Annotated in this window: 318 protein-coding genes and 4 riboswitches (2 of these 322 running past the window's edge); of the genes, 277 read left to right on the forward strand and 41 right to left on the reverse strand. The window is 51.8% G+C overall.

Going from position 1 to position 361,644, the window contains the following annotated elements; genetic code table 11:
• The 12 genes from eutM to mdh all read left to right on the forward strand — a co-directional run.
• Positions 1-86: the final stretch of an ethanolamine utilization microcompartment protein EutM gene (gene eutM / locus V5G20_RS02530; RefSeq protein WP_003388597.1), read on the forward strand. 202 nt of this gene lie to the left of the window's left edge; 86 of the gene's 288 nt are visible here — the last part of the coding sequence; the start codon falls outside the window, past its left edge; it ends in the stop codon at positions 84-86.
• Between the two features lie 6 nt (positions 87-92).
• Positions 93-872 (forward strand): phosphate propanoyltransferase, encoded by a 780-nt coding sequence (pduL, locus tag V5G20_RS02535; protein WP_003388596.1) that lies wholly within the window; start codon positions 93-95, stop codon positions 870-872.
• Positions 873-878: 6 nt separating this feature from the next.
• Positions 879-1,697 carry a hypothetical protein gene (locus V5G20_RS02540; protein WP_031932529.1) on the forward strand — a complete coding sequence of 273 codons (819 nt, stop codon included), beginning with the start codon at positions 879-881 and terminating at the stop codon, positions 1,695-1,697.
• Positions 1,698-1,701: 4 nt separating this feature from the next.
• Positions 1,702-1,989 (forward strand): EutN/CcmL family microcompartment protein, encoded by a 288-nt coding sequence (locus V5G20_RS02545; protein WP_003388594.1) that lies wholly within the window; start codon positions 1,702-1,704, stop codon positions 1,987-1,989.
• Between the two features lie 3 nt (positions 1,990-1,992).
• Positions 1,993-2,334, forward strand: coding sequence for an ethanolamine utilization microcompartment protein EutS (eutS, locus tag V5G20_RS02550; protein ID WP_003388593.1), 342 nt, complete (start codon positions 1,993-1,995; stop codon positions 2,332-2,334).
• Entirely contained in the window at positions 2,331-2,774 is a 444-nt protein-coding gene (locus tag V5G20_RS02555) for a EutP/PduV family microcompartment system protein (RefSeq protein ID WP_003388592.1), read from the forward strand. The genes eutS and V5G20_RS02555 overlap by 4 nt, the downstream gene beginning before the upstream one ends.
• Positions 2,775-2,861: 87 nt before the next feature.
• Positions 2,862-4,325 carry a sensor histidine kinase gene (locus V5G20_RS02560; RefSeq protein WP_003388590.1) on the forward strand — a complete coding sequence of 488 codons (1,464 nt, stop codon included), beginning with the start codon at positions 2,862-2,864 and terminating at the stop codon, positions 4,323-4,325.
• Entirely contained in the window at positions 4,297-4,887 is a 591-nt protein-coding gene (locus V5G20_RS02565; RefSeq protein WP_024984491.1) for an ANTAR domain-containing response regulator, read from the forward strand. Before V5G20_RS02560 ends, V5G20_RS02565 begins: the two co-directional genes overlap by 29 nt.
• 176 nt (positions 4,888-5,063) lie before the next feature.
• Positions 5,064-6,536, forward strand: a complete 1,473-nt coding sequence (locus V5G20_RS02570) for an ethanolamine ammonia-lyase reactivating factor EutA (RefSeq protein ID WP_003388587.1) — start codon at positions 5,064-5,066, stop codon at positions 6,534-6,536.
• Between the two features lie 2 nt (positions 6,537-6,538).
• Positions 6,539-7,900 (forward strand): ethanolamine ammonia-lyase subunit EutB, encoded by a 1,362-nt coding sequence (locus tag V5G20_RS02575; protein ID WP_122957986.1) that lies wholly within the window; start codon positions 6,539-6,541, stop codon positions 7,898-7,900.
• A 19-nt stretch (positions 7,901-7,919) separates the two neighbouring features.
• Entirely contained in the window at positions 7,920-8,936 is a 1,017-nt protein-coding gene (gene eutC / locus V5G20_RS02580; RefSeq protein WP_024984490.1) for an ethanolamine ammonia-lyase subunit EutC, read from the forward strand.
• A 129-nt stretch (positions 8,937-9,065) separates the two neighbouring features.
• Positions 9,066-10,004, forward strand: coding sequence for a malate dehydrogenase (gene mdh, locus V5G20_RS02585; protein ID WP_003388584.1), 939 nt, complete (start codon positions 9,066-9,068; stop codon positions 10,002-10,004).
• Positions 10,005-10,483: 479 nt separating this feature from the next.
• Here the strand turns inward: mdh and V5G20_RS02590 are convergent, their stop codons facing one another.
• Complete coding sequence (locus V5G20_RS02590) at positions 10,484-11,779, reverse strand: haloacid dehalogenase-like hydrolase (RefSeq protein WP_003388582.1); 1,296 nt, start codon at positions 11,777-11,779, stop codon at positions 10,484-10,486.
• 279 nt (positions 11,780-12,058) lie between these two features.
• On the opposite strand from V5G20_RS02590, the gene V5G20_RS02595 reads away from it, so the two are divergent.
• The 9 genes from V5G20_RS02595 (at position 12,059) to V5G20_RS02635 (ending at position 22,406) form a co-directional block, all read left to right on the forward strand.
• Complete coding sequence (locus tag V5G20_RS02595) at positions 12,059-13,612, forward strand: PucR family transcriptional regulator (protein WP_338463140.1); 1,554 nt, start codon at positions 12,059-12,061, stop codon at positions 13,610-13,612.
• A gap of 305 nt (positions 13,613-13,917) precedes the next feature.
• Positions 13,918-14,667, forward strand: coding sequence for an IclR family transcriptional regulator (locus tag V5G20_RS02600; RefSeq protein ID WP_327969824.1), 750 nt, complete (start codon positions 13,918-13,920; stop codon positions 14,665-14,667).
• 19 nt (positions 14,668-14,686) lie between these two features.
• Complete coding sequence (locus V5G20_RS02605) at positions 14,687-16,300, forward strand: OPT/YSL family transporter (RefSeq protein ID WP_031932534.1); 1,614 nt, start codon at positions 14,687-14,689, stop codon at positions 16,298-16,300.
• 11 nt (positions 16,301-16,311) lie between these two features.
• Entirely contained in the window at positions 16,312-17,367 is a 1,056-nt protein-coding gene (locus V5G20_RS02610; protein WP_024984486.1) for a DUF917 domain-containing protein, read from the forward strand.
• Between the two features lie 39 nt (positions 17,368-17,406).
• On the forward strand, positions 17,407-18,339 hold the full coding sequence (locus V5G20_RS02615; RefSeq protein ID WP_031932535.1) for a DUF1177 domain-containing protein: 933 nt from the start codon (positions 17,407-17,409) through the stop codon (positions 18,337-18,339).
• A gap of 56 nt (positions 18,340-18,395) precedes the next feature.
• Entirely contained in the window at positions 18,396-19,073 is a 678-nt protein-coding gene (locus V5G20_RS02620; protein WP_031932536.1) for an AroM family protein, read from the forward strand.
• 16 nt (positions 19,074-19,089) lie between these two features.
• Positions 19,090-20,031, forward strand: coding sequence for an aminopeptidase (locus tag V5G20_RS02625; RefSeq protein WP_024984484.1), 942 nt, complete (start codon positions 19,090-19,092; stop codon positions 20,029-20,031).
• 643 nt (positions 20,032-20,674) lie between these two features.
• The gene (locus V5G20_RS02630; RefSeq protein WP_003388573.1) at positions 20,675-21,103 is read left to right on the forward strand and encodes a hypothetical protein; all 429 of its coding nucleotides are present in this window, start codon (positions 20,675-20,677) and stop codon (positions 21,101-21,103) included.
• Between the two features lie 88 nt (positions 21,104-21,191).
• Positions 21,192-22,406, forward strand: a complete 1,215-nt coding sequence (locus tag V5G20_RS02635) for an IS256 family transposase (RefSeq protein ID WP_338463141.1) — start codon at positions 21,192-21,194, stop codon at positions 22,404-22,406.
• 342 nt (positions 22,407-22,748) lie between these two features.
• Here the strand turns inward: V5G20_RS02635 and V5G20_RS02640 are convergent, their stop codons facing one another.
• Complete coding sequence (locus tag V5G20_RS02640) at positions 22,749-23,723, reverse strand: aromatic ring-hydroxylating oxygenase subunit alpha (RefSeq protein WP_003388572.1); 975 nt, start codon at positions 23,721-23,723, stop codon at positions 22,749-22,751.
• Between the two features lie 220 nt (positions 23,724-23,943).
• On the opposite strand from V5G20_RS02640, the gene V5G20_RS02645 reads away from it, so the two are divergent.
• Entirely contained in the window at positions 23,944-25,290 is a 1,347-nt protein-coding gene (locus tag V5G20_RS02645) for a uracil-xanthine permease family protein (protein ID WP_003388571.1), read from the forward strand.
• 527 nt (positions 25,291-25,817) lie between these two features.
• Here the strand turns inward: V5G20_RS02645 and V5G20_RS02650 are convergent.
• The 3 genes from V5G20_RS02650 to V5G20_RS02660 form a co-directional block, all read right to left on the reverse strand.
• Positions 25,818-26,201, reverse strand: coding sequence for an OsmC family protein (locus V5G20_RS02650; protein WP_243014104.1), 384 nt, complete (start codon positions 26,199-26,201; stop codon positions 25,818-25,820).
• A 174-nt stretch (positions 26,202-26,375) separates the two neighbouring features.
• Positions 26,376-27,704 (reverse strand): D-arabinono-1,4-lactone oxidase, encoded by a 1,329-nt coding sequence (locus tag V5G20_RS02655; RefSeq protein ID WP_031932538.1) that lies wholly within the window; start codon positions 27,702-27,704, stop codon positions 26,376-26,378.
• Positions 27,692-28,879, reverse strand: coding sequence for an amino acid deaminase/aldolase (locus V5G20_RS02660; protein ID WP_003388567.1), 1,188 nt, complete (start codon positions 28,877-28,879; stop codon positions 27,692-27,694). Before V5G20_RS02660 ends, V5G20_RS02655 begins: the two co-directional genes overlap by 13 nt.
• Positions 28,880-29,074: 195 nt before the next feature.
• Between V5G20_RS02660 and V5G20_RS02665 the strand changes: the two genes are divergently transcribed.
• Positions 29,075-30,502: an alanine/glycine:cation symporter family protein gene (locus V5G20_RS02665; protein WP_003388566.1), complete on the forward strand. Its 1,428-nt coding sequence runs from the start codon at positions 29,075-29,077 to the stop codon at positions 30,500-30,502.
• A 75-nt stretch (positions 30,503-30,577) separates the two neighbouring features.
• Here V5G20_RS02665 and V5G20_RS02670 read toward each other — a convergent pair whose 3' ends face one another.
• Complete coding sequence (locus V5G20_RS02670; protein WP_003388565.1) at positions 30,578-31,399, reverse strand: DUF6492 family protein; 822 nt, start codon at positions 31,397-31,399, stop codon at positions 30,578-30,580.
• Positions 31,400-32,138: 739 nt separating this feature from the next.
• A riboswitch (purine riboswitch) is annotated at positions 32,139-32,238 on the forward strand.
• A gap of 53 nt (positions 32,239-32,291) precedes the next feature.
• Between V5G20_RS02670 and V5G20_RS02675 the strand changes: the two genes are divergently transcribed.
• From V5G20_RS02675 to V5G20_RS02775, 21 genes are all read left to right on the forward strand, one after another.
• A complete protein-coding gene (locus V5G20_RS02675) occupies positions 32,292-33,731 on the forward strand; it encodes an NAD(P)/FAD-dependent oxidoreductase (RefSeq protein WP_024983705.1) in 1,440 nt (479 codons plus the stop codon).
• 289 nt (positions 33,732-34,020) lie between these two features.
• Positions 34,021-35,493 carry a methyl-accepting chemotaxis protein gene (locus V5G20_RS02680; protein WP_122957979.1) on the forward strand — a complete coding sequence of 491 codons (1,473 nt, stop codon included), beginning with the start codon at positions 34,021-34,023 and terminating at the stop codon, positions 35,491-35,493.
• Between the two features lie 89 nt (positions 35,494-35,582).
• A riboswitch (SAM riboswitch) is annotated at positions 35,583-35,697 on the forward strand.
• A 203-nt stretch (positions 35,698-35,900) separates the two neighbouring features.
• Positions 35,901-36,932: a BMP family lipoprotein gene (locus tag V5G20_RS02685; RefSeq protein WP_003388561.1), complete on the forward strand. Its 1,032-nt coding sequence runs from the start codon at positions 35,901-35,903 to the stop codon at positions 36,930-36,932.
• Positions 36,933-37,016: 84 nt separating this feature from the next.
• On the forward strand, positions 37,017-38,546 hold the full coding sequence (locus V5G20_RS02690; protein WP_338463142.1) for an ABC transporter ATP-binding protein: 1,530 nt from the start codon (positions 37,017-37,019) through the stop codon (positions 38,544-38,546).
• Entirely contained in the window at positions 38,521-39,591 is a 1,071-nt protein-coding gene (locus tag V5G20_RS02695; protein WP_003388559.1) for an ABC transporter permease, read from the forward strand. Before V5G20_RS02690 ends, V5G20_RS02695 begins: the two co-directional genes overlap by 26 nt.
• Positions 39,578-40,495, forward strand: a complete 918-nt coding sequence (locus V5G20_RS02700) for an ABC transporter permease (protein WP_039071052.1) — start codon at positions 39,578-39,580, stop codon at positions 40,493-40,495. Before V5G20_RS02695 ends, V5G20_RS02700 begins: the two co-directional genes overlap by 14 nt.
• A 58-nt stretch (positions 40,496-40,553) precedes the next feature.
• Positions 40,554-41,216, forward strand: coding sequence for a sulfite oxidase-like oxidoreductase (locus V5G20_RS02705; protein ID WP_003388557.1), 663 nt, complete (start codon positions 40,554-40,556; stop codon positions 41,214-41,216).
• A 1-nt stretch (position 41,217) separates the two neighbouring features.
• Positions 41,218-41,940 (forward strand): nucleoside phosphorylase, encoded by a 723-nt coding sequence (locus V5G20_RS02710; protein ID WP_327927135.1) that lies wholly within the window; start codon positions 41,218-41,220, stop codon positions 41,938-41,940.
• Positions 41,941-42,889: 949 nt separating this feature from the next.
• Positions 42,890-43,492 (forward strand): glycerol-3-phosphate responsive antiterminator, encoded by a 603-nt coding sequence (locus tag V5G20_RS02715; protein WP_003388555.1) that lies wholly within the window; start codon positions 42,890-42,892, stop codon positions 43,490-43,492.
• Complete coding sequence (locus V5G20_RS02720; protein ID WP_035979427.1) at positions 43,470-44,126, forward strand: HAD-IA family hydrolase; 657 nt, start codon at positions 43,470-43,472, stop codon at positions 44,124-44,126. Before V5G20_RS02715 ends, V5G20_RS02720 begins: the two co-directional genes overlap by 23 nt.
• Positions 44,127-44,129: 3 nt before the next feature.
• Positions 44,130-45,197 carry an ABC transporter ATP-binding protein gene (locus V5G20_RS02725; RefSeq protein ID WP_003388553.1) on the forward strand — a complete coding sequence of 356 codons (1,068 nt, stop codon included), beginning with the start codon at positions 44,130-44,132 and terminating at the stop codon, positions 45,195-45,197.
• Entirely contained in the window at positions 45,197-46,150 is a 954-nt protein-coding gene (locus tag V5G20_RS02730; RefSeq protein WP_003388551.1) for a carbohydrate ABC transporter permease, read from the forward strand. Before V5G20_RS02725 ends, V5G20_RS02730 begins: the two co-directional genes overlap by 1 nt.
• A gap of 60 nt (positions 46,151-46,210) precedes the next feature.
• Positions 46,211-47,038, forward strand: coding sequence for a carbohydrate ABC transporter permease (locus V5G20_RS02735; protein ID WP_338463143.1), 828 nt, complete (start codon positions 46,211-46,213; stop codon positions 47,036-47,038).
• Between the two features lie 159 nt (positions 47,039-47,197).
• On the forward strand, positions 47,198-48,535 hold the full coding sequence (locus tag V5G20_RS02740) for an ABC transporter substrate-binding protein (RefSeq protein WP_003388549.1): 1,338 nt from the start codon (positions 47,198-47,200) through the stop codon (positions 48,533-48,535).
• A 76-nt stretch (positions 48,536-48,611) separates the two neighbouring features.
• The gene (locus tag V5G20_RS02745; RefSeq protein ID WP_003388548.1) at positions 48,612-49,331 is read left to right on the forward strand and encodes a glycerophosphodiester phosphodiesterase; all 720 of its coding nucleotides are present in this window, start codon (positions 48,612-48,614) and stop codon (positions 49,329-49,331) included.
• A gap of 310 nt (positions 49,332-49,641) precedes the next feature.
• The gene (locus V5G20_RS02750; protein WP_122957998.1) at positions 49,642-50,637 is read left to right on the forward strand and encodes a beta-ketoacyl-ACP synthase III; all 996 of its coding nucleotides are present in this window, start codon (positions 49,642-49,644) and stop codon (positions 50,635-50,637) included.
• Positions 50,627-51,904, forward strand: a complete 1,278-nt coding sequence (locus V5G20_RS02755; protein ID WP_003388545.1) for a hypothetical protein — start codon at positions 50,627-50,629, stop codon at positions 51,902-51,904. Before V5G20_RS02750 ends, V5G20_RS02755 begins: the two co-directional genes overlap by 11 nt.
• The gene (locus V5G20_RS02760) at positions 51,901-52,920 is read left to right on the forward strand and encodes an NAD-dependent epimerase/dehydratase family protein (protein WP_003388544.1); all 1,020 of its coding nucleotides are present in this window, start codon (positions 51,901-51,903) and stop codon (positions 52,918-52,920) included. Before V5G20_RS02755 ends, V5G20_RS02760 begins: the two co-directional genes overlap by 4 nt.
• Positions 52,895-53,743, forward strand: a complete 849-nt coding sequence (locus V5G20_RS02765; RefSeq protein ID WP_122957974.1) for an MBL fold metallo-hydrolase — start codon at positions 52,895-52,897, stop codon at positions 53,741-53,743. The genes V5G20_RS02760 and V5G20_RS02765 overlap by 26 nt, the downstream gene beginning before the upstream one ends.
• Positions 53,734-55,086: a F390 synthetase-related protein gene (locus V5G20_RS02770; RefSeq protein WP_172920745.1), complete on the forward strand. Its 1,353-nt coding sequence runs from the start codon at positions 53,734-53,736 to the stop codon at positions 55,084-55,086. Before V5G20_RS02765 ends, V5G20_RS02770 begins: the two co-directional genes overlap by 10 nt.
• Positions 55,076-56,233, forward strand: coding sequence for a GNAT family N-acetyltransferase (locus V5G20_RS02775; RefSeq protein WP_172920744.1), 1,158 nt, complete (start codon positions 55,076-55,078; stop codon positions 56,231-56,233). Before V5G20_RS02770 ends, V5G20_RS02775 begins: the two co-directional genes overlap by 11 nt.
• Positions 56,234-56,375: 142 nt before the next feature.
• Here the strand turns inward: V5G20_RS02775 and V5G20_RS02780 are convergent, their stop codons facing one another.
• The 3 genes from V5G20_RS02780 to V5G20_RS02790 form a co-directional block, all read right to left on the reverse strand.
• Entirely contained in the window at positions 56,376-58,370 is a 1,995-nt protein-coding gene (locus tag V5G20_RS02780; protein WP_338463144.1) for a methyl-accepting chemotaxis protein, read from the reverse strand.
• A gap of 108 nt (positions 58,371-58,478) precedes the next feature.
• Positions 58,479-60,212: a gamma-glutamyltransferase gene (gene ggt, locus V5G20_RS02785; RefSeq protein ID WP_003388537.1), complete on the reverse strand. Its 1,734-nt coding sequence runs from the start codon at positions 60,210-60,212 to the stop codon at positions 58,479-58,481.
• A 142-nt stretch (positions 60,213-60,354) separates the two neighbouring features.
• Positions 60,355-60,442: riboswitch (cyclic di-GMP riboswitch) on the reverse strand.
• 214 nt (positions 60,443-60,656) lie between these two features.
• A complete protein-coding gene (locus V5G20_RS02790; protein WP_311067958.1) occupies positions 60,657-61,616 on the reverse strand; it encodes an MBL fold metallo-hydrolase in 960 nt (319 codons plus the stop codon).
• A gap of 317 nt (positions 61,617-61,933) precedes the next feature.
• On the opposite strand from V5G20_RS02790, the gene V5G20_RS02795 reads away from it, so the two are divergent.
• From V5G20_RS02795 to V5G20_RS02820, 6 genes are all read left to right on the forward strand, one after another.
• The gene (locus V5G20_RS02795) at positions 61,934-63,601 is read left to right on the forward strand and encodes a glutamine--tRNA ligase/YqeY domain fusion protein (protein ID WP_003388535.1); all 1,668 of its coding nucleotides are present in this window, start codon (positions 61,934-61,936) and stop codon (positions 63,599-63,601) included.
• Positions 63,602-64,377: 776 nt separating this feature from the next.
• Positions 64,378-64,983, forward strand: a complete 606-nt coding sequence (locus V5G20_RS02800) for a QueT transporter family protein (RefSeq protein WP_003388534.1) — start codon at positions 64,378-64,380, stop codon at positions 64,981-64,983.
• Positions 64,980-65,825: an energy-coupling factor ABC transporter ATP-binding protein gene (locus V5G20_RS02805; RefSeq protein ID WP_338463145.1), complete on the forward strand. Its 846-nt coding sequence runs from the start codon at positions 64,980-64,982 to the stop codon at positions 65,823-65,825. Before V5G20_RS02800 ends, V5G20_RS02805 begins: the two co-directional genes overlap by 4 nt.
• Positions 65,822-66,658: an energy-coupling factor ABC transporter ATP-binding protein gene (locus tag V5G20_RS02810; protein WP_251247059.1), complete on the forward strand. Its 837-nt coding sequence runs from the start codon at positions 65,822-65,824 to the stop codon at positions 66,656-66,658. Before V5G20_RS02805 ends, V5G20_RS02810 begins: the two co-directional genes overlap by 4 nt.
• On the forward strand, positions 66,639-67,427 hold the full coding sequence (locus V5G20_RS02815) for an energy-coupling factor transporter transmembrane component T family protein (protein ID WP_003388530.1): 789 nt from the start codon (positions 66,639-66,641) through the stop codon (positions 67,425-67,427). The genes V5G20_RS02810 and V5G20_RS02815 overlap by 20 nt, the downstream gene beginning before the upstream one ends.
• A 56-nt stretch (positions 67,428-67,483) precedes the next feature.
• Positions 67,484-68,323, forward strand: a complete 840-nt coding sequence (locus V5G20_RS02820; RefSeq protein WP_003388529.1) for an alpha/beta fold hydrolase — start codon at positions 67,484-67,486, stop codon at positions 68,321-68,323.
• Positions 68,324-68,498: 175 nt separating this feature from the next.
• Here V5G20_RS02820 and V5G20_RS02825 read toward each other — a convergent pair whose 3' ends face one another.
• Positions 68,499-69,206, reverse strand: coding sequence for a hypothetical protein (locus V5G20_RS02825; protein WP_003388528.1), 708 nt, complete (start codon positions 69,204-69,206; stop codon positions 68,499-68,501).
• A gap of 158 nt (positions 69,207-69,364) precedes the next feature.
• Here V5G20_RS02825 and V5G20_RS02830 point away from each other — a divergent pair, with 158 nt between their 5' ends.
• The 4 genes from V5G20_RS02830 (at position 69,365) to V5G20_RS02845 (ending at position 75,234) form a co-directional block, all read left to right on the forward strand.
• Entirely contained in the window at positions 69,365-70,105 is a 741-nt protein-coding gene (locus V5G20_RS02830; protein ID WP_003388527.1) for a gluconate 2-dehydrogenase subunit 3 family protein, read from the forward strand.
• 14 nt (positions 70,106-70,119) lie between these two features.
• Positions 70,120-71,838, forward strand: a complete 1,719-nt coding sequence (locus tag V5G20_RS02835; protein ID WP_031932551.1) for a GMC family oxidoreductase — start codon at positions 70,120-70,122, stop codon at positions 71,836-71,838.
• A 687-nt stretch (positions 71,839-72,525) separates the two neighbouring features.
• A complete protein-coding gene (locus tag V5G20_RS02840) occupies positions 72,526-73,734 on the forward strand; it encodes a trans-sulfuration enzyme family protein (RefSeq protein WP_031932553.1) in 1,209 nt (402 codons plus the stop codon).
• Between the two features lie 33 nt (positions 73,735-73,767).
• The gene (locus V5G20_RS02845) at positions 73,768-75,234 is read left to right on the forward strand and encodes a sigma-54 interaction domain-containing protein (RefSeq protein WP_003388523.1); all 1,467 of its coding nucleotides are present in this window, start codon (positions 73,768-73,770) and stop codon (positions 75,232-75,234) included.
• Positions 75,235-75,489: 255 nt separating this feature from the next.
• Here V5G20_RS02845 and V5G20_RS02850 read toward each other — a convergent pair whose 3' ends face one another.
• The gene (locus tag V5G20_RS02850; RefSeq protein WP_003388522.1) at positions 75,490-76,008 is read right to left on the reverse strand and encodes a stalk domain-containing protein; all 519 of its coding nucleotides are present in this window, start codon (positions 76,006-76,008) and stop codon (positions 75,490-75,492) included.
• Between the two features lie 289 nt (positions 76,009-76,297).
• Between V5G20_RS02850 and V5G20_RS02855 the strand changes: the two genes are divergently transcribed.
• Together V5G20_RS02855 and V5G20_RS02860 are read left to right on the forward strand one after the other, a co-directional pair.
• Positions 76,298-77,005, forward strand: a complete 708-nt coding sequence (locus V5G20_RS02855; RefSeq protein ID WP_122957970.1) for a uracil-DNA glycosylase — start codon at positions 76,298-76,300, stop codon at positions 77,003-77,005.
• A 756-nt stretch (positions 77,006-77,761) separates the two neighbouring features.
• The gene (locus tag V5G20_RS02860; RefSeq protein ID WP_039071046.1) at positions 77,762-77,947 is read left to right on the forward strand and encodes a hypothetical protein; all 186 of its coding nucleotides are present in this window, start codon (positions 77,762-77,764) and stop codon (positions 77,945-77,947) included.
• On the opposite strand, the gene V5G20_RS02865 is transcribed toward V5G20_RS02860, so the two are convergent.
• Positions 77,944-78,588, reverse strand: a complete 645-nt coding sequence (locus tag V5G20_RS02865; RefSeq protein WP_003388519.1) for a thiamine diphosphokinase — start codon at positions 78,586-78,588, stop codon at positions 77,944-77,946. The two genes, V5G20_RS02860 and V5G20_RS02865, sit on opposite strands and share 4 nt — an antisense overlap.
• Before the next feature lie 344 nt (positions 78,589-78,932).
• Between V5G20_RS02865 and V5G20_RS02870 the strand changes: the two genes are divergently transcribed.
• The gene (locus V5G20_RS02870) at positions 78,933-79,328 is read left to right on the forward strand and encodes a YkvA family protein (protein ID WP_003388518.1); all 396 of its coding nucleotides are present in this window, start codon (positions 78,933-78,935) and stop codon (positions 79,326-79,328) included.
• Between the two features lie 238 nt (positions 79,329-79,566).
• Positions 79,567-80,472: a GNAT family N-acetyltransferase gene (locus tag V5G20_RS02875; protein WP_338463146.1), complete on the forward strand. Its 906-nt coding sequence runs from the start codon at positions 79,567-79,569 to the stop codon at positions 80,470-80,472.
• A gap of 9 nt (positions 80,473-80,481) precedes the next feature.
• Here the strand turns inward: V5G20_RS02875 and mutM are convergent, their stop codons facing one another.
• Complete coding sequence (gene mutM, locus V5G20_RS02880) at positions 80,482-81,291, reverse strand: bifunctional DNA-formamidopyrimidine glycosylase/DNA-(apurinic or apyrimidinic site) lyase (RefSeq protein ID WP_031932557.1); 810 nt, start codon at positions 81,289-81,291, stop codon at positions 80,482-80,484.
• Between the two features lie 80 nt (positions 81,292-81,371).
• A complete protein-coding gene (locus V5G20_RS02885) occupies positions 81,372-82,094 on the reverse strand; it encodes a FadR/GntR family transcriptional regulator (RefSeq protein ID WP_338463147.1) in 723 nt (240 codons plus the stop codon).
• 463 nt (positions 82,095-82,557) lie between these two features.
• Between V5G20_RS02885 and V5G20_RS02890 the strand changes: the two genes are divergently transcribed.
• The 4 genes from V5G20_RS02890 (at position 82,558) to V5G20_RS02905 (ending at position 89,733) form a co-directional block, all read left to right on the forward strand.
• The gene (locus V5G20_RS02890; protein ID WP_327927115.1) at positions 82,558-83,970 is read left to right on the forward strand and encodes an FAD-binding oxidoreductase; all 1,413 of its coding nucleotides are present in this window, start codon (positions 82,558-82,560) and stop codon (positions 83,968-83,970) included.
• Positions 83,967-85,262, forward strand: coding sequence for a (Fe-S)-binding protein (locus V5G20_RS02895; RefSeq protein ID WP_031932560.1), 1,296 nt, complete (start codon positions 83,967-83,969; stop codon positions 85,260-85,262). Before V5G20_RS02890 ends, V5G20_RS02895 begins: the two co-directional genes overlap by 4 nt.
• A gap of 210 nt (positions 85,263-85,472) precedes the next feature.
• The gene (locus V5G20_RS02900) at positions 85,473-86,633 is read left to right on the forward strand and encodes a class I SAM-dependent RNA methyltransferase (protein WP_338463148.1); all 1,161 of its coding nucleotides are present in this window, start codon (positions 85,473-85,475) and stop codon (positions 86,631-86,633) included.
• A gap of 91 nt (positions 86,634-86,724) precedes the next feature.
• Positions 86,725-89,733, forward strand: coding sequence for a DUF4855 domain-containing protein (locus V5G20_RS02905; RefSeq protein WP_024983727.1), 3,009 nt, complete (start codon positions 86,725-86,727; stop codon positions 89,731-89,733).
• A 57-nt stretch (positions 89,734-89,790) separates the two neighbouring features.
• Here the strand turns inward: V5G20_RS02905 and V5G20_RS02910 are convergent, their stop codons facing one another.
• The 4 genes from V5G20_RS02910 to selD form a co-directional block, all read right to left on the reverse strand.
• Complete coding sequence (locus V5G20_RS02910; protein ID WP_024983728.1) at positions 89,791-90,360, reverse strand: hypothetical protein; 570 nt, start codon at positions 90,358-90,360, stop codon at positions 89,791-89,793.
• Positions 90,361-90,404: 44 nt separating this feature from the next.
• Positions 90,405-91,025, reverse strand: a complete 621-nt coding sequence (locus V5G20_RS02915; RefSeq protein ID WP_003388507.1) for a hypothetical protein — start codon at positions 91,023-91,025, stop codon at positions 90,405-90,407.
• A 486-nt stretch (positions 91,026-91,511) separates the two neighbouring features.
• Positions 91,512-92,780, reverse strand: a complete 1,269-nt coding sequence (locus tag V5G20_RS02920; protein WP_243014089.1) for an MDR family MFS transporter — start codon at positions 92,778-92,780, stop codon at positions 91,512-91,514.
• Positions 92,781-93,266: 486 nt separating this feature from the next.
• Positions 93,267-94,319, reverse strand: coding sequence for a selenide, water dikinase SelD (gene selD, locus V5G20_RS02925; RefSeq protein WP_003388503.1), 1,053 nt, complete (start codon positions 94,317-94,319; stop codon positions 93,267-93,269).
• Between the two features lie 88 nt (positions 94,320-94,407).
• On the opposite strand from selD, the gene mnmH reads away from it, so the two are divergent.
• From mnmH to V5G20_RS02995, 14 genes are all read left to right on the forward strand, one after another.
• Positions 94,408-95,475 (forward strand): tRNA 2-selenouridine(34) synthase MnmH, encoded by a 1,068-nt coding sequence (gene mnmH, locus V5G20_RS02930; RefSeq protein WP_338463149.1) that lies wholly within the window; start codon positions 94,408-94,410, stop codon positions 95,473-95,475.
• Between the two features lie 38 nt (positions 95,476-95,513).
• On the forward strand, positions 95,514-96,626 hold the full coding sequence (locus V5G20_RS02935; protein ID WP_003388501.1) for an aminopeptidase: 1,113 nt from the start codon (positions 95,514-95,516) through the stop codon (positions 96,624-96,626).
• Between the two features lie 305 nt (positions 96,627-96,931).
• Positions 96,932-97,102 (forward strand): hypothetical protein, encoded by a 171-nt coding sequence (locus V5G20_RS02940; RefSeq protein WP_155807961.1) that lies wholly within the window; start codon positions 96,932-96,934, stop codon positions 97,100-97,102.
• Between the two features lie 71 nt (positions 97,103-97,173).
• Positions 97,174-98,130 carry an RluA family pseudouridine synthase gene (locus tag V5G20_RS02945; RefSeq protein WP_171506881.1) on the forward strand — a complete coding sequence of 319 codons (957 nt, stop codon included), beginning with the start codon at positions 97,174-97,176 and terminating at the stop codon, positions 98,128-98,130.
• A gap of 239 nt (positions 98,131-98,369) precedes the next feature.
• A complete protein-coding gene (locus V5G20_RS02950; RefSeq protein ID WP_031932697.1) occupies positions 98,370-98,996 on the forward strand; it encodes a TetR/AcrR family transcriptional regulator in 627 nt (208 codons plus the stop codon).
• A 79-nt stretch (positions 98,997-99,075) separates the two neighbouring features.
• The gene (locus V5G20_RS02955; protein WP_003388498.1) at positions 99,076-100,308 is read left to right on the forward strand and encodes an efflux RND transporter periplasmic adaptor subunit; all 1,233 of its coding nucleotides are present in this window, start codon (positions 99,076-99,078) and stop codon (positions 100,306-100,308) included.
• Entirely contained in the window at positions 100,305-103,418 is a 3,114-nt protein-coding gene (locus tag V5G20_RS02960; RefSeq protein ID WP_024983733.1) for an efflux RND transporter permease subunit, read from the forward strand. The genes V5G20_RS02955 and V5G20_RS02960 overlap by 4 nt, the downstream gene beginning before the upstream one ends.
• A gap of 584 nt (positions 103,419-104,002) precedes the next feature.
• The gene (locus tag V5G20_RS02965) at positions 104,003-105,298 is read left to right on the forward strand and encodes an HD domain-containing protein (RefSeq protein ID WP_338463150.1); all 1,296 of its coding nucleotides are present in this window, start codon (positions 104,003-104,005) and stop codon (positions 105,296-105,298) included.
• A complete protein-coding gene (locus V5G20_RS02970) occupies positions 105,291-105,815 on the forward strand; it encodes a YwgA family protein (protein WP_003388495.1) in 525 nt (174 codons plus the stop codon). The genes V5G20_RS02965 and V5G20_RS02970 overlap by 8 nt, the downstream gene beginning before the upstream one ends.
• 237 nt (positions 105,816-106,052) lie before the next feature.
• The gene (locus V5G20_RS02975) at positions 106,053-106,451 is read left to right on the forward strand and encodes a thioredoxin family protein (protein WP_003388494.1); all 399 of its coding nucleotides are present in this window, start codon (positions 106,053-106,055) and stop codon (positions 106,449-106,451) included.
• Between the two features lie 76 nt (positions 106,452-106,527).
• Positions 106,528-107,421, forward strand: a complete 894-nt coding sequence (locus V5G20_RS02980; protein ID WP_171506879.1) for an S-layer homology domain-containing protein — start codon at positions 106,528-106,530, stop codon at positions 107,419-107,421.
• Positions 107,422-107,425: 4 nt separating this feature from the next.
• The gene (locus V5G20_RS02985; protein WP_338463151.1) at positions 107,426-111,442 is read left to right on the forward strand and encodes an ABC transporter permease; all 4,017 of its coding nucleotides are present in this window, start codon (positions 107,426-107,428) and stop codon (positions 111,440-111,442) included.
• A 69-nt stretch (positions 111,443-111,511) separates the two neighbouring features.
• The gene (locus V5G20_RS02990) at positions 111,512-114,172 is read left to right on the forward strand and encodes a lipase/acyltransferase domain-containing protein (protein ID WP_227277527.1); all 2,661 of its coding nucleotides are present in this window, start codon (positions 111,512-111,514) and stop codon (positions 114,170-114,172) included.
• Between the two features lie 33 nt (positions 114,173-114,205).
• Positions 114,206-114,520: a hypothetical protein gene (locus V5G20_RS02995; RefSeq protein ID WP_031932691.1), complete on the forward strand. Its 315-nt coding sequence runs from the start codon at positions 114,206-114,208 to the stop codon at positions 114,518-114,520.
• Positions 114,521-114,753: 233 nt separating this feature from the next.
• On the opposite strand, the gene V5G20_RS03000 is transcribed toward V5G20_RS02995, so the two are convergent.
• On the reverse strand, positions 114,754-115,053 hold the full coding sequence (locus tag V5G20_RS03000) for a hypothetical protein (protein WP_003388486.1): 300 nt from the start codon (positions 115,051-115,053) through the stop codon (positions 114,754-114,756).
• A gap of 182 nt (positions 115,054-115,235) precedes the next feature.
• Between V5G20_RS03000 and V5G20_RS03005 the strand changes: the two genes are divergently transcribed.
• Complete coding sequence (locus tag V5G20_RS03005) at positions 115,236-115,733, forward strand: YwhD family protein (RefSeq protein ID WP_003388484.1); 498 nt, start codon at positions 115,236-115,238, stop codon at positions 115,731-115,733.
• Between the two features lie 248 nt (positions 115,734-115,981).
• On the forward strand, positions 115,982-116,260 hold the full coding sequence (locus tag V5G20_RS03010) for a hypothetical protein (RefSeq protein ID WP_003388483.1): 279 nt from the start codon (positions 115,982-115,984) through the stop codon (positions 116,258-116,260).
• Positions 116,261-116,336: 76 nt separating this feature from the next.
• Here the strand turns inward: V5G20_RS03010 and V5G20_RS03015 are convergent, their stop codons facing one another.
• On the reverse strand, positions 116,337-118,388 hold the full coding sequence (locus tag V5G20_RS03015) for a transglycosylase domain-containing protein (protein WP_024983737.1): 2,052 nt from the start codon (positions 118,386-118,388) through the stop codon (positions 116,337-116,339).
• 303 nt (positions 118,389-118,691) lie between these two features.
• Between V5G20_RS03015 and speE the strand changes: the two genes are divergently transcribed.
• The 19 genes from speE (at position 118,692) to V5G20_RS03110 (ending at position 143,244) form a co-directional block, all read left to right on the forward strand.
• Positions 118,692-119,525 carry a polyamine aminopropyltransferase gene (gene speE / locus V5G20_RS03020; protein ID WP_031932689.1) on the forward strand — a complete coding sequence of 278 codons (834 nt, stop codon included), beginning with the start codon at positions 118,692-118,694 and terminating at the stop codon, positions 119,523-119,525.
• Between the two features lie 18 nt (positions 119,526-119,543).
• Positions 119,544-120,416, forward strand: coding sequence for an agmatinase (gene speB, locus V5G20_RS03025; protein ID WP_031932688.1), 873 nt, complete (start codon positions 119,544-119,546; stop codon positions 120,414-120,416).
• A gap of 530 nt (positions 120,417-120,946) precedes the next feature.
• Positions 120,947-122,197, forward strand: a complete 1,251-nt coding sequence (locus V5G20_RS03030) for an MFS transporter (protein ID WP_031932687.1) — start codon at positions 120,947-120,949, stop codon at positions 122,195-122,197.
• 45 nt (positions 122,198-122,242) lie between these two features.
• On the forward strand, positions 122,243-122,659 hold the full coding sequence (locus V5G20_RS03035) for a DUF1934 domain-containing protein (RefSeq protein ID WP_024983738.1): 417 nt from the start codon (positions 122,243-122,245) through the stop codon (positions 122,657-122,659).
• A gap of 105 nt (positions 122,660-122,764) precedes the next feature.
• On the forward strand, positions 122,765-123,157 hold the full coding sequence (locus V5G20_RS03040) for a hypothetical protein (RefSeq protein ID WP_003388477.1): 393 nt from the start codon (positions 122,765-122,767) through the stop codon (positions 123,155-123,157).
• A 65-nt stretch (positions 123,158-123,222) separates the two neighbouring features.
• On the forward strand, positions 123,223-124,668 hold the full coding sequence (locus tag V5G20_RS03045) for a sigma-54 interaction domain-containing protein (protein ID WP_003388476.1): 1,446 nt from the start codon (positions 123,223-123,225) through the stop codon (positions 124,666-124,668).
• Positions 124,669-124,938: 270 nt separating this feature from the next.
• Positions 124,939-126,291, forward strand: a complete 1,353-nt coding sequence (gene ablA, locus V5G20_RS03050; RefSeq protein ID WP_003388475.1) for a lysine 2,3-aminomutase — start codon at positions 124,939-124,941, stop codon at positions 126,289-126,291.
• Positions 126,292-126,786: 495 nt separating this feature from the next.
• Positions 126,787-128,859 (forward strand): heterodisulfide reductase-related iron-sulfur binding cluster, encoded by a 2,073-nt coding sequence (locus V5G20_RS03055; protein WP_003388474.1) that lies wholly within the window; start codon positions 126,787-126,789, stop codon positions 128,857-128,859.
• Positions 128,860-128,981: 122 nt separating this feature from the next.
• Entirely contained in the window at positions 128,982-129,527 is a 546-nt protein-coding gene (locus tag V5G20_RS03060) for a sigma-70 family RNA polymerase sigma factor (RefSeq protein WP_003388473.1), read from the forward strand.
• Positions 129,518-130,747 carry a hypothetical protein gene (locus V5G20_RS03065; RefSeq protein WP_024983743.1) on the forward strand — a complete coding sequence of 410 codons (1,230 nt, stop codon included), beginning with the start codon at positions 129,518-129,520 and terminating at the stop codon, positions 130,745-130,747. Before V5G20_RS03060 ends, V5G20_RS03065 begins: the two co-directional genes overlap by 10 nt.
• A gap of 325 nt (positions 130,748-131,072) precedes the next feature.
• On the forward strand, positions 131,073-132,251 hold the full coding sequence (locus tag V5G20_RS03070) for an acetyl-CoA C-acetyltransferase (protein ID WP_338463152.1): 1,179 nt from the start codon (positions 131,073-131,075) through the stop codon (positions 132,249-132,251).
• Positions 132,252-132,270: 19 nt separating this feature from the next.
• The gene (locus tag V5G20_RS03075) at positions 132,271-133,122 is read left to right on the forward strand and encodes a 3-hydroxybutyryl-CoA dehydrogenase (protein ID WP_003388468.1); all 852 of its coding nucleotides are present in this window, start codon (positions 132,271-132,273) and stop codon (positions 133,120-133,122) included.
• A gap of 31 nt (positions 133,123-133,153) precedes the next feature.
• The gene (locus V5G20_RS03080; RefSeq protein WP_327955679.1) at positions 133,154-134,296 is read left to right on the forward strand and encodes an acyl-CoA dehydrogenase; all 1,143 of its coding nucleotides are present in this window, start codon (positions 133,154-133,156) and stop codon (positions 134,294-134,296) included.
• A gap of 27 nt (positions 134,297-134,323) precedes the next feature.
• Positions 134,324-135,466 (forward strand): acyl-CoA dehydrogenase, encoded by a 1,143-nt coding sequence (locus V5G20_RS03085; RefSeq protein ID WP_003388464.1) that lies wholly within the window; start codon positions 134,324-134,326, stop codon positions 135,464-135,466.
• A 33-nt stretch (positions 135,467-135,499) separates the two neighbouring features.
• The gene (gene meaB, locus V5G20_RS03090) at positions 135,500-136,447 is read left to right on the forward strand and encodes a methylmalonyl Co-A mutase-associated GTPase MeaB (protein WP_024983746.1); all 948 of its coding nucleotides are present in this window, start codon (positions 135,500-135,502) and stop codon (positions 136,445-136,447) included.
• 158 nt (positions 136,448-136,605) lie between these two features.
• Positions 136,606-137,235 carry a TetR/AcrR family transcriptional regulator gene (locus tag V5G20_RS03095; protein WP_003388459.1) on the forward strand — a complete coding sequence of 210 codons (630 nt, stop codon included), beginning with the start codon at positions 136,606-136,608 and terminating at the stop codon, positions 137,233-137,235.
• Between the two features lie 56 nt (positions 137,236-137,291).
• Positions 137,292-140,543 carry a fused isobutyryl-CoA mutase/GTPase IcmF gene (gene icmF / locus V5G20_RS03100; protein ID WP_338463153.1) on the forward strand — a complete coding sequence of 1,084 codons (3,252 nt, stop codon included), beginning with the start codon at positions 137,292-137,294 and terminating at the stop codon, positions 140,541-140,543.
• 330 nt (positions 140,544-140,873) lie between these two features.
• Positions 140,874-141,428, forward strand: a complete 555-nt coding sequence (gene rpoE / locus V5G20_RS03105; protein WP_003388457.1) for a DNA-directed RNA polymerase subunit delta — start codon at positions 140,874-140,876, stop codon at positions 141,426-141,428.
• A gap of 214 nt (positions 141,429-141,642) precedes the next feature.
• Positions 141,643-143,244, forward strand: coding sequence for a CTP synthase (locus V5G20_RS03110; RefSeq protein WP_003388456.1), 1,602 nt, complete (start codon positions 141,643-141,645; stop codon positions 143,242-143,244).
• A gap of 140 nt (positions 143,245-143,384) precedes the next feature.
• On the opposite strand, the gene V5G20_RS03115 is transcribed toward V5G20_RS03110, so the two are convergent.
• Positions 143,385-144,182: a lipid II flippase Amj family protein gene (locus V5G20_RS03115; RefSeq protein WP_031932681.1), complete on the reverse strand. Its 798-nt coding sequence runs from the start codon at positions 144,180-144,182 to the stop codon at positions 143,385-143,387.
• 158 nt (positions 144,183-144,340) lie between these two features.
• Here V5G20_RS03115 and V5G20_RS03120 point away from each other — a divergent pair, with 158 nt between their 5' ends.
• The 14 genes from V5G20_RS03120 (at position 144,341) to spoIIR (ending at position 157,347) form a co-directional block, all read left to right on the forward strand.
• Complete coding sequence (locus tag V5G20_RS03120) at positions 144,341-144,715, forward strand: response regulator (protein ID WP_003388454.1); 375 nt, start codon at positions 144,341-144,343, stop codon at positions 144,713-144,715.
• Positions 144,716-144,816: 101 nt separating this feature from the next.
• Positions 144,817-145,671, forward strand: coding sequence for a class II fructose-1,6-bisphosphate aldolase (gene fba / locus V5G20_RS03125; protein ID WP_003388453.1), 855 nt, complete (start codon positions 144,817-144,819; stop codon positions 145,669-145,671).
• A gap of 15 nt (positions 145,672-145,686) precedes the next feature.
• A complete protein-coding gene (fsa, locus tag V5G20_RS03130) occupies positions 145,687-146,331 on the forward strand; it encodes a fructose-6-phosphate aldolase (protein WP_003388452.1) in 645 nt (214 codons plus the stop codon).
• Positions 146,332-146,428: 97 nt separating this feature from the next.
• Positions 146,429-147,712 (forward strand): UDP-N-acetylglucosamine 1-carboxyvinyltransferase, encoded by a 1,284-nt coding sequence (locus tag V5G20_RS03135; protein WP_003388450.1) that lies wholly within the window; start codon positions 146,429-146,431, stop codon positions 147,710-147,712.
• A 28-nt stretch (positions 147,713-147,740) separates the two neighbouring features.
• The gene (gene glpX / locus V5G20_RS03140; RefSeq protein WP_003388449.1) at positions 147,741-148,703 is read left to right on the forward strand and encodes a class II fructose-bisphosphatase; all 963 of its coding nucleotides are present in this window, start codon (positions 147,741-147,743) and stop codon (positions 148,701-148,703) included.
• 51 nt (positions 148,704-148,754) lie between these two features.
• Positions 148,755-150,032 carry a transcription termination factor Rho gene (gene rho / locus V5G20_RS03145; RefSeq protein ID WP_024983748.1) on the forward strand — a complete coding sequence of 426 codons (1,278 nt, stop codon included), beginning with the start codon at positions 148,755-148,757 and terminating at the stop codon, positions 150,030-150,032.
• Between the two features lie 106 nt (positions 150,033-150,138).
• Positions 150,139-151,035, forward strand: a complete 897-nt coding sequence (locus tag V5G20_RS03150) for a M23 family metallopeptidase (RefSeq protein WP_003388447.1) — start codon at positions 150,139-150,141, stop codon at positions 151,033-151,035.
• A 70-nt stretch (positions 151,036-151,105) separates the two neighbouring features.
• On the forward strand, positions 151,106-152,377 hold the full coding sequence (locus V5G20_RS03155; protein WP_003388446.1) for a radical SAM protein: 1,272 nt from the start codon (positions 151,106-151,108) through the stop codon (positions 152,375-152,377).
• A 105-nt stretch (positions 152,378-152,482) separates the two neighbouring features.
• Positions 152,483-152,683: a 50S ribosomal protein L31 gene (gene rpmE / locus V5G20_RS03160; protein WP_003388445.1), complete on the forward strand. Its 201-nt coding sequence runs from the start codon at positions 152,483-152,485 to the stop codon at positions 152,681-152,683.
• Positions 152,684-152,861: 178 nt separating this feature from the next.
• Entirely contained in the window at positions 152,862-153,434 is a 573-nt protein-coding gene (locus tag V5G20_RS03165; RefSeq protein ID WP_024983749.1) for a thymidine kinase, read from the forward strand.
• Positions 153,435-153,519: 85 nt separating this feature from the next.
• Complete coding sequence (locus tag V5G20_RS03170) at positions 153,520-154,017, forward strand: YhcN/YlaJ family sporulation lipoprotein (protein ID WP_003388443.1); 498 nt, start codon at positions 153,520-153,522, stop codon at positions 154,015-154,017.
• Between the two features lie 238 nt (positions 154,018-154,255).
• Positions 154,256-155,332, forward strand: coding sequence for a peptide chain release factor 1 (gene prfA / locus V5G20_RS03175; RefSeq protein ID WP_003388441.1), 1,077 nt, complete (start codon positions 154,256-154,258; stop codon positions 155,330-155,332).
• Positions 155,316-156,218: a peptide chain release factor N(5)-glutamine methyltransferase gene (gene prmC / locus V5G20_RS03180; protein ID WP_031932680.1), complete on the forward strand. Its 903-nt coding sequence runs from the start codon at positions 155,316-155,318 to the stop codon at positions 156,216-156,218. The genes prfA and prmC overlap by 17 nt, the downstream gene beginning before the upstream one ends.
• Positions 156,219-156,477: 259 nt before the next feature.
• Positions 156,478-157,347 carry a stage II sporulation protein R gene (gene spoIIR / locus V5G20_RS03185; RefSeq protein ID WP_311067970.1) on the forward strand — a complete coding sequence of 290 codons (870 nt, stop codon included), beginning with the start codon at positions 156,478-156,480 and terminating at the stop codon, positions 157,345-157,347.
• Positions 157,348-157,448: 101 nt separating this feature from the next.
• Here the strand turns inward: spoIIR and V5G20_RS03190 are convergent, their stop codons facing one another.
• Positions 157,449-158,246, reverse strand: a complete 798-nt coding sequence (locus V5G20_RS03190) for a DUF3298 and DUF4163 domain-containing protein (RefSeq protein WP_031932678.1) — start codon at positions 158,244-158,246, stop codon at positions 157,449-157,451.
• 224 nt (positions 158,247-158,470) lie between these two features.
• Between V5G20_RS03190 and V5G20_RS03195 the strand changes: the two genes are divergently transcribed.
• From V5G20_RS03195 to bioC, 15 genes are all read left to right on the forward strand, one after another.
• A complete protein-coding gene (locus V5G20_RS03195; RefSeq protein WP_171506715.1) occupies positions 158,471-159,550 on the forward strand; it encodes an L-threonylcarbamoyladenylate synthase in 1,080 nt (359 codons plus the stop codon).
• A 75-nt stretch (positions 159,551-159,625) separates the two neighbouring features.
• Complete coding sequence (locus V5G20_RS03200) at positions 159,626-160,186, forward strand: manganese efflux pump MntP family protein (RefSeq protein ID WP_003388436.1); 561 nt, start codon at positions 159,626-159,628, stop codon at positions 160,184-160,186.
• Between the two features lie 108 nt (positions 160,187-160,294).
• Positions 160,295-160,744: a low molecular weight protein arginine phosphatase gene (locus V5G20_RS03205; RefSeq protein ID WP_003388435.1), complete on the forward strand. Its 450-nt coding sequence runs from the start codon at positions 160,295-160,297 to the stop codon at positions 160,742-160,744.
• Positions 160,745-160,931: 187 nt separating this feature from the next.
• The gene (rpiB, locus tag V5G20_RS03210; protein ID WP_003388434.1) at positions 160,932-161,387 is read left to right on the forward strand and encodes a ribose 5-phosphate isomerase B; all 456 of its coding nucleotides are present in this window, start codon (positions 160,932-160,934) and stop codon (positions 161,385-161,387) included.
• A 1-nt stretch (position 161,388) separates the two neighbouring features.
• The gene (locus V5G20_RS03215) at positions 161,389-161,958 is read left to right on the forward strand and encodes a TIGR01440 family protein (RefSeq protein ID WP_003388433.1); all 570 of its coding nucleotides are present in this window, start codon (positions 161,389-161,391) and stop codon (positions 161,956-161,958) included.
• Positions 161,959-162,045: 87 nt separating this feature from the next.
• The gene (gene glyA / locus V5G20_RS03220) at positions 162,046-163,296 is read left to right on the forward strand and encodes a serine hydroxymethyltransferase (RefSeq protein ID WP_003388432.1); all 1,251 of its coding nucleotides are present in this window, start codon (positions 162,046-162,048) and stop codon (positions 163,294-163,296) included.
• A gap of 632 nt (positions 163,297-163,928) precedes the next feature.
• Positions 163,929-164,558 (forward strand): uracil phosphoribosyltransferase, encoded by a 630-nt coding sequence (gene upp, locus V5G20_RS03225; RefSeq protein WP_003388430.1) that lies wholly within the window; start codon positions 163,929-163,931, stop codon positions 164,556-164,558.
• 13 nt (positions 164,559-164,571) lie between these two features.
• Positions 164,572-165,720, forward strand: coding sequence for a non-hydrolyzing UDP-N-acetylglucosamine 2-epimerase (wecB, locus tag V5G20_RS03230; protein ID WP_003388429.1), 1,149 nt, complete (start codon positions 164,572-164,574; stop codon positions 165,718-165,720).
• Positions 165,721-165,938: 218 nt separating this feature from the next.
• Positions 165,939-169,100 (forward strand): phosphodiester glycosidase family protein, encoded by a 3,162-nt coding sequence (locus tag V5G20_RS03235; RefSeq protein ID WP_338463154.1) that lies wholly within the window; start codon positions 165,939-165,941, stop codon positions 169,098-169,100.
• Positions 169,101-169,257: 157 nt separating this feature from the next.
• A complete protein-coding gene (gene bioA, locus V5G20_RS03240; RefSeq protein WP_338463155.1) occupies positions 169,258-170,613 on the forward strand; it encodes an adenosylmethionine--8-amino-7-oxononanoate transaminase in 1,356 nt (451 codons plus the stop codon).
• The gene (gene bioD / locus V5G20_RS03245) at positions 170,610-171,350 is read left to right on the forward strand and encodes a dethiobiotin synthase (protein ID WP_052259650.1); all 741 of its coding nucleotides are present in this window, start codon (positions 170,610-170,612) and stop codon (positions 171,348-171,350) included. Before bioA ends, bioD begins: the two co-directional genes overlap by 4 nt.
• An 18-nt stretch (positions 171,351-171,368) precedes the next feature.
• Positions 171,369-172,367, forward strand: a complete 999-nt coding sequence (gene bioB, locus V5G20_RS03250; protein ID WP_327926452.1) for a biotin synthase BioB — start codon at positions 171,369-171,371, stop codon at positions 172,365-172,367.
• 13 nt (positions 172,368-172,380) lie between these two features.
• Positions 172,381-173,667, forward strand: coding sequence for an 8-amino-7-oxononanoate synthase (bioF, locus tag V5G20_RS03255; RefSeq protein WP_338463156.1), 1,287 nt, complete (start codon positions 172,381-172,383; stop codon positions 173,665-173,667).
• Positions 173,664-174,410: an alpha/beta fold hydrolase gene (locus tag V5G20_RS03260; protein WP_031932675.1), complete on the forward strand. Its 747-nt coding sequence runs from the start codon at positions 173,664-173,666 to the stop codon at positions 174,408-174,410. The genes bioF and V5G20_RS03260 overlap by 4 nt, the downstream gene beginning before the upstream one ends.
• Positions 174,400-175,209 (forward strand): malonyl-ACP O-methyltransferase BioC, encoded by an 810-nt coding sequence (gene bioC, locus V5G20_RS03265; protein WP_327926454.1) that lies wholly within the window; start codon positions 174,400-174,402, stop codon positions 175,207-175,209. The genes V5G20_RS03260 and bioC overlap by 11 nt, the downstream gene beginning before the upstream one ends.
• A 253-nt stretch (positions 175,210-175,462) precedes the next feature.
• Here bioC and V5G20_RS03270 read toward each other — a convergent pair whose 3' ends face one another.
• Positions 175,463-175,948 carry a PPC domain-containing protein gene (locus V5G20_RS03270; protein ID WP_003388420.1) on the reverse strand — a complete coding sequence of 162 codons (486 nt, stop codon included), beginning with the start codon at positions 175,946-175,948 and terminating at the stop codon, positions 175,463-175,465.
• Positions 175,949-176,218: 270 nt separating this feature from the next.
• Between V5G20_RS03270 and V5G20_RS03275 the strand changes: the two genes are divergently transcribed.
• From V5G20_RS03275 to V5G20_RS03465, 39 genes are all read left to right on the forward strand, one after another.
• Complete coding sequence (locus V5G20_RS03275; protein ID WP_003388419.1) at positions 176,219-177,415, forward strand: acetyl-CoA C-acetyltransferase; 1,197 nt, start codon at positions 176,219-176,221, stop codon at positions 177,413-177,415.
• Between the two features lie 200 nt (positions 177,416-177,615).
• On the forward strand, positions 177,616-177,825 hold the full coding sequence (locus V5G20_RS03280; protein ID WP_003388417.1) for an AtpZ/AtpI family protein: 210 nt from the start codon (positions 177,616-177,618) through the stop codon (positions 177,823-177,825).
• 11 nt (positions 177,826-177,836) lie between these two features.
• Positions 177,837-178,205, forward strand: coding sequence for an ATP synthase subunit I (locus V5G20_RS03285; protein ID WP_003388416.1), 369 nt, complete (start codon positions 177,837-177,839; stop codon positions 178,203-178,205).
• 70 nt (positions 178,206-178,275) lie between these two features.
• Positions 178,276-179,097: a F0F1 ATP synthase subunit A gene (gene atpB, locus V5G20_RS03290; RefSeq protein WP_251255761.1), complete on the forward strand. Its 822-nt coding sequence runs from the start codon at positions 178,276-178,278 to the stop codon at positions 179,095-179,097.
• Positions 179,098-179,146: 49 nt separating this feature from the next.
• The gene (gene atpE / locus V5G20_RS03295) at positions 179,147-179,368 is read left to right on the forward strand and encodes a F0F1 ATP synthase subunit C (protein ID WP_003388414.1); all 222 of its coding nucleotides are present in this window, start codon (positions 179,147-179,149) and stop codon (positions 179,366-179,368) included.
• A 185-nt stretch (positions 179,369-179,553) separates the two neighbouring features.
• A complete protein-coding gene (gene atpF, locus V5G20_RS03300; RefSeq protein ID WP_003388413.1) occupies positions 179,554-180,057 on the forward strand; it encodes a F0F1 ATP synthase subunit B in 504 nt (167 codons plus the stop codon).
• Positions 180,054-180,581, forward strand: coding sequence for a F0F1 ATP synthase subunit delta (locus V5G20_RS03305; protein ID WP_003388412.1), 528 nt, complete (start codon positions 180,054-180,056; stop codon positions 180,579-180,581). Before atpF ends, V5G20_RS03305 begins: the two co-directional genes overlap by 4 nt.
• Positions 180,582-180,686: 105 nt before the next feature.
• Entirely contained in the window at positions 180,687-182,198 is a 1,512-nt protein-coding gene (gene atpA / locus V5G20_RS03310; RefSeq protein WP_003388411.1) for a F0F1 ATP synthase subunit alpha, read from the forward strand.
• 74 nt (positions 182,199-182,272) lie between these two features.
• Positions 182,273-183,133, forward strand: coding sequence for an ATP synthase F1 subunit gamma (gene atpG / locus V5G20_RS03315; protein WP_003388410.1), 861 nt, complete (start codon positions 182,273-182,275; stop codon positions 183,131-183,133).
• A 48-nt stretch (positions 183,134-183,181) separates the two neighbouring features.
• Positions 183,182-184,591, forward strand: a complete 1,410-nt coding sequence (gene atpD / locus V5G20_RS03320) for a F0F1 ATP synthase subunit beta (protein WP_003388408.1) — start codon at positions 183,182-183,184, stop codon at positions 184,589-184,591.
• A gap of 25 nt (positions 184,592-184,616) precedes the next feature.
• Positions 184,617-185,018 (forward strand): F0F1 ATP synthase subunit epsilon, encoded by a 402-nt coding sequence (locus tag V5G20_RS03325; protein ID WP_024983766.1) that lies wholly within the window; start codon positions 184,617-184,619, stop codon positions 185,016-185,018.
• 238 nt (positions 185,019-185,256) lie between these two features.
• Positions 185,257-186,000 carry a DUF6042 family protein gene (locus V5G20_RS03330; RefSeq protein ID WP_003388406.1) on the forward strand — a complete coding sequence of 248 codons (744 nt, stop codon included), beginning with the start codon at positions 185,257-185,259 and terminating at the stop codon, positions 185,998-186,000.
• Positions 186,001-186,157: 157 nt separating this feature from the next.
• Positions 186,158-186,529 (forward strand): NADH-quinone oxidoreductase subunit A, encoded by a 372-nt coding sequence (locus V5G20_RS03335; RefSeq protein WP_003388405.1) that lies wholly within the window; start codon positions 186,158-186,160, stop codon positions 186,527-186,529.
• Complete coding sequence (locus V5G20_RS03340; RefSeq protein WP_003388404.1) at positions 186,520-187,038, forward strand: NuoB/complex I 20 kDa subunit family protein; 519 nt, start codon at positions 186,520-186,522, stop codon at positions 187,036-187,038. The genes V5G20_RS03335 and V5G20_RS03340 overlap by 10 nt, the downstream gene beginning before the upstream one ends.
• Positions 187,035-188,141: an NADH-quinone oxidoreductase subunit C gene (locus V5G20_RS03345; protein WP_024983768.1), complete on the forward strand. Its 1,107-nt coding sequence runs from the start codon at positions 187,035-187,037 to the stop codon at positions 188,139-188,141. The genes V5G20_RS03340 and V5G20_RS03345 overlap by 4 nt, the downstream gene beginning before the upstream one ends.
• 3 nt (positions 188,142-188,144) lie before the next feature.
• Positions 188,145-189,293 (forward strand): NADH-quinone oxidoreductase subunit D, encoded by a 1,149-nt coding sequence (locus V5G20_RS03350; protein ID WP_003388402.1) that lies wholly within the window; start codon positions 188,145-188,147, stop codon positions 189,291-189,293.
• Positions 189,290-190,300 carry an NADH-quinone oxidoreductase subunit NuoH gene (gene nuoH, locus V5G20_RS03355; protein ID WP_171506720.1) on the forward strand — a complete coding sequence of 337 codons (1,011 nt, stop codon included), beginning with the start codon at positions 189,290-189,292 and terminating at the stop codon, positions 190,298-190,300. The genes V5G20_RS03350 and nuoH overlap by 4 nt, the downstream gene beginning before the upstream one ends.
• Positions 190,301-190,345: 45 nt before the next feature.
• Positions 190,346-190,759 (forward strand): NADH-quinone oxidoreductase subunit NuoI, encoded by a 414-nt coding sequence (gene nuoI / locus V5G20_RS03360; RefSeq protein ID WP_003388400.1) that lies wholly within the window; start codon positions 190,346-190,348, stop codon positions 190,757-190,759.
• A 2-nt stretch (positions 190,760-190,761) separates the two neighbouring features.
• On the forward strand, positions 190,762-191,271 hold the full coding sequence (locus V5G20_RS03365) for an NADH-quinone oxidoreductase subunit J (RefSeq protein WP_003388399.1): 510 nt from the start codon (positions 190,762-190,764) through the stop codon (positions 191,269-191,271).
• On the forward strand, positions 191,268-191,579 hold the full coding sequence (nuoK, locus tag V5G20_RS03370; RefSeq protein ID WP_003388398.1) for an NADH-quinone oxidoreductase subunit NuoK: 312 nt from the start codon (positions 191,268-191,270) through the stop codon (positions 191,577-191,579). Before V5G20_RS03365 ends, nuoK begins: the two co-directional genes overlap by 4 nt.
• 27 nt (positions 191,580-191,606) lie before the next feature.
• Positions 191,607-193,529 (forward strand): NADH-quinone oxidoreductase subunit L, encoded by a 1,923-nt coding sequence (gene nuoL / locus V5G20_RS03375; protein WP_338463157.1) that lies wholly within the window; start codon positions 191,607-191,609, stop codon positions 193,527-193,529.
• A complete protein-coding gene (locus tag V5G20_RS03380) occupies positions 193,519-195,054 on the forward strand; it encodes a complex I subunit 4 family protein (protein ID WP_024983770.1) in 1,536 nt (511 codons plus the stop codon). Before nuoL ends, V5G20_RS03380 begins: the two co-directional genes overlap by 11 nt.
• 3 nt (positions 195,055-195,057) lie before the next feature.
• Positions 195,058-196,581 carry an NADH-quinone oxidoreductase subunit NuoN gene (gene nuoN, locus V5G20_RS03385; protein ID WP_024983771.1) on the forward strand — a complete coding sequence of 508 codons (1,524 nt, stop codon included), beginning with the start codon at positions 195,058-195,060 and terminating at the stop codon, positions 196,579-196,581.
• Between the two features lie 323 nt (positions 196,582-196,904).
• Entirely contained in the window at positions 196,905-197,135 is a 231-nt protein-coding gene (locus V5G20_RS03390) for a DUF1146 family protein (RefSeq protein ID WP_003388393.1), read from the forward strand.
• Between the two features lie 98 nt (positions 197,136-197,233).
• Complete coding sequence (locus tag V5G20_RS03395) at positions 197,234-198,007, forward strand: YwmB family TATA-box binding protein (protein WP_338463158.1); 774 nt, start codon at positions 197,234-197,236, stop codon at positions 198,005-198,007.
• 18 nt (positions 198,008-198,025) lie between these two features.
• A complete protein-coding gene (gene murA, locus V5G20_RS03400) occupies positions 198,026-199,363 on the forward strand; it encodes a UDP-N-acetylglucosamine 1-carboxyvinyltransferase (RefSeq protein ID WP_003388389.1) in 1,338 nt (445 codons plus the stop codon).
• Between the two features lie 141 nt (positions 199,364-199,504).
• Positions 199,505-200,509 (forward strand): stage II sporulation protein D, encoded by a 1,005-nt coding sequence (spoIID, locus tag V5G20_RS03405; RefSeq protein ID WP_024983773.1) that lies wholly within the window; start codon positions 199,505-199,507, stop codon positions 200,507-200,509.
• Between the two features lie 108 nt (positions 200,510-200,617).
• Positions 200,618-201,349, forward strand: a complete 732-nt coding sequence (locus tag V5G20_RS03410) for a M23 family metallopeptidase (RefSeq protein ID WP_003388386.1) — start codon at positions 200,618-200,620, stop codon at positions 201,347-201,349.
• Positions 201,350-201,935: 586 nt separating this feature from the next.
• A complete protein-coding gene (gene ltrA, locus V5G20_RS03415; protein WP_024985477.1) occupies positions 201,936-203,234 on the forward strand; it encodes a group II intron reverse transcriptase/maturase in 1,299 nt (432 codons plus the stop codon).
• A gap of 270 nt (positions 203,235-203,504) precedes the next feature.
• Positions 203,505-203,789 carry a sporulation transcriptional regulator SpoIIID gene (spoIIID, locus tag V5G20_RS03420; protein WP_003388385.1) on the forward strand — a complete coding sequence of 95 codons (285 nt, stop codon included), beginning with the start codon at positions 203,505-203,507 and terminating at the stop codon, positions 203,787-203,789.
• Positions 203,790-203,905: 116 nt separating this feature from the next.
• Positions 203,906-204,922 carry a rod shape-determining protein gene (locus V5G20_RS03425; RefSeq protein ID WP_003388382.1) on the forward strand — a complete coding sequence of 339 codons (1,017 nt, stop codon included), beginning with the start codon at positions 203,906-203,908 and terminating at the stop codon, positions 204,920-204,922.
• Positions 204,923-204,928: 6 nt separating this feature from the next.
• The gene (locus tag V5G20_RS03430; RefSeq protein WP_338463159.1) at positions 204,929-205,852 is read left to right on the forward strand and encodes a flagellar hook-basal body protein; all 924 of its coding nucleotides are present in this window, start codon (positions 204,929-204,931) and stop codon (positions 205,850-205,852) included.
• A gap of 17 nt (positions 205,853-205,869) precedes the next feature.
• A complete protein-coding gene (locus V5G20_RS03435; protein ID WP_003388380.1) occupies positions 205,870-206,685 on the forward strand; it encodes a flagellar hook-basal body protein in 816 nt (271 codons plus the stop codon).
• A gap of 29 nt (positions 206,686-206,714) precedes the next feature.
• Positions 206,715-206,963, forward strand: a complete 249-nt coding sequence (locus tag V5G20_RS03440) for a DNA-directed RNA polymerase subunit beta (RefSeq protein ID WP_003388379.1) — start codon at positions 206,715-206,717, stop codon at positions 206,961-206,963.
• A gap of 156 nt (positions 206,964-207,119) precedes the next feature.
• Positions 207,120-207,638, forward strand: a complete 519-nt coding sequence (locus V5G20_RS03445; RefSeq protein ID WP_003388378.1) for a CDP-alcohol phosphatidyltransferase family protein — start codon at positions 207,120-207,122, stop codon at positions 207,636-207,638.
• Between the two features lie 170 nt (positions 207,639-207,808).
• Positions 207,809-208,261 (forward strand): 3-hydroxyacyl-ACP dehydratase FabZ, encoded by a 453-nt coding sequence (fabZ, locus tag V5G20_RS03450; RefSeq protein WP_003388377.1) that lies wholly within the window; start codon positions 207,809-207,811, stop codon positions 208,259-208,261.
• Positions 208,262-208,366: 105 nt separating this feature from the next.
• Entirely contained in the window at positions 208,367-209,104 is a 738-nt protein-coding gene (locus tag V5G20_RS03455; RefSeq protein ID WP_171506164.1) for a WecB/TagA/CpsF family glycosyltransferase, read from the forward strand.
• 27 nt (positions 209,105-209,131) lie between these two features.
• Complete coding sequence (locus tag V5G20_RS03460) at positions 209,132-210,250, forward strand: glycosyltransferase family 4 protein (RefSeq protein ID WP_003388375.1); 1,119 nt, start codon at positions 209,132-209,134, stop codon at positions 210,248-210,250.
• A 189-nt stretch (positions 210,251-210,439) separates the two neighbouring features.
• Positions 210,440-214,384 carry an S-layer homology domain-containing protein gene (locus tag V5G20_RS03465; RefSeq protein ID WP_338463453.1) on the forward strand — a complete coding sequence of 1,315 codons (3,945 nt, stop codon included), beginning with the start codon at positions 210,440-210,442 and terminating at the stop codon, positions 214,382-214,384.
• Positions 214,385-214,433: 49 nt separating this feature from the next.
• On the opposite strand, the gene V5G20_RS03470 is transcribed toward V5G20_RS03465, so the two are convergent.
• Both V5G20_RS03470 and V5G20_RS03475 read right to left on the reverse strand, forming a co-directional pair.
• The gene (locus tag V5G20_RS03470; protein WP_338463160.1) at positions 214,434-215,024 is read right to left on the reverse strand and encodes a hypothetical protein; all 591 of its coding nucleotides are present in this window, start codon (positions 215,022-215,024) and stop codon (positions 214,434-214,436) included.
• Positions 215,025-215,261: 237 nt separating this feature from the next.
• Positions 215,262-215,918 carry a YigZ family protein gene (locus V5G20_RS03475; RefSeq protein ID WP_024983776.1) on the reverse strand — a complete coding sequence of 219 codons (657 nt, stop codon included), beginning with the start codon at positions 215,916-215,918 and terminating at the stop codon, positions 215,262-215,264.
• A 304-nt stretch (positions 215,919-216,222) separates the two neighbouring features.
• Between V5G20_RS03475 and V5G20_RS03480 the strand changes: the two genes are divergently transcribed.
• The 5 genes from V5G20_RS03480 (at position 216,223) to V5G20_RS03495 (ending at position 227,762) form a co-directional block, all read left to right on the forward strand.
• Complete coding sequence (locus V5G20_RS03480; protein WP_172920500.1) at positions 216,223-217,587, forward strand: TolC family protein; 1,365 nt, start codon at positions 216,223-216,225, stop codon at positions 217,585-217,587.
• Between the two features lie 344 nt (positions 217,588-217,931).
• Positions 217,932-221,249 (forward strand): S-layer homology domain-containing protein, encoded by a 3,318-nt coding sequence (locus tag V5G20_RS03485; RefSeq protein ID WP_228006739.1) that lies wholly within the window; start codon positions 217,932-217,934, stop codon positions 221,247-221,249.
• A gap of 214 nt (positions 221,250-221,463) precedes the next feature.
• A complete protein-coding gene (locus V5G20_RS03490; protein WP_338463161.1) occupies positions 221,464-225,273 on the forward strand; it encodes an immunoglobulin-like domain-containing protein in 3,810 nt (1,269 codons plus the stop codon).
• A 468-nt stretch (positions 225,274-225,741) separates the two neighbouring features.
• On the forward strand, positions 225,742-225,879 hold the full coding sequence (locus V5G20_RS27080; protein ID WP_422387998.1) for a four helix bundle protein: 138 nt from the start codon (positions 225,742-225,744) through the stop codon (positions 225,877-225,879).
• Positions 225,880-226,646: 767 nt separating this feature from the next.
• Positions 226,647-227,762: a GLUG motif-containing protein gene (locus V5G20_RS03495; protein ID WP_311067978.1), complete on the forward strand. Its 1,116-nt coding sequence runs from the start codon at positions 226,647-226,649 to the stop codon at positions 227,760-227,762.
• Between the two features lie 103 nt (positions 227,763-227,865).
• Here the strand turns inward: V5G20_RS03495 and V5G20_RS03500 are convergent, their stop codons facing one another.
• From V5G20_RS03500 to V5G20_RS03510, 3 genes are all read right to left on the reverse strand, one after another.
• Positions 227,866-228,678 (reverse strand): hypothetical protein, encoded by an 813-nt coding sequence (locus tag V5G20_RS03500; protein WP_338463162.1) that lies wholly within the window; start codon positions 228,676-228,678, stop codon positions 227,866-227,868.
• 71 nt (positions 228,679-228,749) lie between these two features.
• Positions 228,750-229,613 carry a tyrosine-type recombinase/integrase gene (locus V5G20_RS03505; protein ID WP_251246992.1) on the reverse strand — a complete coding sequence of 288 codons (864 nt, stop codon included), beginning with the start codon at positions 229,611-229,613 and terminating at the stop codon, positions 228,750-228,752.
• Between the two features lie 345 nt (positions 229,614-229,958).
• Positions 229,959-231,593 carry an Ig-like domain-containing protein gene (locus tag V5G20_RS03510; protein WP_251246993.1) on the reverse strand — a complete coding sequence of 545 codons (1,635 nt, stop codon included), beginning with the start codon at positions 231,591-231,593 and terminating at the stop codon, positions 229,959-229,961.
• Between the two features lie 577 nt (positions 231,594-232,170).
• Here V5G20_RS03510 and V5G20_RS03515 point away from each other — a divergent pair.
• Both V5G20_RS03515 and V5G20_RS03520 read left to right on the forward strand, forming a co-directional pair.
• A complete protein-coding gene (locus V5G20_RS03515) occupies positions 232,171-232,734 on the forward strand; it encodes an AbrB/MazE/SpoVT family DNA-binding domain-containing protein (RefSeq protein WP_003388361.1) in 564 nt (187 codons plus the stop codon).
• Positions 232,735-233,115: 381 nt separating this feature from the next.
• Positions 233,116-233,556, forward strand: a complete 441-nt coding sequence (locus V5G20_RS03520; protein WP_003388360.1) for a hypothetical protein — start codon at positions 233,116-233,118, stop codon at positions 233,554-233,556.
• Positions 233,557-233,655: 99 nt separating this feature from the next.
• Here V5G20_RS03520 and V5G20_RS03525 read toward each other — a convergent pair whose 3' ends face one another.
• Together V5G20_RS03525 and V5G20_RS03530 are read right to left on the reverse strand one after the other, a co-directional pair.
• Complete coding sequence (locus tag V5G20_RS03525) at positions 233,656-234,645, reverse strand: ornithine cyclodeaminase family protein (protein ID WP_024984143.1); 990 nt, start codon at positions 234,643-234,645, stop codon at positions 233,656-233,658.
• 112 nt (positions 234,646-234,757) lie between these two features.
• Entirely contained in the window at positions 234,758-236,059 is a 1,302-nt protein-coding gene (locus V5G20_RS03530; RefSeq protein ID WP_243014851.1) for an MFS transporter, read from the reverse strand.
• A gap of 298 nt (positions 236,060-236,357) precedes the next feature.
• Between V5G20_RS03530 and V5G20_RS03535 the strand changes: the two genes are divergently transcribed.
• The 44 genes from V5G20_RS03535 (at position 236,358) to V5G20_RS03750 (ending at position 279,975) form a co-directional block, all read left to right on the forward strand.
• Positions 236,358-236,924: a helix-turn-helix domain-containing protein gene (locus V5G20_RS03535; protein WP_003388354.1), complete on the forward strand. Its 567-nt coding sequence runs from the start codon at positions 236,358-236,360 to the stop codon at positions 236,922-236,924.
• Between the two features lie 124 nt (positions 236,925-237,048).
• Complete coding sequence (locus V5G20_RS03540; RefSeq protein ID WP_338463163.1) at positions 237,049-238,362, forward strand: copper amine oxidase N-terminal domain-containing protein; 1,314 nt, start codon at positions 237,049-237,051, stop codon at positions 238,360-238,362.
• A gap of 310 nt (positions 238,363-238,672) precedes the next feature.
• Positions 238,673-239,635, forward strand: a complete 963-nt coding sequence (locus tag V5G20_RS03545) for an accessory Sec system S-layer assembly protein (RefSeq protein ID WP_003388350.1) — start codon at positions 238,673-238,675, stop codon at positions 239,633-239,635.
• 85 nt (positions 239,636-239,720) lie between these two features.
• On the forward strand, positions 239,721-240,689 hold the full coding sequence (locus V5G20_RS03550; protein ID WP_003388348.1) for an SLAP domain-containing protein: 969 nt from the start codon (positions 239,721-239,723) through the stop codon (positions 240,687-240,689).
• 49 nt (positions 240,690-240,738) lie between these two features.
• Positions 240,739-241,728, forward strand: a complete 990-nt coding sequence (locus tag V5G20_RS03555) for an SLAP domain-containing protein (protein WP_003388346.1) — start codon at positions 240,739-240,741, stop codon at positions 241,726-241,728.
• A gap of 209 nt (positions 241,729-241,937) precedes the next feature.
• The gene (locus V5G20_RS03560; RefSeq protein WP_003388345.1) at positions 241,938-244,484 is read left to right on the forward strand and encodes a S8 family peptidase; all 2,547 of its coding nucleotides are present in this window, start codon (positions 241,938-241,940) and stop codon (positions 244,482-244,484) included.
• A gap of 25 nt (positions 244,485-244,509) precedes the next feature.
• Entirely contained in the window at positions 244,510-244,983 is a 474-nt protein-coding gene (locus V5G20_RS03565) for a hypothetical protein (RefSeq protein ID WP_003388342.1), read from the forward strand.
• 53 nt (positions 244,984-245,036) lie between these two features.
• Positions 245,037-245,137, forward strand: a riboswitch (SAM riboswitch).
• Between the two features lie 138 nt (positions 245,138-245,275).
• Complete coding sequence (gene metK / locus V5G20_RS03570) at positions 245,276-246,481, forward strand: methionine adenosyltransferase (protein WP_003388340.1); 1,206 nt, start codon at positions 245,276-245,278, stop codon at positions 246,479-246,481.
• Positions 246,482-246,666: 185 nt separating this feature from the next.
• Entirely contained in the window at positions 246,667-247,680 is a 1,014-nt protein-coding gene (locus V5G20_RS03575) for a polysaccharide deacetylase family protein (protein WP_122958759.1), read from the forward strand.
• Entirely contained in the window at positions 247,680-248,822 is a 1,143-nt protein-coding gene (locus V5G20_RS03580) for a sensor histidine kinase (protein WP_003388338.1), read from the forward strand. The genes V5G20_RS03575 and V5G20_RS03580 overlap by 1 nt, the downstream gene beginning before the upstream one ends.
• 27 nt (positions 248,823-248,849) lie before the next feature.
• Entirely contained in the window at positions 248,850-249,557 is a 708-nt protein-coding gene (locus V5G20_RS03585) for a response regulator (RefSeq protein ID WP_003388337.1), read from the forward strand.
• Positions 249,558-249,649: 92 nt separating this feature from the next.
• Positions 249,650-250,021 carry a hypothetical protein gene (locus V5G20_RS03590; RefSeq protein ID WP_003388336.1) on the forward strand — a complete coding sequence of 124 codons (372 nt, stop codon included), beginning with the start codon at positions 249,650-249,652 and terminating at the stop codon, positions 250,019-250,021.
• A gap of 134 nt (positions 250,022-250,155) precedes the next feature.
• The gene (locus tag V5G20_RS03595) at positions 250,156-252,129 is read left to right on the forward strand and encodes a DEAD/DEAH box helicase (protein WP_251255284.1); all 1,974 of its coding nucleotides are present in this window, start codon (positions 250,156-250,158) and stop codon (positions 252,127-252,129) included.
• On the forward strand, positions 252,126-252,974 hold the full coding sequence (locus V5G20_RS03600) for a ComF family protein (protein ID WP_172921182.1): 849 nt from the start codon (positions 252,126-252,128) through the stop codon (positions 252,972-252,974). Before V5G20_RS03595 ends, V5G20_RS03600 begins: the two co-directional genes overlap by 4 nt.
• Positions 252,975-253,105: 131 nt before the next feature.
• The gene (locus V5G20_RS03605) at positions 253,106-253,534 is read left to right on the forward strand and encodes a TIGR03826 family flagellar region protein (protein ID WP_003388331.1); all 429 of its coding nucleotides are present in this window, start codon (positions 253,106-253,108) and stop codon (positions 253,532-253,534) included.
• Positions 253,535-253,697: 163 nt separating this feature from the next.
• Positions 253,698-253,973: a flagellar biosynthesis anti-sigma factor FlgM gene (flgM, locus tag V5G20_RS03610; RefSeq protein WP_003388330.1), complete on the forward strand. Its 276-nt coding sequence runs from the start codon at positions 253,698-253,700 to the stop codon at positions 253,971-253,973.
• Positions 253,974-254,006: 33 nt separating this feature from the next.
• Complete coding sequence (locus V5G20_RS03615; protein WP_338463164.1) at positions 254,007-254,510, forward strand: flagellar protein FlgN; 504 nt, start codon at positions 254,007-254,009, stop codon at positions 254,508-254,510.
• Positions 254,511-254,536: 26 nt separating this feature from the next.
• A complete protein-coding gene (flgK, locus tag V5G20_RS03620) occupies positions 254,537-256,012 on the forward strand; it encodes a flagellar hook-associated protein FlgK (RefSeq protein ID WP_327970423.1) in 1,476 nt (491 codons plus the stop codon).
• A 33-nt stretch (positions 256,013-256,045) separates the two neighbouring features.
• Positions 256,046-256,948 carry a flagellar hook-associated protein FlgL gene (flgL, locus tag V5G20_RS03625; protein ID WP_327970424.1) on the forward strand — a complete coding sequence of 301 codons (903 nt, stop codon included), beginning with the start codon at positions 256,046-256,048 and terminating at the stop codon, positions 256,946-256,948.
• 24 nt (positions 256,949-256,972) lie between these two features.
• The gene (locus V5G20_RS03630) at positions 256,973-257,548 is read left to right on the forward strand and encodes a DUF6470 family protein (RefSeq protein WP_327970425.1); all 576 of its coding nucleotides are present in this window, start codon (positions 256,973-256,975) and stop codon (positions 257,546-257,548) included.
• A 13-nt stretch (positions 257,549-257,561) separates the two neighbouring features.
• Positions 257,562-257,975, forward strand: a complete 414-nt coding sequence (fliW, locus tag V5G20_RS03635) for a flagellar assembly protein FliW (protein ID WP_338463165.1) — start codon at positions 257,562-257,564, stop codon at positions 257,973-257,975.
• 11 nt (positions 257,976-257,986) lie between these two features.
• Positions 257,987-258,232, forward strand: a complete 246-nt coding sequence (gene csrA, locus V5G20_RS03640) for a carbon storage regulator CsrA (protein WP_003388324.1) — start codon at positions 257,987-257,989, stop codon at positions 258,230-258,232.
• Between the two features lie 180 nt (positions 258,233-258,412).
• Entirely contained in the window at positions 258,413-259,246 is an 834-nt protein-coding gene (locus tag V5G20_RS03645) for a flagellin (RefSeq protein WP_327970426.1), read from the forward strand.
• A 157-nt stretch (positions 259,247-259,403) separates the two neighbouring features.
• Positions 259,404-260,000, forward strand: coding sequence for a hypothetical protein (locus V5G20_RS03650; protein ID WP_327955763.1), 597 nt, complete (start codon positions 259,404-259,406; stop codon positions 259,998-260,000).
• A complete protein-coding gene (locus V5G20_RS03655; protein ID WP_327955765.1) occupies positions 259,987-261,888 on the forward strand; it encodes a motility associated factor glycosyltransferase family protein in 1,902 nt (633 codons plus the stop codon). The genes V5G20_RS03650 and V5G20_RS03655 overlap by 14 nt, the downstream gene beginning before the upstream one ends.
• The gene (locus V5G20_RS03660) at positions 261,885-262,919 is read left to right on the forward strand and encodes an N-acetylneuraminate synthase family protein (RefSeq protein ID WP_327970429.1); all 1,035 of its coding nucleotides are present in this window, start codon (positions 261,885-261,887) and stop codon (positions 262,917-262,919) included. Before V5G20_RS03655 ends, V5G20_RS03660 begins: the two co-directional genes overlap by 4 nt.
• Complete coding sequence (gene neuC, locus V5G20_RS03665) at positions 262,912-264,045, forward strand: UDP-N-acetylglucosamine 2-epimerase (protein WP_327955767.1); 1,134 nt, start codon at positions 262,912-262,914, stop codon at positions 264,043-264,045. The genes V5G20_RS03660 and neuC overlap by 8 nt, the downstream gene beginning before the upstream one ends.
• Positions 263,997-264,737, forward strand: coding sequence for an acylneuraminate cytidylyltransferase family protein (locus V5G20_RS03670; RefSeq protein ID WP_327955769.1), 741 nt, complete (start codon positions 263,997-263,999; stop codon positions 264,735-264,737). Before neuC ends, V5G20_RS03670 begins: the two co-directional genes overlap by 49 nt.
• 23 nt (positions 264,738-264,760) lie before the next feature.
• A complete protein-coding gene (locus V5G20_RS03675; protein WP_327955771.1) occupies positions 264,761-265,690 on the forward strand; it encodes an SGNH/GDSL hydrolase family protein in 930 nt (309 codons plus the stop codon).
• The gene (locus V5G20_RS03680; RefSeq protein WP_327955773.1) at positions 265,687-266,709 is read left to right on the forward strand and encodes a Gfo/Idh/MocA family oxidoreductase; all 1,023 of its coding nucleotides are present in this window, start codon (positions 265,687-265,689) and stop codon (positions 266,707-266,709) included. The genes V5G20_RS03675 and V5G20_RS03680 overlap by 4 nt, the downstream gene beginning before the upstream one ends.
• A gap of 14 nt (positions 266,710-266,723) precedes the next feature.
• A complete protein-coding gene (locus tag V5G20_RS03685; protein WP_327955774.1) occupies positions 266,724-267,698 on the forward strand; it encodes a Gfo/Idh/MocA family oxidoreductase in 975 nt (324 codons plus the stop codon).
• Between the two features lie 76 nt (positions 267,699-267,774).
• Positions 267,775-268,116, forward strand: a complete 342-nt coding sequence (flaG, locus tag V5G20_RS03690) for a flagellar protein FlaG (protein WP_327955775.1) — start codon at positions 267,775-267,777, stop codon at positions 268,114-268,116.
• A 12-nt stretch (positions 268,117-268,128) separates the two neighbouring features.
• Positions 268,129-269,661 (forward strand): flagellar filament capping protein FliD, encoded by a 1,533-nt coding sequence (gene fliD, locus V5G20_RS03695; RefSeq protein ID WP_327955776.1) that lies wholly within the window; start codon positions 268,129-268,131, stop codon positions 269,659-269,661.
• Between the two features lie 15 nt (positions 269,662-269,676).
• Entirely contained in the window at positions 269,677-270,054 is a 378-nt protein-coding gene (fliS, locus tag V5G20_RS03700) for a flagellar export chaperone FliS (RefSeq protein WP_327955777.1), read from the forward strand.
• An 11-nt stretch (positions 270,055-270,065) separates the two neighbouring features.
• Positions 270,066-270,425, forward strand: a complete 360-nt coding sequence (locus V5G20_RS03705; protein ID WP_327955778.1) for a flagellar protein FliT — start codon at positions 270,066-270,068, stop codon at positions 270,423-270,425.
• A gap of 232 nt (positions 270,426-270,657) precedes the next feature.
• On the forward strand, positions 270,658-272,163 hold the full coding sequence (gene istA, locus V5G20_RS03710) for an IS21 family transposase (protein WP_023555239.1): 1,506 nt from the start codon (positions 270,658-270,660) through the stop codon (positions 272,161-272,163).
• Positions 272,160-272,888, forward strand: a complete 729-nt coding sequence (gene istB / locus V5G20_RS03715) for an IS21-like element helper ATPase IstB (RefSeq protein ID WP_023555238.1) — start codon at positions 272,160-272,162, stop codon at positions 272,886-272,888. The genes istA (V5G20_RS03710) and istB (V5G20_RS03715) overlap by 4 nt, the downstream gene beginning before the upstream one ends.
• A 414-nt stretch (positions 272,889-273,302) precedes the next feature.
• Positions 273,303-274,202 (forward strand): polysaccharide deacetylase family protein, encoded by a 900-nt coding sequence (locus V5G20_RS03720; RefSeq protein ID WP_327955779.1) that lies wholly within the window; start codon positions 273,303-273,305, stop codon positions 274,200-274,202.
• A complete protein-coding gene (locus V5G20_RS03725; protein WP_327955780.1) occupies positions 274,193-275,305 on the forward strand; it encodes a hypothetical protein in 1,113 nt (370 codons plus the stop codon). The genes V5G20_RS03720 and V5G20_RS03725 overlap by 10 nt, the downstream gene beginning before the upstream one ends.
• A 17-nt stretch (positions 275,306-275,322) precedes the next feature.
• Positions 275,323-275,562, forward strand: a complete 240-nt coding sequence (locus V5G20_RS03730; protein WP_327955782.1) for an acyl carrier protein — start codon at positions 275,323-275,325, stop codon at positions 275,560-275,562.
• A complete protein-coding gene (locus V5G20_RS03735; RefSeq protein ID WP_327955783.1) occupies positions 275,562-276,311 on the forward strand; it encodes an SDR family NAD(P)-dependent oxidoreductase in 750 nt (249 codons plus the stop codon). Before V5G20_RS03730 ends, V5G20_RS03735 begins: the two co-directional genes overlap by 1 nt.
• Entirely contained in the window at positions 276,311-277,663 is a 1,353-nt protein-coding gene (locus tag V5G20_RS03740; protein ID WP_327955784.1) for an AMP-binding protein, read from the forward strand. Before V5G20_RS03735 ends, V5G20_RS03740 begins: the two co-directional genes overlap by 1 nt.
• Complete coding sequence (locus tag V5G20_RS03745; protein WP_327955785.1) at positions 277,660-278,730, forward strand: acyl-protein synthetase; 1,071 nt, start codon at positions 277,660-277,662, stop codon at positions 278,728-278,730. Before V5G20_RS03740 ends, V5G20_RS03745 begins: the two co-directional genes overlap by 4 nt.
• 12 nt (positions 278,731-278,742) lie before the next feature.
• The gene (locus tag V5G20_RS03750; protein ID WP_327955787.1) at positions 278,743-279,975 is read left to right on the forward strand and encodes an acyl-CoA reductase; all 1,233 of its coding nucleotides are present in this window, start codon (positions 278,743-278,745) and stop codon (positions 279,973-279,975) included.
• Positions 279,976-280,127: 152 nt separating this feature from the next.
• On the opposite strand, the gene istB (V5G20_RS03755) is transcribed toward V5G20_RS03750, so the two are convergent.
• A complete protein-coding gene (istB, locus tag V5G20_RS03755) occupies positions 280,128-280,931 on the reverse strand; it encodes an IS21-like element helper ATPase IstB (protein ID WP_024982952.1) in 804 nt (267 codons plus the stop codon).
• Positions 280,928-282,151: an IS21 family transposase gene (istA, locus tag V5G20_RS03760; protein ID WP_024982953.1), complete on the reverse strand. Its 1,224-nt coding sequence runs from the start codon at positions 282,149-282,151 to the stop codon at positions 280,928-280,930. Before istA (V5G20_RS03760) ends, istB (V5G20_RS03755) begins: the two co-directional genes overlap by 4 nt.
• A gap of 342 nt (positions 282,152-282,493) precedes the next feature.
• On the opposite strand from istA (V5G20_RS03760), the gene V5G20_RS03765 reads away from it, so the two are divergent.
• The 5 genes from V5G20_RS03765 (at position 282,494) to V5G20_RS03785 (ending at position 289,118) form a co-directional block, all read left to right on the forward strand.
• A complete protein-coding gene (locus V5G20_RS03765) occupies positions 282,494-284,644 on the forward strand; it encodes a hypothetical protein (protein ID WP_338463166.1) in 2,151 nt (716 codons plus the stop codon).
• Positions 284,641-284,943, forward strand: a complete 303-nt coding sequence (locus tag V5G20_RS03770; protein WP_003388308.1) for an EscU/YscU/HrcU family type III secretion system export apparatus switch protein — start codon at positions 284,641-284,643, stop codon at positions 284,941-284,943. Before V5G20_RS03765 ends, V5G20_RS03770 begins: the two co-directional genes overlap by 4 nt.
• A gap of 43 nt (positions 284,944-284,986) precedes the next feature.
• Entirely contained in the window at positions 284,987-285,424 is a 438-nt protein-coding gene (locus V5G20_RS03775; RefSeq protein ID WP_003388307.1) for a YaaR family protein, read from the forward strand.
• Between the two features lie 564 nt (positions 285,425-285,988).
• Positions 285,989-287,620 (forward strand): peptide ABC transporter substrate-binding protein, encoded by a 1,632-nt coding sequence (locus tag V5G20_RS03780; RefSeq protein WP_327970530.1) that lies wholly within the window; start codon positions 285,989-285,991, stop codon positions 287,618-287,620.
• Between the two features lie 79 nt (positions 287,621-287,699).
• On the forward strand, positions 287,700-289,118 hold the full coding sequence (locus V5G20_RS03785; protein WP_338463167.1) for a serine hydrolase domain-containing protein: 1,419 nt from the start codon (positions 287,700-287,702) through the stop codon (positions 289,116-289,118).
• Between the two features lie 75 nt (positions 289,119-289,193).
• Here V5G20_RS03785 and V5G20_RS03790 read toward each other — a convergent pair whose 3' ends face one another.
• Positions 289,194-289,400: a hypothetical protein gene (locus V5G20_RS03790; RefSeq protein ID WP_003388303.1), complete on the reverse strand. Its 207-nt coding sequence runs from the start codon at positions 289,398-289,400 to the stop codon at positions 289,194-289,196.
• Positions 289,401-289,528: 128 nt separating this feature from the next.
• Here V5G20_RS03790 and V5G20_RS03795 point away from each other — a divergent pair, with 128 nt between their 5' ends.
• The 5 genes from V5G20_RS03795 to V5G20_RS03815 all read left to right on the forward strand — a co-directional run bounded on the left by V5G20_RS03795 (position 289,529) and on the right by V5G20_RS03815 (position 293,287).
• Complete coding sequence (locus V5G20_RS03795) at positions 289,529-290,338, forward strand: motility protein A (protein WP_243014484.1); 810 nt, start codon at positions 289,529-289,531, stop codon at positions 290,336-290,338.
• Positions 290,331-291,128 (forward strand): OmpA/MotB family protein, encoded by a 798-nt coding sequence (locus tag V5G20_RS03800; RefSeq protein ID WP_024984023.1) that lies wholly within the window; start codon positions 290,331-290,333, stop codon positions 291,126-291,128. Before V5G20_RS03795 ends, V5G20_RS03800 begins: the two co-directional genes overlap by 8 nt.
• A gap of 296 nt (positions 291,129-291,424) precedes the next feature.
• Complete coding sequence (locus V5G20_RS03805) at positions 291,425-292,234, forward strand: basic amino acid ABC transporter substrate-binding protein (protein ID WP_003388300.1); 810 nt, start codon at positions 291,425-291,427, stop codon at positions 292,232-292,234.
• Between the two features lie 86 nt (positions 292,235-292,320).
• Entirely contained in the window at positions 292,321-292,995 is a 675-nt protein-coding gene (locus V5G20_RS03810) for an amino acid ABC transporter permease (RefSeq protein WP_024984022.1), read from the forward strand.
• Between the two features lie 94 nt (positions 292,996-293,089).
• Entirely contained in the window at positions 293,090-293,287 is a 198-nt protein-coding gene (locus V5G20_RS03815) for a cold shock domain-containing protein (protein WP_003388298.1), read from the forward strand.
• An 86-nt stretch (positions 293,288-293,373) separates the two neighbouring features.
• Here V5G20_RS03815 and V5G20_RS03820 read toward each other — a convergent pair whose 3' ends face one another.
• Complete coding sequence (locus V5G20_RS03820) at positions 293,374-294,426, reverse strand: HD-GYP domain-containing protein (protein ID WP_003388297.1); 1,053 nt, start codon at positions 294,424-294,426, stop codon at positions 293,374-293,376.
• A gap of 205 nt (positions 294,427-294,631) precedes the next feature.
• Here V5G20_RS03820 and hpf point away from each other — a divergent pair, with 205 nt between their 5' ends.
• The 16 genes from hpf to V5G20_RS03900 all read left to right on the forward strand — a co-directional run bounded on the left by hpf (position 294,632) and on the right by V5G20_RS03900 (position 314,062).
• On the forward strand, positions 294,632-295,192 hold the full coding sequence (gene hpf / locus V5G20_RS03825; RefSeq protein ID WP_003388296.1) for a ribosome hibernation-promoting factor, HPF/YfiA family: 561 nt from the start codon (positions 294,632-294,634) through the stop codon (positions 295,190-295,192).
• A 284-nt stretch (positions 295,193-295,476) separates the two neighbouring features.
• The gene (gene secA2, locus V5G20_RS03830; protein WP_003388295.1) at positions 295,477-297,999 is read left to right on the forward strand and encodes an accessory Sec system translocase SecA2; all 2,523 of its coding nucleotides are present in this window, start codon (positions 295,477-295,479) and stop codon (positions 297,997-297,999) included.
• Between the two features lie 253 nt (positions 298,000-298,252).
• The gene (locus V5G20_RS03835; RefSeq protein ID WP_251247028.1) at positions 298,253-299,686 is read left to right on the forward strand and encodes a S8 family serine peptidase; all 1,434 of its coding nucleotides are present in this window, start codon (positions 298,253-298,255) and stop codon (positions 299,684-299,686) included.
• 52 nt (positions 299,687-299,738) lie between these two features.
• Positions 299,739-300,281, forward strand: coding sequence for a hypothetical protein (locus V5G20_RS03840; RefSeq protein ID WP_003388292.1), 543 nt, complete (start codon positions 299,739-299,741; stop codon positions 300,279-300,281).
• A gap of 75 nt (positions 300,282-300,356) precedes the next feature.
• A protein-coding gene (gene prfB / locus V5G20_RS03845) for a peptide chain release factor 2 (RefSeq protein WP_122958876.1) occupies positions 300,357-301,482 on the forward strand; the annotation gives its coding sequence in 2 pieces (ribosomal slippage) (positions 300,357-300,437 and positions 300,439-301,482; 1,125 coding nt in all).
• A gap of 35 nt (positions 301,483-301,517) precedes the next feature.
• Positions 301,518-302,270, forward strand: a complete 753-nt coding sequence (locus tag V5G20_RS03850; RefSeq protein ID WP_003388290.1) for a glycerophosphodiester phosphodiesterase — start codon at positions 301,518-301,520, stop codon at positions 302,268-302,270.
• A gap of 50 nt (positions 302,271-302,320) precedes the next feature.
• Positions 302,321-302,590, forward strand: coding sequence for a YciI family protein (locus V5G20_RS03855; protein WP_024984017.1), 270 nt, complete (start codon positions 302,321-302,323; stop codon positions 302,588-302,590).
• An 80-nt stretch (positions 302,591-302,670) separates the two neighbouring features.
• On the forward strand, positions 302,671-303,033 hold the full coding sequence (gene cccB, locus V5G20_RS03860) for a cytochrome c551 (RefSeq protein ID WP_003388288.1): 363 nt from the start codon (positions 302,671-302,673) through the stop codon (positions 303,031-303,033).
• 212 nt (positions 303,034-303,245) lie between these two features.
• Positions 303,246-304,286, forward strand: a complete 1,041-nt coding sequence (gene argC / locus V5G20_RS03865; RefSeq protein WP_039070250.1) for an N-acetyl-gamma-glutamyl-phosphate reductase — start codon at positions 303,246-303,248, stop codon at positions 304,284-304,286.
• 12 nt (positions 304,287-304,298) lie between these two features.
• Entirely contained in the window at positions 304,299-305,111 is an 813-nt protein-coding gene (gene argB / locus V5G20_RS03870; RefSeq protein WP_003388286.1) for an acetylglutamate kinase, read from the forward strand.
• A gap of 12 nt (positions 305,112-305,123) precedes the next feature.
• A complete protein-coding gene (locus V5G20_RS03875) occupies positions 305,124-306,305 on the forward strand; it encodes an aspartate aminotransferase family protein (protein WP_003388285.1) in 1,182 nt (393 codons plus the stop codon).
• Between the two features lie 212 nt (positions 306,306-306,517).
• Positions 306,518-307,624, forward strand: coding sequence for a carbamoyl phosphate synthase small subunit (locus V5G20_RS03880; RefSeq protein ID WP_031932640.1), 1,107 nt, complete (start codon positions 306,518-306,520; stop codon positions 307,622-307,624).
• Positions 307,617-310,853 carry a carbamoyl-phosphate synthase (glutamine-hydrolyzing) large subunit gene (gene carB, locus V5G20_RS03885; RefSeq protein ID WP_338463168.1) on the forward strand — a complete coding sequence of 1,079 codons (3,237 nt, stop codon included), beginning with the start codon at positions 307,617-307,619 and terminating at the stop codon, positions 310,851-310,853. Before V5G20_RS03880 ends, carB begins: the two co-directional genes overlap by 8 nt.
• On the forward strand, positions 310,798-311,769 hold the full coding sequence (gene argF, locus V5G20_RS03890; RefSeq protein ID WP_338463169.1) for an ornithine carbamoyltransferase: 972 nt from the start codon (positions 310,798-310,800) through the stop codon (positions 311,767-311,769). Before carB ends, argF begins: the two co-directional genes overlap by 56 nt.
• 429 nt (positions 311,770-312,198) lie before the next feature.
• Positions 312,199-312,750 carry a DUF5317 domain-containing protein gene (locus V5G20_RS03895; protein ID WP_003388280.1) on the forward strand — a complete coding sequence of 184 codons (552 nt, stop codon included), beginning with the start codon at positions 312,199-312,201 and terminating at the stop codon, positions 312,748-312,750.
• Positions 312,734-314,062 carry an HD-GYP domain-containing protein gene (locus tag V5G20_RS03900; protein ID WP_003388278.1) on the forward strand — a complete coding sequence of 443 codons (1,329 nt, stop codon included), beginning with the start codon at positions 312,734-312,736 and terminating at the stop codon, positions 314,060-314,062. Before V5G20_RS03895 ends, V5G20_RS03900 begins: the two co-directional genes overlap by 17 nt.
• Before the next feature lie 52 nt (positions 314,063-314,114).
• Here the strand turns inward: V5G20_RS03900 and V5G20_RS03905 are convergent, their stop codons facing one another.
• Positions 314,115-314,666, reverse strand: coding sequence for a histidine phosphatase family protein (locus V5G20_RS03905; protein WP_172920877.1), 552 nt, complete (start codon positions 314,664-314,666; stop codon positions 314,115-314,117).
• Between the two features lie 126 nt (positions 314,667-314,792).
• Between V5G20_RS03905 and V5G20_RS03910 the strand changes: the two genes are divergently transcribed.
• Positions 314,793-315,224: a DUF4760 domain-containing protein gene (locus V5G20_RS03910; protein WP_003388275.1), complete on the forward strand. Its 432-nt coding sequence runs from the start codon at positions 314,793-314,795 to the stop codon at positions 315,222-315,224.
• Between the two features lie 14 nt (positions 315,225-315,238).
• On the opposite strand, the gene V5G20_RS03915 is transcribed toward V5G20_RS03910, so the two are convergent.
• Complete coding sequence (locus tag V5G20_RS03915; protein ID WP_338463170.1) at positions 315,239-315,994, reverse strand: VanW family protein; 756 nt, start codon at positions 315,992-315,994, stop codon at positions 315,239-315,241.
• Between the two features lie 414 nt (positions 315,995-316,408).
• Positions 316,409-317,173 (reverse strand): MerR family transcriptional regulator, encoded by a 765-nt coding sequence (locus V5G20_RS03920; protein ID WP_003388273.1) that lies wholly within the window; start codon positions 317,171-317,173, stop codon positions 316,409-316,411.
• A 650-nt stretch (positions 317,174-317,823) separates the two neighbouring features.
• On the opposite strand from V5G20_RS03920, the gene V5G20_RS03925 reads away from it, so the two are divergent.
• The 4 genes from V5G20_RS03925 to V5G20_RS03940 all read left to right on the forward strand — a co-directional run bounded on the left by V5G20_RS03925 (position 317,824) and on the right by V5G20_RS03940 (position 322,911).
• Positions 317,824-319,083: an argininosuccinate synthase gene (locus tag V5G20_RS03925; protein WP_003388272.1), complete on the forward strand. Its 1,260-nt coding sequence runs from the start codon at positions 317,824-317,826 to the stop codon at positions 319,081-319,083.
• Positions 319,080-320,525, forward strand: coding sequence for an argininosuccinate lyase (argH, locus tag V5G20_RS03930; protein WP_172920878.1), 1,446 nt, complete (start codon positions 319,080-319,082; stop codon positions 320,523-320,525). The genes V5G20_RS03925 and argH overlap by 4 nt, the downstream gene beginning before the upstream one ends.
• A 243-nt stretch (positions 320,526-320,768) precedes the next feature.
• A complete protein-coding gene (locus V5G20_RS03935) occupies positions 320,769-321,338 on the forward strand; it encodes an RNA polymerase sigma factor (RefSeq protein WP_327985892.1) in 570 nt (189 codons plus the stop codon).
• Complete coding sequence (locus tag V5G20_RS03940) at positions 321,331-322,911, forward strand: DUF4179 domain-containing protein (protein ID WP_243014472.1); 1,581 nt, start codon at positions 321,331-321,333, stop codon at positions 322,909-322,911. Before V5G20_RS03935 ends, V5G20_RS03940 begins: the two co-directional genes overlap by 8 nt.
• A 105-nt stretch (positions 322,912-323,016) precedes the next feature.
• Here the strand turns inward: V5G20_RS03940 and V5G20_RS03945 are convergent, their stop codons facing one another.
• Entirely contained in the window at positions 323,017-324,174 is a 1,158-nt protein-coding gene (locus V5G20_RS03945; protein WP_251247562.1) for an iron-containing alcohol dehydrogenase, read from the reverse strand.
• Between the two features lie 372 nt (positions 324,175-324,546).
• On the opposite strand from V5G20_RS03945, the gene ftsE reads away from it, so the two are divergent.
• The 7 genes from ftsE to V5G20_RS03980 all read left to right on the forward strand — a co-directional run bounded on the left by ftsE (position 324,547) and on the right by V5G20_RS03980 (position 334,215).
• A complete protein-coding gene (gene ftsE, locus V5G20_RS03950; protein WP_003388266.1) occupies positions 324,547-325,233 on the forward strand; it encodes a cell division ATP-binding protein FtsE in 687 nt (228 codons plus the stop codon).
• Positions 325,223-326,119 (forward strand): permease-like cell division protein FtsX, encoded by an 897-nt coding sequence (gene ftsX, locus V5G20_RS03955; RefSeq protein WP_003388264.1) that lies wholly within the window; start codon positions 325,223-325,225, stop codon positions 326,117-326,119. The genes ftsE and ftsX overlap by 11 nt, the downstream gene beginning before the upstream one ends.
• Before the next feature lie 22 nt (positions 326,120-326,141).
• Entirely contained in the window at positions 326,142-327,341 is a 1,200-nt protein-coding gene (locus V5G20_RS03960) for a murein hydrolase activator EnvC family protein (protein WP_003388263.1), read from the forward strand.
• A gap of 99 nt (positions 327,342-327,440) precedes the next feature.
• Positions 327,441-328,916: a S41 family peptidase gene (locus V5G20_RS03965; protein WP_003388262.1), complete on the forward strand. Its 1,476-nt coding sequence runs from the start codon at positions 327,441-327,443 to the stop codon at positions 328,914-328,916.
• A 171-nt stretch (positions 328,917-329,087) separates the two neighbouring features.
• Positions 329,088-330,356, forward strand: coding sequence for a PDZ domain-containing protein (locus V5G20_RS03970; protein WP_003388261.1), 1,269 nt, complete (start codon positions 329,088-329,090; stop codon positions 330,354-330,356).
• Positions 330,357-330,946: 590 nt separating this feature from the next.
• Positions 330,947-332,245 carry a group II intron reverse transcriptase/maturase gene (gene ltrA, locus V5G20_RS03975; protein WP_024985477.1) on the forward strand — a complete coding sequence of 433 codons (1,299 nt, stop codon included), beginning with the start codon at positions 330,947-330,949 and terminating at the stop codon, positions 332,243-332,245.
• Between the two features lie 245 nt (positions 332,246-332,490).
• Positions 332,491-334,215 (forward strand): hypothetical protein, encoded by a 1,725-nt coding sequence (locus V5G20_RS03980; RefSeq protein ID WP_338463171.1) that lies wholly within the window; start codon positions 332,491-332,493, stop codon positions 334,213-334,215.
• A gap of 112 nt (positions 334,216-334,327) precedes the next feature.
• On the opposite strand, the gene V5G20_RS03985 is transcribed toward V5G20_RS03980, so the two are convergent.
• Positions 334,328-335,263 (reverse strand): flagellar hook assembly protein FlgD, encoded by a 936-nt coding sequence (locus V5G20_RS03985; protein ID WP_003388259.1) that lies wholly within the window; start codon positions 335,261-335,263, stop codon positions 334,328-334,330.
• A 172-nt stretch (positions 335,264-335,435) separates the two neighbouring features.
• Here V5G20_RS03985 and uvrB point away from each other — a divergent pair, with 172 nt between their 5' ends.
• The 4 genes from uvrB to V5G20_RS04005 all read left to right on the forward strand — a co-directional run bounded on the left by uvrB (position 335,436) and on the right by V5G20_RS04005 (position 341,616).
• Entirely contained in the window at positions 335,436-337,412 is a 1,977-nt protein-coding gene (uvrB, locus tag V5G20_RS03990; RefSeq protein WP_338463172.1) for an excinuclease ABC subunit UvrB, read from the forward strand.
• Between the two features lie 14 nt (positions 337,413-337,426).
• The gene (uvrA, locus tag V5G20_RS03995) at positions 337,427-340,294 is read left to right on the forward strand and encodes an excinuclease ABC subunit UvrA (protein WP_003388257.1); all 2,868 of its coding nucleotides are present in this window, start codon (positions 337,427-337,429) and stop codon (positions 340,292-340,294) included.
• Between the two features lie 285 nt (positions 340,295-340,579).
• Complete coding sequence (locus V5G20_RS04000; RefSeq protein WP_031932632.1) at positions 340,580-341,209, forward strand: HD domain-containing protein; 630 nt, start codon at positions 340,580-340,582, stop codon at positions 341,207-341,209.
• A 47-nt stretch (positions 341,210-341,256) separates the two neighbouring features.
• Positions 341,257-341,616 carry a phage holin family protein gene (locus V5G20_RS04005; protein ID WP_003388254.1) on the forward strand — a complete coding sequence of 120 codons (360 nt, stop codon included), beginning with the start codon at positions 341,257-341,259 and terminating at the stop codon, positions 341,614-341,616.
• Between the two features lie 334 nt (positions 341,617-341,950).
• Here V5G20_RS04005 and V5G20_RS04010 read toward each other — a convergent pair whose 3' ends face one another.
• Together V5G20_RS04010 and V5G20_RS04015 are read right to left on the reverse strand one after the other, a co-directional pair.
• Entirely contained in the window at positions 341,951-342,568 is a 618-nt protein-coding gene (locus V5G20_RS04010) for an accessory gene regulator ArgB-like protein (RefSeq protein WP_122958887.1), read from the reverse strand.
• 14 nt (positions 342,569-342,582) lie between these two features.
• On the reverse strand, positions 342,583-343,923 hold the full coding sequence (locus V5G20_RS04015) for a sensor histidine kinase (protein ID WP_031932631.1): 1,341 nt from the start codon (positions 343,921-343,923) through the stop codon (positions 342,583-342,585).
• A 240-nt stretch (positions 343,924-344,163) separates the two neighbouring features.
• Between V5G20_RS04015 and hprK the strand changes: the two genes are divergently transcribed.
• From hprK to V5G20_RS04110, 19 genes are all read left to right on the forward strand, one after another.
• The gene (gene hprK / locus V5G20_RS04020; protein ID WP_024985330.1) at positions 344,164-345,099 is read left to right on the forward strand and encodes an HPr(Ser) kinase/phosphatase; all 936 of its coding nucleotides are present in this window, start codon (positions 344,164-344,166) and stop codon (positions 345,097-345,099) included.
• A 65-nt stretch (positions 345,100-345,164) separates the two neighbouring features.
• Positions 345,165-345,683, forward strand: a complete 519-nt coding sequence (locus V5G20_RS04025; protein ID WP_024985331.1) for an acyltransferase — start codon at positions 345,165-345,167, stop codon at positions 345,681-345,683.
• 261 nt (positions 345,684-345,944) lie between these two features.
• A complete protein-coding gene (locus V5G20_RS04030) occupies positions 345,945-346,271 on the forward strand; it encodes a hypothetical protein (RefSeq protein WP_141334207.1) in 327 nt (108 codons plus the stop codon).
• Positions 346,272-346,736: 465 nt separating this feature from the next.
• Positions 346,737-347,912, forward strand: coding sequence for an ATP phosphoribosyltransferase regulatory subunit (locus V5G20_RS04035; protein ID WP_039070237.1), 1,176 nt, complete (start codon positions 346,737-346,739; stop codon positions 347,910-347,912).
• A gap of 3 nt (positions 347,913-347,915) precedes the next feature.
• Positions 347,916-348,557, forward strand: a complete 642-nt coding sequence (gene hisG, locus V5G20_RS04040; protein WP_122958888.1) for an ATP phosphoribosyltransferase — start codon at positions 347,916-347,918, stop codon at positions 348,555-348,557.
• A 28-nt stretch (positions 348,558-348,585) separates the two neighbouring features.
• Complete coding sequence (gene hisD, locus V5G20_RS04045) at positions 348,586-349,887, forward strand: histidinol dehydrogenase (RefSeq protein WP_171506916.1); 1,302 nt, start codon at positions 348,586-348,588, stop codon at positions 349,885-349,887.
• Positions 349,884-350,483 carry an imidazoleglycerol-phosphate dehydratase HisB gene (gene hisB / locus V5G20_RS04050; RefSeq protein ID WP_003388245.1) on the forward strand — a complete coding sequence of 200 codons (600 nt, stop codon included), beginning with the start codon at positions 349,884-349,886 and terminating at the stop codon, positions 350,481-350,483. The genes hisD and hisB overlap by 4 nt, the downstream gene beginning before the upstream one ends.
• A gap of 1 nt (position 350,484) precedes the next feature.
• On the forward strand, positions 350,485-351,102 hold the full coding sequence (gene hisH, locus V5G20_RS04055; protein ID WP_122958889.1) for an imidazole glycerol phosphate synthase subunit HisH: 618 nt from the start codon (positions 350,485-350,487) through the stop codon (positions 351,100-351,102).
• Entirely contained in the window at positions 351,099-351,842 is a 744-nt protein-coding gene (gene hisA / locus V5G20_RS04060) for a 1-(5-phosphoribosyl)-5-[(5-phosphoribosylamino)methylideneamino]imidazole-4-carboxamide isomerase (protein WP_172920883.1), read from the forward strand. The genes hisH and hisA overlap by 4 nt, the downstream gene beginning before the upstream one ends.
• Before the next feature lies 1 nt (position 351,843).
• A complete protein-coding gene (hisF, locus tag V5G20_RS04065; RefSeq protein ID WP_003388240.1) occupies positions 351,844-352,602 on the forward strand; it encodes an imidazole glycerol phosphate synthase subunit HisF in 759 nt (252 codons plus the stop codon).
• Positions 352,599-353,369, forward strand: a complete 771-nt coding sequence (hisIE, locus tag V5G20_RS04070; RefSeq protein WP_039070233.1) for a bifunctional phosphoribosyl-AMP cyclohydrolase/phosphoribosyl-ATP diphosphatase HisIE — start codon at positions 352,599-352,601, stop codon at positions 353,367-353,369. The genes hisF and hisIE overlap by 4 nt, the downstream gene beginning before the upstream one ends.
• A gap of 141 nt (positions 353,370-353,510) precedes the next feature.
• Complete coding sequence (locus tag V5G20_RS04075) at positions 353,511-353,900, forward strand: RidA family protein (protein ID WP_003388238.1); 390 nt, start codon at positions 353,511-353,513, stop codon at positions 353,898-353,900.
• Positions 353,901-353,975: 75 nt separating this feature from the next.
• Positions 353,976-354,206 (forward strand): hypothetical protein, encoded by a 231-nt coding sequence (locus V5G20_RS04080; RefSeq protein WP_039070232.1) that lies wholly within the window; start codon positions 353,976-353,978, stop codon positions 354,204-354,206.
• Between the two features lie 272 nt (positions 354,207-354,478).
• Complete coding sequence (locus V5G20_RS04085) at positions 354,479-356,434, forward strand: transporter substrate-binding domain-containing protein (RefSeq protein WP_003388236.1); 1,956 nt, start codon at positions 354,479-354,481, stop codon at positions 356,432-356,434.
• A 20-nt stretch (positions 356,435-356,454) separates the two neighbouring features.
• Positions 356,455-357,819, forward strand: a complete 1,365-nt coding sequence (locus tag V5G20_RS04090) for a sigma-54-dependent transcriptional regulator (RefSeq protein WP_122958892.1) — start codon at positions 356,455-356,457, stop codon at positions 357,817-357,819.
• Between the two features lie 434 nt (positions 357,820-358,253).
• Entirely contained in the window at positions 358,254-359,738 is a 1,485-nt protein-coding gene (locus V5G20_RS04095; protein WP_422387982.1) for an IS1182 family transposase, read from the forward strand.
• 250 nt (positions 359,739-359,988) lie between these two features.
• Complete coding sequence (locus V5G20_RS04100) at positions 359,989-360,996, forward strand: TAXI family TRAP transporter solute-binding subunit (protein WP_024985338.1); 1,008 nt, start codon at positions 359,989-359,991, stop codon at positions 360,994-360,996.
• 41 nt (positions 360,997-361,037) lie between these two features.
• Entirely contained in the window at positions 361,038-361,541 is a 504-nt protein-coding gene (locus tag V5G20_RS04105; protein ID WP_003388233.1) for a DUF1850 domain-containing protein, read from the forward strand.
• On the forward strand, positions 361,542-361,644 hold the 5' end (the start) of the coding sequence (locus tag V5G20_RS04110) for a TRAP transporter permease (protein WP_031932621.1). 1,868 nt of this gene lie beyond the right edge of the window; the window shows 103 of its 1,971 coding nt (coding positions 1-103); its start codon is at positions 361,542-361,544; its stop codon lies beyond the right edge, outside the window.

A 361,644-nucleotide genomic window follows, 5' to 3' on the forward strand; every position in this document is an offset into this window, starting at 1 on the left:
AAAAAGTAGGCGAACTCGTATCCGTTCACGTCATCCCGCGTCCGCACGGCGACATTGAACTGATTCTGCCGAAGCTCGAAGGGTAATGCCGTATGGCGGTCATTACAGAAACATCCTTGCGAGCTATGCATAAAAGCGGTATTCCCAACCCCTTTCTCCTGGAGAAAGGGGACAAATTAACCCCGGCAGCGGCCGATTTTTTAAAGGGAAGAGGGATTGAAGTGAAATCGTCTGAAGAACATCTGCAGCCTGCCGTCCAAAGTCAGCCGGAACGATATATCCCGGTCGGTGTATCCAACCGGCACGTGCATTTGTCGCCGGAAGATGTGGAGGCACTCTTTGGTCCCGGTTATCAGCTGACCCCTCTTCGCGAGCTGTCGCAGCCCGGCCAGTTTGCCTGCCAGGAAACGGTCACGATCGTCGGCCCCAAAGGCTCCATTCACGGCGTCCGCATCCTGGGACCGGCCCGTGGCGCGACCCAGGTGGAAATCTCCCGCACGGATGGTTTTCAATTGGGCGTTCACGCACCTGTAAGGATGTCAGGCGACATCGAAGGGACACCCGGCCTGGTGCTGGTGACGGCCAAGGGCTCGCGGATTCTGGAAAAAGGCGTGATCGTAGCCAAGCGGCATGTGCACATGTCCGAAGCCGAGGCGCAGGAGTATCAGGTACAGGATGGCGACACGCTGATTCTGGAGACGACCGGCGAGCGTCCCATCATCTATCCGGATGTGGTGGTTCGCGTGAATCCGCGCTTTGCGCTTGATTTTCACGTCGATCTGGACGAAGGCAACGCAGCCAACCTGAAAACGGGCGACCGGGTCAAGGTCATCGGCAAGAACGGCCAGCTCTACACCCGTCAAGGGAGGTAATACACCATGGATATCAGGGAAATGGTGGCATCCATCACCAAGGAAATCCTGCAATCGATGAACCAAGAGAAGAAGCCGCCAGCTCCGCGCGTCCTGTACGTCTTTTGCGACAGCCAGGCGCACGAAGCGTTTGCGGATCATTTTATTCAGTTGAAAAATCACGGCATTTGCCACGATATTCTCTTCCTGGACGGCGAGACGTCAAGCTGGCTGGGCATGCACAAGATCGAGTGCGGCGGAGCCGGAAAGATTTTGACGGCGGATGAATACGCGCCGATCCCGCTTGAAGTCCCCAAGGAATACGCGGGGATTGTCATTCCGGAAATTGATTTGGACAACGCCGCCCGCGTGGCGAACGGTCTGAAGGGAACGATCAAGGCCGAGCTGGTTTTCTCGGCGCTGGTGACGGGCAAGTTCGTGCTGGTCGGCTCCGATGTTCCCGGTATCAAGCGGGCGGACCGCCGTACGCTGGCTACGCTCACATTGCCGCCTGCGTACGAAAAGCTGTTTCACCGCCACGTGCAGGAGATGAAGGAGCTCGGTGTGGAGTTTGCCGAACAAAAGCGGCTGGCCGACAGAGTCATCGCCAAGCTGAACGCAGGAAAGAAAAAAGAGGAAGCGGCCCCGGGGCAGCCAGTACTGACAGCGTTGGACGAGACCGAAGCGGTATTTTCGGGACGCTTGCTGACGGCTGACTGGATTCGCTCGCAGCCGCAGCTCCGCAATACCACGCTGTACGTCAAGCAGGGATCGATTGTTTCTCCCCTGGCTTACGACAGTCTGAGAGAACGCGGGGTAACAGTCTCCTATCTGGGAAAAGGGTGATCGCATGTTTTTGGGAAAAGTGATCGGCAGCGTATGGGCCACCCAAAAAGAAAGCGGGATGGAAAATCTGAAGCTGATGGTCGTTCAGCCTGTTGATTGGAACGGGCGGGAAAACGGCCAAACCGTGATTGCCGCAGACCGGATCGGAGCAGGAATCGGCGAGCAGGTGATTGTCTCCAGAGGCACGCCTGCCCGCATCCTGTTTGGCTCCAACAGCGTACCGATCGATGCCGCTATCGTGGGCATCGTCGATTCGTTTGAGGTGCCGGGAGCGACCGAAGGGGAGGGATAGGGTATGGAACAGGAACGTTCGCGCGTCATACAGGAATTTGTGCCGGGGAAACAGGTAACGCTGGCCCACGTGATCGCCAATCCAGACAAAATGCTGTACACCAAGCTCGGTATCAACGAAGCGGGTGCCATCGGCATTTTGACCCTCACTCCGACGGAGACCGCGATCATCGCGGCCGACATCGCCACCAAGGCAGCCAATGTGGAGCTCGGCTTTCTCGACCGCTTTACCGGCTCGCTGATCGTCGTCGGCGACGTCTCTGCGGTGGAAATGGCGGTAGACGCCGTCAATCGCGTACTGAGCGAAAAACTGCGCTTTACCCCTGCGCTGGTGACGAAGTCATGAAAAAGCGGGTCATGATCATCGGTGCGATCGAGGCGGGCAAGTCTTCTCTGGTCAAAGCGCTGTTCAACGACGAGCAGCCTGCCAGGAAAACGCAAGCATTGGAGTTTCGCGACTGGCTGATCGACACGCCTGGTGAGTACAGCGAAAATCCGATGTACTACCGGACGCTGATGGCGACGTCTCTGGAAGCGGGAGCAATCCTGATGGTACAGGACGCGACGCGTGAGCGAAACTACTTTCCGCCGGGTTTTTCATCCGGTTTTCCTCAGCCGTGCATCGGTGTCATCACGAAAATCGACCATCCCGCTGCCAACGTGGCCCGGGCGGAAGCGTTTCTCCGTCAATCCATCGGAAATGCCGTCATTTTTCCCACTTCCGCCTATACGAAGGAAGGCATTCCCGAGCTGATGGAGCATTTGAAAAGCTTGGAAACTCGCTAGTTTTCCTTTTCGTCCGAGTTGTTATGTGAGAAAATTTAATTGATTTCATCGAATTATGGGTATTATCGGACGGTAAAGAGGGATCAGATGCAAACCTTACGAGAGCTTTGCCAATCACAAACAACGCTGCGCGAAGAGGATATTCGGGTTTTGGAGGATTTGGCTGACAAGCTGCAAATTTTCTCGGACTTGTACCAAGCGGACATGTTTATCGACTGTTTGACGGCAGATCGAAGTTCCGCGCTGGTAGTGGCCGAAGCATCTCCCCGTACGGCCAAATCGCTGTACAAAGGATCGGTCGTCGGACAATTGGCCACCGCAATCAATGAGCCGGCTGTGATGTACTGCCTGACTACTGGCAAACCGGTCATCGGCTCGCGAGGAGTTTCCCAGGAGCAGGTCGTGATGAGACAGAGCGTCACCCCGATCTGCAATGCCCAGGGAGAGACGATCGGGACGCTCATTACCGAACAGGATATCTCTGAGCAAGTGGAGCAGGAGCGGAGCGTCGAGCTTTTGAGAGAGACTACGGAGCATCTCAGCGAAACGCTGATGCAGTTTGCTGAACCGGAGATGCCGATCTCCTCGCTTTTGCACGAGGGGATGATCCTGTTTGATTACCAGGGAAATATTTCCTACGCCAACCGGCGGGCGCATGAGCTGCTGGCTTCCATCGGGTATCCCCAGCCGGAAAAAGGGGAGAGCGTCGAGCGCATCTTTTCCTGGCTGCTTTCTCCGGAAAGCTTCGTCAGGAGCGGCGGCTTTATCCAGAAAGAGCTGTCGCGAGGAAAAACCTTTCTGTTGCTGAAAGCGGTTTCGGTTGCCCGCAAGCCAGACGACAGGGGAGGGATTGTACTCCTGCGAGACATATCCGACATCCGCGAAAAAGAAAAGCAGTTGATGATCAAATCGGCTGTGATCAAAGAAATTCACCATCGGGTGAAAAACAACCTGCAGACGATATCCAGTCTGCTGCGGCTGCAAATGCGCCGCTCGCAATCGCAAGAAATTGAAAAAGTATACCGGGAGAGCATCAACCGGATCAACAGCATTGCCATCATTCATGAATATCTGGCCCAGGATGGGCTGGAGCAAATCGATTTCAAAGACATTTTGACCAAAATATCGAAAATAATCGTCTCTTCCATGAGGCGTTCAGAGCAGAGCATACAAGTAACGATTACGGGTGAATCCGTATGTTTGCCGTCCAGCAAGGCGACCTCCTTCGCCCTGATCGTGACGGAGCTGATACAGAACTGCATGATCCACGGCTTTCGGGATCGGCAGGAAGGAACCATCACTGTCTCGCTTGTTCCCAAGGACGATTTTGTCAGCCTGTCCGTAACCGATGACGGTGTCGGCATGGGCGATACAGAACAACTGTTGAAAAAAGGGCATCTGGGGTTGAAGATCGTGGACACTCTGGTCAAGGAAGACCTGGAGGGAACGATTCATTTCAGGAACACGGGCAATGGAACAGAGGTAACGATCCTCTATCCGCTGCATAAGGGAGATGAACAGGATGACACAGCCGAAAATTATGGTGGTTGATGACGAACCGATTATCCGCATGGACTTGCGCGAGATGCTGGAGGCGGAAGGGTACCTCGTGGTGGCCGAAGCGAAAAACGGCGAAGAGGCCGTAGCCCAGGCTCACCGCCACAAGCCGGATTTGATCATTATGGACGTGAAAATGCCGGTCATGAACGGCATCAAGGCTAGCAACATCATTCGTTCCTTTTCTGATTGTTCCATTCTTCTTCTTACTGCGTACAGCCAGAGGGAGCTGGTGCAGGATGCCCGCAAGGCTGGCGTAACCGCCTATTTGGTAAAGCCGGTGTCAGAGGATGACCTGATCCCTGCCGTCGAGATCGCTTTGAGCCAGAAAGAAAAGGTAGTCTCTCTGAAAAAGGACATCAAGGATATTCAGCAAAAGATGGAGGACCGCAAGAAGATCGAGAAGGCAAAAGGGTTGATCATGACCCAACACGCCTTGGAAGAGGATGTCGCCTACAAATGGATGCAGAAAGTCAGCATGCAACGGCGCATGCCCCTGGTGAAGCTGGCGGAAGAAATTCTCGCAGGAGAACAGGTGTATTCTGCTTCCGTGTAGAAGAAACAGGGATGGATGGAGACGGTACGATCTCCGAACTTCTGCACCAGAAATATCCGCAAATGAATAGAAAAGCAATGGCGCTTTGACAATCGGCCGGTTCCATATTCGATCCGGCGGTTTTCAGGCGCCTTTTTGTTTTTGTTTGGAATGCCACTGCTTCAAGGAGGTTCATGATGGATGAACAATGGATCCAAAGCGTGGGTATAGATGTGGGGACGAGCACGACGAAGATGATCGTCAGCCGGCTGCGGCTCGGGAGGATGTCGAGTACATTCTCCCTTCCGCGTTATCAAATCGTGGAACGCCAGTTGCTGTATGCGAGCAAGGTTCACACGACTCCCCTGCACGGCTTTGACGAGATCGACGCGGACGCGATTGGAGCGATTTTGCAAAAGGAATACGAGCAGGCACAAATCAGCCTCGGCGACATCAAGTCGGGTGCCGTCATCATCACCGGAGAAACGGCCAGCAAGAAAAACGCGCAGCATATCTTGCACTTGCTCGCGGAAAGATCGGGTGATTTCGTGGTGGCGACGGCAGGGGCCGATCTGGAAGGCGTGCTCGCGGGGAAAGGCTCGGGCGCGGAAAGGCGTTCGGTCGCCATCCAGGGAACGATTGTCAACGTCGACATCGGGGGAGGCACGGCGAATGCCGCTTGCTTTCACCGGGGGAAGGCGATCGCGACGGTGACGTTTCACGTAGGCGGACGCTTGCTGCGTCTCGGCCCGCAAGGAGAGGTGCAATACGTCTCTCCAAACATCCAGGCGTGGCTGAATGCCAAGGGCCTGTCAATTACCGTCGGAGAAGTGCTGACGTACGAGCGGATCAAGGACTTTTCCATACAGATGGCCAGAGGCATGCTCGACTATTTGAGCGGGCGGGAACGACAAGTTTCCGGTCTGCTTGTGCTGGGCCAGCCTTTGAAGGAAAACGTGTCAGTCGACGAGCTCTCGATCTCTGGCGGAGTCGGACAGCTGATGTCGGCCCCCACACCGGAGACGATTTCCGATGTCAGCCGATACGGCGATTTCGGCCCGATGCTTGCCTGGGCCTTGCGGCAGGAGAGGGAAGCGGGGACGTATCCGATGCAGTGGATCGACCCGGAACAAACAGTTCGGGCTACGGTCATCGGGGCAGGCATGCAAAGCACGGAGATCAGCGGTTCGACGGTGCATATCAAGGCGGAGCTGCTGCCGATCCGGAATGTGCCGATCGTCAAGCTGGAATTGACCGAGGGGCATCTGGGCGACCCGCAGCAGCTTCGCCGGGAAGTTTCGGATGTGTACGACCTGGCTCTGCGCCTGTTTGAAAAGACGACGGGAAGCCCGTTTGCTCTTGCCATTTCCGGCATCACGTATTGCTCGTACTCCCTGCTGCAGACGATCGCAGAAGAGCTTTCGCAGCAATACAGGCAGAAATTCGCGGAGAGCCGGACCATGATCGTGGTGTGCGAGACGGATATGGCCAAGGCCTTGGGCCAGGCGCTGGCGCTCAGGTGCAAGGGCCAGCCGGAAATCATCTGCATCGATCAGGTGCGGGTCGAGTACGGGGATTACATCGACTTGGGAGAGCCGATCTCGGGAAGCATCATCCCGGTCATCGTCAAAACGCTGGCATTTGATGAAGCGCCGCAAAAAGGGGTGTAACAATGAATACGAAGACGACTGTTCTGGGGCAAACCTACCAGTTTCGCAATTTAAAAGAGATTTTCGCAAAAGCAAACGAGGAAAAATCGGGCGACCAGCTGGCGGGAATCGCCGCCCAGGACTCCCGGGAGCGGGTGGCGGCCAAGCAGGTGCTGGCTGATCTCACGTTGGCCGATATACGCAACAATCCGATGCTGCCACCCGAGGAAGACGAAGTATCCCGGGTGATTGAGGAAGGCATCAATGAAAAAATTTATAGTGAAATTAAAAACTGGAGCGTTGCCGAACTGCGCGAATATATCCTGAGCCATCAGACGGGGGACAGCGAAATCAAGCGGATCAGCCGCGGACTGACGAGCGAAATGATCGCCGCGACCGCCAAGCTGATGTCCAATCTGGACCTGATCACGGCTGCGGCCAAGATCAAAAATATCACGCACTGCAATATCTCCATTGGTCAACCAGGCGTACTTGCTGCCCGGGTCCAGCCGAACCATCCCTCCGACAACGTGCAGGGAATCAAGGCCGCTTTGTATGAGGGTCTCAGCTACGGGATCGGCGATGCAGTGATCGGCATCAATCCGGTTATCGATACGTCCGACAGCGTGAAGGACATCCTGGAGATGACCAAGGATGTCATGACCAAATGGAGCATCCCGACACAAAACTGCGTATTGGCTCACGTCACGACGCAAATGCGGGCGATCCGCCAGGGGGCTCCGGCCGACCTGATGTTCCAGAGCCTGGCCGGATCGGAAAAGGGCAACCGGGCTTTCGGGATCGACGTCGCTTTGCTCGATGAAGCAGATGATCTGATGCGAAAAGAAGGCACGTCTACAGGTCCAAACTTCTGGTATTTCGAGACCGGGCAGGGCTCGGAGCTCTCCTCGGAGGCGCATTTTGACATCGACCAGGTGACGATGGAGGCCCGCTGCTACGGTTTGGCCCGGAAGTACAATCCGTTTATCGTAAATACGGTCGTTGGCTTCATCGGACCGGAATACCTCTACGACAGCAAGCAGGTGATCCGCGCCGGTCTGGAAGACCACTACATGGGCAAACTGCACGGCTTGCCGATGGGCTGCGACGTCTGCTATACGAACCATATGAAGGTAGACCAGAACGACATGGACAATCTCGGCATTCTGCTCGCGGCAGCCGGCGTCAACTTCGTGATCGGCGTGGCCATGGCCGACGACGTCATGCTCAACTACCAGTCGACCAGCTTTCACGATATCGCGGCTTTCCGCGAGGTGCTCGGTCTGCGGCCAGCCCCGGAATTTGAAAAGTGGCTGGAAAAAATGGGCATCATGGAAAATGGCAAGCTGACCCCGATTGCGGGCGATCCGACGATTTTTATGTAAGGAATGGAGGTGAGGACGGATGGAACGACAGCTAGACTTTTTAGTCGACAAGGTTCTTGAGCAATTGGAAAAGAAGCTGGGCGAGATGGGATCGGGCAGCGCGAAGTCGCAAGCTTCGGGGGCAAGTCATGCAGGGATTGCGGCGGCAGGAGAGCAAACGGCGGCTCAGGAAGCCAGCAACCGGCAAACGGCAAACCAGCCGACAGGAACAGAGGCGCTTGCGTCCGCTTCGGCAGCAGCAGCTTCCACAGCCTTTTCCCAAGCACATTCCGGTGAAGGTGCTGGACTCAATGCGTCAACAGAGCCTGAACGAATTTCTCAGGTGCCCAATCCGAAATACAGGGAAGGCATGCAGGAGCTTCTGGCCAGCACACCGGCCCGGATCGGGGTATGGAGAGCAGGCGTCAGGCCGTTGACCAAGACGATGCTCCAGCTGCGCCGCGACCATGCCGCTGCGGTGGATGCCGTATACGGAGAGGTAAGCGAGGAGACACTCAAGGAGTTTTCCTTGTTTACGGTGGAGACGAAATACGACAATACGGAAAACTACTTGAAGCGTCCCGACATGGGGCGGATCATCAATGACGAAGGCGTACGGCTGCTGGAGGAGCGCTGCCAGAAGAAGCCGCAGGTGCAAATCGTCGTCTCTGACGGCCTGAGCGCCAGCGCTGTCGACGCCAACCTGCGAGATGTGCTGCCGTCCCTCTACGATTCCCTGCAAAGCTACGGCCTTAGCTGGGGAACCCCTTTCTTTGTAAAGGGGGGACGTGTGGCCAGCATGGACCACATCGGGGAGATTTTGCAGCCAGAGGTATTGGTGATGCTGATCGGGGAACGTCCCGGACTGGTCACGGCCAACTCCATGAGCGCCTACATGTGCTATCGCCCGCGCAAAGGGATGGTCGAGTCCGAGCGCACCGTGATCTCCAACATTCATCGTCAGGGTACGTCTCCTGTAGAGGCGGGGGCTCATATCGGAACGATTTTGAGCAAGATGCTGGAGCAGAAGGCGAGCGGCGTGAAGCTGGTCTTGTAGTCGAAGGACGATGAACAGCGAGCAAAGAACAAAGAACAAAGAACAGTGAACTATAAACGAACAAACTACAAACTATAAGGCGTTAACGATCAACTCTAAACTATGAACAGGATTGGAGGAGGATTCAACATGACATTCAAAAGGAAAAAAATCGCTGTGATCGGCAGCGGTTTTACCGGGGCCACGACCGCGTTTATTTTGGCGCAAAAGGAACTCGGTGATATCGTATTGGTCGACATCCCTCAGTTGGAAAACCCGACAAAGGGAAAAGCGCTGGATATGATGGAATCTTCCCCTGTGCTAGGCTTTGATGCCGCGATTACCGGAACCTCCGACTACAAGGATATCGCCGGAGCGGATCTGGTCATCGTCACAGCGGGTATCGCCCGCAAACCGGGCATGTCCCGTGACGATCTGGTCAACACCAATGCGGCCATCATGCGCTCTGTAGCGGAACAAGTAAAGCAGCACGCGCCGCATTCGACCGTGATCATTTTGTCCAACCCGGTAGATGCGATGACCTATACCTTCTACAAAACATCCGGTTTCCCGAAAAACCGCGTTATCGGCCAGTCTGGCGTCCTTGATACCGCCCGCTTCCGCACCTTCGTGGCGATGGAGCTGAACGTGTCCGTAGAAGACGTCAGCGGATTCGTGCTTGGCGGACACGGAGACGATATGGTTCCGCTGCTCCGTTATTCCTACGCTGGCGGCATTCCACTCGACAAGCTGATCCCGGCCGACCGTCTGGAAGCTATCGTGGAAAGAACCCGCAAAGGCGGCGGCGAGATCGTCGCTCTGCTCGGCAACGGTTCGGCCTACTACGCTCCGGCTGCATCTATCGTCCAAATGGCGGAGGCGATTTTGAAAGACAAGAAGCGCATTCTCCCGTCGATTGCATATCTAGAGGGCGAATACGGCTACCATGACCTGTATCTCGGCGTGCCTACCCTGCTCGGCGGCAACGGCATTGAAAAAGTCATCGAGCTGGACCTGACAGCCGATGAAAAAGCGGCACTGGACAAGTCGGTTGCTTCCGTCCGCAATGTGATGGCTGCGCTGAATTAAAGCGAAAGGCTTGGACTTGGAGATTCTAAAGCGACTGCATGGTTAGTCGGTCTGCCCGTAAAGCGGCTGCAGTGGAGAGAAGCCTGTTTCCATTCTGCGCTCCGGTCTGCGTCCTGCAAGGGAGAGTGGACTGTCCGCTCCGCAATGATCCCGAGGGAATCGCAAAACGGCGCGCAGCTCCGAAGCGTAATCATAGGTTGCGATTCTGTTTCCTCGGGATCATCGCTCCGCTGGGCCGGACTCCGCTAGTCGCTCCGAATGGAAACAGGCTTCTCTGGCGAGCAGAACGGCTTCGACGGGCTTTGAAAAGCAGTGTCCCACCGAACCTGCAGCCGTTTTCTCCTTTTTCATCTCCTCCACCAAAGCCCGTCCAACCGAAACAAACAAAATAACGTTCTTCCGAACGAGACAAACAAAAAAGCGGGAACCATGCATGCAGCCAATAGCATGCATGCATAGCCCCGCATTCCAGAAATGCCTTAATCCGCCAGCAGTTGCGCTTCCTTTTTCCCCAGCTTGACCGTAGACTCCGAAGGAATCCACATGCCTGTATTTTCATCCCGCCCCTGCAGAACAAATGCCGGATTGTTCTTGCCCATTTGCGACGCAGCCTTGGCGGCAGCTTGTCCGATCGTTCCCCCCTTGACCCGGTTCACGACCAGCACCAGCTTCACGCTGTCAAGCTCCGTCATCATTTCATAGTCCCCGATGCTGTCACCCGCGATAAAGATCGGACCATGACCGTATTTTTTGACCAGCACCGATTCGATCACTTCTGTTTTCCCATGATGAACGGTGAAAGGATAGTTTTTCTCGTACACGGGCTTGATCTTCCCGTTCTCTACCTGCAGACGCATGCCAATGACGTTTTCGGCAGGCAGGTTGTATCCGTATTTGGGCAGGGTGGCAAATACCCGCACGACCTCTTCCAGAGAAGCGGAGACGACGTACACATCGATTCCGTTGGAGCGGAAGGTGTTCATCAAATTGGCGACCTCAGAAGTCAAACGCAGTCCGGTCGTATGCGACACCGTGATCACTCCCGCTTTTCCTGAAAGCGCTTTCGGACTTGTCCACGAAACTTTCTCGATCGCCATCCCAAGGCTGGCATCGTTCGACGCTTCGGCCAATGCATGCACTTCGTCGATTGTCATGTTGGCAAACAGGTAGAGGACCCACGGATAGCCGATACTGCTGCCGTGCGTGCCATTGATCGCTTCATAGAGGAAATAGAGCTTGGCGCGAAAATCGGCAAACTGCTCGGTCGCTTTGACCTCATCGAGGGATTTGGTTCCCTTCATGCCTTTATACTGATTGTAGAGGAAGGTATAGTCCGCTGCCAGATCGGCGGCGATGTCATCGAGTGTAACCGGCTGGCCGTCGTCGTTTTTGTAATCGTCGGAGAAAGGACCTGCGGGTACACCGGTACGGATGACGCCGGCAAACTCCTCCGGGGTCATTTTAAATGCGAGATGATTGATTTGATAGACAAACAAAGCCTCTTCGGTATCGTGCATGATGCTGGTGTTGTCCCAGTCAAACACGGCGTAAGGCTTTTTTGCCGGATTATAGGAAGGGCTTTTCACCCCGTGCTTATCAATTAAATCTTGTACAGCCTGATACGTTCCCGGCGCCCATTTCCCCTTGTCGAGCACCTGCAGCTGTTGGAGCGGTTCCTTTGCGGCCCACGCCGGGGCTTGTACGCTCACCAGGGCCAAACAGAGAAACAGTGCAAAGAAGCCCCATTTCATGCTTTTTGTGTGTTTGATCGACATTCGTCCTCATCCTCTCTCTGCTCACGTTCTCAAATGTCACGAAATGCAATACGGCAGTTTCCCTTGTCTCTCCACCTCCTCAAAAAAATAAGCCGCCTACCCGTGGACGGATTCTTCCACAGGTAAACGACTATCATCGTCTGAAAATATTGACTTTTATAAAGAATACATAATTATTCGTTTGATTTCAATGGCATTCTTTATTCTCATTTGACTTTTTTCATCGTGCTCCAAAAAGGGTATCATGATAGCAAGAGCGTAAAAAGGGAGCAAAAGCGTGTGGCAAAAGATCCGTTTACCGTAGAACAGTTGATGCAGCTGCCTGCTTTTCAAGGGGCAAAAATCATGGCGGGCATAGAAGGCCTGAAAAATGAAATCTATTATGTGGACAGCATGGAAATTCCCGATCTGACCGGCTGGCTGCGGCCAAACGAGCTGATTATTTCAACCGGTTATGCCCTGCGGAACGAACCGTACCGGCTGAGCCGTCTGCTGGAAGAGATGCACCGGGTGGGAGGCGCGGCTGTCGCGATCAAGACCAAACGGTTTTTGCAGGAAATTCCGGAAGAAGCATTGCGAAAAAGTGATTTGTATCGCATCCCTTTGATTGATGTCCCGGCGGAAACTCCTTATATAGACCTGACGCACTCGGTCATGGAGAATATTTTAAACCGCCAAGTCGTCGTCATGAGAGGAATGCAGGAGGTCAATCAGCAGTTCACGCAGTTGGTGCTGAACAGGCGGACGCCCGAGCTGGTGGTGATGGTCGGGCAATTGCTTCATTGCGACGTAGCTGTGCTGAACCAGCAGGGAGAGGTTGAAAGCAGCACCGTCCATTTTACGAAAGAGCTTATCGCGGAAAAGCGGAGCATCCTGGTCAGCAACAGAGTCGTCGGCTACCTGGCGATTACAAAAAAAATCGAGGAAGACGATCGCTTTGGGCAGCAGTGTCTGGATCAGGCCGTTACCGTTCTGGCGATCGAATTTACGATCCGGCAGTCTCTGCAGATTCAGCGGGAGCGGGAACAGGAGTCGTTTCTGATAGAGCTGTTGTCAGGTACAGCCGGTGAGGAAGAATTGCTGCGCCACCGGGCCAAGCAGGTAGGAATATCGCATAGCGGTCATCTGTACGTGATGGTTCTCAAGCCGAGTGAAACAGGGAAAGCGAACCCCAGGAAGGAAGAAGCTTTGCTCCGGCTTTTGCAGGAAATGAATCAAGGCGACCCACATGCCAGAAAAGGCGTCCTGATCAATGATCAAATCGCAGTGATTTGTTATACCGACAAGCAGGAGATTTCCAAACAGCGAGAGGAAGCGGTACACTATCTCCAGGAATTGGCCGGCTGGGGAGCCGGGAAGGAGGAGCGAGGCGGCTGGATTTGCGGCATCGGCTGTATCCGCGAGCACATGAAGGATCTTCGCTACAGCTACCGCGAAGCAAAACGAGCCATGCGAATCGGCCATCTTGTCCGTCCGGGACAGTCGGTGATCCACTTCGAGGACATTTTGGTAGAGGACCTGCTCAAAGATGCAGCCGGCCATCCGTCGCTGACTGCTCTGTCGGACATGTTCATCGAGCCGCTTGCCAAATACGACGCCGAATACGGGACCGAGCTGCTGTCTACGCTCGATTCCTTTTTGCGGACAGGCGGACAAACGAAAAAGGTAGGAGAAGAGCTGTTTATCCACCGGAATTCTGTCTTGTATCGATTGGAGAGAATACAGGAAATCTTGGGGGTGGATTTGCACGATGCGGAAACCCGGTTCCGTCTCGATCTGGTGATGAGGGTTTGGAAAATGAGAGATTTGCCAGCGAATCCTGAGGATTTGTGAGGCTGCCAAAAAATAAACGCATTCTTTTGGGTCGTTTCCCATAGGGGGAAAAGACCCATTTTTGTTATAGTTGCAATTAACGCAATAATAAAAAATTGTTTGACAACGGGGGTGGAAAATCTTCAGTGATCGGAACGTCAGCAATCTTGCTCCCTGCGTTTTTTTTTCGGACTATGAGAGAACCAGTGGTTCGCTATTAGAAACAAAAAGGTCGTCACCGTTTTCTCCTCTTGGGAAAACAAAGTGCTGACCGCAAACGGTTGCATTCCATTTTATGAAAACCTTGAGACGATAGGTGGCCAAGCATGCTAAAAACACTGGATAACGCTCTGGATTTACTCAAACACTTTACCGGGGAAAAACCGCAATGGGGAGTTCGTGAACTGGCCAAGGAAATGAATATTAGCCACACTGTTGTGTATCGGATGCTGGCTACGTTTGAACGATACGGATTTGTCAAACAGGAACCTAAAACAAAGAAGTACGAACTGGGGTTTAGCTTTTTGGAGTACGCATCCACTGTCAAGGACAATCTGGACATAACCGAGCTGATTTACCCGGTCATGAAACGGGTTGCCGAAGCAACAAATGAATCCGTTTTCTTGACTTGGCTGGATGGCTTGGAGGGCATTTGTCTGGAGATCGCCGAAAGCAGGCAGCAAGTGAAGTACGCGATGTCTATCGGCAGCAGGACGCTTTTGTACGCTGGGGCCTCCAACAAAGTGATTATGGCTTACTTGCCGGCCAGCACCCAATCAGCCATCATCGAAAAGGGGCTGCGGCCAAGAACAGAACATACGATTCATGACAAGGAGAAGCTGTTGCAGGACCTGGCACGGATCAGAGAAGACGGATGGGCTTACTCCGTAGGTGAATACACCGATACGGTGTTTGGCATCGCGGTGCCGCTGTTTTCCGGGGACAGGCAGGTCGTGGCATCGCTGACCATTGCCGGGCCGGACTATCGCATGCCGGAGCAAAAAGTACCGGAAGCCTTGAGGGAGCTGCGGACTGCACAGCAAGAAGTACAGGCCATACTGCAACGCATTTTCTAGCACAAAGGAGGGGACTTGCATGAACAACATAAACAACGGAAAGAGTGAAAAGGAAAAACACCCTTCCATTTTTGAACCTTTTGCGTTGATTCTGAATATTGTTACCGCTGTTATCGGGGCGGTCATCGGGATGCAGCTGGTGGCCTCGCTCGGAATTACTCCAAATACGGCCATTATCGGTGCGCTTATCGCCATGCTGATCGCGCGTCTGCCGATCACCATCTTTTCCAAGTACAAGTCGGTCCATCGCCAAAATCTGGTGCAAACCTCGATTTCTTCCGCGACATTCGGGGCGGCCAACAGCTTGCTGATTCCGATCGGCATTCCGTTTGTGATGGGAAAACCAGAATTGATCATGCCGATGCTGATCGGTGCGGCTCTGGCGATGTTTGTCGATGCTGCTCTTCTTTATAAATTGTTTGACTCTCGCGTCTTCCCTGCGTCCGGTACATGGCCGGCAGGTGTAGCTACTGCGGAAGCCATTATCGCCGGGGACAAAGGGGGCAAACGTGCCGCTCTGCTCGGTGTCGGTGCGGCGGGCGGTTTGCTCGGCTCCTGGCTCGGCATTTCGATGTCGGCGTTTGGTGTTGCTTTCATCGGAAACATTTGGGCGCTGTCCATGTTCGGGATCGGGCTCTTGCTTCGCCAGTATTCGATACCAATGTTTGGAATGGATGTAAACCAGATGTTCATCCCGCACGGCTTCATGATCGGTGCCGGTGTTGTGGCGCTGATCCAGGTCACGATGATTATTTTGAAGCGCAAGAAGACAGATAGTGGAAATGGCAGTGAAGTAGCTGCGGAAACGTACACGCGCAGCGACAAGCAGACGACACGTGTACTCGGAATCGGATTTGTGGCCTATTTGATCATTTCTCTGGTCCTCGCGATTTTGGGTGGACTGATGACAGAAATGTCGACAGGCATGTTTATCGGCTTTCTGATCTTCGCCGCTTTTGCCGCTTATTTGCACGAGCTGATTGTAGGGATTGCCGCGATGCACTCCGGTTGGTTCCCGGCGTTTGCGGTGGCGTTGATCACCTTGATCATCGGGCTGCTGGCAGGGTTTCCGCCGGTAGCGCTTGCCCTGCTGGTCGGCTTTAGTGCAGCGACCGGTCCTGCCTTTGCCGATATGGGGTACGACCTCAAGACAGGCTATATTCTTCGCGGCAACGGACAGGACAAGGAATTTGAACTTCACGGCCGCAAGCAGCAGTACATCACGGGCATGATTGCATTCGGCGTTGCTTTGATCACGGTCATGTTCACCTATAAAGGCTTCTTTGCCAGTGGGCTTGTCCCGCCAGTGGACGCCGTCTATGTGAAGACGATCGAAGCGGGAGCGTCCGCTGAAGTCGCGAAACAACTGCTTCTCTGGGCTATTCCGGGCGCCATCCTGCAGTTTATAGGCGGTCCGAGCCGTCAGCTTGGCGTCTTGTTTGCAACAGGTTTGCTTATCCTGAATCCGGGTGCCGGTTGGGCGGTTCTGGTCGGGATTCTGATCCGTGTCATCGTGCTCAAGCTGAAAGGCAAAGAGGCAGAAAGCTCGATGAGCATTCTTGCAGCCGGCTTTATCGCCGGTGACGCGATCTACAGCTTCTTTAGCTCCATTTTCAAATTCAGTCAAAAATAGGAGGGTGTACAATGACGAAGATCCTGCTCAACGAACGCATGATGGAAGCAGCCGTGTACGGTGGAGCCGTACTCGGCGGAGGTGGTGGAGGCTGGATCGAGGAGGGGCTGCAAATCGGGCGGCTTGCTCTGGAGGTAGGCCAACCGGTGCTGGTTTCCGACGACGAAATGGCGGACGACGATTTGCTCGTCACCGTTTCGCTGGTCGGAGCTCCGGCAGCAAAGGATAAATTCCTCAAGCCGATCCACTATGTTCGGGCACTGGAGCTTTTGTCGGAGAAGGTAAAAACACCGCTCAGAGGGATTCATACGAACGAAAACGGAGCAGGGACAAGCGTGAACGGCTGGTTCCAGGCTGCAGTCACCGGTCTTCCGATCGTCGATTTGCCTTGCAACGGCCGGGCGCATCCGACAGGAACGATGGGGTCGCTGAATCTGCATGAGCTGCCGGATTACGTTTCCCATCAGGCTGCTGCTGGCGGAAAGGGAGACCGTTATGTGGAAATGAGCATTTCCTCTTCCATTGAAAAAGCGGCGTCCATGATCAGAAAGGTGTCCGTGGAAGCAGGCGGCCTGGTGGCTGTTGCCCGGAATCCGGTAACCGTTGCGTATGCCAGAGCAAACGGCGCGCCCGGCGGCATCTCCCAGGCGATCAAGGTAGGCGAGGCGCTTCTCGGGAGCAAAGGAGAAGCGGCGATTGAAGCGGTATGCGCCGCACTTGGCGGCCGTGTCGTCATCGAGGGGGAAGTGAGCGAGTTCTCGCTGGAGACAACAGGCGGCTTTGACGTTGGCCGGGTCACCGTTGGCAGTACGGAGATGACGTTCTGGAATGAGTACATGACGCTGGAGCAAGACGGCAAGCGCCTGGCGACGTTCCCCGACCTGATCATGACCTTGGATGCCCGGACTGCACGCCCGATTGTCACGGCGGCGATGGAAAAAGGGCAGCATGTAGCGGTGATTCACGTGCCTGCCGAAAAGCTGATCCTGAGCACTACAATGCGCAATGAGGGGCTGCTCAAGCCGATTGAAGGCGTGATCGGCAAAGAAATCGTGTCCTACCTGTAAACAAAACGCTCACCAACAACCAAGACGGAGGGATCTTTCATGTCGTTGAAACAAACCATTACTGTATTTGAAGCTATGGACAGTGCCTATGTAAGTGGAGAAACGATCAAAAACCTGTTTGCCAATTATTCCGATGTGCAAGTAACCGTTGAGACCGTTACCGGGCAAAAGGGCAGCACGGACTTCGTGAAGATCGTCATTCCCGGCAAGGAAGGGAAATCCAAGGGCGGGATGGCGCCAACCTTTGGAATCATCGGACGACTTGGCGGTATCGGCGCGCGCCCGAGCCGTATCGGTCTCGTATCCGATGCCGATGGTGCCATTGCAGCCGTAGCGAGTGCGCTAAAGCTGGCGGAAATGCAAAAACAAGGGGATGTGCTGAAAGGCGACGTGGTGATCACCACTCATATTTGCCCAAATGCACCTACCCGTCCGCATGAGCCGGTCGATTTCATGGATTCGCCAGTCGACATTTTGACCATGAACAAGTATGAGGTTACACCTGAGATGGAAGCGATCCTGTCCATTGACACGACCAAAGGAAACAAAGTGATCAATCACAGAGGGATTGCGATCTCGGCAACCGTAAAAGAAGGCTACATCCTGCGCATCAGCGACGACCTGCTGCGGATTATGGAAATGACGACTGGTCAGCTTCCGGTTACCTTCCCGATCACGATGCAAGACATTACTCCATACGGAAACGATCTCTACCATATCAACAGCATCCTGCAGCCATGCGTAGCGACCGATGCCCCTGTAGTCGGGGTGGCGGTGACGGCTCAGTCCGCTGTCCCAGGCTGCGGAACCGGCGCCAGCCACGAGGTGGACATCGCACTCGCAGTGAAATACGCTGTCGAGGTGGCAAAAGAATACACCAATGGTACTTGCCGTTTTTACGACACCGATGAATTTGCCCGAATCACATCGCTGTACGGCTCCATGAAAGTGCTGCAAACATTGGGCAAATAAGCAAGGCGAGGGGAGCTTTCCCCTTGCTTTTTTTCACACGCGAAAAGAAGGAGAGGATGACCGTGAAACGCATTGGGATGATTACGATCGGGCAAGCGCCACGGCCGGATGTCGCGCCAATCGTAGAGAAGTATCTCGCAGGAAGAGCCGAGCTCGTCCAGGCAGGAGTATTGGACGGAATGACGAAGCAAGAAGTGGAAGAACGCCTGTCTCCCGGACCGGGCGAATACGTGCTGACGTCCCGGATGGTTAACGGAGATGCGGCGGTCATGTCGCGTGAGAAAATCCAGCCGATCCTGCAGCGGAAGATCGAGGATATGGAGAATAGCGGCATCCAGACGATCCTACTCCTGTGTACAGGTGTTTTCCCGGGGTTGTCCGCCAAAAAAGCGTTCCTGATCGAACCGGATCACGTCATTCCTCCGACGGTGGCCGCGATGGTCAAGGGAAGCCGTCTCGGGGTGCTCGTACCGCTCGTGGAGCAAAAGGAAGCACTGAAGGACAAATATCATCCGCACGGATTGTTCCCCGTCTTTGCCGCGGCATCGCCGTATAAAAATGATGTGGAAAGCTTCCGGGAGGCTTGCGCGGAATTAAAGGAAAAAGCGGACATCGTACTGCTGGACTGTATGGGATACACAGAGGAAGCCCGCGAGCTGGTCTCCGACTTGACTGGATTGCCGGTCATCCTGTCCAATGCGATGATGGCGAAACTGGTGTCTGAAATGATTTAGGAAGGGTTGAACAAAGATGAAGCTGATCGAAATCAGTAAAGGAATTTTGACCAATTGCATGGCACTGAAAGCCGGGGAGTCCTTTTTGGTGGTAGCCGACGACGCCAAGCGGGAGCTGGGCGAAGCGCTGTGGGAAGCAGGCCGTCAGCTCGGCGCCGAAGCGATGTTCGTCGTCATGAATCAACGCGAAAAATCCGGACAGGAGCCGCCGGCAGCCATCAGCGAAGCGATGAAACGCTCCGATGTGGTCGTCTGCGTGACCCAGCATTCGCTGACCCATACCAAAGCCCGCAAGGAAGCAGCCGCAAACGGCACACGGCTTGCCACCATGCCTGCCATCACCGAGGACATGTTCCTGGAGGGAGCGATCACTGCCGACTACTCCCAGGTAAAAGCATTGACTGAAAAGGTGACCGAGCTGTTGACCAGGGCAAACACGATCCGCATCGAAAAGGAAGGAAAAGCGTTGACCTTCTCGATCAACGGACGCAACGGCGTACCGAGCACAGGCGTTTACGTCAATCCGGGTGAATCGGGCAACCTGCCATCCGGCGAAGCATATATCGCCCCAGTGGAAGGAACAGCCGAGGGCCAGATCGTCGTAGACGGCTCGATCGCCGGAATCGGCAAGATCGACAGTCCGCTGCTCCTGACTGTAAAAGACGGGCGCATTGTCGAGGCAGAGGGGGCCGAGGCTGACCGGTTGTTGAAAACGCTTGGCGACGGAGACGGTCGCTTGCTGGGCGAATTCGGGATCGGCACGAATGACAAAGCGCGGATCACTGGCGTGGTGCTGGAGGACGAAAAAGTGTACGGCACGATCCACGTCGCCTTTGGCAGCAACAACACCTTCGGCGGAACCATTGCAGCGGGGGTTCATATCGATTTGGTCGTCAAAGCGCCGGATGTGTACGCTGACGATGAGTTGATCATGAAGGACGGCAAGCTTTTGGTATAAGCGGCTATCGAAGCGATTTTCAGTATGTCAAATTACGATAACAGTAGTGGAGAGGAAAAAGGATCGAACAGCGTTGCAATGCTGCTCGATCCTTTTTTGCGAATGAGGGTTAGCGCTTCTGTACGGAAGATTTTCGGCAGCAACAACCTTTCTTCTTTAAAAAACCTTAAGAAAGTTCGACAAACACAAAAGCTGTAGAGATGAAACAGAAGTAAAATGCGAAGGCCTTTTGGACACCTCCCAGGCGGAATGGTAAAAGCGGGACACGCTTTTAGCGTCCAACCTCTGAGATGCTTTCCACGAGTCATCGATTTTTAGACGGGGTCCCGCTTTTGGAATGGCAGCTGGACAGTAAAGCCCCCAAGCAGTGTCCCACCGAGCCTGGAGGACTAAATAGTAAATATTTACCAAATGCGGTGTGGGTGATATCATAAAATCACCCGCATTCTACTTTTTTACAGGTAAGTGGTACCGCCAACATTTTGACAAAAACGTACGCTTAGCATTAGAGGAGATGATTTTCAGCCCATCTCAGCTACATTAGCGGTCATCAAACGTGTATGTGGTCATGTCTTAGCGATCGCCGAACCTATGATTTTCAATGGTTTGAGTCATTTAGCGTACGAAGTAAGGAGGGCTCAGAATGAGAAGAATTCTGCTCACAGTCAAGTTGATCCTTTCCGTTTTACTGCTTTCATCATGTGCTAACAACTCCCTATCCACAGATACACAAAAAACAACAAATGAAATCGCAAGCTGGCCGTACCCTTATGTGAAAGTTGAAAACCGTGTTTATGTAATTGAGAGCGATGAAAACAAAGTCGAACTTGTAGAGAAAGAAAATATCGGAGAACAAATTGGAACAGTAGAAGAGAAATACGATTTTGAAGGGGACGAACAAACATCGCAAGCAACTATTGCCTCTAATTATCTGGAGAAAGGGACTAAGCTTTTCACGATCAAGAACGTTGATCCGAGTGATCATATTGCATTTGAAAAAAGCGAGGGTGTATTCGTCAAGGTTACAGAGGAAAGTGCAGTTGCAAAAAAGCCAACTGATAAAACGAACTAAAGGCCATGGGGATAGAGTCTGTAAAATATTTTGTGTAAACTCTCAACCTCTAAACTACAATTAGGAGTAGAAAGGTTGGGAGATTTTTATGATGTCAAAAGAGCAGATCAAGCAGTGGATCAAAGAGAAAAACATAAAGTCAGTGGACGACGTACAGTCAGCGTTAAAGGATCTATTCGCAGACACAATCCAAGAAATGCTGGAAGCTGAAATCGAGTCTTCTCTTGGATACGCCAAGCATGACATGAAAAACAAGCGGACAACCAACAGCCGCAATGGGTATAGCAAGAAAACCGTCCGTTCTGAGTACGGGGATGTTGACATCCAAGTCCCTCGAGATCGAGAGGGTGATTTTGAGCCAAACATTGTAAAGAAACATCAGTCCAACGTGACAGGGATCGAAGATCAAATTCTTGCCCTCTATGCCAAAGGCGTATCCACACGCGATATCCAAGACCATCTGCAGCAGCTCTATGGCATCGAAGTCTCACCAACGCTCATATCGAATGTAACCAATAAGATTGTACCGATGATCAAAGAGTGGCAAAATCGCCCCTTGCAAGCGGTTTATGCTGTTGTTTTCCTTGACGCCATCCACTTTAAGGTAAAACAGGACGGAGCTATCGTCAATAAAGCAGCCTATATGGTAATTGGTATTGACCTTGACGGTCATAAAGATGTGCTTGGGATCTGGATTGGGGAGAATGAAACGGCAAAATTCTGGCTGCATGTACTCAATGAACTGAAAAATCGTGGGGTCCAGGATATTCTCATTACAAGCGTCGATAACCTTCGTGGCTTTACAGAAGCCATCTCTGCATGTTATCCGAAGACGGAGATTCAGAAGTGTGTCATCCATCAAATCCGAAATTCCATCAAATATGTTTCCTATAAGGATCTCAAAAAGATCACGTCCGAGCTAAAACCCATCTATAAAGCTCCAACGGAGCAAGCCGCGTTGGAAGAGCTTGAGCAGTTTGAACAAACCTGGGGCAGTAAATATCCCTTGATGGTTCGTTCCTGGCGGAATAACTGGGACGAGATCGCCACTTTCTTTAAATATCCTCCCGAGATTCGAAAGCTGATCTATACAACTAACGTCATCGAGAGTTATCATCGACAGCTTCGAAAGGTGACAAAGGGAAAAGCCATGTTTCCCACAGACGATGCCCTTTTGAAGATGTTATATCTCGTAACCATGGATGTTCTGCGAAAATGGACGGGACGAGTCCAGAACTGGGGCCAGATTCTCTTACAGCTATCCGTTTTCTTTGAAGATCGGGTACAGCCGTACATCCGTTAGCAAATGAAAGGCTTCATCCCCGAAGGGATTATCTTTCTCTCCACCAACGCGTCAAGGGTTCGCTTCGCCTTACGCCCTTGACTCTATTGGCTCCGAAAAAGATGTCCCAATTAGGGGGATGAAACCTGTTCATATATCGGTTGATTGAGTTTACACAAAAATCTTGACAGACCCTGGGGATACGCTTTTATTATGACTTTTTGCAAAATAAAATGGGACTTCGTGAAGAGTCCCCTTTTTTCATCTCCGCCATTAAAGCCCGAACTTCAGCAAACAAAAGATCGGCCAGATCCCCATCTAGCCGACCTCACAAACCTCTATAGCTATCTCGAGCGTATGCTTCTACGCAGTCCCCAATGTCACGCCCAACTCCTGCAAATACTGCCGATACGCGATACTGACCCGGTCGCATTTCAGGGACAGCTCCATCTGCAAATCGAGCGGCAAATCCTCCGGCTTTTGATTTTCCACAATCGGCTTGTCCTGGGCAAAAATCATGTTTTGGAATTCGACGATTTCCTCGTCGGTGGTACCAGTCTCGTAGTTAAAAGAAAGGACACCGTAGGCGACTGTTTTCCCTTCCTCCGTCGGTGCGACTGTCAGGAGAATGGACATTAGATGACCCGTTTCCCGGTCGCGTTTCGTAAACTTTACAGACAGCGGACGCAGAATTTCATATGTGTAGTAGACGTGCTTGGCTTGTCCGCTCCCGTCCGGGTCAGGCTGAAAGACAGCGATCTCGTCCGAGTAGATGGATGTTTCCGTCCGGTGAACGCGGTAATCGCCGATCTCCCTGTGCTCGGCCACGCCCAGGTAGCCTTCATGAACGACAGCCAAATGCCCGACATCGAGGAAATTCTCTACGACGCGCGGCGGTTTTGCATGGACGCTCTGGGGGCCCCAGATGACGTTGCGAAAACCGGGCTCGCCAAACTCCGGGAGAGGGAACATCTCGGGCTGATTGTTCCCCAGGTTGACCCAAATAAAGCCGTAGCGCTCCGTACAGCCGTAGGACAGGGCACGCGCTTTTCCGGGGATGGCTTGATCCTCGGGAAGCTGAGGAATCTTGACGCAGGCCCCTGTGGACTCGTACTCCCAGCCGTGATAAGGACAGACGAGCTTGCCGTCCCGGACACAGCCGAGGGAAAGGGCCGCACCGCGGTGGATGCACAAATCCTTGAAGGCATGAACACCTTCATCGTTTCGAAATAGGACGATTCGCTCGCCCATGATCACGATCTGCTTCGGCTGATCCTGCAAATCGGTGGAGCGGCAAGCGACGATCCAGTCATTTTTCAGTACAGTATCTTGAACCATTGTCAGGGACACCCTTCCTTCTCAACTTCCGTGCAACGTTTATTTGCGGACATTTTCTTCATATTTTAGCCCCTGTAGATAAAGAGAGTCAACAAAAACACGAACAATATTTTTAGTTAGGAGAAAGTCATTCGATTTTTGTGTACAAAACAATTCGATTATCCTATAATCTGGCGTATAACATTCGTTAATAGCTGAGAAAACATAGGGAGGCATAAGGGTGGAACAACAGCGGGATGACGTTCGCCTTGTCGTGGGCGTCGATGACAAGATTAGTGTGGGAAAGGCTTTTTTGCTCGGTTTGCAGCATGTATTGGCCATGGACTTGTACATTGCCCCGATTATCATTGCAGGACTTTTGACATTGGATACTTCCAGTACGTCCTTCTTTATTCAAATGTGCTTTTTGGCTACCGGTATCGGCACATTGATCCAGACTGGCTTCGGAATTCGACTGCCGGTTGTGCAGGGCCCCTCTTACGTTCCGATTGGCGCTTTGGCAGCGATCGGCAGCAAACTGGGTATGGCAGCGATGATCGGAAGCATCATCCCCGGCGCATTGCTGATGGCTTTTGTCGGCTATCCGCTGAAGTGGTTTGCGAAAGCCGTACGCAGGTTCATTCCCCCGTTGGTAGGCGGGACGGTCATTGTCATCGTCGGGATTGCACTGATGCCTACGGCGATGGCCAATATTTACAATTCGCCGGGAAGCATCGGGACAAACAGCCTGATTGCAGCCGTTTCGGCGGCAGTATTGGTCGCTTGTATGCTGCTGGGACAAAAGGCAGGGAAAGCAGGAACGTTTTTCCGCCTCGTATCCGTGTTGATCGCGATCTTCGTCGGAACGGTGACGGCAGCGTTCTTTGGAGGAGTTGACTTCAGCTCGGTCAAAAGCGCCGCCTGGCTTTCTTTGCCCAAGTTTTTCCCGTACGGTGCCCCCGTGTTCGACATCAGCGCGATTCTCACCATGGTGTTCGTTTATTTGATCATCATGATCGAAACGACGGGTACATGGTTTGTCGTTTCCTCTGTCACGGGCAAGGAGCTGACGGAAGAGAGGCTGAACCGCGCTTCTTTGGGCGAAGGTCTCGGCTGCTTTGTAGGCGCGTTGTTTGGCGGAACGCCGATGACCGGGTATTCCTCCAATGCCGGGCTGCTCGCGGTAACCGGAGTAGCCAGCCGAATGGCAATCATGGCCGGAGGCATCATCCTCATCGCGCTGGGCCTGGTGCCAAAGCTGTCCGCAGCGATTACCTGCATCCCCGAGCCCGTAATCAACGGCATTTTCGGCATCGTCTGCGTAGCGATTGTGACCAACGGATTAAAAGTCATTCAGCATATCACCATCGACGAGCGCAACATGATGGTCATCGGCCTGCCCATTTTGCTGACCATCGCTGTCACAGTGCTGCCAAAGGACGCACTCCAGGGCGCCCCTGACTTCGTCAATTACATCCTGTCCTCCAACATTACCGTAGGCGCATTGGCAACCTTGATCCTAAACCAAGTCATCCCGGACAAAAAAAGCTGGGCCAAGCAAGGTGTCACAGCTGAGAGCAGATCATAAAAAAACGCTTTGCCTTTAAAGAAAGGCAAATATGTGAAAGGGTGCCCCCAAAAACGCGGGCACCCTAATTTTGTAGCCGAGGAAAATTTGATTAGCAGAAATTCAATTTGATACAAGTTTTGAAAAACGAGGGGTGAAGATAGGAGTACAGAGAACAACGAACAAAGAACAACAAAGAAACTAAGAAAGGGGACGAAACAAAGAAGGAACTCTTTTAAGCCTTCTTCTCTGATTGACCTGCCAAAAGACAGTAAAGGACAAAGCTGTAGAGATGAAACAGAAGAAAAATGCGAAGGCCTTTGGGACACCTCCCAGGCTTCATTTCAAAAGCGGGACACGCTTTCAGCGTCCAACCTCTGAAAACGCACCCTCGAACCATCTGCTTTTGGACGCGGTCCCGCTTTTGAAATGAAGCCGGCCAGTCAATCCCCCAAGCAGTGTCCCACCGAGCCTTGAGCCTTTTTCTTCTGTTTCATCTCCTCCCCCAAAGCCCGTCCTACCCCTTATAGAGCTTTTAATCTTTTATTTCAGGAAACCAGTTCAAACGTCTCCGTAATCAAAATGCTTCCTTCGACCGATTGCGCCATCGGGCAGTTTTTCCTAGCCAGATCAATCGCTTTCTTCACCTTGTCCGCCTGAAGCTGCTCCCCCGTGATGACATAATGAAGATGGATTTTTTCCACCCGGTTTGCCTTGTCCTCGTTGCGCTCCACGTCCGCAGTCACTTTCATGTCGCTGCAGGGCATCCTCATCTTTTCCAGCACCTTCCGCAATACGCCCGCGCCGCAGACCGCAATGGAGGAAACGAGCAATTGAAACGGGCGAAACCCGTACTGTTCGTCACCGGAAACGTGAAGATCTCCATAAGACAGATGTGCTACAAAACCGTGTTCCTTGGCCGTGAATTCCATGAAAGGGAAGCCTCCTCGCTTTGATTTGTCTGCTCCCATTATAAAGAAAGAGCTGTCCGGGATGAACAGAAGAAGTACAGATGGAGTAAAGGTCACTGATGGAACCGGGGGCCTTGCCCCAATGGCGGACAAAGAAGCAATAAAGCAATAGGCCGAAACATGCGTAATAGACGGTCACGGATAGCCGGATGCTATGCCCAGGAGATGCGACAGATAGTCATTGGCAAATCGGGCCTGCGGATCCCACTCTTCTCTGACAGCCAGAAAGTCCTTCAAGCGAGGGAAAGCCTTGTGCAATCCTGCGGTGTCCATCCTGTGCATTTTTCCCCAGTGAGGACGGCCTCCGTATTTCCAAAAAATTTCTTCGACGCAAGAAAAGTAGGCTTGGTAAGGCATGCCTTTGTACATGTGGACGGCAATGTAGGCTGAATCTCGTTCGTAGGCGGGACTGAGCCAGATGTCGTCCTTTTTTACATAACGACACTCGATGGGAAAATGGACGGCGAAACGGTGCCGCTCGATCGCTGTCTGGATCTCCTCAATTACTTCCTTCATCCGGTCGGCGGGTACACTGTACTCCATCTCGTGGAAGCGCACCAGACGAGGGGTGGCAAAGAGACGGTGGCTCAAACCCGTTCCCGAGACGGAAGGCACAGCTTTGGCGGATAGCTGACTTGCGGACGGGCACAGGGGCGGGAATAGGCGGCAGCTCTCGGAGAGGAGCCAGAAAAAGCCGTTTTCCAAAATGAGTTGTTTGAAATGATTCCAGCGCAGATATGGACTAGGGGGGTCAGCCGTTTCATTCATGCGTTTGGCCTGGACGAGCTGTGAGTAGGGGAACAGGAAAAATTCAAAATGACGGTTTTCTGCGGTCCATTTGTCCAGTTGGTCCAGACATGTTTCCACGGGAAGCCGCATGCTCTCGTATCGGAGCTGCAGCTTCGGGATGACGCGAAGGCGTACCTTGACGATCACTCCGAGCAGACCGAGCGATACCTGCAGGGCGGGAAACAAGGAAGGATGGCTCTCAGCCGAGCAATCCACCACCTCACCTGCTGCAGTTACGATGGTCAGGCCGACAACCTGCGTGGACAGGCTGCCAAACCGGATGCCCGTGCCGTGTGTTCCTGTACTGACTGCTCCAGCGATGGATTGGGCATTGATATCCCCCAGATTTTCTTGAGAGAGGCCGTGGGAGTGAAGCAGTTCGCCGAGCGCTTTCAGCTTGGTCCCTGCCCATACCTCGGCGACTCCTTTTTCGGCATCTACGCTTGCCAGACCTTGCAGACGGTCAAGAGACAACAGGCATTCATCGGTCTGGACCAGACCTGTAAACGAGTGGCCGGAACCGACTACACGGATGCGCAGCCCCTGCCCGGCACATTGCTTCACGATGGCGACGACATCGGCAATGCTTCCCGGAAAAACGATCTGGTCAGGCCGGCTCTGCACATTGCCGGCCCAGTTTCTCCACAGCTTTCCGGACTTGCTCACGATTGGCATAAGCCATCCCCCCTGTAAGTCGTCACTTCTTTGACGATACGTCCATCTGACACACAGTAGAGCCGGGTGAAGTGTTCGCACAGCTCGCCCGCTTTGGCGTGGCGGAAAAAGATCGGATCGCCGAGCTGCAAAGTCTCCCCTCCGCGGTAGCGAACCGGTGTCTGTACCTCGCCAGCCCCTTCGTTTGGAAGCAGAGAAGCACCTTTCGGCAGGTAAGGCTTGGGGAGTTTGTCTCTCCCGGCTGAGCCCGAAGCGATGAAGCCACCTCCAGCGCAGGTAAAAATACCAGCAGCAGGCTTGCGAACGATCTCGACTGCATAACCGGCCGCCGGCTGGCAGCGAAAATCGATATAGTGGTCAAAAAGGCCGGGAGCAAAGAATCCGGAACCGGCTGTCACTTCAGTAATTGCGTCTTCTTTTCCCGTCCAATGAAGGCTTCCGGTGCCGCCGCCGTTAAAAAAGCGGAGGGAAATTCCCATCTGTCGGACGGTTTCCAGGAGCAAGGCGCGGCGGTCGCGAATTTCACGTCGAGACACATGCTTGAGCATACGGACGGCGATATTTTTGAAAATGCTTCCTGGCGCGCGGTCGCCTACCCCGGCTATCTGCGCTTCGTACCCCATCAAGCCTGCTGCCTCCAGGTGATCGGACGCGACAATGCGGCGCAGGACATAGAGGGCTTGTTCGATGGACCGCACAGAAGAACGCCAGACACCGAAGTGGAGTCCGAAAAAGTCGGTGGACATGTCGGCATCCAGACATACAGGCAGTCTTACCTTGAACTGACGAGCGAACTTTTCCAGGTGTTCTGCATGCTCGACCGAGTCGACCATGAATGTGATGGCGTGTCCGTCCCTGACGGCTATAGCCAGCTTCTCCAGCCAAACCGGCTCCCATATCGGGTATCCCAGCAACAGGTCATCCAGACCGTGGTTAGCCAGATGAAGAGCTTCCGGGGCCGAATAACACATGATTCCCCGAAAGCAGTCATCCATCTCCAGCAAATGCTTCAAAAGCTCGACGCTGCGAATCGATTTACTGGCAATGCGAATCATTTTTCCCTGGCTGCGGAGGCGGATCTGCTGGGCATTGATCCCGAGTAGATCCAGATCGACAAAGGCAAAAGGCTTGGGGATTCCAGCAAATATCGTTTGATAGTAGCGGTAATCGCGCACGGAACAGCCACCTTCCCGCAATGCACTGCTAACACTCATCATAGTACAAATATTCCGTTTATTCATGAAATATTTGTGTTTTGCCAGGGAAGCACAAAATAGAAAATTTGGCACACTTCTTTTTGAACGTTTTGTGATAAACTAACTGACGTATAATTTGTTGATATATAGACAACTGGGGGTGCTCGTGCATTGATGGCGTTTTTAGAGAATCTTGTTGGGATTTTCAATGATTTCTTGTGGTCGAAAATTCTCATTGCAGTGCTCATTATTTTAGGTATTTATTTTACTTTTCAAACAAAATTCGTGCAATTTCGAATGGCAGGAGAAATGTTCCGCCTCCTGGGCGAAGGAGCAAAAGGGGCAGGAAAGAAGAAAGAGAGCATTTCCTCCTTCCAGGCTTTTTGCATCAGTACCGCGTCACGGGTCGGAACAGGGAATTTGGCCGGTGTAGCCATGGCGATCTCTGTGGGAGGACCCGGGGCTGTCTTCTGGATGTGGCTGATCGCCCTGATCGGTTCCGCTTCTGCGTTCGTGGAAAGCACACTGGCGCAGATCTATAAGGTGAAGGATGCGAGCGGCTTTCGCGGCGGCCCTGCCTACTACATGGAGCAAGGGCTGAAAAAGCGTTGGATGGGTGTGCTGTTCGCCATCCTGATTACGCTCTGTTTCGGGTTTGTGTTCAACGCCGTACAGGCGAATACGATCACCCAGGCGTTTCAGACTGCCTATGGCGTCAACCGCACTCTGATGGGAGTAATTCTTTCGGTTGTAACTGGTATTATCATTTTTGGTGGTGTCAAACGGGTTGCGAAGGTAGCTGAATTCCTCGTGCCGTTCATGGCTGGGGCCTACGTACTCGTTGCGCTCTTCGTCGTCGTGACCAACATCGGACAGCTTCCGGGCGTGCTGGCCCTGATCGTCAAGTCGGCGTTCGGCATGGAGCAGGTGGTCGGCGGCGGTCTTGGCGCTGCGATCATGCAGGGCATCAAGCGGGGACTGTTTTCCAACGAAGCGGGTATGGGGAGCGCAGCCAACGCTGCAGCTACAGCTGATGTGACGCACCCTGTGAAGCAAGGGCTCATTCAGGCGCTTGGTGTCTTCGTCGATACCCTGCTTGTCTGCAGTGCTACTGCATTTATCGTGCTGCTTTCCGGCATGTATACGACAGAAGGACTGGACGGAATCGCCCTCACCCAGGCCGCACTCAGCTCGCATGTAGGCGGCTGGGCAAGCTCGTTTGTCGCTTTGATCGTCCTCTTGTTTGCCTTCAGCTCGGTGGTAGGCAACTACTACTACGGGGAAACCAACATCGAGTTTATCAAGTCGGACAAGAAGTGGCTGACGATTTACCGCCTGCTGGTAGTGGGCATGGTCATGTTCGGATCGGTAGCCAAAATCAGCATTGTCTGGGATCTCGCCGATCTCTTCATGGCTTTGATGGCGCTCCTCAACCTGTTTGCAATCGCCGTGCTGGGGAAAGTCGCATTTGCCGCTCTGAAGGATTATACAAAGCAAAAGAAAGCCGGCAAGAATCCGGTATTTCACGCAAGCTCCATCCCAGGCCTCCCGAAGGTCGAGTGCTGGTCAGAGGAAGCGAGCGAGAAAAAAGCAGTATCATAACGTTGGCAACGGATATGGAAGAGTGGTCCTTAAACAGGGGACCGCTCTTTTTTTGTTGATAAAAAACCGGGCTCTTCATTTTCTCAAGCCGGTCTTCCGGATATACCAGCGGCGTTTATGAAAGGAGATAGACCTGTATTTCTGGGCCATTCTGAAGAGTTGCTCACGAGTAAGTGATGCTGGTGTTGAGGAGCAGCTTTTGTTAAGGGCACTTCTTGCAACCAGATGACCGGGGTAGTGAGCTTTCACGAAGTTACCGTAGGTTTCGAACTCGGAGAAGCCGGCATAACTCTGTTTGTTGGTCTTCTTGATAATCGCCCAGTACCACCTAGTCTTATGCCTGGCTTCAATTTTCCACTTCAGTCGGGAGAGCTTCGATTTGTCGAACAGCATATAGTGGGCAACGAAAGAGCGCGAGGCGGTTGGCTTGGTCCCCAGCAATTTCTTATAGGTGCGAAAATACTCGGGACGACTCCAGTTACGGCAGTAAAAAACGGTTTTCCCGTTGACGAGAAAGACATGAGGGCGGATGAGAATGGTGTCGGCGTCGATCACAAGATAATACCTTCGCTTGGTCAGGTTTCCTCCCGCCAGCTTCAACAATTGTTGAAGCAGCCAGCCTGAGCGATTGGTGCGTTTGGTTTGGTAGCGAATGTCTTTTTTTGTAATCGGAAGGACGCGTTTTTCATTGATGAAGGTGCAGTTTTTACGCCGGCAAAGGGCTTGGATTCGCTTGCTTGGTGGCGATACAACCATGATCTTGCCGATCGGATGCTTTACTTGTGTACGGATACTGTCAATGACATAGGGAAGAGTGCCAAGGTCTTTCTCGATAGCCGGGATCAGGACATCAATTTTGATAGAGCTGTTGAAGGTCCTGTTTGCTGAATGTGTCAACTTCTCAACTCCTTTTCGCTTAGCACTTTCAAGCATATGTGTCTGAACAGGTCGGCTAGTGTGTCCGAACGTTCCAGATAGGATATGATTTTTTTCCTTAGGGTGAATACGACAGATATGGAAAACCTGCAAAATGGGGGTCTGTCTGCCTTCTTGAGTCAATGAGTTAAGTATGTATTGTTCAAATTATGTAAAACCCTGAAACCCTCCTCACTTTGTCTCGTCGAAATCAGAGAAATTGTAATGAATGATGCGTGGTCTTGTATAATTGTGGGAAAAAAGGGAAGGTGATCATGTGATTTTAGGTATATTTATCCTCAGTATGCTGAGTTTTGCTTGTTTACTCTCTATCGCAATGAACTCAAAAGAACTCGTAAAACAAAACAAACAGATTATTGAATTGCTTCAGGCAAATCAAAAGGACAAAAAAGATATTTAACATACCAGAACATGCAGGGCTTTCACGAGGACTGTTGATCGTGTACGAGGCGTCCGGAGCAGCCGGTCCTATTTGGGAGAATTCTTGGCACGCTGTCCGGTGAAGGAAATAAGCTGCTGATGTACGAAAATCCCACAGTTAAATCACGAATGTTCGGTTTTAATGTTCGTATTTAGGTTGTCAGACGACTGATCTTTCGATGGTTTTATGCCAAAACCAATAAAAAGACGAATAAAAATTATCCAATTGATTGACATAATTCATTATCTGCGTTATCATGCAAATTGTTGCGAGTTTCAAAAACGAAAAATCCGACAGATTCGTATATCCTCAGAAATAAGGTTTGAGGGTCTCTACAAGGAACCGTAAATTCCTAACTACGAATGGGTGTATCGCTATACCCGTTCGCTTGTTGGGTTTTTTTATTGCGAGGAGGATATGAACATGAGTAATATGAACAACAAATATGACGTGATTGTGGTAGGTGCCGGACCGGCAGGAATCTTCGCTGCCTATGAATTGACACTGAAAGCGCCGAAGGCAAAAGTCCTGTTGATTGATAAAGGCCATGACATTTACTCGCGCCGCTGCCCGATTTTGGAGGAGAAAATCAAGCTTTGCCCGCCCCCGGCAGGAAAGAAGGATTTCGCAGGCTGTCTGCCGGCCTGTTCGATCACAGCCGGATTTGGCGGAGCCGGCGCGTACAGCGACGGGAAATTCAACATTACCACCGAATTCGGCGGCTGGATGACCGATTATTTGGCTCCATCCCAGGTGCTGGATCTGATTAAATACGTCGACTCCATCAACCTGGAGCACGGTGCGACGACAGCAATTACCGATCCGACGACCGAAACGATCAAAAGCATCGAGCAGCGCGGATATGCAGCAGGGCTGAAGCTCCTGAGAGCTGAGGTGCGCCACCTGGGCACGGAGCAAAACCTGGAGATTCTCAAGTCGATTTATGAATACTTGAAAACGCGCATCGACATGATGTTCAAGACCGAGGTCGAAGATATCCTGACGGTCAAGGAAGCGGACGGTCACCGCGTTCGAGGCGTGGTGCTGAAAAACGGCGAGGAATATTTGAGCGACAACGTGATGATCGGGCCCGGCCGTGACGGTTCCGCCTGGCTGACGGGGATTTTGAAAAAGCGCCGTCTGAAAATGTACAACAACCAGGTAGACGTAGGCGTGCGGGTCGAGACGTCCGACGTGGTGATGCGCGAGATCAATGAGCATCTGTACGAAGGAAAATTCATCTTCAACACATCGGTCGGGACGAGGGTGCGCACCTTCTGCAGCAACCCGTCCGGTCACGTCGTCGTGGAAAACCACAGCGGCGTCATGGCGGCAAACGGCCACTCTTACAAGGACCCTGCGCTGGGCTCCCAGAATACAAACTTTGCTCTGCTCGTTTCGCACAAATTTACCGAGCCGTTTGACAAGCCGAACGAATACGCTCGCGAAATTTGCAAACGCGCCAACGATCTTTCCAATGGCGGCGTCATCGTCCAGAAATACGGAGACATTTTGCGCGGACGCCGCTCTACCGAGTCCCGCATCCGCGAAGGGTTTTTGGAGCCGACGCTCAAGGAAGCCGTTCCCGGCGATTTGGGCCTGGTTCTGCCGTACAATACGATGAAAAGCTTGATCGAAATGGTCGAGGCGCTGGACAAGGTGACACCGGGAATCGCTTCCGAGCACACACTGTTCTATGGCGTAGAGGCCAAATTTTACTCTGCCCGTCCAAAGCTGACCGAGGAGTTCGAGACGGAAATCAAAGGGCTGTACTGCGGCGGCGACGGTGCGGGCATTACGCGCGGACTGGCACAGGCCGGGGCTGCAGGCGTATGGATCGCCCGTAATATCATCAAAAAATCGTTGCAGTAGCATAGTCTATAAATCGGAAAAAGCAGGTGCTCCAAAGTCTCAAGCAGACAGCGGGGCACCTGCTTTTGCATTGCATATAGGGGAGTGGCGGGCATGGGTACGAAATTCGACAGCAGATTGTTTGGCCAGCATGCGAGGCCGAAAACGACCAGTTGTGCATCTTCAGAACCAGTCGAATGATGGAACTTTTTTCACACATTCTTACATTATTCGTAGTCGCTGGGACTTTTCTCAGTCTATAATGGCATCAAGAGCATTTCGCAAGTACGACAGGCAAGAGGGGGTACATATGTTTCAGTTGGTCCGCAACACCTTGACGAACAAAGAAGGCTTTATGATCTTTATTTTATGGAATCATCTCTGGGTTGCAGGCTGGATCGCGTATCAGATGGATGTGAACTTCTGGAAGGTCACCTCCGCAGGCTTGCTGGCAACACTGATCGTTTCTCCGTTGTACTTCATTCGCAAGGACAGCTACTTGATCCGGTATCTGGTCGGAATTGGTCTTCTCTATTACTCGATTGCATTTGACCACTATACACCGTTTCAGGAAATCTCGTTTCTCGCGTTCATCGTCCTGGGCTTTTTGGCAGCCTATCTGGACTGGAAGCTGATTGTATCGGCGGGGGCGATGCAGGTTGCGGCGACATTAATCGGATTTTACACCGGTTCTTACCAGTTGTTTGACGGCCATTTTTCGGAAGTCAATTTGCTGCTTCGCATTGTCGCTTTCGTGCTGATGATCGCGGGGCTCACCTATCTCTGTCTGGCTGGACAAGCGTCGCTTGCAAAAGCGGACAGCGCGAGACGGGAAGCCGAAAACAAAGAGCAGCGCCTGGAAGAGTTGCTGCGGAATATCAAGATGGTAACAGAGCAGGTGGAGCGCACATCCGTGCATGTCCATGAGCATGCCGAGACGACAAGGCGCAACACGGACGAGATGATGGTCGCCTTCAAGGAAGTGGCGACCGGAATGGAATCCCAAGCCAATTCCACTGTCAAAATCGAGGAAGAAGTGCAGTCGATCGACCAGGAAATTGTGACTGTCAACGAGCAAGCGGCCGTCATGAAGGCGGAAGCGGATCAGAACAGCCGCCGCTTGGCAGGAAGCATCAGCATGATGAGCGAGCTTTCCGAGCAAATGGAGCAAATCGTTCAGGCGGTCAATGTGGCGTCTTCGACGATCCGCGAGCTGAACAAGCAAGCCAACAAGGTCGAGGAAATCGTCCAGACGATCAACCAGATCGCGACACAGACGAACCTGCTCGCGCTCAATGCCGCGATCGAATCGGCTCGTGCGGGTGAGCACGGCCGGGGCTTCGCCGTCGTGGCGGACGAGGTGCGCAAGCTGGCTGAGCAAAGCGCGACGGCTACGCAGGAGATCGCCGGAATTTTGCAGTCGCTGCATCAAGAAAGTGAAAATGCGGTGAAGCATATGAGCACGGGCGAAGTGTCGGTAGCAAAGGGGCAGGAGCTGGCGGTAGAGACAGTGGCGTCTATCGAGACGGTTCGTGCAGGCATGGAAGCGTTCCTCGAGGCCGTAGAGCATGTGCGGACGAGCATGGATCGCGTGAAAATGCGCTCCGGGGAAGTGGCGGCCGAGATGTCTACGATTACAGCGGTCACCGAGGAGTCTGTTGCCAACCTGGAGGAATTGTTTGCGACGGCGGAGAACCAGCATCAAAAGGTGCGGGAGATTACCGAGGAGCTCGGCGAGCTGAACGCCTTGTCGACAAAGCTGCAGCAATCATTTCAGCGATAATCGTAATGTTTGAAATTGCAGAAAAAAGAATTGCATTTTTCAATTGATCTGCTAGAATGAATTCAATATCAATTAAATAGTTTCACCTTACCTTATCAAGAGCGGCGGAGGGACTGGCCCGATGAAGCCCGGCAACCACTGTGCACACGTGCACAGAAAGGTGCCAATTCCTACAAAATCCATTTGGATTTTGAGAGATGAGGAAGAGGTTGGCGATATACCGCAAACTCTTCCTCCGGGAAGAGTTTTTTCTTTGTACAAAGGAGGTTATTGGCGAATATTAATTTTAAATAATATAATATTATTCGTGTTTTAATTATTTTATGCTCATAAAAAAACGCACTTCTTTCGTGTGTATATAATAAAAACGAATATTGTTGTGCGGACTAGTGATAGGAGAGGACACCATGAAAAAATTGCTTTTGGCATTAACAACGTTTGCTGTGCTGGCTGCCGGGTGCTCGACAAACAGCAGCGCCCCCGAAGACAAGGGACAAGCCCAGACAGGCGGACAAGAAACAGCGAAAAAGCGGATCGCGCTGGTGCTGCCCGAGAAAATCGGGGTTAACCCGTTCTTCCAGCAGATGGACGATGGAGCGAAGAAAGCCGCCCAGGAATTCGGGGTGGATGTCAAGACGATTGAATCCACAGACCATGGGGCTATCGAGGAAAATATCCGCGTGGCAGTGGCCGAGCAATACGATTTGATCATCACGTCTTCCTTTGAAGCCGAGGATGCGCTGAAAAAGGTAGCGACAGAAAATCCTGACCGCACCTTCGCCATCATCGATACGCAAGTTGATTTGCCCAACGTCCGCAGTGTCATGTTCCGCGAGCAAGAGGCTGCATACCTGGTCGGAGCGGCTGCCGGTTTGGCAACCAAAAGCAACAAGGTAGGGATCGTCGCAGCAATGGACATTCCGATCCTGAAAAAATGGACAGTCGGTTTTCAGGAAGGGCTCAAGGCGACCAACCCGAACGCAGAAGTGCAGATCAACTACGTCGGCAGCTTCAGCGACCCGGCAAAAGCGAAGGAGCTGGCGCTGCTGCAGGCTTCCAAAGGAGCGGACTTTATTTACGGCGCAGCGGCTGTAGGAGATCTTGGCGTGTTTGAAGCAGCCAAGGAAAAAGGCTTCTACACCTCCGGACAAGACGTTGACCGGACCAGCATCGACCCTGAGCATATCGTCCTGTCCCAGTTGAAAGGAACGGACTCCGCTGTGTATGAAACGGTGAAGGCATTTGTGGACGGCAGCTTGAAGCCGGGTGTCGTCGCCTACGGACTGAAGGAGAACGGCGTCGGCGTGACCTACGTTACGCATGACAGCCCGACTCCGTTGAACCCGTTCATTGGAGAAGAAGTCGTCAGCAAGGTAAAGGCGATCAAGGATGAGATCGTCGCGGGGACGAGAACCGTGACAGACCCGCTGAAACAATAGCGAGAGCGCTGATTCGGAAACCGGCTACATGAGCGTAGTCGGTTTCCTGCTCTACCGGGAAGACAAAAGAGGGAGGGGGAAAAGGTGGAGAACCGACTGGAAATGCGGGGCATGACCAAGCGCTACGGCGATTTTACCGCCAATGACAACGTTTCGTTTACGTTGAAAGAGGGGGAGGTCCATGCGATCGTCGGCGAGAACGGAGCGGGCAAAACCACGCTGATGCGCATGCTGTACGGTATGGAGCAGCCCACTGCCGGAGAGATCGCAGTAAATGGCAAGCCCGTCGTCTTTCGCGGCCCGGAGGATGCGATCCGCCACGGGATTGGCATGGTTCACCAGCACTTCATGCTGTTTCCCGACTTTACCGTTGCGGAAAATATCGTGATCGGCTACGAACCGCAGAGCAAAGGGCTGTTTCAGCGAAAAGAAGCGGCGAGTGCAGTCCGCTCGCTCAGTGAGCGATACCGGATACCGATCAACGAGAACGCCAAGGTATCCAGCTGCTCCGTAGGGGAGCAGCAGCGGGTAGAAATCCTGAAGGTGCTCTACCAGGGTGCAGATATTATCGTGCTGGACGAGCCGACTGCGGTGCTCACGCCGCTGGAGGTAAAGGAGCTGCTGCAGACGATCCGCCATTTGGCCGAAAGCGGCAAAAGCGTCATTTTGATTACCCACAAGCTCCAGGAGGTCATGGAGGTGGCAGACCGGGTCACTGTCCTGCGCGGGGGGCGCGTGACCGGAACCGTTTCCCGAAGCGAAACCAATGCGGACGACCTCGCCCGTATGATGGTAGGCCGCGAGCTTCAGCAGCTCAGTGACCGGGTCCGCCTGGAAGGAAAGCCGCTTTTGCGGGTGCAGGGCCTGAGCGTCCGGGAAAAACAAACGCTCGTAGACGACGTGACGTTTTCCGTTCACCACGGGGAGATCGTCGGGATCGCCGGGGTTTCCGGCAACGGGCAATCCGAGCTTTTGGAGGCATTGACCGGCCTGCGGGCTGTTTCGGAAGGGAAAGTCTATCTCGGAGAAAAGGATGTGACTGGCCAGTCGGTGGCAGCGATTCGCGAGGCAGGATTGGCCCACATTCCCGAAGACCGCTACCTGTGGGGGACAGCAAAGCGGGAAAGCGTCGAGGAAAACGCGCTGATGGGCTATCAGCGCAAGCCGGAGTACATGCGCCGCGGTGTCGTTTTGCGCAGCAAATTCCGCCGTGTCGTGGAAGAGTGGGTCGAGCGGTTTGCGATCAAGACAGGCTCTCTTCATTTGAAAGAGCAGGCAGGCAACCTCTCCGGGGGCAATCTGCAAAAGCTGATTGTCGCCCGCGAGCTGGGACAGAATACACCACTGTTGATCGCGGCCGAGCCTACTCGCGGCGTTGACATCGGCGCGATGGAATACATCCATCAGGCTCTGCTGGAAAAGCGGAACAATGGAGACGGCATTTTGCTCGTCTCGTCTGAATTGACAGAAATACTGGCGCTGTCCGACCGGATTTTGGTGATGTACAAAGGGAGGATCGCCGGGGAGCTGACACGCTCGGAAGCGACAGAGGAGAAAATCAGCGTATTGATGGCGGGAGGAAGCGTGTATGGCAGCAGTCAAGCAGCTATGTAAGTCATTGGTTCAGCCGCTGCTGGCAGTGATCATCGGCCTGTTGACAGGTGCGCTGGTCATTGCCGCCGTGGGCGAATCGATTATCGGTACGTATCAAGAGATGTGGAAGGGAGCCTTTGGCAGCTTCTACTTCCTGACCTCCACGCTGGCCCGGGCCACGCCGATCATGCTGATCGGACTGGGACTGTCGCTCGCTTTTCGCGCCGGGGTATTCAATCTGGGGGCCGAGGGACAGATGGTAACGGGAGCGATCAGTGCGACGTTGGTGGCCCTTTATCTGCCCGCGCCCGGCTTCGTCAAAATGGTGGCCGCTCTGGTAACGGGCGTGCTTGCCGGAGGGTTGTGGTCGCTTTTTGCCGGGTATTTGGAGGCGCGCTTTCGGATTCAATTGCTGATTTCCTCGCTGCTGCTCAATTATGTCGCCGTTTTGTTCGCAGGGTATCTCGTCAGCGAGCCGTTCCAGGACAAAACCGGGTCCGCTGCCATGGCCCAGACCCCGATGCTGGAAAAAAGCGTCTGGCTGCCAAAGCTGTTCGCCGGGATGAGCGTCCATGCAGGCTTTTTGTTTGCCTTGGCTGCTGCTCTTCTGATCTTTTTCGTCATTCGCTATACTCCGTTCGGGTACGAAGTGAAAATGCTCGGGCAAAACCCGTTCTTTTCCCGCTATGGCGGAGTGAACAGAGTTCGGGTGATGCTGACCGGCATGTTTTTCAGCGGCGGACTGGCCGGATTGGCCGGGACTGTCGAGGTATTGGGCTCGCATTATCGGTATGTGGAAGGCGCCCTGACGCTTCCGAACTTCGCCTGGACCGGGCTGATGGCGACCCTGCTGGCCAACTCTCACCCGATTGGCGTTGTGTTTACTTCCTTGCTGCTCGCGGCTCTGCAGACAGGTGCCATGGGAGTGGAGCGGAATACGGATGTGCCGCTTGAACTGGCCAGTGTGATTCAAGCTGTTTTAATTTTGTTTATATCAGCTAAATTCAGTTACGACTGGTGGAAAAATCGCAACAACAAGAGGAGGGAATCTCATGGAGCTGTTTGATTGGTCCCTCGTCAGTTCCACCATCCGCATGGTGACGCCTATTTTGCTCGCAGCCCTGGGCGGTGCGCTCTGTTCGCGCGTCGGCATTTTCAACGTCGGTCTGGAGGGGTTGATCCTGGTTGGCGCCTTTTCCGCCATCGTCGGCAATCACTTTACCGGGAGCCTGCTGCTGGCGCTGCTGTTTGCAGCTCTCGTAACCGTTCTGTTCTCGCTGCTGTTTGCCTACATGACGATCGGTCTACGGGCCAATGAGATCGTCGTCGGCGTCGCGATCAACTTTCTCGGGCTGGGGCTGACCACGTTTGCCCTGCGTGCCGTTTTTGACGTAAAGGGCGCGTTTTACGACAAGGACATGGCCGGACTGCCGCAGTGGCAAATCCCGCTAATCAAAGACATTCCAGTGCTGGGAGACATCGTTTCCGGGCATTCGCCGCTCGTGTACTTCGCCTTTTTGGCCGCAGTTCTGCTGCATTTTTTCTTTACCAGGACCGTTACCGGCTTTCGCGTGCTGGCTGTCGGCATGAACGCGACTGCGGCCCGCAGCCTTGGGTTGAAAGCGACTCGCCTGCAGGTGCTGGCGATCGTCATGTGCGGCGTGCTGTGCGGGATGGCCGGAGCCCAGCTATCGCTCGGCCAGGTGACGATGTTTACGGAAGGCATGACAGCCGGACGCGGCTTTATCGCACTGGTGGCGATGATGCTGGGGCAAGCCCATCCGCTCGGCATCCTCGCGTCCAGCTTCCTGTTTGGCTTGATGGACGCGCTGAGCATTCGTCTGCAAGGCTTTTCGCTGCCGACGCAGTTTACCGCCATGCTGCCGTATGTGCTGACGATCGCGGCGATGTTCTTTTTAAAGGACAAGGGCGCTTCGTCAGCCGGCTCCAGCCAGCAAAGCACGCGATAGCTGATAATAAAGCGGAGTATGAACATTTTCATTTACGACATAAAGGGGAGAGGCTCGGATGAACAAGGCTGATCGTATCAAACGGATGAAGGTGCCGGCTGTAGACCCTGCTCTGGCAAAAAGGCTGCCGCCGGGCCAGGTGCTGACGGAGAGATTTCCGATCCTGCACGAGGGAGAGGTCCCGGTCTACGATTTGCAAACATGGACGCTTCGGGTGTTTGGAGAAGTGGAGCGGGAAGTGACGCTTGGCTACGAGGAAATCCGGGCCATGCCGCAGAGTGTACTGACGTGCGACATTCATTGCGTGACCCGGTGGTCCCGGTTTGACAACCGCTTTGAAGGAGTCCGGTTCCGCGACTTTCTAAAAGCAGCGGGCATCGTGCCGAAGAGCGATTACGTCATGCTGCACGGCGACCACGGGTATACGGCCAATTTGGCTCTGTCCGATCTGGACCGGGATGACGTTCTGCTGGCCCATTCCTTCGACGGGGAGCCGCTGACGGACAAGCACGGATGGCCGCTGCGCATGATCGTGCCTCACCTCTATTTTTGGAAAAGCGTGAAATGGCTGCGGGGAATCGAATTTACCAACGAAAACAAGCCCGGCTTTTGGGAGCAGAACGGCTTTCATCTGAACGGAGACCCGTTCCGCGAAGAGCGGTTCTCCGGCGAAGCGCTGCCGATCCCGGAAGACGAGTGGGAGAAAAAGGAGTTTGATTGAGATGCTGCCCAATCTGAAAATTGATCCGGAGCAACTGCCAAAGCGAGCGATTGTGTGCGGAGACCCGAAGCGGGCTGCCCGCATCGCCGAGCTGCTGGAAGAGAGCACTCTGATCGCGGAAAACCGCGAGTACCACAGCTACAAAGGGAAGTGGAACGGAACAGAAGTAGCGGTCGTCAGCCACGGCGTAGGCTCGCCGGGAGCGGCGGTCTGCTTTGAGGAGCTGGCCAAGGGCGGGGTGAAAACGATCATCCGCGTCGGCACCGCCGGCTCTTATCAAAAGGAGGTCGAGCCGGGCAGTCTGGTGATCAGCTCGGCAGCCGTACGCCAGGACGGACTGACCAGTCAGCTCGTTCCTCCCGGCTTTCCTGCGGTAGCCAATCGTCGTGTGGTAGACGCCCTGGTCACAGCCGCAGAAAAGCAAAATACCGGTCTTCATGTCGCCGAAGGCATCACGCTGACGCTTGATGTGTTTTACAGCGGCGTGGTGGATTTCCCGCACAAGCTCTATCAAAAGGCGGGCGTGCTAGCCGTCGAAATGGAGAACACCGCTCTGTTTGTCATCTCTTCGCTGCGCGGCATGAAGGCCGGCTCGATCCTGGCGATCGACGGGTACGCTGACGCCGACCTGCTGGAGACGTACGACCCGCACACAGACTTTACCCGGAAAGCCATCGAAGCCGAGGCGCAGATCGCGCTGGATGCGATTGTGGCGGTCGAGTAGGTAGTATGCATAAGGAATGGATCATTCAAGTTCAAACACTGTTTCCGTATGTAATGGGTTTTGTGGTAATATTGAATGTAAAGAGAAGCTGACGTAATCCTCTAGCACCGAATGAGTATACTAAATAAAAGACCGTCGGTGCTGCAATACCGACGGCAGTACATTAGTCGTCCTCTTTTCAGGAGCGGCTCAAACCTGCGGGAAGTAGATCACCAGGTTGCCAAACTCAGGGGTGATCTACTTCTTTTTGTGGAAGGACAGTACGGCTACGATTAATAAGCCGACCACCCTTAACACCCGTGCATCCGATGTGGATGCACTTTTTTATTGACAGCTTGAAGGATCAACGGCCGTTGTTGGAAGTCACCTGGAGTGTAAATAGCGTAGTACCATCGTTTGTTCTAGCAGGAGGGCTTCATTTATATGTTTTTTATTGGTCTTAGGGGAAAATCTGAGAATCTATTCTCAGATTCACTCCAAAAAGAACGTAAAAAACAAAAGCTTGAGAGATGAAACAGAAGAAAAAAGCGAAGGCCTTTGGGACACATCCCAGGCTCCATTTCAAAAGCGGGACACGCATTTAGCGTCCAACCTCTGAGATCCCCCCTTGTATAGTCTGCTTTTGGACGCGGTCCCGCTTTTGAAATGGAGCCGGACAGTGAATCCCCCACGCAGTGTCCCACCGAGCCTGGAGCTTTTTTCTTCTGTTTCATCTCCTCCCCCAAAGCCAGACCTACCACTTTTCTTAACAGACTCCTTTCACAACATTAACCCTGCATTCACGTTCTCTTAACGAAACCCCGGTATCATTCTAACTAACAAGTGAATAGATCGTTCGGTTGGAGCCCTGGAGAAACCCCCGACATTCATTACCAAGCACTTTCACATAAAGTCTTTGGCAATTGTCTTGTCGCGGGGTTTTTTGTTTTGCAAAAGGAGGAGAACCGAGATGAACCAGGCGGAATTTTTCGAGCGGCTGACCCGGCAGAAAATGATCGCGTCAGTCAAAGAACCCAAATATCTGGAAAAAGCGGCTGAAGCCAAGGTAGGCGCGGTGGTCCTGTCTACGGGAAACATCGGTGTCATCAAGCGCTATGTCGACTTTTTCAAAAGTCACGATGTTCCGGTCTTTCTCCATCTGGAGCGGATCGGGGGAATCAGCTACGACCGGGAAGGAGTCGCGTTTGTCGCTCATTACGTCAAGCCGGACGGGATCGTGACCACGCGCAATACGCTGATCAAGCTGGCGAAAAAAGAGAAGCTTTTGACCATCCAGCGGCTTTTTCTGGTAGACAGCGACGCGCTCAAGTCCGGCCTTTTATCGGTCAAGGAAACACAGCCTGATGCCGTAGAGCTCATGCCGGCGCTGCTCCCGGAATTCATCGCGGAGTACGCGCAGGAGCTGAAGGGCACGCCGATTATAGCGGGTGGGCTGATCCGTAAACGTGAACAAATGGAGACCGCCTTGCAATACGGGGCCGCAGCCGTTTCTGTGGGCAGCTATTCACTATGGAAGGAGTGTCTTGCCGATGTATCCATGCCTGTTGTTTGATCTGGACGGTACCTTGCTGGACAGCAGAGAAGCGGTCATTGACGCGGTAGCTCACACGGCGGAACGCTTCGCCCCGGGCGTTTTTACGAGGAAAGATCTGGTGGGGCGGTTCGGAGAGTCCTTTGATGATTTTCTGGCCGCCGCAGTTGGGGAGGAGTACGACCGCAAAGCAGTGATGGACAGCTACTTCTCGTATGTCCGCGCTCACCATGCAGAGCATGTCCGGCTGTTTCCCCATGTTCGCGAAGATTTGGAACGGTTGAAACAAGCGGGCTTCCGTCTCGCTGTCGTGACGAATAAACAGCGCGAGTTTGCGGTTGCCGGGCTGGAGCTGGCGGGCTTATCCGAGCTGTTCGAGGCTGTTGTCAGCGTGGACGATGTTTCGCGTGGCAAGCCGTCCGCCGAGCCGATTGAAAAAGCGCTGTCCTTGCTGGGAATGGAGCCGGAGCAGGCGCTGATGATTGGCGACAGCCGGTATGATGTCCTGGCTGCTGTAGGGGCGGGCGTCAAATCAGTGGTGCTGGAATGGTACGGTGCGGAGGAATGGAACTACGTTTCTCCGGACTTTCGATATGCGGATTTTCGCAGCTTTGCCGAGGAAATGCTGGCTGTGAAGGCACAGGGAGGGGAATGACAGGTGGCAAAAGTGGTGTTGAAACAGGTGACGAAGGAGTTCAACGGCCAGCAAGTGGTCAAGGGCCTTGATCTGGTGATCCCGGATGGCTCCTTTACCGTACTGGTCGGGCCGTCAGGATGCGGAAAGTCGACGACGCTGCGGATGATCGCCGGCTTGGAGCAGGCGACGGGCGGAGAGATTTTGATCGGGGAACAGCCGGTCAACGATCTGCCGCCGGGAAAACGGGACGTCGCCATGGTGTTCCAAAACTACGCACTCTATCCGACGATGAGCGTCTATGACAACATCTCGTATGGTCTGCGAAACCGCGGCTATTCCAAGAAGGAATGCCAGGTGCTGGTAGAGGAAATCGCCGAGGTCGTGGGACTGGCTCCTTATTTGAAGCGGAAGCCTTCGCAGCTCTCCGGCGGCCAGCGTCAGCGGGTCGCACTGGCCAGGGCCATGGTCAAAAAACCGCAGGTCTTCCTGATGGACGAACCGCTATCCAATCTCGACGCCAAGCTGCGCAACCAGATGCGGGTAGAGCTGACAAGCCTTCACAAGCAGCTTGGCAGCACCTTCATTTACGTAACGCACGATCAGGTGGAAGCGATGACGATGGGCGACCAGATCGTCGTGATGAACGAAGGGCAGATCATGCAGGTGGCGGCGCCGATGGATCTGTATCAGGAGCCGGACAATCTGTTCGTTGCCCAGTTTATCGGCTCTCCTGCTATGAACATCGTCCCGGCGGCAGAGCGCGAGGATCAGGTCTGGGGGTTTCGCCCGGAAAAAGCGCTGCTCCGCCACGCAGGAGTCTCCTCTGTCGGTCACGCTGACGCAATGGATATGCACGGACATATCGTCTCCAGGGAGATTCTCGGATCGGACACGCTGTATCACGTCGAGACGGACAAAGGACGGGTCGTGGTCAAGACGGACACCGAATCTCTTCTGGATGCAGGATCGGCCGTACACGTAACGGTGCCGCTTTCGAGCATCTACGTGTTTGACCGCGCGACCGGGAAGCGGATAGCACGGGCAGAAAACGGTGTCAGGCAGCAAATCCTGGCAGGTGGGGTGGTCTGATGCGAAAGGCAGCGGCCGCACACGAAATGACGGCTTCCGGTCATGCTCTTGGGAGAACGGAGGCGACAAAAGTCAGGCTGAATCTGTTTGAGACGATCCGTCCTTATTTGTATGTCACACCGGCATTGGCCTTCTTCGGCGTCTTTTTCTTCTTTCCGATCGCCTATGTGATCTACCTCTCGTTTCACGACTGGTCTCTGCTGAATTTGGACGAGATCGAGTGGGTGGGACTGGCCAACTTTACGGCGCTTTTCGAGGACGCGGATTTTCGCCAGGTGCTGGGGACAACTCTCATCTATACACTTAGTACCGTTGCACTGGGAATCGGGATCGCCTTTTTCCTGGCGCTTTGGCTAAACCGCAAAGCCAAGATTTTTGGGCTCGTGCAAGCGGCGGTCTTCAGCCCGCATATCATCTCGCTGGTGTCGGTGGCGATGCTCTGGATGTGGCTGATGGACCCGCAATACGGCCTGCTCAATGCGCTGCTGGAATTTATCGGCTTGCCCGGCTACACCTGGCTGTCTGATACAAAAAGCGCCTTGCTTTCACTGATCATCGTCAGCGTCTGGAAAGGAGTCGGCTACAATACGCTCGTCTTTATCGCCGGGCTGCAAAGCATTCCCCGGGACATATACGAGGCGGCTTCCCTGGATCGTTCGCCGTGGTGGCGGACACTGACCCGCATCACGATCCCGATGCTTTCGCCCACGCTGTTCTTTTTGCTGGTGATCAATACGATCTCCTCGTTCCAGGTGTTTGATACGATCTACATCATGACGCAGGGCGGACCGGTCAACAGCACCAATATGCTCGTCTTCTACATCTACGAGCAAGGCATGGACTTTTACAACGGCGGCATCGCCTCGGCAGCCTCTGTCATCCTGCTTGGTATCGTTGGACTGCTGACGCTGCTGCACTTCCGGGTGATGGAAAAGCGTGTTCACTACCGCTAAAAAATGCAAGTGATGAACGAAGAAAAGCAGAGAAGATAGTGGAAGAGAGGAGGAGACAACATGCGACAAGCCGGTTTGACGGCGTGGAAAACGGTGGAGTGGCTGCTGCTTGCGGCTGTGGGCCTGATCTTCGTGTTTCCGTTTCTCTGGATGTTCTTGACGGCTTTCAAGACGATGCCGGAGGTATACCAATTTCCGCCGACCTGGTGGCCGGAATCGTGGCAGTTTCAAAACTTTGAAATTGCCTGGAGCTCCGGGCCATTCCTGACCTACGTCTGGAACAGCTTTCTCATGGCAGCCGGGATTCTGGTGCTGCAGCTTTTGACAGGGGTACCGGCCGCATACGCGTTTGCCCGTTATCGCTTTCGCGGGAGAGAAGCCTTGTTCGGGCTGACGCTGATCGCGCTGATGATTCCGGCGCAGGTCATTTTCCTGCCGGTCTATGTGGAGATGAGCCACTGGGGATTGGTGAACACTTTGTGGGCGTTGATCCTTCCCTACGGGGCGAGCGCTTTCGGCATCTTCCTGCTGCGCCAGTCCTTCATGCAGGTGCCGGATGAAGTGATCGAAGCGGCGCGGCTCGACAACGCATCCGAGTGGAAAATCATGTGGACGATCATGGTGCCGATGGCAAAGCCGGTACTCGTTACCTTTGGCCTGTTCAGCTTCATTTACCACTGGAACGACTATTTCTGGCCGCTGATCATGACCAACAGCAATGAAGTCCGGACGCTTCCCATCGGGATCTCCATGCTGAAGGCGGCGGAGGGCGGCAAGCTGTGGAATGTGATTATGGCCGGAAATATGATTCTCGTCCTCCCGATTCTGGCGATCTTCTTCTTCGCCCAGCGGCACATCATCAGCGCGTTTGTCTATCAGTCCAAGTAACAAGGGACAATGAAAAGGGAACAAGGAACCTTGACCAGAAAAAACCTGCTTTGACAGAAGCTTTGCCCATTTCGGCAAAAGGGCAGGACAGCATTTCATGGAACCCTACCTATCCGGGAAACAGGGGGAAAACCCCTTACTTTAAAGGAGGCAATTGTGATGAAAAAAGTTCGTGTATCTTTACTGGCATGCGCAATGAGCATAACGGCTATCCTGGCAGGCTGTGGCGGCGGCAATCAGCAGGCGGCCACAGAGCAGACAAGCGGGACGAGCGGTGCGGCATCCGGAGCGCAGCAGCAGACGGCAGATGCAGGCAAGCCAATCGAGATCGACTTCTGGTACGCGCTCGGCGGCCGCAACGGGGAAATGATCGAAAGCATGGTAAAACAATTCAACGAATCCCACAAGCACATTGTGGTGAAGCCGTCCTACCAGGGCAGCTACTATGAGAACCACGCCAAGGTGCTGGCCTCTGTGTCTGCCGGAAACCAGCCTGACGTGACGATGGTCGAGGTAGGCTCCATCGGGGCGTTTGCGGACGCGAAAGTGCTGCAGGAATTGACGCCTTACACGAACGGAGCCGAAGAGAAGTACATTCCCGGACTGATGGGCAACTCGTACTGGAAAGACAAGCTGTACGCGATCCCATTCAACCGCTCCACTCCGCTGTTGTACCTCAACCGCGACATGCTGAAGGCGGCCGGACTCGATCCGAACGGTCCGAAAAGCTGGGAGGAGCTGCGTGAATTCTCCAAGGCTCTGACCAAAAAAGAGGGTGACAAGACCAAAACATACGGCTTCTCCACCCCGATCGACATCTGGTTCTACGAAGCGCTGGTGTTCCAGAGCGGAGGCAACATCTTGAGTGAAGACGGCAAAAGCCTGCTGATCAATGAAGAAGCCGGAGTGGCACCACTCGAATTCTGGACGAGCATGTTGAAAGAAGGCGTGATGAAGGCGCCTCCGGGTGAAAAATACAATGCATGGGATGTAGCCAAGCAAGACTTCCTCAACCAGCAGGTGGGCATGATCTTTACCTCTACCGGGGATTTGCGCGGACTGAAGGAAGCAGCCAAATTCGACCTGGGCGCCGCGTTCCTGCCGGCCAACAAGAGCTACGGCGCTCCTACGGGCGGAGCCAATCTGGTGATGCTGGCGAAGTCCTCCGAAGAGGAGAAAAAGGCCGCTTGGGAGTTCATCGAGTGGATGACCGATACGAAGCAAACGATTCCGTGGTCGCTGGAAACCGGGTACATGCCAGTGACAAAAGAAGCAGTCGAGTCGGAAGAAATGAAAAAAGCGTACGAGAAGGAGCCGAACTTCCAGGTGGCAGTGAAGCAGTTGGAGTACGCAAAGCCGCGCCCGATGGTGCCAGGCTACAAGGAGCTGCAGGAAGTGATCATGACCGAAATCCAGCGTGCGGTATTGGGGCAGGCGTCCGTGGACGAGGCGATCGGCAAAGCGATGGAAAAAGGGCAGAAGCTGTTGAAAAAGTAACCGCAGCATTTTCGTGAAAAAGGAATTTGGCCTGGGCTGAGAGCAAGCAGCGACCGGGAAAAACGGAGGGAACATGATGAACGTCTGTATGGCACACCGCGGCTGGTCCGGAAAAGCGCCGGAAAACACGATGACAGCGATCCGCCTGGCGCTGGCAGAACCGGCAATCAAGGCGATGGAGATTGACGTGCAACTGTCCAAGGATGGCGTACCTGTACTTTGCCACGACTTTACGCTGGAGCGCACGACGAACGGAAGCGGACTCGTTCGGGACCACACCTTTGAGGAGTTGCGGACACTCGATGCGGGCAGATGGTTTGACGCGCGGTTCGCGGGTGAGAGAATCCCGTCGCTGGATGAGGTTTTGCAAGCAGTAAAGGGGCGATGCACGCTGAATATTGAATTGAAGACAGCGCCCGGCATGTACCCCGGTTTGGCGGAAAGTGTACTGGCTTTGCTGGAGAAGCATGACATGAAGCGGGACGTGTACGTGACGTCGTTTGACCATGAAGAGATCCGCCATGTCCGCCAGCTCGATGCCGAAGTGAAGACCGGCCTGATCGTCCTCGGAAATCCCGTACTGATGCTGGAGCAGCTTCGCGAAGCAGGAGTCCATATTTTGTCGATGGCCTATCCGTACCTGACGCCAGAGCTCGCTGCGGCTGCGATTGAGCAGGGCTATGAGGTAATCGCCTGGACAGTCGATGATCCCCAAACAATTCGCCATATTGTAAAGAACTATCCACGTGTGCAGATTTGTACCAACCACCCGGATCGAATGTTGGCTGTTTGCTAAGGACAGGCAAAAAGTTCAGAAGAACCTTATAAAAGGCTGCGGCTATATGGATGGACCGGAAGGGAGAGCCCCTTCCGGTTTTCATGTTTGGGGCAATCGTCTGTATGTCTGGGGGGAATGAAACAAAAGCTGCCCGGAAACGTAAATACATAGAAGGATACATCTGGAAGCTCCAAGAGGCAAAGCGAGGCCGCATCATCCCTTTCTTTGCCGTTTGGCGGTGTAATTTTGTTCGGAGGGTTTGCAATCATCTGGTAAAATGATGATGCGAATGAAAAAAGAGGCAGCATCAAGGGGAGACAAACGAATGATGGAGAGACCGGTTAGAATACTGGGGACAGGCAAATATTTGCCCAAGCGGCAAGTGACGGCAGAGCAGTTGGACCAAAAGCTGGGATTGCCGGCTGGATGGGTGGAAAAGAAATCGGGAGTGCGGGTTCGGCATTTTGTGACAGATGAAACTGCTACGCAAATGGGGGCCGCGGCAGCTACACAAGCGCTTCAGAATGCAGGCCTTACGTTTGCTGACATCGACTGTCTGGTTTGCGCCAGCGGGACGGCTCAGCAGGAAATTCCTTGTACGGCAGCGCTGCTTCAGGAGGAACTGGGGGAGTCGGACTCCGGCGTCCCGTGCTTTGATATCAATTCCACATGCCTCAGTTTTGTCACAGCGCTGGATGTGATGTCGGCTGCGATGGCTGCTGGCGTGTATAAGCGGGTTTTGATAGTCTCTACTGAAATTTCTTCAGTAGGGTTGAACTGGGAGCAAAAGGAGAGCAGTATCCTGTTTGGAGACGGGGCAGCGGCGGCTGTCATCGGACTTGCGCAGGACGGTTCTTCTTCCCGGATTCTCTGCTCCCGGATGGAGACGTACAGCAAAGGAGCGCATTACTCCGAGATTCGCGGCGGCGGGACCTTGATCCATCCAAGCGAGTACGGGAAGGGAAATGAGAGCGACTTTATGTTTGACATGGATGGACGCAAGCTGTTTCGGATGACCTCCCAGCTTCTTGAGGGCTTTATCGAGAGGTTGTTGTCCAACACGACTATTTCCCTTTCCGAAATCAAGGCGGTCGTCCCTCATCAGGCCAGCGGTATGGCGATGCGCATCATGGCACAAAAGCTGGGGCTTGCGCCGGGCCAGATGATCAATATTATTGAAAATCACGGAAATGTGATCGCTGCCTCTATTCCTATGGCATTGCACGAAGCGATCCAGGAGAAAAAAGTGGCCCGCGGGGACTTGCTGCTTCTGCTAGGAACATCAGCAGGGCTGTCCCTGGGAGGAATTTTGCTTGAATACTGAGAGGAAGACGATCCTGCTGACAGGGGGAAGAGCACCGGCTACCTTGGAGCTGGCTCGGCTGTTTGACGAGGCGGGACACTGCGTTGTGGTGGCGGAGAGCTTGCCCGCTCACCTGTGCCGGGTATCCCGAGCGGTTGCCCGTTCTTACCTCGTGCCCCCTCCCCGACAGCAGGAAAAAGAATATATCGAAGAGCTTTGCCGCATTGCAGAAAGGGAAAAAGCAGACCTGCTCGTCCCGACATGCGAGGAAGTTTTTTTCGTCGCAAAGGGCAGAGAGCGTCTCCGTCATTATGTGGAACCGTTTGTGGAAAGCCTTGAAGAACTGCGCATCTGGCATGATAAAGCAGCGTTTGTCAGGCTGGCGGAGCAAGCCGGTTTTTCCGTCCCGCAGACGAGATCGGTTATATCGGCTGCCGGGCTGCTGGAAGCTCTCCAAGATGTCGAACCGGGAAAAAGCGTCGTGTTGAAGCCTGCTTTTTCCCGGTTTTCTTCCCGTGTCCATATCTTGCGCCGCTCTTCGCCAAGAAAGGATTGGTATACAGCGAGCGAACTCCCTGCTATAAGAGAGGGAGAAACATGGCTCGTGCAGGAGTTCATCGCGGGCAGGCAGCTGTGCAGCTATGCGGTAGCCAGGGAAGGCCGCCTTGCCTTGTACGCCGATTATGCCACGACGTTCACGGCCGGGCAGGGGGCGTCTATTTCTTTCAGCTTTGCGGACCATCCCGGAGTGCGAACGTTTGTCGAAAAGATGGTCGGGCTCCGCCGTTTTACCGGGCAGATCGCCTTTGATTTTATCGAGACACGCACAGGGGAGCTGTACCCAATCGAATGCAACCCGCGCCTGACCAGCGGTATCCACCTCTTCAGGGGAAAAAGGGAGGCGGCAGAGGCGTTTTTTGGTGGTCGCGGAGCTGGCGGGGAACATGACGGAAACGACAATAACGAGGCTTTGGAAAAGCCGGAACGAGCGACTCTCCCGGTGCACGCGGAGAAACAGCCTGTAGTTGTGCCTTCCGCGAATGCATCGGCAGCGTTGTCGATGGCTATGCTCTTCTACGGACTGCCTTCCCTTCGCAGTTGGAGAGAAGGAAGGCGCTGGCTGGGGGAGTTCCTGAAGTCGCGGGATGTTGTGTTTCGCTGGAGCGACCCCCTCCCCGCCTTTGAGCAGCTGCGTTTGCTGTGGATATTGGCAGATATGAAAAGAAAGACCGGGATGAGCATGATCGAGTGCTCCACAAGCGATATTGAATGGAATGGTGACGAATGAAAAACAGACGTGTACTGGTGACGGGCGGCACCGGTTTTTTGGGACAGAAGCTGGCGCGAAGGCTTCATGAGCAGGGCGCAGAGGTAACGGTGCTGGGCCGGAACAAACGGGTGGGCGAGGCATTGCAAAAGGAAGGAATCCGCTTTGTCTGCACCGACATCACGGATCAAAAGGCCGTTCGGGACGTCTGCTACGGGAAGCAGATTGTGATCCATGCGGCGGCGTTTTCTTCACCGTGGGGAAGGTACCGCGATATGTACGCCGCCAATGTGGAAGGCACACGCCATGTGATCGAAGGCTGCCGGCAGCACAATGTAGAGCGATTGATACACGTTTCGACTCCGAGCTTGTATTTCGCTTTTGAAGACAGGCTGGGCATTAAGGAATCGGATCCGCTGCCGCAGCGCTTTGCCAATGAGTATGCCGAGACGAAGTTCCTCGCCGAGCGGGAAGTCGACAACGCCTTTGAAAATGGCCTGGCGACGATTACGATCCGCCCGAGGGCATTGTTTGGACCCGGGGACAATGCAATCCTGCCCAGACTGATCCGGGCCAACAAAAATCGGTTTGTGCCCATTATTGAGGGAGGCCGGGCCGTCATCGACCTGACGTATGTGGACAACGTGGTGGATGCGCTTCTTTTGTGCATGGATTCTTCCGAAAAAACGCTGGGAAAGGTGTACAACATCACGAATGGAGAGCCGGTCATGCTCATCGATGTCCTGAAGTCGGTCTTTGCCAAGCTGGACATGCCGCTTAATAGCAAGGAGGTCTCCTATAGGCAAGCGTACGGCATTGCGTCCGTACTGGAGCTGCTGTCCCGCACGCTGCTCGCCTACAGAGAGCCGATGCTGACTCGTTACACGGTGGGTGTCTTGGCGAAAAGTCAGACGCTGGATATTACCCGAGCCCGGGAAGAGCTGGGGTACGAGCCGCGGGTCGGCTTGCAAGAAGGAATCGAAATCTTTGCGAATTGGTGGCGACAAGAGCATGAACGTAACACTGACCCTGCTTGATACGGGCTTTTGCCGGCAGTTGGAGGCCATCTCGCTTGGCGGAGGGCGATTCCAATCGATCCGGTTTCACGCTGTGGCAGGGTGCATGCATCATCCGGACCACGGCTTGCTGTTGTTTGACACCGGGTACGCCCCTCATTTTTTTACAGCAGCCGCACGTTTTCCCTATTCTCTTTACGCCAAAGCGACTCCGGTCTTTACTGAGCGGAGCCAGTGTGTGAAGGAACAGCTGGCAAGCAAAGGGATTGGACCGGAACAGGTCACTGGCATCTTCATTTCGCATTTCCATGCGGATCATATTGCCGGCTTGCACGATTTTCCGGGGGCCCGGCTGTACTGTTTCCGTTCGGCTTATGAGGAGGTCAAGGGACTTAAAGGAATCGCCGCCGTCAGAAGGGGATTTTTGCCGGAGTTGATGCCGGAAGACTTTGAGGAGCGTGCCATTTTCATTGACGATGGTCCAAAGATACGCTTGTCCGGGGAGTACCATCCGTTTGAGGAAGCGTACGATCCGTTTGCAGACAAAAGCCTGCTGGCAATCGATTTGAGCGGACACGCCAAAGGACAGTTCGGCCTTTTCCTGCGCGACACGCAGGACCGCGACATCTTTCTTTGCGCGGATGCGGCCTGGTCCAGCGAGGCGTACCGGAAGCATCGGCCACCACATCCTGTTGCACACCTGATCAAGGCGGACGCTGCTTCCTATTTGCGGAATCTGAGGCGCCTCCATGAGCTTCACCGGAGCTGGCCGGAGCTGTACATCCTGCCTACGCATTGTCCAGAAGTACATGAGCTGAGCAAGGGGGAATTTGCATGGAGCTGATCGGTACCCTCTGGCAGTACATCAAGACCAGGCGGCTGGCCAAGCGGTTTCACACCCGCCAGGAGCTTGCCTGCTGGCAGGAGAAGCAGGTCCAGAAGCTGCTCCGCTACGTTTTGCCCCGTTCGCCTTTTTACCGCGAGCGAATCGGGAGCGATCCTTTGCACGGTTGGAAAACGATCTCTCCGATTGAAAAGCGGGAGATGATGGAGCATTTTGATCTTCTGAACACGGCTGGAATCAAGCGTGACGAAGCGCTTCGGATTGCGGAGGAGGCCGAGGAGACACGGGATTTTACCCCGAAAATCGGAGAGGTTACGGTTGGGCTATCGTCAGGAACCAGCGGCAGCCGCGGTATTTTCCTGGTCGGGCCGGATGAGCGGGTCAGATGGGCCGGTGCCATACTGGCGAAGGCATTGCCGGGGCCGCTCTGGGAGAAGCAGCGGGTCGCCTTTTTTCTGCGGGCCAACAGCAATTTGTATACATCGGTAAAACGGAAACGGCTGCAATTCGCCTTTTTCGACCTGCTTCTTTCGCTGGAAGCGCATATTGCCCATCTGCAGCAATACCAGCCGACGATACTGGTAGCGCCTCCCTCCATGCTTCGGTTGCTGGCCGTCGCCAAGCAGGAAGGCTCCCTTGATATCCGGCCAGGCAAGGTTATCTCCGTAGCGGAGGTGCTGGACCCGATCGATGAAGAGGTGATCCGCGAGGCATTCGGCGGGCCCGTCCACCAGATCTACCAATGTACGGAAGGCTTCCTGGCGGCGACCTGCTCGCATGGCACTCTGCATGTAAACGAGGACATCCTGGTAATGGAAAAGGAGTATCTGGACGAGGAAAAAACCCGGTTCCATCCGATTATTACCGACTTTTCCCGGTACACGCAGCCGATGATCCGATACCGTTTGAACGACATCTTGACGGAACGGAAGGACCCTTGTCCCTGCGGCTCCGTGTTTTTGGCTCTCGAACAGATCGAGGGACGGGCAGATGACATTTTCTATTTTCCATCTGCCAAAGGCGCTGATGGTTCTGCTGAAAGAGGCGAGGGGCTCCGCCCCTTTTTCCCTGATTTTGTCCGCCGGGCAGTGATGACTGCGTCACAGGGAATTGAGGAGTACATCGTCCGTCAAAAAAGTCCCGAGCACGTAGAAGTCTCGCTTGTCATTTCGCCGGGATATCGGCGGGAGGATGTGGAAGAGGACGTCCGTCGGAAGCTGCAGCGGGAAATAGAGAGGCAGGGGTACGCAGGGCCCGAAATCGTTTTTTCTCCTTATCAACCACCGGAGCGGGGAAGGAAGCTCCGGCGCGTGGAAAGGATGTTCCAACCTGATGAACGCTGAACGCGTCCGCCTGTATGAGAAAACGGATTTGGCAGAGCTTGCCTGGGAGAGGATGAAGGACGGAGAGTATGCCCGCGCCTATCTGGAGCCGCTGATTCTCGATTCTGTCCCGGCGTACATGTCTAATGTCCGCACGCGGATGGGGGCGCTTGTCATCGATGATCTCGTACTGCCTGTAACTGTCAATGACGAGGAGTACGACAACTCATACGTATGCTCGCCCTATACACACTACATCAGCTATGCCCGCGAGGAAATGAAGCTGGTCACGTCTTCCATGATAGCTTCTCTCGGCGGGCCGTTGTTGTCCGGGGCAGGTGCCCTGATGAAGCTTAGCCGTGTGAATCGGATTGTGTTCGTGAACAATTGGCTTCTGTCCACCAATCTGTATCACCCGTTGACGGCTGAACAGGTCCGGGAAATCACCAGCTTCCTGACCAGGAGGTTTCCGGACCACGCCGTGGCTTTTCGATCCGTAAGTCCAATCGTCTGTCCGGAGGCATGGACCGGCCTGGAGCGGAGCGGATATGTGATGGTGCCGAGTCGGTATGTGTACCTGTTTGACCCCAAACAGGCTAATGAAAAGGGCTGGCGCGTTCGCAATACGTTAAAGCGGGACCGGGATATGCTGAAGAAAAGCGGTTATCGCATCCTTCGGCACGAGGAGCTTGGGGAGGAGCATGCAGAGAGGATCGCCGCACTTTACCAAGCGCTTTACCTGGACAAATACTCCCAACTGAATCCGCAATTGACGCCGGCCTTTGTCCGACTGGCGCTGCACAGGCAGATACTGACCTTGATTGGTCTGGAAAAGGAAGGCAGATTGGACGGGATTCTCGGTTATTTTCAGCGAAACGGCATGATGACCACTCCCCTGTTCGGGTACGATACCGCTCTTCCCAAAAAACTGGGGCTGTACCGGATGCTCTCCAGCCTTTTGGTGTCGGAGGCGGAACAAAAGGGCCTCTTGCTTCATCAAAGCGCCGGAGTCGGGGCGTTCAAAGCGGATCGCGGGACAGAGGGTACTGCGGAGTATACGGCAGTGTATATAAAGCATCTTCCTTACCGGCGACAGATGATCTGGAGAGCCTTGGATGCGATCCTCGATCGCGCTGTCATCGGCATGGCGAAAAAGTACAAGTGGTAACGGACAAAAAGACAGCTTGGAAACCATTCAAGTCAGCACGGTATCGGTTTATGTCTATCGATACCGTGCTCTTTTTTTGCGGGCAAGGGATTTGCCAAAGACAAACGAACAGCGTGCATGCCGGACAATCGGATGTTCCGCGTTACCGATACAGGGTAAACTTCCGGACTTGGTCCTGCAGCTTCTCGGCAACCCTCGCGAGTGATTCGGCAGAAGAAGAGACCTGCTCGACAGCAGCCAGTTGTTCTTCGGTTGCGGCGGAAACGTTTTGTGTACCGTCTGCCGAGTTTTCTGCCACCTTGGATATTTGCTCGATCAAATAGACGGCTTGTTCCGTGCTTGCCGTCATTTGCTGGGAATAGGCCTGCACTTCCTGAATCTTGCTGGCGACCTGAGCGACGGATTCGCTGATCTGAACGAATGAGCTGCCAGCCTCGTTAACCACTTCAATACCGAGTGCCACTTCCTTCGTTCCTTTTTCCATGGAAAGCACGGCGGTATGGGATTCGGTCTGAATCGTTGTGATCATTTGTTCAATCTGCTGGGCTGATTTCGCCGATTCCTCGGCCAGCTTCCGTACCTCGTCAGCGACCACGGCAAAGCCTCTTCCCTGCTCTCCTGCTCTTGCTGCCTCGATTGCAGCATTGAGCGACAACAGGTTTGTCTGTTGGGCGATGTCGGTAATCACCTGGACGATCTGTCCGATTTCCTGTGAGCTGTCTCCGAGGCGTTTGACGATGCCGGCGATCTCGTTTACTGTGCTGTGAATCAACTGCATCTGGCTCATGACCGTGTCGATCGCCTTGTTGCCGCCGACAGCAATTTCCGAAGCAGTCACGGCAGAGTCAGCTGCATTTTGTGCGTTAACGGCTATATGCTGAATGCCCGTTGAGACTTCATTGATGGCTCCTACACTTTCCGCCACGCTTTGTACCTGCTGTTCCGCTCCGTATGCCACCTCCTGAATCGAAGAGGCGATCTGTTCCGTTGCCTTGCTGGTCTCCTCGGCATTGGCCGACAGCTCCTCTGCAGAGGAAGCGAGCTCTTCGGCTGCTGTGTTTACCTGTTCGATGATTGACCTCAGATTGCCTACCATATGGTTGACTGACTCGGAGAGCTGCCCTACTTCATCCCGGCTTCTGATGGCCAGCGGATCTACCGCCAGATCGCCATCGGAAATTCGGCTGGCCACGGCGGCAACCTCAACGATGGGACGGCTGATTTGACGAGACACAAAGTAGGCGGCTGCAATGACGATGGCTGCTACGATACCTACAATCAACATCACATTCAGTGTCAGCGCTGTTACCTCAGAGGTGATGGACTCGATCGGGATGTGGAAAAACAGGCTGTAATGAGTCTTGGGGATAGAAGCGTACGTAACGACGTATTCGGTACCGCCGTCCAGATACGTAAAGGAGCCCGATTCGGGTGCGTTATTTTTGAGAATGCTGCTCAAGCCTTCAGGGAGAGCTGCTTCCTCAATGGTTTTGCCGATCAGGTCGGGGTTGGGGTGTACCTGGATCAGTCCTTGGTTATCGACCAAAATCGGGTAACCGCCTTCACCCAGTTGTACATTGTCCAAAAAGGTCGAGGTGAACGAATCCACGTTTACAAGCCCGGTCAGTACGCCGAGTTTTTCTCCGGCATTGCTCACAACGGGAGAAGCGACTACAATCGACCGATTTCCGGTCGTTTTTGCGATCAGCATGTCAGAGTAGCTGGTTTTTCCCTCCATGCCGAGTTTGAAGAACGGACGCTCCGCCAGGTTGATCCCTACGCTGCCTTCAAACGTGTCCGCTGTTACCTTCCCGTCCGGGGAAATAAATGTATTTCCGTCAAAGATTTTGATTTCGTTCGTAAATTTGCGAATGAACTTGTTCTTTGCTTCATTGTCAAAGGATTGGATGTCCGAGGATCGTGCCAGAATCATTACTTCCGACAGTCTCCTGTCCAGCCATTGGTCCATGGCGTTTGCAGTCGACTCCGTCAAATGAACAAAGGAATCCTTTTGCTTGTCGATCAAAATTCTGGTGCTTTCGGTCAGTACCAGATAAGAGCAGGCGATCAAGGGGAGTACGGCCACAAGCAAAAACCAGATAATGATTTTATTCCGAAGCTTGCTGAACAGACGCATCGTTGCAGCATCCTTTCATAATTCATGCTGGGAATCCGGAAGGGACAGAGTATAAAGCTGGAAATGCAGACTGCTGAGATAATCCCAGCAGTCTGCACGTATTATAAATCAATAGCCCATGGCAGCCCCTTCGCCGCGCGGGTCTGCACCGCCAAACTTGATGTTGCTTTTCGGATCGATCAGAATGGCACCGGATTGACCCATCGCATCGGTATAAGCGGCTTCCAGCTTCTCAACCGGATGACCGCGTTTTACCAGCTCGTCGAGGACTTCCTGCGGAATGCGGCTCTCTACCTTCAGATTGTTGGAGGAGGAGCCCCAGTTGCGGCCATGCAGCCATCTCGGTGCTTCAATCGCGTCTTGAACCGTGAATCCGAAGTCGATAATGCGCGTGACGAGAGCGGCTTGTGTCTGCGGCTGCCCCTCACCGCCCTGTGTACCGTACAGCAGGTAGGGCTTGTTGTCTTTCAAGAGCATAGCCGGGTTGATCGTGTGGAAGGTGCGCTTGCCTGGCTCCAGGTGGTTGATATGATTCGGGTCCAGAGAGAAGTAGCTTCCACGGTTTTGCAAGAGAACACCAGTGTCCTTCGCGACGACGCCCGAGCCCCAATCGAAGTAGTGGCTCTGGATCATGGAAACGGCATTGCCGTACTTGTCGACTACACCGAGCCAGGTAGTGTCGCCCTTGGGATCGAGCGGTTCTACGGTTTTGGCAGCCTGCTTCATGTCAATCCGGGCAGCAAGGTCTTTGCCGTGCTGCTTGGACAGCAGCTCGTCTACCGGAATGTCAACAAACTCAGGGTCTGTCAGCCATTTGTCGCGGTCGGCAAACGCTTGCTTCGTCGCTTCCACGATAGCGTGGTAGTAATCCGGCGTGCCTTCGCCCATGCTCTTCAGGTCAATGTTGTTCAATATGTTCAGAATCGACAATGAGGCCATGCCTTGAGAGTTGGGCGGTACGTTGTAGGCTTGGTATCCGCGATAGTCGACGGTGATCGGATCAGCCCAGGTGGACGTGTGCTTTTCAAAGTCTTTCAGAGTCAGCAAACCGCCGTTTGCCTGCATGTCTTTTACGATTTTTTCGGCGATCTCGCCTTTGTAAAAACCGTCTGCGCCTTTTTTGGCGATCACTTTCAACGTTTTCGCCAGATCCTCCTGCTTGAGGATTTCGCCGGCCTGGTACGGCTCGCCGTTCGCTTTCAGGTAGGTCTTGCGGAACCCTTCAAAGCGCTGCAGATTTTTCAGATCGTTGTCTGTCGGATCGATCGCGTATTTGGTCCAGTACACTTGGTTGGGAGAGACCGGATAGCCTTTTTCCGCATATCCAATCGCCGGCTCCAACAGTCTGTCCCATTTCAGCTTGCTATCTCCAGCCAATTCCTTGTGTGCGTAGTTGTACGCTTCCCACCAACCGGAAACGACACCAGGGACCGTGTTGGCGGACTCGTACCCGCGGGAAGGAATTTTTTCGTAGCCTTTCTTTTTGTAATATTCGATCGTTGCCTTTTCACCAGCTCGACCGCTTCCGTTCAGCGCTCTTACTTCTTTCGTCTTTGCATTGTAGATCAGCCAGAAGTTGTCGCCGCCAATCGACGTGTAGTGCGGGTAAACAACGGCGAGCGTAGACGCGGCGGCAATCGCGGCATCGACTGCGTTTCCGCCCTCCTCGAGTGTTTTGAGAGCTGCGGCTGTAGCCAGGTAGTGAGGAGCCGTAACCATGCCGTTTGGCGACATTGTTGTGGGGCGATTTGCCGCCTCCACTGCGGCAGTTGTGAAGCTGGACAGACCGATCGTCGCGGTCAGCGCTAAAACAGAGAGTTTCTTCCAGATTGACTTTTTCACTTTCCATCCTCCTTGTTGTGTACGGTCGAAGCATGAAAGGTTGAACGGTTCGGGTCAAAATCGATTGGCATCACCTCCTTTGCATAACAACACAAAAAGACCAATGACATAGGATCATTGGTCTTTGGTCCTACATCAATACTTCGGCAGCTGGCTGGCTTGTCCATTTGCTGGAGGTAGCCCCTGTAGCTTTGCGTCGCCGGATTTCCCCGGGTTTGCCATTATCGATATCAATGTGAAATAAGATAGTGAACGCAATTTGTGAAACTTAGTACATATGAAAAAATGTACATATGGGAAAAGATTCGTAAGATTGAATCTGATTCCATAGATGCAAAAAATATCTATCCATTACCTATATTCGGTAATATTGGACTAGTACTTTAGTGAAAAATTTATTTATTTTTTTCAAACAGATGCATATCCGTCTTCCGTTTCTCTTTCTTACTCCGAAACGGCTAAGATCTGCTGGCTAAGCTGTTGAAGGTTGCGAGCAAAGAGGCTGGGATAGCTCCAGGAGGCATATGGTTCGGGTATGGGGATTGCTTCGATGGCTTCGGGTGTGGAGCCGTTCTCGGCCAGATGCTTGGCTTGGTCCCACAAAGCTTCCAAATAGTGAAGACAGCTATCCACAGTTTGATGGTCTCCGACCGGGCCGTGGCCGCCGACTGCTGCCGAAATGGGCAGGTCTTTCCAAGCCTTCAAAACGGAGACCCAGTGGGAAAGATTTCCTGTCTGCATACTGGGATGATTTTGCACAAAAAGCAGGTCGCCGGCCAGAAGAACGGGGTCTTCGGGCAGGTACAGGACAGAGTCGCATGTGCTGTGTCCGTTTCCTTTGGCGGTCAGTACGGCAGTTCGCTTCGAGCCGTGGAGCGTGACAGAATCAGAAAATGTCAGGGAGGCAGGGGTCGCGGAGAACGTAGGCAGTGCAGCGTCAAGGGCGAGAATGTCTCCGAGGTCGGTGCGAAGCTCCTTTTGCTTTTCCGGATCTGATTCGGCTTCCAAAGATTGGCGAACCTTGTCAGGGTATTCGGGGTGCTGCTTTGCGAATTGGACGAGGCTTGTACAACGCTCGAGCATGAGATTTTTGGTGGTTTCTGTGGAGAGGATAATGGCATCGGAAAAGACTTGGTTGCCGCCCACATGGTCAAAGTGGAAATGGGAATTGATAACCAACGATACAGGGCGTCCAAGCAATTGCTCGGCTGCTTCTCGCAGTGCAAGCCCTGCCTTGGGCGTGTACATGGTGTCAAAAACGACCGTCCGATCGCCCAGATCGACGATGGCGGCATTGCCCATGGCTCCTGTGCCTGCTTTGATAACGGCGGCAAAAACACCTTCCGCAATTTCTGCCAATGTAAAAAAGGAGGATTGTGTATTGATTTTTTCAAGCACACTCACAACAGATCACCCCAATCATAAAATATGTTTCTGCCTGTAGGATAAAATGGGAATCTTTTGGAAACAACTTCAATTTATATACATCGTGTGAACACCCACGGGGGCTCTCCTGCTTATGATAGTAAAAACCCTCTGAAGGGCGGTTTGTAAAAGCGCCTGGTCCAGAGAAGGTGATTCTTGCTACAAGCCGGTTGGCCAAGGGGTGACTGATAACGATGATGCATCGGCCCAACATCAGAAGCCGGGCGAATTTGTTGAACTATCGCCGGGGAATCAGTATTATGGAATGTAAAGGTGAAGGGAAAGGTTGAATTTCTGTGGAAAATAAATCGGCATCATCATCCAACTTTATCCGCAACATTGTCCTGGAAGACCTGCGAGAGGGCCGAGTCGGGGAAATCGTTACCCGCTTTCCTCCGGAGCCAAACGGGTATTTGCACATCGGACATGCCAAAGCGATTTGCCTTAATTTTGAACTGGCAAAGGAATTCAATGGCAGAGCCAATCTTCGTTTTGACGACACCAACCCGGTGAAAGAAGACACGGAGTACGTAGAAGCGATCAAGGAAGACGTACAATGGCTTGGCTTTGAGTGGGACGGACTGTTCTTTGCATCGGATTATTTTGAGGAAATGTACAATCGCGCCGTTCTGTTGATCAAAAAAGGACTGGCTTACGTATGTGATCTGTCCCCGGAAGAAATCCGCCAAACCAGAGGGACCTTGACGGAGCCGGGTACAAACAGCCCTTACCGCGACCGGTCGGTGGAAGAAAACCTGGATTTGTTCCAGCGGATGCGCAACGGCGAGTTTAAGGACGGCGAAAAGGTGTTGCGCGCCAAAATCGACATGAGCTCCCCCAATATCAACCTGCGTGACCCGATTTTGTACCGGATTTCGCATGCTACCCACCACAACACGGGAGACAAATGGTGCATCTACCCGATGTATGATTATGCACACCCGCTGGAGGACGCTATCGAGGGCGTAACCCACTCTCTCTGTTCGCTTGAGTTCGAGGATCATCGCCCGCTGTACGACTGGGTTGTCCGCGAATGTGAAATGGAAAACGTGCCGAGACAATACGAATTTGCCCGGTTGAACCTGACCAATACGGTAATGAGCAAACGGAAGCTGAAACAGTTGGTCGACGAACAGGTAGTAGACGGATGGGATGATCCGCGCATGCCTACCATTTCGGGACTTCGCCGCCGCGGCTTTACTCCTGAGTCCATCCGTACATTTGCCCGGGAAATCGGTGTGGCCAGAAGCAACAGCACCGTGGATGAAAAAATGCTGGAGCACTTCATCCGCGAGGACCTGAAGCTGAAAGCGCCGCGGACGATGGCTGTACTGCGCCCGCTGAAAGTGGTCATCACCAATTATCCGGAAGACCAGGTCGAGCTGCTGGATGCGGAGATCAACCCGGAAAATCCGGAAATGGGAACCAGACAAATTCCATTCTCCCGCGAAATCTACATTGAGCAGGACGACTTCATGGAGAACCCGCCGAGCAAGTATTTCCGCCTGTTCCCGGGAAATGAAGTACGGCTCAAGCACGCGTACTTCATCAAGTGCACGGACGTGATCAAGGATGAGCAAGGCAATGTCGTCGAAATCCACTGTACGTATGACCCTGAAACGAAGAGCGGCAGCGGCTTTACCGGTCGCAAAGTAAAAGGAACGATCCACTGGGTAGACGCCAAGCATGCGCTCCCTGCGGAGTTCCGCCTGTATGAACCGCTGATTTTGGATGATCAGGAGGAAGGAACCACGTTCCTTGACAATATCAATCCAAACTCTTTGGAGATCGTGAACGGATACGTGGAGCCTAACATGAAAGAGACCAAGCCCCACGACAAATACCAATTCTTCCGTCACGGATACTTTAATGTCGACCCGAAATATACGACAGAAGACAAGCTGGTGTTCAACCGGATTGTTTCCTTGAAGAGCTCGTTTGAACTGCCGAAGCAGCAGGGATAACAGAGAATGCAAAGCAGAAAGCTGTTGAAGTCTCATTGAGGCGTTCAACAGCTTTTTTTATTGGCTACATAGGATTAGGAACGTGGCTGCAGTGAGAGAAGCATATTTCCAGGCTGCGCTCCGGTCTGCGTCCGCAAGGGAGCCGAGACTGTCCGCTCTACAACGATTCGCGGGGGAGCGTAAAAGCAGCAGCCGTTCCGAAGCCCAATCAGAGTTACGCTCCTGATTCCCGCGAATTCGTTGTTTCGCTGGGCTGGACTCCGCTAGTCGCTCCGCCTGGAAATATGCTTCTCTGTCGTCGCGGGTTCTTTCGGGTATCTCGGGGAGAAAACAAAAGCTGTAGAGATGAAACAGGAGAAAAACGCGAAGGTCTTTGGGACACATACCCAGGCTTCGTTCCAAAAGTGGAACACGCTTTTAGCGTCCAACCTCTGAGAGGCTTCTGCGAACGGGCTGCTTTTGGACGCGGTTCCACTTTTGGAACGAAGCCGGCCAGGATTACCCACGGCAAGTGTCCCACCGAACCTGGAGCGTTTTTCTCCTGTTTCATCTCCTCCCCCCAAAGCCCGAACAACGCTCATTCTAAAAAACTACTATCGCTACCCCTGGTATCCATCTGACGTTCTTATCAAAATGGCCCTAGCAGATTAAAGAAGATTTGCTGTACCCAAGTCCATCTATAAACCTGTTCAAGCCATTGCGAGAGTCAGCGCGGAGGGGTAAACTAGCATCATGATCATGTAAACCGTTTTCATAGATAAAGGAGGTTACTAGAGATGGGAACGTCTCTCTTTCGGCGAAAGTGGACGACTGTCGACTTTGTCCTGATCGTCGTCACGGCGGCCTTGTACGCGGTCGCCTTGATTATGCTCGCTAACATCAAATTAGCTCCATCCGTACCGCTTCGACCGGCGAATGCGCTGCAGCCTGTTTTCGGCATTTTGTTTGGCATTCCCGGCTGCCTGGGTCTAGCATTTGGAAACGTGGCCAGCGATCTGCTGACGGGAGGCACACCGCCGCATGCAGTCATCGTCGGCTTCATCGGCAACTTTTTAGGAGGATTGATCGGATATTTGGCTGTCAGTCATCCGGCCTTGAAAACAGGGCGCAGCATCTTGCAATATTACATATTTGTTGTATTGATTGCCTCTACAGTGGTGGCCTGCTCGATTTTGATCAATGTGGCGCTTGGCTTTACGCCGATGGCCATCGCAACCTTGTTTATTCCGACCGTCTTTTTGAATCAGGCAGTATCGACGGCAATACTGGGGCCAGTTCTGCTAAAGCTGCTGTATCCGTTTGTGAAGCGGGCAGGCTTGTACCGGGGACGAGCACACGGCAATGGACTGCTTTCCATTGAAGAAGGCGGGCTTCGTCCGTGACCGGTCAGCCGCTGCTCCGTTTGGAAAACGTTCGTTGGCAGTACGAGGATAGCGCCAAGCATGCGCTATCCGACATCAATCTTTCCCTCTATCCGGGCGAAGTGGTGGGAATCGTCGGCCCCTCTGCCGCGGGCAAAACAACGCTTCTTTTGGCTTTGGCCGGGCTGGTACCGCGCAATTATTCCGGGCAGTTTTCCGGCGAACGCCGGGTCACCGGGGAGTTGGGGATCGTCTTTCAAGACCCGGAGACACAGTTTATCGGCCTTACGGTAGAGGAAGAGATCGCCTTTAGTTTGGAAAACAGCGGGCAAGCGGATGAGGAAATCGAGCAGCGGATTGGTGAAGTCCTCAAGCTGGTCGGTCTGGAAGGCTTTGCTCTCCGCTCTCCCTTTGAATTATCCGGAGGAGAGAAGCAACGGGTGGCCATCGCTTCGGCATTGGCCCATCAACCCCGAATCTTGCTTTTGGATGAGCCTACCTCCGAGCTGGACCCAAAAGGAGCTAGGGAAGTGTTTCAACTGCTTTCACAGCTAAAGCGGGAGCAGGAAATCACGATAGTCGTCTCTTCCCACGCGACAGAGGAATTGGCTCAATTTTGCGATCGCATTTTGCTCTTGGCGGACGGGCGGATTGAACTCGATTTGCCCGTACGTCCGTTTTTTGGCAAGGTGGAGGAGCTTGAGAAGCACGGAATTCTCGTCCCCGATGTCATACAGTTGTATTTGCAGATGTGCCGGACAGGCGTCATCACCGCGAACAAAGACGGGGTGCCGCTCCATGTGGATGAGTTGGCCGAGTGGTACCGCGAAGCTCGCATAAGCGGCAGGAGGGATGAGACATGAGCAGCTTGATCCGTTTTGAGAACGTCTCATTTGGCTATGAAGCTGACAAGCAGGTGCTCAAGGATGTTTCCCTGAACGTGGATCGAGGCGAACTCATCGCCATTATCGGCGGAAATGGCTCCGGGAAAACGACGCTGGCCAAGCATTGCAACGGTCTGTACAAACCGACGAGCGGGACAGTCACAGTAAAAGGAAGAGATACGCGTGAACAATCGGTTGCTGAGCTGTCTCGCACCGTGACGTACTGCTACCAAAATCCTGATCATCAGATTTTTCAATCAACCATTTTCGAAGAAGTCGCTTTCGGGCCGAAAAACCTGGGGCTGCCGCAGACTGAGATAGAACAGCGCGTCACAGAAGCTCTGGCTGCTGTGGGACTTGAGCAGATGCGCTCAGTCGAGCCGTATTTTTCGAGCAAAGGGACCCGGCAAAAGATTGCGGTGGCCTCTATTTTGGCGATGAAGCCGGAGGCGATCGTGCTGGATGAGCCGACGACAGGGCTGGACTACCGCGGCGTGCGGGATATCATGGCGCTGTTGCGAAAGCTGCACCAGGCCGGCCATACGATCATCGTCGTGACCCATGACATGAAGCTGGTGGCAGAATACGCCTTGCGCGTGCTGGTCATGCATCAGGGGAGGCTGCTGTGCGACGGGACGCCACAAGAGGTTTTTGCCCGACAGGAAGTGCTGATGAAAGCCCAGGTGGAGGCCCCTGCAGTTTATCGTTTCGGCGTTGCCGCAGGCTGGAGCGAGCCTGTACCGCTCACACTGGAGCAGGCTAAGGTGCGGGTGACAGAGGAGAGAATGCTGCATGAAACACGCTCATCCTAGTTTTGTACTGCTGTCGTTTATCTTGCTGGGGACGTTGCCGTTTCTGTTTCAAGACCCGCGATTTCTCGCAGTCGTTTTGTTGATCAATGCCTTGTTGATCGCCAAGCTGGGGTGGAGCCGATCGATGTTGAAGGGCTACCTGTTGATCGGGGGAATCGGGGCCGTGTTTGCGGCGATCACGTGGCTGCCGTTTACCAGCATCGGCCATCCGTATTGGAGCAGCAGGATCCCTTTGGTCAATTATCCGATCCAAGTGACGGACGTAGGTGTCCTGTGGGCATTAGGCATGGGACTAAGGCTGGCAAACGTGGCTCTGCTGTCGATGTATTACCTGTTTTCAACCAGTCCCCGGGAAATGGCGATGGGACTGAAGGGGATCGGTGTTCCATTTTCCGTCAGTTATTTGCTCTCGCTGATTTTTCGTTTTATCCCTCTCGTCAAGCATGACCTTGTCACGATCCGGGAAGCCCAGATGGTGCGGGGCCTGCAGCTCAGTGAAGGAAGCATTCCGGAGAGGATGCGAAAGTATGGCTTCGTTCTGGTTCCGCTCATTTTCAGCTCGCTCAAGCGCGTGCAGTTGATCGCCAATGCGCTGGACGCGAAAGGGTTCCGGATGAGAAACCGCCAGCATCGCTTTTACCGAATGCCCAAATGGAAATCCAAAGAGCTCGTCGTACTGGCTTGCGGTTTTGTTGTCGTTGCCGTATTGCTTTACTTCGCCCGCATTCATCCTGAACATATGGGCGTGTTGATACCCGGGAGGATTTGATTTGCACAAAATGCGGAAGTGCCGGGTTTGAATCATTGCGGAAGGTAGGGGGAATCATGGCCGGACAACAAAGAAAGCAGCTGGTGAAAAACGGACTTGTTCTGGCGTATACGGTCGCAGGGAGACCAGAGGCTCCTGCTCTTCTGCTGCTTCATGCGATTCGCAACACCAGTCGATTATTTGACCACATCCTTCCGGAGCTGGCGAAGCGTTGCCGGGTGATTGCGGTTGATCTGCGCGGACACGGAGAGTCGGTCAAAGAGGGGCCCTATACATTTGAACAGCTGGCTGAGGATATCCGTACCCTGCTGGATACGGAGGAAGTGGAACAAGCGGCCATCGTTGCCGCCTCTTTCTCGGCGGTCCCGGCACAAATGTTTGCGGCAGCCTTCCCGGAACGAGTCACACACTTGATTTTGCTGGACGGCGGCTTCTATAGCCTGCGAGAGATGCCCGGCTTTGACAGAGCGTCCACAGTAGACAGACTGGCAGAAACCCGCTTTCCTTCGATAGCTGCAGCGAGGGAGTCCTATATCGCCCGTTATGGAAAGGGCGGCATTCCGTCGTCCTTGCCGGAGAGCGAGCTGGAGCAAAAGGAAGACGGCGCTTATGGCTACAGGCTGCCGCGGGAAGCGTTTGACGGCTACTTTCGGGCATATGCCGCATTTGACAAGGAAGCCTTGTTTGCCTCGCTGAAATGCCCGGTATTGCTGCTGCTCGCAGACGAGATGACGCTGTCCGACGGGGAGCAGCAGCGTTTTTTTCAGAGGGCAGCAGCCGAATACAGACAAAAGGTTCCGCGTGCTGTATGCGAAAAAATTCCCCATGCACAGCATTTGCTCATGCTTACCCACCCGCGAGAGACGGTGGAGAGAATCATATCGTTTGTCCACTAGAAAAGGGACAGGCTGACTGGGTTGCCAGATCAGCCTGTCCCTTTTGCATGTGTACGACCGGAACGCATAGCAATAAAGGCTGATCGCGCCGGAGCACATAGCGAAGCTGGAGTTCTTGGGGCGCGATGCCGTCCCCGATAGCTTGACGAAGCCGAGCTTCTTTCACAAGCCGCCCTTACGGCTGTTTGGAACCGGAGCGGAACAGGAGAGCCAGGTCATCCCCGATATTGGCGCTTTCTTTTCCCGGCCTTGTCGCTTGCTTGATCCGATCCATGGCGGCTATCGCTTGCGGGGTGGTGACAGTCCGGATCTCTACGCCCCCGCCGTAAATGCGTTCGATTTGATCCTTGGCTTTGGACAGCGTTTGTGCTTGAGCGCTTGCGCCCATCGTGCCGATTTTGTCCGTCGGCCGCGAAGGTCCGCGGTAGGAGCTTCCTTCATAGGGGCTTAGCAGGTGGTTTTGTGTCTCGTCCATAGAGTTGGTGGAAAGGGTTTTTCCGTCTGCCGGAGCGAGGAAGACGCAGTCATGAACGACCAGAACATTGACTCCGTTGACTCCCGCAGCGGCCAGACGAGCCTCCAGATTCGACGAAGGTCCGCCGTCGTTTAAGCCGGAGCTGCCCATCATGCTGTAGGTGGCTGTCCCCATGCCGCTGTTTGTTGCTCCGTACTGATTGGTGGTCAGCTTCTTGTCGCGGTCAACACTGGGAATGACAGTCGTGTGGTCGTGTCCGGGAGCAGCCTGCTGATGCATGGACTGGGTTTGCGCTCCCTGGTTCGCTGCTCCTTGGTTTTGCCCTCCTTGATTCGGTGTCGCCTGGTTTGTACACGCAGTCAAAAGGCAAATGACACCGATCCCGCTGATCATTTTTCGTATCCGCATCCAAAATCCCTCCAGATTAGTGTTTGCCAGCTACCCGATATGATTTGCCGATTATTGCCTATTTATTGATGTCCGCAGTTGGAAATTTTTTTGGAGAAAATGGTTATTTTGCCGAAGAATTGCACACATAAAAGATATACATTCAGGAGGTGGTAGCTTTGGCACAGACAAACGAAGGACAAGAGCAAGCCGTTTCAAGAAGGAAATTCTTGAAAAACTCCGGTTTGGTTCTGGGCGGTCTGGTAGTAGGCGGCGTTGCGGGCAGCTTGCTCAGGACACAGGCCCCGCCCCCACCTGCGGCAGCTCCTGCACCGGCCGACTTCAATCAGGCTCTGATGTATTTTTCACCGGAGCAATTCCGGGTGGTTGATGCGGCGACAGAGAGGATTTTCCCTGAGGATGAGAACGGCCCCGGAGCCAGAACCCTTGGTGCAGCTTATTTTATCGACCACCAACTGGCAGGGGATTGGGGATTCAATGCCCGCGATTATATGCAAGGCCCTTTTTATCCCGGTGAAGCTACCCAAGGATATCAAGGCCGGCTCAGAAGGCGGGAAATTTTTGATATCGGGATTCAGGAAATGAACAACTACAGTACAACGAAATACGGGAAGCGTTTCTACGAATTGGAGGCAGATCAGCAAGATGCTGTATTAAAAGCCTTTGAAGCGGACGAAGTGAAGTTGACCACCATCTCTGCCAGCGGCTTCTTCAAGATGCTGCGTGCCAGCACGATGGAGGGCGTCTACGCTGATCCGCTTTACGGCGGCAACAAAAACATGGACGGCTGGAGGCTGAAAAATTACCCGGGGAACCAGATGGCTTATACCCAGGTAATCGAGCAAGACCAATTTGTCAAAATGGAACCAAAAAGCTTGCGTGACCATCAGCACGGATAAGAGGGGGATCGGACATGCCCAGAAGACTGCCCAAGGTAGATGTCGTGATTGTCGGAGTTGGTTGGGGCGGAGGAATCATCGCCTCGGAATTGACGAAGCAAGGCATGACTGTAGTAGGTTTGGAGCGAGGGAAAGAGCGAAAAACGGAGGACTATTTCATGGTCCACGACGAGCTGCGCTACGCTCTCCGCTACGAGCTGATGCAGGATTTATCCAAAGAAACGATTACTTTCCGAAGCAATACGAGGATCAGAGCGCTGCCGATGCGGAGCTACGGTTCCTTCTTGCTGGGGACGGGATTGGGCGGTGCCGGTGTCCACTGGAATGGACAGACCTTCCGCTTTTTGCCGTATGATTTCGAGATTCGCAGCAAGACGATTGAGCGGTACGGCGAGAAGAAAATTCCCGAAGGCATGACCATCCAGGATTGGGGCATCACCTATGATCAGTTGGAGCCGTACTACGACCGTTTTGAAAAACTCTGCGGGATCTCCGGTGAGGAAAATCCGCTGGCCGGAAAACGATCAAGTCCATACCCCACACCGCCGATGAAGCAGACACCGGCCATGAAAATGTTTGCCGAAGCGGCTAAAAAGCTGAAGCTTCACCCCTACATGATGCCTTCGGCCAACTTGTCGCAGCAGTATACGAACCCGGATGGAGTATCGCGGGCCGCCTGCCAATATTGCGGATATTGCGAGCGGTTTGGCTGTGAGTACGGAGCCAAAGCCGACCCGGTCGTAACCGTGATTCCTGTGGCGAAAAAGACGGGCAAGTTTGAGATCCGGACGCATTCCCATGTACGGAGAATTTTACATACCGGCAACAAGGCGACAGGTGTTCTCTACACAGACGTGACGACCGGAGAGGAATTCGAACAGCCGGCGGACATTGTCGTGTTGACCAGCTACGTGTTCAACAACGCCCGTCTTTTGCTCTTGTCCAAGCTGGGCCGTCCGTACGATCCGGCTACCGGAAGAGGAGTAATCGGGAAGAACTATGCGTATCAGGTAATCCGCGGGGGAGCGACAGGCTTCTTTGAAGAGAAGGAGTTTAACCTGTACGCAGGAGCAGGCTCTCTCGGCATGACGCTGGACGATTACAACGGGGACAACTTTGATCACTCCGATCTGAAGTTCCTGCACGGAGCGAGCATCAGCCTTTCGCAGACCGGACAGCGTCCGATCGCCAACAACCCGGTTCCTTCAGGTACGCCGAACTGGGGCAAGGAATATAAGGCAGCTTCGCTCAAGTATTTCAACAGGGCCCTCGGAGTCGGAGCCCAGGGGGCGTCCATGCCCTTCAGGCACCACTTCCTCGATCTTGACCCGACATATCGGGACGTCTTCGGCGATCCGTTGATGCGCATTACCTTTGACTTTGAAGAGCAGGACCGTCAATTGGCTGCCTTCACGGCGGACAAGTGTGGACAAATTTTAAAGGAAATGGGAGCGACCCATATCGATGTGAGGCGCGAGCTTGGCCCATACGACATTACCCCGTATCAGTCCACTCACAATACGGGTGGAGTTATCATGGGTGCCTCGCCTGACACTTCTGCCGTGAATAACTACTTGCAGATGTGGGATGTGGAGAATTTGTTTGTAGTCGGTGCGTCGGCTTTCCCCCACAACAGTGGTTACAACCCGACAGATACTGTGGGGGCGCTTGCTTACCGGGCGGCAGAGGGGATTGCGAAGTACGCGAAAGGCAACGGAGGGCTGCTTGTGTAGGTGGTTTGGTCTTTCGATGGAGGGACCTGGCTGTTTGAAGAAGGGGGCGTCTTGGGCGCTTCCTTCTTTTTTCTTGATGATACGCATCTGGGGCGGACTCTAGCGTACCTGGGCCTGACTTTCGTGAAGGAGATGAAAACGGAGAAAAACGCTACAGGTTCGGTGGGACACTTGCTCGGGATTGACTGTCCGGCTCCATTCCAAAAGCGAAACCGCGTCCAAAAGCAGCGGTTTCAGGGGGTATCTCAGAGGTTGGACGCTGAAAGCGTGTTTCGCTTTTGGAATGGAGCCTGGGTTGGTGTCCCAAAGACCTTCGCGTTTTTCTCCGTTTTCATCTCTACAGCTTTTAGGTTTTATCGGTTGGTCGCAGCGCCCACTCAAACGCTCGAGTACGCAGTAGTCAGTCAGACACCCGAGCCTTCATTCTTCACTTTCAAAGTCCATTCTCCACACTAATTGTCAGTTTTGCTAAAACGTTTAGCGAAAATGCGAAAAAACGGGTGTAGATTTGTTGGGGAAATTTGCGGGTCGGTTTCCGGCCTTTTTCTCCAATAGGGAAAAACACCGTGTTGGTAAGGAAAATAAGGCGGTTTTGGAACGCTTAGTTTCGGTATTTAAGTTAATTGCAGAATTGGCACAATCCTTGCAAAAGTAAAAGGCAAACGAACAGTGAGAGGAAGAAGCATCATGGACGCAAAAAAATGGAAGATGGATACAGCGTTGATTCATGCCGGGCATCAGCCTTGCGATAAGACGGGGGCGGTAGCTCCGGCAGTTGTACCGGCGGTGGCTTATGCGTTTTCCGATGCGGATGCCGCGGCTGCGGTGGTATCCGGGGAGAGGGAGGGAACGTACTATGGACGCTACGGCAACCCTACGATTGCTTCTTTGGAGATGAAGATCGCCGCGTTGGAGAATGGCGAGGCGGCTTTGGGCGTCAGCAGCGGCATGGCGGCGATCTCCGGGGCTTTGCTCGCTTTTTTGAAGCAGGGTGACCACGTCGTATGTACCAAGGATGTGTACGGCGGCAGCCATAAATTTTTGACTTCGCTTGCTCCACGCTACGGGATTGAGGTCGATTTTGTCGATTGTACCAAGCTCGCTGCTGTGAAACAGGCGATCAAGCCGAACACGCGGGTGCTTTATCTGGAGACGCCTTCCAATCCATGTCTGACAGTCCTGGATCTCCGGGAGCTTTCCCGACTGGCCCACGAGCACGGACTTACGGTCATTGTCGACAATACGTTCATGACGCCGTACCTGCAAAAGCCTCTGGAACTGGGGGCCGATGTGGTCGTACACAGCGCGACCAAGTATCTAAACGGCCATGGCGATGTGATCGCTGGCTTCATCGTTGGCAAACAGGATGTGATCCGGTTTATTCGGAAAAATATCATGGGTGATCTGGGCCAAAATTTGAACGCCTGGGATGCCTTTTTGATTTTGCGCGGGCTCAAGACGCTGGGCTTGCGGATTCGCCAACACTGCCAGAGCGCGGAGGCGATTGCCCGGTATCTGGAGGCGCATCCGGCGATCGAACGGGTGTATTATCCGGGTCTTGCCTCGCATCCGCAGCACGAGCTGGCGAAAAGGCAGATGAGCGGGATGGGCGGAATTGTTTCGTTTGAAGTAAGGGGCGGATACGAAGCAGCAAAATCTTTCATTAACGGACTGCGCCTGGCTATGATATCGTTTAGCTTGGGAGATCCGGAAACACTGGTTCAGCATCCAGCGTCCATGACGCATTTTTCCATACCGCCAGAGGAGAGGGAAGCCTTTCATATTACGGAAGGGTTGATCCGGCTGTCTACGGGCCTGGAGGATGTGTCGGACATTATCGAAGATCTGGAGCAGGCGCTTCGGCCGCTTGCGAATCACGTGTCTGCCGGCGTGTAACGTTTGACCGGGAAATGGCAGGGAGGTCGGGGCATGACGGAATTTTCTCGCATCCGCACATTTATTCAGGGGTACGCGGATAATATTGCGGAGGTGCTGGGGCTTGATGTCACTATTCTGGATGAACAGGGCATCCGGGTCAGCGGAACCGGAGATTACCGGGACCTGATCGGTTTGCCAGCCCCGGAAGGTTCGTTTTTTCGGATGATTTTGCAGACCGGGCAGCCGGGTATCATTTACGACATGAAGAAGAACGAATCCCAGTGCATGAACTGCAAGTTTCTGCTGCAGTGCAGGGAGCTCGCGACGATCGGGTTTCCGGTTCACAAACGGGAAAAGACCGTCGGTGTGATCGGCCTCATCGGTTTTTTGCCCGAGCAAAAAGAGAAGATGCTGCAGCATTCGGAAAAGCTGATGACGTTTTTGCACCATACCAGTGCTCTGATCGTGCACAAGCTGCTGGAGCTGGAGGAAGAGCGCAGACAAGGCTGCAATATCCAGGAGGAATTGCCCTATGACCCTGCCCAGGCCGTCTATTTCGCCCAGCTGATCGGAGCGGAAACCGGCTTGCAGGAGGTCATCCGCAAAGCGAAAAAGGTGAAAGACAGCCTCTCTACAGTGCTGATTCGCGGTGAAAGCGGGACGGGCAAGGAGCTGTTGGCGCGTGCGATTCACAGCGAAGGCAACCGCGCTGCGCATCCATTTATAGCTGTAAACTGCGCGGCGATTCCGGAAACCCTCCTGGAGAGCGAGCTGTTTGGCTACGAGGGAGGAGCTTTTACCGGTTCGAGACGAGAGGGAAAGCCGGGGAAATTCGAGCTGGCGCACAAGGGCACGATTTTTCTTGACGAGGTCGGAGATATTCCGCTTTCGCTCCAGCCCAAGCTGCTTCGCGTGCTGCAAGAGCGGACGGTGGACCGCGTAGGCAGCGTCAAGCCTGTCGCTGTGGACGTGCGGGTCATCGCGGCGACACATCGGGATTTGGAAAGCATGGTGAGGGAAGGTGCGTTTCGGGAGGATTTGTACTACCGGCTAAACGTCATTCCGCTTCGGCTGCAGCCTCTTCGGGAGCGGCGGGCGGACATTCCGCTCTACATTCACCATTTTTTGAACAAGTATGGAGCCCTCCTGCAAAAAGGTCGAATAGAGGTCGATCTGGACGTGATGGAACGGTTGAAAGGCTATGATTGGCCGGGAAACATCAGACAACTGGAGAACGCGATCGAATACATGGTCAATATGGCCGAGGATACGGTGATCGGAGCTGGCGACTTGCCGGAATACCTGGCGCAGCTTGAGCTGCCGGCAGTATCTGAACAGACGGGAGGCGAGGCGGCCAGCGGAAGCCTGGAGGATATGGTAGCCATGTATGAGCGAGATATTTTGCAGCAGTATTTTCGCTCGCCCAAATGGGGGGGCGACAAGACGAGGATTGCGGAGGAGCTGCAAATCAGCCTGTCCACGCTTTACCGAAAGCTGGAGAAGCACAGGCTGATTTGACTGTGGTTCGGCGGAGTGTATGCTTGTCAGTCACCTCAGTCTTGGCCTATTCTACGAGCGCCAGCCCCGGGAAAAGCAGCCTTGGGGTCGCAAAAAAGCAGCGTCCCTTTTGGGGCCGCTGCTTTCTGCATGAATGGTGGATTATGTCAATAAAAGACCGGTACAAACTCCTGCGACATTGCATGGTTTGCCTGCCAAGCGCCAAATAAACGGACAGAAGGCGACTTTGGCCAAACGTGAAAATGAATGCTGTCGCTATTGAAGCAATGAACGAATTTCACCCGTATTCGGATTGACGACAAACCATCCATACGTGCTCGTGTAGCTGTCGCCGGACTGGAAGTTGTTCACTACGGTCTGGTATATCTGGATGACGTAGTGCCCTTTTTCGTCGTCATGATCGTATTCGACGATATGCTGCGGTGTCAGGCTGCCCGCGAATTTCTTTTTGACCAGCTCGACAGCTTCCATTTTGGAATACATTTTCCCGGCAGGAAGCTTGCCGAGATAGATCGATTTGGTTTTTCCGTCGTAAATGACTGACTTGCCGAGATTTTCCGCGACAAAACGGATGGGTACATAGACTGAATTTTTGTACAATATTCCTTGTACGTCCATCGCTGGTGATTTTGGCACTCCGTCAAAATAATAGGTGAACGGCGTCTTGTTGATCTCGCTTGAATCCGGGTACGCTGGTGCAGCCAAGGCCAGTCCGGAGAACAGTGCTGATCCCACGACAATTCCCCCAACAAATGACTTCACATCCCACTTCATGAAAAACCCTCTTTCCCATCTCTATTTCTATGAATGAATTCCAAGGGATATTATGACAAAAAACATAGGACCAAGCTATCAAGCAAGGGTCATAGGAGCGAACGCCCAGAAACCGGGAAAAAGGCATTCTGTTCCCTCTGCGTTGGTCCTAGCAGGGGGATGGTTTTCCCGGGCAGGCAAGGAAAGAAGGCCCGTCTGATGGCGGGATGATTTCCCGGTCTCTTTTCTAGCAAATGAGAAGAAGGTATGATAGAGGGAAAGCTTTACTGAGAAAAGGCAGGTGTCTAGCATGTCTATTTTGCGGAACGATTGGGCTGAGATATTGGCGGACGAGTTTGAAAAGCCATACTACATCCAGCTTCGTGAATTTCTGAAAACAGAATACCAGAGTCAGGCAATCTATCCTGACATGTACGATATATTCAATGCGCTTCACCTCACACCATATCGGGAAGCCAAGGTCGTCATCCTCGGCCAGGACCCGTATCACGGTCCTGGTCAGGCACATGGACTCAGTTTTTCTGTCAAGCCGGGGGTAGCGACGCCGCCGTCCTTGCAAAATATTTACAAGGAGCTTCAAAGCGACTTGGGCTGTACGATCCCGCAGCACGGGTATTTGGTCAATTGGGCCAAGCAAGGCGTGCTGCTGCTCAACACGGTGTTGACGGTGCGAGGGGGAAATCCCAACTCTCATAAAGGCAAAGGCTGGGAAATTTTTACGGACCGGGTGATCGCCGCTTTGAACGACCGGGAAACGCCGCTGGTGTTTATTCTGTGGGGACGGCATGCGCAGGAAAAGGCGTCATTTATTGATACGAACAAGCATTTCATCATTGCGTCTCCGCATCCAAGCCCGTTTTCGGCCAATCGCGGCTTCTTTGGCAGCCGCCCCTTTTCGCGGACCAACCAGTTTTTGCGTTCGCAGGGAATGCAGGAGATCGATTGGCAGCTTCCGTTGCAGGCGGAGCTGGAAGAGGCGACTGCGGCTCGGTCGTAAGCTTTAGAAAATGAGCGAGCCATGAATGATGTGAGTATGCAGGTAGGCACCGTTCCTCTGGAGGACGTAGGCCGGAGCGGGGAGCGGTAACAGGCTTCTCTTCAAACGCAGTCGCTTTTCTTTTTTTGTGGTTGGACCGGCTCTAGTGGAGGAGATGAAAAAGGAGAAAACAGCTCAAGGTTCGGTGGGCCACTGCGAGGGGGCTGGACTGGCCGGCTCCATTCCAAAAGCAAAACCGCGTCCAAAAGCAGACTGCTCGAAGGAGCGTTTCAGAGTTGGACGCTAAAAGCGTGTTTTGCTTTTTCCATTCCGCCTGGGAGGTGTCCCAAAGACCTTCGCGGTTTTCTCCTTTTTCATCTCTACATCTGTTGGTTTTCTCGTAAAAAACCGTTCGGACATACGCCCGAACTGTTTTTAGAGAGGCTGGTTTGCAAGGAAGCTCGTATAAATGAACATCCGTCAGATTGCTGAGATCAGGCTTGTCGTGGGCCTTAAACAACATGAAGTCAGTTGCTGATAAATGCTTGCGGAGGTTTTTAGCCAGAGTTGTGGTCATGACTTTTTGCTCGAAATCCGTAGTCAATTAGAAGCCAACCTACTGACAGGTGAACCTTAGACACCTTTGAACGATCCCACATGCTCTTTAAAGCTGGGAGAAGCAAATCCCGCTCGCCAGAGAAGCCTGTTTCCAGTCGGAGCGACTAGCGAAGTCCGGCCCAGCTCCGCAATGATCCCGAGGAAGCAGAATCGCAACCTATGAATACACTTCGCAGCTGCGCGTCGTTTTGCGATTCCCTCGGGAGCATTGCGGAGCGGACAGTCCCAGCTTCTTTGCGGGACGAAGACCGGAGCGGAGAGTGGAAACAGGCTTCTCTCCACCGCAGCCGCTTTTTGAAAGTAGAAAAAAGCTTCTCCCCGCAGCCAGAGAGATTCACTGTCTAATCCATGCTCTGAATCACAATCAGGCAACCGGCCTCGATCGAAACCGTTCCGGTTTCCGAAACCAGTACGTTGCTTATGCCCAGCGTGTCGCCCATCCGCAGAGTCGCCTTGTCCAGCGGGTACTGAAAGCCGGATAGGGTGATTCCGCTGACCGTCTCTGTGAGCGGCAGCAGGGAGACGTGGGAATACCGGCTTTTCCGCAGGGTGATTCGGTCGGTGACGAGCATGATCTCGTTTTTTTCGTCCACGATCCGGCAGGGCACGCCAGCCTTCAGCCCTTTTGACAGCAAGTGAACATTGGCAAGCGTATGGTCGAACCGGGAGCCCAACGCTCCGACGAGAACGATCTCAGCCGGCTGCTGCTCCAGCGCCCAGAGAAGGCCCATCTCCGTATCAGTCAAGTCCTTCATGACCGGGTCGCAGGAACGCATTTCCTCGCTGTTTTGGCAGATGATCTCCCGCTCATCGGGTGTGACCGAGTCGAAGTCCCCGATGGACAGATGGGGACGTCTCTCGTTTTGTATCAAAAATAACGCTCCTCGGTCGACTCCGACCAAAAAGGCATCCTCGTCTATTTCTTCCAAAGCCCAACTGCCCAGATTTCCTCCTGCAAACAGTATGATTTTGGACGATTTCTCCATGATGTTCCCTCATTTACGTGGATTCGCGGCTGTCAAAGGAAAAGGCTGATTTGTTGAGCGGCCAAGCCTGACAGCATCTTTCTTTATCTTACCATGCAGGTGCGGTTAAGAGACAGGAGGGGCAGACATTGCAGTTACTGTAAGCAATACAGGCAATACAGGCAATGCAGGCAATGCAGGCAATGCAAACACTGCAAACACTGCAAACACTGCAAACACTGCAAACACTGCAAACACTGCAAGCACTCAAGCAATACAGGTACTACCTCCCGCTTGCTTTCTATGCCGGAAACGTACTACGATACTTTTACTATCCAAGATAGATGACTATTGGAGGCGAGAGCATGTCCGATAATTATACGAAGGTGTACACGGAAGAATCCTTTTGGGACAAAGTGAAGAAGTTCGCCAAAAAAGCGGGAGGAAAAGTAGTTTACGTAGCGCTGCTGCTCTATTACGCCCTGCAAAATCCCAAAACGCCTGCGTGGGCGAAAACGGTCATATTAGGGGCGTTGGGCTACTTCATCACTCCGTTGGATGTGGTGCCGGATATTACGCCGGTCGTGGGATATGGAGATGACCTGACAACGCTGATCGGAGCCTTGCTCATGGTCGCTGTCTATATTGACGACGATGTCAAAGGAAAGGCCCGCGGCAAGCTGACGGATTGGTTCGGGACGGAAGTGCTGGACGAACTTTCCGAGATCGATGAGAAGCTGAACAGCAAGAAGGAAGAGTAGGCTGACACAGCTTTCTTCCTTCTTCAGCCACGTAAACAAGAGGTTTTCTTTTCGAGTGAAGCGATATGGCCAGGATGATCGAAACCAAAACAAAACGATTGAATCTTGCGAATTTATTGATTAAAAATTTTTTATCGAACCAAGACCATTCCACTCCTTGCTTCCTGCATCCATGCAAATCTCGCCGAAGGATGGGTGAAGTCGAGCTTTTTATAAAAAAGACGGAGAGTGATTACCCGTGTCCACGATTTCCATCAAGCGTTTTCCGGAGTGTACGTTGTCTGAAATTACCGAGGCCTGGAACAGAGGATTTGAGGGGTACTTTTTCCCTGTCAATATGACGGTGGAAAACATGATTCAAAGGCTGGGAACCGAAGGGTATGCTGCTTCCCTTTCCGTCGTTGCCTTTGCAGACGGAGCGCCGGTGGGGGTTGTGGCGAGCGGTGTGAGAACGATTGGCGGAAAAAAGGTGGCCTGGAACGGCGGCACCGGAGTAGCGACAGAGTACCGGCGTCAGGGCTTGGGCAAAAGCTTGATGGAAGCCACACTTGCCCTGTACCGGGAAGCGGAGGTGGAGCTGGCCACTTTGGAGGCAGTCAGTCAAAACGACAAGGCGATCTCGCTGTACCGGCAGCTAGGCTATGAAGTGGTTGACAAGCTCTTGTTCTGGCAGCATAATGAAGCGTTTGCCAGCGCGCATCCGTTCGGCGATCCGGCCTCGCTTCCGTACCAGATTCGCAGGGGAATTCCGCAGGAGTCCGCTTCGCTTTCCTTTTACCCGGCGAGCATTCCCTGGCAGAATCAGTGGCAAAGCCTCCGCGACGGTGAGGCTGTATTTGTGGAGGATGCCCTGGGCGAGACGCTTGGCTACGCCTTGTACAAACGGACCTTCGACGAGGAAGGAAAGCTGGCTGCGATCACCTTGCGTCAGTGTGCATATCACCCTGACCGAGCGGATGCGGAGGACATCGTTCGTTTTGCGCTCGCCCATGCCTACGGGCCGCTTGACTATACGTGCCGTAGGGGAACCTTTAATTTCCCGGCCTCACAGGAAACGGTTCTTCGGGTACTGGAGGAAGCGGGATTTGCCCCATCAGGCAATGAGCAGGTATTCATGACCCGTCAGATGGAGAGAAAAGGCTGACTGGCTTTTTCATTGCTGACAGCCTGTGCAGTAGAACACTTTGCGGGATGACCATACGTCCTGTGTAATCGGATGAGCGCAACGGGGGCACGGCTCGCCTCCGCGATCATAGACGCGGCAGTGTTCATTGTAGCCGCCCGTCAGACCGTCTCCGCGGAAAAACGGCGTTTCCATGTAGCCGCCGTGCTCCAAGGCATCGTGGAGGACAGCCTGCAGCGAGTGAAACAGCCGTTTTTCCTCTTCCGGCTGGAGGGAAGGGATGCGGCGGAGCGGCAAGATCCCTGCGTGATGACAAAGCTCGTCGGCATAACAGTTGCCAATGCCGGCAAGCACATGCTGATCGACCAGCGCGGCTTTCAGAACGCCGCGCTTTTTCTGTATCAAGCGGGTAAACTGCTCTGCGGTAAACAGGGGGTCGAGCGGCTCGGGACCGAGCTTCGCCAACCGGTTTTCCGCTTCTTCCTGCGTCAGCAGATGCAAGTACCCGAGGCGCAGCCCGTGAAAGTAGAGAACGTGCCGTCCCACTGAGATCGTCACCTGGGCAGTCCGGTCGAGCTTGTCCTCCGCGGTCCCCCAGTACAGAAAACCGCCGAGCATGAGATGCAGCAACAAAACACGGCCCGATTGCAGCCGGAACAAGATGTGCTTTCCTCTGCGTTCGACCGTGGAAAAAGCAGTGCCTTTCACATGCTCTTCAAAGGCCGCTGCGGGTATATTGATCGTTTTCTCCCGCTGCACGCTGACATCTGTAATCGCCTGTCCGGTTAAACGCTCCTGCAGCAGTCTGCGATAGGTCTCCATTTCCGGCAGCTCCGGCATTTTCGTATATCCCTCCAGTCTGTTTTCCCCGTTCTGTTTCAAAGCGTCTGTCTTCTGCGTCCTGCCTCAGAGCGTGCGTGCTACTCGTCGTTGCCAAGCTCCAGGCGGTTAAGCAGCACATCCTCGACTTTCAGCAAATGGTGGAGCATTCTCTGCTGCGCCATCAAGGCGTCGCGTTCGCGGATTGCCATGTAGATCAAGACGTGTTCCTCGTACAGTCTTTCCGTGCTCGCCCTCTCGCCAAACAGCCACATTTTGCGGGTGTTCCGCATGCTCTTCGTCATGGCTCCGGAGATCGTCTTCATCATGTCGATCAACAGCCGGTTGTGACTGGCCCGCGCGATCGCCTGGTGAAAGTCGATGTCGGCCTGTTCGCTCGCCTCTTCCGAATCGGTGCCTGCCCTCATGTCATCCAATGCCTGTTTGAGCGCAGCCAGGTCGTCTTCTTCCCATTTTCGCGCAGCCAGACCGGCACTCCCGACCTCCAGGATTTTGCGGACTTCCAATAGCTCCAGAATGTCTTCGGAACCCATCAGGATGGTAGAGAGGGGAGCGGTCAGGCTGGACGTTTCAAACTTGCGGATAAAGGTGCCCTCGCCTTGCTTTATATCCACCAGGCCCATCGCCTGCAGGGCGCTCAATGCTTCTCTGACCGCAGATCGTCCGACCTGGAATTTTTCCGCCAAAGCCTGCACGGAATCCAGTTTATCCCCGGGCTTTACCTGCCCCTCCATTATCATTTGCTTTAGCTCGTCGGTGACGGCTTCATATATCTTTTTGTTGGATATTTGCTGAATTGGCAATGTGCTTCCACCCTTTACCTTGTGCTGAAATCATTTTACTATACGGGAACCCCCGAAGCATCTGCCTCAGGTTTGTCTAGTAAAACAGTGTCGATGCGGAAAAAGATCACAGCCGCGTATAGTTGGTTTGCTTCCGTCACATCTTTTTTCGAGGAGAGCATGGCTGGATGCTGGAAGCTGTCTCGAAACTATATTTTGGGAATATTCAGTCGTATAGTCATCAGATGAGTGAAGACGAGAGCAAAGTATCAAAAATTGACTTTGTGATTCTTTAAAATAGATTCAATATTTAGGTATATATGATAAACTGGTATGTAGCAAGGGTTTTTCAGAAGCAAGCCAGGCAGTATCGGCGTTCGCTGCCTGATGGACAACGGCTGGAGACTTGGTGTTTCTACTTGCCAAGCGTTACTATTTGACAAAAGTCATCAGATGACCTGATCACTAAAACGGGGGATTAGACATGCTGGATACAGAAATTCGCAAAAAGCTGTCAGCGATTGTAGGAGAAAAATATTTGCTCGACACGCCGAATGAACTGTACGCGTATTCCTATGACGCGACGCCCATCCACCAAGCCATGCCGGATGCGGTGGTGATGCCGGGCAGCGTAGAAGAGGTGTCGGCTGTGCTTAGGCTGGCAAACGTTCACGGCATACCGATCATACCACGCGGCTCGGGGACGAACCTTGCAGGGGGGACAATCCCTGTCGAGGGCGGCATCGTCATGAATATGAACCGGTTCAACCGCATTTACGAAATCGACAAGCAAAACCTGACGGCAACGCTGGGACCCGGTGTCGTGACTGCCGACCTGCATCAGGCAGTCGAAGCGGAGGGCCTGTTTTATCCGCCCGATCCGGGGAGTATGCGGATATCCACTGTCGGCGGAAACATGGCCCAGTGCGCAGGCGGGATGAGAGGACTGAAATACGGGGTCACCAAGGACTACATACTGGGGTTGGAATACGTCCTGCCGTCCGGAGAAGTGCTTCGCTGCGGCGGAAAAAACATGAAGGACGTGGCCGGCTATGATATGACGAGACTGATGGTCGGCTCCGAAGGTACACTCGGCGTCATTACCGAGATTACGGTAAAGCTGCTTCCCCTGCCGGAGACGAAGCGGACGCTGGTCGCCTACTATACCAACCTCGTCGACGCAGCCAAGACAGTGGAAACAGTGATTGCCTCCAAGATTATTCCGGCGACGATCGAGTTTTTGGATCAGTCCACGATGAAGGTCGTCGATGACTTTGCCAAGCTGGGCCTGCCTTTGGAGATGAAGTCGATGCTCTTGATCGAGCAGGACGGGCCGGAGGAGCTGGTCGTCCGGGATATGGAACAGATCGCGGAGATCGCCAGGCAGCAGGGGGCGGCCGAAGTCAAATTGGCGCAAACAGCCGAGGAGGGAGCCAAGCTTCTGGCGGCCCGACGTTCAGCTTTGGCGGCGCTTTCCCGGCTGCGTCCTACCACGATTCTCGAAGACGCGACAGTGCCCCGCTCCCGTTTGGCCGAGATGGTCGAAGAAGTGGAGCGAATCGCTGAAAAGTACCAGGTGCAGATTTGTACGTTCGGTCACGCAGGGGACGGGAATTTGCACCCCACCTGCATGACCGATGAGCGGGACAAGGAAGAGATCCACCGGGTAGAGCAGGCGTTTGAAGAAATTTTTCACGCCGCGATTCGCCTGGGCGGAACAATAACCGGGGAGCACGGCGTAGGGATGGCCAAGAGGAACTACCTCGACCTGAAAGTAGGTGCGGGCGGCATCGAGCTGATGAAGCGGATCAAAGCCGCTTTTGACCCGAACAACATCATGAATCCCGGCAAAATGTTCGCAAGCAGCGGCCGGCGCAGAGTGGTGGTGAAACGATGAGCAAGACGACCAGTCAGGAGCTGCTGTCGAAATTCAACATGGACGAGATCATGAACTGCATGCACTGCGGTTTTTGCTTGCCGGCCTGTCCGACCTACCGGGAAACGGGCCTTGAATCGCACAGCCCCCGCGGGCGCATCGCTCTCATGAAAGGCGTTGCCACCAGCCAGCTTTCCGTAGACCCGGAATTCGAGAAAAACATGTACGCCTGTCTTGGCTGCCGTGCGTGCGAGACGGCTTGTCCGGCGGGGGTCCCTTACGGCAGTCTCGTGGAAACGGCGCGGGAAGTAGTCGAGGACAACAAAAAAAGCGAAGCCACACCGCCTTTTCTTCGCCAGCTCGTGTTCGACAAGGTATTTCCTTATCCGGAGCGGATGCAAGCCTTGGGTACGGCTCTATGGGCAGCTCAAAGCGCAGGACTCCAAACAATGGCCAACAAGACCGGGCTGATCAACATTCTGCCGCGGGAGCTTGCAGAGATGCAGCAAGCGGTCGACAAAATCGCTTCCCCGAGGGAGCGCAAGCAGCGGGAAAAAGTAATGAAAGCGGAAGGAAAGGCCGCCCTGAAGATCGGGATGTTTACGGGCTGCATCATGGACGTGATGTTTTTCGAGACGAATCAGGCGACGGCAAGGCTTTTGACAAAAGCGGGCTGTGAGGTCGTTTTCGTGGAAAACCAGGTATGCTGCGGGGCGCTGCACGCTCATGCGGGAGAAAAGGAAGGGGCAGTCGAGCTTGCCAAGCGCAACATGGAAGCGTTCGAGCGGGCCGGAGTGGACTTCGTCGTCAACAACGCAGGCGGCTGCGGCGCGGCGTTGAAGGAGTACCACCACTGGTTCCACGACGATCCCGAGTGGAAGGAGCGGGCCATGGCGTTTGTCTCCAAGGTGAGAGACGCAAACGAGCTTTTGGCCGAGCTGCCGCCGCTGACCTTTTCCAAGCCGCTCAACGTCCGTGTCACCTATCAGGATTCCTGTCACCTGGCTCACGGACAGGGCGTTCGCAACCAGCCGCGCCAGCTACTGAGGAGCATCCCCGGCGTCGAGCTGATTGAAATGACCGGTGCGGACAGCTGCTGCGGCTCCGCGGGAATTTACAACATCACCAACTTCGACATGTCGATGCAAATTCTCGACGGCAAGATGGAGCATGTAAAGGAAACAAAGGCCCGCGTAATCGTCACATCCAATCCCGGCTGTCTCCTGCAAATGAAAAAAGGCATCATGCGCGCAGGGCTGGAGGGGCAGATGGAAGCGGTCCACATCATGGATTTGCTGGCCCGGGCATTGTAAGGCTGATCAATTGGTTCCTCCGCAGGCCGCCAATTGCCAAGAAACAGACAAATGCGAGCCGTTTCATACCGTACGATCATAGTCCCGTTTCCGTTTGGACGGGACTTTTTGGTTTGCCCCTGTAGAAGATTACCAATACACCAGCAGAATCGGGTAATATAGTATAGGGGGAAAGACCCTCCCATTTACGCACGGACAGGAGATTATGGAATGCAAAAAGTGGAATTGATCGCAACGGCGACATTTGGCCTGGAGTCAGTGGTAGCCGATGAAGTTAGGGCACTGGGCTATCAGGATGTCAGAGTAGAAAATGGAAAAGTTGAGTTTACGGCAGATATTTCCGCGATTCCCCGGACAAATTTATGGTTACGAACGGCGGATCGCGTGCGTCTAAAGATAGGGGAGTTTCGGGCGACGACGTTTGACGAGCTGTTTGAGCAGACAAAAGCGCTTCCGTGGTCGGATTGGATACCGGCAGATGCGACATTCCCCGTCGAAGGAAAATCGGTAAAATCAACGCTGTTCAGCGTACCGGACTGCCAGGCGATCGTCAAAAAGGCAGTCGTGGAAAGTCTGAAAAAGACGTACAAGCAGGATTGGTTTGAAGAAAAGGGGCCGTTGTACAAAATCGAGGTAGCACTTTTGAAGGACATCGCGACCTTGACGATTGACACGACGGGGCCGGGGCTCCACAAGCGCGGCTACCGGAGCCTGATCGGCGCAGCTCCCTTGAAGGAGACGATGGCGGCGGCGATGATTCTGCTGTCACGCTGGAAGCCGGACCGGACGTTGATGGACCCGATGTGCGGCTCGGGGACAATTCCGATCGAAGCGGCTTTGATCGGGCAAAACATCGCGCCGGGTATGAACCGGGAATTCGTTTCGGAAAGCTGGCCGACGATACCGAAGACGGCATGGCGGGAAGCGCGGGCCGAGACGCATGATCTGGCCAGATACGACCAGCCGCTGGAGATTATCGGAACCGATATTGACGAGGATATTTTGCGGGTCGCGAGACGGAATGCAGCCGAAGCAGCCGTAGATGAGCACATCCATTTTCAACAGATGGACGTCCGCAATGTCCGCACCAAGCGAAAGTACGGCTACCTGATCTGCAACCCGCCGTACGGCGAACGGCTCGGAGACTGGAAGCAAGCCGCCCGCCTGTATCGGGAGGTGGCGGAGGCTCTGCGGACCTTGGATACATGGTCCATCTACATGCTGACCTCGGACGAGCAGTTTGAGGAGCATTTTGGACGCAAGGCGAGCAAGAAGCGGAAGCTGTACAACGGAAATATCAAGGTCGACTACTACCAGTTCTTTGGACCGCGGCCGCCCCGTCCGAACAAATCAGAAACCCCGGCGGATTGATTCGTTTGTTCAAAGGAACCGGGACGTCTCTTGTGGGGTAACGTAAGCAAATCAAACACAAAGCAGAAAGAAGCGCAATGGAGGAGAAAACATGGGTGTAAGACGATCTGCAGGGAGGGTAATGGCTGCTTTCCTGGCATTTTCATTGATGGCCACCTCGGCAGCCGCCGCCACGGGACCGACTGTTCCGACCGGCACCGCCCCTGAGCCGGACAAAAAGACAGAGGCGGAGCGCTTGCCTGATGAACAGGCGATTGTCTTTAGCGATCTGACGAACAGCTATGCCCGCGAGTCGGTCAATCATTTGGCGTCGCTTCAACTGATCAGCGGGAAAAAGGACAATCTGTTCCTGCCGCAGGAGGCTATTTCCAGACAAGACGTGTTCGTTTTGCTGGCAAAGGTGATGGGGGTACAGCCCAAGCTGCCGAGAGAAGAGAAATACGAGGATGTGTCGATGAACAGTCCTTATGCGCCGTACATTTACGGCCTGACGGAACTTGGCGTGCTGAACGGACGCAGCGATGGCACGCTGGGGGCTGCAGATCCCCTGACCCGGCAGGAGATGGCCGTCATTTTAGACAGGCTTTGGAAGGCGGGCAGCGGTCCGAAGCAAATACTGGGGAAGGAAGCGTACGACGACGAGGATGAAATCGCCGACTATGCCAGGGAAGCGGTAGCATCCGTCACCGCCCAAGGCTGGATGAAGGGAGCCAATGGCGCATTCCGTCCACAGGGACAGGTGACGAGAGGAGACGCTGCTGTCATCGCGGAGCGCGTCTGGAATGCCCGTTATCAGCTGGCGGAGAAAGTCGATTTTGCCGTCAGCAAGACAAAGCTGACGGTGATGGCTGGCACCAGCGAGCGCGTAGAGGTCACACGCCCGAGCGGAGGAGCCCTGCCGTTTACCCCGGTCTTCGCGTTTGACCACCCGGAGCTCGGTACGATCTTGCCGGACGGCACCTTCGTCGCCGGTCCCTCTGCCGGGAAAGGCACACTGACGGTAAACGTCGGTTTCAAACAAGTGACGATTCCCGTGGAAATAACGAATGCGCCTGTCGAGCCGAAGAAAGACGAGGCAAAAGGACAGGATGCAAAGGGAACGGCGGAAGGAAAGCAAGCCGCTGACGCCAAGGAATCTGGCAACGCCGCGAATAAAGCGGATGCGGATGAAAAGCAGGCGGAATCCAAAAATGGACAGGCATCCGAGAAAACGGGAACGCCTGATTCGGAAAAGAAAGAACAAGCTAGTACAACCGACACGGCAGCATCCGAGCTTGCGGGAGACAGCCAGTCCCAAAAGGCGGAGAACGGCAAAAAAAATGAAGCGGTTGGTTCGCAGCCGGGCAGCGGCCAGGAAGCCAGCAGCAAGGGTAGCGACAGCAAAGCTGCCGGAAGCGAGGATACTGGAAGCAAAGAAACAGGCAGCAAAGAAACCGACAGCATGGATACTGGAAATAAAGATACCGAAAGCAAAAATGCCGAAAACAACGATAATGATAGCGAAAACACCGACAGCGATGTCGATCAGCCTTCCGAGGAGGACGAGCTGGTCAATCTCGCCCCGGGGAGCTTCACATCCGTAAAAACGTTTGGAATGGCAGATGCATTCTTCCAGGAAGTCGAAAAACAATACCCCGGCCCAGTCGGCGGCTTGGTCACGCCTTCCGAGACATGGACGGGCTACAATCGCCAATTTGGCCGAAAAGTGACGGTCGTACTGCCGGAAGCCAAACAGCTGGAGAGAGTAACACTCACGCTCAAGCATCAGAGAACCTCAGGGATTACCATTCCGGAGTGGATGGACGTGGAAGTGTCGCCAGACGGGAAAGCATGGTATTTTGCCGGAAAAGCAAAGCATGATGTATCTCAGGCGGAGGACGCTGTAGTTGAGCGGACGCTGGCCGTTACGCTGCCGCAGGTGGAGACCCGCTATGTACGGGTATCCTTCCCGGTAAAGGTGTTTGCCTTCGCCAGACAGCTCGAAGTATGGGGCAGGGATGGCAAGGGAAGCGCAGCGCCGCCGGTGCTGCTGCCATTTGCCAACCAGACCGATCCCCAAGCGGTAAAACCGTTGCCTCGCCGAGTAGAGAACATGCTTCTCGCCTATACCGGTGAACACGGCGAACGGGGAACCTGGACAAAGGAAGAATTCCTCCCGATGGTCGGCTACCGAACCACAGACGGGTACATGCGGGATCAGATGTTTGATACGATCCTCTTCCTGCCGTACCAGACCATGCCGGCCACCAAGGACAGGTGGAAGCAGTATTTGGATGATTTGTACCGCTCCAACCAACAGCTCGACGCGCTGAACAGTGCGATGCGAGAGTTCAACCGCTTGCGGGGAACGCTGTATGCATCGCCGACGATAGAAAATGTCGTATTGGCGCTGCCGTACCCCAATTCGGCGCAAACGGACTTCGGCGTGATCGATCCGAAAAAAGGGTCGCTTTCCTTCAACGCCAAGCAGGTGGGCGAAGAGCAAGCGTACCAAAACCGCAAGCAAGCATTGGAATGGTACTATGGAGAACTGAAGAAGCGCTGGGATCAGGCTGGCTTCCAGTACCTGCGACTCGACGGCATCTACTGGTTCCATGAGCTGGTAGAAGACGGAGCTCCAAAGGAACGAGACCTGATCCGCCACATGGGCAGCATGGTCCACAACGATTCGCTGCGATATTACTGGATTCCTTATTTCGGGGCGCCAGGGCTCAGCGAGTGGAAGTCCCTGTATTTTGACAATGCGTTCCTGCAGCCGACCTACTACACCGACAAGCCGGTTCCACTGGAGCGCATCCAGGGAACGGTGGAAGTGATGCAAAAGTACAGCATGGACGTTGAGATTGAAGGAGACGACCGGATGTACCGCGATCCGAAGTTCTACCAGCTGTACTACAACCAGTTGATCGCGGCGCGCAAAGCCGGAATGGACAAAAATAATATTCACGCCTATTACTTTGGATCGAAAACGCTGCTGATCGCCGCGAACAGCGATGATCCTGTGATCCGCGCTATCTATGATGACACGTATAAGTGGATGCGAGGAAAGTTTGAGCAGGATGAGTATTATCTGCCGGAAGAAATTCCGGTGAACAAGTAGATTTGTGAACGCTGAAAAAGGTCTGCCTCCGAAGGGAAGCAGACCTTTTAGCAAGTTTTAATAAGAGCTGATTTCATTGTAGTTTTCGTCGTACGCTACGATTGTGGAAAACGTTTTAACACCGAGTCTAACATCAAAGTAGTATTTATAATTATCGATCATTATTATGGAAGATTCATTATTTGGGTATGTAATTTGAACCGATTTGATCCTGCTGTCATTAATTACTCCGCAAATGATTTGGAAATTAGTGTCTTTATTTCGCAAGCCTCCTACTACTTGCAGTTTTGTAAACGGCGAGTTAACATCCATCTTTGCTATTTCCAGATGAACAATCTCCCAGTTGTTTTTGTTATGTTCAGCATAGAATGAACCTTCAAATCGTTCCTCATTCTTATTAAAAATAAATTGTCCAAATCCAGATTGTTCGATATATGAAACCTTCACAACTTTGAAATCTTCAACTTTCGAACCTATTTTTTCGTCTGTCTTTTGATGAACAAATGAAATTAGCGCTTGGTCTTCATCTGTAAAACTAATCGTTTCTGGACTGGTGTTTATTTCTTTAGGTTGACATCCTAATAAAAGCAGAAATAACAGTACAGTATAAAATAATTTAGTTTTCATTAAATTGGTTTCCTCCTTAAATAAAAGTGGGGTTTCCCCCACTTTTATTTATACATAGCGGCAAACATGTAAATAATACCGGGTCCTTCAACCTCACTAATTGCGTATTGCTTCCAGCTTGCCGAGGCTCCAGCGTTAATGGATAATCCCAGAAAACTAGCAGAAAATGCCTTAGATACTCTTGCTGTCGCTGGTTGGTAGGATTGAATGTAACTTGAGATCCCTTTGGCATAAGTAAAAGGGTTTTTTACAGACTCTTCTGTAATTTCTACAACTCCGTAACCTGCTGCGGCACCACTAGTTGCTGATGTATTCGTGCTTACAGCATCATCTAATATATTTCCGGGGGTATTGTTATTGTTTAAATAAAAGTGATGGACTATCGCTACTCTAGAGTAACTAATACCTTGTTGAAACTCCCACGATGGACCTGTGACATAGTTTCCCGACTTATCAGGAGTTGTATGTGTGTCAATATATGTCGAATAATTCCACGGACCAGCAATGTGAGGTAGTAATTGAGCTGCTGCTAGATCTTTTGTTAGTTCTTTATATCTTTGAGGGTCTGTTTCAGATGTGTTAAAACTAGCTCTAAAAATGGTACCATCAGCAAATTTTATTTCATATTGATCTTTAAGTTTTCCTTTTTTTTCTATCCCTATCAATTATTTTCTGGGCCTCTTCCATTCTATCTGCTTGTTTTGCTAAAGCAACTAATTCCTTTTTCCATACTGCTTTGTCTAGATTGCGAATTCTTTCTTTGTACTCACGGGGATGAGAATTAACATATTCTTCAGTAACATCACTTAAATTATATTTATTTTCAGATTCACTATATTCATCAAGAGAGAACTAAACACCCTTTCCAAAAAATATTTTATAATTGTATAATATTAGTAATAAACAACAATATCAACCATTTATTGTATAATTTTCAATTAGCATTTTGTTACTTGATTGGTTTATTACAAGTCGTTAACTTTGTCTCGGACAAGTAGAAAGGACACCATTTACAAGGTAAGATAGTTAAGTAGAAACAAGAGGGACTAACTCCCTCGGAAGACAAACCCTCTTGTTTTAATCTAGTAGCCTCATCTTACAGGACACGCCTGGCATCTCTTATTATATTCCTACTTTGCTTTGCTCGTCTTTTACCCTCTATACCCCGATGTTCTTTCAATACCACCACCCTCCGGTATCAACCGGAACATATACACATACAGCAAAGCACTCAACAGCGAAATACCCAAGATAATCGAGAAGACGCCGAGCGGCGACAGCCACTCGGACAGACCGATGGCGAGCGGCGCGATAAACCGGCCGATGGAAAATTGCAGCGATGATGCTCCCATGTACTGACCCCGGGCGTCCTCAGGCGCATATTTGCTGATAAAGCTCTGCACGACCGGCGTGCGGATCAATTCGCCCAGAGTCAGTACGAACATACAGCCGAACAACAGCCAAATGTTGTTCGTAAAAGCCATCAGGAACAGGCCAAAGCCGTACAGGACGGAGGAGAGGATCAGGCTGTTCCGGTCGCTCCAGTGCTGAAACCAGCGGGTGACAGGCAGGGTAAACAGCACGACCAAAAGACCGTTCAATCCCATCAGCCAGCCAAATGCGGATGTCCCCCCGATAGAAAAGGACCAATCTCCCCACCAGACCAGCGGCTGACTGGGCACGTGCTCTTTTACGTACAGCGCCATGTACAGGTCCAGCTGCATGAAGGCGATGGCTACCAGAATGCCGGCCAGAATGTAGATGGCAAACGGTTTGTCTGTAAAAATGACCGCATAGCTCCGGAACTGTTCTTTCAGCGAAAAACGCTTGGGCGGCGAGGCCTCTGCCTTGCCGATGAGAGAAGGAAGCGTCTCCCGGATCAAAAAGAAGAGCAAGACCCCGTAGACAAATTCCACGATGGTACAGGCGAGCAGCAGTTCAAAGCGGTAGTGGACAAAGAAGATGGAACCGAGCACGGGACCGGCGACAACCCCGATGTTCATCGCTGTGTAAAAGGTGGCGAAGACTACGCGGCGCTCGTCTTCCGTTGTCAGATCGGCCACCATGGCAGAGCTGGCGGGCCAATACATCGATCCGGCCATCCCAATACCGATAAAAGCCACGTAAGTCATCCACGGCGAAGACGAAAAGGCAAACAGTGCAAACATGACGGATGATGAAAAAATGGCGATCAGCATGGTCTTTCTACGGCCGATCCGGTCTGCCAGATACCCGCCGGCCAGATTGGCGACGATGCCGAGCAGCGGAGGAACCATCAGCAGCAGTCCGGCTACATCCTTGCCGAAAACATCGCTGAAATATAGGGCCATGAAGGGAAAGTACATCCAGAAAAACGTATGCGTAATCAACTCGCCGAACAGGCGGACCTTCAGGTTGAGGTCCCAAGAACGCCAATACATGAAAATTTCCTCCAATCTCTCAAAGAAGCTCGTTTCGCATCTGCAGGTGCCCCGCCTTTGTGAGGGGCTGATTCTCTCCTGGTTCGGCTTGGATTATGAAAAAAAGCGCAAACGGAGGAGTGTGAAAACCTCTTCCGCTTGCGCTTTTTGCGTCTGGGTCGGGATACTGGGACGGGGTCTTGGGGTACGCGAAAACAAGGTACGTATCCCGTACGCAGAATCGACAAAAGAACGGTCTCGATTCTACACCGAATGTCCCAGATCAGAAAAGACGGAAGCGGGTTCAGGCATCCTGCAGCTTCTTGCATTCAGATAGGGTTTTGTCAGGGGTGAGGACCCCTGGACAAGGTCCCCAATCTAAATCGTAGAAACTACAGAAAGCAACATGAACCAACACTCCCGTCTTTCAAGAATTTTTTGCCAGATTGACTCTTGTTGACTAGAATACTCCACTGTCGGGAAAAAATGCAAGAAAATTTTTTTGTTCTACGGGTGAACCTCGATCATACCTGGATGGTCCTCTACGACGTCCGCGATGATCCGGGCCCACTCTACTCCATTTGCATGCAGGGTTTGCAGCAGCCGCTCGCCGTCAGCAGCAGGCAGGCTGATCAGCAATCCCCCGGAGGTGACGGCGTCGCAGAGGATCAGCCGGTCTGTTTCGTCCAATGCTTCCGGGAAACGGACGCGGTCCGATACCCAGCGGAAATTGGATTTGCTGCCGCCCGGGACGATGCCCTGTTCAGCCAGCTCGCGGGTACCAGGCAAGACGGGCACTTGTGACTGGCGGATGCGGATGCCGACCTTGCTGCCTTCCGCCATTTCCAGCGCATGCCCCATGAGGCCAAAGCCGGTCACATCCGTGCAGGCGTGCACGGGAAAATCGTGCATGCATTCAGCGGCCCGCTTGTTCAGCCTAGCCATGATTTCCATGACCAGCTCTGTCTTCTCCGGAGAAAGAGCTTCGCGCTTGATCGCGGTCGTTTGGATACCCACACCGATCGGCTTGGTCAGGATCAGCACGTCACCCGGCTTGGCCCCGGCGTTGGTCAGCACGCGGGAAGGGTGGATGGTACCGGTAACCGCAAGACCGAATTTTGGCTCCTGATCGTCGATGGAGTGGCCGCCGACGAGCACGGCACCCGCCTCTGCGACCTTTTCAGCGGCGCCGCGCAGGATGTCCGTCAGAATCGAAGGGTCCAGCTTGTGAATGGGAAAGCCGACGATGTTCATGACCGTCAACGGTTTTCCGCCCATGGCAAAAACATCGCTGATCGCATTGGCAGCAGCGATCTGGCCGAACCAGTACGGATCATCCACGATCGGGGTGAAAAAATCGAGCGTCTGTACGATAGCCAAATCGTCAGTCAGTTGGTAGACGCCGGCATCGTCCGAAGTCTCCACGCCGACCAAGAGACGCGGATCGCGCTCTGCAGGCTTGGGCAGATTTTTGAGTACAGACGAAAGGGCGTCAGGGCTGATCTTGCAGCCGCAGCCTCCCTTTTGGGTAAGAGCAGTAAGCTTGATGGTTCCAGACATGTTATGACCTCCTGACCAGCGAGGAATAATGATAAGATAGAAAAAACAAACAAGCTGATACATTCAGGATACCAGAAGCAAGGGTGACATGACATTGCAAGATATAACCGTAGAAGAGATGCTGCATCGGGGATACGCCAATCTGATCGATGTCCGTTCCCCCGGGGAATTTGCCCGCGACACGATCCCGGGAGCGGTCAATATTCCATTGTTTAGTGATAGTGAACGCGCACAGGTCGGAACTGCCTATAAGCGTGAGGGACAAGCAGCGGCTCAGTGGCTCGGCATGCAAATTGTCTCTCCCAAAATGGAGACGCTGATGGAAGCCATCCGGCAAAGGGGAGAGGAGGCGGGGGAACCGCCGGTGATTTTTTGCTGGCGGGGCGGGATGCGCAGCAGGGCGATGGCGACCTTCTCCACGTTTGCCGGTGTCCCGGTCCGCCGACTGATCGGAGGCTATCGTGCGTACCGCAAGCATGTGGTTGGCACCATAGAGCCGTATGAGCTGAATCGGCCGGTCTTCCTTTTGCACGGCATGACAGGAGTCGGGAAAACAGAGCTGCTGCGCCATTTGGAGGCATCCGGCTTGCCTGTCCTCGACCTGGAGCGAATGGCAGGCCATCGCGGATCGGTATTTGGGCACATCGGCAAAGGAAAGCCGGCGAATCAGAAGATGTTTGACGCGCGTTTGTTTGAAACGCTGCGAAGGCTGAAGGATGCGCCGTACTTTGTCATGGAAGCGGAAAGCCGGCGGATCGGCAATGCGCTGCTCCCGCCGTTTTTGCTCCAAGCCAAGGAGCAAGCTGTCCACATTTTGTTGACGGCTCCTCTGGAGGTGCGGGTTCAGCGTCTTTATGATGAATACGTGACTCCCTTTTCCTGGAGACCGGATTTTGCGGAAAAAATAAAAGACGCCTATCTAAAAATCGCCCGCCGCATTCCTACCGCGCAGGCAAAGCTGTTGACGGAGGCTCTGCAAGCTGGTGATTATCGCCAGGCGATCGCGTCGCTGCTGGTCCATTACTACGATCCTAGGTACCAAAACAAGCAAAGGGATTACGTAACAGAAATACACGAATGCGTAGATGCCGCCGATCTGGAAGCAGCAGGAAAAAGCATCCAGGCACTAATTGAAAAATATCTGCCAGTTCGGTAAAGTTATTTTTATCAAACTATGGTGCAGGAGGAGATGGGATGCTGGACCCACGCATAGTCAAGCTGGCGGAAAACCTGCTGAATCACTCTGTTCGTTTGCAGGAGAAGGAATGCTTGTTGATAGAAATTCGAGGAGAAGGGCACCCGCTGGCAAAGGAATTGGTTAAACAGGCGTATGCCAAGGGAGCGTATCCGTTTGTCCAGATCATCGATCCGTCTATCGAGCGGGAGCTGATGATGGGGACGGATGAGGAACGAGCGTCGTACATGCTCAAATGGAATGAGCCCAAATTCAAAGACATCCAGGCCTACATTGTGATCAACGGTCCGACGAATGACAGCGAGTCCGCTGATGTTCCCGTAGATCGCCGCCGCGCCCATCATAAAGTGGTGCAGCCGCTCAATGATTACATCGTTTCCAACGTGCGCTGGACACTGCTCAACTACCCGACCCCGTCCATGGCCCAAAGCGCCAATATGTCGACGGAAGCATTTGAGGACTTTTACTTTGACGTCTGTTCGGTGAATTATCAAAAGATGCACGAAGCTTTCCTGCCGCTCAAAGAGCGGATGGAGAGAACAGACAAGGTGAGATTGACCGGACCGGGGACAGATTTGACGTTTTCCATCAAGGGAATTCCAAGCATCATCTGTGCAGGGGAGTTCAATATCCCGGACGGGGAGATATATACGGCGCCTGTGCGTGATTCGGTCAATGGAACGATTTCCTTTAACGCAGCGACATCGTATATGGGCACCCGCTTTGAAAACGTCAAGCTGACCTTTGAAAACGGGAAAATCATAGAGGCAACCGCCAATAACACCAAGCGGCTGGGTGAAATCCTGGACAGTGACGAGGGAGCGCGTTATATCGGCGAGTTTGCCATCGGGGTAAATCCGTATATCCTCCACCCGATGAACGATATTTTGTTTGACGAAAAGATCGCTGGCAGCTTTCACTTTACTCCCGGCCGCGCCTATGAAAACGCGGACAACGGCAACCGCAGCCAGGTGCATTGGGATATGGTCAACATTCAGCGCCCTGAGTACGGCGGCGGTGAAATCTGGTTTGATGACGTGCTGATTCGCAAAGACGGATTGTTTGTACTTCCTGAACTGCAAGGGTTGAACCCGGAGAATTTGAAAGGGTAAGCGGGCATTCGTGGAAATGAGCTTATGGCCATTTCCCAGATGAATTTCAAAGCCAAATACGGAACCTCCCGGATGCTGCCATCCAAGTGGCTGTTCGGCGAGAAGCTTGGTTAAAACCTCTTGTGAAAGCAAGGGGTTTTCTGTTTTTTGCATATGGGGCATCGATTCTACAGGTTCAAGCAGTGGCCAATGGCTGTCACGACCCGGCAAAGTCTTTTTGTAACTTTACAAACAAAAATGTTTACAAAATAACACCTCTAAAATATACTTAATATACAAATAAGTTTAAAAAAGAGGTGTTTACCATGACCCGCTTGCTTTGGAAACATCGTTTGCATATGTTTTTTGACGGAAACCTCATTGGTCGGGAGTACCACGCAGAAGAAGGATATGTCACGCAATGCCTGGAAATGGGGCAGGCAAAAGCGGCCATCGACTTTGACCGGTGCATAAGCGATGTTGTACTCCGCTTTTGAACAAAGCGGTCAACTGGCGCTTGCTCATCATCTTCCGATACAATAGGAGGAAATGAGAACGAAAGCAGGAGATGGGCTTGAGCAAAAAAGGCTGGCTGGAATACGAGGTGGCAGAAGCGGACGCGGGGCTTACTGTCGAGAGCATCGTTCGGGAAAAACTCCATGTCTCGGGGAGAATGCTGCAACGGCTTACGAGGAGCAAGGGAGTGCTTCTGAACCGGAAGTCCCCTTTTCTAAAAAGGGTGGTAAAAGCAGGGGACAAGGTAGCGGTCAGGGTTCAAGATCAGCCCGGGCAGGATGCTTCACCGCAGCAAGCAGCCCAGCGAAAGCAGGGGAAGAGCGTTGAAGCGGCTTTACCTGTAGAGATTTTGTACGAGGATGAGCATCTGCTGGTCGCAAACAAGCCGGCAGGCATGATGGTCCATCCCGTCAAGCAAGATCAACAAGGCACACTGGTTCATGCCCTTGCCGAGTATTTGCGGGAAAAGGGCGAGCCGGACCGCGTCCATCCGGTACATAGGCTTGACAAGGAGACCTCGGGAGCCATTTTGGTGGGAAAGACCAGCTACGGGCATCAGCTCGCTGATCGATTGCTGCGCGACGGGAGCTTGCATCGGGAATACCTCGCTGTCGTCTGCGGGCGTCTGGAGGAGGCGAACGGTACAATTAGCGCTCCTATCGGGCGAGACCCCCGCCATCCTACCCGCCGCAAGGTAACGGAACGGGGGGAGGAGGCTGTCACCCATTACGAGCTGGAGGCCTCTTCTGCGGATACCAGTCTTGTCCGGGTATGGCTGGAGACCGGGCGAACGCATCAAATCCGCGTTCATTTTCGCCACATCGGGCATCCGCTTGCAGGAGACGGCATGTATGGCGGCAGAAGGGACTTGCTCAGGCGTCAGGCCCTCCATGCCAGCAAGCTTTCCTTTCCGCATCCGATTACCGGGCAGGAGATCGTTTGCGAGGCGCCGCTACCAGATGACATGAACGAATTGATAAAAAGGGAGTACAATCTGGCAAATCGCTAGTTTTTGGAGCTGTTGACCCATACGGTCAGCAGCTTTTTTCATTGATGTTGACAGGAAATGAAAGAGACCCTGCATTTATACGTTTCACGTATGGCTTACAGCTCCGCTAAAAAAGCCCGGGTCCAAAAACCCATTTGGAACGCATGCAAGTATTTACATGCATGCAAAGCTCCGTTATAATGGGTTTGCTAATTATTACCATGTGAAAGCAAGTGCTTGCATGATACGGAGGTAACAAAATGGATAAGCCGGATCACGAAAAAATCCAGAGCGGGAAAGGAGATGAACAGGAAACGAGGGAACGGATTTTGGCTGCTGCCCGCCAGCTCATGTCCCAGAAAGGCTACAAGGGCGCAACCACTCGCAAAATCTCCGAGCTGGCCGGCGTGAATGAAGTGACGATTTTCCGCCATTTCAAAAACAAGGAGCGGATTCTCATCGAGCTTTTGGAGGAGATGACCGAGATTCGCCCTGCGCTGGAAAAAGCGATTCACGCCTGCGGCCACGACGTCAAAGCGATGCTCATTCACTACGGCGAAGCCTATTACAACGCGCTTGTGGAGCGAAAGGAAGTTCTGATCATCTGTCTGATCGAATCGCAGAATCACCCAGAGGTTTTCAACCTGCTCAGCCGCATGCCGCAGATCGCCGATGAGATGCTGAGCGAAAAGCTGCAGGAGATGCATGAGGCCGGACTTCTTCCCAAAGGAGACTTTGCGACCGCAGCCCACATGTTTGTCTCGGCATTCTTCCACTCTTTTTTGGCAAGGCATTGGGTGAAGGTAGACTGCGACAGCTTGATCGATATACCGACAATGACGGAAAGCAGTGCAGACATTCTGCTGCGCGGCATCGGCAGCCGATGAAATGATGCCAGTTTTCAGTTGTATATTGATGAAAGCACGTAGATGAGCGGACATATAGGGGAATGGAGTGGAGGGTCACATGAGAAAACAATGGCTGTCTTTTCTCGCAATCGCCGGGCTATTGGCGACGACGGCTTGCAGCAGTCAGGAGCCTGCTGCGGAAGCTGTGTCCGAAGTAAAGCAAGTAGAGCTTGCCGTGGTGAAACAGGAGCAGGCGGTGAAGGTAACCGAGCTTTCCGGCACATTGCAGCCGCTGGAGGAAGCGCTCGTCTCGTTCGAGGTAGCTGGACGGATCACCGAGCTTGCCAAAAACGAAGGTGACACTGTCAAAAGGGGTGACATCCTGGCTCGTCTGGACGGCAGCGATTATTCGCTTCAGGTCGCTTCCGCCAGTGCCACCGTTCAGCAAACAGGAGCCACGCTGGAAAAGGTAACAAAGGGAGCACGCGAGCAGGAGATCGAGCAGGCGCGCCTGGTTGTGGAAAAGGCGACGATCGCCCATCAACAGGCGGAGGACGACTTCAAACGGATTGAGGCGCTGTACCGGGAAAAGGCCATCTCCCAGAGCGAGTACGAGACTGCGCAAAATCGCGTAAATGTTGCCCTGACGGATTTGCAAAACGCCCAGCAAGCCTTGTCGCTGGTTACGCAGGGCGCTCGCGCCGAGGACAAGACACTGAGCCAGGCGAGCTACCATCAGGCCGTGATCGGCAAAGAGCTGGCTGCCAGTACGCTGGCCAAAACCCAGCTGCGCGCTCCGATCGATGGCACGATTATCGCCAAGCTCGGATCGGCGGGCTCCCTGGTCGGTGTGGGAAGCCCCGTTTACCGGATCGGACAGATCGATACATTGAAGGTCGTGCTGCCGGTTCCAGACCGGGAGATTTTTGCCTGGACGGAAGGTGAGGCCATTACGCTTGAGCTTTACGGGCAAAAGCGGGAGGGCAAGGTGGTGAAAATTCACCCGGCCGCCAACCAAAGCACGGGGACCATCGGTGTCGAGGTACAAGTGAAAAACGAGAAGCACGACTGGTTCGCCGGTCAGGTCGTGAAGGCGACCAAAACGGTGCAAGGAAAAGCAGGGCTGTACGTGCCGGTCGAAGCGGTGATCAGCCGAGGGCAGGGCGAGGCCCACGTCTTTGTCGAAAGCGCCGGAAAAGCGGTGAAAACCCCGGTGACGATCGGCGAGATCAACAGCAACAGACTGGAGATCACCAGCGGGTTGAAGGAAGGGGACCGACTTGTCGTCAAAGGAGTAGACCAGTTGTTTGACGGCGATCCGATCGAGGCGGCAGGAGGACAACCACAGTGATTGAATACATCGTCCGCAAACGAAAAATCACGCTCTTGTTCTTTACAATGGTCGTCCTGATCGGTTCTCTCAGCTTTTTCCAGCTCCCCAAGCAGGAGCAGCCCGACATCATTGTCAATCTTGCCACTGTCACCACGATTTATCCGGGTGCTTCGCCAGAGAAAGTAGAGCAGACGGTCACCAAGAAGCTGGAGGAAAAAATCAACGAGCTTCAAGGCCTGAAATACGTCTCGTCTGTCTCCGGTCTGGGCGTGTCGAGCATTATCGTGGAGACAGACGGAGATGTCGATCCCAAACAAAAGTGGGATGAACTGCGCAAAAAGGTAAAGGATGCCGAGGCTGATTTGCCGGAGGATGCCAAGCAGCCGATCATCAATGACGACTTGAACCGCACCTTCGTCCAGACGCTCGCGATCACGGCTGACACCCGCGAAGAGCTGTACAGCCTCAGGTCCACCCTGAAGTCGTGGAAAGAACAGCTCCGCACGATTCCCAATGTGGCAGACGTGACCATCAAAGGCTTGCCGGACGAGGAGATCCAGATTCAGGTGGATACGCAAAGGCTGAGCCAGTACGGGCTGACCTGGGGCCAGGTGCTGATGGCGGTCAAAAAGGAAAACGAACGGATTCCGCTTGGAGACTTGACGGCCGATAGCCGCACATACCAGCTCAAGCTGGCGGAAAGCCAGGATGTGGAGGCTTTAAACGACGTCATCGTCTCCCGGACACAGCAGGGCTTCCCGATCTATCTGAAGGATGTCGGTAGCGCCATGCTCACCACAGAGCAGATCGAGTCGTATTCCTACTTCAATGGCAAGCCGTCTGTATCGATCAGCATCAACGCCGAGACAGGCAGCGACGTACCGTCCCTGCAAAAGCGCGTCGACGAGATGGTGAAAACGCTGGAGAAGTCGCTTCCCGCATGGGCGCAGAAGCATTCCATTTACTCGCAAAAGGAACGCGTCGATGAGCTGTTCGGGGATCTTTCACGCGAGATGCTGATCGCCGTTTTGGCTGTACTGTTGGTATGTACACTGGGATTGAACCTGATCACTTCTTTTGTGGTAGCGCTGGCGATCCCGATCTCGCTTGCATCGGGGTTGTTGTTCCTGCCTTCCATGGGCATCACGCTGAATATGATTTCGATTGTCTCGCTGATCATCGTGCTGGGGATTCTCGTGGATGATGCCGTGGTCGTCAATGACAACATCGAGCGGAGGCTGTCCACGCTGGGCGAAAAACCGCTCCCGGCAGCAGTCAAAGGCGCAAAAGAGGTGTCCATCTCCATCGTCACGGCAACGCTTGCGACAATCGCTTCCTTCGGTCCGCTGTTGTTCATGAGCGGAAACGTCGGACAGTTTATCCGGCCCGTGCCTGTGATTATTTCCTTGACGATGCTCGCTTCGATGCTCATGTCGCTGACGATTATCCCGATATTCCGGCAGTGGTACGAACATCGCCGCAGAGGCGGAGTCGAAGGGTACCGGAAGCCGCCGGGGCTGCTCGGCAAGCAAATTTTCCAATTGACGAACTGGTACGCGGGCAAGCTGATGCCGCGGATTTTAAAACGGCCCGTGCTCGCGGGCATGGTCGGCGTTTTGATCGGCACCAGCGCCTACGGATTGATCCCGCTGACACCGATCCAGCTTTTCCCCAACGACGAGCGGCCGCAATTTCTCGTCAACGTCCGTCTGCCGGTCGGGACCAGTGTGGAGGAGACGGACCGGGTCGTACGGGGAGTGTCGGACTGGATCCAAAAGCAGCCGGGGATCGAGTCGGTCGCCGCTTACGCGGGCGGCAGCGCCCCCAAAATGTTCAGCGGCGATACCGAAATCGGCGAGGGCATCACGCTTGGGCAACTGGTCGTCCGCTTTGACAAGTCAAAGGTAAAGATTGAGGATATGCTGGAGCCTTGGCGCGAGGAGTTTAAAAAGCTCTATCCGGAAGCGAGCATTTTGCCGAAGCAGCTGGAAGCAGGTCCCCCGGTCGGCAAGCCTGTTGTGATCCGGGTATATGGGGAAGACATTCCTACGCTACGTTCGTTAGCAGGGGATATCAAGGACCGGATCGCCAAGCTGGAAGGCACGTACGACATTCAGGACGATTTCGGAATCGAGCGGTACACCCTGGAGTTTGTGGTGAACCAGGAGCTGATGAAGGAAAAGCTGGTCAATTACAACGATCTGTCGCAGACGCTCCGCCTCGCCAGCGAAGGCATCACCGTCAGCCAGTTCGATACGGGGACGGATTTGCTTGACATCAAGCTGTTTATGCAAAAGGGAGCGGCCGATCCGACCGTCCTATTCCAGCGACTGACCGTAACCAATGCGGCAGGCGAGCAAATTCCGCTGTCCCAGCTAGCAGAGGTCAAGCCCACTTTCAGCACGCAAAAAATCCCGCACCGGAATCTCTCGCGTGCCGTGACGATTACGAGCGACCTGCGAGGCCGTACGGCGACAGAGGTCATGGCTGAAATCAAGCCGCTGCTCGAATCCATTTCATTCCCTGAGGGGTATCGCTGGGAAATCGGCGGCGAGACTTCGGAGCAGACGGATATCTTTATCGACATGGGGAAACTGTCGGTCATCGTCCTTTTCCTCATCCTGATTTTGATTGCAATGCAGTTTTATTCGCTCAGCATTCCCGTGCTGGTTCTCAGTACGGTGTACCTGGCCTTTGCCGGAAGCTTGATCGGGCTGTTCGTCACGCAGACGCCGCTCGGCTTCATGACGATGATGGGGGCGATCTCGCTATCGGGGATCGTGGTGCGAAACGGCATTGTGCTGATCGAGTTTATCGAAGAAGCGCGGCATGCAGGCGCGGAGCTGAAGCAGGCCGTGATCCAGGCCGGAGAGGCGCGTCTGCGTCCGATTTTGCTGACCTCGCTTACGGCTGTGGCGGGCCTGACGCCGCTCGCGCTGTTTGGGGACGTACTGTTCCGTCCGCTGGCGGTCACCATCATCTTCGGATTGATCTTTTCCACGCTGCTGACGCTGATCGTCGTTCCGTCTTTCTACACAGTGCTCGCGGAACGGAAGGCCAGGCGGAAAGCCAGACTGGCAGCCAAGCGGCCTGATCTGTACGGGCCGGAGGCGGAGCTGGAAGGGTAACGAAGTTTCGATACGTAAAAGCATCGAATACAAACAGGCACCGAATACACTAGTACCGAAAACAAACAAGTACCGAATACAGCAAAGATGCTTTTATCACTTTGCGGCGGGCTTCTGCTCCTAAGGGACAGAAGTCCGTTTCTCTTTCAAACGCGAGCCTCCCCGAATGAAGGCACACAAGTACATAGCTCGCTGGATGTCGAAGGGAAAATAGCAATGGCAAAGCCTGTTATTTTCATCCCAAGGCATATGATATAATCCCGATAGAGGATGTTCAAAAAGTCCGGGAAAAGCAAGCTGCGAAGTTATGATGTGGTCCGACTACTGTCATGTAATGCCGCGACGTATGTGGGAGAGGCGCACGTCCGAAAAAGCTGTTGTCCACCCATCCGCGTATACATAGCATCTGCATATACAGCTTCACCTGCGCTCCGCACATACAGGCTCAGCATACACAGCCGCACCTGTGCTCCGCTGCTGGGGTCTGCCGTGCCTTGAACTGAAACGGCCTGGTTTTCCCGGACTTTTTGAACGCGGCCCACTTAACTAGGAATTTTTTCGAGCCGGAAGGGAGAGTGACCAGATTGAAACAGCCCCAGCTTTTAGACGAAGAAAAAGTGTTTAAAGACCCGGTGCACAGCTATGTACATGTACGGGACAAGCTGATCTGGGATTTGATCAATTCGGCGGAATTCCAGCGTCTGCGTCGCATCCGGCAGCTTGGTACGAGCTTTTTTACCTTTCATGGCGGTGAGCACAGCCGCTTCAATCATTCGCTTGGCGTCTATGAGATCATGCGCCGCATCCTGGAGACGTTCGAGGGGAGAATTCATCTTTCCTATGAAGAAAAGCTGCTTTGTCTCTGTGCTGCTCTGCTTCACGACGTGGGGCACGGGCCGTTTTCCCATTCGTTTGAAAAAGTATTCCGCTATCATCATGAGGATTGGACAAGGGCGATCCTGCAGGGTGATACCCAGATCAACCGGATACTGAAGCGCATGGGTGAAGATTTTCCGAAACGGGTGGCTGAGGTTATCGCCAAGACTTACGACAACAAGCTGATCGTCAGTCTGATTTCCAGCCAGATCGACGCTGACCGGATGGATTATTTGCTGCGCGACGCGTATTACACGGGCGTGAATTACGGCAATTTCGAGATCGAGCGGATTCTTCGCGTCATGCGTCCGGGCGAAGACGGAATTGTCTTTAAGTACAGCGGCATGCACGCCGTCGAAGACTACATCATGTCCCGCTATCAGATGTACTGGCAGGTTTATTTTCATCCGGTGACGCGCAGTGCGGAAGTGGTTCTGCGCAAAATTTTTCAGCGTGCGAAAGAGCTGTTTCTGCAAGGCTTTCCCTTCCGTCAGGAGCCGACTCTCCTGCTGAAGTTTCTAAATGAACAAGTAGAGCTTGCCGATTATTTGTCCCTCGATGAGTCGGTCATTCTCTTTTACATGCAGCTCTGGCGCAATGAAAATGATGCCGTTCTGAAAGATTTATGCGCCCGTTTTCTCGACAGGAATCTCTTTAAATACGTCGAATATAACCCAAGAGATTTCCGCTTGCTGGCAGACTTGAAAGAGCTGTTCCAGTCTGCGGATATTGATCCGGCCTATTATTTGGAAGTGGACACGACCTCCGATCTTCCGTATGATTTTTACCGTGCTGGCGAAGATGAAGAGCGGATTCCGATCATGCTGGTAATGCCTTCAGGCGAGCTGACCGAGCTGTCGGAGAAGTCGGAGATCGTGCAGGCGATCAGCGGCAAACGCCGGTTTGACTACAAGCTGTATTTTCCTATGGACAAGGTTATGGCATTGCCGGAGGAGCTCTCCGGAAAGATACGAGATCGTCTGGGAGTGATGGAGGATGCTTAGGCGTCACGCCAAAATCATACGTTTAATCGAGACCGTGGGCGAAGTGAGCGGTCGCAAAAAGCTGCAAAAGATGGTGTACATAGCGAAACATCTGGATATGGACTTCGATGAGCGGTTCGAGTTTCATATGTACGGTCCTTACTCGGAGGAGCTGACCTTGCGCGTGGACGAGCTGTGCAACATGGGACTTCTGGACGAGCAGGTGGAGACCAAAGGGGCCATTCACATGTACCGGTATACGCTGAATGACACCGGGCGTGATTTTTTGCGTTTTCACGAAGTCGATTTCGGACTGGGCGAGCAAGCAATCCGGCGGATGAACGAGGAGAACTCCCGTTTTCTTGAGCTGGTCTCGACCATCCTTTACTTCAATCATCTTCCCTATGAAGAAATGAAAGCGAAGATTTTTACCTTTAAGAGCAAACAGCGCTATACCGAAGAGGAGATTCAAAAGGGGTTGGCTTTTATCGAAGAGCTCCGCGAGCTGACGAAAGCTGGTCATACCCCGTTGATATAGTTTTTTTGTGTTGGAAAAAATGCAATCATCTTTCTTGTTTCCATGATGAATACGTTTTGCGCAGCGGGGTTTTTAGCGCCTGCTGCGGTACCTTTCGCCAACCAGCCGGTCAGATGACCGGCTTTTTTTTGTCCCAGGAGAAAACGGCATAATGGACTCACCGTTCTTTGACAAACGCATATCGCCATTACAGTGTTAGCAACACACACTATAAAGCTTGTTCGGGAGGGAACCCTCATGAAGACAGGATACAAGCAGCGAGGAAAGAACTGGCGCTGGATTTGGGGGATAACCTTTGTGCTCGGGTGCATGTTCGCCGCAGCTCTCATGTCTGTCACGATGGGAGCGGAGCAAGGGAGGGTCGTGTACGTGTACAGCGACAGTTGCGGATATTGCACCACATTCGCCCCTAAATTCGATGAAGCTGTGCAGGATATTTCTTCTGGCTGGCGGGTAGAAAGGCTCGACATCCATAATCCAAAAGAGCTGGATGAGGCGGAAAAGCTGGGTGCGGAGGTTACGCCTACGGTGTTTATTGTGAAGGATGGGAAGGTAGTGGATAAGCTGGAGGGGGATGTTTCCGGGGAAGTGCTTGACCGGTTTATTCAGAAGCAGATGGACGCATATTCTTCTTGATTGCTTATACAGGTAACTTATACCATAATTGGAAGGTAGAAAGGTGTGGGAAGATGGCGAAAAAGGAGGATGTGTCTTGAAGCGATTCTATAAACTTTTTTCAAGCGTAATTGTTTTGGTCCTGACAATTGGTGCAGGATTATCCGCTCTTGTGCCGGTAACCAATGCAGCCCAAGTACCGGCCAAGCTAAGTGATTATCAGAATCATCCACATCGCGATGCGATTGATTATGTTGTGAAAAATAAATTGATGTGGCTTTTTCCGGATGGGAGTTTTCAGCCTGACAAACCAATTACTCAGGCGGATTTGGTTGCAGGTCTGGTAAATGTTAAAGGGTTGACTTCGGGTGAGCCTGTACAAGAATTACCTGAAAATCATTGGGCGAAAGTTTACTATGAACGTGCAAAGCGTGATGGAATTCTTGATGGTGTTGAGATCAATCCAAATAAAGTTATGAATCGAGAGGAAGCTAGCAGATTGATGGTTAATGCCTGGAAGAGTTTGTTTCGATTACATAGGCATGATTATCAATACTACATAATACCTGCTGTAGATTCTGGTTGGGTTCAAGCGAAGAATGGAGCATTTCTGAATGGTGTTTCCACATCTCGTTATGACTCACTTGAGACTCTAACTCGTGGGGAGCAGGCATTGACACTTCGCTTTTTACACAAGGAATTTCTAGGTATTCAGGAAGCGGAATTAATTGCTACACAATTCCATAAATCATTGAGAAGTTCAGATGGAACCTTTAGGGGAACTTTACCATCTTTTAAGGGCTTTGATACCCGTCTTGCAGTGCAATTTAAGAACAGAGATGTGAAGACAATAGATTCTGGAAATTTCTCACTCAATGCAAGTCAAATAGACTTTGCAGAATTTACGGTCAAGTTTAAAGGAGAGTCTAAATCATTAGTTCGATACAGGTATCAAAATCTCCCTACACTTAATCGTGTAAGTACAAGGTGAAGAGATGAACAGAAAGTTCTTTAATAGGGTAGTAATAGCGCTTACTGTTTTTGTATATACACTAGTTACTTTTATTGTTATTCCTTCAATTGAGGCTACCACGTCTACGCCAAATACTTACGGTAGAACTGCCGGATGGATCGACGAGCATTATAGCATCAAAGATAGTATTGAAAGCGAGATTAATGGTTTTGGACTTAGCGACATGATGTCCCTCACTATAGCCGACGTACGATATTCTGGAGCTACAAATGGAACGGGTAAGGTAGCCAACTATTCAAAAGCATCGACGAAAGTAGATAACGGATATCCAATTGTCGATTTAGACGAAGCGCGAGACTGGGCGAGACTCTTTAACGGCAATCCCTCCTTCATGACTAGCAACAATGGACTTTATGGTGGAAGTATTACTGAAGGGGGAGGACGAGAGTATACTGGATACCTCCTTTCTAAAGTAGCAGAAATGTCCGGTGGAAGGGGAAATCCTTATAGTTACCGTGCAGCCCAGAGCCATGAGAAAGGAGTCTACGTCGGGGTAACCAGCTTCACCACAACCCAGCGCCCCGATGGAAGTATCAAAACCGACAAGACAAAATATGAAGTCGGACAAACTGTTACGATAACTGCCCAAGGAAAAGACTACAGTATCTACAATCGCGGATTAAAAGTCTTAAACTATTACATCTACAATCTGGATACAGGGCAGACCGAAAAGGCATTCTCTGAGGCGATTACAGAGTATCCGATTAGTGGGGAAGGAAACGGCAGCGGCCAATCTGTAAACTTTCCACAGAAAACATGGGTACCCACTAAAGCTGGAAACTATGAAGCACGAATTCTATTCACAGATACCCATGCAAGAAATACAAAAAATGCTCCCGCGGTAGACGGACAAGGTGTTGCTTATGCAGCACCTTTTGTTGTTGGCGAGGTACCACCGCCTCCCGGTGAGGACAATGGCGGGGGCAAAGACCCAGATCCACCACCAACCGGTTGCAAAAAAACGACCATGGAAATACGAATCGAAGGAGAGAAAAACGATACGGAACGGCAGGGTGTACCGAGCGGAGGAGATACGGAACGCATTGAAAGAGATGCAAGGGTCGTCTTCACCGCATCAAAGCCCGGCACCTTTTCCTACAACGGCACCCCGATGCAAATAGGCTCCGGGAACAACAGGAAGGTGGGGATCATGTACGTTCCCTCATCAGGCTCCTTTACAGTGAAATACGTAAGCGACGACGGTACGCTATGCTGGGACAAGCAGTTTTATGCTGTTTCTCCAAACGACAAGTACGACAGCTGTCCCATCGTCAAAGTGAATGGAGACGCCATTCCAAGGGGTGGAGTCATTGAAGTTATGCCCGGAGAAAGTCTGAAATTTGTAGCTTCATACAAAGATAGCGGCGGTGAAACGCAACCGTTTCATACTACGTGGAATGTTACGATGCCTGATGGCCGAGAAAGGGTAATCCCGTTGGATGAGGGAGACAATGGCCGCGTGCGTCCGTATGTCTCCGATCATGTTTCCTTGCCTTACCGAGGTCCGGATAGAAGCTATGACATTCCCCTGGAACGCGGGAAAACGTACAAGCTGTCCTTGGAACTAAAGCGAACAGACTTTGAAAAGCGCCCAGAATGTGAGTGGACGATTACAATCAAAGTAAAGGATACAAGTTGTACGATCGACGAACAAAAACGCATAGGATTTAAAGCTTATGGTGAGCCTCCGAGCTATTATCCACCGGCAGGAGAGAATCTCTACAATGGTTTGAAGTATCTCTATTTCTCCAATCTGACCGCTACAGGGGACGGGTACGATACCCATACGGATATTTCTGCCGATGTCGCTGGTTCTTGGTTTATAAAAGAGGGGGACAGGAACAAACCGCTGTCTGGCAAGCTTGCAGCAAATGAAAGGTTCCGGTTGATCTTACCGAAAACGATTGACGCCGGGGATGATGTAACACTAGTCTTCATAAGTGACAGAGATTGTGTCGTAGAAATGACCTTCCCGATTCTGTCTGATAGAAGATGCTACATTCTTACAGCAAAGATAGCGGGCGGCAAATACGGCGATGATGACGTTGTTTGGAGCAAGCCGGTTAAACGCGGCGAGACGCTGGAAATGAGTCCGGAGCAATGGACCGATCCCTGGCATTCCTTTACACTCTTTGCTGATGAAAAGATAGACTTTGTTACCTATTATTTCGATCCAGACAAACGTTCCTGGGAGCGAAAACGCGATGGGAAATGGCTTTCCGATTCAACGAATGCAAGATACCAGCAAAAAATCATCTTTCCGATGGACCCGGCCACAGATGGTTATTTTCCTCTTTCCGGATTGTACAAGGTTGAATTTTATGCAGAGGATCGCACAGCAGCGGATTGTGATGGCTTTTTCTTTGTACAGATCGGGGAAGGGCCGCCAAAACCCGAGGGAGAAAACCTGCTCATCGTAAAAAGCAGCTTCAAGATAACCCCTGCTGATCCGCAAGCAGCCGGATCAGATGCGACGATAACCTTTGATGTGAAGAATGACGGCAAGCAGGAACACGATACCAAGCTGGCCGTCCGCTGGGAAAGCTCAGACAAAGCAACAATGCTGGACGTGGCCAAGTTTAAACCCGGAGAGGTGCGGAAGATTACCGTTCCAACCAAATATCCGCAAAAATCGGAGGATTTTATCGCCCATATCAACCCGGATAAAGACAAACCTGATAACGAGACCATTTGGCCGGATAACCGCGCAGTTTGGCCCGTAAAGGTAACAGGTGATGAAGGCGGGGGCAACGGGCCGAAAGAACCGGAGATACCGAATCCGCCGGTTGGAGGAGGAGACTTCGATGGCGGTGAAATTGGACTCGACATCTATGACAGTGATGGCCGCCAACTGCAGAGACTGCAGGTCAATGTGGATGGGGTCTGGGAGAGAGAGCCGGCGAAGATTCGCGTCGTCATTGACCAAACCAGGATTAATCAAGGCTTTGATCAAGTAAAACGGGAAATCAATCAGAATATCGAGACATACAAGTCGCAGCTGCTGCAATCAGCCAGCGGGGAAGGAATCAAGAATGCAAGTGTAACAGTCAGCCCTGGGTACATTGCTGATGCAAAGAGCCTGGCGGTGTATAGCCCGGCGCAGCTCGATCTGAAAGTATCGGGTCCAGGGACGCCTCAGGAATGGAAGGTGAGCAGCTCCTCAATGGGCGGCGATTACTTGTACACCGGTACGACTGTGCCGACAGAAACGACTTGGAGACAGGTTCTGAACCCGATGAAATACAAAGCCGAAATCAACGGATTTGTCATCACGATGGACTACAATGTGCAATTTGCCCTCTCGTACGACCGTTGTGCCAAAAGCGCAGGGGAGGACGGAGAAGAAGGAGAGGAGACCTGCCAGTCCAATACCGTGCATCAAAGCATGTCGGGGCGCTACACCATAACGGTAAAAGGCAGTGAGCGTCAATTTGGGGTATTTGAGCCAAATGCCAAAGGGGTACTCCGCCATACAAGCGAGTGGCAGGAGTACACCGCGCGGGACCGCTATCCGGCGAATAAGCCGGATGACTTTTACGCTGGCGAACGAATTTTGACCCATGTCGTGCTGGAACCTCGCCATCGCCACCCAGTCAGCGCACTCTATCCCGACATTGCAGCGGCGCAATCCTGGATCTCCGAAACGGGGCTCCGGAACACGACGCTCCAATCGACCCTTTCGCTGAAAAAGACAACACCGATTTGGTGGCAGGGGCCGTCTTATGCCGTTCCCAAATTGGGAGTGCGGGAAATGGGGGTCGATACTCCCTTGATGGGAGACAAGCAAAAAGGGTTTAAAAAGGATTCCACTTACGCTGTTCATTTCTCAGTGCAGTTCCGCTTTGGTGTCGTAAAGGGATTCGCGTTTCCGAACAAACAGAATGGCCAAGGTCATGAACTGACCGATTATCGTGTGCCATTTGCCGTGACAGCAAATGCTTGGGAGCGTCAGGGAATCCGCAATCACACAACTCGATAGGCAAATATATTTGCACCCCCTATCTGTCTTTTCCTACGGTGGAAGAAGAACAAGCTAGGGGGGGTTTATGTGAATAAGCGAATCAGGATCGCGAGCATATTGGTCATGGTGGTCTTTTTGCTTTCCAGTATTGTTCCAGCCGGTATAGCCAAAGAAAGGATGGGTCAACCCGTTGGCTGGAATGAAGACACTGGGACTGTCGCAGAAGCCGAGGCGGACCATCCGCCGCAGGAGACAGCAGGGGATGGCGTTGAATCGGACCCGGATCAGGATGGCTCTGAGGTGCCCCAAATACCTGATGTACCGGGAGATACGGATGTAAGCAATGAGACAGATGTAAGAGACGAGACAGATGTAAGAGACGAGACAGATGTAGATGAGACCGCTGATATGCCTGAAGCGCCGCCGAACCTAGACGGGGAAAATGCGGACGGAGAGGAGCTGCTGGAACAGGCAGAGTTGGAGGAGGCGGATGAAGATTTCCAACGCCGATTTGCAGGAAAGAAAAAACCGAGTGAATCCGCGTTGCGCAGGGTGCCAGCTACCTTTGAGGTGGAACGGAACGATACGTTTGCCAAAGCGGACTGGATGTTTGCGGGGAAAAATGCCCACGGGAGAATTTCGACTGGCGACGATATTGATACGTGGAAGATCAAGCCTGCCAAAGACGGGACGCTAACATTTTCATTGACTCAGGTGCCATCCAATGCGAACTATCACTTGTTTGTATTCGATGATGAGAAAAGGGAAATTGGGAGATCCACCAAACCAGGGCAGGCCGATCAAAAGGTCGAGGAGATTGCAGTTGAGAAAAACCGATTGTACTATGTTCAAATAATGGGGAATAATGGAACGTTTGACCGTTCGAGCTATTACTTGTTGCGGGGCGATTTTTACACTGGCGAGGAAGGCAAGCCGGACGAGTATGAGCCGAATAACACGATAAAAGACGCACATCCCCTTGATTATGGCGAAATCATTGCAAATCTCCATGACCGAAGTGATGTTGACTATTACAAGCTTACTTTAGACCTGGCTTCAACAATTGAAGCGAAGCTTTGGGATATTCCCGAGGGCATGGATTTGGACCTGTACCTGTTCGACAGCAACAACAAGCAGATCGCGTTTTCGGACAGGCCGAAGAATAAGGACGAGGAGATTTTGTTTAACGCAGACCCCGGCACATACTACCTGAAAGTTGCTGCCAGCCGCACCTCCGGCTTCAAGAATCACTCCTACCATTTGAAGGTGACCAGCAATACGATCCCCGTCATTTTGATTCCGGGGATTGGCGGATCAAGGCTGGAAGCAAAGGAAAAAAGGCTGACCTTAGAAGCATGGCTTTCACTGGATAACATCGTTTTTGGAATTCGCGATCCACGCCATCGCATGTATCTTCCCTTGAAGCCAGTGGCGAAAAACAGTGTCGAGGTAGAGTCCCTCAACAAAGGATTTACCGTTTACCCGGAGAAAGAAGACGGGGGATTTCGTGCGATTGAATATTTGTCTTACTTTCCAGTTGATAAAGTGAAGGAAGAGACGGAGCAGTACGCCAGCATGGTTAAACGTCTGGAATCAGAAGGATACAGAAAAAACATTACCATGTTTGCGATGCCCTATGATTGGCGTTACAGCAACAAGGACAATGCCAAATATCTGAAGGAAAAAATCGATGAGGCCCTAAAGGCGTCAGGCGCAAGCCAGGTTCAATTGGTTGCCCATAGCATGGGTGGTCTGTTGGCAAGAGAAACCTTGCTATCAAACGCTTCCTATCAGCCGAAGGTAAAACGAATCATTTATATGGGCACCCCCTTTTTAGGCTCACCTCGAGCTTATCAGGCCATCCAATTCGGGTATAACTTCGGAGTGCCTTTTTTACACGAAGAAACAGGGAGGGTGATTGCAGAATATGCCCCCGCTGTCTACGAGCTGCTGCCATCACCGACTTACTTTGACAAGGCGATCGTTTTAAAAAGAGACCCGATTTACAGCTTTACCTATGAAGACATGGTGACTGACAGCCGTGTCAAGATTGCTTATACCCCATTGGTTCGTCAGGCCGAGGCACTACACAATAAATGGGACAAGAGGACATTGAGGGTCCAGCAATACTCCATTATTGGAACCGGACAAAAAACTTTGCTTGGCTACGAATACAATACAAGCAGAAATATTCTAAAGCCCTTTTATGATAGTGGAGAAGGAGATGGAACAGTGCCCTATATAAGCGCCGAATACGGTCAAAGCGATATTGCTAAAAAGTTTTACGCAGTGGCAGCCCATGCAGCTTTGCCCAAGGACCCGCTGGTAATTGAACAAGTTGTCCAATTGTTGAAAGGCGTAGAAAAAATACAGGCAGGCCTTAGAAAGAAACCGCAGAAGCCGGATTATCTGTACTATATTATCTCGCGGGAGGATGGCGAGTTTCCTGAGATTACATTTACAAAGTCGGGACAAACAATGACGATCTTAGCAGATAAAAAGGAACACTGGGAGAATCTTCAGGTAGAGTATCACGGAAATATCGTTGTCATCCATGTGTTGGATTTGGAACCGTTGGTGTTCGAAGACCGTTTGCAATTGCGCAATGGCATGGAAGTCTCTCCCTTTTTAATAGACACATACTCATCAAAGGGGAATGAAAATTCTGACGATGAAGAAGTGAATGAGGAAGCGGAATACGAAGAAGATGATAAAAATGAGGAAGACGCTTTAAAGCGTGAAACATAAAAGTAATCGTTAAAAATGGAGGAGAGGGCAAATTTGGATTACTTTTTTATCCTTGTCTTAGGTCCGATCATTTATGGCTGGTCAACCGGAATTCCGTTATTAGTATTAACCATATGCGGTTTTTCGACGATCATTTTCAAAACAAGAGCGTTAATCAATATTTTCGTAGCTTTGCCTCTTTCATTCTTGTTCTACGAGCTTGCCCGTCCAAAGGAAGGGTGGATTGTTTTGGATTGGGAATTTAGTCTTGTTCTGGCCATCAACACCGCGTGGAATGTACAACTGCTTATTTGGCTAATCCAGAAAGCAGTCAAAGCCTTCCAAAACCAAAAAGAAACAGGCGGGTAAAAGGAATTATCCAGGAAGGGATCAATTGATCCTGTTAAAAAGTAGCATGGCCGCCTACTGTAAAACGGCGGCCCACTGTTTTCGTACTGAATTGATTTCGTGTACTGATTTGCTTTCGTACTGTTCCACTTTCGTACTGTTCCACTTTCGTACTGTTCCACTTTCGTACGAATCTGCTTTCGTACTCTTCCGCTTTCTGACTGTTTCATTTTGAGACTTTTCCAAAGCTGAATCTACAATCTCCCGGGGTCTCTTTTTACAGAGAAACTGGATTGACTCTTCGGCAATCGGCCAAAGCTGGCCTGGTAATTGGAGGGGATATCCGTTTCCAGTCCGTCGCCCATTCCCGCCAATTCTTCCGGAGCATTCGAGAGCCCGGCTCCAGGTGGGGATTCAGCGCGTTTTTCCGCAACGATTTGGTCTACCGCTCTGGCTGCGGCAGGATAAGGCTCCTGCAGCTGGCGTTGTCTATTCAATTCGATATCGCGTTCTCTTGGATGATCATGGGATTGCGTATTGTTCATTTCGGTCATCGCGTAATTCTCCTTCAATGCAGTTGCATAAGCATAATGTGCCCCTCCTGAGCCCGATGTATGAACGCAAATGATCTTTGGCAATGTGCTGCCCGTCAAAGCAGGGCAAGCGGACAAATTGCGTGCAGCGTGGTTTCGGGGTAGAATATCCTCAAGAGTCTGTGAGCAAAGAGGTGTTACGCATGGATATTTTTGATAGCAAAAAGGGCGGATTTACGATCGTCAGCGGCAAAACTGACGTGCATGGCGGTTATGGTCAGGGCGTCCTTGACTTGTCTGCCGTATCGTCTGTGATTATCGACGGGGACGAAGCCTATATTGATATGGGAGCGCTTCATGCCAAAAGCTCCGTTGAAAAAGGCATCAAATGGACGACGAACAAGGAAGAGGTTCCGAACGGAAAGCCTTACTGGGTCGTATGGGTAACGGTAGACCGCAATGAAGCAGGTCCGTATTATGCAGGCGTAACGGCATGCTATATGGAAATTGATCGGGAAGCGCGCCGTGGCTACAAGATTTTGGCGGACCACGTCAATCGGATGGACTACTCCATGAAGCGGCGGATCATGGTCTCTGAATTGAACGAAAAAGAAAAAGCAGCATTGAAAAAGATGCTGATCGAGCACAATGAAGAAATGTGGAACAATTCTTCCGCAGAGTTAAAGGAAGGATTGGCCTGAGTTGGAAATCTTGAACGGTATGTGAACAAATGAGGAAATCAATTGTTAGTAATATTGAAGTCAGGTAAACTTAATTCCATAGCTGTATACATTTACACTAGGTTAGCAAACAGGGAGAGAGCCGTCACTCTTTCCCTGTTTGTCTTTTTTTGAAGGCGCTCACACAATATTTTCAGGGCATCCGCCCGAGGGATACGAAACAAACTAACTGTGCACGGCCAAATTGTCGAAGCAAGGGGGCGTTTCGGTTGACCGATCATACCCGAACACAAGGTGAACACGATCACTTTGTACGACATGGCGGCGTCCATTTTCGCTCGCATGTTTCTCCGCAGCAGATCAATACCTTTATCGGTCGATTGCCAGCCGGTAAACGGGAGAGTCTGTTTGAGGTGCTGGATCAATTAGAAAAAGCCGGAATGATCACCATTTACAACGACCACCTGTTTACGGACGGAAATGGCGTGGTCGGTGGCGGCGAACAGACGGCCGGAGAGGGCGAAGCTGCCCGGCCAACGTTACAGTAGCAAAAAGGGCCAAACCCTTGCAGATGTTCTGCATGAGGTGTGGCCCTTTTTTTTGAAAAACCGGCAGCTTCCCCTATCACTGTGACGGGCTCCACCAACTGCCCATTCGCTGCCAGAAGGAAGGCGAATCGGGAGGCGAGAGCGGAGTCGGGGATTCGTTTGGCGGAAGGTGATCTGTACAGAACTCCTGCGGCTCCGTCCCTTTGGCAAAGTAATAAAGCTGTGGGTCGGGACAGTGTTCCGTGGCCAGTTTCCCCGATTTGGAATCAATATAGACCGAAACGACCCCAGCGGGCATTTCAAACAAGGCAGGCGGTTGATCCTGCAGTGCTTTTTCCATGAATTCGGCCCAGATCTTTTTGGAAAGATAGCCTTCCTTTACGTCATCTACCTTGCGATTTTGGTCATAGCCTACCCAGACCGTGCTGACGAGCTGAGGGGTAAAGCCGCTCAACCACGCGTCATAATCGGTCGAGCCGGTCTTGCCCGCCACCGGGCGGTTGAGTATGTTGGCGACGCGGTAACCGGTGCCGCCCCGTTCAAACACGCTTTGCATCATGTTGGTGAGCAGCGCGGATGCGACAGGATCAGCGACCCGGGTTCTTTCCGTTTTTTCTTCCACGAGAATGTTCCCTTGGCTGTCCTCAATGCGCGTGATCGCGATCGGCTTTACATACTCGCCCTTGTTGGCAAACGCAGCGTATGCTGCATTCAGCTCAAAAGGCGAAACCAGTGACGTGCCCAGTGCCAGGGAAGGAACCGCTTGAAGCGGACTGGATATTCCGAGGCTTTTCGCTTGCTCGACCACCTTTTGCGGCGTCAAATGGTCGATCGTCTTGACAGCGTAAATATTGTCAGAGGTTTTGATCGCTTCCCTCATGCTGATAAAGTCGTGAGCGTAGCGCTCTCCGAAGTTGCGCGGGATATACTGCTTGACCTTGTCGTACGTAAAGACGGTCGGCTCGCTTTTCATCATCGTCAGCGGCGTATACCCGTTTTGCAGGGCAGCCAGATACAGAATCGGTTTGAAGGAAGAGCCTGGCTGACGTTTTCCAAGAACCCGGTTGTACTGGCTTTTTTGATAATCTCTCCCGCCGACCATCGCTTTGACGTGTCCGGTTTTGGGGTCCATGGCTACCAGGGCGACCTGCAAGTCCGGGTTGTTCTTGGGCAAGGTGGCGGCGATGATTTCCTCGGCTTTCTTTTGCATCGCCGGATCAAGTGTCGTGTAAATCTTCAAGCCTCCGTGAATAAAGGTTTCCTCATCAATCCCGTATCTGTTTTTGACCAGACTTGCCAGGTAGTCAAGAAAATAGGGGGCTTGTTCAACCGCTTTTTCCTGAGCCCGGTCCTTCAGCTTGATCGGTTCGGCAAAGGCTTTCTCTGCCTGCTCCGCCGTAATGTATCCAGAGCGCTGCATCGCTTGCAGAATCAACTTTTGGCGGGATTTGGCCTTTTCAAAATCTACATAAGGGGAGTAGTAGGATGGACCTTTCGGAATTCCGGCCAGCATGGAGCTTTCGGCCAATGTCAGGTCCTTGGCGTTTTTGCCAAAATACGTCTGGGCTGCCGCCTGGGCGCCGTAAGCCGAATGGCCGTAGTATATCTGGTTCATGTACATTTCCAGAATCTCGTCCTTGCTGTAATTGAGCTCAAGCTGGATGGCGAGGAGCGCTTCCTTGATTTTTCGCTCCCAGGTCTTGTCCAGCGTCAGGTACAGATTTCGCGCCAGCTGCTGGGTAATGGTGCTGGCTCCCTGCACCTTTTCCATATGGATGACATCCACATAGGCAGCGCGCGCCAAACGTTTCCAGTCGATTCCGTAATGATCGTGAAAAGAACGGTCCTCGATGGCTACTGTCGCTTGGACGAGCGAGGGCGCCATCTCCTTGAGCGGTACGACGATCCGGTTCTGCCCGCGATGCAGCGTATCGAGGACTTCGCCGTTTTCCGCATAAATCGTGGTGGTCTGATTGATGAACACCTCGGGCAGTGGCTGCGAGCGGAGGTACAGAATGAGCATCAGGGCAGCAAACGAACAGCACAATAGGCTGAGTATGAGAAATTTTACGAATTTCTTTGCCAAGCGAAGGTATCGGATCAGCGGAGCTTCCCGCATCACTTCCATGACATCTCGTCCTTTCCTCCCAAAATATTTTGCTCTTCAGGGCATACTAAACAAACGAATCGTTTTTCCTATCTAGTATGGGAAAAAACGGACCTGGATAAACTTGGCTTCCTGCCGGGGATGATTGTTTTTGAAAAAAATCTTGCATTTTGGGGGCCAGCTACTATAATTTTCTTGGCAGATACGAATTATGAAACATTCGCTTCTGTCGTAGACCATTACGGCAAGAACGGCCTCTGGCCCGGATTTGGTCGCTTTTTTCAACCAATGCGGTTATTAAAAGGAGGGTACATAATCATGAACATGGAACTGTGGTACACCGAAAAACAAACGGAAAATCACGGTATTACAACAAAAATTACCGAGACCTTATACAGCGAAAAAACGGATTTTCAACAGCTGGACATTATTAACACCAAGCAATTCGGACGTATGCTGGTGCTCGACGGCATGGTCATGACTACTGACGTGGATGAGTTCGTCTATCATGAGATGATCTCTCACGTGGCCCTCAATACTCACCCGAACCCGAAGAAGGTTCTGGTCGTAGGCGGAGGAGACGGCGGAGCTATCCGTGAAATCGTCAAGCATCCTTCCGTGGAAAAAGCCGTGTTGGCTGAAATCGACGGCGGTGTTATTGAATCAAGCAAAAAGTACTTCCCGCAGATCGCAAGCGAACTGAGCGGAAATCCGCGCGTCGACGTGCAAGTGATTGACGGCATCAAGCACATCCACGACCACAAGGGTGAATATGACGTCATCATGGTCGACTCGACCGAACCGGTTGGCCCTGCAGTAGGCTTGTTTGAAAAAGGCTTTTATCAAGGCATTTACGACGCGTTGAAACCGGACGGCATCATGGTGGCTCAGACAGAATCCCCATGGTTCAACCGTGACCTGATCAAGCGCGTATTTAAAGATATCAGCTCCATTTTCCCTGTGACCCGTCTGTATACGTGCAGCATCCCGACCTATCCATCCGGTCTGTGGAGCTTTACGATCGGCTCCAAACAGCATGATCCGCTGGAAGTGGACGCAAGCAAGATCAAGGATCTGGGCACCAAATACTACAATGCGGAGATTCACCACGCTGTTTTCAAGCTGCCTAACTTCGTGGCTGAGCTGACTCGCGGCTAAGGACGGAGGGCTGAATTCATGCGTTTTGACGAAGCATACTCGGGCAACGTGTTTATCCGCAGCCACGCCAACTACGAGGAAAGCCAGGCAGTCATCTACGGCATGCCGATGGACTGGACAGTGAGCTTCCGTCCGGGCTCCCGTTTTGGCCCAGGCCGCATTCGCGAGGTCTCCATCGGCCTTGAAGAGTACAGCCCGTACCTGGACAGGCTGCTGGAAGACGTAAAATACTTTGATGCGGGCGATATTCCGCTGCCATTCGGCAATGTCGAGGGAAGCCTCAACGCGATTCGCGAGTTTGTCCGCAAAGTGCTGGCAGACGGCAAAATGCCGATCGGGCTCGGCGGCGAGCATCTGGTCTCCTGGCCAGTGTTTCAAGCCGTTTACGAAAAGTACAAGTCCGATCTGGTCATTTTCCACTTCGATGCCCATACCGACCTGCGTGATCACTACGAGGGCTATCCGTATTCCCACTCTACGCCGATCAAAAAGGCGTGCGATCTCATCGGCGGGAAAAACGTCTACTCCTTCGGCATCCGCAGCGGCATGAAGGAAGAATTCGAATGGGCCAAGGAAAACATGCACCTGTACAAATACGATGTCCTGGAACCGGTGAAGCAAGTGCTGCCGACCATCGGCAACCGCCCGATCTACCTGACCATCGACATCGACGTGCTGGACCCTGCCCATGCGCCAGGAACGGGAACGACAGAAGCGGGCGGCATTACGTCCCGCGAGCTGCTCGACACCATCCACTTTATGTCCAAAAACGGAGCCAACGTCATCGGCTGCGACCTGGTCGAAGTAGCACCGGTCTACGACCATAGCGAAATGACCCAAATCGTCGCGTCCAAAATCCTGCGCGAATTGATTTTGGGCTTCGTAAAATAAAGTTTTGCTGGGAATCACAACAAAGCGATAACATATGGATGCGATTCATCCATGATGTCAACCAGAGACGCCTTCGGTTTTTTGCCGGAGGCGTTTTCGATTATATTAATTTGATTATAAAAACGTAAGGAACCAAGGTCCTTCTCCTGTGGCTTCATGAAAACCAGCCCCTATAAACGAAAGCAGCTCTAGAGATGAAAGAGGAGAAAAACGCGAAGGTCTTTGGGACACCAACCAAGACTTCGTTCCAAAAGTGGAACACGCCTTTAGCGTCCAACTCTGAGACGCTCCCTGAAAGAGCTGCTTTTGGACGCGGTTCCACTTTTGGAATGGAGTCGGCCAGTCAAACCCCCAGCAGGTGTCCCACCGAACCTGTAGCGTTTTTCTCCTCTTTCATCTCCTCCCCCAAAGCCGGAATAAAGAAGCTTTTCAGCAAGACCAGCTCACATAATAAACATTTTTATTTACAAAATAGAATATTCTAGCTATTATGATAAAAAGAGGATCGAAGAAAAAAGGGGCTGTCAGCCATGAAAGAGGTATTCAGCAACCGCGAATTCAAAAAGCTGTTTTTCTCCAATCTGTTTTCCGGATTCGGCCAAGGAATGACCATGATCGGTATCGCCTGGTACCTGGTCGAGTCCACCGGCTCTGCCGAGCTGTTAGGAACGACCATGTTCACTTCCGCTGTACTCATGTTCTTTGTCGGGCCGTATATCGGCACGTTGATCGACCGGTTGTCCCGAAAGAGGATGATGCTGGCAGAGCATGCCATCGGCTTTACCGTCCTGGGAATTCTCGCCATCTGGGGATTTTACGGTTCCTATGCGGAATGGATGCTGATCACCGTCTATCTGGTGACCACCCTGATGTATCAAATTCACTATCCCGCACAGGCCGCATTGGTGCAGGAAAGCTTTTCCCCCAGGCACTACAACGACATCAACAGCCTGCTGGAGGTAGAAGGACAGACTGCGACCGTACTGGCTGGTGCCTTTGCGGGGTTTTTGCTAAACCTGTTCGGCCTTCACATCGTCCTTTTAATCAATGCACTTACATATTTGATCGCCTACCTGCTGATGTCGACGATGTCCTATACTTTTACTCTGGAAGCAGAGGCGAAAAAGAACAGCAGCGTCTCCTGGACCGGCCAACTGTATCAAAGCTGGGAGTACATCCGCTCCAAGCGCGGCTTTCTCATCTTCGGACTCTCTGCCATGATGCCGTTCATAGCGGTCATGGCCAGCAACCTGCTGGCTCCTGTCTACGTCAATCAGTCCTTGAGGGCGGAAGTGGATATTTTCTCGATGGGTGAAGTCACGTATGCGATAGGCGCTGTAGGAGCAGGCTTCCTCGTCTCCGTCATCGTCAAAAAAACGGGTCAGCTGTCTGCCATGGTGGGCAACACGCTGCTGTTTGCGATAGCGACGATAGCGATGGTAGCAATCGCGCAGGGGTGGGGGTTTGTAGCTGCTTCCGTATTTTTCGGCTGGTGCAATGCTTCGGTGCGGCTGGTCCGCCAGACGCTTTATATGAACGTAGTGCCGAAACAGGTGATGGGCAGAGTGATGAGCTTTTTCAACTCTGCCGGGATGGCGATGCGTCTGCTCCTGATCGGGCTGTTCACCTTTATGGTCGACAGTACGGGAGCGGGCGTCGGCTATCTCGTGCTGGCTGGGCTATTGCTGCTGGCAGCGGTTGGAGTTGGCGTATCCATGCCCTACCTGCTCAGACTGCCGCAGGAGGAATCGATGGTTGCAACAAAAGAGCGCGGGGCGTAGAATGGACGAGGAAATAGCTGTCCGGAAAGCGAGGACCGTCTGCACATGCAAGAAGTACAAGTTGAATTGACATCCAGGCATAAAATGTACGATGAATGGCAAGAAGATACCCATCAATACCTTGGTCGCTGCACGCAAAAAGGAAGCGACTGGTATCTTACCTATAAAGAACAGATGGAGGGCGCCGGAGAGGTCAACACCGTCTGGAAATTTTCGCAGCAGAGCATCTCCCTCCTGCGGCAGGGGGCAATACAGACGAAGCAACGGTTTCAAAAGGGAGAAACGGACCGCACGACGTACCACAGTCCCCACGGGATTTTCTCTATGGAAATCAATGTGTACAAGATGAAAAGAAATGATGAAAATGAACGACCGTCCGTGATCCAAATCTCTTACCAGCTCTGGTTGAACGAGCAATATGCGGGAGACCACGAAATTTCCCTGCAGATAAGCTGGCAATGAACAAGAAACCGGACGGACACGTGCTGATGACGAAGACCGCCCTTTCATGAGCGGTCTTTCTTCCTGTACAATAGGGGTAGCTTGCGGCAGAGGAGGGAACAGAAAATGACCTTTGTCTTGGTCAACGGCTTGATCGCCGGTCTGATTCTTGCAGCATTTCTGGCTTTGTGCGATGGGCTGTTTGGAACATCCACGTTTGCCGTCTTGATCGATGTCAGCTATGTGCCGGGAATGGCCGGGCTTCCATCCGTCATCGAATTATTGATTCACCTGCTGATCAGCGTGGTCGTCGTGTTTTTCATGGCGTATTTCTACCCCCGCGATCGCCGTGCAACAGTTCGATTTCTGCTGTATTGGGCACTAGCTTTTACGGTGGCCTACCTGCCCTTCAGTCTGCTTAGCGGCACACCGATGTCATTTGTCGCGTTTCTCATCTGGATCGTCGGGCATGTTCTCTATACGATTGTCGTCGCGGCTCAGATTGAACGCCAACGATAAAGTGCTGAATATTCGGCATAGTGATGATTTTTTGGCAGCTTGTGTAAAAGGAGGTATGCGGGCGGATGCCAATGTCGGAAACGGTGGAAATGCTGCAGGCCATTTTGGGAGCTATTGATGAAGGAATTCACGTCGTCGATGCCAATGGCATCTCGATTTTTTACAACCACGTCGCCGCAAAGCTGGACGGGCTTACACCAGAAGAGGTATTGGGCAAGCCGCTGCTTGAGGTTTTCCCGTCGCTTGATCGGCACTCCAGCACACTGCTGACAGTGATTGCAAACGGCGAGCCGATTTTCAACAAGCCTCAGGCGTACACCAACTGGCGGGGCGTGAGAGTGGAGACGATCAATACGACGCTCCCGGTCCGGGTCGGCAAACGGCTCGTGGGTGCGGTGGAGGTAGCCAAGGATATCGGGAAGCTCAAGGAGCTTTCGGAAAAGCTGCTGGATCTCCAGGCAAAAATCAGCAAGCCGAAAAAGGCAAAGCGGGGGCAGAAAGCCGTCGGAGACGGACTCTCCTTTCACTTTGCCGATATTTTGACCGCCAACGATCGGATGATGCAGCTGATCGATCGGGCAAGGCGGGCAGCGAGAACCTCGTCTCCTGTGTTGATCTATGGCGAGACAGGGACAGGCAAGGAACTGTTTGTCCAGTCGATTCATCAGGCATCTGCGCGAAGCAGCCAGCCGTTTATTGCCCAAAACTGTGCGGCGCTCCCGGCTACCCTGCTGGAGAGTCTTCTTTTTGGGACTGTGAAAGGCAGCTTTACCGGAGCAGATGACAGGCCCGGATTGTTCGAGCTGGCAGATGGAGGAACTTTGTTTCTCGATGAGCTGAACAGCATGCCGCTCGATTTGCAGGCGAAGCTGTTGCGCGTACTGCAGGACGGGGAAATACGCAGGATCGGCAGCAGCCATTCGACCCGGGTGGATGTGAGGGTAATTGCCGCCGTCAATGAGCCGCCACTGGCGCTGGTCAGCAAGGGAGCGATGCGGACAGACCTGTACTACCGGATCAATGTCGTTTCATTTGAGCTGCCGCCGCTCCGTGACCGCAGAGAGGACGTTTTCCTTCTGGTACGTCATTTTCTCGAAAAGTACAATCAGAAATTCCAGATGCGGGTGCAGGGGATAAGCGATGAAGTATCCGCGCTGTTTTCCAGATATGACTGGCCCGGGAATGTACGCGAGCTGGAGCATGTGATCGAAGCGGCGATGAACATGGTGGAGGGCGATCTGATCGAAGCGGAGCACTTGCCGCTCCATCTGCTCGACAGGATGTCCGGGATCGCTCTATTCCCCGCAGAAAAAAGCTCCCGGGGTATGGGTTTAGTCCCGAAAACCGGCCAGCTTTCCCTGCCGGAGGTGCTCCGCGATGTGGAAGAGCAGATGATCGAGCAGGCGATGCGAGAGACGGAGGGGAACATTCTGAGGGCAGCAAAATTGCTCGGCATTCCGCGCCAAACGCTGCAGTACAAACTGTCGCAACGATCCGGGGCGAATCGATAGCAATCGTCCCAGTGCCGAATTTTCGGCAGTTGAGATCATCAAGATTGACTGAAAAGACGAGGGCAGACCCGTCCAGGCTCTTGGGAGAACAAAAAGAAAAGACTCATTGCATTGCCAGCAAAGCCCGGTTTTGTAAGGGATCGCTGGTTCAATAACTAAGGCGTATTTCATATTTTCCGAATCTTTTGATTTGGTTGGCACGAGTGTTGCATCTCGTACTTGTCGAGCGAAACACGTGTTATCGACACGCGATGAGAGGGGATGACAGACATGACGGTAGCCACCAAGCGCGACTGGCGCCAGATTGAATTGTGGAAGGATGTTACGGAAGAACAATGGAACGACTGGATGTGGCAGTTGACCCACACCATTCGCACCGTGGACGAATTGAAGCAAGTGATCAACCTGACACCGGAGGAAGAAGAAGGGGTTCGCATCTCCAACCAGACCATTCCGCTCAACATCACCCCTTATTACGCCATGCTGATGGACCCAGACGATCCGAAGGACCCGGTACGGATGCAGTCCGTTCCGCTGTCCTCCGAGATGGTCCGGACGAAATACGATATGGAAGACCCGCTCCACGAGGATACCGACTCGCCGGTGCCGGGGCTGACTCACCGCTACCCTGATCGGGTGCTGTTTCTCGTAACCAACCAGTGCTCCATGTACTGCCGCTACTGTACACGCCGCCGGTTCTCCGGCCAGATCGGCATGGGTGTTCCCAAGAAGCAGCTCGACGCCTGTATCGACTATATCCGCAATACGCCAGAAGTGCGGGACGTGCTGCTCTCCGGCGGAGACGGCCTTCTGATCAATGACCGCATTCTGGAATATATCATCAGCAATTTGCGGGCAATCCCGCATGTGGAAATCATCCGCATCGGTACGCGGGCTCCGGTCGTTTTCCCGCAGCGCATCACGGAAAACCTGTGCAACATCCTGAAAAAATACCATCCGGTTTGGCTGAATACGCACTTCAACCATCCCAAGGAGATTACTCCGGAAGCCAAGCAGGCCTGTGAAATGCTGGCGAACGCAGGCGTGCCGCTGGGCAACCAGGCGGTTATCCTGGCCGGAATCAACGACTGTCCGAACACGATGAAAAAACTCGTGCACGATCTGGTGAAAATTCGTGTCCGTCCGTACTACATCTATCAGTGCGACCTCTCCGAGGGGATCGGCCACTTCCGCGCGCCGGTCAGCAAAGGGATCGAAATCATCGAGCATCTGCGCGGCCATACATCCGGTTATGCCGTCCCGACCTTTGTCGTGGACGCTCCGCACGGCGGCGGCAAAATTCCGGTCATGCCGAACTACATCGTTTCACAGTCGGCCGACAAAGTCGTGCTGCGCAACTTTGAGGGTGTGATCACGTCCTATCCGGAGCCGAAGAAGTATCACGCCCACGACGAGGAGAACTGCGAATACTGCAAGGCGGCCAAAGGAAAAGCGGTCGGCATTGCAGCGCTGATGAAAGACGAAGCCGACAATCTGGAGCCGACAGGCTTGATGCGCAACAAGCGGATCAAGGCGACCAAGGTCAAGTCGTTGGCCGATGTGCGGCAGGAGCAGCGCGAGAAAAAGCAGGCCACGACGGAGAAACAGGCGTCTGGGGACTGAAGCGGGCCGCTACGGCCAAACAAACGTCGGGAGTTTGCAAGCGGGCCGTGACAGAGAAACAAACTACGAGAGATTGCAGTAGCCCGTGGGCTGAGAGGCAAGCGTCGGAGGATTAAAACAGGCTCCGATCAAAAAACCAGTATCGGCAAACGGAAGCAGGACACTGATGAAATATAGCCCCGAGCGGAAAAAAGCATCCCGACCCGCTCTTGTACAAAAGACCGCCTTGGAAAAGCGAAGCCGTCCAGCTCGCTTGCTCCAAGGCGATTTTTCTTTGCCACGACCATCATCTGGAACGGTTCGTCCGGAGAAAGGGAGATGACGAGAGAGCAGCATATGTGTTAAGATCAGTGCATACGCTATCCTGAACGAACGCTCAGTCTGGACAAGTTTCAGGAAAGAAAAAATAATGAGTGAATGGTCATTCATTTTTTCTGTCAGTTCTGATAAGATAGAAAACAACAGTCGAACACGAAAAAGGGGGAGCTGAGAACCGTGCTGGCTCTAATCAATCTCATCGCGTTTTTTCTGGTGCTCGCATACGGTTTGTACCTCGCATGCCATGTGGTGTACAGCCGGTATCTCTTCATCAAACTGGGGAAAAAGCCGGATGTAAAGGACGACTTTGGCGCACGCATCAACCTGATGCTGGAGAACGTCGTTTTTCACAAGAAGCTGCTCAAGGACAAGAAGAGCGGCGTGATGCACGTCGTCATGTTTTACGGCTTTATTATCCTGCAGTTCGGGGCGATCGAGCTGATCGTCAAGGGGCTGGTCAAAGGCTTCGAGCTGCCGTTTGGCAGCGCTCACAAGTACTTCAGCCTGATGCAGGAGATCACGGCGTTTCTGATTCTGGCAGCAGTCGGCTACGCCTTCTACCGCCGCTACGTCGAAAAACTGAAGCGCTTGAAACGCGGCTTCAAGTCGGGCCTGGTGCTTCTGTTCATCTCTACCTTGATGGCTACCGTTTTGCTGTCGCTGGCCTTTGAGCAGCTTTGGCTCGGTCACGAAGCATCCGGCTTTGCTCCGATCTCGTCCGCCATCGCGGCAATATTCGCGGGAATCTCGGAGACAGCGGCTGCCGCACTGTTTTACGTATTCTGGTGGCTGCACCTGCTGATCCTGCTTGCCTTTGCCGTTTACGTGCCGCAATCCAAGCACGCCCACTTGATTTTTGCTCCGGTCAACGTCTGGTTTAAAAAGCTGGGGCCGGCAGGCAAGCTGTCGAGCATCGATTTTGAGGACGAAACGCAAGAAGTATTCGGGGTAGGCAAAATCGAAGACTTTACCCAGACGCAGCTGATCGATTTGTACGCTTGTGTGGAGTGCGGCCGCTGCACCAATATGTGTCCCGCTTCCGGCACGGGTAAAATGCTCTCCCCGATGGATCTGATCACCAAGATGCGCGACCACCTGACGGAAAAAGGAGCAGTTGTAACCTCCCGCACACCGTGGATGCCGAGCTTCGCGTTCGCCAATGCGACAGCAAACCAGCTGGCGTTTCAGGCTGGCGAAGCGGCAGCAGCCTCGGAGGGGGCAGCAGCTTCGATCTACGACAAAAACCTGATCGGCGACGTCATTACCGAGCAGGAGCTGTGGGCTTGTACCACCTGCCGCAACTGCGAGGACCAGTGCCCGGTGATGAACGAGCACGTAGATAAAATCATCGATATGCGGCGCTATCTGGTCATGACCGAGGGCAGCATGCCGCAGGAAGCCCAGCGCGCCTTGAACAACATCGAGCGGCAGGGCAACCCATGGGGGATCAACCGCAAGGACCGGATGAAATGGATCGAAGGCTTGAACGGGCAATATGAAGTTCCTACCGTACAAAACACGGAAGAATTTGAATACCTGTTCTGGGTAGGCTCGATGGGCTCCTTTGACATTCGCAGCCAAAAGATTTCCCAGGCGTTCGTCAAGCTGATGCATGAGGCAGGCGTCAAATTTGCCATTCTCGGCAATGAGGAGAAAAACTCCGGCGATACGGCCCGCCGCATCGGAAACGAATTTTTGTTCCAGCAGCTGGCGCAGGAAAACATCGCGCTGTTCCAGGCGTACGGCGTGAAAAAGATCGTCACCTGCGACCCGCATGCGTTCAATACGTTTAAAAACGAATACCCGGAATTTGGCCTGGAGGCCGAGGTGTACCACCATTCCGAGCTTCTCGCCGAATGGGTGCGCGAAGGCCGCCTCAAGCCGACAAAAGAAGTGAAAGAGCGGATCACCTACCACGACTCCTGCTATCTGGGCCGCTACAACGAGATTTACGACAGGCCCCGCCAAATACTGGAGGCCATCCCGGGCGTAGAAATCGCAGAGATGAAGCGAAGCGGCTGCGACAGCATGTGCTGCGGAGCAGGCGGAGGCCTGATGTGGATGGAGGAGCACGAAGGAACGCGGGTAAACGTCGCCCGCACCGAGCAGGCCCTCGAGGTCAAACCGACAGCCATCGCCAGCGCTTGTCCGTACTGCCTGACGATGATGAACGACGGCGTAAAAATGAAAGAGCTGGAAGAGCAAGTAAAGACACGCGACATCGCGGAAATTCTCGCGGATGCCATCTAGCGGATCGGCGAGGCCTACAATCTCCTTGTCCCTTCAAACGGGGGCCAAGGAGTTTTTTTTTCAAAAACCTGTATGTTCGATGTAAGAAATCATCGCCAGCCGGATCAATAAAGGAGAGGGGAGTGAGAAAGCTGGAACAGGCCAACATTCGGTTGGAAAAAACAAAGGAAGCTGTCTTTGAAAGTTTGGTTCGCGGCTATGTAAAAAAGATATTGCGGCTGGTTTACTTAATCGTCAAAGACCGAAATCTGGCGGAAGACATTACCCAGGAGGTCTTTCTCAAAGCGTACAAGAATCTCTCTTCCTTTCGCGAGGAAAGCTCGATGCAGACGTGGGTATACAAAATTGCTGTCAATGAATCGAAAAAATATTTGCGCTCCTGGTCTTTTCGCCATCTGTTTTTCCGCGCAGAGGTGGATGTAGAGGTGGTCGGGGATACGGAGTCCGCCGTGCTGCAAAGCGACAGCCGCATTCGCTTTGCCAGACTGGTGATGAGCCTGCCGCCCACCCATCGGCAAATCATTGTGCTCCACTACTATGAAGAGCTGTCGATTGAGGAAATGGCCGACATCCTGGATATTTCTGCGGGAGCGATCCATACCCGTTTGCATCGGGCGCGCCAAAAGCTGAGAGAACAGTTGGAAAAGGAGGGACTGGAATGGATCTAGAAAAACGTCTGCGGGAATTTAAACAGACGGCTGACCAGGCGATTCTGCGAGAAATGGACGATACCGCCGAGCTGGAGGAGCGTATTTTGGGCAAGGCGCGGGGCGGACAGAAAACGGCCGAGCGAAAGTTCGGGCATCGCTCCCTGTATAAGGTTGGGGCTGCGGCAGTGGCAGCAGCATCGCTCCTGCTATTTTCTGGCCCACTCTTTGGACCATCCAACCCGGCTCCCGGCGGGCATGTGACGACTGGGCCTGGTCCAGTGGATCCGGTTCCTGCCGATCCACCTTCTCTCCCCGCAGGAACGGCGCCAACACCACCTGCACCGGGTACTTCCCCGGGAATTGGACAGCCGCCGGGCACTGACCAGCTAAGCGGCCCCAGCGACGAGGAGATTCAAAACAAGGTGCAGGAGATCAAAGAGGCTTTGCGCATTGGACTGACGCAGGAAGAGGTAAAAAAGCGAATCCAGGCGCCCTACAATGTCGTTGATGACAATGGGGATTTGGAAAATGGCGCTGATGAATTTTGGAACATCAGCTTCTTCAAGCAGGAGGGATATGTTCCCGAAGAGCCGGAATACGTAGTCGATGAAACAGGACTAAAAGCCAGAAAGGTCGGACTCAATCTTTTCATCGGGTGGAAAGAGAAAAAACTGTATATGTACTCGATTCAGTACGTACAGGGAGAGAAAAACGACATTTATTTTTACATGATGCGGCCAAACGGAACCGTCGGCATGGAGATTTTGAATGAGCGTCCATCCCCCTCTGTCCTTGACCTTGGCGATTCATTAAAAAACGCGTATTTCGGGTTTGTGGAGACAAAGAAGGATGGGGTCTTGTACGGGCTGAAGCCGGCAGACATCCTCAAGCTGTACCTCCATGCGGAAGAAGAAGGGGACCTCCTCACACAATACGCGTTCTACGCTGATGGCGGCGACGACTCCGCAAAGCCTTCTTTGGAGGCGTTTCTGGAGGATGTCAAAAACGACCCGGCAGGAGCGGAGAACACGCAAAAACGGCTGGCAGATCTGAGAGCGCATGTGATCGGCTTCGAGACAAAGGAGCAAAAACCGGAAAGCCCTTCCGGACAAAAGTCCAAGTATCTGGCAGAAGCGATCGTCTACATGCAGTTTTCAGACGGCAGGGAAGCACTCCCTTTCCGCTTGGTCAAAAATCAAGAAGGCGTCTGGAAGGTAAGCTGGATGCCGATTCAGTAACAGCTATATAGACAAAACTGACAAAAGCGACATAGCAATTTAGCAATAAGCCGACATAGCAACATACCGACTAGACAGACCATACAGACCATACAGACAACAGGCCTGCCCAGCTTTACGGTCAGGCCTGTTTTTTGAGTTTTGGCCAGCCTTTTCCAGTCCGTTCCGGCTTGGCGCAAATTGGACTCGACGAAAATCGAGGTTTTCTGCTGTATATTCATTGACTATTCGGAAAGAAGGGGGCAAAATGAAGAGAGAAGAAAAATGAGCGACCGCTCGTTCAGTTTGGTTTTCTGGATGTCACCATACAGGGAGGAACCGGATGATGAAAACGGTGATTGCAGGTGGAGCCCGTACTCCGTTTGGAAAGCTTGGCGGTTCATTGAAGGATGTATCGGCAGTAGATCTGGGTGCGATCGTGATCAGGGAAGCGCTGCAGCGATCAGGCGTATCCGCAGAGCAGGTCGATGAAGTGATCATGGGCATGGTCGTGCAGGCTGGCGCAGGGCAAATCCCTTCCCGGCAGGCGGCGCGCAAAGCGGGTGTACCGTGGAGCGTAGCCAGCCAGACGATCAACAAGGTGTGCGCATCCGGAATGCGGGCCGTTACGATGGGCGACCAGATTATCCGCGCAGGCGACGGACAGATTATCGTGGCGGGCGGCATGGAAAGCATGAGCAACGCCCCTTACGCGCTGGCTGGAGCGAGATACGGACTGCGGATGGGCGACGCCGCGCTGCAGGATCTGATGATGCACGACGGCCTTACCTGTCCGTTCGATCAGGTCCCGATGGCGATACACGGCAGCAATGTTGCCGAAGAGTACGGCATTACGCGCGAGGAGCAGGATCGCTGGGCATATCGCAGCCAGCAGCGTGCTGTGCAGGCGATGAAGGCCGGCTTGTTTGACGAAGAAATCGTGCCGGTAGCTGTTCCCCAGCGAAGGGGAGAGCCGCTCCTGGTCACCCGTGACGAGGCACCGAGGCCCGACACGACTTTGGAAGGCCTTGCGAAGCTGCCTCCTGTTTACAAAAAGGACGGAACCATCACTGCGGGCAATGCGCCAGGAATCAACGACGGCGCGGCAGCGATGGTGCTGATGTCAGAGGAGAGAGCCGCGGAAGCGGGGGTCAAGCCGCTTGCCACGATTCTGGGACACGCGCAGGCAGGAGCAGAAGCCCCCTACATTGCCACCACGCCGGGGCTGGCAATCCAGAAGCTGCTGGAGAAGACGGGCACCCGCCTGGAAGAGATTGAATTGTTTGAAGTAAATGAAGCTTTTGCCGCTGTCACGTTGACCAGCGGAAAAATCGTCGGCTGGGATGAAGAAAGGGTAAACGTGAACGGGGGAGCCATCGCGCTTGGCCATCCGATCGGAGCCAGCGGCGCGAGGATTGTTCTCCATCTGGCTCACGAGCTGAAGCGGCGGGGCGGCGGACTTGGCGTCGCAGCGATCTGCAGCGGGGCAGCCCAGGGTGACGCCATTTTGATCAAAGTAGAATAGCCGAAACGGAGGAGCGGATATGAACGTACAAACGATCATGGTCGTGGGAGCAGGGCAGATGGGCAGCGGGATTGCGCAAGTATCGGCGCAGGCCGGCTTTCAAGTGATCCTGAGCGACGTAAAACAGGAGTTTGTGGACCGCGGCCTTGGGACGATCCATAAAAACCTGTCCCGCAATGTGGAAAAGGGACGGATGAGCGAGCAAGAAAAAGCGGACATTCTCAGCCGCATCACCCTTTCTACCGATCTGGCCGATGGCGAGAAGGCCGATTTCGTGGTAGAAGCGGTAACCGAAAACATGGCTGTGAAGGCGGAAATCTTCAAAAAGCTGGATGCGGTATGCCCGGCACATGCAGTTCTCGCCTCCAACACCTCCTCGCTGCCAATCACAGAAATTGCAGCCGTGACCAGCCGTCCCGAGAAAGTGATTGGCATGCACTTCATGAATCCGGTACCGGTCATGAAGCTGGTGGAGATTATTCGCGGACTTCAGACAGCGGACGAGGTGTACCAGCTTACCGAGGATTTGTCCAAACAGATGGGCAAGGTGCCTGTCAGCGTCAACGACTTTCCCGGCTTCGTTTCCAACCGCGTCTTGATGCCGATGATCAATGAAGCGATCTATTGCGTATACGAGGGTGTGGCTACGCCCGAGGCTGTCGATGAAGTGATGAAGCTGGGCATGAACCACCCGATGGGGCCGCTTACCCTGGCTGATTTTATCGGGCTGGATACCTGCCTCTACATCATGGAGGTGCTGTACGAAGGCTTCGGCGACTCGAAATACCGCCCCTGCCCGCTGCTTCGCAAGTACGTAAAAGCAGGCTGGCTGGGCAAAAAATCCGGTCGGGGGTTTTACGTGTACAACTGAGAGGATTCATATAGGGAAAGGTAGGACTGACATGGATTTTCGACTCAATGAAGAGCAGGACATGATGCGTCGCATGGTCCGTGATTTTGCCCAGAAGCAAATCGCTCCGTTCATCCCGGTCATGGAAGAGACAGAACAGTTCCCCCGCGAGATCGTGAAAAAGATGGGGGAGATCGGCTTGATGGGCATTCCCATTCCGGAAGAATGGGGCGGTGCAGGTGCTGATTTTCAGTCGTATATTCTGGCGATTCATGAGATTTCCAAAGTGAGCGCGACAGTCGGGGTGATCCTGTCCGTGCATACGTCGGTTTGTACCAACCCGATCTTGTACTTTGGCACCGACGAACAAAAACGCAAATACGTGCCGCAACTGGCAGCGGGCAAAATGCTCGGGGCTTTTGCCCTGACTGAGCCGAATGCCGGGTCGGACGCCGGGCGCATTCGCACCTCGGCTGTCCGGGATGGAGACGCATTCGTTTTGAATGGAAACAAGGTGTTTATCACCAACGGCGGGGAAGCCGATGTCTACATCGCCTTTGCCGTTACAGACCCGTCGATGGGGACGCGAGGAATCTCCGCCTTTATCGTCGACAAGGACACACCCGGTTTTTCAGTAGGGAAAAAAGAAAAGAAAATGGGGCTGCACGGCTCCAGCACAACGGAGCTGATTTTTGACAACGCCCGGGTGCCTGCAGAAAATTTGCTGGGCGAAGAAGGAGACGGCTTCACCATCGCGATGGCGAATCTGGATGTCGGCCGGATCGGGATTGCCGCCCAAGCTTTGGGGATCGCGGAGGCCGCCTTTGCGTACGCAACGCAGTACGCCAAGGAACGGAAGCAGTTCGGACGGCCGATCATCGAACAGCAGGCGATCGCCTTCAAGCTGGCCGATATGGCGACGATGGCGGAAGCGGCGAGACTGCTTGTTTATCGGGCAGCCGATCTGCGAAGCAAAGGACTTCCGTGCGGCATGGAGGCGTCGATGGCAAAAAAATTCGCCTCCGATACTGCCGTGAAGCTGGCGACCGAGGCTGTGCAGGTTTTCGGCGGGTACGGCTACACGCGCGAGTACCCGGTTGAAAGGCTGTTCCGGGACGCCAAGGTAACGCAAATTTACGAGGGAACCAACGAGATTCAGCGCATCGTGATCGGCAAGCATTTGCTGTGCGATTAGGACAATGAGACGCAGGGAGTGGAAGCGATGAATTTTCAATTGACCGAAGAACAAGAGATGCTGCGCAAGATGATCCGCGATTTTGCCGAGACCCAGGTAGCTCCCACTGCAGCAGAGCGGGATGAGGAAGAGCGGTTTGACAGAGCGATATTCGAGCAAATGGCCGAGCTGGGACTGACAGGCATTCCGTGGCCGGAGCAGTACGGCGGCGCAGGTGCCGATTACCTCAGCTATGTGATTGCGGTAGAAGAGCTGTCTCGGGTAGACGCTTCTATCGGTGTTACGCTGTCGGCACATGTCTCGCTGGCAAGCTGGCCCATCTATAAATTCGGCACAGAGGAGCAAAAGCAGCGATTTTTGCGCCCGCTCGCCGAAGGCAAAAAGATGGGGGCGTACTGTCTGACTGAGCCTGGGTCCGGCTCTGACTCGGCAGGGATGAAGACTACTGCCGTTCGCGACGGCGATCACTACGTGCTGAACGGCAGCAAAATTTTTATCACCAATGCCGGGGAAGCGGAAATCTACATCGTCTTTGCCGTCACCCAGCCGGAGCTCAAGCATAAAGGGATTACCGCTTTTATCGTCGAAAAAGGTATGGAAGGCTTCACGATGGGCAAGAAGGAGAAAAAGCTGGGAATTCGTTCCTCGCCGACGCTTGCGGTCAATTTCGAAGATGTGCGTGTACCGCTGGAAAACAGGCTGGGTGAAGAGGGGCAAGGCTTCAAGATCGCGATGATGACGCTGGACGGGGGACGCAATGGCATCGCTGCCCAGGCGCTTGGAATCGCGCAGGGTGCCTTTGACCACGCCCGCGACTACGCCAAGGAGCGCAACCAGTTCGGCAAGCCGATCGCGGCGCTGCAGGCGATACAGTTCAAGCTGGCGGATATGGCGACCAAGATCGAAGCGGCCCGCCTCCTGACTTATCAGGCTGCCTGGCTGGAGGATCAAGGTCTGCCTTACGGAAAAGCATCGGCCATGTCCAAGGTATTCGCCGGCGATATCGCGATGGAAGTGACAACCGAGGCTGTTCAAGTATTCGGCGGCTACGGATACACTCGCGAGTACCCGGTGGAACGCTTCATGCGCGATGCGAAAATCACGCAAATCTACGAGGGAACCAACGAAATTCAGCGCGTCGTGATCAGCAACTATCTGCTGAAGGAGTAGAGCGAACAGTATAGGGTGAGATGAGGGCGTTTCATGCACGAAATCACTAGACGCATTCTCGCAGGAGATGTGCGCGGGGCGGCCCGGGCCATTACCTGTATCGAAAACGACTATCCGGAGCGCAACCAGATTTTAAAAGAGCTTTTTCCTCATACGGGCAGGGCCAGGCTGATCGGCATTACGGGTTCGCCCGGGGCCGGCAAAAGCTCTCTGGTTGACTGTCTGATCGGCTATTTGCGTTCGCTGGAGATGAAGATCGGGGTGGTCGCGGTCGATCCGACCAGTCCGTTCACCGGCGGGGCGCTGCTCGGCGACCGTGTGCGGATGCAAAATCACGCGTTGGACAAAGGGGTGTTCATCCGCAGCATGGGAACACGCGGCAGTCTCGGCGGCCTTTCCGCCAATACGCGGGACGCTGTCCGGGTACTGGACGCCTACGGCTGTGATGTGGTCCTGATCGAAACGGTCGGCGTAGGCCAATCCGAGCTGGACGTGATGAGCATCGCCGATACGACAGCGGTGGTGCTCAATCCCGGCGGAGGAGACTCGGTGCAGGCGTTCAAAGCAGGCATCATGGAGATCGCAGACTTGTTTGTCATCAACAAGGCAGATTTGCCGGGGACGGAAAAGCTGCAGATCGAAGTGGAGCAGATGCTCGACCTTGCCAAGCACGACGCCCCTTGGCGTCCGCCGATCGTCAAAACGGTTTCCACCAGCGGGCAGGGGATGGCTGATTTGTGGCAGCAAATAGACCGCCACCAGCAGTTTCTGCACGAGTCCGGCGAGGCGGATGCCCGCCGTTCCCGCCATCTGCAAGAAGAAGTATTGGATATCGTCCGGGACCGTCTCTTTCAACGGCTGCAAGCCGGAATTCAGAGCGGTCGGCACGCAGAAGCGCTGGAGCGGGTGGCTTCCCGCGCGGAGGACCCTTACAGCGCCGCCGAACGCATCATCCTGCAATGGTGGGGGCAAAAATCCTGAAAAGACAAGGACCTTGCGGACAGGAAAAAGAAAGATTGGCTTTCCGCGCTCTCCAGGCGTATAATAACGTGGATATCAACATAGAGAGCGCGTTTGGTCTTTCTTTTTCCAAATGTTGTCTGACCAAACGCTCAGTCGGTTGGAAAGGTGGATATGTCGTGGAGAAGAAGAAAAACATACCGTCGCTAGTGAAGGACCCCAAGCTGATCGAGAAACGGCGCGAACAGATTATCGAGGCTGCCGTCGATCTGTTTATCAACAAGGGGTTCCACAAAACAACGACGCGTGAAATTGCCCGGGCGTCAGGATTTAGCATCGGCACCCTGTATGAATATATCGAATCAAAGGAAGACGTCCTGTATCTGGTATGTGACGCGATTCACGGTGAAGTGGAGAGCCGCTTGCGTGAAGCCATCACCTTTAACGGAACGGGCCTGAAAAACCTGAAGCTTGCCTTGCGCAGCTTTTTCCGCGTAATGGATCAGATGAGCGACCGCGTCCTGCTGATCTATCAAGAATCCAAGTCATTGCCGAAAGAAACGCTTCGCTATGTGCTGAGGCGCGAGGAAGAAATCACGCAAATTTTTGAAGAGATATTGCGCAAAGGCATTGCAGACGGCTCCATCGGCATCGATGAAAAGCACGTCAAACTGATGGCAGACAACATCATGGTGCTCGGGGAGATGTGGGTATTCCGCCGCTGGGCGCTAAAGCGCCACTATACGCTGGAGGAGTACACAGACAAACAGACGGCATTGCTTCTGCGCGAGATCAGCGTTTCCGAGTAGTCTTATGCAGCTGCTCGGTGAGCGCGTCACTTGATTTTTCGGGGAGAGTGAAATCGATGGAAACGGAAGTGTATCGCCCGCAAAACAAGGTTCGTTTTGTCACCGCAGCCAGCCTGTATGACGGTCACGACGCATCGATCAATATCATGCGCCGTATTTTGCAGTCGTCCGGGGTGGAAGTAATCCACCTCGGGCATAACCGATCCGTGAATGACATTGTGACCGCCGCGATCCAGGAGGATGTGCAGGGAATTGCCATCAGCTCCTATCAAGGCGGCCACGTTGAATTTTTTAAATATATCGTCGATTCTTTAAAAGAACGCGGCGCCGGGCACATCCGGCTCTTTGGCGGCGGGGGCGGCGTTATCGTCCCTCGCGAGATACGGGAGCTGGAAGAGTACGGCGTGTGCAAGATTTTTTCTCCGGACGACGGGCGGAGACTCGGTCTTCAGGGAATGATCAATATGATGATCCGCGAATGCGATTTCCCGACGGTCAAACAGCTTACCAATGAAGTGGAAGAGCTTCAGCGGCAAAATCATCAGGCTGTCGCCCGCCTTATCTCGCTGGCGGAGTACGCTGTGCAAGACCCAGAGCTGTTCGCGCCTGTCGAGGAGCGTCTCGCCGAGCCGGAGCGAGTAGTGCCGGTCCTTGGGATAACCGGTACGGGCGGCGCCGGCAAAAGCTCTCTGACCGATGAGCTGGTTCGCCGTTTTCTGCGGACGTACGCAGACAAAACGGTAGCGATCCTCTCTGTCGACCCCTCCAAGCAAAAGACAGGGGGTGCCTTGCTCGGCGACCGCATCCGCATGAACGCCAACAACACGCCGCGCGTCTACATGCGCAGCCTGGCGACCAGGCAATCCGGCTCCGAGCTCTCTGCTGCAGTAAAGGACGCAATCCGTGTAGTCCGCAGCGCAGGGTTCGATCTCGTCATCGTGGAAACGAGCGGGATCGGCCAAGGGGATGCACAGGTAACCGACGTGTGCGATGTCTCCATGTACGTCATGACCAGCGAGTTTGGCGCGCCGTCTCAGCTGGAGAAAATCGACATGCTCGACTTTGCCGATCTGATCGCGATCAACAAATTTGAGCGGAAAGGCTCGGAGGATGCGTTGCGGGAGGTGCGGAAGCAATATCGCCGCAACCACCAGCTATTTGAACTGCCGGATGAAAAAATCCCGGTGTACGGGACCATCGCCAGCCAGTTCAACGATCCGGGAACCAATGTGCTGTTTGCGGCCCTGATGCACAAGATCGTGGAAAAGACGGGCGCAGATTGGCAGGTGTCCGAGCTCGATCCGACTCCGGTCAAAACCCACAAGCCGTCGCTGATTCCAGCAGATCGGAACAACTACTTGCAGGAAATTGCCAACACGGTGCGCGGCCATCGGAAGTTCACCGAGGAGCAGTCGGCCATCGCCCGCAAGCTGTATCAGCTCCACGGGGCCAAGGAGACGCTGCTCGCCTCGGGAGACGAGGATGCGCGGCAGGTGTCTGAGGTTCTGGACAGACAGATCGCCCATTTTGAAAGCAAGCTTCATCCCGAATGCAAGCAAATTCTCGACAAATGGCCGAAGCTGAAGGAAATGTACAAACAGGATCAGTTCGTCACCAAAGTGCGTGACAAGGAGATCGTGACCAAGCTGTTTACGGAATCGCTGTCAGGCACCCGCATACCCAAAGTGAGCCTGCCGGATTTTCAGGATTGGGGCGAAATTTTGAAATGGTCGCTCAAGGAAAATGTTCCCGGCGAGTATCCGTATACGGCAGGCGTGTTTCCGTTCAAACGGGAAGGAGAGGATCCCAAGCGCCAGTTTGCCGGCGAGGGAACACCGGAGCGGACCAATCGCCGCTTCCACTTCCTTTCGCAAAACGACGAGGCCAAACGGCTCAGCACGGCATTTGATTCGGTGACGCTGTACGGGGAAGACCCCGATTACCGGCCGGACATTTACGGGAAAATCGGCACAAGCGGCGTCAGCGTCTGTACGCTGGACGACATGAAGAAGCTGTATGCCGGCTTTGACTTGTGTGCTCCGACGACGTCTGTGTCGATGACGATCAACGGACCGGCTCCGATGATTTTGGCCAAATTCATGAACACGGCGATCGACCAGCAGGTGGAGAAGTTTGCCCAGCGCGAGGGGCGGCAGCCCACGCCGGAGGAGTATGAACAGATCAAGGCATACACCCTCTCTACTGTGCGCGGGACGGTCCAGGCGGACATTTTGAAAGAGGATCAAGGACAGAACACGTGCATCTTTTCCACGGAGTTCGCCCTGCGGATGATGGGCGATATCCAGCAGTACTTTATCGACCACAAGGTGCGCAATTACTACTCGGTCTCCATTTCCGGCTACCATATCGCGGAAGCGGGTGCCAACCCGATCACACAGCTTGCCTTTACCCTGGCGAACGGCTTTACCTATGTGGAGTACTACCTCAGCTGCGGCATGCACATTGACGATTTTGCGCCGAACCTGTCGTTTTTCTTCTCGAACGGTCTCGATCCCGAATATACGGTGATCGGACGGGTTGCCCGCCGCATCTGGGCGACGGTGATGAAAAACCGCTACGGCGGCAACGAGCGCAGCCAAAAGCTGAAGTACCACATTCAGACATCGGGCCGCTCCCTGCACGCCCAGGAGATGGACTTCAACGACATTCGCACGACCCTGCAGGCTTTGATTGCCATTTACGACAACTGCAATTCCTTGCATACAAACGCCTACGACGAAGCGATCACGACGCCGACGGAAAATTCCGTCCGCCGCGCGATGGCGATCCAGATGATCATCAACAAGGAAATGGGGCTGGCGAAAAACGAGAATCCGCTGCAAGGCTCGTTCATCATCGAAGAGCTGACCGACCTGGTCGAAGAAGCAGTGCTGCAGGAGTTTGAGCGGCTGAATTCGCGCGGGGGCGTGCTCGGCGCGATGGAAACGCAATATCAGCGCGGCAAGATCCAGGATGAGTCGATGTACTACGAGATGAAAAAGCACAGCGGGGAGCTGCCGATTATCGGGGTCAATACCTTCCTCAATCCGAATGCCTCCGAGGAAGACTACGAGATTGAGCTGGCCCGTGCGACAGAAGAAGAAAAGGAGCAGCAGATTCAAAACCTGCGGGCCTTCCAGGAGCGCAACCGCGACGCCGCTCCCGCCGCCTTGAAAAAATTGCAGGAAGTGGCGATGAACGGTGGTAATATTTTCGCCGAGCTGATGGAGACCGTGAAGGTGGCGTCGCTCGGACAGATCAGCGCCGCTTTGTACGAAGTGGGCGGGCAGTACCGCCGCAACATGTAAAAACAAAGGATCTCGCACATAGCGGAAGCGGTTGTCCCTCCCGAGGCGGCAGCCGCTTCCCGTCTTTTCCGTCTGGTTATTCCGGGATTCCCCAACAGGTTTTGCCGGCATTTCCCAACGATTTGAAGCGTAACGGGAGATTTGCCCAAAACCGGCGTTTGAATCCCTTGCATTTTCGTCTAAAATAAGGAATACTGTATCATAGCCAATTTATTGTTGGTTAACTGTGGCCGTGGGTTATCAGTTAGCATCGGTTATCATGAAGGCTCGGTCGGCTTCACGAAAGCTTGACAGTGGCCCAAGTTTTCTAAATGAAAGGACGTGCCTTGGGTGAGTCAAATACTTGCACATCTGGAACGTGAAAAACTAAACGAAATGGCTTTGGTCGATATCGCATACGAAATTTTGCGTGAAACCAATCAAACCCACAATTTTCGCGATTTGATGGATCAATTGGCCGAGCTGCGCGGAATGAACGAAGAAGAAAAAATGGCTATCATCGCTCAAGTATATACCGAAGTGAACATTGACGGCCGTTTTGTCTGCCTGGGCGACAACAACTGGGGACTGAAGCGCTGGTACCCGACGGATACCGTCGAAGAAACTCAAGAAGGCGGCAAAAAGAAAAAGGTTATCCTCGACGACGACTTCGACGATTACGAGGCAGAGGAAGAGCTTGTCGAGGAATACGAAGAGGACGAGATCGCGATCTTCGAAGACGACGAGTTCACGGAAGAAGATGGAGACGATCTCGAAGAAGAGCTTGATCCCGACCTCGACGAAGATGAAGAGCTTGAGGAAGAAGAGCTTTTTGAAGAGGAAGACGACGATTTGGCAGACGAAGATCCTGTCGATGAATTCGACGATGAAAATGAAGATTTATAATTCTTGACTTACGCTTGGAAGACAAGATAAAATACTCCTTGGGCTTCACATGAAGAAGGATATTATATGGGAAACTACAAAACAAAAGTGCCCCTACCCGATTCGTTCGGGATAGGACTCGCTTTTGTTTTTTCTTTTTTGGGAGCCGTCTTCATTCGTGCATTCATCAATATCAACTGATCCAGGAAACAGGGGAAAGAGGGGACGTAAAACGATGACGAAGTACATTTTTGTGACAGGCGGGGTCGTATCCTCGTTAGGAAAAGGGATTACTGCGGCTTCTCTGGGCAGACTCCTGAAAAACAGAGGGTTAAAGGTTTCGATTCAAAAATGTGACCCATACATCAACGTCGATCCGGGTACGATGAGCCCGTATCAGCACGGCGAGGTATTTGTGACCGATGACGGGGCAGAGACGGACCTGGACTTGGGCCACTACGAGCGCTTTATCGACATCAACCTGAGCGCCAACTCCAACGTAACGACCGGAAAAATTTACTCGACCGTAATCGCGAAGGAGCGCCGGGGCGATTATTTGGGCGGAACCGTGCAGGTTATTCCGCACATTACCAACGAAATCAAGGACCGCATTTTCCGTTCGGGACAAGAGACCGGAGCTGACGTCGTGATTACCGAAATCGGCGGAACCGTCGGCGATATCGAGAGTCTCCCGTTCCTTGAAGCGATCCGCCAGATCAAGAGCGATATTGGACGCGAAAACGTGATGTACATTCACGTGACACTGGTCCCGTATATCAAAGCCGCTGGCGAAATGAAAACAAAACCGACCCAGCACAGCGTGAAAGAGCTGCGCAGCCTGGGCATTCAGCCAAACGTCATCGTGACCCGTACAGAACAGCCTCTGTCCCAGGACATGAAGGACAAGCTGGCACTGTTCTGCGACATCGACAAAAACGCTGTGATCGAGTGCGTAGATGCGGAAACGTTGTATGACGTGCCGCTCCAGCTGCAAGCGCAGGGACTTGACGACTATGTCTGCCGTCATCTCGGACTCACCTGCCAGGAAGCGGACATGACAGAGTGGAAAGCACTCGTGGCCAAGATCAAAAACCTGTCCAAGACAACCCGTATTGCCATTGTCGGCAAATACGTCGAATTGCCGGATGCTTACCTGTCTGTAGCCGAGGCTCTGCATCATGCCGGTTTTGCCAATGACTCGGCGATCAAGATCAAGTGGGTAAGCGCAGAAGAAGTTACTCCGGAAAACGTGCACGAATTGCTGGGCGATGTAGACGGCATTCTCGTACCGGGCGGTTTCGGGGATCGCGGTATCGAAGGCAAAATTACAGCTACCCGCTACGCTCGTGAGAACAAGGTCCCATTCCTGGGAATCTGTCTGGGGATGCAAATCTCGGTGATTGAATTTGCCCGCCATGTAGCTGGCATGGACGGAGCCAACAGCTCCGAGATCAACCCCGATACGAAATACCCCGTCATCGACCTGCTGCCTGAGCAAAAGAATATCGAGGACAAAGGCGGTACCATGCGTCTGGGCCGCGGACCGACAAAAGTTCTCGAAGGAAGCCTGGCAGAGCGTGCTTACAACAGCACCATGGTGTACGAGCGCCATCGCCACCGCTATGAAGTAAACAACGACTACCGCGAGCAGCTCGCTAAGCTGGGCATGCGCTTCTCCGGTACGACTCCAGACGGACGTCTGGTAGAAATCGTGGAAGTGGCAGACCACCCATGGTTCCTGGCGACCCAATTCCATCCGGAGTTCACGTCCCGTCCGAACCGTCCGCAGCCGTTGTTCCGCGATTTTGTACACGCATCTCTGACCAATAAACGATAGTAAGCCAAAGAAAAACGCACGAGCGGATTTAGCCTCCGCTGGTGCGTTTTTGCATGCTCCAAACCAGTCTGCCCGGATAGGTGCAGGAGCTGGATTAATTTTCCAAAAAACAGTGCGCGTGGAACCTTTTCGCCCTCCCTCTACGTCTGAAACAGAGGAGCGATCCAGGCGACCCAGTATGCGGCGGGCACGAGCAAAAGCTGTGCCAGCAACGTGCCGAAAAAGCGCGAGATCATCAGTCCCAAATAGATGTCGCGGATATGTGTCATCTCGCTCTGCCCTTGCATCGCCTTGTCTGTCAAGAGTCCCACTTGCGGATCGATGAAAATGGTCAGGATGATCGTGGCGATGCCGTTGATGGTCCCGGATGCCGACAAGACTGTCGCCTTGAACTCGGGCACAAGCAGCGAAGCGTAAAGGGTGGCTAGCACGCCGGTCGTGTAGATTCCGGTAACCATACAATTTAAAAGCAGCAGCCTGTACGGGATGCCCTTGATCCGAAAGCGGGCGAGGTCAGGCAGGCGCGGCAAGCGTATGTGATGCTTGACCTGACGGATACTATGGATGGAAACAGTCGTCTTTAGCATCTGGGGAAGCGAGCCTGTCAGCTCCAGGTGGGCGATCAGCCGTTTTGACAGCTGCACGAGTGTCGGAAACAGCAGAATAGCCGCCAATGTCCCCAGTGACGCCATACCGATGATCATGTGCAGAAAGGGAAGGACATCCGTATTTTCAGCAGACGCATGGTCGATCAGTCCCCCGGTGAACGGAGCCTGTATCATGTTGGAGGTGCGGGAGACGAGGACGATAATTCCGGTCAGGGAGAGCGCTACGGCGAGCCTCCCGGTCTGTATGCCAGCGTACCGCAGCGCGTAGGAGAGCGTCTCCGATGTATGGATAACGAAGGTAAACAGGCAAATAATCCAAACCATGTTCATGGCAGCGGGGTCTCCTCACATATACGAATGGTTGCCAATTATTATACTCGAAGACGGGGATGCGGGAAAATTTCAAGGACAGGAGCAGGATTTTCCTGAATTTAGGCGAATCAAGGTTATAAAGTTTACGGCCTTATAAGCAGGGGGATGGACGAAACATGCAGGATAAACGGGATAAAAAAGTGTTGGTTGTCGATGATCAGTACGGCATACGAATCCTGCTGTACGAGGTTCTTGGCAAGGAAGGCTATAAAACATTCCAGGCTGCGAATGGGAAGATGGCTCTGGAAATCGTCGAAAAAGAGTCTCCGGATCTGGTCATTCTGGATATGAAAATCCCCGGGATGGATGGCATCGAGATTTTGAAGCACATCAAAAAAATCAATCAGGATATCAAGGTTATCATGATGACGGCCTACGGCGAACTGGACATGATTAAAGAAGCGACACAGCTGGGGGCGTTGACACACTTCACCAAGCCGTTTGATATTGACGAGCTTCGCCTCGCTGTTCATCAGCAGTTGGCCTGTTGAGCAATCCTGGATATATCTATCAAGACAAGCGTACCTGTTAACAAGCAGATGTCTGTGGTATAATAAGCCACGTTACAGAGTCTGCTAAGGAGGATTATCATATGCCACTAGTACCTATGACCGCTTTTACCGAAGACGTCAAGAAGCATAAATATGCTGTCGGACAGTTCAACCTCAATAACCTGGAGTTTACGCAAGCGATTACGGAAGCTGCTATGGAAGAGAAATCCCCGGTCATTTTCGGCGTGTCTGAAGGCGCACTCAAGTACATGGGCCTGGATTACACGGTCGCGATTGCCAAGGTAGCGGCAGAGCGCTCCGGCGTTCCTGTTGCGCTGCACCTCGATCACGGCAGCAACTTTGACATCGTCATGAAATGTATCCGTGCCGGCTTTTCTTCCGTGATGTTCGACGGATCTCACCATTCGTTCGAGGACAACATTCGCCTGACGAAACAGGTTGTGGAGGCTGCCCACGCAGTTGGCGTCTCTGTTGAAGGCGAGCTCGGTACCATTGGCGGAGTAGAAGATGATCTGTCTGTTGACGAAGAAGACGCTACTCTTGCAAATCCTGAAGAAGCGATCCGTTTCTGGGAAGAAACCAAAGTAGATTACCTGGCTATTGCTGTCGGTACAGCGCATGGCATGTACAAAGGCGAGCCGAAAATCCGTTTCGACATTATCGAGAAGGTTGCAAACAGCATCGGTTCCCCGATCGTTCTTCACGGCGGTTCCGGTGTTCCGGACGAAGCGATCGTCAAATCGATTTCTCTCGGTGTCGGAAAAATCAACGTAAATACAGAAAGTCAAGTCGCATGCACGGAAACAGTACGCAAGGTGCTGGCAGCCAAGCCGAACGAGATCGACCCGCGCAAGTATCTCGGTCCGGCTCGCGAGGCGATCAAGGAAGTTGTCAAAGGCAAAATGCGCCTGTTCGGCAGCAGCAATCGTGCGTAACCAAGGAGGTCCATCATGCGCTTTTTGATTGATACGGCAAACGTCGATGAAATCCGCGAGATTCACGAGTGGGGCGTAGTGGCGGGGGTCACGACCAACCCTTCTCTGGTAGCCAAGGAAGGCCGCGATTTTATCGAGACCTTGAAAGAGATTATCGACATCGTAGACGGTCCGATCAGTGCAGAGGTCATCAGCACTGATGCCAAGGGCATGATCGAAGAAGGCGAAAAGCTTGCTTCTTTGTCCAAAAACATTGTCGTCAAGGTTCCGATGACGGCAGAAGGCCTGAAAGCAGTCAAGTATTTTGCCAAGCGGAAGATTCGCACCAATGTGACATTGGTCTTTTCGGCCAATCAAGCGCTGCTCGCAGCACGTGCCGGAGCGACGTATGTATCTCCGTTCCTGGGACGTCTGGATGACATCGGCCATGACGGCATGCAGTTGATCGAAGATATTGCGGAAATTTTCTCTGTTCACGGTATCGAGACAGAAATTATCGCCGCTTCGGTACGCCATCCAGTCCATGTGACGGAAGCCGCTCGTCGCGGAGCCCATTTTGCGACGATTCCCCACAAGGTCTTTCATCAGTTGATTGCGCATCCGTTGACTGACAGCGGTTTGGAGAAGTTCTTGTCCGACTGGGCAAAAATGCAAAAGTAAGTCCCACCAACTGATCGTGTTGTACGTATAAATATAAGAGCACCTTTTCCGCTGGGGAAGGTGCTCATTTCCCGATTAAGCCTGAGGAGAGCAAAACATGGAAAAGCTGATCATCAACGGGGGAACCCCGCTTCAGGGCTCGGTTACCATCAGCGGGGCAAAAAACAGTGCCGTTGCCCTGGTTCCTGCTGCGCTGCTGGCAGACGGGCCGGTTGTGATTGAGAATTTGCCGCATATTCAAGATGTGGAAATCTATCACGAACTCCTGCGAGAAATGGGAGCCGATGTGTTGTTCGAAGATGATTGGATGGAAGTGGACGGCCGCCCGATGAAGTCGATGCTGATGCCCAATGGACGCGTAAAAAAATTGCGCGCTTCTTATTATTTGTGGGGGGCGCTTCTGGCCAAGTTCGGGGAAGCGCGCGTCGGCTTGCCGGGAGGGTGCGACTTGGGGCCGCGTCCAGTCGACCTGCACATTAAAGGGTTTGAAGCACTCGGCGCCAAAGTGACGAACAAAAATGGTGTAATGACGATTCAAGCCCCGAATGGCAGATTGAAGGGCGCCCGTATTTACCTCGACCTGGTCAGTGTGGGGGCGACTATCAACATTATGTTGGCAGCCTCCAAGGCAGAGGGTGTCACGATTATCGAAAATGCGGCTCGCGAGCCGGAAATCGTCGATGTAGCTACCCTGCTCAACAATATGGGGGCCAACATCAAGGGAGCCGGGACCGATCTCATCCGGATCCAAGGGGTAGACCGCCTGCGCGGCTGTCGCCACACGATCATTCCCGACCGGATCGAAGCCGGAACGTATATGATAGCGGCAGCAGCGACCAATGGCAGCGTCACGCTTGAAAATGTGATTCCCAAGCATCTCGAGTCTGTCACAGCCAAACTGCGGGAGATCGGCGTGGACGTGCTGGAAATGGACGACTGTATTCAGGTGAACGGCAATGGGCAGTACCGATCCATTGATGTAAAGACGAGTCCGTACCCAGGCTTTCCGACGGACTTGCAGCAGCCGATCACGACGCTGCTCACTCTGGCTTCGGGGTCCAGCATTGTGACCGACAACATTTACAGCGCCCGTTTCCGCCATGTAGACGAGCTGCGCCGTATGGGTGCCAACCTGAAGATCGAGGGCCGTTCGGCAATTATCGAGGGAGGCAGCCAATTGAACGGCGCCAAGGTAGTTGCTTCCGACCTGCGGGCAGGCGCGGCTTTAGTCATCGCCGGTTTGGCTACGAACGGCGTGACAGAGGTGGAAGGTTTAGAGCATATCGACCGCGGGTATGAAAACCTTGTCAGCAAGCTGCAAAGCCTGGGAGCGAATGTTCGGCGGGTTAGCTTGGGAGAAAAGGAACGTCAACAGCAGTAACTCATTGCCAGGAGAGGAGTCTTCCAGAATGGAACGTAGTTTAACGCTTGAACTGGTACGTGTTACGGAGGCAGCCGCACTTGCCTCTGCGCGTTGGATGGGTCTCGGCAAAAAGGATGAGGCTGACGATGCGGCCACGACCGCAATGCGCAAAGAATTTGAAAACGTACCGATGGATGGGACAGTCGTCATCGGCGAGGGCGAAATGGATGAAGCCCCGATGCTGTATATCGGTGAAAAGCTGGGCCAGGGAGTCGCCCCGGCAGTCGATGTAGCCGTAGACCCGCTTGAGGGCACCAATATCGTTGCCAAGGGAACGTGGGGCGCTATCTCGGTTATCGCCGTTGCAGACAAAGGCAACCTGCTGCACGCCCCTGACATGTACATGGAGAAAATCGCCGTTGGCCCGAAAGCGGTGGGCAAGATCGACATCAACGCGCCCATCAAGGATAACCTGAAGGCGGTAGCCCAGGCGCAAGGCAAAGACATCAGCGACCTGGTCGCGATCGTGCTGGATCGGGACCGTCACCAGAAGATTATTCATGAAATCCGCGAAGCAGGTGCTCGCATCCGGCTGATTTCCGACGGAGACGTAGCCGCAGCGATCAACACGGCTTTTGAGGATACGGGTGTAGACATCCTGTTCGGTTCTGGAGGAGCTCCTGAGGGTGTTCTGGCTGCTGTAGCGCTCAAGTGTATGGGCGGTGAGATCCAGGGCAAGCTGCTGCCGCAAAATGCAGAGGAAGTGGAACGCTGCAAACGCATGGGATTGGTCAATCCTTATCAAGTGCTGCACATGGATGATCTGGTCAAAGGAGACGATGCTATCTTTGCCGCCACAGGCGTTACCGACGGTGAATTGCTGCAAGGCGTTCGGATTCAGGGCACGCGCGCTACGACTCATTCCGTCGTGATGCGAGCCAAGACAGGAACAATCCGTTTCATCGAAGGAACCCACCGCTTGGAACGCAAGCCTCGTCTGGTATTGTAATGCAGCAAATAGACGAAGATAGATGAAGAGTAAATAAAGAGTGGTGGAATTATGTTACTTTCAGAACTAGAAGAAAAGAAGTTGACCGATCTCTACAAGCTCGCGAAGGAGTATCAAATCCCTTATTACTCCCAGCTGAAGAAGAAGGAGCTGATCTTCGCCATCCTTCGAGCCAGAGCCGAAAGAGACGGTCTGATGTTTATGGAAGGGGTGCTGGAAATCCTGCCGGAAGGCTACGGATTCCTGCGCCCTATCAACTACCTCCCGAGCTCGGAGGACATTTACATCTCCCAGTCGCAGATTCGCCGATTTGATCTGAGGATGGGAGACTTGGTATCTGGTAAGGTGCGACCTCCCAAGGAAAATGAACGTTATTTCGGATTATTGCAAGTAGAGGCTGTAAACGGAGAAGACCCCGAATTGGCAGCCGAACGACTTCATTTCCCCGCCTTGACACCGTTATATCCTCAAAACAAACTCGTATTGGAAACGTCGCCAGAACGCGTTTCCGCCCGCCTGATGGATCTCATCGCCCCTGTTGGTCTCGGCCAGCGCGGTTTGATTGTAGCGCCCCCCAAGGCCGGCAAAACCATACTTCTCAAGGAAATCGCGAACAGCATCACTGCTAATCGGCCGGACATCCACCTGTTTGTTCTCTTGATCGATGAACGCCCGGAGGAAGTAACCGACATGCAGCGTTCTGTACAGGGAGAAGTAATCGCTTCCACATTTGACGAAGTTCCCGAAAACCATATCAAGGTAGCGGAGCTCGTGCTGGAAAGAGCCAAGCGGCTGGTCGAGCATAAGAAAGATGTCGTCATCCTGCTCGATTCGATTACCCGTCTGGCACGGGCCTACAACCTGGTTATCCCGCCCAGCGGACGTACGCTTTCGGGAGGTATTGATCCCGCCGCGTTCCACCGTCCGAAGCGGTTCTTCGGCTCGGCCCGCAACATCGAGGAAGGCGGCAGCCTGACGATTTTGGCGACTGCACTGGTAGAGACGGGTTCGCGCATGGACGATGTCATTTACGAGGAATTCAAAGGAACCGGCAATATGGAATTGCATCTGGACCGAAAGCTGTCCGAACGCCGCATTTTCCCGGCGATCGATATTCGCCGCTCCGGTACCCGGCGCGAAGAGCTGCTCCTTTCCAAGGAAGAATTGGAAAAGCTGTGGGCGATTCGCAAAAGCATGAACGAAACCTCGGAATACGTAGAGTCCTTTTTGAGGAAACTGGCAGACTCCAAAACAAACGAAGAATTTTTGCAAAGCATCGAAACGAAACAGACACGTGGAAAACAAAGCACAGTGACGGCGGGTTCTTAGACTCGCCGTCATTTTTTATGCGGACGAGGCATATCGTATAAAAGAGTGCTCGTGCAGATACTGAGGGCAAATCTGCCAGAAACGCAGGCGTGAAGGAGGAATGTCAGTGGATTACGAGCAGCTGCCGGCAGGGTGGGGGAGTCGCGACGAAGTGAAACAGGCCGTAGTCGAACAGGTCCTGTTTGAAGCATTTAACCCTTTTGCTTCCCTGGACAAACCGACTTCGACGAATAGAAGTGAAGTGATGACCTACACCGTAAAATACGGGGACACGATGTCGGAAATAGCCGAACGCTACGGATTGACGTTAAAACAACTGTTGGAGTTAAACAGGATGGTAAAGCCGAATCTGATGGGAATCGGCATGAAGCTGGTTTTGAATAAAGAAGAGATTACCCACTCCGTCAGGAGAGGGGAAACGGTGGACAGCATCGCCAGACGCTACAGTGTAAGCAAAGAAATGCTGCTGGAGCGAAACCCGCTGCTCCGGCTGATGGAGGACAACCTCTACATAGGTCAAACCATTCATATCCCCATCTCTGACATGAATTCGCTGACTGCCAAAGAGTGGCAGCGAAAGCGTAATGCGGTTACGACGGCCAGCCGCCAAGCCAACCGTTCGCGGGCTATGGATTGGCCGGTGAAGGAAGCGACTGTGACAAGCGGCTTTGGTACGCGGTGGGGAAGGATGCACAAAGGATTGGACATGTGGAACCAGAGCGAAGGGCAGACCCCGATCTACGCTGCGAAAGAAGGCGTTGTGGTGGAAGCGGGTGGAAATCGGGGCGGTTACGGCTTCATCGTCATTCTGGATCACGGGGAAGGCTTGCAGACGTATTATGCCCATATGCGCAAAATCATCGTGCAGCCGGGACAGCACGTGGAGCGGGGAGAAATGCTCGGCTACATGGGACGTACCGGCGATTCGACGGGTTACCATCTCCATTTTGAGGTCAGAGAGGATAACGTCCCCATGAATCCGCTTCGTTACCTCAGCAGGTAACCGTTCACATTTACATTGTCTGATCGTTGCGTTACAATGGGCTGAGCGAAAAAAGCGAGGCGATTGTACCATGTTTTTAGTGTACGCAGATGAAAAAGGCAATGTATACGACCACCCCGAGCTGCTCGCGGTGGCTCGCAATGGAGATATATTGACGGAAGTATTGGAAGAAGAATTGATTCCGCTGCCAGAGGGAGCTACACTCGTCAGCCTGCCCGATACCGTTCCGGTCGGGATGGACCCGGACACAGGCGAGATGGTAAAGCTCGACGGCTATACGTCGGTAGGAGCCTTGATCCCTCAAGGCTTTACACGGCTGCTGCTGCCTGGTTACGTGAAGACCGACAAAAATAGCAAGTTTCCGCTGTTTGGATATACAGCAGTTGTATGGAAAGACGATCGTTTCTGGGTAGCAGGCCGTCAGAGCGATGATCCGCACCAGTGGAACCCGCTGCATTTCCCGATGGACGAGCTTCGTCAGCGCGTAGAGAAGACGTTGGAGATGTTCCCGCAAAACCGGATTCTCCACCACCTGTCACACTGTGCATTGGAATACGAATGCCTGACAGCTTCCAACAACTTCTTCCATCGTTGGGAAGGAAGCCTGCCTGTCTCGTATACGTGCAATGCCGGCTGCTATGGCTGTATCTCCGAGCAGCCTGAGGACAGCGGTTTTCCGTCTCCGCAGACGCGGATGAACTTCAAGCCGACAGAGGACGAGCTGGTCGAGGTGATGCTGCATCATTTGCAGACACCGGAGAGCATTATCAGCTTTGGACAAGGCTGTGAAGGGGAGCCTTCCACGATGGCGTCCATCATCGTTCCGGCGATGCGCCGGGTGCGGGAACAGACAGATATGGGCTTTATCAACATCAACACGAATGCGGGCCTGACCGATCACATCAAGGGGATCGTCGATGCCGGTCTTGACCTGATGCGGGTGAGCATCATCAGCGCGATTGACGAGCATTACAACGCGTATTATCGTCCGCGCAACTACACGCTGGAAAATGTGGCCCGCTCGGCGGAGTACGCCGCTTCCAAAGGTGTGTACACGTCCATCAACTACTTGTGCTTCCCAGGCGTGTTCGACCGCGAAGAGGAAATGGAAGCGATGATCGAGTTTATCCGCCGGACAGGCATCAAGCTGATCCAGCTTCGCAACCTGAATATCGATCCCGAGAGCTATCTGGCAATGATCCCGCCAGCCAAGGGAGAGGTGTTCGGCATGAAGCAGGCAATCGAAATTTACCAGGAGGAATTGCCGGACGTCGTCATCGGTTCATTTACACATGTTCCGCCGGAGGATTTGCAGCGGAGGAAAAGGCTGGATAAGAAGTAAATTCAGTTGCTTTTCGATGCTGGCCATGCTACTATTTTCTATGTGTATTTTCTATATAACTCTGTTTCGGCAAACGATTCAGGGCGGAAAAGAGGTGTATGTGAGATGAAACCAGGAATTCATCCTAACTACAATGTAGTGAAAGTAACATGTGCATGCGGTAACGAATTCGAATCCGGTTCCGTGAAGCAAGCGCTGCGCGTGGAGATCTGCTCCAACTGCCACCCGTTCTTCACTGGTAAACAAAAATTCGTCGATGCTGGCGGCCGTGTGGACCGTTTCAAACGCAAATACAATCTTTCCTAATCGGAGATTGGAGCGACCAGGTAGAGCAATCTGCCTGGTTTTGTTTTTTTACCCCGATCACCAAAAATGCTCTTCCCGTCTGCCGGAATGAACCCATACAATAGATGTATAGGCTGTGGGAGACCCAGACCGTGCCCGAGATAAATACGTTTAACAAAAGCAAAGGGAGACAATAGACGTGGCGCAACTATATTTTCGCTATGGAGCAATGAACGCTTCCAAATCCATTCAGTTATTGACCGTGGCCCATAATTACGAACAGTCAGGAAAAAAAGTTCTGGTTTTCACACCCGCCATCGATGACCGCTACGGCGTCGGGAAGGTAGCCTCCCGGGTGGGGATTAGCCGCGAAGCCATTTCGATCGGGGATGACACCGATATATATGCGGTTGTGTCTGCCGAGGAGCCTTATCCTGATTGCGTTCTTGTGGACGAAGGACAGTTCTTGCATGCGGAACACGTTCAACAGCTGGTACGGATCGTCGATGAGCTGGATATACCGGTGATCGTGTACGGCTTATTGAAGAACTTTAAAAACGAATTATTCCCAGGCAGCGCCGGATTATTGAGCGAAGCGGACAAGATCGAGGAAATCAAAACGGTTTGTGTCTACTGCAATAAAAAAGCGACGCACATTCTGAAATACAAAAACGGCAAACCTGTATATACCGGAGAAACGATCGAGATCGGCGGAAACGACACCTACAGCAGCGTCTGCCGTCGCCATTACTACCACCCGCCGGTGGAATAGGCTGGCGTATGGCCGCTTTCCTGTTGTCTGTGCATGGAGATTTCATCTGCTGCGCACACTATGACAAACAGGAGGTGGCTTTTTTATGCGACGCCTGCCCTATGGAAAAAGCGCGGCAGCTGCATTCGGTGCTGCAGCTTTGTTGCTTGTGGCTGCGGTCGGCTGCGGCCGGACGATGCCGCAGGAAAAAAGCTATGGCGCCAACAGCTACGACCCGCAACAGCACGCTACGATCAAGAGTGACCGAAGCGGAGATATCATTGACAGAGGGGCTCCGCCGATGGAGGATCGCGATCCCTTGATGGGACGAAACCAGAACCCGAATCTGATCATCGGCCACGCCAACGTTCGCAATACTCAGGTTGACATGGACAACATGGAGAGGATGGCTAGATCGGTATCCGGTGTGGAGGATGCAAGGGTTACCCTTGTGGGCGGGAACGCATACGTTACGTTGGACTTGATCCCGAATGTAACGGCCAATCAGGCTCGCACCATCGAACAAGAAGTCATCGCGGCCTTGCGGCAAAAAATACCCCGCTATGATTTCCACGTCACGTCAAACGACGCGTATCACCGATAACCATCTGACGGCTCGGCTTGTCCGGGCTGTTTTTCATGAGCAGGAAAACACCGCCAGATCATGTATTTCTTTGACTTTTTCGGGGTTTCCCCCTATAATTATTCTGTTACTTTCAATATTTTTTTACTGGCAGGCTTCGCTTCCTGGCGATGGCACTGCAGTGCAAAACAGGAAGCTTTCTTCATAGGATTTTTAGTGAAAGCAAGTACTTAATTTTTTCGTAATGGGGTGAATGACAGTGTTCGAGCGCTTGTCTGCGGTTGAAGAGCGTTATGAAGAGGTAACCAATCTACTATGCGACCCCGATGTCATCAGTGACACCAAACGGCTGCGGGAACTGTCCAAGGAGCAGTCTTCTCTGGAGGAGACTGTGACCGTTTATCGTGAATACAAATCGGTAGTATCTCAGTATGAGGACGCAAAGGCGATGCAGGAAGAAAAGCTGGATGACGAGATGCGCGAAATGGTGAAAATGGAAATCGCGGAACTCGCCAAACGCAAGGAACAACTGGAAGATCGGTTGAAAATCCTGCTGCTGCCAAAAGATCCGAATGACGATAAAAACGTTATCGTGGAGATTCGCGGAGCTGCCGGTGGTGATGAAGCGGCGCTGTTCGCGTCCGATCTGTTCCGCATGTACACGCGTTATGCAGAGCGGCACGGTTTCAAGGTGGAAGTTCTGGAAGCCAATCCGACTGACATCGGCGGTTACAAGGAAATTGTCTTTTCTGTCAGCGGCCGTGGGGCCTATAGCAAGCTGAAATTTGAAAGCGGTGCACATCGCGTGCAGCGTATTCCGGCAACCGAGTCGGGCGGCCGGATTCACACGTCTACGTCTACGGTGCTGGTACTGCCGGAAGCCGAAGACGTCGAAGTGGAAATCAACGAAAAAGATATACGCATCGATACTTTCTGTTCCAGCGGTGCGGGTGGACAGAGCGTCAATACGACCAAGTCCGCTGTTCGTGTTACGCATATCCCGACAGGCATCGTGGTGTCCTGTCAGGACGAAAAATCGCAGCATTCCAACAAGGATAAAGCCCTGCGCGTACTGCGCGCCCGCCTGTACGATTACCACATGCAGCAGCAGATGGCGGAGCAGGATGCTACACGCAAAAGCCTTGTGGGAACGGGTGACCGGAGTGAGCGGATTCGCACGTACAACTTTCCGCAAAGCCGCGTGACCGATCACCGAATCGGCCTTACTCTGCATCGTCTCGAGGCGATCCTGGAGGGCGAGATCGACGAAGTGATTGAAAACCTGATGCTGCACGAACAGACGGAGCAGTTGAAAAGCCATGCACACACAGCTTGATTGGTCCGATGTCGTGACGATACGAGAAGCCCTTTCGCGGGCTTCTTCCTTTTTGCGCAAACAGGGAGTAGCCGATCCTATGTTTGAAGCGGAACTGCTGGTACGGCACTGTCTGGGCTGGGACCGGACGAGATTTTTGATTTCGATGGGCGAACCGATTCCGGTGGCAGCGCGCGACCAGCTTGCGGCCCTGTGCGAACGGCGGAGCCGCCGCGAGCCGCTTCAGTACATGTTTGGAACCCAGGAGTTTTACGGACGTCCCTTTCACGTCCGTCCCGGTGTTTTGATTCCGCGTCCCGAGACGGAGATACTCGTGGAGCAGCTGCTTTGCCGGGCGGAGAAGCTATGGCCGGCCGATCAATCGCTGCAGGTCGTCGATATCGGCACAGGCAGCGGAGCCATCTGTGTCACCATTGCTTGTGAACGGCCTCACTGGCAGGTCAGCACAGTGGATCTTTCTCCCGATGCTACGGCCATTGCCCGTGAAAATGCGGAGCAGCTCGGAGCCAGGGTCCGCTTTTTGCAAGGGGATCTGGTACAGCCGCTTTTGGAGGCCCATGAGCGCGTAGACATTCTCGTGTCCAATCCGCCTTATATACCAAGCCGCGATGTAGATGAGCTGGATGATGAAGTAAAGGCATATGAGCCTCGGCTCGCGCTTGACGGGGGAGACGACGGTCTGGACTGTTATCGCCGTCTCTGCGATGCCCTGCCAAGCCTTTTGAAGCAGACAGCTCTGGTCGGGTTTGAGGTTGGAATACATCAAGCCCGTGATGTCGCCAGTCTGATGAAGGCTTCAGGGGTGATTGACCAGGTAGAGATCGTCGCTGATTTGGCTGGAATCGACCGCGTCGTAATCGGGATCAGAACGGGTCGGAAGGAATAGAGAGGAAACAGAGGGGTAGAAGAAATCGAAGATAAATCAAAGAAAGCGGCTCAAGCAGCCGTTTTTTTGTTTTGTTATAATTGCAAAATATGGTATTATATGGTTGGTTGATGGCGTGAACAACTATGCAAAAATAGGCAGCTGCAGATCTTCGTCTGAATCTTTCAAATCGATAGGTATATTCCCAAGCCTCCCTGTCCATACTGATTTCTAAAGAGAGACAGAAGAGAAATCAGTTATGAGAGGGAGAAGGGTATCTATGAAACGGTTCTTTTTCGTAGCGTTTAGCTTTTTGACACTGATGATGAGCTGGGAGGGACAGCTTACATCCGCCAACGTGCTCGACAATGGACCGATCCCTCAGGAGTCTATCCGACTGCGAATTATCGCCAACAGCGATTCCATACAAGACCAGTGGCTGAAGCGGGAAGTCCGCGATGCCATTATCGATCAAATGAACGTCTGGGTAAAAGACATCCGTTCCTACGATGAAGCGAAGGCGGTCGTCGCCAGCAAATTGCCGGAGCTGCAGGCACTTGTCGATAAGACCATGCGCGAACGGGGCTTCTCGTATAAAGCAGAAGTTGATTTTGGACGGGTGCCGTTTCCAACGAAGCTGTACGGCTCCTACGTCTATCCCGCAGGTGATTACGAAGCGCTCCGCGTCCGCATCGGCGATGCACAGGGACAAAATTGGTGGTGCGTACTGTTTCCGCCGCTCTGCTTTATCGACATGTCCAACGGCGACGCGATCGCGTCCGCTCAAGTTGAAAATGAAAGTGAATCACTCCCAACGAAAACAGCAGCCGATGCCAAAGCACCGACTGCCGACTTGGAACCTATATCGAAAAATACCGGGGAAAACGCTCCTCTGAACGATCTGGAAGAAGAGCGCGCGTCCCATCAGCAGTGGCGCCTGTCTCGCATGGAAGAAAGCTGGATGGGAGCCACAGCCGAAACCAACGATCATCAGGATGCTGGTGACATATCTGTACAAGCCTTTTCAGGAAGTGTCTCTGTACAAGAGCAGTCTCGGGAAGACGCAGGCCAAAGCGAGGAGACTGCCCCTGTACAGCCAAAAGTGGAAGTCCGTTTTTACCTCTGGGACAAGCTGGCTTCCCTCTTCTAACCAAGCCCCTCTCCTGCCTGTTCCTTATGGAGCAGGCTTTTTTTAATGGCTGGGCTCTTCCTTGCTTATAACTCATCCCGTTTGCACGATACAAACAAGCCTTACTTCAACAATTGGGCAACCTCCGGATTATACAGGTTAAAGACGTTCCCGGTAGGAATGGTGAAAGCAGGCATTCCAATGGCATAGGGACCGATTTCGTATTGGCCGAAATGAATGACAAGCTTGCCATTCTCGAAAGCAAACGACTGGTTTTCGGAAACGCCGGGGAATCCGTCCGCGATCCCGCTCAAATCCGGGTCTGCTTTGATTTGTTGGGCAATCAAATGGCTCAGGACATAGCGATAGTCATATCCAGGGCGGAAAAGATCGGAAAGCTGGAGGTTCTTCGCTTTTTCCACATTGGCGAGGTTGTAATAGACAACATCTGTTATCCCGTGGGCGCCCCCTGTGTAGCGGTACGTTTGAACGGCGAACGATACGAGCTTGCCGTTCATGTGCACTTCATAGGAGATGTCCAGAGCATGGGGCCGAAGCTCGTATCCGTATTTTTTGGCGGTGGCGGCATCTTCCTTGGCCATGTCTTGCGTTTCTTTGAGCGAGTCCTGGGCAAGTTTTTGCAGTTCAGCATTGAGCTTGGTCTCAAACGCCTTGTCTTTGAGTCCGCTGATGACAGGAATAGAAATCTTGGCCTCATACTCGGCCGTTTTGGCCTGAATCGTTTTCGGAGTGAAAACGACTCCCTGTACCTGAGCTTTTTGTGCAGGTGCAGCCGATGGCGCCGCTATGGCTGGCGTTGTTGCCGATGTGGCGGCAGCCATAGCGGGGGCGTTGACAGCGGCGAGCAAGAACGCTGCGCCAACAAGGCTGGTGACAATGGACTTGGACGGGGTTTTCATGCTTCCTCAATCCTTTCGCGGAAAAACAATGGATGTTATTTGATAGATAAATGATACTACAAGGAAACAAGGGCGAAGGTTAAAAAAAGTAACAGGATTGTTTTCCACCGACTGCCACAAGTTATTCACAAGTTATTCACAGGCTGTTGAAAACTTTTGCTTCCAACACTATACTTAAGGCACAAATCGTATACGAAGATGCGTATTGGAAAGGAATTTGACAGATGGCTTTGAAACGGAAAACAAAGGTATGGATTGTGGATAAAAATGTGGAAAATCTCCAAGCTTGTACACAGATTGTGGATGCAGCCCAATTTTTGCGTGATGGAGAAACCGTGGCTTTTCCTACGGAAACCGTATATGGTTTGGGGGCCGATGCATTGTCTGACGAGGCTGTGGAAAAAATATTCATGGCAAAAGGAAGACCGAGCGACAATCCACTGATTGTTCACATTGCAGATAAAGAGCAGGTTAACGATATTGCATCGTCTCTTCCGGAGAAAGGCGCTGCCCTGATTGAGGCGTTTTGGCCGGGACCATTGACTTTGATCCTGCCAAAAACAGAGAGAGTGGCTTCACTGGTGACGGCGGGTCTTGATACGGTGGGCGTGCGTATGCCGGATCATCCCGTCGCATTGGCGCTGATTAAACAGGCGGGGGTCCCTGTGGCGGCTCCCAGTGCCAATCGCTCGGGCAGACCCAGTCCTACGACAGCTGAGCATGTCATGGCAGACCTTGCAGGCAGGATCGTCGGCGTAGTAGACGGCGGAGCGACTGGCGTGGGTGTAGAGTCGACCGTGCTTGATGTAACGGTAGAGCCTCCGCTTATTTGCAGACCGGGCGGAATTACGCGCGAGCAACTGGAGGAAGTCATCGGAGAGGTGGCGATCGATCCGGCCTTTTTGCCGGATGCGGCAGAAGCTCCGCGCTCGCCGGGGATGAAGTACACGCATTACGCTCCAGAAGGGGAGATGTGGCTCGTCGATGGCGAGGAGTCCCGGGTGTACGAGCAGATGCGAGCCATGCTCGCCGAGGCAAAACGGCACGGGCGCAAGACGGGCGTGATGGCAACAATGGAATCGCTCCCCTACTGGCGGCAGCAGCAGGTAGCAGATGTGGTCATTTCTGTCGGTTCGCGCTCGGAGCTTGAACAGGTAGCCCAGCACTTGTACGGTGTTCTCCGGCAGTTTGACGACGAACAGGTGCAATTTATCGTCGGCGAGACATTTCCGCGCTCAGGCATCGGCATGGCTGTCATGAACAGGCTGGAAAAAGCTGCGGGAGGACGCATTTTGGCTGTGTAACGAAAGGTTTGGCTTTTATCAGCATGTCTAAACTCCCTCTTGTCCGCATAAAAGTGAAGACAGGAGGGGAGCGACGTGGACCTTGCCTTATTTCACTGGGGTCAGTTTCTGACTCTGCTCATGATTGCTCTTGCTTTGAGTATGGATGCCTTTTCACTCGGAGTAGGCGTGGGCATGATTGGCATTCGGCTGAGAGAGATACTGAAAGTGAGCGTTACGATTGGCTTGTTCCACATCGCTATGCCATTGGTCGGGATCGCAGTGGGCGGCTACTTATCCGATATGATCGGGGATATAGCGGTTTTCGTCGGGGGAACTGTCCTGATGGGCATCGGCGTACATATGATTTGGAACGGGTTTGCCAACGGTGACGAAAAAAGCATGCTGCGGACGAAGGGCTTCGGACTGCTTCTGTTTGCCTTCAGCGTCAGCCTGGACGCATTGACGGTAGGGTTTTCGTTCGGACTGATGGAGATCAACCGGTTTCTGGCAGTCACATTGTTTGGCATAATGGGAGGAACGATGTCTTATTGTGGACTGCTGATCGGGCGGAGTATGGGAGGATGGCTGGGGGAATACAGCGAAGTATTAGGAGGACTTATCCTGCTTGGTTTTGGGTTGAAATTTATCCTGTGAAGCGACTATGGCCCGGCAGCTTCTCCTCAAGCGGGCAGCCCGGATCGGCTTTGCCCTTTTGTCCATTCCGGGAGGCGAAAGGCAGCGCACAAGGAAGGAGTTGAAAGCATGAAACGGATTTTGTTTGTATGCACGGGAAATACATGCCGCAGTCCGATGGCAGAGGCGTTGTTTCGGACACTTGCGGCAGGCAGCGATTGGGAAGTGAGGTCTGCGGGCGTGGCTGCATACGAAGGGCAGCCGGCTTCTCAGCAGGCTGTTCAAGTATTGGCGGAGTGCGGAATCGATCACAACCATCAGGCTACGCGGATAAACGGTGACCTGATCCTTTGGGCTGACCTGATTCTGACGATGGCCCACAGTCACAAGTCGCTGATTGTCAGCTACTTTCCTGAGGCGCAGCAAAAAGTGTTTACTTTGAAAGAATACGTCGGCGCCAATGACGGGGGCGATATTGCCGATCCGTTCGGCGGTACGGTCGAGGAATACCGCAAATGTGCCCGTGAAATCCAGGTCCTGTTGGACAAGCTTTGGGCTCACTTGTCCCGGCAGCAGTAGATTGCTGGACCAGACAAAAGATGCCCGGATCCAATCCGATAGCAATTGTCGCAAGTTTTTGGTAGACTTTTACCTAAACCTTGCTAATGGACGAACATTATCTTTGTTTTTAGTAAAAATGTTCACTTTTTACCGGGCGTTATCTGAGTTATAATAAAAATAGCAAAAGCGTAAGCGAGGGATACTGATGAAAGTGGCGATTGGTGCCGACCACGGTGGATATAAATTAAAAGAGGAAATCAAGAAGCTGCTGGCGACGATGAACGTGGAAGTGGCCGATTTCGGCTGCTCTTGCGAAGACTCGGTCGACTACCCGGACTATGCTCTTCCTGTTGCGGAAAAGGTAGCGGCAGGAGAATTTGACCGAGGCATTTTGGTGTGCGGGACAGGGATCGGGATGTCGATCGCAGCCAACAAGGTTCCCGGCATCCGCTGCGCACTTGTCCATGACACATTTTCGGCGAGAGCGACGAGGGAGCACAACAACACCAACGTGCTGGCAATGGGTGAGCGGGTTATCGGCCCCGGCCTTGCCCTTGACATCGTCAAGATTTGGCTGGAGACCGATTTCCAAGGAGGCCGCCACGAGCGCCGCGTGGAGAAGATCACCGAGATCGAAGCCAAACATGCGGGAGTGAAGTAAGGTGGACCTGCTTCGCATCGAACAGCAAGCCAGGGAAGTCGTTTCCGAGGTAGCGGGCTTGGCCGAGCTTCGGCCGGGCATGCTGCTTGTTATCGGCTGCAGCACCAGCGAGGTGGCCGGCAAACACATTGGCAAAGCGGGCAGCCGGGAGGTGGCGGAGGCCCTGTTCCGGGGAATTTCCGCTGCGGCGCAAGAACGGGGATTTTCGCTGGCTTTCCAATGTTGCGAACATTTGAACAGAGCTCTCGTCGTCGAGCGGGAGACGATGGAGAAATGCGGGCTTGAGGAGGTCTCTGTCGTGCCTGTTCCCAGCGCGGGCGGCTCAATGGCAGCTTGCGCCTTTGAACAGATGGCAGCTCCCGTTGTTGTCGAGCACATAAAGGCTCACGCGGGCATCGACATCGGAGATACCCTGATCGGAATGCATCTGAAGCATGTAGCGGTACCGGTCCGGCCGACCATTCGCCAGATCGGAGAGGCGCATGTAACGGCAGCGCGCACCCGTCCGAAGCTGATCGGCGGTTCCCGTGCCGTCTATGAGCGCACCTCGTCCAATCAAAGCTGCATGTGACTGTGGCATTTTCGCCAGTTATGGCTGTTCCCCTTTGCGGGAACCCCTTTTCATAACTAAAACAAAGATCCAGGAGGAGAAAAAACCATGCTAGAGTTTTTGCGCAAACAGGACCCACAAGTAGCGGAAGCGGTCGGTCTGGAACTGGGCAGACAGCGGGACAAAATCGAGCTGATCGCATCTGAAAACTTCGTCAGCCGTGCCGTCATGGAAGCGATGGGAACGGTATTGACCAACAAGTACGCTGAAGGCTATCCAGGCCGTCGTTACTACGGTGGCTGTGAATATGTAGACATCGTGGAAAACATCGCGCGCGACCGCATCAAGGAACTGTTTGGTGCCGAACACGCCAATGTACAGCCTCACTCCGGCGCCCAAGCCAATATGGCTGTCTACTTCACCATATTGAAGCCGGGCGATACCGTGCTGGGGATGAACCTGTCTCACGGCGGGCACTTGACGCATGGCAGCCCGGTCAACTTCTCCGGGTCTCTCTACAATTTCGTCGAATACGGAGTGGACGAGCAATCCCATCTGATCAATTACGATGATGTGCGCGCCAAAGCGCTTGAGCACAAGCCGAAGCTGATCGTGGCAGGAGCCAGCGCGTATCCGCGCACGATTGACTTTGCCAAATTCCGTGAAATCGCCGACGAGGTCGGTGCGTACTTCATGGTGGATATGGCCCATATCGCCGGACTTGTGGCGGCTGGACTGCATCCGAATCCGGTGCCGCATGCGCACTTCGTTACCTCGACCACGCACAAGACCCTGCGCGGTCCTCGCGGCGGTCTGATTCTGTGCAAGGAAGAATTTGCCAAGGCTATCGACAAGTCCGTATTCCCGGGCGTGCAAGGCGGGCCGTTGATGCACGTCATCGCAGCCAAGGCCGTTTCATTTGGCGAAGCGCTCCAGCCTGAATTCAAGGCGTACGCCCAGCAAATCGTAAACAACGCCCGCGCCTTTGCCGAAGCCCTGCAAGCAGAGGGATTGACGCTCGTCTCTGGCGGAACGGACAACCACCTCGTCCTCGTAGATGTGCGCAACCTCGGCCTGACTGGAAAAGTGGCTGAGCATCTGCTCGATGAAGTCAATATCACGACCAACAAAAATACGATTCCTTACGATCCGGAAAGCCCGTTTGTCACCAGCGGTGTCCGCATGGGTACCCCGGCAGTGACCAGCCGCGGATTTGACGAAGCAGCGATGAAGGAAGTAGCAGCCATCATTGCGCTCACCCTGAAAAACCCGGAAGATGCGGCCAAGCACGAGGAAGCAAGACAACGCGTCTCCGCCCTCTGCCAACGCTTCCCGATGTACGAAGGCCTGACTGTATAAGCGGGAAAGGCTGGAAAGATAAGGTCGGTACACCTGCAAGTACATCAAGCGACATCATTAGCAAATTACAAATAGCAAACATAGTAAAAAGGCCTCGCAAGCATAAGCGGGGCCTTTTTTCGTCTATAGAAACCATCCAATCATCCAAAAGCTACGAGGCCCACACAAAAGCAACGGCCAAGGTACATCCGTCCGATCTATCCTCCACCTCTTCGATCTTGCCAACGAAAAGCCCAAAGACCGATCCACCCCAACGGATGTAGAGATGAAAGCGGAGAAAAAAGCGAAGGGTCTTTGGGACACCTCCCAGGCCATGGTCCAAAAGCGGAACACGCTTTTAGCGGCCAACCTCTGAGACACCCCCAGAATCAACGACTTTTGGCCGCGTTCCGCTTTTGGAGCAGGGCCGGACAGCGCATACCCCCAGGCAGTGTCCCACCGAACCCTGAGCGTTTTCTCCGCTTTCATCTCCTCCACCAAAGCCGCGAACAAAGATCTTTTCATTTTTGCTCTTGCCCAAAAAGGTGTCGAACCAAAGCCCCTAATGACGAAAGATTACGCAAATTGACGTCCGCCCCTCCCTCCGCTATTATGGAAAGGATATATTGACAAGTGGAAACGGAGGAACATACATGAGCCGCGTATACGTGTTAGATCATCCGCTGATCCAGCATAAGGTAACATTCATCCGCGACAAAAACACGGGAACCAAAGAGTTCCGCGAGCTGGTGGACGAGGTAGCCACACTGATGGCTTACGAGATCACCCGAGATATGCCTCTGGAGGAGACAACCATCGAAACGCCGGTGGCAACCTGCAAAGCGCGTGTAATTGCCGGTAAAAAAGTGGGACTGATCCCGATTCTCCGCGCAGGCCTGGGAATGGTGGACGGGATTCTGCAGCTGATCCCGGCTGCGAAGGTAGGCCACGTGGGCCTTTACCGCGATCCGGACACACTGCAGCCCGTAGAGTACTATGTAAAGCTGCCGACGGATATCGCGGAGCGTGAACTGATCGTAATCGACCCGATGCTGGCGACCGGCGGCTCTGCTGCCGCGGCCATTGATGCCCTGAAAAAGCGCGGAGCGAAAAGCATGAAGCTGATGTGCCTCATCGCAGCTCCGGAAGGCATCAAGCTGGTCCAGGACGAGCATCCTGACGTCGATATCTACGTAGCGGCTATTGACGAGTACCTGAACGATCACGGCTACATCATCCCGGGTCTTGGCGACGCCGGCGACCGACTGTTTGGGACAAAGTAGGAGAGGGAATCCGATGAAGAAGCTAAAAGTGATGACTGTCTTCGGGACGCGGCCGGAAGCGATCAAAATGGCGCCGCTCGTCCATGAGCTCAGCAAGCATGAAGAGCACATCGAACCGATTGTTTGCGTGACAGCGCAGCACCGTCAAATGCTGGATCAGGTGCTGGAGATTTTCCATATTCAGCCTGATATCGACCTGAACATCATGAAGGACCGGCAGACGCTTGTGCAGATCACGACCCGGGCACTTGAAGCGCTCGACCAAGTGATCAAGGAAACAAAACCAGACATTGTCCTCGTTCACGGCGATACGACCACGACCTTTGTAGCCAGCCTGGCAGCCTTCTACAACCAGGTGGCGATCGGACATGTGGAGGCGGGGCTTCGCACGTGGGACAAGTATTCCCCGTTCCCTGAGGAGATGAACCGCCAACTGACTGGCGTCATGGCAGATCTCCATTTTTCGCCGACGGAAGGCTCCGCAGACAACCTGCGCCGGGAAAACAAGCCGGAGGAGTCCATCTACATTACCGGAAACACGGCGATCGACGCACTGAAAACGACAGTCCGGGACGATTACACCCATCCGGTACTGGATCGGGTGCAGGGGAAAAAGATGGTGCTGATGACCGCTCACCGCCGCGAGAATCTGGGCGAGCCGATGCGCCGCATTTTCCGTGCGGTCAGACGCCTGATCGACGAGCATGAGGATATCGCTGTCGTCTATCCGGTTCACTTGAACCCGGCTGTCCAGGATGTGGCGCAGGAGGTGCTGGGCGGTCACGATCGCATTCATCTGATCGAGCCGCTGGATGCTTTTGATTTTCACAACTTCGCCCGCCGTGCCCATCTGATCCTGACGGATTCGGGGGGAGTCCAGGAAGAAGCTCCATCTCTCGGTGTTCCAGTGCTGGTGCTGCGCGACACGACGGAGCGGCCGGAAGGAATCGCTGCTGGAACGCTGAAGCTGGCAGGAACGGACGAAGATCAGGTGTACCGGATGGCTGATCACCTGCTGCGCGATGCCGCCGCCTACCATGAGATGGCGCAGGCAGCCAACCCGTATGGAGACGGAGAAGCGTCACGCCGCATTGTCGAGGCGATTCTTCACCACTTTGGCATGAGACAGGAGCGTCCCGAGCCGTTTACGCCCGGCCGCTAACGCTATTCCAATTCCATACCCCAACGAGAACGGACAACAAAGAGGCGCGTGGTTTCAGCGCCTCTTTTTCGATGTCAATGTAAAATGTTTACATTGGTTCGTTTTTCCAATGCGGAATCTGCATGGAAGACCGAAACTATCCCCCCTGTCACAGCGTCTATTATATAGTTGTGTACATAAGCAGACACAGAGAAGGAAATGGGAGAGGAGTTATCAACATGAGAGCGCGGAAGGTTTTGTCGCTGCTCACGGCTGCCGCTGTGGCCTGGGGAGCTTTTGCTCCGTTTGCGCCGCTGGCAAGCAATGTGGCTCAGGCGCGGGCGGAGACGAGTATGCTGCAATTGATGTGGCAAACGACCATTGGGGAAGGTACTACCTTACATAAATATACGAAGTCCTTTGCAGATAAACAAATCAATGTCATGGTGACCAAGGTTGATTTGACCAACCCCTATGTCGAGGTAAAGCCGGTCTATGGCACGAAAGGAAAGCTGACAGATCGTCAAACCGTTACCCAGATGGCCCGGGAAACAGGAGCGGTTGCCGCGATTAATGCAGACTTTTTCAACATGTCCAAACGTGGCGCACCATTCGGAATCGTCATGAAAGACAAAGAACTGGTGTCGTCAATGGGGCTGGTGTCTTACTGGTACGGCCTCGGGATTACCAGTGACAAAACGGCTCTGATCGAAAAGTTTGGGTTTACCGGCAAAGTAACGGCGCCAAACGGCAATGCGTTCCCGCTGCAAGGGGTGAACAAGGAAGAGTACAATCCCAGCGACAATCGCAAGAGCCATATGAACCAATTGAACATGTACACGCCTTCGTTCGGCCAGACAAGCCTGGGTACGATTCCCGGCTACAAGGATGTCGTCGAGGTCTTGTTTGTGGACAACGTGGCAAAAGAAGTACGCATCAATCAACCGGGCTTCTACATCCCTTACAACGGCTATGTGCTGTGGGGGCATGGAACAGCAGCCAATTTCCTGAAACAGAACTTCCCGGTCGGATCGACGGCTCATGTCGAGTATCAGACTACTCCGAACAGCCACGATTGGGCGCAGGCGGTTGGCGGGAACGTCCTGCTGGTTGACCAGGGCAGGGCGCTTACGTCGTTTCAGGCGGACAAATCGATCGTGTCTCTGAATGCGCGGACGGCTGTCGGCATCACACAGGATGGAAAAACGTTGTTGATGGTGACAATTGACGGCACCAATGGCGTTTATTTGGACGAGCTGGCCAAAATCATGGCCGAGCTTGGCTCATATCGGGCCGTCAACTTCGACGGTGGAGGCTCCACCACGATGTCTGTACGGATGCTTGGCGATACGCAAGCCAACCTGGCAATCAAGACGACAGGAGGTTCCGAGCGGCGAGTGCCTACGGGACTGGCGGTCTACAATACAGCTCCTCCGGGAGAATTGAAGGGCTTTGTCATCAATGGCCCGGCCGAGATGCTGATTGGCCAAACGGCAGAATTTACAACCAAAGCGTACGATACTCACTACCAGCCATACGCCATTGATCCTTCGATGATCTCCTGGCAGGCAAACCAACCAGATGCCGGTTCGTTTACCGGCAACAAGTTCACGCCGATGAAATCCGGGCAGATTGCCTTTACGGCGAGATCGGGAAGCGTCGCGCAGCAAAAAGAGGTTCACGTAATCTCCGGAAGCGAAGTGCAGCAGATAGTCGTGTCGCCTAACCCGATTTCTGTCGCACCGGGCCAAACGCTCACACTCGACGTGAAAATCAAGACGAAAAAAGGTCAATTGGTGCAGGCGACGCCGCTCAGCGTCCAGACCAGCGTGGATTCCCAGGTAGCGTCTGTAAACGACCAGCTGCAGCTGATCGCAGGCGAAGAGACGGGCAACGGCACCTTGACCGTCGTATACGATGGCGTAGCGACCAATGTTCCGTTTACCGTAGGTCAGCTGGAACAGCCGTGGATCACCTTTGACAATCAGGCAGGCATGCACCACGCATCCATCCCTGAGTCGCTGAGTTCGCATGGTTCGTTTACGGCAGTATCCGATCCTGTATTCCGGACGCACAAGTCAGCCAAGCTGGCGTACAACTTCACCGGAGCGCCTCAAGGCCAGTTGCGCTTTGCCTACGGCCGGATCGCCGCCCAGCCGCAGCAGATCCCGGGCAAGCCGATCGGTCTGGGCCTGTGGGTAAACGGCGACAACAGCAAGCATTGGCTGCGGGCCGAAGTAATTGACGCCCACGGCAAGCCTGTCTACGTCGATCTGGCCCAAGAGATTGACTGGACCGGATGGAAGCAGGTAAAAGGCTACTTCCCGGCAAACGTGGCCTATCCGCTGCAGTTGAAGAGCATCTACGTTGTGGATCGTCCGGAAGACGGCCACCAGCAAGACAAAGGCACGCTGTACTTTGACGAAGTCTCGCTCATTATGCCAGGCTCCGCAGGGACAGCGCCGAAAGGAACCAACGTCGTTCCAGAGGTGCCGGGAACGCTCTCGCTGGGAGCAGAGCTCGATCTGGGCTACTCGTTTGAGCGTACAGCGCCTTTCCTGGACATGGCTTCGATCAAAGTAAATTCGATCGTGCCGCAGCCGCTTCCAGGCTATGTCCCGGCTGACTACTCCTTTACGATCAAGCCGGAGACGTACAAAGACGGTCAGGATGACAGAATCACCACATCTCCGCTGACATTGACCTTGACGCCGAAGAACTGGATCGCCGGCAAAGGAGTAGGTCTCCTGTACGTAAACGAAATCAACAAGACGTTTGACCCGCTGCTCGGTACGAGAAATGCGCAGGGACAGTGGGTCTACGAGGTAAATGACTACGGTACCTACATTCCGTACTATCTGGATGGTGCGGGCGGCAGTGCAGCCTTTACGGACATTTCCAAACACGCAGCCAAGAAGGAAATCACCTGGATGGCTGAAAAAGGGTACGTAAAGGGGCTGACGGAAACGACGTTTGGTCCCGAGGTCGCCCTCACCAGGGCCCAGTACGTCACGCTTTTGGCCCGTACCTTTAACTGGGAGCTGCCAGCGTCGCCCAAGCTGAGCTTCAAGGACAAAGTTCCGGCCTATGCCCAGGGAGCAGTCCAAGTAGCGATTGCCAAAGGGCTAGTAAAAGGCTACCCGGACAACACCTTCCGTCCGGATCAGCCTGTGACCCGGGCAGAGGCAGCCGTTATTCTGGACCGTGTACTGAAGAAAAAGGCGACTCCTGCCAAAGCGATGTCGGACAAAAAGTCGTGGCCATCCTGGGCGACCCAGTCGATCAACAACACGGTAGGCCAGGGACTGATAGACCCGCTGGGCAGCAAATTTGAACCGAATAAACCGGCGACCCGGGCAGTTACTGTCGTCGCGCTGTATCGGATATTGAACAAATCGTAGCACCTGTAAAACCGGCTTCTTCTTAAAGTGAAGAGGCCGGTTTTTTGTGTTTCTGCTCCTAACAGTCTATTGAGGAAAACAAAGGAGGCAGGTATACTTTATTTGTTAACTAATTTTACTAAATGGTTAACAAATAAATTTGGAGGAGGGCTGTTCCATGTCTATTTCACCGTACAGCTACGAAGAGCTCGCGCGGAAAAACAAGGAGTACCTCTGGAATCCGTTCACCCAAATGAAAGATTACATAGCGGATGACCCGGTGATCATTGCCAGAGGAGAAGGCATCAAACTGATCGATGTCCAGGGAAAGGCCTACTACGACGGGTTTTCATCCGTCTGGCTCAACGTCCACGGACACAATGTGCCGGAGTTGAATCAGGCCATTGTCGACCAACTGAACCAGGTCGCGCATTCCACTTTGCTGGGGATGGCGAACATCCCGTCGATCCTGCTGGCTGAGCAGCTCGTTCGGATCGCGCCTCCAGGTTTGACCAAGGTGTTTTACTCCGACAGCGGCGCTACGGCAGTGGAGATCGCGATCAAGATGGCGTTTCAATACTGGCAAAATCTCGGCAAAACCGGCAAGCGCTCCTTTATCACCATGAAAAACGCTTATCACGGGGATACCATCGGTGCAGTCAGCGTAGGGGCAATCCCGCTGTACCACGAGGTATACCGACCGTTGTTGTTTTCCCCGTACACGATTCCGTATCCGTACCCGTATCGCCACGAGGGCGAAAAATCGGCAGCAGATACGACAATAGCCTGTCTCGAGCAGCTCCTGGAAGAAAAAGCGGACGAGATCGCAGCGCTGATCGTCGAGCCGGTCGTCCAGGGAGCGAGCGGGATGATTTTGATGACGGATGGCTGCCTTCAAAAAATGGCGGAACTGGCGAAGAAGTACGATGTGCTGCTCATCGCGGACGAGGTGGCGACCGGATTTGGCCGTACGGGGAAAATGTTCGCCTGCGAGCATGAAGGGGTTGTACCGGATATTATGACGATCGCCAAGGGCATTACCGGCGGTTATTTGCCTGTCGCTGCCACAATGACCACAGAGCGGGTGTACCAAGCCTTTTACGCGGATTACGAAGAACAGAAAACCTTTTTCCACGGGCATTCCTACACGGGGAACCCGCTCGGCTGCGCAGTCGCCCTGGCCAATTTGCGACTGATGGAACAGCGGAGGCTTGTCGATGAGGTAGCCCAAAAATCGGAGAAGCTGGGGGAAATGCTAAGGCCGCTGGCGGCATTCCCGCACGTAGGCGAGGTCCGGCAAAAAGGATTCATGGTCGGGATCGAGCTTGTACGCGACAAACACACAAAGGAAAGCTACCACTGGAATGAGCGCATCGGTGTGCGGGTGACGAAATCGGCCCGCGAACGAGGGCTGCTGACAAGACCGCTCGGGAACGTGATCGTGCTCATACCGCCGCTGGTCAGCACAGAGGATGACCTGGCCGCGATGGTCGACATTTTGGCGGCCTCGATCCGGGAGGTGACGGAAGGATGAGCGATGTCGCAGCCGATAAGCCGGTGAAATGGACAGGACTTTTTGTTTCCGGAACGGATACGGGTGTCGGAAAAACGATAATCACCGCCGGTCTGGCAGCCGTCCTGCGAGCGGACGGACTTGAAATAGGGGTTTACAAGCCGGTTCAGTCAGGAGGAGAAACCGAGGAAATGCGGGACTCCTATCTGCTCCGCGCCATTTCGGGTGTCAGTGATGCACCAGAAGAGATTGCTCCCTTTTCTTTTTCCGCTCCGCTTGCTCCTCTGCTCGCTGCGGAGGCTGAGGGAGTTGCGCTTTCATTGCCCCGGGTCGCAGCAGCAGGAGAACCGCTGAAACAGAAATACAAGGCTCTTCTGGTGGAGGGGGCGGGCGGACTCGCCGTGCCGCTGACAAAGACAGAGCTGATCGTCGATTTTGCGGCTTATCTGGGAATGCCGGTACTGCTTGTGGCAAGGGCCGGTCTGGGGACGATTAACCATACGATTCTTTCTGTGGCCTATGCCCGTCAGCATGGTCTCAGGGTAGCAGGCGTCATCCTGAACGGTTATCGCCCGAATGACAGCGATAAAAGCATGGAGAGCAATGCCGCTTTGATCGAAGAGTACGCCGGAGCGCAAGTGCTGGGACAAATCCCCTGGATGGAGGGGGAAATCTCGCAGACCTCCGTCACAGAAGCGATACGAGCTTACGCCGATACAGAAAAGATTCGAGAGCTGTTTTCCATTTCCACACGATAAGAAGAGGAGAGAAAGAGCATGAGCGTGAGTCTGAACACGGTGCACTGGAGCCGACTGGCCAAAAAAGCGCTGCAGGGAGATTTGTTGACACAAGAGGAGGCGCTTTCCGTTCTGCAAGCAGACGATGAAGAGGTGCTGCCGATCCTGCAGGCGGCTTTTCAGGTCCGCAAGCATTTCTATGGAAAAAAAGTAAAGCTGAACATGATCATCAATGCCAAAAGCGGTCTTTGCCCGGAGGATTGCGGTTACTGCTCCCAGTCCATCGTGTCCAATGCTCCGATTGAAAAGTACGCCTTTTTAGACAAGGAAACACTGATAGCCGGTGCTCGTGAGGCGCAGAACAGGCAAGCGGGCACATACTGCATCGTGGCATCCGGCCGCGGACCGACGGAACGCGAGCTGGAACAGGTGATCGAAGCAGTACGGGAGATCCGCGAGACGATGCCGCTGAAAATATGTGCCTGCCTGGGCATCCTCAAGCCGGAGCAAGCGGCCCGCCTGAAAGAGGCAGGCGTCCACCGCTACAACCACAATGTAAACACCAGCCGGTCCAATTACGGTCAGATCACGTCCACTCACACCTACGACCAGAGGGTAGAAACCGTAGAGGCGGCCAAGCAGGGAGGGCTGTCGCCTTGTTCCGGAGTGATCATCGGGATGGGAGAGACGGACGAAGAAATTGTGGAAATGGCTGTCGCCCTGAGGAGCATCGATGCAGATTCGATCCCCGTTAATTTTCTCAACGCCATCCCAGGCACTCCGTTGGAACATCGCGGACGGACACCGGCAATGAAGGCCTTGAAGGTGCTGGCCCTGTTCCGCTTCATTTGCCCTTCAAAGGAGATCCGCGTCGCGGGAGGCAGGGAGAAAAATCTGCGTACGCTTCAGCCGCTGGCCCTTTATGCCGCCAACTCCATTTTTGTAGGGGATTACTTGACGACGCCCGGGCAAGAGGTAACGCTTGATCATCAAATGATTGAGGACCTTGGCTTTGAGATTGAGCAGTGTGCGCTGTAGGAGTGTGACCCAGTTGACGGCAGACAGCGGATATTCGTGGATGGAAGCGGAGTTGACGAAACGAAAGGAAAGCTTCTTGTACAGAGAGCTGCAAAAACACGATAAGATCGATTGTTCGCCGCTTGCACCTTCCGGCATGCCTTGCCTGAGTGACGAGTTTGATCAGAGGGAGGATTTTGTTTTCGACCTGGCTGAAAACGACGCAGACAAGTGGCTGTCGATCAGGGGAGAGAAGCTGTTCAACCTTTCGTCCAACAACTATTTGGGACTGTCAGGGGATCTGAGGCTTGTTCAGGCAGCTGCCGACGCTGCCATGCGGCTTGGAGCGGGAGCGACTGCTTCCCGTCTCGTCAGCGGCAATCACGTCTGCTACAGCGAGCTGGAGGAAGAGCTGGCGAGGTGGAAGGGGCGGGAAGCCGCGTTGGTGTTTGCCAACGGCTACATGGCCAATCTCGGTGTGATTTCAGCATTGGTGGGACGAGGCGATGCTGTGTTCAGCGACCGGCTCAACCATGCCAGCATCGTGGATGGCATCATTCTCAGCAGAGCAGACCATTACAGGTACCGGCACAACGACATGGATCATCTGGAATCCCTGCTAAAGAAGCACAGCGGAAGCAAAAGGCGCATGCTGATCGTCGCCGACGCTGTCTTTTCGATGGATGGTGACAGCGCTCCTCTGCGCGAGCTGGTGGAGCTCCGGGACCGCTATCACGCCTTGCTGCTGGTTGATGAAGCCCATTCCGGCGGTGTTCGTGGAGAGCGCGGAGAAGGTCTTTGCCATGAATACGGCTTGCACGGGCGGGTAGACGTGATCATGGGGACGTTCAGCAAAGCGTTTGGCGTTTACGGCGCGTACGTTTGTGCGGATGAGGTGCTGATCCGCTATCTGGTCAATACGGCCAGGCCGCTGATTTACTCGACGGGCTTGCCGCCGATGGTCGTCGCTTCCGTTCAGGCGTCCCTGCAGATCGTGCAGGAGGAAGGCTGGCGAAGAGAGAGGCTGCGGAGACTTGGCAGGTGGTTTCGGGATCAGCTGCGCCAGGCGGGATTATCCGTGATGGAGGGAGATTCGCCGATAGTCCCCTGGTTGATCGGCAGCAACGACCGTGCGCTTCGCATCAGCCGTGCTCTGGCGGAAAGGGGCATATCGGCGGTTGCGATCCGTCCTCCCACTGTCCCCGAGGGCGAAGCGCGGATTCGGTTTTCGCTCATGGCCACCCATGCCAAAACCGAACTTGCTGGAGTGCTGGAACAGATACGTGAGGTGGCTTATGCGGAACAGGAGGCGTACAGATGAAAGCCGTCATGCTGTGGATAAATGGCTGGGCCATGCCCGATGAGGTTTGGGAGCCGATTGTTGACGCCTTGGATGATTGTGAGCATAGAAGACCGGATTACTCGCGGATTGTTCACCCCGAGCAGTTTTACACGGCTGTCCGCGAGCAGCTTTCACCGTTGCGCTCCATGCCGCTCATCGTGATCGGATGGTCGATGGGCGGCATGCTTGGGCTTCGCCTTGCCCAAGAATCCGCGGTGGACGGTTTGATTGCGATTGGCACCGCAGCGAGGTTTGTCGGCAGCCGTGGCGATGGGAGCAGCGGATGGCAGGACACCCATCTGCGGCTCATGAGTCGAAAGCTGACCCGAAACCGGGAACAGGTAATCGGCGACTTTCACTACTCGATGTTCACGCAGGCAGAAAGGGAGAGGATTGCGGATGTCGGGGTCAGACTGGCTGACAAATGGCCGCAGCCGACACTGCTTGCCGGTCTATCCTACCTGCAAAAGGAGGATTGCAGTCCGCTGCTGCCGGAGATTGCCTGTCCCGTCACGGTGATTCACGGAACAGAGGATGGGATCTGTCCCTACCGGGCAGGAGTGGAGCTCGCATCCGGCCTATCTGCATCCGCCCTTTCCGCATCCGCTCTTTCCTCTGCCCGGCTGGTGTCTGTTCCGGGCGGCGGCCACGCCATCCCGCTCCTGTATCCGGAAATCATCATAGAAGAAGCCAAAAGGATGGTGGGCAGGTATGGCAAATGAACTTGTCAGCAAACGTTTCAGCGCAAAGGCAGCCACTTATGATCAGTACGCCGTCGTCCAGCAGGAGATGGCTTCCATTCTGGCCAAGTCAATTTTCTCCGGGACCCGGCAGGTGCAGAGCCTGCTCGAGATCGGGAGCGGCACCGGCGGGCTGACCTGGCTTTTGCGAGCGCAGTTTCCCCTATGCGAGTATGTGGCGCTTGATATCGCGCCGGGGATGGTAAAGCAGGCACGCGAGCGTTTCAGGGAAGATACGCGCATACGGTTTGAGCTGGCTGATGTGGAACGATGGGTATGGGAGGAGCGATCCGAGACATACGATTTGGCCGCCTCCAGCGCCTGTTTCCAATGGCTCCAGCAGCCAGCCCGAACGGCAGCGGGATTATACAAGCTTTTAAGACCCGGGGGGCAGCTGTTCTTCTCTACGTTTGGGCCGGGAACCTTTCAGGAGCTGCATCGCTCCTTTGACTCCGCCTACCGCCTGCTTGATCGGCCTCCAGAGCGGCATGGTCTTTCCTATCTGACCCCGGAACAATGGCGGGATATTTGTCTGGGGGCAGGGTTTGCGTCCGTGGAGTCTGAGCGGACCAGGCGAACGCTCTACTACCCCGACGTCCGCAGCTTTTTGCAGGCTGTCAAAGCGATCGGGGCAAATGCGGGAGGAAAGAGCAGCGGCGCTGGATTGGGGCAGCGGCGATTATTGACCGCGATGATGGCAGAGTACCAACGCTTGTACGGGGATGAAAGAGGCGTACCGGTTACGTACGAGCTTGTCTTTATACGGGCCAAAAAGGCATAGCCCTTGCGTTGTTGGAAAGAAACAGCCTTCACCGTTTGTTTAAACATAGAGCGAAATCCAAGATAAAGTGAAAACCAAGATAGAGCCGAATTCAAGTGTTTCCTGCACCAAAATGCGGCATCCGGCTGATTTTCCTGTTCGGATTCGATGTTGCACAGGGAGCCGATCACGACGACAAAAAACCCGTCCTGGCAATGGATCAGGACGGGTTTTGCTAACGGATCAAGCGCGAAGTCTCGCAAAACTCTCTCGTTTATTTCAAGTCGAAGTAGAGCGTATATGGATCGGTATCCGTATAGCCCGAGTACGATTTTACGAGAATGTAATACGTCTTTCCTTCTTCCGCATCGAAACGGAGAGACTCGTCCGAATTTCCGGCGCGGGTAGACGAAGCGATTTGATCGAGATTTTTTCCTACCAATTCATAAACGTACAAATCATAGTCGTAGCTTCCGTATGGAATCAATAGCAGCAGCCGTTCCTCGTTGTTGATCGGAGCGACAAACGAGAACCAATCTTCATCTGTGGCCGAACTGATGGTGCCTCTGATGCCATCTTCAAGTATCGGGTTTGCTTCGCGTCTTGTATTATTCGGTTCGCTTTCAAAAGGATACGTTGCCGCAGGAGCTGCTGAAAGCTTATGTACCTGCGCTGATTGCTGCTTTCCTGCTGCAGAAACGGAGCTGGAAAACGTAAATACGAGAGCAAGTCCAAGGAAGAGGTTCAAGTATTTTTTCATAAATAGAGTACCTCCATAAATTGGTATTCGATTCCATGGATAAAATATACAAAAATTAAATTTATTTGTAAACTGAAAATATGGACCGTTGTCTCTCAAAATCATTAAGACCTCTAGCACAAGCAAGAGATTCTTGTCGGGTTCTTGCAGCTTCGGAGTTTGAGCGGGGACAGCTTTCCAGGCAGATTGTTCAAAAATGCAGGAATATTTCGATCAGAAATGGAATGGTATGAAGATGCTTTCATCCAGTTTTGCGAGGAGTGATTTTTCGTGAGTCAAAGAGAAATCGTAATTGCAAGCGCCGTTCGGACGGCTATCGGCAATTTTCAGGGAGCGCTGGCAGGGGTAAGCGCTACACAGTTGGGAGCCGTTGTGCTGGAAGCGGCACTCGAACGCGCTGGCGTCGCCAAAGAAGCTGTCGATGAAGTGATACTTGGCAATGTGCTTCAGGCCGGTCTTGGGCAAAATCCTGCCCGACAGGCGGCGATCCGGGCTGGGCTGCCTCAGCAGGTACCTTCCATGACAATCAACAAGGTGTGCGGATCCGGGCTGAAAGCGGTCCACTTGGCGGTGCAATCGATTCTCTCCGGGGATGCCGAGGTCGTGCTTGCCGGGGGCATGGAAAATATGAGTCAGGCGCCATATCTGCTGGAAGGGGCGCGGGGCGGCTACCGGATGGGCGATCAAAAGGTGGTCGACAGCATGATCCGCGACGGTCTCTGGTGTGCGTTCAATGACTATCACATGGGGATTACAGCGGAAAATCTGTGCACGCAGTATGGGCTGACGAGAGAAGAACAGGACGAGTTTGCCGCCTGGAGCCAGGAAAAAGCGCAGCGTGCGCTAAGCGAAGGACGTTTTCAAGATGAAATTGTTCCCGTGCCGATTCCGCAGAAAAAAGGCGAACCGATCATGTTCAGCGTCGACGAATTCCCGCGGGCTGGTGTAACAGCGGAAGCACTCGGAAAGCTCCGCCCCGCGTTTAAAAAGGACGGTACGGTTACAGCAGGGAATGCTTCCGGCATCAACGACGGAGCGGCTGCTCTCTTGATCATGTCGGGAGAAAAGGCACGCGAGCTCGGTGTAATACCGCTGGCCAGGATTGTCGCCAATGCTAGTGCAGGTGTCGACCCGAGCATCATGGGCATCGGACCGGTTCCGGCGACGCGCCGCGTACTGGAAAAAGCGGGTCTGACGCTTGCGCAAATGGACTTGATCGAAGCCAATGAGGCGTTTGCCGTGCAATCGCTGGCAGTCGGAAAAGAACTCGGGATTCCGCGTGAGAAGCTGAATGTGAACGGCGGAGCGATCGCTCTCGGCCATCCAATCGGCGCGAGCGGAGCCCGAATACTGGTGACGCTTGTACATGAATTGAACAAGCGTTCAGGGGCAAAATATGGGTTAGCGACTCTGTGCATCGGCGGCGGCCAAGGAGTAGCCACGGTTGTTGAAAAAATCAATCAGTAGAAGAGATAGTTTTTCCAGTTTTGACGGCCGGAGAGAAAGGGCTGTTTTTGCAAAAAAACCGCGTCATTTTCAAATGTGAACGCTTTGTGTACAGAACCTATCGCACGTTGACAAATGGAATAAATCTTCGTTAATATGAATGAGGGCATAGGGGCACTTGACAACCTGCCCTCTCCTTGTGTATGAAAGGGGACGGTTATGTGCCGAAAATCGATAATCCGTGGCGAGCCGTCACGCTAGTGAGCCTGATAGGTGCGGACATGGCCGTTTGTGTCATTGGCGGCGTCTATCTGGGCAGATACGTTGACAGTCTTCTGTCTACCAAACCTTGGTTCTTGATGGTTGGGCTCCTTCTCGGATTGGGAATTGGCGTGTATAGCGTCTACCGCATAGTTCGCGGGTATTTGTAGGGAGATAGAACATGCAAACGTTTACTTCGGCTATGCGAGCAACCTTTCGCTATGCTTTTTTCTGTGTGGCCCTGGTTGCTATACTCTGGGCCGTTTTGCCTCCATATCGGCTGTTTTTGCAGAGCCTCCTGCTTGGAATGGGGTGCAGCCTACTGGGCGGCACCGTGCTCGTAAGCAAGACTTGGCGCATCGGCCAGATGGCTGTCGACCCGAGCGTCCGTCCAAAAGGAACAGGCATGCTGCAACGCCTCCTCTTGGCTGGATTCGCCGTATTTCTGACGATCCGCTTCCCCCATCTGTTTGTTTTGTCGGGCGTGCTGATCGGCCTTTTCCTCTTTCAAGTGTTAGGCTTCTTTTTCGTTTACCGCTCCTTAAAATAGATTTTGCAGCATTTTTTTACTCTGTACATGACTTGGTAATAGACTCGCGCGGAAGAAAGGGGTGAAATACATGCATTATTCTCTGCGATTTGAGTGGTTGGGCATGGTTTTTGATGTCTCGACCATCATTGCGATTTTGGTAAGCTCCCTGGTGGTTCTGCTTCTGTGTGTGGGTCTGACCCGCAACCTGACCACCGCTGCTCCAAGAGGCGGGCAAAACGTGATGGAGTGGATTGTCGATTTCGTCACAGGCATCACCAAAAGCTATATCGAGCCGAAAAAGGCAGCGCATTTTGTTACGCTAGCCTTGACCCTGTTCCTCTACATCTTTATCAGCAACCAGCTGGGCCTTGTGTTTAACGTGAATACGTCTCATCACAACGATCCGAATAAGGGTCAACAAATGAGCCAGACGGTAGTCGATGCGCTGACGCTGGCGAGCGACGATGAAGCCAAGAAGCAGAAGCTGGAAAAGCTGAATGAAGAGTTGAACGCTACCGATCCTCACAGCCACGGCGTAGTCATCGGTTGGTGGAAATCGCCGACTGCTACCCCGAGCGTAACCTTTGCGCTGGCGTTTGTGGTGCTGCTCTACGCGCACTACCTGGGGATGAAGAAGAGTTTCGGCGGATGGCTCAAGCATACATTCCTGAACCCGATTCACATTCTGGAAGAGTTCATTATTAAGCCGTTGACGCTTCCTCTGCGTCTATTCGGTAACATCTTTGCCGGTGAGGTTTTGATCGCCTTCCTGTTGAGCGTAGGAATCTTCGGAAGCATTCCGTTGTTCCTGTGGCTGGGCTACTCCGTCTTTGTCGGCTCTGTCCAAGCCTTTATCTTCACCACGTTGGCGATGGTATACATTTCACAACAAGTGAATGACCAACATTAATTCACTGTAGATTTCTATCTTTTACACACACTAAGGAGGTTTTTTTACAATGGAAGGTTTGGCTCTTGCAATCGGTATCATATTTGGTCTGGCTGCTCTTGGTGCAGCAATTGGTAACTCTCTCGTTATTTCCCGTACAATTGACGGCGTAGCTCGCCAGCCTGAAGCGCGCGGCAACCTGATGGGTCTCATGTTCCTGGGTCTCGGTCTCGTCGAGGCGGTTCCGATTATCGCAGTTGCGATCGGTTTCATCCTCTTCGGTCGTCTGTAAAAAGCATAGGTTTGATGGGCGGGGGCTTGACCTTCGCCTCTATTTTAGTCATCAGAACTTATTTTTGCCCTGGTGGCTTGTGGCTCCGTCCGCCTTTTTAGCTGGCGCAGCCGGGTTATCTAGGAAAGAAGCGGCTTTAATCCGTAGATATACATTCTCCTGTTTGTAAGGAAGGAGTGAAACAAATGCTCGACTTTGGTGCCGTCTCCCTTAACCTTGGAGACTTGCTTACCCAAGTAATCGTATTCTTGGTGTTGCTGCTGGTTGTTCGAAAACTGGCCATGGGCCCTATCGTAGGAATCATGGAAAAGCGCCGTCAGCATATCGAATCCCAAATTTCCTCGGCTGAAAAGAGCCGCCAAGAAGCGGAAGCTCTTCTCGCCGAACAACGCCGCGTCCTCGACGAGGCTCGTGTAGAAGCAAAAGCAATTATCGACCGCGCTACGAAACAAGCTGCGGACGAAAGCGCGAAGCTGGTTGCCGATGCGCAAGCTGCAACTGAGCGCATGAAGGCTGATGCCAGCAAGGAACTGGCTCGCGAAGTAGAAAAAGCGAAAGCGGAGCTGCGCGATCAAATGACAGGTCTGTCCGTTCTCTTGGCTTCCAAGATCATTGAAAAAGAACTGGACGAAGCAGCGCAAAAAGCAACCGTTGACAAATTCCTCGCTCAAGTGGGAGATCGCCTATGAGCAGCGCAGTAGGAAAGCGCTACGCCCGCGCCCTTTTTGAAGTGGCCAGCGAGCGTGGGAAAATCGATCAGGTGGAAGCTGACCTTGGCGCAGTCGTGCAAGCGGTTGAGCAAAACGCCGATTTGAGCAAAATCCTGCTACACCCGCATATCGCGGCGGGAGCGAAGAAAACGCTGGTGGATGACCTGTTCAAAAGTCACATCAGCGAAGAGACTCACAATTTCCTGACCGTCCTGATTGAAAGCGGACGGGAAGCGCAGCTGGCACAGATCCAGCAGGCTTTCGTGAAGCTGGCAAACGAAGCGCGCGGCATTGCCGACGCCATCGTCACCAGCGCCAAGCCATTGAGCGCCGAAGAGCAAGCGGAGCTGGCCGAGAAGTTCGGTCAAAGACTGAACAAGAAGCTGCGCGTGCAAACCGTTGTGGATCCGTCCATCCTCGGTGGAATTGTGATCAAGATCGGCGACCGTTTGTATGACGGAAGCATTAAGACGAAGTTGGAACTTTTCGCGCATCAAGCATAAATGCCGTTTAAAGCGGGAATCCTGGTCAACTTCCGAAAGGCCAGGCATTCATATGAGCTTTAAACACCCTCTATTAAGATGTTGGACGAATGGGGTGAATGTTAAGTGAGTGCAATCAGACCAGAAGAGATTAGCTCCCTCATTAAAGAGCGGATCGCTAATTTTACATCTGAAATTGAAGTTGTGGACGTAGGAACGGTCATCCAGGTTGGTGACGGTATCGCACGCGTTCACGGTTTGGAAAAAGCAATGGCCGGGGAGCTCCTCGAGTTCCAAAACGGCGTAATGGGTATGGTACTCAACTTGGAAGAAGATAACGTGGGTGTCGTTATTCTTGGTCCGTTCCGTGACATTAAAGAAGGCGATACAGTAAAACGTACAGGCCGCATCATGGAGGTGCCTGTAGGTGAAGCAATGGTGGGCCGCGTAGTGAACCCGCTCGGTCAGCCGATTGACGGCCTCGGCCCAATCCATACGACCGAATTCCGCCCGATCGAAAGTCCGGCTCCGGGCGTTATGGCGCGTAAATCTGTTCATGAACCGCTGCAAACCGGTATCAAAGCGATTGACGCGATGATTCCAATCGGCCGCGGACAGCGCGAGCTGATCATCGGTGACCGCCAAACAGGTAAAACATCTGTGGCGCTCGACACGATCATCAACCAAAAAGGCAATGGCATGATTTGTATCTACGTGGCGATCGGTCAGAAGCAATCGACCGTTGCAAACATCGTAGAAACCCTGCGCAAGCACGGCGCTCTGGACTACACAATCGTTGTTTCCGCGACTGCGTCCGATCCGGCTCCGATGCTGTTCCTGGCTCCTTATGCTGGGGTTACGCTGGGTGAGTACTTCATGTACAAAGGCGGACACGTTCTGTGCGTATACGATGACCTGTCCAAACAGGCTGCCGCATACCGCGAAATGTCCCTCCTGCTCCGTCGTCCTCCAGGCCGCGAAGCGTATCCTGGTGACGTATTCTACCTGCACTCCCGTCTGCTGGAGCGCGCAGCGAAATTGTCCGATGAACTGGGCGCAGGTTCACTGACTGCCCTGCCGTTTATCGAAACCCAAGCGGGCGACATTTCCGCATATATTCCGACCAACGTGATTTCCATCACTGACGGTCAGATCTTCCTTGAAACAGACTTGTTCAACGCCGGCCAACGCCCAGCGGTAAACACCGGTCTGTCCGTATCCCGCGTAGGTGGTTCGGCGCAAATCAAGGCGATGAAAAAGGTTGCCGGTCCGCTCAAGCTTGAGCTGGCTCAATACCGCGAGCTGGCTGCGTTTGCCCAGTTCGGTTCCGACCTTGACAAAGCGACGCAAGCCCGTCTGATTCGCGGTGAGCGTTTGATGGAAGTAATGAAGCAAGGCCAATTCGAGCCGATTCCGGTTGAGAAGCAGGTTGCGATCATCTACACCGCAACCAAAGGCTACCTCGATGATATTCCGGTAGAGGCTGTAGGCCGCTTCGAGAAGGAACTGATGTCGTATCTTGAGTCCAACAAGCCTGAGCTGTTGGAGCACATCCGTACGACGAAAGAGCTTCCGGATGAAAAAGAATTCAACGCAGCGATCGAAGAGTTCAAAAAAGGCTTTTCGGTAACTCGCTAAACGTTAATCCAATAGACAACTGATGCATGCCGGGCCGAAAAGTTCGGCATGTGTCCCCAAGGTGGTGAAAACGATTGGCTAAAGGAATACGTGAGATTCGACGCCGTATTAAAAGCGTGAAAAATACCCGTCAGATCACAAAGGCGATGAAGATGGTGGCGGCTGCAAAGCTTCGCCGCAACCAGGAGAAGGCGGAAGCGGCCCGTCCGTACGCCGACAAGATTCAGGAAGTGATTGCGAGCATCGCAGGTGGCACCACCGGTTCCAAGCATCCGATGCTGCAATCCCGCCCTGTGAAAAAGACCGGCTATATTGTCATCACCTCTGACCGCGGTCTCGCAGGCGGTTACAATGGTAACATGATCCGTACCGTGATCCAGACCATTAACGAGAAGCACAAGTCCAAGGACGAATACGGCATTTTCGTAATCGGACGTAAAGGCCGTGATTTTTTCACGAAGCGCAATTACCCCGTCATTGACGAGGCAACCGGCATAGAAAACCCTGCCTTTGCTGATATCAAGAAGATCGCCAGTGCAGCCGTGCAGCTGTTCGCGGACGAGCAGATCGACGAGCTCTACTTGTGCTACAACAAGTTCCAGAGCGCGATCTCTCAGGTGCCTACGATCAAGCGTGTTTTGCCGCTTGAGGCTCCCGAGAGCAGCAACGGGCGTACGACGAATTACGAGTACGAACCGAATGCAGAAGAAGTCCTGGCTGATCTGTTACCGAAATATGCTGAAACGCTTGTTTACAGCGCCATGCTCGAGGCGAAGGCTTCCGAAGAAGGCTCCCGCATGACAGCGATGGGCAATGCGACAGATAACGCGACGGACATGATTGGACGTTACACGTTGATCTACAACCGTGCCCGTCAGGCAGCGATTACGCAGGAGATCTCCGAGATCGTCTCCGGTGCCAACGCACAGGCGTAAAGACGAAAGTTGACTCCCAATTCAGTTTCACAGGAGGGAAGAAGTAAGATGGCGAAAGGACGCGTGGTTCAGGTAATGGGTCCGGTCGTTGACATCGAGTTCGACCGCGGACATTTGCCTGCCATTTACAATGCGATCAAAATTCAACATAAAGCACAAAGCGCCGGTGAGCGCGACATCGATTTGACTGTCGAGGTTGCTACACACCTGGGTGACAACCTGGTTCGTGCCGTTGCGATGTCCACTACAGATGGTCTGGTGCGCGGCATGGAAGCTGTAGACACAGGAGCGCCTATCTCCGTTCCAGTCGGTGAGGTTACTCTGGGCCGCGTATTTAACGTACTCGGCGAGCCGATCGACTTGAAAGAACTGGGTCAAGTAGAGCGCCGCGACCCGATTCACCGCAAAGCTCCCGAGTTCGTGGAGCAAGCGACTGAAGTTGAAATTCTGGAAACAGGTATCAAGGTTATTGACCTTCTCGCTCCTTACATCAAGGGTGGTAAGATCGGTCTCTTCGGTGGTGCCGGTGTAGGTAAAACCGTTACGATCCAAGAGCTGATCAACAACATCGCGCAAGAGCACGGCGGTATCTCCGTATTCGCCGGCGTTGGCGAGCGTACCCGCGAAGGTAACGACTTGTACCATGAGATGAAAGACGCTGGCGTTCTGCCGAAAACCGCGATGGTATTCGGACAAATGAACGAACCGCCTGGCGCGCGTCTGCGCGTAGCGTTGACAGGTCTGACCATGGCGGAATACTTCCGTGATGAAGAAGGCCGCGACGTGCTTCTGTTCATCGACAACATCTTCCGCTTTACCCAAGCAGGTTCCGAGGTATCCGCTTTGCTCGGACGTATGCCGTCTGCGGTAGGTTACCAGCCGACCCTGGCTACCGAGATGGGTCAGCTGCAAGAGCGCATTACCTCTACGAAAAAAGGTTCCGTTACATCCATTCAAGCGATCTACGTACCGGCGGACGACTACACTGACCCGGCACCGGCTACGACGTTTGCTCACTTGGACGCTACGACGAACCTGGAGCGTTCCATCGCCGAGCTGGGTATCTTCCCTGCGGTTGACCCGCTCGCTTCCACATCCCGCGCTCTGTCTCCTGACATCGTTGGTCAAGAGCACTACGATGTGGCTCGTGGCGTTCAAAAAATCCTGCAACGCTACAAAGAACTGCAAGACATTATCGCGATCCTGGGTATGGACGAGCTGAGCGATGAAGACAAGCAAATCGTAGCACGCGCTCGCCGCATCCAACGTTTCCTGTCTCAATCGTTCCACGTTGCCGAACAGTTTACCGGTAACCCGGGCCAATACGTGCCGCTGAAGGAAACCGTTCGCAGCTTCAAGGAAATCCTCGAAGGCAAGCACGACCACCTGCCTGAGGGTGCATTCCTGTACGCTGGTACGATCGAAGACGTTGTAGAACGTGCAAAGACCATGGCGTAACACCCTGGAAAGGGGAGACCAGTAAGTGAGTAAGATGACAGTAGAAGTCGTAACTCCTGAACGGGTTTTGTTCAGCGGTGAAGCCAGCATGGTCATTGCCCGTGGCGTACAAGGGGATCTCGGTATTTTGCCGAATCACATGCCCATGGTGACTCCACTGAAAATCGCACCTGTTCGGATCAAGACCGAAGGCGACAAGGAGCTCGTAATGGCTGTCAGCGGCGGCTTCATGGAAGTACGCGGCGACAAGGTGACGATTTTGGCCGAGACAGCAGAAAGACCGGAGGATATCGATCCAAGCCGCGCCAAGGCAGCAAAAGAGCGTGCCGAGCAGCGTTTGAACGAAAAACATCCGGACCTGGATTTGCGTCGGGCTGAGCGTGCACTGCAACGCGCAATCACTCGTCTTCAGGTTACAAATAAGTAGATGACAAAAGTCCCCGCGCTTCTGGCGACGGGGGCTTTGTTGTATATCGAACGGACAGTGAGCGGCCCCAGCATTTTCAGGGAACAGGGGTAGTTTCCCCCAATTTTTTTTTCGAGTTGGTAATCGCCTATTGATTCCGTGTATAATAAACCTAATGCCCGGCCTCGGCAGCAAAGACGGCGGGATACTAGGTACTGGGATTGCGAATTGGCTATCGGGATAAAGGAGAGTGTAACATATGCAAACAGTTAGAGACGTTCGTGATAGCAGCAGCGAAGGCGTTGCTATTCCTGGCGCGTATGCGGGCCATGGCTGGAGCAACGTGCTTCCGCATGAAATGAATGTGCTGTTCCAAGCGCTGTGCTATGCAGTCACCAAAGGAGAAAGCAAAGCAGAGATGCGTGAGATCGTAGATGGCTTTGAAGGTTTGGAAGGCTTGTTTGCCGAACCGACCGAAGACATGTTCAACTCCAAAGAGGATTTTGAAAACTACAAGAGCCTGCTGGAAAGACATAAAAAAGTAATCGTCCGCTCCGGCTACGAGTATCCGAAATCTCGCGAGGAAGCGATTGCTCTCTTTGAAAGATGGGGACTGCTCATTGATAAAGGAGATGTGTGGGATATTCCGATCAACCCATTCCCGGACGCTCTGGACACATTCGAATTGACTGAAGCAGAACAGTATGCATTGAGATATGTAAGATTTGAAGCATTGGTGCATCCGTTCTTTGCCCGTCTGGTGATGACGCTCCATGAGCGTGACGATGAGTCCTTTACCTTTACCAAGGCGGAACTGAAAGAAATGCTGAATACCAACGATTCGATGCTGGCAGAAGTATTGATCAAGCTGACTCCTTACATGGAAGAGGCGATCGAGAACATGCTGGAAATCCCGGAAGATGAGCCGATGACGTTCTCAATCGTCTGGGAGCGCGTCTATGAAGACTTCCTCGGCCAGCAGTTTTCTCCGAACGTTCAATAAAATAAAATATGCACAGAATGGAAAACTTAGGGAGAAATTCTCTAAGTTTTTCCTTTTATTGGTACATATGGAATGAGTTCGTTAGACACCATGTAGGCGATTTGCTATAATGATAAAGGTATTTTTTTCTAATGTTCACAGAGCGGAGGGAACGTCAGTGGGTGAAATCTATACCAACAATTATGTCATTGTGGCGATTTTCTTGTTCCTCGGGGTGTTGCTGCCTGTGGCGACAGTCAGCATCATCGGACCCATGCTGCGCCCGAAAAAGCCGACAGCGGAAAAACAGACAACCTATGAAAGCGGTAACATTCCAGTCGGAGACAGCTGGGTACGGTTTAACGTCAAGTATTATATCTTTGCCTTGCTCTTCGTCATTTTTGATGTGGAAACACTCTTTCTCTATCCATGGGCTGTAGCCTACAAGGAATTGGGACTGTTTGCCCTGGTAGAGATGGTGATCTTTATCTGCTTGCTGGTGGTTGGACTGATTTACGCATGGAGAAAGAAGGTGCTGGAATGGAACTAGATCTGACGAGCATTGCGCCTGAATTGCAAGAAGAGTTGAATCGCAACGTCATGTTTACGACGCTGGAAACGATAAAGGGGTGGGTACGAAGCAATTCGCTTTGGCCGCTTACGTTTGGTCTTGCCTGTTGCGCCATTGAAATGATGGGTACAGGCGGCGCACGTTATGACCTCGACCGTTTTGGCGTCATTTTCCGTGCCTCTCCCAGGCAATCCGATGTCATGATCGTTGCCGGAACAGTCACGAAAAAAATGGCCCCCCTACTCCGCAGACTTTACGATCAAATGCCAGAACCGAAGTGGGTAATCGCGATGGGTTCTTGTGCTACAGCCGGCGGACCTTACGTCAAGTCGTACAGTGTAGTAAAAGGTGTTGATCAGATCGTTCCCGTAGATGTCTACATCCCTGGATGCCCACCTAATCCCGCCGCTCTTATTTACGGAATAAACAAACTTCAAGAAAAAATTCGTTACGAAGCTAAGACTGGAAAGCAGGTGACGAATCAATGACAGAAGAAAAACGCAAACCGACGCCGGAAGAAAAAGCAAAGGCTGCAGCAGAAGCCAGAGCCAAGGCGGAAGCTTTGCGGAAAGCAAAAGAAGAACAGCAGGCAGCCGAGCAAGCTGGAGCCGAACCTGCCCAAGCTGGAGCGGAGCCGATTGGAGATTCCCAAGCTGGAGCTAAGCCAGATAACCCCACTCAAGCCGCGGTCGAGTCGAAAGCGTTCGACCAGTCCGCAGCGCCGAGCAAGCCCGTGTCTGAAATGACACCGGAGGAAAAAGCAGCAGCCAAAGCGGCGGCAGCGGCAGCAGCAGCGGCGAAGGCAAAGGCGGCTCGTGAAGGTTCTGCTGAGAGCGGAGCCGGCGGTGATGATGCGGATGCGAAGGCAAAAGCAGCAGCGGCAGCCAAGGCAAAGGCCGCGGCAGCAGCCGCAGCAGCGGCCAAAGCGAAAGCGGCGCGAGAAGCTGCTGGCCAGAGTGGTGAGTCCGCCGAAGCTGGCGGAGACGATGCCAAAGCGAAGGCAGCAGCAGCAGCCAAGGCAAAAGCAGCGGCTGCGGCGGCAGCGAAAGCCAAGGCTGCCAAAGCTGGTGATGCAGATACAGAGACAGCCCCCGAGGCTCCCAAAGAGCCGTCGAAAAATCAGCCTTTTCTTGATAAATACGTGGCCCGTATTTCCGAAAGGTTTGGTGCAGATGTACTGGAATCCTCCTATATTAATGAATTGGCAAAAGAAGTGCCGACACTGGTCGTCAAGAACCAGCGCTGGCACGAGGTGGCTCAATTTCTGAGGGATGACGAAGAATTGGGCTTTGAGTACCTGTCCAATCTACACGGTGTGGACTACGAAGACAGGATGGAAGTGTACTATCACTTTTATTCCTACAAAAATAGACAAAGTGTTGCCGTAAAGGTAAAAACCGATCGGGAGCAGCCAACCGTTGCTTCTGTAGTGGACATATGGAAGGGCGCCGATTGGAACGAACGGGAAACTTATGACCTTTTGGGAATTCATTTCCCGGGACATACCGATTTGCGTCGAATTTTGCTCCCGGATGACTGGGTCGGTTATCCGCTTCGAAAGGACTACGTGCAGTACGACGAGGAGGTGTAGAAGATGAACCAAGGCATTCTTACTACGAATTCAACCATCTCTTCTGATACCGGTATTCGGACAGAGGAGATGCTTCTCAACATTGGCCCGCAGCACCCGAGTACGCACGGAGTATTTCGTCTGGTAGTCAAGATCGATGGGGAAACCATCAAGGAAGCGATTCCGGTGATGGGTTACCTGCACAGGGGTACGGAGAAGCTGGCCGAAAACCTTACGTATACGCAAATTATTCCTTATACAGACCGAATGGACTATCTCGCAGCCATGACCAACAACTATGTCATTTGTCATGCTGTGGAGACGATGATGGGACTGGAAATACCGGAGAGAGCCCAGTATTTGCGCCTGATCGCAATGGAGCTGAATCGTGTGGCAAGCCACATGGTCTGGTGGGGTACTTATCTTCTCGACCTTGGTGCCATGTCGCCGTTCTTGTATGCATTTCGGGATCGGGAAACCATCCTTGACCTGTTCAACGAGCTGTGCGGCGCCCGGATGACCTTTAACTACATGCGCATCGGCGGCGTAAAATGGGACGCTCCTCCAGGGTGGATCGACAAGGTGCGGGAATTCGTCGCCTACATGAAGAAGGAACTGAACAATTACCATGCACTCGTTACAGGCAACGAAATTTTTATTAACCGCCTGAAGGGCATCGGCAAATTTGATCAAAAGACAGCCCTTGACTATTCGCTTTCCGGCGTTATGCTCCGCTCGACCGGAATCAAATGGGATCTACGCAAGGATGAGCCGTACTGCATTTACGACCGGTTTGATTTCGACGTACCGGTCTCGACCGATGGGGATTGCATGAGCCGTTATCATCTGAGGCTTGCCGAAATCGAGCAGTCTTTGCGTATTCTTGAGCAGGCACTCGACCAATTCCCAAGCGAAGGCGAAGTAATGGGCAAAGTCCCTCGCGTCATTCGTCCGCCTGCAGGGGAAACGTATGTGCGGATCGAATCGCCAAGGGGCGAGATCGGCTGCTACATTGCCAGCCAAGGAAAGGATAAGCCGTGGCGCTTGAAATTCCGCCGCCCTTCCTTTACCAATCTGCAAATTTTGCCGAAATTGCTTGAGGGAGAGAATATTTCCGACATGGTGGCAATCCTTGGCAGCATCGACATCGTGCTTGGGGAGGTAGATTGTTGATGCGAGACCTGTTGCAACAGACGCCTTCACTGGGAAATGCACTTTGGTTTTTCCTCGCTGCTGTAGTGTTGCTTGTGATTTTGTTGGGATTTGTAACATATGCGATCTATTTTGAACGGAAAGTAATCGGGTGGATGCAGGCGAGGATCGGCCCGAACCGTGTAGGGCCCTTGGGACTCTTGCAGACGGTGGCAGACGTTGCGAAGCTGCTGATCAAGGAAGATACGCGGCCCAAGCATGCTGACAAGGCTCTTTATGCGCTTGCTCCGATACTGGCGTACGCGCCTGCCTTTGCCGTCCTGGCGGTTTTGCCGTTTACAGAGACCCTGCAGTTTGCCGATCTCGGCATCGGGATCCTGTACTACATCGCGCTGTCGGGCATTACCGTTTTAGGCGTGATTACGGCGGGCTGGGCTTCCAACAACAAGTATTCCTTGATCGGGGGACTTCGTTCCGCGGCGCAAATGATCAGCTATGAAGTGCCGCTGGTTATGTCGGTGGTCGGGGTTGTCCTGATGACGGGCAGCATGAACCTGCGGGAGATCGTCCTGGCCCAGCAGGATATGTGGAACTTCATTCCGCAGTTTCTCGGCTTCGCCGTATTCCTCGTAGCGGCCCAGGCTGAGCTGAACCGTACGCCTTTCGACCTGCCGGAGGCCGAATCCGAGCTGGTCGGGGGCTACCACGTAGAGTATTCCGGTTTCCGTTTCGCCATGTTCATGCTGGCTGAGTACGTCTATATGTTCGGTATGGGTGCGATGGTCACGATCTTGTTCTTCGGCGGCTGGCTGCCGATTCATCCGGCGCTCAGCTTTATTCCGGGTATCGTCTGGTTTGCCGTCAAGCTGTTGCTCTACGTCTTCCTGCAGTTCTGGCTGCGTGCGACGATGCCGCGTCCCCGCGTCGACCAGCTGATGTCGTTTGCCTGGAAGGTGCTCCTGCCGGTGGCGCTGTTGAATATTCTCATCACCGCGGTAGTGATCTCCTACCAAAGCGGCATGATCTAAAAAAGCCAGGTATGACTGCTATTTTGACCAAGAGGGGTGACACACATGCTAGGACTGGCCAAAGGCCTAGGGTATACATTTAAGAGAATGACCGCGAAAAAGGTGACTCACTTTTATCCGGATGTGCCCTTTCCCATGCCGCCCCGCTTTCGCGGCATCCAGCATTTTTCGCCGGAGAAGTGCATCGTTTGCAACCAGTGTGCGCGCATTTGCCCGACAGAGTGCATTCAATTGACGGGCAAGCCCCATCCTGATCCGGAGAAAAAGGGAAAAATTATCGACACCTACGATATCAACTTTGAAATATGCATCTTGTGCGACCTGTGTACAGAGGTTTGTCCGACAGAAGCGATCGTGATGACGAACAATTTCGAGTTGGCAACGTACAGCCGGGATGAATTGTACAAGAACCTGACCTGGCTCGACGACAACAATACCAACGTCAGGGAGGAGAACTAGCGATGACTGGCGAGTTTATTGCCTTTTTTGTCCTGTCCCTCCTGACGATTGGCGGAGCCGTGTTCATGATCAGCTTTACGCGCGTCGTGCACATGGTCATCTCGCTCGGGATTACGTTTATCAGCATCGCCGGATTGTACGTCCTGCTGGGGGCAGAGTTCGTCGGGGTGGCACAGGTTCTCGTGTACTCCGGGGCGATCTCGATCCTCATGCTGTTCGGGATCATGCTGACCAAGCACGACGCTTCTGATGAGGGCACGGGAAACACGTGGAAAAACTGGCTGAGCCTCATTTTTGTGGCGGCGTTGTTCGGATTGATGTTCTGGGGCATCCAGAGCTCCGTATGGCCGGCACCACCGGAAACGGCTGCTTCAGATGTCAGCAACGTAAAGCAGATCGGTTTAGACGTATTTAAAAGGTACGTGATTCCGTTCGAGCTGATTTCCGTACTTCTGTTAGTGGCTTTGGTAGGCGCAATCATCATGGCGAAGAAGGAGGGGAACAAGGAATGAGCGTAAGCATTACCTCCTATTTGTTAGTGGCCTTGATCCTTTTTTGCGTAGGCTTGTACGGTGCATTGACCAAAAGGAATGCCGTCGTCGTCCTGATTTCGATTGAATTGATGCTCAATGCGGTCAATATCAACCTGGTTGCCTTTTCCAAATACGGGCTGTATCCGGCGGTTACGGGACATATCTTCAGTCTGTTCACCATGACGGTGGCCGCGGCTGAGGTAGCGGTCGCGCTGGCAATCCTGATAGCTTTGTACCGCAACAAGGAAACAGTCAATGTCGATGAGATGGATTCGATGAAACGCTAGGACAGGGATTCGAAAAGGAGGACAAAGATGGATACCCTTATGCAATACGCTTGGTTGATTCCTCTGTTTCCGCTTCTTGCTTTCATCGTGATCGTCTCGTTTGGCCGTCAGTTGAAAGAAGGAGCAGCTGCTGTCGGAATTCTCTTTACTGCCGTTTCATTCGGATTGGCGGTACTGACCTTCTGGCAGAGGTTTCAGGAGGGAACGACTGACTACAAGTTCTCGATCGATTGGCTGAAGGTTGGGGATATTGTCATTACCATGGGGTTTGAAATCAACCAGTTGAATGCGTTGATGCTGTTGATTGTCACCCTCGTCAGCTTGCTCGTACAAATCTACTCCAAAGGCTATATGCACGGGGATGAGCGTTTTCCGGTGTTCTACCAGTACCTGGCGCTCTTTACATTCTCCATGCTCGGTCTGGTGATTGCCCCCAACCTTCTGCAAATATACATTTTCTGGGAATTGGTTGGAGTATGTTCGTTCCTGCTTGTCGGTTACTACTATTTCAAGCCGGAAGCGAAAGCTGCGGCGAAAAAAGCGTTCATCGTCACCCGCATCGGCGATTTGGGTCTTTTCATCGGGATCTGTCTGCTGTTCTGGTGGACCGGCAGCTTTGAACTGTCACAAATCTTTGACAGCATTGCGCTCGGAAAACTGGAGCCGTGGATGATCACGTTGGCGGCTATCCTGATTTTTGTCGGCGCGATCGGGAAATCGGGTCAGTTTCCGCTGCACACGTGGCTTCCGGACGCGATGGAAGGTCCGACACCTGTGTCTGCGTTGATCCACGCGGCGACAATGGTAGCGGCCGGGGTATATCTGGTAGCAGCGACGTACCCGCTGTTTATCGCTTCGGATGCGGCGTTGAACGTCGTTGCCTATATCGGTGGATTCACCGCCATTTTTGCGGCATCCATCGGCTTGACACAAAAAGATATCAAGCGCGTGCTTGCCTATTCCACTGTGAGTCAGCTCGGCTACATGATGCTGGCGCTGGGGGTAGCCGGGGCAGCCGGTTACGTGGCAGGTACATTCCATCTGATGACACATGCCTTTTTCAAAGCGCTGCTCTTTTTGGGGGCAGGCAGCGTGATCCATGCCGTACATACCCAGAATGTCTTTGAAATGGGCGGCTTGTGGAAGAAAATGCCGATCACGGCCTTGACCTTCTTGATTGGTTGTCTGGCGATTGCGGGAATTTTCCCGTTTGCCGGATTCTGGTCAAAAGAAGCGATACTCGGCGCGGTTTACGAAGCGCATCGCTACGATCTGTTGTTTATCGCGATACTGGCTGCGTTCTTTACGGCGTTCTACATGTTCCGTCTGTTCTTCCTGACGTTTGCCGGAGAGGCGCGGGGCAAGCATGAAGCGCATGAGTCGCCGGGAGTCATGACCGGACCGCTGTTGATTCTGGCACTTCTGGCCATTGTTGCGGGCTTCATCAATACGCCGTATGCGCCGGTCTTTGGCGACTGGCTCTTGAGCGGAGAAGTAGGCACGATCATTGAGGACGTGTTTGGCGCAGGAGAAGGCCACGCGGCAGCCTGGCTGCAAATCGCGGCGCTCGGGGTGTCGATCCTGGGAATCCTCTTGGCCTGGCTGATGTACGGAAAGCGCGCTATTCCTTCCGATGCCATTCCGGAAGCGATGCCGTGGCTGTACCAACTGTCCTATCGCAAGTATTTCGTAGACGAGTTCTATCATTATGTAGTGGTTGTTCCGCTCGGCTGGCTCGGCTACCTGCTCAATCTGTTCGACAAGTATATCGTTGATGGCCTGGTTTCTTTGATAGCGAAAATTGCCCGAGGCATCGGCGCACTGCATGGACGTGCTCAAAACGGTCAGGTGCAATCGTACGGGGCCATGGTGCTGTTTGGCTTGCTGTTGTTGATTGTCGCCATCACTTTGACGGCGCAGGGAGGTGGAGTCCTTGGGATTGGCCAATAGTATACTGCTTACATTGATCGTCTTCTCACCGCTTTTGGCTGTCTTGATACTGGCGTTCGTTCCCCGGCATCAAGGAGGCGTGATCAAGAAAATTGGCGTGCTGGGCACACTTTTGCCGCTGGCCTTGTCACTCATGCTGTTTGCGTCATTCAACTACGAATCTTCAGGCTTGCAATTCACCGAGACGGCGAAATGGATCTCGATTCCGGTCGGACTGCAGCAGTCGGGCGCGATCTTCTCGTTTGACCTTGGCTACGAGCTGGGCGTGGACGGAATTTCGATGCCTTTGATCGTGCTCACCGCGATCATAGCGACTCTGGCCGCTGTAGCCTCATGGAATCAAAAGAAGCGGCTGAAGGAGTACTTCATCCTGTTCCATCTCCTGCTGATCGGAATGTTTGGCGTGTTTGCTTCGCAAAACCTGTTTTTGTTCTTCATCTTCTTCGAGCTGACACTGGTACCGACGTACTTCCTGATCGGCATCTGGGGCTACGGAGAGAGGGAAAAGGCTGCGAACAAGTTTTTGCTGTACAATGGTATCGGTTCGGCAGTCATGCTGATCGCCTTTATCGTGCTGTTTATGTATCTGAACACGATGAACATGGATAAAATCGCCGAGATTCTCGCCTCATCAGGCAATCCGGCATCAGCGGCCATGTCGCCGGAGTTCCGCTTCGGCCTGTTTTTGGCGATCTTTATCGCCTTTGCGATCAAGCTGCCGGTCTTTCCGTTCCATACCTGGATGCTGAAGGTCCACGTGCAGGCTCCGCCGGCGATCGTCATGATCCACTCCGGCATCTTGCTGAAAATGGGTGCGTACGGACTTTTGCGCATGGGTATCGGCTTTTTCCCTGAACAAGCCTACCAGTTCGCGACGTGGATGGCTGTGCTCGGAATAATTAACATTCTATACGGTGCCGTGCTGGCCTTTGTCCAAAAGGATCTGAAGATGGTGATGGCATACTCCAGTATCAGCCACATGGGAATTGTCCTGCTTGGATTTGCCGCGATGAATACGATCGGCTTCCAGGGGGCGATGTTCCAGGTGATCTCGCACGGCTTTATTTCCGCGCTGCTGTTCTTCCTGATCGGCATGATTTGGGAGAGAACCAAGACCTCGATGATCGACGAGCTGGGCGGACTTGCGAAATCCATGCCGTTCGCCAGCGGAATCATGCTGGCGGGAGCGATGGCTTCTCTGGGACTGCCGGGGATGTCCGGCTTTATTAGCGAATTTTTCGCCTTCCTCGGCTTGTTTGGGCAAATGCCGATCCTGGCGGCTATCGGTACGCTTGGCATCGTACTCACAGCCGTCTATCTGCTGAGGGCTGTTTTGAAAACGACGTTTGGACCGACTCCGGGGCGGTTTGCAGGTGTGGCAGATGCCCAGCCTATGGAGGTTGTGCCGCTGGTCGTCCTGCTCGGATTTATTATCCTGATCGGCGTCTATCCGGCCGTTTTGGCAAATCCTCTGCAGCAAACGTTGAAAACGATCGTCCCAATCGTTACGGGAATAGGAGGGTAATCCATGGACGTAAAAGATATTTTCTCGTATGACTGGAGCTACCTTCTGCCCGAATTCATCATTCTAGGATTCGCGACCGCCCTGTCGCTGCTCGATCTGTTTGCCGGAAAGCGTTTGGGCAAATCCGTCATCGGGTGGCTGACGCTGGCGGGAGTGGTGCTGGCTGCCGTTTTCGTCTTTGTAAACATAGGGAAACTGGATGAACCGTACGCATACATGGCGGATACGATTCGCATCGATGATTACGGAAATGCGTTCAAGCTGCTGTTCCTCGGAGGAGTCGCCTTTACCGTGCTGCTTTCTCTCTCTTATATGAAGCAGGACGAAATCAGGCATGGCGGCGAGTATTACTACTTGCTGCTGACCGGTCTTCTGGGCGCAATGGTGATGGCTTCTTCTGCCGATCTGATCACCATGTTCGTCGGTTTGGAGTTGTTGTCCATGTCCTCGTACGTTCTGGTGGGCTTGCGCAAGCATTCCTTGCAGTCCAATGAATCGGCGTTTAAATACATCGTCTCGGGATCGATCTCCACGGCGGTGACGCTCTTCGGGATGTCCTATGTATACGGATTAACCGGAACGACAAACATTTATGAAATTTCCGTACGGCTGTCCGAAGCGGCGATGTCCGGCTATGAGTTTATGGTGTATGCGGGATTCGCCTTTTTGGCTGTAGGGCTTGCCTTCAAAATCTCTGCTGCACCCAACCACATGTGGGCACCGGACGTGTACCAAGGGGCGGCGACTCCGGTCACGGCCTTCCTGGCGGTCGTCTCCAAAGCTGCCGGCTTTGCTCTCGTCTTCCGCTTGCTGCTGATCGGCTTCTTCAACATCCAGACCGATACGCGTTTCTTTTTCGATCAGGGAGCGCTTTACCTGGCGATCATAGCGGGGGCTTCGATGATTATCGGGAACACGATGGCTCTGCGTCAGACCAATGTAAAACGGATGATGGCCTACTCCGGAATTGCGCAGGCGGGCTATATGCTGGTGGCGTTTGCGCCGCCGACCATCCTGTTTTTCGGCGAAGTGACATTCTTCCTGTTCGCCTACCTGCTGGCCAGCTTTGGTGCCTTTGCGGTCATCATGGTGGTTGCTCGCGATCAACAAACCGATGATCTGAAGGGCTTTGCAGGACTTTATCACCGCTCGCCGCTGATGGCAGTGTCGATGAGCATCTTCCTGCTGTCGCTTGCCGGCATTCCGGTATCCGCCGGATTCTTCGGGAAGTTCTACATCTTTATGGGGGCGATCGCGCAGCAGAGCTATGTTCTTGCAGCGATTATGATCGCGACCAGTGTCGTGTCGTATTACTACTACTTTGGCATCATTCGGCAGATGTACATGCGCCCGGGAGCGACAGAGGCTCCTTTGTCCGTACCGAAAACGATTGGGGCGCTGGTCCTGATTTTGGCGCTGGCCACAGTGGTGTTCGGCGCATTCCCGGGGCTTGTGACTGATTATGTCCAAACGCACCTCAATCACGGGTTTAATTTTGGCGACATGCTGCCACCGAACTTTCAATGAATTGCGGTCAGGGATCAGGTACAATAGAGGGGACGGCTTGCGAGCCGCCCCCTTTTTACATATCAGTTGCCGTGGCGAGCAGAGGCAAGTGGTGCGGTCGGTTCTGGTTTGCTCGGTTCCGGCTACTCGGTACGGCTACTCGGTACGGCTACTCGGTACGGCTACTCGGTACGGCTACTCGGTTCCGGTTTACTCAGTTCCGACTTACTCAGTTTCGGTTAGGAACGGCACCGTGCTTCTTCTCGCTACAGCCACGTATAAAGCGGTCTTTGGTTTGATCCCAGTGAAAAATCGATGAACGGAAAGGCAAGGAGGAAACAAACGTGTCGCAAGGTATGTACGGTTTTGTAAGCATTATCGTCTCAGTCGCCCTGATCGGCGTCAGCTGGTGGGCCCTGCAGGCTTTTCGATTTGACCTCTTTCTGAAAAATCCGCAAGGGCCGCAAGCAAAGCTCTTGCAAATCATCATGTCCATCTTTCTCGGATACCAGATGGCGAGCTTTCTCATGGAATATCTCGGCTGGTCCTTGATCTTCGGGCAAATCTTTTCCTGACCGCAGGATTCGACAGGAATTGATTGGTATATCCCACCAGTTTTACGTGCAAACTGAGAAGTACAAAGAGAAGCGCGTAAAAAGGGAGAGGGATAAAAATGGGGAAACGGAACGTTTGGCTTGTTTTGATAGGATTGGCTGCACTGGGTACGGCGTGGTGGATGCCGGCAGAAGCGCATAACGAAAGGCAGCTACATCAGGAGCAGCAGGAAACGCGGGCATCTGCCCGATTGTTCGACGTATTGGAAGGCTCGGGAGCCAGGGTGGCAAGCGTGGAGGTGCGTACGCGCATTTCCTTGGGGAAACTGTCCGGCACCGAAGAAATGAAGGATTTGGCTGCGAAATGGGCGGATCGGCTTGACATGCCGCTATCCGAAGCAAAATGGACGCAATCATCCCATCTGTTTACCTATCAGGTCCCGGCCAATCTGTACGGGGTTCAGCTCGATTATCAGGTTACCGGGGTACCTCACAAAGATGGTATCGACACATATCTAGTACTGTCCATAAAAGGAAATCGCGATTCTCTACCATATGTTGATTTGATACAGAACAAGCACGAACAAGCCCTGAAGCAAGCCGGCTTCATTCCGCAATTTAGCACTTGTATTCGCGGATTGTACAATGTTAAACTGAGTGTTGATCAACAGGAGGGGAAAATTTTGTCGATATTTGACGCCCTCCATGCAAAAGAATTGGAACGTTTACAAGATGAGACGGTTGTCAGCATATCTGGTTACACTTCTGAGTGGAATTCGTTCTTATCACTAAACGGACAAGCTCGGATGAATCTGCAGGTCGCCACTCACCGGGACAGTTTGAACGGTACGTGGATTACAGCAGGTACACCGATTGTCACAGCGGAATATTAGCACGCGGAGGGGTACACATTGGATAAAATTATTGTCCGCGGTGGGAAGGCTTTGGCGGGGAATGTGAAAGTTTCCGGCGCCAAAAATGCCGTACTCCCTATTATTGCAGCAGCTATCCTGGCCGAAGAGGGAACCAACGTCATTCACGACGTACCCGCTCTGGAAGACGTCAGGATCATATGCGATCTCCTGAAAACATTGGGTATCACCCTTACATACGATAAAGAAGTGCTGACCATCAACGCCTCTCGTGTGACGAGTGTGGAAGCATCTTACGAACTGGTTCGTAAAATGCGAGCGTCCTTTTTGGTAATGGGACCGCTCCTGGCCAGAGAAGGCAAGGCGCGTGTAGCACTTCCGGGAGGGTGCGCCATTGGTACCCGCCCGATCGATCAGCATCTCAAAGGCTTTGAAGCGATGGGAGCCAAGATTGAGATCGGACAAGGGTTTATCGAAGCCAGTGTCGAGGGACGTTTGCAGGGAGCGAAAATCTACCTGGATATCGCCAGCGTAGGCGCTACCGAAAACATTATGATGGCTGCTGCTTTGGCTGAGGGAACCACCGTTATTGAAAACGCAGCCGAAGAACCGGAAATCGTGGATTTGGCCAACTTCCTCAACGGGATGGGAGCCAAGGTTCGCGGAGCGGGTACCGGTTCCATTCGGATCGAAGGCGTGGAGAGATTGAAAGGCTGCACGCACTGCGTGATTCCGGACCGGATCGAAGCGGGTACCTTCATGGTAGCTGCCGCGATTACAGGCGGGGACGTTTTTGTCGAAGGTGCAATCTGTGATCATTTGAAGTCCGTTACTGCCAAGCTGAGAGAAATGGGCGTGGAAGTGGACGAGCAGGAGAACGGCATTCGCGTGAGAAGCAATGGCCGTCTCAAGGCTGTCGACGTCAAGACCTTGCCGTATCCCGGCTTCCCGACGGACATGCAGTCGCAAATGATGGCGCTGCTATTGGCATCGGAAGGCACCAGCATCGTTACCGAGACCGTTTTTGAAAATCGCTTTATGCACGTGGAAGAATTCCGCCGGATGAATGCCAATATCAAGATTGAGGGACGCAGCGCGATCGTGGAAGGCGGCGCCAAGCTGACCGGAAGCAAAGTGGCGGCGACGGATTTGCGAGCAGGAGCTGCGCTCGTATTGGCGGGCCTGGTGGCCGAGGGCGAAACAGAAGTGAGCAGCCTTCACCATATCGACCGGGGCTATGTCCAGTTCACGGAAAAGCTTCGCGGCCTGGGCGCTCTTGTAGAGCGTGTTTCGCCAGCGAAAGAAGTCGAGACAGAAGCGGTTGAACAGGTAAAAACCGAACCGATCAAAGTCCAGTTTTCTCCCAATTTTGCGTAAACACATACCGAGACTTCCCTGTAAGCGGGGAAGTCTTTTTCATTTTCAGCAAACTCTTCCATCTCTCTTATTCTCTCGTTCTACCTCCCGAGGCTTGGACATAGACTGAAATAGTCCAGCACAAGAGGGGGGATATGACGCATGAAACGTTACCTGGTGGCGTGGTTCATCGGATTGCCGATACTGCTCGTGATGCTGCCTGCCGCGCTGGTCTACTTTTTTTCCTCTCCACCCGGAAGCGAGGGGCTTCCGCAAGTCTCTGCCCCGAACAACCCGGCTGTTCATCAGTCGGCGATTGAGGTGAAGGTATATCGGACCGCCAAACAGGCTGTGGAAACGATGCCGTTGGAAACGTACATCGAGGGCGTAGTGGCGGCGGAGATGCCGGCAGAGTTCGAGCTGGAGGCGCTCAAGGCCCAGGCGATGGCAGCCCGTACCTACATCATCCGCAGGCTCGATGCGAAGAAATTTGATGACGTTCCCAAGGGAGCACAGGTCACCGATACGGTGAAGCATCAGGTCTTTCTCGACGAGGCGCAGCGCAAGCAGAACTGGGGGGACCAATTCGAGTGGAAAAACGCGCGCATCCGCCAGGCTGTGCAGGCGACGGCCGGGGTCGTTCTGACCTACGGAGGCAAGCCGATCGACGCGACCTTTTTCTCCACCAGCAATGGGTTTACGGAAAATGCCAACGAGTATTTTGAAGAGCCGGTCCCCTATTTGAAAAGCGTGGCAAGCCCCTGGGACATTCAATCGCCCAGCTTTGAAAAAACCGTCAAAATCGCCGCAGCGGACCTGGAGCAGCGTCTCGGAATCAAACTGACAAAGGAAGCCTCCGGCAATGGCAGCTGGTATCGCATCGTGGAGCGGACGACGGGCAATCGCGTGGGCAAAATCAGCATTGGCGGAAAAGAGTTCAGCGGCAGGGAATTCCGCGAGAAGCTCGGACTCCAATCTTCCGCCTTTACGCTGGAGCTGCGAGGCAATGAAGTCCATATTACGACCAAAGGATACGGCCACGGTGTCGGGATGAGCCAGTGGGGGGCCAACGGAATGGCGAAGGCAGGGAAGAGTGCCGAGCAGATCGTCAAATACTTTTACCAGGGAATCGCCTTGGAAAATTGCGACCTCATCCTGAAAGGATAAAGGCAAAAGAGAAAAAAGGCTGTTTTCTGCAAATTTACAAGTTTCCCCTCTCTCTCAGGTTTATCCGCCGAAAATCTGGCGATACTGAGGGATGAGGTGATGAATACAATGGAAGATCAAAAAAATCAAAATCAACCGATTCCATTCAAAAAGGCAAGCTCCTGGAAAAACGTTTTGGGCAAAAAATGGGCGTTTCCGGCGATCTACATCGGCACCGCAGCAATTATTCTCGCTTTTGTGATGTGGTATCAGAGCGGCGGCGTGACCGACAATCTCCCCGGCCAAGCCGAGGGCGGCATTGCGATCACGACACCGCAGGAAGGCGCCAAAGATCCGTCTGAAGCTGACGAAAACAGCGCTGTTCCGGTATCTGGAACCGTTCAACAGCTTGCTTGGCCTGTAGCCAAAGGAGTTCAGTACGAAAAGGGAATGAATTTCTTCGACGAGCAAGCGTCCAAGGATGTACAGCAAAAAGCTCTCGTCAAGTATGACAACACGTTTATGCCGCACACCGGTATCGACCTGAAGTCGACTGACGGCAAGAGCTTTGATGTAACCGCCGCTCTGCCTGGCAAGGTGAGCAAGGTGGAAAACGATCCGCTCGTCGGTCGCGTGGTGGAAATCGAGCATGCCGACAAGATGGTCACCGTGTATCAAAGCCTGGACAAAGTGAATGTCAAGCCTGGCGATGAAGTAACCCAAGGCCAGGTGCTGGGTACAGCGGGGCGCAGCGTGTATGAAAAGGATGCCGGTATTCACCTTCACTTCGAAGTTCGCGTTGACGGTGCGTCTGTCGATCCGGAGCAATACCTGCTCCAATCGGAAATGCAGGATCAATAACGATTCCAGGAATTTCAGAAATGCCGACAAGCCTGTAGAGAGGTTCGCTCTGCAGGCTTTTTTTTATGAAGCGTGCCCAGCAAGCCGTTAATTGCTAGTTGGTGAAAGTCCAACCGAGGCAGGAGCCAAGTCACCTCGTAGCTGACAGGCAACTGGTGGAGAAATCCTAAGGTTGAAGCCCTGTGACAAAGTAACTCGAAAGAGTGCGAGCAAATCAGCAGGCCGTAACATAAAGTGAATCCTGCAGCCTCGTTAAGAAAGACCACCGAGAGGTGGACAAAGGGAAGCCGAGCTTGTTTCATATGGGCGAAGGCCAAGGACGGTGTGGAGAACTTGGAATACAGCACCTATGAATCCCTCGGGGTATGGGGAGCGGTATGTTGAGAAAGTAGTTAACGGAACTGGGGAGACCCTACTCTGCACGCCCCGTCAGGAGCGTAAAACGGAAACCTATAACCGTAAGGGAAGTGGTGGATGGCAGAGAGGGAGTCGGAGGGGTTCATAGTACCGATGAACATAAGGACAACACAACCTTATGGAGGGAAGGAGCCCTGCTTTGTTCACGGGTCGAAGGAGGTAAGAGTGAGTGAATGCAAGTAAACTTGCTAACTACACCGATGTAAAAGCTCGACAACTTTGGACAACCCTATATCTTTGTGCCAAGGCAAACTCAAAACGGCGATTTCATGCCTTGTATGACAAAATCTACCGCCCGGATATTCTAGCGACAGCTTGGAGGAGAGTAAAAGCAAATAAAGGGAGCGGAGGAATCGACGGACAATCCATCGCACAGATTGTGGAGGAGTATGGGGAGAGCCGTTTTCTTAACGAGATCTATCTAGATTTAAAAGAAAAGCGGTATCGTCCACATCCGGTTCGTCGAACTTACATCCCTAAACCGGATGGCAAGAAACGTCCACTCGGCATCCCGACGATCAAGGATCGGGTGGTCCAAATGGCTACTAAGCTAGTCATTGAACCGATCTTTGAAGCTGATTTTCGGGACTGTTCTTATGGCTTTCGGCCAGGAAGAAATGCTCACCAGGCAATTGCACAGATACGCAAAGCAAGCAAGAGGTGTTATTGGGTCGTAGATGTTGACATTAAAGGGTATTTCGACAACATCAACCATGAGAAGTTGATGAAACTGGTCGAAATGAGAATCAGCGACAGACGTGTTCTGAAACTTATCCGACAATGGCTGCAGGCTGGGGTCATGGAAAATGATCAATTCCATGAAACAGAACTGGGAACTCCGCAAGGAGGGGTAATCTCGCCTCTTCTTTCAAACATCTATCTAAACTACATGGACACCATTTGGGAAAATCAATTCTCCCATCTTGGCACACTTATCCGCTATGCGGATGACTTCGTTATCATGTGCAGAACCAAACAAGAAGCATTGGAAAGCATTCAAGTGCTGATGGCTATTCTAAACAAGCTGGAGCTTAGTCTCAGTAAAGAGAAATCTAGACTCGTTAATATTTGGGACAATTCCACTGGGTTTGACTTTCTTGGGCTGCACCATCGCAAATTCCCCGTGTTCAACAAAGGGGGGAGCAAGGTATTTGCTATGTCTCATGTACCAGCTAAGAAAGCAATGAAGGAAATGAGACGTAAAATTAAGGAATACACTGCACCAAGGAACAAACTGTTTCTGTCTCTAGAAGAGCTAGTGAAAGGGCTAAATCGCAAGCTAAGGGGGTTCAAGAACTACTACTTCATCTCGCCCATCGCCAAACGATGGGCAAGACGGATAGACTGGTATGTGATTGAACGCCTTACAATCTTCTGCAACAAGAAAAGAAGCAAGCGGAATAAACATGCCGGAAAGCTGAAGGTCATACAAAACACGCAGGGTAGTTTATTGAAATTAGCCGGATAAAGTAAGCCGAATGCCAAAGAAAGAAGAACATCGGAAAGCCGTATGAGGGAAAACCTCACGTACGGTTTGATGAGGGGGAGCTGAAATGAGCAAGGCGACCATACGGTCGCCCGAAAGTTTCAGTTCTCTACTCTACAAACAGGCCGATGTGTACACGCCCTCCAAAAAAGATGTGGTCGTGCTGGCTTGTCAGGCTTGGAAACGTAGAATATGTGTCCGCACCCACCCATATATTGTAACAGACAATGTTGAAACAGGGAGGCGAGTAGCGTGCACGATTACATCAAGGAGCGAACCATAAAGATCGGCCGGTATATTGTAGAAACGCGAAATACGGTTCGCATGATCGCCAAAGAGTTCGGTGTTTCCAAGAGCACGGTACACAAGGATCTGACAGAGCGGCTGCCTGAGATAAATCCGGAGTTGGCGAACCAGGTAAAGGAAATATTGGAGTACCACAAGGCGATCCGTCATCTGCGTGGAGGAGAGGCAACCAAGATCAAGTACAAGAGAAGGAGCAAGAAAGTCCGGGTAGAACAGGAGGAAAGCGTATAAAAATATGCAATTCATAAACAATTATTTCCTAAGTCCATAAGAATTTCCTTGTCCTCTCACGTCTAACAGCCTATGATAAGGGGTAGATATGTAACTGGTACAGGGAGGACCTTTTCATGTTTGGCAAAGATATCGGAATCGACCTGGGTACGGCCAATGTCCTGGTTTTTGTAAAGGGCAAAGGCATCGTCCTGGATGAACCTTCTGTCGTGGCAATTGATAATCATACGAAAAAAGTGCTAGCCGTAGGAAATGAGGCTCACCGCATGGTGGGACGTACTCCAGGAAATATCGTGGCGATCCGGCCGTTGCGTGACGGGGTTATTGCCGATTTTGATATCACGGAAGCGATGTTGAAGCACTTTTTGGCCAAGATTGGCGGGAAGCAAATGTTTGCCCGTCCGCGCATCTTGATTTGCTGTCCGACGAACATCACGTCGGTAGAGCAAAAAGCCATTCGTGAAGCGGCTGAGCGCAGCGGCGGTGCACGCGAGGTATTTATCGAAGAAGAACCGAAGGTAGCCGCTGTAGGAGCCGGCATGGAAATTTTCCAGCCATCCGGCAACATGGTAGTGGATATCGGCGGAGGTACAACGGATGTAGCGGTACTGTCCATGGGCGATATCGTCACATCTTCCTCCATTAAGGTTGCGGGCGACAAATTTGACATGGCCATCATGAGATACATAAAAACGAAATACAAGCTGCTGATCGGGGAACGTACGTCTGAAGATATCAAAATGCAAATCGGTACGGTTTCCGGCGGACGCCAGGACGAAATGGATATTCGCGGCAGGGATATGGTAAGCGGGTTGCCTCAAACCATTACCATTCGCTCGCACGAAGTCCAGGAAGCCCTGGCTGAGTCGGTTAGCGCAATTGTACAAGCATCCAAATCTGTTTTGGAACGAACACCTCCGGAGCTTTCTGCCGATATTATTGATAAGGGAGTTTTCCTGACTGGAGGAGGCGCGCTTCTGCATGGATTCGACCAGCTGCTGGCGGACGAGTTGAAAGTACCGGTGCTCGTAGCGGAAGATCCGATGATGTGCGTCGCCAAAGGAACCGGCATGATGCTGGACTATCTGGACAAAGTGCCGGCATATCGGAAGAAAAAGTTTTTCGGGAGGTAATGCCGTGTGATCAGAGGCTTGTATACAGCCGCATCGGGCATGTTGTCTTTGCAGAGAAAACAGGATTCGCTGGCCAACAATCTGGCTAACATCAATACGCCTGGCTACAAGCAGGACGTGGGCGTCATGCGCGCTTTCCCCGAGCAGCTCCTGTCTCGCATCCGCGATCAGGAAGTACCTGATATTCAGGGGATGCCGCAAATGGGTGGACAAGCAGTCCCGATCGGTCGTCTGCATACGGGTGTGTACATGTCGGAGGCGCTTCCTGTGTTTCGCCAGGGGGATATCGCCGAGACGCGCGATCCGTACGATGTCGCGCTCATGGACAACATCCAGCCGGATGAAGAAGGCAACGAGCGCCGCCTGTTCTTCAGCGTAGCGAGACTGGCTGATCCCGCTACGGATACAGCAGAGCCTGAGCAGCTGCGATACACCCGCAACGGCAACTGGAGCGTCAATGCAGACGGCTATCTGGTGACGCCAGACGGCTATTATGTGCTGAATAATGAGAATCAGGCGATCCGTGTCAACGATCCGGACTTTCCTGATCAGAGTGCGGGCCATACGCTGGAGATTACCGCCAACGGAGCCCTCTTTTATCGAAATGATGCTGGCGAACAGGTGCCGTTGAACGATCAAAGCCTGGGCATAAAAGTGCTGACCAATCCACAGCAAATGGTGAGGGAAGGAACCAACGTCTACCGCTACACAGGCGAGGGACAACCGGCAAATGTGGGCGATGACCCGGAAAATACGGGCTTTTACGGCGTGAAGCAAGGCTGGCTGGAACGCTCCAATGTCGATCCTGCCCAGACGATGACGGATATGATGACGGTTCTTCGGGCATACGAGGCGAACCAGCGCATCATTACGACAGTGGATGGCACGATGGAAAAAGCAGCCAATGAAATCGGACGGGTTAACGGGTAAGATAGGAGGAAGAGCGCATGCAATCACTAAACATCTCCACGGCAGCTCTGCGCGGCGTCCAGCAGGCATTGGATAACACGGCCAACAATCTGGCCAACGCCGATACAGTCGGATACAAGCGGCGGACTGCATCGTTTTCCGAGCTTTTGTCAGACTCGATGAACGAGCAGGCCGCAGTAGACAGCAGACAGCGCAATTCTCCGCCCGGTCTGCGCATCGGCAGCGGTTCAAGGCTGGGTTTGACGAAAACGGACGTCTCCCCGGGGAACATGAAGCAGACGGATGTACCGACCGATCTGATGATCGAAGGGGACGGCTATTTCCTGGTCTCTCGTCCGTTTCGCAACGCAAACGGGGAGCTGGACGATGAATACCGTCTGACGCGGAGCGGAGCTTTTCAATTTGCTCAAATGGCTGGGCTGCCCGGGTATGCTCTGGTAACTCCTACAGGCGAGTACCTGGTGGATGAAGTGGGGCTTCCCATCAGCTTTGAGAATCCCGGAGAGCTGACCATTACGCCAGAGGGCGTCGTGTTTTTGGATGGAAATGAAGTGGCGCAGATGCGTCTTTACAAAGTGGACAACCCTGACCAGTTGCAGCAGGTAGGAGACAACCAGCTTCTGGCTCCTGTGCTGGACGACCAGAAGGCACCTGACTTTATGCAGTTTGCCGACGGCCGGATCAAGCAAGGCGCACTGGAAACATCCAATGTCAATGTTCAGGAAGAAATGTCCCAATTGATCAATGTGCAACGGGCCTATCAATTGAATTCCCGTGCGATTGGAATCACCGACCAGATGATGGGGATTGCCAATTCGCTCAGGTCCCGTTAATACACTTTGGCATGTCGGAGGATACGCGAATGGATCAAGGAAAGGGGAAACGTTCCCCGCGTGATGGCCAGGGAGCCGAACAGAGAGAAAGGAAGCGTGTCGGCAGCGCTTGGCAAATAAAGCTCGCCAAGTGGCTGATCGTCCCATTTCTGCTGTTTTTCTCGCTGATCATCGGCCTGGTCATCGGTTACAGCATGGTCGGACACAAGCCGGCGTCAGAAGTGTTTGATATTAACACGTATAAGCATATGTATGATCTGATGTTCTCTGGCACCTAGAAAATACAGACCCCAGCCGCAGGAGGTGTGGGGTATTTTTTTGATCGCTTGCAAGCCTTCCCGGCTCTCTTCCGGGGACTTGTTGTGCCCTTTGTCCAAAGAGTATAATGGAACAGTGGTAAAAAGGGAGTGACGATTTGATCCGGAGGGATATCCGTGAATCTTCCAAATGCGCTGACCGTTTTTCGCATCGTTCTCATCCCTTTGTATTTGTACGTGTTTTTTCGGGAGTTCCCGTTTCATATTGAGGTTGCCCTCGGCATCTTGATTCTCGCGGGAGTGACTGACATTGCAGATGGATACATCGCGCGAAAGCACAAGCTTGTAACGACGTTTGGGACGATGATGGACCCGCTTGCAGACAAGCTGATGATGATGGCAGTGATCGCTTCATTGTTTTTAACAGAGCGGATCAGTGTATGGGCCGCCCTGTTTTTCTTTGCTCGCGACGCCGGAATGATCGTGGCATCGGCCTTTTTCCACTTCCGTGGGAAAAAGACAGTGCCAGCCAATGCGTTTGGCAAAATAACGACGGTCTTGTTTTACATCGCGTTCCCGATGGTCATGTACAGGTTTCAGTACGGCGAGCTTATCCTATGGACGGCTATCCTGTTCTCGTTTGTGACCGCCGCCATTTACCTGGTCAAGTTTCGTCTGATGAATCGCGTGTACTAATACAAACCAGGGATGAAAAGAGCACTTCCGCCGCATGTGCAGGAAGTGCCCCTCTATCTTAACCCCGATCTCCCCATGTGGAAGATAGGGGGTTGTCTTTATTCTCAGTTTCGAGTATGTTCTTCATGCATGGCATGAGTGATATAAAGAATGGAAATGGAGCGTTGTTTATGGAATTTCAATTGCCTTTGGACGTAACAGACATTCAATCGATTATCCCCCATCGCTATCCTTTTTTATTGGTGGACAAGGTTACCGAGCTGGAGTCGGGGAAGCGGGCAGTCGGGTTAAAAAACGTTACGGTAAACGAGCCGTTTTTCCAAGGTCATTTCCCGGGCTACCCGGTCATGCCAGGTGTGCTGATCGTCGAAGCGCTGGCCCAGGTAGGAGCCGTCGCGGTACTGAGCATGGAGGAAAACAGAGGCAAAATCGCCTTTTTTGCCGGAATCGACGAATTTCGCTTCAAGGATCAGGTCAAGCCGGGCGATACCCTGACACTTGAGGTCGAATTGACGCGAGTGCGCGGCTCGATCGGCAAGGGACACGGAACAGCCAAGGTAAACGGCAAGGTCGTGGCTGAGGGCGGACTTCTTTTTGCCCTGTCGGCAGCACAAAAGGACTAGAAAATCGCCCATCTTGTATGTAAGGCCTATTTGGGGTAGAATGGCTAATGTATGTGCAACATTTCTTAGGCGCTCTGCGTCTATCACGTAATGAAGGTGAAAACGTTGACCAAACAGGTCGCAAACATATTGGGTGTGTCGTTTTCTACACGCGGTTTTGACGAGACGGTGGCACATCTTGTCGACCGGATCCGGGAAGGAAAACAGACGCACGTCGTCACGGCCAACCCGGAAATTGTCATGCTGGCGAAGGAAAATCGCTCCTTTCTGAAACTATTGGACCAAGCCTATGTCGTTCCGGACGGGATCGGCATTGTCTATGCGGCCAAGTGGACGGGAGAGCCGATTCGCGAGCGCGTTGCGGGCGTGGAGCTGCTGGAAGCATTGATGGCAGCGGCAGACAGAGAAAAGTGGAAAGTATATCTTTTGGGAGCGTCACCGGAGGTAAACCGGCTGGCAGCGGAAAAGCTGTCCGAGCGGTTTCCGGGGGCGCGCGTCGTCGGGTATCGAGACGGTTATTTTCAACGAGACGAAGAACAAAGAGTCGTGCAAGACATAGCCGAAAAACAGCCCCATCTCCTGTTCGTGGCGATGGGAGCGCCCAGGCAGGACGAATGGATCGCCGCCTACCGCGATCAGCTTCAGGCTACGCTCGCGATGGGAGTCGGAGGCAGCCTTGACGTCATTGCCGGGAAAGTAAAGAGAGCGCCAAAGCTGTGGCAGCGCTTGCATCTGGAGTGGCTGTATCGACTGTTGGCCCAGCCGTCGCGCTGGAGAAGACAGTTGGCTATTCCGCTGTTTGTCTGGACAGTCTTGAAGGAAAAAAGGGGAAGCCGCTCCTGAACGTACCCGTAGAGAGGAGAACAGTCGATGTCTACACTAATCCTCGGATTACTGACTTCGCTGATAGTATCATTTATAGCCACACCATACGTGAAAAAACTGGCGGAATCCATCGGAGCGACAGACACGCCGGACCAGCGCAAGGTTCACAAGCGGATCATGCCGCGACTGGGTGGTCTGGCGATTTATCTCGGATATTTTGTTGCATTTTTCATATTTGTTCCATTTACTACGATGAAAGAAATGCTCGGCATCTTCATCGGCGGTACGATCGTGATGGCGACAGGAATGCTGGATGACAAATACCAGCTCTCTCCCAAGTGGAAGCTGATGGGCCAACTGCTTGCAGCGGCAGTCGTCGTCATTCCGTTTGGCCTCAAAATAGGCGTCGTCAACCTGCCTTATGAGGGCAGCATCGATTTCTCCAGCGGCTGGCTGCTCTGGCTCGGCGTACCGATCACGATCTTCTGGATTGTCGGTGTCACCAACGCCGTCAACCTGATCGACGGCCTGGACGGCCTGTCCGCAGGGGTATCGGCGATCGCGACAGCTACGATGGCCATCGTGGCACTGGTTATGTCCGGCAGCGGCGCGGCGGCTCACTATGACACGATTGCGATTTACTGCTTCGTTCTGCTGGGAGCCATACTCGGCTTTCTCTATTTCAATTTCCATCCGGCCCGTATTTTCATGGGAGACACCGGCTCGCTGTTTTTGGGCTTCAACCTGGCGGCGCTCTCCATCATGGGCTTCAAAGAGGCGCTGTTCGTCTCCTTTATCATCCCCATCGTGGTGCTCGGCGTTCCGCTTTGGGACACGTTTTTCGCCATCGTCCGGCGGATCGTCAACAAAAAGCCGATTTCCAGCCCGGATAAAGGCCATCTGCACCACTGTTTGTTGAACATGGGATTGTCGCACCGCGCGACAGTACTGACGATCTACATGATCAGCATCTTCTTCGGAACGATGGCGATCGTTTTGACAAAAACGACAAAATGGACAACCATCATCGTGATGGTGCTGCTGCTCTTCGCTACCCACATGGCGACAGAGATCGTCGGCCTCGTCGGCCGCCGCCACCGTCCGCTGATCAATACGTATCGCAAGCTGAAGGTGAAGAACGCCGATCAGCGCCGCAGTCACTAGAAATGAATAACGTACGCAAAGCCTCTGCTGGTGGACAGCAGGGGCTTTTTTTCTCCACATTTTTGCAGTTTATCCTTAACCAGATAGAAGATTTTGCCGATAACAGTAAAGACGAGTAAGGCATCCCCTGCACAAAAATTGGCAGGGCCAAATACAGACTATATGGAGAGGTGAAACCTTTTGCAGAAGATGTTCGCTACGATGCGGCAGTGGTTGGCTGTAAGTTTGGCACTGTTACTTGTAGTCAGTGGAGTGCTCCCGTCCATGGCTGCTGCTGCTACTGAGAAACCTGTCATTCTGGAAGATGCGTATAACGGCAAGGGCACAAGCCCTGTGGACGCTTATACGTATGGAAGTTCAAAGATTACCATCAGTGGTACCGTGGGAGCTGGCGTATCCGGCCGGAATTTGCGGGTCAAAATCACTTTGGGGAATGGAACCGAAGTCCCCGGGATGGAAAAAATAACACCGACCGTGTCGGGGAGCCAGTTTACGTTCTATGACATTTCGTTGCAGCCAGGTCTGAACAAGATCAGCTTTTACGAAAATGTGGGCAGTGTGGAAAAAGACCATTTGCAGTTTTACGTGAACTATAACGACACCCCGATCATTGAGGAAATATCTGTTGAGGATACCGAGCTCAATCCGAGTGGAGTCACCTATTATTCTTTGCCTGCCTCGAACCGGATGGTTGTCAATCTCAACGGCAAGGCGTTGAATGCGGATACCGTTGTCGTGGAGAATATCTCCAAGGGCGAGGAAGTTCGCGGTTCGGTCAGCAAAAACACAGGCTTCTTCAGCCTGAAAATTCCTGTCATGTTTGGTGAAAACACGCTTCGCTTCACGGCGTTGAACCAAAACAAAACGGTTGGCGCCATCGAGAGAAAGCTTCTGATTGTCACGACGTCGATCGGTGAAGCCGATTTGCTCTATAATCTCAGCATCAACAATGAACGGCTGACTCCGGACACAGAGGATGAGGTCGGAAACAACATTGTGAGAGTCGATCCGGCAAGCTCAGCGAACCTGAGTCTGAAATCGTCGGCTTTGCTTCAATACGATACGACCAATCCGAACAAGCCGTTTGATTCGATGTCCTTTGTCATAAAGGCAGAAGGGGCCTCGACAGAAACCTCTTATACGGCAACCATTACAGATAAAAAAGCGTCCAATGACGGTTTTACACAGTATGAGCTCAGTGGCACTGTGCCCGAATCAGCATTGGCGTCCGGAAAAAAATACACCGTTTGGCTTGTTTACAAGTACAAAGAGGACACAGATCCGTCTACCACACCCAGTTCCTTCGAGGTAAAGCGGTATCTGTACACCATCAAGACCGTAGAGAAAGATGCGCCGCAGTTTATCTCCGGCAGCTATTTGGGAGCGCCGCTCTCTACGTCCAGAACGAATACTTTGCTGGGAGTGCCTGCAGAACTTCTCGTAACCGGTGAATTTGTTGGCGATTCCAGCAAGTATCAACTCTACCTAAACGAGAATCCACTGGACAGCAGCAACTATACCCTGAAGGTAGATCCCTTTAAAGATTCATCAGGAAACACGGTTGCAAACAAATATGTGGCTACGATCAACTTGAAAAATCCTGACGCAGGTACGGGAAATCTAAAAATTGTTTATACAGGTGGAACTGGCACTTCTGTAGTGTATCCGATCAAGTGGCAAATTGCCCCTTACGTACAGCTTACCTATAAAATGGATCCCGATTCTCCGGACAACAGTTTTTATGACGGGTTCCAGATCAACAGCGACACCGATGTACCGACTTTGAACGGACGCGTGTACAACTTCGATTTGAAAGCAAATGCGAGCAATTCTTCCAAGCTGGATAATCTCATTGTCAAGCTGAATGAACAAGAACTGACCCTTTCGAGTGTCGACGCTGCGAATGGCAAGTTCAGCATCCAAAGTTCAGAGTTGAAGAAAACGGTAAACGGTTCATCCATATTGAAAAAGGGTACAAACACCCTGAAAATTACCCTGAATCCAACGGCAAAACCGGGGGCTACTCCTGTCGTATTTACCTACAATATCTTGTACATTACAGCCAAGGCTCCGTCTATCGAAGAGGTAAAGCTGTGGGGAATCTTCAATGGGAAGGAAAACGAGCTAACAACTTCTTCCAGCGGCACATACGAAACTGGTGCTGCTTTCCTGAGCAAATTCTCCTTTAAGGTGAAAGACGCCTCCAAGCTCTATGTGGAGAAAAACGGCAAGCGGATTGTGGAATTTGAAAAGGATTCCGGAAGCTGGAAGACGCCGGGCTCTGCCAGCAAGGAATACAATGATGCGATTGGCGAACTTCCCGAAAGTTTGCGTAGCTTCTTTGATTCAAGCTACAACATTGACGACAAATCCAGCACGAGCTTCGAAGGGTCGCTATCTTCCTCCAAGTACAATCGCATGCTCGATAAAGTGCAGCAGGCGGTAAAGGGAACAGGCGATCAAAAACTCGAAGAGCAGGAAAAGTACCTGGCGTTGTTGCCGCTGACTCTGCGGAAAAACAACTCGACGGTATACACGATCGTCGCAGAGGATGAAAGCGGTACAGTCGTACGATACAACATCAAGATCAACCAGAGAACAAGCAACTGGGAGGTTTTGAGTCCGGTCAAAGCCAGGTCGACAGACCAGTACATTACTGTAAACAGCAACAGTGCCGTGATCAAGGTTTTCGCTGAAAAAGCGGACAAGGTCATGTTTGGCAAAATCGAAGCGAAAACGAGCAACAGGACTGAACCCGACTTTAGATTCGACCCTGATTTCGCAAAAGCGATACCGGAGACTTATTACGTCTTTACGGCGACTGTCCCGCTGAAAAACGGGTTGAACACGATCAAATTCACGGTTCAGGTAGGAGATACCACCTACAACGACCAGATTCAAATCTTTAATGCGAATTCGACGGTAGATGGTGCAGAATACCGCGAAGTCCTCGGCAAGAAAGTGTCATTCTCGGTATTTAACAAGGGGCTGGAATTGAAGTTCCCTGCAGGAACCGTACTTCTTTCGCCAAGCAATCACCGTGCAGGAGAAGAAGTCAAGAATCCAACCGAAGACATTTTTGTCGATGTACCATTGTATTTTGGTATTGCCGACCGTACCACGGGCCAGGTGAACTTGTCTGGCAGCTCGATGAAGAGCCGACTGGAATTGGATGAGAAGTTCAATTACGCAAGCCCGCTTTACTACATTGACGCTGGCGACGTGAAAAATCCAGGTGGGCGCGACCCATACTACGATGAGGACGATGGGGAAGAATTCAGAGGACGCTATGATGACAACCTCATCCCGAGCCGGGAAGGGACGCTGTCGATTCAATACGACTCTTCCATCGTGAATGCGGCAAACAACATTCTCACCGTTTATTATCACAACGGCTTTGAGTGGAAAAATATCGGGGGCGTTGTAAATACCGGCAAGAAGACCGTTACGGTTCCGTTTAGAGGCTTTGGTTATTACATGGTCATGAAAAACCGCGAGTCCTTCGACGACGTGGTGTTCCATGAATATGCCCGTGACGCGATGGAAACACTCTACTCAAAAGGAATCATGCCGGCATACAGCTACAGCACCTTTGGAGCAAATCGCGATATCACTCGCGGAGAGTTTGCGACCATGCTCGTAAAAGCGATGGATTTGCCGATCAAGGCCGGACCTTACTATGACAGTGATGAAACCGACCCGGTAAACCCGACATTCCTCGATGTCCGTCCGCGACCTGTTCACTGGGATTACGAGTATAAGTACGTGGAAACTGCAGCTCGTGCAGGAATTGTTCGCGGGAAGGTGCCTGGATACTTCAGACCGGATGATCCGCTGACCCGTGAAGAAGCTGCGGTGATGATTGCCCGTGCGCTGAATCTGAAAACCGGTACACCGGAGGCTTCGAAGCAAGCTCTGAATAAAATGTTTACGGATGGAAAAGACGTCGGACACTACGCCACGGCTTCCGTCCTGGCCGTAGCAAAAGCAAAACTGATGAATGGCGAGGCCGATGATCCGACCGCCAAAAGACCAACATACAGCTTTAAACCGGCCAACAACCTGACTCGTGCAGAGATGGCCGTTATCACCGTTCGTGTAATGACGCAATTGAAGAAGCTGCCTAAGCAGTAACGTATAAAAGCGGCAACAAACATAAAAAGCTGAAGAGGCGAAATCCTCTTCAGCTTTCTTTATCTCGTCTTTCCTGAATGTATGATTCGAATCTCTCCCGCAGGAGAAACAGCTGTTTTTCATGTTCAAAGACCTTATGTTCCAAAAAAGCGGTCGATTTGTCCGTCTGTTCCCACAATCGCTTCAGCTCAAGCAGATCGGACTGAATCTCGTCCATCCGGGCGTTGCTGTGTCCCACCATTTGGACCAGAGATGCATACATCTCTTCAAGGCTTCCCAGCATGCCATCATGTCGGTCCAATCGTTTCTCGACATTCGCAAACCGCAAGTCCATCTGCTCAAACCGTCTGTCGATCTGCTCAAACCGCTTGTCTACATCATCAAACCGTCTGTCGATCTGCTCAAACCGCTTGTCTACATCATCAAACCGTCTGTCGATCTGCTCAAACCGCTTGTCTACATCATCAAACCGCCTGTCGATCTGCTCAAACCGCTTGTCTACTTCTTCAAACCGCCTATCGATCTGCTCAAACCGCTTGTCTACTTCTTCAAATCGCCTATCAATCGCTTGAAAACCATGCTCCATCCTCTCGCCGAGTGCTTCCAGCTTGTCAAACAGCTCATCCAATGACCTGCCCACCGTCATTCCCCCCGATTGTTTGGATAGTATGGGTTCCTGCACTTGTCTCTCTATATTAATAGAAGAAAGAGGAGGGCAACAAGGTAAAATGAGTTTAGCAAAACTGTAATCAGCCCCAGCCCATCAAGTGAAATGACGTCAAAGCTCTGTCTGTAGTCTTTCTATCCAGATGGTTTACATCTAAGCGGTTAACCCGGACAAGCTGATTGACCCGCAACAAACCAATCCAACCGCACCTTAAACATCTTCCGACCCGACAGCCTCCACAGGGACTTCCACATACTCTTTTTCGCCGAGAACAATATGCGCCTGGCCATTCGTCACATCCGTCAGGTGCGCTACAAAATCGTCCTGCTCACCGTCCGGAATCAACACATGCACGGTGACCTTGTCCGTATAGTCCGTCCCGACGACTCGCTGCTGGCCGATCCGCAGCTCGTTTTCGACCTTGCCCCACCAGGTGTAGTCGACACTGACGGAGATTTTCTGATGAAGCGTATGGACGACGATTCCGGCCGCTTTCAGCGCGATCACCGTGCCTGCCGTATAGGCGCGGACCAGACCGCCGGCACCCAGCTTGATCCCGCCGAAATAACGAGTCACGACGACGGCGGTATCCTTTACCCCATTTTTCTTGATGCATTCCAAAATAGGCTTGCCAGCCGTTCCGCTCGGCTCTCCATCGTCGCTGGAGCGCTGGATCTGATCGTTCTCCCCGATGACAAAAGCCGAACAGTTATGGGTCGCATCCCAATGCTTTTTTTTAATCATGGCGATAAATGCCGCAGCTTCTTCTTCGCTGGTGACGCGCTGCGCATATCCGATAAAACGGGAGCGCTCGATGACAATCTCGTCTTCCCCGTATCCCGCAATCGTTTTGTACTGTTGTAGCATGCTCTTTCACCTCAAGGATAAGAATAGCATGTCCGCCAAAGGTTTTCGAATAGTGGATGGCAAACACGCTATATAGATGAAATTTTTCGGCGACTTAAACGTAGTAACACGAGATGGCAGGTGTGATAAACGGGGGGAGGGGTGCATATAGATGGCAAGGTGCAATGATAAGGTGAAAGATTTGGAAACTGGCGATTCTTCGTGTACGAAACATTATTCGGTGTGATATAGTGTTGGTGGGACAAACTGTAAGCTTCCTGCTAGTGAAAACATTATGAATCCAGGCAAAAAGGAGTGGAAAAGAATGAAATTTCCATATTCATCGAAGAAATGGCTGACGCTTTCCATAGCGGCCGTCATGGCGACCTCGATCGGTGTAGGTGCAGTCGCTTCTGAAAGCGGAACAGCAGCTCCTGCTTCGCAAACACAAGGAAGTCAGCAGAATGACAAAGCGACGACTGCAGCAACTGCGGACAACAGCAAGGCAGATGCGAACAAGACAGACGCAACAAAAGCGGATACCGCCGCAACGGAAGACAAAGCGGCTGCGAACGGTACGGCAGACGCAAAGGCAACAGAAACAAAGGCAACAGACGCCAAAAATACATCGCCTTCGGGCACTACAGGTACTACAAATGCATCCGATTCAACGTCTGCTGCAGAGCAAATGACACTGGCTAAAGCGATCGAACAAGCGATGCAGACGAACTCCAAGATTCAGACAGCTCGCCTCGAAGCCAAAACAGCCGATATTAACCAGAGTCTTGCCTATGACTCTGCTGCAGACATGAGAGGGCTTCTCGACAGATCGCTGGAAGCTTCGAAACAAAAGTATATCGGAACGAAACAGGCAGATTTGACAAAGAAATTGAACCAGTTGGCCGTAAAGGTGACAGAGAATCAGGTGAAATTGGGCGTTCAGCAGGCCTATTACAATCTGTTGCATGCGCAGGCAGATCTTGAACTGAAAAAGCAAAGCCTGAATCGTGCCCAAACCCAGCTCAAAGTAGCAAAGGCGGCATTCGACGTAGGGACCAAGGCCAAGACGGATATTCTTCAGGCCGAAATGGGTGTAGCAGGTGCGCAGGCAGCTCTGGCGGCTGCAGAGAACACATTGGAAATCAACGGCATGAAGTTTAACGAGATCATCGGTGTGGATGTAAATAAAAAATGGAAACTGACACCCGAAAACAAACAGATCGCGGCTCCTGCAATGAACCTGCAGCAAGCTCAAGAGCAGGCGCTTAAACAGCGGCATGAGATCGTCCAAAAAGAAGGTGAGCTGGAACTGGCCAATACAACCGTAAACGTTCTGGAGGATTGGTCGATGCAAGCCACCTATAATGGGCGTATTGCTAAAAACAATGTGGAAAAAGCCAAGCTGGCTATCGAAGAACAAAATCGACAAATCAAGACGGAGGTAGCGGAAGCCTACCTGAATCTGAATGCCGCCAGGGTAGCGATCGATTTCAGGAAAAAAGCGATGGAGGCTGCAGCGGAAAGCTACCGTCTGACGAACCTCCGCTTTGAAAACGGTCTTGCTACCACGCTGGAAGTAATCCAGGCCGAAGAAGAGCTGGCGGAAAAGGAAAACCAGCATTTGGAGGCGATCCGCAACTACAATTTGGCGGTAGTAAACTTCGAAAATGCGCTGGGTGTAAATAAATAGCCAGCAGCTGTAAACTTGACCGAAGAACTGGAAAAAGGTTCATTGGTGACAGCCCGCCCAACCTGCTCTATAATACGAATTGTGGCGGATGTCACCATATACATAATGAAGTGAAGAAACGACCACAAAATTTTTTAAAACTTTTTTTCGAAGGCACCGCAACTTTTTGCGAGCTGAGGCGTTTAATAGGATGTCACACGAAATACGGGGAATTGTGTAAAAAAGATTCACGAATTCTAGCACCTGTGATACACTAGGGATTGTTGCATTTACACAATACTGAATATACTAGAGCTTTCACACTGAAAAAGCGGAGCAATCCTGCGAAAGGAGGTGAAACGCGCTTGCAGGATTCGGGCTCAAAAAAGAAAGATAGATTACTAAATAATATTCCCCAAGAACAATTTGTTTGTACTAGAGGAGGAGAACCCAAGGTTATGAAAAAGGTTGTTAACAGCGTACTGGCTAGTGCACTCGCACTGACTGTTGCTCCTATGGTAGTGGGCGCAGAAGAAGCAGCTCAAACAGAAAACACCCAAACAGAAGCTCCTAAGATGGATGCTGAACTTCAGAAGGTTGTAAACCGACTGAATGCACTGGGTGTTGTACAAGGTTATGGCGATGGCGATTTCAAAGTTGATCAAACAATCAACCGCGCTGAGTTCGCTACCCTGATCACTCGTATCCGTGGACTGGAGCAAGGTGCAAAATTTGCTCAATACCAATCCACTTTCACTGACGTAAACTCTTCTGACTGGTTTGCTGGTTTCGTAAACGTAGCATCCGGCCAAGAGATCATCAAAGGTTTCCCGGACAAATCCTTCAAACCTAAAAACGATGTAACTTACGCAGAAGCAGTAACCATGCTGATCCGCGCTCTGGGCTATGAGCCATCTGTTAAAGGCGTATGGCCAAACAACATGATCGCGAAAGCTTCCGAGCTGAACATCGCGAAAAGCATCACTGCTCCTAACAACGCAGCAACTCGCGGCGACATCTTCAAAATGATCGACAACGCTCTCCGCGTAAAACTGATGGAGCAACAAGATTACGGAGTTAACTTCAACTTCCAAATCACCAACGAAACTCTTCTGACTCGCTACATGAAAGTGAAAGTTCGCGACATGGAGTGGGCGAAAGACGAGAAGAACGGTTCCGAAGATCTGCCGCTGGTAACCAACGTACCAGTTATCGGTCTGGGCACTCTGAAAGCTAACGAAGTTACCCTGAACGGTAAAAACGCCGGACTGGGAACTACTACTTACAAAGTAGCCGAAAGCATCAACCCGAACGAGTTCGCTGGTCAACACGTACAAGTGTGGATCAAAGACGATAAAGAAAACACCATCGTATGGATGGAAGGTTCCGAAGACGAAGAAGTAATCATGGATCGTCTGAGCACTTTCTACTTCAACGATACTGAAATCAAAAACGGTAAAACAGATAACATCAAGAAAGACAGTGATCTCGAAGATGTGGAAGTCGAGCTTGATGGAAACGGAAAAACTTATCGTTTTACAAAAGACACCCAAGTAACTTACAACTTCAAGCCTTTCAGCGATGCTACCAAAGGTTTGAAGGAAATTATTGCAGCAAATGATGGCTACTCTTTCTCCGCCAAAGTGGTACTGGATGACAAAGGTGACATCAGCTACATCCACGTAATTGATGACCAAACTTTGAACAAATCCAAAGAAGGCGAGAAATACGGTTCCAAAGTAATCGAGAAAGTCGATGTAGACAAGAAGAAAATCACCAACCTGGGTGGCGGATCCTTCGCTAAGCTCGAAGATCTGGATGAAGGCAAGGATTTCCTCGTATTCCGCGACAACAAGCCTGCCAAACTGGCTGACCTGAAGCCTATGGACGTATACAGCGTTTACTATGCTGACGGTAAGAAAGAAAAAATGCTGGTATTCGCTACTAGCACTGTAGTTGAAGGTAAAGTTGACAAGATCACTATGCGTAGTGAGACTGACAACCGTATCGTAATCGGTGACAAAACGTACCGTTTCCGTACCGGCGCAACCTTCTCCGACAACCAAAACAAAGATATTACTGAGCTGGACTCCAGCAACTGGGATAAAATTGACGGTCTTACTGGTGAAACTGTAAAGTTGTACCTGGATGCATCCGGACGTATTCGTCACATTGAGACTACGGATGGTCTCGACAGCCGTCGTTTCAAAGCGATTGTGACTACAGGAGCAGAAACCAGAGGCAGCAAGATTACCTTCAGTGTAATGTCTCAAAAAGGTAAGACATATAATATTGAGCTGACTAAAAAGGATATTTACGATGCAGACGGTAAGTCTTTTGAGAAGAAAGACAAATCCAATGCAGAAGTTTCAAATATCCTTCAACCAAGCAAAGAGAAGGACAAACTTGCTCTGCTTGAAGTGTCTCTCGACTCTAAGGGCGAGGTAGAAAAGGTAAAAGTCCTGGATTCCAAGCTTATTGAAAAAGAAGGCACTAGCTGGCTCAACGTTGCCGATAAAGAAGATGAAATGGTTGACAAGTACGAAGTAACCAGCGATACCGCGATTTTTGACATGACTGGTGAACTTGATCTTGATGAAAAACCATATGAGCTGAAAAAACCGGGCGTTGCTAAATTTAAAGATATTGCCGAGAAGAAAGATCTGAAGGTATTCTACTCTATTGAAGATGATGAAGTAGAAGCAATCTTTGTTGTCAAAGGTAAAGGTCTGGCCAGCAAAATGTTCTATGGTCAGGTTAAACAATTGAGCAGAGGCACCGAGGATACTATCGAGCTCATCACAAAAGAAGAGGACGGCACCGGTGCAGTTGAAAAAACCTACAAACTGGACGATGACGCTCGCGATCTCCGCGACGCAGGCATCTCTAATGGTGACGTCATCGCTTATCGTTTTAACAGCGACGGAGAAGTTGTTATCGACGATGTTATCAAAGTAGTCCAAGCGGCAGACGATCTTGACATTGACGGCAACACCGTTACTGGTGCAAGACTCTTCAACAATAAAGATTACAGACTGCCAACCGATGAGCAGCTGGAAGAAGCTGAAATCACCAAGCTGGATGTAGCGGTTGTTAAAAAAGCGACCAGCAACAGAATCGAATATATTAACAAAAAAGGCGAAACAGACCACTTTACTGTTAAGTCCAAAACAGCTTACGTGGATGCTACAGACGTTAAAGTCACCGACAGTGTAAACGATGGCGATCTGATCATCTTGATTGACTCTGAAGAAGACAAAGGTACTGCGTATGACTACGTATTCGTCGTAGGTAACAAAGATGATCTGAAACGTCAACACGGTAAAGAAGACTCTGAGAAGATCATCGCTGAGTTCTTGAAACAAGCGAAAGATGCAAAAACACCAGACGATGGTGGAGAACCAGCTGAAAAACTGTTCGATAAAGACTCTCTGAAGGTTAAATCTGAAGAGAAAATGCCTGGATTCTACCTGTACACTATCTCCGGTGAAGGTGTAAATGGTGCAAAAGTGACAGTAACTATTGAAACTGAAGATGACACCTATACAAATGAAGAGCCAGTAGTAGTTGAAAATGGCAAATTCACCGTAAATGTGGTAGGACCAAAAGGCGCTAAGAAATACAAAATCGTAGCTTCCAAATCTGGCAACGAAGATACAACTTACACTGGTACTATTGAATAAGAAACCTTGTTGATTTTAAAGGTTCAAACAGGTTTCTAAGTACAAACATAATGTTTGTCATGGAATGGCCTGGGGCAGAGGGAGGTCCCTCTGCCCTGTCATTCACTGAATATCACACTTGCATATCTAGATATGGAGGAACACACTCATCCAGACATACAACATGAGTGTTTCTCAATACACAAAAACCTATCAATATCTGGAGGGGTAGTACGTGAATAAAAAGCTGGTACTTTCTGTTCTTTCAACAGCTGTGTTGACTAGCATGGCCGCTTCCGCCATGGCTGCACCGAGTGGTTATTACGTCGGTGGTAACGTTGACAAAATCTACAGCACAGATTTCCTTATTAAGAACTTTAAAGAAGCTTCCAAAGATATTATGAAAAACCCAAGTAAAACTGTCTTTGTTGATGAAGACGGTAAAGCGGTAAACTTCATGGAAGCTATGCTTTCCGATAAGAACTACAAGGAACTCCTGAAGCCTGCTACAAAGAGCATGTTCGAAGATAACGAATATGTGAATGTAGCAACTGGTGAAAAATGGGATCCGAAGAAAGAAGAATGGCCAGAAGTTCCTGGAGATCTGACTGTTGAAAGCGTAAGTGCTATTAACGGTACTGAAGTTATTGTGAAACTGGCTAATGTTCCAGCAACTCTTCCGTTGCCAAGTACGTTCGCTGTTTCAGACAGCAACGGCAAAGTATATGCTGTAACTAATATCGCCGCTACCACAGTACCAGGTGAGTACAAGCTGACACTGGGAACTGCAGTTGAAGGAAAAGGTACTCTCACAGTTAAACATGGAGAGTCTCAAGCGACCAAAGATTTTGATACAACAATTGCTGGATTGAAACTGTCTGTAGATGTAGCTGATGAAGATTACAGACTGATTGCTGACGGCGCTGACAATACTATCATTAAAATTACAGTTAAGCGCGATGGTGTAGTTGATGAAAACTTTAAAGGTGAAGTTAAATTCCAATCCTTGAAAGGTGCTAAGTTTGCAAAAGAAGCAGTGGCTTTTGACAAAGGGGTAGCGCAAGTCCAAGTTACTTCTATCTCTTCACCTATAGTTGTTAACGACACAATTATTGCTACCGTTTCACAGGCTGAAGATCCTGACTTTATCGGGGAACGCATCGCGGTAAATCTCCAATATGTACCAGCAGATGGCAACGGTGATATTGATAAAAAGGTATTTATCACCTCCGCTGAGTCTGATCGTGCAAGCGACGTATATGTGAAGTTCAATGATAAAATTGATTTTAACAAGCTTTATGCCGACTGGGATTACGGTAAAGGTGAAGCAAAAATTATCGTAAGAGGCAAAGGCCTGACTAGTAATGCTGATGTCGATAGAGAAGTCTTGGACATTGTAAAAGTTGACGATAGGACTATTAAACTGGTTCTAGCTGAGGAAGAAGCTCTAAAAGATAACTCCGCAGTTACAATCTTGGTTAACGATGAGAGAATTAAAGGTCTTCTGCAAAAGAGTGAGTATCCATTCAACCTTGTTGATTCCGATGCCCCTAAAGCTGTAAAAGTAACCGCTCCAGATTATAAAACTCTTGTTGCAGAGTTTAACGAGCCAGTGAGTGCGGCTGTTGCTGAAAAACCATCGAACTGGGTGCTGAATGGACACCGTTTGACCGATGCAGACATCGTTTCTATTAAGGTTGGTAACATTGTGGATGAGGACGGTAATGTTGAGTCCTATGTACGTCCTACAGCTACAACAGAAGCAATTGACAATCGTCATTTTGTAACCATCAAACTGACAGAAACAAAAGGTAATGGCGTGAACTACTATAAGCAGCAAGGTGCAAAAAACCTGCTTCAAGCTTATAACATTCACGACTATGCGGGCAAAACCGATACAACAGGTCAAAACACTGCAACTACTCAGGAATTCGAATTTATCACTCCTGTTGTACCTGAAGCTGGTTCCGTTGACTTCGTTCTCCAATCTCCTGAGCAGTTCAAGATTAAGTTTGACGAGCCAGTACAAAAAGTTGGCGGCGGAGACTTGAGTCTGGCTAACTTTAATTTTGAGCGTCAACATGGTTTTGATAAAGACGGAAACCCTGTTTGGGTGGCTTACAATACCGACGTTGTTAACCTTCAGTTCCCAGTTATGCTGACTAAGGATAAAAAGAACGGCTCTGTTTACTACTTCGAATTGCAAGATGACTGGACTGTAATTCTCGATACCGAAAAGAACAACATTAACTACTACACTCCTGGATATAACAAAGTACGACTGACTCTCAAAAAGGATCAAATTGAGAGCAAGAGAACTGGTGCCAAATATGATCAGGATGTAGTAAAAGTCATTGAAATGGAACTGGATGATACGGCGCCAACATTCACTGCTAAACAAGTAGTTGAGAAAAATGTTCCTCAAAAGAGAGTTGCAATTACTATGAGTGAGCCTATCCAAATGGCTTTAGCTAATGGGGATGCAGCCAATACTGAGGGCACAACAAAATCTCAAACTCAGGAAAAGGTACCTACACCAACGTTTGAGTTTGTAAGCAAAGACAAGAAAACAACCATTTTGGGTAAATTAGTTGAAGGCAGCTTGTCTGAAGATGATACCCAGTTTGAAATTGAACCAATTGAACCTGATAAACTGACTGCAGGTGATTGGACAGTATACATCCGTTCTATCTCCGACGATATCGGAAATACATCGGATACACTGAAGCAAGATCTTACAATTCTCCCAACGGAGCAAGAAAAAGGTAAAGCTCAAATCATCTGGGCTGAAGCAATCGACAACATTGATGCTCTTAAAGACGGTGTAATCAAACCTGAAGATGTTGTTGTAATCCAGTTTGGTACAGAAATGTCTCTCGATGCATATCGCTCTTCCATTTACACTATTAATGGTAAGCCATTACCAGAAGGTGTGAATATCACTGCGACAGAGGCTGAGTACACAAATAGTGGCTTGAAAGGAACACGAGTTACTATAACTCTGCCGAAGACATTCCTTGGAGATACTAGCGATGAGATAATTGGTAAAGTTAGTGAACCGCATATCTTGAACGTTAATAAGCGTTTGGAAGATGCAGCAGGCAACCGTCTCATCTCTCCATCTGAAGTTGAATTGACTTATGATCTGGATGGAACAGGATCACTCTATGTAATTCCAGAGATTGATAAATTGGTAAATGGTGATAAAACACCAGGAGAAATTACAGACGCAGATGCAGTAGCTGCTGCAAAAGATGCGCTGGATCTCGGAGACACAAGCGCTGTTACTTCCGATCTGACACTGCCAACAACAGGAGAAAACGGTGTAACTATTTCTTGGGCGTCCGATAAAGAAGACGTTGTAAGTACAGAAGGTAAAGTAACTCGTCCAGCTAACGGCTCTGGTGATGCAACTGTAAAATTGACAGCTACTCTTAAAAAGGGTACTGCAACTGAAACTAAAGAATTTACTGTTGTTGTAAAAGAGCAAGCTCAAACTGATGCAGATGCAGTAGCTGCTGCAAAAGATGCGCTGGATCTCGGAGACACAAGCGCTGTTACTTCCGATCTGACACTGCCAACAACAGGAGAAAACGGTGTAACTATTTCTTGGGCGTCCGATAAAGAAGACGTTGTAAGTACAGAAGGTAAAGTAACTCGTCCAGCTAACGGCTCTGGTGATGCAACTGTAAAATTGACAGCTACTCTTAAAAAGGGTACTGCAACTGAAACTAAAGAATTTACTGTTGTTGTAAAAGAGCAAGCTCAAACTGATGCAGATGCAGTAGCTGCTGCAAAAGATGCGCTGGATCTCGGAGACACAAGCGCTGTTACTTCCGATCTGACACTGCCAACAACAGGAGAAAACGGTGTAACTATTTCTTGGGCGTCCGATAAAGAAGACGTTGTAAGTACAGAAGGTAAAGTAACTCGTCCAGCTAACGGCTCTGGTGATGCAACTGTAAAATTGACAGCTACTCTTAAAAAGGGTACCGCAACTGAAACTAAAGAATTTACTGTTGTTGTAAAAGAACAAACCCCTTAATAAAATCACGAAACGTTACTTCATAAACTCACCTAAGTGATGAGTGAAAGAAGTGGAGAAAGCCCCCAGACAAAGCAACCCTGCTACGTCCAGGGGGCTTTTCTCTAACTGTCTTGTCAAATAGATTGGTGCAACCCCAATCCGCGATAACAGCCGGAAAATGACAATGAACAAGGAAAAATGAATGATGAACAATTATACACTAATCCTTATTCATTGCATTATCGCGTGCCTAATCCTCCTGCACGCCAGCGGCCCTAATCAACCAACGGCGTGAAGTCAGGTGAAGTCGTAAGGAAAGGCAATGAACAATGAATAATGAAATGAAAAATGAAATCGTAAGATTTCAAGAAAGGGAAACAGGGAAGAATATCACGGTTTGAAGAGCCGCAATTATTCATCATTCCTTGTTAACTATTCATTGAAAAAAGCGTTGTCGACGAAAAAGCATTTGCGTTTGCAATACGGATCGTAAAACTCTACCGATACCTAGCGGATGAACGAAAAGAATACGTAATTTCCAAGCAAATCATTCGATCAGGAACCAGTATCGACGCAAACATCCGTGAAGCAAATATGGTACAAAGTAAAAAAGACAATGAATAAAGAATAAGGAACAATGAAACATATCCCTTTCACTCTTCATTTTTCATTCTTCATTGTTCATTGCCAAGTACTGCGGGGCTCCTTAAAAGCTGGCTATGGTCAGGCGACGAATCCATGTGGACCCAATACGAGGTAGCTGTTGTCAGGTAAAAAGCGCTAGGGTTTTGGCAACAGTCGGTGTGCGCGGGATCGCACAGGCGAAACAGGAACAATTCGGGCTGTTAAACCTGTTTTTCTCGTATTGTATAGTGGAGACCTACGGTCAGCAAAAGAAGGGATAGACAAGGCGGAACGTTTGAAGTCTTATCAGAAGAGGCGGGTTAGCGCCGGCGAGGCTGATAAGATGGCGGCGGGTTCGTAGTAGTGATGATGGCTTGCCGTTTGTACCCGTAGTGGCAACACAGGCGGGGAGGGGAAAACGGGCCGGAGCGAAGGGACCCAGTCAGCGGATAAGAGGATATGAGAACGTACAATGGGCGTTGTAGTTTCTCGCAGTACCCGTGAGGACTGTAAATACAAACCGTATTTACAGTCCTTTTTGGTGATTCCTCTTTTCTCTCCGCTGATGGCACGCCGTGTGCGCTGAAAGGTGCCCGCACGGTGTAGGCTCGACTCGAAATTTCCTTGGGGAGAACAATCCGACGGGGATATAAGGCGAGCATAGCGATCCCAAGTTTGCAAGCGGCGAGGGGACAATCCACGACCCCTATGTCGTCAAAACCGCCGATCACTTGAACCATGTGAGAGAATACCTTGACTCCGCTTTCGTGTTGGATGCAGACATCGATCTGAGCAAGGCTCCTTACAACACAGGCAATGGTTGGACGCCGATCGGCACCGAAACGACCCCTTTTACCGGAACGTTTCACGGAAACGGGCACACCATCCGCGGTTTGTATATCTTTGAAGGGAAAAACCTCGGTCTCTTCGGAACCATTGAGGGCAAAGCGGAAATCAGCGACCTCACCCTCAAAGATGCGGACATTCGTACGACTAAGAGCGGAGTTGCCATCCTGGTCGGACAAATGCTTGGAGGAACCATAACAAATACTCACGTTTCCGGAACCATCAAAGCCGATAGCCACAACGTCGGGACATTGGTTGGGTATATGGAACGCGGCTCGATTGCGGACAGCTCCGGTTCGGGAAGAATTGACAACCATTTCTCTTGGTATACAGGCGGGCTTGTGGGAAGAATGGAGCCAGGGGCTACCCTGAGCCGATCATCCGCAGACACAACGACTAACGGCTTCGTTTCAACGGGAGGACTTGTGGGTGCAAACGCCGGTACCATTGAGCAATCCTTTGCCAAGGGCAGCGTAGAAAGTAACGCTTCCAACCTTGGCGGACTGGTCGGGGAAAACTACGGGGAGATTTGGCAGTCGTATGCACTGACGGACGTCACGGGCGGATCGAATAATGTTGGGGGCCTTGCCGGACTAAATGGAAGCAAAGGAACCATCGAACAGTCTTATGCAAAAGCAACGATTGATACTGAGTCCATGGCTGTAGGCGGATTGGTGGGAGAAAATCAGGGAGTGATAGCGGATGCGTATGCTAGCTCCGATATCACTGCAGGAAAGTATAGAGAGGATGTTGTCATCGGAGGGTTGGTGGGAATCAATCATAAAGAGGTTACCAGAACGTATGCTGCCGGAACCATAGACAGCAACGCCAAAGAAGTTGGCGGCTTGGTCGGCAAGCTGGACAGCGGCGGCACAGTGACCAACTCTTTTTACGATCAGGATCAGACTGGACAAAATGACACGGGCAAGGGAACGCCGCTTGCATCTGAACAAATGAAGGAGCAGGAATCGTTTACAGACTGGGATTTTACGGACGTGTGGCAGATGGGTGAGTATCCGTCTTTCCAATGGGAGTAAACACCAGAAAACTGCCATGAATCGATAAAAGTGGGTCGACCGCTACAAGCGTTGGCCCTTTTTCTTTTCCCTCGTCAAGACAGCAAAAAGACATAGCCCCAAGCTATGTCCTTCCCAGCAAAGTTTCTATTTCACGCTCATATCCATACCTGCGAAAGAACTCGATCAGCGCTACAGCGAAGATGTCTCTCTGGCTGATGTTCTTTTCCTTGCTGTATTCCCGGACAAGTGAATCGAGCGTATTGGTCATGTGTACGGATTTGGTCACGAAAATCCCTGGAACTGCGTAGCGCGGCACCTTTCCGCTTTCTGCCCCCGGCACGATCAGATCGATCAGCCGGTCCTTGTTTCGCTCCAGCATCTCCAGAAGGGGCAAATAGCGCTCCAATTGGACTGTGTCCGCACGGCTCAATCTGGGGGCCGTAGATGTGTTTACAGCCTCATCCCCTCCATGACTATCCTGCAGCTCTTCTACGGCCTCTGGACGGCCCTCAGCCTCCTCCTGGAGCTGTCCGTATACTCTCGTGTAATTCCCCTGCTCGGACGACCATCTGTAGCCCTTCGCTCTCATGTAATTGGCCAGTTCACGGTGATCGGCGAAGCCTAGGCGTTTGGCAATCGTCTTGGCGTCGGCTCCTTCTTTTTGGAACAGGGAAATGACCGTGGCTACTTTTGACGAACGAAGCAGTGCCAGATCCATATCCTGTTTGTCCACGCGACTGTAGGCCGGCACGTAGTTTTGCTTATCCCGGTCCCATTTGAAATTCTTGCGCCGCATGTAAATATCGAGGGTTTTGTAGTTTTTATAGCCTAGTTCTTTTGCGAGTTCATTCCTAGTCTTCCCCTCCACGAGACCGCGGAGTATGGCATTTGCACGTTCATCGTAGATGGGCTTTTGATCTGCTTGTACATCCATTGTTTTATACACCCCTATTAAACTCCCTTGCATGTTTCCATGCCCATTTCTTTATCGTTTCTCTATCTTGTTTACAGGGTATTGATTGCCTCGCTCAGTTGCTCCAAATCGGTATGTGTATAGATACTCGTCACATTCAAAGACGAGTGTCCCAGCAGCTTTTGTATTTGCACGAGATTCACATCCTTTTTGACCAGCCGACTGGCGAAGCTGTGGCGCAGGATGTGAGCTGTCACCTTCTTTTTCCAGCCCAGCTCATTGACTGCCTGCGATATGATTCGATTGACGTAGACAGGGGACAGCTTTCCCGTTTTCTTGGTGCAGAAAAACAACGGAGATTCGGTTTCAGGGCGTTGGTTGCGAATGTAATCCTCAAGTAAGGGAAGCAGTCTATTGGAAATGGGTATGAGTCGGTCCTTGTTCCCTTTCCCGGCGACGACATGGATTACCCGATGTTTCAAGTCTACGTTGTCGACCGTCAGATTCAGGCATTCGGATATTCGCATTCCCGTCATGTATAAGACGATCACCACCAAGCGAATCAAACGGTGGTCGATCTTTGTAATTAGTTGCTCGACTTCTTCTTCCGTCAGATAGGTTCTTTCTTTTTGCTGCACCTTAATTTTTTCCACAGAAAGCGCTACATTGCGGCTCACCAGCTCTTTGTTGTAAGCGTATGCAAAAAAAGAACGCAGCGTATGAAGGTTGCGCCCCCTGCTGGCGGGTGCATAATTTCGTTTTTCTTTGAGGTAGGTGAGGTAATCTTCTATATCGTTTGCTGTAATTTCATCAATGTAGGGCTCGACGTTATACTTGGCTTCAAGGAAGCGAGTGAAAAAAATCAGGTCCTTGCGGTAGCCGGTAATCGTCTCATGGCTTCGATCTATAGAGGACAAGTATTGCATAAACAATTGAATCGCATTTATGAGTAGCATGGCTATCTGCCCACCTTTAGTAACGAAACATGCTTCATCTTATGGACATATTGTCATATCAAACATTCTAACCAGTTTTATAGGTCGTATAACTTGGAAACGGTTGCAGTTCAAATATTATTGGGAAGTCAGTGTAGACAAGATTACATCTTTGGGTATTTTCAACATATGGTTTGTGCTGCTGGTTTTCTTCATATAGTGATTTTCTGTCTGAACTCGGTAACGAATGATTCCAGAGTTGTGTCATCATTTCTGTTCAATGAAAACAAAAAGAAAGAGTCTAACACCTTTCGATGTTAGACTCTTAGTTGAAAATTCTTATGGACAGACGTCCTGACTAATAATTTACGCGCCTGCGCCAGTGTCTGTGCCTGCGCCAGTGTCTGTGCCTGCGCCAGTGTCTGTGCCTGCACCAGTGTCAGTACCTGCGCCAGTGTCTGTGCCGCCTTCAACAGCTGCAGTAACCAGAATCGGAAGTACTACTTCTTTGCCGCCGTAAGCCGCATCGAGAGTAATAACCAATGTTGCTTTGGTGTCTTTAGTAACAGCTTTAGTTGCAGCTTTCGCTACAGTACCAAGGTCGGAAACTGCTACCAAGTCATCAGAATCAACGATAGTTTTAAACTCAATACCGGTCAGTTCATCGGAATCATTCACAGACAGAGCGATTTCTTTACCGTCTGCACCGATAAATTGCAGTTCATCAATCAGATCGGTAAATGTAGCAGCGTCAGCTGTTTCTACTCCGCCTGCAACCTCAACCTGAGTTTTGCCTTCTTTCAGTTTGATATCAGTGATTTGTGGAGTAGAGTTTGTTACTTCTACTTCAACGGTTGCTACCGTGATACCGCCTTGTTTGTAGGAGATCACTGCTTTACCGGCAGCGACTGCAGTTACCTCACCTTTGGCATTTACAGTAGCAACTTTTTCGTTATCGGAAACAAAGGTGAAACCTTCTTCTGCCTCAACAACGGTTCCTACTTTAACATCGCCAACATATTTCTCGATGGAAAGATCCACTGTTTCTTTCGTTGGGTAAATATCCAGTTTCAAATCTTCGGTAGAAGATGCTGGAACCAGTTTGTAATTGTCTGGCTCTTGTCCAGCAACATCTACTACTTGAACAGAAACAGTGCCAACTACTGCATTGTCTTTGTTCTTGATTACAAGCGTATCAGTACCTGCTTTAAATGCCAGGTCGGTAACTTTAAGTGCGAAAGTGCTGTTATCTACAGCCAGCTTAGCATTTGCAAGGTCAATGACATCCGCTTTATCGCTGCCTGTGGAGACAGTCCAGCCAGTAATGTCAGCTGCTTTACGCAGCTTAGCATCGTATTGATCCAGAAGTGTCAGTTCCAAAGAAGTTTCGTCTTTGAGAACTTTAGCGGAAGTTTCTTGTACTTTCGTTGCAACAGGAGAATCTTTTACTACGAGTTCAATAGCTGTAGATTTGTCTCCAATTGCCACTGTAATAGTGGTGGTTCCAGCTTTCAGGACTTTGATTTTACCTTCGCTGCTTACCAGAGCCACTGCAGGATTGCTAGAAGTATAAGTTACGCTTCCAGCAGCAACGCTCTCTCCATTTACTTCATCATCGCCAGTATTTTTGTCGATTACAGTACCAGCGAAGTTTTTACCTTTTGTGATAACAACTTCAGGTGCATCGTCAGTAGTTACATAGCCCAGATCCCAAAGCTTGCTGCCAACTTTGAGTTTTGCTTCAGTTGGTTCTACGACAACTGTGTCATCGCTAACTTTAACTGTCAGAAGATCGGATTCGAATTTTGCTGTGTCCTTTGTTACAACAACTTTATATTTGAAAGTTGTGCCAACAGAAAGACCGTCTTTCAATTCGCCTGTCTCGCTAGTATAAGCGTTACCTTTAAACACGTCAGAGGTTGCTTGGAATTCAACTTTGTATCCAGCAGCAACCAATGCGTCAACAGTTACAGCTTGGTCACCGTTGATGGTCAGACCCAAGAACTGAGGAGCTTCAAGGGTTCCAGCTGCTACTGTACTGGTAATAGCACAAACCTTTACTAGTATTTGGAATCGTCTGGAAATTAGGTCCACCCTTTATTTTCCATGTGGTTTCCAGCTACTCGCTGACTTTCCATTTGTAGAAAAAAGGAATATGGCTGTATCTTTTACCTAAGCAATGGAAATCCCCACAATATGGAAGTGTTGGATTGCTAAGTAAGAGCTTCATTCCCTATACATTTGCGGAGTCATGAACGCTCTAAGTCCGCTGCTATCGCGGAGGCTTTTATTGTTGAACTTTTTTACCGCAGCGCCAAACAATAAATCATTGCCTTTCTCTACAAAATTCAGATTGTATCCTTTCCTGTCTGTGATAAACTGAAACTGTTACCATATCTTGAGAGGGATTGCCGATGAATGGTTCGGAGAAAAGGTTTCTTGCAGAGCCGTTGTCATCAGGGAAAAGTGATGGGTTCCATTCAAAAACTGTACGCCACGCAGGTTTCTACTCAACCGTTCCATTATAAATAGCAGGTTTTGTACAATATGCGATTACGTATAAGCGAGGGGCGAAATCATGAACAATCGACGCTGCCAGATCGAGGGCTGCACCAATAACTATTACGCAAAAGGCTTTTGCATGAAGCACTACCAAAAAAACAGGCTGCTGCAAAAAACAGTGATGAGTGCACAGCCGGGTATGGAGAGACAGACTGTAAAAGAACGGATTTGCCAGGAGCCTGGTTGTGACAAAAAGCAGGTGGCCAAAGGGTTGTGCGCTACACACTACCAAAGAAACAGGCTGCAGTCGGTGAAAACGGCGGCAAGACATGAGATAAGCGTCACGCAGGAAAGCGGAAAGCCATTGGTCGGGAAGGTCTCAGGTGTGGTTCGTGAGCTGGATTCCCTGGGGAGAATTGTTTTGCCGATTGAACTCAGGAGGGTGCTGAATATCGAAGTAATGGACTCTTTGGAAATTTTTGTGGACAACGACACGATCATTCTCCGGAAATATGCTCCGGGCTGTGTATTCTGCGGAACCTTGATGAATGATACCTTCTATTTCAAAGGCAAGCTCGTTTGCAAGACTTGCGTCGGGGAGAGTGCCACAGAGAGTTCTCCGGTAGACTTTGATTATTGATAAATGTAAGCAAGGCCCTTCTTTTCTTCGCATCGCTGTGGAGAAGAGAAGGGCCTTTCAATTTTTTACTTACTTTTAGGGGACCGGCGAGGTGTTTTCCTTTCTGGCCGGAGAGAATGTCTTCCAGGCTCGGAGCGAAGCTGTTCAAGGCTCTCTCATCGTAATTATGAATCGTTGGGTAAAAAACAGCAGCTCACCTGACTCGTAAGGTATTTATACACTGTACTAAGATATAAAAGCCGGTCTGGGTAAGTAAGGCTTGATTCGCTTTCAAGAATATAAGCGAATAGTAGTCTCAAAATGTAAAAAATACAAATATTTACATAAAGATAAGGTAATGATAATATAATGAAAAAATACAAAATTTGGGAGTTGGTGACTATGAAAAAATGGGCTTTGTTTACTCTTTTGTCCGCTGCCTTGCTTTTGCCTTCAAATGCGTTAGCCAACAATGAACCAACAAAGACTTCCGGGGTTTCAAGTACTGAAACAGAACAGCAGGCAATGGCAACACAAACCTTTCGATTTGCTGTGGCAGCGGGTGAATATGATGAGACTGGTTACATATATGTCAACACTCCAGGCTACGTCAATGTTACAGTAAATCAGCAGTCGTCTTCGGCGAGAGAAGCCAAAGTATACTACCGTTTGGCAAAGCTGGAACCAGACGGTTATCAAACGAGAATGGGAAGCGGAACTTTCACAGGTAACGGAACATTTAGTTTTTCAAGTGAGAATGTATGCCCGGTAGGGACCTACCTGATTACAATAGATGGTAGACAAGGAAAGGTTTCAGGCACTATAACGGTAAACACTCCATAGCACAGGTTTTTTAAGTGCAAATTTACCAATCAACAAGTAAAAGCGGAGTTGAGCACGCAGCAGCTCACTCCGCTTTCCTTTTTGCAAGCAAAAATAAAATTACAACACAATCTCTGTCCCCATTCCCTTATCCTTCGCCAGCTCGTACACAGACTTGGCCACAGCCGTATCCAGATAGGCGATGCCGACCGACTTGTACAACGTGATCTCTTCCTCATTCTCGCGCCCCTTCTTATGACCCAAAAGGATTTCCCCCAGCTCGGCGTGAAGCTGGTCAAAGCTCCATTCGCCTCGGCTGACGGGGATGAGCAAATCGCCTGCTTCATGATGTGATCCTTCTATTGTATCGACGACGATCTTGCTGCATCTTTGCAAGGTGGTGAGGTCTACTTCCCGCATATGCGGCAAAAAAGCGCCGATGGCATTGATGTGGGCGCCTGGCTTCAGGCTGGCCCCGTCGAACAGGGGCGACTCCGACTTGGTGCTGCAGATGACGATGTCCGCGTTCTTCACTGCTTGATCGGCATTTTCGACGATGCGGATCTCCCCGGTCCAGTCCGGATACAGGGTCCGGAGTATTTTTTCCATTTCTTCTGCTCGTGCTATCGTGCGGTTGTACAGCACGACCTCCTCCAAAGCTCGCACCTCCATGACCGCCTGAATCTGCCCCACAGCTTGTGCACCACATCCGAGAACAGCACAGCTTTTTGCCTGCTCGCGTGCCAGATACTTGGTTGCCACGCCGCTGCTCGCGCCTGTCCGCAGAACGGTCAAATAGCTGGCATCCATCATCGCGACATGCTGGCCGGTCTTGGCTTCGGTCAACAGGATGACGCTCTGCAGCGCCTTGATCCCGGCCGCATGGTTTTCCGGAAAAATACTGATCACCTTTACCGCAACGTAATCAGCCGCTTCCAGGTAGGAGGGCATGTACAGGCTGGTCGCCCCGTACTTTGGATGGTCAATGGCAGTACGCACCGGGGTGTGGACGAGGCCGGCGGCATTGTCCCGGAATACTTGTTCGACATCCCGCAAGCAATCCTGCATCGTGTAGAGCTGGCGAATATCCTTCTGGGTCAAAACGAGCATGTGGATCATCCTTTCCTGGCGAAATAGGGGAGGACCTCCGGGAGGCTGCAGAGCGGGGCTCAGAAGTGTCGGTGCGGTCCTCACGAATCAGTGGCTTTTCAGCTATATTTTTCTACGGATTATCCAGGTCCAAGTCCTTTGTCTCCTTGGTCGCTCCGATGGCGATCAGGGAGATGACACCTGTCAATACAATGTAGAGGGCCACCGGTACCCATGAGTTATCGAAAGCGGCCAGCAAGGCGGTAGCGATCAGCGGAGCCGTCCCTCCGGCCAACGCGGCTCCCAGCTGATAGCCGACAGTCACACCGGTGTAGCGAACATTGGTGCTGAAGATTTCCGAGAACATCGTCCCCAGAACGGCCGTGACCGGCGCCCAGAGAATGCCCAGTCCGATAATGGTCGCAATCGTCAGTATTACGCCGGACTTTAGCGACAGCAGGTAAAAATAAGGGAAGGCGTAGAGGATGATCAAAATGGTTCCGCCGATGTACAACGGCTTCCGGCCGAGTTTGTCGGACAGCTTGCCCATATAGGGGATCATGATCGTCGTCACCAGAGTGGCAATGGTCACGGCATTTAGCGCAGTCACGCGGTCATACCCCAAATACCCTGTCGCATAGGCGATGACAAAGGTGGAGAAGATGTAGAACGGCCCTGTTTCCACGACTTTGGCGCCGACAGCGATCAAGACGGACTTCCAGTGATAGCGGAATGTGTCGATGATCGGGACCTTGGCGATATTGCCGCTTTCTCTCGCCGCCTGGAAAGCGGGTGTCTCATCCAGCCCGTTGCGAATCCACAAGCCGAGAAATACCAGTCCGGCGCTCAGGATAAACGGTACGCGCCATCCCCACGACATGAATTGTTCATCTGGCAGCGAGCTCATGACCGTGACGGCCAGTGTTCCGAGCAGCATTCCGATCGGTACGCCCATTTGCGGGATGCTGCCAAAGAAACCGCGTCTCCCTTTTCCTGAATATTCCACGGCGAGCAATAGTGCGCCGCCCCACTCTCCGCCGATGCCGAGGCCCTGGATCAGGCGCATCGTGACCAGCAGAATGGGAGCCCACACGCCGATCGCGTTGTAATCGGGGAGAAGGCCGATCAGGACAGTGGCTCCGCCCATTAGGGACAAGGTGAGAACCAATGTTTTCTTCCGTCCGATTTTGTCGCCGATATGGCTAAAGATGATTCCGCCCAGCGGACGAATAAAGAAAGGAAGACCGAATGACAGGTAAGAAAGCAGAAGCCCTACGGTTGGATCTGTGGATGGAAAGAACAGCTTGTTGAATACGAGCGAGGCCATCGTACCGTAAAGAAAGAAATCGAACCATTCGATGGAGCTTCCGACCAGGCTTGCGACTAACGCTTTGTTTTGCAACCGTTTGGAAACCTCCGTTTGAACTTGTGCCATCTTGACAGCTACCTCCTTTGTACTGTAATCACTACTGAATGAGGTCAGAATCAGCGGCCATCTCTTGCTGTACAGACTGAGAAGCAATAAATTGAAGTGTCACTTCAATTCGGCGTTAAAAGAATTATAAGACTTGTTGATATATGTTTCAATAATCAAAATATTTTATCGAGAGAAACTTTTGTTTCTGAGTTGTGAAAAAGGAGAACGATCTGTCGGGCACCCGTTTTCTTGCACTGTTTTCAAGAGTCAGGTGTGATAGGATAGGGATAACTCAGTAACCTTGCGAGGGAAGTCTATGGAACAAAACATCGGAAAACGAATGAAAGCGCGTCGTCTGGAAAGAAAGCTGACGCTCAAGCAGGTGGCGGAGAAGACAGAATTGTCCATCAGCTTTCTGTCCCAGGTGGAGCGATCCAAGTCATCAGTCACTTTGGAGTCTCTCACGAAAATCTCGGAAGCGTTGGATGTGAGCCCCAGCTATTTTTTCCCGCAGGAAAAGAGTCCGAAATCATACATTTTGCGCAAGGGAAGCGGGGACGAGCTTCACTCAGAGCAATCGCGTTTTATGTACAAAGACTTGTCAGCCGATCTTCCCGCACCTTTGTTTGAGCCGATCTTGGTCACGCTGCTTCCGGATGACGAAAAAGGGGCCCCTTTTGCACACAAAGGGCAAGAATTTCTTTATGTGTTGGAGGGCATACTTACGCTCCTGATGGGAAGCGAAGAACACGACTTGTATCCGGGCGACAGCGTCCATATGGAATCATCCACGCCGCACAATTGGTACAATCGAACGGACAAACCGGTCAGATTTCTGATGGTCAGCTCGCCTGCCAGGTTTCTGAAAAATAGCGGGAAATGATAGCTTGCAGTCATAAATAGATATCTCCGGTTCAAAATATTTCGCCATCTGTAATAATTGTCGCGGCTCTCGCCGATATAAAAAGATAATACAATTTTTCATTACTTCACGGAGGGGACATCCAATGAAAAAACTGGTTTCCGCAAGTTTGATCCTGGCTCTGCTCGTTGCAGCTCCTATCGGCGCGGTGCACGCTGATAAGCCGGTAAAAGAGGAAAAAGAGAAAGCTGAAAAAGAGAAAGAAAAAGCAGAGAAGGAAAAGGAAAAAGCACAGGAAAAGGCCGAGAAGGAAAAACAGAAGGCCGAAGAAGATAAACAAAAGGCAGAAGAAAAAGCGAATAAGGAACTGGAGAAAGCCAAGAAGGAGCTTGAAAAAGCTGCCGAAAAGGCTGCTGAAGATGCCAAGAAGGCACAGGAAAAAGCTGCTGAGGATGCAAAAAAAGCACAGGAAAAAGCAGCAGAGGCTGTGAAAAAGGCTGAGGAAAAGGCCGCAGAAGCAGCAAAAAAAGCCGAAGAAAAGGCGGCAGAAGCTGCCAAGAAAGCAGCGGAAAAGGCAGCCGGTGCGATCGATCCGGCCACAGGGCTTCCGAGCAGCCAAGCTGGCAAAAAAGAAGCGATCCAGCAAGCGGTAAAAACAAAAAAAGAGCTGATCGAGCTGCGGGTTCAACTGAAAAAAAGCCAGGAAGTGACCGAAGAGCTGCGAGCGAAATACGAGGAGCTGACCAAGCAGCTGGAAGCACAGTCTGAGCTGAAGCAGGCGCTTGAGGTCCAGAAGGAGCTGCTCGACCGTTTCTACAGGCCCGGTGACAAGGAAGTCTATCAAAAATTGGGCGAGCTGTACCAAAAATCAGGTGAAGCGGGACTGAAGACGTTCATCAACGGCAAAGAGGTCGTAATGGATACAGCTCCTTTCCTTGAAAAAGGACGTGCACTGGTGCCGGTACGCGCGATTAGCGCTTCGCTGAAGGCAGAAGTGAACTGGAGCCCGGAAACCCGCACAGTCGAAGTAGTGCGCGGCGAAAACAAGATCGTTCTTCATCTCGACTCGGGAGAAGCAGTCGTAAACGGTGAGAAGATCAAGCTGGACACCAAGCCAATCGTGAAAAACGGCCGCGTCTTCCTGCCGCTGCGGTTCATCGGTGAAAAGATGAACGCGAAAGTCGACTATCAAGAGACAGGCGACATCATCATCATCGAAGATCAGCAATCGACTGAAACGGCAACGGGTACAGAAGCGCCGGCTGCAGAAGGAACCAAAGCCCCATCAACTACAGAGTCTTCCGCTGGACAAACTGCCGATGGTTCTGCCGCTGCGACAGGAACGGCTGCAAGCACTGGAACGGTCGATATCGAGAAGCCGGCAGGCGATGCGGCAACGACAATCTCTGGAAGCAGTACAACGACCGTGAATGCGGAAACGGATGCCACCAATCAGTAATTACTTTCTATATTATAGCTTTTTTCAGAGAGGGCCTGTCTTTAGACGGCCCTTTTTGTTTCAATTTTGTCCGGGTCATTGTCAATGTTTGTGTCGTGCTTATTCAGATATTGTACAAATACAATGATTGTTTTCTGTTCATTTTAACCGCGACTCTTTCGTCTTTGCTGCGTCAAATAGTATAATGGAAAAATTATCTGCAATGTATCAGAATACCAAGTTTTCGATGTTGCATTGGAGTTTCACTGTGCTATAGTTGAAAACGAATAGAATCTCTATATAGATGTAGAGAAAAGTTGGGAGCGAAGACATGCTATCCTTTTTGAAAAATCTGATGGGAAAAACGCCGACACCGGAAGCAATAAAGGAACATTTGCGTGAGGAATCGGTCCTCTCCGCTCAGGATACGGGACTGTCTTCAGACAAATCGGCAAGCACTGCCAAGAAATCGGCAGTTGGAAGTGGAATTACGAAGCTCTCCTTGCATGAATCATGGGAGAAGAGCTTGAATACTTCGGAAAAGTATGCGTTGTCCTTCATGGCACAGGAACTGCCGCCGATGGAGCCTGGCAAAATATCGCTGGCTGGCATGTCTCTGGTACCTCATGACCAGGGGATTGAGGTAACTGCCTTTTTGCGAAATGGTATGGACCATCCCGTACGTTTACAAGAGATGACGCTCGTTATCCTGTTCGGCGAGGATGAGCTGTTTACCCGCCAGAAGTTTGACTTCTCGGAGATAGGAGAAATACCGGCCCATTCAGCACGGCCATGGTCATTTGTGTTTCTGAGCGAAAACTTCCAGCAAGTAAATGTCTTGTTGAACAACTGGAAAATTGCGTTTGAGCTGGCTCAGAAAAAAATGGTGCTTCCGCAGCAGCTGGAGTTGGAAGAATCCTGGATTCGCGAGCTTTCTGATTCTCAAAAAGAAGCCCTGATCGATCTGGCGAAACGACTGCCGGCTCTGAAAGAAGGTGAGGTCAATATTCAGAGTGTGCAGGTTCGCCGTTCTGAAGAAGGAGCCTTGCATGCGATGTTGCTGATCCGCAATGGTTCCACGCAGTCGCTCTCTTTCGAAAAGCTTCCTTTGGCCCTCTACGATGCCAGCGGACAGACGGTTGCCGTCGGCATGTTTGAACTCGGTGGACTTACTGTACGTTCAAACACAAGCAAACCGTGGATGTTCATCTTCCCAAAAGAGAGCATACTGATAGAAGACCCGGATCTGTCCCGCTGGAGGGTAAGTATCCCGCAGGGAGCGCAGGTGGAGTAAATTCCCGATTTGACCCCGATCGGCCAAAACCTTTATCATAGAAAATAGTCATCGTTCGTGCTTCGGACAGGTGAGGAGGATGTACATGTTATCCTTTTTTAAAAACTTTAAGGACAAAAAGTCAGGACAAGAGGCTCCCCAGGAAGACTTGAAAAAAGAACTCCGGGAAGAATCTGCGCTTGACCTCGATGATTTTGATGATCAGGAAGTAGTCAAGGAGCAATCGGAACAGCAGGATACTCAGCAGGTGCTTGAGAGTAAGGTAAGAACAGAGCTTTCTTTGCATCCGGCGTGGGAAGAACTGCTGGATAACGAAAAAAAGTATACACTCCGTTTCTTGCAGGCGGAGCTGCCTGAGATAGCATTTGGCTCTGTCGGCGTTACCGGGTTTAGCTTGATGCCGCAGCCGACTGGCGGTGTAACTGTTGCTTTCTTTATTCGCAATGGCACACATCTGCCTGTGACTTTTAAACAGATTCAATTGGCCATCTACTTTGATGGCAACCCATTTGCCCGGCAACGTATTGATCTGAGCGAAGTGGGAACCATTCCTCCGTTCACGAGCCGACCTTGGGAAGTTCATTTTCCGCCAGAATCCTATTTGCATGAAGATTTTACATTCAAGAACTGGAAAATCATGATGAAGGCCAACAAAAACCCGTATGTATGGCCGCAAGAGCTTGAATTGGATCCGGAAATGGAAGCTAGAATGACGGACCGCCAGAAAAAGCTCTTGGAGAAACTTACATTTGACATCTCCCCTATAGAGCCGGGTACAGTAGAAATTATCGGGTTTGATATTACAAAGGCAAAGGATGGACGATTGGTCGCCGGAATACTTGTTCGCAACGGGCTCGAGGAAGATTTTCGCCCGAACATCTTGCGAATCAAGATTACTGATTCGGAGGGCGAAGTAGTAGCCTCTGGCGCAATTGACGCCAGCAGAATGCAAGTTCGTCCTAGAACGAGTCGTCCATGGGTACTTGTTTTCCCGGCAGATATGGTGAAAAAGCCAGATGCAAATCTTCAGCAGTGGACGCTGGAGGTTACGTAAAGCAAGGGCAATGGCAATCATTGAAGCTGTCGTATGAGGAGGATACTGCATGAGTTGGTTATTGGAAAACTGGTTTGGCTCCAAGGAGAGCCTGGAGGCGGTGAGAGAAGAAATCCAGGAGAATCTGCACAAGGAGATTTATCTCGGCGTGTCTGGTCTTGATGATCCTGAGCAATCTTCTAACCGTATACCATCGAAGGAGCTGTTTCTCAGCCTTAATGGTCCTTGGGATAACCTCGATGAAGAAGAAGCGGAGCTGCTCCGTTTTGTGCATGATCAGCTCCCGCCAATTATTCGGGATGAGGTCGGGATTTTTCCTTTCTACACACAGGTGACAAGGGATGGTTATCTCGTACTCACTTATATTCGCAACGCGACGGAGCAAAGCATTTTGCTGGACCGACTGCGGCTGGACCTGAAGACACCCGAGGGAAAGGTTGTAGCCAGCAAGGGCTTTGACATGATGACTTTTGGACCGATTGGCGATGAGTCCAGCCGCCCGTGCGAGTTTTTGTTCCGCTGGGATGAATTTTCCGATCTGCCGGAGGAGGAGGTCCCGCTTACGCTGGGCTATCAAAGACCGGGGAAACAATCGGGTGAATCTGTAGTAGCAGGAGGAGAATTGGAAATGGATGAAATGGAATACTACCGTCAGCAGCTTGCTGCCAATCCAGTCGAAGAGGGCAAGGTAGACCTGAAGGCATTGGGACTGAAAAAAGGGGAAAACGGCGGTCTTAAAGTAGTTGTACTGTTTCGAAACGGCTTGGACAAACGCCTGGACTTTACCGAAGTTCCGATTGTTGTTCATGATGCAAACGGCGAAGATATCGCCCGTGTCAGCTACACATTGGAAAACATGAAGGTAGATCCAAAGGCTTTCCGCGTAATTGCGTTCCAGATCCCGGCTTCGTCGATCAAGAAACAAGATTTTTCCGTGGAAGAGTGCACGGTCTTTATTCCGAAAGCTTACGAGAAGCAGAAGGAATCCAAAGTGTATGATGCAACCAAGTCAACCAAGTCAAACGGATTTCTGCAGTAAGAACCCTCCCCTTTTCGCATCGCGAAAAGGGGTTTTTCTATCGCATCCGATTTCCAGTGATTCCCTGAATAGGGTTGCGTTTCACACTATCGTTCCGCTATGCTAAATGAATAGAATAGGCTACAAGGGAGCGGGCTTTTTTGTAAAAACAAGCTCAAACACCTGTATTCCTTTTTCGGTTGAGAAAAGGGAGGAAGGACTGTAGTTACATGAGGAAATTTATTTTAACAGTTGTCGCTGTCTCAGTAGGGTTAATGGCTGCATTTGGGGGAAGCCAGAGGGCGAAGGCTGCCATTACCAATGACGAATATATCAACAATCAGACTCATTTGAGGCAAATCAAAGCTGATCAGGCCTGGAGAAAAGTTACTGGGAGCACAGTTACTATTGCCGTCCTTGATACGGGAGTAGACCATAACCATCCCGATTTGAAAGGAAACATCCTTCCGGGAATCAACCTGGTTGAGCCGGGGAAATCTGCCCAGGATGACAGCCAAAACGGACATGGTACCGCTGTTACTGGCATATTGGCGGCCAGAGGGAATAACGGCATCGGAGTCTCGGGGGTTTTAAGGCATGCAAGGGTTTTGCCTATCAAGGTCTTGAACAAGTACGGCGAGACAGATGTAGAGCTGCTTGCAAAAGGAATTAACGTCGCGATTGATCGAGGAGCCAAAATCATTCTGATGTCCGTGAGTAGTCTCTCCTATTCAAAGTCGTTGACGGCCGCCATCCAGCGAGCAGAAGCTAGTGGAGTAGTTGTAGTGGCCGCCAGCGGAAACGAAGCGAACCGGGTTGCCTATCCGGCTGCTTATCCAACCGTAATTGCAGTTGGAGCTGTAAAAGGAAACCTGAAGCCGCTCTATGATTCAAACACAGGGCCGGAGTTGAATCTCGTCGCTCCGGGTTTTAATATCTACACGACCAAGCCCAAGGGGAAATACGGAGCATTTAGCGGCACGTCAGCCGCAGCTCCTCAGGTAGCGGGCGCTGCGGCATTGGTGCTGGAGCGCAATCCGAATATGACGCCGCTGGATGTACGCCAGCTCTTGTACCAGACGGCTGAGGATCTCGGTGAGAAAGGGTGGGACCGGCAAACAGGATATGGACTGGTCGATGTCAATCGAGCCATTACCGAAAAGCTGTCTATGGATTTTCATGAACCAAATAATACTCGGAGTCAGGCCAAGGCTTTTCCGATTGAATCACAGCTGAGGGCGAGTTTGTCCGAGTCCGACAAAATGGACTGGTATTTCATGGATATTCCCTATGACGGAAAAGTGACACTGGTCGCAACTGTCACTTCAACGAATACAACCGCGCTGGCTGCTACTTTCTTCCCTGAAAATCGCGAAGCTTCTACCTATTACATAGGGAACGGAGACACGCTGACTGTACCGGTGAAAGCTGGTAGAATGTACATCAGGATGGAGCGAAGCTTCGGTGTGAAGGGCTTTACCTATCTGTTGACCAGCCGGTTTACGATCAATCCGGACAAGTATGAGCGCAACAATACAATGGATACGGCCCGCCCGCTGGTAGGCAACCAAATTTCCGTAATCGGGAACTTCCATGAAGAGGGCGACGAGGACTGGTTTTCTTACTATGTCCGCGAATACGGCCGGCTAAACGTAACAGTCACTGCCGATACCAAGCGGATCGATCTGAACATGAAGATCGGCAAAGAGGGACAAGCCTTTGAAGAATTTGACAAAGGCGACCGGAATGACCCGACCGAGCGCGCCCAAAAGGAAGTATCGCCGGGCAAATACTACATCAGGCTGACCGAGTACTGGCGAAATCAGGTGAACGGCGAGTACAAGCTGGACGTGTCCTATACGCCGATTCGGAAGGATACCAATGAGCCCAACGATACATATCGCCAGGCGTCACCTTTGGCCAACGGAACGCTGATGACAGGAACCTTGCCTACTCATACCGATCAGGACTGGTTCCAATTTACGGTCGATTCCGAATCCTACGTCAGCATACGCGCTCCGTTCGTTCCCGTATCGACAGGGATGCGGCTGGAGCTGTACGGTTCGGATACATTGAACTACTCGCTCTTTGCCACAAACGACGTAGCGCAGCTGTCCGATCTGGGCAAAGAGGTGCTTGGCATGAAGCTGAAGCCGGGCAAGTATTATATCCGTCTGACAACCACATTGCCGTTTAAATACGATTCGTACCGGCTGACTTTGACCAAGCAGCCTTTGATCGCGGGTTATCGTGATATTTCCACGCACTGGGCCCGCAACGAGATCGCCAGACTCAGCACGAAGGGAGTCGTCAAAGGCTTTGATGATTCGACCTTCAAGCCTGACCAGTCGGTGACTCGAGGCCAGTTTGCGACGATGCTGATCCAGTCCATGCGGGCCAAAGGGATGAATATCGTTACGTATACAGGCAGAAATCCGTTCAAGGATCTTTCTAAAAATCACTGGGCCTATGGCAATCTGCTGACTGCCCACCAGCTCGGCATCATCAGCGGCTATCCAAACAGCACCATGCTGCCGGATCAATCGATCACACGGGCAGAAATGGCACTGATGGTAGCCAGAGCAAATAATCTCGTGCTCTATAATCGCAGCAGGTCATCGTTTACCGACGTGCCGACAAGTCACTGGGCGTCTCCCGCCATTGAGGCGCTGACGGCGAAAAAGTGGATAAGCGGTTACGGACGGACGTTCAAGCCGCAGGGAAGAGCTACACGTGCAGAGGTGGTCGTCCTGCTGGCGAAGGCTTACAGTTTGTAACTCTATGGAAAAGGAGAGAACATAAATGAAAAAAGCAACCAAGGGAATCCTCGCCATAGCAATTGTCGGGATGGGGGTCTTTGCTTCGCAGGCGATGGCAGACGGCGTTTCCGGTGTCCCGGGCTCAGCGGATGATCCGGTCGTCACCAAAAGCTATGTGGATCAGCAAATTCAAAAAGCTCTTGGCGGAGGCGCAGGCACAGGCGGTGCATCCGTCTCGACGGGGTTGACAGTGGTTGAGCTGCACCCGGGGCAGACGCTGTACGGTTTTGAGGGTACGGAATTTATCGTCCGTACGGGAAAAGTACAAGCAGTAGCCGGCGATAAAGGCGATGGCTTGACAGATATTACCGAGGGCAAGGACCTCCGAGCGGGAGCTCAGGTCGCTGCCAATCATCTGCTCTTGATCGCCCGTTCGGACAATCGCGGATTGCGCTTGAATGCAAACTACAATGGTGTCGCGCACATTATGGTTCGCGGTAAATACGAATTGCGCTAAGCGCTTATTGACACCGGCTATAAAAACGATTATTCTATTATCCGTAATGGATACTCTTATCCAGAGCAGGCGGAGGGACTGGCCCCATGAAGCCCGGCAACCGACTCGAGCGGTGCTAACCAGCAGAACGGATACCTGTTCTGGCCGATAAGAGGGTAGGGAACGCAAACACCAAGCACCTTTTCCTCTAAAACAGGAAAAGGTTTTTTTTTGCTTGTGCCTTCGTCTAATAAGAACCTGTTTCGGCTACCACACTATTTGTATGAGGTCAAAGGAGGTAGTACACATGTCTTTGCAAAAAGGTCGTCGTCTGTTTACTTCTGAATCCGTCACCGAAGGTCATCCGGATAAGATTTGTGACCAAATTTCCGACTCTATCCTGGACGCCATTTTGTCCAAGGATCCAAATGCTCGCGTAGCATGCGAAACTTCCGTTACCACTGGTCTGGTACTCGTGGCAGGGGAAATCACCACGAACACGTACGTGGATATTCAAAAGCTCGTCCGTGACACCATCCGTGAAATCGGATATGATCGCGCTAAGTTTGGTTTCGATGCCGACACTTGCGGCGTTCTGACCGCTATCGGCGAGCAGTCTGCCGATATCGCCCTCGGTGTAGACCAGGCGCTGGAAGCCCGCGAAGGGAAAATGACTGATGCTGAGATTGAAGCGATTGGTGCCGGCGACCAAGGTCTGATGTTTGGTTTCGCCTGCAACGAGACTCCTGAACTGATGCCTTTGCCGATCAGCATGGCTCACCAGCTGGCTCGCCGTCTGACCGAAGTGCGTAAAAACGGCACTTTGAGCTACCTGCGCCCAGACGGTAAAACACAGGTGACTGTAGAATACGACGGCGATAAGCCGGTTCGTATTGATACGATTGTTATTTCTACCCAGCACGCTCCGGAAACCACTCTGGAACAAATCAAGAACGACCTGATGGAGCACGTGATCAAGCCTGTCGTGCCAACAGAGCTTCTGGATGCCGAGACCAAATACTTCATCAACCCGACTGGCCGTTTTGTTATTGGCGGACCACAAGGGGATGCCGGTTTGACAGGCCGCAAAATTATCGTCGACACCTATGGCGGATACGCTCGTCACGGCGGTGGTGCTTTCTCCGGAAAAGACCCGACAAAAGTGGACCGCTCCGGCGCATATGCAGCCCGCTATGTAGCGAAGAACATCGTCGCTGCCGGCTTGGCTGAAAAATGCGAAGTACAAGTGGCCTATGCAATTGGTGTCGCACAGCCAGTGTCCATCAGCGTAGATACATTTGGGACCGGCAAGATTGCCGAGGACCAATTGGTAACACTAATCCGCAAGCATTTTGATCTTCGTCCTGCAGGTATCATCAAGCAGCTTGACCTGCGTCGTCCTATCTACAAGCAGACAGCGGCATACGGCCATTTTGGCCGCAACGATCTGAATGTGCCGTGGGAGCGCACAGATAAGGCAGAAGCGCTCAAGCAGGATGCAGCAGGGCTGTCCAAGTAAAGACCAAGCGCGAGAGCCTAGTGATACACACTAGGCTCTTTTTCTGTCATTGAAAACGGATTTCCTCTATATTTTTAAGAAGACTAGGCCTTAAGACTTGCGGCAAACTGCTGGAATTCAGTTCATAAAGGAATCCGTTCGTATATGTCGAAATTCCTATATAGGCATAAAGGAGGGAGTTTTTTGTGCCGAAGAGGTGGCCCTTCTTTCTCGTATTTTTCATTGCGCTAGGGCTCGTTGTGACTGCCGGACTGCCCGATACTGCCTCTTTTTTTAAAGAGGAGGCTCCAAAAGTGCAACCTTTCCCCCATGTCACTACGTCTATAAGCACAAGCGAGGAGCAATCGGCTGCACCACAGACAGAAAAAAAACGGGAAGAAGCAGCGTCCTCCAAGCTCTGGTATAGAGATCGGGTAGTCGTATTGACGTACCATCATGTGACCGACGATTCTGACCAGCGCTATGTTATTGGGGCGGAGCAGTTTAGAGAGCATATGACGTTTTTATTCGAGAACAATTTTCATCCGATATCACTGGCGGAATTTGTGCGTTTTGTCGAGACAGGAGTTTTGCCCACTGAGAATGCAGTCTTGCTTACATTTGATGATGGGTATGAAAGTTATTACACACATGCTTTTCCCGTAATGCAGCAGTATCGGTTCCCATCGGTCAACTTTGCCATACTTGGACGATTGCGGGATACCGAGGAGCGAAAGAGAGAAAAAATGACCACGCCGCTATCCCGTCCGCAAGTGAAGGAAATGCTGCAGACCGGGTTGGTGGAGATCGCTTCTCATACATACAGTCTTCACGACGAGAGGGCCCGCAACGAATGGGGAGATCTGGGACCGGAGACAGCACCTGTGTACATGGAGGAGCTCAAACGGCTCGAAGACGAACAAGAATACCGCAATCGCCTTTACGTAGATTTTACGATGTCGCGGGTCGGCTTGAGCGATCTGGTGGGCAAGCAGGTGCAAGCTATTTCCTTGCCGTTTGGATACAGCAATGACATCGTACTGGACATAGCCAAGCAAGCGGGCTACCGATTTGTCTTCAATTCAAATCGAGGTGTGGTAACGGCCCAGGTGAATCCGCTTTCCATCCCCAGATACGATGTCGGGATCAGGGAAATGGATGTGCCCAAGCTGCAGGCGCTGTTCCAGACGGTCAAAAACGAGGTAGAAGGAGATCAATAATGAATCAGGCGATCAGTATTACCATGTTGGATGGTGTGATCAATCGCACGATCGAGACGGTAGAGACGAGCAAATCGCAAATATTCGAGATCGCCGAAAATGCCAGGCAAGAAGGAAATTCCTTAAAACATGATTTGCATGAATTGCGGCAGGAAATAGCGAAAGTGATAAGCAAGGTAGATGAACTGGAGCTCTCCTACCGAAGGGCGCGAGCGCGCCTGGTGTTGGTTAGCCGTAATTTTCAGACATACACAGAGGAAGACATCCGCATCGCTTATGAAGAAGCCAACCGTATTCAGGTAGAATTGTCCATTTACCGGGAACGGGAAGACAATTTGAAAAAGCGGAGAAACGATCTGGAGAGGCAGCTTCGCACGCTGGAGGAAACAATCGAGCGAGCAGAAAAGCTGGTTACGCAGATGGGGGTTGTGCTGGGGTACTTGACCGGCGACCTGAGCAAGGTAGGGGAAGCTCTGGAGGAGGCCAAACAGCATCAGCTGATGGGTCTGAAAGTAATCCAGGCGCAGGAAGAAGAGCGGAAGCGGGTAGCGCGTGAAATCCATGACGGGCCCGCTCAATCCATGGCAAACGTCGTGCTGCGGTCTGAAATTGTCGAAAAGATGCTGAAAAATGAACGCATTCTGGAAGCGCAGATGGAGCTGCACGAATTGAAGGAAATGGTCCGCCTCAGTCTGGCTGACGTCAGACGGATTATCTTTGACCTTCGGCCCATGGCATTGGATGATCTGGGGCTGGTCCCGACGCTGCAGAAGTACATTCAGACGTATGAGGACCGCACGAAAATCTCCGTTGATCTGGTTGTCTTTGGCGTAGAGCAGCCGCTGAAAAGCTCTGTAAAGGCTGCGATGTTTCGACTGGTGCAGGAGTGCTTGAACAATGTTGAAAAGCATTCCGGGGCCAGTATGGTTCAGGTAAAAATTGAATTTCAGGAAAATACGTTGCGCCTAGTGGTCAAGGATGACGGAATCGGCTTTGATCAGGCAGCACAAAAGGCCAAGGGAGGCTCCTACGGGCTGCTCGGCATGAGAGAACGTGCCCAGCTGCTTGAGGGAACGATGGAATTGCAGTCTTCCCCTGGAGAGGGAACAAAGGTCATGTTTCAAATACCAGTCAAATTCTGAAGCAAGAGTGTACAGGGAGGATGAAATATGGAGAAGGTACAGCAAGAAATTCGCATCGTTATTGTGGATGATCACCAACTGTTCCGTGAGGGTGTCAAGCGTATTTTGGAAATGGAAAAGGACTTTCAAGTCGTGGGAGAGGGCGCTGACGGAGAAGAAGCTTTCCGTCTGGCCGAGGACCACAAGCCCGACGTAGTCCTGATGGACATCAACATGCCAAATGTGAGCGGTGTTTCCGCTGCGGAACAAGTTATTTCCGTAAGTCCCGGCACTCGCGTCATCATGCTGTCGATCCACGACGATGAAGGATACGTATATCGTACGCTTCGCTCGGGGGCGTCAGGCTACTTGCTGAAAGAAATGGGCACGAACGATCTCGTCGAAGCGGTGCGTGTCGTCGCTTCGGGTGGAGCATACATACATCCAAAGGTAACCGGCAAGCTGATCGAGGAATTCCGCCGGTTGAGCGAGCAGGAAGGAACGAATGATCGCGGTATAGCCGTGGATGATGCGGAACCAATCGATCCGAAGGTAATTGAGTCGCTCACCCGCCGTGAACGCGAGGTTCTCCAGCTGATGGCGGAAGGGAAGAGCAACCGTGCGATCGGGGAGTTCCTGTTTATTAGTGAAAAGACGGTGAAAAACCACGTCAGCAGCATTTTGCAAAAGCTGAGCGTGCAGGACCGTACGCAAGCTGTAGTTATTTCCATCAAGAATGGCTGGGTAAAACTGTAGAGCAGCTTCTTTTCTGCTTGTGATTTGCCGTTTGGCAGCACCGTGTCCAAGCTATCCCGCATACCTTGATCGTAAGAGGAGGTATGACCGTGATGGAAGAGCTGGTCGTGTGGTTGCTGGCGGCATATGGGTGCTCCTCTTTACTTGTGGGATTGGCGAATTTCTGGATCAGGCGGACGACAAAAGATGTCCCTCCGACTTACGAGCACTATCGATTGCTGCTGTTCAATTCGGGGGATGTGGTGGAGCAAGCTGTCAGGAAGCTTCAATTCCACTCGTATTTGCGAGGAACCCCTATTTGCATTTCGTATCAAGATGATGGATCGGTTGACGATACCATCCGGATCATGACGGTGTTGGAACGGACAGACTACCCGTGCAGGGAAGATCGGGAAGGCGCGTTCGGCGAGCCCGTCATGACCATAGATCTTCGCCAGAAGGGCGAACAGGAGCGCGCGCAATAGCGCGCTTTTTTGCGTTTTCAGAGGGCTCTTGCTTTTCTATGAGAGTTCCAATGGGATTTCCGTAGAGATTTCTTTGCATCCCCTGCAGTCTTTTTGCAAACTGTCCATAACAACAATCGGCGGGGGTTGAGTCTATGCGGGAATACTTGCTCTACATCAAAGTGTCGGGGGGAGCGGCGCAAGCCCATATCACGCCGTGCTTTCAGGTAGATCAGGCATTTTGGCGGGAAAGGGAGGGGGCACAGCTGTATGTGATCGGCAAAAGCAAGTCACTGGCTCTCGCTTTTTCCCTGCGCGGAGAATTGAACAATGCGCTTGGAGATCATGCGTTTACGGAAAAAAGCGTGGACAGCTATCGCGCTCTCGCCTCCGCTCACGTGAGAGAGGCTACTGTATTATACGGCAAGCAGGCAGCAGGCATGACTCCGATTGAAAAGGAATGGTTATCGCTTGAAAGTGTGGGGGGGAGCGGAGAACAAGCAGACACGCTTCCTTTGTCGCCTTCAAGCAAAGATACTTTGGAAGACACCGATGAACTGAAACGCGAATCCGAACGGCTGCTTGCATGGATGAGCGGGCGCGCTCTTTTGTGGGACGAGGTCGGTGTTCTTTTAAACAAAAAGGGATGGGCACCAAGGTCGCTGGAGTACTGCTTTCAGTGGATCGTCTTATCGGGAAAAGCAGAGCGGAGGCCGGGAATTGAGTGGAGAATAAGGAGGAGCTGGCTGCGACATCGCATGCTGTTCACGTGTGCGAGGTGCGGATCGGAGCAAACGATCGTGCTGACGCGCTGCCATTCATGCAGACAGGGGTGTGCCTACTGTACAGAGTGTCTGGATATGGGGCGAAGCAAATGCTGCACACCGTATTTCTGTGTCCCGAGGCAAAAGGCAAGCCAAGCTTATGAAGCTGTAAGTCCCGGAAAACTCTGTGAGCGGACGGTAAATCGTGGTTTCACCGGAGAGCGAATGGCGGGCACAAGCTATGAACGGAGAGCAGCTCTTCTCGACTGGCAAGGCACCTACTCGCCGATGCAAAAGATGGCTGCGGAAAAAGCGCGCCAGTTCGTTGCCTCGGACAGGCCGGGCCTCGGCGAGTTCTTGCTCTGGGCCGTATGCGGAGCGGGCAAGACGGAGCTGCTGTTTCCGTCAGTGGCTGAGACCTTGCGAGCTGGTGGACAGGTATTGATTGCTACTCCGCGAAAAGATGTGGTGCTCGAGCTGGCTCCACGGATCGCGAAAGTCTTTCCAAATGCCCGGGTGATTGCCGTCCACGGTTCCAGTACAGAAAAATGGGAGGACAGCGACATTACGATAGCGACCACCCATCAAGTCATGCGGTTTTATCATCGATTCCCGCTCGTTGTGCTTGACGAAGTGGACGCCTTCCCCTACCACAATAATCCGGTCTTGTACCGCGTCGTATCGCGAGCGGTACAGCCCGGCGGCAAGATTTTGTACTTGAGCGCGACACCTCCGCGCTACCTGCAAAAGCGCTTGGTGCCCAAGCGAGCTCAATCGCATATGCATTCCCGGACGCATGTTCTTTTGCCGGGCAGGTATCATGGCTCGCCGCTGCCCGTCCCACTCGTTTGTACGGTCAGGGGATTGCATAAACATCTGTCAGCCGGCCGCTCCATTCGGCCTTTGCTAGAGACGCTGGCTGCGTCGCTGGATGGCGGACGCCAGGTCTTTGTGTTTGTCCCGCGAGTCGACCAGGTGCCCGTTGTTCTCGGTTATTTGCAACGGAGACTGCCGGGATACAGCCAAGCGATGGCAGGAGTCCATGCGGCAGATCCGGAGAGAGAGGAGAAGGTTCGCCTCTTTCGGGCCAAGCAATTGCTGGTAATGGTAACGACGACGATTCTGGAACGAGGGGTGACCATTCCACGCAGCGATGTCATTGTCGTCGGTACGGAAGCTCCTGTCTTTGATGAGGCATCACTCGTGCAAATTGCGGGTCGAGTGGGCAGGTCTAGCGACGCGCCAAGCGGTACAGTGCTTTTTATCGAAGAATACCGGACATCCGCTTCCCGAGCGGCGATTCGGCAGATCAATCGGATGAACCAGCTTGCTGCCAGTCTGCAGCAGGCAGGAGGACAGTCATGAGCGGGGCCGCCTGTGTAAGCTGCGGTGGAATCGTTTCGGGACGACGCCGTGAAGAGCTCGTCGGGCGATGGAGTCGCGCTCTGTCACGGCCAGCCACATACCCCCGGATCTATCGGCTGGTCGACAGTCTGCCGTTGTGCAGCAGTTGTCTGGCAGAATGGCAAGTGATTGGCACTCTCATCTGTGAGTGTTGCGGTCGGGATATGGTTAATCAGGTGAGAAACGGGGAAAAGATGTATCAGTCCCCAATAGGAGCTGACTTCAGTCAGCAGGAGAGGAGGGTGTGCAAGGATTGCCTGGCTGTTCAGGAGAAAGGGAATTCTCTTCTGCGAAACAGAGGGCTGCTGCCCTATGACGAGTGTGGAAAGGCAATGCTCAGTCGCTTTAAATACCGCGGAGACGAGCGGATGGCTGCTTTCTTTAGCGCCTTGCTGGCCATTGAATACTATCGCAGCTATCATTCAGCGGGATTCTCCTGCCTGTCGGAAGTGCCTCTGCATGAAAGCAGGCTGTCTGATAGAGGGTTCAATCAGATGGAGCTGGTAGCGGATGGACTTTCAAAACAGATTGGCATACCGTACATTCCCCTGCTCAAACGATCAAAGCAGACGGCCAAGCTCAGTCAGCAGCGCGGCAAGAGAGAGCGGGAGGAGAATATGCGAGGGGCCTTTACCTGTATGTATACAGGCAGCCAAATCGGTGGAATCATCAGAAAACAGGCTCGCGAAGTCTTGATTGTTGACGATATTTATACGACTGGTTCCACATTGCGAGCGTGTGCTGCAGCGATTCGGGAAGCGCTGGGTCATACCTGTCAGGTGTCTGCTCTTACCTGCTTTCGATAACCCTGTAATGTATTTGTCCTTTTTGGAACAATCAGCGTTTCTTCTTGTACATTCGCCATTTTTCGATATGATGGTAGTACATCCAGTTTTTATCACGAATGAGACTCGGATCGGTTAAAGGAGTTGTCTTTATGTCTCTGGGCAAACTTTCCAACTGTTCGCGCTGCGATGCCCTGTTTGTACAGACTGTCCGTGATATTTGTCCCAAATGCTATCAGGCAGTGGAAAAGGAATACGAAGAGTGTGCCAGGTTTTTGCGGAAACGAGAAAATCGGGGAGCCAACATTCATCAGGTAAGCGAGGCAACAGGTGTCAGTGTCAAACAGATTACCAAATTTATCAAAGAAGGGCGCATCTCCATCGAGGGAAGCCCCAATCTTGGCTATCCTTGCGAAAGCTGCGGGTTCTTGATCCGCAGTGGAAACCTCTGCGATTCTTGTGTTCGCAGTCTGCAGCACGATATTACCCAGCAAAGTGAAGTAGACCGCAGATTGGAAGAGGAAAGACGGGAGAAACTCGCACAGGCCGCTTATCGAAGAAGGGCGAAACCTGGCGAATAGTTTTCGCGAAAAAACCTAATCGACCAAAGGGAAATTGCCGATGATACTACTAAGAGACAGTATCGTCGGTTTTCTTTTTTTCGTTCTCCCTATAGATGAAACGGCAGCGATGCGGAGACGAATGGATTGCCAAGTTTTTTCGGTTTGAGAGGATGGGTAATAGATGCGAATTAACGAACCTAATCGCACAGGCATGATCAATGCATACAACAACACGGGAAAGGCTCCGGCGGCCAAAAACGGGCGTATCCCGATGGGCAAGGACGAGGTCAACATCTCGAATGAGGCGCTGGAAATGTTGAAACAGGTGGAAGACCCCCAGTCTCCTGAACGGAGAGAAAAGGTAAACAACCTGAAGAAGCAGGTGGAAGAAGGAACGTACAAGGTCCCAAGCGACAAGATCGCAGAGAAGTTCCTCTCCTTCTGGCGCAAGCTGTAGGGACCATCAGACCACTTGGGTGGAGGGAGCAGCATGACGAAATGGAGCAACCTCTACGAGCTGCTCGACAACTTGATCGAGCTGCATAAGGCGTTGCAGACGTTAGCGGTGCAAAAAAAGGAAGTCTTAATCAAAGGCGACGTGGATCAACTGCTGGCCATTACCACTCAGGAGAAAAAGCTGATCAAAGCCGTGAGTGCGGCCGAGGACACGCGCCAATCTCTCGTTGCCCAAATGTTTGCCGAGCAAGGCATTCACCGCGACAACGGCACCCTGGCGGAATTGATCAAGCTGACGACCAGCCCGGAAGAGAAGGCCCGCTTGATGAAGGCTCGGGATGAGTTGACACGGATTGTTTCCGAACTGCGAAAAGCGAACGAATTGAATCAGCAGCTGCTCGAGCAGTCTCTTTCATTTGTAAATATGACTCTGGATCTGGTGACAGACTCGCCGGAGGATGACTTTTTTTACGGCAGGACTGCCAGGTCGGATGGGTATCGAAATCATGCACGGACGTTTTTTAACAAAAAGGCATGATGAAAATAAAGTAAAGAGGTGCCGATATGCGCTCTACCTTTCACGGAATAGAAGTAAGCAAGCGCGGATTGTTCGCGCAGCAATCTGCCCTGAACACGACGGGACACAACATCTCAAATGCGAATACGGAAGGATATACGCGTCAGAGAGCCAATATGCAGGCGACCACGGGGCTTCCGTACCCTGGAATGATGGCAACGATTGAACCAGGCCTGCTGGGAACAGGGGTCAATGTCGTAAGCTTGCAACGATTGCGGGAAGATTTTCTTGATGCGCAATTCAGAAATGAGAACAAGCGTCAAGGCTACTGGGACGGCCGACTGGAAACGTTGGAAAAGCTGGAAGGCATTATGAACGAGCCATCTGATACCGGACTTCAAAAGGTAATGGACCAGATGTGGCAGGCATGGCAGGATCTTGCCAAAGACCCGACCAACACGTCGGCACGAGCTGTCGTCAGGGAGCGGTCGAAGGCGGTTGCCGATACGTTTAACAGTCTGTACAAGCATCTGGAAGAAGTGCAGAGGGACCTCAATAACGTGGTAGGCGTTAAGGCTATGGAGATCAACTCCCTCGGACAGCAGATTGCCAGTCTGAACCGTCAAATCGGAGATATCGTACCGCATGGCTATACGCCGAATGACCTTTATGACCAACGAGACGTTCTGCTCGACAAGCTGTCCAAATTGGTCGAAGTGAAAGTGACGCCGGCTGCCAACGGCATGGTAAACGTTACGATCGAGAACAGAAACTTCGTGAACGGAATTGAGTCCCAGCCAGTAGCGACACAACAGAATGCCAACGGGTTGCTAGATATGACGCTGGAGGGCGGCGTATTTGTGCCAACGACAGGGTATATGGCTGGCGTGTACGAGTCCCGGAATCAAATCGTTCCCAATCTCATGCACCGCTTGGACGTACTGGCGATCAACCTGACCAAAGAGATTAACGAGGTCCACCGAAAAGGCGTCAGTTTAAACGATATGAAAAACGGGGGATCGCAAGACTTGCCGTTTTTTGTAGATGTCACCACTCCGGCAGGAGGAAAGGACTATCCAAAAGGGGCAGGGACGATCACAATTAATCCGGCGATCCTGGCAAGCCTGGATGCGATTGCAGCCGCACAGCCGGAAACCGGAGGAAGCGCAGCCGGAAACAACAAAAACGCTCTCGCAATCGCGGCAATCAAATTCAAGGTGCTCCAACCCGGTCCAGGACCCAATGATTTGAAGGAAAGCTCTTCTCTAGACGACTATTACCGTTATACAATCGGTCAGTTGGGTATTGACGCCCAAGAGGCGGTGCGGAATCAACAAAATGCCGAGATGATTGTAGGAACGATTGATAACCAGCGCCAATCCGTATCTGGAGTATCCATTGACGATGAAATGGCCGAATTGGTGAAATACCAGCACGCATACACCGCTTCCGCACGTGTCATGACAAGCATGGATGAGATTTTGGATAAAGTGATCAACGGAATGGGTCGAGTGGGCTTGTGATTTTTACAGCTTAATTGAAATGAGGGAATTAACATGGCCTTGCGTGTCACGCAAAACATGCTGAACAGCAACATGCTGCGCAATTTGCATAAATCGATGCTGAATATGGACAAGATGCAGCAACAGCTGGCATCCGGAAGGAAGATTAACCTCCCTTCCGATGACCCTGTAGTGGCGACCAGGGGAATGTTCTATCGTTCTTCCCAGATGGAAAATGATCAGTATAAGCGCAACGTCAATGAAGCGATGTCTTGGATGGATTTGACCGACAAGACGTTGGATGAAGTGGGAAACGTCATGAAGCGTGTCAGCGAGCTGCTTGTGTATTCCGGCGACGGAGCCGCTTCACCGGATGATTTAAAGACCATGGGAGCGGAAATAGCGGAACTGAAAAAACATCTGGGGACGCTTGCCAACCAAACGATAAACGGCAAGTACATCTTTGCCGGTACCGAAACAGACAAGGCTCCGTACGATGAAACGGCAAATGGCGGAAAAGGGGACTTTATCAACAAAAACAGTTCGGAAGTGCTTCTCGAATTGAGTCAGAATGTATTTGCTGCCGCCAATATCAATGCCCAAAAGATTTTCAATTACCCGGATAACGCGGGGAATATGTTTAAGGTGCTGGACAATATCATTGAAGAGCTGAGCAGCGGAAGGTCAGCAACTCAATTTCAGGACGAGATTTCCCAGCAATATGACAATCTTCTGGCCGAACGTGCAACATTGGGAGCGCGTGTCAATCGCATCGAATTGATTGGAGAGCGCCTGAACGTACAGGAAGTAAACATAAAGGAATTAATGTCCCAAAATGAGGATGCAGACATCGCCGAGGTCATCACCAACCTGAAAACACAGGAAGGCGTACACCGGTCTGCCTTGGGTGCTGGTGCACGGATCATCCAGCCGACATTGCTGGACTTCCTGCGTTGACCTGAGTGAAGGGAGGTTGGAAGGATGCAGTTGCCGCACATACGGATGCAGAGCACCTTCGTCCAGCTTGGATTGAACATACGAAAGCCTGTTCAGGAAATTGAACAGCCTCGCGCCGAGATGAATTTGCGCCAAGAGCCCGCAGTTCTCACAATCCAGCAAGGCCGAATGGAGATGTCTCTCGATGCGAGTCAGGCCCGCAGCAACATCGGCATCATGACAAGCATGGAATTTAGCGACAACATCGCTTCCTACGGAAGGTCAAAGCTCATGGAAGCGATCGGTCAAATCAGCTACGAAGGCGATACGATGATGCGGATCGAATCCGGGGGGAATCCCATTGCCGATCTGGCTCTGGACAGAGGAATTTTGCTGAGAGACGGCTACACGCCTCCGGCTGCTTCCCTGGATGAGGGTGTGCACGTACAGTTTGAAAAGAAACCGGTCGTGATCGATGTAAAGCGAAACGGGATGAGGATGGATCCGGTCCTGAAGCCGCCAGTCCATACGTATACGCCCGGAAAAGTAGAGCCTTACATCCTGAAATGGCCAAGCCTTCAGATGGAAGCGGTAGGCATTTTTGTTGATCGAAGCGTATAAGCGAGGGACGATTATGAATGCAAACCAACAGGTGGAATTGGGCAAACTGTTTTTTGAGGATGGAATACCAGGGTTTGGCGATCTGCAGTTTTTCCTGCTAAAGCAGGAGGAGGAAAGTCCGTTTTTTTTGATTCAATCTGCCGAAGAAGAAGAAGTCGGATTTTGGGTAGTCAATCCCTTCGTCTTTTTTCCGGAGTATGAGTTTTCCCTGACGGAAGCAGCGAAAACGGTGCTCAGCATCGAAGAGGATACACCAATCGGAGTTTTTGTCATTATTACCGTAAGAGAAAATCAGGTAACGGCCAACCTGAAGGCTCCGATCGTCGTCAATCTGGGAAAACGCATGGCTAGACAGGTGATATTGCAAGATGACCGTTATTCCATTCGCCAGCCGTTGCTAGAACCCAGAGCGGCCGTGACAGAGTAGGTGGTGAGCCAATGCTCGTTTTATCCCGCAAAAAAAATGAATCGATCATGATTGGCGACACCATTGAAATCAAAGTGATCGCCGTAGAGGGCGATACAGTCCGCATAGGGATTGAAGCCCCACGCAACGTCGAGGTATACCGCAAGGAGATTTACGAGGCAATTCAAGAAGAAAACAGACTGGCCACCCAGCACCAAACGGACTGGGCCAAGATGAAAGAAGTACTCAGGAAAACACAACCGGGTGATGATCAATAAAAAGATCGTCACTTTTTTGTTTTTCTGAAGAAAAAAGTAGAAAAAACACTAAAGGTCCTATGACCCTATTCCGATAATAGAAATGTAGGGAAAAGGTCGCAAGCGCGCGATTGCGATGATTCCCAATTACTTGCAGCAGTCACAGGGACGTGACTGCCGAAAATCAAGGAGGAAACAGAAATGATTATCAACCACAATATTTCTGCAATGAACACTCACCGTCAACTGGGCGTAAACACTGGCTCTTTGGCGAAAAACGTTGAGAAGCTGTCTTCCGGCTACCGCATCAACCGCGCTGCTGACGACGCTGCTGGTCTTTCCATCTCCGAGCGTATGCGTGCACAAATCCGTGGTATGGAGCAAGCTTCCCGCAACTCCCAAGACGGTATCTCCCTGATTCAAACTGCTGAGGGCGCTCTGCAAACTGTAAACAACATGCTGGTTCGCATTAAAGAAATCGCTACTCAATCTGCGAACGGTACTTACGGTAACGATGCTGACCGCGCTCGTCTGCAAGAAGAGCTGGCTGAATTGAATAAAGAAATTACCAATATCCAAGACAATACCAAATTCAACGGTATTGATCTGTTGAACTCTACTGGAAGTGGAAAAATCAGCTTCCAAATCGGTGAAGGTTCTACACAAACACTGGATCTCGACCTGAGCAAGTTTTCTCTTAAAGGATCCGGTGGTGTTTCTGCCACTGTAGCTAGCTGGAGCATTGCTACTCAATCCGGCGCTCGTTCCGTTCTTGCTGGAATTGAGGATGTTATTAACAAGGTGAGTGCTGCTCGTTCCTACTTGGGTGCGAACCAAAACCGTTTGGAAAACACTATTAACAACCTGAACATTACTTCTGAAAACTTGACTGCTGCTGAGTCCCGTATCCGTGACGTAGATATGGCGAAAGAGCAAATGCAGTTCACGAAGAACAACATTCTTACTCAAGCTTCCCAAGCAATGTTGGCTCAAGCTAACCAATTGCCACAAGGTGTACTTCAATTACTGCGCTAATATACATCTTTATGTAACAGAGAAACTCCCTCCTTGCCATTTGGCAGTAGAGGGAGTTTCTCTGTTAACGGGCTTTTTTAGCCACTTCATAAAAAATAGAGGCCATTTATCCGATAATAATATTGAAGAGTGCATGGAACAGAATGGAGGAGACAACTTGGAAGCATGGATAGCCGAGAAATTGTTTGTATACGAGAATAACGAGTCGGGTGTAAAGCAACTATTTGTTGATATTAACATTTCTTTAGAAAAAAATGATTCATTTTTAGACATCGTCATTGTGGATGGAACAGAGGTTTTGGATAACCATGAAGAATATATATTATCCCATATCAAGCAAATTAAAAGAATCGATATACTACTTAAGTCGAACAAACAATTTATTAGGGAGCTACACTCTTCTATTGATGAATATCTAACAAGAGCTTTTCCAGAACTTGATAAGCTAGCGACCGAATTTTATCAGGGCACGACTACTGATACATGGGGAAAAGTAGGGCATTTGATGGAAGCCTTAGCTTGGATTCACCAAACGCTTCAGTTTATTGCTTGGAAAGCTCAGTCATTCAAAACAGTTTACTCTGATTTCAGCTTGGAGGAAGAGTTGAGAATGTTTGAGCAAGCTTTGAAAGAAAAGGATTACGTTCTTGCTGGAGATATCATACAGTACGACATCATAACAAAAATACATAAATTGCATGTTGTAAGTAAGAAAGTTTTGGATGAAGAGGTAAATAAAAATGTGCTTAGTTGAGAATATTTCCTTTCTGAAAAAATACTTTCCATTGGTGTGGGAGGAGGTCAAAACGGTTGAAAACACACCGGAACTAGAATCTTATCTAATAGAAGAAGCGAAAAACCATGAACTAACGATTTATATAAAATCCGAAGACGATCATTGTCATTATATTCATTCCAGATATAATCCGAGAAACGAAGCAGTAAAATTTCTCGAACAGTATGAGATAAAAGAGAATCAGCATGTTTTTTTTTATGGAGTAGGTTTAGGGTACCTTCTTAGTGAGTTTTTAAGGAAATATCCACAGGTTTCGTACAGTATTTATGAGCCATCTCCTTATATTTTTTATCAATATATGTCTAAGAAGAGTCTAAAAGAAGAACTAACAAGACTCCCAGAAAACATCTATGTTGAAGGAATAAACTCTAATCCTACTAAATTTGCCAGTCATTTTGTAAATCAGCAGCCAGGTGATGTGGAATTTATCTTTCACCCGTCATATGAGAAGGCTTTCGCAGAAAAACACAAATTTTTTATTGAAAGTTTTCTAAATGTCGTAGGAGAGAAAAGGCATACTTATCACATTAATTTGTTGTTTGAGAAAAGATGGGTACTAAATAGCTTAAAGAACCTTCCGTTTACCTTATCCACAAATAATATCTTCGAGAAAAAAAAACATTTCCAAAATAAACCTGTTTTATTAGTGTCTGCAGGGCCCTCTTTATCGGAGGAGATAGAGAACTTGCGCTATATCAAGCAAAATGGTCTTGCTTACATTTTTTCCGTCGGTTCTGCAATTAATTCGTTAATAGAATGTGGTATTCACCCGGATGCGACTTGCAGTTTTGACCCTAAAGTAGAGAATGTGGTCGTTTTCCAGAAGATTATTGATCAAAACATAGATAGCATCCCTCTTATTTTTGGCAGTACGGTTGGATATGAATCGTTAGAACAGTATCCAGGTCCTAAGACTCATATGTTGATTGATCAAGATACAACTGCAGGATACTTGTTAAAATCGGATCATCAAGAAAACTTGTATTTCCTAAAAGATACACCATCAATTGCTATCATTGTCTTGCAATTGCTCCATAAACTTAACTGCAAACAAGTCATATTAGTTGGACAGAACTTTGCTTATAAAAATAATCGAATGTATGCTGAAGGCATTGAATATGACTACCGTCCCACTAACCTGACTAAGGAAGAAGAAAATGACGCAATACAGGTGGAAGATGTTTTAGGCAAACAGGTTTACACAAGCCCTGGACTTAACAGGATGAGACTCTTAATGGAGATGTTCATTAAAGAAATAAAAGATATAGAAGTCATAAATACTACGAAAGGTGGGGCCAATATAAAGGGCACCCATTTTATTCCACTTGATGAAGTGATAAAAACAAAACTGACTGAACAAGTGGTTGAACGAGATTGGTTTATTAATGAACAAGGAAAAGCAAGTTATGATTTGGATCATACGGAGAAGAGGTTAAGACAATTAAGGAGAGATGCTGAGGAGCTGCAAGAGTTACTGTCAAACTTAGATAGTCTTGTAAAAAAGATGGCCAGAGAGGCCGATTTTGGGAATAGCTCAGGTTTGTTTTCCGTTTTTACGAAATTTGATCGTGTCTTTAACGGTTTGGAGAAAAATAAATGTTATGATTTAATTATCAAACCCATGAATAGGGTTCGCATATCCTTGATTGCAAAATTACTTTCTGACTTGCGCTTTGAACAGAACGAATTTGTAAAGGCTCGTAGGGTAAAGAAACAGCTTCCGCATTTTATACTTGAATGCAGTATGGATTTGATTGAAGTTAGAAAAGTATTAGACCAACTTTTAGAAAGTGTTAAAAACATTCGAGGTGCTTCTAATATTCAACTAGAGCGGGTGAAAAAATGAGAGAGATTACTATAGGAAATAGGAAGGTTGGACCAAATCATCCTCCTTTGGTTATAGCCGAAATTGGGATTAACCATGAAGGAAGCTTTGAAAAAGCGATACAAATGGTTGATGATGCGTTTGAAGTAGGATGTGAGTGTGTAAAATTTCAGACTCATGTGGTCCATGACGAAATGGTTCCCAATAATGTTATTCCTGGAAATGCTGAAGAGTCCATATGGGATATCATGAGTCGGTGTGCACTTTCAAAAGAGGAGGAATATCGTTTAAAGGAATACACCGAGTCAAAGGGGATGATTTTTTTAAGTACACCATTTTCTCGGGCTGCTGCTGTTCAACTAGAAGAGATGGGAGTTGTGGCCTACAAAATAGGTTCAGGTGAGTGCAACAATTACCCCTTAGTGGAGCATATAGCTCGTTATCGAAAACCAATTATTTTAAGTACGGGTATGAATGATATCAATAGCATCAAAAAATCAGTTGATATTTTACGAAAGTATAATACACCGTATGCATTGTTGCATTGTACAAGTATATACCCTACTCCCTATGACAAAGTGCGATTGGGAGCTTTGGAAGAGTTAAGGGATACGTTTCCGGACGCAGTTTTAGGGTTATCGGATCACTCCTTATCCAATTACCCTTCTTTTGGAGCGGTAGCTTTGGGGGCAAGTATTCTTGAACGACACTTTACCTCAGATAAAAACTGGCCTGGACCGGATATCCCAATTTCCATGGATCCGAAGGAACTAAAGGAATTGATTGAAGGCAGTTTTGCTATCTTTCAAGCAATCGGAGGGAGAAAAGAAATATTGGAGGCAGAACAGCCGACTATTAACTTCGCGTACGCATGTGTGGTGACATTACGTGATATCGAGGCTGGTGAGGAATTAACGATGGAGAATATATGGGTGAAGAGACCGGGAACTGGTGAAATTAAAGCAGAGCATTTTAATAGTCTTTTAGGAAAAAAGGCAACAACAAATATCAAAAAAGACGAACAAGTTCGATGGGAGTATATAAGTGAATAAAAAGATAATGTTTCTGACAGGTACACGTGCGGATTTTGGTAAGTTAAAATCTCTCATTCGTGCTGTTGATGATTCTCCATTATTTGAATGCTCTATTTTCGTAACGGGGATGCATACCCTCTCACGATATGGGTATACGGTTGAAGAAGTCTATAAAGAAGGGTATAAAAATATCCACACGTTTATGAACCAAATCCATGGAGAGCCCATGGATTTGGTTTTAGCCAACACTATTGGTGGATTGTCGCGCTTTATTCATGAAGACAAACCTGATCTGATTGTTGTTCACGGAGATAGAATAGAGGCCCTTGCGGGAGCTATTGTTGGTTCACTAAATAATATTTTGGTGGCCCACATTGAAGGCGGGGAATTGTCAGGAACAATTGATGAATCTATTCGTCATTCCGTCTCGAAGTTATCCCACCTTCACTTTGTGGCAAACAAGGAAGCTGCTACTAGATTGGAACAACTTGGAGAAAAAACTGAAAACATTTATATTATTGGTTCACCTGATATTGATATTATGCTTTCAGACAAATTACCATCTCTTTCAGATGCTCAAAAACGCTATAATATTCACTTTGAAAATTTCGGTATTGTTTTATATCATCCAGTGACAACGGAAATTGAGCATATGCGGGAATATGCGAATAACCTGGTAAGGGCATTAATCGACAGTGGTCATAACTATGTAGTCATTTATCCAAACAATGATTTAGGTAGTAATGACATTTTAGCGGAATACAAGAAGCTGGAAAATAATCACCGCTTTAGGATCTTTCCATCTTTGCGGTTTGAATATTTCCTAACTTTATTAAAGAATGCGCAGTTTATTATTGGTAATTCTAGCGCAGGTATTCATGAGGCACCGGTATTTGGTTTGCCCACAATCAATATTGGTACGAGACAGCGAAACCGCTTCTTTCACAACTCCATTTACCATATTTCAAATGACTATAGCGAGATCATTCAAGCTACAAGGAATGTCTTGAAAACGGTCAGGAGAGAGCCGTGTTTTAGTTTTGGTTTTGGTAATAGTACGGAGCTGTTCATGAAAGTTCTGGAGGAGGGGGCAATATGGCAGACTTCGAAGCAAAAGCATTTTCAGGAATTGATTCCGAGATAGTGAAATCGAAGATCATGGCAATAATTCCTGCACGCGGGGGTTCCAAAGGAGTATATCGAAAAAACATTCGCCATATTGCTGGAAAACCTCTCATATCATACACAATCGATGCAGCTTTAGCATGTCCTTTGATCGATCAATGTATCGTAAGTACTGAGGACGAAGAGATTAAGCGGATTAGCCTAGAGGCAGGAGTTAAGGTAATCAATCGCCCTTTGGAACTGGCAACCGACACCGCATTGTCAGAAGATGTTGTTCGCCATGTATTGGAGAATTGCATGGCGAAAGGGGATCTACCAAAATATTTTGTACTCCTTCAACCAACCTCTCCGATGCGCAACGAAAAACATATAACTGATTGCATAGATTTTAGCATGAAGGTTCATTCTCGATGCACAGTCAGTGTTACCGAGGTAGAACACCATCCTTACAAGACTTTTTATGAGGAGAATGGAATCCTTATTCCATTAAAAAACAGACAGAGTTTAAGTAAACCTAGACAGCAATTGCCAAGTGTTGTCCGGCAAAATGGCGCCATCTATTTTATGGAGACGGTCGCTTTCTTGGAACAGAATTCATTCTTTGTTGATCCGGTACTACCTTACTATATGGATGAGAATAGTAGTATAGATATAGACTCGGAGCGAGATTTTCTTTTTTGCGAAATGCTTATGAGTCGATCATCTGACTAATTTAAGATAAGAGTCAGGTGGTTGTGCAGAATACTGATTCCCAAAAAATCAAAAAGTCTGGTGACAACATGAACATTTTAATTCTTGGTGATTCTCTTGCACTTCCTAGACCACATAGAATCAAAGAATATGACCCTATAAATGAAAAAGAACTTGCTGTACATTTTAAAGAGACTTATGGTTTTTTGCTTGAAAAGCAACTTAGAGCAGATTATCCATCTGCGGATTTCTCAGTAACAAACCGTGCACAGCGCTTCTCCACCATTAAAAATATTGCTCAACAATTTTGGGATCATCTTTTTTATTTCGAACCAGATGTTATCATCTTGCAGGTAGGAATCGTTGACTGTTGGTTCCGTCAAGACCTAAATGGCAATCAACTTGTTAACGCTAGTGAGTTTGATTTGTATTATCGAGAAATACTTAAATTATTAGAAAAACGACCAGAAACAAAAATGATTGTAATTGGGATTTGTCCAACATCAATGAAAATGGAGCAGAAATTCCCGGGATTATTAGAGCAAATTTCTCTTTATAACCAAATATTGAAAAGCGGAGAAAACTTTCATCAAGTTTTTTTTGTGGATATGGAAACGCATGTACTGCCGCATGCCCCCAATCAATTCCTGTTACCTGATGATCATCATTTAAACAAACAAGGTAACCAGCTAGTTAGTACATTGCTACTTCCAAAAATAAAAGCGTTCTATGAAAATGTAAACGGTTGTCTCCACTACGAAGTTGATATAATGACAAGTTATCGTCATTTTCTCGAATCGTATGAGCTGTTTCCTTATTATGGGGACAACTTGTACAATTTGATATATCTTTCCTTTCAGATGGAAGATTGGGGCACCACGGCTGAATTAATAAAATTTGTTCGCTTAAATCATATTCAACACCCTAATTTATTTAAACTAATAGAATCGATAAAGGAGCATATGAATAAATGACCACAGTAGGAATCATTGGATTGGGGCCGATGGGTCAAAGGTACATAGAGGCAGTCCAGCTTCTGGGTAATGTGAAAGTGGCGGTAATGGACCTAAAAGAAGAAGCAGTTGAAACATTGAAAGCTCGTTCGTTAGACCTTGAGATTTCATCATATACAGATCATCATGATTTACTAAAATCAGAGGCCCTAGATATCTTGATCATCGCAACAAATGGACCGAGCCATTATTCACTTTTTTTAGATGCAGTTGAATACGGCGTGCAAAGAATTATTTGTGAAAAGCCGATTGCAACCTCCTTGTTTCAAGCTAGGGAAATGATCAGGATTTCTAAGGAGTCCGGAGTACTGTTTGCTGTCAACCATGCTAAAAGATGGGCGTCCTGTTCTTATGAATTGCGGAAAAAGATTAAAGAAAACGTTATAGGCCCCGTAGAAAGCGTTATGTTTTCTATGGGCGGGGGGCAAATGGCATGCAATGGGACACACTTCATTGATCTGGTTAGCTATTTATTAGATCAGAAGGTCATACAGATATATGGCTTTTTAAACGACGAGGGTATTCCCAATCCTCGCGGGGAACAATTTAAAGATCCTGGCGGATACGCCATTCTACATTTTGAATCCGGTACACGAATGTTCTTTGAAATGACTGAGGATTTGGGTATTCCGCCTCTTCTTGTAATAAATGGAAAATATGGACGGATTACCATGAATGATTTGAAAAAGACATATGTTTTAGAAGCGAGAACCATAGAAGATCGAGTTCTGCCAGTTACGAGATATGGAACAGAATTAAAAGTTATTGAGTCAGGAATATTAGATAGAAATATTATTCAAAGTAGTTATGAACTTATATTGAATATGCTGAAAGATAACCTTTTTGATAATCCACAACACGCTGTAGAGGCTCTAGAGGTTATTATCGGAATACATGAGTCGCATCGAGCAGGGAATAAACCGATAACTTTGCCGCTGACAGATGAAGAAGCCGTTTCTAGGCAATACATGTTTACATAATAAAGGGGACGGATATGATAAGCCTTGGAATTATCGGAACCGGTGCTATCGCTACTCATTACATGCAAGCAATCGACTGGTTAAATAAAAATCGAAAATATCGGATTCAAGTATGCGCAGCTGTGAACCGTACTCAGGAAAGCAACAGGAGGGCAAGTTATGAATTAGGGATACCTCGGACGTATACAGATGCAGGTGAAATGGTTGAAAGGGAAAGGCTAGATGGGATTATCGTTTCTGTTCCTTCGACCTCTATTTACTCTGTCACGACGAGCATGATCCCCTATAAAATTCCTTTACTTATTGAAAAACCACCTGGCGTAACTTTTAAACAAACGAACGATATGGCGGAGTTGGTGGGAAAATACAATACAAGCATTATGGTTGGCTTTAACCGACGTTTTTATAGCGTGGTACGACAAGCTCAAAGAGTCATTGCAGAGGCCGGAGGGCTGCTAGGCATGAGAATGGACGTTTTCGAACGTTATCGCATGCTTCGAGAAAATCAATACCCTTCTGAAAAGTTGGAGTTGCTCTTCGAAGGCAATAGTATTCACTGTATAGATTTAATTCGATATTATTGCGGAGATCCATTGATGGTAAGTGCCTTTCTTAACAAGGAATCGGTAGAACCATTTAATCATCGCTATTCTGCTTTAATAGTTTCCAATTCAAATATACCTATAACCTTTCAAGCTTATTGGCATGCCCTCGGCAATTGGAACTATGAACTGTATATTCCGGATGGACGAATTACGTTTTCGAACCTAGAACAAGCATGCGTCCAGTTTAGAAAAAAAGAACCCTATTCTCTTATCCCCGAAGAAGTAGATACTGAAGTTAAACCGGGTTTCGTGGAGCAGTTATCATATTTCATAAATGAGGTAATTGGTAACCGGCGTTACTCAAAATATGAAGGCAAGATGTCCATTTACGATGCTGTTTATACAATCAAGTTGGTGGAATCTCTCCAGAATAAGGGAGAATAATAAAGTGGCGATAAAGCTTTTCCAAAAAAAATCCGATAACAATGGTAAGAAAGATTTATCCTAAGGAGGATTGTCAATGGACGTCGGTTCAATCCAAGGCTATGGTAAGGTTAAGACGTATTCTGATGGAACCATTTCCAGCACGAATGCTCAGCCTGCAGACAAAACGCCACCGTCCCTAGATAAACAGCACAGTATTGGTGAGATAGAATCTGAAATTGCGGGCATAAATAAGTGGTTACAAACAACCAGCTCACACATTAAATTTACACTGCACGAAGATCTTAATGAATACTATGTTCAAGTTATCAACGACCAAACAAATGAAGTAATCAGAGAAATTCCCTCAAAGAAAGTAATGGATATGGTTGCTAAAATGCACGAAATGATCGGATTGCTCGTAGATGAAAAAAGATAGGAGGGGTCAAGCATGTCTCCCATTCGCTTTACCGGAATGGCTTCCGGTTTAGACACTGAGAAGATGATTAAAGATTTGATGAAGGCTCAACGAGAACCAGTAAATCGTCTCATCAGAAAAAAACAGACTGATGAGTGGAAACGAGATACCTATCGAGAAATGAATAAGCTTCTTGACGAGCTGAAAAAATCTGTTGATGCAATCAGATATTCTTCTAACTTCAAGAAGAAAGTTACGTTCTCAGAAAACGATGGAGTAGTGTCTACCAAGGTTTCTGGCATTCCGCAATTTTCCACATATGCAGTTAAAGTTGAAAAGATGGCAAAAGCGGAGAGTCCTGCAGGCCTTTCACTCCAACTCGACAACGTGGTCGACAAGAGCCAACCACTTGGAGCAAAAGGCATCTTTACGATTAATGGAGTAGACATTTCAATCGATGTCGATGATTCGATTTCCAGTATTAACGCAAAACTTGCCGAAAGAAGTGCTGATAACAAGGCTTTGATAGAAGCCAGTTTCGTAAACGGATCGCTGGTGTTCACCTCCAAGTCCGGAGCTGAACTAACGGAAACCGATCCGGATGACCCCAGCAAAAAAATTTTTTCTGTAAGTTTTACTGCTGATCCTGATGGTACTAGCGGTAAAGTAAAGATCAGCGGCAATGTGAATTCCTCTGCACGCACTGATGGGGAAAAAGGGATTATTTACATTAATGGAGTAAAACTTGAGACGACCACCAACCTTGTTTCCTTTGACGGTATAGACTTTACCATTAAGGGGGATAACGGTGGCCAGGTCGTCAATGTCAACACAAAAACAGATGAGGACGCTATTTTTAACCAAATCAAAGGCTTTGTAGACAAATACAACGAAGTCATTGAAAAAGTAAATGCTAAAATCTCTGAACCAAGGTATAGAAGCTATAAGCCTTTGTTGGATGAAGAAAAAGAAGAGCTGCCAGAAAAAACTGCAGAAAAGCTGGAGGCTATGGCCAAGAGCGGTATTCTGTTGCGTGACCCGATTTTAAAATCAGCCTTGGACCAGATGCGCTATGCTATCAGTGCACCATTGAAGGGCAGTGGTGTAAATGAGAAATTTGACACACTGTCCGAAATCGGCATTGGTGGTCCACCGAGCGGTAAATATGCGTATCAAGAGAACGGAAAGCTCTACATTAATGAGACAAAATTGCGCGAAGCCATTAGAAATAACGGAGAAGATGTGCTCAAGTTATTTACAAATTATAGTAAAAGCGAAGACCCCACCACCAAGTTTAATGAAAGCGGTGTTGCGGAGCGACTCTTTTCTCAACTTACTAAAGCAATGGATAAAGTAACAAAAGAAGCTGGTAGTTCGAACATTGCATTTGATGACAGTGCTATCAGCCGTAGCATCAGAGATACAGACAAAGAAATTGAACGGTGGGAAGATCGTCTTAAAATGATCGAGGATCGCTACTGGAAGCAATTCACAGCGATGGAAAAGGCGATGTCCAAGTTCCAGTCACAAGGCAACTGGTTCGCACAGATGCTTGGCCAAAAATAACAGGGAGAGATGCAGATGTTACATAATGCTGCTCAGACCTACCAGTCCAATCAGGTAACAACGGCTACTCCTGGGGAATTGACACTGATGCTGTACAATGGCGCGATCAAGTTTATCAAGCAAGCAAAAAGTGCCATGGAAGAAAAGAATGTAATAAAAGCTCATGAATTTTGTTTGAAAGTACAAGATATCTTGTACGAACTGCTTTCAACATTAAACCAGGATTACCCTATTTCCAAAGAGCTTGCGAAAATGTACGATTACATGCTCCAGCGGATGATTGAGGCTAATATGCGCAAGGATGCTTCCATTTTGACAGAAGTGGAAGACTACTTTGTCCAATTCCGGGACACCTGGAAAGAAGCCATGCTTTTAGCAAAGAAGCAGGGTTAAGGAGCATTGGCATGGCAATTTATATGGATGAAATTGTAAAACAGATGCTCCAACTGAGTTGTAAGTTGGAGCATACCGTGTTAAATAGTGACAGTGAGCCAGAGGAGTGGGTATTGCTTCTAGATGAACGGCAATATCTCATGAAACAATTAGATGAAGGTATTCTGGCAGGTGAAGTACTTTCAGATCACCAGAAAATGTTGTTAGCCCAGATTCATGGTATAGACCAGCGATTGCAACCTATTATGTTAGAACGGAAACAAGGTGTAGAAAAAAAGCTTAGAGAGATTCAACGTAGCAAGACGGCTGTGGATGCCTATCATGAGGCTGGTCCAAGCGCATATGGAGCTTTTTTTGACTCTAAGAAGTAAAAAAATCTATCTCTCCTTAAGGACTCGAAAACTTCCTACGGAGAGATAGATTTTTTTAGTAGATATACAAAGAGTGGGAGATATGTGTTTATGGCAGGATAAAAGTGCAGAGAATTGCGGCGGAAAACTGCAGAGTTCCACCGCAATTCTGAGGCCATGAAAAAGGCACTTGCCAACATCCCCCTACAAAATCTACCCTTGGATTTGGCTAGAATCTGAGGGAGTGAGAGGAATGTTGAAAGTGCCACAACAACAGTATATCCGATTTTTGCGGGAAGTCGAAGGGTGTTCGATTCAGGAAATTGCGGAACGTGTCCAGGTGAATTGGCGAACCGCCAAGAAATATGCGGATCGCGACGATTGGAATGAACCGGTATGCAAGCGAAAAGGCCGCCATCCGGTGTTGGGACCGTACTTAGAGATTATTGACACATGGCTGGAGGATGATGAGCGTCTTCCACGCAAGCAACGCCATACAGCCGTCCGCATGTTTCAGCGGTTACGGGATGAGTACGGCTTCCCTGGCGGGCAGCGAACGGTATCCGAATATGTCTCCAAACGGAAGAAAGCCATGGCAGCCGAACGAGCCGAACATTTTGAGCGTTTGGAGCATCCAGGCGGGGAAGCCCAGGCTGACTTTGGGACGGTGTACGTGGTCAAGTCGGGAGAACTGGTGGAGCGGAAAGTATTGACCCTGTCGTTTCCGTACAGCAATGCCGCCTTTGTGTTCCCGGTTCCGAAAGAAAACACGGAATGCTTTCTGGAGGCCTTAGGGCGGCTATTTCAGCAAATGGGAGGGGTTCCTCGCAAGATTTGGTTTGACAACTTGTCCGCTGCTGTTGTGTCCATCCAGCAAGGCGGAAAACGAGAGTGTACGGAAGCGTTTCGGCGTTTCTGCGCCCATTACCGCTTTGAGCCCCTGTTTTGCAATCCATACAGCGGCCATGAGAAAGGCCATGTGGAAAACAAAGTGGGGTATGGACGCCGGAACTGGTGTGTTCCGCCACCGGTTATCGATACGCCGGAACAACTGGAGACGTATTTGGCGGAAGCTGCCCGTGCGGATATGCAGCGCCCTCACTATGTGAAAAAGCAAACCATTGCCGAGTTGTGGAAGCAAGAAAAATGCAAGCTGCTGACGCTGCCGACGACACCGCTGGAGATTTTCCGGCTGGAGACGTGCCACCTGAACAAATACGCTGAGCTGTCGTTTGACGCGGCTCTCTTCCCGTTGCCGCAGTGTCGGGCCATGCAGCCGGTTTTGGTGAAAGTCAAGTGGGATGTGCTGGAGGTGTTAACGGCAGACGGGACATACACCCCGATTGTGACATTGCCTCGTCCCTATACGGAGAAAGTCATTCCAGTAGATTGGAAGGCGGTATTGAAGAGATATGAAAAACGCCCGCGGGCGGTGATGTATTCTTCCTTTACCAATATGATGCCTCAGGCGCTCCAAACGTTTTTGACGGTGGAAGACATGAATGCACGAAAAGCACGAATTCGCCTGCTCCATCGATTGCTCGACACCTATACGTTGAAGGAAATCGGGCAAGTACTGGGAGAATTGTCGCATCAGCAAGAGCATCTGGCTGTTGCCTTGGAGCATGCCCTTTACGCGATAAAACACCCTGTTTTCCGCCCGGAACCGTTTTCAGAGTCGCATACACCCCCTGCCCTTCACGGGCAGATACCCATACTGGATGAGTACGACCGGATCCTGGGGGTGAGGGTGGAATGAGAGAAGAGCTGGCAAAGGTGTGCAAAACTTTGCATTTGGCGCATGTGATGGAAACCTATGAACAGGTGCCGTTTGAAGATCGGGAGAGCTTCTTGCTGGGAGTCTTGCGGATGGAGATTCAACGGCGGGAGGAGACAAAGCTGAAGCGACTGATAAAGAAAGCCGCGTTTCCCCAACTGAAGACACTGGAAGATTACGCTTTTGAGGCAGTCACCTTACCGGAAACATGTACAAAGGAGGGATTGATCGACCTACGTTTTTTGGAGCGCAAGGAAAATGTGCTGATGCTGGGAAAAGTGGGCACGGGGAAGACCCATCTGGCAACAGCGCTTGGCGTAGAGGCGTGCCGAAGGGGATATGCCGTTCGATTCTTCCGTGTTCCCGATCTGGTTGCGCTCTTGCAGGAAAAACACGCGAATGGGGCACTGATGCGGTTTCAAAAAGAACTGGCAGACTGTGAGTTGTTGATTTTGGACGAGGTTGGGTTTGTTCCCTTTCACCAAACGGGGGCTGAGCTGTTGTTTCATGTTATCTCGGCCTGCTATGAGAGAAACAGTGTGATTGTGACGTCGAATTTGGAGTTTGGGCAGTGGAATACGGTGTTTGGAGATACGCGATTGACGGCAGCCCTTGTGGATCGCCTCGTCCACCACGCCCATATTCTGGCGTTTACCGGAGAAAGCTACCGACTGCGCCATGCTCTATCCAGCATGAAGTCTTCCTAAATTCTTTTGTATTGATGTTGGCAGTGTTCTGCATAAATTGGCCGCCAAACTCTGCATTTTTGAGTTGCAAAATACAGATATGAATAAAATGACTCCTTTAGAAACGATATTATTATAATAGGGATTAACGATTTATCCGATAATATTTTTATAAGAGGCACAGTTACAGAATTTGCTCCACGGCACCCACCAAGGATACTAAACAAAGGAAGGTGCCTAAATTGGACAAAAAGGAAAAGGCATCAAGATATAGAGTTAGTGTTTTTGCAATGTATAACAAAAGCAAAAGGAGCTTCCTTTAACCAACTTAACGAATCACTCTGTATGAGACAATGAAATGAGTTTTTCCGAACTTTACTGGAATAATCGGTATTCTTTCTGTAAATGTCTCCGGAAAACCGAAAGGAGAATCTCTTGAAAGACATTGCTATTATGTACCATTATGTCCAGACACCAAATCTTCGGGGAATTGTTCCGCTTGATCCCAGAGATTTTGAATTACAAATTGAATGGGTGACCAAGCATTATGAAGTGGTTTCGCCAGATGATTTAGGGAAGCCCCGTGGTCAAAAGCCCTTCTGCATACTAACATTTGATGATGGGACGAAGGATCAATACGAAGTGGCGTTCCAGATCCTTCAGAAAAAGGGACTCCCAGCATATTTTACTGTAATGTCTGGCCCGCTTAGGGAGCGATCTGTTCCTATTTTCCATCTTATTCATAGCGTTTTATCGCACTATTCCGATGAAGAAATTTGGGAAGAGCTATCTACTAGATTTGACGTAGAGACTGTACCTGGCCAGAGCAATTATTACTCCTATGAGTCATTCCTGCCCAGACGCTATAATAAATATGCTCTAAACTTTCATTTACCAGAGCAGCAAAGCAGAGAATTCTTAGAGGAAAAAGCTTTTTCCGTTTTCCACTCATTCGAGAATTTTATCGATAGCTACTATATTAACGAGAGCGAATTTATCAGGATGCGTCAGGCGGGTATGACTTTGGGTGTCCATGCAACGCATCATCGCCCTTTCACAGGGGACCCTCAAGCGTTTTACGACAGTGAAATTGAACCGTGTCGGCGATTTATGCGCGAAAAGCTTGGAGTTGATGCCAAATGGTATACCCCTGCCTTTGGCGGCGGCAATCAGGCGGAACGAATGATGGACGAACTAGGGGGAGTTTTGAAGCAACAAGGGTTTGTAGGAGCTTTTACGACAAAACCTGGATTCAATAACGGCCTCGATTCTTTTTGGCTTAACCGCTACGATTGTATTTCTTTACCGCCGAGGAGTGAAGTACCATGGAAGTAAGATTGTTTCGTAGGGACGAAACAGATTTGCTGCAATCATCCATTGATCAGCTTTGGGCGAGAAATCATATCCTCAGTAGGGATAAGCAGCTTCTAAATTACATGTTCTATAACAATCCGGTGAGCCAGGAGATACTTGGTGAAGATCACTACGGCTTTCTTGGGACATGGTTAGATGGAAAGCCAATGGGATTACTTGGACTGATGGCCTTTGACCTTAATTTCAAAGGCGTGAAAAAATTTGGTTTTGCTCCAACCAACTGGATTGTAGCATCCGAGTATCGGCATACAGGAGCAGGGCTGAAGCTTATGCAACAAATGTTTACATGGAATCCTTCGATGGTTCTTAACCTGGGAATCAACGCAAACGTAGCCAAACTGTACGGCAGCATGGGTGGGTATCATGTACTTCCAGATGTTCCGAGATGGATCGGGCTGATTCAAAAAAAGAAAACGGCCGAGCTTTTACTTAACGGAGATGAGAGTTTTTTACGGTACTACCGGGAGATTTCGGCTATAAGCAACCAAACATCCTGTCGAGCTATGAGGGAATTTGATCCTGAAAAATGGGATGCATGTTACTGGGCTACGTTTGCAAAACGAAGCATTGGATTTGCTAGGGATGCTTCCTTCATGAACTGGCGTTATCTCCAGCATCCTTCGTTTACGTATCAAGTGTACACTTGCACTGACAAAGAAGGAGATTACCAAGGCATTATAGTAGTTCGTATCGAAAGCATCTTTGGCGGTCAGGCGAAAATTGGCAGGCTTGTCGAGTTTATCGCAAATGATCAGGATAGCGCCATCTGCTTGGGGAATAAGCTAGTCGAAATAGGATGCGAAAATGATCTATTGTTTATCGACTTCTATTGCTTTTCTTCGATTAGCTCCTGGGGATTGGAGTCGGTCGGTTTTAAACGGGTACTGAAAAGCGAGTCAGACAAACTCGTGGTTCCAACCCGTTTTCAACCGATTGATTTAGAAGTTACCCATATGATGGCAGCACTGTATGTAAGCAAGGATTTACAGAAAAAGATTAGTATAATTGATGACCAAGCCTGGTACATCACCAAAAGTGATGCGGACCAGGATCGACCAAATTAGCTGTGGAGGGACAACTGATGACTAACAAGGAACTACTGAAAAAAGCATTTGTAGAAGCACTCAATTTGCCTCCAGAAACCGATGTCGAAGCATTACAGTATAACAGTATCCCAGAGTGGGATTCTCTTGCGCATATGGCGCTGATCTCCCAATTGGATGATGTTTTTGACATCATGATAGATACCGAGGATGTGATTGATCTGAGTTCCTACCAAAAAGCAGAGGAAATACTCTCTAAATACGGGGTAACATTCTAATGCAGGGTCTGTTGCATGATAAGGTGATCCTGGTGACAGGGGCATCAAAAGGAATCGGCCGACAAATCGCTGCAACGTTTGCCACAAACGGTTCGCATCTAGTCATAAACGGCCGCAACGAGGAGTCCCTAACCATGTTGCAGCAAGAATTGATGGAGAGATACTCCGTGCAAGTGATGGTTGCGCCTTACGATGTCCGGGACAAGGACAAAATGAAAGAGACATTTACTAGAATCAAAGCGACGTTTGGACGGCTAGATGGTCTTGTGAACAATGCTGGTGTATTGCGTGACCGTCTTCTGGGTATGATTGATGAGAGTCTGATTCAGGACACTTTTGCTACCAATTTATCAGCGCAGATCTATCACATGCAATTTGCTTCCCGATTTATGATCCGCCAGAAGAGCGGAAGTATTGTGAACCTAAGCTCGATCATGGGGAGAGACGGGGCTGAGGGACAAGTCGTATACGGCGCAAGCAAAGCGGGAGTCATAGGGGCAACGAAATCAGCAGCAAAAGAATTGGCTCCCTACAATATCAGAGTCAATGCGATAGCACCCGGGTTTATTGATACAGAGATGGCCAGAAGCATCCCCGAAAATAAATTTGCCGAACGCATAGAAAGCATCAAAATGAAACGGATAGGGACCCCGGAAGACGTAGCGAACACCGCTTTGTATCTCTGTTCCGATTTGTCCAGCTACGTGACCGGCCAAGTGATCGGTGTCGACGGAGGGATGACGATCTGATGTTTTGGGATATTCCTGCTGACGATGACGCTATTTTGCTTATTGACTCGGAAAAGGATCGAATATTTTCGTTCGAAGCAGTCCAAGAGAAGGTGGGGGAAGCTGTCCATCTTCTCTCGTCTTATTCTGCAAAGAAAAGTCTCGGCTTTCTTTATTGCGATAATTCACCGGAATCTATCATTGCTTATTTAGCCGCACTTCAGAAACGTGACGCAGTCCTATTGCTTAATGCTGGTCTGAACGATGAATTGAAAAAGGAGCTTATCCAGACATTTCAGCCAAACTGGGTCTTTTCTGAAGGCAGCTTTTGCAAAAGGAACGCCGCGGAACAGTTGGAAATACATCCGGATTTGGCAGTGCTGCTGAGCACATCAGGAACGACTGGCGGCAGCAAATTGGTGCGCCTGTCCTATGAAAACTTGCAGGCTAATGCGGAATCCATCGCACAGTACTTGCAGATTGACCAGGGTGAACGACCGATTACCACGTTGCCAATGGCTTATTCGTATGGGTTGTCGGTCATTAACAGCCACTTATCCAAGAGGGCGTCCATTGTACTGACTAATCAAGGGGTCATTTCGAAAGGTTTTTGGGACAGCTTTCACAAATACTTGGTTACCTCGTTTGCGGGGGTACCCTACACCTACAAGATGTTGCACCGTCTTCGCTTCGACAGGATGACATTGCCGTCACTCCGCTACTTTACACAAGCCGGGGGACGTTTGCCGGTTGATTTGGTGGAGTATTTTCTCGATACTGCCGAAAAAAATGGCCAAAGGTTTGTAGTCATGTATGGACAAACAGAGGCGACAGCTCGGATCAGTTATATTCCCTATGAAAGCTTGGCGAATAAAAAAGGAACCATTGGTGTGCCGATCCCCGGAGGTCATCTCGCCTTGGACAAGGAAAATTCCGAACTGATTTATCGAGGACCAAATGTAATGCTCGGATATGCACATAGCCGTGAAGATTTGAAAAAGGGCGATGAGCTTCACGGGATATTGCGAACGGGGGATCTGGCTGAGGTAGATCATGACGGATTCTATACAATAATCGGTCGGCTCAAGCGTTTTATCAAATTATTCGGGCTGCGGGTCAACCTGGATGATGTTGAGAAAATGCTGGAGAAATCGTTTTCTCTTCCCGTAGCCTGTACCGGGTATGATGACCGGATGGTTATTTTGATTGAGAGTGAAGACGACCATTGTCTTTCGCGTAAAGTTATCGAGAAGGTCCAAGAAATGTACAAGATTCACCATTCCGGACTGAAGGTTCACTTCCTCCCGCAATTTCCCGTCCTGCCCAACGGCAAGATTGACTATGCCAGGTTAAATGTAGAGGTAGACGCATGATAGAACAATTGCTTACTCAGGACAATCCATATCGTTTAGAAAAGGAAAGAAAAGCCTCAATTCTTTTGCAAGAATTGAATCAGCTCACTTACTTCCATTCCGAGAATTGTCATCCGTATCAGCAGATTTTATACAAAACCAATACCGATCGGTCAGCAAGCATATTAGAAGAAGTTCCATTTTTACCCGTACAGCTTTTTAAAATGCTCCCGCTGTATTCGATCCCGCAGGAAGAACATTTTAAAGTCCTTACATCCAGCGGGACGACGGGACAACAAGTATCGCAAATCTATATTGATCGGACGACAGCGCAATTACAATCACGCGCACTCAATGTCATCGTCAGAGATTTTCTTGGAACACAACGACTTCCCATGATTATCATTGATACTGACATTATGAAAAACCGGACGAAGTTTAGTGCGCGAACAGCGGGAACAATCGGGTTTTCCCAGTTTGGAAGAAATCACATGTATCTGTTCGACAGTGAAATGAATATCAATTGGGAACAGCTTGGCTTGTTTTTGCAAAGACACGAAGGCCAACCAAAGCTACTCTTCGGCTTCACCTTTATTATCTGGGAATACTTGCTGCAAGCTTCGCGGCGATCAGGAAAGAGAATAGATTTGTCGGGAAGTGTACTGATACATGGTGGAGGTTGGAAAAAGCTTCAGGAGCAGGCTGTAGACAATGGCACATTTAAGCGGTTGCTCTATGAGCATTTTGGCATCAGCAGGATTTACAACTACTATGGAATGGTCGAACAAGTAGGCTCCATATTTATGGAGTGTGATGAAGGTTATTTGCACACCCCTGATTTCGCTGATGTACTGATTCGAAACCCGGAAACCTTGAAACCCGTTTCTTTCGGAGAGACAGGCTTGATACAGGTATTGAGCGTTTTGCCAAAAAGCTATCCGGGGCACAGTCTGTTGACAGAAGATGTAGGAGTTATGGTTGGAGAGGATAACTGTACTTGCGGTCGTCGCGGAAAATACTTTCATGTCCATGGTCGGATACCTAAAGCAGAGCCGCGTGGATGCAGCGATACATTTTCCAAAATATAAGAGGTGAGTGGAGTGCAGATTGTAGCTCCGAGTTTTTACAAATCGGATCAATGGCGGGAGCAGGTACTACAACTAAAGCAGGCAAAGCATTTGTCCGCTTTTTCGGAGATCACTATCCAGTTTCTTGATACCTTGTCGAAGCAGCTTCTCTCAGACCGCAGCATGCGCGATTATCCAGAGTTGATGGCGTGCGCGCACTGGTTCCGAAAAGCCCATCTGTTTGAGTTAAAGAAAGAATACGAAGCATTTGCAGGCGAGCGCATTTTGAAGCCCAGGGGGACGGTTCTTCATTTTGCACCGGCTAACGTTGATTCCATATTTCTTTATTCGTGGATTCTTTCGATGCTGGTGGGAAACAAGAATATTTTGAGATTGTCGCGGAGACATAATGAGCAAATGGAAATTGTGCTTCAAAGAATAAATCATCTGCTGGCAAAAGAGGAATACCAACCGATCGCGGAGCGGACACTGCTGTTGAAGTACGATCACGAAGAGGAATACACCCTGTTTCTCTCTGAGCATTGCCATACCAGAGTAATCTGGGGCGGAGATCAAACAGTAAAAGCCATTCGGACAATACCATTGGCGACCAATGCTACGGAACTCATATTCCCAGATCGTTATTCAAAAACGATTTTTCATGCCGGGAAGGTTTTACAGTGCAATGATCATGAACTTTTCCATCTAGCCAAACAATTTTACAATGATGCGTTTTGGTTTGGACAAATGGCCTGTTCTTCTCCCCGGGAGCTATACTGGATCGGAAAATCAGAAGAGTGCTCTTTAGCGATGGATCGTTTTTGGGGTGAGCTTGGCAACGTTGTTAAACAACAAGAATATCAAAACCCTGTTGCGGTTGGGATGACCCGCCTCGCAACCGCATTCTATTACGCTACCCACTCTCACACTTTTAATGTGCAGTCTTCCTCCATACATGAACCGCTTTGTGTACGAGTAGCCCAAACTACAGAAGAGATGAGGGAGATTCACTGTGGCGGCGGCCTGTTCTTGGAACGGTCCCTGAATGAGTTGACCGAAGTGCCCGACTTGTTGCATGAAAAGGATCAGACAGTAACCTACTTTGGATTTGGCAGAGAAGAATTGATGGAGCTGATTGACATGATCCCAAACGCGGCGGTCAGCCGGATTGTCCCTGTTGGACAGGCACTGCAGTTTGGAACAGTTTGGGATGGTTTTTCGTTCTTTCTGCATTTCACCAGAGAGATCACTTTGATCGGCGATTAAAAAGAACTGCAACAATGTCCTGTTAGAAAGAGATCAAAAATGAGAAAGTCGGCCATGAATCAAAGGTCGGCTTTTTCTTGTAGTGGAGTACTTATTTGACATGATGCTGAATCACATCATCGACAGTTCCTTCCATATTGTCAACGCCGGAATTAATTTGACCCACGAGCGCCGGTATAATTTTGACCCACCTGTGCGCCTGGTGTCGAATAGATTCCGGTTTTTAGTTTTTCTTTGAGCCGGTAGCTGTTCCCCCGGATGTTCACGACGTGGGAGTGATGCAATAAGCGGTCGAGAACAGCTGTAGCAAGAACGGGATCGCCCATGAGTTCGCCCCATTCGCCAAAGCTCTTGTTGCTAGTCAGAATCATGCTTCCTTTCTCGTAGCGTGCACAAACCAACTGAAAAAACAGGTTTGCAGCGAGCGGATCGAGGGGGAGGTAGCCCACCTCGTCCACGATGAGGATGCGTGGCCTGAGATATACCCTCATTCGTTTGTCCAGGCGATTCTCTTCATAAGCTTTTCGTAAATCGCCCACGAGCTGCGCGAGAGAGACGAAATACACAGGCAATCCTTGTCCAATGGCCTCCATAGCGATAGCAACGGCTAAATGCGTTTTCCCCACGCCGGGAGGCCCGAGAAACAACACGTTTTCTTGCCTCCCAACGAACGTCAGCGCAGCCAGTTCACGAATCAGTCGTTCATCAATCCCCGGTTGAAACGAGAAGTCGAATTCGTTGAGCGTACGCCGATAAGGGAGGTGAGACAGCTTCATGCGGACCTCTACATTTCGGCGCTGGCGATCCTGAATCTCAGCGTCCAGTAGATCATTGAGGAAAGAGAGATACGTGCTTTGGCTCCGGCTGGCAGCTTCCAGCTTGGCATCAAGCGATTGGGCGGCTTGACCCAAACCAAGTTCCTCCAGACGCTGGCGGGCTTGTTCGAGCTCAATCATGCGCCCACCTCCACAAGACGTTCATACACGTCCAACGGACGCACTTCCACGTCTTGTACAGGAATCTGAACGCCTTGCGGCTTTGGATAAGCATATCCCTGAGCTGTACTCAAATTCGTGTATTGGTCCTCACACATCACTAGCCTTCGGGATTGGTACTGCTTCTCGTGCCGGGCGATGAGCTGCTTCTCGCAGTATATTTCGACGAATCTGTTTACCTCTCGTACCTTTACTTCACGTCCGCTATACCGCCATGGAACGCCATAACGAACGCCGTCGTAGCTCACAAATCCGTCACGGCTTACTTTCCTCGGTTCAAACCGGTACTTTGCCCATCGTTCCGGAGACGGAAGCATACCGAGCTTCTCTTGTGCCAAGCGATCGATCGGTCTTTCCCCAGTTGTACCGTGGATACGACGGTTTTGCTCATCGCACCAGTGTCTGGCTTGGCGATTTAGGTCACCAAGATCGGTGAATGATCGCCCTGGCATGAAGTTCTGCTCGATGAACTGAACGCTTCTCTCGACCTTTCCTTTCGTTTGGGGACGTCGTACGCGGCAAACTTTGGGGATCAAGCCGATAGCCGCAGCAAAATCTTCAAACAACGGATGCCATCTCGGCTTTCGATCATCGCCCATGCCAAGAATAACGGTCTTCATTTGGTCGGTTAGCATGGTCTTTGGAACACCGCCGAAGTATTCCAAACCGTTCATCAAGCAGCGTAAGAAACTGTGGATGTCACAGCGCTTTGTAAATTCGATGTACATCGCTCGGGAGTAACCCAACACCATCGTAAAAACGGGGATTTTACGCACTTCACCGTTTAAATCGATGTACTCGCAAATCTTCCAGTCCACTTGGGCTTGGTGTCCGGCTTTTGTCTCATAGCGTTGCACCGCAGGTGCCTGTTTTGGAGGTCGACGGGGCTTCACATAGTCCTTGATGATCGTAATGCCCCCCGTGTAACCTCGCTCTTTCAAGAGACGCAGCAGCACTTCACAATTGAAAATTCCCTTTTCGAGGTATAGATCCAGCAAGGCTTTGAACGGATCGAGTTTTGAGACTCTCTTCTTACGCGGACGAGGTTCCGGAATTCCTTCTGCGCGGAGGTATTTTCGTATGGTATTACGGGAATGACCCGTTTCCCTTGTGATTTCGCGGATACTCTTGCCGCTCACTTGAAGTTCGTGTAATCTGATCACAGTCCCACTCCTTAGCATATGTCTCCCCTCTGAAGCTACTTTGGTCGGTAATTTCAGAGAGAGGTATTCTACAGGGGTGGGTCATTTTCATTCCGGCGAACCTGGGTCAATTTTAACCCGGCGGTGACACATATAAACGGATAGAGATCATCCGCAGGCTTCGAAGGGGAAATGGCCTTCCCATTTTCCACTCAGACGCTTCCACAACCATGGAGAGCGGCATGTGATGCGGTCTAATAATATGTTAAAAACTCTGAATGCAAAGGATGACCGATTTTCACGGTTTTGTAAACTCCCTCTCGCATTCTGACGATAACAAAAGAGAGAAAGCTTCGTGCGATCCCGAGGGAGAGATGAACAATGAGAGTAAACCACCCCGCCTCTGCCAACCAAATTCAGCCCAATAGTGGTGTTCAGATACAGGAAAATAAAAGTGAATCCCAAGGGAGGACACTGGCGAACCGGCCTGCCACAGCTGGAGGGCAGCCTGACGTATCCAGCGTCTTGCGCGGCCTTGGAACCGAACCTACACCGGAAATGAAGCAGTCTGCAAAGATTCTCCTTGATGGCGGAATCTCTCTGAACAAGCAGGCAGTCCAGGATTTAAAGGAGTTCATGGGGAAAGCCCCGGGAAGTCTGGATCAAAAGCTGGAAACAGTCCAAGCCTTGGCTGATAAAAAGCTGGATGTGTCGCTTGGGCAGCTGAAGGCTGTTCATGAAGCACTGCACGGAAAGTCCGTGACCGGGGCTTTGAATGAGCTTGTTCAAAAGGGCGCCGGGAGTACGGATACCGCAATGGAATTTCAAGAAAGCTCTTTTCGTGAAAAAAAATCGGACTTCGAAAAGACTGTGCAAAGGATACGCGAGCAAATGGCCAACGGTTCAAAGGTAACGGCCGAAATGGGCGAGAAGCTCGGCAAAGTCCTGTATGAAGCGGTTCAACTTCATCAGTCGGGAAGAGAGGAGGAAGCCCGTCTACTGCTCATAAAAGCACTTGCCCAGCTAGGTGATGCGGACAGTGCCTTGAAGGTGGGACTGCCGGGACATGCCTCTTTCGCAGCAACCCCCGCGGAACTTCTTGTCCAGCTGAAGGCAGCGCCGAATCAAGAAATGTCTTTGGATCAGTTGTTTGCAAAGTTTGGCGAGCGGCTGCTCGATCTTCCCCAGAAAAACCAAGAGGCAGCCGAAACGATTGAAAAAGGGCTCGATCAGGTGCGAAATCACATGTCCGGACATGCTGCATCGCCAGAGGAAACAGGCAATTCCGCCCCTTCTGCCGGAATTGCTTATGATGATCAAGCCGAGATGCAAATGGCCTCATTTTTGACCACAAAGGATTTGGTCGTGACGGAAATTACGCAAAAGCTAAGTCAGGCCGCTGCGAACTTCCAAAGCGTAAAAAGGGAGATAGTCAGAAACATCGACAACATGCTGAAAGTTGCGGAAACCAATAAAGGGAACATTTTAGCCGGGGTAAAGCCTTTGTTGGAATCAACCATCGATGCGCTTGACAAAGCGATTTTGAAAAGCGAAATGATGATGCTGACGGACATGGAGACAGAAAAGCAGCTAATAAAGGCAAGCAGTGAATTGGCCGAAGCCAGAAGGTTCTTGGCGAAAGGGGAAAACAGCCAGGCGGCAGCAGTGTTAAAAGGAGTCCAAGCAAAGCTGGACGCACTAAACTGGAAGCCGTCCGATGTACGAATCCAGCACTTTGCGACTGGCCAAAGCATCTTTGCAGAAAAAGTCCCGCATGCTTCCCGTCTGTTTAGCCAGATTGCAGAGACGGTTCAGCACTTTCAGAATCATCCGCCCTCTGCCCGCAATACGTTCGAATTTGTCCGTTCGCTCGGATTGAATTATGAAAGCGAGCTGGCGCAGTCGTTTACAGAGCGTCATCCGGGCGAACGGGGCCAGGGCCAGGGGCACGCTCAGGAGAATCTTCACAAGAACCTGAAGCATGCGCTTCTGCAGCTTGCCAAAGCGGGCGAAAAAGGCACGACCTCTGTCAGTGGCGGTCAAGCGGTAGAGCAAGCGCTGCAAAGTATAACGGGCCAGCAGCTGCTGAGCAAGCCGGATGCGGGCAACCAGCCCCAAAGCATGTTTATGCAGTTGCCGCTTTTGCTCCAAAACGGACTCGAAAATGTAAAGCTCTACGTTCAGTCAAAAAATGAGGGGCAAAAAGTCGATTGGGAAAACTGCAGTCTGTATTTTTTAATCGAGACAAAAAAACTGGGGCCGACAGGGATTCACATTACAGCGGTGGAGCGCAATCTGTCCATTGCGATTAAAAATGACCAGCCGCAAATCCGGGAGCGTTTGGATTCTATCATAGCCGGATGCAAGGAAAATTTGGCCCAGATCGGTTACAATGTAGTAGGTGTGTCATTTGCCAAGTTTACCGAGCAGAAAAAAGAAGAGCAAGTACCGGCAGGACAAAATACCGCTGCAAATACGATGCGACCAAATGAGCCTAACCCAGCCGCGAAAGGGTTTGATCTGAAGATATGATCCGCAAGTCTTTCAATCAAAAGCAGAGACAAGCTATAAATGGTCCCATGGCAGCAGTTATCCGCTATGATCAGGAAAACGATTTCGTTCCTGCCGTCATCGCGCAGGGAAGAGGCCACCTGGCTGAAAAGATCATCTCTATGGCCAAAGACAACGACATCCCTCTCCAGGAAGATTCTTTGCTTGTAAAGAATCTGATTGATATCGATCTGGGGGAAAATATACCGCCCCAACTGTATTCGGTAGTGGCCGAAATCCTTTTGCTCATCGAGGAAATGGAAAGATACAATGGGCGATAATGGGCGAGACAGACCAGATGCTGACAGAAAGGTACGGATATAAATGGAAGTAAACAAGATCGGGCAAATATCCGTTGAACAACGAAAGTCCAAGCAGGATGTACCAGCGGATCGCGTGGCTTTTTCGGAACTGATGAACAAGGGCCGGCAACAACTGAATACGGAACGTCTTCAAAAAATGATATCAGAGATTGAAGAGCAGGGAAAAATCCTTGCCGATACACGTACGGTAGGAGATCTTCGGAAATTTAAGTCACTGGTAAAGAGCTTTCTTGACGACGCGGTGAAAAACGGACTGAGCCTCGAGGAGCAGCAAGGCTACAACCGGAGAGGACGGTCCCGTATTTTCAAGATTGTCAAGGAAGTTGACAAGAAGCTGCTTGAACTGACCGATTCCGTCTTGAAAAGTCAGGAGCCCGGTTTGCGAATTCTGGAACGGGTAGGAGAAATCAAAGGATTGCTGATAAACACGTATGCGTAATGTCTTTCACAGGTAGAGAAGCGGGATCTGGCAGGTTATCCTCAGCAGGGAGTTACTCGTGATCCGCTCAAGGAAACGTACATTTCTGCATGCAGTGAAAAGCGATCCGCGAGTCGGGGGTCCAAGCTGGGGACGGCGAGAAGAAAGCAGCATGTGGCTGGATGCACCAGGGAAACGAAAGCGACAAAAACGGATATGGAGAACCAGTAGCCTAAAAACCAACCTCGCTTGCCAAAAGTAGGGTTGGTTTTTTGTATATCGTCGGCTCAACCGTATACAATCTGTTATCTGGCTTCTCCAACTTGTCGTCCAGACAGCTTATTCAAAACAGCATAACTCCATTACAAATTGAATAACAGCAAGACTCGGAAAGTAAAAGCTCATTTCATTTTTGTCTGCGCTTGTATTCACTATTGAATAAAAAGAAAAACCGCATATGGTTCAACAACGGCCATGCACCGCTGCAACCGCACCTATACCGTGAGAAAGCAACAAGCTCACTGCAAATGGCACAAAAATTGCAAGATAATTTGAAAAAATCAAAAATACGGAGGGGTCCATCTGATGAAAAAGAGCTTTTTTTCATTCTGCTCCACACTTCTGCTCATCGCGGCACTGGTCGGATGCAGCAGCAGTCCGCCTGCGCCGGCCGGTTCATCCCAGCAACCGGAAGCGTCCACAAAGCAAGAGGGAGGAAGCGGAGCGGAACAAATCCTGCAGATGAATGGCCGGGAGCCCAAAACGCTGGATGCGGGTCTTTCCAACGACGTCGCCTCGGGTGCCTACATCCGGGCCATTTACGATGCATTGGTCCGGTTGGACAAGGACGGCAAGCCGGTCAATTCCGTCGCATCCGACATCAAGATCTCGGAGGACAAAAAGACCTATACCTTTACCCTGCGAGAGTCGAAATGGTCCAATGGCGAGCCGCTGACGGCCAAGGATTTTGCCTACGCCTGGTTCCGGACACTTGATCCGAAGACGGCCAGCAGCTCCGCGTACAAATACTATCCGATCGTCAATGCAAAGGCCTTTAACCTGGGCAAAGCAAAGAAAGAGGATGTCGGGATCAAGGTCATCGACGACAAAACGATCGAAGTGCAGCTGGAAAACCCGACGCCTTACTTTTTGACGCTGGCAACCTTTTACTACCCCGTAAACCAAAAGGTCGTGGAGGGGAACGAGAAGTGGGCCAATGAAGCCGCCACCATCGTCACCAACGGTCCTTTCAAAATCGAGACCTGGGAGCACAAGAGCAAAATCGTCCTAGTGAAAAACGAGCATTACTGGGACAAGGAAGCCGTGAAGCTGGACAAAATCGAATTTTCCATGGTGGAGGACGCCAATACCGAGCTGGAGATGTTTAACCAGGGCGAGCTGGACTGGGCTGGCGGGCCGATCAGCAGTCTGCCGGTAGATGCGATTCCGGCGATGAAAGAAGAGGGCAAGCTGCAGGCGATGCAAAAGGCGCAGTCCTACTACCTGCTGTTCCAGACGGAGCAGGCGCCGTTTACAAACGAGAAGATCCGCAAAGCGTTTGCGTATGCCATCAACCGCCAGGAGATCGCGGACAATATTTTGCAGGGCGGACAGACAGCTCTGACCGGGCTGGTGCCGCAGTCGGCTTCCCTCAAGCCGGAGGGCTATTTCAAGGACAACGATGCGGAAACAGCCAAGCAGCTTTTGGCGGAAGGAATGAAGGAGCTGGGGATTGAAAAGCTGCCGGAAATTACGTACCTGTACTTTAATTCCGACGCCCAGAAGAAAATTGCCGAAGCTCTGCAGGGCCAGTGGAGAAAAGTGCTCGGCATTGAAGTGAAGCTGATCAACAAGGACATGAACGTGATGTTTGACGAGCAGGCCCAGGGGAAATACATGATCTCGGTAACAGCGTGGACGGCCGATTACAACGACTCTGTCAATTTCCTCGAGCTGCTGATGGAAAAGTACAGCGACAACAACTGTACACTGTGGCACAGCGAAGCCTACAACGACCTGATCAACCGCTCCTACAAGGAAACGGATGAAACCAAGCGGAATCAGCTTTTGCAGGAAGCGGAGTCGATTTTGATGAACGAGATGCCAGTCACGGGACTGTACAGCAATGTGAACGTCTGGGTGCAAAACGACAAGCTCAAAGGCGTGACCGTAGACCCTCTTGGCTATATCGACATGAAGTGGGGCTACAAGGAATAGAGGTGTAGAAAGCAGTGACAGAGAATGTTTTCCCTGACCAAATAGCTGCAAATAGAAGTGCAGAAAGGAGGTTTTCGATATGAATCATCAGGAGTGGAAACAGGAGTTTGAACCATTTGCCCAAGCTCGAATGGAGCAAGCCCAGGTGCCTGGAGGGGCGATCGGAATCTGCAAGGACGGAGAGCTGGTCTATTTTGGCTCGTTTGGCTTCAGCGATGTGGAGAAGCAGCAGCCGGTCACGCCGGATACGATATTTGGCATCGCTTCCGTGACCAAGTCGTTTACCTGTATGGCCATTATGCAACTGCAGGAGGCAGGCAAGCTGTCTGTTGACGATCCTGTCGTGGACTACCTGCCTCAGTTTCGCATGCCGCAAGACCAATTCACACGGGATGTGACGATTCATCACTTCATGACCCATACGCCGGGAATGCCGCCTTTGCCCTTTTTGACATCCGCCATGAAGCGGTCGATGGAAAAAGACCCCGCGGTTCTGGAGACGGAGCCGGAGTGTGTAGACGAGTCGGTCCCTGTCGTGGATACGTACGAGGAACTGATGGAGCAAATCGGCTCGTTTCCGGAGGAGGTACTGGGGCGGCCGGGAGAGGCGTTCAGCTACAACAACGATGTGTACGGGCTGTTGGGAGCTATTGTAGAGCGCGTCAGCGGTATGTCCTTTGAACAGTATGTGACGGAACACATCCTGCTCCCCGCGGGGATGAACCGCAGCGTGTTTACTCCGGAGCAGCTTGCAGCACATAGGGACGTAGCAGAGCTGTTTACCCGCAAGACGCGGAACGGAGCCAACGAGGTATTCCACGCCCCAGTCCTGCACGATGCTCCGGCGATGCGGGCCGCAGGCTTTTTGAAATCGAGCGTGGCCGATTTGCTCCGGTATCTGGACATTTTCCGTACAGGTGGAATGGCAGGAGAGACGCGCATCCTCTCTCCGGAGAGTGTGGCCGAGATGACGACTCCCCATGTGAAATGCGATGCTTGCTGGCACTACGGGTACGGCTTGCAGATCGTGCCCGACTTCGTTGGCGGGCCGCTGATCGATCACGGAGGGTCGCTAAAAGGGGTCAGCTCGCAGATTTTTGTGTTGCCGGAAAAGGGCATCACCGGAGTCATCCTGACCAATGTCGACGGCGTGGAAGTGCGCGAGATAGCCGTAGGAGCGCTCAACCTGGTCCTGGATAGACCGCTTGAGACTCCGCTGTTTCGCTTTGCGGACCAGCCGCTGGCGGCAGAGAAGCTCGCTGATTATGCCGGAGAGTATACTTGTCAGGAATGGATGGAAATGAGTGTGGAAGCAAAAGACGGAGTATGCCAGATGACAATGGACGGTACGACTTATGCGCTGCGGCCGGTCGGGAATGATCTGTTCGTATTTCGCCGCAGAGGAGCGGATATCCCCGTGCTGTTCGTGCGAAATGAAGCAGGTGCGGTCCACCGGGCGGTATACGCGAAGCGCCAGCTGCGCAAGAAAGCGCAATGACTTTCGTTCTATTCAAAAGCATAACATGAAGAAAAAACGGACGCGGAGAAGATCCCTGCGTCCGTTGCTCTTTTCCTACACGCTGATGTCAATCGTTTTTCCGGCTGTCGGATGAGGCGCTGCTTGGGCGGCTTGCTGTACGCTTTGCTGCGCATTTGAAAAGTCCTGGATCATCGCCGTCGCACCTGCTGCCATCGTGTTCTGCGCCATTTTCATGACGCTGAGGCTGACAGTGTGCCTCAGCTGGCTCAGCTGCGCGCTCATCATAGAACTCATATCCATTGTTGTTTCCCTCCTTTTTCAATTGCGTCCCTTCACTTTTTTATCGGATTGGAAAAGCTTTGGTATTATAATCAAACTGAACATTTCCGATAAAGGAAGAGAAGAAAGCAAGTAGGAAGGTGACAGGTTTGTCGACGAAACGACGCTCGCTCCTGTTGGTGGGAGCAGTAGTGCTTATTTTTACACATGCGATTTACTTGAAAGGAAACCTGTCCGATCTGTTGAACCTGACGGCTATCGAGCTGGTGGGGCTGTCAGTGCTTATCTCGTATGCGATCAAGCGCAAGCATCTGGAGGTGCGCAAAATCGTTCGTCTGTTGATCCATGGGCGCGAGGGAAACGTGGAGGAGACGATCAAGCGGTTTTATTACTATGCACTGGTTCAAAAGGAACAAGGTTATCTCGAGCTGGAAAAAGAGCTTCAAAATGAAAAAGATTCCTTCGTCCGCCGGGGCAGTCTGCTTGCCATCGAAGGAGTACCGGAGGAGGAGCTCCGCATGATTCTCGAAAACGAGCTGAAGGGCGAACAGCATCGCTACCAGCAGGCGGCAGGCTTTTTCCGCTTGGTCAGCCTTTTGGCCCCCGGCATGGGTCTGGTGGGAACGCTCCTCGGAATGACGGGTGTTCTGGAGACGCTGAATGATTTGAGCCAGACGGGATACAGCCTTAGCTCTGCGGTCGTAGCGACGCTGTACGGGGCGCTTTTGGCCAACATGTTTGCCCTGCCGTGCTACTACCGGCTGATGGACTTGTATGATCAGGAAATGTTTGAGAAGCGGCTCTATCTGGAAGGCTGCATCGGTTTGCAGCGAATGGAGACGCCGCGTGTCCTGTTTGAAAAATTGAACTCGTTTTTGCCCGGGGACAAAAAGCTTGTCCTCATCAAAACCCCTGGAAGCATGAAAGGGACGATCGAAAGGCAGGATCTCCATGCATGACGATCGCTTGTACGACGAAAAAGAGCTGGAAAAAAGCTGGCTGATCAGCTACAGTGACTTGTTTACCCTGCTGTTCGTGATCATTCTCATCGTTGCTGCCGCCCATTCGGCCAAGCTCAAGACCGATATGCAGGAAATCAAGCAAGAGGAGGCCCGCCAGCAGGAAAGTCTGCAAAAAGTGCACGAAAGCCTGGACCTGTTGAACATTCAGAAGCTGGAGCTTCAGCGCCAGGTCCACGAGCTGGAAGCAAGACGCGGAGTGCTGGAGGCTGCAGTAGGTGGAGAGACAGGGGAGACGGTGCCCAAGCCGGCCGTTCCGGTAGATATGGAGGACAAGAGTGACCGGGATATGGAGACAGTGCGAACAGCGCTTTCCGCGGCTCTGGAGGAGCAGAACATCGACTATGAAGAGACGGAAGAAGGCTTGAGGGTCCGCCTGCCGGAGAAGATTCTGTTTTCCAGCGGCTCCGCGGATTTGCGGGAGGATGGAAAGCAGGTGATCGATCATGTCGCACAGGTCCTGGAGCGCTTTTCTTACAAGGTCCGGATCGAAGGATATACGGACGACGTGCCGATTACGCACAGCTCTTTTAGGTCCAACTGGGAGCTGTCCTCTGCCCGGGCGATTGCGGTCATGCGGGAAATGGTGGACGGGCATGGGCTGGCCGCAGATCGATTCACCGTTGCCGGTTGGGGAGAGTATAAACCGCTTGTAGATAACACATCTCCCGAGAATCGCAGTCGCAACCGACGCGTAGAAATTGTCATTCTGGCAGACAAGAGCCAATAAATAAAATTTTCTGTAAATAAAATGAGTTTCCGGAAGGATTCCCGTGCATCAGAGAGAAGTATTTCTGATAGGAATCCTTCTTTCTTTTTGTACGAACCCTTGTTCTATTTTCTTGCCAAAAAACATATTTATTGGGGAGAACGAGCATAAGGGTGAGTTATGCCCAGCTTGTGCACAACGGCCTGTGGATAATGTGGACAACTCTGTGGATGACGCAAAATAAAAGGTGTGCCGATGTGGACAAAGGCTGGGGAAAAGGTTTTCAAGGTAGACACAGATAAGGGGGACATGAACAGATGAAGATGAAGAAGAAATGGTTGACGTCGCTTGTCTTGACTGTCGGGGTAGGGCTGTTGGTATCCGCCTGTGGAACGGGAGGGAATCAGGCTTCGTCCGGCAGCGGCACGGCAGGAGGAGGTACGGCGGAAAAGGTGTACGTGGTTGGTACCGACGCAGCGTATCCGCCGTTTCAAATGCTGGAGGCCGACAACAAGATCACCGGCCACGACATCGATGTGTTAAACGCGATTGCCGAAGCGGGCGGCTTCAAGGTCGAATGGAAGAATACCGGCTGGGACCCTTTGTTTGACGGTCTGGACAGAGGGACCGTAGACATCGGAATCTCGTCGATTACGATCACCGAAGAGCGCAAGAAAAAGTACGACTTTTCTGAACCGTATTTCGAAGCCAACCAGTTGATTCTCGTTGCCGAGGACTCACCGGTAAACAAGCTCGATGACTTGAAAGGCAAGAAAATCGGCGTGCAGGGCGCAACCACGGGCGGAGAAGTGGTAAAGAAAGCATTTGGCGACACGTATCAAGGGCTGAAGGAATACGACGACATGCCTTCCGCTGTGGATGATTTCTTTAACGGGCGCGTGGATGCCGTAGTCGGCGATAATGGCGTCATTCAATATTACGTGAAAAAAATCAAGGACAAGAAATTCAAACTGATCAAAGACGATTCTTTTGAAAAGGAGTATTACGGCATCATGGTCAAAAAAGGCAACACCGAGATCCTGAACAAGATCAACGACGGGTTGAAGAAGATCAAGGAAAACGGTAAGCTGCAAGAAATCTACAACCAGTATTTTAATAAAGAGTAAGAGGGAAGCGCGGACGGGTACGTCAACAGGCGTACCCTGCTGCTTTTTTCGTCCACAGCCAAACAACTTGGAGGGAGGATACAACTCTGGACTGGAGTGTCGTTTACGATTATCGGGAACTGTTCATTCGCGGAATTCTCAATACAATCCTGCTGACGGCCATCGCTACTGTCGTGGGAACGCTTCTGGGGCTGTTTATCAGTTTGGGGAAGCAATCGAGCAAGGCCTGGCTGCGGATTCCCAGCGCGATTTACGTCGAGCTGTTTCGGGGAACTCCGATGCTGGTGCAAATTTTGTTGATTCACTTTGCTGTTATCCCCTCCATTTGGGAGGTATTCTTCCCGGGCCAGAGCAGCCCGGAAGCCATTTATTCCGGTATGATTGCATTGTCCTTGAATGCAGCAGCGTATATCGCTGAAATTTTTCGCGCGGGGATTCAGTCCATTGACCCCGGCCAGATGGAGGCGGCCCGATCTCTCGGGATGACCAAAGGGATGGCTATGCGGCTGATCGTCATTCCTCAGGCGTTCACCCGCATGCTTCCCGCACTGGGAAATGAATTCATCTCGCTGTTGAAAGACTCGTCCCTGACTGCGGTCATCGCCACGCCGGAATTAAACTACGCGGCGATGAGCGTAGCCAAAAGCACCTTGGAGCGCTACCCTCCGTATTTGACGGAAGCAGCCGTCTATCTGGTGCTTACGCTGTTCTTGTCGAGAATCGTCGTCAGAGGACTGGAGAAGAAATATTCAACCAAATGAGGGATGATTTGACTCTCGTTTTGGCGGATGATATAGTCATTCACATGGGATTTGAAATCCCAAGTTTTTACAAAAGAAAGGAATGTGCATCAGCATGCAAGGCAAAGTAAAATGGTTTAATGCAGAAAAAGGTTTTGGCTTTATTGAGCGTGAGGACGGCGGAGACGTTTTCGTACATTACTCGGCTATCCAAAAAGAAGGCTTCCGTACATTGGAAGAGGGACAAACCGTAGAATTTGATATCGTGGAAGGGGATCGCGGTCCCCAAGCAGCGAACGTAGTTATCGCGTAGCTACTGATTGCAAACGCCAGCCACCGATAAAAGCAAATCCCCCTGTACCAAATGGTATGGGGGATTTTTTCATGTACGGCCTGTTGTCAGCCGATGATGCTCTGGATGTGCAGGGAACGGTGTTGACGCAAATCGAGGTACTCCCCTCTGCGGCGTACGAGAGGCCGCAGCGGCTCATCTGTATGAATCATGATGACTTCCACGCGATCACCTGAATTGAGGTAAGCTTCTGCCCCTACATACAGCATCACGACATAATGGATAAAGCGGGTGACAACCTGGGCGTTTAACTTGCCTGAGTAGGCCAAATCTTGTAACACGGATGCAGCTTCGAAAGGGGAGGTTCCCTTGCGATACACCCGGTCCGTGCAAATGGCGTCAAATACGTCTGCGACACTGACGATTTGGCATTCGATCGGAATGTGCTCCTGTGTGCGTCCTTCGGGATAGCCGCTGCCATCCAGCCGTTCGTGATGAAGAAGCGCACAGAGAGCAATCAGCTCGTCTGCTCCCTCCATTTGGCGAAGCAGATGCTCCCCGAGCCGGGCATGCTGCTTCATCACTTCGTATTCCTCGTCGGTCAGCCGCTCCGGTTTGAGCAGGATTTCTTTCGGTATCAGCATTTTGCCTACGTCATGCAAAAGGCCCGCCTGCCCCAGCAACACAATGTTTTCCTGCGTGTGTCCCATCAGCTTGCCGATTAATGCAGCCAAAATGCCCACATGCAGGGAGTGGCGGTAGGTGTATTGGGCGGTTCCTTCCTTTACGTAAATAAAACGCTGAACTCCGCAACGCTGCAGAATTTCGTCCAGCAACGGATAAAACACATGATTGAATTGATGCAGAGGAGGAATGGAACCGGTCGCGATCCGGATGAACAACTCCTCTGTTTGTTTGACAGCTTCCATGTATTCACGAGCTGCTTCCACTTCATTCCAATGGAGCAGGGGAGAAGGTGGGTCTGGTAAGTCGCCATCCTTGGCTACATATACCCGTTCGACCTGGTGTGCACAAAGCAAGCGGATATCGCTTTGGTGCAAGACCGCGCCAGCCGGCAGGAGCAAAAGCCCCTTCTCGTTGTATACGTCTTGTGCCAGCGTCTTTCCCGTAATGGAATGCGAAGGGTTTACCTCTTCCATGAGGATTCCTCCATTCAGTTGTCTTGCGCGGTAATTATTCCCTAATGATCGTAGTATATCATAGCTGTTTTTGAAAGCTTTACTAGAAAATTGTCGTAACTTGTAGAGATGTAAACATTTTGTAAAGGTTTTTTTAAGCTGGCGGGGAGGATTTTTTACATATGTAAGGAATAGGTATTAGGAAAGACGGAAGGAGGTTTGAACCATGAAATTTCAAATTCGTGGAGAAAACATTCAAGTTACCGCAGCACTTCGAGAGTATGTAGAAAAGAAAGTGGGCCGTCTTGCAAAGTACTTTGAAAACTCTAGCCCTGCAGATGTACAGGTTACGATGAGAGTTCTAAAGGGAGAAGGGACCATCGAGGTGACGATCCCTCTCAGCGGAGTAATCCTTCGCGCCGAAGAAACGCATGAAGATATGTACGCCTCCATTGATTTGGTGGTAGAAAAGCTGGAAAGACAGATTCGTAAGCATAAAACCAAATTAATACGCAAGCTCCGTACCGAATCGACCAACAAGGCAGCGGGGAATAGCCGCCAGGCGGTCGCCGTATTGACAGAAGACCTGGAGGAGGGGGAAGATGTCGACATCGACATTGTTCGGACCAAACGCTTTAACTTAAAGCCGATGGACGCCCAGGAAGCAGTCATGCAAATGGATATGCTAGGTCACAGCTTCTTTGTTTTCCAAAACAGCGACACGAACGACGTCAACGTCGTTTACCGCCGAAATGATGGTCGCTACGGATTGATTGAACCGAAATAAAGCCCGTCAAACAGGGAGTTGCTTATTCTGGCAACTCCCTTTACTTGTGCACTCCTATTCTCATTTGATAAAATATCAATTTAGGGAAGACGCATATGTAAAAGTGTCTTTTTATGGAAGTGGAAGTAGGAATCGCTCCTGAAGGCCTATAATGGTTTTTCGGCGGGAGGGTACATGAAATAGAAAGCAGATTGCCACTGGGAAGCCTCCGTTCGAGGACCCTGATGTGGCTGCGCAAGGGAAGCATAATCGAAGCAGTTTTGCCACTAGGAAGGGGTGTCCTTATGCTGGGACTCGTAAAAAAGATTTTTGGCGACAGCAACGAGCGTGAAGTCAAAAAGATGTTTAAGCGCGTAGAAAAGATCAACGCGTTGGAACCGACTGTACAAGCACTGTCCGATGAGCAGTTGCGGGCGAAGACGGAGGAATTTAAAAATCGGCTCGCGAAGGGCGAGACACTGGACGACATTCTAAACGAAGCGTTTGCGGTCGTCCGTGAAGCATCCAAGCGAGTTCTGGGCATGCGTCACTTTGACGTGCAGCTGATCGGCGGTATGGTCCTCCAGGAAGGACGTATTGCCGAGATGAAGACAGGGGAAGGGAAAACCCTCGTCGCGACGCTGGCGACCTACCTGAATGCGCTGCAGGGCAAGGGCGTACACGTCGTAACCGTCAACGAATACTTGGCTGAACGCGACTCTACCATCATGGGTCAGCTCTACAATTTCCTCGGACTTACAGTCGGTCTGAACAAAAACGGTCTGACTGCGGAAGAAAAGCGTGAAGCTTATAACTGCGATATTACGTACGGTACCAACAACGAGTTTGGCTTTGACTATTTGCGCGACAACATGGTGCTGTACAAAGAACAGATGGTTCAGCGCCCGCTTTACTTTGCGATTATTGACGAGGTGGACAGCATTCTGATCGACGAAGCGCGTACGCCGTTGATCATTTCCGGTGCTGCCAACCGCACTACAGAACTTTACTACATCTGTTCGCATTTTGTGAAGCGTCTGGAGGCGGAAACAGACTATACGGTGGACGAAAAATTAAAAATCGTTTCATTGACCGATGAAGGCGTGGCCAAGGTCGAGCAGGCATTCAACATTGAAAACCTGTACGATACCGCGCACATGACTCTCAACCATCACATCACCGCCGCCCTGAAAGCGCAAGTGCTCTTTAAGCGCGACGTGGACTACGTGGTGCAGGATGGCGAGGTTGTCATCGTCGATGAATTTACCGGCCGTCTGATGGTAGGACGCCGCTACAGCGAAGGTCTGCACCAGGCGATTGAAGCCAAGGAAGGGCTCCGTGTTCAGAGCGAGAGCATGACGCTGGCGACGATTACTTTGCAAAACTACTTCCGCATGTACCAAAAGCTCTCCGGTATGACCGGTACAGCCAAAACAGAGGAAGAAGAGTTTAAAAAGATTTACGGCTTGGATGTAGTCGTGATCCCGACCAACAAACCCGTTATCCGTCAAGATTTGCCGGACCTGGTTTTCAAAACCGAAGCGGCCAAGTACCGTGCGGTCGTGGCCGATATCGTCGAGCGTCATAAAAAAGGCCAGCCGATCCTGGTCGGTACGATTTCCATCGAAAACTCCGAGATGCTCTCGCAGCTGCTCAAGCAAAAGGGCGTACCGCATAACGTGTTGAACGCGAAGCAGCATGCGCGCGAAGCGGAGATTATCGCTCGTGCGGGTCAGTACGGCGCTGTCACCATCGCGACGAACATGGCCGGCCGCGGTACGGACATTCAGCTGGGCGAAGGCGTAGCCGAGCTGGGCGGTCTGCACATTATCGGTACCGAGCGCCATGAGAGCCGCCGGATTGACAACCAGCTCCGCGGACGTGCAGGACGTCAGGGCGACCCGGGTTCTTCCCAGTTCTTCCTCTCCATGCAGGATGAGCTGATGAGACGCTTCGGAGCGGACAACATCATGAACATGATGGACCGCCTCGGAATGGAAGAGGACATGCCGATCGAAAGCAGACTCGTTACGCGTGCTGTCGAATCCGCGCAAAAACGGGTGGAGGGCTCCAACTTTGACGCCCGTAAAGTGGTTCTCCAGTACGACGATGTCATGAACCAGCAGCGCGCAGTAATTTACAAGCAGCGCCGCGATATTTTGGAGCAATCGGATTTGAGCGAAGTTGTCCTGCCGATGATCTACAGCGTCATCGACCGCACTGTGGAAAACTTCTGTCCGAAGGAAGAGGTACCGGAAGAATGGAACCTCGAAGGCTTGGCCGAAGCAGCCAACAACGGCTTCCTGCACGATGAGATCATGACTGCGGACAAACTGAAGGGCAAAGAAGCCGAGGAAATCGTCGAGCTTCTGAAAGAAGAGGTCCTGAAGCAGTTCAAGCAGCGCGAAGTGGAAATCGGCGAGATGATGCGCGAGTTTGAAAAGGTCGTTGTACTCCGCGCTGTCGACAGCAAGTGGATGGATCACATCGACGCGATGGAACAGCTTCGACAAGGTATCCACCTGCGCGCTTACGGACAAAACGATCCGCTGCGCGAGTACCAATTCGAAGGCTACGAAATGTTCCAGTCGATGGTCGCTGCCGTCGAAGAGGAAGTGGCCATGTACATCATGAAAGCAGAGGTCAGCCAAAACCTGGAGCGTCAGGAAGTGATCCGCGGTCAGGCTGCAGATCAGTCTCAACTGAAAACGTCCGGTCCATCCGAGCGTCCTGACAGCGAGACCTCCGGTGACGCCGATCCGAAAAACCGCGCTCAGCGCCGCGCCGAGGAACAGGAGCGCCGCCGCCAGATGAAACGGAATCAATAAAAACGATTGAGTCACTGTCATTTTTGCTAGAAAACAACGAAACCCACTCTTTTCCGAAGCTGGAGAGAGTGGGTTTTTTTCGTTATTCTTCCTGACCGTCAGACAGGCTTCGTCCCTTTCTCGCTTTCTTCGTTGGAAAAATGATCGCTGTTTGTCTGACACTGCAAGATTGTATCGAACGATTTTGATAGAAAAAATAGGGAAAATCTTTACAATCGGTAGTACAACAAATTTTCGATGGAGGATGATAGCGATGAATAGAGCAGTGAGAATGGTACTAAGCACGACACTGGTATTGGGCTTGGCAGCTTCTGCCCTCTCTGTGGTACAGACCCCAGCGTCGGGGAAAAGCAAGGAAAGGGCCTATCTCATCGCTTATAAAAACGACATCCCGAGTGATTTGGAAGAGAGAATCGAAGAATCGGGAGGATCAGTGGAGACTGTCATCGATGAAGTCGGCATCGTTTCCGCCACCTCTGATGACCCGGACTTTTTAGAAAAGATCAAGGAAGACAAGGAAGTGCTGGCAGCGGAAGAGGAGCTGGAAATCTTCCTCGACGAGGAGGAGCCGGAAGCGGCGGACGGACAGCCGATTACAGATATACCTCAGCCTGACTGGGATGATCCCGATCAGAATTATTACGATTTGCAATGGGACATCAAGCGAATCACCAATAACTTCAAATCTCATGAGATCAGCAAAGGAAACTCAAAAACGGTTGTCGGGATTATCGATACCGGATTGGACTTCGACCATCCGGACCTGCGGGACAATGCGGATGAAGAGGGCAGCAAGACATTTGTGCCGGGGACGAAAGACGCTTGGGACCAAAACGGACATGGCACGCATGTCGCTGGTTCCATCGCAGCCAATGGCAAGATGCTCGGGGTGGGGCCCAACCTGACTGTGCGAGCCTACCGGGTGTTCGGGGCAACCGGCGGCGCCCAGCAGTCATGGATTACAGACGCACTGGTAGAGGCAGCCAATGACGGGGTGGACGTTGTCAATATGAGCCTCGGCGGCTGGAGGTGGATGGCTCACAACTACGGTGAAAAAGGAGACTCCGCCTCGATGGTGGCTTACCACAGGGCTGTCCAGTACGCGGTGAAAAAAGGTGTCACAGTCGTCGTCGCTGCCGGCAACGACTCAAGAAACCTGGGAAGTCTGCACGATATGCAGGAATATTGGAAGGAAACCTACGGCCTCGATATCAAAGGGCCATCCCGGGTAGTACCGGCACAAATCCCAGGGGTGATCACCGTATCGTCGTCCAATGAATGGTCCGAAGACGAAATCGCCTTTTACTCCAACTACGGCAACCCGATCGATATAGCTGCACCGGGCGGAGACAATGGACCGGAATACGACAGACTGTACCGTCAAGACCCGAAAGGAGACTATCTGGATAAACGCGACTTCCGCTATCGCGCCTTCTCCACCTATCCGACGTACTTGCCGCCTTACTTTACCTCTAATCTGAAGGGGTACGCATTTATGCACGGCACGTCGATGGCAGCGCCCAAGGTGGCCGGAATTGCAGCCGTGATCAAAGCGGAACATCCGGATATGAAGCCGTCCCAGGTGGCAGCGTTGATCAAGAAAACAGCGGAGGACTTCGGGAAGCGAGGACAAGACAAGTACTTCGGGGCTGGGGAAGCAAATATTTACAACGCGCTGACGGAGTAAACAATGGTTTACATCAGCTTGAAAAACTAGATGCTGAACGGGGGAATGAAGCATGAGAACGACAGGAAACGTAATGGGTGTTCAGGCGCAATTCATCCTCGAGAGAATCGACGAGACGTGGAAGATACTAAAGCGGAGAATGCAGGACGCTCAAGGGGGGTACCTGTTTACAGACAAAGCGCATGCGGCTGCAACAGCAGCAGAGGATGCTTCGGCTGAGGGGGGCGGGGAAGCAGATGCTCACAATCAGGTGCTGGTCGGTGTCCAAAGCCCGGTCTTTGACGATCACAGGCTGACAACCGAGCTTCCCGAGCCCAACTGGGGCATTGAGCTGCCTTTGCAAGCTGCATTCATCACGGACACGGGAAGAGGCAGCCAGATGGGGAACGGATTATTCTCCCGCAGCACAAACAGCGTGAGAACAAGGCAAAAGAAGAAGCGTGCAGGGTTGTCGATCCTCCATTTGCTAGGCAGGATGGCTCGACCGGAAAAAGCGTCTGCAAGCCCGAACGAGCCGCAAGAGACAAGATCCGCTCCGGCACCGCCAAATCTGCCGGGAAGCCAAGGCTTCCGTTATTTGGGCCCCAATTCGTGATCACCGGTCATGTTGCGAATCCGCCGAATTACGGTACAATGATACATAGCATAATGAAGAGTAGGTGATTCGCACATGGCATTAATTGATATTGCGGACATCAAGCAAGAGATGTCGAGCATGGCTAAACGTTTAGCGGATATTAGGGGGTCTCTTTGACCTCCCAGTCAAGCAAGAGAGGATCGGTGAGCTGGAGGAGCGCATGCTGGCTCCGGACTTCTGGGACGACAACGACGCTGCCCAAAAGACGATCAGCGAGCTGAACGCCTTGAAGGGTCTGGTCGAGACCATGGGCAAGCTGGATGCCCAATACGAGGATTTGCAGGTCATGCTGGAACTGATCATCGAAGAAGGCGACGATTCGATGATTCAGGATGTGTACGACAGCACCCAGGCGCTGAAAAAGGAATTTGAAAGCTTCGAGCTGGAGCTGCTGCTCAGCGACCAGTACGATAAAAACAACGCCATTCTCGAGCTTCATCCGGGTGCAGGCGGTACGGAATCCCAGGACTGGGCGTCCATGCTGCTGCGCATGTACACACGCTGGGGGGAATCCAAGGGCTTCAAGGTGGAGACGCTGGATTACCTGCCAGGGGATGAAGCGGGGGTTAAAAGCGTTACGCTCTTGATCAAGGGGCATAATGCATACGGCTACCTCAAATCGGAAAAAGGCGTCCATCGTCTGGTCCGAATCTCCCCGTTCGATTCGTCGGGGCGCCGTCACACCTCCTTTGTTTCCTGCAATGTCCTGCCTGAGATCGAGGATGACACAGAGGTGAACATCCGTACGGAAGATTTGAAGATCGACACCTACCGTTCCAGTGGTGCGGGAGGTCAGCACATCAACACGACCGACTCCGCTGTCCGGATCACGCACCTTCCGACCGGCATTGTCGTGACCTGCCAGACGGAGCGCTCCCAGATCAAAAACCGCGAGCGGGCGATGAAAATGCTGGCAGCCCGTCTGTTTGAAAAGAAGCGGGAAGAGCAGGAGAAAACACTGCAGGCGATTCAGGGGGAGCAAAAGGATATCGCCTGGGGCAGCCAGATTCGCTCCTACGTGTTTCACCCATACAGCCTGGTCAAGGATCACCGCACCAATGTGGAGGTTGGAAACGTGCAGGCTGTCATGGACGGGGACATCGATTCGTTTATCGATGCATATCTCCGTTCGCAAATCAACCGTCCGGAACAGGCATGACTCTTTTCGGACAGCAAGAAGCGGGGGAGGCTTCCATGAAGGGAAAGCCGTTGATTCTCGGTCATCGCGGGGCATCACATGATGCCCCGGAAAACACCTGTGCTGCCTTTTCCATGGCCATGGAGCAACAAGCAGACGGGGTAGAACTAGACGTCCAACTGACAACAGACGGGCGTCTTTGTGTTATTCACGATCACACTCTGGAGCGGACCACCAGCGGCTTTGGCCCCGTTGGCGAAAAGACAATGGCCGAGCTTTCCGCACTGTCGGCAGGAGCCTGGTTCAGTCCCGAGTTCTCGGAACAAAAGGTTCCGGAGCTGGCAGACGTGTTGGCGCTTCTGCCCGAGGGAGCCACTGTGAATGTAGAGATAAAAAACGGTCCTGCATGGTACGAAGGAATCGGCACCGCAGTGGCCGAACAATTATGCATGTGGAAAAACAAGCTCTCGTTGATCGTATCCTCCTTTGACCATCAGGTTCTGGAAGAGGTGCATCGGCGGGAGCCTGCCTTGTATCTGGGGCTGCTGTACGAAGCGAGGCTGTACGACCCGGTTGCCTACGTGCGGTCGCTGCCGTACCCGGTATATTCGCTGCATCTCTGGCATGGTCTGATTACAGCGGAAATCGCCCGGCAGGCACACGCGGCTGGCCTTCGCGTTTTTGCCTACACCGTCGACGAGCCGGAGGAAGTGGCCAGGCTGACGGCGTTCGGCATCGATGCGATCATGACCAACAAGCCTCGCGAGGTGCGGCAAATGAGCGGGCATCGGGTTTCACCTCGGATCTAATGCGCTTCCGCATGGAAAGAGACAAGCAAAAGGAAGAAGGAGAGAAAAAAATGCTCTACGTCGCTATGCTGTCCATCATCGATCAGGATTTGAACGCAAAAGTGCGTCCGGCCCACTTGGACTACATCAACGATTTGTACAAGCAGGGAAAAGTAGTGATGGCCGGCCCATTTACGGACAAGCAGGGAGGTCTGGTCATCTATAAAGCGGATACGCAGGAAGAAGCGCTTCGATTGGCTCAGGCTGATCCGGTGGTGAAGGAAGGAGCTCGAACGCTGGAATTGCGCGAATGGAGTCCTTTAAATTTTCCTCTGGGATAAGTTGACCAAATGGAGAATGAATAGAGCGCAGCAGAGGCATACTTAGCGAAGAAATATTCTTCAATAAGGAGGGAACAGCCATGAAGCGCTTCCCAATATCTGTCCTTACTGTTGCGCTTGTTCTATTTTTGAGTGCTTGTGGCGGAGGAGGCAACCAAGCCCAGCCGCCTGCCAATCAGCCAGCCGGAGAGACGACCCCAACCGCTCCTACTGGCGGGTACGATGCGGCGACGGCTGAAACGCTGTTTAAAAACAATTGCGCCAGCTGCCATGGACAGGATTTGTCCGGCTCAGTCGGTCCGAATTTGACCCAGGTTGGCGGCAAGTACACCAAGGAGCAGATTCTGGAGATCCTGAAAAACGGAAAAGGCGGCATGCCCGGCGGCCTAGTCAAGGATCAAGACGCCGAGACGGTGGCTGCTTGGCTCGCCGACAAGAAATAGCTGTCATATCAATCAGAACGTGCGCTTCACTCGGCACACGTTGTAGCGCTGCATGGCGGTAGTCGAACATATGCATCGCTCGGGACCTGCAAAAACATGCATGGAACAAAGCGTCCGATAAATTGTCGGGCGCTTTTTCTATGGCAAGGGTTGTTTTTTGGATGAATGTTTATTATTATTTTTGTATAAAAATACAGATAGGGAGAGGGACTATGATCCGGGTCGGAATTGTCGGGGCAACTGGTTACAGCGGTGTCGAGCTGATACGTCTTTTGGCCGGCCATCCTCACGTGAAGGTGGCCAATTTATATTCCAGCACGTCAGAAGGAGAATCGCTTGCAAGCGTGTTCCCCCACGTGCAGGCGCTTGAGCTTCCCGTCCTGGCAAAAATAGATGCCGGGCAAATGGGAGCGGACAACGATGTCATTTTTCTCGCTACCCCTGCGGGTGTCAGTGCTGAGCTTTCGCCAGAGCTGGTCAAGAACGGCGCGAAAGTGATTGACCTGTCCGGTGATTTCCGTTTGAAGGACGGTGCTGCCTATACGCAATGGTATAAGCGGCAGCCGGCGGCGGACGAATGGCTGCAGAAAGCAGTCTACGGCTTGTCCGAATGGAAAAAGGAAGAGATTGCGGGAGCAGAGCTGATCGCCAATCCGGGCTGCTATCCGACTGCTGCATTGCTGGGAATGATTCCGCTGGCAAAATCGGGCTGGGTCAACCCGAAAAGCTGGATCATCGACGCCAAATCAGGTGTTTCCGGGGCAGGACGGGGTGTTTCGCTCGGGGTTCACTACAGTGAAATCAATGAAAGCATCCATGCATACAAGGTCTCGTCCCACCAGCATACGCCCGAGATTGAGCAGGAGTTGACGGGGCAGGCAGAGCTGGAGCAGCTCATCCAGTTCACACCCCATCTCGTGCCGATGACGCGGGGAATCCTGGTGACGGCCTATGGACAACTGGAGAAGGCAGCCGCTCTTTCCGAGCTTCAGGAGCTTTACCAGTCCTCCTATGCGGGAAAGCCGTTTGTCCGCCTTCGTCAGCCGGGCAGTCATCCGCGCACCAAAGAGGTGTATGGTTCCAACTATTGCGACATCGCGCTGCATGTAGATGATAGAACCGGCCGGGTCATTGTGCTTTCCGTAATCGATAACGTCGTCAAAGGAGCGGCAGGTCAGGCGGTGCAAAACATGAACATCATGCTTGGGCTGCCGGAGACAGCCGGTTTGCCGCTCGTACCGCTTTTCCCGTAGAGGAGGTATAAAATGCAGGGCATTGTCGTCATAAAATGCGGGGGCAGCACGATGGAGCAGCTACCCGGGAGCTTTTTTCAAACAATTGCACGGCTTCAGAAAATGGGGAAGCAGCTCGTGATCGTCCATGGAGGGGGACCCGCCATCAACAGCATGCTGGAGCGGCTGGCGATATCTTCCGTATTCGTGGACGGCCTCCGCGTGACCTGCGAGGATACACTGGAGGTTGTGGAAATGGTGCTCTGCGGCCAGATCAACAAATGGCTGGTCAGACGCCTGACAGAACACGGAGCGAGAGCGTGGGGCGTGAGCGGGATGGATGGAAGCATGCTCACGGCGGTACGGACGGAAAAGCCGCTGGGCTGGGTAGGCGAAGTGAAGGCGGTAGATGCCGCGATCCCGCGGACCATTCTCGGTCAGGGGTACGTGCCGGTGATAGCTCCGCTTGCCGCAGGAATTGACGGGGCAGAGAGGTACAATGTAAACGCCGATGTGTCGGCAGGAGCGATTGCCGCTGCATTGAGAGCCGAAAGCCTGATCATGGTGACGGACGTTCCGGGCATTTTAAAGCCGGAGGCGGATGGCACCAAAGCGCTTGTTTCCAAAACGGATGAGGCTGAAATCGGACGCATGATCAGCGAGGGAATGATCACAGGCGGAATGATCCCCAAGGTGCAGGCTGCGCTCGATGCGCTTTCCGCCGGGGTAGCGCAGGTCGTCATATGCCGCGGCACAGCGGAAGATTTGCTTAAGGTTTGTCAGGGTGAACCGGCCGGCACGGCAATCGTGGCTGCCGCAGCCGAAAAAAATCAAGCAGCACGTTGAGGAGGAGAAACCATGAGTACGACGACTGCTCCACTCCATTTGATGAATAACTATGCAAGATGGCCGATACACCTCGTAAAAGGGAAGGGAAACCGGGTCTGGGACGAGGCGGGCAAGGAATATTTGGACTTCATCTCGGGGATTGCCGTTACGTCCTTGGGACATGTGCCGACAAAAGTAGCCGGCAAGCTGCATGAACAGCTGGATATGCTCTGGCATTGCTCCAATCTGTTCCACGTTCCCGGCCAGGAGAAGCTGGCGGCAAAGCTGAGCGAGCTGTCGGGTCTTTCACGGACACTATTTTGCAACAGCGGCGCCGAGGCGAACGAAGGCCTGATCAAGCTGGCACGCCGCTATGCACAGAAGGTGAAAGGGACAGACCGCTACGAAATCATTACGTTTGGCCAGTCGTTTCACGGGAGGACGCTGGCGACCCTGACCGCCACAGGCCAGGAGAAGGTAAAAGACGGCTTCCTGCCGCTTCCCGAGGGATTCGTAACTATTCCCTACAATGATCTGGCGGCGGTGCATGAAGCCGTAAATGAAAAGACATGCGCCATCATGCTTGAGCTGGTGCAAGGGGAAGGCGGCGTGCATCCTGCATATGAGAAATTTGTCAAAGGGCTCCGCCAGATTTGCGACGAACACGGCCTGCTGCTTTTGATCGATGAGGTGCAGACCGGCATCGGACGGACCGGCACCTGGTTTGCTTTTCAGCAATACGGCATTTTGCCCGATGCGATTTCGCTTGCAAAGGGACTTGGCAGCGGATTCCCGATCGGCGCCGTTCTGGCTACCGAGGAAGCGGCTCAGGCATTTGCCCCCGGCACCCACGGGACGACCTTCGGCGGCAATCCGCTCGCTATGGCTGCAGGTTTGGCCACGCTGGAAACCATCGAGGAAGACGCAATGCTGGAGCGGGTGAACGAGCTGCATCAGCTGCTGGTAAGCAGCTTGCAGCAAATCAAGGCAGCCTTTCCGGACAAAGTGGTCGAAATCAGAGGCAAGGGCCTGCTTTTGGGGATGGAGCTTTCGATCCCGGCAGCTCCTGTACTGGATTACGCGCGGGAAAAAGGGCTGCTGCTGTTGCTCGCGGGACCTCAGGTCATACGGATGCTGCCGTCGTTTATTACAACGGAAAATGAAGTGGCACAGGCAGCAGCGGTGCTAAAGGAAGCGATCGCCCAAGCGTAGCTTTCAAATAGAGGGGACGGTGGGTAAGACGTGTACGCGTGCCAGTGAAGAGAAGCTTTATGGCCACGCAAAAGACAGCAGGAAAATAGTTGCAACGAGTAGGAAAAGATAAAAAACTCGTTGCATTTTTATAATCATAAATGTATATTAATACAGTAAGTTGCATAAATTTTCGCAAGTGAGTGCCCTTTGGAGAGGAGTGGCTTTCATAGATGGATAAAGAGAAACAGGGATTGGGACCAGGTTATTTGACGCTGGAGACAGGTGAAGTATTCGCCGGAACGCTGTATGGAGCGCCGCTGGAAGGAATCGGGGAAGTGGTTTTTCATACAGGAATGACAGGGTATCAGGAAGTGATGAGCGACCCGTCCTTCGCCGGTCAGATCGTCACGTTTACGTATCCGCTGATCGGCAATTACGGAGTCAACGACAACGATTACGAGGCAGCCAAGCCCGCTTTGGCCGGGATGGTCGTCAGTGAGCTGTGCATGGAGCCCAGCCACTATCAATCGGTTCGCACACTGGCGGAAACGGCAGAGGATTTCGGCTTTCCGATCCTGGCGGGTATCGATACGCGGACGATTACGAAGCGAGTGCGCCAGGACGGGCCGCTGTGGGGAGCCATTTCCGATCAACCCCTGGCAGCGGAAGAAGTAGCCGCACTCAAGACCAAACACATCAAAAAGTCGCTGGTCGCAGAAGTATCCTGCCAAGAGATAAAACGCTACCCGGGCTCGCAGGAGCATGTGGTGCTGGTCGATTTGGGGATGAAGCAATCGATTCTGGACGCGCTGCTGGAGCTTGGCTGCCGGGTGACGGTGGTGCCGTTCGACACGCCGTACGCCCAGATTCAAGCACTGCAGCCGGACGGACTGCTCTTTTCCAATGGACCCGGCGATCCGGAAGATCTGCATGCCTATTGCAGTGAATGGAGAAAAGCGGCTGAGCAGTATCCGACGCTCGGTATCTGTCTCGGTCATCAGGTTCTCGCGCTGGCGTTCGGAGGAAAGACGGAGAAACTGAAATACGGCCACCGCGGAGGAAACCATCCGGTCAAGGAGCTTGCGACCGGCAAAGTATACATGACCTCGCAAAATCACGGCTATGTCGTAAAGGAAGAGTCGCTGGACAAACGGCTGCTCACGGTTACCTACCGCAATGTAAACGACGGATCGGTAGAGGGCATTCGCCATCAATTGCTGCCGGTCATGAGCGTCCAGTTCCATCCGGAAGCCCATCCGGGGCCAAGCGACACCTCACATATTTTTCAACAATTCTTGCAGTCGATGCGTGTAGTGGGAGCGAAGAGATATGCCTAAATTGCCGCACATTCAAAAAGTGTTAGTCATCGGGTCGGGACCGATCGTGATCGGTCAGGCGGCGGAGTTTGATTATGCCGGAGCACAGGCCTGCCTTTCCCTGAAGGAAGCGGGGGTCAAGGTCGTGCTTGTGAACAACAACCCGGCCACGATCATGACAGATGAACAAGTTGCCGACAAAGTCTATTTGGAGCCGCTGACGGTAGAGTCCGTGACAGCAATTATCGCCAAGGAGCGTCCGGACGGCCTTTTGCCAACGCTGGGCGGTCAGACGGGATTGAACCTAGCCGTGTCCCTGGCGGAAGCGGGCGTATTGGAAAAGTACGATGTAGAGCTGCTGGGAACTCCTTTGGAAGCGATCCAAAATGGTGAAGACCGCGAGCTGTTCAAGAAGCTGATGCAAAAAATCGGCGAGCCTGTGCCGGAGAGCGCCACTGTCGAATCTGTCGAGGCTGCGGCCGCCTTTGCCGACTCCATCGGCTATCCCGTTATCGTCCGTCCTGCCTATACGCTGGGTGGAGCGGGCGGCGGCATCGCGGACAGCGAGCAATCCCTCCGGACAGTAGCGGCAAACGGAATCGCCGCAAGCCCGATCGGTCAGGTGCTGATCGAACGCAGCGTCAAAGGCTGGAAAGAAATCGAATACGAAGTGATGCGGGATGCGAGCGATACGTGCATCATCGTCTGCAACATGGAAAATCTGGACCCGGTGGGTATCCACACGGGAGACAGCATCGTTGTCGCGCCTTCCCAGACGCTGACCGACAGGCAGTACCAGATGCTCCGCAGTGTATCCACCAAGGTGATCCGCTCGCTGGGCGTGGTAGGCGGCTGCAATATCCAGTTCGCCCTCGACCCGAACTCGGACAGCTACTACCTGATCGAGGTCAACCCGAGAGTGAGCCGCTCCAGTGCGCTCGCATCCAAAGCGACCGGCTATCCGATCGCCCGGATCGCGGCCAAACTGGCGCTTGGCTACAATCTCGACGAAGTGTTGAATCCGATTACCGGCTATACGTATGCCAGCTTTGAGCCGACGCTGGACTATATTGTAGTGAAAATCCCGCGCTGGCCGTTTGACAAATTTCCGCTGGCGGACCGGCAGCTGGGGACCCAGATGAAAGCGACCGGTGAAGTGATGTCGATCGCCCGCAATCTGGAAGCGGGACTGCTCAAGGCTGTGCGCTCCCTGGAGCAGGGCTGCACGCATCTGAGCCGTCCCGATCTGGCAGCGTGTGATCGGGAGACATTGGTCCAGCTCGTTCAGGAAGCGACCGATGTGCGGCTGTTTGCACTAGCCGAAGCGATCCGAAAAGGCTTTACGGAAAGCGAGCTGCATGGATTGACAGGGATTGATCCGTTTTTCCTGCGAAGCCTCGCAAAGATCGTGTCGTTGGAAAAAGAGCTGGCTGCATGCGAAACGCTGACCCCCGAACTGCTGACGGAAGCGAAGCGACGCGGATTTGCCGACGAGACGATCGCCGGGCTGATCGGCTGCACGGCAGCGGAAGTAAAGCAGCTCAGAGTGCAGTACAACATCAAGCCGACGTATAAAATCGTCGATACCTGCGCCGCAGAGTTCGATGCGCAAACGCCGTACTACTATTCTGATTGGCAGGGTGCCGATGAGGTCGAGGAGCTGACCGGCAAAAAAGTGCTGGTGCTCGGCTCAGGGCCGATCCGGATCGGACAGGGGATTGAATTTGACTACTGCTCGGTACACGCCGCAAAAGCACTGCAGGCAAAGGGGATCGCGGCCATCGTCGTCAACAACAACCCGGAGACGGTGAGCACCGATTACGAGACAGCGAACCATCTCTACTTCGAGCCGCTTCACGCGGAAGACGTGCTGCACGTAGCGGAGCGGGAGCAGGTGGACGGAGTCATGGTGCAGTTCGGCGGACAAACGGCGATCAATCTGGCCGCCAAGCTGGAAGCAGCAGGTTTGACTGTGATGGGAACGAAGCTCGAAGCGATTGAGCGGGCAGAGGATCGCGAGCTCTTTTACGCCATGCTCAGAGGGCTGGATATTCCGCATATCCCGGGGCAGGGTGTATCCACGCTGGAGGAAGCGGCTGCAGCAGCGTCTACCGTAGGGTACCCGGTCCTGCTGCGTCCTTCCTACGTCATCGGCGGGCAGGGCATGGTCGTGGCACATGACATCGATGAGCTGTCCGCCACGATTGAGGGATGGTTGAGCCAGCCAAACAGCCAGGACTTTTTCCCGCTTCTCGTCGACAAATACGTACCGGGCATGGAAGCGGAAGTAGATGCCGTCTGTGACGGCCAATCGGTATTGATCCCGGGCGTCTACCAGCACGTGGAGAAGGCCGGGATTCACTCAGGCGACAGCGTTGCCCTTTTCCCGGCACCGTACCTGACTGACGAAGTCAAAGCCACGATCGCACGCTACACCGAAGCCATTGCCCGCGAGATGGGAGCGGTAGGCCTGATCAACATTCAATTTGTCATCAGCGGCGATACGGTATACGTGCTGGAGGTAAACCCTCGCGCTTCCCGTACCGTGCCGATTACGAGCAAGGTGACGGGCGTTCCGATGGTCGAGCTGGCCGTCCGCGCCCAGTTGGGAGAGAAGCTGGCGGAGATGGGGTACAAAGCAGGTCTTTTGCCTGACATTCCGTTTGCCGTAGTGAAAGCGCCTGTTTTCTCGACCGTAAAGCTGACCGGTGTGGACCCTGCGCTCGGCCCGGAAATGAAGTCGACGGGAGAGGTGCTCGGTCTGGGCCATAGTTTCGCTGAAGCGGCAGGAAAGGCGTTTGCTTATAAAGACAGCATTTTTTCAAGCTGGCAAGCAGGACAGATTTGCCTGGTATCTTTGGCGGACGGAGACAAAACGGCAGAGGTGCTGCCTGCGCTGAAGCGATTGCAGGAGCAAGGCGGCGTATTGGCAGGAACGCCAGGAACGGCCGCATGGCTCAAGGAAAACGGCTTGAGCGTCGCTCACGTGATCGGGGATGAGCAGGAGCTTGTGGAGCTGGTTCAGACCGAGGGTGTGGCCTTTGCCCTGATTACGGCGACCAAAGGAAACAGTCGCGGGCGCAGCGGTTTTGCCCTCCGCAGCCGGGCCGTCCAACAAGGATTACCGTTGTTTACTTCCAGTGAGACATTCGCTTTGTATGTGCAAGCCATTTCGGAGAAAAGAGGTGACGGGCATGCAGCCTGTGAAGATATTGGATCGCTTTCCAAACGCACAGTGGGCCAAATTTAAGGGGAAAGACCTTTTGCGGGTCGATGAATTCAGTGGAGAAGAGCTGATGCAGCTTTTGGAGCTGGCGGCTCACATCAAAAAGCTGCAGAAGAACGGTCAGCCGTACCAGCCCCTGCAAGGGAAAACGCTGGGAATGATTTTTGACAAGTCATCCACCCGCACCCGCGTTTCCTTTGAAGTCGGCATGTACCAGCTCGGCGGCATGGCGATGTTTTTGAGCGGCAAAGAACTGCAGCTCGGACGGGGGGAGCCGATCAGCGATACGGCGAAAGTCATGTCGCGCTATGTTGACGCGATCATGATTCGGACGTTTTCCCATGCCGGTGTGGAGGAATTGGCGGAGCACGCCTCGATCCCGATCATCAACGGACTCACGGATGACTTCCACCCGTGTCAGGCATTGGCCGACATGCTCACGATCTGGGAGCACAAGGGCAAGCTGAAGGGGATCAAGCTGGCTTACGTAGGAGACGGAAACAACGTGGCCAATTCGCTCGTGCTGGCGGCTGTGCTGCTGGGTATGGACGTTCGCGTCGCCACGCCGCCTGGATATGAAATGAATGCGGCCATCGTCGAGCAGGCAAAAGGATATGCGCAGGCAAACGGTGGAAAGCTGCTCGTGACCCACGATCCCGTCGAGGTAGTCAAAGACGCTGATGCCGTGTACACCGATGTCTGGACCAGCATGGGCTTCGAGGCGGAAAACGAGCAGCGGCTGCAAGCGTTCGCTGCTTATCAGGTGAACGAAAACCTGGTCAGCCACGCCAGCCCGGAATACCTCTTCCTGCACTGCCTGCCTGCTCACAGAGGGGAAGAAGTATCTGCCGGCGTGATCGACGGTGCAAACTCCGTCGTCTTTGATCAGGCGGAAAACAGGCTGCATGCGCAGAAAGCAGTGTTGGCTGCTGTTGTGTGAATATAGTTCTAGGTACAAATTCCTATTTATAATTGAAGCTTATAGACTATGAATCTATTATTGCCGAATTTTGTCACTTGTGTGTAAAATATAGGCATGAAAGCGCGAAGAAGTACAGACTGTATCTGGTCGCTTGGTCTGTATGGAGCCAGTAGCGAATCCGCCTTTTCCCTCGGGAAAAGGGAAGCTGTACAGGCTGTATTTGGTCGCTTGGCCTGTACGTTAGAGCTAAGTAGCGAAACTAGCTTTCTCCACTATTTATTTAAGGAGGGGAATGGCATGAAAAAATGGTTTGGAGCACTTCTGTTGGTAGCAGGTATCGTTGCTGCAACTTCTGCTAACTGGTACGTTGGCTAAAGGTAGGAAAACTAGAGAAACACCGCTTGTTCAAAGTGGTGTTTTTCATTGCTTTTTCGGAGGTAACGAAACATGCTGCTTGACGTGATAGCCTTCTCGTTTTTAATCGCTTTCCTCAGGGGCGGACGGGTAAAGAGCATTCCTACCTTTAACGGATTGGCCTTTCTGGTGATTTGTATTTTGCTCCAGATTACATCAGGCTTTTTCCCGTCGATTGGTGGAATATTTGTATCCGTTGCCTATCTGGCACTGCTGCTCTTTTTTTACTTTAACAGAGAGCATGAAGACATCAGGATTTTTATGATCGGGTGGTTTTTGAACGCGCTGGTCATCTGGCTGAATGGAGGGCGCATGCCTGTCGATATCGAGCAGGCAAAACAGCTTCCTTACCCGATAGAGCCTTTGTTGAATGGCACGGATTTCAAGCACTCGCTTTTGACGGATCAAACGGTGTTCCCTTTCCTTGCAGATATTATGCATATGCCGTTCCCTATTCCGAGGCTGATCAGTATTGGCGACCTGTTTATTATGTTGGGGACGTTCCTTCTTGTTCAGCGCATTACAAACAAGCCTATCTCTTTAATACGATTGCGCGAAGGTAAAAATTATGCAGAAAAATATTGACCTCACCCGTTTTTTCAAACATCTGTTTATTCAGTTTTTTCTCCCTCTTGCAGCGATCGCCGTATTTGTTTCGGTGCTGCCGGATTGGGAGCCACGCAATCACTGGAGCGTCTTGTTCATCTTTACGCTTTTGACCATCGTAGGGGCTTTTGCCCCTATTAGCACATTTAACGCGAGACTGACTGTCAATAATGCATTGTTTTTTTCGGGAATTCTCTTGTATGGCACATGGGTTGCGGTCTGGGCCGCAGTCGTTGAATTATTGATTGTGACCGTACTGAGCCGTTCTTCCTTGAAGAAGGCCATGTTTAACTGCGGGCAAATCCTGCTGACTCTCTGGCTGGTAGGATTTTTACATCATGCCGCCGACTCGGCCGGTATCCCGTGGATGTTTTCGGACCTGTTGCTGATTCTTGTTTATTGGTTTGTCAACACGTCACTGGTGGCTTCGGGAATCTCCTATTTCTTTCATGTAAAGTGGCTGGACACCTTTGCGAGCATGGTCAAAGGTGGGTCAAACACGTACATTATGCTCATGATTATCGGCGGTATTGGAGCCAGGCTGGTAGCACAATACGGATGGCTTTCGCTCATTCCGTTGCTGGCTGCGTTTATCTCCTTGAATATTGTATTCCGCCAATATTTTCGCAACATTAACAAGCTCCAACAAAAAATGGACGAAATCCAAACCTTTAACCACAGCTTTCTGACGACAATGGCAGCTTCGATCGATGCCCGTGACCACTACACGAGCGGCCATTCGCAGCGTGTGGCCCACTGGGGACGGGAAATTGCGCGTGCTATCGGGATGCCACCGGATAAAGTGGATGAAGTCTATTTTGGCGGCATCTTGCATGACATCGGAAAAATCGGTATCGAGGATCACATTCTCAATAAAAAAGGAAAATTAACACCGGAAGAGTACGACAAGATCAAGCAGCATACGGTGATTGGATATGAAATTATCTTGCAGGCAGGGATGTTTCATGAACTGCTGCCCGCCATTCGCTCCCACCACGAACGGATCGACGGGAAGGGCTACCCGGATGGCTTGAAGGGGGACGAGATCCCGCTGATGGCCCGTATTTTGGCCATCTCCGACGCATTTGACGCCATGGTTGCGGATCGTCCCTACCGGAAAGGACTCCCGGTCGAAGACGCACTTCAGGAGATCAGGAAAGGGGCAGGGACACAGTTTGATGCAGAACTGGCCTACCAATTCATTCGCGTGGTCAGTCAGTTGTCCCGGGAAGAGCTTGAAAAAATAATCCAGCAAGATAACCAAACGCAGTTACAGGAGGTGCTTCAGTAAGAACACCTCGCTGTAACTGTTTTTATTTTCCCGCGTTGCCATCCGGTAACGGTCAGCCGGCAAGCTCGTTCCAGATTCGTTTGATCGTCCACACGCCTTCCTGGCAAGAAATCCGGTAGACGTCCGGGTTGGTCAGGGCTTCCCAGTCGGCAAAGCCGTATGTATCGTCGAGCTGCTTCAGGAGGAGGGCCATCAGACAGCCATGGGTGACCAGTACGGTATGAGAGAAGGGAGCGGAAAGCGCATCACGGAGCAAGGATAACCCGCGATTCATGGCTTCCTGGCTGCTTTCACCGCCTTCGTAGCACAGCGTCAGATCAGAAAACGTGTCTCGCAGGCGCTCGTACCAGTCAGGCATCGAATATGCGGAAAGGACTCTCTCTTCGAGCCGGCTGTCAGTCTCGATCTCCAGTCCGAAATGCAGGGCAAGCGGCTCCGCAGTAGCTTGTGCACGCAAATAAGGACTTGCGATGATCCGTTCAACCGGTATGTCCGTAAAAAAGGCAGCCAGCGCGGCAGCTTGCTGGCAGCCCAAAGGCGTGAGTGCCGCGTCAGGGTCCTGGCCCTCTGCTTTACAGTGTCTGACGAGGTAAAAATGTTTCATAGAGAAACCTCCCGTTGCGAGTGAAGTGGCGAGTGTAAAAAAGCTTGGACAAGAACATGTGTTTTCTAGATAATAGTGGGAATGGAAAATTCTTTTCCCCGAATCCAAACAGGAGTGTGAAAGTTGATGATTCCTACCTACCAGGACGCCGACATTATTTTGAAGCTGTACCAGCAGTACGAATCGGAGCGAATGCAAGAAGCGAAAAAGTGGTTCTCCCATACGATCGCAAATAAAGAATGGAGCTACGATACGTTCATCGGGCGCTATCCCCGCGGGAGCGAGGAATTTGCCCGTTTTGTCACGCTGTATGGCTTTTTCGAGATGATCGGTGTTCTCCACAAAAATGGTCTCGTCCACCCCGATCTGCTGTTTGACATGTGGTATATCAACGGTTTTTATGTGCCGATGTACCCGATCATCGCAGGGTGGAGAGCGGAGGGCGATATTCACATAGCTGAAAATTTCGAGCGCCTGGCCGCAGCCGAGCTGGCATGGATCAGAGAGCACAAGGGAGAGGAATACGTCCCGCAGGTTCCATACAAAATTCATGCATAACGATGTTGAAACAATTAACCGGAATAGTCTGGACCAGTTGGCGGAACCTCCTCCAGGGTGTATTTGACCTCGGAAAAGTTGCGGATCGCCAGTTCTTCTCTGGTCCGCTTTCCGGTTTTTTTGTCGATCACGAGCCTCCAGATTTCATTGCGTCTGTAATTTTTTCCACCCCGGCGCATAAACTTGTGATTCCGCTCTTCGAGATGATAGGAGAGCGGCCACTCGCGATCTGTGTAAATCGCTCCCTTGAGATGCTTATCTGTCAGATTGACGCGCAATTGAAAGGTTTGCTTTGTCGGGTTGTAGAGGCGAAGATCGATATAGTTGTAAAAAACGCTGGCACCGCTGCCAAAAGGCAGGACGCGCTGATCGTCCGGAAAAGGATCAAACTGATGGTGGTGCCGTTCCGCAATCTCGAGCGGCGTGTGAAGCGCCATCCAGAAGAGCAGGTTGGCAAGCTGGCACAGGCCGCCGCCAACACCTGTTCGCACCTCTCCTTGTGACAAAAGCAGTCCTTCCACGTAGCCTTTTTCCTTTGTCGTCTTGCCTACCCGGTTCCAGAAGGAGAAGGTTTCCCCGGGCCTGATCAGCAGTCCGTCAATGGACGGAATCGCAATCCGCAAATTGATGATTTTGTTTTCCTGCAGCTGCGGATCGGAGCTCCCCAGCTTTCTCCGAAGCAAGGACTGATGCTTTTTGCACGTGAATGAAAAAGAGGGGGCTTGCTGCTGGCGGGCAAAGCGAACCCCGGAAACGCGGTCAGACAGCATTCGGCCGATTCTCTTTTGGCTGACCCGCAGGTGATAGAACAAGGGATGAAGGCGAGACAGTGTCAGGGAAGTCACATCCTTTACTCAAGAGATAGTCAAAGCGAGAAGGCAGGAGAGCAGGTAAATCCATTGCCAGCTTCAAACAGGCACCGCTTAGCGGGGCGCGGCGGGAGAGGCATGCGTTCAAACATCGGAAGCCGGTCAATTCAGAATCGTCTGATATGATCATACACGAGTGATTCACATTTTAAAAATGAACAGATAAAAACGGGCTGTACCTGGTCTTGCCCCTTGGTACAACCCGTTTTTCAGCCTTTCGCACTACCGCGGCATTCGGCTAAGTCTATTGTTTCATGCCTGTGGCACTTTTCAGCAGGTTTACTGTTTTATGCCTGTGGCACTTTTTGGCAAGACCTACTGTTTCATGCCTGTATAGATGTGGATCGCGTCTCTCAAAAATTCGGCCATGCCTGGCTGATTCTGATCGTAGTACGCTTTGAACCGCTCGTCATCTACATACATTTGAGCAAGCCCTGCATGTGCCTCTTTGCTGTACTCGCTCCAGGAGTGCATCAGCCACTGCTTATGCAAATCCGCCGCTTTTTGGGCGAGAGCGCTTCCCGGATCGCCGGTTTTGAACGCCTCAGCCAATGTGGTGGCAACTTCACTCTCCAGGCGCTTTACTTCCGCAAGCTGCTCCTGTGTCATGTTCTTCAGCTTTTGATTGGATTTGTCTACAACGTCGTCTCCGTACTTTTTGCGAATTTCTTCTCCGTACGTTTTCTCGTTATCGTCAATCAGCTTTTGTTTAAACCCTTCGAACTTCTCTTGATCGGTCATGGTCATTCTCCCTTCCATAGAAGCGATTGTCTTTTCAACATTTTTGATCAGCAGATCGAGCTGCTTTCTTCTGTCGAGGAGCTGCTCACGATGTTCTTTTAGCGCCTGGGCCCGGCTGAAGGACGGGGAGGTCACGATCTCCTTGATCACGTCCAGCGTAATCCCCAATTCTCTGTAAAACAGAATTTGCTGCAACCGATCGACCTCCGCCTGACCGTAAATCCGGTACCCTGACGAGTTGATTCTCGCCGGCTTAAGAATCCCGATCTCGTCATAATACCGCAGCGTTCTCGTACTGACTCCCGCCAATTGGCCCAGCTTCTGCACCGTATATTCCATGTGCTCACCTCCTGACACCATCACTGTACACCTTTACGTATGCGTCAAAGTCAACGGGATTTGTAAAAAAAATTTCCGGAAAAGCTTGTCTGCTTCTCAAAAACGTCAGGGCGACCTCCGCTTGCCTTGATATGGCTAGGGAGAGAAGCGAAAGGACCAGGCTCTGACGAACACGGAGTATCTTCTCGGATCGGCAAACCCCAACGGCCTGTATGCATTTTCATGAAAGGAAAAAGCATATCTATGCAATTGGCGGATCATGTACCTGTTATGAACGGAGTAGGCTAAGGCGGGGTACACTTCTTTGCCTCTTCTTTATATTCATTACTTCCAACAGGTTGGCATGCGTCTGCTTTATCTATAGTCCTCTCATTTGTTGAAGACCTCGCCTGACCGTGGCAGCAGCTTTGACCGTTTGGCTTCGCGGATGATAGACTCCGCTTCACCGAAGGAATCAAAGCTGTGCAGGTCCAGGCAGCCCGTGCTCGATCGCTTGAAGGCTTCGGGGAAACCTCTGCCTAGGATCGAGGCTGCTGCTCTAGTTGTAACATGAAAAAAAGAAGGAGGAAACAAAAAAGGCGTTGTATTTTTATAAGTTAGTATGTATAATTACTCATAAATAATTTTTCTACACGGGGAGAGAAAGAACGATGGCAAAAGATAAAATTGTTTTGGCCTATTCAGGCGGTTTAGATACATCTGTAGCGATCAAATGGCTGCAAGACACATACAATTACGACGTCATTGCGGTAGCGCTGGACGTAGGAGAAGGAAAGGACCTTGATTTTGTCCAGAAAAAAGCGCTGCAGGTCGGTGCACTGAAGTCGATCGTCGTCGACGCGAAAGAAGCTTTTGCCCAGGAATACGTGCTTCCGGCGCTGCAGGCAAACGCCATGTACGAAGGCAAATATCCGCTCGTGTCCGCTTTGTCCCGCTACCTGATCTCTCGCGTTCTGGTAGAGATTGCTGAAAAAGAAGGCGCTGTCGCTGTCGCGCACGGCTGCACAGGCAAAGGAAACGACCAGGTTCGCTTTGACGTTTCCTTTACGGCTCTGAATCCGAATCTCAAAATCGTAGCGCCTGTCCGCGAGTGGGGCTGGACGCGTGACGAAGAGATTGAATATGCGAAAAAGAACAACATCCCGATCCCGATCGATCTGGACAATCCATACAGCATCGACCAAAACCTGTGGGGCAGAAGCTGCGAGTGCGGCGTTCTGGAAGATCCTTGGGCCGCACCGCCGGAGGGCGCGTACGATCTGACCAAATCCATCGCCGATGCGCCTGATCAGCCGGAGGAAATCGAGATCACCTTTGTCAAAGGGGTACCGACTGCGCTGAACGGCGAAGAGCTGCCACTCTCCGAGCTGATTCTGAAGCTGAACAAAATCGCCGGAAACCACGGCGTCGGCCGCATCGACCATGTGGAAAACCGTCTGGTCGGCATCAAGTCCCGGGAAGTGTATGAGACTCCTGCCGCGACGACATTGATCCTGGCGCACCGTGAGCTGGAGTTCCTGACCCAGCCGAGGGAGGTGGCCCAGTTCAAGCCAATCGTCGAGCAAAAAGTGGCGCAGGTCATCTACGAAGGACTTTGGTATTCGCCGATCCGCAATGCCCTGCAAGCCTTCATCGAAGAAACGCAAAAATACGTTACCGGCGTGGTGCGCGTGAAGCTGCACAAGGGGCATGCCATCGTCGTTGGCCGCAAATCGGATTCGACCCTCTACAGTCACGAGCTGGCTACGTATGCGGCGGGTGACCAATTCGACCACAAAGCGGCGATCGGCTTTATCAAGCTGTGGGGCCTGCCGACCAAAGTGTACGCGCAAGTAAATGAGGGCGTGCTGCATGAAAATATGAAAACGCCGATCAAGATTTTGGACGAAAAGGATGCGATTGTGCAATGAAACTGTGGGGAGGACGCTTCACGAAGCCGACGAATCAGCTTGTAGAAGAATATACAGCTTCCATCTCTTTCGACCAGCAGATGTGGCGGCAAGATATCGTCGGCAGCCTGGCTCACGTGGCGATGCTGGGCAAGTGCGGCATCCTGCCGATGGATGAGGTCAGGCAGATTATTGCCGGCCTGAAGAAGGTAAAGGAAAAAATCGAACGGGGCCAGGTGCAATTTCTCGTGGCCCACGAAGATGTGCATATGAACATAGAAAAGATGCTGATCGAAGAGATCGGTCCGGTCGGCGGCAAGCTGCACACGGGACGGAGCCGCAATGATCAGGTAGCTCTCGATATGCACTTGTATTTGCGGGAAAAGCTGATGGAGATCATCCAGCTTTCCATGTATCTGCAAGAGGCGCTGTTGGAGCAGGCGAGCAGCCACCTGGATACGGTGATGCCGGGCTACACACATCTGCAGCGGGCCCAGCCGGTCCTCTTCGGCTACCATATGATGGCGTATGTGTCCATGCTGCAGCGCGACATCGAGCGGATGCGCGACTGCTGGAAACGGGTAAACGTGCTGCCGCTCGGGGCGGGTGCGCTGGCTGGCACCACATTCCCGATCGACCGCGCTTTCGTCGCCGAGCTGCTGCAGTTTGACGGCATTTACCTGAACAGCATGGACGCCGTGAGCGATCGCGACTTCATCGTGGAGTTCCTGGCAAGCGCCTCCCTTTTGATGGCGCATCTCTCCCGCTTGTGTGAGGAGCTGGTGATCTGGAGCAGCCAGGAATTTTCCTTTGTGGAGCTGGACGATGCATTCTGCACCGGCTCCAGCATCATGCCGCAGAAGAAGAACCCGGATGTGGCGGAGCTGGTCCGCGGAAAGACGGGGCGGGTGTACGGCAACCTGTTTGGTCTTTTGACCGTGCTGAAAGGACTGCCGCTCGCGTACAACAAAGACATGCAGGAAGACAAGGAAGGCATGTTCGATACGGTTGCGACTTTGCATGGTGCGCTGGCTCTGCTCACGCCGATGATCCAGACGATGCAGGTCAAGACGGACCGGATGCGCCAGGCCGTGACGCAGGACTTTTCCAACGCCACGGACCTCGCCGACTATTTGGTTCGCAAGGAAATGCCGTTCCGCCAGGCGCATGAAGTGGTGGGACGCGCCGTGCTCTACTGCATCGAGCAGCAGAAATACTTGTTGGACCTGTCGCTCGACGAGTTTCGGATGTTCTCCGCTGACATTGACAGCGACGTGTATGAAGCACTGGCAGTGGAGACTGTCGTCAATGCCCGCAATGTTCTCGGGGGAACAGCGCGTGGCCAGGTGGAAGCGCAAATCTCCGCATACCGCGAGCTGCTCAAGGAGACACACGCTTGGGTCGACAAGAACAGCCAAAAGGTTATGATCGAATCATTGATTGATGTAGGGTCGCCGGCGTAAGTCCGGATGAACAACCTCCAAGTCCGCTATTACAGTGGCACTTGGAGGTTTTTTGACGTTTCCGTCAAGGCTTCCAACAGTTTTTCCGGATTGTCCGAGCTGACTACGGCCTGCTCTTGCAGCTTCCTATAAAATAGCAGGGAAGGATGCGTTATACAAATTGAAAAAAACACAAATTTTTTTTGAACCAAATTTGGTTGAGCGGTGAATATAGAGCAAAAGAACCTGCGAGGAGGACAAGTTGTGAAGGAAGCGGAGTTATCCGTCAAGTACCGAAAAGGCGATAGTGCCGGCTTCGAAGAGCTGGTACGGCCTCACTTGGCGATGGCATATCGTACAGCCTTGCTGATCATCCACGATCGGCAGCTGGCTCAGGATGCTGTACAGGAGGCCTTGTTTGAGCTGTATCAGTCTCTGGATCGCTTTGATCCCGACAGAGGCGTGTCGTTTCGGACCTGGTTTGCCAAAATCGTCACGCATCGGGCACTCAACGCCGTTCGCAGACACAAACCTGTCAGCGAATATCAGGAACGGGCCGATGAGTCGACCAATCCTCTGAATAGCGTGATCGAAAGAGAGGAGCAGCAGCAGATTTGGAAGGCCATTTGCGAGATGAAGGTAAAACACCGCACCGTCGTGATTTTGTACTACTACGGAGATTTCAGCGTTGCGGAGATTGCCGAGATGCTTGGCGTATTTGAGGGAACCGTGAAATCCCGGCTGCACCACGCCCGGAAGCTGATTGCCGCCAAACTGCAAGGGCGAGATGACGCACCCCATTTGTCAAAGATAGGAGTGAGTGCAAATGAGTAAGCACGATCAGGAGATTGCTGCCGTATTGCATCGCGTGGCTGAGCAGGAGAAGATTCCGGATTTTGTGATGCCGACAGCAGCGATCCGCCCCAGACCGCGCCAAAGCAAGCGGCATTGGTATCGCTGGGCCTCCATGTCAATCGCCACAGCGGGGGCGGTCTTGTTTGCAGCGGGAGTCGGCACGTATGTGTCACCGGATTTTTCCGCCCAGGTAAAGTCATTGATCGGACAGGGAGTTTCGAACAAGACGCATCCGGAGGGAGCTGCACAAGCGGCGCAAGAGAAGGTTCGAGCATTGTTTGGACAGGGAAGCCTGGACAAGGGTATCGAGAGGGCAACGATTGAGGGGCATGCCCGATCGGTCAATGCCTCTGTTACCGACCAAGGCATTACGATTGAAGTCCAGGCGATTATGGCTGATCCTACCCGGGTGTTCGTATCCTACCAAATCAAAAAGACGGACGGGACTCTGATCGATCCACAGGAGATTCGGAAGAACCTTGAGAAAGTCATCGCACTGACGGACGAGAAAAATCAGCGGCTGACCAGCGGAGTCGGTGGAGGAGGGGACAGGGAGAGACATCTCGGTTACCTCAGTTTTACCTTGGAGGATTTGGATAAGCGGCCGGTTCCTGATCAGATGAAGCTGCTCATCGATGTGCGGAAAATCGGAACAATAAAAGGCCACTGGAAGCTGGAGGTGCCGTTTTCCATGAAGGAAGCGATCGCCGCCACCCGCATTATTCCCGTCGATGGCCGGTACACAACGCCGCAAGGGCTGCAAATTGCGCTTCACACGGTAACGGACGCTCCCTCGTCTACAGTGCTGGGAATGGAAACCAAATGGGATGAAGGAGCGAAAAGGAGGCTTTCACAATATGCCCGGGAGATGACGGGAAAAACGCAAGACCCTGATTACGCTCCTTATGTCCCGTATCAGCAGTATCGCCTGGAGTATCGGATACTGGACAAAAACGGCAATGACGTAACTGCCTATAGAAATGAAGGCAAGGGTCTAGAGCAGGGAATGCTGACGGAGGGCCGGGGTTCCGGCGACCGATACGGGCACTTTACGTGGAATACTGCCTATGTGCCATTTGGAGATAGCGGTCCGTTTACGTTTGTGTTGGACGCCGTACATGTGACAGAGCCGGCAGACCTGACGTTTTCATTCCAGCCGGAGAAGCTGGCGGCAGAGCCGAAGAGCGTCGAGTACAAGGGAAGTCTGTTTACGGTGAAAAGCTTGAAAGCGGAAGACCCTCGGGTCCGCGAAAACAGTACGGTTCTTACGGTGGAAGCAGCTCTCCGGGACATTTCCTCCATTGAGTATGTCTGGTGGGTAATTACGGATGAGAGCGGGAAGTCCTATCCGATTAACGGCGCTTCCTACGACAGCATCGGGAAAGATGCCCAAGGCAGAGAAATTATGAGGTTCGGTCTGGATGTGGGAGAGATGGAGCAAATCCCGAAACAGCTGACGATTTCCTTATCGGCCGTGACCAAAAGGTATGCGGATGTCGACTGGAGCGTCGAATTGCCGGTCAAGCAAACGAGCAAGACACCGGAGAAATGAGCCTTTTCTGACATGGGGGCATACGTCTTCCCGCAGCCCAAAAAAGCAAAAAAGGGATAGAAGCCCGTGTAATGGCTCCTATCCCCTTTTTTTGTTCCTGAATGCTTAGAGGCACATCCGCAAAATCTCGGCCACATCTTCGCTAGCCAGCTTTTTAAAGCGTCCAATCGGCCCGAACGGCGTTGCCTTCTCGGCCATCAGTTGAAGCTTTTCATCACCGATCTGATAGTCAGCCAGCCTGGTAGGTGCACCGATGCGGGCGAAGAATGCCTCTGTCGCCTCAATCCCGGCGAGGGCAATTTCGTCATCCGTTTTGCCTGCCGGATCGACACCCCATACCTCTGTCGCGTAGCGCTTGAAGCGCTCCACATTTTCGCGGTAGACATAACGCATCCATTTCGGGAAAATAATCGCCAGACCGCCGCCATGCGGAATGTCGTAGACGGCGCTGACCGCGTGTTCGATGGAGTGGGTAGCCCAGTCGGTTTCCACTCCGACCGGCAGCGTACCGTTTAATGCCATCGTTCCGCAGTAGAGGATGTTGGCGCGGGCGTCGTAATCTTCCGGATTGGCCAGCACGCGCTCGGCATTTTCGATGACCGTCTTCAGGATGGCTTCCGCAAAGCGCGTTTGCAGCGGGATTTCCGGGGTGTGGCTGAAATACTGTTCAAATACGTGGGACATGATGTCGCACATGCCGTAGATCGTCTGGTCTCGTGGTACGGAGAAGGTATTCTCCGGATCGAGGATCGAGAAGGTCGGGAACGTGGTAGTGCCGCCAAACTTCTCTTGCGTCGCCCAGTTCGTCACCACGCTGCCGCGGTTCATTTCGGAGCCCGTTGCGGCGAGTGTCAGAACGGTGCCGAGCGGGAGCGCTTTTTGCGGTGTCGCCTTGCGGGTGTAGAAATCCCAGACGTCCCCTTGGTACGGTACGCCGACAGCGATTGCTTTGGATGCGTCGATCACGCTTCCGCCGCCGACAGCCAAAATCCAATTGACACCCTGCTCTCGGCAAATGCCGATGCCTTTTTTCACAGTCGACAGGCGAGGGTTCGGCTCTACTCCGGCAAGCTCATGCACCTGGCAGCCTGCCTCCTGAAGCAGGGAGATAATCTTGTCGTACAGACCGGTGCGCTTGATGCTGCCGCCTCCGTAAACGAGCAGGACGGAAGCTCCGAGCTTGGCGGCCTTATCCTTCAAATGAGACAATTGTCCCTTTCCGAAAATCAATTCGGTCGGGTTATGGTAAATAAAATTATTCAACGCAAAAAGCCTCCTTTACGAGTCGTACTCTTTTATTGTAGCCAAGGGAAATCAAACAAACCAGGTGACGATGGGCAGCAAAGTGCAGGGAAAAACCGCAAATCCAGCCGAAGGAAACCGATCAAAAACAAAAAGAGATATCGATTCGACAAGAAATGAGAGATTTAGTGGATACCATCCTCGAAACACGGTGGTATAATAGAACGGATGGCTATATGCGCTGTCGTATTTTACCATCTCGCGGCAGCATAAGACGGATGGATGCAAGCTTTGTCGGATAAGGACGGTTATTCATTTATTTGCGTGTGTACATAAAAACGAGGATCTAGAGAGCATAGACATATGGATCTGACAATGTAGGATGTGATTTGCTTGATCGAGATGTTTGACGTCTGGAAAACCTATCCCAATGGCACGAATGCCTTGAAAGGGATCAATATTCGCATCGAAAAGGGCGAATTCGTGTATGTAGTAGGACCGAGCGGTGCGGGAAAATCGACCTTCATCAAGCTGATGTACCGCGAGGAAAAGCCGACGAAGGGGCAGATTTTTCTCGGGGGATTCAATGTTAGCCGGATCAAGGAGCGCCAAATTCCGATGGTGCGGCGCAGTATCGGCGTCGTATTCCAGGATTTCAAGCTGCTCCCGACCTTGAGCGTTTTCGAAAACGTGGCCTTCGCCATGGAAGTCATCGAAGCTTCGCCGAAACAGATCAAGCCGCGCGTCATGGATGTACTGGGGCTTGTCAAGCTGAAGCACAAGGCAAAAATGCTGCCGAGCGAGCTGTCCGGCGGCGAACAGCAGCGTGTCGCGTTGGCGCGGGCGCTGGTAAACAACCCGGGGATCATCATCGCGGACGAACCGACGGGCAACCTGGACCCGGAAACCTCGTGGGAGATCATGAAGCTGTTTGAAGAGATCAACCAGCGGGGAACGACGGTCGTCATGGCTACGCATAACCGGGAGATTGTAAACACCATGAGAAAGCGGGTAGTTGCCATCGAGGCGGGACAAATTGCCCGCGACGAGCAGAGAGGGGAATACGGTTATGAAGATTAGAACGCTGGGACGCCACGCCCGTGAAGGGGTTAAAAACCTCGTCAGAAACGGCTGGATGACCTTCGCTTCCATCAGCGCCGTGACCATTACCCTGCTGATTTTGGGCGTGTTTCTGATTTTGGCGATGAACGTCAACTTCTTCGCCCAAAACGTCGAAAAGCAAGTCGAGATTCGCGTATTTATCGACACCCTTGCGACAAAAGACAACATCGCGTCGCTGGAACAAAATATTAAGTCGATTCCCAAAGTGGCGTCCGTTCAGTTTATTCCGAAAGACGAGGGACTGAAGCAACTGAGGGAGAGCATGGGCGAAAAGGCGTACCTGTTCGAGGGAATGGACAAGGAGAATCCTTTGCCTGACGCCTTTGTCGTCAAGACCAAGCTGCCGCAGGAAACGGCCGCTGTCGCGAGCGAGCTCAAGAAGCTGGAGTTCGTCAGCAGCATCAACTACGGCGAAGGAACGGTGGAAAAGCTGTTTGCCGCCACCGGGGCCGTCCGCAACGTGGGGATCGGCTTCATCATCGGCCTGGGCTTCACCGCGATGTTCCTGATCGCCAATACGATCAAGCTGACGATTGTAGCTCGTCGCAGGGAGATCGAGATCATGAAGCTGGTCGGTGCGACCAACTGGTTTATCCGTTGGCCGTTCTTTGTCGAAGGACTTCTGATGGGCATCATGGGCGCCCTGATTCCGATCGTCATTCTGATTATCAGCTATCACTATCTGGTAGACGCGATCAATGGAAGCCTGATCGCATCGCAAATGTTCCAACTGCTGCCGCTGTTCCCGCTCGTCTATCAAGTGGCATTGGCGCTGCTGGCCATCGGGGCCTTCATCGGCATTTGGGGCAGTCTGGTGTCCGTACGCCGCTTTTTGCGGGTGTAATCACTTACTAGGGAGGAGAACTATGAGGAAGAAGATACTGCTATCCATACTGGTGACAGGCCTTCTGGCTGTCTCCGCCGCACCTTCAACCGTCAGTTGGGCAGCAAGCAAGTCATCCCTAGACAAAATCAATCAGGAATTGAAAGCTATTCAACAAAAAACGAGAGCACAGAAAAAGAAGGTAGAGGCGACCAAGCAACAAATCGCTTCGGTCCAGAAGCAGACAAAAGACCTGGAAACCGAGCTGATGGCGATTGACCTTCGCCGCAACGAAACCCAGAAAAAGCTGGACAAGCTCGAAAACGAGATGGAAGTGACCAAGGTAAAGGCAGCAGAAGCACAGGACCAGCTCGACGAGGCCATCGACCGGGTCGCCAAGCGGGATGCCCTGCTGAAGACGCGTGTCAAGGTTATGTATGAGCGCGGCAACGTCTCTTATCTGGACGTATTGCTGGGCGCGTCCGATTTTGGCGATTTTCTGACCCGCATGCAGGGATTGAAGCTGATTTTGGAGCAGGATACCAAAATTCTCGAAGACAACAAGCGGGACAAAGACACGATTGAAAAGAAGAAAAAAGAGATCGACCACCAGCTCACCGTGTACGCAGGAATGTACGAAGAGGCGGAAGATTTGAAAGCCGAATTGGACAAGCAGTACAAGCGGAGCGTTGTCGTGAAGGCCGAACTGCAAAAGCAAGAAGAGCAGCTGAATGAGAGCCTGGAAGAATACGGCCAGCAATTATTGGCCCTTGTAAAACAGGAAGAGGCAAAGTACGCTGAAAGAGTACGTGCGCTCAGCTCCAGCAGCAACGGCTACAAGGGCGGGCAGCTTGGACTGCCGATCGACGATGGGCTGTTCCGCTGGTCTTCCGGCTTCGGAGTGCGCAGAGACCCGTTTACCGGCCGCTCTGCTGGGCATAATGGAGTAGATATGGCAGCCCCGAAAGGAACTCCGATCAAGGCAGCTGCTCCGGGCATTGTCGTCTTCGCCGGCTACTACGGAGGCTTCGGCAACGCGGTGATGATCAAGCACAGTCCCGAGATTACCACGCTTTACGGGCACATCCGTGAGGGCGGCATCAAGGTGTCGGTGGGACAAAAAGTAGATAAAGGCCAGAAAATTGCCGAGGTCGGATCGACCGGCCGTTCTACAGGCAACCATTTGCATTTCACCGTGTACAAAAACGAAGTGGCTGTCGATCCGATGCCGTACCTTCGCTAGCGCGTTCCGGAGACGTTCAGGCAAATATTGCCTGACAGATTTGCATACACTAGCTGCATACCTTTTCCACCGGGGAGCACAAAGGATGGTGTCGTGACGATGAAATGGAATGGACGTTCCGTGTTTGCCCTCGTGATCGTCACCATGGTCGCGAGCAGCTTTTTGACCATGGGTTTGATGAAGACGTCCGCCGGTTCGAGTAACGCTACGGCTGTTACCGCAGCGGCAGGCTCTCTGTTCACCGGGAGCCAGGAATACCCGAAAGAATTCAAAAAGCTGCTTGATGCGTTTTCGGCCATCAAGCAGGAGTACATTCAGGATGTGACGACGGATCAATTGGTTGAAGGGGCTATCGGCGGCATGGTCGGTTCCCTGAAAGATCCGTACAGCGATTACATGGACCCGACATCGGCGGAAGAATTCAACTCTACGCTGCATTCGACGTTCCAGGGAATCGGTACGGAGGTGACGATGCAGAACGGACGTGTGACCGTGGTATCGCCCTTTAAGGGCTCCCCGGCCGAACGTGCGGGCTTGCGTCCCAACGACCAGATTCTCAGCGTAAACGGCGAGTCGCTCGAAGGGCTTGATCTCCATCAGGCCGTTACCAAAATCCGCGGTCCGAAAGGTACGAAAGCGGTCCTGAAGATCGCCCGTCCGGGAGTAGCAGAGCCGCTCACGGTCGTCTGCGTCCGCGACGATATTCCGATTGAGACAGTGACGAGTCAAATCATGGAGAAGAACGGAGTCAAGGTGGGAGTCATCAGCCTGACGCAATTCTCCTCCGACACATCCAAGCATTTTACGGATCAGTTGACTGATCTGGAGAAAAAGGGAATCGGCGGTTTGATCATTGACGTCCGCGGAAATCCTGGCGGCTATTTGCTGGCTGTGAAGGAAATCGGCGAAACGTTGATACCAAACAAGGGCAAGATCGTCGAAATTGAATACGGTTCTGCCAACAAACAGCGCGAAGAGTATTTTTCCAAGACAGACGCTGCCAAGCCGTACCCGATCGCGGTCCTGATCAACGGCGGCAGCGCGAGCGCGTCGGAGATTCTTGCCGGAGCGATGAGCGAAAGCGGAGGCTACAAGCTCGTCGGGGAGAAATCCTTTGGCAAAGGAACCGTCCAAAGTACGATGGAAATGGCCGACAAGAGCCAGTTGAAGCTGACCATCGCCAAGTGGCTGACGCCAAAAGGCAATTGGATTCACGAAAAAGGCATCGAACCTGACGTGAAAGTAGAGCAGCCTGCGTACTTCAACGCGACTCAATTGCCGACAGACAAAGTGCTTTCTAGGGACATGGCGGGCAGCGATGTCAAGAACCTGCAGTTGATCCTGACCGGGCTGAAGCTCTCTCCGGGCCGTGACGACGGTTACTTTGACGAGAAGACGGAGCAGGCCGTGAAGAAATTCCAGACTGCCCACAAGCTGCCGGCGACCGGAAAGGTTGATCAGGCGACGCGGACAGCGATGGAAGACAGTCTGCGTGAAGAAATACGCAAACCGGAAAATGACCTTCAACTGCAAAAGGCGCTCGAAGTAGTTGCTCAGCAGAACAAGGCAAAATAATCCAGGCGGAAAAGGCAGGGAATCTCCTGCCTTCCGTAGAAATGGTTACCACGGCTATGAATGGCCGTGGTTTCTTTTTTGACTGAAGCTGACAAGAAGAGTGCTGCGATGACGTTGCCAATAGCTTGGCACCGTCACGTTTTCGAAAGCTGTTTATGCGAGGTGAGGCATATGGCGTTGCAAGGTGATGTTCTATCGGTGCTGGCCGGGTTTGGCGGTTTTCTTTTTAACCCTGTTTTTTACGTGTTTCTGCTGTTTATTTATTTGCACTACCGACGCCAGATGCTGCTGGAAAGACAACTGTTTGCCGTTCGCATTCAATTCCCCCTCCAGCAGACGATTCGCTCTCTCGGCATGGGCATCGTGGGAGGATTGCTGATTTCTCTTTTGGCGGCCGTACTTGGGGTTGCCGTACAAATACAGGATCTCTGGCTGCTGTGGGGCTTTGCGGCAGTGTTGGCCCTAATCCGGCTGCGCTTTCTCTGTTTTGCCTATGGCGCAGGGCTGTTGACGCTTTTTCACGCAGTTGCCAAGGTCTTTCCAGACGTCTCTTCCGTACCCGGGATCGGGCTGCTCTGGGGCATGCTCGTCCAGGCTAAGCCGGTGCCGCTTTTGGCGCTCGTAGCCATCATGCACTTGATTGAGGCCTTTCTGGTCCGTTGGAACAGGGGGCGGGATGCGTCGCCGCTATTCGTGGAGGGACAGCGTGGACGGATTGTCGGGGCTTATCTGCTGCACTCGTTTTGGGTGACGCCGCTTGCGCTGTTCGTGCCTGTAGAGGCGGGAAGCTTTAGCGGATCGCTGTATCCGGGCTGGCCGTTTTTTGCCCCCGGCGCTGCATCCTTTGCGTTGCTGCTGCTCCCTTCGGTCACCGGTTTTTCTGCTTTGACGCAGACGGAGACGCCAGCTCAGCGGGCGGGGCAAATATCCAGGCAATTGGCGCTGTATGCGGTTGTGCTGCTCGGATTGACTGCGCTGGCAGCATTGTGGATGCCGCTGATCCTTCTGGCTGCAGTGTTTGCACTCATCGGCCACGAAGGTCTATTCTGGCTGAGCCAGTGGCAGGAGCGGCAAAAGGCTCCATATTTTATCCAATCCACGCGGGGAATCAAGGTAATGGCAGTTCTTCCGGGGACTCCCGCAGAGGAGATCGGGATCAGGCCGGGAGAAATTATCGTCAAGGTAAATGGCGTATCCGTGCGAAACAAAGAGGATTTGTACCCTGCCTTGCAAGTCAATCCCGCCTTCTGCAAGATGGAAGTGCTCACCCTGGATGGCGAGGTCAAATTCGTCCAGTGCGCCGTATACGCCGGCAACCACCATCAGTTGGGGATTATCGTGGTGCCGGATGCAAATACGAGAGTGTTTGTCGATATGCAGCAAGCAAGCGTTGTTCAACTAGTGAAGCAGAAGCTGGAAAAGATCAATCTCGGAGCGTAAAGGCAGCTTCCAAGGGAAGGCTTATTATCCAACAAAAAAAGCGCGGGCAAAGGCTCTGCGCTTTTTCTATTGGGGCGTGCCCAGCAAGCCGTTAATTGCTAGTTGGTGAAAGTCCAACCGAGGCAGGAGCCAAGTCACCTCGTAGCTGACAGGCAACTGGTGGAGAAATCCTAAGGTTGAAGCCCTGTGACAAAGTAACTCGAAAGAGTGCGAGCAAATCAGCAGGCCGTAACATAAAGTGAATCCTGCAGCCTCGTTAAGAAAGACCACCGAGAGGTGGACAAAGGGAAGCCGAGCTTGTTTCATATGGGCGAAGGCCAAGGACGGTGTGGAGAACTTGGAATACAGCACCTATGAATCCCTCGGGGTATGGGGAGCGGTATGTTGAGAAAGTAGTTAACGGAACTGGGGAGACCCTACTCTGCACGCCCCGTCAGGAGCGTAAAACGGAAACCTATAACCGTAAGGGAAGTGGTGGATGGCAGAGAGGGAGTCGGAGGGGTTCATAGTACCGATGAACATAAGGACAACACAACCTTATGGAGGGAAGGAGCCCTGCTTTGTTCACGGGTCGAAGGAGGTAAGAGTGAGTGAATGCAAGTAAACTTGCTAACTACACCGATGTAAAAGCTCGACAACTTTGGACAACCCTATATCTTTGTGCCAAGGCAAACTCAAAACGGCGATTTCATGCCTTGTATGACAAAATCTACCGCCCGGATATTCTAGCGACAGCTTGGAGGAGAGTAAAAGCAAATAAAGGGAGCGGAGGAATCGACGGACAATCCATCGCACAGATTGTGGAGGAGTATGGGGAGAGCCGTTTTCTTAACGAGATCTATCTAGATTTAAAAGAAAAGCGGTATCGTCCACATCCGGTTCGTCGAACTTACATCCCTAAACCGGATGGCAAGAAACGTCCACTCGGCATCCCGACGATCAAGGATCGGGTGGTCCAAATGGCTACTAAGCTAGTCATTGAACCGATCTTTGAAGCTGATTTTCGGGACTGTTCTTATGGCTTTCGGCCAGGAAGAAATGCTCACCAGGCAATTGCACAGATACGCAAAGCAAGCAAGAGGTGTTATTGGGTCGTAGATGTTGACATTAAAGGGTATTTCGACAACATCAACCATGAGAAGTTGATGAAACTGGTCGAAATGAGAATCAGCGACAGACGTGTTCTGAAACTTATCCGACAATGGCTGCAGGCTGGGGTCATGGAAAATGATCAATTCCATGAAACAGAACTGGGAACTCCGCAAGGAGGGGTAATCTCGCCTCTTCTTTCAAACATCTATCTAAACTACATGGACACCATTTGGGAAAATCAATTCTCCCATCTTGGCACACTTATCCGCTATGCGGATGACTTCGTTATCATGTGCAGAACCAAACAAGAAGCATTGGAAAGCATTCAAGTGCTGATGGCTATTCTAAACAAGCTGGAGCTTAGTCTCAGTAAAGAGAAATCTAGACTCGTTAATATTTGGGACAATTCCACTGGGTTTGACTTTCTTGGGCTGCACCATCGCAAATTCCCCGTGTTCAACAAAGGGGGGAGCAAGGTATTTGCTATGTCTCATGTACCAGCTAAGAAAGCAATGAAGGAAATGAGACGTAAAATTAAGGAATACACTGCACCAAGGAACAAACTGTTTCTGTCTCTAGAAGAGCTAGTGAAAGGGCTAAATCGCAAGCTAAGGGGGTTCAAGAACTACTACTTCATCTCGCCCATCGCCAAACGATGGGCAAGACGGATAGACTGGTATGTGATTGAACGCCTTACAATCTTCTGCAACAAGAAAAGAAGCAAGCGGAATAAACATGCCGGAAAGCTGAAGGTCATACAAAACACGCAGGGTAGTTTATTGAAATTAGCCGGATAAAGTAAGCCGAATGCCAAAGAAAGAAGAACATCGGAAAGCCGTATGAGGGAAAACCTCACGTACGGTTTGATGAGGGGGAGCTGAAATGAGCAAGGCGACCATACGGTCGCCCGAAAGTTTCAGTTCTCTACTCTACAGAAAGCAAAAGTGAGCAGACTTCCCGGTTTTTTTATACACTCGCTTTGTAACAAGACAGCCCCTTCACGCGTCTTTTTAGATAGTGGATAAAGGGGGATACAATCTGCATGAACCGATATAGAAAACATGCGCTGCGCTTATGCGCCGGAACTGTCATAACAGCCAGTCTGCTTTCATTCCCGTTCGCCTCTCCAGGCCAAGCGTCAGCAGCAAAAGCGGCGGCAGCGGTCACTCCTGTACCGGTAGCGATATCCAAGGGGATTCAAAATGTAACCCGGCTGATTCCTGAGCTGCGAAACGGCTCAGTCGTTTACGATGGTCCGGTTGACGGTCCCGGCGTCAGCGGCGATCGAGTCTCGTTTATCATGGCAGGAAATAAAGATGGGGAGCCGCAAGATCAGGCGATATTTGACAGTCAATCAGGAAATCTGCTGGTGCTGGAGCTGAAGCCGTCGGGTGCTTCAACCCACCAAACAGGGCTGCTGACCGAAGAGGTCGTCAGGTCGAGGGCTGCCGCCTTTCTGTATGGCCTTCATCCTTTTGGAAAATCATACGAAGCACGAGACGTCACCCGTCAGGACGGAACTCGCCAAGACGAAATGGATCAAGACGGTACGTTTACGGTTCGGTTTGTCCGCAAGCATAACCAAGTAGCGCTGAATGATGCGTACGACTGTTTGGTCACGGTCGATGCGACAGGGCGGATCATTGGCTTTCGCACGCTCAACGGTGCCCTTTATGAACCGATCGATCACAAGGAAATGCCGTCGCCGCAGCGCGTGCTGTCAATGACCACGGCTCACCAGCGCTTTGCAGAAAGCAAGCCGCTGGAGCTGATGTACTTGCTGCCGGACCAAGCTGCGCCAGTGTCAGAAGCAGAAGCTCGCCAACCTCAGGCTAGGCTGGTTTATGCCATCAAGGGAGGAATCGTGGAAGGCCCGCATACCGGCAGTGCCATCGATGCCTTTACGGGAAAACGAATGCAGGCCCCTCAGAAAAAGCCGCAAATGGTCTCCTTAGCAGGAAAAGGCAGCTACGCCGCTTTGAAGACTGAGGCGGAGGTAAAAGCATTCGCCAAGGAAATCGCCCGCGCAGACGTAGATAAATGGCCGTTGTCGGTTATTTCAAAGAACATGGAAAACGGAGAACAGCACCGTATCTATATCTGGGGGATGTTTGCCAAAGATGTCGCTGATCAGGAGAAGCCGTACCACCTGGGGAATTTTCCGGACGATGCAAAGGGAGAGAACAGATATCATCTGCTCGTAGAGGTTGAGGCCAAGACGGGCAAGCTGATCAGCATGAAACAAAACGATGGGACGTCTCCCCGGAAAAAAAACGACAAGAGCAGAGATCTCAAATCAGCTCTCTCCTTGATCGAAAAGCTGCTGCCAGCAGGAACTCGGCAGTTCCGGGTTGTTGATGCGGGGAACGAAGAACGGAGCATTTGGCTGGCAGATCCGGTGGTTGGGGGACTGCCTGTGGCAAAAAGCGGGCAAACCGCAGAAGAAGGAGCATACGTCGTTGAGGTCAATCCTTTGGACGGCTCCATCCGCGAGCTGAGAACAGAACCTTACGATCAGGTGAAATTTCCCGAGCGGACCCAAGCCATCTCCGAACAGGCAGCTTTAAATGCCCTGCTGCAAGCATATCCGCTGGAGCTTGTGTATGTGAAGCAGCAGTCAAAGCGGGAGGACAAACCGGAGTGGAAGCTGGTGTATGATCTGTCGTTCCGACAATCGCGTGCCCACTGCTTCTGTGGACCGGACCTCCGGGTGGATACGACCGTTTATGTTGACGCTTTGACCGGAAAAGTAATCGTGGATGAATAAAAGCAGGGTGCACAAAAGGAAAAGCCGTTCGGAAATGGAATCCGAACGGCTTTTGGCTTGTTGCTTGCAACGGTTCGCTGATGCGTTTGCTAGCATCCACACAATAATCTGTTTACGCATATGCCTGCGCTTCGTACCCGATGATTTGGTTCAGCTTTACCTTCTTGTCGTCGTCGAGAACGAATTCGATCAGGCCATTTTTCATGCTGACCGCTTTGATCACACCTGTGAGCTCGCTGGTCGATGCCGTTCCGTCTGGTTGGGTGGACGAGTCCGTATAGGTGATTGTATAGCCGATCATCTGGGCATATTGGAGGGTATTGTCCATTCGCACATTGTCCGGCTTGACCGACATGCCCTTGATGTTTTCCAGCTTGATCGAGGTTCCGTTGTCCAGCTGGAATTGCACGGCATTGTCTTTCATCGTGAATCCGACAATGACTCCGTTTTTGACTTCATCGACGGAAGTGACGTCGTCCGTGGTGTCAGGGTTTCCATCCTTGTCCACCTGCTTCGACTCCGTATAGGACACTTCTTTTCCGATCATCTCGGCGTACTTCAGGCTGTTGTCCAGACTGTTTCCGGACAAGCCTTTCGATTCCAGACCCTCGATCCATTCGCGGGGGACTGGCGTTTGTTCGCCCTGGATGCGGAAGTAGATTTTTCCTTGATCGAGGTATACGGCGTCGATGACTCCCGATTTTTTCTCATGGGTCACTTCGCCCGTCATTTCGTCCTTTTTCTGCATGTCGTAGCTGGCTGTTCTGCCGACCAGCGCTTCGTATTCCCGCAGGGTCAGCATGCTGTTGTTGGACTGCTCCATCAGGCTGGCCATCTTGGTCAGCTTCTCAACCATGGTCATCATGCTCGTTTGCTGCAGGAATTGCGAATTGTCCATCGGAGAGAGCGGGTCCTGCTGTTTCAACTGCTCCAGCATCAGCTTCATAAAGGCATTCTGGTCCAGCTCGGTGGAAAACTCCTTTTTGCCTTTATAGCTCAAATGGGGCTGTATGTGAGTGCTGTTATTGACGGTGTTTGTATCTGACATGGCTGTCCTCCCTGTCTCTGACGGGTACTTCAGTACGTTCACATTCTTCTTTACAATGTATCGGTAAAATCTGCTTGAGAGTAAAGACAAACATTTGTTCGAATTTGCGGCTTATTTTTTGAATGATTGTGTTATAATGGAAATGAGATGTGACAAGGAGATGAACGAGGGAATGGACCGTTTTGAATTGGTATCGGAGTTTCAGCCGTCCGGAGACCAGCCGACAGCCATTGCCGGACTGGTGGAGGGTGTGCTCGCCGGAAAGCGGCACCAGACATTGCTGGGCGCGACCGGTACGGGAAAGACCTTTACGATTGCTCAGGTAATTGCCCAGGTAAACAAGCCGACGCTGGTAATGGCCCACAACAAGACGTTGGCTGCCCAGCTTTGTGCCGAGTTCAAGGAGTTTTTCCCGAACAACGCGGTGGAATACTTCGTCAGCTACTACGATTACTATCAACCGGAAGCGTACATTCCCCAATCGGATACGTATATCGAAAAAGATTCCAGCATCAACGACGAGATCGACAAGTTGCGCCACTCCGCGACCAGCGCGTTGTTTGAGCGGCGTGACGTGATTATCGTGGCGTCGGTGTCGTGCATTTACGGCTTGGGTTCGCCCGAGGAATACAGAGAGCTGCTGCTGTCGCTTCGGGTCGGGATGGAAAAAAGCCGCGACGAAATCCTTCATCGCCTGGTGGACATCCAGTACGACCGCAACGATATCAACTTCGTTCGCGGGACGTTCCGCGTACGGGGAGACGTCGTGGAAATCTTCCCGGCTTCGCAAAGCGAGCAGGCGATCCGCGTCGAGTTTTTCGGCGATGAAATCGAACGGATCACAGAGATTGATGTCCTGACCGGGGAAATCCTCGGGCAGCGCGATCATGTAGCGATTTTCCCAGCTTCCCACTACGTAACGCGCGAAGAAAAAATGAAGCGCGCCGTCCAAAGCATCGAGATGGAGCTGGAGGCGAGGCTCGCGGAGTTTCGCGCGGCAGGCAAGCTGCTGGAAGCGCAGCGTCTGGAGCAGCGCACCCGCTACGACATCGAGATGATGATGGAGATGGGCTTCTGCTCCGGGATTGAAAACTACTCCCGCCATCTGACCGGCTTGCCGGAAGGACACGCGCCGTATACACTGATCGATTATTTTCCCGACGACTTTCTCGTCGTTATGGACGAGTCGCATATGACCCTGCCCCAGGTACGTGCCATGTACAACGGTGACCGGGCACGCAAGGATGTTCTCGTAGAGCACGGCTTCCGTCTGCCGTCAGCGAGAGACAACAGACCGCTGAAATTCGAGGAATTCGAAGCGAAGCTGAAGCAGGCGATCTACATTTCCGCGACCCCGGGTCCCTACGAGCTTGAGCACTGTCCGGAAGTCGTCCAACAGGTTATTCGCCCGACGGGTCTGGTGGACCCGACTGTGACCGTCCGCCCGATCAAGGGGCAAATCGACGATCTGATCGGCGAGATTCAGGCCACCATCGCCAAGGACGAACGGGTTTTGGTGACGACCTTGACGAAAAAGATGGCGGAAGATCTGACCGATTACCTGAAGGATATCGGCATCAAGGTTCGCTATTTGCACTCCGACATCAAGACGATCGAGCGGATGCAAATTTTGCGTTCCTTGCGTCTGGGGGAATTTGACGTGCTGATCGGGATCAACCTGCTGCGGGAGGGGCTCGACTTGCCGGAAGTTTCGCTCGTCGCCATCCTCGACGCGGACAAAGAGGGCTTCCTGCGCAACGAGCGCTCCCTGATCCAGACGATCGGACGCGCTGCCCGGAACGCCGAGGGACGCGTCATCATGTACGCCGACCGAATAACCGATTCGATGAAGGCGGCGATCAGCGAGACGGAACGGCGCCGCAAAATCCAGACAGAATACAACGAAAAGAACGGAATTACGCCGCAAACGGTCAAGAAGGCTGTCCGCGAAGTCATCGAAGCGACCAAGGTAGCGGAAGAGAAGGCAGATTACCTGCCGCATGCCGACTTTAAAAAGATGCCGAAGAAGGATCGCATCCAGGTGATTGAGCGAATGGAAGAAGAAATGAAGGAAGCGGCGCGCAACCTCATGTTTGAGCGAGCAGCCGAATTGCGTGATTTGATTCTTGAGCTGAAGTCAGAGCTCTAAGGAGAGGGAATTGCATGCCATTGGAACATATTGTGGTGAAAGGTGCCCGTGCCCACAACCTGAAAAACGTCGATGTCGTCATTCCTCGCGACAAGTTTGTCGTGCTGACGGGGTTGTCGGGATCAGGGAAGTCATCGCTTGCATTTGATACGATTTACGCCGAAGGACAGCGGCGGTATGTGGAGTCGCTGTCCGCCTATGCCCGTCAATTTCTCGGGCAGATGGACAAGCCGGACGTCGACTCCATCGAAGGCTTGTCCCCTGCCATTTCGATCGACCAGAAGACGACGAGCCGCAACCCGCGATCTACAGTAGGGACTGTTACCGAGATTTACGATTACCTGCGCCTTTTGTACGCGCGCATCGGGAGAGCGATCTGTCCCGAACACGGCATCGAGATTCAGTCCCAGACGGTTGAGCAGATGGTCGACCGCGTGATGGAGTACCCTGAGCGTACCCGGCTGCAAATCTTGGCCCCGATGGTTCAGGGACGCAAAGGAGAGCACGTCAAGCTCCTGGAGGACATCCGCAAGCAGGGCTTTGTCCGCGTGCGGGTAGATGGCGAGATTCGCGATTTGTCCGAGGAGATCAAGCTGGAGAAAAACAAAAAGCACAGCATTGAGGTCGTCGTGGACCGGATTGTCGTCAAGCCGGACGTTCAGGCGCGGCTGGCCGATTCGCTGGAGACCGCGCTTCGTCTGGCCGATGGAAAGGTGATCGTCGATGTCATGGAGCAGGAAGAGCTGTTGTTCAGTGAAAAGCACTCCTGCCCGATCTGCGGATTTTCCATCGGCGAGCTGGAGCCGCGCATGTTTTCGTTCAACAGCCCATTCGGCGCCTGCCCGGAGTGCGATGGTCTGGGCGTCAAACTGGAAGTGGACCCGGACATGGTTGTACCCGACGTCACCAAGTCGCTTGCCGACGGTGCCATCGGAGCCTGGGAGCCGAAGTCCTCGACGTACTATCAGCAGCTTCTGGAGTCCGCTTGCCGTCATTTTGACATTCGGATGGACATTCCGTACGAGGAGCTTCCAGAGGAGCACAAGCAAATCCTGATGTACGGCAGCCAGGGAGAAAAAATCCAGTTCCGCTACGAAAACGAGTTTGGCCAGGTCAGAGAGGCGACCGTTCCTTTCGAGGGAGTCGTGATCAATTTGCAGCGCCGCCATCTGGAGACCAGCTCCGACTATATTCGCGAACAAATCGAAGGCTTCATGAGCCAGAAGCATTGTCCTGTCTGCAAAGGACATCGCCTTCGTCAGGAAAGTCTGGCCGTTCGGGTGGGCGGTCGCAGCATTTCCGAACTGACCGATTTGTCCATCACCGACGCGTACGAGTTTATCGACACACTGGATCTGACTGAGAAGGAAATGAAGATCGCCAACCTGATCGTCAAGGAAATCAAGGCGCGCCTCAACTTCCTGATCGACGTCGGACTGGACTACCTGACGCTGAGCCGTGCGGCGGGAACCCTTTCCGGAGGGGAGGCGCAGCGCATCCGGCTTGCTACCCAGATCGGTTCCAGTCTGATGGGCGTTCTCTATATCCTGGACGAGCCGAGCATCGGTCTCCATCAGCGCGACAACGCCCGCCTGATCAAGACGCTGGAGCATATGACCAAGCTGGGCAATACGCTGATCGTCGTAGAGCACGACGAGGATACGATGATGGCTTGCGACTACATCATCGACATTGGACCAGGTGCCGGTATTCACGGCGGCAAAGTCATCGCTGCAGGTACACCGCAGGAAGTGATGGAGAACCCCGATTCTTTGACGGGCGCTTACTTGAGCGGACGCAAGTTCATTCCGGTTCCGATGGAGCGCCGCAAGCCAAACGGCAAATGGCTAACCATCGAGGGAGCAAAGGAAAACAACCTGAAAAACGTCACCGTGAAAATTCCGCTCGGCCTGTTTGTCGCTGTCACAGGCGTTTCCGGTTCTGGAAAGAGCACGTTGATCAACGAGATTTTGCACAAGGCGCTGGCACGCGAGCTCAACCGGGCCAAGGCAAAGCCGGGCGAGCACCGTCGGATCACGGGTCTGGAGCACCTCGACAAGGTGATCGATATCGACCAGTCGCCGATCGGACGCACGCCGCGATCCAACCCTGCCACGTATACCGGCGTGTTTGACGATATCCGCGACCTGTTTGCCTCGACCAACGAAGCGAAGGTCCGCGGCTACAAAAAGGGCCGCTTCAGCTTCAACGTAAAGGGCGGCCGCTGCGAAGCGTGCAGCGGTGACGGGATCATCAAGATTGAAATGCATTTCCTGCCCGACGTCTACGTACCCTGCGAGGTTTGCCACGGCAAGCGCTACAATCGGGAGACGCTGGAAGTGAAGTACAAAGGGAAAAGCATTGCCGACGTCCTGGAAATGACGATTGAGGATTCGCTGGAGTACTTCCGCAACCTGCCGAGGATCGAGCGGAAGCTGCAAACCTTGCTCGACGTGGGGCTGGGCTACATGAAGCTGGGACAGCCGGCCACTACGCTCTCGGGCGGGGAAGCGCAGCGCGTCAAGCTGGCGTCGGAGTTGTACCGCCGCAGCTCCGGCCGTACCCTTTATATCCTGGATGAACCGACGACCGGGCTACACACTGACGATATTGACCGCTTGCTGAAAGTGCTTCAGCGGTTGGTGGAAAACGGGGATACGGTGCTGGTAATCGAGCACAACCTGGACGTTATCAAGACAGTGGATCACATCATCGATTTGGGACCTGAAGGCGGTACCCGCGGCGGACAAATCGTAGGGACGGGAACGCCTGAGGAGTTGGCGGAGGTACAGGGCTCTTACACGGGCCAGTTCCTGAAGCCTATCCTGGAACGCGACCGCGCTCGTACAGTCGCAAGATGGGAGGAGCTCGTCTCCAAGTAAGCGCAACTGACATGAGCGGGAGTGCTTGTGAGTATAATGGACTATAGGTGCGTCATCCAAATTTGCACAAAGATATCAACAAAATGTGTTTATATTTCCAAGCAGGCACATACAGGCGAAAACGAAATAAGAACGCTCTTCAAGAGATGCACGATACAGCCCGGAGTAATCGCTCCGGGTTTTCTTTCCGATGAAGTAAAGAGGATTCCATTCAAATGATCGATTGTTTTGTCACTGGTCAAAACACTCAACCAGTTGATGGATGTAAAGGGAGAGTGCAAAGAGATGGAGCTCGTGAAAGAAGCGCTGGCTTCCTTGCCAGAGGGCCTGGTAAAAAAAGCGGAGCGATTTTTCGACGGCCAGGACCCGGCCCATGATTGGCAGCATAACTTGCGCGTCATCGGGCTTTGTGAGCGGATCGGACGCGAGGAAGGCGCAGATATGCAAATTCTTCGGCTGGCTGCCTTGCTCCACGACATTGGACGTGCGGAAGAGAGGCGGACGGGAGAGTGCCATGCGGAAATCAGCGCACGCCTCGTGCCGGAGCTGCTGACTGAGTACGGTTATTCCGAAGAACAAGCAGCGCTTGTCCAGCAGGTGATTCTTGCACACCGTTTTCGCAAGGAGCGGCCTCCGACTTCGCTAGAGGACAAGATCTTATTCGATGCCGACAAACTGGACTCAATCGGCGCGATCGGGATTGCCCGTGCCTTCGCCTACTCGGGAGTAATCGGACAGCCGATTGTCTCCGATGACCCTTCCGTGCACACTCCAGCCAGGGAGTACGAGTGGAAGCTCAGCCGCATACAAGAACGACTGATGACGAGCACGGCTCGTCGTATAGCAGAAGAGCGACACACCTTTATGGAGCTTTTTTTTGCACAATGGAAGAAAGAACTGCATGGGATGCTTTAGGGACAAATTTGCCAGCTTCTGAATCAAGAGGGAAGGAGGGGAGACGGATGATTCGGTGGATAGTCAAGCTTTTGTTAAACGGTGCAGCCCTGCTGCTGATTAGCCAGTGGTTTGAGGCGATTACCCTCTCCAGTTTTGGTGTAGCGGTGTGGGCAGCTTTCATTTTGGGATTGGTCAACACGTTTATCAGGCCGATCCTGGTTTTCTTTTCCTTGCCGCTCCACTTTTTGACGCTGGGGCTGTTTTGGTTTGTGATAAATACGCTCACCTTTGCGCTGACGGCCTATTTGATCGATGGCTTTGAGGTGGGGAACTGGCCGGGATCATTCTGGACGGTTCTGATGGCAGCGGTGCTGATGAGCTTGTTTGGATGGATCATTGAAGGTGTCCTCAGCAAAAAGAAGTAGGCAGCGTTGAAAGAGAGGACACGACGGGTTGTCGCCAGTTGACTGGAAAAACCGGAAGACTGGCTGAACGATATCAGGAAAAAGAAAGCGGCTGTCTTCATTTGAAAGTCTTTCCGAAGTGACAGCCGCTTTTTCATGTAAAAAAGGGGCCCCGCTTGCTTCGGGAACACCCTCTTGCATTTTTAAGATCGTAATAAAATCGTAAGAGACTACTGCTGTTTTTCCCGCTGAGAAGGAGGAATCGGTTCGTAGAGGAACCCCCCCTTTAATACACCGGCAACATGCAAGGCAGACAAGGATGCAAAGAAATCTGACGTCAGTTTACGCAATTTCTTCATAACGTACCACCCTTTCTTAACATTTGTTCCAGGCCGGCCACCATACGATACGAAACCGGATGGAGGTGCAGCGACTGCAGAAAAACAGCAAGCGAATATATCAATGCTATTTTCTGGTAATATACTACCAGAAAAAGTATGAAAGTGCAACCTATCGTAATCAGAAATAGGATCACTTTTTTGCTGATTTGTCTGACTCTTTCATTGGTAGGCAAATAAGTGTGGGCGGCAGGAGCATATTTCACATTGATCAGAAAGGCTGCCCCCATAGAAATGACAATCCAGAAATAGGCCAAAGATGTGGTAAGTACGGGGAGATGAGCCATCACATATCCTGCTCCTGACAAAGTTGCTGTCCCGACGATGAGACAAGACCCGGGTGTGCTCATGTGAACACCCCCGGTAAAGAGACGATGCAGAAAGTAGATAGTGGTTAGGAGAAAAACTTCCCCGACGATGCCAAGAAGGATTGAGACAAGGAACAGAAACATCACGTTTAATAGATTTAGAAGAAAGATTTCAATTCCGTGTGACAGCTCCTCCTCTGTATGAATCGTATCTTCAGACATGATTTTTCTTGCGATCCGCTTCGATGTCTTTTCCATCCATCCCATGGAAACACTCCTTTTTACAAGCCAAAGGAAATTCGAAAGCTGGTGACGCCTTGTTCCGATTGAACCTGAATCTTGCCGCCATATCGTTCGGTCACGGATTTGACGACAGCGAGCCCGACCCCTCCTTCTCCATTGGTTTTCGTTGTATATCCCAGTTGGAAAATAGCCTGCAGCTTCTCTTTTGGAATCGTAGGTCCGCTATTTTCGATATAAAGGTATTGCTCACCCTCGGAATAACCCCATTCCAGCTTTATGTAACGGTTCTCCTCGAGCTCGTAGGAGGAGGCTCGGATAGCATTGTCGAAAAGGTTGCCGATAATCTTGATCAGGTCATACGTTCGAATGAAAGAAAACTGATGAGTCCCGAAGATTTTGATGTCGCACGATATTCGTTCGGCGATGCAAATAGCCATTTTGGATTGAAACAGAGCAGAAATGGCCGGGTTTTGAATGCCTTCCAAAACTTGGACACTGTTTTCTACTGCTTGCTCGATGGACACCGTTTCCTGCAGAAGCTGCTGCACGTATTCTTTGCCCATATCATGCATGCCTTCCTTCAGGAAGCCATTGATAGCCGTGTAGTGGTTGAGAGAATCGTGCTTGATGGACCGGATCGCGGTCAAAAGGTCGTTGATGCTTTGCAGATAAGGAGTCTCCGTTTCGGTCTCGACGCGGTTAATCGTCAGGTTGACGTAAATTCGGAACAGGTAGACGATCACAATAAACAAGAACAGAATGACAAGTTGAAAGAATAGCTGATATTGTGTCGTGTAGAATTGAAGCAATGGAGAATTGTTTCCCCTGATAAAAAATGAAGTATTCATAAACAAGATCAACAAAAATTCAATGCTACCAATCAAAATCAGCATGAACAGGTAACGGTTATGACGGTTTTGCGGAACCATCCTGCGCAAATCGATCTTGAGCATTCGCAGAAAAAAGGCCAAAAGAGCCAAGACAAATAAATAAAGAAATCCTGCAAAATGCTGTAGAAATGATGTGGTAAGAATGTCAAATCCGTAAATCTGCTGGCTGTTTAACAGCATCAAAATTACGAATTCTGCGAGGATCATGCTACCAATTGAGGCAATCGTCATGGAAACCGCCATAAATATCTTTGCTCTAAAGAGAAAAAGAATAAACAGATAGGTAAAAAGAAGCATCGTGACAATTTTTGGTTGATAGGGGACGTTGAGAAAGCTGAGCGACTCCCCTGCAATAGCGAACAGCATACAAAAAACGACAGTTTTCTTCAGATGAGCAACCGGAGATTGATTGAATATGGCAAAACCGATTGTCAGAAGCAAGAAGGCTTCAGGTACATCTATTAGGAAGAAACGGAGCAGGAAATCCAATTGCCTTGCCTCCTCTCAATCTGTAACACACATACGAAAAACGGGGGCAATTATGTAACTATAGTATAGCAGAGAGTATGTAACAAAGATGAAACACTAATTCTATCTTATGAAATAAGTCGATTAATGTAAATGATGTTAGAAGAGTTTGAATAGTCCGATGTTGAGAGCTGCCGGCTCTTTCGATACAATGAGGATACAAAATCGGGACGAGCGCAATAGACTTGGAGGGGAAGACGAGTGAGAAAAACAAAAGTAAGTCACCTGATGGATCATTTCAACATGAAGCTGCTAAGCGGTGAAGAAGGACTGGGAAGAGAGATAACGGTAACAGACCTAAGCCGTCCTGGTCTTCAGCTAGCTGGCTATTACTCGTATTACGCCGCAGAACGCATTCAACTGTTCGGGTTGACCGAAATTAACTTTTTCGAGACGCTCACCAGGGAAGAACGGCTGGAACGCATGCGATTTCTCATGCAAGAGGAAACCCCTTGTTTCTGTGTGACCCGCAACCTGCAGGTGCCGGAAGAAATACTGGAGATATCCAATGAACGCGGTCTTCCTGTCCTCCAATCCTCGCTCGCGACCACTACGTTGGTAGGCAAAGTCACCAATTACCTGGAGAACCGGCTGGCTCCGACGACCACCATTCACGGTGTATTGACGGACATCTACGGGGTAGGCGTACTGATTATGGGTTCGAGCGGGATTGGAAAAAGCGAGGCCGCCCTGGAGCTGGTAAAGCGGGGGCATCGTCTCGTGGCTGATGACGCGGTGGAAATTCGCCAGACTCAGGGTGAACAGTTGGTCGGAAGCGCTCCTGAGCTGATTCAGCATTTGCTTGAAATCCGCGGCGTGGGCATTATCAATGTGATGACGATGTTTGGAGCGGGTGCTGTACGGAATGTAAAAAATATCGCCATGGTGGTCCAACTGGAGCTGTGGGAGCCGCATAAGCAATACGAACGACTCGGACTGGACGAAGAGACGATCAAGATTATGGACACGGAAATCCCGATCATCACGGTGCCTGTCCGCCCTGGCCGCAACTTGGCGGTCATCATCGAAGTGGCCGCGATGAACTTCAGGCTGAAGCGGATGGGGTACAACGCCGCGGTCCATTTTTCCAAAAAGCAGTCCGATATGATTTTGGAGGACACCGATTCCGACTTGTAAGAGAGCTTGTGCGAGAGACTTTTTTCAAACATCTTGTGGAAGGCACACGCGAAAGGGACGAGTAGATGAGCAGAAAGACCAAACGATTTCCCGTCCACGGGGCGAATCCGTTGTGGCAGTTGTACCAAACCGTTAGCTTTTGGAAAGTGGTCAAGAGTTTTGTCGTCATCCAGATTGCCCGATACACGCCGTTTCTCTCCTGGAAAAACTGGCTCTACCGGACTTTTCTGCGTATGGAAATCGGAGAAAAGACAGCGGTAGCCTTGATGGTCATGATGGATATTATGTTTCCGGAGCTGATCAAGATCGGCCGCAATTGTGTGATCGGCTACAATACGACCATTCTTGCTCACGAGTACCTGGTAGATGAGTACCGCTTGGGAGAGGTCCGAATCGAAGACCGAGTGCTGATCGGAGCGAACAGCACCATTTTGCCGGGAGTGACCGTCGGCGAAGGGGCGATCGTGGCTGCCGGTACGGTCGTTCACAAGGATGTTCCTCCCGGAGCGTTTGTGGGCGGCAATCCGATGCAGATCATTCGGGAAGGGATTGAGCAGCAAACCGTGGAGCAGACAACAACATAGCAGAGCTGTAAGCATTCGAACCGCCGGGTAATCGGCGGTTTTGTTTTGTTTGTAATCGTCACTTGTTATTAAAGCGGGGCTTTCGTTTGAACTTCGTTGCGGGTTTTATGTTGGCGGTTGGACAGGCTGTAGTGGAAGAGATGAAAAAGGAGAAAACCGCTCAAGGTTCGGTGGGACACTGCGAGGGGGCTGGACTGGCCGGCTCCATTCCAAAAGCAAAACCGCGTCCAAAAGCAGCCTGCTCGAGGGGGCGTCTCAGAGTTGGACGCTAAAAGCGTGTTTTGCTTTTTCCATTCTGCCTGGGAGGTGTCCCAAAGACCTTCGCGGTTTTCTCCATTTTCATCTCTACACTGTTGGTTTTCTTTACGAAAACCAGTTCGGGCTAATGGCCGAACTGGTTTGAAAGAGGTTGGTTTGAAAGAGGTTGGTTTGAAAGAGGTTGGTTTGAAAGAGCTTCGTTCGAAAAAAGGTTCGTTTGAAAAGAGTTTTCGTCTCAAAGAGCCCCCTTCAGCTTACCTGGATCAGGTTTGTTGTGAGCCTTTAGACAATCTGCAGGCACCAACTGACAAAGCTTGCCATGAACCTTAGCCAACCTGAACGACCCTGCATGCTTTTCAAAGCTCGGGGAAGCAGTTCTGCTCGCTGGAGAAGCCTGTTTCCAGTCGGAGCGACTAGCGAAGTCCAGCCCAGTGGAGCAATGGTCACGAGGAAACAGAATCGCAACCTATGAATTCACTCTGCAGCTACGCGTCGTTTTGCGATTCCCTCGGGACCATTGCGGAGCGGACAGTCATAGCTTCCTTGCGGGACGTAGACCGGAGCGCAGAATGGAAACAGGCTTCTCTTCGCCACAGCCGCTTTAGAGGAAGCCGTACATACAAAGCAATAAGGGAAGGACTGTTGATTCAGATTAAGACTGCCAACAACAAACGGAATATTCAGACTATAAATGCCGCAGTTGACCGACAGATGGCAACATGTTAATCTTCTACTAACACTTTAGTTTGCTACCATATTAGCAGAGTAAAGCGAATGGATTCGGAGGGACATGCGATGACAAAGCCGTTGGGATTTGAAAAGCCTTTGGGCATGCGGGACATATTGCCGGAATCACTGGCCAAACAACGGCATTTGGAGCGCGAGCTGCGGGATTGCATCGAGCGCTGGGGGTACAGAGAGATCATGACCCCGTCACTGGAGTACTACGATACGGTAGGTGCCGCAAGTGTTACGCTCACTGACAGAATGTTTCGGCTGTTGGATAAACAGGGGCATACGGTTGTGCTCCGCCCCGATATGACATCGCCTATAGCGCGGGTCGTTTCGTCCTTATATAAAGACGTTCCACTGCCGATTCGGCTGTTTTACCAGACCAATGTTTTTCGGGCCCAGGAAAAAGAGGCGGGGCGCAATGCTGAATTTTTCCAGACGGGAATCGAACTGATCGGCGATGCTTCCGTAGATGCTGACGCCGAGGCGATTGCGTTGGCAGTCTTTTGCTTGCAGGCGTCAGGGGTTGAAACGTTTCGGATCGCGATCGGCCATGTTGACTTTGTGGAAGGTCTTCTGGAGGAGACGGTCGCTGACGAGGAAGACCGGTCCCAATTCCGCCGCTTTCTGTACGAGCGGGATTTCGTCGGCTTTCGTCAGTTGACGGAGCGTCTTAACCTTTCAGCAGAGGAAAAGAAACGGCTGGAGGCGCTTTTACGTCTGCGCGGGGGCAAAGGGAAGATCGAAGAGGCCCGCCAGCTGACGGTAAACGGAAGGGCTCGCCGGGCCGTTGAGACGGTTGCTTCGCTTTGGGCTGCACTGGAGGCATACGGAGTAACAGAGGCGCTGCTGCTTGATTTCAACCTGATCAGCAACATGAATTACTACACGGGTGTCGTGTTTGAAGGATATGCGGCCGACCTGGGCTCGCCGCTGCTGGGAGGCGGCAGATACGACCGGCTGCTTGAACAATTTGGGCGTCCTGCGCCAGCGACCGGATTCGCAATCAAAATGGATCGGCTGTTGCAGGTGACGCCTGCGTTGGCCTCGCCGGAAAAACAGCATGTGCTATTGTTCTATACGGATGAATACCGGGCCAAGGCTTTCGCAGAAGCTCAGCGAATGCGCCGGGAGGGGCAGATCGTAGAGACGAGACGGGTAAAGGACCGGACAGAAGCATTGGTGTGGAGCGAGCATGCGGAATACAGCGTGATCAGCCTGACGGAACAGGAGGAATGAGAGATGAGTCTGTCTGACAACGAGCGCAAACTGACGATTGCCATGCCGAAGGGCAGGATTTTTGAAGAAGCGGTTGCCTTTTTGCAGCAGGCGGGCATGGAGGTGACAGCCGAGCTGCAGGATTCGCGAAAATTGATTATCCCTGTGAAGAACACGAGTCTGGAGTTTATTCTCGCAAAGCCGACAGACGTGCCTACCTATGTGGAGTACGGGGTGGCAGACGTCGGCGTCGTGGGCAAGGACGTCCTGCTGGAAGAGGAGCGTGACGTCTACGAGCTGTTGAATTTGCAGATCGGCTACTGCCGGATGGTGGTCGCGGGGCTTGAGGACTGGACACCCACTGAGGCGCCGCGGGTAGCGACCAAGTACCCGCGGATCGCATCCCGGTATTTCCGTGAGCAGGGGCAGCAGGTAGAAGTAATCAAGCTGAACGGTTCCGTCGAGCTCGCCCCGTTGATCGGCCTGGCCGACCGGATCGTCGATATTGTCTCTACCGGCCGGACCTTGAAGGAAAACGGGCTGGTCGAGCTGGAGCATATATGCGAGATTACGACGCGGTTGATCGCCAATCGGGCGAGCTACCGGATGAAAAGTGAAGCCGTTGACGACATTGCCCAAAAATTTCTGGAAGTGATCCCCCGGTAATGATGCGGGAAAGGGAGAGGGGAGCAAAATGATTCGAATCGTGCGAGCAGACAAATACGATGCCAGGCGTTCCGTCGAAGCAGGGACCGAGGAACAGCGGCAAGCCGTCCAATCCATTCTGGCGGAGGTACGGAAAAAGGGCGACGAAGCTGTCCGCGCTTATACAGAGCGTTTTGACAAAGTACGATTGGAGCAGTTTCGCGTCAGCGAGTCGGAGTTGCGGGAAGCGGAGGAGCTGGTCTGTGCCGAAGTGAAAGCGGCACTGGAAGAAGCGGCGGAAAACATTCGCGACTACCACCAGCGGCAGGTCCGCCAATCCTGGTTTGCCATGAGGGACAGCGGAACGCTTCTGGGTCAGATCGTGCGGCCGTTGCAGCGAGTCGGGCTTTACGTTCCGGGCGGTACGGCTGCCTACCCTTCCAGCGTACTGATGAATGCAGTCCCGGCCAAAATCGCCGGTGTGCCCGAAGTCGTTATCACCACCCCTCCGGGTGCGGATGGAAAAGTAAATCCGGCGATTCTCGTAGCGGCGCGCATTGCCGGTGTCAACGAAATCTACAAGGTGGGCGGTGCCCAGGCCATTGCCGCCCTCACCTACGGGACGGAGCAAATCAAGCCGGCAGATAAAATTGTCGGTCCGGGCAACATTTATGTTGCACTCGCGAAGCGGGAAGTCTTTGGTCTCGTCAGCATTGACATGGTTGCCGGCCCGAGCGAGATTGTGGTACTCGCTGACGATACGGCCAATCCTCGCTATGTTGCGGCTGACCTGCTGTCACAGGCGGAGCACGATCCGATGTCGGCGGCCGTGCTGGTTACCCCGTCGCCGTCGCTGGCAGAGGCCACGGCCCGCGAATTGGAGCGGCAGCTGGAAGATCTGCCCCGCCGTTCCATCGCGGAAGCGGCGTTGCGGGACTTTGGCGCGATTTTGCTCGTGCAGGACTTGGATGAAGGCTTTGCCGTCGTCAACCGATTGGCCCCCGAGCATTTGGAGCTGATGGTGGAAAACCCGTTTGACCAGTTGGGCAGGGTGGAGAACGCCGGAGCGATTTTTCTCGGGCCTTACTCATCGGAGCCGGTCGGCGATTATTTTGCAGGCACGAATCACGTCATCCCGACCAATGGTACGGCCCGCTTTTCCTCGCCGCTGTCCGTGGATGACTTTATCAAAAAATCGAGCGTCGTTTCCTACAGCAGACAGGATTTGCAGGCAAACGGCCGCAAAATCGTCGCGCTGGCTTGGCAGGAGGGCTTGCATGCCCACGGACGTGCGATCCAGGAGCGGCTTTATGATTTCGCCAAAGAAGACGGGGAGCGTGAACAGTCATGATCGAGATAATCAAGCGAAACGCGCAGATCGCGCGGACAACCAACGAAACCGATATTGCGCTGGCATTTGCGGTCGACGGGAGCGGAGAGAGCAAACAGGATTCCGGCGTGCCGTTCCTCGACCATATGCTGGACTTGTTTGCCCGGCACGGCCATTTTGACCTCACCGTCAAGGCGAAGGGAGACATCGAGATCGACTACCACCATACCGTAGAAGATATCGGCATTTGTCTCGGGCAAGCACTGCGGGAAGCGCTTGGCGACAAAAAGGGGATCAAGCGCTACGGCAACGCCTTTGTCCCGATGGACGACGCTTTGGCGCAGGTGGTCATCGATATCAGCAACCGTCCCCATCTGGAATACCGGGCTGCATATCCGTCTCCTGTCGTGGGGCAATTCCCGACGGAGCTAGTGCATGAATTTCTTTGGAAGTTTGCCCTGGAAGCCCGGATCAATCTGCACGTCATCCTGCATTATGGCCACAATACCCACCACATGATCGAAGCGATTTTCAAAGCGCTGGCGCGAGCATTGGATGAAGCGACGAGTATCGACCCGCGGGTCAAAGGAGTCCCGTCTACAAAAGGAGTTTTGTAAGATGATCGGAATCATCGACTACGGCATGGGCAATTTGTACAGCTTGGGAAAAGCGCTGGAAAGGCTCGGCTGCTCCTATGAATTTGTCTCCAGACCGGAGCGGCTAGAAGGCCTTTCGGGAGCCATCCTTCCAGGAGTCGGGGCCTTCGGGGATGCCATGAAAAACATTCGTGAGCTGGAGCTGGAAGAGGGCATTCGCTCGTACGCGGCTTCCGGACGTCCCATCCTGGGAATTTGCCTTGGCATGCAGCTTTTGTTCGAACAAAGCACAGAACACGGAGTCGCAGCAGGACTGGGACTGATTGGCGGAAAGGCCGTACGCTTTGAAGGAGACTACAAGGTGCCGCATATGGGCTGGAACCAGCTTCATATGCGAGCGGAGCATCCACTGCTCAGCGGAGTGAAAAGCGGCGATTACGTCTACTTCGTCCACTCCTACCATGTCCGGGTAAGCGATGAGAAGGTCCTGCTGGCAACGACGGAGTACCATCAGCAGGTGACAGCCATCGTCGGGCAAGATCAGGTGTACGGCATGCAATTCCACCCGGAAAAGAGCGGCGAGACGGGGATGAGGCTGCTGGCCAATTTTGCTGAACTGTGTAAGGGGGAAAAGGCATGAGTACGAGCTTTACGATCTATCCGGCTATCGATATTCGCGGCGGCAAATGCGTCCGTCTGTTTCAGGGAGACTACGCGCAGGAGACCGTTTATGCCGACTCGCCTCTGGAAATGGCCAGGGAGTGGGTGGCCCAAGGCGCTTCCTGGATTCACCTGGTTGACCTCGATGGAGCCAAGGAAGGGCTGCCGGTCAATGGAGAGCTGATCAAAACAATCGCCCGGTCTGTGAGTGTTCCTGTGCAGGTAGGCGGAGGGATTCGCACGGAAGAACATATCAATGACTATCTGGAGGCAGGAGTTTCCCGCGTCATCCTCGGGACAGCGGCGATCGAAGACGAGCCATTTACCGAGAGGATTCTCCGACGCTACAGAGAAAAGATTGCCATCGGGCTTGACTGCAGGGGCGGCATGGTGGCGACGCGAGGCTGGCTGACGACGACCGACGTGAGTGCTACTGAACTGGCAAACCGGCTCGCCCAATACGGAGCGGAGACCTTTATTTACACGGATATCGCCCGCGATGGCACCCTCACAGGCCCGAATGTGGAGGAGATTTTCGCACTGACCCGTGCCACTGGAAAAACAGTGATCGCCTCCGGCGGGGTGAGCGTGCTCGATGATTTGACTGCCCTGCATCGTTATGCCGGGGAAGGTGTCGGCGGGGCTATCGTCGGCAAGGCCCTGTATACGAAAGCCTTTACGCTGACCGAGGCTGTATCTCGGCTGAGGGAGTGTGAATAGCATGCTGGCCAAGCGAATCATTCCCTGCCTCGACGTCAAGGACGGACGGGTCGTCAAAGGTATACAGTTTCTCGGGCTGCGCGACGCCGGAGATCCGGTGGAGCTGGCCAAAAAGTACAGCGAGGAAGGAGCCGACGAGCTCGTTTTCCTGGACATTTCGGCCTCCCATGAAGGGCGCAAAACGATGGTGGACGTAATCGAACAGACGGCAGCCAACATTACGATCCCTTTCACGGTCGGCGGCGGGATCAACAGTGTGGACGACATGAGGCGCATTCTGCGGGCAGGAGCCGATAAAATTTCGTTGAATACGGCAGCGGTGCTGCGTCCGGAGCTGATCCGCGAGGGGGCACAGGTCTTTGGCACCCAGTGTGTGGTCGTCGCTATCGACGCACGGCAGGTCGGAGAGAACAAGTGGGAAGTGTACACCCACGGCGGACGAAATGCTGCAGGCAAGGATTTGATCGAGTGGGCGCAGGAAGCCGAGGCTCTGGGAGCGGGCGAAATTCTCTTGACCAGCATGGATGCCGACGGAGAAAAGAAAGGCTTTGACATCGAGCTGAACCGGCTTGTATCGGAAGCGGTAGGGATTCCCGTTATAGCTTCTGGAGGCGCCGGTAGTCGGGAGCATTTTTTGGAGGTGCTGACTGCAGGTAAGGCTGATGCTGCTCTGGCCGCCTCCATTTTCCACTATGAGGAGACCTCGATCCAGGCGGTAAAAGAGTATCTGCTCGCGAAAGGAGTCGACATACGACCATGACATTGACTGTAAACATCGAGGCGCTCCGTTTTGACGAAAACGGCCTGATCCCCGCCATTGTACAGGATGCCGTGAGCAAGGAAGTGCTGACGCTCGCCTACATGAACAAAGAGTCTTTGGCCAAGTCGCTGGAAACAAAGGAGACGTGGTTTTGGAGCCGTTCCCGGCAGGAGCTGTGGCACAAAGGAGCGACCTCCGGCCACACGCAGCGAATTGTTTCGATCAAATACGATTGCGATAAAGACGCCCTAGTCGTGCTGGTTGTTCCACAAGGACCGGCTTGCCACACCGGGTCGTACAGTTGTTTTGCCGGACAGTTGACAACCGTCGGAATCACGGCAAGCGATGAGGCGAGTGCCGCAACTGAAGCGAACGCAAGCACTGCAACTGAAACGGACGCAAGAGCAGCGGCTGGTTCTGGCATTGCTGCGGCAACTGAATCTAGCATTTTAGCGAAAGAAAAAATACCATCGGCTGTCTCTTCCGACCGTTTCTCCATTTTGAACGAGCTGGAGCAGTTGATCGCCTCACGCGAAGCGGAGCGCCCGGAAGGCGCCTACACCACCTATCTGTTTGAAAAAGGCGTAGACAAGATTTTGAAAAAGGTCGGCGAGGAAGCGGCCGAAGTGATCATCGCGGCGAAGAATCGCAGTCATGACGAGCTCCGTTACGAAGCGGCTGATCTCCTGTATCACCTGCTTGTGCTGCTGCGGGAACAAAAGCTTCCGCTCGACGACGTGCTGGCAGAACTGCAAAAGCGGCGGTAACGGCAATCGGGATGGTATAATGCCGATAGATTTTCGCCATTCTCATCCTGGCTAGATCGCACATTGCATGCTGTTAATTTGACGCCAGCCCTCCTATCATTGTGGTATTATTATCCAAATGGAATGCGAGGAGGAAGCTGTTTGGAAATCATTCGCAAAAACCCTGAAAATGTAGCACCTCCAATAGGCTCCTATTCACATCTGACCATTGTGCCAAGAGAGGCAGACATACTTGTGCTATCAGGGCAAGTAGGAACAGATCGGGATGGAAACCTGCCCGAAGGAGTCGAAGAACAACTTAGAAACGCTCTAAACAATGTAACCAGCATTTTGAGCAGTGAAGGCGTTACGTCAGAAGGTATACTAAAAATAAACATCTGGTTAACAGAGATGATCAATCGGGATCAGTTTACTGCCATTTGGAAAGAATTCCACGGTGGCAACCCCCCCTCTACAACGATGGCTTATGTTTCTGCTTTGGCGCAGCCCAAACTGAAGGTTGAAGTAGAGGCCTGGGCAGCCAGATGTTAAAGTGGCGGCTTATAGCCGCTTTTTTGTTTGGGGATGGATTAGCCGCTACTGTTTATTGAAAAGGGGTGAGAGGAAATGAAAGCGTTGCTAATTTTCGTCACTACCTATCTCATCATCAGCTTGCCTGATTTTTTCGGGTTTTCCTTTGCCGTTCAATGGGTACCCGGAGTTTCCGATTTATACAAAGCGTGGACCTATTTTTCAATGGGCTTGTCTGAAAAAGCTGTTCTCAAATTGATCGTTTCTGCGGCCTCAAGCGTGTTTTTCGCAGTCATCTTGAAAAGGAGATCCTGTTTGAGCAAGTGACGGTGTTTTTCCAAGCCACGCGTAATATAATCGGGATGACTATTATTTGGCATGATTGATCCGCTATAATGTAGAGGGAAAATTGCCAATCGCGGAAAAATGTAATTGTAATTAGGGTATGTTGTGTGAAGAGTATTAGGCGGCAATGAAGAGAAAGCCCCCGGACAGACAATCAGAAATAAAAGACCAGCAGACTGACAGACCGAAGACGACAGCGCCTTGCCGTCAGTTGCAAGATAATTGAGGCTCCTGTCCAGGCAGGGGCTTTTTCCATGCTGATCCAGCCGGAAAAGCATGCGGCAAACAAACGAGAGGGAGGGGACAGTGTGAGGAATCACTGCTTGTGGGCAGCCGTTTTGTTTATGTGCTTATCGTTGTTTCCTGAACCGGCGGGTGCCAGTGACAAGGTGCTTCGCGTCGCCTTCGACAAGGAGCTCCCTCCTTTTGCGTATATGGACGAAAACGGCAAGGCCAGCGGATTCAACATTGATCTGATAAAGGCCATTGCCGAAGAGAACGGCTATGAGCTGGAGTATGTGCCGCTGGAATGGGAGGACGCCCTTTCCTATCTGAAGGACGGAAAGGTGGATGTGCTTCTCGGCATCAAGTATACGAACCGCTACGATCTTGTCTTCGACTTTAGCGAATCGTTTTTTACCATGTCCGAGGTGCTTTTGGTTCCCAAGCAGGACAGTGAGATTTTTACCCTGAATCAATTGCGGGAAAAAGTCGTTGCTGTACAGCGTGGCAATGTCGGCATGGACTTGCTGGAAAGTGTCCGAAGAGTCAAAATGCTCGTATCCTTCAACCAGCGGGATGCCCTGGACAATTTGATAAGGGGAAGAGCCGATGCGTTTATCGGAAATCGCTGGACAGCGGAGTACCTTCTGGAGAAGGCGAACAAACAAGACGAGTTCGTGATGCGCTCCGGTCTGATCAATCCGACCGATTACGCCTTTGCCGTTCGGGAAGGCAATTATGAACTGCTCGACAAGATTAACGAAGGGTTGAACAAGCTCTATCGGGACGGAACCTATACCCGGCTGTACAGCCATTACTTTGAACCGTACGCAACGCATGCGACGGACCGGTATCGCAAAGTAGTGATCGGCCTTTTGGTCGTCATGGCACTCGTGTCGATTACCTTGGTGACGATCTTTTTCTGGAACAAACGGCTAAAAGCAGAGGTGAGACGCCAGACGGCTGCACTGGCCGACGTGATGGCGTTCCAAAGGCAGGTTCTGGACAATACGGAGAGCGCGATCCTCTCCCTGGACGTTTTCGGACATATTACGCTGGTCAACCAGGTGACGCGGCGGCTGCTTTTGACAGACGATGATGCGATCGGACGGCATATCAGTGCCCTGCTTCCGCAACTGCCTGTGGAACAAGCTCTCGCGGCGGACAAGCCTTCCTTTTATGAAGGAGAGTTTCAGTTGGAACAATCTTCTGTCCGCGTCTTTCACTACTATATGGCTCCCTTTGGCAACGCTGTCTCCGAGCATGTCGGGTGGATCGTCAGCCTGCAGGATAGGACCGAGCAAAAGCGGCTGCAGGCGAGGCTGATTTCGCAGGAAAAAATGCATGCACTCGGCCAATTGGCAGCAGGGATGGCTCACGAACTGAGAAACCCGCTCACAGCGATCAAAACCTTTATCGATATGCTGCCAAAGAAGCTGGATGACGAGCGTTTTCGCTCCGAGCTGCTGCATTATGTACCGGAAGAAATGGAGCGAATGAATCGAATCCTGGAGGACCTGCTGGACTACTCCCGTTCCAAGCCGTTGGAAATAGAGGAGACGGACCTCAAAATGCTGGTGGATTCTGTCCTGGGGCTGTTTGCAAAACGGGCGGTAAACGAGCAAGTCGAAATGCATATTGAAGTGCCTCAGGGAATCAAGGTATGCCTCGACCGCAGAAGGCTGAAACAAGTGCTGATCAACTTGATGATAAATGCGCTGGAAGCCATGTCGACAAGTTCCGTAAAACGGCTTCATATCAAGGCTCGGGAAAGTGCGGACGGCGTGGAGCTGACGGTCAGCGATACGGGAGAAGGGATGAGCGCGGAACAGCTGCCCCATTTGTTTGAACCCTTTTTTACGACCAAGACGCAAGGGATCGGTCTGGGACTGTATGTCAGCGACAAAATCATGCGGGAACACGGAGGCCGGATTGATGTCAGCAGTACAAAAGGAGAGGGCACGACGTTCACCCTGTTTTTTCAGTAGGGAATAGAAGGAGGACAGCCATGACACGCTTGCTGATTGTGGACGACGAACCGGCAATCTGCGCCTCTCTGTCGTTTGCGTTAGAGGATGATTTCGATGTATTTACAGCCAAGGACGAGCAGACGGCACTCGCTGTCCTTGAGCAAGAGGAGATCGACTGTGTGCTGCTCGATCTCAATCTCGGCTCTACCAGCGGACTGGAGCTGCTTCCGAAGCTAAAAAAACTGCGTCCGGACCTGACGGTTATCATGATGACTGCCTTTGGAACGATTGAATCGTCTGTAGCGGCGATGAAAGCGGGGGCGTACCACTACCTGACCAAGCCGCTTCATCTGGACGAGGTGAAGCTCTTGATAAACAAAGCGCTGGAATTTCAAAAGCTGCACAAGAGGGTAAAGGTATTGAGCGCCGCTGTCAAGCAGCAGCAGTCCTACGCCGGGATGATCGGGAAGAGCCAGCAAATGCAGCGAATTTATCAGTTGATTGAAAAGGTCAAGGACATTCCCTCAAATATCCTGATCACAGGAGAAAGCGGGACGGGCAAAGAGCTGGTCGCCAGGGCCATTCACTATCAGGGGGTTCGGAGCCAAGCTGCGTTCTCCGTAATAAACTGCGCCGCGATACCCGAGACTTTGCTGGAGAGCGAGTTATTCGGGTATGCAAAAGGGGCGTTTACCGGGGCTGTGCAGCAAAAAACCGGGCTGTTTGAGCGTTCGCACGGAGGCACGGTCTTTCTCGATGAGATCGGGGAGATGCCGCTTGCTCTGCAAGCCAAGCTGCTGCGGGTCATTCAGGAGCGCACCGTGACTCCCTTGGGCAGTTATTCTACAAAAGAGATAGATATCCGTCTCATCGCGGCGACCAATCGGAATTTGGAAGAGGAAGTGGCCAAGGGTACCTTTCGCGAGGATTTGTACTACCGTCTGAATGTGATTCCAATCCGTACCCCTGCGTTGCGTGAACGGCCGGAGGATGTGCCTCTCCTGGTTGACTATTTTCTCGATCTTTATGCAGCCAACATGGGCAGGGAAAAGAAAGAATGCAGCCCGGATGTAAAAAAGAAGCTGTTCGCCTATTCATTTCCGGGCAACGTGAGGGAACTGGCCAATATTATCGAATATGCGATAGCCCTCTCCGCGGGAGAGATCCTTACCATGGAAGACTTGCCCGCTTCCCTGGTCAGCCAGCCGACAGGAAAACGCCTTTTTCCGAAGAGTCAGGAGGGCGTATTCGTGCCGGCGAATGCGACACTGGAGGAGGCCGAGCGGCTGGTAATTCTGCACACCCTGGAAAAGAACGGCGGACATCGCAAAAAGACAGCCGATCAGCTGGGGATTAGTGAGCGGGGATTGCGTCAAAAACTCAAGCAATATCTCGAGTCGTAAATAATCGCTGGCCCCATAACCGGAAAAAAATTCCGCCCGATTCGAGAGCCCTGCAAAAGTCCACCTAATATCTGTAAACCGTAACCCTAGTGCCCTTAGGTACTGGGGTTTCAATTATCGAGAATGTAGCTGTAGTGGGGAGAAGCATGTTTCCGATCTGCGCTCCGGTCTACGTCCTGCAAGGATGTGAAACTGTCCGCTCCACAGCGATCCCGGGGGAAGCGCAAAACGGCGCGCAGCTCCGAAGGTTACTCATGGATTGCGCTTCTGTCTCCCCGGGCTTCGCTGTTCCGCTCGGCTGGACTCCGCTAGTCGCTCCGCCTGGAAACATGCTTCTCCTCCGAAACAGTAGGTTTTCAACAGGCTGAAACCCAGTGCCGCTTCGACACCGGGTTTTGATGTACAATAAAAAGAAAACGAAAGAGTTGGAACCATTGCTACAGCCCTCTAAACAAATCACGGCATCCTTCCATGCCGAATTATATAAACTGATTCCCGTGGATCACCCATTATGTAAAATCAATGAAATCGTCGATTTCACGTTCATTCATGAATTGGTTCGTTCTTCTTATTGTGAGCATTACGGAAGACCAGCTAACGAGCCGGAGCTCCTGTTTCGCTTGCTGTTTTTACAGGTTCTCTACAATCTTTCGGATGAACGCATCATTCAGGAAACGCAGGTAAACCTCGCTTATAAGTGGTTTTTAGGTTTAAATCCAGAAGATACCCTTCCTGACCCCTCTCAGTTATCCCGCTTTCGTAATCATCGGTTAGGAGCCGGAGCCGTAGACGAGGTACTCAAATCGGTTGTACGTCAGTGCATCGAAAAAGGACTTGTGAAATCAAAGACGATCATCGTGGATTCCACTTATACACTGGCAGCTTCGCCAAAACAAAAGCCTCTTGAAGTACTGCGAGATGCGGCGAAGCGCTTATTCCGTATTGTGGTGAAAAAGCATCCAAAACTTGAAAAGAAACTCCCGAGGTTACCGGAGTTGAAGAAGGATCAAGAGGGTGCCGAGAAGATCATGCTTCACTACTTGGCGGAACTTGGAGAGACAGTCGAGACTTTGTTACCCGATCATGAGGGTTCCATCTCGGAGAAGATCAAGGTCGCCAAGGCCATCGTGGAAGATGAGCGTCTGCTGGCCAATAAAGGCATTATGTCGGCCATTGATCCAGATGCCCGCTTTGGATGGAAGAGCAATACGAAATCCTTTTTTGGCTACAAAGAGCATATTGCCATGACGGATGAAGAAATCATTACGGCTGTGGAGGTCACCGGAGGAAGTACGGATGACGGAAAACAATTCAAAGAACTTTTGAACCAATCGCTTGACGTGGGAATAGAAGTACAAGAAGTGATTGCTGACACCGCATATTCGGGTAAAGATAACTTGGCCGAGATGAAATCCAAGGGGATTAAACCTGTCGTCCCGCTAAACCCCGTCGTACATAATGGGGGACTGAAGCAAGAGGGCTTTGAGTACAACAAGGATGCAGACTTTGTTATTTGTCCGGCAGGACAACATAGTATCCGAAAGGCTGTCCAAGGAAGCAAGCAGAGTGGCAAAAGTCGTTCTCTCGTTTTTTACTTCGATACGGAGAAATGTAAGACATGCCCACTTAGGGAAGGCTGTTTCAAACCAGGAGCAAAGAGCAAGACCTACTCCATCCGGATCGTGGCGGAACCCTACAAGGCGCAAATCGAGTTTGAAAACAGCGATACGTTCAAAGAACGTATTCGTCGCAGACCGATTATTGAGCACAAAAATGCTGAATTAAAAAGGTATCATGGGATGACCAAGGCCAAGTACCGTGGTCTCTTTCGTATGCGAATACAGGCAATACTTACGGCTTTCGTCGTAAATGTAAAACGGATGATAAAATTGGCAGAAAAAATGCAGCCCGTCTCTTAAAGGAGAATGGACTGCATTTTTCGTTAAAGTCCTTTTTTGTAAAAAAAAATACTGTGCGTTACCCGATCCGCAAACCTCAACAGAGGTATTTTGCAGGACTCTCCGATTCGGACATTTTTTCCGGTTTTTCTCTTTTGTCGCCGAAGCGGAACGGCAAAAAGCGTCATTTTTCGTGTAATCATGATGTGGCACGGCTCTTGCTTTATTTTGTTGCAAACGGTTTCAAAAAAGAAAAGGGGGAGTCACATTGTTGAAGAAAATGCTCACGATCTTATCATCCACGCTGCTTGTCCTTACTGTCGCAGCTTGTGGAAACCAATCCGCGCCTTCGACCGGATCTGGCGGAGAAGCTTCAGGAGGAGGCGGTGGGGGAGCCGAGCAGAAGTTCCTCACAATCGCTACCGGCGGAAGCTCGGGGCCTTACTACACCATTGGCGGCGCCATGTCGAAAATCTACAAGGAGAAGCTGGGCTACAATGCGTCCGTCCAATCTACCGGCGCCTCTGTTGAAAACATCAATCTGTTGAAGACGAAAAAGGCCGATCTTGCCTTTGTCATGTCAGACGTTACTTCCTTTGCATACGAAGGACAAGAAAACTTCAAGGAAAGCGGCGCTATCAAGGACTTGAGAGCAATGGCCGGTCTGTACCTGAACTACGTGCAGGTCGTTACGTTGAAAGACCGCAATATTAAATCGATTGCCGACCTGAAAGGCAAACGCGTCGGTGTAGGGGCACCCAACTCCGGTGTCGAAGTGAACGCCCGCATGGTGCTGGCTGGTCACGGTATTACCTACAACGACATCAAGGCGGACTACCTGTCTTACGCCGAGGCGATCGAGCAGTTGAAAAACAACGCCATTGACGCAGCATTCGTAACGTCCGGACTTCCGAACTCTACCGTGATCGATCTGATGACGACCAAAGACGTGGAGATTGTCCCGATCAAAAAAGAAGATGTCGACAAGATGGCGGAAAAATTCCCGTTCTTCGTTTCTGCGGAAATCCCGGCAGGTCTCTATAAAAACGATCAGCCTGTCCAAACAGCCGCAATTCGCAACATCATGCTCGTTCGGAGCGACTTTTCCGATGAACAGGTGTACAAGCTGACCAAAGCCTTCTTTGAAAATATCGATGCATTAAAAGAGGCGCACAACGCAGCCAAGGACATTGACGTAAAAGAAGCGGGCAAGAACCTCGTGGTACCGCTCCATCCGGGTGCAGAAAAATACTATAAGGAAGTTGGCGCTCTCAACTAATCGATGCAATCGCACGACCTGATAAAAAGGGAGGAGACATCATGAAGAAATGGATATTCAGGCTGCTTCTCCTCTTTGTGGGCCTCACGGCGCTGGGGCCCCAACCCTTTTTATTTCTAAACGATTTTCACCAGCAAGAGACAATCGGCGCAGTGCCTCTTGGAATGACCGATCAATTTGAAGTGGAGTGGGTGCATTCTGTCGAGCTTACTCCTTGGAGAGAGACGTACAGCGTGCATTGGCTGTATGGGATGGAGCTGGCAGAGACCTCCTTTCGTTCCTTCGGAGCAGGAGTTCCCACAGAGTTTGCAGATGCGAAAGTGACTGTTCAAGACGGCTGGATCAAGGTATCCGATCTGCATGATCGACGCGAGTCCATTCTCTATTTGATTACCCGGGACGATTACGTATTGCGAGTCAGTGGTCAACAGTGGAAATTATCCGATGTATTGCCATTGGGTACGTCGTTGGAGCTTTCCGTCAAGTGGTTTCCTTGGTGGTACCGGTTTGTATACAAGCTTGAAAAGAAAGGGAGTGACGAGTAGATGAGTGCTTCGAACCAGATGCTTACGGATGAAGAAGTGCGCCAAAATGAAAGCAAGGCGCAGGCTATCTTGCAGGAGTACGACAAGGAAGCGGGTTATCGGG

Source organism: Brevibacillus borstelensis (genome assembly GCF_036700025.1).
In the GTDB taxonomy this organism is placed as follows: domain Bacteria; phylum Bacillota; class Bacilli; order Brevibacillales; family Brevibacillaceae; genus Brevibacillus; species Brevibacillus borstelensis.

What these genes read in the sequence shown, in the direction of transcription:
- pduL (WP_003388596.1), top strand. Translation starts at nt 93, where the DNA reads ATGGCGGTCATTACAGAAACATCCTTGCGAGCTATGCATAAAAGCGGT.
- V5G20_RS02540 (WP_031932529.1), top strand. Translation starts at nt 879, where the DNA reads ATGGATATCAGGGAAATGGTGGCATCCATCACCAAGGAAATCCTGCAA.
- V5G20_RS02545 (WP_003388594.1), top strand. Translation starts at nt 1,702, where the DNA reads ATGTTTTTGGGAAAAGTGATCGGCAGCGTATGGGCCACCCAAAAAGAA.
- eutS (WP_003388593.1), top strand. Translation starts at nt 1,993, where the DNA reads ATGGAACAGGAACGTTCGCGCGTCATACAGGAATTTGTGCCGGGGAAA.
- V5G20_RS02555 (WP_003388592.1), top strand. Translation starts at nt 2,331, where the DNA reads ATGAAAAAGCGGGTCATGATCATCGGTGCGATCGAGGCGGGCAAGTCT.
- V5G20_RS02560 (WP_003388590.1), top strand. Translation starts at nt 2,862, where the DNA reads ATGCAAACCTTACGAGAGCTTTGCCAATCACAAACAACGCTGCGCGAA.
- V5G20_RS02565 (WP_024984491.1), top strand. Translation starts at nt 4,297, where the DNA reads ATGACACAGCCGAAAATTATGGTGGTTGATGACGAACCGATTATCCGC.
- V5G20_RS02570 (WP_003388587.1), top strand. Translation starts at nt 5,064, where the DNA reads ATGGATGAACAATGGATCCAAAGCGTGGGTATAGATGTGGGGACGAGC.
- V5G20_RS02575 (WP_122957986.1), top strand. Translation starts at nt 6,539, where the DNA reads ATGAATACGAAGACGACTGTTCTGGGGCAAACCTACCAGTTTCGCAAT.
- eutC (WP_024984490.1), top strand. Translation starts at nt 7,920, where the DNA reads ATGGAACGACAGCTAGACTTTTTAGTCGACAAGGTTCTTGAGCAATTG.
- mdh (WP_003388584.1), top strand. Translation starts at nt 9,066, where the DNA reads ATGACATTCAAAAGGAAAAAAATCGCTGTGATCGGCAGCGGTTTTACC.
- V5G20_RS02590 (WP_003388582.1), bottom strand. Translation starts at nt 11,779, where the DNA reads ATGTCGATCAAACACACAAAAAGCATGAAATGGGGCTTCTTTGCACTG.
- V5G20_RS02600 (WP_327969824.1), top strand. Translation starts at nt 13,918, where the DNA reads ATGCTAAAAACACTGGATAACGCTCTGGATTTACTCAAACACTTTACC.
- V5G20_RS02605 (WP_031932534.1), top strand. Translation starts at nt 14,687, where the DNA reads ATGAACAACATAAACAACGGAAAGAGTGAAAAGGAAAAACACCCTTCC.
- V5G20_RS02610 (WP_024984486.1), top strand. Translation starts at nt 16,312, where the DNA reads ATGACGAAGATCCTGCTCAACGAACGCATGATGGAAGCAGCCGTGTAC.
- V5G20_RS02615 (WP_031932535.1), top strand. Translation starts at nt 17,407, where the DNA reads ATGTCGTTGAAACAAACCATTACTGTATTTGAAGCTATGGACAGTGCC.
- V5G20_RS02620 (WP_031932536.1), top strand. Translation starts at nt 18,396, where the DNA reads ATGACCGTGAAACGCATTGGGATGATTACGATCGGGCAAGCGCCACGG.
- V5G20_RS02625 (WP_024984484.1), top strand. Translation starts at nt 19,090, where the DNA reads ATGAAGCTGATCGAAATCAGTAAAGGAATTTTGACCAATTGCATGGCA.
- V5G20_RS02630 (WP_003388573.1), top strand. Translation starts at nt 20,675, where the DNA reads ATGAGAAGAATTCTGCTCACAGTCAAGTTGATCCTTTCCGTTTTACTG.
- V5G20_RS02635 (WP_338463141.1), top strand. Translation starts at nt 21,192, where the DNA reads ATGATGTCAAAAGAGCAGATCAAGCAGTGGATCAAAGAGAAAAACATA.
- V5G20_RS02640 (WP_003388572.1), bottom strand. Translation starts at nt 23,723, where the DNA reads ATGGTTCAAGATACTGTACTGAAAAATGACTGGATCGTCGCTTGCCGC.
- V5G20_RS02650 (WP_243014104.1), bottom strand. Translation starts at nt 26,201, where the DNA reads ATGGAATTCACGGCCAAGGAACACGGTTTTGTAGCACATCTGTCTTAT.
- V5G20_RS02655 (WP_031932538.1), bottom strand. Translation starts at nt 27,704, where the DNA reads ATGCCAATCGTGAGCAAGTCCGGAAAGCTGTGGAGAAACTGGGCCGGC.
- V5G20_RS02665 (WP_003388566.1), top strand. Translation starts at nt 29,075, where the DNA reads ATGGCGTTTTTAGAGAATCTTGTTGGGATTTTCAATGATTTCTTGTGG.
- V5G20_RS02675 (WP_024983705.1), top strand. Translation starts at nt 32,292, where the DNA reads ATGAACAACAAATATGACGTGATTGTGGTAGGTGCCGGACCGGCAGGA.
- V5G20_RS02680 (WP_122957979.1), top strand. Translation starts at nt 34,021, where the DNA reads ATGTTTCAGTTGGTCCGCAACACCTTGACGAACAAAGAAGGCTTTATG.
- V5G20_RS02685 (WP_003388561.1), top strand. Translation starts at nt 35,901, where the DNA reads ATGAAAAAATTGCTTTTGGCATTAACAACGTTTGCTGTGCTGGCTGCC.
- V5G20_RS02695 (WP_003388559.1), top strand. Translation starts at nt 38,521, where the DNA reads ATGGCAGCAGTCAAGCAGCTATGTAAGTCATTGGTTCAGCCGCTGCTG.
- V5G20_RS02700 (WP_039071052.1), top strand. Translation starts at nt 39,578, where the DNA reads ATGGAGCTGTTTGATTGGTCCCTCGTCAGTTCCACCATCCGCATGGTG.
- V5G20_RS02705 (WP_003388557.1), top strand. Translation starts at nt 40,554, where the DNA reads ATGAACAAGGCTGATCGTATCAAACGGATGAAGGTGCCGGCTGTAGAC.
- V5G20_RS02710 (WP_327927135.1), top strand. Translation starts at nt 41,218, where the DNA reads ATGCTGCCCAATCTGAAAATTGATCCGGAGCAACTGCCAAAGCGAGCG.
- V5G20_RS02715 (WP_003388555.1), top strand. Translation starts at nt 42,890, where the DNA reads ATGAACCAGGCGGAATTTTTCGAGCGGCTGACCCGGCAGAAAATGATC.
- V5G20_RS02720 (WP_035979427.1), top strand. Translation starts at nt 43,470, where the DNA reads ATGTATCCATGCCTGTTGTTTGATCTGGACGGTACCTTGCTGGACAGC.
- V5G20_RS02730 (WP_003388551.1), top strand. Translation starts at nt 45,197, where the DNA reads ATGCGAAAGGCAGCGGCCGCACACGAAATGACGGCTTCCGGTCATGCT.
- V5G20_RS02735 (WP_338463143.1), top strand. Translation starts at nt 46,211, where the DNA reads ATGCGACAAGCCGGTTTGACGGCGTGGAAAACGGTGGAGTGGCTGCTG.
- V5G20_RS02740 (WP_003388549.1), top strand. Translation starts at nt 47,198, where the DNA reads ATGAAAAAAGTTCGTGTATCTTTACTGGCATGCGCAATGAGCATAACG.
- V5G20_RS02745 (WP_003388548.1), top strand. Translation starts at nt 48,612, where the DNA reads ATGAACGTCTGTATGGCACACCGCGGCTGGTCCGGAAAAGCGCCGGAA.
- V5G20_RS02750 (WP_122957998.1), top strand. Translation starts at nt 49,642, where the DNA reads ATGGAGAGACCGGTTAGAATACTGGGGACAGGCAAATATTTGCCCAAG.
- V5G20_RS02760 (WP_003388544.1), top strand. Translation starts at nt 51,901, where the DNA reads ATGAAAAACAGACGTGTACTGGTGACGGGCGGCACCGGTTTTTTGGGA.
- V5G20_RS02765 (WP_122957974.1), top strand. Translation starts at nt 52,895, where the DNA reads ATGAACGTAACACTGACCCTGCTTGATACGGGCTTTTGCCGGCAGTTG.
- V5G20_RS02770 (WP_172920745.1), top strand. Translation starts at nt 53,734, where the DNA reads ATGGAGCTGATCGGTACCCTCTGGCAGTACATCAAGACCAGGCGGCTG.
- V5G20_RS02775 (WP_172920744.1), top strand. Translation starts at nt 55,076, where the DNA reads ATGAACGCTGAACGCGTCCGCCTGTATGAGAAAACGGATTTGGCAGAG.
- V5G20_RS02780 (WP_338463144.1), bottom strand. Translation starts at nt 58,370, where the DNA reads ATGCGTCTGTTCAGCAAGCTTCGGAATAAAATCATTATCTGGTTTTTG.
- V5G20_RS02800 (WP_003388534.1), top strand. Translation starts at nt 64,378, where the DNA reads ATGGGAACGTCTCTCTTTCGGCGAAAGTGGACGACTGTCGACTTTGTC.
- V5G20_RS02810 (WP_251247059.1), top strand. Translation starts at nt 65,822, where the DNA reads ATGAGCAGCTTGATCCGTTTTGAGAACGTCTCATTTGGCTATGAAGCT.
- V5G20_RS02815 (WP_003388530.1), top strand. Translation starts at nt 66,639, where the DNA reads ATGAAACACGCTCATCCTAGTTTTGTACTGCTGTCGTTTATCTTGCTG.
- V5G20_RS02820 (WP_003388529.1), top strand. Translation starts at nt 67,484, where the DNA reads ATGGCCGGACAACAAAGAAAGCAGCTGGTGAAAAACGGACTTGTTCTG.
- V5G20_RS02825 (WP_003388528.1), bottom strand. Translation starts at nt 69,206, where the DNA reads ATGCGGATACGAAAAATGATCAGCGGGATCGGTGTCATTTGCCTTTTG.
- V5G20_RS02835 (WP_031932551.1), top strand. Translation starts at nt 70,120, where the DNA reads ATGCCCAGAAGACTGCCCAAGGTAGATGTCGTGATTGTCGGAGTTGGT.
- V5G20_RS02840 (WP_031932553.1), top strand. Translation starts at nt 72,526, where the DNA reads ATGGACGCAAAAAAATGGAAGATGGATACAGCGTTGATTCATGCCGGG.
- V5G20_RS02845 (WP_003388523.1), top strand. Translation starts at nt 73,768, where the DNA reads ATGACGGAATTTTCTCGCATCCGCACATTTATTCAGGGGTACGCGGAT.
- V5G20_RS02850 (WP_003388522.1), bottom strand. Translation starts at nt 76,008, where the DNA reads ATGAAGTGGGATGTGAAGTCATTTGTTGGGGGAATTGTCGTGGGATCA.
- V5G20_RS02855 (WP_122957970.1), top strand. Translation starts at nt 76,298, where the DNA reads ATGTCTATTTTGCGGAACGATTGGGCTGAGATATTGGCGGACGAGTTT.
- V5G20_RS02860 (WP_039071046.1), top strand. Translation starts at nt 77,762, where the DNA reads ATGAATACACTTCGCAGCTGCGCGTCGTTTTGCGATTCCCTCGGGAGC.
- V5G20_RS02865 (WP_003388519.1), bottom strand. Translation starts at nt 78,588, where the DNA reads ATGGAGAAATCGTCCAAAATCATACTGTTTGCAGGAGGAAATCTGGGC.
- V5G20_RS02870 (WP_003388518.1), top strand. Translation starts at nt 78,933, where the DNA reads ATGTCCGATAATTATACGAAGGTGTACACGGAAGAATCCTTTTGGGAC.
- mutM (WP_031932557.1), bottom strand. Translation starts at nt 81,291, where the DNA reads ATGCCGGAGCTGCCGGAAATGGAGACCTATCGCAGACTGCTGCAGGAG.
- V5G20_RS02890 (WP_327927115.1), top strand. Translation starts at nt 82,558, where the DNA reads ATGCTGGATACAGAAATTCGCAAAAAGCTGTCAGCGATTGTAGGAGAA.
- V5G20_RS02895 (WP_031932560.1), top strand. Translation starts at nt 83,967, where the DNA reads ATGAGCAAGACGACCAGTCAGGAGCTGCTGTCGAAATTCAACATGGAC.
- V5G20_RS02900 (WP_338463148.1), top strand. Translation starts at nt 85,473, where the DNA reads ATGCAAAAAGTGGAATTGATCGCAACGGCGACATTTGGCCTGGAGTCA.
- V5G20_RS02905 (WP_024983727.1), top strand. Translation starts at nt 86,725, where the DNA reads ATGGGTGTAAGACGATCTGCAGGGAGGGTAATGGCTGCTTTCCTGGCA.
- V5G20_RS02910 (WP_024983728.1), bottom strand. Translation starts at nt 90,360, where the DNA reads ATGAAAACTAAATTATTTTATACTGTACTGTTATTTCTGCTTTTATTA.
- V5G20_RS02920 (WP_243014089.1), bottom strand. Translation starts at nt 92,780, where the DNA reads ATGTATTGGCGTTCTTGGGACCTCAACCTGAAGGTCCGCCTGTTCGGC.
- selD (WP_003388503.1), bottom strand. Translation starts at nt 94,319, where the DNA reads ATGTCTGGAACCATCAAGCTTACTGCTCTTACCCAAAAGGGAGGCTGC.
- mnmH (WP_338463149.1), top strand. Translation starts at nt 94,408, where the DNA reads ATGACATTGCAAGATATAACCGTAGAAGAGATGCTGCATCGGGGATAC.
- V5G20_RS02935 (WP_003388501.1), top strand. Translation starts at nt 95,514, where the DNA reads ATGCTGGACCCACGCATAGTCAAGCTGGCGGAAAACCTGCTGAATCAC.
- V5G20_RS02940 (WP_155807961.1), top strand. Translation starts at nt 96,932, where the DNA reads ATGACCCGCTTGCTTTGGAAACATCGTTTGCATATGTTTTTTGACGGA.
- V5G20_RS02945 (WP_171506881.1), top strand. Translation starts at nt 97,174, where the DNA reads ATGGGCTTGAGCAAAAAAGGCTGGCTGGAATACGAGGTGGCAGAAGCG.
- V5G20_RS02950 (WP_031932697.1), top strand. Translation starts at nt 98,370, where the DNA reads ATGGATAAGCCGGATCACGAAAAAATCCAGAGCGGGAAAGGAGATGAA.
- V5G20_RS02955 (WP_003388498.1), top strand. Translation starts at nt 99,076, where the DNA reads ATGAGAAAACAATGGCTGTCTTTTCTCGCAATCGCCGGGCTATTGGCG.
- V5G20_RS02970 (WP_003388495.1), top strand. Translation starts at nt 105,291, where the DNA reads ATGCTTAGGCGTCACGCCAAAATCATACGTTTAATCGAGACCGTGGGC.
- V5G20_RS02975 (WP_003388494.1), top strand. Translation starts at nt 106,053, where the DNA reads ATGAAGACAGGATACAAGCAGCGAGGAAAGAACTGGCGCTGGATTTGG.
- V5G20_RS02985 (WP_338463151.1), top strand. Translation starts at nt 107,426, where the DNA reads ATGAACAGAAAGTTCTTTAATAGGGTAGTAATAGCGCTTACTGTTTTT.
- V5G20_RS03000 (WP_003388486.1), bottom strand. Translation starts at nt 115,053, where the DNA reads ATGACCGAAATGAACAATACGCAATCCCATGATCATCCAAGAGAACGC.
- V5G20_RS03005 (WP_003388484.1), top strand. Translation starts at nt 115,236, where the DNA reads ATGGATATTTTTGATAGCAAAAAGGGCGGATTTACGATCGTCAGCGGC.
- V5G20_RS03015 (WP_024983737.1), bottom strand. Translation starts at nt 118,388, where the DNA reads ATGGAAGTGATGCGGGAAGCTCCGCTGATCCGATACCTTCGCTTGGCA.
- speE (WP_031932689.1), top strand. Translation starts at nt 118,692, where the DNA reads ATGGAACTGTGGTACACCGAAAAACAAACGGAAAATCACGGTATTACA.
- speB (WP_031932688.1), top strand. Translation starts at nt 119,544, where the DNA reads ATGCGTTTTGACGAAGCATACTCGGGCAACGTGTTTATCCGCAGCCAC.
- V5G20_RS03030 (WP_031932687.1), top strand. Translation starts at nt 120,947, where the DNA reads ATGAAAGAGGTATTCAGCAACCGCGAATTCAAAAAGCTGTTTTTCTCC.
- V5G20_RS03035 (WP_024983738.1), top strand. Translation starts at nt 122,243, where the DNA reads ATGCAAGAAGTACAAGTTGAATTGACATCCAGGCATAAAATGTACGAT.
- V5G20_RS03040 (WP_003388477.1), top strand. Translation starts at nt 122,765, where the DNA reads ATGACCTTTGTCTTGGTCAACGGCTTGATCGCCGGTCTGATTCTTGCA.
- V5G20_RS03045 (WP_003388476.1), top strand. Translation starts at nt 123,223, where the DNA reads ATGCCAATGTCGGAAACGGTGGAAATGCTGCAGGCCATTTTGGGAGCT.
- ablA (WP_003388475.1), top strand. Translation starts at nt 124,939, where the DNA reads ATGACGGTAGCCACCAAGCGCGACTGGCGCCAGATTGAATTGTGGAAG.
- V5G20_RS03065 (WP_024983743.1), top strand. Translation starts at nt 129,518, where the DNA reads ATGGATCTAGAAAAACGTCTGCGGGAATTTAAACAGACGGCTGACCAG.
- V5G20_RS03070 (WP_338463152.1), top strand. Translation starts at nt 131,073, where the DNA reads ATGAAAACGGTGATTGCAGGTGGAGCCCGTACTCCGTTTGGAAAGCTT.
- V5G20_RS03075 (WP_003388468.1), top strand. Translation starts at nt 132,271, where the DNA reads ATGAACGTACAAACGATCATGGTCGTGGGAGCAGGGCAGATGGGCAGC.
- V5G20_RS03080 (WP_327955679.1), top strand. Translation starts at nt 133,154, where the DNA reads ATGGATTTTCGACTCAATGAAGAGCAGGACATGATGCGTCGCATGGTC.
- V5G20_RS03085 (WP_003388464.1), top strand. Translation starts at nt 134,324, where the DNA reads ATGAATTTTCAATTGACCGAAGAACAAGAGATGCTGCGCAAGATGATC.
- meaB (WP_024983746.1), top strand. Translation starts at nt 135,500, where the DNA reads ATGCACGAAATCACTAGACGCATTCTCGCAGGAGATGTGCGCGGGGCG.
- icmF (WP_338463153.1), top strand. Translation starts at nt 137,292, where the DNA reads ATGGAAACGGAAGTGTATCGCCCGCAAAACAAGGTTCGTTTTGTCACC.
- V5G20_RS03110 (WP_003388456.1), top strand. Translation starts at nt 141,643, where the DNA reads ATGACGAAGTACATTTTTGTGACAGGCGGGGTCGTATCCTCGTTAGGA.
- V5G20_RS03115 (WP_031932681.1), bottom strand. Translation starts at nt 144,182, where the DNA reads ATGAACATGGTTTGGATTATTTGCCTGTTTACCTTCGTTATCCATACA.
- V5G20_RS03120 (WP_003388454.1), top strand. Translation starts at nt 144,341, where the DNA reads ATGCAGGATAAACGGGATAAAAAAGTGTTGGTTGTCGATGATCAGTAC.
- fba (WP_003388453.1), top strand. Translation starts at nt 144,817, where the DNA reads ATGCCACTAGTACCTATGACCGCTTTTACCGAAGACGTCAAGAAGCAT.
- fsa (WP_003388452.1), top strand. Translation starts at nt 145,687, where the DNA reads ATGCGCTTTTTGATTGATACGGCAAACGTCGATGAAATCCGCGAGATT.
- V5G20_RS03135 (WP_003388450.1), top strand. Translation starts at nt 146,429, where the DNA reads ATGGAAAAGCTGATCATCAACGGGGGAACCCCGCTTCAGGGCTCGGTT.
- glpX (WP_003388449.1), top strand. Translation starts at nt 147,741, where the DNA reads ATGGAACGTAGTTTAACGCTTGAACTGGTACGTGTTACGGAGGCAGCC.
- rho (WP_024983748.1), top strand. Translation starts at nt 148,755, where the DNA reads ATGTTACTTTCAGAACTAGAAGAAAAGAAGTTGACCGATCTCTACAAG.
- V5G20_RS03155 (WP_003388446.1), top strand. Translation starts at nt 151,106, where the DNA reads ATGTTTTTAGTGTACGCAGATGAAAAAGGCAATGTATACGACCACCCC.
- rpmE (WP_003388445.1), top strand. Translation starts at nt 152,483, where the DNA reads ATGAAACCAGGAATTCATCCTAACTACAATGTAGTGAAAGTAACATGT.
- V5G20_RS03170 (WP_003388443.1), top strand. Translation starts at nt 153,520, where the DNA reads ATGCGACGCCTGCCCTATGGAAAAAGCGCGGCAGCTGCATTCGGTGCT.
- prmC (WP_031932680.1), top strand. Translation starts at nt 155,316, where the DNA reads ATGCACACACAGCTTGATTGGTCCGATGTCGTGACGATACGAGAAGCC.
- spoIIR (WP_311067970.1), top strand. Translation starts at nt 156,478, where the DNA reads ATGAAACGGTTCTTTTTCGTAGCGTTTAGCTTTTTGACACTGATGATG.
- V5G20_RS03190 (WP_031932678.1), bottom strand. Translation starts at nt 158,246, where the DNA reads ATGAAAACCCCGTCCAAGTCCATTGTCACCAGCCTTGTTGGCGCAGCG.
- V5G20_RS03195 (WP_171506715.1), top strand. Translation starts at nt 158,471, where the DNA reads ATGGCTTTGAAACGGAAAACAAAGGTATGGATTGTGGATAAAAATGTG.
- V5G20_RS03205 (WP_003388435.1), top strand. Translation starts at nt 160,295, where the DNA reads ATGAAACGGATTTTGTTTGTATGCACGGGAAATACATGCCGCAGTCCG.
- rpiB (WP_003388434.1), top strand. Translation starts at nt 160,932, where the DNA reads ATGAAAGTGGCGATTGGTGCCGACCACGGTGGATATAAATTAAAAGAG.
- glyA (WP_003388432.1), top strand. Translation starts at nt 162,046, where the DNA reads ATGCTAGAGTTTTTGCGCAAACAGGACCCACAAGTAGCGGAAGCGGTC.
- upp (WP_003388430.1), top strand. Translation starts at nt 163,929, where the DNA reads ATGAGCCGCGTATACGTGTTAGATCATCCGCTGATCCAGCATAAGGTA.
- wecB (WP_003388429.1), top strand. Translation starts at nt 164,572, where the DNA reads ATGAAGAAGCTAAAAGTGATGACTGTCTTCGGGACGCGGCCGGAAGCG.
- V5G20_RS03235 (WP_338463154.1), top strand. Translation starts at nt 165,939, where the DNA reads ATGAGAGCGCGGAAGGTTTTGTCGCTGCTCACGGCTGCCGCTGTGGCC.
- bioA (WP_338463155.1), top strand. Translation starts at nt 169,258, where the DNA reads ATGTCTATTTCACCGTACAGCTACGAAGAGCTCGCGCGGAAAAACAAG.
- bioD (WP_052259650.1), top strand. Translation starts at nt 170,610, where the DNA reads ATGAGCGATGTCGCAGCCGATAAGCCGGTGAAATGGACAGGACTTTTT.
- bioB (WP_327926452.1), top strand. Translation starts at nt 171,369, where the DNA reads ATGAGCGTGAGTCTGAACACGGTGCACTGGAGCCGACTGGCCAAAAAA.
- V5G20_RS03260 (WP_031932675.1), top strand. Translation starts at nt 173,664, where the DNA reads ATGAAAGCCGTCATGCTGTGGATAAATGGCTGGGCCATGCCCGATGAG.
- bioC (WP_327926454.1), top strand. Translation starts at nt 174,400, where the DNA reads ATGGCAAATGAACTTGTCAGCAAACGTTTCAGCGCAAAGGCAGCCACT.
- V5G20_RS03270 (WP_003388420.1), bottom strand. Translation starts at nt 175,948, where the DNA reads ATGAAAAAATACTTGAACCTCTTCCTTGGACTTGCTCTCGTATTTACG.
- V5G20_RS03285 (WP_003388416.1), top strand. Translation starts at nt 177,837, where the DNA reads ATGCAAACGTTTACTTCGGCTATGCGAGCAACCTTTCGCTATGCTTTT.
- atpB (WP_251255761.1), top strand. Translation starts at nt 178,276, where the DNA reads ATGCATTATTCTCTGCGATTTGAGTGGTTGGGCATGGTTTTTGATGTC.
- atpE (WP_003388414.1), top strand. Translation starts at nt 179,147, where the DNA reads ATGGAAGGTTTGGCTCTTGCAATCGGTATCATATTTGGTCTGGCTGCT.
- atpF (WP_003388413.1), top strand. Translation starts at nt 179,554, where the DNA reads ATGCTCGACTTTGGTGCCGTCTCCCTTAACCTTGGAGACTTGCTTACC.
- V5G20_RS03305 (WP_003388412.1), top strand. Translation starts at nt 180,054, where the DNA reads ATGAGCAGCGCAGTAGGAAAGCGCTACGCCCGCGCCCTTTTTGAAGTG.
- atpD (WP_003388408.1), top strand. Translation starts at nt 183,182, where the DNA reads ATGGCGAAAGGACGCGTGGTTCAGGTAATGGGTCCGGTCGTTGACATC.
- V5G20_RS03330 (WP_003388406.1), top strand. Translation starts at nt 185,257, where the DNA reads ATGCAAACAGTTAGAGACGTTCGTGATAGCAGCAGCGAAGGCGTTGCT.
- V5G20_RS03340 (WP_003388404.1), top strand. Translation starts at nt 186,520, where the DNA reads ATGGAACTAGATCTGACGAGCATTGCGCCTGAATTGCAAGAAGAGTTG.
- V5G20_RS03345 (WP_024983768.1), top strand. Translation starts at nt 187,035, where the DNA reads ATGACAGAAGAAAAACGCAAACCGACGCCGGAAGAAAAAGCAAAGGCT.
- V5G20_RS03350 (WP_003388402.1), top strand. Translation starts at nt 188,145, where the DNA reads ATGAACCAAGGCATTCTTACTACGAATTCAACCATCTCTTCTGATACC.
- nuoI (WP_003388400.1), top strand. Translation starts at nt 190,346, where the DNA reads ATGCTAGGACTGGCCAAAGGCCTAGGGTATACATTTAAGAGAATGACC.
- V5G20_RS03365 (WP_003388399.1), top strand. Translation starts at nt 190,762, where the DNA reads ATGACTGGCGAGTTTATTGCCTTTTTTGTCCTGTCCCTCCTGACGATT.
- nuoK (WP_003388398.1), top strand. Translation starts at nt 191,268, where the DNA reads ATGAGCGTAAGCATTACCTCCTATTTGTTAGTGGCCTTGATCCTTTTT.
- nuoL (WP_338463157.1), top strand. Translation starts at nt 191,607, where the DNA reads ATGGATACCCTTATGCAATACGCTTGGTTGATTCCTCTGTTTCCGCTT.
- nuoN (WP_024983771.1), top strand. Translation starts at nt 195,058, where the DNA reads ATGGACGTAAAAGATATTTTCTCGTATGACTGGAGCTACCTTCTGCCC.
- V5G20_RS03395 (WP_338463158.1), top strand. Translation starts at nt 197,234, where the DNA reads ATGGGGAAACGGAACGTTTGGCTTGTTTTGATAGGATTGGCTGCACTG.
- spoIID (WP_024983773.1), top strand. Translation starts at nt 199,505, where the DNA reads ATGAAACGTTACCTGGTGGCGTGGTTCATCGGATTGCCGATACTGCTC.
- V5G20_RS03410 (WP_003388386.1), top strand. Translation starts at nt 200,618, where the DNA reads ATGGAAGATCAAAAAAATCAAAATCAACCGATTCCATTCAAAAAGGCA.
- V5G20_RS03425 (WP_003388382.1), top strand. Translation starts at nt 203,906, where the DNA reads ATGTTTGGCAAAGATATCGGAATCGACCTGGGTACGGCCAATGTCCTG.
- V5G20_RS03435 (WP_003388380.1), top strand. Translation starts at nt 205,870, where the DNA reads ATGCAATCACTAAACATCTCCACGGCAGCTCTGCGCGGCGTCCAGCAG.
- V5G20_RS03440 (WP_003388379.1), top strand. Translation starts at nt 206,715, where the DNA reads ATGGATCAAGGAAAGGGGAAACGTTCCCCGCGTGATGGCCAGGGAGCC.
- fabZ (WP_003388377.1), top strand. Translation starts at nt 207,809, where the DNA reads ATGGAATTTCAATTGCCTTTGGACGTAACAGACATTCAATCGATTATC.
- V5G20_RS03460 (WP_003388375.1), top strand. Translation starts at nt 209,132, where the DNA reads ATGTCTACACTAATCCTCGGATTACTGACTTCGCTGATAGTATCATTT.
- V5G20_RS03465 (WP_338463453.1), top strand. Translation starts at nt 210,440, where the DNA reads ATGTTCGCTACGATGCGGCAGTGGTTGGCTGTAAGTTTGGCACTGTTA.
- V5G20_RS03475 (WP_024983776.1), bottom strand. Translation starts at nt 215,918, where the DNA reads ATGCTACAACAGTACAAAACGATTGCGGGATACGGGGAAGACGAGATT.
- V5G20_RS03480 (WP_172920500.1), top strand. Translation starts at nt 216,223, where the DNA reads ATGAAATTTCCATATTCATCGAAGAAATGGCTGACGCTTTCCATAGCG.
- V5G20_RS03500 (WP_338463162.1), bottom strand. Translation starts at nt 228,678, where the DNA reads ATGGATGTACAAGCAGATCAAAAGCCCATCTACGATGAACGTGCAAAT.
- V5G20_RS03505 (WP_251246992.1), bottom strand. Translation starts at nt 229,613, where the DNA reads ATGCTACTCATAAATGCGATTCAATTGTTTATGCAATACTTGTCCTCT.
- V5G20_RS03515 (WP_003388361.1), top strand. Translation starts at nt 232,171, where the DNA reads ATGAACAATCGACGCTGCCAGATCGAGGGCTGCACCAATAACTATTAC.
- V5G20_RS03520 (WP_003388360.1), top strand. Translation starts at nt 233,116, where the DNA reads ATGAAAAAATGGGCTTTGTTTACTCTTTTGTCCGCTGCCTTGCTTTTG.
- V5G20_RS03525 (WP_024984143.1), bottom strand. Translation starts at nt 234,645, where the DNA reads ATGCTCGTTTTGACCCAGAAGGATATTCGCCAGCTCTACACGATGCAG.
- V5G20_RS03530 (WP_243014851.1), bottom strand. Translation starts at nt 236,059, where the DNA reads ATGGCACAAGTTCAAACGGAGGTTTCCAAACGGTTGCAAAACAAAGCG.
- V5G20_RS03535 (WP_003388354.1), top strand. Translation starts at nt 236,358, where the DNA reads ATGGAACAAAACATCGGAAAACGAATGAAAGCGCGTCGTCTGGAAAGA.
- V5G20_RS03540 (WP_338463163.1), top strand. Translation starts at nt 237,049, where the DNA reads ATGAAAAAACTGGTTTCCGCAAGTTTGATCCTGGCTCTGCTCGTTGCA.
- V5G20_RS03545 (WP_003388350.1), top strand. Translation starts at nt 238,673, where the DNA reads ATGCTATCCTTTTTGAAAAATCTGATGGGAAAAACGCCGACACCGGAA.
- V5G20_RS03550 (WP_003388348.1), top strand. Translation starts at nt 239,721, where the DNA reads ATGTTATCCTTTTTTAAAAACTTTAAGGACAAAAAGTCAGGACAAGAG.
- V5G20_RS03555 (WP_003388346.1), top strand. Translation starts at nt 240,739, where the DNA reads ATGAGTTGGTTATTGGAAAACTGGTTTGGCTCCAAGGAGAGCCTGGAG.
- V5G20_RS03560 (WP_003388345.1), top strand. Translation starts at nt 241,938, where the DNA reads ATGAGGAAATTTATTTTAACAGTTGTCGCTGTCTCAGTAGGGTTAATG.
- V5G20_RS03565 (WP_003388342.1), top strand. Translation starts at nt 244,510, where the DNA reads ATGAAAAAAGCAACCAAGGGAATCCTCGCCATAGCAATTGTCGGGATG.
- V5G20_RS03580 (WP_003388338.1), top strand. Translation starts at nt 247,680, where the DNA reads ATGAATCAGGCGATCAGTATTACCATGTTGGATGGTGTGATCAATCGC.
- V5G20_RS03585 (WP_003388337.1), top strand. Translation starts at nt 248,850, where the DNA reads ATGGAGAAGGTACAGCAAGAAATTCGCATCGTTATTGTGGATGATCAC.
- V5G20_RS03590 (WP_003388336.1), top strand. Translation starts at nt 249,650, where the DNA reads ATGGAAGAGCTGGTCGTGTGGTTGCTGGCGGCATATGGGTGCTCCTCT.
- V5G20_RS03595 (WP_251255284.1), top strand. Translation starts at nt 250,156, where the DNA reads ATGCGGGAATACTTGCTCTACATCAAAGTGTCGGGGGGAGCGGCGCAA.
- V5G20_RS03600 (WP_172921182.1), top strand. Translation starts at nt 252,126, where the DNA reads ATGAGCGGGGCCGCCTGTGTAAGCTGCGGTGGAATCGTTTCGGGACGA.
- V5G20_RS03605 (WP_003388331.1), top strand. Translation starts at nt 253,106, where the DNA reads ATGTCTCTGGGCAAACTTTCCAACTGTTCGCGCTGCGATGCCCTGTTT.
- flgM (WP_003388330.1), top strand. Translation starts at nt 253,698, where the DNA reads ATGCGAATTAACGAACCTAATCGCACAGGCATGATCAATGCATACAAC.
- V5G20_RS03615 (WP_338463164.1), top strand. Translation starts at nt 254,007, where the DNA reads ATGACGAAATGGAGCAACCTCTACGAGCTGCTCGACAACTTGATCGAG.
- flgK (WP_327970423.1), top strand. Translation starts at nt 254,537, where the DNA reads ATGCGCTCTACCTTTCACGGAATAGAAGTAAGCAAGCGCGGATTGTTC.
- flgL (WP_327970424.1), top strand. Translation starts at nt 256,046, where the DNA reads ATGGCCTTGCGTGTCACGCAAAACATGCTGAACAGCAACATGCTGCGC.
- V5G20_RS03630 (WP_327970425.1), top strand. Translation starts at nt 256,973, where the DNA reads ATGCAGTTGCCGCACATACGGATGCAGAGCACCTTCGTCCAGCTTGGA.
- fliW (WP_338463165.1), top strand. Translation starts at nt 257,562, where the DNA reads ATGAATGCAAACCAACAGGTGGAATTGGGCAAACTGTTTTTTGAGGAT.
- csrA (WP_003388324.1), top strand. Translation starts at nt 257,987, where the DNA reads ATGCTCGTTTTATCCCGCAAAAAAAATGAATCGATCATGATTGGCGAC.
- V5G20_RS03645 (WP_327970426.1), top strand. Translation starts at nt 258,413, where the DNA reads ATGATTATCAACCACAATATTTCTGCAATGAACACTCACCGTCAACTG.
- V5G20_RS03655 (WP_327955765.1), top strand. Translation starts at nt 259,987, where the DNA reads ATGTGCTTAGTTGAGAATATTTCCTTTCTGAAAAAATACTTTCCATTG.
- V5G20_RS03660 (WP_327970429.1), top strand. Translation starts at nt 261,885, where the DNA reads ATGAGAGAGATTACTATAGGAAATAGGAAGGTTGGACCAAATCATCCT.
- V5G20_RS03670 (WP_327955769.1), top strand. Translation starts at nt 263,997, where the DNA reads ATGGCAGACTTCGAAGCAAAAGCATTTTCAGGAATTGATTCCGAGATA.
- V5G20_RS03680 (WP_327955773.1), top strand. Translation starts at nt 265,687, where the DNA reads ATGACCACAGTAGGAATCATTGGATTGGGGCCGATGGGTCAAAGGTAC.
- V5G20_RS03685 (WP_327955774.1), top strand. Translation starts at nt 266,724, where the DNA reads ATGATAAGCCTTGGAATTATCGGAACCGGTGCTATCGCTACTCATTAC.
- flaG (WP_327955775.1), top strand. Translation starts at nt 267,775, where the DNA reads ATGGACGTCGGTTCAATCCAAGGCTATGGTAAGGTTAAGACGTATTCT.
- fliD (WP_327955776.1), top strand. Translation starts at nt 268,129, where the DNA reads ATGTCTCCCATTCGCTTTACCGGAATGGCTTCCGGTTTAGACACTGAG.
- fliS (WP_327955777.1), top strand. Translation starts at nt 269,677, where the DNA reads ATGTTACATAATGCTGCTCAGACCTACCAGTCCAATCAGGTAACAACG.
- V5G20_RS03705 (WP_327955778.1), top strand. Translation starts at nt 270,066, where the DNA reads ATGGCAATTTATATGGATGAAATTGTAAAACAGATGCTCCAACTGAGT.
- istA (WP_023555239.1), top strand. Translation starts at nt 270,658, where the DNA reads ATGTTGAAAGTGCCACAACAACAGTATATCCGATTTTTGCGGGAAGTC.
- istB (WP_023555238.1), top strand. Translation starts at nt 272,160, where the DNA reads ATGAGAGAAGAGCTGGCAAAGGTGTGCAAAACTTTGCATTTGGCGCAT.
- V5G20_RS03725 (WP_327955780.1), top strand. Translation starts at nt 274,193, where the DNA reads ATGGAAGTAAGATTGTTTCGTAGGGACGAAACAGATTTGCTGCAATCA.
- V5G20_RS03730 (WP_327955782.1), top strand. Translation starts at nt 275,323, where the DNA reads ATGACTAACAAGGAACTACTGAAAAAAGCATTTGTAGAAGCACTCAAT.
- V5G20_RS03735 (WP_327955783.1), top strand. Translation starts at nt 275,562, where the DNA reads ATGCAGGGTCTGTTGCATGATAAGGTGATCCTGGTGACAGGGGCATCA.
- V5G20_RS03740 (WP_327955784.1), top strand. Translation starts at nt 276,311, where the DNA reads ATGTTTTGGGATATTCCTGCTGACGATGACGCTATTTTGCTTATTGAC.
- V5G20_RS03745 (WP_327955785.1), top strand. Translation starts at nt 277,660, where the DNA reads ATGATAGAACAATTGCTTACTCAGGACAATCCATATCGTTTAGAAAAG.
- istB (WP_024982952.1), bottom strand. Translation starts at nt 280,931, where the DNA reads ATGATTGAGCTCGAACAAGCCCGCCAGCGTCTGGAGGAACTTGGTTTG.
- istA (WP_024982953.1), bottom strand. Translation starts at nt 282,151, where the DNA reads ATGCTAAGGAGTGGGACTGTGATCAGATTACACGAACTTCAAGTGAGC.
- V5G20_RS03765 (WP_338463166.1), top strand. Translation starts at nt 282,494, where the DNA reads ATGAGAGTAAACCACCCCGCCTCTGCCAACCAAATTCAGCCCAATAGT.
- V5G20_RS03770 (WP_003388308.1), top strand. Translation starts at nt 284,641, where the DNA reads ATGATCCGCAAGTCTTTCAATCAAAAGCAGAGACAAGCTATAAATGGT.
- V5G20_RS03775 (WP_003388307.1), top strand. Translation starts at nt 284,987, where the DNA reads ATGGAAGTAAACAAGATCGGGCAAATATCCGTTGAACAACGAAAGTCC.
- V5G20_RS03780 (WP_327970530.1), top strand. Translation starts at nt 285,989, where the DNA reads ATGAAAAAGAGCTTTTTTTCATTCTGCTCCACACTTCTGCTCATCGCG.
- V5G20_RS03785 (WP_338463167.1), top strand. Translation starts at nt 287,700, where the DNA reads ATGAATCATCAGGAGTGGAAACAGGAGTTTGAACCATTTGCCCAAGCT.
- V5G20_RS03790 (WP_003388303.1), bottom strand. Translation starts at nt 289,400, where the DNA reads ATGGATATGAGTTCTATGATGAGCGCGCAGCTGAGCCAGCTGAGGCAC.
- V5G20_RS03800 (WP_024984023.1), top strand. Translation starts at nt 290,331, where the DNA reads ATGCATGACGATCGCTTGTACGACGAAAAAGAGCTGGAAAAAAGCTGG.
- V5G20_RS03805 (WP_003388300.1), top strand. Translation starts at nt 291,425, where the DNA reads ATGAAGATGAAGAAGAAATGGTTGACGTCGCTTGTCTTGACTGTCGGG.
- V5G20_RS03815 (WP_003388298.1), top strand. Translation starts at nt 293,090, where the DNA reads ATGCAAGGCAAAGTAAAATGGTTTAATGCAGAAAAAGGTTTTGGCTTT.
- V5G20_RS03820 (WP_003388297.1), bottom strand. Translation starts at nt 294,426, where the DNA reads ATGGAAGAGGTAAACCCTTCGCATTCCATTACGGGAAAGACGCTGGCA.
- hpf (WP_003388296.1), top strand. Translation starts at nt 294,632, where the DNA reads ATGAAATTTCAAATTCGTGGAGAAAACATTCAAGTTACCGCAGCACTT.
- secA2 (WP_003388295.1), top strand. Translation starts at nt 295,477, where the DNA reads ATGCTGGGACTCGTAAAAAAGATTTTTGGCGACAGCAACGAGCGTGAA.
- V5G20_RS03835 (WP_251247028.1), top strand. Translation starts at nt 298,253, where the DNA reads ATGAATAGAGCAGTGAGAATGGTACTAAGCACGACACTGGTATTGGGC.
- V5G20_RS03840 (WP_003388292.1), top strand. Translation starts at nt 299,739, where the DNA reads ATGAGAACGACAGGAAACGTAATGGGTGTTCAGGCGCAATTCATCCTC.
- V5G20_RS03850 (WP_003388290.1), top strand. Translation starts at nt 301,518, where the DNA reads ATGAAGGGAAAGCCGTTGATTCTCGGTCATCGCGGGGCATCACATGAT.
- V5G20_RS03855 (WP_024984017.1), top strand. Translation starts at nt 302,321, where the DNA reads ATGCTCTACGTCGCTATGCTGTCCATCATCGATCAGGATTTGAACGCA.
- cccB (WP_003388288.1), top strand. Translation starts at nt 302,671, where the DNA reads ATGAAGCGCTTCCCAATATCTGTCCTTACTGTTGCGCTTGTTCTATTT.
- argC (WP_039070250.1), top strand. Translation starts at nt 303,246, where the DNA reads ATGATCCGGGTCGGAATTGTCGGGGCAACTGGTTACAGCGGTGTCGAG.
- argB (WP_003388286.1), top strand. Translation starts at nt 304,299, where the DNA reads ATGCAGGGCATTGTCGTCATAAAATGCGGGGGCAGCACGATGGAGCAG.
- V5G20_RS03875 (WP_003388285.1), top strand. Translation starts at nt 305,124, where the DNA reads ATGAGTACGACGACTGCTCCACTCCATTTGATGAATAACTATGCAAGA.
- V5G20_RS03880 (WP_031932640.1), top strand. Translation starts at nt 306,518, where the DNA reads ATGGATAAAGAGAAACAGGGATTGGGACCAGGTTATTTGACGCTGGAG.
- carB (WP_338463168.1), top strand. Translation starts at nt 307,617, where the DNA reads ATGCCTAAATTGCCGCACATTCAAAAAGTGTTAGTCATCGGGTCGGGA.
- argF (WP_338463169.1), top strand. Translation starts at nt 310,798, where the DNA reads ATGCAGCCTGTGAAGATATTGGATCGCTTTCCAAACGCACAGTGGGCC.
- V5G20_RS03895 (WP_003388280.1), top strand. Translation starts at nt 312,199, where the DNA reads ATGCTGCTTGACGTGATAGCCTTCTCGTTTTTAATCGCTTTCCTCAGG.
- V5G20_RS03900 (WP_003388278.1), top strand. Translation starts at nt 312,734, where the DNA reads ATGCAGAAAAATATTGACCTCACCCGTTTTTTCAAACATCTGTTTATT.
- V5G20_RS03905 (WP_172920877.1), bottom strand. Translation starts at nt 314,666, where the DNA reads ATGAAACATTTTTACCTCGTCAGACACTGTAAAGCAGAGGGCCAGGAC.
- V5G20_RS03910 (WP_003388275.1), top strand. Translation starts at nt 314,793, where the DNA reads ATGATTCCTACCTACCAGGACGCCGACATTATTTTGAAGCTGTACCAG.
- V5G20_RS03915 (WP_338463170.1), bottom strand. Translation starts at nt 315,994, where the DNA reads ATGCTGTCTGACCGCGTTTCCGGGGTTCGCTTTGCCCGCCAGCAGCAA.
- V5G20_RS03920 (WP_003388273.1), bottom strand. Translation starts at nt 317,173, where the DNA reads ATGGAATATACGGTGCAGAAGCTGGGCCAATTGGCGGGAGTCAGTACG.
- V5G20_RS03925 (WP_003388272.1), top strand. Translation starts at nt 317,824, where the DNA reads ATGGCAAAAGATAAAATTGTTTTGGCCTATTCAGGCGGTTTAGATACA.
- argH (WP_172920878.1), top strand. Translation starts at nt 319,080, where the DNA reads ATGAAACTGTGGGGAGGACGCTTCACGAAGCCGACGAATCAGCTTGTA.
- V5G20_RS03940 (WP_243014472.1), top strand. Translation starts at nt 321,331, where the DNA reads ATGAGTAAGCACGATCAGGAGATTGCTGCCGTATTGCATCGCGTGGCT.
- ftsX (WP_003388264.1), top strand. Translation starts at nt 325,223, where the DNA reads ATGAAGATTAGAACGCTGGGACGCCACGCCCGTGAAGGGGTTAAAAAC.
- V5G20_RS03960 (WP_003388263.1), top strand. Translation starts at nt 326,142, where the DNA reads ATGAGGAAGAAGATACTGCTATCCATACTGGTGACAGGCCTTCTGGCT.
- V5G20_RS03965 (WP_003388262.1), top strand. Translation starts at nt 327,441, where the DNA reads ATGAAATGGAATGGACGTTCCGTGTTTGCCCTCGTGATCGTCACCATG.
- V5G20_RS03970 (WP_003388261.1), top strand. Translation starts at nt 329,088, where the DNA reads ATGGCGTTGCAAGGTGATGTTCTATCGGTGCTGGCCGGGTTTGGCGGT.
- V5G20_RS03980 (WP_338463171.1), top strand. Translation starts at nt 332,491, where the DNA reads ATGAACCGATATAGAAAACATGCGCTGCGCTTATGCGCCGGAACTGTC.
- V5G20_RS03985 (WP_003388259.1), bottom strand. Translation starts at nt 335,263, where the DNA reads ATGTCAGATACAAACACCGTCAATAACAGCACTCACATACAGCCCCAT.
- uvrB (WP_338463172.1), top strand. Translation starts at nt 335,436, where the DNA reads ATGGACCGTTTTGAATTGGTATCGGAGTTTCAGCCGTCCGGAGACCAG.
- uvrA (WP_003388257.1), top strand. Translation starts at nt 337,427, where the DNA reads ATGCCATTGGAACATATTGTGGTGAAAGGTGCCCGTGCCCACAACCTG.
- V5G20_RS04000 (WP_031932632.1), top strand. Translation starts at nt 340,580, where the DNA reads ATGGAGCTCGTGAAAGAAGCGCTGGCTTCCTTGCCAGAGGGCCTGGTA.
- V5G20_RS04005 (WP_003388254.1), top strand. Translation starts at nt 341,257, where the DNA reads ATGATTCGGTGGATAGTCAAGCTTTTGTTAAACGGTGCAGCCCTGCTG.
- V5G20_RS04010 (WP_122958887.1), bottom strand. Translation starts at nt 342,568, where the DNA reads ATGGGATGGATGGAAAAGACATCGAAGCGGATCGCAAGAAAAATCATG.
- V5G20_RS04025 (WP_024985331.1), top strand. Translation starts at nt 345,165, where the DNA reads ATGAGCAGAAAGACCAAACGATTTCCCGTCCACGGGGCGAATCCGTTG.
- V5G20_RS04035 (WP_039070237.1), top strand. Translation starts at nt 346,737, where the DNA reads ATGACAAAGCCGTTGGGATTTGAAAAGCCTTTGGGCATGCGGGACATA.
- hisG (WP_122958888.1), top strand. Translation starts at nt 347,916, where the DNA reads ATGAGTCTGTCTGACAACGAGCGCAAACTGACGATTGCCATGCCGAAG.
- hisD (WP_171506916.1), top strand. Translation starts at nt 348,586, where the DNA reads ATGATTCGAATCGTGCGAGCAGACAAATACGATGCCAGGCGTTCCGTC.
- hisB (WP_003388245.1), top strand. Translation starts at nt 349,884, where the DNA reads ATGATCGAGATAATCAAGCGAAACGCGCAGATCGCGCGGACAACCAAC.
- hisH (WP_122958889.1), top strand. Translation starts at nt 350,485, where the DNA reads ATGATCGGAATCATCGACTACGGCATGGGCAATTTGTACAGCTTGGGA.
- hisA (WP_172920883.1), top strand. Translation starts at nt 351,099, where the DNA reads ATGAGTACGAGCTTTACGATCTATCCGGCTATCGATATTCGCGGCGGC.
- hisF (WP_003388240.1), top strand. Translation starts at nt 351,844, where the DNA reads ATGCTGGCCAAGCGAATCATTCCCTGCCTCGACGTCAAGGACGGACGG.
- hisIE (WP_039070233.1), top strand. Translation starts at nt 352,599, where the DNA reads ATGACATTGACTGTAAACATCGAGGCGCTCCGTTTTGACGAAAACGGC.
- V5G20_RS04080 (WP_039070232.1), top strand. Translation starts at nt 353,976, where the DNA reads ATGAAAGCGTTGCTAATTTTCGTCACTACCTATCTCATCATCAGCTTG.
- V5G20_RS04085 (WP_003388236.1), top strand. Translation starts at nt 354,479, where the DNA reads ATGCTGATCCAGCCGGAAAAGCATGCGGCAAACAAACGAGAGGGAGGG.
- V5G20_RS04090 (WP_122958892.1), top strand. Translation starts at nt 356,455, where the DNA reads ATGACACGCTTGCTGATTGTGGACGACGAACCGGCAATCTGCGCCTCT.
- V5G20_RS04105 (WP_003388233.1), top strand. Translation starts at nt 361,038, where the DNA reads ATGAAGAAATGGATATTCAGGCTGCTTCTCCTCTTTGTGGGCCTCACG.